394 protein-coding genes, 3 tRNA genes, 1 pseudogene and 1 riboswitch (2 of these 399 cut by a window edge) are annotated in these 461,373 nt (G+C 69.5%); of the genes and pseudogenes, 155 read left to right on the plus strand and 243 right to left on the minus strand.

From position 1 onward, the window contains the following. Nucleotides 1–7, minus strand: partial view of a LysR family transcriptional regulator gene (locus Q7X29_RS24975; protein WP_316575530.1) — the beginning only. It extends 929 nt beyond the left edge of the window; 7 of the gene's 936 nt are visible here — the first part of the coding sequence; the start codon lies at nt 5–7; the stop codon falls past the left edge of the window. Between the two features lie 110 nt (nt 8–117). Between Q7X29_RS24975 and Q7X29_RS24980 the strand changes: the two genes are divergently transcribed. Continuing rightward, nucleotides 118–810 carry a type 1 glutamine amidotransferase domain-containing protein gene (locus Q7X29_RS24980; protein WP_218718434.1) on the plus strand — a complete coding sequence of 231 codons (693 nt, stop codon included), beginning with the start codon at nt 118–120 and terminating at the stop codon, nt 808–810. A 90-nt stretch (nt 811–900) separates the two neighbouring features. Beyond that, the gene (locus tag Q7X29_RS24985; protein WP_316575531.1) at nt 901–1,773 is read left to right on the plus strand and encodes an SGNH/GDSL hydrolase family protein; all 873 of its coding nucleotides are present in this window, start codon (nt 901–903) and stop codon (nt 1,771–1,773) included. Nucleotides 1,774–1,780: 7 nt separating this feature from the next. Here Q7X29_RS24985 and Q7X29_RS24990 read toward each other — a convergent pair whose 3' ends face one another. Beyond that, a complete protein-coding gene (locus Q7X29_RS24990; protein WP_218718436.1) occupies nt 1,781–2,404 on the minus strand; it encodes an HD domain-containing protein in 624 nt (207 codons plus the stop codon). A gap of 67 nt (nt 2,405–2,471) precedes the next feature. Further along, nucleotides 2,472–4,115 (minus strand): PucR family transcriptional regulator, encoded by a 1,644-nt coding sequence (locus Q7X29_RS24995; protein WP_218718437.1) that lies wholly within the window; start codon nt 4,113–4,115, stop codon nt 2,472–2,474. 109 nt (nt 4,116–4,224) lie between these two features. Between Q7X29_RS24995 and Q7X29_RS25000 the strand changes: the two genes are divergently transcribed. From Q7X29_RS25000 to Q7X29_RS25010, 3 genes are all read left to right on the plus strand, one after another. After that, nucleotides 4,225–5,715, plus strand: coding sequence for a CoA-acylating methylmalonate-semialdehyde dehydrogenase (locus Q7X29_RS25000; RefSeq protein ID WP_218718438.1), 1,491 nt, complete (start codon nt 4,225–4,227; stop codon nt 5,713–5,715). A gap of 19 nt (nt 5,716–5,734) precedes the next feature. Further along, entirely contained in the window at nt 5,735–7,081 is a 1,347-nt protein-coding gene (locus Q7X29_RS25005) for an aspartate aminotransferase family protein (protein WP_316575532.1), read from the plus strand. Nucleotides 7,082–7,154: 73 nt separating this feature from the next. Further along, a complete protein-coding gene (locus Q7X29_RS25010) occupies nt 7,155–7,553 on the plus strand; it encodes a PPOX class F420-dependent oxidoreductase (protein ID WP_316575533.1) in 399 nt (132 codons plus the stop codon). Between the two features lie 21 nt (nt 7,554–7,574). On the opposite strand, the gene Q7X29_RS25015 is transcribed toward Q7X29_RS25010, so the two are convergent. Both Q7X29_RS25015 and cobA read right to left on the minus strand, forming a co-directional pair. Continuing rightward, entirely contained in the window at nt 7,575–9,035 is a 1,461-nt protein-coding gene (locus tag Q7X29_RS25015; protein ID WP_218718501.1) for an MFS transporter, read from the minus strand. Nucleotides 9,036–9,113: 78 nt separating this feature from the next. Next, the gene (gene cobA / locus Q7X29_RS25020; RefSeq protein ID WP_316575534.1) at nt 9,114–10,355 is read right to left on the minus strand and encodes a uroporphyrinogen-III C-methyltransferase; all 1,242 of its coding nucleotides are present in this window, start codon (nt 10,353–10,355) and stop codon (nt 9,114–9,116) included. 124 nt (nt 10,356–10,479) lie between these two features. Here cobA and Q7X29_RS25025 point away from each other — a divergent pair, with 124 nt between their 5' ends. From Q7X29_RS25025 to Q7X29_RS25035, 3 genes are read left to right on the plus strand one after another with little or no spacing between them, the layout of a single operon-like run. Then, the gene (locus Q7X29_RS25025; RefSeq protein ID WP_316575535.1) at nt 10,480–10,953 is read left to right on the plus strand and encodes a nucleoside deaminase; all 474 of its coding nucleotides are present in this window, start codon (nt 10,480–10,482) and stop codon (nt 10,951–10,953) included. After that, nucleotides 10,950–11,093, plus strand: a complete 144-nt coding sequence (locus Q7X29_RS25030; protein ID WP_316575536.1) for a hypothetical protein — start codon at nt 10,950–10,952, stop codon at nt 11,091–11,093. The genes Q7X29_RS25025 and Q7X29_RS25030 overlap by 4 nt, the downstream gene beginning before the upstream one ends. A 27-nt stretch (nt 11,094–11,120) precedes the next feature. Next, nucleotides 11,121–12,071: a poly(ethylene terephthalate) hydrolase family protein gene (locus Q7X29_RS25035; protein WP_218718444.1), complete on the plus strand. Its 951-nt coding sequence runs from the start codon at nt 11,121–11,123 to the stop codon at nt 12,069–12,071. Between the two features lie 2 nt (nt 12,072–12,073). On the opposite strand, the gene Q7X29_RS25040 is transcribed toward Q7X29_RS25035, so the two are convergent. Next, nucleotides 12,074–13,429: a DoxX family protein gene (locus Q7X29_RS25040; RefSeq protein ID WP_316575537.1), complete on the minus strand. Its 1,356-nt coding sequence runs from the start codon at nt 13,427–13,429 to the stop codon at nt 12,074–12,076. A gap of 190 nt (nt 13,430–13,619) precedes the next feature. Here Q7X29_RS25040 and Q7X29_RS25045 point away from each other — a divergent pair, with 190 nt between their 5' ends. Both Q7X29_RS25045 and Q7X29_RS25050 read left to right on the plus strand, forming a co-directional pair. Next, nucleotides 13,620–14,750 carry a phosphotransferase family protein gene (locus Q7X29_RS25045; protein WP_218718446.1) on the plus strand — a complete coding sequence of 377 codons (1,131 nt, stop codon included), beginning with the start codon at nt 13,620–13,622 and terminating at the stop codon, nt 14,748–14,750. A gap of 15 nt (nt 14,751–14,765) precedes the next feature. Then, nucleotides 14,766–15,875 carry a hypothetical protein gene (locus tag Q7X29_RS25050; protein ID WP_255587725.1) on the plus strand — a complete coding sequence of 370 codons (1,110 nt, stop codon included), beginning with the start codon at nt 14,766–14,768 and terminating at the stop codon, nt 15,873–15,875. A gap of 64 nt (nt 15,876–15,939) precedes the next feature. On the opposite strand, the gene Q7X29_RS25055 is transcribed toward Q7X29_RS25050, so the two are convergent. The 7 genes from Q7X29_RS25055 to mqo form a co-directional block, all read right to left on the minus strand. Next, nucleotides 15,940–17,538, minus strand: coding sequence for a TROVE domain-containing protein (locus tag Q7X29_RS25055; RefSeq protein WP_316575538.1), 1,599 nt, complete (start codon nt 17,536–17,538; stop codon nt 15,940–15,942). A 390-nt stretch (nt 17,539–17,928) separates the two neighbouring features. Continuing rightward, entirely contained in the window at nt 17,929–18,342 is a 414-nt protein-coding gene (locus tag Q7X29_RS25060) for a cobalamin biosynthesis protein (RefSeq protein ID WP_316575539.1), read from the minus strand. Nucleotides 18,343–18,352: 10 nt separating this feature from the next. Further along, complete coding sequence (locus Q7X29_RS25065; RefSeq protein ID WP_316575540.1) at nt 18,353–19,759, minus strand: cobyrinate a,c-diamide synthase; 1,407 nt, start codon at nt 19,757–19,759, stop codon at nt 18,353–18,355. A gap of 151 nt (nt 19,760–19,910) precedes the next feature. Continuing rightward, the gene (gene cobO, locus Q7X29_RS25070) at nt 19,911–20,525 is read right to left on the minus strand and encodes a cob(I)yrinic acid a,c-diamide adenosyltransferase (RefSeq protein WP_218718449.1); all 615 of its coding nucleotides are present in this window, start codon (nt 20,523–20,525) and stop codon (nt 19,911–19,913) included. Nucleotides 20,526–20,786: 261 nt separating this feature from the next. Further along, nucleotides 20,787–22,898, minus strand: coding sequence for a magnesium chelatase subunit D family protein (locus tag Q7X29_RS25075; protein WP_316575541.1), 2,112 nt, complete (start codon nt 22,896–22,898; stop codon nt 20,787–20,789). 103 nt (nt 22,899–23,001) lie between these two features. After that, nucleotides 23,002–23,451, minus strand: a complete 450-nt coding sequence (locus tag Q7X29_RS25080) for a GNAT family N-acetyltransferase (RefSeq protein WP_218718451.1) — start codon at nt 23,449–23,451, stop codon at nt 23,002–23,004. A 12-nt stretch (nt 23,452–23,463) separates the two neighbouring features. After that, complete coding sequence (gene mqo / locus Q7X29_RS25085; RefSeq protein WP_255587727.1) at nt 23,464–24,936, minus strand: malate dehydrogenase (quinone); 1,473 nt, start codon at nt 24,934–24,936, stop codon at nt 23,464–23,466. A 288-nt stretch (nt 24,937–25,224) separates the two neighbouring features. Here mqo and Q7X29_RS25090 point away from each other — a divergent pair, with 288 nt between their 5' ends. Then, the gene (locus Q7X29_RS25090; RefSeq protein ID WP_316575542.1) at nt 25,225–26,268 is read left to right on the plus strand and encodes an alpha/beta hydrolase; all 1,044 of its coding nucleotides are present in this window, start codon (nt 25,225–25,227) and stop codon (nt 26,266–26,268) included. 40 nt (nt 26,269–26,308) lie between these two features. Here the strand turns inward: Q7X29_RS25090 and Q7X29_RS25095 are convergent, their stop codons facing one another. Beyond that, nucleotides 26,309–26,872: an alpha/beta hydrolase gene (locus Q7X29_RS25095; protein WP_218718454.1), complete on the minus strand. Its 564-nt coding sequence runs from the start codon at nt 26,870–26,872 to the stop codon at nt 26,309–26,311. Nucleotides 26,873–27,159: 287 nt separating this feature from the next. Between Q7X29_RS25095 and Q7X29_RS25100 the strand changes: the two genes are divergently transcribed. Then, a complete protein-coding gene (locus Q7X29_RS25100; RefSeq protein WP_316575543.1) occupies nt 27,160–27,651 on the plus strand; it encodes a hypothetical protein in 492 nt (163 codons plus the stop codon). A gap of 4 nt (nt 27,652–27,655) precedes the next feature. On the opposite strand, the gene Q7X29_RS25105 is transcribed toward Q7X29_RS25100, so the two are convergent. The 3 genes from Q7X29_RS25105 to Q7X29_RS25115 are packed head-to-tail and all read right to left on the minus strand — an operon-like array spanning nt 27,656 to nt 32,446. Further along, nucleotides 27,656–29,260, minus strand: coding sequence for a cobyric acid synthase (locus Q7X29_RS25105; protein WP_316575544.1), 1,605 nt, complete (start codon nt 29,258–29,260; stop codon nt 27,656–27,658). Between the two features lie 13 nt (nt 29,261–29,273). Continuing rightward, a complete protein-coding gene (gene map / locus Q7X29_RS25110; RefSeq protein ID WP_218718457.1) occupies nt 29,274–30,137 on the minus strand; it encodes a type I methionyl aminopeptidase in 864 nt (287 codons plus the stop codon). A 23-nt stretch (nt 30,138–30,160) separates the two neighbouring features. Beyond that, nucleotides 30,161–32,446: an FdhF/YdeP family oxidoreductase gene (locus Q7X29_RS25115; RefSeq protein ID WP_316575545.1), complete on the minus strand. Its 2,286-nt coding sequence runs from the start codon at nt 32,444–32,446 to the stop codon at nt 30,161–30,163. 149 nt (nt 32,447–32,595) lie between these two features. Between Q7X29_RS25115 and Q7X29_RS25120 the strand changes: the two genes are divergently transcribed. Then, nucleotides 32,596–33,582 carry a class I fructose-bisphosphate aldolase gene (locus Q7X29_RS25120; protein ID WP_218718459.1) on the plus strand — a complete coding sequence of 329 codons (987 nt, stop codon included), beginning with the start codon at nt 32,596–32,598 and terminating at the stop codon, nt 33,580–33,582. Here the strand turns inward: Q7X29_RS25120 and Q7X29_RS25125 are convergent, their stop codons facing one another. Next, a complete protein-coding gene (locus Q7X29_RS25125; protein ID WP_316575546.1) occupies nt 33,583–34,740 on the minus strand; it encodes a GAF domain-containing sensor histidine kinase in 1,158 nt (385 codons plus the stop codon). Further along, nucleotides 34,737–35,402 carry a response regulator gene (locus Q7X29_RS25130; protein WP_218718461.1) on the minus strand — a complete coding sequence of 222 codons (666 nt, stop codon included), beginning with the start codon at nt 35,400–35,402 and terminating at the stop codon, nt 34,737–34,739. Before Q7X29_RS25130 ends, Q7X29_RS25125 begins: the two co-directional genes overlap by 4 nt. Before the next feature lie 137 nt (nt 35,403–35,539). Between Q7X29_RS25130 and Q7X29_RS25135 the strand changes: the two genes are divergently transcribed. Together Q7X29_RS25135 and Q7X29_RS25140 are read left to right on the plus strand one after the other, a co-directional pair. Continuing rightward, nucleotides 35,540–37,642: a transketolase family protein gene (locus Q7X29_RS25135; RefSeq protein WP_316575547.1), complete on the plus strand. Its 2,103-nt coding sequence runs from the start codon at nt 35,540–35,542 to the stop codon at nt 37,640–37,642. Beyond that, complete coding sequence (locus Q7X29_RS25140; protein WP_316575548.1) at nt 37,639–38,349, plus strand: HAD-IA family hydrolase; 711 nt, start codon at nt 37,639–37,641, stop codon at nt 38,347–38,349. The genes Q7X29_RS25135 and Q7X29_RS25140 overlap by 4 nt, the downstream gene beginning before the upstream one ends. 85 nt (nt 38,350–38,434) lie before the next feature. On the opposite strand, the gene Q7X29_RS25145 is transcribed toward Q7X29_RS25140, so the two are convergent. Then, a complete protein-coding gene (locus Q7X29_RS25145; protein WP_316575549.1) occupies nt 38,435–39,868 on the minus strand; it encodes a DHA2 family efflux MFS transporter permease subunit in 1,434 nt (477 codons plus the stop codon). 46 nt (nt 39,869–39,914) lie between these two features. After that, nucleotides 39,915–40,391, minus strand: coding sequence for a MarR family winged helix-turn-helix transcriptional regulator (locus Q7X29_RS25150; protein WP_218718465.1), 477 nt, complete (start codon nt 40,389–40,391; stop codon nt 39,915–39,917). A gap of 119 nt (nt 40,392–40,510) precedes the next feature. On the opposite strand from Q7X29_RS25150, the gene Q7X29_RS25155 reads away from it, so the two are divergent. Further along, a complete protein-coding gene (locus tag Q7X29_RS25155) occupies nt 40,511–41,521 on the plus strand; it encodes an LLM class flavin-dependent oxidoreductase (protein WP_316575550.1) in 1,011 nt (336 codons plus the stop codon). 13 nt (nt 41,522–41,534) lie between these two features. On the opposite strand, the gene Q7X29_RS25160 is transcribed toward Q7X29_RS25155, so the two are convergent. After that, nucleotides 41,535–42,143 (minus strand): DUF4126 domain-containing protein, encoded by a 609-nt coding sequence (locus Q7X29_RS25160; RefSeq protein ID WP_218718467.1) that lies wholly within the window; start codon nt 42,141–42,143, stop codon nt 41,535–41,537. Nucleotides 42,144–42,298: 155 nt separating this feature from the next. On the opposite strand from Q7X29_RS25160, the gene Q7X29_RS25165 reads away from it, so the two are divergent. The 4 genes from Q7X29_RS25165 to Q7X29_RS25180 all read left to right on the plus strand — a co-directional run bounded on the left by Q7X29_RS25165 (nt 42,299) and on the right by Q7X29_RS25180 (nt 45,092). Next, nucleotides 42,299–42,775 (plus strand): DUF1772 domain-containing protein, encoded by a 477-nt coding sequence (locus Q7X29_RS25165; protein WP_218718468.1) that lies wholly within the window; start codon nt 42,299–42,301, stop codon nt 42,773–42,775. 35 nt (nt 42,776–42,810) lie between these two features. Continuing rightward, entirely contained in the window at nt 42,811–43,209 is a 399-nt protein-coding gene (locus Q7X29_RS25170) for a PPOX class F420-dependent oxidoreductase (RefSeq protein WP_316575551.1), read from the plus strand. Between the two features lie 56 nt (nt 43,210–43,265). Continuing rightward, entirely contained in the window at nt 43,266–44,114 is an 849-nt protein-coding gene (locus Q7X29_RS25175) for a helix-turn-helix transcriptional regulator (RefSeq protein ID WP_218718470.1), read from the plus strand. 213 nt (nt 44,115–44,327) lie between these two features. After that, entirely contained in the window at nt 44,328–45,092 is a 765-nt protein-coding gene (locus tag Q7X29_RS25180) for a glucose 1-dehydrogenase (protein ID WP_316575552.1), read from the plus strand. Nucleotides 45,093–45,199: 107 nt separating this feature from the next. Here Q7X29_RS25180 and Q7X29_RS25185 read toward each other — a convergent pair whose 3' ends face one another. The 6 genes from Q7X29_RS25185 to Q7X29_RS25210 all read right to left on the minus strand — a co-directional run bounded on the left by Q7X29_RS25185 (nt 45,200) and on the right by Q7X29_RS25210 (nt 51,162). Beyond that, entirely contained in the window at nt 45,200–45,997 is a 798-nt protein-coding gene (locus tag Q7X29_RS25185; protein ID WP_218718472.1) for an ABC transporter permease, read from the minus strand. A gap of 2 nt (nt 45,998–45,999) precedes the next feature. Further along, entirely contained in the window at nt 46,000–46,896 is an 897-nt protein-coding gene (locus Q7X29_RS25190; RefSeq protein ID WP_218718473.1) for a 2-aminoethylphosphonate ABC transporter permease subunit, read from the minus strand. 67 nt (nt 46,897–46,963) lie between these two features. After that, nucleotides 46,964–48,181 carry an ABC transporter ATP-binding protein gene (locus tag Q7X29_RS25195; RefSeq protein ID WP_316575553.1) on the minus strand — a complete coding sequence of 406 codons (1,218 nt, stop codon included), beginning with the start codon at nt 48,179–48,181 and terminating at the stop codon, nt 46,964–46,966. A 28-nt stretch (nt 48,182–48,209) separates the two neighbouring features. Next, nucleotides 48,210–49,256: a 2-aminoethylphosphonate ABC transporter substrate-binding protein gene (locus tag Q7X29_RS25200; RefSeq protein WP_394358730.1), complete on the minus strand. Its 1,047-nt coding sequence runs from the start codon at nt 49,254–49,256 to the stop codon at nt 48,210–48,212. 87 nt (nt 49,257–49,343) lie between these two features. Further along, nucleotides 49,344–50,027 carry a phosphonatase-like hydrolase gene (locus tag Q7X29_RS25205; protein ID WP_316575554.1) on the minus strand — a complete coding sequence of 228 codons (684 nt, stop codon included), beginning with the start codon at nt 50,025–50,027 and terminating at the stop codon, nt 49,344–49,346. 7 nt (nt 50,028–50,034) lie between these two features. Further along, entirely contained in the window at nt 50,035–51,162 is a 1,128-nt protein-coding gene (locus Q7X29_RS25210; RefSeq protein ID WP_316575555.1) for a TIGR03364 family FAD-dependent oxidoreductase, read from the minus strand. Between the two features lie 96 nt (nt 51,163–51,258). Here Q7X29_RS25210 and Q7X29_RS25215 point away from each other — a divergent pair, with 96 nt between their 5' ends. Next, entirely contained in the window at nt 51,259–51,981 is a 723-nt protein-coding gene (locus Q7X29_RS25215; RefSeq protein WP_316575556.1) for a GntR family transcriptional regulator, read from the plus strand. Nucleotides 51,982–51,985: 4 nt separating this feature from the next. Here the strand turns inward: Q7X29_RS25215 and Q7X29_RS25220 are convergent, their stop codons facing one another. Continuing rightward, nucleotides 51,986–52,345 carry a DUF4254 domain-containing protein gene (locus tag Q7X29_RS25220; protein WP_019048160.1) on the minus strand — a complete coding sequence of 120 codons (360 nt, stop codon included), beginning with the start codon at nt 52,343–52,345 and terminating at the stop codon, nt 51,986–51,988. A 427-nt stretch (nt 52,346–52,772) separates the two neighbouring features. Between Q7X29_RS25220 and Q7X29_RS25225 the strand changes: the two genes are divergently transcribed. Next, a complete protein-coding gene (locus Q7X29_RS25225; RefSeq protein WP_218718479.1) occupies nt 52,773–53,636 on the plus strand; it encodes a helix-turn-helix domain-containing protein in 864 nt (287 codons plus the stop codon). On the opposite strand, the gene Q7X29_RS25230 is transcribed toward Q7X29_RS25225, so the two are convergent. From Q7X29_RS25230 to Q7X29_RS25245, 4 genes are all read right to left on the minus strand, one after another. Then, the gene (locus tag Q7X29_RS25230; protein ID WP_316575557.1) at nt 53,630–54,442 is read right to left on the minus strand and encodes an ABC transporter permease; all 813 of its coding nucleotides are present in this window, start codon (nt 54,440–54,442) and stop codon (nt 53,630–53,632) included. The genes Q7X29_RS25225 and Q7X29_RS25230 overlap by 7 nt on opposite strands. Continuing rightward, nucleotides 54,439–55,269 carry an ABC transporter permease gene (locus tag Q7X29_RS25235; RefSeq protein WP_374104858.1) on the minus strand — a complete coding sequence of 277 codons (831 nt, stop codon included), beginning with the start codon at nt 55,267–55,269 and terminating at the stop codon, nt 54,439–54,441. Before Q7X29_RS25235 ends, Q7X29_RS25230 begins: the two co-directional genes overlap by 4 nt. Before the next feature lie 50 nt (nt 55,270–55,319). Beyond that, a complete protein-coding gene (locus tag Q7X29_RS25240; RefSeq protein WP_218718481.1) occupies nt 55,320–56,237 on the minus strand; it encodes a thioesterase domain-containing protein in 918 nt (305 codons plus the stop codon). Nucleotides 56,238–56,393: 156 nt separating this feature from the next. Then, nucleotides 56,394–57,698 carry a TIGR03118 family protein gene (locus tag Q7X29_RS25245; protein ID WP_316576336.1) on the minus strand — a complete coding sequence of 435 codons (1,305 nt, stop codon included), beginning with the start codon at nt 57,696–57,698 and terminating at the stop codon, nt 56,394–56,396. 155 nt (nt 57,699–57,853) lie between these two features. Here Q7X29_RS25245 and Q7X29_RS25250 point away from each other — a divergent pair, with 155 nt between their 5' ends. Beyond that, entirely contained in the window at nt 57,854–58,351 is a 498-nt protein-coding gene (locus Q7X29_RS25250) for a peroxynitrite isomerase (RefSeq protein WP_218718482.1), read from the plus strand. A gap of 268 nt (nt 58,352–58,619) precedes the next feature. Next, the gene (locus tag Q7X29_RS25255) at nt 58,620–58,859 is read left to right on the plus strand and encodes a hypothetical protein (protein WP_218718483.1); all 240 of its coding nucleotides are present in this window, start codon (nt 58,620–58,622) and stop codon (nt 58,857–58,859) included. Here the strand turns inward: Q7X29_RS25255 and Q7X29_RS25260 are convergent. The 5 genes from Q7X29_RS25260 to dxr all read right to left on the minus strand — a co-directional run bounded on the left by Q7X29_RS25260 (nt 58,853) and on the right by dxr (nt 65,446). Beyond that, nucleotides 58,853–60,643, minus strand: coding sequence for a penicillin-binding transpeptidase domain-containing protein (locus Q7X29_RS25260; protein ID WP_316575558.1), 1,791 nt, complete (start codon nt 60,641–60,643; stop codon nt 58,853–58,855). The genes Q7X29_RS25255 and Q7X29_RS25260 overlap by 7 nt on opposite strands. Before the next feature lie 65 nt (nt 60,644–60,708). Then, a complete protein-coding gene (locus tag Q7X29_RS25265) occupies nt 60,709–61,572 on the minus strand; it encodes a GNAT family N-acetyltransferase (protein WP_218718485.1) in 864 nt (287 codons plus the stop codon). 76 nt (nt 61,573–61,648) lie between these two features. Then, nucleotides 61,649–62,803 carry a flavodoxin-dependent (E)-4-hydroxy-3-methylbut-2-enyl-diphosphate synthase gene (gene ispG / locus Q7X29_RS25270; protein ID WP_218718486.1) on the minus strand — a complete coding sequence of 385 codons (1,155 nt, stop codon included), beginning with the start codon at nt 62,801–62,803 and terminating at the stop codon, nt 61,649–61,651. Between the two features lie 115 nt (nt 62,804–62,918). Continuing rightward, nucleotides 62,919–64,115: a M50 family metallopeptidase gene (locus Q7X29_RS25275; RefSeq protein WP_218718487.1), complete on the minus strand. Its 1,197-nt coding sequence runs from the start codon at nt 64,113–64,115 to the stop codon at nt 62,919–62,921. Nucleotides 64,116–64,264: 149 nt separating this feature from the next. Further along, the gene (gene dxr, locus Q7X29_RS25280) at nt 64,265–65,446 is read right to left on the minus strand and encodes a 1-deoxy-D-xylulose-5-phosphate reductoisomerase (RefSeq protein WP_316575559.1); all 1,182 of its coding nucleotides are present in this window, start codon (nt 65,444–65,446) and stop codon (nt 64,265–64,267) included. Between the two features lie 95 nt (nt 65,447–65,541). Between dxr and Q7X29_RS25285 the strand changes: the two genes are divergently transcribed. After that, nucleotides 65,542–65,811, plus strand: coding sequence for a DUF2631 domain-containing protein (locus Q7X29_RS25285; protein WP_218718488.1), 270 nt, complete (start codon nt 65,542–65,544; stop codon nt 65,809–65,811). Nucleotides 65,812–65,881: 70 nt separating this feature from the next. Here the strand turns inward: Q7X29_RS25285 and Q7X29_RS25290 are convergent, their stop codons facing one another. From Q7X29_RS25290 to Q7X29_RS25305, 4 genes are all read right to left on the minus strand, one after another. Next, entirely contained in the window at nt 65,882–66,847 is a 966-nt protein-coding gene (locus Q7X29_RS25290) for a LysR family transcriptional regulator (protein ID WP_316575560.1), read from the minus strand. Between the two features lie 43 nt (nt 66,848–66,890). Further along, the gene (locus Q7X29_RS25295) at nt 66,891–68,027 is read right to left on the minus strand and encodes a serine/threonine-protein kinase (protein ID WP_218718490.1); all 1,137 of its coding nucleotides are present in this window, start codon (nt 68,025–68,027) and stop codon (nt 66,891–66,893) included. Nucleotides 68,028–68,116: 89 nt separating this feature from the next. Continuing rightward, complete coding sequence (locus Q7X29_RS25300) at nt 68,117–69,709, minus strand: serine/threonine-protein kinase (protein ID WP_316575561.1); 1,593 nt, start codon at nt 69,707–69,709, stop codon at nt 68,117–68,119. A gap of 155 nt (nt 69,710–69,864) precedes the next feature. Next, entirely contained in the window at nt 69,865–70,287 is a 423-nt protein-coding gene (locus Q7X29_RS25305; RefSeq protein ID WP_218718492.1) for an uL11 family ribosomal protein, read from the minus strand. Between the two features lie 270 nt (nt 70,288–70,557). Between Q7X29_RS25305 and Q7X29_RS25310 the strand changes: the two genes are divergently transcribed. Then, nucleotides 70,558–71,361: a transglutaminase-like domain-containing protein gene (locus Q7X29_RS25310; RefSeq protein ID WP_316575562.1), complete on the plus strand. Its 804-nt coding sequence runs from the start codon at nt 70,558–70,560 to the stop codon at nt 71,359–71,361. A gap of 4 nt (nt 71,362–71,365) precedes the next feature. On the opposite strand, the gene rlmN is transcribed toward Q7X29_RS25310, so the two are convergent. Beyond that, nucleotides 71,366–72,475, minus strand: coding sequence for a 23S rRNA (adenine(2503)-C(2))-methyltransferase RlmN (rlmN, locus tag Q7X29_RS25315; RefSeq protein WP_316575563.1), 1,110 nt, complete (start codon nt 72,473–72,475; stop codon nt 71,366–71,368). Between the two features lie 113 nt (nt 72,476–72,588). Between rlmN and Q7X29_RS25320 the strand changes: the two genes are divergently transcribed. Next, nucleotides 72,589–72,963: a LapA family protein gene (locus Q7X29_RS25320; protein WP_316575564.1), complete on the plus strand. Its 375-nt coding sequence runs from the start codon at nt 72,589–72,591 to the stop codon at nt 72,961–72,963. A 3-nt stretch (nt 72,964–72,966) separates the two neighbouring features. Here the strand turns inward: Q7X29_RS25320 and Q7X29_RS25325 are convergent, their stop codons facing one another. The 5 genes from Q7X29_RS25325 to rpsB all read right to left on the minus strand — a co-directional run bounded on the left by Q7X29_RS25325 (nt 72,967) and on the right by rpsB (nt 77,338). Continuing rightward, nucleotides 72,967–73,863, minus strand: a complete 897-nt coding sequence (locus Q7X29_RS25325) for a phosphatidate cytidylyltransferase (RefSeq protein WP_218718507.1) — start codon at nt 73,861–73,863, stop codon at nt 72,967–72,969. A 110-nt stretch (nt 73,864–73,973) separates the two neighbouring features. Continuing rightward, complete coding sequence (frr, locus tag Q7X29_RS25330; RefSeq protein WP_030202900.1) at nt 73,974–74,531, minus strand: ribosome recycling factor; 558 nt, start codon at nt 74,529–74,531, stop codon at nt 73,974–73,976. A 49-nt stretch (nt 74,532–74,580) separates the two neighbouring features. Further along, the gene (pyrH, locus tag Q7X29_RS25335; protein ID WP_316575565.1) at nt 74,581–75,309 is read right to left on the minus strand and encodes a UMP kinase; all 729 of its coding nucleotides are present in this window, start codon (nt 75,307–75,309) and stop codon (nt 74,581–74,583) included. 232 nt (nt 75,310–75,541) lie between these two features. Beyond that, entirely contained in the window at nt 75,542–76,366 is an 825-nt protein-coding gene (gene tsf, locus Q7X29_RS25340) for a translation elongation factor Ts (RefSeq protein ID WP_218718497.1), read from the minus strand. 108 nt (nt 76,367–76,474) lie between these two features. Next, nucleotides 76,475–77,338 (minus strand): 30S ribosomal protein S2, encoded by an 864-nt coding sequence (gene rpsB / locus Q7X29_RS25345; protein WP_189024364.1) that lies wholly within the window; start codon nt 77,336–77,338, stop codon nt 76,475–76,477. 403 nt (nt 77,339–77,741) lie between these two features. On the opposite strand from rpsB, the gene Q7X29_RS25350 reads away from it, so the two are divergent. The 3 genes from Q7X29_RS25350 to Q7X29_RS25360 all read left to right on the plus strand — a co-directional run bounded on the left by Q7X29_RS25350 (nt 77,742) and on the right by Q7X29_RS25360 (nt 79,379). After that, nucleotides 77,742–78,128 carry a hypothetical protein gene (locus tag Q7X29_RS25350; protein ID WP_316575566.1) on the plus strand — a complete coding sequence of 129 codons (387 nt, stop codon included), beginning with the start codon at nt 77,742–77,744 and terminating at the stop codon, nt 78,126–78,128. A gap of 192 nt (nt 78,129–78,320) precedes the next feature. Continuing rightward, nucleotides 78,321–78,809 carry a M23 family metallopeptidase gene (locus Q7X29_RS25355; protein ID WP_316575567.1) on the plus strand — a complete coding sequence of 163 codons (489 nt, stop codon included), beginning with the start codon at nt 78,321–78,323 and terminating at the stop codon, nt 78,807–78,809. Nucleotides 78,810–78,866: 57 nt separating this feature from the next. After that, entirely contained in the window at nt 78,867–79,379 is a 513-nt protein-coding gene (locus Q7X29_RS25360) for a DUF1990 family protein (protein WP_316575568.1), read from the plus strand. A gap of 114 nt (nt 79,380–79,493) precedes the next feature. Here the strand turns inward: Q7X29_RS25360 and Q7X29_RS25365 are convergent, their stop codons facing one another. The 15 genes from Q7X29_RS25365 to Q7X29_RS25435 form a co-directional block, all read right to left on the minus strand. Beyond that, nucleotides 79,494–79,781, minus strand: coding sequence for a DUF202 domain-containing protein (locus Q7X29_RS25365; protein WP_218716841.1), 288 nt, complete (start codon nt 79,779–79,781; stop codon nt 79,494–79,496). A 17-nt stretch (nt 79,782–79,798) separates the two neighbouring features. Beyond that, nucleotides 79,799–80,164, minus strand: a complete 366-nt coding sequence (locus Q7X29_RS25370) for a YidH family protein (RefSeq protein ID WP_218716840.1) — start codon at nt 80,162–80,164, stop codon at nt 79,799–79,801. 266 nt (nt 80,165–80,430) lie between these two features. Next, nucleotides 80,431–81,354 (minus strand): tyrosine recombinase XerC, encoded by a 924-nt coding sequence (locus tag Q7X29_RS25375; RefSeq protein ID WP_218716839.1) that lies wholly within the window; start codon nt 81,352–81,354, stop codon nt 80,431–80,433. A 682-nt stretch (nt 81,355–82,036) separates the two neighbouring features. Next, entirely contained in the window at nt 82,037–83,179 is a 1,143-nt protein-coding gene (gene dprA / locus Q7X29_RS25380) for a DNA-processing protein DprA (protein WP_316576337.1), read from the minus strand. Nucleotides 83,180–83,214: 35 nt separating this feature from the next. Beyond that, complete coding sequence (locus Q7X29_RS25385; RefSeq protein ID WP_218716838.1) at nt 83,215–84,723, minus strand: YifB family Mg chelatase-like AAA ATPase; 1,509 nt, start codon at nt 84,721–84,723, stop codon at nt 83,215–83,217. Continuing rightward, the gene (locus Q7X29_RS25390) at nt 84,723–85,079 is read right to left on the minus strand and encodes a YraN family protein (RefSeq protein WP_316575569.1); all 357 of its coding nucleotides are present in this window, start codon (nt 85,077–85,079) and stop codon (nt 84,723–84,725) included. Before Q7X29_RS25390 ends, Q7X29_RS25385 begins: the two co-directional genes overlap by 1 nt. Nucleotides 85,080–85,188: 109 nt before the next feature. Beyond that, on the minus strand, nt 85,189–85,494 hold the full coding sequence (locus Q7X29_RS25395) for a DUF2469 domain-containing protein (RefSeq protein ID WP_011210678.1): 306 nt from the start codon (nt 85,492–85,494) through the stop codon (nt 85,189–85,191). 46 nt (nt 85,495–85,540) lie between these two features. Next, on the minus strand, nt 85,541–86,245 hold the full coding sequence (locus tag Q7X29_RS25400; protein ID WP_308248379.1) for a ribonuclease HII: 705 nt from the start codon (nt 86,243–86,245) through the stop codon (nt 85,541–85,543). 30 nt (nt 86,246–86,275) lie between these two features. Further along, a complete protein-coding gene (gene lepB / locus Q7X29_RS25405) occupies nt 86,276–87,040 on the minus strand; it encodes a signal peptidase I (RefSeq protein WP_374104830.1) in 765 nt (254 codons plus the stop codon). 85 nt (nt 87,041–87,125) lie between these two features. Next, entirely contained in the window at nt 87,126–87,467 is a 342-nt protein-coding gene (gene rplS, locus Q7X29_RS25410) for a 50S ribosomal protein L19 (RefSeq protein ID WP_019048201.1), read from the minus strand. A 164-nt stretch (nt 87,468–87,631) separates the two neighbouring features. Next, complete coding sequence (locus Q7X29_RS25415) at nt 87,632–88,522, minus strand: hypothetical protein (RefSeq protein ID WP_218716836.1); 891 nt, start codon at nt 88,520–88,522, stop codon at nt 87,632–87,634. Nucleotides 88,523–88,543: 21 nt separating this feature from the next. Then, a complete protein-coding gene (locus Q7X29_RS25420) occupies nt 88,544–90,970 on the minus strand; it encodes a Tex family protein (protein ID WP_316575570.1) in 2,427 nt (808 codons plus the stop codon). Nucleotides 90,971–91,017: 47 nt separating this feature from the next. Then, nucleotides 91,018–92,202 carry an alpha/beta hydrolase family protein gene (locus Q7X29_RS25425; protein WP_316575571.1) on the minus strand — a complete coding sequence of 395 codons (1,185 nt, stop codon included), beginning with the start codon at nt 92,200–92,202 and terminating at the stop codon, nt 91,018–91,020. A gap of 104 nt (nt 92,203–92,306) precedes the next feature. Further along, nucleotides 92,307–93,920, minus strand: coding sequence for an AMP-binding protein (locus tag Q7X29_RS25430; protein WP_316575572.1), 1,614 nt, complete (start codon nt 93,918–93,920; stop codon nt 92,307–92,309). Then, complete coding sequence (locus Q7X29_RS25435; RefSeq protein ID WP_316575573.1) at nt 93,920–95,548, minus strand: AMP-binding protein; 1,629 nt, start codon at nt 95,546–95,548, stop codon at nt 93,920–93,922. Before Q7X29_RS25435 ends, Q7X29_RS25430 begins: the two co-directional genes overlap by 1 nt. A gap of 95 nt (nt 95,549–95,643) precedes the next feature. On the opposite strand from Q7X29_RS25435, the gene Q7X29_RS25440 reads away from it, so the two are divergent. After that, nucleotides 95,644–96,495 carry a helix-turn-helix transcriptional regulator gene (locus Q7X29_RS25440; RefSeq protein WP_218716831.1) on the plus strand — a complete coding sequence of 284 codons (852 nt, stop codon included), beginning with the start codon at nt 95,644–95,646 and terminating at the stop codon, nt 96,493–96,495. Nucleotides 96,496–96,838: 343 nt separating this feature from the next. After that, on the plus strand, nt 96,839–97,207 hold the full coding sequence (locus Q7X29_RS25445) for a VOC family protein (protein WP_218716830.1): 369 nt from the start codon (nt 96,839–96,841) through the stop codon (nt 97,205–97,207). Here Q7X29_RS25445 and trmD read toward each other — a convergent pair. The 6 genes from trmD to Q7X29_RS25475 form a co-directional block, all read right to left on the minus strand. Then, nucleotides 97,204–97,899 (minus strand): tRNA (guanosine(37)-N1)-methyltransferase TrmD, encoded by a 696-nt coding sequence (gene trmD, locus Q7X29_RS25450; protein WP_218716829.1) that lies wholly within the window; start codon nt 97,897–97,899, stop codon nt 97,204–97,206. The genes Q7X29_RS25445 and trmD overlap by 4 nt on opposite strands. A gap of 3 nt (nt 97,900–97,902) precedes the next feature. Next, nucleotides 97,903–98,427 (minus strand): ribosome maturation factor RimM, encoded by a 525-nt coding sequence (gene rimM, locus Q7X29_RS25455; RefSeq protein WP_218716828.1) that lies wholly within the window; start codon nt 98,425–98,427, stop codon nt 97,903–97,905. Further along, entirely contained in the window at nt 98,428–98,670 is a 243-nt protein-coding gene (locus tag Q7X29_RS25460; RefSeq protein WP_019048210.1) for an RNA-binding protein, read from the minus strand. After that, entirely contained in the window at nt 98,670–99,107 is a 438-nt protein-coding gene (gene rpsP, locus Q7X29_RS25465; RefSeq protein ID WP_218716827.1) for a 30S ribosomal protein S16, read from the minus strand. The genes Q7X29_RS25460 and rpsP overlap by 1 nt, the downstream gene beginning before the upstream one ends. A gap of 198 nt (nt 99,108–99,305) precedes the next feature. Continuing rightward, the gene (locus Q7X29_RS25470) at nt 99,306–100,400 is read right to left on the minus strand and encodes a metal-dependent hydrolase family protein (protein ID WP_316575574.1); all 1,095 of its coding nucleotides are present in this window, start codon (nt 100,398–100,400) and stop codon (nt 99,306–99,308) included. An 89-nt stretch (nt 100,401–100,489) separates the two neighbouring features. Continuing rightward, a complete protein-coding gene (locus Q7X29_RS25475; RefSeq protein WP_316575575.1) occupies nt 100,490–101,305 on the minus strand; it encodes a nuclear transport factor 2 family protein in 816 nt (271 codons plus the stop codon). Nucleotides 101,306–101,410: 105 nt separating this feature from the next. Here Q7X29_RS25475 and Q7X29_RS25480 point away from each other — a divergent pair, with 105 nt between their 5' ends. Beyond that, nucleotides 101,411–102,202: a phosphatidylethanolamine N-methyltransferase family domain-containing protein gene (locus Q7X29_RS25480; protein ID WP_218716824.1), complete on the plus strand. Its 792-nt coding sequence runs from the start codon at nt 101,411–101,413 to the stop codon at nt 102,200–102,202. 172 nt (nt 102,203–102,374) lie between these two features. On the opposite strand, the gene ffh is transcribed toward Q7X29_RS25480, so the two are convergent. From ffh to ftsY, 6 genes are all read right to left on the minus strand, one after another. After that, a complete protein-coding gene (gene ffh, locus Q7X29_RS25485; protein ID WP_316575576.1) occupies nt 102,375–103,937 on the minus strand; it encodes a signal recognition particle protein in 1,563 nt (520 codons plus the stop codon). A gap of 55 nt (nt 103,938–103,992) precedes the next feature. Continuing rightward, nucleotides 103,993–104,307: a hypothetical protein gene (locus Q7X29_RS25490; RefSeq protein ID WP_308248378.1), complete on the minus strand. Its 315-nt coding sequence runs from the start codon at nt 104,305–104,307 to the stop codon at nt 103,993–103,995. 133 nt (nt 104,308–104,440) lie between these two features. Continuing rightward, complete coding sequence (locus Q7X29_RS25495; protein WP_218716822.1) at nt 104,441–106,882, minus strand: [protein-PII] uridylyltransferase; 2,442 nt, start codon at nt 106,880–106,882, stop codon at nt 104,441–104,443. A gap of 83 nt (nt 106,883–106,965) precedes the next feature. After that, a complete protein-coding gene (locus Q7X29_RS25500; RefSeq protein WP_110036141.1) occupies nt 106,966–107,304 on the minus strand; it encodes a P-II family nitrogen regulator in 339 nt (112 codons plus the stop codon). A gap of 5 nt (nt 107,305–107,309) precedes the next feature. Next, on the minus strand, nt 107,310–108,656 hold the full coding sequence (locus Q7X29_RS25505; RefSeq protein ID WP_218716821.1) for an ammonium transporter: 1,347 nt from the start codon (nt 108,654–108,656) through the stop codon (nt 107,310–107,312). 292 nt (nt 108,657–108,948) lie between these two features. Next, nucleotides 108,949–110,439 (minus strand): signal recognition particle-docking protein FtsY, encoded by a 1,491-nt coding sequence (gene ftsY / locus Q7X29_RS25510; RefSeq protein WP_316575577.1) that lies wholly within the window; start codon nt 110,437–110,439, stop codon nt 108,949–108,951. A 155-nt stretch (nt 110,440–110,594) separates the two neighbouring features. Here ftsY and Q7X29_RS25515 point away from each other — a divergent pair, with 155 nt between their 5' ends. Continuing rightward, the gene (locus Q7X29_RS25515; RefSeq protein WP_019048221.1) at nt 110,595–110,984 is read left to right on the plus strand and encodes a DUF2237 family protein; all 390 of its coding nucleotides are present in this window, start codon (nt 110,595–110,597) and stop codon (nt 110,982–110,984) included. Here the strand turns inward: Q7X29_RS25515 and Q7X29_RS25520 are convergent. After that, a complete protein-coding gene (locus Q7X29_RS25520; RefSeq protein ID WP_316575578.1) occupies nt 110,968–111,732 on the minus strand; it encodes a TetR/AcrR family transcriptional regulator in 765 nt (254 codons plus the stop codon). The genes Q7X29_RS25515 and Q7X29_RS25520 overlap by 17 nt on opposite strands. 112 nt (nt 111,733–111,844) lie before the next feature. On the opposite strand from Q7X29_RS25520, the gene Q7X29_RS25525 reads away from it, so the two are divergent. Together Q7X29_RS25525 and Q7X29_RS25530 are read left to right on the plus strand one after the other, a co-directional pair. Further along, nucleotides 111,845–112,756 carry an NmrA family NAD(P)-binding protein gene (locus tag Q7X29_RS25525; RefSeq protein WP_316575579.1) on the plus strand — a complete coding sequence of 304 codons (912 nt, stop codon included), beginning with the start codon at nt 111,845–111,847 and terminating at the stop codon, nt 112,754–112,756. A gap of 404 nt (nt 112,757–113,160) precedes the next feature. Continuing rightward, complete coding sequence (locus tag Q7X29_RS25530; protein ID WP_316575580.1) at nt 113,161–114,303, plus strand: MFS transporter; 1,143 nt, start codon at nt 113,161–113,163, stop codon at nt 114,301–114,303. Nucleotides 114,304–114,360: 57 nt separating this feature from the next. Here the strand turns inward: Q7X29_RS25530 and Q7X29_RS25535 are convergent, their stop codons facing one another. The 11 genes from Q7X29_RS25535 to Q7X29_RS25585 all read right to left on the minus strand — a co-directional run bounded on the left by Q7X29_RS25535 (nt 114,361) and on the right by Q7X29_RS25585 (nt 126,191). Beyond that, nucleotides 114,361–114,993: an HAD family acid phosphatase gene (locus Q7X29_RS25535; RefSeq protein ID WP_316575581.1), complete on the minus strand. Its 633-nt coding sequence runs from the start codon at nt 114,991–114,993 to the stop codon at nt 114,361–114,363. A gap of 71 nt (nt 114,994–115,064) precedes the next feature. Next, the gene (smc, locus tag Q7X29_RS25540; protein ID WP_316575583.1) at nt 115,065–118,691 is read right to left on the minus strand and encodes a chromosome segregation protein SMC; all 3,627 of its coding nucleotides are present in this window, start codon (nt 118,689–118,691) and stop codon (nt 115,065–115,067) included. A 153-nt stretch (nt 118,692–118,844) separates the two neighbouring features. Beyond that, nucleotides 118,845–119,345 (minus strand): DUF1707 SHOCT-like domain-containing protein, encoded by a 501-nt coding sequence (locus Q7X29_RS25545; RefSeq protein WP_316575585.1) that lies wholly within the window; start codon nt 119,343–119,345, stop codon nt 118,845–118,847. Between the two features lie 85 nt (nt 119,346–119,430). Next, nucleotides 119,431–119,886, minus strand: coding sequence for a DUF350 domain-containing protein (locus tag Q7X29_RS25550; protein ID WP_218719275.1), 456 nt, complete (start codon nt 119,884–119,886; stop codon nt 119,431–119,433). Between the two features lie 35 nt (nt 119,887–119,921). Next, the gene (locus tag Q7X29_RS25555) at nt 119,922–121,085 is read right to left on the minus strand and encodes a glutathionylspermidine synthase family protein (protein ID WP_218719274.1); all 1,164 of its coding nucleotides are present in this window, start codon (nt 121,083–121,085) and stop codon (nt 119,922–119,924) included. Continuing rightward, nucleotides 121,085–121,621 carry a hypothetical protein gene (locus Q7X29_RS25560; protein ID WP_218719290.1) on the minus strand — a complete coding sequence of 179 codons (537 nt, stop codon included), beginning with the start codon at nt 121,619–121,621 and terminating at the stop codon, nt 121,085–121,087. The genes Q7X29_RS25555 and Q7X29_RS25560 overlap by 1 nt, the downstream gene beginning before the upstream one ends. A 208-nt stretch (nt 121,622–121,829) precedes the next feature. Next, nucleotides 121,830–122,111 carry an acylphosphatase gene (locus Q7X29_RS25565; protein WP_218719273.1) on the minus strand — a complete coding sequence of 94 codons (282 nt, stop codon included), beginning with the start codon at nt 122,109–122,111 and terminating at the stop codon, nt 121,830–121,832. A 70-nt stretch (nt 122,112–122,181) separates the two neighbouring features. Then, nucleotides 122,182–122,628, minus strand: coding sequence for an OsmC family protein (locus Q7X29_RS25570; protein ID WP_218719272.1), 447 nt, complete (start codon nt 122,626–122,628; stop codon nt 122,182–122,184). 91 nt (nt 122,629–122,719) lie between these two features. Then, the gene (locus Q7X29_RS25575; protein WP_218719271.1) at nt 122,720–123,427 is read right to left on the minus strand and encodes a response regulator; all 708 of its coding nucleotides are present in this window, start codon (nt 123,425–123,427) and stop codon (nt 122,720–122,722) included. A 59-nt stretch (nt 123,428–123,486) separates the two neighbouring features. After that, on the minus strand, nt 123,487–126,030 hold the full coding sequence (locus Q7X29_RS25580; protein ID WP_316575587.1) for a sensor histidine kinase: 2,544 nt from the start codon (nt 126,028–126,030) through the stop codon (nt 123,487–123,489). Next, entirely contained in the window at nt 126,027–126,191 is a 165-nt protein-coding gene (locus Q7X29_RS25585) for a hypothetical protein (protein ID WP_218719269.1), read from the minus strand. Before Q7X29_RS25585 ends, Q7X29_RS25580 begins: the two co-directional genes overlap by 4 nt. A 364-nt stretch (nt 126,192–126,555) precedes the next feature. Between Q7X29_RS25585 and Q7X29_RS25590 the strand changes: the two genes are divergently transcribed. The 4 genes from Q7X29_RS25590 to Q7X29_RS25605 are packed head-to-tail and all read left to right on the plus strand — an operon-like array spanning nt 126,556 to nt 131,333. Then, a complete protein-coding gene (locus Q7X29_RS25590; protein WP_218719288.1) occupies nt 126,556–126,642 on the plus strand; it encodes a potassium-transporting ATPase subunit F in 87 nt (28 codons plus the stop codon). Then, on the plus strand, nt 126,643–128,313 hold the full coding sequence (gene kdpA, locus Q7X29_RS25595) for a potassium-transporting ATPase subunit KdpA (RefSeq protein WP_316575589.1): 1,671 nt from the start codon (nt 126,643–126,645) through the stop codon (nt 128,311–128,313). A 1-nt stretch (nt 128,314) separates the two neighbouring features. After that, nucleotides 128,315–130,462: a potassium-transporting ATPase subunit KdpB gene (kdpB, locus tag Q7X29_RS25600; RefSeq protein ID WP_316575590.1), complete on the plus strand. Its 2,148-nt coding sequence runs from the start codon at nt 128,315–128,317 to the stop codon at nt 130,460–130,462. Nucleotide 130,463: 1 nt separating this feature from the next. Further along, nucleotides 130,464–131,333 carry a potassium-transporting ATPase subunit C gene (locus Q7X29_RS25605; RefSeq protein WP_316575591.1) on the plus strand — a complete coding sequence of 290 codons (870 nt, stop codon included), beginning with the start codon at nt 130,464–130,466 and terminating at the stop codon, nt 131,331–131,333. A gap of 48 nt (nt 131,334–131,381) precedes the next feature. Here Q7X29_RS25605 and Q7X29_RS25610 read toward each other — a convergent pair whose 3' ends face one another. The 10 genes from Q7X29_RS25610 to Q7X29_RS25655 all read right to left on the minus strand — a co-directional run bounded on the left by Q7X29_RS25610 (nt 131,382) and on the right by Q7X29_RS25655 (nt 141,570). Next, a complete protein-coding gene (locus Q7X29_RS25610) occupies nt 131,382–133,526 on the minus strand; it encodes an amylo-alpha-1,6-glucosidase (RefSeq protein WP_218719265.1) in 2,145 nt (714 codons plus the stop codon). Then, nucleotides 133,523–134,692 carry a glycosyltransferase family 4 protein gene (locus Q7X29_RS25615; protein WP_316576338.1) on the minus strand — a complete coding sequence of 390 codons (1,170 nt, stop codon included), beginning with the start codon at nt 134,690–134,692 and terminating at the stop codon, nt 133,523–133,525. The genes Q7X29_RS25610 and Q7X29_RS25615 overlap by 4 nt, the downstream gene beginning before the upstream one ends. 284 nt (nt 134,693–134,976) lie before the next feature. Then, nucleotides 134,977–136,461 (minus strand): PstS family phosphate ABC transporter substrate-binding protein, encoded by a 1,485-nt coding sequence (locus Q7X29_RS25620; protein WP_316575592.1) that lies wholly within the window; start codon nt 136,459–136,461, stop codon nt 134,977–134,979. A gap of 95 nt (nt 136,462–136,556) precedes the next feature. Continuing rightward, complete coding sequence (locus Q7X29_RS25625) at nt 136,557–137,591, minus strand: PHP domain-containing protein (protein ID WP_316575593.1); 1,035 nt, start codon at nt 137,589–137,591, stop codon at nt 136,557–136,559. Nucleotides 137,592–137,596: 5 nt separating this feature from the next. Further along, nucleotides 137,597–138,178, minus strand: a complete 582-nt coding sequence (locus Q7X29_RS25630; protein WP_316575594.1) for a dihydrofolate reductase family protein — start codon at nt 138,176–138,178, stop codon at nt 137,597–137,599. A 63-nt stretch (nt 138,179–138,241) separates the two neighbouring features. Next, nucleotides 138,242–139,102 carry a bifunctional DNA-formamidopyrimidine glycosylase/DNA-(apurinic or apyrimidinic site) lyase gene (mutM, locus tag Q7X29_RS25635; protein ID WP_316575595.1) on the minus strand — a complete coding sequence of 287 codons (861 nt, stop codon included), beginning with the start codon at nt 139,100–139,102 and terminating at the stop codon, nt 138,242–138,244. Nucleotides 139,103–139,105: 3 nt separating this feature from the next. Continuing rightward, nucleotides 139,106–139,837, minus strand: a complete 732-nt coding sequence (rnc, locus tag Q7X29_RS25640; protein WP_316575596.1) for a ribonuclease III — start codon at nt 139,835–139,837, stop codon at nt 139,106–139,108. A 3-nt stretch (nt 139,838–139,840) separates the two neighbouring features. Beyond that, a complete protein-coding gene (gene rpmF, locus Q7X29_RS25645; protein ID WP_022565580.1) occupies nt 139,841–140,023 on the minus strand; it encodes a 50S ribosomal protein L32 in 183 nt (60 codons plus the stop codon). Between the two features lie 2 nt (nt 140,024–140,025). Next, nucleotides 140,026–140,709 (minus strand): YceD family protein, encoded by a 684-nt coding sequence (locus Q7X29_RS25650; protein WP_316575597.1) that lies wholly within the window; start codon nt 140,707–140,709, stop codon nt 140,026–140,028. An 87-nt stretch (nt 140,710–140,796) separates the two neighbouring features. Beyond that, entirely contained in the window at nt 140,797–141,570 is a 774-nt protein-coding gene (locus tag Q7X29_RS25655) for a DivIVA domain-containing protein (protein ID WP_316575598.1), read from the minus strand. Between the two features lie 251 nt (nt 141,571–141,821). Here Q7X29_RS25655 and Q7X29_RS25660 point away from each other — a divergent pair, with 251 nt between their 5' ends. Continuing rightward, on the plus strand, nt 141,822–142,352 hold the full coding sequence (locus Q7X29_RS25660) for a GtrA family protein (protein WP_316575599.1): 531 nt from the start codon (nt 141,822–141,824) through the stop codon (nt 142,350–142,352). On the opposite strand, the gene coaD is transcribed toward Q7X29_RS25660, so the two are convergent. Genes coaD through Q7X29_RS25675 form a run of 3 tightly spaced genes read right to left on the minus strand, consistent with a single transcriptional unit; the run spans nt 142,349 to nt 146,796 of the window. Then, nucleotides 142,349–142,834 carry a pantetheine-phosphate adenylyltransferase gene (coaD, locus tag Q7X29_RS25665; protein ID WP_218719257.1) on the minus strand — a complete coding sequence of 162 codons (486 nt, stop codon included), beginning with the start codon at nt 142,832–142,834 and terminating at the stop codon, nt 142,349–142,351. The two genes, Q7X29_RS25660 and coaD, sit on opposite strands and share 4 nt — an antisense overlap. A gap of 3 nt (nt 142,835–142,837) precedes the next feature. Then, complete coding sequence (gene rsmD, locus Q7X29_RS25670; protein ID WP_316575600.1) at nt 142,838–143,401, minus strand: 16S rRNA (guanine(966)-N(2))-methyltransferase RsmD; 564 nt, start codon at nt 143,399–143,401, stop codon at nt 142,838–142,840. Then, complete coding sequence (locus tag Q7X29_RS25675; protein WP_218719255.1) at nt 143,398–146,796, minus strand: pyruvate carboxylase; 3,399 nt, start codon at nt 146,794–146,796, stop codon at nt 143,398–143,400. The genes rsmD and Q7X29_RS25675 overlap by 4 nt, the downstream gene beginning before the upstream one ends. Before the next feature lie 260 nt (nt 146,797–147,056). Then, nucleotides 147,057–147,265: riboswitch (cobalamin riboswitch) on the plus strand. A 140-nt stretch (nt 147,266–147,405) separates the two neighbouring features. Here Q7X29_RS25675 and metE point away from each other — a divergent pair. Beyond that, the gene (gene metE, locus Q7X29_RS25680) at nt 147,406–149,661 is read left to right on the plus strand and encodes a 5-methyltetrahydropteroyltriglutamate--homocysteine S-methyltransferase (protein WP_316575601.1); all 2,256 of its coding nucleotides are present in this window, start codon (nt 147,406–147,408) and stop codon (nt 149,659–149,661) included. An 86-nt stretch (nt 149,662–149,747) separates the two neighbouring features. On the opposite strand, the gene Q7X29_RS25685 is transcribed toward metE, so the two are convergent. From Q7X29_RS25685 to Q7X29_RS25695, 3 genes are read right to left on the minus strand one after another with little or no spacing between them, the layout of a single operon-like run. Continuing rightward, complete coding sequence (locus tag Q7X29_RS25685) at nt 149,748–150,884, minus strand: bifunctional 2-methylcitrate synthase/citrate synthase (protein ID WP_316575602.1); 1,137 nt, start codon at nt 150,882–150,884, stop codon at nt 149,748–149,750. Between the two features lie 2 nt (nt 150,885–150,886). Further along, the gene (gene prpB, locus Q7X29_RS25690) at nt 150,887–151,801 is read right to left on the minus strand and encodes a methylisocitrate lyase (protein WP_218719252.1); all 915 of its coding nucleotides are present in this window, start codon (nt 151,799–151,801) and stop codon (nt 150,887–150,889) included. Continuing rightward, entirely contained in the window at nt 151,801–153,324 is a 1,524-nt protein-coding gene (locus Q7X29_RS25695; protein ID WP_218719251.1) for an MmgE/PrpD family protein, read from the minus strand. The genes prpB and Q7X29_RS25695 overlap by 1 nt, the downstream gene beginning before the upstream one ends. 312 nt (nt 153,325–153,636) lie before the next feature. Here Q7X29_RS25695 and Q7X29_RS25700 point away from each other — a divergent pair, with 312 nt between their 5' ends. Further along, nucleotides 153,637–155,061, plus strand: a complete 1,425-nt coding sequence (locus Q7X29_RS25700) for a short-chain fatty acyl-CoA regulator family protein (protein ID WP_218719250.1) — start codon at nt 153,637–153,639, stop codon at nt 155,059–155,061. A 3-nt stretch (nt 155,062–155,064) separates the two neighbouring features. Here Q7X29_RS25700 and recG read toward each other — a convergent pair whose 3' ends face one another. Beyond that, a complete protein-coding gene (gene recG, locus Q7X29_RS25705; RefSeq protein WP_316575603.1) occupies nt 155,065–157,329 on the minus strand; it encodes an ATP-dependent DNA helicase RecG in 2,265 nt (754 codons plus the stop codon). Next, on the minus strand, nt 157,329–159,635 hold the full coding sequence (locus tag Q7X29_RS25710; protein WP_394358733.1) for a DAK2 domain-containing protein: 2,307 nt from the start codon (nt 159,633–159,635) through the stop codon (nt 157,329–157,331). Before Q7X29_RS25710 ends, recG begins: the two co-directional genes overlap by 1 nt. Nucleotides 159,636–159,935: 300 nt before the next feature. Between Q7X29_RS25710 and rpmB the strand changes: the two genes are divergently transcribed. The 3 genes from rpmB (at nt 159,936) to Q7X29_RS25725 (ending at nt 161,468) form a co-directional block, all read left to right on the plus strand. Next, nucleotides 159,936–160,127 carry a 50S ribosomal protein L28 gene (gene rpmB, locus Q7X29_RS25715; RefSeq protein ID WP_011210730.1) on the plus strand — a complete coding sequence of 64 codons (192 nt, stop codon included), beginning with the start codon at nt 159,936–159,938 and terminating at the stop codon, nt 160,125–160,127. A gap of 81 nt (nt 160,128–160,208) precedes the next feature. Next, the gene (locus Q7X29_RS25720; RefSeq protein WP_316575604.1) at nt 160,209–160,670 is read left to right on the plus strand and encodes a GNAT family N-acetyltransferase; all 462 of its coding nucleotides are present in this window, start codon (nt 160,209–160,211) and stop codon (nt 160,668–160,670) included. A gap of 9 nt (nt 160,671–160,679) precedes the next feature. Next, the gene (locus tag Q7X29_RS25725; RefSeq protein ID WP_316575605.1) at nt 160,680–161,468 is read left to right on the plus strand and encodes an enoyl-CoA hydratase/isomerase family protein; all 789 of its coding nucleotides are present in this window, start codon (nt 160,680–160,682) and stop codon (nt 161,466–161,468) included. 115 nt (nt 161,469–161,583) lie between these two features. Here Q7X29_RS25725 and Q7X29_RS25730 read toward each other — a convergent pair whose 3' ends face one another. Genes Q7X29_RS25730 through Q7X29_RS25740 form a run of 3 tightly spaced genes read right to left on the minus strand, consistent with a single transcriptional unit; the run spans nt 161,584 to nt 163,584 of the window. After that, the gene (locus tag Q7X29_RS25730) at nt 161,584–161,835 is read right to left on the minus strand and encodes a hypothetical protein (RefSeq protein WP_255587987.1); all 252 of its coding nucleotides are present in this window, start codon (nt 161,833–161,835) and stop codon (nt 161,584–161,586) included. A 49-nt stretch (nt 161,836–161,884) separates the two neighbouring features. Continuing rightward, nucleotides 161,885–162,568 (minus strand): uracil-DNA glycosylase, encoded by a 684-nt coding sequence (locus tag Q7X29_RS25735; RefSeq protein ID WP_218719245.1) that lies wholly within the window; start codon nt 162,566–162,568, stop codon nt 161,885–161,887. Nucleotides 162,569–162,579: 11 nt separating this feature from the next. Then, a complete protein-coding gene (locus Q7X29_RS25740; protein WP_316576340.1) occupies nt 162,580–163,584 on the minus strand; it encodes a thiamine-phosphate kinase in 1,005 nt (334 codons plus the stop codon). Between the two features lie 95 nt (nt 163,585–163,679). On the opposite strand from Q7X29_RS25740, the gene Q7X29_RS25745 reads away from it, so the two are divergent. Beyond that, nucleotides 163,680–164,429, plus strand: coding sequence for a DUF3515 domain-containing protein (locus Q7X29_RS25745; protein ID WP_316575609.1), 750 nt, complete (start codon nt 163,680–163,682; stop codon nt 164,427–164,429). A 146-nt stretch (nt 164,430–164,575) separates the two neighbouring features. Here the strand turns inward: Q7X29_RS25745 and Q7X29_RS25750 are convergent, their stop codons facing one another. Then, nucleotides 164,576–165,670: a D-alanine--D-alanine ligase family protein gene (locus Q7X29_RS25750; protein WP_218719244.1), complete on the minus strand. Its 1,095-nt coding sequence runs from the start codon at nt 165,668–165,670 to the stop codon at nt 164,576–164,578. Between the two features lie 43 nt (nt 165,671–165,713). Beyond that, nucleotides 165,714–166,709 (minus strand): NAD(P)H-dependent glycerol-3-phosphate dehydrogenase, encoded by a 996-nt coding sequence (locus Q7X29_RS25755; protein ID WP_218719243.1) that lies wholly within the window; start codon nt 166,707–166,709, stop codon nt 165,714–165,716. Between the two features lie 31 nt (nt 166,710–166,740). Between Q7X29_RS25755 and cofC the strand changes: the two genes are divergently transcribed. The 3 genes from cofC (at nt 166,741) to Q7X29_RS25770 (ending at nt 170,603) form a co-directional block, all read left to right on the plus strand. Then, nucleotides 166,741–167,421, plus strand: coding sequence for a 2-phospho-L-lactate guanylyltransferase (gene cofC / locus Q7X29_RS25760; RefSeq protein ID WP_316575611.1), 681 nt, complete (start codon nt 166,741–166,743; stop codon nt 167,419–167,421). Nucleotides 167,422–167,493: 72 nt separating this feature from the next. Beyond that, nucleotides 167,494–169,662 carry an RNA degradosome polyphosphate kinase gene (locus tag Q7X29_RS25765; protein WP_316575612.1) on the plus strand — a complete coding sequence of 723 codons (2,169 nt, stop codon included), beginning with the start codon at nt 167,494–167,496 and terminating at the stop codon, nt 169,660–169,662. A gap of 20 nt (nt 169,663–169,682) precedes the next feature. Beyond that, nucleotides 169,683–170,603 carry an NUDIX hydrolase gene (locus tag Q7X29_RS25770; protein ID WP_316576341.1) on the plus strand — a complete coding sequence of 307 codons (921 nt, stop codon included), beginning with the start codon at nt 169,683–169,685 and terminating at the stop codon, nt 170,601–170,603. Between the two features lie 120 nt (nt 170,604–170,723). Here Q7X29_RS25770 and Q7X29_RS25775 read toward each other — a convergent pair whose 3' ends face one another. The 3 genes from Q7X29_RS25775 to leuC all read right to left on the minus strand — a co-directional run bounded on the left by Q7X29_RS25775 (nt 170,724) and on the right by leuC (nt 173,619). After that, nucleotides 170,724–171,395 (minus strand): HU family DNA-binding protein, encoded by a 672-nt coding sequence (locus Q7X29_RS25775; RefSeq protein ID WP_316575613.1) that lies wholly within the window; start codon nt 171,393–171,395, stop codon nt 170,724–170,726. Nucleotides 171,396–171,551: 156 nt separating this feature from the next. Continuing rightward, on the minus strand, nt 171,552–172,160 hold the full coding sequence (gene leuD / locus Q7X29_RS25780) for a 3-isopropylmalate dehydratase small subunit (RefSeq protein WP_218719239.1): 609 nt from the start codon (nt 172,158–172,160) through the stop codon (nt 171,552–171,554). Between the two features lie 34 nt (nt 172,161–172,194). Next, entirely contained in the window at nt 172,195–173,619 is a 1,425-nt protein-coding gene (gene leuC, locus Q7X29_RS25785) for a 3-isopropylmalate dehydratase large subunit (protein ID WP_316575614.1), read from the minus strand. A 63-nt stretch (nt 173,620–173,682) separates the two neighbouring features. On the opposite strand from leuC, the gene Q7X29_RS25790 reads away from it, so the two are divergent. Next, nucleotides 173,683–174,384: an IclR family transcriptional regulator gene (locus tag Q7X29_RS25790; protein ID WP_218719237.1), complete on the plus strand. Its 702-nt coding sequence runs from the start codon at nt 173,683–173,685 to the stop codon at nt 174,382–174,384. A gap of 44 nt (nt 174,385–174,428) precedes the next feature. Here the strand turns inward: Q7X29_RS25790 and Q7X29_RS25795 are convergent. From Q7X29_RS25795 to Q7X29_RS25810, 4 genes are all read right to left on the minus strand, one after another. Then, nucleotides 174,429–174,501, minus strand: a tRNA-Glu gene (locus tag Q7X29_RS25795). A gap of 28 nt (nt 174,502–174,529) precedes the next feature. Beyond that, a tRNA-Gln gene (locus tag Q7X29_RS25800) sits at nt 174,530–174,601 on the minus strand. Between the two features lie 179 nt (nt 174,602–174,780). Then, on the minus strand, nt 174,781–176,256 hold the full coding sequence (gltX, locus tag Q7X29_RS25805; RefSeq protein WP_316575615.1) for a glutamate--tRNA ligase: 1,476 nt from the start codon (nt 176,254–176,256) through the stop codon (nt 174,781–174,783). An 18-nt stretch (nt 176,257–176,274) separates the two neighbouring features. Next, nucleotides 176,275–177,048, minus strand: coding sequence for a fumarylacetoacetate hydrolase family protein (locus tag Q7X29_RS25810; protein WP_218719235.1), 774 nt, complete (start codon nt 177,046–177,048; stop codon nt 176,275–176,277). A 332-nt stretch (nt 177,049–177,380) separates the two neighbouring features. On the opposite strand from Q7X29_RS25810, the gene Q7X29_RS25815 reads away from it, so the two are divergent. Continuing rightward, nucleotides 177,381–178,538, plus strand: a complete 1,158-nt coding sequence (locus tag Q7X29_RS25815) for an MFS transporter (protein ID WP_218719283.1) — start codon at nt 177,381–177,383, stop codon at nt 178,536–178,538. A gap of 120 nt (nt 178,539–178,658) precedes the next feature. Here Q7X29_RS25815 and Q7X29_RS25820 read toward each other — a convergent pair whose 3' ends face one another. Both Q7X29_RS25820 and serA read right to left on the minus strand, forming a co-directional pair. Beyond that, nucleotides 178,659–179,666, minus strand: coding sequence for a 3-isopropylmalate dehydrogenase (locus Q7X29_RS25820; RefSeq protein ID WP_218719234.1), 1,008 nt, complete (start codon nt 179,664–179,666; stop codon nt 178,659–178,661). A gap of 323 nt (nt 179,667–179,989) precedes the next feature. Then, a complete protein-coding gene (gene serA, locus Q7X29_RS25825) occupies nt 179,990–181,588 on the minus strand; it encodes a phosphoglycerate dehydrogenase (protein WP_218719233.1) in 1,599 nt (532 codons plus the stop codon). A gap of 133 nt (nt 181,589–181,721) precedes the next feature. Here serA and Q7X29_RS25830 point away from each other — a divergent pair, with 133 nt between their 5' ends. Continuing rightward, complete coding sequence (locus Q7X29_RS25830) at nt 181,722–182,531, plus strand: nucleotidyltransferase domain-containing protein (protein ID WP_316575616.1); 810 nt, start codon at nt 181,722–181,724, stop codon at nt 182,529–182,531. 59 nt (nt 182,532–182,590) lie between these two features. Here Q7X29_RS25830 and Q7X29_RS25835 read toward each other — a convergent pair whose 3' ends face one another. Further along, nucleotides 182,591–182,794, minus strand: coding sequence for a cold-shock protein (locus Q7X29_RS25835; protein ID WP_014987157.1), 204 nt, complete (start codon nt 182,792–182,794; stop codon nt 182,591–182,593). A gap of 408 nt (nt 182,795–183,202) precedes the next feature. On the opposite strand from Q7X29_RS25835, the gene Q7X29_RS25840 reads away from it, so the two are divergent. After that, a complete protein-coding gene (locus Q7X29_RS25840; protein WP_218719231.1) occupies nt 183,203–183,985 on the plus strand; it encodes an MHYT domain-containing protein in 783 nt (260 codons plus the stop codon). Between the two features lie 112 nt (nt 183,986–184,097). Here the strand turns inward: Q7X29_RS25840 and Q7X29_RS25845 are convergent, their stop codons facing one another. Further along, on the minus strand, nt 184,098–184,301 hold the full coding sequence (locus Q7X29_RS25845; RefSeq protein WP_218719230.1) for a cold-shock protein: 204 nt from the start codon (nt 184,299–184,301) through the stop codon (nt 184,098–184,100). Nucleotides 184,302–184,586: 285 nt separating this feature from the next. Between Q7X29_RS25845 and Q7X29_RS25850 the strand changes: the two genes are divergently transcribed. After that, nucleotides 184,587–185,876, plus strand: coding sequence for a hypothetical protein (locus Q7X29_RS25850; RefSeq protein ID WP_316575617.1), 1,290 nt, complete (start codon nt 184,587–184,589; stop codon nt 185,874–185,876). On the opposite strand, the gene Q7X29_RS25855 is transcribed toward Q7X29_RS25850, so the two are convergent. Then, a complete protein-coding gene (locus Q7X29_RS25855; RefSeq protein ID WP_316575618.1) occupies nt 185,873–186,298 on the minus strand; it encodes an NUDIX hydrolase in 426 nt (141 codons plus the stop codon). The two genes, Q7X29_RS25850 and Q7X29_RS25855, sit on opposite strands and share 4 nt — an antisense overlap. A gap of 65 nt (nt 186,299–186,363) precedes the next feature. Here Q7X29_RS25855 and Q7X29_RS25860 point away from each other — a divergent pair, with 65 nt between their 5' ends. Next, on the plus strand, nt 186,364–187,008 hold the full coding sequence (locus Q7X29_RS25860) for a hypothetical protein (protein WP_316575619.1): 645 nt from the start codon (nt 186,364–186,366) through the stop codon (nt 187,006–187,008). A gap of 15 nt (nt 187,009–187,023) precedes the next feature. On the opposite strand, the gene Q7X29_RS25865 is transcribed toward Q7X29_RS25860, so the two are convergent. The 9 genes from Q7X29_RS25865 to Q7X29_RS25905 form a co-directional block, all read right to left on the minus strand. Then, entirely contained in the window at nt 187,024–188,922 is a 1,899-nt protein-coding gene (locus Q7X29_RS25865; protein WP_316575620.1) for an ATP-binding protein, read from the minus strand. 130 nt (nt 188,923–189,052) lie between these two features. Next, nucleotides 189,053–189,706 carry a DUF6339 family protein gene (locus Q7X29_RS25870; RefSeq protein ID WP_316575621.1) on the minus strand — a complete coding sequence of 218 codons (654 nt, stop codon included), beginning with the start codon at nt 189,704–189,706 and terminating at the stop codon, nt 189,053–189,055. 173 nt (nt 189,707–189,879) lie between these two features. Continuing rightward, nucleotides 189,880–190,776 (minus strand): hypothetical protein, encoded by an 897-nt coding sequence (locus Q7X29_RS25875; protein WP_218719224.1) that lies wholly within the window; start codon nt 190,774–190,776, stop codon nt 189,880–189,882. After that, on the minus strand, nt 190,776–192,758 hold the full coding sequence (locus tag Q7X29_RS25880; protein WP_316575622.1) for a hypothetical protein: 1,983 nt from the start codon (nt 192,756–192,758) through the stop codon (nt 190,776–190,778). Before Q7X29_RS25880 ends, Q7X29_RS25875 begins: the two co-directional genes overlap by 1 nt. Beyond that, complete coding sequence (locus tag Q7X29_RS25885; protein WP_316575623.1) at nt 192,755–193,771, minus strand: PD-(D/E)XK motif protein; 1,017 nt, start codon at nt 193,769–193,771, stop codon at nt 192,755–192,757. The genes Q7X29_RS25880 and Q7X29_RS25885 overlap by 4 nt, the downstream gene beginning before the upstream one ends. Continuing rightward, nucleotides 193,771–196,326 (minus strand): Z1 domain-containing protein, encoded by a 2,556-nt coding sequence (locus Q7X29_RS25890; protein ID WP_316575624.1) that lies wholly within the window; start codon nt 196,324–196,326, stop codon nt 193,771–193,773. The genes Q7X29_RS25885 and Q7X29_RS25890 overlap by 1 nt, the downstream gene beginning before the upstream one ends. A gap of 185 nt (nt 196,327–196,511) precedes the next feature. Continuing rightward, nucleotides 196,512–197,645, minus strand: coding sequence for a DNA cytosine methyltransferase (locus Q7X29_RS25895; protein WP_255587984.1), 1,134 nt, complete (start codon nt 197,643–197,645; stop codon nt 196,512–196,514). A gap of 207 nt (nt 197,646–197,852) precedes the next feature. Then, nucleotides 197,853–198,008 (minus strand): hypothetical protein, encoded by a 156-nt coding sequence (locus Q7X29_RS25900; protein ID WP_316575625.1) that lies wholly within the window; start codon nt 198,006–198,008, stop codon nt 197,853–197,855. 478 nt (nt 198,009–198,486) lie between these two features. Continuing rightward, nucleotides 198,487–198,762, minus strand: a complete 276-nt coding sequence (locus tag Q7X29_RS25905; protein ID WP_218719291.1) for a hypothetical protein — start codon at nt 198,760–198,762, stop codon at nt 198,487–198,489. A gap of 9 nt (nt 198,763–198,771) precedes the next feature. Here Q7X29_RS25905 and Q7X29_RS25910 point away from each other — a divergent pair, with 9 nt between their 5' ends. The 4 genes from Q7X29_RS25910 (at nt 198,772) to Q7X29_RS25925 (ending at nt 202,126) form a co-directional block, all read left to right on the plus strand. After that, on the plus strand, nt 198,772–199,977 hold the full coding sequence (locus tag Q7X29_RS25910) for a hypothetical protein (protein ID WP_316575626.1): 1,206 nt from the start codon (nt 198,772–198,774) through the stop codon (nt 199,975–199,977). A 387-nt stretch (nt 199,978–200,364) separates the two neighbouring features. Continuing rightward, entirely contained in the window at nt 200,365–201,300 is a 936-nt protein-coding gene (locus Q7X29_RS25915; RefSeq protein ID WP_316575627.1) for a G protein-coupled receptor family protein, read from the plus strand. 76 nt (nt 201,301–201,376) lie between these two features. Continuing rightward, on the plus strand, nt 201,377–201,619 hold the full coding sequence (locus tag Q7X29_RS25920; RefSeq protein WP_218719217.1) for a hypothetical protein: 243 nt from the start codon (nt 201,377–201,379) through the stop codon (nt 201,617–201,619). Nucleotides 201,620–201,733: 114 nt separating this feature from the next. Then, on the plus strand, nt 201,734–202,126 hold the full coding sequence (locus Q7X29_RS25925; protein WP_316575628.1) for a hypothetical protein: 393 nt from the start codon (nt 201,734–201,736) through the stop codon (nt 202,124–202,126). 3 nt (nt 202,127–202,129) lie between these two features. Here the strand turns inward: Q7X29_RS25925 and Q7X29_RS25930 are convergent, their stop codons facing one another. Next, nucleotides 202,130–203,086 (minus strand): helix-turn-helix transcriptional regulator, encoded by a 957-nt coding sequence (locus Q7X29_RS25930; protein WP_316575629.1) that lies wholly within the window; start codon nt 203,084–203,086, stop codon nt 202,130–202,132. Between the two features lie 90 nt (nt 203,087–203,176). On the opposite strand from Q7X29_RS25930, the gene Q7X29_RS25935 reads away from it, so the two are divergent. Continuing rightward, nucleotides 203,177–203,710 carry a DinB family protein gene (locus Q7X29_RS25935; protein ID WP_316575630.1) on the plus strand — a complete coding sequence of 178 codons (534 nt, stop codon included), beginning with the start codon at nt 203,177–203,179 and terminating at the stop codon, nt 203,708–203,710. Here the strand turns inward: Q7X29_RS25935 and Q7X29_RS25940 are convergent. After that, entirely contained in the window at nt 203,670–206,177 is a 2,508-nt protein-coding gene (locus Q7X29_RS25940) for a tetratricopeptide repeat protein (RefSeq protein WP_218719211.1), read from the minus strand. The two genes, Q7X29_RS25935 and Q7X29_RS25940, sit on opposite strands and share 41 nt — an antisense overlap. A gap of 178 nt (nt 206,178–206,355) precedes the next feature. On the opposite strand from Q7X29_RS25940, the gene Q7X29_RS25945 reads away from it, so the two are divergent. Beyond that, nucleotides 206,356–206,811 (plus strand): carboxymuconolactone decarboxylase family protein, encoded by a 456-nt coding sequence (locus tag Q7X29_RS25945; protein ID WP_218719210.1) that lies wholly within the window; start codon nt 206,356–206,358, stop codon nt 206,809–206,811. Nucleotides 206,812–206,858: 47 nt separating this feature from the next. Continuing rightward, entirely contained in the window at nt 206,859–207,311 is a 453-nt protein-coding gene (locus Q7X29_RS25950; RefSeq protein ID WP_218719209.1) for a nitroreductase family deazaflavin-dependent oxidoreductase, read from the plus strand. Nucleotides 207,312–207,323: 12 nt separating this feature from the next. Here Q7X29_RS25950 and Q7X29_RS25955 read toward each other — a convergent pair whose 3' ends face one another. The 6 genes from Q7X29_RS25955 to Q7X29_RS25980 all read right to left on the minus strand — a co-directional run bounded on the left by Q7X29_RS25955 (nt 207,324) and on the right by Q7X29_RS25980 (nt 214,638). Next, nucleotides 207,324–208,712, minus strand: coding sequence for a vWA domain-containing protein (locus tag Q7X29_RS25955; RefSeq protein ID WP_316575631.1), 1,389 nt, complete (start codon nt 208,710–208,712; stop codon nt 207,324–207,326). Between the two features lie 16 nt (nt 208,713–208,728). After that, complete coding sequence (locus tag Q7X29_RS25960; protein ID WP_316575632.1) at nt 208,729–209,616, minus strand: AAA family ATPase; 888 nt, start codon at nt 209,614–209,616, stop codon at nt 208,729–208,731. A 27-nt stretch (nt 209,617–209,643) separates the two neighbouring features. After that, nucleotides 209,644–211,008 (minus strand): DUF2252 domain-containing protein, encoded by a 1,365-nt coding sequence (locus Q7X29_RS25965; RefSeq protein ID WP_316575633.1) that lies wholly within the window; start codon nt 211,006–211,008, stop codon nt 209,644–209,646. Nucleotides 211,009–211,145: 137 nt separating this feature from the next. Beyond that, complete coding sequence (gene ilvC / locus Q7X29_RS25970; RefSeq protein WP_186817432.1) at nt 211,146–212,147, minus strand: ketol-acid reductoisomerase; 1,002 nt, start codon at nt 212,145–212,147, stop codon at nt 211,146–211,148. Nucleotides 212,148–212,197: 50 nt separating this feature from the next. Further along, nucleotides 212,198–212,701 (minus strand): acetolactate synthase small subunit, encoded by a 504-nt coding sequence (gene ilvN / locus Q7X29_RS25975; protein WP_019048314.1) that lies wholly within the window; start codon nt 212,699–212,701, stop codon nt 212,198–212,200. Beyond that, the gene (locus tag Q7X29_RS25980) at nt 212,698–214,638 is read right to left on the minus strand and encodes an acetolactate synthase large subunit (RefSeq protein WP_316575634.1); all 1,941 of its coding nucleotides are present in this window, start codon (nt 214,636–214,638) and stop codon (nt 212,698–212,700) included. Before Q7X29_RS25980 ends, ilvN begins: the two co-directional genes overlap by 4 nt. A gap of 346 nt (nt 214,639–214,984) precedes the next feature. On the opposite strand from Q7X29_RS25980, the gene Q7X29_RS25985 reads away from it, so the two are divergent. After that, entirely contained in the window at nt 214,985–215,725 is a 741-nt protein-coding gene (locus Q7X29_RS25985; RefSeq protein ID WP_308248538.1) for a PH domain-containing protein, read from the plus strand. A 299-nt stretch (nt 215,726–216,024) separates the two neighbouring features. Continuing rightward, entirely contained in the window at nt 216,025–217,866 is a 1,842-nt protein-coding gene (ilvD, locus tag Q7X29_RS25990; protein ID WP_316575635.1) for a dihydroxy-acid dehydratase, read from the plus strand. Nucleotides 217,867–217,981: 115 nt separating this feature from the next. On the opposite strand, the gene Q7X29_RS25995 is transcribed toward ilvD, so the two are convergent. Next, nucleotides 217,982–219,595 (minus strand): DHA2 family efflux MFS transporter permease subunit, encoded by a 1,614-nt coding sequence (locus Q7X29_RS25995; RefSeq protein ID WP_316575636.1) that lies wholly within the window; start codon nt 219,593–219,595, stop codon nt 217,982–217,984. An 85-nt stretch (nt 219,596–219,680) separates the two neighbouring features. Between Q7X29_RS25995 and Q7X29_RS26000 the strand changes: the two genes are divergently transcribed. After that, nucleotides 219,681–220,178, plus strand: coding sequence for a MarR family winged helix-turn-helix transcriptional regulator (locus tag Q7X29_RS26000; protein ID WP_316575637.1), 498 nt, complete (start codon nt 219,681–219,683; stop codon nt 220,176–220,178). On the opposite strand, the gene Q7X29_RS26005 is transcribed toward Q7X29_RS26000, so the two are convergent. After that, a complete protein-coding gene (locus Q7X29_RS26005) occupies nt 220,171–220,941 on the minus strand; it encodes a DoxX family protein (RefSeq protein WP_316575638.1) in 771 nt (256 codons plus the stop codon). The genes Q7X29_RS26000 and Q7X29_RS26005 overlap by 8 nt on opposite strands. Nucleotides 220,942–221,112: 171 nt before the next feature. Between Q7X29_RS26005 and Q7X29_RS26010 the strand changes: the two genes are divergently transcribed. After that, a complete protein-coding gene (locus tag Q7X29_RS26010; protein WP_316575639.1) occupies nt 221,113–222,237 on the plus strand; it encodes a PQQ-dependent sugar dehydrogenase in 1,125 nt (374 codons plus the stop codon). Nucleotides 222,238–222,289: 52 nt separating this feature from the next. Here the strand turns inward: Q7X29_RS26010 and gatB are convergent, their stop codons facing one another. The 8 genes from gatB to Q7X29_RS26050 all read right to left on the minus strand — a co-directional run bounded on the left by gatB (nt 222,290) and on the right by Q7X29_RS26050 (nt 230,870). Continuing rightward, nucleotides 222,290–223,795 (minus strand): Asp-tRNA(Asn)/Glu-tRNA(Gln) amidotransferase subunit GatB, encoded by a 1,506-nt coding sequence (gene gatB, locus Q7X29_RS26015; RefSeq protein ID WP_316575640.1) that lies wholly within the window; start codon nt 223,793–223,795, stop codon nt 222,290–222,292. A gap of 21 nt (nt 223,796–223,816) precedes the next feature. Beyond that, nucleotides 223,817–225,190 (minus strand): alpha/beta hydrolase family protein, encoded by a 1,374-nt coding sequence (locus Q7X29_RS26020; protein ID WP_316575641.1) that lies wholly within the window; start codon nt 225,188–225,190, stop codon nt 223,817–223,819. Nucleotides 225,191–225,237: 47 nt separating this feature from the next. After that, nucleotides 225,238–226,272: an ATP-dependent 6-phosphofructokinase gene (locus tag Q7X29_RS26025; protein ID WP_218719198.1), complete on the minus strand. Its 1,035-nt coding sequence runs from the start codon at nt 226,270–226,272 to the stop codon at nt 225,238–225,240. 28 nt (nt 226,273–226,300) lie between these two features. Next, the gene (locus tag Q7X29_RS26030) at nt 226,301–227,191 is read right to left on the minus strand and encodes a serine hydrolase (RefSeq protein WP_316575642.1); all 891 of its coding nucleotides are present in this window, start codon (nt 227,189–227,191) and stop codon (nt 226,301–226,303) included. 107 nt (nt 227,192–227,298) lie between these two features. Next, a complete protein-coding gene (fdhD, locus tag Q7X29_RS26035) occupies nt 227,299–228,108 on the minus strand; it encodes a formate dehydrogenase accessory sulfurtransferase FdhD (protein ID WP_218719196.1) in 810 nt (269 codons plus the stop codon). 37 nt (nt 228,109–228,145) lie between these two features. Then, nucleotides 228,146–228,628: a DUF1345 domain-containing protein gene (locus Q7X29_RS26040; RefSeq protein ID WP_316575643.1), complete on the minus strand. Its 483-nt coding sequence runs from the start codon at nt 228,626–228,628 to the stop codon at nt 228,146–228,148. Between the two features lie 48 nt (nt 228,629–228,676). After that, on the minus strand, nt 228,677–229,603 hold the full coding sequence (locus Q7X29_RS26045) for a LysR family transcriptional regulator (protein WP_316576342.1): 927 nt from the start codon (nt 229,601–229,603) through the stop codon (nt 228,677–228,679). A gap of 1 nt (nt 229,604) precedes the next feature. Then, nucleotides 229,605–230,870, minus strand: a complete 1,266-nt coding sequence (locus Q7X29_RS26050) for an FUSC family protein (protein WP_316575644.1) — start codon at nt 230,868–230,870, stop codon at nt 229,605–229,607. Nucleotides 230,871–231,173: 303 nt separating this feature from the next. Here Q7X29_RS26050 and Q7X29_RS26055 point away from each other — a divergent pair, with 303 nt between their 5' ends. The 3 genes from Q7X29_RS26055 to Q7X29_RS26065 are packed head-to-tail and all read left to right on the plus strand — an operon-like array spanning nt 231,174 to nt 234,701. Beyond that, nucleotides 231,174–233,495, plus strand: a complete 2,322-nt coding sequence (locus Q7X29_RS26055; RefSeq protein ID WP_316575645.1) for an FdhF/YdeP family oxidoreductase — start codon at nt 231,174–231,176, stop codon at nt 233,493–233,495. Nucleotides 233,496–233,513: 18 nt separating this feature from the next. Then, nucleotides 233,514–234,179, plus strand: a complete 666-nt coding sequence (locus Q7X29_RS26060; protein ID WP_218719193.1) for a hypothetical protein — start codon at nt 233,514–233,516, stop codon at nt 234,177–234,179. A gap of 12 nt (nt 234,180–234,191) precedes the next feature. Beyond that, complete coding sequence (locus Q7X29_RS26065) at nt 234,192–234,701, plus strand: NADPH-dependent FMN reductase (protein ID WP_316575646.1); 510 nt, start codon at nt 234,192–234,194, stop codon at nt 234,699–234,701. A gap of 48 nt (nt 234,702–234,749) precedes the next feature. On the opposite strand, the gene Q7X29_RS33130 is transcribed toward Q7X29_RS26065, so the two are convergent. The 3 genes from Q7X29_RS33130 to Q7X29_RS26080 all read right to left on the minus strand — a co-directional run bounded on the left by Q7X29_RS33130 (nt 234,750) and on the right by Q7X29_RS26080 (nt 240,317). Beyond that, nucleotides 234,750–238,208 carry a protein kinase domain-containing protein gene (locus Q7X29_RS33130; protein ID WP_394358734.1) on the minus strand — a complete coding sequence of 1,153 codons (3,459 nt, stop codon included), beginning with the start codon at nt 238,206–238,208 and terminating at the stop codon, nt 234,750–234,752. A gap of 100 nt (nt 238,209–238,308) precedes the next feature. Continuing rightward, the gene (locus Q7X29_RS26075; protein WP_316575647.1) at nt 238,309–238,998 is read right to left on the minus strand and encodes a response regulator transcription factor; all 690 of its coding nucleotides are present in this window, start codon (nt 238,996–238,998) and stop codon (nt 238,309–238,311) included. Continuing rightward, nucleotides 238,995–240,317: a sensor histidine kinase gene (locus Q7X29_RS26080; protein WP_316575648.1), complete on the minus strand. Its 1,323-nt coding sequence runs from the start codon at nt 240,315–240,317 to the stop codon at nt 238,995–238,997. Before Q7X29_RS26080 ends, Q7X29_RS26075 begins: the two co-directional genes overlap by 4 nt. A gap of 156 nt (nt 240,318–240,473) precedes the next feature. On the opposite strand from Q7X29_RS26080, the gene Q7X29_RS26085 reads away from it, so the two are divergent. Genes Q7X29_RS26085 through Q7X29_RS26095 form a run of 3 tightly spaced genes read left to right on the plus strand, consistent with a single transcriptional unit; the run spans nt 240,474 to nt 244,045 of the window. Then, nucleotides 240,474–240,797 (plus strand): hypothetical protein, encoded by a 324-nt coding sequence (locus tag Q7X29_RS26085; RefSeq protein WP_316575649.1) that lies wholly within the window; start codon nt 240,474–240,476, stop codon nt 240,795–240,797. Between the two features lie 36 nt (nt 240,798–240,833). After that, a complete protein-coding gene (locus tag Q7X29_RS26090; RefSeq protein WP_255586542.1) occupies nt 240,834–241,556 on the plus strand; it encodes an ABC transporter ATP-binding protein in 723 nt (240 codons plus the stop codon). After that, a complete protein-coding gene (locus Q7X29_RS26095; RefSeq protein ID WP_316575650.1) occupies nt 241,553–244,045 on the plus strand; it encodes an ABC transporter permease in 2,493 nt (830 codons plus the stop codon). Before Q7X29_RS26090 ends, Q7X29_RS26095 begins: the two co-directional genes overlap by 4 nt. A gap of 222 nt (nt 244,046–244,267) precedes the next feature. Here Q7X29_RS26095 and Q7X29_RS26100 read toward each other — a convergent pair whose 3' ends face one another. Continuing rightward, complete coding sequence (locus Q7X29_RS26100; RefSeq protein WP_316575651.1) at nt 244,268–247,663, minus strand: protein kinase domain-containing protein; 3,396 nt, start codon at nt 247,661–247,663, stop codon at nt 244,268–244,270. 196 nt (nt 247,664–247,859) lie between these two features. Between Q7X29_RS26100 and Q7X29_RS26105 the strand changes: the two genes are divergently transcribed. After that, nucleotides 247,860–248,756, plus strand: coding sequence for a serine hydrolase (locus Q7X29_RS26105; RefSeq protein WP_316575652.1), 897 nt, complete (start codon nt 247,860–247,862; stop codon nt 248,754–248,756). 10 nt (nt 248,757–248,766) lie between these two features. Here Q7X29_RS26105 and Q7X29_RS26110 read toward each other — a convergent pair whose 3' ends face one another. Both Q7X29_RS26110 and Q7X29_RS26115 read right to left on the minus strand, forming a co-directional pair. Further along, nucleotides 248,767–249,432 carry a response regulator gene (locus Q7X29_RS26110; RefSeq protein ID WP_218721908.1) on the minus strand — a complete coding sequence of 222 codons (666 nt, stop codon included), beginning with the start codon at nt 249,430–249,432 and terminating at the stop codon, nt 248,767–248,769. A 39-nt stretch (nt 249,433–249,471) separates the two neighbouring features. Then, entirely contained in the window at nt 249,472–250,635 is a 1,164-nt protein-coding gene (locus Q7X29_RS26115; protein ID WP_316575653.1) for a sensor histidine kinase, read from the minus strand. Between the two features lie 165 nt (nt 250,636–250,800). Between Q7X29_RS26115 and Q7X29_RS26120 the strand changes: the two genes are divergently transcribed. Both Q7X29_RS26120 and Q7X29_RS26125 read left to right on the plus strand, forming a co-directional pair. Next, complete coding sequence (locus Q7X29_RS26120; protein WP_218721910.1) at nt 250,801–251,568, plus strand: hypothetical protein; 768 nt, start codon at nt 250,801–250,803, stop codon at nt 251,566–251,568. Nucleotides 251,569–251,608: 40 nt separating this feature from the next. Beyond that, on the plus strand, nt 251,609–252,043 hold the full coding sequence (locus Q7X29_RS26125; RefSeq protein WP_218721911.1) for an SRPBCC domain-containing protein: 435 nt from the start codon (nt 251,609–251,611) through the stop codon (nt 252,041–252,043). A 54-nt stretch (nt 252,044–252,097) separates the two neighbouring features. Here the strand turns inward: Q7X29_RS26125 and gatA are convergent, their stop codons facing one another. Together gatA and gatC are read right to left on the minus strand one after the other, a co-directional pair. Further along, the gene (gene gatA / locus Q7X29_RS26130; RefSeq protein ID WP_218721912.1) at nt 252,098–253,585 is read right to left on the minus strand and encodes an Asp-tRNA(Asn)/Glu-tRNA(Gln) amidotransferase subunit GatA; all 1,488 of its coding nucleotides are present in this window, start codon (nt 253,583–253,585) and stop codon (nt 252,098–252,100) included. Beyond that, nucleotides 253,582–253,878 carry an Asp-tRNA(Asn)/Glu-tRNA(Gln) amidotransferase subunit GatC gene (gene gatC, locus Q7X29_RS26135; protein WP_067493225.1) on the minus strand — a complete coding sequence of 99 codons (297 nt, stop codon included), beginning with the start codon at nt 253,876–253,878 and terminating at the stop codon, nt 253,582–253,584. The genes gatA and gatC overlap by 4 nt, the downstream gene beginning before the upstream one ends. A gap of 215 nt (nt 253,879–254,093) precedes the next feature. Between gatC and Q7X29_RS26140 the strand changes: the two genes are divergently transcribed. Then, on the plus strand, nt 254,094–254,744 hold the full coding sequence (locus Q7X29_RS26140) for an ACT domain-containing protein (protein ID WP_218721913.1): 651 nt from the start codon (nt 254,094–254,096) through the stop codon (nt 254,742–254,744). On the opposite strand, the gene Q7X29_RS26145 is transcribed toward Q7X29_RS26140, so the two are convergent. From Q7X29_RS26145 to Q7X29_RS26155, 3 genes are all read right to left on the minus strand, one after another. Further along, nucleotides 254,737–255,258 carry a GNAT family N-acetyltransferase gene (locus tag Q7X29_RS26145; protein ID WP_218721914.1) on the minus strand — a complete coding sequence of 174 codons (522 nt, stop codon included), beginning with the start codon at nt 255,256–255,258 and terminating at the stop codon, nt 254,737–254,739. The genes Q7X29_RS26140 and Q7X29_RS26145 overlap by 8 nt on opposite strands. A 66-nt stretch (nt 255,259–255,324) precedes the next feature. After that, a complete protein-coding gene (locus Q7X29_RS26150; RefSeq protein WP_308248693.1) occupies nt 255,325–255,672 on the minus strand; it encodes a hypothetical protein in 348 nt (115 codons plus the stop codon). A gap of 28 nt (nt 255,673–255,700) precedes the next feature. Next, a complete protein-coding gene (locus Q7X29_RS26155) occupies nt 255,701–256,885 on the minus strand; it encodes an AAA family ATPase (RefSeq protein WP_308248694.1) in 1,185 nt (394 codons plus the stop codon). Between the two features lie 217 nt (nt 256,886–257,102). Between Q7X29_RS26155 and Q7X29_RS26160 the strand changes: the two genes are divergently transcribed. Beyond that, entirely contained in the window at nt 257,103–257,453 is a 351-nt protein-coding gene (locus Q7X29_RS26160) for a hypothetical protein (protein ID WP_218721917.1), read from the plus strand. Between the two features lie 51 nt (nt 257,454–257,504). Here the strand turns inward: Q7X29_RS26160 and ligA are convergent, their stop codons facing one another. From ligA to Q7X29_RS26180, 4 genes are all read right to left on the minus strand, one after another. Continuing rightward, entirely contained in the window at nt 257,505–259,628 is a 2,124-nt protein-coding gene (gene ligA / locus Q7X29_RS26165) for an NAD-dependent DNA ligase LigA (protein ID WP_316575654.1), read from the minus strand. 120 nt (nt 259,629–259,748) lie between these two features. Continuing rightward, nucleotides 259,749–260,765 (minus strand): methionine synthase, encoded by a 1,017-nt coding sequence (locus tag Q7X29_RS26170; RefSeq protein ID WP_316576343.1) that lies wholly within the window; start codon nt 260,763–260,765, stop codon nt 259,749–259,751. A 261-nt stretch (nt 260,766–261,026) separates the two neighbouring features. Beyond that, the gene (gene mnmA, locus Q7X29_RS26175; protein WP_218721919.1) at nt 261,027–262,142 is read right to left on the minus strand and encodes a tRNA 2-thiouridine(34) synthase MnmA; all 1,116 of its coding nucleotides are present in this window, start codon (nt 262,140–262,142) and stop codon (nt 261,027–261,029) included. Then, a complete protein-coding gene (locus Q7X29_RS26180; protein WP_218721920.1) occupies nt 262,142–263,368 on the minus strand; it encodes a cysteine desulfurase family protein in 1,227 nt (408 codons plus the stop codon). The genes mnmA and Q7X29_RS26180 overlap by 1 nt, the downstream gene beginning before the upstream one ends. A gap of 425 nt (nt 263,369–263,793) precedes the next feature. Between Q7X29_RS26180 and Q7X29_RS26185 the strand changes: the two genes are divergently transcribed. Beyond that, on the plus strand, nt 263,794–263,916 hold the full coding sequence (locus tag Q7X29_RS26185) for a hypothetical protein (protein ID WP_316575655.1): 123 nt from the start codon (nt 263,794–263,796) through the stop codon (nt 263,914–263,916). A gap of 107 nt (nt 263,917–264,023) precedes the next feature. Here Q7X29_RS26185 and Q7X29_RS26190 read toward each other — a convergent pair whose 3' ends face one another. Continuing rightward, nucleotides 264,024–264,590 (minus strand): hypothetical protein, encoded by a 567-nt coding sequence (locus tag Q7X29_RS26190; protein ID WP_316575656.1) that lies wholly within the window; start codon nt 264,588–264,590, stop codon nt 264,024–264,026. A gap of 1,548 nt (nt 264,591–266,138) precedes the next feature. Between Q7X29_RS26190 and fxsT the strand changes: the two genes are divergently transcribed. Further along, on the plus strand, nt 266,139–268,637 hold the full coding sequence (fxsT, locus tag Q7X29_RS26195; protein WP_316575657.1) for an FxSxx-COOH system tetratricopeptide repeat protein: 2,499 nt from the start codon (nt 266,139–266,141) through the stop codon (nt 268,635–268,637). Nucleotides 268,638–269,220: 583 nt separating this feature from the next. Here fxsT and Q7X29_RS33135 read toward each other — a convergent pair. Next, a complete protein-coding gene (locus Q7X29_RS33135; RefSeq protein ID WP_394358735.1) occupies nt 269,221–269,448 on the minus strand; it encodes a hypothetical protein in 228 nt (75 codons plus the stop codon). Between the two features lie 362 nt (nt 269,449–269,810). Between Q7X29_RS33135 and Q7X29_RS26200 the strand changes: the two genes are divergently transcribed. Beyond that, nucleotides 269,811–273,599, plus strand: coding sequence for an IPT/TIG domain-containing protein (locus Q7X29_RS26200; RefSeq protein ID WP_316575658.1), 3,789 nt, complete (start codon nt 269,811–269,813; stop codon nt 273,597–273,599). 194 nt (nt 273,600–273,793) lie between these two features. On the opposite strand, the gene Q7X29_RS26205 is transcribed toward Q7X29_RS26200, so the two are convergent. Further along, on the minus strand, nt 273,794–274,273 hold the full coding sequence (locus tag Q7X29_RS26205; RefSeq protein ID WP_316576344.1) for a tyrosine-type recombinase/integrase: 480 nt from the start codon (nt 274,271–274,273) through the stop codon (nt 273,794–273,796). A gap of 22 nt (nt 274,274–274,295) precedes the next feature. Here Q7X29_RS26205 and Q7X29_RS26210 point away from each other — a divergent pair, with 22 nt between their 5' ends. Both Q7X29_RS26210 and Q7X29_RS26215 read left to right on the plus strand, forming a co-directional pair. Further along, nucleotides 274,296–275,963, plus strand: a complete 1,668-nt coding sequence (locus tag Q7X29_RS26210) for a hypothetical protein (RefSeq protein ID WP_316575659.1) — start codon at nt 274,296–274,298, stop codon at nt 275,961–275,963. A gap of 435 nt (nt 275,964–276,398) precedes the next feature. Next, nucleotides 276,399–279,524 carry a type ISP restriction/modification enzyme gene (locus Q7X29_RS26215; protein WP_316575660.1) on the plus strand — a complete coding sequence of 1,042 codons (3,126 nt, stop codon included), beginning with the start codon at nt 276,399–276,401 and terminating at the stop codon, nt 279,522–279,524. Between the two features lie 222 nt (nt 279,525–279,746). Here the strand turns inward: Q7X29_RS26215 and Q7X29_RS26220 are convergent, their stop codons facing one another. Together Q7X29_RS26220 and Q7X29_RS26225 are read right to left on the minus strand one after the other, a co-directional pair. Next, nucleotides 279,747–281,063 (minus strand): PD-(D/E)XK nuclease domain-containing protein, encoded by a 1,317-nt coding sequence (locus tag Q7X29_RS26220; protein ID WP_316575661.1) that lies wholly within the window; start codon nt 281,061–281,063, stop codon nt 279,747–279,749. After that, nucleotides 281,060–283,315: an argonaute/piwi family protein gene (locus Q7X29_RS26225; protein ID WP_316575662.1), complete on the minus strand. Its 2,256-nt coding sequence runs from the start codon at nt 283,313–283,315 to the stop codon at nt 281,060–281,062. The genes Q7X29_RS26220 and Q7X29_RS26225 overlap by 4 nt, the downstream gene beginning before the upstream one ends. 1,498 nt (nt 283,316–284,813) lie before the next feature. On the opposite strand from Q7X29_RS26225, the gene Q7X29_RS26230 reads away from it, so the two are divergent. The 6 genes from Q7X29_RS26230 to Q7X29_RS26255 all read left to right on the plus strand — a co-directional run bounded on the left by Q7X29_RS26230 (nt 284,814) and on the right by Q7X29_RS26255 (nt 291,442). After that, complete coding sequence (locus Q7X29_RS26230; protein ID WP_316575663.1) at nt 284,814–285,800, plus strand: phospholipase D-like domain-containing protein; 987 nt, start codon at nt 284,814–284,816, stop codon at nt 285,798–285,800. 274 nt (nt 285,801–286,074) lie between these two features. Then, nucleotides 286,075–288,237, plus strand: coding sequence for a DEAD/DEAH box helicase (locus Q7X29_RS26235; RefSeq protein WP_316575664.1), 2,163 nt, complete (start codon nt 286,075–286,077; stop codon nt 288,235–288,237). After that, nucleotides 288,212–288,910, plus strand: a complete 699-nt coding sequence (locus Q7X29_RS33140; protein ID WP_394358736.1) for a DUF2290 domain-containing protein — start codon at nt 288,212–288,214, stop codon at nt 288,908–288,910. Before Q7X29_RS26235 ends, Q7X29_RS33140 begins: the two co-directional genes overlap by 26 nt. A 441-nt stretch (nt 288,911–289,351) precedes the next feature. After that, nucleotides 289,352–290,569, plus strand: coding sequence for a hypothetical protein (locus tag Q7X29_RS26245; protein ID WP_316575666.1), 1,218 nt, complete (start codon nt 289,352–289,354; stop codon nt 290,567–290,569). 207 nt (nt 290,570–290,776) lie between these two features. Continuing rightward, nucleotides 290,777–291,211, plus strand: coding sequence for a hypothetical protein (locus Q7X29_RS26250; RefSeq protein ID WP_316575667.1), 435 nt, complete (start codon nt 290,777–290,779; stop codon nt 291,209–291,211). Nucleotides 291,212–291,265: 54 nt separating this feature from the next. After that, nucleotides 291,266–291,442: a hypothetical protein gene (locus tag Q7X29_RS26255; protein WP_316575668.1), complete on the plus strand. Its 177-nt coding sequence runs from the start codon at nt 291,266–291,268 to the stop codon at nt 291,440–291,442. A gap of 980 nt (nt 291,443–292,422) precedes the next feature. Here the strand turns inward: Q7X29_RS26255 and Q7X29_RS26260 are convergent. Next, nucleotides 292,423–295,863: a hypothetical protein gene (locus Q7X29_RS26260; RefSeq protein WP_316575669.1), complete on the minus strand. Its 3,441-nt coding sequence runs from the start codon at nt 295,861–295,863 to the stop codon at nt 292,423–292,425. 186 nt (nt 295,864–296,049) lie between these two features. Between Q7X29_RS26260 and Q7X29_RS26265 the strand changes: the two genes are divergently transcribed. Together Q7X29_RS26265 and Q7X29_RS26270 are read left to right on the plus strand one after the other, a co-directional pair. Further along, the gene (locus Q7X29_RS26265) at nt 296,050–296,244 is read left to right on the plus strand and encodes a hypothetical protein (protein ID WP_316575670.1); all 195 of its coding nucleotides are present in this window, start codon (nt 296,050–296,052) and stop codon (nt 296,242–296,244) included. 571 nt (nt 296,245–296,815) lie between these two features. After that, nucleotides 296,816–297,856, plus strand: a complete 1,041-nt coding sequence (locus Q7X29_RS26270) for a hypothetical protein (RefSeq protein ID WP_316575671.1) — start codon at nt 296,816–296,818, stop codon at nt 297,854–297,856. Nucleotides 297,857–298,819: 963 nt separating this feature from the next. Here the strand turns inward: Q7X29_RS26270 and Q7X29_RS26275 are convergent. From Q7X29_RS26275 to Q7X29_RS26285, 3 genes are all read right to left on the minus strand, one after another. Then, on the minus strand, nt 298,820–299,254 hold the full coding sequence (locus Q7X29_RS26275; RefSeq protein ID WP_218719336.1) for an ester cyclase: 435 nt from the start codon (nt 299,252–299,254) through the stop codon (nt 298,820–298,822). 289 nt (nt 299,255–299,543) lie between these two features. Continuing rightward, complete coding sequence (gene asnB, locus Q7X29_RS26280; RefSeq protein WP_316575672.1) at nt 299,544–301,388, minus strand: asparagine synthase (glutamine-hydrolyzing); 1,845 nt, start codon at nt 301,386–301,388, stop codon at nt 299,544–299,546. Between the two features lie 420 nt (nt 301,389–301,808). Next, nucleotides 301,809–303,464 (minus strand): FAD-binding dehydrogenase, encoded by a 1,656-nt coding sequence (locus Q7X29_RS26285; RefSeq protein WP_316575673.1) that lies wholly within the window; start codon nt 303,462–303,464, stop codon nt 301,809–301,811. 63 nt (nt 303,465–303,527) lie between these two features. Here Q7X29_RS26285 and Q7X29_RS26290 point away from each other — a divergent pair, with 63 nt between their 5' ends. The 6 genes from Q7X29_RS26290 to Q7X29_RS26315 all read left to right on the plus strand — a co-directional run bounded on the left by Q7X29_RS26290 (nt 303,528) and on the right by Q7X29_RS26315 (nt 312,884). Then, nucleotides 303,528–304,013 carry an Lrp/AsnC family transcriptional regulator gene (locus tag Q7X29_RS26290; RefSeq protein ID WP_218719333.1) on the plus strand — a complete coding sequence of 162 codons (486 nt, stop codon included), beginning with the start codon at nt 303,528–303,530 and terminating at the stop codon, nt 304,011–304,013. A gap of 155 nt (nt 304,014–304,168) precedes the next feature. Continuing rightward, nucleotides 304,169–305,458, plus strand: coding sequence for a wax ester/triacylglycerol synthase domain-containing protein (locus tag Q7X29_RS26295; protein WP_316575674.1), 1,290 nt, complete (start codon nt 304,169–304,171; stop codon nt 305,456–305,458). A gap of 167 nt (nt 305,459–305,625) precedes the next feature. Further along, entirely contained in the window at nt 305,626–309,102 is a 3,477-nt protein-coding gene (locus Q7X29_RS26300) for an indolepyruvate ferredoxin oxidoreductase family protein (RefSeq protein ID WP_316575675.1), read from the plus strand. A 191-nt stretch (nt 309,103–309,293) separates the two neighbouring features. Further along, a complete protein-coding gene (locus Q7X29_RS26305; protein ID WP_316575676.1) occupies nt 309,294–310,373 on the plus strand; it encodes a Glu/Leu/Phe/Val family dehydrogenase in 1,080 nt (359 codons plus the stop codon). Next, a complete protein-coding gene (locus Q7X29_RS26310; protein WP_218719330.1) occupies nt 310,373–311,866 on the plus strand; it encodes an APC family permease in 1,494 nt (497 codons plus the stop codon). Before Q7X29_RS26305 ends, Q7X29_RS26310 begins: the two co-directional genes overlap by 1 nt. A 166-nt stretch (nt 311,867–312,032) precedes the next feature. Then, nucleotides 312,033–312,884 carry a 3-hydroxybutyryl-CoA dehydrogenase gene (locus tag Q7X29_RS26315; RefSeq protein ID WP_218719329.1) on the plus strand — a complete coding sequence of 284 codons (852 nt, stop codon included), beginning with the start codon at nt 312,033–312,035 and terminating at the stop codon, nt 312,882–312,884. 47 nt (nt 312,885–312,931) lie between these two features. Here Q7X29_RS26315 and Q7X29_RS26320 read toward each other — a convergent pair whose 3' ends face one another. Then, nucleotides 312,932–313,666 carry an IclR family transcriptional regulator gene (locus Q7X29_RS26320; protein ID WP_316575677.1) on the minus strand — a complete coding sequence of 245 codons (735 nt, stop codon included), beginning with the start codon at nt 313,664–313,666 and terminating at the stop codon, nt 312,932–312,934. Continuing rightward, the gene (locus Q7X29_RS26325; protein ID WP_316575678.1) at nt 313,663–315,195 is read right to left on the minus strand and encodes an APC family permease; all 1,533 of its coding nucleotides are present in this window, start codon (nt 315,193–315,195) and stop codon (nt 313,663–313,665) included. The genes Q7X29_RS26320 and Q7X29_RS26325 overlap by 4 nt, the downstream gene beginning before the upstream one ends. A gap of 255 nt (nt 315,196–315,450) precedes the next feature. Between Q7X29_RS26325 and Q7X29_RS26330 the strand changes: the two genes are divergently transcribed. Together Q7X29_RS26330 and Q7X29_RS26335 are read left to right on the plus strand one after the other, a co-directional pair. Then, nucleotides 315,451–317,016, plus strand: coding sequence for a flavin monoamine oxidase family protein (locus Q7X29_RS26330; protein WP_218719382.1), 1,566 nt, complete (start codon nt 315,451–315,453; stop codon nt 317,014–317,016). Between the two features lie 28 nt (nt 317,017–317,044). Then, on the plus strand, nt 317,045–317,692 hold the full coding sequence (locus Q7X29_RS26335; RefSeq protein WP_218719326.1) for a Rid family hydrolase: 648 nt from the start codon (nt 317,045–317,047) through the stop codon (nt 317,690–317,692). On the opposite strand, the gene Q7X29_RS26340 is transcribed toward Q7X29_RS26335, so the two are convergent. The 4 genes from Q7X29_RS26340 to Q7X29_RS26355 all read right to left on the minus strand — a co-directional run bounded on the left by Q7X29_RS26340 (nt 317,689) and on the right by Q7X29_RS26355 (nt 327,411). After that, nucleotides 317,689–323,799 (minus strand): non-ribosomal peptide synthetase, encoded by a 6,111-nt coding sequence (locus Q7X29_RS26340; RefSeq protein WP_316575679.1) that lies wholly within the window; start codon nt 323,797–323,799, stop codon nt 317,689–317,691. The genes Q7X29_RS26335 and Q7X29_RS26340 overlap by 4 nt on opposite strands. Nucleotides 323,800–324,238: 439 nt before the next feature. Beyond that, complete coding sequence (locus Q7X29_RS26345; RefSeq protein WP_218719324.1) at nt 324,239–325,189, minus strand: lysophospholipid acyltransferase family protein; 951 nt, start codon at nt 325,187–325,189, stop codon at nt 324,239–324,241. Nucleotides 325,190–325,194: 5 nt separating this feature from the next. Next, nucleotides 325,195–326,013, minus strand: a complete 819-nt coding sequence (locus Q7X29_RS26350; protein WP_218719323.1) for a GNAT family N-acetyltransferase — start codon at nt 326,011–326,013, stop codon at nt 325,195–325,197. 96 nt (nt 326,014–326,109) lie between these two features. Next, entirely contained in the window at nt 326,110–327,411 is a 1,302-nt protein-coding gene (locus Q7X29_RS26355; RefSeq protein ID WP_316575680.1) for an amidohydrolase, read from the minus strand. A 99-nt stretch (nt 327,412–327,510) separates the two neighbouring features. On the opposite strand from Q7X29_RS26355, the gene Q7X29_RS26360 reads away from it, so the two are divergent. The 5 genes from Q7X29_RS26360 (at nt 327,511) to Q7X29_RS26380 (ending at nt 333,856) form a co-directional block, all read left to right on the plus strand. Then, on the plus strand, nt 327,511–328,605 hold the full coding sequence (locus Q7X29_RS26360) for an Lrp/AsnC family transcriptional regulator (protein WP_218719322.1): 1,095 nt from the start codon (nt 327,511–327,513) through the stop codon (nt 328,603–328,605). A gap of 187 nt (nt 328,606–328,792) precedes the next feature. Then, nucleotides 328,793–330,328, plus strand: coding sequence for an ABC transporter substrate-binding protein (locus Q7X29_RS26365; RefSeq protein ID WP_316575681.1), 1,536 nt, complete (start codon nt 328,793–328,795; stop codon nt 330,326–330,328). Further along, on the plus strand, nt 330,325–331,266 hold the full coding sequence (locus Q7X29_RS26370) for an ABC transporter permease (RefSeq protein ID WP_218719320.1): 942 nt from the start codon (nt 330,325–330,327) through the stop codon (nt 331,264–331,266). The genes Q7X29_RS26365 and Q7X29_RS26370 overlap by 4 nt, the downstream gene beginning before the upstream one ends. Beyond that, nucleotides 331,263–333,089, plus strand: coding sequence for a dipeptide/oligopeptide/nickel ABC transporter permease/ATP-binding protein (locus tag Q7X29_RS26375; RefSeq protein WP_316575682.1), 1,827 nt, complete (start codon nt 331,263–331,265; stop codon nt 333,087–333,089). The genes Q7X29_RS26370 and Q7X29_RS26375 overlap by 4 nt, the downstream gene beginning before the upstream one ends. Continuing rightward, complete coding sequence (locus Q7X29_RS26380) at nt 333,086–333,856, plus strand: ATP-binding cassette domain-containing protein (protein WP_218719318.1); 771 nt, start codon at nt 333,086–333,088, stop codon at nt 333,854–333,856. The genes Q7X29_RS26375 and Q7X29_RS26380 overlap by 4 nt, the downstream gene beginning before the upstream one ends. A gap of 61 nt (nt 333,857–333,917) precedes the next feature. On the opposite strand, the gene Q7X29_RS26385 is transcribed toward Q7X29_RS26380, so the two are convergent. Continuing rightward, the gene (locus Q7X29_RS26385; protein WP_218719317.1) at nt 333,918–335,210 is read right to left on the minus strand and encodes an NAD(P)/FAD-dependent oxidoreductase; all 1,293 of its coding nucleotides are present in this window, start codon (nt 335,208–335,210) and stop codon (nt 333,918–333,920) included. Between the two features lie 133 nt (nt 335,211–335,343). On the opposite strand from Q7X29_RS26385, the gene Q7X29_RS26390 reads away from it, so the two are divergent. Beyond that, nucleotides 335,344–336,198 (plus strand): LysR family transcriptional regulator, encoded by an 855-nt coding sequence (locus Q7X29_RS26390; RefSeq protein WP_189027249.1) that lies wholly within the window; start codon nt 335,344–335,346, stop codon nt 336,196–336,198. Nucleotides 336,199–336,204: 6 nt separating this feature from the next. Here the strand turns inward: Q7X29_RS26390 and Q7X29_RS26395 are convergent, their stop codons facing one another. Then, a complete protein-coding gene (locus Q7X29_RS26395) occupies nt 336,205–337,164 on the minus strand; it encodes an aminoglycoside phosphotransferase family protein (RefSeq protein WP_316575683.1) in 960 nt (319 codons plus the stop codon). 114 nt (nt 337,165–337,278) lie between these two features. Between Q7X29_RS26395 and Q7X29_RS26400 the strand changes: the two genes are divergently transcribed. Further along, complete coding sequence (locus Q7X29_RS26400) at nt 337,279–337,737, plus strand: GNAT family N-acetyltransferase (protein ID WP_218719316.1); 459 nt, start codon at nt 337,279–337,281, stop codon at nt 337,735–337,737. Here the strand turns inward: Q7X29_RS26400 and Q7X29_RS26405 are convergent. The 4 genes from Q7X29_RS26405 to Q7X29_RS26420 all read right to left on the minus strand — a co-directional run bounded on the left by Q7X29_RS26405 (nt 337,734) and on the right by Q7X29_RS26420 (nt 340,848). Next, nucleotides 337,734–338,309 (minus strand): hypothetical protein, encoded by a 576-nt coding sequence (locus Q7X29_RS26405; RefSeq protein WP_316575684.1) that lies wholly within the window; start codon nt 338,307–338,309, stop codon nt 337,734–337,736. The genes Q7X29_RS26400 and Q7X29_RS26405 overlap by 4 nt on opposite strands. A 136-nt stretch (nt 338,310–338,445) precedes the next feature. Next, on the minus strand, nt 338,446–338,880 hold the full coding sequence (locus Q7X29_RS26410) for a hypothetical protein (protein WP_316575685.1): 435 nt from the start codon (nt 338,878–338,880) through the stop codon (nt 338,446–338,448). Nucleotides 338,881–339,069: 189 nt separating this feature from the next. Continuing rightward, nucleotides 339,070–340,026 (minus strand): electron transfer flavoprotein subunit alpha/FixB family protein, encoded by a 957-nt coding sequence (locus Q7X29_RS26415; RefSeq protein WP_218719314.1) that lies wholly within the window; start codon nt 340,024–340,026, stop codon nt 339,070–339,072. Nucleotides 340,027–340,062: 36 nt separating this feature from the next. Next, nucleotides 340,063–340,848, minus strand: coding sequence for an electron transfer flavoprotein subunit beta/FixA family protein (locus Q7X29_RS26420; RefSeq protein ID WP_218719313.1), 786 nt, complete (start codon nt 340,846–340,848; stop codon nt 340,063–340,065). Nucleotides 340,849–341,039: 191 nt separating this feature from the next. On the opposite strand from Q7X29_RS26420, the gene Q7X29_RS26425 reads away from it, so the two are divergent. The 5 genes from Q7X29_RS26425 (at nt 341,040) to Q7X29_RS26445 (ending at nt 347,234) form a co-directional block, all read left to right on the plus strand. After that, the gene (locus Q7X29_RS26425; RefSeq protein WP_218719312.1) at nt 341,040–341,843 is read left to right on the plus strand and encodes a methyltransferase domain-containing protein; all 804 of its coding nucleotides are present in this window, start codon (nt 341,040–341,042) and stop codon (nt 341,841–341,843) included. Continuing rightward, nucleotides 341,840–343,396: a glycoside hydrolase family 57 protein gene (locus tag Q7X29_RS26430; protein ID WP_316575686.1), complete on the plus strand. Its 1,557-nt coding sequence runs from the start codon at nt 341,840–341,842 to the stop codon at nt 343,394–343,396. Before Q7X29_RS26425 ends, Q7X29_RS26430 begins: the two co-directional genes overlap by 4 nt. Then, nucleotides 343,393–344,646: a glycosyltransferase family 4 protein gene (locus Q7X29_RS26435; protein WP_218719310.1), complete on the plus strand. Its 1,254-nt coding sequence runs from the start codon at nt 343,393–343,395 to the stop codon at nt 344,644–344,646. The genes Q7X29_RS26430 and Q7X29_RS26435 overlap by 4 nt, the downstream gene beginning before the upstream one ends. Nucleotides 344,647–344,737: 91 nt before the next feature. After that, nucleotides 344,738–345,100, plus strand: coding sequence for a SpoIIAA family protein (locus Q7X29_RS26440; RefSeq protein WP_316575687.1), 363 nt, complete (start codon nt 344,738–344,740; stop codon nt 345,098–345,100). 187 nt (nt 345,101–345,287) lie between these two features. After that, nucleotides 345,288–347,234 (plus strand): TerD family protein, encoded by a 1,947-nt coding sequence (locus Q7X29_RS26445; protein ID WP_316575688.1) that lies wholly within the window; start codon nt 345,288–345,290, stop codon nt 347,232–347,234. 40 nt (nt 347,235–347,274) lie between these two features. Here the strand turns inward: Q7X29_RS26445 and Q7X29_RS26450 are convergent, their stop codons facing one another. Next, nucleotides 347,275–348,612 (minus strand): putative glycoside hydrolase, encoded by a 1,338-nt coding sequence (locus Q7X29_RS26450; protein ID WP_255588010.1) that lies wholly within the window; start codon nt 348,610–348,612, stop codon nt 347,275–347,277. A 116-nt stretch (nt 348,613–348,728) separates the two neighbouring features. Here Q7X29_RS26450 and Q7X29_RS26455 point away from each other — a divergent pair, with 116 nt between their 5' ends. Next, nucleotides 348,729–349,733, plus strand: a complete 1,005-nt coding sequence (locus Q7X29_RS26455; RefSeq protein ID WP_316575689.1) for a polysaccharide deacetylase family protein — start codon at nt 348,729–348,731, stop codon at nt 349,731–349,733. A gap of 7 nt (nt 349,734–349,740) precedes the next feature. Here Q7X29_RS26455 and Q7X29_RS26460 read toward each other — a convergent pair whose 3' ends face one another. Further along, a complete protein-coding gene (locus tag Q7X29_RS26460; RefSeq protein WP_316575690.1) occupies nt 349,741–351,033 on the minus strand; it encodes an outer membrane protein assembly factor BamB family protein in 1,293 nt (430 codons plus the stop codon). A gap of 134 nt (nt 351,034–351,167) precedes the next feature. Between Q7X29_RS26460 and Q7X29_RS26465 the strand changes: the two genes are divergently transcribed. Then, on the plus strand, nt 351,168–351,917 hold the full coding sequence (locus tag Q7X29_RS26465) for an acyltransferase (protein WP_218719306.1): 750 nt from the start codon (nt 351,168–351,170) through the stop codon (nt 351,915–351,917). 57 nt (nt 351,918–351,974) lie between these two features. Beyond that, the gene (locus Q7X29_RS26470; RefSeq protein ID WP_316575691.1) at nt 351,975–352,514 is read left to right on the plus strand and encodes a DUF1697 domain-containing protein; all 540 of its coding nucleotides are present in this window, start codon (nt 351,975–351,977) and stop codon (nt 352,512–352,514) included. On the opposite strand, the gene Q7X29_RS26475 is transcribed toward Q7X29_RS26470, so the two are convergent. The 10 genes from Q7X29_RS26475 to ctaD form a co-directional block, all read right to left on the minus strand. Continuing rightward, nucleotides 352,511–353,773, minus strand: coding sequence for a THUMP-like domain-containing protein (locus Q7X29_RS26475; RefSeq protein WP_316575692.1), 1,263 nt, complete (start codon nt 353,771–353,773; stop codon nt 352,511–352,513). The genes Q7X29_RS26470 and Q7X29_RS26475 overlap by 4 nt on opposite strands. Continuing rightward, nucleotides 353,774–354,751, minus strand: a complete 978-nt coding sequence (locus Q7X29_RS26480) for a class I SAM-dependent methyltransferase (protein ID WP_218719303.1) — start codon at nt 354,749–354,751, stop codon at nt 353,774–353,776. It lies immediately after the preceding gene. A gap of 87 nt (nt 354,752–354,838) precedes the next feature. Beyond that, nucleotides 354,839–355,615, minus strand: a complete 777-nt coding sequence (locus Q7X29_RS26485) for an enoyl-CoA hydratase-related protein (RefSeq protein ID WP_316575693.1) — start codon at nt 355,613–355,615, stop codon at nt 354,839–354,841. A gap of 9 nt (nt 355,616–355,624) precedes the next feature. After that, on the minus strand, nt 355,625–356,431 hold the full coding sequence (locus tag Q7X29_RS26490) for an NUDIX hydrolase (protein ID WP_316575694.1): 807 nt from the start codon (nt 356,429–356,431) through the stop codon (nt 355,625–355,627). Nucleotides 356,432–356,621: 190 nt separating this feature from the next. Further along, a complete protein-coding gene (locus tag Q7X29_RS26495; protein ID WP_316575695.1) occupies nt 356,622–357,455 on the minus strand; it encodes an ABC transporter ATP-binding protein in 834 nt (277 codons plus the stop codon). Nucleotides 357,456–357,473: 18 nt separating this feature from the next. Beyond that, nucleotides 357,474–357,632, minus strand: coding sequence for a hypothetical protein (locus Q7X29_RS26500; protein WP_218719299.1), 159 nt, complete (start codon nt 357,630–357,632; stop codon nt 357,474–357,476). A 140-nt stretch (nt 357,633–357,772) separates the two neighbouring features. Then, a complete protein-coding gene (locus Q7X29_RS26505) occupies nt 357,773–358,555 on the minus strand; it encodes a peptidyl-tRNA hydrolase (RefSeq protein ID WP_218719298.1) in 783 nt (260 codons plus the stop codon). A gap of 74 nt (nt 358,556–358,629) precedes the next feature. Continuing rightward, a complete protein-coding gene (locus tag Q7X29_RS26510; protein WP_218719297.1) occupies nt 358,630–359,055 on the minus strand; it encodes a protease inhibitor I42 family protein in 426 nt (141 codons plus the stop codon). A gap of 82 nt (nt 359,056–359,137) precedes the next feature. Beyond that, nucleotides 359,138–360,376, minus strand: a complete 1,239-nt coding sequence (serB, locus tag Q7X29_RS26515) for a phosphoserine phosphatase SerB (protein WP_394358737.1) — start codon at nt 360,374–360,376, stop codon at nt 359,138–359,140. A gap of 105 nt (nt 360,377–360,481) precedes the next feature. Beyond that, nucleotides 360,482–362,224, minus strand: coding sequence for an aa3-type cytochrome oxidase subunit I (gene ctaD / locus Q7X29_RS26520; protein WP_218719296.1), 1,743 nt, complete (start codon nt 362,222–362,224; stop codon nt 360,482–360,484). Between the two features lie 326 nt (nt 362,225–362,550). Here ctaD and Q7X29_RS26525 point away from each other — a divergent pair, with 326 nt between their 5' ends. From Q7X29_RS26525 to Q7X29_RS26565, 9 genes are all read left to right on the plus strand, one after another. Beyond that, on the plus strand, nt 362,551–363,354 hold the full coding sequence (locus Q7X29_RS26525) for a VOC family protein (RefSeq protein ID WP_316575696.1): 804 nt from the start codon (nt 362,551–362,553) through the stop codon (nt 363,352–363,354). Between the two features lie 99 nt (nt 363,355–363,453). Further along, complete coding sequence (locus Q7X29_RS26530) at nt 363,454–365,226, plus strand: outer membrane protein assembly factor BamB family protein (protein ID WP_316575697.1); 1,773 nt, start codon at nt 363,454–363,456, stop codon at nt 365,224–365,226. Nucleotides 365,227–365,377: 151 nt separating this feature from the next. Beyond that, nucleotides 365,378–365,800: an AMP-binding protein gene (locus Q7X29_RS26535; protein ID WP_316575698.1), complete on the plus strand. Its 423-nt coding sequence runs from the start codon at nt 365,378–365,380 to the stop codon at nt 365,798–365,800. 144 nt (nt 365,801–365,944) lie between these two features. Continuing rightward, the gene (locus Q7X29_RS26540) at nt 365,945–379,126 is read left to right on the plus strand and encodes a non-ribosomal peptide synthetase (protein ID WP_316575699.1); all 13,182 of its coding nucleotides are present in this window, start codon (nt 365,945–365,947) and stop codon (nt 379,124–379,126) included. Further along, nucleotides 379,123–380,127 carry an ATP-binding cassette domain-containing protein gene (locus Q7X29_RS26545; RefSeq protein ID WP_316575700.1) on the plus strand — a complete coding sequence of 335 codons (1,005 nt, stop codon included), beginning with the start codon at nt 379,123–379,125 and terminating at the stop codon, nt 380,125–380,127. The genes Q7X29_RS26540 and Q7X29_RS26545 overlap by 4 nt, the downstream gene beginning before the upstream one ends. After that, the gene (locus Q7X29_RS26550) at nt 380,124–380,942 is read left to right on the plus strand and encodes an ABC transporter permease (protein WP_316575701.1); all 819 of its coding nucleotides are present in this window, start codon (nt 380,124–380,126) and stop codon (nt 380,940–380,942) included. The genes Q7X29_RS26545 and Q7X29_RS26550 overlap by 4 nt, the downstream gene beginning before the upstream one ends. Further along, nucleotides 380,942–381,760, plus strand: a complete 819-nt coding sequence (locus Q7X29_RS26555; protein WP_316575702.1) for an ABC transporter permease — start codon at nt 380,942–380,944, stop codon at nt 381,758–381,760. The genes Q7X29_RS26550 and Q7X29_RS26555 overlap by 1 nt, the downstream gene beginning before the upstream one ends. Before the next feature lie 56 nt (nt 381,761–381,816). After that, nucleotides 381,817–382,911, plus strand: a complete 1,095-nt coding sequence (locus tag Q7X29_RS26560; RefSeq protein WP_218715943.1) for an ABC transporter substrate-binding protein — start codon at nt 381,817–381,819, stop codon at nt 382,909–382,911. 98 nt (nt 382,912–383,009) lie between these two features. Next, nucleotides 383,010–383,921, plus strand: coding sequence for a dioxygenase family protein (locus Q7X29_RS26565; RefSeq protein ID WP_316575703.1), 912 nt, complete (start codon nt 383,010–383,012; stop codon nt 383,919–383,921). Nucleotides 383,922–383,962: 41 nt separating this feature from the next. On the opposite strand, the gene Q7X29_RS26570 is transcribed toward Q7X29_RS26565, so the two are convergent. Further along, on the minus strand, nt 383,963–384,532 hold the full coding sequence (locus Q7X29_RS26570; RefSeq protein WP_218715941.1) for a TetR/AcrR family transcriptional regulator: 570 nt from the start codon (nt 384,530–384,532) through the stop codon (nt 383,963–383,965). A gap of 110 nt (nt 384,533–384,642) precedes the next feature. On the opposite strand from Q7X29_RS26570, the gene Q7X29_RS26575 reads away from it, so the two are divergent. Further along, nucleotides 384,643–385,080 carry a DoxX family protein gene (locus Q7X29_RS26575; protein WP_316575704.1) on the plus strand — a complete coding sequence of 146 codons (438 nt, stop codon included), beginning with the start codon at nt 384,643–384,645 and terminating at the stop codon, nt 385,078–385,080. A gap of 180 nt (nt 385,081–385,260) precedes the next feature. Here Q7X29_RS26575 and Q7X29_RS26580 read toward each other — a convergent pair whose 3' ends face one another. Beyond that, nucleotides 385,261–385,944: a TetR/AcrR family transcriptional regulator gene (locus Q7X29_RS26580; protein ID WP_316575705.1), complete on the minus strand. Its 684-nt coding sequence runs from the start codon at nt 385,942–385,944 to the stop codon at nt 385,261–385,263. A 95-nt stretch (nt 385,945–386,039) separates the two neighbouring features. Between Q7X29_RS26580 and Q7X29_RS26585 the strand changes: the two genes are divergently transcribed. Then, entirely contained in the window at nt 386,040–387,320 is a 1,281-nt protein-coding gene (locus Q7X29_RS26585; protein ID WP_316575706.1) for a lipase family protein, read from the plus strand. 37 nt (nt 387,321–387,357) lie between these two features. Then, the gene (locus Q7X29_RS26590) at nt 387,358–388,923 is read left to right on the plus strand and encodes an AMP-binding protein (RefSeq protein WP_316575707.1); all 1,566 of its coding nucleotides are present in this window, start codon (nt 387,358–387,360) and stop codon (nt 388,921–388,923) included. Nucleotides 388,924–388,961: 38 nt separating this feature from the next. Here the strand turns inward: Q7X29_RS26590 and Q7X29_RS26595 are convergent, their stop codons facing one another. After that, on the minus strand, nt 388,962–394,775 hold the full coding sequence (locus Q7X29_RS26595; RefSeq protein WP_316575708.1) for a non-ribosomal peptide synthetase: 5,814 nt from the start codon (nt 394,773–394,775) through the stop codon (nt 388,962–388,964). 155 nt (nt 394,776–394,930) lie between these two features. Here Q7X29_RS26595 and Q7X29_RS26600 point away from each other — a divergent pair, with 155 nt between their 5' ends. Then, nucleotides 394,931–395,338, plus strand: coding sequence for a hypothetical protein (locus Q7X29_RS26600; protein ID WP_316575709.1), 408 nt, complete (start codon nt 394,931–394,933; stop codon nt 395,336–395,338). A gap of 1 nt (nt 395,339) precedes the next feature. Here Q7X29_RS26600 and Q7X29_RS26605 read toward each other — a convergent pair whose 3' ends face one another. Continuing rightward, nucleotides 395,340–396,497 carry an epoxide hydrolase family protein gene (locus Q7X29_RS26605; RefSeq protein ID WP_316575710.1) on the minus strand — a complete coding sequence of 386 codons (1,158 nt, stop codon included), beginning with the start codon at nt 396,495–396,497 and terminating at the stop codon, nt 395,340–395,342. A 113-nt stretch (nt 396,498–396,610) separates the two neighbouring features. Beyond that, nucleotides 396,611–397,573 (minus strand): class 1b ribonucleoside-diphosphate reductase subunit beta, encoded by a 963-nt coding sequence (gene nrdF / locus Q7X29_RS26610; RefSeq protein WP_019048442.1) that lies wholly within the window; start codon nt 397,571–397,573, stop codon nt 396,611–396,613. Between the two features lie 358 nt (nt 397,574–397,931). Between nrdF and Q7X29_RS26615 the strand changes: the two genes are divergently transcribed. Both Q7X29_RS26615 and Q7X29_RS26620 read left to right on the plus strand, forming a co-directional pair. Then, nucleotides 397,932–398,924 carry a hypothetical protein gene (locus Q7X29_RS26615; protein ID WP_218716697.1) on the plus strand — a complete coding sequence of 331 codons (993 nt, stop codon included), beginning with the start codon at nt 397,932–397,934 and terminating at the stop codon, nt 398,922–398,924. Nucleotides 398,925–399,050: 126 nt separating this feature from the next. Next, complete coding sequence (locus Q7X29_RS26620; protein WP_218716698.1) at nt 399,051–400,028, plus strand: peptidase; 978 nt, start codon at nt 399,051–399,053, stop codon at nt 400,026–400,028. Nucleotides 400,029–400,068: 40 nt separating this feature from the next. On the opposite strand, the gene mgtE is transcribed toward Q7X29_RS26620, so the two are convergent. Both mgtE and Q7X29_RS26630 read right to left on the minus strand, forming a co-directional pair. Next, nucleotides 400,069–401,526 (minus strand): magnesium transporter, encoded by a 1,458-nt coding sequence (gene mgtE, locus Q7X29_RS26625; RefSeq protein WP_316575711.1) that lies wholly within the window; start codon nt 401,524–401,526, stop codon nt 400,069–400,071. A gap of 355 nt (nt 401,527–401,881) precedes the next feature. Next, nucleotides 401,882–402,463: a TetR/AcrR family transcriptional regulator gene (locus tag Q7X29_RS26630; RefSeq protein ID WP_316575712.1), complete on the minus strand. Its 582-nt coding sequence runs from the start codon at nt 402,461–402,463 to the stop codon at nt 401,882–401,884. Between the two features lie 80 nt (nt 402,464–402,543). Here Q7X29_RS26630 and Q7X29_RS26635 point away from each other — a divergent pair, with 80 nt between their 5' ends. Beyond that, the gene (locus tag Q7X29_RS26635) at nt 402,544–403,230 is read left to right on the plus strand and encodes a DUF899 domain-containing protein (RefSeq protein WP_316575713.1); all 687 of its coding nucleotides are present in this window, start codon (nt 402,544–402,546) and stop codon (nt 403,228–403,230) included. On the opposite strand, the gene Q7X29_RS26640 is transcribed toward Q7X29_RS26635, so the two are convergent. Further along, nucleotides 403,209–403,742, minus strand: a complete 534-nt coding sequence (locus tag Q7X29_RS26640; protein ID WP_316575714.1) for a hypothetical protein — start codon at nt 403,740–403,742, stop codon at nt 403,209–403,211. The genes Q7X29_RS26635 and Q7X29_RS26640 overlap by 22 nt on opposite strands. A gap of 179 nt (nt 403,743–403,921) precedes the next feature. Here Q7X29_RS26640 and Q7X29_RS26645 point away from each other — a divergent pair, with 179 nt between their 5' ends. Both Q7X29_RS26645 and Q7X29_RS26650 read left to right on the plus strand, forming a co-directional pair. After that, entirely contained in the window at nt 403,922–404,914 is a 993-nt protein-coding gene (locus Q7X29_RS26645) for an LLM class F420-dependent oxidoreductase (protein WP_218716703.1), read from the plus strand. A 411-nt stretch (nt 404,915–405,325) separates the two neighbouring features. Next, nucleotides 405,326–406,789 carry an endoglycoceramidase I gene (locus tag Q7X29_RS26650; RefSeq protein WP_449411952.1) on the plus strand — a complete coding sequence of 488 codons (1,464 nt, stop codon included), beginning with the start codon at nt 405,326–405,328 and terminating at the stop codon, nt 406,787–406,789. A gap of 101 nt (nt 406,790–406,890) precedes the next feature. Here the strand turns inward: Q7X29_RS26650 and Q7X29_RS26655 are convergent, their stop codons facing one another. Beyond that, the gene (locus tag Q7X29_RS26655; RefSeq protein WP_316575715.1) at nt 406,891–408,297 is read right to left on the minus strand and encodes a DUF2252 domain-containing protein; all 1,407 of its coding nucleotides are present in this window, start codon (nt 408,295–408,297) and stop codon (nt 406,891–406,893) included. 171 nt (nt 408,298–408,468) lie between these two features. Between Q7X29_RS26655 and Q7X29_RS26660 the strand changes: the two genes are divergently transcribed. After that, nucleotides 408,469–408,921, plus strand: a complete 453-nt coding sequence (locus Q7X29_RS26660) for an RDD family protein (protein WP_316575716.1) — start codon at nt 408,469–408,471, stop codon at nt 408,919–408,921. A gap of 50 nt (nt 408,922–408,971) precedes the next feature. Here the strand turns inward: Q7X29_RS26660 and nrdE are convergent, their stop codons facing one another. The 4 genes from nrdE to Q7X29_RS26680 all read right to left on the minus strand — a co-directional run bounded on the left by nrdE (nt 408,972) and on the right by Q7X29_RS26680 (nt 412,801). Beyond that, nucleotides 408,972–411,053 carry a class 1b ribonucleoside-diphosphate reductase subunit alpha gene (gene nrdE, locus Q7X29_RS26665; RefSeq protein ID WP_255587059.1) on the minus strand — a complete coding sequence of 694 codons (2,082 nt, stop codon included), beginning with the start codon at nt 411,051–411,053 and terminating at the stop codon, nt 408,972–408,974. Between the two features lie 59 nt (nt 411,054–411,112). Next, nucleotides 411,113–411,583: a class Ib ribonucleoside-diphosphate reductase assembly flavoprotein NrdI gene (nrdI, locus tag Q7X29_RS26670; RefSeq protein WP_316575717.1), complete on the minus strand. Its 471-nt coding sequence runs from the start codon at nt 411,581–411,583 to the stop codon at nt 411,113–411,115. Nucleotides 411,584–411,606: 23 nt separating this feature from the next. After that, nucleotides 411,607–411,840 (minus strand): redoxin NrdH, encoded by a 234-nt coding sequence (locus tag Q7X29_RS26675; protein ID WP_218716707.1) that lies wholly within the window; start codon nt 411,838–411,840, stop codon nt 411,607–411,609. Nucleotides 411,841–412,231: 391 nt separating this feature from the next. After that, entirely contained in the window at nt 412,232–412,801 is a 570-nt protein-coding gene (locus tag Q7X29_RS26680; protein ID WP_316575718.1) for an NAD(P)H-dependent oxidoreductase, read from the minus strand. A gap of 87 nt (nt 412,802–412,888) precedes the next feature. Between Q7X29_RS26680 and Q7X29_RS26685 the strand changes: the two genes are divergently transcribed. Together Q7X29_RS26685 and nadE are read left to right on the plus strand one after the other, a co-directional pair. Beyond that, nucleotides 412,889–413,545, plus strand: coding sequence for a TetR/AcrR family transcriptional regulator (locus Q7X29_RS26685; protein WP_394358738.1), 657 nt, complete (start codon nt 412,889–412,891; stop codon nt 413,543–413,545). Between the two features lie 6 nt (nt 413,546–413,551). Next, nucleotides 413,552–414,376: an ammonia-dependent NAD(+) synthetase gene (gene nadE, locus Q7X29_RS26690; protein WP_218716710.1), complete on the plus strand. Its 825-nt coding sequence runs from the start codon at nt 413,552–413,554 to the stop codon at nt 414,374–414,376. A gap of 33 nt (nt 414,377–414,409) precedes the next feature. Here the strand turns inward: nadE and Q7X29_RS26695 are convergent, their stop codons facing one another. From Q7X29_RS26695 to moaA, 3 genes are all read right to left on the minus strand, one after another. Beyond that, on the minus strand, nt 414,410–414,622 hold the full coding sequence (locus tag Q7X29_RS26695; protein WP_316575719.1) for a DUF1801 domain-containing protein: 213 nt from the start codon (nt 414,620–414,622) through the stop codon (nt 414,410–414,412). Between the two features lie 158 nt (nt 414,623–414,780). Further along, nucleotides 414,781–415,023, minus strand: a complete 243-nt coding sequence (locus tag Q7X29_RS26700; RefSeq protein WP_316575720.1) for a MoaD/ThiS family protein — start codon at nt 415,021–415,023, stop codon at nt 414,781–414,783. Then, nucleotides 415,016–416,074 carry a GTP 3',8-cyclase MoaA gene (gene moaA / locus Q7X29_RS26705; protein ID WP_218716713.1) on the minus strand — a complete coding sequence of 353 codons (1,059 nt, stop codon included), beginning with the start codon at nt 416,072–416,074 and terminating at the stop codon, nt 415,016–415,018. Before moaA ends, Q7X29_RS26700 begins: the two co-directional genes overlap by 8 nt. A gap of 142 nt (nt 416,075–416,216) precedes the next feature. On the opposite strand from moaA, the gene Q7X29_RS26710 reads away from it, so the two are divergent. The 3 genes from Q7X29_RS26710 to Q7X29_RS26720 are packed head-to-tail and all read left to right on the plus strand — an operon-like array spanning nt 416,217 to nt 418,913. Next, nucleotides 416,217–417,422, plus strand: coding sequence for a molybdopterin molybdotransferase MoeA (locus tag Q7X29_RS26710; protein WP_218716714.1), 1,206 nt, complete (start codon nt 416,217–416,219; stop codon nt 417,420–417,422). Beyond that, a complete protein-coding gene (moaCB, locus tag Q7X29_RS26715; protein WP_218716715.1) occupies nt 417,419–418,489 on the plus strand; it encodes a bifunctional molybdenum cofactor biosynthesis protein MoaC/MoaB in 1,071 nt (356 codons plus the stop codon). The genes Q7X29_RS26710 and moaCB overlap by 4 nt, the downstream gene beginning before the upstream one ends. Next, nucleotides 418,482–418,913 (plus strand): molybdenum cofactor biosynthesis protein MoaE, encoded by a 432-nt coding sequence (locus Q7X29_RS26720; RefSeq protein WP_218716716.1) that lies wholly within the window; start codon nt 418,482–418,484, stop codon nt 418,911–418,913. The genes moaCB and Q7X29_RS26720 overlap by 8 nt, the downstream gene beginning before the upstream one ends. 3 nt (nt 418,914–418,916) lie before the next feature. On the opposite strand, the gene Q7X29_RS26725 is transcribed toward Q7X29_RS26720, so the two are convergent. The 3 genes from Q7X29_RS26725 to Q7X29_RS26735 form a co-directional block, all read right to left on the minus strand. Next, nucleotides 418,917–419,936 carry a CobW family GTP-binding protein gene (locus Q7X29_RS26725; RefSeq protein WP_218716717.1) on the minus strand — a complete coding sequence of 340 codons (1,020 nt, stop codon included), beginning with the start codon at nt 419,934–419,936 and terminating at the stop codon, nt 418,917–418,919. Between the two features lie 77 nt (nt 419,937–420,013). Further along, on the minus strand, nt 420,014–421,603 hold the full coding sequence (locus Q7X29_RS33145) for an N-acetylmuramoyl-L-alanine amidase (protein WP_394358739.1): 1,590 nt from the start codon (nt 421,601–421,603) through the stop codon (nt 420,014–420,016). A gap of 177 nt (nt 421,604–421,780) precedes the next feature. Then, entirely contained in the window at nt 421,781–422,317 is a 537-nt protein-coding gene (locus tag Q7X29_RS26735; RefSeq protein WP_218717022.1) for a sigma-70 family RNA polymerase sigma factor, read from the minus strand. Nucleotides 422,318–422,531: 214 nt separating this feature from the next. On the opposite strand from Q7X29_RS26735, the gene Q7X29_RS26740 reads away from it, so the two are divergent. Further along, nucleotides 422,532–422,858 carry a hypothetical protein gene (locus tag Q7X29_RS26740; RefSeq protein ID WP_316575721.1) on the plus strand — a complete coding sequence of 109 codons (327 nt, stop codon included), beginning with the start codon at nt 422,532–422,534 and terminating at the stop codon, nt 422,856–422,858. A 48-nt stretch (nt 422,859–422,906) separates the two neighbouring features. Here the strand turns inward: Q7X29_RS26740 and Q7X29_RS26745 are convergent, their stop codons facing one another. The 3 genes from Q7X29_RS26745 to Q7X29_RS26755 all read right to left on the minus strand — a co-directional run bounded on the left by Q7X29_RS26745 (nt 422,907) and on the right by Q7X29_RS26755 (nt 425,603). Next, nucleotides 422,907–423,470 carry a GNAT family N-acetyltransferase gene (locus Q7X29_RS26745; protein WP_316575722.1) on the minus strand — a complete coding sequence of 188 codons (564 nt, stop codon included), beginning with the start codon at nt 423,468–423,470 and terminating at the stop codon, nt 422,907–422,909. A 154-nt stretch (nt 423,471–423,624) separates the two neighbouring features. Continuing rightward, nucleotides 423,625–424,434, minus strand: coding sequence for a helix-turn-helix transcriptional regulator (locus Q7X29_RS26750; RefSeq protein ID WP_316575723.1), 810 nt, complete (start codon nt 424,432–424,434; stop codon nt 423,625–423,627). A gap of 50 nt (nt 424,435–424,484) precedes the next feature. Beyond that, on the minus strand, nt 424,485–425,603 hold the full coding sequence (locus Q7X29_RS26755; RefSeq protein WP_316575724.1) for a serine/threonine-protein kinase: 1,119 nt from the start codon (nt 425,601–425,603) through the stop codon (nt 424,485–424,487). A 765-nt stretch (nt 425,604–426,368) separates the two neighbouring features. On the opposite strand from Q7X29_RS26755, the gene Q7X29_RS26760 reads away from it, so the two are divergent. Both Q7X29_RS26760 and Q7X29_RS26765 read left to right on the plus strand, forming a co-directional pair. Next, nucleotides 426,369–426,911 (plus strand): hypothetical protein, encoded by a 543-nt coding sequence (locus tag Q7X29_RS26760; RefSeq protein WP_316575725.1) that lies wholly within the window; start codon nt 426,369–426,371, stop codon nt 426,909–426,911. Beyond that, nucleotides 426,911–427,438 (plus strand): hypothetical protein, encoded by a 528-nt coding sequence (locus Q7X29_RS26765; RefSeq protein WP_316575726.1) that lies wholly within the window; start codon nt 426,911–426,913, stop codon nt 427,436–427,438. The genes Q7X29_RS26760 and Q7X29_RS26765 overlap by 1 nt, the downstream gene beginning before the upstream one ends. 321 nt (nt 427,439–427,759) lie before the next feature. Here the strand turns inward: Q7X29_RS26765 and Q7X29_RS26770 are convergent, their stop codons facing one another. Next, nucleotides 427,760–428,227 carry a VOC family protein gene (locus Q7X29_RS26770; protein WP_316575727.1) on the minus strand — a complete coding sequence of 156 codons (468 nt, stop codon included), beginning with the start codon at nt 428,225–428,227 and terminating at the stop codon, nt 427,760–427,762. 132 nt (nt 428,228–428,359) lie between these two features. Between Q7X29_RS26770 and Q7X29_RS26775 the strand changes: the two genes are divergently transcribed. Then, nucleotides 428,360–428,821, plus strand: coding sequence for a hypothetical protein (locus Q7X29_RS26775; protein WP_316575728.1), 462 nt, complete (start codon nt 428,360–428,362; stop codon nt 428,819–428,821). Nucleotides 428,822–428,991: 170 nt separating this feature from the next. Here Q7X29_RS26775 and Q7X29_RS26780 read toward each other — a convergent pair whose 3' ends face one another. Next, complete coding sequence (locus tag Q7X29_RS26780) at nt 428,992–429,222, minus strand: hypothetical protein (protein ID WP_394358740.1); 231 nt, start codon at nt 429,220–429,222, stop codon at nt 428,992–428,994. 134 nt (nt 429,223–429,356) lie between these two features. Between Q7X29_RS26780 and Q7X29_RS26785 the strand changes: the two genes are divergently transcribed. Continuing rightward, a complete protein-coding gene (locus tag Q7X29_RS26785; protein ID WP_316575729.1) occupies nt 429,357–430,244 on the plus strand; it encodes an NmrA/HSCARG family protein in 888 nt (295 codons plus the stop codon). Here the strand turns inward: Q7X29_RS26785 and Q7X29_RS26790 are convergent. From Q7X29_RS26790 to Q7X29_RS26800, 3 genes are all read right to left on the minus strand, one after another. After that, the gene (locus tag Q7X29_RS26790) at nt 430,225–431,727 is read right to left on the minus strand and encodes a nitrilase-related carbon-nitrogen hydrolase (protein ID WP_316575730.1); all 1,503 of its coding nucleotides are present in this window, start codon (nt 431,725–431,727) and stop codon (nt 430,225–430,227) included. The two genes, Q7X29_RS26785 and Q7X29_RS26790, sit on opposite strands and share 20 nt — an antisense overlap. A 154-nt stretch (nt 431,728–431,881) precedes the next feature. Then, complete coding sequence (locus tag Q7X29_RS26795; RefSeq protein ID WP_308248393.1) at nt 431,882–432,550, minus strand: response regulator transcription factor; 669 nt, start codon at nt 432,548–432,550, stop codon at nt 431,882–431,884. After that, nucleotides 432,547–433,635, minus strand: coding sequence for a sensor histidine kinase (locus Q7X29_RS26800; RefSeq protein WP_316575731.1), 1,089 nt, complete (start codon nt 433,633–433,635; stop codon nt 432,547–432,549). The genes Q7X29_RS26795 and Q7X29_RS26800 overlap by 4 nt, the downstream gene beginning before the upstream one ends. 250 nt (nt 433,636–433,885) lie before the next feature. Between Q7X29_RS26800 and Q7X29_RS26805 the strand changes: the two genes are divergently transcribed. Next, the gene (locus Q7X29_RS26805) at nt 433,886–434,860 is read left to right on the plus strand and encodes a cation diffusion facilitator family transporter (protein WP_316575732.1); all 975 of its coding nucleotides are present in this window, start codon (nt 433,886–433,888) and stop codon (nt 434,858–434,860) included. 501 nt (nt 434,861–435,361) lie between these two features. Here the strand turns inward: Q7X29_RS26805 and Q7X29_RS26810 are convergent. Beyond that, nucleotides 435,362–436,657 (minus strand): lipase family protein, encoded by a 1,296-nt coding sequence (locus Q7X29_RS26810; RefSeq protein WP_218717014.1) that lies wholly within the window; start codon nt 436,655–436,657, stop codon nt 435,362–435,364. Further along, on the minus strand, nt 436,654–437,814 hold the full coding sequence (locus Q7X29_RS26815) for an esterase/lipase family protein (RefSeq protein ID WP_218717013.1): 1,161 nt from the start codon (nt 437,812–437,814) through the stop codon (nt 436,654–436,656). The genes Q7X29_RS26810 and Q7X29_RS26815 overlap by 4 nt, the downstream gene beginning before the upstream one ends. A gap of 191 nt (nt 437,815–438,005) precedes the next feature. Between Q7X29_RS26815 and Q7X29_RS26820 the strand changes: the two genes are divergently transcribed. After that, complete coding sequence (locus Q7X29_RS26820) at nt 438,006–439,253, plus strand: PucR family transcriptional regulator (protein WP_218717012.1); 1,248 nt, start codon at nt 438,006–438,008, stop codon at nt 439,251–439,253. On the opposite strand, the gene Q7X29_RS26825 is transcribed toward Q7X29_RS26820, so the two are convergent. Beyond that, on the minus strand, nt 439,250–439,702 hold the full coding sequence (locus tag Q7X29_RS26825; protein WP_218717011.1) for a MarR family winged helix-turn-helix transcriptional regulator: 453 nt from the start codon (nt 439,700–439,702) through the stop codon (nt 439,250–439,252). The genes Q7X29_RS26820 and Q7X29_RS26825 overlap by 4 nt on opposite strands. A gap of 100 nt (nt 439,703–439,802) precedes the next feature. Here Q7X29_RS26825 and Q7X29_RS26830 point away from each other — a divergent pair, with 100 nt between their 5' ends. Both Q7X29_RS26830 and Q7X29_RS26835 read left to right on the plus strand, forming a co-directional pair. After that, nucleotides 439,803–440,555 carry a dioxygenase family protein gene (locus Q7X29_RS26830; protein WP_218717027.1) on the plus strand — a complete coding sequence of 251 codons (753 nt, stop codon included), beginning with the start codon at nt 439,803–439,805 and terminating at the stop codon, nt 440,553–440,555. Between the two features lie 26 nt (nt 440,556–440,581). Continuing rightward, nucleotides 440,582–441,079 carry a DoxX family protein gene (locus Q7X29_RS26835; protein ID WP_316575733.1) on the plus strand — a complete coding sequence of 166 codons (498 nt, stop codon included), beginning with the start codon at nt 440,582–440,584 and terminating at the stop codon, nt 441,077–441,079. A 91-nt stretch (nt 441,080–441,170) separates the two neighbouring features. Here the strand turns inward: Q7X29_RS26835 and Q7X29_RS26840 are convergent. The 3 genes and pseudogenes from Q7X29_RS26840 to Q7X29_RS26850 all read right to left on the minus strand — a co-directional run. Further along, nucleotides 441,171–441,497: pseudogene (locus Q7X29_RS26840) on the minus strand (transglycosylase family protein); the annotation flags it as partial. Nucleotides 441,498–441,861: 364 nt separating this feature from the next. Then, a complete protein-coding gene (locus Q7X29_RS26845; RefSeq protein ID WP_218717008.1) occupies nt 441,862–442,566 on the minus strand; it encodes a flavodoxin family protein in 705 nt (234 codons plus the stop codon). Nucleotides 442,567–442,823: 257 nt separating this feature from the next. Beyond that, nucleotides 442,824–443,462 (minus strand): RNA polymerase sigma factor, encoded by a 639-nt coding sequence (locus Q7X29_RS26850; RefSeq protein WP_316575734.1) that lies wholly within the window; start codon nt 443,460–443,462, stop codon nt 442,824–442,826. A gap of 94 nt (nt 443,463–443,556) precedes the next feature. Between Q7X29_RS26850 and Q7X29_RS26855 the strand changes: the two genes are divergently transcribed. Continuing rightward, entirely contained in the window at nt 443,557–444,081 is a 525-nt protein-coding gene (locus Q7X29_RS26855) for a DM13 domain-containing protein (RefSeq protein WP_316575735.1), read from the plus strand. Between the two features lie 5 nt (nt 444,082–444,086). Here Q7X29_RS26855 and Q7X29_RS26860 read toward each other — a convergent pair whose 3' ends face one another. Both Q7X29_RS26860 and Q7X29_RS26865 read right to left on the minus strand, forming a co-directional pair. Continuing rightward, nucleotides 444,087–444,320 (minus strand): anti-sigma factor family protein, encoded by a 234-nt coding sequence (locus tag Q7X29_RS26860; protein WP_218717005.1) that lies wholly within the window; start codon nt 444,318–444,320, stop codon nt 444,087–444,089. A gap of 106 nt (nt 444,321–444,426) precedes the next feature. Further along, the gene (locus tag Q7X29_RS26865; protein WP_316575736.1) at nt 444,427–445,059 is read right to left on the minus strand and encodes a response regulator transcription factor; all 633 of its coding nucleotides are present in this window, start codon (nt 445,057–445,059) and stop codon (nt 444,427–444,429) included. Between the two features lie 82 nt (nt 445,060–445,141). Here Q7X29_RS26865 and Q7X29_RS26870 point away from each other — a divergent pair, with 82 nt between their 5' ends. Beyond that, nucleotides 445,142–445,756, plus strand: coding sequence for a hypothetical protein (locus tag Q7X29_RS26870; protein ID WP_316575737.1), 615 nt, complete (start codon nt 445,142–445,144; stop codon nt 445,754–445,756). A gap of 5 nt (nt 445,757–445,761) precedes the next feature. On the opposite strand, the gene Q7X29_RS26875 is transcribed toward Q7X29_RS26870, so the two are convergent. Continuing rightward, the gene (locus Q7X29_RS26875) at nt 445,762–446,931 is read right to left on the minus strand and encodes a sensor histidine kinase (RefSeq protein WP_316575738.1); all 1,170 of its coding nucleotides are present in this window, start codon (nt 446,929–446,931) and stop codon (nt 445,762–445,764) included. Between the two features lie 217 nt (nt 446,932–447,148). Between Q7X29_RS26875 and Q7X29_RS26880 the strand changes: the two genes are divergently transcribed. Then, on the plus strand, nt 447,149–447,709 hold the full coding sequence (locus Q7X29_RS26880) for a GlcG/HbpS family heme-binding protein (protein ID WP_218717001.1): 561 nt from the start codon (nt 447,149–447,151) through the stop codon (nt 447,707–447,709). 23 nt (nt 447,710–447,732) lie between these two features. Here the strand turns inward: Q7X29_RS26880 and Q7X29_RS26885 are convergent, their stop codons facing one another. Beyond that, on the minus strand, nt 447,733–448,686 hold the full coding sequence (locus Q7X29_RS26885; protein WP_218717000.1) for a DNA polymerase domain-containing protein: 954 nt from the start codon (nt 448,684–448,686) through the stop codon (nt 447,733–447,735). Between the two features lie 111 nt (nt 448,687–448,797). On the opposite strand from Q7X29_RS26885, the gene Q7X29_RS26890 reads away from it, so the two are divergent. The 3 genes from Q7X29_RS26890 (at nt 448,798) to Q7X29_RS26900 (ending at nt 450,755) form a co-directional block, all read left to right on the plus strand. Beyond that, nucleotides 448,798–448,870, plus strand: a tRNA-Glu gene (locus Q7X29_RS26890). A 116-nt stretch (nt 448,871–448,986) separates the two neighbouring features. Then, nucleotides 448,987–449,592, plus strand: coding sequence for a QsdR family transcriptional regulator (locus tag Q7X29_RS26895; RefSeq protein ID WP_218716999.1), 606 nt, complete (start codon nt 448,987–448,989; stop codon nt 449,590–449,592). Between the two features lie 17 nt (nt 449,593–449,609). Then, nucleotides 449,610–450,755, plus strand: a complete 1,146-nt coding sequence (locus tag Q7X29_RS26900) for an acyl-CoA dehydrogenase family protein (protein ID WP_316575739.1) — start codon at nt 449,610–449,612, stop codon at nt 450,753–450,755. A gap of 63 nt (nt 450,756–450,818) precedes the next feature. Here the strand turns inward: Q7X29_RS26900 and Q7X29_RS26905 are convergent, their stop codons facing one another. The 8 genes from Q7X29_RS26905 to Q7X29_RS26940 form a co-directional block, all read right to left on the minus strand. Next, nucleotides 450,819–452,042, minus strand: coding sequence for a cytochrome P450 family protein (locus tag Q7X29_RS26905; protein WP_308248392.1), 1,224 nt, complete (start codon nt 452,040–452,042; stop codon nt 450,819–450,821). Beyond that, nucleotides 452,039–453,298 (minus strand): cytochrome P450, encoded by a 1,260-nt coding sequence (locus Q7X29_RS26910; RefSeq protein WP_316575740.1) that lies wholly within the window; start codon nt 453,296–453,298, stop codon nt 452,039–452,041. Before Q7X29_RS26910 ends, Q7X29_RS26905 begins: the two co-directional genes overlap by 4 nt. After that, entirely contained in the window at nt 453,298–453,870 is a 573-nt protein-coding gene (locus Q7X29_RS26915; protein ID WP_316575741.1) for a GTP-binding protein, read from the minus strand. Before Q7X29_RS26915 ends, Q7X29_RS26910 begins: the two co-directional genes overlap by 1 nt. A 19-nt stretch (nt 453,871–453,889) precedes the next feature. Continuing rightward, nucleotides 453,890–454,234, minus strand: a complete 345-nt coding sequence (locus Q7X29_RS26920; RefSeq protein ID WP_218716995.1) for a DUF742 domain-containing protein — start codon at nt 454,232–454,234, stop codon at nt 453,890–453,892. Continuing rightward, the gene (locus Q7X29_RS26925; RefSeq protein WP_218716994.1) at nt 454,231–454,641 is read right to left on the minus strand and encodes a roadblock/LC7 domain-containing protein; all 411 of its coding nucleotides are present in this window, start codon (nt 454,639–454,641) and stop codon (nt 454,231–454,233) included. Before Q7X29_RS26925 ends, Q7X29_RS26920 begins: the two co-directional genes overlap by 4 nt. Continuing rightward, nucleotides 454,638–456,116, minus strand: a complete 1,479-nt coding sequence (locus tag Q7X29_RS26930) for a sensor histidine kinase (protein WP_308248391.1) — start codon at nt 456,114–456,116, stop codon at nt 454,638–454,640. The genes Q7X29_RS26925 and Q7X29_RS26930 overlap by 4 nt, the downstream gene beginning before the upstream one ends. 174 nt (nt 456,117–456,290) lie before the next feature. Next, nucleotides 456,291–457,535, minus strand: a complete 1,245-nt coding sequence (locus Q7X29_RS26935) for a GDSL-type esterase/lipase family protein (RefSeq protein ID WP_316575742.1) — start codon at nt 457,533–457,535, stop codon at nt 456,291–456,293. Then, the gene (locus tag Q7X29_RS26940; RefSeq protein WP_316575743.1) at nt 457,532–458,530 is read right to left on the minus strand and encodes a saccharopine dehydrogenase NADP-binding domain-containing protein; all 999 of its coding nucleotides are present in this window, start codon (nt 458,528–458,530) and stop codon (nt 457,532–457,534) included. Before Q7X29_RS26940 ends, Q7X29_RS26935 begins: the two co-directional genes overlap by 4 nt. A 116-nt stretch (nt 458,531–458,646) precedes the next feature. Here Q7X29_RS26940 and Q7X29_RS26945 point away from each other — a divergent pair, with 116 nt between their 5' ends. Continuing rightward, nucleotides 458,647–459,561: an AraC family transcriptional regulator gene (locus Q7X29_RS26945; protein WP_218716991.1), complete on the plus strand. Its 915-nt coding sequence runs from the start codon at nt 458,647–458,649 to the stop codon at nt 459,559–459,561. Nucleotides 459,562–459,758: 197 nt separating this feature from the next. Here the strand turns inward: Q7X29_RS26945 and bla are convergent, their stop codons facing one another. Further along, entirely contained in the window at nt 459,759–460,616 is an 858-nt protein-coding gene (gene bla / locus Q7X29_RS26950) for a class A beta-lactamase (RefSeq protein ID WP_316576347.1), read from the minus strand. A 216-nt stretch (nt 460,617–460,832) separates the two neighbouring features. On the opposite strand from bla, the gene Q7X29_RS26955 reads away from it, so the two are divergent. Beyond that, on the plus strand, nt 460,833–461,373 hold the 5' portion of the coding sequence (locus Q7X29_RS26955) for a LysR family transcriptional regulator (RefSeq protein WP_218716990.1). It continues 335 nt past the right edge of the window; the window shows 541 of its 876 coding nt (coding positions 1–541); it begins with the start codon at nt 460,833–460,835; its stop codon lies off the right edge, out of view.

A 461,373-nucleotide genomic window follows, 5' to 3' on the forward strand; every position in this document is an offset into this window, starting at 1 on the left:
GTCTCATATAGGCCATCCTATTGGTCAGGAAATGCCCGAGTACCTAGCGTCGAGAGTGCGACCCGACGACGCTGCCGGCCGATCGCCCCGAAACCCGTTGAATGGAGAAGGAATCCGATGGCACACATCCTGTTCGTCCTCACCGGCGCCGATCACTGGACCCTGGCGGACGGCACGAAGCACCCCACCGGGTACTGGGCCGAGGAATTCGCAGCGCCGTACGCGGCGTTCACCGGCGCGGGCCATACCGTCACCGTCGCGACGCCGGGCGGGGTGACCCCGCCGGTCGACCAGGGCAGTCTGGCACCCGAGGCCAACGGCGGGGCCGAGCGCGCGCGGGAGATCGCCGAGATCCTGGCCGGGGCGCAGGCCCTGCGGCAGCCGATCCCGCTCGCCGAGGTCGATCTCGCCGACTACGACGCCGTGTTCTATCCCGGCGGGCACGGCCCGATGGAGGATCTCGCGGTCGATCCCGTCTCGGGTGCGCTCCTGGTCGACGCGCTGGCCTCGGGCAAGCCGCTCGGTGTGGTCTGCCACGCGCCCGCCGCCCTGCTCGCGACCGCCGACGCCGACGGCAAGTCACCCTTCGCCGGGTATCGAGTCGCCGCGTTCAGCAATGCCGAGGAGACCCAGGCAGGCTTGGCCGACAAGGCGAAGTGGCTGCTCGAGGACCGTCTCGTCGCGCTCGGCGTCGACTATCGCGAGGGTGCGCCGTGGGCCCCGCACATCGAGGTCGACCGCACGCTCTACACCGGCCAGAACCCGGCCTCGTCGGCGCCGCTCGCGGCACGGATGCTCGACGCCCTCTGACCCACCGCCCGGCGGACCGCCACCGGCCCGCCGGGCGTTCGTGTCGGGTCGCACTTGTGGCGTGGCCCACATGCTCCTACTCTTCGCGCTGTGGATCCCCGTCGTTCGCTGAAGAACTGTCTGCGCGTGCTCGCCGCGGTCGTCTGTCTCGCCGCACTGCCGTCGGCCCCCGCCCAGGCCGAGCCCTCGACCCCGGACGGCGCGACCTATGTCGCGCTCGGTGATTCCGGGGCCGCGACCACCGGCGCCGCGAACCTCGACCTCGGCGCGCCCCTGCGCTGCGTGCGGTCAACGACCAACGCGCCCAAGCTGGTCGCCGAGCGCCTGCGGCTCACACTCGACGACCGCACGTGCAGCTCGGCGAAGATCCCCGACCTCTACACCGCCCAGACCGGCGGCGTCGCACCACAACTCGACGCGCTCGGGCCCGCGACGAAGATCGTCACCGTGCACATCGGCGCCAACGACGCCGAGATGACGAAGTACATCCTCGGCGACTGCCACGCGGGCGCGGCGTCGGGCGGGTGCGCCGCGGCCGCCGATCCCGCGTGGGACGCCGGCATCGACGCCATCGCCCCGGCCTACGCCGCCGCTCTCACCGAGATCACCCGCCGCGCGCCCGGCGCCACGATCTTCGTCGACGGCTGGCCCACCTACCTGGCCGACACCAGCTGCCCGGCGATGCTCGGCCTGCTGCCCGCCGACGCCGCCTACATCCAGTCGAAGTTCGCCCGTCTCAACACCGTCGTGGCCCGCGAGGCCGCCGCGCAGGGCGCGATCTACGTCGACACCATCGCCGCCTCGCCCGCCCTCGGCATGTGCGCCGATCCGGCCGTACGCTGGTTCGACCCGCTGGTGGCCGATCAGACCCTGCTCCCCTATCACCCCACCCTGGCCGGGCAGCGCGGCGTGGCCGAACTGCTCACCGCCGCCATCGAATCCAGCGGCGCCCTGCACCGCTGAGCCGAGTTCACTCGGTGAGCTGGGCCAGCTCCGCCGCCAGATTCGCGCGCGCCCGCTCCTCGTAGCGGGCGCGGGCCGCCGGAGTCCGGTACAGCACAGGCTGATTCGCGATCGAGCGCAGCACCGCGGCGCGACCGGCGCGGAACAGGTCGTCGGGGACGTGCGCGTACTCGGTGCGCACGGCGGTCGCGTAGGCGGCGTAACTCGCCGGATCGCCCCCGAGGACGACCAGGTCGGCATCGCAGAGCACCGCGCCGTTGGTGTCGCCCGCCTCGGCGTCGTGACCGCGGGTGAGCAGGACCAGCCGGACCACCTCGTCCACCAACGGCCGTGCGGCGCCCAGGGATTCGAGGACATCGCGGGCCAGGTCGGCGCTGCGTTCCTCGTTGTCGGCGCGGTCGACGGCGTAGATCGCGTCGTGGAAGAACGCGGCGTAGCGCACCGCGTCGATATCGGCTGCGCTGTCGGCCCATTCGTCGATCGCGCGCAGCATCGCGCGCAGATGCTCGGCGGTGTGATAGTGGCGATGGGGTTCGCTGTAGCGGGCGATGATCCCGGCTCCGAGAGGAACGGAGTCCGGTCCGGCCAGAGCGGTCCAGCGGTCGAGAAGATCCAGCGACGACAACGTCATGGGCTCCAGTGTCGGCGGACTCCCGCTCGCCGACAACCCCGATTTCCTGTGAGATCGGCACGATGGCCTACCGCGGGTCGCCGCCGCCGGTGAGTTCGCGGACCAGTAGCGCGGTGTGCAGCGAGGTCCGGGACTCGCCGTCGTCGAGATCGACGGCGAGGATGCGCTCGATCCGGGCGAGCCGGTCGTAGAGCGTCGGCCTGCTGATGGCGAGCGCCTTGGCGAGCTCGGTCTTGTTGCCCGCCAGGTCGAGAAAGCGGCGCAGGGTGGCGGTCAGATCGCTGCCGTGCCGGATGTCGTGGCGCAGCAGGGCGCTCAGTTCGGTCTCGGCGAAACTCTGCACCCGGGGGTCGTCGCGGATCAGCGAGAGCAGGCCGCGCAGCCGAATATCCGCGCTGCGGAAGAACATCCGGGTAGGCGCGGCGCGCATCGAGGCCGCGACGGTGGCGACCTCCGTGGCGTCGGCGAGTCCGCTCGCGGTGTCGAGCAGGGAGTCGGAGTCGGCGCCGACGCCGATCACCGCGCGCCGGACACCGTCGACCCGGCGCACCTCGGTGAGCACAGCCGCGCACACCGTGGCGAGCCGCTCGTCGACGACAGCGCCCCGGGCGAGGGCCAGGATCATCGCGACCCGTTCCCCGTCGATCGCGAGTGATCGCGCGCCCGCACCACGCGGCCCGGGCCGGTGCTCGGTGGCACTGAGCGCCGAGGCGCCGACGAGGCCGAGCCCATGGGTCACCGCCTCGACCACCGCCGCGCTGCGCCGTTGCGCCGCCACCGGATCCGGGTCGGCGACGGCGTCGATCTCGATGGACAGGGGCACGTAGCGGGCATGCCGGTGCAGCCCGAGCGCGGCCGCCCGCGCCTGCGCGTCGCGCTCGTCGCCGACCCTGCCCTCGACGAGGTCGGCGATCAGGCCGGTCTGGGCCCGGCGGTGCAGACCGAACCGGTCCTTGTCGATCATCCGGTGCAGGGTCAGGGTCTGTGCCGCGCGCTCGAGCACCATCCGCGCGCGCGGTGTCGGTCCGTGGTCCGCGCGCAGGATCAGCCTGCCCCAGCGCTGCATCTGCGGGCCGACGTCGACCACGCCCTCGCCGCCGGGCAGCAGTCGCGAGGTCGCCTCCCAGTTCTCCAGCAGCGCCGAGGAGGTGGTGTGCCGGGCGGTCGCGGCCAGTACCCGGTGGGCCAGGTCCTCCAGCACGACCGACGCGTCGAGCATGGTCGCCGCGGTGCGCACGATCTCGGCGAGCGCGGCCCGGCGCACACTGAGTTCGGTGAAGGTCTCGTGCACGGTCCTGGCGAACTCGAGCTCGGCGTACTGGTCGGCGACGATCGCGCGATGGACGGCCTCGGTGATCTCGACGAAGCGGGTCACCCGGTGCAGCACGATCACCGGCAGCCCGAGGTCGGCGGCCGTGGCCGCGACGACCGGGCCCAGCTCGCTCACATAGCTGCCCAGTTCCACCACCAGGCCCGCGACCCCAGCCGCGGCCAACGAGCGCAGGTAGGCCACGCGCGCCGGCTCCGGCGCGGCCAGCGCCTGCCCGGTGGTCAGGATCAATTCCGCGCCGACCAGCACGTCGGCGACCTCGGCCAGGTCGCTGACGTGCACCCAGCGCACCGGCCGGTCCAGGTGGGCCCCGCAGATCACCTCGGGCTGACCTGCCTGGACCACCGGCGTGGCGAGCACATCGGCCACGGTCAACAACACCGACGAATCGTAATACGAATGCCGCGACTCCGTACAGATCGTCGGCCCTCGCGCGGGTGGGGATGGACCAGGGTGGAAGCACCACCGTTCCCGGCGAAACGAGGTCTCCATGCAGTCCATCGGCCACTGGATCGACGGCAAGTCCGTCACCGGCACCAGCGAGGCGATCGCCCCGGTCACCGATCCGGCGACGGGCGCGGTCACCGGCGAGGTGGCCCTGGCGAACGTGGCCGACACCCGCGCGGCGATCGACGCCGCGACCGTGGCCTTCGCGACCTGGCGCGACACCTCGCTGACCCGCCGCACCCAGGTGCTGTTCCGGTTCCGCGAGCTGCTCGCCGAGCGCAAGGAGGAGCTGGCGGCGATCATCACCGCCGAGCACGGCAAGGTGGCCGCCGACGCGCTCGGCGAGGTCACCCGCGGCCTGGAAGTCGTCGAATTCGCCTGTGGCATCCCGCATCTGCTCAAGGGCTCGTTCACCGAGAACGCCTCGACCGAGGTCGACATCCATTCCGTGCGCCAGCCACTGGGCCCGGTCGCGATCATCTCGCCGTTCAATTTCCCGGCCATGGTGCCGATGTGGTTCTTCCCGCTGGCCATCGGCGCGGGCAACACCGTGGTGCTCAAGCCCAGCGAGAAGGACCCGTCGGCGGCACTGTGGCTGGCGCGGCTGTGGCAGGAGGCCGGGCTGCCCGACGGTGTGTTCAATGTCGTACAGGGCGACAAGGTGGCCGTGGACGAACTGCTCGACAACCCCGGCATCAAGGCGGTCTCGTTCGTCGGCTCCACCCCGATCGCCAAGTACGTCTTCCAGCGCGGCACCGCGGCGGGCAAGCGGGTGCAGGCCCTCGGCGGGGCGAAGAACCACATGGTGGTGCTGCCCGACGCCGATCTGGACCTGGCCGCCGATGCCGCGGTCAACGCGGGCTTCGGCTCGGCGGGTGAGCGGTGCATGGCCATCAGCGTGGTGGTCGCGGTCGGCGGGGTCGCCGACGAGCTGGTCACCAAGATCGCCGAGCGCGCGTCGACCATCGTCACCGGGGCCGGGACCTCCGGCGCCGACATGGGTCCGCTGATCACCCGGGCCCACCGCGATCGCGTCGCGGAGTACATCGACGCCGGCGAGAACGCGGGCGCCCGGGTGGTGCTCGACGGCCGTCCGCTGATCGTCGAAGGCGCGCCGGACGGATTCTGGCTCGGGCCTACCGTTCTCGACGGGGTCACGCCGTCGATGAGCGTGTACACCGACGAGATCTTCGGACCGGTGCTCTCGGTCGTGCGGGTCGGTACCTACGAGGAGGCGGTGGCGTTGATCAACGCCAACCGCTACGGCAACGGCACCGCCGTGTTCACCAACGACGGCGGCGCGGCGCGACGGTTCCACCACGAGGTGGAGGTGGGCATGGTCGGGGTCAACGTCCCGATCCCGGTTCCCCTCGCCTACTACAGTTTCGGCGGCTGGAAGAACTCGCTGTTCGGCGACTCGCACGCGCACGGCACCGACGGCGTGCACTTCTTCACCCGCACCAAGGCGATCACCACCCGCTGGCTCGACCCCAGCCACGGCGGGCTGGAACTCGGCTTCCCGCAGAACAAGTGACCGGACAGGAGCATTGTCGATGACGCTTTCCGACGAGGCCGCCCGCGCCTACGAACTCGATCGCCGCCACGTCTTCCATTCCTGGTCGGCGCAGGCCCAGGTGTCGCCGATCGTCCTCACCGCCGCCGAGGGCTGCTACGTGTGGGACGGCGAGGGCAACCGGCTGCTCGACTTCTCCTCGATGATGGTGAACACCAATATCGGGCACCAGCATCCGAAGGTGGTCGCCGCGATCGCCGCGCAGGCGGCCGAGCTGTGCACGGTCGGCCCGGCCTTCGCCAATGCCGCCCGGTCCGAGGCGGCCCGGCTGATCAGCGAGCTCACGCCGGGGGACCTGGACAAGATCTTCTTCACCAACGGCGGCGCCGACGCGGTCGAGCACGCCATCCGGATGGCGCGCCTGCACACCGGACGGCCGAAAGTGCTCGCGCGGTACCGCTCCTATCACGGCGGCACCGAGACGGCGGTCAATGTCACCGGTGACCCGCGGCGCTGGCCCAACGACCACGGCACCAGCGGGGTGGTGCACTTCTTCGGCCCGTTCCTGTACCGCTCGGAGTTCCACGCGAGCGACGAAGCACAGGAGACCCAGCGCGCCCTCGAGCATCTCGAGCGCACCATCGCGATGGAGGGTCCGGCCACGATCGCGGCGATCGTGCTGGAATCGGTGCCGGGCACCGCGGGCATCATGGTGCCGACCACCGAGTACATGCGCGGCGTGCGGGAGCTGTGCGACCGGCACGGCATCGTGTTCATCGCCGACGAGGTGATGGCGGGCTTCGGCCGCACCGGAAAATGGTTCGCCATCGACAATTTCGAGGTCGTGCCGGATCTGATCACCTTCGCCAAAGGCGTGAACTCCGGCTACGTGCCGCTGGGCGGCGTCGCGATCAGCGCCGCCATCGCGGCGACCTTCGCCGACCGGCCGTACCCGGGCGGGCTCACCTATTCGGGGCATCCGCTGGCGACCGCGGCGGCGGTGGCCACGATCACCGCGATGCGCGAGGAGCGGATCGTGGAGAACGCGGCCGAGATCGGCGCGCGGGTCATCGGGCCGGGGCTGCGGGAACTCGCGCAGCGGCATCCGAGCATCGGTGAGGTACGCGGGCTCGGGGTGTTCTGGGCGCTCGAGCTGGTGCGCGACCGTGCCACCAGGGAACCCCTGGCCCCCTACGGCGGCACCAGTCCCGCGATGACCGAACTCGTCGCCGCCTGTCGGCGCGGCGGACTGCTGACATTCGTGAACTTCAACCGGCTGCACGTGGTGCCGCCGTGCGTGATCACCGAGTCCGAGGTCAAAGAGGGGCTGGCGATTCTCGACCAAGCGCTCACCGTCGCCGACGCGCACACCGTCGACGCGCCGTAGGACCGGCCGTTTCGCGGCGGGCGGAATGCGCCCGCCGCGGGACGCGTTGTCCCGGAGCGTGACTGATACCGCAGTGCTTTCCGACGAACTGAAGTCGTATCTGGACGAGGAGAAGGTCTACGCGACCGTCGCCACGGTCGGCGCGAACGGGCACCCGCATCTGACCGTCGTCTGGATCAAGCGCGAGGGCGACGAGCTGCTGTTCTCCACCACCGTCGCGCGGCAGCAGGCCAAGAACCTCGTGCGCGACCCGCGGATCACGGTGATGGTGAACCCGCCGGAGCGGCCGTTCCTCTACGCCGAGATCCGGGGCACGGCCACCACCATCCCGGATCCGGAGCGCGCGCTGCCCGACGAGATGTCGCTCAAGTACACCGGCAAGCCCTACCGCGAGTTCAACCCGGCCTCCGTCGACGACGCGGAGCGGGTGATCGTGCGGATCACCCCGCACCGGGTCGCCGGTCGCCTCTGAGCGGACCGGGGCCCGGCGGTCTCAGGCGCGCTGGGCCTCGTCCTGGGCGTGCTGGGCCTGGACCAGCTGCTGCGGGGTGAACCGCAACGTCAGCGCGACCAGTGCGGCGAGCACCGCCAGACCGGCGCAGCACAGCAGCACCAGGGTGTAACCGCTGTTGAGCGCGTCGATCTCGGCCGTGGTCATGTCCGCGGCCCGGCCGTCGCGCCCGCCCAGGGACAGGGTGCGCGAGGCGGCGATCGGGCTGAGCAGGCCGATCGCGATCGGGGTCGCCAGGTTCATGAACATCTGCCCGACCGCCGAGAGCGGGCCGATGTTCGACGACGGCACCCCGACCAGCACGCACAGCGGCGCCAGCACCATGGCGACGCCGACGCCGAAGCCGATCACCAGCAGCAGCGCCAGCAGGGTCGGCAGGTACTGCACGTGCCGGTCCAGCGTCGACCCGAACAGCAGCCCGCAGGCCAGCACGACCGCCGCCGCCGACAGCAGCCAGCGCGGCGCGATCACCAGCGCCGCCTTCGACGCCACCGCGCCGCCGACACCGATGCCGATGGTGAACGGGATCGAGGCGACACCGGCCTGCAACGGGCTGTAGCCGAGCACGTTCTGCAACAGCTGAGCCACGAAGAACGTCATCGCGCCGAGCACCGCGCCCGCCAGGAAGATCAGCGCGAAGGTGGCGACCCGGTCGCGGCTGTCGAACAGCGACCACGGCAGCAGCGGATCGGCCTCGCGGCGCTCGGTGAGCACGAAGACCACCAGCAGCGCGAAACCGCCGATCAGCGAGCCGAGGATGAGCGGACTGGTCCAGCCCATCGCCGGGCCCTCGGTCGCGCCGAACACGATCGTCGCGCAGGCGAGTGTGCCCAGGATGGCGCCCTTGATGTCGAGCGGGGTGCGGTGGTGGGCGGTGTCGGTGAGCTTGTAGACCGCGCCGAGCACGATCAGCGCGCCGATCGGCACATTGATCAGGAAGATCCAGCGCCAGGAGAACTCGGTGAGCGCACCGCCGACGACCAGGCCGCCGACCGAGCCGATACCCGCCATGGAGCCGACGATCGCGATCGCCTGGTTGCGGGCGGGCCCCGGCGCGAAGGTGGTGGCCACCAGCGCGAACGCGGTCGGTGCCGCGATCGCGGCACCGGCGCCCTGGAAGGCGCGCGAGATCAGCAGCATCGCCTCGCCGGTGGCCAGGCCGCAGGCGAGCGAGGCCGCGGTGAACAGGCCGACGCCGTAGATCAGCATGCGCTTGCGGCCGAACGCGTCACCGAGCCTGCCGCCGAGCAGCATCAGCCCGGCGAAGGTCAGGCCGTAGGAGGTCACCGTCCACGCGCTGCCCGAGCTGGACAGCCCCATCTCCTCCTGCAGGCGCGGCAGGGCGAAGATCACGACGGTGCCGTCGAGCACGACCATGAGCTGCAGGCCGCTCAGTACGAGGATGGCGAGGCCGAAGGCCCGCTTCGTCACCGGATACTGCATCGTCGCAGCGGGTTTATCGAGCACAACGAGGCAGTGTAATTGGCGCGGCGGCAACGCACGGGTGCGCGGCCCGCGAAGCTAGTCCAGCCCGAAACCCGCGGTCGGGCCGATGACGATGATCGCCGGGGGCCGGATGCCCTCGGACTTGACCTTCTCGGCGACCGTGCCCAGATCGGCCCGTACCACCCGCTGGGTGCGCAGCGTGCCCTCCTGGATGACCGCGGCGGGCGTCTCGGCCGGGCGGCCACCGGCCAGCAGCGCGTCGGCGAACTTGTCGATCCGCTCCACGGCCATCATCAGCACGAGGGTGCCGCGCAGCCTGGCCAGCGCCGCCCAGTCGACCAGCGAATCGGGGTGATCGGGGGCGACGTGCCCGCTGACCACGACGAACTCGTGGGTCACGCCCCGATGGGTCACCGGGATGCCCGCGGCGCCGGGCACCGAGATCGGGCTGGTGATGCCGGGCACCACGGTCACCGGGATCCCCGCCTCGGCGCAGGCTTCGAGCTCCTCGTACCCGCGGCCGAACACGTACGGGTCGCCGCCCTTGAGCCGGACGACGAACTTGCCCGCCTTGGCCCCTTCGACCAGGGCCAGATTGATCGCCTCCTGCGCCATCGAGCGGCCGTAGGGGATCTTCGCCGCGTCGATCACCTCGACGTGCGGTCCCAGCTCGGCCAGCAGTTCCGGCGGCGCGAGCCGATCGGCGACGACCAGATCGGCGCGGGCGAGCAGCCTGCGGCCGCGCACGGTGATCAGGTCCGGGTCGCCCGGTCCGCCGCCGACCAGGGCGACGCCGGGGGTCACCGGCTCCGAATCGTCGGTCACCACACCGGATTGCAGCGCCTCGAGCAGGCCGTTGCGCACGGCGGCCGAGCGCCGGTGCGCGCCACCGGCCAGCACGCCGAGGGTCAGCCCGTCGTAGCGGGCGGTGGCGGGGGTGACGGCGGTGCCGTCACGGGCGACATCGGCGCGCACGCAGAAGATCCGCTTCGCGGTCGCCTCGGCGACCACCGCGGCATTGGTCTCGGGTTCGTCGGTGCAGGCCATCGCGTACCAGGCCGCGTCGAGGTCGCCGTCGGCGTAGGCACGCAGTTCGACGGTGATCTGACCGGCGGTCGCCATGCCCTCGACGGCCGGCGTGACCGCCTTGCTGATCACGTGGACGTCGGCGCCCGCGGCCACCAGCAGGCCGAGGCGGCGCTGGGCGACGGTGCCGCCGCCGACCACGACTACTCTGCGTCCGCGCAGATCGAGCCCGACCAGGTAGTTCGGGTCGCCTGCGGGCGGGGTCGATGCGGTGTCAGACGTGTTCGGCACAGTGTCCCAGCCTAGTTCCTGGCTCGCCGCCCGCCGAACGGGCCCGCCGACACCGCCGCCGCGATCGCCCGCCGTCGGCGCGCCCGCGTTGCCGTGGGGTCCCCGTGGCGCGACAGTGGAGACCATGACCGAGCCGGACGCACTTCTCGCCGTGGCCTACGACGAAGCCCTGCGCGGGCGGGCCGAGGGCGGTGTCCCCATCGGCGCCGCGCTGTTCGACGCCGACGGCACGCTGCTCGGACGCGGCCACAATCGCCGGGTCCAGAACGACGACCCGAGCGCGCACGCCGAGACCGACGCCTTCCGCGCCGCGGGGCGTCGCCGCGACTACCGCTCCACGATCATGGTGACCACCCTGTCGCCGTGCTGGTATTGCAGCGGCCTGGTCCGCCAGTTCGGCATCGGCACCGTGATCATCGGCGAGGCGCGCACCTTCCACGGCGGCCACGACTGGCTCGCCGACCACGGCGTACGGGTGCTCGTCCTCGACGATCCGCGGTGTGTGGCGCTGATGACCGCGTTCATCGCCGACCGCCCCGACCTGTGGTTCGAGGACATCGGCGGCGCCGACGCACCGACCAGGGAGACGCCGGCATGAGCGGCGCCATCGCCTCGGTCGATCTGGCCCGCTGGCGCACCGGCGGTGCCGCGGCCGCCGCGGTGCGGCGCGAGGTGGACGAGAGTCTGCGCCGGGCCGACTTCCTGCGCGTGCGCCTGGACGCCATCACACTGACCTGACCGGTGCGCCCCGTACACTCGCGACCCATGCCCGCCTGGTCCCGCCTCGTCCCGATCATCGCCGCCCTTCTGCTGGCCGGGCCGGGACCCGCCGTCGCCGCCCCGACCTACGAGCCCGCGGCCGGTGTCGAAGCGCACTACGCCGCGCCGGGCCCGTTCGCCGTGACCGAGCGGATCGGCGAACTGTGTTGCGACACCACCGGTGCCGCGTTCGACCTGTGGTATCCGAGCGAGCTCGGCACCGGCCATCCGATCGTGCTGTTCGGTGACGGCACGCAGGCGGTGCCCACCCAGTACCGGCACCTGCTGCGGCACTTCGCGTCGTGGGGATTCGTGGTGATCGCCACGCAGAACCAGTACACCGGTTCCGGTATCGACATCCTCGCCTCACTCGACCGCCTGATCGCCGAATCCGCCGATCCGACCAGCGTTTTCGCCGGGCGGCTCGACCACACGGCGGTGGGCGTGGTGGGTCATTCCCAGGGCGCGTCCGGTGCCCTCAACGCGATGCGGCGCGCCGGTGGGGCGATCCGCACCGCGATCACCGTCGAACTGCCCCGCACCGGCCTGTGCTCGGATGCCCTCAGCTGCACCGATCCGGCCGCGATCGATACCGGCTCGGTGTTCCTGATCAACGGCTCGGCCGACACCCTGATCTCCCCGTCGGAGCAGTCGCTGCCGGTCGAGGTCGTCGGCGTCCAGTCCCACCGCGCCTACTACGACGCGCTCACCGTGCCGAAGGTGTGGGCGACGCTCGAGGGCGCCGACCACAACGATATCCAGGGCGATCCCGGCTGCGCGGACAACCAGCTCGCCTGTGGCACCGGCGTGTACGGCTTCCTCGGCTATCCGACGGCGTGGCTGGCCGCGCGGCTGCGCGGCGATGCCCGCGCCGCGGCGGCCTTCGTCTCCGGCTCCGGCGCGCTGTTCGCGCCGTCACCGCACTGGCGCAATCAGACCGGCACTTTCACCGGCTGATCTCAGCCGCCGACATACGGGTTGTTCTGCACCCAGCGGAAGTCGGTGCCGCGCAACGGGAAGCTGTCGAGATCCAGCCGGGTGAGGGTGACCGTCACCGGCTTGCCGTCGAGCTCGCCGCGCAGCGTCAGCCGGTCGTCGGCGGGCCGGTCGACCGTGAAGGTGGTGACCGCCGTGGGCGTTTCGCCCGGTGCCGACGGCGCGGCGGTGAGGGTCATCGTGTGCGCCTCGGGGTCGAAAGCGGCGACCACCGGCACGATCGAGTCGTCCATCCGCTGATAGCCCGCCGAGCCCGCGTCGACGATCAAGCGCTGCCAGCGCACCGGATCGGTGGTCAGCGGCGGCACCGGGGTCGCCTCGGCGGTGAACTCGGTGACGTCCCAGATCCCGTAGAGCTCGGGTTTCGATACGCCACCGCCGTATTCGTCCCAGGACTTCTCCCCGAGGTAGAGGCAGCCGGCGACGATCCACAGGCCCGTCGCGATCTGCACGACGCTCGCCCACCGGTTCGCCCGCGCCGAGCCGAACAGCGGCGGCTGGCCGAGAGGTCCCGAATCACGTTCCAGCACGAGCACATTCGCCAGTCGCCGGGCCTGCGGCGCCAGCAGCACCAGGCTCATCAGCAGCAGATGCCCGGACAGCATCTTCACCGGCACGTCGAAGGTGAGGTTCAGCAGGAACACCTGCGCCATGCTGATCACGCTGAGCATCGCGCCGAGGGTGGCCGTGCGCGGCCAGAACAGCAGCAACCCGGCGAGCACCTCGGCCGCACCCAGCGATATCTCGTAGGCCGGGGACGAGCCGACCTGGGTCCACAGCATCGACATCGGGCTCAGGTCACCGACGCGGGTGAGCAAGGTGGTGAGCGCGGGCTCGGGCATCTGGGTCGGGATGAGCTTGGCGAACCCGTAGAACAGCATCTGCCCGCCGACGCACAGCCGCAGCAGGGTGAGGAACCAGCTCGCCATCCGCGGATAGGCGCGCCTGCGCCGGTCGAGCACCGACCAGACCACCGTGACCAGGATCGCGGCCACCAGCACCAGCCCGCACTGGATCCAGATCGCGGCCTGGTCGCCGCTGCCGTTCATGACCAGCTCCGCCTCGACCCCGAACACGTGCTCGCCGATCCAGCGGCTCACCGGGGCCAGTGAGAGCATCTGCCAGGCGACGGCGTCCTCGGGCAGGTGCAGCGCGAACACCCCGAGGAAGACGAAGGTGATCTGCGCCATCCACAGGCAGAACAGACCCAGATAGGCGACGCTGAACCGGAAGGCGAGCCGCGTCACCGGATGCCAGATCGGCGGCGGCGGCGGGCTCGCGATCGCGTCGTGGGCGCGCTGCGTGGTCACGGCGGTCACCGTTGCCTCCTCGTCGAGTTCGATTGCTACCGAAGCTAACTGGTGTCGTGGACGAGCGCGTCCGGGAAAACCCCCATCTTTACCGTGTCAACCCTGAATCTCACTCACCGACTGACGGCTTACATTCCCGTCGGCCGTCCGGTACGCCGGTATCGAACGTGTTCCATCTCGCCGACAGGGGTACTCATAGATGTCCGACGATCCGGATCCCACCGCGCAACAGTCGCTCACGGTCACCGAGCGCGACCTCGACGAGCTCGCCGAGCAGTTGTCGCAGTGGCTGGCCGGCAAGGTCGGCGCCGACGTACCGCCGAAGGTCGGCAATCCGAGCAAGCCCGCCACCGGCGGCATGTCGAGCACGACCATCCTGTTCGACGCCGAATGGTCGGTCGGCGGGGTCGTCGAGAGCGGCTCGTTCGTGCTGCGGATGGCACCCGAGGACGGCTCCTTCCCGGTCTTCGATTCCTATGACCTGCCGATGCAGTACGAGGTGATGGCGGGCGTCGGCGCGGCCTCGGACGTCGCCGTGCCGGTGCTGCGCTGGCTCGAACTCGACGAATCGGTGTTCGGTTCGCCGTTCCTGGTGATGGAGAAGGTCGACGGACGCGCGCCCGCGGACAACCCGCCGTACGTCTTCTTCGGCTGGGTGTTCGACGCGACTGTGGAGGAACGCGCGCGGATCGCCGACGCGACCGTCGACGTGATCGCCCGCATCCACGCCATCGACGACATCGCCCGTCGCTTCCCGCGCCTCGACGGCGAGGGTCCGGCGCTGCGCAGGCACTTCGAGGCCCAGCGCGCCTGGTACCGGTGGGCGCTGACCGACGACGGCGTCGAGATCCCGCTGATCGAGCGGACCTTCGAGTGGCTCGAGGCCAACTGGCCCGCCGAGACCGGCCCCGAGGTGCTGAACTGGGGCGACGCCCGCCCCGGCAACATCCTGTTCGACGGGTTCACCCCCGCCGCGGTGCTGGACTGGGAGATGGCCACGTTCGGCCCGCGCGAACTCGACCTGGGCTGGGTGATCTTCATCCACCGCTTCTTCCAGGACATCGCCACCCGCTTCGATCAGCCCGGCCTGCCCGATTTCCTGCGCAAGGACGCGGTGGTCGCGAAATACGAAGAGCTGACCGGACATACGGTCCGCGATCTGGACTTCTACATCATCTACGCCGCGCTGCGGCACGCGATCGTGATGGCCCGGATCAAGCGGCGGATGATCCACTTCGGTGAGGACACCGTGCCCGCCGAGCTCGACGACTACGTGATGCACCGGCTCAGCCTCGAGGCTCTGCTCGACGGCACCTACGAGTGGGACTGAGAAGGAGACACGACCATGAACGCAATCATGCCCGTCCCCCTGGACGAATACCCGGTCCACCAGACCCCGCTGTCGCTGGCCAGGGTGGCCACCAGCGACCGCAACTTCTACGACCGCTACTACTTCAACGCCTTCGACCCCGCCGGCGACGCGATGCTGATCACCGGGTTCGGCGTCTACCCGAACCTCGGTGTGGTCGACGCGTTCGCGACGGTGCGCCACGGTGACACCCAGCGCAGCGTGCGCTTCTCCGACGCGCTCACCTCGCGCGATCTGACCACAGCGGTGGGCGGCTACCGGATCGAGGTGATCGAGCCGCTGCGGCAGTTGCGGGTGGTGTGCGAGCACGAGGACCTCGGCTTCGACCTCACCTGGACCGGCGCGCACCCGGCGGTGCAGGAGCAGCCGCACCTGATCCTGTCCGGCACCCGGCCGATCATCGAGGCCTCTCGGTTCGCCCAGCTGGGTTCCTGGGCGGGCACGCTCGCCGTCGACGGGCGCGACATCACCGTCGACCCGGCGGCGTGGACCGGCAGTCGCGACCGCTCCTGGGGCATCCGGCCCTCGGGCGAGCCGGAGCCGCCAGGGCGCGCCGCGGCCGAGGGCGCGGGCGGGTTCTGGTGGTTGTACGCGCCGCTGCGCTTCGACGAGTTCGCCATCGTGGTGATCGTGCAGGAAGAGCCCGACGGCACCCGCACGCTCAACAACGCGGTCCGGATCTGGCACGACGGCCGCAAGGAACAGCTGGGCTGGCCACGGATGCACTGGACCTACGAGCCGGGCACCCGGCACCCGAAGTCGGTGCGCCTGGACATGACCACCCCCGACGGCAAGCCGCTCGAGGTCGAGATCGAGTCCCGGCCCGGTATCGCCCTGCACGTCGGCTGCGGTTACGGACCCGACCCCGACTGGACCCACGGCCGCTGGATGGGCCGGGACTGGTCGCTGTCGAGTTCCTACGACCTCACCGACCCGGCGATCATCGCCCGCACCCCCTACGGCGTGATCGACCACATCGGCTACGCCCGCTGCGGCGACGCCGAGGGCTGGGGCCTGTTCGAGCACGCCTCGATGGGCCGCCACGACCCCACCGGTTTCGCGGATTGGTCCTCGGTCGCCCCCTGACGACCCGACCTCGCGAGAGGAAAGCCGTCGCCGCGACAACGAGGTCGCGGCGGTCGGCGATTTCCTAGGCGGCCGTGGCGAAGTCGGCCAGCAGCGACGGCACGGCGGCGTCGAAGCCCGCGACGTCGAGCATGCCCGCGTCGTCGGGATCGGCGATGCTGAACCTCGTCGCGGTCATGCCGACCACCACGAGCTTGGCCCGCGGGTTCACCTCGCGGCGGTAGCGGGCCAGCGCCTGGTGCGGGTGCACCGAGCCCGCCCACGTCTCGTTGTCGGTGTACACCGAGAACACGTCCACCTCGATGCCCTGCTCCAGCGCGTGCAGGATCGGCATCGAGCAGTCGGTCCCGCCGAAGGGCAGACCCGACACCGCGCGCACGGCGTCGTCGAGGCGCTGCCGCGGCGAGATGGCCAGCGGGGACAGGTTGCGTGCCCCCTGCCAGCGGGTGCCCGTCGCGGTGAACCCGACGATCTGGTGCCGCTCCTCGGTCCGGGCCGTGACCAGGGCGAGCGCGGCCGAGGCCTCGCGCGCCGAGAGCGGTAGCCCGGCGATCGGCGACGTCATCGACCCGGACACGTCCAGCGCCAGCAGGTGCCGCAGACCGGTCGGGCGCACCGTCTCGAACGCCGCGTAGAAGGCCGCGTCGAGCGCGTCCACCACCGGTGCCGACGGCGTCCAGGTACCGGCGCCACGTGCCGAACGCCCGGACGCGTAGGTGCGCAGCGCGATCAGCACCGCGACCGGGTGCACGCGTGCCTTGCGCAGCCGCTCCGGGTCGCCGAGCTGCGCGCAGATCGCCGCGGTGCGCGGACCGAGCGGAGCCAGCAGGCCGAGCCGGGTCAGGCGCGGCAGCTGACGCAGCAGCGCCGTCTGCGGAATGCCGTTGTCCAGCAACGCCTCCCACACCTCGGGCGTGTTCAGCGCGGCGTCGGGCAGCATCTCCCAGCTCAGCCGGTACGCACGGACCAGCTCGGGTACCTGCTCGACCGGTGCGGACTGCGCGCGCTGGAAACCGTCGACCAGGTCGAGGCCGTCGAGGTCCGGGGTGCGGCCACAGATCCAGTCGAACAGCCTGCGCCGCTCGTCCTCGGTGGTCGCCGGGTGCGACAGGCGCAGCAGGTCGCGGTGCGACCAGCCTTCACGCTGCCGGTACTTCACGACCTGAAACGCCAGGTCACCGACCGGCTTGTCCAGGTACCAGTTCGCGACCGCGCGGGACAGGCCGCGACCCCAGCCGCGGAACTGCTCGGCGTAGCCGGCGAACAGGAACAGGTGGGTGCCGGTGCGCGCGACCAGCGGCAGCGCCGCGAGCGCGGCCCGGCGACCGTCGACATCACCGAGCGCGGCGGCGGCCGCCAACGCGAACAGGGCCGGGTTCGGTCGCGGGGCACGCCCGCCGGTGGAGATCTCGACGATCTCACGCACCAGGTCGGCGGTGTGCTCGGCGGCGTACGCGGCGATGAACTCGGCATTGTCGGCGGTCAGCGCGGCGGCGCTGACGTAGTAGGTTCCGGATTCCGTTCCGAGGGTGAGGAATCGGCGCACCCGGGCCTGCGGGGTGATCTCGAAGACGTAGCCGCCCGCGGCGTTGACGACCTGCCGGGCATCGGCAGGACTGGTCTGCGGCGTGCTGCGACGCGAAAATCGCGACAGAATGTTCATTGTTCCCCCTCCGATACAGCGACCGGCGTTGCGGTTTCGGCCCCGGGACCCACCGGGGCGTGTGACGATGCGCGGAGCGGACGGACATGGGTGTCTCGGCCGGGAAACGGAAACCGCTTTCCGCCGCAGGGCTCGAACCTGCTGGACTGTGAGTCCTCGCCAGATAACCGACCGAATCCGGTCCGTCCTGCTCCTGTGCACCGCAGCCGCACAGCGGACGTGTGTGTCCCGACCGGAAGGCGCTCTACCGAACTGAGCTACCACCACCGCGCGGTGGTGGACGGGATTCGAACCCGCGACATCCCCATCTGAAGGTAACCGACCGGATCCGGTCCGCCGTGCTGCTGCTGGAGATGACGGTACGGGGCGGAGGTGATCTTGCCCAGCGAATTAATCCGAGTCGCTCGCCCCCACCGTCGCGACGGCGACTACGACGCCGTCCACAACGGTTCGCCCGCACAACAGTTCGCCCCTGCCCGCGAGCAATGCCGCCGCCTCCGCGACCGAGGCCGTGCCGACGGCCCGCGCCGTCCGAGTGGAGCGAGTCGGCGTCTCGACCTCGGCCAGCTGCTCGGCGCCGAACGCGACCACCGGCACACCGAGCGCCGCCGCGGCCGCGCGGACCCCGGGATCGGCCGCGCGACGGTCGATCGTCGCCAGGCAGGTCACGGCGGCGGACCCCGCGACGACCGATTCGACCGCACGAGTGATCTTTTCCGCGTCGGTACCAGGTCGGACGCCGAGCCCGACGATCACCGCGCCCCTGCCCGCCGTCCGCTCGATCATCGCGTCGGCGCTGTCCATCGCTTCGCCGTCATCGATCGAATCGACGTGCGGCAGCGACGAATCGGGTGATGGCGGCCGGGTTTCCGGCGGGGTGGGTGTGCAGGTACGAGGCGTGGACCTGCCGGATCACCGCGCCCTCGGTGACCGAAGCCGTGGTGCGCCAGCCCCAGGCGGCGTTCTCCGGGCCGACCCGGGTGAGACGAGTGCGGTGGAATTCGTGGCCACGGACGCGGGTGCCTGCCTGCCAGAGAGTGGAGTCGTGCAGGGCGACGGCGTCGCGGTAGCCGAGGGTCAGGCGGGGGCCGAATTCGGCGTCGGCGTCGATGACGCCGGCCATCGGATGGCCGTCGAGGGAGCGGGTGAGGTAGAGCAGGCCCGCGCATTCGGCGTGGATCGGCAGGTCGCGGGCAGCGCCTTCGGCGATCGCCGCACGTAACTTCTCGTTGGCCGACAGGGCGCCCGCATGCTCCTCGGGAAAACCCCCGGGCAGCACCAATCCCGCTGTACCGGAGGGGAGTTCGTCGGTCAGCGGATCGAAGACGACCACCTGGGCGCCTGCCGCGAGCAGCAGCTCGCGATGTTCGGCGTAGCCGAAGGTGAACGCCGGTCCCCCGGCCATCGCGATCAGCGGACCGCTGCCGGTGGTGCCGACGATCGCGTCGGTCGGTCCTGTCCGCGCTTCGCTGCCCGCGGTCAGTTCCCTCGCGGGGTCCCAAGCCGGACCTCGGACCGACCCGCCCGCGAGGTCGACGATCGCCGCGAGATCGATGTGGGCCGCGACGAGTTCGGTCATCGCGTCGACCGCTGCGGTGGCGGCGGTGCCGTGCTCGACGGCGGGAATCAGCCCCAGATGCCGTGAGGGAACTTCCAATTCGGCCATGCGCGGCAGCGCGCCGAGGACCGGGATGCCGACGCGATCGCACGCCGCGCGCAGCACCTGCTCATGGCGTTCGCTGCCGACCCGGTTGAGGATCACCCCGCCCAGCCGGACCGAAGAGTCGTAGGTGGCGAAGCCGTGCAGCAGCGCGGCCAGGCTCTGGGAGTGTCCGCGCGCGTCGACGACCAGCACCACCGGCGCCCCGAGCAGGCTCGCGACCTGCGCGGTGGAGCCTTCGGCGACCGCCTCGGTCCGGTTCTCGTCGATGCGACCGTCGAACAGGCCCATCACGCCTTCGACGACGGCGATATCGCAGCCGTGCGCGCCGTGCCGATACAGCGGCACCACCCGATCCTCGCCCACCAGAACAGGATCCAGATTGCGGCCGGGCCGCCCGGCCGCGAGACCGTGATAGCCGGGGTCGATGTAATCGGGGCCGACCTTGAACGGCGCCACCCGATGATTCGCCCGGCGCAGCGCGCCGATCAGGCCGGTGGCCAGGGTCGTCTTGCCGCTGCCGGATGCCGGGGCGGCGATCACCACGGCCGGCGCGCTCATCGCCGCACCTCGCCCGTGCCGTCACCGCACCGAGGACCGCAACCGAACCAGCTCACCGCGACGCCGCGCGGGCCGGAACCCGTGCTCGGCATCGTCGCGTCGCCGGTCCGGGCGGGGGCGACGGACAGGGGCGCGTCCGTCACGGTGACGGTCACCATTCGATCCCGCGCTGGCCTTTGCGGCCCGCGTCCATCGGGTGCTTCACCTTGGTCATCTCGGTGACCAGATCGGCGGCGTCGATCAAGGCCTGCGGCGCGTCGCGGCCGGTGATGACGACGTGCTGGTTACCGGGGCGGCTGGTCAGCGTCTCGACGACCTCGTCGACATCGACCCACCCCCACTTGAGCGGGTAGGTGAACTCGTCGAGTACGTAGAAGCGGTGCTGTTCGGCGGCGAGCCGTCGCGAGATCTCCTGCCAGCCCGACAGCGCGGCGGCGGCGTGATCTTCCTCGGTGCCGTGCTTGCGGGTCCACGACCAGCCCTCGCCCATCTTGTGCCACTCGACCGCGCCACCGGCACCGGTCCGCTCGTGCACCTCGCCGAGCGTGCGGAACGCGGCTTCCTCGCCGACCTTCCACTTGGCGCTCTTGACGAACTGGAACACGGCCACGTCGAAGCCCTGGTTCCAGGCCCGCAACGCCATCCCGAAGGCGGCGGTGGACTTGCCCTTGCCCGGGCCCGTGTGGACGGCCAGCACCGGCTGGTTGCGCCGCTGCCGTGTCGTGAGGCCGTCCTCCGGCACGACTTCCGGAACACCCTTGGGCACGAAGACTCCTCCTTCTCGGCACCGACGCGCCGGTCCGCGGCCCGGGTGGACCGCACTGTCGATGGACGACCGCGCCAGTGCCTCGAGCACCCGACGGCGCACCGGTCGACCGGTCGCGCGACTGTCGCTCACCATTTCTATCAGGGCGTCCTCCGGCCGCCCGACCCTCCCACTACCGTCGGGGAACGTCCTCGGCGGCGACGCGCGACCGGCCGATGCCGCCCCGTCGATCGCCCAGGTCGCCGGGTGCGGGCGCTCGGGTCAGGCGGCGCGAGCGCCGGTCGCCCGGACGACATCGGCGACACTGTCGCCGGTGAGTTCGTCCAGGCGCAGGTAGCGGGCCCGCAGGTCACGGGCCAGCTCGGCGGCGAGGCCGAGCCGGATCATGCCGCGTTCACAGTCGATGACCATCGCGGTGTGTCCCTCCCCGGCCAGCAGACGCGCGGTGGCGCGGGCGCGGGGCAGCGGATCGACACCACCGGTGGCGCGGCCGTCGGTCAGCAGTACCAGCATCGGGCGGCGGCGCGGGTCGCGGACGTGTTCGCGGGCGATCACCTCGCGCGCCTTCAGCAGGCCCGCCGCGAGCGGGGTCTTGCCACCGGTGCGCAGACCGGCCAGGCGGCGCACGGCGATGTCGACCGAGGAGGTCGGCGGGAGGACCAGTTCGGCCGCGCTGCCGCGCACGCTGATCACGGCCACCTTGTCGCGGCGCTGGTAGGCGTCGCGCAGCAGGGTGACGATGGCGCCGGTGACGGCGGTGAGCCGGTCGCGCGCGGCCATCGACCCGGACGCGTCGACGACGAACACCACCAGATTCCCTTCGCGCCCTTCGCGATACGCGCCACGCAGGTCCTCGGCGGCCAGCGCCAGCGGACCGCTGAACCGGCCGCGCTCGAATTGCCGAGGCGCGGCCGCGAAGACGGTGCCCAGCAGGTGCAGCCCGGTCGAGGTGTCGGTGCTGGGGCGCACCATGCGGCCGGTGCGGGTCCGGGCGCGGGACCGGCGGCCCGGCGCGCCTTCGCCGATACCGGGAACCTCCCAGCGCGGTGCGGGCTTCGAGACGGAACCCGGTGTGCCGGAGACGCTGTCGGCCGCGGGCCGGGATCCGCCGCCGTGGGGGCCGCCGCCCGGGTTGTCGTCGGGGCCGTCGGGACCACCGTCGTCGGGACCCTGATCGTCGGGTCCGCCGTCGTCGGGGCCCGGGTCGGCCGGTCCCCCGTCCTCGGGGCCCTGGGGCCCCTCGTCGGCAGGGCCTCGGTCGGCACCGTCGTCGACCGCGCGCGGTCCCGAGCTGCCGGACGCGTCGCCGTCGCGATCGTCGCCGGGCGTCTCGCCTCGCGGATCGTCGTCGAATTTGTCGGTGGCCGAGGCCTTGTCGACCTCGTCGGCGGCCGACCGCATTGCCTCGTCCAGCTGCTCCTCACTGATCCCCGGCTCGTCGAACGGATCGCGCCTGCGCCGGTGCGGCAGGGCCAGCTCGGCGGCGATCCGCACATCGTCTTCGGTGACCCGGTCGCGGCCGCACCATGCGGCGTGCGCGGTGGCGGTCCGGGCGACGACCAGATCGGCGCGCATCCCGTCGACGTCGAACGCCGCGCACAGCGCCGCGATCCGCCGCAGTTCGGCGTTGTCGAGGGTCACGCCGGGCAGCCGGTCGCGCGCGGTCAGAATCCGTTCGGCGACAACGGCATCGGCGTCGGCGTAGCGGGCGGCGAAGCCGGCGGGGTCGGCCTCGTAGTCCAGGCGCCTGCGCACCACCGCCATCCGGGTGTCCACCACGCGGGAGGCGGCCACGTCGACGGTGAGGCCGAACCGGTCCAGCAGCTGGGGCCGGAGTTCGCCCTCCTCGGGGTTCATGGTGCCCACCAGCACGAATCGCGCCGGATGCGAATGCGAGACACCGTCGCGCTCGACGTGGACCCGGCCCATGGCCGCCGCGTCGAGCAGCACGTCGACCAGGTGATCGTGCAGCAGGTTCACCTCGTCGACGTAGAGCACGCCGTGGTGGGCCGCGGCCAGCAGACCGGGCCGGAACGCCTGCTCACCGTCGCGCAGGACCCGTTCGAGGTCGATCGACCCGACGACACGGTCCTCGGTGGCGCCCACCGGCAGTTCCACGAGCCGGGCGGGCCGCGCGCCGCTCTCGTCGACGACCGGCGGCAGCAACTCGGCCAGCGCGCGCACCACCGTCGACTTCGCGGTGCCCTTCTCGCCCCGCACCAGCACGCCACCGATCCCGGGGTGCACCGCCGACAAGATCAATGCCAGCTGCAGGCGCTCCTGGCCGACGACCGCCGAGAACGGGAAGCCCGCCTCACCCGCCGAGCGAGCGGCGGTGTGCGGACCAGCGGCGACATCAGCAAAACCAGGCACGCCCCCACTGTATTCGCGCCCTGATCACGACCGGACCCCGGGCATCGGCGCCGGAAAGACGCGAGGTCCCCGGCACCGTGCCGGGGACCTCGCGAGTGGACTGTCAGCCCCGACGCATCGGGACGTGCGGGATGCCGTCGTCGAGGAATTCCTCGCCGTCGGGAACGAAGCCGTACTTGGCGTACATGTCGACCAGGTAGGACTGCGCGTTCAGACGGACGGTGGCCGAACCGGTCTCGGCCAGCGCCGCCTGCAGCAACCGGGTGGTGTAGCCGTGCCCACGGGCGGGCACGGCCGTGCACAGCCGACCGAGCCGGAAGCTGGTCACCCCGTCCTCGTGCTCTTCGAGCAGCCGCAGCGTGGCGATGACCTCACCCTCGTCGTCGAGCCACAGGTGCCGGGTCTCCGGCAGCAGGTCACGCCCGTCCAGCTCGGGATAGGCGCAGGCCTGCTCGACGACGAATACCTCGACGCGCAGTTTCAACAACCGGTACAGGGTGGCGGGGTCCAGATCCGCCGCCCACGCCCGTCTCAATGCGACCGTTGACATCATCGCGTCTTGCTATCACACCTGCGCGTAGGTGGCCGCCTCCGGCTGCGCGGGCGTGTTGTTGGCGTCCAGCTTCAGCGACTTGTTGGTCCAGTCCCAGACTTCCTGGAACAGGGCCTGGTTCTCCGACAGCTTCTGGCCCAGCGAGGGGATCATCTGCTTCAGCTGCGGGGTCCAGTCGGCGTACTCGCGCGGGAAGCAGCGCTGCATGACGTCGAGCATCGCGGTGACACAGGTCGAGGCGCCCGGCGAGGCACCGAGCAGGCCGGCGATGGTGCCGTCCTCGGCGGAGATGACCGCGGTGCCGAACTCGAGCACACCGCCCGCACCCTTCTTCCGGATGACCTGCACGCGCTGACCGGCGGTGATCAGCTCCCAGTCGCGGCCCTCGGCACGCGGCAGGAACTCCTCGAGCACACCGATCTTGCCGTTCTGCGACTTGAGCAGCTCGCTGATCAGGTACTTGGTCAGGCCCATCTCGGTGAGACCGACGCCGACGAGCGAACCGATGTTGTTCGGCTTGATCGACTTGAACAGGTCGGTGTTGGAGCCGTCCTTGAGGAACTTCGGGGTCCAGCCGGCGTAGGGGCCGAACAGCAGGCCCTTGCGGCCGTTGATGACGCGGGTGTCCAGGTGCGGCACCGACATCGGCGGCGCGCCGACGGCGGCCTTGCCGTAGACCTTGGCCTCGTGCGCGGCGATCAGCTCCGGGTTGGTCGAGCGCAGGAACTGACCGCTGATCGGGAAGCCGCCGAAGCCCTTGGCCTCCTTGATGCCGGACTTCTGCAGCAGCGGCAGCGCGCCACCACCGGCGCCGACGAAGACGAACTTCGCGTTGACGGTGCGGCTGCGGAAAGTGCGCAGGTTGCGGACGGTGACGTTCCAGCTGCCGTCGGACTGCTTGGCGAGGTCGCGGACCTCGGTGCCGAAGGCGATCTCGCCGCCGGACTTGCCGATGTAGGCCAGCAGCTGCTTGGTGAGCGCGCCGAAGTCGATGTCGGTGCCGCCGTCGGTCCAGTTCAGCGCGATCGGGTCGGCGAAGTCACGGCCCTTGGCCATCAGCGGCAGGCGCGCGGCGAACTCGTCGGGGCTGTCGATGTACTCCATGCCGCGGAACAGCGGGTGCGGCGCCAGCGCCTCGTAGCGCTTGCGCAGGTAGTCGACGTTGTCGGCGCCGTGCACGAAGCTGACGTGCGGAATAGGGTTGATGAACCCGGACGGGTCGTCGAGGACGCCGGTGTCGACGGCCGAGGCCCAGAACTGCCGGGAGACCTGGAAGCGCTCGTTGATGTCGACGGCCTTGCCGATGTCGACCGAGCCGTCGGCGTTCTGCGGGCTGTAGTTGAGTTCGCACAGCGCCGAGTGCCCGGTGCCCGCGTTGTTCCACGGATCGCTGCTCTCCGCGGCGGCGGCGTCGAGCCGCTCGAACACCGAGATGGTCCACTCCGGCTGCAGCTGCCGCAGCAGCGCGCCCAGCGTGGCACTCATGATGCCTGCGCCGATGAGAACTACATCGGTCTTTTCAGTCTTCGCAGCGTTCGACACGGGTACTTCGACTTCCTTGTCCTTCTCAGCTACCCACCGGGGTGAGTTCGCTTGGGCGCGGGCGCTTCGTGGTTTGGTGCGACTCGCGGTGAATCGCCGGGGAGTAGGTTACCCGTCGTTCACCTGAAGCCAATTGTGCACCTCAGCCGTTCGTAGTACCGCAACCGACCTACCGAATGTGATCTAAACCAACACTGCACGTCGCGCTGACCGCGCGATAGATTGAGCGGTGTGACGAACGAAACCTCACTCGATCCCGCCGGCACCGCCGATCGGACCGATGAGCAGTGGCAATCCGATGTCCTCGGCACCGGCTACCAGCAGCGCACCCTGCCGCTGGGCCCCGATCCCGACGGTGAGGGCGAGGTGGTGGCCACGCTCGTGCGCTATCTGCCCGACGCCGCCGCGCCGGCCACCGAGCCGACCGTGCTCTATCTGCACGGGTTCACCGACTACTTCTTCCAGGAGCACGTGGCCGAGCACTTCGCGGCCCGCGGACACCGCTTCTACGCTCTCGACCTGCGTAAATGTGGTCGTTCGCGGCGGGCCGGGCAGAGCGCGCACTTCGTCAGCGACCTGGCGCTCTACGACGCCGAGCTGAACGAGGCGCTGCGGATCGCGCGCGCGGAGACCGGCAACGACGTCCTGATCGTCGCGCACTCCACCGGCGGACTGGTGGCGCCGCTGTGGCTGGACCGGCTCGAGGCCGCCGGCGGCAGCGCCGCGGCAGGCGTGGTCGGCGTCGTGCTCAACAGCCCGTGGTTCGACCTGCAGGGTCCGGCGTATTACCGCACCGTCGGCACGCCGATCATCAACGCCGTCGGCAAGGTCAGGGCGTTCGCGCAGCTGCCCGCCGTGGGCGTCAGCACCGCCTACGGCGACAGCCTGCACCACAGCCGCAAGGGCGAGTGGGACTACAACCTGGACTGGAAGCCGCTCAGTGGCGAGCCGGTGCGGCTGGGCTGGCTGCGCGCCATCCGGCGCGGACAGGCCCGCCTGCACCAGGGACTGGCGATCGGGGTGCCCGCGCTCATCCTGCGCTCGCGGCTGACCAGATTCGCGCGGGCCCACAGCCCCGCCGTCGATGTCGCCGACGCCGTGCTCGACGTCAAGCAGATCCAGCGCTGGGCGGGCTGCCTGGGCGAGCGCACCACGATCGTGCCGATCGACGGCGCCCGCCACGATGTGTTCCTGTCCTCGGAAGCGGTGCGCGCCAACGCTTTCGCCGAGACCGACAGCTGGCTGGACTGGCTGGCGGCCTACCGCAAGAACTGAGCCGGGTGGCGTGCCGGGACCGCGAGGTCCCGGCCGCCGCTCACCAGAGGCTGGTCCGCAGGACGATCTCGGTGGCCAGTTCGTGGGCGCCCTCGGTGGCGATGTTGTCGACCTCGACCGGGACCACCCGGAACTCGCCGTAGACGTAGCGGCCGGAGGCATCGGCCACGGCACGCGGCAGGCTCTTGGTGACCAGCATGGTCACCGGCAGCTCGAGCGGCGGACAGGACGCGTCGGGAGCCGTGCCGTCGGCGTCGGGCACCGCCGGATGGCCGTGATCGGCGACCACCAGGCTCATGAACCGCCCGAACCGGCCCGCGCACAGCCGCCAGGCCAGCGCCGCGCCCGCACCGCGTCCCGCGACGTTCACATACGGCAGCTCGAGTTCGTCGAGAATCGCGTGGACGGCCGGGGGCTCGAGCCCCTCGACGGACTCCAGCACGACGGTCTGCAGATCGGATTCGTGCAGCCGCGCGCACACGGTGTCGAACACGTCGGCCGGATCGTCCGCATCGGGAAGCAACAGCACATTGTGCCGCGATTGTGGGCCGTCGACCCGCACTGTCCAGGCCCGGTCACCGACCGTGATCCGCCGAGATTTCATGCCGGTGTACGGTACACGGCCCGGTTGAACACGGCAGCGTGTTGCGCTCCGCCCGGCCGGTCTGTTTTTGCCCGTGTCCTGGGCTTTCCCAATCCGGAGGGCCCGAATTGCCAGACCTGTCACAGCGGGCCGGTCGCGGCTGTGAGGAGAGCGGCCGCACAGCGGGCGACGGGTGCGGTACGAGCCACGTACCGGAGCGAGGAGGTGTGCGGAGTTCCCCTCCCGGCGGCGCCGGGCACGCCGTACGATGACGGCCGAACCGATCGATCGGCGTTCACGGGGGGCTTGTGAAGCGAATCATCCAGCGTGTGCTGTGCGCTGTCGGCGCCCTCTTCTTCGGCGCGGGCGCACTGTTCGGGATCACCCAGCCGATCAACGCCACCGCCTACCTGTTGGGGTTCGGTCGCGAGGTCACCGTCCACGTCGACGAGAGCTCGCGCGGGCTGATGGGCGGCCGCAGTCGGGCCGGCATCGGCACGAACGTCGAGGACGGCAGCGCCGTCCGCCTGTTCGATGTGCGATCAGGTGACACCGTCAGCGCCCGGATGGTCCTCATCGATATCGGCGTGGACAGCTTCGCCTATCGCTCGGCCAGGGCCGCCGCCACCGATTTCATCTGGCTGGTCGGCGTCCTCGTCCTCGGCGGGCCCGCCCTGGTGTTCGGCCTCGCGGCCTCCGCGCCGGCGCGGGCGAGACCTGCTGTCACCGCAGCGGCCGACGGAGCCGATTCCCCTGCCGGTGCCGATGTTTCGAAGCCGAACACCCCCGGCGAGAGCTGAGCGTTCAGCCGACGGTGGGGCGGTCGAGTTCGCTGTGGACGACCGGTAGGTCCCGTGGTGCGCCGCGGCTGATCAGGGCGTCGAGGGCGGCCAGGTCGACGTGCCGCTCGACCAGGTCGGCCAGCAGGTCGAGCTGCGCGGTACGGGTGGCCGCCACCGAGGTGTCCGGGGCGACGCGGAATCCGGTGCGCCCCGCGTGCCGGGCGACCTCGGTCAGCCAGGCGCGGCGGAACTCGTCGGATTCGAGGAGGCCGTGCACGTGGGTGCCCCAGATCGATGCCCGCACACTGCCTTCGGGAGCTCCGTCGATGGTGAGCCAGGGCGCGTCGGCGCTGTGGCGGACGCGGCCGTGGTGGATCTCGTAGCCGTGCACCGGCAGCGCGCCCGCCTCGCCGACGACCTGGCGGGCGATCTTGGGCTCCGCGAATTCGATGGCGAGGTCGAACAATCCGAGCCCGTCCACCACGCAGGGCCGCGCCGCGTCCCCGTCCTCAGCCGACGCGGCGACGGCACCCTGATCCCCCGCGGACCCGACGTGTTCGACGCCGTCGACGATGCGCCGCCCCAGCATCTGGTAGCCGCCGCAGATCCCGAGGATCGGGCGCCCCGCGGCGGCCCGGGCGTGCAGCGCCGCGTCGATCCCCTTGGCGCGCAACCACGCCAGGTCGGAAACCGTCGACTTGGACCCGGGCACGACGACGAGATCGGCGGTGGCGATCTGATCGGGTCCGTCGGCCCAGCGGACGGCGACGCCGGGCTCGCAGGCGAGGGCTTCGATGTCGGTGGAGTTGGAGATGCGGGGCAGCCGGACGGCGGCGACGGTGAGCCAGTCGGTGCCGTGGGGTGGGCCGGGGCGACCGACCGGGGTACCCGCAACGGTGCCGAGGGAGTCCTCGGCGTCGAGCCAGAGGTCGTCGGCGAACGGCAGCACGCCCAGGGTGGGGCGGCCGGTCAGGACGGTCAGCTGGTCGAGGCCCGGTTGGAGCAGGGCGACGTCACCACGGAACTTGTTGACGAGGAAGCCCGAGATGAGCTGCTGGTCTTCGGGTTCCAGCACCGCGACGGTGCCGAACAGGTGTGCCAGCACTCCCCCTCGGTCGATATCACCGACCACGAGCACGGGCAGCTCGGCGGCGCGCGCCAGACCCATATTGGCCAGATCCGTGGCCCGCAGATTGATCTCGGCGGGTGATCCGGCGCCCTCACAGATCACCACGTCGAATTCCGCACGCAGGGAAGCGAGTTCGTCCGCCACCACCTCACGCAGCTGCTGCCTGCGCGTGAAATAGTCACGCGCGCCGACGGTCCCGACGGCCTTGCCGCGCACGACGAGCTGCGAGCGCCGATCACTGCCGGGCTTGAGCAGCACCGGATTGAACCGCACGCTCGGCTCCAACCCACACGCCCGCGCCTGCAACGCCTGCGCCCGCCCGATCTCCCCGCCGTCGAGGGTGACGACGGAGTTGTTGGACATGTTCTGCGCCTTGAACGGCGCCACCCGCACGCCACGCCGCGCGAGCATTCGGCAGATCCCCGCGACCACCACGCTTTTCCCGGCGTCGGAGGTCGTGCCCGCGATCAGCAGCGCCCCGCGCAGATCGCCGCTCATGCCACGGACCGACTCACGGCAGCGTGAGGATTTCCGCGCCCGTCTCCGTGACCACCAGGGTGTGCTCGAACTGGGCGGTCCACTTGCGATCCTTGGTGACCACGGTCCAGCCGTCGTCCCAGATGTCGTAGTCGATACCGCCGAGGTTGATCATCGGCTCGATGGTGAAGGTCATGCCGGGCTCAATGACCGACTCGATGCTGGGCTGGTCGTAGTGCAGGATAACCAGGCCGCTGTGGAAGGTGGGACCGACGCCGTGGCCGGTGAAGTCGCGGACGACGCCGTAGCCGAACCGATTGGCGTAGGCCTCGATGACGCGCCCGATCACATTGAGCGCACGGCCCGGCTTGACCGCCTTGATGGCCCGGTTGGTGGCCTCTTCGGTGCGCTCGACCAGCAGGCGCACCTCCTCGTCCACGTCGCCGGCGAGGAAGGTCTTGTTGGTGTCACCGTGCACGCCGTGGATGAAGGCGGTGACATCGATATTGACGATGTCACCGTCCTCGATGACGGTCGAGTCGGGGATGCCGTGGCAGATGACCTCGTTGAGCGAGGTGCAGCAGGACTTGGGGAAGCCCTTGTAGCCCAGGGTCGAGGGGTAGGCGCCGTGATCGCACATGTACTCGTGGGCGATCCGGTCCAGCTCGTCGGTGGTGACGCCGGGCGCGACCGCCTTGCCCGCCTCCTCGAGGGCCTGCGCGGCGATCTTGCCCGCGATCCGCATCTTCTCGATGGTCTCGGCGGTCTGCACCCAGGGCTCGCGCCCTTCGTTGGCGGTCTTCTTCCACACGTACTCGGGACGCTCGATGGAACGCGGGACGTCCCGGATCGGCGACTGGGTGCCGGGAACGAGTGGCTGACGGGTGCGCACGGACATAGCTGCGAGTGTAGCCAGCACCCCTACCCGGCGCTGTGGCGCGGTTCGAGCCGGACCACGATGCCCTTCGAGGTAGGGGTGTTGCTGATGTCGGCCACGCTGTCGAGCGGGACCAGCACGTTCGTCTCCGGATAGTAGGCCGCCGCCGAGCCACGGCTGGCCGGGTAGGCGACCACGACGAAGTTCTCCGCGCGCCGCTCGACCCCGTCCGTCCAGACGCTGACCAGATCGACCACGTCGCGGTCGGCCAGGCCGAGCTCGGCCAGATCGTCCGGGTTGACCATCACCACCCGGCGCGCGTTGTGGATGCCCCGGTAGCGGTCGTTGTTCGCGTACGGGATGGTGTTCCACTGGTCGTGCGAGCGCAGCGACTGCAACAGCAGGTGACCGGGCGGCACGTCGAGGAAGGTGAACTCGTTGCGGGTGAATTCCGCTTTGCCGCTGGCCGTGCGGTAGATGCCCCGGTTGACCGGGTTGATCAGCCGCAGTCCACCCGGCCGCTCGACGCGCTCGGTGAAGTTCTCGAAGCCGGGCACCACCCGCGAGATCCGGTCGCGCACGGTGTTGTAGTCGGCTTCGAACTCCGCCCACGGAATCGCCGGGGTCGCGCCGAGGGTGCGCTGGGCGAGCCGGGAGATGATGGCGACCTCGCTGAGCAGGTGCGGCGAGGCCGGGTCGAGGCGACCTCGCGAGGCGTGCACCTCGCTCATCGAGTCCTCCACCGTGACGAACTGCTCGCCGGTGGCCTGGATGTCGCGATCGCTGCGGCCCAGGGTCGGCAGGATCAGCGCGGTCTCACCGCACACCGTGTGCGAGCGATTGAGTTTGGTGGAGATCTGCACGGTGAGCGCGCACTGCCGCAGGGCGGCCTCGGTCACCGCGCTGTCCGGTGTCGCCCGTGCGAAATTGCCCGCGACGCCGACGAAGACCTTCGCCTGACCGTCGCGCATCGCGCGGATCGCGGCGACGGAGTCCAGGCCGTGCGCGGTCGGCGGGGTGAAGCCGAACTCGGCGCCGAGGGCGTCGAGGAAGGTCTGCGGTACCCGTTCCCAGATGCCCATCGTGCGGTCGCCCTGCACATTGCTGTGTCCGCGGACCGGGCACACGCCCGCTCCGGTGCGGCCGAGATTGCCACGCAGCAGCAGGAAGTCGACGATCTCGCGGATCGTGGGCACCCCGTGCTTGTGCTGGGTCAGGCCCATCGCCCAGCACACGATGATCCGTCGCGAGCCGAGCACAGCCGCATGCACGTCCTCGATGGCCGCGCGGGTCAGGCCGGTCGCTTCGAGGGCGGCGTCCCAGCCGATCCCCCTGGCGTGCGCGGCGAACTCGGCGAAGCCGTGGGTGTGTTCGCGGATGAACTCGTGGTCCAGGACGGTGCCGGGGGCGGCGTCCTCGGCCTCGAGCAGCAGCCGGTTCAGGGTCTGGAACAGCGCGAGGTCACCGCCCGGTCGGATCTGCAGGAAGTAATCGGCGATCGCGGTGCCGCGCCCGATCACCCCGCGCGGGACCTGCGGGTTCTTGAACCGGATCAGCCCGGCCTCGGGCAGCGGGTTGACCGCGACCACCTTCGCGCCGTTGCGCTTGGCCCGCTCCAGCGCCGAGAGCATCCGGGGATGGTTGGTGCCGGGGTTCTGCCCGACGACGAAGATCAGGTCGGCGGCGTAGATGTCCTCCAGCGACACGCTGCCCTTGCCGACGCCCAGGGTCTGGTTCAGCGCAGAACCGCTGGACTCGTGGCACATGTTGGAGCAGTCGGGCAGATTGTTGGTGCCGTAGGCGCGGGCGAACAGTTGCAGCAGGAACGCGGCCTCGTTGTTGAGCCTGCCCGAGGTGTAGAACAGCGCCTCGTTCGGCGAGGCGAGGCCGCGCAGCGTCTCGGCGATCAGGTCGAGGGCGGCGTCCCAGCCGATGGGCTCGTAGTGGGCGGCGCCGGGGCGCTTGACCATCGGTTCGGTCAGTCTGCCCTGCTGGTTGAGCCAGTAGTCGGAGGTGGCGTCGAGTTCGTCGACGGTGTGGGTGGCGAAGAACTCGCGGGTGACCCGGCGGGTGGTCGCCTCGTCGCTGACGTGCTTGGCGCCGTTCTCGCAGTACTCGTTCTTGTGCCGGTGCTCGGGCTCCGGCCAGGCGCAGCCCGGACAGTCGAAGCCCTCGGTCTGGTTGACGTTGAGCAGGGTGAGCGCGGTGCGCGTGGCCGAGGTCTGCGCCAGCGAGTACTCGAGTGCGTGGACCACCCCGGGAACGCCGGCCGCCCAGGTCTTGGGCGGGGTGACCGACAGGTCGTCGGTGGGGTCGTCGATCGAGGTCATCACCGGCTTCTTCCCGTGCCGCGGCACTGCGATCGGACTGGATGACCTCAGGCTTCCCAGTTTCGGGGCGGTTGTCAACGCGACGGTTCACACCCGGTTTCGCCCGCAGGGGTGAGGACGGACGAGCGCCGCGCTCGCACGCTGTCTGCATGACGACACTTCCCGCCCCGACCCTCGCCGCCGTCGCCCAGCAGCTGACCGGCGGCGGCCGCGGCATTCTCGCCGCCGACGAGTCGATCAAGACCATGTCCGCGCGTCTCGAGCAGGAGGGCATCCCGGCGAGCGCGACCGCCCGGCGCGACTATCGCGCCCTGCTGCTGACCACCGACGGACTGGCGGATCGGGTCAGCGGAATCATCCTGTGCGACGAGACCTTCGGCCAGGAACTCGCCGACGGCCGTGCCTTCCCCGCCGCCGCGCGCGATCTGGACATCCTGCCCGGCATCAAGGTCGACACCGGCACCACCGCCCTGCCAGGGCAGGCGGGCGCGCTGGTCACCGAGGGACTCGACGGTCTCGGCGCCCGGCTGGCGTCCTATGCCGAGCGCGGGGCCGCCTTCGCCAAGTGGCGGGCGGTGTTCGACGTGCGGACGATCACGCCCTACGCCGCGCACGCCAACGGGCACGCGCTGGCGCGCTATGCCGCGCTGTGCCAGGAGCACGGCATCGTGCCGATCGTCGAGCCGGAGGTGCTGTGCACCGGCGAGCACGACCTGGCCGCGTCCGCCCAGGCGACCCGGCTCGCCCTGCGGTCGGTGTTCGCCGCGCTCGACGCCGCCGGCGTCGACCTGACCGGCATCGTGCTCAAGCCGAACTTCGTGACCCCGGGCCTGGCCGCCGCGCCCGCGTCCACCGCGGCGGTGGTGGACGCGACCTTCGAGGTCCTGCGCGACACCGTGCCCGCCGCGGTCCCCGGCATCGCGTTCCTGTCCGGCGGCCAGCCGACCGAGCGGGTCTGCGAGTACCTGCGCGCGCTGCACGCCCACGGCGACCGGCCGTGGGCGGTCACGTTCTCGTTCGGGCGCGCGCTGGTCAGCGCCGCGTTACGGACCTGGGCCGGCGCGCCCGCCGCGGTGCTCGACGCGCAGCGGGTGCTGTTGGCGAACTGCCGCAGTGCCGCCGACGCGACCCGCTGACTACCGCAGCGGCAGCTCGACCAGCACGATCGTGCCGCGCCCCAGCAGCGACTCGACGCGCAGCGAAGCCTCGATGACGGCGCAGCGTTCGGCCAGGGAGCTCAGGCCGAAGTGCTGGCCGTCGGCGGCGGCCCGCTCGGCCCGGCGCGCGGCGGGGTCGAAACCCGCGCCGTCGTCGGAACAGCCGAGCACCACCGAGTCGCCGACCCGGCGCAGCGACAGCACGATCCGGCTCGCGCCCGCGTGCTTGACCGCGTTCACCAGCGCTTCCTGCGCGATCCGGTACAGCGCGGCGGCCGCGTGGTCGGCGATGTCGCCGACCGCGGCGGCCGGGTCGACGAGCAATTCGATCGCCGGGCCGCCGCCGGTGCCCGCGGTGCGGACCAGCGATTCGAGCGCGGCGACCAGGCCGAGGTCGTCGAGAACCAGGCTGTGCAGGCCCGAGATCGCCGCCCTGGTCTCGTTGTAGGCGAAATCGGCCAGCGTCCGGGCACTGACCAGTTCGGCGCGGGCCCGCTCCAGCGCGCGCACGCCGGACTCGTCGCCCGTGGCGACGTGGGCGGCGAGTTCGGAGACGGTCAGGTCGGCCGCGGACAGGTGGAACGACATCGACGCGAGCGCGGTGGTCACCCCGTCGTGCAGGTCGAACGCGATGCGCCGACGCTCGGCCTCCTGCGCGGAGATCGCCTGTTCGACCAGGCGATCCCGTTCGGTGCGGTGCCGGTTGACGGTGCGCCACAACCGGTGCGCGTGCACCGACAGGCCGAGGACGACCGCGTAGCCCGCCGCGCGGTCGAGGTCGGCCGGGCCGAACGGTTCGGCCGGATCCCGGTGCGCGGCGAGGACTCCCACCACGGAATCGTCGACACCGCGCAGCGGCAGGCACATCCGCGCGATCGTCTGCCCCGGCTCGAGGCGTAACAGGCTGCGGTGCAGGGCGTTCCGTGGCGAATCCCGATCCAGCAGGACCGGGGTTCCGGTCCGGGCGACCAACCCCGTCACCCCGAACCCGACCGGCAGGGTCAGCGAGCCGGCCGACGGGTGCGCCGGCCACAGATCGACCACGCCGAGATCGGATCCGTCGACGGCGTAGAGCTGCACACCGTCGGCCGCGAGCAGCGGGGCCAGCTGCGCCGCCGTCGGCGCGGCACCGGTCACCGGAACAGCCCTTCCCGCAACGCGACCGCGATCGCCCCGCTCCGATCGGACACGCCCAGTTTGCGATACAGCCCGCGGATGTGGGTCTTCACCGTGTCCTCGCTGACCACGAGCTTGCCCGCCACCGCCCGGTTGGAGTGCCCGGAGACCAGCAGTCCCAGCACTTCCGACTCGCGCTGGGTCAGGCCCAGGTGCGCGCCCGACCAGAACTGCCCCGCGTCGAGCCGGGCCGCGGCCAGTGCCACCCGACCGGCCAGGGCGGGATCGATGACGGTCTCGCCCTCGGCGGCGCGGCGCAGGTGGGCGACGAGTTCACGCCCGTCCACGCGCTTGAGCACATACCCGGCCGCGCCCGCGCGCAGCGCCTGATAGAGGTAGTGCTCGTCGTCGTACACGGTGAGCACCACGACCTTGGTGCCCGGATACCGCTCGGTGATCTGGCGGCACAGATCCAGACCGCTGGCCTTGCCGATGCGGATGTCGCACAGGACGATGTCGGGCCGGTGCTCGTCGATCAGGCGCAGCGCCGCGGTGTCGGTGCTCGACTGGCCCACGATCACGACCTCGTCGGGGAAGTGGCCGAGCATCGCGTCGAGCCCGTGCAGGACCATCTCGTGGTCGTCGACGAGCACCAACCGTAACGGGGTCGGCGGCTCCGGCATACCGCCACAGTACGGCGGAAAAGCACTGGGGTTCGGGGCAATCGGCGAGAAATCACCCGTGCGGCCACCCGCGCGGGGGAAGGCCGCGCTGCCCCGGGTGCGGTCGGATGGACGGACCCGATCGAAAGGCGCCACCCATGCCGGAATCCACTGTTCATCGGCCGCTCGTCGTGTCCGCCGTCGACACCGACCGGCTCGCCGTCGACACCCTGCGCTTCCTCGCCGCCGACATGGTCGAGGCCGCGAACTCCGGGCATCCCGGGATGCCGATGGGGGCGGCGCCGATGGCGTGGACGCTGTGGAGCAGGCATCTGCGCCACGATCCGGCCGACCCCGGCTGGGCCGACCGCGATCGGTTCGTGCTGTCCGCCGGGCACGGTTCGGCACTGCTGTACGGGCTGCTGCACCTGTTCGGCTACGACCTGCCCATCGCGGAGCTGCGCCGGTTCCGCCAGCTCGGGTCGCGCACGCCGGGCCATCCCGAGTACGGCGAGACACCGGGGGTGGAGTGCACGACCGGCCCGCTCGGCCAGGGGCTGGCGATGGCGGTCGGTATGGCGTTGGCGGAGCGCATGACCCACGCCCGCTACCCCGAGCTCACCGACCACCGCACCTACGCGATCGTCGGCGACGGCTGCCTGATGGAGGGCGTCAGCCACGAGGCGGCCTCGCTCGCCGGGCAGCTGCGGCTGGGCCGGTTGATCGTGCTGTGGGACGACAACGCCATCACCATCGACGGCGCGGTGGACCGGGCCTGCGGCGACGACCAGCTCGCCCGCTTCGCCGCCTACGGCTGGCACACCGAGGCGGTGCCCGACGGCACCGATATCGCCGCGATCGACGCGGCGCTGACCCGGGCGAAGGACGATCCCCGGCCGAGCTTCCTCGCTGTCCGGACGGTGATCGGGCACGGTGCGCCCGACGTGGCCGGCACGGCGAAGGCGCACGGATCACCGTTGGGCGCCGATCAGCTGGCGCGGGCCAAAGAGCTCGCGGGATGGACGTTTCCGCCGTTCACGGTGCCCGAGCAGGTCGCCGCGACGTGCGCGGTGCTCGCCGGGCTCGGCGCCGAGGACCGGGCCGACTGGCTCGGCCGGTTTACCGAATTCGCCGCTGCCGCACCGCGACGCGCCGACGAGTTCGCCAGGGCCGGTGCGCGGACACTGCCCGACGGTCTGGCCGACGCGCTGTCCGGGATCGTCGGCGACGCGCCACGGGCGACCCGGCAGTCCTCGCAGGCGTGCCTGGACGCCCTGCGCCCGATCCTGCCGGAGCTGGTGGGCGGCTCGGCCGACCTGGCGGGCTCGACCGGAACCGCGTTCGGCCCGGTCGTGCGCGGGGACGACTACGCACCCACCGCGATCGCGTTCGGCATCCGCGAGTTCGGCATGGCCGCCGTCCTCAACGGAATCAGCCTGCACGGCGGGTTCCGCGTGTTCGGCAGTACGTTCCTGGTGTTCGCCGACTACCTGCGGCCCGCGCTGCGATTGTCGGCGCTGATGGGTCAGCCCGTGATCTACGTGCTCACCCACGATTCCATCGCCGTCGGCGAGGACGGGCCGACCCACCAGCCCGTCGAACACCTCGAATCGCTGCGCGTCATCCCCGGTCTCCAGGTGCTGCGCCCGGCCGACGATGCCGAGACCGCGCTCGCCTGGGAACTCGCGCTGACCCGCACCGACGGGCCGACCGCGCTGATCCTGTCCCGACAGTCGCTGCCGCAGCACGACACCCACCGCCGAGCACCCCAACCCACTGTCACGCCCCGGCCCGCCGCGGCCGACGGTCCCGGCGCCGAGGACCTCGTGCCCGCCCCGCGAGTGACAGCCACCGGCAAGCCTTCGGACGCCGCCGTCGTCGGCTCCCCGCCCACCGCCGACGATGGCGCGGTCGCTGTCGCCGAGCCGCTGATCGGCGAGGAACATCGCACCGTCGAGCTCGTCGCCACCGGTTCGGAAGTCGCACTGGCGGCGGCGGTCGCCCAGGAACTCCGCGCCGACGGCCATCCTGTGCGGGTGGTGTCGGTGCTGGATCGCACGCGCTACTCCCCCGATCCCTCGGCGTGCACCGTCAGCATCGAGGCGGGCACGACCACGGCCTGGGCTGGCGTGGTCGACCTGGCGATCGGTATCGACGAGTTCGGGCACAGCGGTCCCGGCGCCGAGGTCATGGCCCACCACGGCTTCACCGTGTCGTCGGCGCTCGCCCGCATCCGCGACCATCTGGGCAGCGCGCGATGACCCGCCTGGAGGCGGTGATCTTCGATGTCGACGGCACCCTGGTCGACAGCGAACGCGACGGCCACCGGGTGGCGTTCAACGCGGCCTTCGCCGAAGCCGGACTCCCCGACCGCTGGGATGTCGACCGCTACGGGGAGCTGCTGCGGATCGCCGGTGGCGCCCAGCGGATGACCCACTGGTTCGAGAGCACCGGGCGCTCAGCCGACCAGGCCAGAGAACTCGCGCAACGACTACACCCCGCCAAGACCCGGATCATGCGGAGCCTGGTCGAGGACGGGCAGATCCAGCCGAGGCCGGGCGCCCGGGAGCTCATCGAACGGCTCGCCGCCCGCGGTGTCGCGCTGCATGTGGCCACCACGGGCACCCGCGCGTGGGTGGAACCGTTGCTGCGCAACGCCTTCGGCGAGGTGTTCGACACCGTGGTCACCGGGACGGAGGTGCCCGACCTCAAACCGAGTCCGGCGGTGTATCTGGAGGTCCTGGCCCGCACCGGGTCCGCTCCCGAGCACGTTGTCGCCGTGGAGGATTCCGCCAATGGCGTGCTCGCCGCGACAGCGGCCCGGGTGCCGTGCGTCGCGGCGCAGAACGCCTATACCCGCTCGCACGATCTGTCCGCGGCGCTGCTGGTCGCGGACGGTCTGGACGACCCGGAACTGGTCAGCTGGTTCGACGGCCAGCCGGCCGCGGCACCGCCGCGTTCCCGGTAACCACCGCGTGCGGGGTCGGCGCGAGCAGTCGCCGTGCGGCGAATCCCGGCGGGCGACGCTCCTCGATCGCCCTACGGTCGGCCGGTCAGAACGCGGTGACCGCGTCCGCCGCCGGGGTGACTTCGGTGGCGGGCCGCGTGCGGCGCAGCACCGTCACGCTGACGAGCAGCGCCGCCGCGAGCAGCCCGGCCGCGACGGTGAACGCGAGCCGGTAGCCGCTGGTCAACGCGACGGCTTCGGTAGCACCCGAGGCGAGTTGGGCGCCGGTCCTGGTAGCGGCGAGGGTGGACAGGACCGCGATTCCGATCGCCATCCCGACCTGCTGAGTGGTGTTGAACAGGCCAGAGGCGAGCCCGGCGTCATCGGCCGAGGCACCCGACATGCCCAGTGCGGTGAGCGCGGGCAGCACCAGGCCGCCACCGGCGATCAACACCATCATGGGCAGCAGATCGGTGACATAGTCGGCGTCGACGGGCAGCCGCATCAGCCACGACATGCCGACCAGCAGCAGCACCAGGCCGGCGATCAGCACGGCCCGTTCGCCGAAGCGTGTCATCAGCCGGGCCGAGGCGAACAGCGATACCCCGCCGATGGCGACCGCGGCGGGCAGCATGGCCAGACCGGTCTGCAAGGCGTTGTAGCCCAGTACCTTCTGCAGGTACAGCGCGACGATGATCTGGAAGGCGAACATCGCCGACAGCGTCAGCATCTGCACCACATTGGCGCCGGAGACGGCGCGCGAGCGGAAGATCCGCAACGGCAGGAGCGGCTTGCGCGCGGTGGCCTGCCGGACGACGAACGCGACGAGCAGCGCGACGGCCGACGCCGCGAGCCCCAGGGTGCGTGGCGACACCCAGCCGTACCGCTCGACCTCGACGATGGTGTAGATCCCGAGCATCAGACCGGCGGTGACCAGGACGGCCCCGAACACGTCGGCGCCCGCCGCCCACCCCAGACCGCGATCGGCCGGCAGCGCCCTAACGGCGACGAGCATCGTCACCAGCCCGATCGGCACATTGATCAGGAAGATCCAGTGCCAGTTCAGCGCATCCGTGAGCACGCCGCCGAGCACCTGCCCGATCGAGGCCCCCGCCGCGCCGGTGAAGCTGAAAATGCCGATGGCCGTGGCCCGTTCACGCGGTCCGGGAAAGATCGTGACCAGGATGCCGAGCACCACCGACGCAGCGATGGCGCTGCCGACGCCCTGCAGGAAGCGGGCCGCCACCAGCATCGCCGGGGTGGTCGCCGCGCCCGCCAGCAGCGAGGCCGCGGTGAAAACGACGGTGCCGGTGAGGAACATCGTCTTGCGGCCGATCAGGTCGCCCAGCCGTCCGGCCAGCAGGAGCAGTCCACCGAAGGCGATCAGGTAGGCGTTGACGGTCCAGCTCAGGCCGGCGGGCGAGAAGCCGAGATCCGCCTGGATGGCGGGCAGCGCGACGGTGACGATGCTGCCGTCGAGGATGGTCATCAGCGTCGCCGCCGACAGCACCGCCAAGGCGATGCGCTGAGAAGAGGTCATGAAATGACCGTACTAGATAGTTTCGTTGCAGACAATCTATAACGGACTATTGCCGGGCGCGCCGCGCGGGAGCCGCCTCCACCGCGGTGGACAGATGCCCCTCCACCAGCAGATTCAGCGCGCGAACCAAGGTCTCCCGCTCGCCTTTCGGCAACGATTCGAGCGCCGCCCGATGCACGCCGTCCACGATGTCGGCACTGCGCGCGGCCAGCTTCGCCCCCGCGGGCGTCACCGCAATGATGCGCGCGCGACGGTCGGTACTCGACGGCTTGCGCTCGGCCAGACCCGCCTTCTCCAGCGCGTCGACGGTGACGACCATGGTCGTCTTGTCCATGTCGCCGAGCTCGGCGAGCTGCGCCTGGGTCCGCTCGGCCTCGAGCGCGTGCACCAGCACGCAGTGCATGCGGGCCGTCAGCCCGATCTCGGCCAGCGCGGCCGCCATCTGGGTGCGCAGGACATGACTCGTGCGGTCGAGCAGGAAGGACAGGTCGGGTTCGGTGCGCGTCGTCGCGAGGGCGGTCATACCGTCACTATAGTTTTGTAATAGATAATCTGCATCTCTCCGTATCCGCGGGAATTTTGCCGGACCGCGGTCCGTTTAAGCGGTGACCGGAGCAGACCACATCCCGAGACGAGGTTCACATGGAACTGGGGCTGACCACCTTCGCCGAGCTGTACCCCACCGGCGATCGGCCCGCACCGACCGCCGCCGAGCGGCTGCGCCAGGTCGTCGACGAGGCCGTCGCCACCGAGGCGGCGGGCCTGGACGTCTACGGCGTCGGCGAGCACCACCGCAAGGACTTCGCGGCGTCCTCGCCCGCCGTCGTCCTGGCGGCCGCGGCGGCGCGGACCGAGCGCATCCAGCTGACCAGCGCGGTCACCGTCCTCAGCTCCGACGACCCGGTCCGGGTGTATCAGGACTTCGCGACATTGGACGGGCTGTCGAACGGCCGGGCCGAGCTGATGGCCGGGCGCGGCTCGTTCACCGAGTCGTTCCCGCTGTTCGGCTACGACCTCGCCGACTACGACGACCTGTTCGAGGAGAAGCTGGCGCTGCTACTGCGGCTGCGCGAGGAAGAGCCGGTGACGTGGTCGGGCCGGTTCCGCGCGCCGCTGCGGGACGCGACCGTCTACCCGCGCACCGACGACCGGCCGCTGCCGGTCTGGATCGCGGTCGGCGGTAGTCCGGAGTCGGTGATCCGCGCCGGCCTGCTCGGCCTGCCGCTGGCGATCGCGATCATCGGCGGTCAGCCGGCCAGGTTCACACCGCTGGTCGAGCTGTATCACCGCGCGCTCGCCGAGGGTGGCCACGAGAAGCAGCCGGTGGCGGTGCACGCGCACGGCTATGTGGCCGATACCGACGAGCAGGCGGTGGCCGATTTCTACGCGCCGTACGCGCTGGCCATGTCCACAATCGGTCGCGAACGAGGCTGGGGCCCGATGACCCGCGAGCAGTTCGACGCCTTACGTTCGCAGAGCGGTTCACTGTTCGTCGGCACGCCGGACTACGTGGCGGGCAAGATCGCCGAGGTCCGCGACACCCTCGGCCTCGACCGGTTCATGCTGCACACCAGCGTCGGCACGCTCCCGCCGGAGCAGGTCCTGCACAGCATCGACCTGCTCGGCACGAAGGTCGCCCCGCAGGTGCGCTGACCTCCCCGAGCATCTACTCGAGCGCCGCGTCCAGCTCGCCCCGGCGGGCGGCGCGGCGTTCGCGACGACGGCGCAGGTAGCGGCGGATGCGGCTGGCACAGGCGTAGACCACCCACAATCCGATCGCCAGCGAGACGGCAGCGATCACCGCGGCCAGCACGGGGAAGAACACCGCGAGGGTGATGACGCCGCCGACGCCCAGATCCTCGGCGGTACTCACCGCGATATTGGTGACCGGTTCCGGCGAGGTGTTGATCGCCATCCGGGTACCGGCTTTGACGATGTGGCTGGCCAGGGCCGTCGTGCCGCCGACCGCCGCGGCGAACAGCGTGGGCAGCGAGTCGTCCTGCCCGGCGATCAAGGCCGCCACCACCGCCCCGGACGCGGGCCGCACGACGGTGTGCACGGCGTCCCAGAACGAATCCAGATACGGGATCTTGTCGGCCACGGCCTCGATCACGAAGAGGATGGCGGCGGCGACGAGCACATCGGTGCGTTCGAGTCCGGGCGGCACGTCCTCGGCCCAGCCGATCCGCCCGAAGAACCCGAGCAGGAACACCACCGCGTACGCGTTGATCCCGCTGGCCCAGCCCGCGGTGAAAATCAGAGGTAGCACCGACACCTGCTCAGCGTAGGCCCGTCCACCGACTCCGCGCGGCCGCCGAGCGGGGCTGCCACAGCGCTCCGAAATCTAGCATCGCTAGACACGCTAGCGCTCGAATGCTACCGTTGCTCCAGATTCTATCGACGCTAGATTTCACGAAGAGGGAGCCCGCCATGCTCGTTGTCACCGGCCAGATCATCGCCACCGTCGCCGTCCTCGCCAATGCCGTCGTCTACGGCACCGATGTCTGCGGTGCCGTGATCATGCGGTCCGTCTACCGCAAGCTCGATGACGCGACCGTGACCGTGAGCGCGGGGTGGGGCCACTACTACGGCGACAAGCGCATGCCGATCGCGGGGGTGGGCGGGGTGGTCACCGCGGTACTCACGCTGGTGATCGCGCTGTCGGCCGGCCAGCTCGGCGCCGCTGTCGCGGCCGGGATCTCGGTGGCCGCGCTGCTGACCTGGCTCGCCTTCTATGTCCGCGTCGCCAAGCCGATCAATTCCCAGCAGACCGCCGCCGCGCTCAGCGGCGTCATTCCGGCCGATGCCCGTGCGCTGCAGGACAAGTGGGACAGCATCCTGAAATACCGGGTCACCTTGCAGTTCATCGCCATCGCCGGCCTGTGCGCCGCGCTGATCCTGTTCTGACCGCACCGACATCGCAGACACCGAGGAGTACCGAGATGACCTTCACCATCAATGAACAGCAGTTCCTCGCCGAGGCGGGAATCGGCAGGCTGGCCACGGTGTCGCCCGACGGCGTCGTCCAGAACAACCCCACCAACTATCGGGTGAACGCTGACGGCACCATCGACATCGGCGGCATGCGGATGCGAGCCAGCCGCAAGTACCGCAATGTCGAAGCGGGCAGCCGGGTCTCGTTCGTCGTCGACCAACAGGTCTCGGCCGAGCCCTACGTGATCCGCGGCATCGAGGTGCGCGGCAAGGCGGTGGCACTCGAGGACGAGGAGCCACCGTTCCCGCACCAGGAACGCGTGGTCCTCCGAATCCACCCCGACCGGGTCATCTCCTGGGGCATCGACGGTGGATCCTTCGACTTCACCAGCCGCCGCCCGGAATAGCCTGGCTCCTCCGCGCCGCCTCGCCGAGACCGGGGCGGCGCGGTTAGCGTGGTGGGATGGCCAGTGCAGCATCCACCCACCGTCGCGAGCAGCTCCGCGACTTCCTGCGGTCGCGGCGGGAACGGGTCGGGCCGACGGACGTCGGACTACCGGCGGCGGGTCGGCGCCGCACCCCGGGATTGCGGCGCGAAGAGGTCGCGATGCTGGCCGGGGTGGGGGTGTCTTGGTACACGTGGCTCGAGCAAGGGCGCGACATCACGGTCTCGGGGGAAGTCCTCGATGCGGTGGCGGGCGTGCTCCGGTTGAGTGTGCCGGAGCGGGCGCATCTGTACCTGCTCGCCGGGCTCAACCCTCCGCCCCCGAGCGCCACGCCGGGGACCGAGGTGACGGTCGAGATCCGGCAGCTGATCGACGGCTGGGAACGTGGGCCCGCCGTGGTGCGGGACCGGTACTGGAACATCCTGGCGTTCAATGCCCTCGCCGGGCGGGTATTCGGCTGCGACGACGGCGAACCGCACAACTGCCTGATCACCTTCTTCACCAGCCGGCGGTATCGCGGACTGCCCGAGCTGTGGGACGCCGCGGCGCCGGGGGTCGTCGCGGCCTATCGCGCCGACGCCGCCCTCGCCCCACACGATGACGAATTCCACCGGGTGGCACGCGAACTCGCCGCCGCCGAGCCCGACTTCGCGCGACTGTGGGAACGGCACGAGGTCGGCGTGCCCGCCCAAGCCGTCAATGCCCTGCACCATCCCGAAGTCGGCGAGTTGTTCTTCGACGCGACCACGCTGACCGTCGCCGACCACCCGAATTGGTCTGTCGTGCTCTACAACCCGAAGCCGGGCACCGACACCGACGAACGGCTCGCCCGCCTGCCGCGTCTGCGCCTGACCGAATCCGCCTGACCCACGACGCCCTTCCCGCCGGCACGCTCGCGGCGGAACCCGTGGCACCACGGAACGCCGTCCGGCATCGCGCAGTCGGCGGGTGGCCGAACCGACAGCGAGCACGCCGTAGCCACACACGATCCGTGCCGCCGGGGGCGCCGAGCCTGGTGGTTGCACACCCCGGATAACTGCGCACTGTCTGCGCGGCGCGTCGACGGCCACGCTGAATCCATGACGCACAACAGTTCTCGATTCGACGGCAAGACGGCGCTGATCACCGGCGGCACCAGTGGCATGGGTCTGGCGACCGCGCGCCGGCTGCTCGCCGAAGGGGCCGAGGTCGTGGTGACCGGGCGCGACAAGGGCAGGCTGGACGCGGCGGTGGCCGAGCTCGGGGCGCGGGCACACGGCATCGCGGGCGATGTCACCGATCTCGACGACCTGGACACTCTGGTGGCCGCCCTCGCCGCTCGCTACGGCCGCCTCGACGTGGTCTTCGCCAATGCGGGCATCGGCTCGTTCCAGCCGATCGACCAGGTCACCGGCGCGTTGTTCGACGAGGTGATCGCCGCCAACGTCAAGGCCGCGTTCTTCACCCTCCAGAAGACGTCGCCGCTGCTGTCCGAGCACGCCGCGATCGTCATCAACGCCTCCTTCGGCCTGCACCGCGGCGTCCCCGGCGCCGCGCTGTACTCGGCGAGCAAGGCCGCTGTCCACAACCTGACCCGCACGCTCGCCGCCGAATGGGCGCCGCGTCGGATCCGCGTGAACTCGGTCAGCCCCGGCTATATCGACACCCCGGCCTTGCGCGCCGAACTCTCCGACGCCGCCCAGGCAGGTGTCGCGGGCCTGTCCCCCGCCGGTCGAGTGGGCACCGCCGATGATGTCGCCGCCGCCGTCGCCTTCCTGGCTTCCGCCGACGCCGCCTACGTCAACGGCCACGACCTGCGCGTCGACGGCGGCCTCACCGCCGTCGACGCCGCCGCCCTCCTGTGAACGACACCTGGTCGGACGCCGGCGCGAGGCCACCGTCTCCCGCGGAGGTCCCCCGGGTCGGTTCCCGGTGGCGGTGACGGCTGGCGCCCGCCTCGTACCGGAACGGATCAGCGCAGCGCGGCCCGTCCCCGCACCCGACCGAGGACGACCAGGACCACCAATGTCACGACGACGAGGACCGTGGTCCCGGCCGCGGCGTCGAACACTTCGCCGCGGTCGGTCTGGGCGAAGATGCTGACGGGCAACGTCTTCCAGGTGGCCGGGTAGACCATGATCGTCGCGCCCAGCTCACCCATGGACAGCGCGACGGCCAGACCGGCCGCCGCCCCGAGGGCGGGCAGCAGCAACGGCAGGGTGATCTGGCACAGCACACGTACCGGCCCGGCGCCGAGGGATTCGGCGGCCTGCCGGTACGCCGGGTCGAGCCGGTCCAGCGCGGCGGACACCGCGCTGAACGCGTACGCCAGCACCAGCACCGCGTGCGCCACGATCACGATCCACTTGGTGCCGCCGAGCAGCAGCGGGCGCTCGTTGAACGCGATGAGCACACCGAGGCCGACCGCGACCGAGGGCACCGCGACCGGCAGGTGGAACACCGCGTCGGTCACCCGGCGCAGCCAGGCCGGCGCTTCCCGCGAGGCGAGCGCGGCCCAGGTGCCGAGGACCAGCGAGATCGCCCCGGCCAGCAGGGCGGTCTGCAGGCTCACCGACAGACTGGCGGCCTGCTCGCCGGTGAGCGCGTTGCCGATCGTGGTGAAGCCGAGGTCCGAGGGCAGCGGGCCGGTCCAGCTACCGGCCAAGGCGGCGGCGACCACCGTGGCGATCGGGGCGACGAACACCACCGCGACCACCAGCCCGAACACGCCGAGCACCAGGGCCTTTCCCCGAGGAGTCCACACGAGCACGATCAATCCCCCTTCGGGCGAGCGGTGAACCGGGCGAAGACGAGCCGGTAGGTCAGGTACAGGGAGAGCGAGAGCAGCACCTGTACCGAGGCCAGCACCGCGGCGCCGGGCAGATCGAAGGTGACGATGCCGCGGGTGTAGATCAGCGCGGGCAGCGTGATCACCCCCTTCGCCCCGGTGAACAGCACGATGCCGAACTCGTTGAGCGTCAGCAACAGGACCAGGCTGCCGCCCGCCGCGAGCGCGGGCCACGCCTCGGGCAGCACCACCTGCCGCAGCACCCGCCACGGCGAGGCGCCCAGACTGGCGGCCACGTCGAGCTGTTCGCGCGGCAGCTGCGCGAACGCGGCCAGCACCGGCCGCACCACGAACGGCGTGAAATAGGTGATCTCGGCCAGGATCACCCCGAGCGGGGTGGTGAGGAAATCGACGACCGGCTGGGTCGCGCCGGTCAGCTCGGCCAGCAGGGCGTTCACCGCGCCCGCCGTGCCGTAGAGGAAGGTGAACGCGAGGGTGATCAGGAACGAGGGCAGCGTCAGAATGGTGTCGATGAGCCTGCCGACCAGGCCCGCACCGGGAAACGGGACGAACGCGAGCACGATCGCCAGGAACGTCCCGAGCACCAGGCAGCCCGCGGTCGCGCAGACGGCGATGGACACGGTGCGCCACAACGCGTCCCGGAACGACTCCGAGCCAAGCACCGAGGTCCACACCTCGGTGCCACGCCCGGCCGGGGTCCGCGTCGACTCGGTGAGCACCCGCAGAATCGGGTAGCCGGCGACGCCGAGCACGACCAGCACCGGGGGCAGGGTCCACAGGATCGGCAGCCAGGAGCGCGGCGAGCCGGATGCTGTCGGTGCCGCGGCGGGGACGGGCGGATCGAGGACGGGAGTGCTCACCGCGCCGCCTCCATCGCACCGCGCCGCGTCGCCACGCGCCGCTCCCCGGGGTCGACCGTCGTCGCGCTCATGACGCGTCCGCCGGACCGGCGGCGACGGAACCGGGTGTCCCCCGGACACTCTCGCCGACGCTGTTCGGGATCAGGACCCCCGCCGGGTCGGGCAGGCGCACGCCGACCGCCGCGCCGACCTCGGTGGTGAAGTGCCCCGGGACATCGACGGCCAGCTCCCCCGGCAGCCCGTCGACCGCCAGCTCGACCCGGGTCGACGCACCGCGCCACACCGAGGTCAGCACGGTGGCCCGCAGGGCGTCCCGGTCGCCGGTCGCGCCGAGGGTGATGGTGTGCGGCCGAAGACACAGCAGCGCCTCGTCGTTCGGCGCCCAGTCGGCTCGGCCGACACCGGGCTGCGGGGCCTGCGCGCGCAGTGTGGCGGTGCCCGCGGTGACCAGCGCCGCCGTGCCGGTGACGTGGTTGACGGTGCACGGCACCAGATTCGCGCCACCCAGGAAGGCGGCGGTGAAATCGGTGGGCGGTCGCTGCCACAGGTTCTCGGCGGTATCGACGTCGACCAGCCGGGCATCGCGCATCACCGCGATCCGGTCGGCCAGCGCCAGCGCCTCGGCCTGATCGTGGGTGACGTAGAGCATCGCGGTGTCGGGCAGGGCCCTGCGCAGTCGCTGCAGTTCACCGAGCATCGAGTGGCGTAGCTGCGCGTCGAGCGCGGCCAATGGCTCGTCCAGCAACAGCACCGCGGGCCGGATGGCCAGCGCACGGGCGATCGCCACCCGCTGCTGCTGCCCACCGGACAGTTCCCGCGGCAGCCGCCGGGCGTAGCCGGCCATCCCGACCATCTCGAGCGCCTCGGTGACCCGCGCGCCGATCTCGGCTCGCGGCACCCGCTGCGACTTCAGCCCGAAGGCGACATTGCCGTGCACGCTCAGGTGCGGGAACAGCGCGTAGGACTGGACGACGACCCCGATCCCGCGCTTGGCGGGCGACAGATCGGTGACCTCGCGCCCGGCCAGCCGGACCGCGCCCGAGGTGGGCCGGACGAAACCGGCCAGCGCCTTGAGCGCGGTCGACTTGCCCGACCCGCTCGGGCCAAGCAGCGCGACGGTCTCGCCGACGGCGACGCGCAGGGTGAAATCGGTCAGCGCGACCGCGGCCTTGCGGCCCCGGCCGTAGCTGACCCCGACCCGGTCGAACACGATCGCCGGTTCGTTCGTGGCCGACCCGGTGCGGGCGGCGGTAGCGGACTTCGTGCGGAGGTCACCGTCGGACATCGTCTACTCCCTTACAGCACAGCCGGATTCAGCTGCCGGTTGCCTTCTGGTACGCCGCGACATCGGCGTCCAGCTCGGTGAGGACCTTGTTCCAGTCGACCGCGACCACCTCGACGCCGGTCAGCGTGGCGGCCGGACCGCCCTCGGCGGGGGCCTTCACGTCGGTGCGCGAGGACACCGCGAAGGCCTCCGGGCCGAGCTTGCTCTGCGCGTCGGTGGCGAGCAGGAAGCTCATCAGTTTCGTGGCGTCGTCCTTGTGCGGCGCGCCCTTGGCCAGGCCCATCACGTACGGCACCGACACGGTGGAGCGCTTGCCAGCGGTCGCCGGGAAGAAGACGTTGAACTTGGAGCCCTTCTCCTGCACCGTGGTCAGGTTCATCTGCACGTCACCGTTGGCGATCAGCAGCTCACCCTTGTCGACCTTGGCCTGCAGCTTGCCGGTCGAGGAGGACGGGCCGACGTTGTTGGCCTGCAACGCGGCCAGGTAGTCCAGTGCGGCCTGCTTGCCGCGCAGCTGCTGCAGCAGCACCAGCACGGCGGTACCGTCGCCGGCCTGGCCGGGGGTGGAGTACTGCAGCTTGCCCTTGAACTCCGGCTTCAGCAGGTCCTCCCAGGTCAGCGCGGAGGCGTCGACCGAGGGGTTGGCGATGAAGCACAGGTAGTTGTTGGCCAGGGTCACGTAGGTGCCCTCGGCGTCCTTGTCGGTGGCCGGGATCGCGGCGGTGTCGATGCCGCTGGGCTGCAGCAGTCCGGACTGCTTGGCCTTCTGGATGAACGGCGGCAGGGTGACGACCACGTCGGCCTGCGGGTTGGACTGCTCCTTGTCGACGCGGTTCACGACCTCGCCGGAACCCGCCTCGACGAGGTTGACCGCGATGCCGGTCTGCGCGGTGAACTCGGCGAACCGGTTCTTGTACCAGCCACCGACACCGTCGGCGGAGTAGACGGTGACGGTCTTGCCGTCCGCGGATTCGGTGCCGGTGCCGCCGCAGGCCGCGGTGAACGCGACGGCGGTGACGCCGGCCAGCAGCAGCGCGACCTTGGACAGGCGGCGCGCGGTGAGGGAAGTACGCACGATTACAGCAACTTTCGTCTCGTTGTCGAGGGGGAATCGCAGGGACGGTGGATCTTCGAGACACCGCGACGGGTTGCCGCGGCGCAGTCAGGGCGCCAGTACCAGCGCGGGGAAGTCGGCGACCGAGGCGACGACATGGGTCGCGCCGGCGGCGCGCAACTGGTCGGCGGTGTGCGCGCCGGTGAGGGTGCCCGCGACGATGCCCGCGCCCGCCGCGAGGCCGGTCGCGATGTCGCTGGTGGTGTCACCGAGCACGGCGATCCGGTCGACCGCGTCGACGCCGAGGCGCAGGGCCGCGGTGAGGACCATGTCGGGGTACGGGCGGCCACGCCCGGCGTCCGAGGGGGCCAGCGTGAGGTCGGCCAGGTCGGCCCACCCGAGAACGGCCAGCAGCTTGTCCTGGGTGCCGCGGCTGAAGCCGGTGGTCAGCGCCACCCGCACACCCGCCGCGCGCACCGCGGTGATCGCCTCGACCGCACCGGGAATCGGCGCGATGTCGGCCTCGTCGATCAGCGCGTCGTAGGCGGACTCGAACGCGAGGTTGGCGGCCTGGGCGGCGTCCTCGTCACCGAGCAGGGCGCGGAAGACCTCGATCTTGGACTGCCCCATGGTGTCGAGGACATAGCGGCGAGCCTGCTCACGACGCGGGCCGTCGGGCTCGATCCCGGCGGCGGTGGCGGCGGCCTCGAAGGCGCGCAGGACCAGGCCGCCATCGGCGACGGTGGTGCCCGCCATGTCGAGTACGGCGAGCTGAATCATGGTGTCCGGCATTGCTTCCTCACAGTCCGATCCGGTCGGCGGTCTGCTCGCCGATGGCGGGGCCCAGGGTCATGCCGCGGCCACCGGGGCCGGTGACGACCCACACGTTGGTGTCGGCCCGCACCCGGGTGACGATGGCGTCGGGATCGACGCTCTGGCTGTAGACACCCGCCCAGCGGCGCACGACGCGCGGCAGCCTGCGGCCGAGCAGTTCCTCGGTCACCGCGGTGAGGTGGTCGTAGGGCGCCTCGTCGACGTCGAAGGCGAACGGCTCGGTGTACTCGTGGGTGTCGCCGATGGTCAGGCCGCCGTGCAGCCGCTGCACACACAGCAGCTGCATCTTGTGCTCGGCGGCCGTGGCGGTCTGCGACTGTTCCAGTGCCAGCGAATCCACTTGCGCACCGGCGAATCCCGGGTAGTAGCGGAAGCTGTCGCCGTCGGCGATCGCGGTGGTGAGCGGTTCGTCCAGCGGCGCGGTCTGCATCATCTGCAACCGCACCCGGCGCACCGGCAGCTCGCCGGCCAGTTCGCGGGTGAGCCCGGAGTGGGCGGCGCCGGGACAGTGCACCACCAGGTCGGCCTGGTGGCGGCGGCCGTGATCGTCGACGACGACGGCGCCGGATCCGGTGTCGAGGACCGAGCGGGCCTCGGTGCCCTCGTGGAAGGCGTAGCGGCCGCTGCCCGCCATATGGGCGCGCAACGCGGGCAGCGCCTGGCGTGATTCCACCGCGGCGTCGGTCGAGCAGTGCAGTCCGGCGAGGTATTTGCCGCGCAGCGCCGGATTGAGCACACGCACCTGGTCGGGGTCGAGCAGGGTGAAGCCGCGCGCCGGTGCGGTGGCGCCCGCGGCGGCCGCCTCGGCGACGGCCAGCTCGGCGGGCGTGCGCACCAGCGTGATCGAGCCGGCGGGACGGAAGCCGACGCCGGCCACCCGGCCACCGATCTCCTCCCACAGCTCCCGCGAGCGCAGGGTCAGCTCCAGCTCCCCCGCCGCCCGGCCGGACACCCAGACCAGGCCGAAGTTGCGCACGGTCGCGCCGCGCGCCTCGCGTTCGCGTTCGAGCTGGACGACCTCGTGGCCACGGGCGATCGCCGCCCAGGCGTGTGCGGTGCCGAGTATCCCTCCACCGATGATGACCAATCGCATGTCAGCGATGATGGCAAATGGTCTAGACCGATAGGTGTTGGCTGCGAGAACGGCAGGTTAAGTTTTGGTATAGACCAATCGAGTAGGCTGGCGGGCATGGAGACACCGCACACGACGCGCGTTCCGAAGGTGTTCCTGGTTCGCACCGAAATCGACGCCATCCTGGCCGATCTCGACGAAGGCGACCCGGTGCCGTCCGAACGCGACCTCGCCACCCGGTTCGGCGTCGCCCGCGAGACGGTGCGCCAAGCCCTGCGAGAGCTGCTGGTGGAGGGCAGGATTCGGCGGCGCGGGCGTGGCACGGTGGTCTCCCGCCCCAAGCTGACCCAGCCGCTGTCGCTGCGCTCCTACACCGAGGGCGCGATCAGTCTCGGCCGCACCCCGGGCCGCATCCTGGTCACCTGGGAGGACGTCGCCGCCGACGCGGAGACCGCCGCCGACCTGGAACTGGAGCCGGGCACGCACGTGATGCACCTGGAACGCGTGCTGCTCGCCGACGGTGAACGCATCGGGCTGGAGAGCACGTACCTGCCACTGCACCGCTTCGGCGGCCTGCGTGGCAGCTACGACCCGACGACGTCGCTGTACGCCGCGATCCGCGCCACCGGCGTGGAACTCGCCGGTGCGCGGGAACGCATCGAAACCGTACTGGCAGCGCCCAGAGAAGCGGGCCTGCTCGAATGCACAACGGCGTTGCCGATGTTGCTGTTGCATCGACGCAGCGTCGATGCCGACGGCGCACCCATCGAACGGGTGCGCTCGCTGTACCGGGGTGACCGCGTCGCCTTCGAGGCGAGGCTGTCACCCGAGCACGAGTAGCCCGTTACTGCTCGGGCAGCCGTCGCCGTCCGCCCGCCACATCGGTGACCAGGTCGGTATAGCCGTCGACGAGTTCGGCGAGGTGGTACCAGTGCTTGTGCGTGCTGTCGCTGCGCGCGCCGTCGAGATCGATGGCCTGGTTCGCGTCGACCCAGCTGCGCGCCATCCGGTCGACCACCGCACCGAGGCTCTCGGTGTGCAGTGACGCGCCGTTGCGGTGCAACGGGATCTCCTGGACGATCCAGTCGTTGATGTCGTCGACGAGTTCGCTGCGACGGCAATCGATTTCGGCGATCAGCGCGGCGTCGCGCACCTGTGCTCGCCGTTCGTGCAGTTCAGCCAGTGCGTGCGCCGACCGCAACAATTCTCGATCTTGAAAACGCCTGCCCTGGAATGCGCACAACAATTGCGGCGCAGTCGGCAGTACCCCCATCACCGGCGCGCTCATCGCAACGCCCCGAATTCACCCGACACCCAAGATTTGTGTACCAACATGATTGGCTCTCGATTCGGTTATCCCGGTCTTCTGTTCGGATTGCTCGCAACCAGGCTAACTGGATCATGCTCGCTCACACTGCGAAACGCAAGATTGCGTTGTCAGCCTTGCGGTAAAGCCGCCCTGACAGAACCGATGGTCACATCCGCACGGCGGCACCGGTTTACGGCGTGTCCGCACGCACGCCGACCTTCGGCTATGCGTCGGAGGCATCGTTCTCGGCCGATCGCGTGACATCGGCGCCGCACAGCGCAATAATGCGATTCACGAAGCGCGCCACAGGCGAAGGGGAACCATGGCAGGCAAGCGCACGACACTGACCGTCCGACTACGCCGGCTCGCCGCGATGTTGCGCGAGTTGCGCGAAACGGCGGGTCTGAGCAAGGAAGATGTCAGCGCTCGCACCGGCATCAACGTGACCACGCTCTATCGCATCGAAATGGCGCAGGCCCGCCCGCAACGCCGCACTCTCGGCGCGATGCTCGACCTGTACCAGGTCACCGAGAAAACGCGAGAAGAAGCGCTCAGCCTGCTCAGCGACGCGCTGAAACCCGGTATGTCGCACGCCTACGAGGGCGCGGTATCCGACGTCTACGCCACCTACATCAACTTCGAGGCGGAAGCCCTGTCGGCCCGCCAGTACCAGACCTCGACGGTGCCCGGCCTGCTGCAGACCTACGAGTACGCGGCCGCCGTCATCGATACCTCCATGCCCCGCCTCGACGCCGCGACCATGGAGAGCCGCGCCAAGGCCAGGATGGACCGCGCGGTCAACCTGTCCAAGGAGGATCCGCTCGAACTGTGGGTCGTGATGGACGAGGCGGCCATCCGCAGGGTCGTCGGCGGGCCCGCCGTGATGGCCGGGCAGCTCGACCGGCTGATCACCGAGACCAAGCGCAAGAACGTGATCCTGCAGATCCTGCCGTTCGACGCGGGCGCCCACCCCGGCATGGCCGGCTCGTTCACCCTGCTCGACTTCCGCAACCCGGTCGACCCCGAACTGGTGTACGTGGAGAGCCTGGCGATCGACACCCTCGTCGAGGGCCATTCCGAGATCCGCCGGTTCGGCGTGATCTTCGACCAGCTGCGCGCGATGGCGCTGAGCCCGCGCGATTCGGCCCTGCTGCTCGCCGACGCGCGCGCCGCGATCGCTCAGTAGCGACTGGCGCGCCGGAACCCGACCGCGGCCGGTAACGCGAACACCGCGATCGCGCCCAGCGACCAGGCCAGCGTCGCCAGCAGCGGGCCCCGCACCGGTCCGCCCAGCGCGAGTCCGCGCATGGTGTCGATCGCGTGGGTGAGCGGATTGTGCTCGACCAGCGGACGCGCCCAGCCGGGATAGGCCCGCAGCGGGACGAACCCGGTGCTGAAGAACATCAGCAGCGACGAGCCCAGCGAGATGACCTCGACCAGCGCGGTTTTCGACGTATGCACCGCCAGCGCGGTGACCATGGTGGCGAAACCGAGACCGTAGAGCAGCGGGATCGCGAACAGGGCGAGGGCGGCGAGCGGCCCCTGGGTGAAGCGGAAACCGAGCACGGTTCCGACAGCGAAGATGGCCAGCGTGCTCAGCGCGATGCGCGCGCACTCGGCCACCACCCGCGACAGCAGGCCCGAGGCGCGGTGCACCGGCAGCACCCAGAACCGCGCCAGTAGACCCTCGTCACGCTCCCGGCCCAGGGTCACCGCACCGGCGAGCGACCCCGACATCACCCCGACCAGCGCGAGCATCGGCACCGAGCCGTAGAGCGCGTCGGCGTCGGCGAAGGCCGAGACCTGGGTGCCCAGCACCGAGTTCAGCATCACCAGCAGCAGCGACGGGAACACCAGCGCCTGCATGACGGTCAGCGGGTCCCGATACCACCGCAACAGCAGGCGCTTGGTCTGGATCGAGGTCTGCGGCAGCAGCATCCGCAGCGATTCGGTGCGCCGGGTGACCATCGGCACGGCGGCGATGCCGGTCATCCGCGCCGCCGGACCGCGCGCAGCCAGGCCAGGGCACCGCACCCGAGCAGCATCCCCAACGCCCAGGCCAGGCCGGGGCCGAGCGTGGCGAGGTCGACCGTGCCCGCGTCGCCGGTGGAATCGCCCGCCAGCGCCCGCAATCCGGTGACGAACTGCGAGACCGGCTGATTGCGGGCGTAACCCTGGATCCAGCCGGGGAACTGGCTCGCCGGGGCGAAGCCGGTGGAGACCATGCCCAGGATCAGCTGGGGCAGCACCAGGATCTGAGTGGTGGCTTCCGGACTCGTCGTCACGCTGCCGAGCAGATCGGCGCCGCAGCACAGCGCGAGCGCGATCAGCAGCGACAAACCGACGAAACCGACGGTATGCCACCAGGCTCCGTGGAAACGGAAACCGACCAGCGTGCCACTGACCAGGGCGGCGGTCACCGCGACCACCGACCGCTGGGTCGCGGCGGTCATCCTGGCCGCGAACGGCACCCACCGCGGCATCGGCAGCGTGGCCAACCGCAGGTCGAGACCGTCGCGGGCATCGGTGGCCGAGCGGAAGGCGGCGGCGATGGCACAAAACGACACCGCCTGCAGGACGATCATCGGCATCAGGAACTGCGCGTAGCTGCTCAGCCCGTGCCCGTACTCGCTCATGACCAGGTTCAGCGGCACGTAGAAGCCGAGGGTGAAGACCACCGGCGCGAGAATCGCGGTGAGGATCTCCCCGGTCCGCCAGGACGGCCGGATCAGGCGCAGCGACAGCACCCACCATTGAGTGAACGCCGAGCTCGGTGGCCGGTCCCGGCGCATGATCACCGGGTCGGCCGATATCCGCACCGTCCCATCATGAGTGATCCCGTCGGCGGGCGCCGGGGATCCGGGCGCGGTCAGCATGCCGTGCGCCCAGCCGCGGCGGCCGTCGCGAGGACGCGGGCGAGATCGGGCAGCAGGTCGGGGGCGGTCAGCTCGTCCGGAGTGGCGTCGAGCACGAAGCCGGTCACCGCGCCCTCGACATAGCGGTGCCAGTTCCGTACCACGGCTTCGGGATTCGGCCGTGCGGTACCGTCGGGCTCGCGACCCGCCACACCGACGATGAGGTCACCGGTCAGCACCGAAGGGTGGTGGCCGGCCACCATCCGGGCCGCCGCGTCGGCCGCCTCGGTCAGGCGATCCAGATCGGCGCCGGTCAGTTCTACGGTGCCCGCCAGCGCCCGGACGAGGACCGCGGCGGTCTCCTCGGGCGACAGGCCTGCGGTGTCGGCCTCGACAGCGAGCAGCGGGCCGAAGCGGTACACGAACTCCCCGGCCGTCGCCCGCGGTGGCGGGACGGCCTCGCACGCGGCGGGGTCGGCGTGGAGCACGACGACGTCGACGTGTTCCCCGGCCGCGCGCAGCAGCACCGCGATCTCGTGGGCGACGAAACCGCCTGCCGACCAGCCGAGCAGCTGATACGGGCCGTGCGGGGCGATCCCCCGGATCTCGGCGACGGCGCGGGTGGCGGATTCGCGGACGGTGCGCGGCGCCGCGGTCGTGACCGGCGCCTGGATCCCGTAGACGGGGACGCGCGGATCCAGGTGGTCGAGCAGGCCGGCGTAGCTCCAGGCCAAGCCCGCCTCGCCGGCCAGACAGAACAGTGGGGCGCCGTCGACGTGCGGGCCGAGTGGCCGGATCGGCACCATCGACGCAAGGGCCGACGCCCCGGCACGCCGGTCGTCGAAGGTGGGCACCGCCGGACACGATTCGGGTTCGTCCGGCGCCCAGACGCAGCCCGGCCGGGTGCCGGAGGGATCGGCGGGAGAGCTCACAACAAAGGATACGTCGTACGAAACCGTCTCCGGCCCACCAGTTTCGGGGGCATCCACCGACCGCTGCCGACCGTACTCAGTGGCACCACGAGCCACGAACGGAACCGATCGCCTACCGGACGCTCGCGGTGTCCGGTAGGCGATCAGGCAAAAGATCTACTGCACGCGCAGGCTGCCGAACAGGCCGTCCTTCTCGTCCTCGGGGCCCGCGGTGAAGTACAGCGCGTTGGCGTCGCCGAGGCTCTCGCCGTTGCCGAACATCAGCGCCCACAGCCCGGCGATCTCGACCGGCTCGGCGTCGCCGTCGCGCAGATAGTCGACGAAGGTGCCGGTGGTGTCGTCGTAGGCCAGCACGCGCCCGAGGCCACCGAAGTTGCCGATCAGCAGCTTGCCCGAGAGCGCGCCGAAGTTCGACGGCGCGATCGCCACGCCCCAGGGCGCGTTGAGCCTGCCGCCGTCGTCGACGATCCGCACGAGCTTGCCCGCGGCGTCGAACTCGGCGACCTTGCCCTTGTCCGGCTTGCCGTTGGCGGCCCTGTCGGCCTCGGCGTCGAGAGATTCCTCCTCGGCCTTGTCGAAGGCCTTGGGGTCCTTCTCGTCCGGCTGGGTGATGGCATAGGACACGAACACCCGGCTGCCCAGGGTGGTGATGTTGAACGGGGCCGGGTCGCCCGGCTTGGCCTTCTTGCCCTTCTCGGGGGTGGCCGGGTCGATCAGGTCACCGGTGGCGAAGGGGTTGGCGAAGCCGGTGGTCGCCACCGGCTGCCAGAACTTGTCGAAGGTGCGGACCTGCGGGTCGGCGCCGAAGTCGGCGGCGAGCAGCTTGTCACCGGACGGCGAGAGCGCGATCCCGAAGAACGCCATGCCCTGCGCCGAACCGTCGAACACCTGGTTCGCGCCGCCGTCGCGGCGCACGATCGCGCCGTCGGGCGCCTGTTCGGTCCAGGCCGAGATCTTGCCGGAGTCGGTGGCGAAGATGAACCGCGACGAACCGCCGAGCGGGACCGGCGTGCCGTCGACATCCACCCACTGGTCGCGCACCGCGAACAGGTCGGAGGTGATCGGGGCCGGGTTGAACGCCACGCCGGTGACCTTGCCGACGCTCTTGTCCGAGGTGTCGGCGTCGGCGCCGGGTACCCCGACGAGCTTGAGCTGATCCTGGAACAGCTTCTGCAGTTTCGGATCCGAGGAGGCGTGCACGTCACCGACGAACTGGTAGGACTTGCCGCCCGCGCCGACCCAGAAGTGCCCGCCCGCGCCCTTGGGGCGATCGGCCAGGCCCCAGGCGTTGACCAGGTCGGGGAAGGTGAACTGGGCGTGGTAGGAATCCTTGTTGGCGGCCAGGTTCGTCTGGCTGTACCGGTTCCCGTCCAGCGCGGCCACATCGTCGCCGGCCTGCTCGGAGCTCGAGCACGCGGCCGCCAGTAGCAGGGCCGCACCGAGAACCACACCTCGCACCAGCCCGGACCGTACCCCGCGGGTACCCCTCACATGTCCGTTCACGTTCTTTCCTTTCGACCTCCGCCGGACGGCGTTCAGGCGAGGCTGACCTTAGCCTGACCCGAGCCCCGGCGTGCCGTGACCGTCTCCTCCAGGGCAGGTCTAGGCTGTCGCCCGTGGTCGAACCCTCCGCCCCCGTCGCCCCTCATCCCGACATCGCCGCCCTGGCCCCGCTGCTCGGCAGCTGGCGCGGACGCGGCCACGGCGAGTACCCGACCATCGAATCCTTCGACTACGTCGAGGAGATCACCTTCGGACATCTCGGCAGGCCGTTCCTCACCTACCGGCAGCGCACGAAGGCCGCCTCCGACGGCAGGCCGCTGCACGCCGAGACCGGCTATCTGCGTTGCCCCGCGCCCGGCCGGGTCGAGCTCGTGCTCGCCCACCCCACCGGCATCACCGAGATCTGCGAGGGCACGATCACCGAAACCGTCGACGGAATCCGCCTCGAATTGAACTCGACGAATATCGGGCTGAGCGGTTCGGCGAAACCGGTTACCGCCCTCGGCCGCTCTTTCCACGTGACCGGAGACACGATCGACTACACGTTGCGAATGGCCGCCGTCGGCGAATCCCTGCAGCACCATCTGGCTGCGACTCTGCAACGCACGTAACATCCTTCGAATTCGGTAATTTACCTCACCAGGGGCGCTGAACTGCGGATTTCGCCTATCGATACCGCGCATTCACCTTTTCATCACGGTCGCGTACCGGTTGTGTTCGAACACGCCCGCACATAACGCAACAATTGTGTGTCGCTTGCCTAGGTCTGTTGTTACCCGCGCGGCGGCCGATCTACGGTTCAAGCACCAGCAAACCAACAGACAATCGAAAGGCTGCCCGGGAGAGCACGTCGAAACCCTGAACGAGGGAGACGAAACCATGAGGCGTTCCACCCTGATCTTGACCACTGCCGGGATGATTCTGGGCGGCGCGGCCGCCATCGACCTCCTCGACGGCGCGGGCACCCATGCCGCACCCGAGCCCATTGCCGGGTACAACGTCGTGCACAACACGGCGACTGCCCATTCCGAGAGCAGTTCACTCGCGGTGGTGCGGGGCCTGCTGGCGACCGAGAACGCCGGCGGACCCGGCCACACCGCTGCGGCGCCCGTTCAGTAACCCGGCGGCAGCGCGGCGAACATGTCGCGGGTGACGGCGACCGCGTTGTCGGAGCTGCCACCCTTGACCAGCAGGGTCGCGAAGGCCATGTCCCCGCGGTACCCGACGAACCACGAGTGCGATCCGCCGTCGACCTCGGCTTCGCCGGTCTTGCCGTACACCTCGCCCTGGTCCCTGATCCGTTCGGCGGTGCCGCCCGTGACGACCATGCGCATCATCGTGCGCAGTCCGTCGACCACGTTCCGGTCGATCGCGGGCCGGTCACCGTCGATCCGGGTCGGCCTGCCCGCGATCAGATACGGCACCGGTGCCGAGCCCTGCGCGACCGTCGCCGCCATCACGGCCATGCCGAACGGGCTCACCACGACCCGGCCCTGTCCGATGCCGTCCTCGGCGCGCTGGACGAGTCCCGCGGCGGGCGGCACCGAACCCGACATCGTCGGCAGGCCCTCCACGGTGTAGTCCTGGCCGATGCCGAGCCGGGCCGCGGCGTCGGTCAGCGCGGTGCTGTCCAGCCTGCTGGCCAGCCGGGCGAAGGTGGTGTTGCACGAGCGCTCGTAGGCGGTGGCCATCGGCACGTCGCCGACGGAGAAGAGGTTGTAGTTGGGGATGGTGCGCTCGCCGATGGTGGTGTGGCTCGGACACGGCAGCACGGTCTCGGGCGTGGCGATGCCCGCCGCCATCGCGGCCGAGGCGGTCACCGTTTTGAAGATCGAGCCCGGCGGATACTGACCGCTGGTGGCGACGGGGCCGTCCCGATCGGCCGCCTTGTTCTGGGCCACCGCGAGGATCGCCCCGGTCGACGGACGCAGCACCACCATCATCGTCTGCTCGGTGCGCAGGTCGACCGCGTGCTGCGCGGAGTTCTGCACGAACCGGTCGATGCTCAGCGCGAACGAGGGCGCCGGCTGCGCCGCTACCTCGTGCAGCACATCGAGATCGGCGCCGTTGGCATTGCGGGTCACCACGCTCCACCCCGCCTTGCCGTCGACCTCGGCGATCACCGTCTTGCGCACCTGGGTGAGCAGATCGGGCGCGAACTTGCGGTCGGTGGGCACCATGTCCCACTCCTGGGTCAGGGTGACACCGGGCAGCCCGATCAGTTCGCCGCCGATGGTCTCGGCCTCGTACTCGGTCAGCAGGATCACCGTGGAGGGCCCACCGGATCGGCGGGCCGCGTCCAGGATCGACTGCGGGGTGTAGGCGACCGGATCGATCCGGCTCAGCGCCGCGGCCAAGGCGCCGGCGACCCGATCCGGCTCGGTGGCCGCGGCCGGGTCGAACCGCACCCGCGACACCTTGCCCGGCACCAGCACATCGCTGCCCGCCGACTCGTTGACCCGAGCGCGCGGCGCCGGCGCGGTGCGCAGTTCCAGCGTCTGGGTGTCGCCGAGCTTCGGATGGATGTCGGTGGAGGTCCAGCGCACCAGCCACCGACCGCCGGTGCGGCCCATCTGCAACTCGCCGGTGTAGGTCCACTGGCGGCCCTTGGGCAAGGTCCAGGCGTAGGTGTAGTCGACGGTGGCCGTGTCACCACTGACGCGCGCGTCGCCGGTGCGGATCTCGAGCTTCTCGGCCTGCAGCGCCTGCCACGCCGAAGTCAGTGCGGCCGTGGCCTTCTCGGGAGCGGTGGTGAGCTCGGCGGCCGCGGCGAGATCGCGGTCGGCCAGCGCCTCGGCGAAGGCGTCGGCGGCGGGTACCGGTCCCTGCGGGCCTGCGGAGCAGGCGGTGGCCGCCACCGCGAGGGCTGCCACCGCGAACGTGGTTACCATCCGTGTCCTCATCGGCACCGATGGTAGCGGCGACCGGGCAGCAAACCCTGGATGACGGCGCCGTACACGCCCGGATTTCAGTCGACGAGCACCGTGGCGAAGGTCGCGATCTGACGGAAACCCACACGGCTGTAGGCACGTCGGGCGATCCGGTTGTAGTCGTTGACGTACAGGCTGGCCGTACGCCCTGTCGCGACAACGGCATTCGCGACCGTCGCGGTGCCCGCGGTGCCGACGCCCGCCCCGCGGAAGTCCGGATGCACCCACACGCCCTGGATCTGGCCGGTGCGCCGCGACAACGCGCCGATCTCGGCCTTGTAGACGACTTCGCCGTCCTCGAAACGTGCCCAGGCCCTGCCGGATTCGATCAGGCTCTGGATTCGCCGCCGGTAGCCACGGCCGCCGTCGCCCGCGCGCGGGTCGACGCCGACCTCCTCGATGAACATGGCGATCGCGGCGGTCAGGTAGCGGTCGATCTCGTCGGGCCGCACCCGGCGCACCCCCGCGTCCGGGCGGGCCAGCGCGGGCGCGCCGAGCGCGAGCAACGGCTGATCGGCGCGCAGTTCCCTGGCCGGACCCCACTTGGGCAGCAGCAGCTCCCACAGCGGCAGAGCCAGCTCCTGTCGGCCGACCACCGAGGAACACACCCGCGGCCAGCGCGCCGCCCGCTCGGCGAACGCGCGTAAGGCCTGCTGGTCACCGCGCAGCGGCACCAGATTCGCCCCGGAGAAGCAGAGGGAGTCCGCGGGACCGCCCCGGCTCCACAGCTCACCGAGCCCGGAGCGCGCGTCGAGCCCGAACTCCTGGACCCGGGCCGCGATCATGCACGAGGCCACCGGGTCGGAGTCGAGCACACGCAGCACCTCGCCCAGATCTCGCACGGACACCGGGCGCGCGGGAGGGGTTTTGGACCGTCGCGTCGGCTCCAGCAGACTCCGCACGGCACCAGCCTGCCACGAAAGCACGCGCAGTGGTACGGGTCCGCCGAATCCGACGTCCGACCGTGAGCGACGGAGCTCAGCCCACGGTGACGACCGGCTCACCGCCCGGCTGCTCGCCCATCTCCTCGGCAATGCGCATCGCCTCTTCGATCAGGGTTTCCACGATCTGCGCCTCCGGCACGGTCTTGATGACCTCGCCCTTGACGAAGATCTGGCCCTTGCCGTTGCCCGACGCGACACCGAGGTCGGCCTCGCGCGCCTCACCGGGCCCGTTCACGACGCAGCCCATCACGGCGACGCGCAGCGGCACCTCGAGGCCGTCCAGGCCCGCGGCGACCGCGTCGGCGAGGGTGTACACGTCGACCTGGGCGCGACCGCACGACGGGCAGGACACGATCTCGAGCTTGCGCGGGCGCAGGTTCAGCGACTGCAGGATCTGGCCGCCGACCTTCACCTCCTCGGCGGGCGGGGCCGACAGCGAGACCCGGATGGTGTCGCCGATGCCCTCGCTGAGCAGCGCGCCGAAGGCCACCGCGGACTTGATCGTGCCCTGGAACGCCGGGCCGGCCTCGGTGACGCCGAGGTGCAGCGGGTAGTCGCTGCGCGCGGCCAGCTGCCGGTACGCCTCCACCATGATCACCGGGTCGTTGTGCTTGACCGAGATCTTGATGTCGCCGAAGCCGTGGTCCTCGAACAGGCTCGCCTCCCACAGCGCCGACTCGACCAGCGCCTCGGGGGTGGCCTTGCCGTACTTCTCCAGCATCCGCTTGTCCAGCGAACCGGCGTTGACGCCGATGCGGATCGGGATGCCCGCGGCGCCCGCGGCCTTGGCGACCTCGCCGACCCGGCCGTCGAATTCCTTGATGTTGCCCGGGTTCACCCGGACCGCGGCGCAGCCGGCGTCGATCGCGGCGAAGATGTAGCGCGGCTGGAAGTGGATGTCGGCGATCACCGGGATCTGCGACTTCTTCGCGATCGTGGCGAGGGCGTCGGCGTCCTCCTGGCGCGGGCACGCCACCCGGACGATGTCGCAGCCCGACGCGGTCAGCTCGGCGATCTGCTGCAGCGTCGCGTTGATGTCGTGGGTCTTGGTGGTGGTCATCGACTGCACCGAGATCGGCGAGTCACTGCCAACGCCGACATTGCCCACCTTCAGCTGGCGGGTCTTGCGCCGGGGTGCGAGAACAGCAGCGGGGGCGGCGGGCATCCCCAATCCGATTGTGCTGGTCACGTTCGGCTGCCTTCTTTCGTACGTTTCGTGGATTCGACCGGGGGTGGTGCTGCCGAGCTTAGTCGCGCGGGGTTGCCGCACGCCCTGTGAGGGGCACGACAGCGGTTCGGAGCGATCAGGGCAGACGGATCGGATTGACGATGTCGGCGGCCAGGGTCAGCAGCATGAACGCACCACCGATCACGACCGCCACATACGTCACCGGGAGCAGCTTGAGGTAGTCCACCGGACCGGCCGGGGCCTTGCCGCGCCAGGACCGGATGGTGTCCCTGATCTTCTCGTAGAGCACGACCGCGATGTGCCCGCCGTCCAGCGGCAGCAGCGGCAGCAGGTTGAACGCGCCCAGGAAGAAGTTCAGGCTGGCCAGGACCATGATGAACATGCCCCACAGGCCGCGCTCGGCGGTCTCGCCGCCGATGCGGCTGGCGCCGTAGACGCTGACCGGGGTCTCCGGATCGCGCTCACCGCCGGTGACCGCCTCCCACAGCGCCGTCACCTTCTGCGGCATCTTGGCCAGCGACTTGACCGTCTCGACGAAGAAGTCGCCGGTGAACGAGATGGTCGCCGGAATCGCGGCGATCGGGCCGTACTGCTGGGGCTCGGCGTAGTCGGGGCCGACGCCGACCGCGCTGACCTCCCGGCTCGGGCCTTCCTTCGGATAGCGCACGGTGCGCTCCGGCGTCACCGGCACGGTCAGCGTCCGGCCGTCGCGTTCGATCGTGTAGGTGAAGGTGCCGGTCTGCTTCTGCGTCTCGGCCTGGAACTGCGCCCACGTGGTCACGGGCACGCCGTTGACGGCGGTCACCACGTCGCCGCGCCGCAGCCCGGCGCGCTGGGCGGGACCGTCACCGGCGCACGGCTGCATCGTCTGATCGGGATTCTGCTGCGCGACGCAGCTCATCGAGCCCAGCGCGGTGGCCGGGGGCTGCTCGAGCTGCGGCAGGCCCCAACCGACGGCCAGGACCACCAGCAGGATGAACCCGAGCAGGAAGTTCATCGCGATGCCGCCGAACATCACCACCAGGCGCTTCCAGGTCGACTGGCGATACATCGCCCGCTCGACCTCCTCGGCCTCGAGTTCGTCGAGCGCGGTCATGCCCGCGATATCGCAGAAGCCGCCCAGCGGCAGCGCCTTGAGGCCGTATTCGGTCTCACCGCGACGGAACGAGAACACCTTGGGCCCGAAGCCGATGAAGTACCGGCGCACCTTCATGCCGGTGGCCTGCGCCGCCCACATGTGCCCGCATTCGTGCAGCGCGATCGAGATCGTGATACCGAGGGCGAACAGTGCGAACCCCAGCGCGAATACCATCTGGCCTCTTTCTCTGGCGGCTGGCGCCGCGGGTTTTCGGCCTCGTGACCTCGCGTCCGAGCAGCGATACTGCGCCTGCGGCGTTCCGTCTCGCTACTCGGACGCGAGGCGGCCGAAAACGTGGTGGTCAGTTCGTCGGTCAGGTCCTGTCAGGACGCGACGATGGTGGCGGCGTACCGACGTGCCCAGCGGTCGGCCGCGAGGACGTCGTCCAGGGTATCGGGTTCCGCGTGCCAGCGATCGGCGGCCTCTACCGCCTGTGTGACGGTGCGCACGATCGCCGGGAAGGTGATCTTGCCGTCGAGGAACGCCTGCACCGCGACCTCGTTGGCGGCGTTGTAGACGGCGGTGACGCTGCCGCCCGCCTCGCCGGCCTGCCTGGCCAGGCGCACGGCGGGAAAGACCTCGTCGTCGACCGGTTCGAAGGTCCAGGTGGACGCGGTGCCGAAATCACAGGCGGCCGCCGCGCCGGGGACCCGATCGGGCCAGCCCAGGGCCAGGGCGATCGGCAGCTTCATGTCCGGCGGGCTGGCCTGGGCGAGCGTCGAGCCGTCGGTGAAGGTGACCATCGAGTGCACGATCGACTGCGGGTGCACCGTGACATCGATGCGGTCGTAGGGCACCCCGAACAGCAGGTGGGTCTCGATCAGTTCCAGGCCCTTGTTCACCAGCGACGCCGAGTTGAGGGTGTTCATCGGGCCCATCGACCAGGTCGGATGGGTCTTGGCCTCGCTGGGGTTCACCGATTCGAGCATCTCGGCGGTCCAGCCACGGAACGGCCCGCCCGACGCGGTGAGGACCAGCCGGGCGACCTCGTCGGCCCGGCCGCCGCGCAGGCACTGCGCGAGGGCGGAGTGCTCGGAGTCGACCGGGACGATCTGGCCGGGCGCGGCCGCGCGGGTCACCAGGGATCCACCGGCGACCAGGGATTCCTTGTTGGCCAGCGCCAGCCGGGTGCCCGCTTCCAGGGTGGCCAGGGTCGGGCCGAGACCGAGCGCACCGACCAGCGCGTTGAGCACCACGTCGGCCTCGGTGCGGCGCACGAGTTCGGTGGCCGCGTCGGGGCCGCCGAGTTCGAGGTCGAGCGACTGGGCGGCGGCGGGATCGGCGACGGCGACATTGCGGGTGCCGACGGCCGCCATCTGCTCGGCGAGCAACGCGGGATTGCCGCCGCGGGCGGCGAGGCCGACCACCTCGAAGCGGTCGGGGTTGGCGGCGATCACCTCGAGCGCCTGGGTACCGATCGAGCCGGTACTGCCCAGGAGCAGCACCTTCACCCGGTCGGTGGACGTGGACTGGCCGTGTGCGGCACGGGTAGCTGGGTGGGACACGGCCCCATTGTGGCAGGGCTGCTGGCTACGACGGACGGTCGTATGCCACGATATGCTCACTCGCCCAACCAGAACTCGAGCCCTAAGGAGCGATCGTGGCCGCCACGGACCTCGAATCAGTCAGCACCGAGCGCGCCGTCGCCACCAGCGTCGATCCCGCCGAGGTGCCCTCGGCCGCGTGGGGCTGGAGCGGTGAGTCGCGCAAGACCTTCCGCATCGCGGCCTGGGTCGTCGTGGTGATCCTGCTCGGCATGACCTTCGGCAACCACCAGGGCCACATCGAGGACATCTTCCTCATCGGCCTGGCCGGCCTGATCGCGGTGATCCTGGTCATCGACTCGCTGACCCAGCGCATCCCGCGCTAGCTTCCGACTTCACCGACAACGCCTGCGGCAGCGACTTTCTCGCGCCGCGGGCGTTGTCGTGTGCGCGGTGTCAGCGGCCGCGCCGCGCGCCGGTCTTGCGCCCCTTGCCCCCACGAGCGGGTTGCTGCTTGGCCGTCGGCTTCTTCGCGGCGCTCTTGCGCGCGGGCGCGGCCGCCGCCCGCCGTGCCGGCTCCGCCGCGACCGCGCCGCGCGAGCTGTTCGCCGACCGGCCGCGCACGATCCCGACGAACTCCTCGAGCAGTTCGCTGTCGCTGCCCGCGGGCCAGGCCAGCGCGATCTCGGTGAATTCGGTGTCGCTGACCGGCCGGTAGACCAGGTCGCGCCGGTGATGCAGCCGCGCGATCGACTGCGGCACGATCGTCGCGCCGCCGACCGCGGCGACCAGCGCGAGGGTGTCGGCGGCCTGATCGAGATCGGTGCCGTCCTGCAGCCGCTCCTCGGCCAGGTCGGCGGGCGTGATGGTCTCCAGCAGCGAGAGCGCGTCGTCCTTCTGGACGACCGCGACCGGCGTCTCCTGCCACAGCGGGATCGCGTTCATCACGGTCCGGTCGATCGGCAGCCGGACGAAGCACAGGTCGACGCGCCCCTCGCGCAGCGCGCTCTCCTGCTCCCCCTGCGCGACCCCGACGACCTCGAGCGGATGGTCCGGCAACCGGTCACCCCAGATCCGCGCCCATTTCGACACGGTGACACCGGGTACGAACCCGACCCGCAGGCTCGCGGGCGCTTCCGGCTTCTGCTCCCGCTCGGCCTGCTCCTGCGCGCTGATCAGCGCCCTGGCATGCTTCAGCAGCGCCGCGCCGTCCTCGGTCAGCTGGGTCGGCGACGCCCCCGGCACGAACACCCTGGTACCGAGTTCGTGCTCCAGCTCGATGACGGTGGCGCTCAAGCTCTGCCGGGAGATCCGCAGGCCCTTCGCGGCCCGGGCGAAGTGCAGTTCCTCGGCGACCGCGACGAAGCGACGCAGCCGGGCGAGGTCGATGGAGTCGGCGGCGGTGACATCGAAGTCGCTCATTCTGACCAGAATATGGCACCCGCCGGGCGGCCCCGACCACCGATCACAGGTTCGACAGCACCCACAGCACGGCGATGATCGACCCGACGACGGCGATCAGGATCAGGAAGGTGGTCAGCACCGAGCCCCACCCGCTGCGCGACGGCGCCGGATACGGCATCGGCGGCGGCACCGGACGCTGCCACCCGGGCGGCGCGACCGGGCGCGGTGCGACGGGCTGGTACGGGGGTACCGGCGGACGGTTCACCGGGTACGGCACCCCCGACCCGCTGACCGGGCTCATCGGCGCCATCCCGACGAACGGCTGCGGATGGGCACCGGAGGTCGGCCGCACCGTCGCCGCGCCACCGGTGCCGGTGCGCAGCGCCCGCTGCACGGCGTCGACGAATTCCTCGCAGGAGGAGAACCGGTCGGCGGGTCGTTTGGCGAGCGCGCGGGCCATCACGGCATCGAGCACCGGCGGCAGCCCGGCGCGGCGCGGGCTGACCGGCGGGGGCGGTGCCTGCAGATGCCCGGTGATGACGGCGGCCGGGCTGGGCGCCTCGTACGGCGCGGTCCCGGTCAGCAGCGAGTACAGCGTGCAGGCCAGCGAGTACTGGTCGGCGCGATGGTCGAGCGGGACGCCGGTGAGCTGTTCGGGCGCGGCGTAGGCGAGCGTGGCGGTGAACGATCCCGTCTCGGTGAGGTGACCGGAATCGTCTCGCAGGCGGGCGATCCCGAAATCGGTGAGGTACACCCGCTCCTGGCTGTTGGATCGGGCCAGCAGGATATTGGCCGGCTTCACATCTCGGTGCAGGACGCCCGCGCGATGCGCGTAGTCGAGCGCGGCGGCGGTCTCGCCGATGATCTGCACCGCCCGGTCCGGCGGCAGCGACCGCGGATCCAGCATGGACGCGTCGACCCCGTCGATGTACTGCATGCTGATCCACAGCTGATCGCCCTCGACGCCGCGGTCGAACACGGTCACGATGTTCGGGTGGTCGAGCTGGGCCACCAGATCGGCCTCCCGCTCGAATCTGGCCCGGATCTCCTTGTCGGAGTACAGCTCCTGGTTCAGCAGCTTGAGCGCGGTCCAGCGCGGCAGCCGGGGATGCCGGGCCAGATACACCGACCCCATCCCACCGCGGCCCAGCTGCCGGTCGATCGTGTATCCGGCGAATACCGTCCCGTCAGAAACCACTCTGACCCCCGAATCTCGCTCGTCGTCCGACGGGTGTGGACCCTACCAAACACCGTTCGCCGCGGTACGGGGTCGCGCGGACACCGGGGTCAGCCGAGCGGGAAGCCCGCGACGTCGGCGATCAGCGTCGGCATGTTCTTCTCCACCGTGTTGCCCGCGAAGGGGGTGTCGTCGGAGCCGCGATAGAACAGCAGCACCCAGCGCGCTCGGGCAGGTTCGGCGAAGGTCGACACGATCGCGGAGCCGACGTACCGGCCGCCGCTGGACCGTTCCCGGCGGTCGTCGGTGCGGGTGCCGGTGGTCGCCTGGCCGTGGTCCTTCGTCTGCTGCCGGAATCGGCCGACGACGTCGGCGGCGGCCTGGGCCGTGGGATAGGTGAAGAACGCGTAGTGGGTGTCACCGACGAAATTGTCGGCGCAGTTCCACTTCGCCTGGTAGCCGTCGAACGTCTTCATCCACTCCTCGCCGTACTTCGACGCCGTAAGGCGGCCCGAGCACAGCCGATCACCGATGACCCGGCCGCTGCTGTACCCGTCGGGCAGCATCTGCGGGAACGCCGCGTGCAGCGCGTCCATGTCCTGGTGTCCGGCGGAGCGGTGCAGGGCGTCGGCGAGCGGGGAGCTGTCGTCTTGCCACACCCAGTAGGTCGCGCCGAGGATCAGGGCCAGCACCGCGAGCAGGACCACCGGCGTCCAGTTGCGCCGTCGCGGCACCGGCCTCGGCCGCCCGGGATAGGGCGCGGGGGCCGCGAACGGTGGCGGGTACCCCGGAGAGCGTTGCGGCACAGCGGGATGCGGCAACGGTGGATGCGCGAACTGCGGCACCGACTGCCCCGCGAACACGGTCGGCTGTGCCCCGGTGCCGCTGAGCGCGCGCCGCGCGGCCGCGACGAACTCCGCGCAGGAGTCGAAACGGTCGGACGGCCGCTTGGCCAGCGCGCGAGCGAGCACGGTGTCCAGCGCGACGGGCAGATCGGGCCGGTGCGCCCGCAGCGACGGCGGCGGCGATTGGAGGTGGCCCTGGATGACCAGCACCGGATTCGTCGCCTCGAACGGAGCGACGCCGGTGAGCATCGAATACAGCGTGCACGCCAGCGAGTACTGATCGGCGCGATGATCCAGATACGCACCGGTCAGCTGTTCGGGCGAGGCGTAGGCGAGCGTGGCGGTGAAGGTGCCGGTCTGGGTCAGGTGGTGCACATCGTCGCGGGGCCGGGCGATCCCGAAGTCGGTCAGCAACACCCGCTCCCGGCCGTCGGTGTCGGCCAGCAGAATATTGGCGGGCTTGACGTCGCGGTGCAGCACGCCGTTGCGGTGCGCGTGATCGAGGGCCGCCGCGGTGCCCTCCACGATGTGCAGCGCCCGCTCGACCGCCACCGGGTGTTCGATGGTCGCCGCGTCGACCCCGTCGACGAACTGCATGCTGATCCACAGCCGCCCGTCATCGACACCCCGGTCGTAGACCGTGACGATGTTCGGATGCTCCAACTGCGCCGCCAGATCTGCTTCCCGCTCGAACCTGGCCCGAATCTCGGTGTCGGCGAACAACTCCGCGTTCAGCAGCTTCAGCGCGATCTGCCGGGGCAACCGCGGATGCCGCGCGAGATACACCGATCCCATTCCGCCACGGCCGAGTTGGCGCTCGATGGTGTATCCGGCGAAGACATCGCCCGTCGCAAGCATGATTCCCCCGTTGTCCCGCCGTTCGGTCCGGCCGCCGGTGTGCATCCCGCCGGTCGGCCACCATCAACCTAGCGCCTGACCACGCGGGATCGGACATCGTGGCGCGGCGGTCGGCGGGTGCCGCGAGATCGCCCTCCGGCGATGCCGGACGACGCTCAGTCTTCGACGCGCACACCCATCGACCGGGCCGTTCCGGCGACGATCCGCATCGCCGCCTCGACGTCGGTCGTGTTCAGGTCGGGCAGTTTGCGGAGTGCGATGCGCCGCAACTGTTCCCGGGTGAGGGCGCCCACCGGTGTGTGGCCGGGCCGGGGTGAGCCGGGTTTGCCGAGTGCCGCGCGGATCAGCGAGGCCGTCGGCGGCGTCTTGAGCCGCATGGTCCAGCGTTTGCGGGCATCGATCGTGATGACGGCGGGGATGATCTCCCCGCGCCGATCGGCCGTCGCCGCGTCGTAGCGGCGTTTGACTTCGAACGGCGGGATGCCGGTGGGGCCGAGCATCTTGCCGAGAACCATGAGGGAGGCATTGCCCGCCTCGAGTTCGAGAGTGACTGTGACAGAGGCTGTTCCGCGCGCCATAGTCAACGATCTCGGATGCGGGCCTCGTTCCGGTTCCGTGCCGATAACGCCTGGGCCGCAACGTGATCGGCACTCCGCCGACAACCCGGTGGCCGGCCTCGGCACGGGCCCGGATCCCGCGGTGCGGCCGGACCGAAGGTGCCCGGGTCTCACCGATGCGGCGCTGCCGGTCCGGCACGACGAGGCCGATGCCCGTCCGTTGTGACTTCGCGACCGGCACGCGCCCGTGTTCGAGTCGCCCCGCGCGCCGCGGCCTGTCAGGCTGGAGCCGTGAAGCGTGATGTGTCCGCGAGCATGGAGATCACGGTCCACGCCGACGCGGTACTGCAGTGGCAGATCGCCGTCGCCCGGCAACCCGGCCTCGATCTGATCGAATCCATGACGTGCGTACTCGACGGCGAGTACGTCACGCCCCGCGAGGTGATCGGCCCGCACCATTCCCGCCTGCACGTGCTCGACGCGCAGGCAGGCACGCTGCGGCTGGACTACCAGGCGACGGTGTTCGGCACCGCGATCCCCGCACCGGCCACCGACTACGAGATCGCGCTGTACCGGCGGCCCAGCCGCTACGCCGAGTCGGACAAGCTGCTCGGCTACGCTGCCGCCGAATTCGGTTACGGCATCGTCGATCCGGACATGGCCGCTCGGGTGGCGGCGTGGGTCGGCAGGCGGATCTCCTATGTCCCGGGCAGCAGCGCTCCGATCGACGGCGCGGTGGAGACCCTGCTGTCGGGCACCGGCGTCTGCCGCGACTTCTCCCACCTGGTGGTCGCGCTACTGCGCGCGGTCGGCGTCCCGGCCCGCGTGGCGGCGGTCTACGCCCCCGGCTGCGTGCCGATGGACTTCCACGCCGTCGCCGAGGCCTACGTCGACGGCGCGTGGCGCGCGCTCGACCCGACCTGCCTGGCGCCACGCTCGAGCCTGGTCCGCATCGCCACCGGGCGCGACGCCTCCGACATCGCCTTCCTGGACAACCACGGCGGCGACATCACGCTCAACACGCTGACCGTGAACGCCTTCGTCGACGGCCCACTGCCTTACGACGACTTCACCCAGCCGATCGGCATCGAGTAGCGGATCAGCCCTCGGCGGCGAGCTGGCCGCAGGCGGCCGCGATCTCCTGGCCGCGGGTGTCGCGCACCGTGCACGAGACGCCCTGGGCGATCACCCGGCGCACGAACTCGCGCTCGACCGGCTTCGGGCTGGCGTCCCACTCGCTGCCCGGGGTCGGGTTGAGCGGGATCAGGTTCACGTGCACGAGCGGGCCGAGGGCCTTGTGCAGCTTCTTGCCGAGCATGTCCGCCCGCCACGGCTGATCGTTGACGTCGCGGATCAGCGCGTATTCGATCGACACCCGGCGCCCGGACTTGTCCGCGTAGTACCGAGCGGCGTCGAGCACTTCGGCGATCGACCAGCGGTTGTTCACCGGCACCAGGGTGTCGCGCAGCTCGTCGTCGGGGGTGTGCAGCGACACCGCCAGCCGCACCGACATGTCCTCGTCGGCCAGCTTGCGGATCGCGGGCGCCAGGCCGACGGTCGACACCGTCACCGAGCGCTGCGAGATGCCCAGACCGTCGGGCGCGGGCGAGGTGATCCGGCGGACCGCGTTCACCACGCGCTTGTAGTTGGCCAGCGGCTCGCCCATCCCCATGAACACGATGTTGGACAGCCGGCCCGGACCGCCGTGGACCTCACCGTCGCGCAGCGCGGCGGCCGCGGCGCGCACCTGGTCGACGATCTCGGCGGTCGACAGGTTGCGCGTCAGCCCGGCCTGGCCGGTCGCGCAGAACGGGCACGCCATGCCGCAGCCCGCCTGGCTGGAGATGCACAGCGTATTGCGGTCGGGATAGCGCATGAGCACGCTCTCGAGCAGGGTGCCGTCGTGGGCGCGCCAGAGCGTCTTGCGGGTGTCGCCCTCGTCGCAGGCGAGGTGGCGGACCACCGACAGCAGCGGCGGGAACAGCGTCTCGCCGACCTTCGCGCGCACGTCGGCGGGCAGATCGGTCATCAGCGCCGGGTCGGCCTGCAACCTGCCGTAGTACTGCCGGGCCAGCTGATCGGCGCGGAACTTCGGCAGTCCCAGCTCCTGCACCGCGACCTTGCGTTCGTCCGCGTCGAGGTCGGCGAGGTGACGCGGGGGCATCCCGCGACGCGGGGCATCGAACACGAGCGGCAGGGAGGAGGCCATAATTCCACCATTGTCCCAAACGCGGCAGCGGCCCCGGTGGGCGGGCCGCCACGCCGAACGTCGTTATCGAGAAGATGCGTGCACGGGTGATAGCTGTCGGCAATGATCGAACCATGTCCACCAATGCCGAATCAGGGTCGTCACCGGCCGCGCCCGAGCCCGCGGCGCCGACGAGCGAGCAGACCGACACCACTCCGCACCGCAAGGACACGCAGGCTCCGGCCAAGCGCGTCACCCCGAAGGGTGTGCACGGCTCACGCACCGGCTACACCTGGATCGGCCTGCTCGCCGCCGCGATCATCGGCATCGTCCTGCTGATCTTCATCATCCAGAACCTGGACCAGGCGCAGGTCAACCTGCTGTTCTGGGACTTCTCGCTGCCGCTGGGCATCACCGTGCTGCTCTCGGTGATCGCGGGCGCGCTGGTGATGGGACTCGTCGGCGGGGTGCGGATCCTGCAGCTGCGCCACGCCGCGAAGAAGCCCTGACGCTCAGAGCAGCGCGCTGAGCACCAGCCAGGACACGAACGCCGAGGGCAGCATCGAGTCGAGGCGATCCATGATGCCGCCGTGGCCGGGCAGCATCGTGCCCATGTCCTTGATGCCGAGTTCGCGCTTGATCTGCGACTCGATCAGGTCGCCGCAGGTCGCCACGACCACCAAGCCGATACCGAGCACGACGCCGATCATCGAGTTCGCCTCGAGCAGCAGCGTGACGGTCAGCAGACCACCGATGACGCTGAACACCAGCGAACCGCAGAACCCCTCCCACGACTTCTTGGGGCTGATCGCGGGGACCATCGGATGCCTGCCGAACAGCACGCCGGCGACATAGCCGCCGACATCGGAGCACACGACCAGGATCATGAACGTCAGCACCCGCAGGTTGCCGTCGGGTTCGAGCAGCAGCAGTGTCGAGAACGCGGCGAGCAGCGGGATCCAGGTGAGGGTGAACAGGGTGATCGCGGTGTCGCGCAGGAAGTTCTTGGGCGCGGTGCTCAACCCGTGGTCGAACAGCCGCCACACCATGCAGACCAGCGCCGTCGCGGCGAACGCGCCGACCACGCCTTGGGCGCCCCACGGCCAGCCCAGCCAGAACACCGCCTGGCCGCCGACCAGCAGCGGGATCCGCGGGACCAGGACGTCGGCCTCGCGCAGTCGCTTGGCGACCTCCCAGGTCGCCACGCCGACCGCCGCGCCCGCCACCCCGATGAACACCTTGGGGACGAACAGCAGGATCGCGATGAGCGACAGGCCGAGGCCGAGGCCGACCGCCAGCGCCGCGGGCAGGTTACGACCCGCGCGCGACGTCGGCGCCTGCGGCTCGGCAGGCGCCACGTCGTCCGGTGTGCCTGCCGCCGCGGCGGTCTCCTCGACCCGGTCCGGCATCGGCTCCGGTGCCGCTCCGGTGGCGGCGGCGTCTTCGGCCACGATTGTCCCGTCGCTCAACTCGTCGTTCCGTTCATCCCCCGCACGAGCGGGACTGGCGAGATCTGCGCTCAGACCTCGAGCAGTTCGGCTTCCTTGTGCTTGACCAGCTCATCGATCTGGCCCACGTACTTGGCGGTGGTCTTGTCGAGCTCCTTCTCGGCGCGCCCGACCTCGTCCTCACCCGCCTCGCCATCCTTCTGGATCCGGCCGAGTTCGTCCATCGCCTTGCGCCGGACGTTGCGAATCGAGACCTTGGCGTCCTCGCCCTTGCCCTTGGCCATCTTGACCATCTCGCGGCGACGTTCCTCGGTGAGCTGCGGCACCGTGATGCGCAGGATGTCACCGTTGTTGGTCGGGTTCACGCCCAGGTCGGAGTTGCGGATCGCGTTCTCGATCGGGCCGAGCTGGCTCTGCTCGTAGGGCTTGATCACCACCATGCGCGGCTCCGGCACGGTGATGCTCGACATCTGGGTGATCGGCGTCAGCGACCCGTAGTAGTCGACCACGACACGGGCGAACATGCCCGGGTTGGCGCGGCCGGTGCGGATGGTTCCGAGGTCGTCCTTCGCCACCGAGACGGCCTTCTCCATCTTCTCCTCGGCATCGAAGAGCGCTTCATCAATCACGACCGGTTCCTCCACAGCGTCGTCATCGTCATCTTCCGCGGTTGCGGGATCAGGACCGAACCAAGGTGCCGATGTGCTCACCGGCGACTGCGCGGGCAATGTTGCCCTTGGTCAACAGATTGAACACCAGAATCGGCATCTGGTTGTCCATGCAGAGACTGAAGCACGTGGCATCTGCCACCTTCAGGCCCTTCTCGAGTACTTCCTTGTACGTGATCTCGGTGTACATGCTCGCGTTCTTCTCCACGCGAGGGTCGGCGTCGAACACGCCGTCGACCGCCTTGGCCATCAGCACCACGTCGGCGCCGATCTCGAGCGCGCGCTGGGCGGCGGTGGTGTCGGTGGAGAAGTAGGGCATGCCCATGCCCGCACCGAAGATCACGACGCGGCCCTTCTCCAGGTGCCGCTTGGCCCGCAGCGGGAGGTACGGCTCGGCGACCTGCCCCATGGTGATGGCGGTCTGCACACGCGTGTCCACCCCCTGCTGCTGCAGGAAGTCCTGCAGCGCAAGGCTGTTCATCACGGTGCCGAGCATGCCCATGTAGTCCGAGCGGGCGCGTTCCATGCCGCGCTCCTCCAGCTCGGCGCCGCGGAAGAAGTTGCCGCCACCGATCACCACGGCCACCTGCACGCCGGTCTCGACGATCTCGGCGATCTGCTCGGCCACGGTCTGCACGACATCCGGGTCGAGGCCGACCCCGCCGCCACCGAACATCTCCCCACCCAGCTTCAGCAGCACCCGGTTGTATCCAGGGCGGTCGGTACCCGGGTCGGTCATGGGTGTTCGTCTCCTTCGGCAAGGTCGATATGGGTCGAACTGCGGGCACGCGAATCGGCCACACAGCAAGGCGAAGCGGCATCCATCCTGCCTTATCCGGTTCGCGTCACCGCACAAGACCCCCTTGCGCAACGCGGAGACCCCGGAACCAGGGGCAGGTGCCGTCAGGAATCGGCAAGAGCCCCTCGGGGGCAGACGGACGCTGCTCCCGAGGGGCTCTCGTTCAGGCGGATCAGGCCTGGCCGACCTCGAAGCGGGCGAAGCGGGTCAGGGTGACACCGGCTTCGTCCAGAAGGGCCTTGACGGTCTTCTTCGAGTCGGTGACCGACGCCTGCTCGAGCAGGACGACGTCCTTGAAGAAGCCGTTGACGCGGCCCTCGGTGATCTTCGGCAGCGCGGCCTCCGGCTTGCCCTCTTCGCGGGCGGTGGCCTCGGCGACGCGACGCTCGTTCTCGACCAGCTCGGCCGGAACCTCGTCACGGGTGACGTAGCGGGCCTTGAGCGCGGCGACCTGCATGGCGGCAGCGCGGGCGGCCTCGGCGGCGGCATCGCCTTCACCGGTGTACTCGACCAGCACGCCGACGGCGGGCGGCAGGTCCGACGCACGCTTGTGCAGGTAGGTGGCGACCGGGCCCTCGAAGGAGATGACGCGACGCAGTTCCAGCTTCTCGCCGATCTTGGCGGCCAGCGCCTGCACGGCCTCGTCGACGGTGCCGTTGTCGAGCTTGAGCGCCTTGAGGGCGTCGAGGTCGGCCGGCTTGCCTGCGGCGGCAGCGGTGACGACGGCCTCGGCCAGCTCCTGGAACTCCGCGTTCTTGGCGACGAAGTCGGTCTCGGAGTTGATCTCGACCATGACGCCGTCCTTGGCGATGACCAGACCCTCGGCGGTCGCGCGCTCGGCGCGCTTGCCGACGTCCTTGGCGCCCTTGATGCGCAGCACCTCGACGGCCTTGTCGAAATCGCCGTCGGACTCGGCCAGCGCGTTCTTGCAGTCCATCATGCCGGAGCCGGTGAGCTCGCGGAGCCGCTTCACATCAGCAGCGGTGTAGTTCGCCATCGGGGGCGAGCCTCCTCGTGTGTGGGGTGCTTGGGTGTTTACACCACCTTGCCGACCGCTTCTGAATTCAGAAGGGCCGGCAAGGTGAACGTAGAGCTACCGATCAGCTCAGAAGTCGGCCGGGGTGTGCTGCGCCGGGTCGGCCTTGACCTCGGCCTCGGCCTCGGCGGGCGTCTCGACGGCAGCTTCGGCGGCCGGGGTCGCCTGAGCCAGCAGCTCCTGCTCCCACTCGGCGAGCGGCTCACCGGCGCCGGCCTCGGGCTTCGCGTCGCCGGAAGCCTGGCCCGCGCGGGCCTGCACGCCCTCGGCCACCGCGGAGGCGACGACCTTGGTGAGCAGAGCGGCGGAACGGATCGCGTCGTCGTTACCCGGGATCGGGTAGTCGACCAGGTCGGGATCGCAGTTGGTGTCCAGGATCGCGATGACCGGGATGTTCAGCTTGCGCGCCTCGCCGACGGCGATGTGCTCCTTGTTGGTGTCGACGACCCAGATGGCCGAAGGCACCTTGGCCATGTCGCGGATACCACCGAGGGTGCGGTCCAGCTTGGTCATCTCACGCGTCAGCATGAGGATTTCCTTCTTGGTGCGACCCTCGAAGCCACCGGTCTGCTCCATGGCCTCGAGCTCCTTCAGGCGCTGCAGGCGCTTGTGGACGGTCGAGAAGTTGGTGAGCATGCCACCCAGCCAGCGCTGGTTGACGTAGGGCATCCCGACGCGAGTCGCCTCGGCCGCGATCGACTCCTGGGCCTGCTTCTTGGTGCCGACGAAGAGAACGGTGCCACCGTGGGCGACGGTCTCCTTGACGAACTCGTAGGCCTTGTCGATGTAGGTCAGCGTCTGCTGCAGGTCGATGATGTAGATGCCGTTGCGGTCGGTGAAGATGAACCGCTTCATCTTCGGGTTCCACCGACGAGTCTGGTGCCCGAAGTGCGCGCCGCTGTCGAGCAGCTGCTTCATAGTTACGACAGCCATAGCTCCCGTATCTCTCTTTCGTTGCCGGTTGACGCAGCCGATCGGCGATCGACTGCCCTGGCGCCACCGAAACCGCCGGACCCAGGTCTGCGAGACCGGGACCAGCCGACGATTCCACTGTTCATCCGTTGGAGAACTCGCGCGAACATGCCCTCACGGACTGCCTGCGTATGCGAGCGGCGACCGGATGGACGAGCACGGGTGGCGCGCGAAGTCGGTTCCTGCTGTGCCCAGCACAAACCGCGTTGATCAGTCTACGCGGAGCGGGGCCAGGCCCGAAATCGCCCCCTGACAGCGCCCGCCGAAACAGGTGGTGAAGTGCGCGGTATCCACATCCGGCGAGGTTGTCCCCAGTTGCCGGATCGGAGGTCTGCCCGGGGTGATCTCCCCCGAGAGTAGGGGCATGAACACCTTCACACGAACCCTGATCTCCACGTTTCCGCTGCTCTGCGCCGCGGGGGTGCTGGCTGCGCCCGCCGCGGCGCATCCCGGTGCGGAAACGCCCGTCACCCCGGTGTGTGGCGCGGCCGCCGTCGCACCCGAGCGGCACGGGGCGGCGGCGCCTCCGCGTGGTGACGCGACGCCCGCGCCGGTGCCGGTTCGGGTGACCGTGCGCGATCTGACGACCGCTGCGGGCCCGGCCGGTGATCGCGGGCGGGCGGCGCCCGTGGAGGTGGAGATCGTCGTGCGAGGCGGTGGATCGGCGGCGGAGTTGCCCGCCGCGCTGCGCGATCTGGTGCAGACGTTGATCACGCCACAGCGTGTGCCCGCGCCGCGACCGCATCGTTGAGCTGGTGCGAGCCCCGTGCCTGGTGGCGTCTGTCGTCGGAGAGCCAGCGGTGCTGTCGGTTCCGAGTCGGTCGAGCGCTCGACCGAGCCGGGGTGCCCGAGCACATCGCCGCCCCGGGCGAACCTCCGGGCAGGCGCGAGTTTCGGGTTACCGCGACGCGTGCGGGCGGTGGCAGTCGTCTGTGCTGCGGTGATGGTGGCGGGGCCGGCCTGCGGTGGCGCACCGGCCGCCGGGGCCGAGCAGGGGATGTTCGGGTGGCCGCTGCGGCCGCGGCCGACGGTGGAACGGCGGTTCGACAAGCCGGTCCGGAACTGGCTGCCGGGTCATCGCGGGGTCGATCTGGCGGGCAGCGAGGGACAGCCGGTGCTGGCGGCCGGGGACGGCATCGTCGTGTTCGCCGGTGTGGTGGCGGACAAGCCGGTGGTGTCCATCGACCATCCCGGTGGACTGCGCACCACCTACGAACCGGTGCGGGCACACATCGCCGTGGGGAGCCGGGTGAGCAGGGGCACGCCGATCGGGACCCTGGTGGCCGGACACGAGGGGTGTCCGGCCACCGCGTGCCTGCACTGGGGTGCGCGCCGGGAAGCGAGCGAGCACGCGCGGCGCGAGTACATCGACCCGCTGGGTCTGCTGCACGAGGTGCCGGTCCGGTTGAAACCGCTGGCACCCGCGCTGTGACGAACCACTCGGCCGCACCGGGTTCATCGCGCTCGAACGCGGGACGACAATCGGGGTGTGCCAAAGGAATCAGCGCCCTTCACCTACCCCGAGGTGGGTGCCACCCGTGGCACCTTCCCCTCGGGCTACGACCGGTTCGAGCTGCGGCGCCCGATCGGCCACGGCCGCGCACTGTTCGACCGGGCCGCCACCCACATCCTCGCGTTCGGGATCCAGAAGGGCGCCGGTGTCTTCCATCGATCCGATACCGACACCGCGGTGGCGGGAACGGAATTGACGGTGCGCATCGGTCTCGGCCCGGTCGGTATCGTCGCGCCGTGCCGGGTCGTCTACGTGCTGGACGACCCGAACCGCCGCGGCTTCGCCTACGGCACCCTGCCCGGGCATCCCGAGATCGGCGAGGAACTGTTCGCCGTCGAATACGACCCCACCGACGACACGGTGTACGGCCTGGTCACAGCGTTCTCCCGCCCGGGCGCCTGGTACGTGGCGGTCGGCGGACCGGTCGTCCGGCTGATCCAACGCTGGTTCGCCCATCGCTACCTGAAAACCTTGCCTACCAGCGACTGAGCATCACAGCCCGCGCTCGGTGCCGACTTTGTGCCCGCGCTCGGCGCGCGACACGAGGAGATCCACGGCACGGTCGCTCTCGAACGCCCTCGCCCACGAGATCCGTCTCGCTGATCAGTCGATCAGTCCGGTGACCAGCACCCCGGCGACCCCGATGAGCGCCATCATCGCGACAGCGACGGCGGTGGCGGTCACGACATGTCGCCCGGCCTCCACCCGGCCCTGATGGAGCGCGCGACCTCGGAACCATCCGAGAAAGCTCAGCAGCAGGGAGACCGCCGCGGCAACCATCGGCAGCGCGTTCGTCGGCCACCCGTCCGCCGTGACCTCATGGGCGAACAGCAACGCACAGCCGGCTGCGCCCAGGGAAGTCCGCCGCCAGGCCAGGGCCGTGCGTTCCATCGCCAAAGTCGAAGGTGTCACGACAGCAGCACCGCCAGGCAGGCGAGTGCGGCGACGACAGCGACTCCGACCGACAGCACGGGGACCAGGACGGTGCCCGGTAGTGGTCGTCCGGTGCGCATCGCGACGTCTATCCGCTGCCAGTGTCGGAACGCTCCCAGCGCTACCGCGAAGGACATCACCAGGCAGCTCACGGCGATGATGCCGCCGAGTCCGGCCAGGCGGAGCGGCTGGACCAGTGTGTGCACGGCGACGCCACCGGCGAGCAGACCGAGCGCCGTGCGTACCCAGGCCAGGAATGTCCGCTCATTGGCGAGGGTGAATCGATAGTCGAGTTCCTCTTCCCCGTCCTCGGATTCACCCCCGACATCGGGCAATGCCATCGCCGACCACCTCCGGACCCCATCTTGCCGTGCTCGCGCCTACCGATCCGGCAACGCGCCGACCGCTTCACCTTTGGCACCGACCGGGCCGATCGCGACGTGGCGAACTCACCCGTCATCGCGCCAGGTCGTGCAGGCCGGCGAGCGCGCAAGGCCAGGGATCGTCGGCTGGGAAACCGCAGGGCGGACTACCGCACGCTGGGAATCGCCTACTCGCACGGCAGTCGCTCGCCAGTGAGCGTGGGCCTGCGCGACCTCGCCTGCGTTCAGGCGCGGGGATGGGCCTGGTCGTGGACTCGTTTGAGGCGTTCCACGGAGACGTGCGTGTAGAGCTGGGTGGTGGCCATGCTGGCGTGACCGAGGAGTTCCTGGACGACGCGCAGGTCGGCGCCGCCCTCGAGCAGGTGGGTGGCGGCGGTGTGGCGCAGGCCGTGCGGGCCCATGTCCGGAGCACCGGGGATCGCCGAGACGACCTCGTGGACGACGGTGCGGGCCTGGCGCTGGTCCAGGCGGCGGCCGCGCTGACCGAGCAGCAGTGCCCGGCCGGAGTGCTCGTTGGCCAGGGACGGTCGGCCCGCACGGAGCCAGGCGTCGAGTGCGGTGTCGGCGGGGCCGCCGAAGGGCACCGAGCGTTCCTTGTTGCCCTTCCCCAGGACGCGCACGAGAGCACGCTCCCGGTCGATGTCGTCGATGTCGAGGCCGCACAGCTCGCTGACCCGAATGCCGGTGGCGTACAGCATCTCGACGATCAGCCGGTCCCGTAGCGCCATCGGGTCCTGCTGGGCTGCCCCTGATTCCGCCGCGTCCATCGCCTGCACGGCCTGCCTCTGCGCCAGGACCGCGGGCAGTACCCGGTGTGCCTTCGGCGCCCGCAACCGCAGACCCGGGTCGATGGGCAGGCGTCCGGTCTCGGTGAGCCAGGCAGTGAAAGTCCGTGCGGCAGAGGCGCGCCGCGACAGTGTCGTCCGCGCCGCGCCCGACGCCGCCAGCTCGGCCAACCACGACCGCAACAGCGACAGATCCAGTTCCCGCACCGACGAATCCGCCGACCGCGCGTACAGATGTTCCAGCAACGACCGTACGTCCCCGACGTAGGCCCGCACCGTATGCGCCGACCGATTCCGCCCCAACCGCAGATGCCGCCCGAACTCCGTGAGCAGCGCGGTCAGGTCGTCGGGCAACACATCCATTCCCCCACCGTCGCCCGTCCCGCCACCCCACGCAACCCACCACGCCGCGCGACCCAGACCCTCGACCATCCCCGCTCACCGGATACGCACGTGGCGCGGCGCACCGCACGTAGTCTCGCGCTGACTGCCTGCGGTCCGAGTCGCACAACGGTCTCCTCGCCGGCAGCGCCCCGTATGTCGCCCCGGCACTCCGTACTTCCGCCCCGGCTCATCCGCGGCACCGGCACCGCGCAGCTCAGGCAGCGTGCGGCACGGTCCCCGGTGCGATCACTATGCGCGGCAACAGCCTGGCAATAGGTGAGATTCCCCCGCGTCGCGCGGCGTGCGGGTGAGGGAGGCGTGTTTGCGGGGCGGAAGGGGCGTGTTTGCGGGGTAAGCCGTAGGTCGGGAGTTCGGCCTGGTCGGAATCCGGTACGCCGCAGTTTCCGTCGCCGAGGGCCACACGAGCCGACCAGGGGCGCACTGCATCGACTGCATGGACGTCTGCGGCCGACACGACCGACTACGCGGACGACCGCGACCGGCTGCGGCTGACGCGCGGGGGACGCGATCTGCGGACACGGTGATCTCGTCTGGTGCGCGAGAGGACGCGATCCGCGCACCCGGCTGTCACGGTGCCGTTGCGCCGTTACATCGCACCGGCGCACAGGGTCTCGGTTGGCGTGCGCCGGTCGAGGCCCCTTCATCTCGACCCCCGGCCTCGGGTGCGGAACCAGCCGTCGGAATCGCACCCGACCAACTCGGCGAGTTCCAGGCCGACCAGGACAGCGCGGACCGTCGCGACGTCGAGGCCGGATTGGTGGGCCAGGTCCACGGGGAGGCGGGAGCCGATGGCGGGGAGGGCCGCGTAGACGTCGGCTTCGGCGCCACGCAGGTGAGCGGCAGGGTCGGGGGTGTCATCGGTGACGGGGAAGCGGAGGGGGCCCGCCTCGTCGATGACGTCTTCGGCGCGGGTGACGAGCACGGCTTCGCCCTCGCGGATCATGCGGTGGCAGCCGACCGAGGACGCGGACCCGACGGGGCCGGGGACCGCCATCGCGGGGCGGCCGAGACGGCGGGCCCATTTCACGGTGTTGCGGGCGCCGCTGCGCAGGCCGGCTTCGACGACGAGGACGCCGTCACCGAGAGTGGCGATGAGCCGGTTGCGGGCCAGGAATCGATGCTTCTGGGCGGTGGTGCCCGGCGGATATTCGCTCAGGACCAGGCCGGTCTCGGCGATGGCGGACAGCAGGCGGTCGTGCTGGGCGGGGTAGGGCCGGTCGACGCCACAGGCCAGCACGGCCACGGTCGGGCCGCCGACGGCGAGGGCCGCGCGGTGCGCCGCCGCGTCGATGCCGAAGGCCGCGCCCGAGACGATGGTCCAACCGCGCCCGGCCAGGTCGCAGGCGATCTCGCTCGCCACCTGCACCCCGTAGCCGCTGCTGCAGCGCGAACCGACCACGGCGACAGCGCGTTCGGACGCCGTCCGCAGCGAGAGCGGGCCGCGTGCCCACAGCACCAGCGGCACCGCGCCCTCGCGGTCACGCTCGCTGTCGAGCTGGTCGAGGCCCAGCATCCGCCAGCCGGGCCACTCATCGTCGTCGGGGGTAATGACCCGCCCGCCCAGCCGCTGTATCGCCGCCAGATCGTCGGCCGCCGTGTCGATCTCCCGCCGAGCGGCCGTCGGGCCACGCAATGCGTCGGGCAGTTCGCATTCGCGCACGGCCCGCGCCGCCTCGCACACCCCGACCGAGGCGATCAGCGCCGACAACGGCGCGCACGGCCCCTGTACCACCCGCGACAGGTACACCCAGGCGAGTCTGCGCTCGTCGACGTCCAACGCCACCGGTGAATTGCCGGCCGCCGCGGCACGCGGCCCACTCACTGGGCGCCTCGCTGCCGGAAGTTCAAGGCCGACAGCACGTCCTGCACGCTCGGGATCTCCCCGCAGCGCAGGTCGCAGATCGTCCACGCGACCCGGATCGCCCGATCCGCGCCTCGGGCCGACATCCGCCCCAGCCGCAAGGCCGTCTCGATGGGTGCGATCGACTCCCGAGGCAACCGGAAGCGCTGCCGCAGAACATGTCCCGGCACTTCGGCATTGGTGGCCCAGCCGTCGGCGCTCCAGCGTTGCAGGGCCAGCCCACGGGCCCGAGCGACCCGCGCGGCGACACCGGCGCTGCTCTCGACCTGCGCGTCACCGAACGTCGCTCCCGCCTGACCGTGCATCTGCACCCAGATATCGATGCGATCCAGCAGCGGCCCGGACAGCTTGCCCAGGTAGCGCCGCCGGGCCAGCGGCGCGCAGATGCAGTCGACGTCGCGAGCCGGCGCGCACGGGCAGGGATTGGCCGCGAGCACGAGCTGGAATCGGGCCGGGTAGCGCGCGACACCGTCGCGCCGGGCGATCCGCACCTCGCCTTCCTCGAGCGGAGTGCGCAGTGCCTCCAGCACTTTCGTGCCGATCTCCGCGCATTCGTCGAGGAACAGCACCCCGCGATGCGCCCGGCTCACCGCGCCCGGCCGAGCCATGCCGGAACCACCGCCGATCATGGCGGTGACCGAGGTCGAGTGATGCGGGGCGACGAACGGGGCCAGCGTCATCAGCGGCTGTTCGGCCGACAGCGAACCCGCCATCGAGTGGATCGCGGTGACCTCCAGCGATTCAGCCTCCGACAGGGGTGGCAGCAGACCTGGCAGGCGTTGCGCCAGCATCGTTTTGCCGATCCCGGGCGGCCCGGTCAGCAACAGGTGGTGGCCGCCGGCCGCCGCGACCTCCAATGCCCAGCGGGCCTCGTCCTGACCGACGACATCGCTCAGGTCGCCGCTGGGCGCCTGCGCCCCGGGGACCCTCCCGTCCGGTTCCAGCAGACTGCCTTCACCGCGCAACCAGGCGACCACCGCGCGCAGGCTGACCGCGCCGAGCACCTCGATTCCCTCGACTAGCCCGGCCTCGGCCACCGCCGCCGCGGGCACCACCACCGTCGGCACGCCCGCGGTGCGCGCGGCGATCACCGCGGGCAGCACCCCACGCACCCGCCGCACCCGGCCGTCGAGGGCCAGCTCGCCCAGCAGCACGGTCTTGGCCAGCCGCTCCCCCGGCACCGCACCGGACGCATCCAGGACCGACACCGCCAGCGCCAGGTCGTAGACGCTGCCCACCTTCGGCAGCGTGGCCGGGGACAAGGCCAGGATCACCCGGCCGTCGGGCCACTTCTCCCCCGTGTTGGCGACCGCCGCGCGCACCCGATTGCGCGATTCCTGCAGGGCCGTGTCGGGCAGGCCGACCAGGTTCACCGAGGGCAGGCCCTGGCCGATATCGGCCTCGATCTCGACCAGTTGACCGTCGACCCCGGTCACCGCCACCGACAACGCGCGACCGAGCGCCATCAGAAGGCTCCGGCCAGGTGGTCGATGACGGGCCGGTGTCCGCGCGGGACCAGCACCGACACCACGTCGAACCGGATCCGCCGCCACGGGCCCTGCTGCTCGGCCAGCCAGAGCAGCGCGAGCCGACGGATCCGCTGCTGTTTGCTGTAGGTGACCGATTCGGCCGGGGTACCGAACCCCAGGCCCGACCGCGTCTTGACCTCGACGAACGCCGTGACCGTCGGGTCCTGGACGATCAGATCCAGTTCGCCGTAGCGGCATCGCCAGTTGCGGGCGACGATCTCCATCCCCGACTCACGCAAGAACTGCGCGGCGAGCTTCTCCCCGTATGCGCCGAGCGCCTGTTTGTCTGCCACGGGTCGAGCATGTCGATCGACTCCGTCGCGCCCGGTCCGGTGACCTGGGCGAACAACAACTCTGTGGACAACCGCCGGCCTGTGGACAACCAGGCCGGCGGTGCGCCGCCTACTCCGGCAGGCGCAGGTCCGGCTTCTCCAGTTCTTCGATGTTCACGTCCTTGAACGTGATCACTCGCACGTGCTTGACGAAGCGCGCCGGACGGTACATGTCCCACACCCACGCATCGCTCATCCGCACTTCGAAGTAGACCTCGCCGTCGGCGTTCTGCGGCCGCAATTCGACAGAATTGGCCAGGTAGAAGCGACGTTCGGTCTCCACCACGTACGAGAACTGGCCGACGATGTCCTTGTACTCGCGGTACAGCGACAGTTCCATCTCGGTTTCGTACTTCTCGAGGTCCTCAGCACTCATCGGGTGGGCCGTCCTCCTTCTAGCAGCGCCGCGTTCATAGTGGACATCATCGCGCATGCGCGGCACGAGTAGCCACTCGGCTACCGCCGGGCACCTCGAGTTCGCGCACATTGCGCCAGGACCGGCGATGTTCGGTGCTCGGTCCGAGCTGCCGGAGCGCGGCGGTGTGCTCGGGCGTGTTGTAGCCCTTGTGCGCCGCGAAACCGTACCCGGGCAGCTGCCCGTCGAGCTCGACCATCATCCGGTCCCTGGTCACCTTGGCCAGAATGCTGGCCGCGGCGATGCATGCCGCGGTGGCGTCGCCGCCGATGACCGGCAGCGACGGCGCGGGCAGCCCGGGGACCTTGAAGCCGTCGGTCAGGATGTAGCCGGGCGTGCGGCCCAGCCCCGCGACGGCCCGGCGCATCCCCTCGATATTGGCGACGTGGATCCCGATCGAGTCGATCTCCCATGCCGGCACCACGACGACGCTGTAGGCCAGCGCCAACCGCTGGACGACCGGGAACAGCTCCTCACGGGCCGCCTCCGTGAGTTTCTTGGAGTCGTCGAGGCCCGACAGCTTGTCGTAGGCCTTGGGCGCCAGCAGGCACGCGGCGACCACCAGCGGTCCGGCGCACGGGCCGCGGCCCGCCTCGTCGACACCGGCCACCGGGCCGAGGCCGCCGCGGATGAGCGCCGCCTCGAGCGTGCGCAGGCCCCCGGCCCGGCGCATCACCACCCGCGGCGGCCAGTTGGTCCGATCCTGCCCCACAGTTCGATTGTCCCCGTGTCTCGTCGCGTGTCAGTTTTCCTGCGCGTTCTGCGTCTTCACCGGCCCCATCCGGCTCGGCGGCCAGATCTTGAACACCGTCTTGCCGCGCACGTTGTCCACCGGCACGGTGCCCTGCAGATCGTCGCTGACGTGGGCGCGCGAATCGGCCGACTCGTTGCGGTTGTCGCCCATCACCCACAGGTTGCCCTCGGGCACCTTCACCGGACCGAACACCCGGCCCGCCGGGTAGACCGCGTTGGGGCGGTCGGTGAACCAGGGGTAGTCCTTCTTGATGTACGGCTCGTCGAGCGGCTTGCCGTCGACCATCACCCGGCCCTGCGGATCACAGCACTGCACGGTCTGCCCGCCGACGGCGATGACGCGCTTGACCAGATCGTTCTCGTCCGGCGGGACCAGCCCGAAGTAGGACAGGAAGTTCTGCAACCCGCGCACGACCGTGTTGTCGGAGCGGACCGACTTGTAGTGCCCGTTCCACGACGGCGGGCCGACGAAGACCACGACGTCGCCGGGGCCGGGATCGGAACCGTAGTAACTGATCTTCTCGACATAGATGCGGTCGCCGATCAGCAGCGTGTTCTCCATCGACTGCGACGGAATCACATACGGCCGTCCGACGAAAGTCACCATCAGCGCGGCGATCACAGCCGCGATCACGATCAGAATCGGCAGCTCCTGCCAGAACGGTCGCTGCTTCTTGTCGCCGCGCTTGCGCTCGCGCCGCCCACCTTCGTCGCCCGAATCGGACACCGACACCGACCCACTTTCGTCTGCCACGCCGAACAGAGTAGCCCGGCGCCCCGACCGAAGTCGGAGCGCCGGGCTACCGGAAAATTCTGTGCTGCGAACAGCTACCGCGAGATCAGCGCTTTTCCTTGATCTTGGCGGCCTTACCGCGCAGATCGCGCAGGTAGTACAGCTTGGCGCGACGCACGTCACCGCGGGTCACGACATCGATGTGGTCGATGTTGGGGCTGTGCACCGGGAAGGTGCGCTCGACACCGACACCGAAGGACACCTTGCGGACCGTGAAGGTCTCGCCGATGCCGCCGCCCTGACGCCGGATCACGACGCCCTTGAAGACCTGGATGCGCTCCTTCGAGCCTTCGATGACCTTCACGTGCACGTTCAGGGTGTCGCCCGGACGGAAATCGGGGACATCGCTACGCAGCGACTTCTCGTCGACGAAGTCAAGGGTGTTCATTTTCCACCTTTTCGGATTCTTTGCGCGAACAGAGGAACCTGGCGGCACTGACGCGCTCGACCGGTTCATGCTCAGAACAGGAGTGCTCACGGACACAACTCGGCCGAGGCAACCGGTTCATTGTGCCAGACCAGGCACTCCGGACTGAAATCGGGCGACCCCGGTCACTCGCCCGCGGTGGTGTCGGCCGTGGCCTCGGCCCGGCTGCGCGGGAGCAGATGGGGATGGGGCGGCGGTGCGGGCGGTGCCGCGACCACCCGGCGCGCGAGCTCGGCTTCGGCCGCCGTCTTGGCGTGCTCGACATCGGGCTTGCCCGCGATCAGGTCCTGGATGAAGATCTTCGCGCGGATCACCGGGCGCCGATAGCGCCGTTCCCTGGCGATGGCCCGGTTCATGGTCTTGTGCCGGTTGCCGTAGCGCCAGCGCGCCCACGGCGCGCCCGGCCTGCTGAGCCGGATCGCGCCGATCAGCAGCAGCGGGGTGAAGAACATGCCGAACAGGCCCGTCCAGATCTTGCCCTTGGCGATCACCACCGCCGCCAGTCCCAGATTCAGCAGCAGGGTGCCCAGGACCGCGATGCGGACGCCGATGCCGCGCGACTGCCGGAAGTCGTCGTAGTCGAGGAAGGTCGCCGGTTGCACGCCGAGCAGCAGCAGGCCGGTCACCGCGAGGGCGACGAAGACCGCGTCGACCGAGGTGCGGCCCTGCTCCTCCCAGTAGACGTCACGCAGGTAGAAGATCAGCGCGAACTCGTCGAGCACCAGCGCCGCGCCGACCCCGAACAGGGCGGCGAGCACGCTGGAGGTGACCTGGGTGGAGTCCTCGGCGGTGGCGATCAGCCCGATGCCGGTCAGCAGCACCGTGATGACGCCGAAGACCATGTGGTGGATGTGGGTGTCGCCGGCTTTGACATTGCCCGGCCACCAGCGCACGTTGGCCCGGATCATCCGCACGCTGATCCGGATGACCACGAAACCGAGGATGAACCCCAGCAGGAAGCACAACAGGGGCAGGCGGCCGTGCGCGATCACATCGTCTTCGAGCCACCGTCGCATGCCGCCCGCCCTGTCGTCGAGTTACTTGCCGCCGAATCCCGCCCGGCGCAGCGCGTCGGCCATCGATCCGCTCGGCTCGGCCGCGGGCTTGCGCTGGTTGCCGCCACGCCCCTGTGGGGCCTGGCCACGTCCCTGCGCCTGTCCACGATCCGAGCCCTGACCACGGCCGCCCTGCGGACGACCCTGACCACGGCCCTGGCCGCGCGGTGCGCCGCCACCACGATTGTCCCCCTGGGCGGGCTTTCCGGGCTCGTCGTCGAGCCGCAAACTCAGCCCGATGCGCTGGCGGGCGACGTCGACCTCCAGCACCTTGACCTTCACGACGTCACCGGACTTGACCACCTCACGCGGGTCCTTGACGAAGGTGTGCGACATGGCCGAGACGTGCACGAGACCGTCCTGGTGCACGCCGACGTCGACGAACGCGCCGAACGCGGCCACATTGGTGACGACGCCTTCGAGCACCATCCCCGGTTTCAGGTCAGCGACCTTCTCCACGCCCGCGGCGAACTCGGCGGTCTTGAACTCCGGTCGCGGGTCGCGGCCGGGCTTCTCCAGCTCGGCGATGATGTCGCTGACGGTGGGCACACCGAACTTCTCGTCGGTGAAGTCGGCGGGCCGCAGCGCGCGCAGGGTGCCGGTGTTGCCGATGATCTCGGCCATCGGGCGGCCGGTGTGCTCGAGGATGCGGCGCACCACCGGGTAGGCCTCGGGATGCACGGCGGAGGTGTCGAGCGGGTCGTCGCCGCCGCGGATGCGCAGGAAGCCCGCGCACTGTTCGAAGGCCTTGGGGCCGAGCCGGGGCACCTCGAGCAGCGCGCTCCGGCTGCGGAAGGGGCCGTTCTGGTCGCGGTGGGCCACAATGCTTTCCGCGACCGAGCCGGAGACACCGGACACGCGCGAGAGCAGCGGCACCGAGGCCGTGTTGACGTCGACGCCGACCGCGTTCACCGCGTCCTCGACCACCGCGCCCAGCGAACGGGCCAGCAGCGTCTCCGAGACGTCGTGCTGGTACTGGCCGACACCGATCGACTTGGGATCGATCTTCACCAGCTCGGCCAGCGGGTCCTGCAGGCGGCGGGCGATGGAGACCGCGCCGCGCAGCGACACGTCCATGTCGGGCAGTTCGGCCGAGGCGTAGGCCGAGGCCGAATACACCGAGGCGCCCGCCTCCGACACCACGATCTTGGTCGGTTTGTTCTCGGGGATGCGCGAGATCAGTTCGGTGGCCAGGGCATCGGTCTCGCGCGAGGCGGTGCCGTTGCCGATGGCGATGAGCTCCACGCCGAACCGGGCGACCAGCGCGGCGAGCACGGCCAGCGACTTCTCGGTCTGGCCCTGCGGCTTGTGCGGGTAGATGACCTCGGTCGCCACGGCCTTGCCGGTCGAGTCGACCACCGCGACCTTCACGCCCGTGCGGTAGCCGGGGTCCAGGCCCATGGTGGTGCGGGTGCCCGCCGGTGCGGCCAGCAGCAGGTCGCGCAGGTTCGCGGCGAACACGTCCACCGCGTCCTTCTCGGCGGCCTGGCGCAACCGCATCCTGGTGTCGATGCCGAGGCTCACCTGCAGCTTGGTGCGCCAGGCCCAGCGCACGGTGTCGAGCAGCCAGGAGTCGGCCGGGCGGCCCTGGTCGGCGATGCCGAAGGCGACGGCGATGCGGCCCTCGTAGATCGTGCGCTCGCCCGGCGCGGGCTCCTCGGTGTCGGGCTCGAGGTGCAGGGTGAGCACCTCTTCCTTCTCGCCGCGCAGCAGCGCGAGGATCCGGTGCGAGGGCAGCTTGTGGAACGGCTCGCTGAATTCGAAGTAGTCGGCGAACTTGGCGCCCGCTTCCTCCTTGCCCGCGCGGACGGTCGAGGTGACCTGACCGCGGTTCCACATCAGGTCACGCAGCTCGCCGACCAGGTCGGCGTCCTCGGCGAAGCGCTCGACCAGGATCGCGCGGGCGCCCTCGAGCTGTTCGGCGGTGTAGTCGGCCGGATCGGTGGTCGGGTCGCCGATCAGCGCGTCGGCCACCGGCTCGTGCCCGGCCTCACGCGCGATCTGCGCCTTGGTGCGGCGCTTGGGCTTGTACGGCAGGTAGATGTCCTCGAGGCGGGCCTTGGTCTCGGCGAGCATGATCTGCTGATGCAGCGCCGGGTCGAGTTTGCCCTGGCCCCGGATGGATTCGATGATCGCGCCGCGCCGCTCGTCGAGCTCGCGCAGGTAGCCGAGTCGTTCGTCGAGCTGACGCAACTGGGCATCGTCGAGGCCGCCGGTGACCTCCTTGCGGTAGCGCGCGATGAACGGCACCGTCGAACCGCCGTCGAGCAGTTCGACGGCGGCGCGGACCTGGGTCTCGCGCACCCCCAGTTCGTCGGCGATCCGCCTGCCCACGCTGGCGAGGATGGTCGTGCTGTCGGTCGGAGTGCCGTTCGACGTCGAACGGGCGGTCTCGGGCGCTGTCGTCACGACCGCAGAGACTACAGCGCTTCCCCGACACCCGGCCGACTCCCAGGTCAGCGGACCGTCGTCACCTCGGCCTCGTTCGCGGGACGATCCAGCGGTGTATCGGCGCGCTCGCGCAGGAACTTGTCGAACATCGCGGCGACATAGGCGCGCACGAGAAACGCCATCCGATCAGGGTCGATGGTGCCGATGTACCGCGCGGCGAGCGGCCGGGCCGATCCGGGCACCAACCACGGCATGTCGGTGAAGTCGTAGTGGGCCGAATTCGCAATGGCGAGATGGCGTTTCCAACCGGTCGCGGACCGCCAGAAGGCGTCGAGCGAGGGATTGGCGTCGCCGACCTCCTCGATCTGGCTGCTGGTCAGCACCAGCGTCGGTCGGTCGACGCCCTCGGTCACCGCGCGGCCGAAGGCCTCGTCCACCCCGAGCTGGCCGTCCAGATCGACGGCCGCGTCGATGCGCCGGTCCTCGTACATGGCCTCCACCGCGGTGTAGCCACCGGAGGAATGGCCGACGGCACCGACCCGGTCGAGGTCGAGCACCCGGCCCAGATCCGAAGGCAGAGCGTCCCGCTCGGCATCCGGGTTCTCCCCGCTCGCGAGAAGGGTGAGGCTGTCGAGGACCAGGCGGACGTCGAGCAATCTGGCCTCGATGTACTTCGCGCGGATGGCGGTGTCGAAACCGTTCGGCGCGGGCGCGGGGCGCACGATCCGGCCGCCGGGAAACTCGACGGCGGGCCCGGTTTCGTAGGTGTGGTCGACGGTCACGACGACGTAGCCGCGGGAGGCGAGGTCCTCGGCGAGACCGGTCCCGAGGATCCGCGAGACGCCCGCGCCCGGCGTGTACAGCACGACCGGGTAGCTGTCGCCGGTCCGCGCGGGCGCCCCGCGAGCGGCATGGGTCAGCGCGCCGGGGAGATCGATGCCCAGCGTCTGCTCCAGCCCGGGAATCAGCTCGGTCGAGACGTAGTGCCCGCGCGGGTACCGGTCCACCTCCGTCGCCGGATAGAACACCGAGACCATCAGTTCCCTGGCCACGTCGGGCGCGAACGGATCGGGCCGATCCGCGTCTGCCAGATGCAGGGTGGTCGTCCCCACCGGGAACGCACCGGTCGGGCTCGGCAGCACCGCGATCCCCGGGTCGGCGCCCGCGGTTCCCGCACTCGCCGCGACCAGCGCGCAGACCGACATCGCCACCATCGTCGCTCGACGGATCACCGTCTCCCCCACCATCATCGGAGAACCCCGGCTCCCCCGGCGATTCGCCGGACACGCTATCAGCCTGTTGTGCATCCGGCGGCGTGTCACGTCATCTGCCGGGAGAGGCGGGGTCCGGTCGATCAGCCGAGGATGTCCCTGGCCAGCTCGCGCATCTCGGCTTTGCGGATCTTGCCGGTGACCGTCATCGGGAACTCGTCGACGACATGGACGTAGCGCGGGATCTTGTAGTGGGCCAGGCGGCCGGTGCAGAAGGCCCGGACTGCGGCGGCGTCGAGCAGCGGCGCGCCCTCGCGCAGCCGGAGCCAGACCATCAATTCCTCGCCGTACTTGTCGTCGGGGACGCCGATCACCTGGGCGTCGACGACATCGGGGTGGGTGAAGAGGAATTCCTCGATTTCGCGGGGGTAGATGTTCTCGCCGCCGCGGATCACCATGTCCTTGATCCGGCCGGTGACCGAGAGGTAGCCGTCGTCGTCCATGACGCCGATGTCGCCGGTGTGCATCCACCGGGCCGCGTCGATCGCCTCGGCGGTCTTGTCGGGCTGGTCCCAGTAGCCGAGCATCACCGAGTAGCCGCGGGTGCACAGTTCGCCCGCCTCGCCGCGCGGCAGGGTGCGTCCGGTCGCCGGGTCGACCACCTTCACCTCGAGGTGCGGCCCGACCCGGCCGACGGTGGCGGTGCGGCGCTCGATGCTGTCGTCGCTGCGGGTCTGGGTGGACACCGGCGAGGTCTCGGTCATGCCGTAACAGATGGACACCTCGGCCATCCCGAGCTGGTCGATGACCCGCTTCATCACCTCCACCGGGCACGGCGAGCCCGCCATGATGCCGGTGCGCAGGCTCGACAGATCCGGGGTGGCACCGGCGTCGAGCTCGGCCAGCATCGCGATGAACATCGTCGGGACGCCGTAGAGCGAGGTGCAGCGCTCAGCGGCGACGGCGGCCAGGGTCGCCGCCGGGTCGAACGCGGGCGCCGGGATCACCACGGCCGCACCGTGCGAGGTGGCCGCGAGATTGCCCATGACCATGCCGAAGCAGTGGTAGTACGGCACCGGCACGCAGATCCGGTCGAGCTCGGTGTAGCCGCACAGTTCGCCGACGAAGAAGCCGTTGTTGAGGATGTTGTGGTGGCTGAGCGTGGCGCCCTTCGGGAAACCCGTGGTGCCCGAGGTGTATTGGATATTGATCGGGTCGTCGGCCGACAGCGTCGCGGCGATGCCGGCCAGACGCGCGGCATCGGGTTCGGTGGCCGCGACCCGCTGCCACTGCGGCCGCCCGAGGATGAGCACCTGCTCCAGATCGGGACAATTCGGCCGGACCTCGTCGATCATCGCCACATAGTCCGAGGTCTTGAACTCCGGCGCCGCGATCAGCTGGCGGATACCCGCCTGCCGCAGCACGTACTCGAGTTCGCTGGTGCGATAGGCGGGGTTGATATTGACCAGCACCGCGCCCAGTTTCGCCGTGGCGTACTGCACGAGGAACCACTCCGCGCAGTTGGGCGCCCAGATCCCGACCCGGTCGCCGGCGCCGATGCCGAGGTCGGCCAGACCGGTCGCCACGGCGTCGACGGCGACGCCGAGTTCGCGGTAGGTCCAGCGCCGTCCGGTCGGGCGGTCGATCAGCGCGTCGCGGTCCGGGTGGGCGGCCACGGTGCGATCGAGGTTCGCGCCGATGGTGTCGCCGAGCAACGGGGTGTCGGCCAGGCCGTGGGCGTAGCTCAGTTCGGGCATCAGCGGGTCTCCTTGCCGCGCAGCAGGAATCGCTGCACCTTGCCACTCGGTGTCTTGGGCAGGCTCGCCACGTAGTGGACCTGCCGGGGGTAGGCGTGCGCCGCGAACTTGTCCTTGACCAGCCGCTGCAGTTCGGCGGTCAGCTCGTCGTCCCCGGTCGCGCCGTCACGCAGCACGACGAACGCTTCGAGGACCTCGCCGCGCAGCTCGTCGGGCATGCCGACGACGGCGGCCTCGGCGACCTGATCGTGCAGCACCAGCACGCTCTCGACCTCGAACGGGCCGATCCGGTAGCCGGCCATGATGATCACGTCGTCGTCGCGGGAGCTGAAATGGAAGAAGCCGTCGATGTCGCGGGCGCCGACGTCACCGGTGAGGTACCAGCGGCCGTCGGCGGTGAACCGGCTCGCGGTGCGTTCAGGGGCGTCGAGGTAACCGAGAAACCACAGCAGCGGGCTGTGATCGGTGTCGATGGCGACCCGGCCGATCTCGCCGGGCGCGGCCTCGACATCGGCGTCGTCGGACAGGACCGCGCAGGTCCAGCCGGGCAGCTGGGTGCCCATCGACCCGAGCGGGGCGGGCCGGTCGACGTCGGGATGCCAGGCATGGCAGATGACCATGCCGTGCTCGGTCTGGCCGTAGTGATCGCGCACCGCGACCCCGAGCGCCCGCTCCGACCAGGCGACGACATCGGGGGTGAGCGGCTCGCCCGCCGACGACGCCCGACGCAGCGTGATCCCCTCGGGGACGGCGCTCGCGCGCAGCGCCCGGTAGACCGTCGGCGCGGCGGCGAAGTTGGTGACGCCGAAGCGGCGCAGGACGTCGAGGGTGAGCGGAGCCGAGAAACCGGCGTGCAGCAGCAGGCTGCGGGTGCCGGTCGCCAGCGGGGCCAGGATCGCGTAATAGAGCCCGTACGCCCAGCCCGGGTCGGCGGCGTTCCAGTAGACGTCCTCGGGCCGCACGTCCAGGGCGAACTCCTGGTAGGCGTGGAACGACGCCAGCGATCGCACGGGGATCGGGACACCCTTGGGGGTGCCGGTGGTGCCGCTGGTGAACAGCTGGACCAGCAGGCCGTCACCCCCGACGGCCACCGGGACCGCGCGCGGGTCGTCGGCTCGGTGCGCGGCGAGCAGGTCGGCGAAACGCAGCGCCCCGGGGACATCGGTCTCGCCGACGATGATCGTGCGGCGATCCGGATCGGCGGGGATGTCGGCGCTCACGGCCAGCTTCGCCGCCTGGTCGGCGTCGGCGACGACCACCTTCGTGCGGCTGGCCGCGAGCCGGAAGCCGATCGCGGGCGGCGCGAAGGCGGTGAACAGCGGCACGTGCACCGCGCCGCGCCGCCAGATGCCGAGCAGCGCCACGACCAGATCGGCGGACTTGGCCATCAGTGTCGCGACCCGGTCGCCCGGCTCGACACCGAGCCCGGCCAGCGCCGCGGCGAAGCGGGCCGATCGTTCCCGCAGTTCGCCGTAGGTCAGATCGTGCGCACTCAGATCGGACTCGACGACGGTGAACGCGATCCGCTCGGCCGGATGGCGATCACACAGCAGGTCGGCCGCAGTGGCCTCGGGTCCGTCGTAACACTCGAGCAGGTCGCGCACCCGCGCGTCCAGGTCGGTACTCATCGCAGTTCTCCTCAACACCTGGACCGGGCCGCCAGGTCTTGCCCTAGAATGTGGCACACCTCACGTTCGCCACTACCCCCGAAAAGGGGTGACCGATGCCGGCCACTGCTCTGTTGCGCCCCCGCGACGGCGATGCCCTGCGCGCGGAGATCCGCTGGGTGGCGCGCCGGGCGGACGTCCCGGTGATCTTCGGCGGCGCGGTCGACGAGGACGCCCTGCTGCTCACCGAGTTCGTCGGCACCGTCACCACGGGGCTCCGCGGCCTCACGGTGCTGCGCACGTCCGGGCTCGGCGGCCAGGCTATGGACCTGCGCAGGCCCGCCTCGGTGGCCGACTATCGCGGCGCCTCCACCATCACCCACCACTACGACGGCCCGGTATGCGGAGAGGGGCTGCGCTCGGTGGTCGCGGTGCCGGTCGTGGTGGACGACCGGCCGCGCGCGGTGCTGTACGCGGCCACCCGGGGCGCCGGCCCGATCGGCGATCGCACGACCGAGGTGATCCTGCAGTCGAGCAGACGGCTGGCCGCCGAGATCGCGGTGCGCGACGAGGTGGACCGGCGGGTCAGGATGCTCGCGCTCACGGCGCCCACCCCTGCCGCCGCTCCGGCGGTCACCGAGGAACTGCGCGAGATCCACGCCGAGCTGCGGGCTCTGGCGGCGGCCAGCGGCGACGCGGGGGTGCGTGCGCAACTGTCCGGGGTGTGCGATCGGCTGACGGGAGTGCTGGCGGGTGAGTCGGCGGCGGAGGTGCCCCGGCTGTCGCGACGCGAACTCGACGTCCTCGCCCAGATCGCGCTCGGCTGCACGAATCAGGAAGCGGCGCTGCGGCTCTCACTGGGTGCCGAGACCGTCAAGAGCTATCTGCGGCAGGCGATGACCAAACTCGACGCGCGAACTCGGCACGAAGCGGTGGCGCTGGCTCGGCGCCACGGACTGCTGCCCTGATGTGTGATCGGTCACCCTCGCGGCCGTCCTGACGGCCGGTGCGCGCACCCGCGATCGACGATGCCGCCGAGTACGTCCCCCGGCCCGGGGCTCGCGTCCGGGACGCTTCGGTCCGGGCCGGGCCTCGAATCCTCCAGGGCCGCACGGTCTGTACTGGGCACATGGGCGGCACGGCCGGAGCACACCGCCCGATCGGCCGAGTACCGTTGCGCCGGAAGCCGTTCCGGATGGAACGAGCAATCCTCGCCCTGGACGATGACACAACGAATTACCCCTGCGGATACCCGAATATCTTTGGGACAAAACAATCTCGACGTCGATCCGGCCCGGTAGCGTCGGTCCGATGACGGAGCCTTTCCAATTGGCCGGCGTCTCGCTGGACTGTGACGACCCCGAAACCCTCGCCCGCTTCTATCTCGGGCTGCTCGGTGGCCGCGTGCTGTGGAACGACGTCCACAGCGTCGGAATCCGGCTCCCCTCGGGACTGACGGTCGCCGCGCAACGGGTCGAGGACTACTATCCGCCGCAGTGGCCGGGCAGCGCCGCCGTGCAGCTGGAGCTGGCCGCCGATGCCGACCTGGATCTGTGCGAACAGCACGCGATGGCGATAGGCGCCAAACCAGCTCCGGTGCAACAGGATCCGCGCTGGCGTGTCTTGCTCGACCCGGCGGGGCACCCGTTCTGTATCACCACCCGGGTGGTGCCCGCCTAGCGCGGGAGTTCCGGCTCCGGGAGCAGATCCGGCCTGCGGTCGCGGGTGCGTTCCAGCGCCTGCTCGTGCCGCCAGGCGGCCACCTTGGCGTGATCGCCGGAGAGCAGGATCGGCGGCACGTCCAGGCCGCGCCAGGACACCGGGCGGGTGTAGCTGGGACCCTCGAGCAGTCCGTCGGAGAACGAATCCTCCTGGTGGGACTGCTGATTGCCGAGCACGCCGGGGATCAAGCGCACCACGGCCTCGGTCATCACCAGCACGGCCGCCTCGCCGCCGATGAGCACGTAGTCGCCGATGCTCACCTCCTCGACGCGCACGCGACGGGCGGCGTCGTCGAAGACGCGCTGGTCGATGCCCTCGTAGCGGCCACACGCGAAGACGAGGTGGCGCTCGGTGGACCAGCGCTGCGCGGTGGCCTGGGTGAACGGCACGCCCGCGGGCGTGGGCACGACGAGCAGGGCGTCGTCGGGGCAGACCGCGTCCAGCGCGTCACCCCAGACGGTGGGCTTCATGACCATGCCGGGACCGCCGCCGTAGGGCGAATCGTCGACCGACTTGTGCACGTCGTGCGTCCAGTCACGCAGGTCGTGCACACCGATCGAGATCAGGCCCTTGTCGACGGCCTTGCCGAGCAGCGCGGTACGCAGCGGCTCGAGGTACTCCGGGAAGATCGTGACGACGTCGAGTTGCACGAATTACTCCGGATCGAGCAGGCCCTCGGGCGGATCGATGACCACCAGTCCATCGGCGATCGACACGGTCGGCACGATGGCGGTGACGAAGGGAATGAGAATCTCGCGGCCGTCGTCGGCGGCGCGCACCGACAGCAGTTCGCCCGCGGCCGAATGCAGCACTTCGGTGACCTCGCCGACGACGGTGCCGTCGGTGAGCTCGACCCGCAGGCCCTCGAGCTCGTGGTCGTAGAAGGCGTCCTCGTCCTCGGACGGGGGCAGCGATTCGCTGTCGACGACGAAGAGCATGCCGCGCAGCGCGTCGGCCGCGGTGCGGTCGGCGACGCCGTCGACGAAGACCAGAAGCCGGCCCGAGTGCTCTCGGGCCGACTTCACGGTGTAGTCGCGGGTCGCCGCGGATTTCGGCATCCGGCCGTGCAGGGTGGCACCGGGGGCGAACCGGAGTTCCGGCTCGTCGGTGCGCACCTCGACGACGAGTTCGCCGCGCACGCCGTGCGACTTGGCGACCCTACCTACGACGAGTTCCATCTAGGCGTCGGTGTCGACCACGTCGACCCGGATACCACGGCCACCGATGCCGGCGACCAGGGTGCGCAGCGCGGTCGCGGTACGACCACCGCGTCCGATCACCTTACCGAGGTCCTCGGGGTGGACGTGCACCTCGACGGTGCGCCCGCGCCGGCCGGTGATCAGCTCGACGCGGACGTCATCGGGGTTGGCGACGATGCCACGAACCAGATGTTCGACGGCATCGGCAACAACGGCAGTCATTACTCGGCAGCCTCAGCGGCGGGGGCCTCGGCGGCCTCCTCGTCCTTCTTGGCGGCCTTCTTCTTGGGGGTGACGGCCTCGGCGACGGGCTCGTTGTCGGCGGCGGCCAGCGCGGCGTTGAACAGGTCCAGCTTGGACGGCTTGGCGGCCTTCACCTTGAGGGTGCCCTCGGTGCCCGGCAGGCCCTTGAACTTCTGCCAGTCGCCGGTGATCTCCAGCAGACGCTGCACGGACTCGGTCGGCTGCGCGCCGACGGACAGCCAGTACGCGACGCGATCGGCATCGATCTCGATCAGCGAAGGCTCTTCCTTCGGGTGGTACTTGCCGATGGCCTCGATGGCCCGGCCGTCACGACGGGTACGGGCGTCGGCGACAACCACGCGGTACTGCGGGTTGCGGATCTTGCCCAGGCGGGTGAGCTTGATGCGAACAGCCATGCTGATCTGCCTCTTTCAGTAGTTTGGTCACCACGCGATTCGGCGACCCGCATGGTCTGCGGGTCCGGTTTCGCGCATGAAGTGCGTGACCGCCGCGCGGTACGTGACCGGAGACGGGCTGACACTGTCCAGGAAGGACGGTTGTTCATTGTGCCAGACCGGCCCACCCCGCTCGAAATCGGCCGTTCCCGCCACCGGTCAGCGGTGGCCGGTCACCGGGTTCGGGGTTTTGACGACCAGACCGCGCAGGACGACCCAGTCGGGGTCGGTGAGCGCGGCCGGAGTGGTGCGGGGGTCGTCGGAGTAGACGACGAAGTCGGCGGGAGCGCCTTCCTCGATGCCGGGGCGACCCAGCCAGGCGCGGGCGTTCCAGGACGCGGCGCCCAGGGCCTCGTGGGGCGACAGACCCGCACCGCCCAGGGCGGCGATCTCGTCGGCGATGCGGCCGTGGCGGATGGAACCGCCCGCGTCGGTGCCCGCGTAGATGGGCACCCCCGCCTCGTGGGCGTTGCCGACCGTGTCGCGGACACGGCGGTGCAGGTCGCGCATGTGGGCGGCGTAGACGGGAAACTTGCCCGCGCTGTCGGCGATGCCGGGGAAGGTGTCGATATTGATCAGGGTGGGGACCAGGGCGGTGCCGTGGGCGAGCATCAGCTCGATGGTGTCGTCGGTGATGCCGGTGCCGTGCTCGAGGCAGTCGATGCCCGCGTTGATCAGGCCGGGCAGAGCGTCCTCACCGAAGACGTGGGCGGTGACGCGGGCGCCGTTGGCGTGGGCGGCGTCGATCGCCTGCTTCAGGATGTCGTCGCTCCACAGCGGGCGCAGGTCGCCGACGGAGCGGTCGATCCAGTCACCCACGATCTTGACCCAGCCGTCGCCGAAGCGGGCCTGCTCGGCGACGATCTCCGGCAGGTCGCGTTCGTCGTCGAGCTCGATGCCCAGTTCGCGGATGTAGCGCTTGGGGCGGGCGATGTGGCGGCCCGCGCGGATGATGCGCGGGAGCTCGGCGTGCTCGTCGATGAAGCGGGTGTCGATCGGCGAGCCCGCGTCGCGCAGCAGCAGCGCACCGGCGTCGCGCTCGGTCTCGGCCTGGTCGATCGCGCCCTCGCGGGTCTCGTCGCCGCCGCCGTAGCGGATGCCGACGTGACAGTGGGCGTCGACCAGGCCGGGCACGATCCAGCCGGTGCGGCACAGGGTTTCGGCCCCGGCCACCGGCTCGAAGGTGACGGACCCGTCGACGACCCACAGGTCGCGCTCCTCGCCCCCGGGGAGAACCACACCACGCAGATGCACACGAACCTCCAGACGTCGGCCTGGCCCCCAACCTACCGCTCGGGGGCGGCCGAGGCACTCGCCTCGGGCGCGAGCCCGCTGCCGGTGAACTAGCGGCCGAGCGGTTCGTCGAGGAAGACCGTCACCGCGACGATCCGCGGCTCGTCGGCCGCGAAGTCGACGAAGGCCACCCCCTGCGCGGTGCCGATCCGCACACTCGCGCTGACCGTGCGCCCGGCGGCGATCATCTTGTCCCACCGGATGTCTCGCGCGAACTCGGCGAACCCGGCCGCGTCGACCGGCCGCCCGGCAGGCAGTTCCACCGCCGCCCTGGCCCCGAGCAGGTCCCGCACGCCCGCCGGGTCGCCCGCGGCGGCGGCGCCGAACAGCCTGCCGACGACGCGCTTGCCCGTCGCGCCCACGCCGCGCAGGCCGCGCAGCATGCCCATCGCGCCGCCGACGCCCAGCTCGGAGACCAGTTGCGGACCGAGCTTGGTCCCGGCCAGCACCCCGGCCGGGCCGGTGGCCAGCAGCCGCCGGATCATCACCGCCAGCTCCCAGTGCGCGGCCAGGCGCGCGATCCGCCAGCCGTCGGCCGACTCGATCAGGTCATAGCGCAGGTGCATGGGCACGGTGACGGTGGCGCCGGTCGACATGGTGGTCTCGATGTGCAGGTCGCGCACCACCGTGCGCCCGGCGACCAGGTCGCGCTCGACCCGGAAGGCGATGGTGTTCGGCGCGATGAAGACGTTGTAGAACCGCGAGATCGCCTCGCGGCCGATGTGTTCGCGCGCGCCGTACGGATCGTGCACCGCGGCGTTGTCGACGAACAGGCCGACCCAGGCGTCCTTGTCGTGCGCGGCCACCGTGCGCGGTGAGGCCTGCACGGCCGCCAGCAGGTCTTCCGCGGTCCGATCCAACGGCATGTAGGTCCTCCATAGTCGCGCTGCCCCTGCCCGATCCATGATAGAACGTGTTCTAGTTTTGCGTCGGCGATCGTGCCCGGCGCTCTGTTGGACAAAGGAATCTCGATGGACTGGTACACCGGGAACGCCACCTACGACACGGTGCTGGCCATCGCCTTCGCCTTCGCCGCGTTCGTGATCGTGGGCGGACTGTTCGCGCAGAGTCCCTACGGCCGTTTCGCCTCGACCTCGATCGGCTTCAATCTCAACCCCAAGCTCGGCTGGTGGCTGATGGAACTGCCCGCGACGGTGGTGTTCGCGGTGTTCTATCTCGGCGGGCCCGACCGTTTCGAGCCGGTGCCGCTGGTGCTGGCGGCGATCTGGCTGCTGCACTACGGCAATCGCGGCTGGTTCTTCCCGCTCTCCATCCGGCAGGTGCCGGGCAAGAAGAGCAGCTTCAACTTCTCGGTGGTCGCGGCCGGGGTGTTCGTCACCGCGTTGCACGGCTACCTCAACGGCGCGTTCTTCAGCCACGACTACAAGAACCAGTACGGCACCGCCTGGCTCACCGACCCGCGCTTCCTGATCGGGCTCGTGGTGTACCTGTGCGGCTTCGGCCTGCTGGTCCGGTCGGAGGCGATCGTGCGCAACCTGCGCGACAAGAACAACCCCGGCGCCGCCGAGTACCGCATCCCGCACGGCGGCGGCTTCCGTTTCGTCAGCAGCCCGGCCTACCTGGGCGAACTGATCGCCTGGGCCGGGTTCGCGCTACTCACCTGGTCGCTGGCCGGCGTGGCCATCTTCCTGATCACCGCGGGCAACCTGGTGCCGCGCGCCTTCGCGACGCACCGCTGGTACCGGGAGAAGTTCGTCGACTACCCCCCGACCCGCAAAGCCCTGATCCCCGGCGTGATCTGACAACTCGCCCCGCACAACCCGACCTCGAGGAGGGTTCGCCGCGCAGCGGCGGTCGCGGCCGTCCCGCCGATCAGCGGCAGTTGCGCAAGCGACGAAGGAGCAAGCAACTGCCGCTGATCGGCGGGACAGAAGGGGCCGCGACTCGAGCGCACCAGCGCTCGAATTGCACAGCTCAGTTCTTGGGGAACTTCAGCTGCGACAGGTCGATACCTTCCAGACCGGGCGGCAGCTGGTCCAGGCCGGGCGGCATCTGCGACAGGTCCATGCCCGGCGGCAGACCGGGCATCCCGGCGGGCATACCGGGGAAACCACCGCGCATCTTCGGCGGGGTCGGGCCGCGACCACCCTTCTTGCCCTTCTTGCCCTTCTTGTTGTTGCCGCGGCGCGCGCCGGGCAGGCCCATCTGACGGCCCATCATGGCCATCATCTTCTTGGCCTCGAAGAAGCGGTCGACGAGCTGGTTGACCTCGGAGACCTGCACGCCCGAGCCGTTGGCGATGCGCAGGCGGCGGGAGGCGTTGATGATCTTCGGGTTGTCGCGCTCGGCGGGGGTCATGCCGCGGATGATGGCCTGCACGCGGTCGAGCTGCTTGTCGTCGACCTGGGCGAGCACGTCCTTCATCTGACTGGCGCCCGGCAGCATGCCGAGCAGGTTGCCGATCGGGCCCATCTTGCGGATGGCCAGCATTTGATCGAGGAAGTCCTCGAGGGTGAGCTCGCCGCTGCCGATCTTGCGGGCGGTCTCCTCGGCCTGCTGGGCGTCGTAGACCTGCTCGGCCTGCTCGATCAGGGTGAGCACGTCACCCATGCCGAGAATGCGCGAGGCCATCCGGTCCGGGTGGAAGACGTCGAAGTCCTCGAGCTTCTCACCGGTGGAGGCGAACATGATCGGCGAACCGGTCACGTTGCGGACCGACAGCGCGGCACCACCGCGCGCGTCGCCGTCGAGCTTGGTGAGCACGACACCGGTGAAGCCGACACCGTCGCGGAACGCCTCGGCGGTGCTGACCGCGTCCTGACCGATCATCGCGTCGAGCACGAACAGGGTCTCGTCGGGCTGCACGGCGTCGCGGATGCCCGCCGCCTGGCGCATCAGCTCGGCGTCGATACCGAGACGGCCCGCGGTGTCGACGATGACCACGTCGTGCTGCTTGGCCTTGGCCTCCTCGACACCGGCGCGGGCGACGTCGACCGGGTCGGCCGCGGAGATGCCGAGCGGGTTCTCGCCGCCGCCCACGGAGGTGCCGGGATGCGGGGCGAACACGGGCACGCCCGCGCGCTCACCGACGACCTGCAGCTGGGTGACCGCGCCGGGACGCTGGAGGTCACAGGCGACCAGCAGCGGCTGATGACCCTGGCCCTTGAGCCATTTGGCGAGCTTGCCGGCGAGGGTGGTCTTACCGGCACCCTGCAAGCCGGCCAGCATGATGACCGTCGGCGGATTCTTGGCGAGATTGAGCCTGCGGGTCTCCCCGCCGAGGATGCCGACGAGCTCCTCGTTGACGATCTTGACGACCTGCTGCGCCGGGTTCAGCGCCGCGGAGACCTCGGCGCCCTTGGCGCGCTCCTTGACGTTGGCGATGAAGCCGCGCACCACGGGCAGCGCGACGTCGGCTTCCAGGAGGGCGAGGCGGATCTCGCGCGCCGTGGCGTCGATGTCGGCCGGTGACAGACGCCCCTTACCGCGCAGATCCTGCAGTGCACCGGTAAGCCGGTCGGACAGGGATTCGAACACCGATCGCGCTCCTGATCTGAAAGGGACGTCTATTGCCCTCCCAGGGTAATGGGTGTTATTCCCGGTGCCGCACGTGCGGTGGCGCGGTGCGCCGCAATTCGTGGTTTTCGATGTTCACCAGGTACACCGCCTCCCGCCCGGTGAGACCCAGTTCACGCGAGAGCGCCTCGATCCGCGCCCACTCGGCATCGGGACTGTCGACGTGCCGGGCGGTCGTGGAGGCGATGGTCATCGCCGCCAGGGCCTGGGCGCCGGTGAGTGTGCGCCCCGGTAGCCACGAAACCACCCACAGGTCACCGCCGACGCAACGCGCGATATGCGTGGTCGCGTCACTGGTCATCATCGATGCGGAAACGACTTCGATAGCCACGGATCTGCTCCCCTCGAACGAGTGACAGCCAGACCTCTCGAATGCTATAGGTCTGATCTCGACTGATCGGGCAACGCCGACCGTTGACGGGCAACCTGATAGCAATCGGTGGTGAAACCGTGTCCTGACTGTCTCAGTCGGCGCTCGCCTCCGCGGGCGGCGGGGGCGCCGGGAGCGGCACCACGTCCAGGACCGCCTTCTCGATGCGGTCACGCAGCTGCGGGCTGTCGGCGTCACCCAGATCGAGACAGAAGGCGTCGACCACGGCCGACCCCATCGTGACGACCTTGGCCCAGCGGACATTCACCCCGGCCGTGGCGAAGGTGCCCGCCAACCTGCTGAGCAGGCCCACCCGGTCTTCGGCGCGCAGTTCGAGAATCACCAGTCCCGGCGTGCTGGTGGCCGACCAGATCATCCGCGGCTGAGCGCGGGCATAGCGGCCCGGTCCGGCGCCGACCGCCTCGGCCTCGCGCTTGGCGAGCACCTCGGGCAGGTTCAGCGCGCCGGTGGTGGCCCGGATCAGCTCCTGGCGCAGCAGGCCCGCGTCCGGTGGGTCACCGAACTTCGGCGTCACCACGAAGGTGTTGATCGCCGACTCCCCCGCGCTGCCGAGCGAGGCCGACAGCACCCGCAGCGAGTGCAGGGCCAGCACACCCGCGGCGTCGGAGAGCAGGCCGGGCTCGTCGGGCGCGATGACGTTCACCAGGTAGGTGTGCTTGCCCTCGCCCGGCGTGAGGGTGACGTGCACGCCGCCCGCCCGCGCCTTCTCCAGCAGCTCCGGGTCGATCGGTTCCGGCTGCGGCAGCGGCTCCCCCGCCATCACCAGCTTGCAGCGCCGCACCAGGTCACCGATGAGCGAGGCCTTCCAGTCACCCCAGACACCGGGGCCGGTGGCCATCGAGTCGGCCTCGGCGAGCGCGTGCAGCAGTTCGAGCAGACCGACGTCACCGCCGAGCGCGTCGGCGACGAACCGGACGGTCTCCGGATCGGCCAGGTCACGCCGGGTCGCGGTGTCGGGCAGCAGCAGATGGTGGCGCACGATCGCGCTGAGCGTGCGCACGTCCGAGGGCCACAGGCCGAGCCTGCGGCCGATGTGGGTGGCCAGTTCGGCGCCGACGACGCTGTGATCACCCGCCCGGCCCTTGCCGATGTCGTGCAGCAGCGCGCCGAGCGCGAGCAGATCCGGCCGGGCCACCCTGGTGCTGAGCGCGCCCGCGTAGGCGACGGTCTCCATCAGGTGCCGGTCGACGGTCCAGGTGTGCAGGGCGTCGCGCGGCGGCAGGTCACGGACCGCGCCCCACTCGGGGAACAGCCTGCCCCACAGGCCGGTTCGATCCAGCGCCTCGACCGCGTCGATGCTGCCGCGGCCGGCGCCGAGCAGGACCAGCAGGTCGTTGAGCGCGTCCTTGGGCCACGGCTCGCGCAGTTCCGGCGCGTCCTCGGAGAGCCGGTTGAGCGTGGTCGCCGACATCGGCAGCCCGGTCTGCGCCGAGGCGGCGGCGACCCGCAGGATCAGGCCGGGATCGCGCTGTGGCCGCGCGTCCCTGGCCAGCACCACCTCGCCGGAATGCTCGACCACCCCCTCATCGAGTGGTCGGCGCACCGGCATCCGGCGCAGCCTGGCCAGGCCGCGGCGCGGCAGCGCGTTGGCCGCGGTGCGCAGGCCGACATCGGTCGAGTAGCTCACCGTGCGGGCCGAATCGCTCAGCGTGCGGGCCAGATCGAACCGATCGCCGATGCGTAGCGCGGCGCCGATCTCGTCGGCGTCCTGGGCGCGCAGCTGGTCGCGGGCGCGACCGGCGACGCGGTGCAGTTCGGTGCGCACGTCGAGCAGCCTGCGATGGGCCTGCTTCAGGCCGCCGCCGGGGACCTCGGGGCCCAGCCCCGGCATGGCGTCGGTCAGCTGGGCGATGGCCAGCGCGTCGAGCAGCTGGATATCGCGCAGGCCGCCCCGGCCGTTCTTGAGGTCGGGCTCGGCGCGGTGGGCGATCTCGCCGCTGCGCTGCCAGCGCGCGGTGGTCTGGGCGATCAGTTCGTCGAAGCGGGACCGGATGCCGGTCCGCCACTCCCGGCGCACTCCGCCGATGAGCAGATTGGACAGGTCCTCGTCACCGACGATGTGGCGGGCCTCGAGCAGGCCGAGCGCGGCGACCATGTCGTCGGCGGCCACCCGCAGCGCCTGCGGCACGGTGCGGACACTGTGATCGAGCTTGATGTGGGCGTCCCACAGCGGATACCAGAGCTGATCGGCGACCTCCGACACCACGGCCGGGTCGACGTCGTCGTGCAGCAGCACCAGATCCAGATCGGAGAACGGCAGCATCTCGCGACGGCCGAGGCCGCCGACCGCGACGACGGCCAGGCCGCTGTCGGCGGTGATGCCCAGTTCGTTGCCCTTGCTGGTGAGCCACAGTTCGAACAGGTCGACCAGGGCCGCGCGCAGCGATTCCGGATCGAGCCGGGGATTTCGGGGCCCCGCCCCGTCGAGCAGCTGTGCTCTGGCCTTGACCAGGTCGGCCGCCCCGTTGTTCTGAATACCGCCGTTCTGTTGTGCCACAGTCCCACCGCCATTCATGCGGGCGGCCCCGCCCCGACCGGGTCGTACCGGTGGGAGCGGGGCCGCCGCTCGATCGTTTACAACCGTGCGTCGCTACCGAATTACAGAGCGTCGCTTCCGCGTTCGCCGGTGCGGACCCGGATGATGGTGTCCACCGGGGTCACCCACACCTTGCCGTCACCGATCTTCCCGGTGCGCGAGGCCTCGACGATCACCTCGACGACCTTCTCGACCGACGCGTCGTCGACGACGACCTCGACACGAACCTTCGGAACGAAGTCCACCGAGTACTCCGCACCGCGGTAGACCTCGGTGTGGCCCTTCTGCCGGCCGTATCCCTGGACTTCGCTGACGGTCATGCCGAGCACGCCTGCCTGCTCCAGCCCGGTCTTCACGTCTTCGAGCGTGAACGGTTTGACGATTGCCGTAACCAGTTTCATGTTCGTCATGCCTCCTTGACGAGCGAGCGTGCCGTGCCACCCACAGCAGCGAAATCGTAAGCGGTTTCCGCGTGCTCGGACTCGTCCAGGCCCGCCGCCTCGGACTCCTCGCTCGCGCGCAGGCCGATGGTGAACTTGATCGCGTACGCGATCACGGCCGTCACGACCAGCGAGTAGGCCAGGACGGTGAAGGCACCGACAGCCTGCAGCTTCAACTGCTCGACTCCACCACCGTAGAACAGACCCTCGACAGCTGCGGGAGCTTCGGCCGTGGCGACCAGGCCGACCATCAGGGTGCCGACCAGACCACCGACCAGGTGGACGCCGACGACGTCGAGCGAGTCGTCGAAGCCGAAGCGGAACTTCAGGCCGACGGCCAGGGCGCACAGCGCGCCGGAGACGACACCGATGGCCAGCGCGCCGACGACGTTCACCGAGGAACAGGCCGGGGTGATCGCGACCAGACCGGCGACGATGCCCGAGGCCGCGCCGAGGGAGGTCGGGTGACCGTCACGGATCTTCTCCACCAGCAGCCAGGCGAGCATCGCGGCCGCGGTGGCGATGGTGGTGGTGAGGAAGGTGGCACCGGCGATACCGTTGGAGCCCACCGCCGAACCTGCGTTGAAGCCGTACCAGCCGAACCACAGCAGACCGGCGCCGAGCATGACGAACGGCAGGTTGTGCGGACGGAACGGGGACTTCGGCCAGCCCTTGCGCTTACCGAGGATCAGGCACAGGACCAGACCGGCCGCACCGGCGTTGATGTGCACCGCGGTACCACCGGCGAAGTCGATCGCCTTGAGGTTGGTCGCGATCCAGCCGCCGTTCTCGGCGGTGATGCCGTCGAAGGCGAAGACCCAGTGCGCGACGGGGAAGTAGACGATGGTGGCCCAAATTCCGGCAAAGACGAGCCACGAACCGAACTTCAGGCGGTCGGCGACCGCGCCCGAGATGAGGGCGACCGTGATGATCGCGAACATGAGCTGGAAGGCGACGAAGACCGACAGCGGGATGGTGCCCGCGAGCGGGATCCCCGCCGGCGTCGCCGGGTCGGTGGTGGCCAGGTACTGGCCGCCGAACACGCCCTTCAGGCCGAAGTACTGGAGCGGGTCACCGAAGAAGTTGCCCTTGTCTTCGCCGAATGCCACTGAGAAGCCGTAGAGACACCACAGGATGGTCACCAGACCCATCGCGGAGATGCTCATCATGATCATGTTCAGCACGTTCTTGCCACGGACCATACCGCCGTAGAAAAACGCCAAGCCCGGCGTCATCAGCAGCACGAGTGCTGACGCGGTCAGCAACCATGCAGTGTCACCGGCATCGGGTGCGCCGATTACGGGAAATGCCACCTTGTGTTCCTCCTCATCTCGGGCCCTGCCGATGACGGCAAAAGGACCTGTACAGAAGGGTCGCCACTCGGTGTTTCATCCGTTGAGCTGTGGTGTTTCACCTGAGTGAACGGATAGCGCGGTTGTGTTGCTTCCACGTTTCGTGCGGTTGGCCACCACTTGTCGCCTCACGGTGAGACCGGTACGAGTGTGCGGTTCGCCCGGCGTTCGCGCGGGGAGGCGGGCACGGCGTTTCCCCTGAAAAACAGCGATGCCCGCCCGATCGCTGGATCGGGCGGGCATCGCCGGCTGACTACGCGGCGCTGCCGAGCAGGGCGTCGACGAAGGCACCGGGCTCGAACGGCGCCAGATCGTCGGCGCCCTCGCCCAGACCGACGAGCTTCACCGGCACGCCCAGCTCGTGCTGCACCTGGAACACGATGCCGCCCTTGGCGGTGCCGTCCAGCTTGGTCAGCACGACGCCGGTGATGTCGACGACATCGGCGAAGACCCGCGCCTGCATCAGGCCGTTCTGGCCGACGGTCGAGTCGAGCACCAGCAGGACCTCGTCGACCTCGGCCTTCTTCTCCACGACGCGCTTGACCTTGCCCAGCTCGTCCATCAGGCCGGTCTTGGTGTGCAAGCGACCCGCGGTATCGATCAGGACCGCGTCGACCCCGCGATCGATGCCGGCGGTGACCGCGTCGAAGGCGACGGCGGCCGGGTCGGCGGCCTCCTTGCCACGCACGGTCTCGGCGCCGACGCGCTCGCCCCAGGTCTGTAGCTGATCGGCGGCGGCGGCGCGGAAGGTGTCGGCGGCGCCGAGCAGCACCCGGCGGCCGTCGGCGACGAGCACCCGGGCCAGCTTGCCGGTGGTGGTGGTCTTGCCGGTGCCGTTGACGCCGACGACCAGCAGGATCGCCGGATGGTCGGCGTGCGGCAACGCGTGAATGGACCGGTCCAGCTCGGGGCGCAGCGCCTCGATCAGCACGTCACGCAGGGTGGCGCGGGCCTGCTCCGGTGTGCGCACGCTGCGCGCGGCCATCTCCTCGCGCAGGCGCTCGACGATCTTCGCGGTGCTCGCGGTGCCGATATCGGCCAGCACCAGGGTGTCCTCGACCTCCTCCCACGAGTCCTCGTCGAGGTCACCACCGCCGAGCAGACCGAGCAGGCTCTTGCCGACCGCGTTCTGCGAACGGGACAGCCTGCCGCGCAGGCGCTCGAGCCGGCCGGAGGTGGGGTCGATCTCCTCGATCGCGGCGGCGACCGCGTCGACCTCGGCGGGCGCGGTCGGGGCGGGGGCCTCGGCGACAGGTTCGGCGGGCGCGGTCTCGGCCGGGGTGGGTTCGGTCTCGGCCGGTGCCGTCTCGACGGGGACGGTGTCGGTGGGCGCGGTCTCGGTGGGCGCGGTCTCGGTCGCGGCGGTGTCCAGGGAGCTCAGGTCGTCCGGGACGACCACGGTCTCGGCGGCCTGGACATCGGCCTCGGGCAGCGGGACGTCGGTGATGCCGCGGCGGGGGGCGTCGCGCGGGACGGCGGCGTCGTCGCCGACGTGCGGCTGCCCCTCGTCGTCGGTGCGCTCCCCCACCGGTTCGGGTCGTGGCAGCGTGGGCGCCGACCCACCCTGACTGAAACTGAATCCGCCGGACGCGGTGTACCCACCGGACCGGTCCGTCAACTCCTTGTCCGGCTCGGGCGGTGCCAGGGAGATCTGGCGCCGCTTGTACAGGACGAAACCCGCGACGAGCGCCACCAACAGCACGGCGGCGATCGCGGCGATCAGGATCCACGCTTGCGAACTCACCCGGCAGAGTCTATTCGGGAGGCGGATCGCGGCACGTCGGCGGCGTCGGCGCGGCGGGTCGGTGACGAGGGACGGAGCGCATCGGCACGCCGGGGAAACACTACAGATTCGTTGTCCTGCGGAACTTCTGGCGCTCGCCCCATAGGATCGGCGACGTGACCGATCGAAACGTGCTTGGGGGGCCGCTGGAAGAGTGCGGCACCGATCCTCTCACGGGCTTCTACCGGGACGGCTGCTGCAGCACCGGTCCGGAGGATCTCGGCAGCCACACCGTGTGCACGGTCGTGACGGCGGAATTCCTGGAGCATCAGGCATCCATCGGCAACGACCTCAGCACTCCGCGTCCGGAGAACAACTTCCCCGGCCTGCAGCCGGGCGACCGCTGGTGTGTGGTGGCGGTGCGCTGGTTGCACGCGCACGAGGACGGCGTCGCCGCACCGGTGGTGCTGGCCGCGACGCACGAGAACGCCCTGGAGGTCATCTCCATGGACATCCTCCGCAAATACGCCGTGGACGTGCCGGACGACGTCAGCGATCTGCTGTAGGCACGGGGTGGCGCCTGCGGTGCGCCTTCTGCCGGCAGGCTGCCGAACAGTAGCGGGCGGGCCTGCCGGTGGCCGATCGGCGCACCGGTGCGGCGCACACGGGACAGCGCGGAGTTTCGTCACCCGGACGCGTTTCGTCACGGCCTGACGGCGCCGGTTCCGTGACGCCCGCCGGGCGGGCGCGCAGGGCGTCGAGGACGAGCACGACAGCGGGCGCGAGCGGCTCGCCCGCGCGCCGATGCCGTTGGATCGCCACGCAGCCGGTGAAGATGTCGAGCACGTCGGCGACGCCGACATCGGCGCGAACGGTGCCCTGCCGTTGGGCGGCGGCGAGCAGGGCGCCCAGCGCCCGATGAAAGCGGTTACCCGCGCCGCGAAGCAGGGCTCGTGGCCAGCCGTCGTCGGATTGCACCAGGTCACAGAGGTCCTTGTTGCCCGGCGTCGTCACGATGACGTGGGTGCACAGCGCGAAGAAGGCCGCGCCGGGGTCGGGATCGGCCAGATGCTCGGCGGCCAGCGCGGCGAGCCGGTCGACCCGCTGCTGCATCACCGCCTCCAGGAGATCGGTCTTGGTCGGGAAGTGCCGGTGAACGGTGCCCGCGCCGACGCCGGCCCGGCGGGCGACCTCTGCCAGCGAGACGGTGGTGCCGCGTTCGGCGAGCGCGCGCTGCGCGGCGGCCAGCACGAGGGCCCGGTTACGCCGGGCGTCGGCCCGGATGGCCGGTTCCGCGCCGTTGTCGACGGACATTTCGTTACGCCTTCCCTGCACCACACCTGGTCAACCGTGTCGACCCGCCCGTACCGTCCGGAATACGGGTCGACCGACCCGATTATAAGGAACGAAACGGAGCTCATCCGCAATGACTTCAGCACTGCCCGTTCTGATCACCGGCGCGACCGGCAAGCAGGGCGGCGCCACCGCCGGGAAACTGCTGGCCGACGGACACCCGGTGCGCGCCCTCGTCCGCGATCCCGCCGCGCCGGCGGCCCGCGCCCTGGCCGAGGCCGGCGCCGAGCTGGCGATCGGCGATTTCGACGATCCCGCCTCGATGCGGGCGGCCGCCACCGGGGTCCGGGCCGTATTCCTCGTTCCCCCAGTCGATTACGGCCCGAGCGGCTGGAACGCGGGCGATGAGGGCCGCCGTGGTGTCGCCATGGTCGATGCCGCGCGCGCCGCGGGCACCGACCAGATCGTGTTCACCGGCGTGGCCGCGCTCGGCTCGGCCGACTCGTGGGGCCAGGAGGGCAAACGCCGGATCGAGGACGCGGTCGCCGCGTCCGGCCTGCGCTACACCGTGCTGCGCCCGGTGCGGTTCATGGAGAACTACCTCCTGCGGGGATCGCCGGTCGACGGCATCAGGGCGGGCGGGGAACACCGCCACCTGTTCCCCGCCGATCAGCCGCTCCAGATGGTCGCCCTGGCCGACATCGCCGCCTTCGCCGCGCTGGCCTTCGCCGCTCCGGCCGACTGGCACGGCCGGACCCTGGAGCTGGCGAGCGAGGCGATCACCCCGGTCGCGGCCGCCGCGGCCATCGCCGAGGCCACCGGCCGGGCGATCCACTACCGCGAGATCGACGAATCCGAGGCCGAGGCGATCGGCCCCCAACTGGGCAACACCTGGCGATTGATCCGCGAAACCGGCGGCTGGCACGCCGACCTCCCCGCCCTGCGCGCGCTGTACCCGGGCCTCACAACCCTGCGGGAATGGCTGGCCACGGGCGGAGCGGCGAAAATATCGGCCGAGCTCGACGAGCCCGCCCCGACCGCCTGACCACCGCGTCGCCCGCCGCAGCCGTGCGACCAGGCAACAGCGCGCAGCCACGCGGCGTAGCCCCGGCAGCACAGCGCGGATTCCGGCCAGGGTGCCGGTCACCTGACCAGGCCCGCCGAGCCTTGTCACGCCGGGCGGTGGCAGGCCGATACCGCGCGGCTCCCGGTGGCTCGAGCGGGCTCTCTGCGCACGGTTCAGGCTCCGGCACGCTCGGGCGATGCGGCGCAGTGGAGGGTGGTCTGTCGGGTCTCACCGCATCACCACACCTGGTCGGCGGGTCGTGACGGTGACGTCGTTATCCCGCCAGCGACCGGTTCGGCGGCTTCCTACCGTCGGTCGTTGTGCATGCTGAACCTGTCGCCACGAGGCCGAGAACTCCGCTGCGTGGCTCTGTCGTGTTGTTCATGTCATCGGCTGCCGCGCTGGGGACCTCGGCGCTGTATCCGCTGCAACCCGCGATCGCGGATGTCGCGGACTCGGTGGGCGCGGGGATCGCGGTCGTGGGGACCGCGCTGGCGTGCGGGCCGGTCGGGTATCTGGTAGGGCTCGGGCTGCTGGTCCCGCTGGTCGACCGGTTCTCGCCCGCGCGGCTGCTCGCGGTCCAGTTCGCGGTGCTCGCCGCGGCATTGGCGATGAGCGCGACGGTCGGCCGACCGTGGCAGCTGGGCGTGGTGATCGGCGTGGTCGGGGCGTGTTCGGCGGTGGGCGCCGCGCTCAGTTCGGTGGCGGGACGGCTCGCGTCACCGGATCGGCGCGCGACGATCCTCGGCATCGTGACCGCGGGGATCTCGGCAGGCATCCTGGCCGGGCGCATCGTCGGCGGGTGGCTCGCCGACGAGATCGGCTGGCGTGCGATGCAACTGACGTTCGCGGCCGCCTGCGGGTGCGTCGCGCTCGGCTGCCTGGCCGTGCTGCCGACCGAGCGGGGCACCAGCGATCGCGGCTACCTCCGGACGCTGCGTTCCCTCCCCCGCCTGATGGCACGCGACGACACACTGCGGACCGCGTCGATCCGCGGCGCGCTGTGGTTCTTCGCGTTCTGCGCGGTGTGGAGCGGACTCGCGGTCGCGCTGTCCGAGCCGCCGTTCTCGTATTCGGCGGAACAGATCGGCCTGTACGCCCTGGCAGGGCTGTCGGGCATCGCGGCGACGCGGATCGCGGGCGGATGGACCGATCGCGTCGGCCCCCGGCGGGTCCTGCTGATCGGTCTCGCCCTGGCCGGTGTCGCCGCGATCGTCCTGGGCACCAGCCTGACCGGCACCGTGGTGACGCTGGTCTGCCTCGCGCTGTTCGACGCCGGCCTCTTCGCCGCCCAGGTCGCGAATCAGAGCACCGTGCTCGCCATCGACCCGGCCTCGCCCGCGCGCTTCAACAGCGCGTACATGATGGTGTATTTCGTGGGCGGCAGCCTCGGCACCGCCTTCGGCGCGGCCGCGGTCGAGTGGTTCGGCTGGACCGCGACCGCCACGATCGCGGCACTCGCCATCGGGGTCGCGGCGATCCTCGTCGCGATCGCCCCCCGCGACTCGACTCCGGTCGCACCGTGAGAAGCCCCGCCACGGCGCCGAGCGAATGCCGGTCTCCCCGGCGCCGTCGCGCGCGGATCAGTTCAGCGCGCCGTTGTAATCCGGGAACTTGAAGGTGCGCTCGGCGTGCCCACCGGACAGGTCCGACGGGCTGTTGCCGATATTGGCGACGATCGTGTAGCCCTTGCTCTCGATATCGGCCCGGCTCGCGGTCTTGCACTCGGCCAGTCCGGCATTGCCCGCCGACAGCGTGGTCGGCGCGCTGCCGTACAGCCCGTCGACCGGGTAGCCCACCGAGCTCAGGTTCGCCTGCGAATAGGCGTTGACCAGCGCGGGCCTGCCGGTGACGAAGATGATCGCGGCACCGTTCTGCTTCGCCCAGGTGGCCAGGCCGAGCACCGGCTGGATCGCCGGGATGATCAGCCCCGTGTTGTAGGAGGTCTCGAGCGTCGTGTTGTCGATGTCGAAGACGATCGCGGGCTTGGTCGCGCCGGGCAGCCGGCCGGCGAGATAGGTCTTCGCCTCGGCCACGACGGGTGTGATCTCACCGATCCACTGCGCGTACGGCGGCAGCTCGGACTTGTTGCCCGACAACGACGACGAGCCGCCGCCGGACAGCGACGACGAACCGGTGTCGGCGCCGGCCACGGGCAGTGGGGCGAGGAGCGCGGCCGCGATACCGGCGACCAGCGATGCTGTAACACGTTTCATCCGTCGCACGCTAACAGCGGCCACCATCGGTGAAATGTGTTGCCAATTCACCATCCCGGACAGTGGGACAGCTACGCCGGCGCGCCCACCGGATCGGTATCGGTCACCTCGGCGCGGTTCAACCGCTGCGAGATCACCTGGGTGATGCCGTCACCGCGCATGCTGACGCCGTAGAGCGCGTCGGCGATCTCCATGGTCGGCTTCTGGTGGGTGATGACGATCAGCTGGCTCTTCTCCCGCAACTGCTCGAACAGGCCGATGAGCCTGCGCAGATTGGTGTCGTCGAGCGCCGCCTCGACCTCGTCCATCACATAGAACGGCGACGGCCTGGCCCGGAAGATGCTGACCAGCAACGCGACCGCCGTCAGCGACTTCTCGCCGCCGGAGAGCAGCGACAGGCGCTTGACCTTCTTGCCCGGCGGCCTGGCCTCCACCTCGATGCCGGTGGTGAGCATGTCGGAGGGATCGGTGAGCACCAGCCTGCCCTCGCCGCCGGGGAACAGCTTGGCGAAGACGCCGACGAACTCCCGCTCCACGTCGGCGTAGGCCTCGGTGAACACCTGCAGGATGCGCGCGTCGACCTCGGCGACCACGTCGAGCAGGTCCTTGCGCGCGTTCTTGACGTCCTCGAGCTGAGTGGCGAGGAAGGTGTAGCGCTCCTCGAGCGCCGCGAACTCCTCCAGTGCCAGCGGGTTCACCTTGCCCAGGGTGCTGAGGTCCTTCTCGGCGCGTTTGGCGCGGCGCTCCTGGGTGGCCCGATCGTAGGGCATCGGCTGCGGCGCGCTGACCTGCTCGCCCCGCTCCTTGGCGGCCTCGTACTCCTGCAATTCCAGCGCCGAGGGCGGCAGCGCGACATCGGGTCCGTACTCGGCCACGAGATCGGCCAGCGCGATGCCGAACTGCTCGGAGATGGTCGTCTCGAGCTGTTCGATGCGCAGGGCCGCCTGGGCCTTGGCGACCTCGTCGCGGTGCACGGCGTCGGTGAGCTGGGCCAGCTGGGTGGTCAGCGCCCGCGACCGCTCCTTCACCTGTTCGAGCGCGGCGGCGCATTCGCCGCGACGCCGGACCAGCTCGTCGCGCCGGGCCGCGGCGGCGGCCACGACCTGCTCGAGCTCGCGCGCGATCTCGGCCCCCGACTCCGCGACCGCGGCGGCCACGGCGGCGGCCTGGCGGCGCGCGGCCTGCGCGCGTTCGGCGCGCGCCCTGGCCTCGCGTTCGGCGCGGGCGGCCCGGCGCAGCGAATCCGCCTTGCCGCGTACCGATTCCGCGCGTTCCTCGGCGGTGCGCACCGCCAACCTGGCCTCGACCTCCATGGTGCGTGCTTCGGCGAGCGCGGCCGCGGCCTCTTCGCGTTCCCGGCCCGCGGTCTCGGTGCCCGCGGCGCCGTAGCTGTCGTCGCCGCCGTCGTGTTCCATCTCGGCGTGGCGCAGGCGGTCCTCGAGCTCGGCGAGGGAGGCCAGCGACTTCTCCCGCGCGGCCTCGGCGTCGGCGCGCTGGGTCGCCAGCCGCTCCCCCTCGGTCTGCGCCGAGCGCGCGGTCTGGCCGACGCGGGCCAGCCGGTCGTAGATCGCCAGCAGCGCCTGATCGGATTCGTGCAGCGCCATCAGCGCGTGATCGGCGGCGTCCTTGCGGTCGGTCTGCTCGGCCAGCGCCCCGGCCAGTGCGGCTTCCAGTTCCTCCGCCCGGCGCTGCGCGGCCACCAATTCGGCGGTGGCGGTGTCGATCTCGGCCTGGACCTCGAGCTGGCTCGGCATCCGCTCCGAACCGCCGACGATCCAGCCCGCGCCGGCCAGATCGCCGTCGCGGGTGACCACCCGCAGTTCCGGGCGCAGCGCGACGAGTTCGGTGGCGGTCGCCAGATCGTCGACGACCACCACGCCCGCGGTGAGCGCCGCCAGCGCGGGCCGCACCGGCTCGGCGCCGTCGACGACCTCGGCGAGCCAGCGCGCCCCCGTCGGCAGGCTGCCGCGTTCGGAGGGCACCAGCCCGGCGGTGGCGAAGACGAAGGCGACCCGGCCGCCGTCGCCGGAGCGCAGTTCGCGCACGGCGGCGTCGGCCGCGGTGGGGGTCTCGGCGGTGATCGCGTCGGCGAGCGGGCCCAGCAGCGCGGCGACCGCGGCTTCGAAACCGCTATCGACCCGCAGCTGCGCCGAGAGCCGGTCACCGAGGCCGCCGACCCCGTGTTCGAGCAGCCAGGCCGCGCCGTCCTTGCGGGCCAGGTTCATGCCGAGCGCTTCGATGCGGGCGCCGAGCCGGGCGACCAGCTTGCTCGCCTCGCGGTCCTGTTCTCGCAGTTCCCGCACGCGTTCGTCGGCCAGCGCCAGGGCGGCGACGGCGTGCTCGTGCTGGGCGTCGAGGCCCTTCTCACCGGCGTCCAGTTCGCCGAGTTCGTCCTGCACCGAGTCGTATTCGACCTGGGCGGCCTCGCCACGATGGCGGGCGTCGGCGATGGCGACCGACAGCCGGGCGATCTCGGCGTCGACCGATTGCGACTTCGTGCGCAGGTTCTCGACCTGGCCGGAGAGCCGGGCCAGCCCCTCGCGCCGGTCGGCGATCGCGCGCACGGCGGCCAGATGCGCCTGCTCGGCGGCCTTGGCCGCGTACTCGCGATCGGCGAGCGCCTCGCGGGCGGCCTCGAGCGTTTCGGTGGCCATCTCGACCGCGTAGCGCAGCTCGGCTTCCTCGGCCTCGATCCGGTCGGCCTCGGCCTCGAGCTGGTCGGGATCGCGGCCGGTGCCGACGGGCGTCTCGGTGTGCAGGTGCCTGGCCCGGTCACCGGCGATGCGGATGGTGGCGTTGACCCGCTCGGCCAGCGCGGACAGTTGGAACCAGGTCTGCGCGGCGGCCTCGGCGCTGGGACTCAGGCGCGAGAGCTGGAACTCCTGCTGCGCGAGCGCGGCATTGGCGGCGTCGAGCTCGGACTGCACGGTGATCTGCTGCTCGCGGGCGTAGGCCTCCTTGCTGAGCTGAGATTCCAGCTCGCCCCGCCGGGTCACCAGATCGTCGGCGGCCAGCCGCAACCGGGCATCGCGCAGGTCGGCCTGCACGGTCTGCGCGCGCCGGGCCACCTCGGCCTGCCTGCCGAGGGGCTTGAGCTGGCGGCGCAGTTCGGTGGTGAGGTCGGTGAGGCGGGCGAGATTGGCTTGCATCGCGTCGAGCTTGCGAACCGCCTTCTCCTTGCGGCGCCGGTGCTTGAGCACGCCCGCGGCCTCTTCGACGAACGCGCGGCGGTCCTCGGGGCGGGACTCCAGGATCGCCGAGAGCTGGCCCTGGCCCACGATGACGTGCATCTCGCGGCCGATACCGGAGTCCGACAGCAGTTCCTGCACGTCCATCAGCCGGCAGCTGCTGCCGTTGATCTCGTACTCGCCCGCGCCGTCGCGGAACATCCGCCGGGTGATCGAGACCTCGGCGTAGTCGATCGGCAGCGCGCCGTCGGAGTTGTCGATCGTCAGCGTCACCTCGGCGCGCCCGAGCGCGGCGCGACCGGTGGTCCCGGCGAAGATGACGTCCTGCATCTTGCCGCCCCGCAACGCCTTGGCACCCTGCTCACCCATCACCCAGGTGAGGGCGTCCACGACATTGGACTTACCGGACCCGTTCGGCCCGACGACGCAGGTGATGCCCGGTTCGAAGCGCAGCGTGGTCGCGGACGCGAAGGACTTGAACCCCTTCAACGTCAAGCTCTTGAGATGCAAGGCTGGCCCGCCTCTCCGCGATTCAGGCCAGACTCGAGCGCGAGAGGGACGGCGCACGCGGCTGGCGGTCGGGTATCGGGTTGCGGTAGCCCGTGCCCGACGAGTTACCCATGTGCTCGCGTGAGCTTACCCGCCGCTACCGGCCGCTCCGCGTCAGTGCGGGCGATCCGGGTTGTGCGGGTCCATGTGCTGGACGTGCTTCATCTGCTTCTGCAGCTGGCGCAGGTGGGTCTGGGTGCCCGGGGACGCTTCCCAGCCGGTGAGGACGCGGAAGACCAGCACCGCGCCCCAAGGGCCGATGACCCACATCGGCCAGAAGTAGGTGAGCTCGCCCGCGCTCAACGAGATCAGACCCCAGATGACCACCACGATCAGGCTGACGCCGAGCCAGCTGCCCGCCTCGATGCGCTGCCAGACCGGGATTCGGGGACCCTTCTGCGCGGCAGGCGCGGCGGCCTGCTGCTGCGCGGTCAGCGGCGGCAGATCGGACAGCACGACGGCGAGTTCGTCGCGCGTGGCGGTCGCGTAGACCTTGGCGACGCGCTGGTCGTATTCGGTGAGATCGAGCCTGCCGTCGGCGAGATGGGTGCTCAGCTGCGCGACGATGGCGTTGCGCTCGGCGTCGGACGCGCGTGTGCCTGGGGTGATGTCCATGCCGACATCCTCTCGTTCACCAACCACAGTGGACAGCTGTTCCCAGCCTCCACCCTCCACTGTGTGATGTCAACCGCGGCGACGGTCACAGGATGGCGAACGCCACCACCAGACCCAGGGCGAAGTGCGCGGCCGCGACCACCAGCACCTCGGGGGTGTAGGTGTCGGCGTGCAGGGTACGGCCGATGTCGATGCCGGTGACCTTCTCGATCACACGCACCGAGATCACCTGCGCGATGATGCCGACCAGGCCGTAGACGACCGCGGCGATCAGCCCTTCGGAGAGCTTGTTGACCCCGCCGGTGGCCAGCACCGCGAACACGACGATGAAGGCCATGCTGACCATGCCCGCCGCGGACACGATCAGCGCGTTCGGCTTGCCGGCCACGACCAGGTCGCGCAGCTTGCCGGGCGTGGTCAGGTCGATGGCGAAGAAGCCGATCAGCATCAGCGCGAGACCGATGAGGCAGTACAGGATGATGGCGCCGACGCCTTCACCGAGCGCGCTCCAATAACCCGATTCCAGGGCGAGGGCGGTCATCGTGGTCCTTTCGAACAGTGTTGTGTGGTCACGGGTCAGTCGACGATGCGGTGCGGGACGAAGGCGGCGCCGTCGTCGGTGATCAGGCCCGCCGTCTCCCGGATGCCCAGACCCGCCGCCGTGTCGCCGACGACCCAGGCGCCCAGCACCGGGCGCATGCCGTCGAATTCCGGGAGCGGATCGAGCAATTGGTAGACGAAGCCCTCGGCGCCGTAGACGCCGCCGGTCGCGGTCTCCATGCCGGGACCGACGATGGTCATGTTGGCGCCCTCGCGACCGAGCTTGGGTTTGCGGATGTACTCGGTGAGCTCGTGCGGGCTGTCGAGGTAGGCGGGCAACAGGTTCGGGTGTCCGGGATACATCTCCCAGAGCACGGCCAGCAATGCCTTGTTGCTGAGCAGCGTGGTCCACAGCGGCTCGACCCAGGCGGTGGCGGGCAGGCTCTCGACCACGCGCTTGCCGAAGTCGTCGTCGAGGATCCACTCCCACGGGTACAGCTTGAAGACCGCCTCGATCGGCGCCTCGGCCAGATCGACGAAGCGGTTCAGCTCGGTGTCGAAGCCGACCTCCTCGATCGGCAGCGCGACCGTGTCGAAGCCCGCCTCGGCGGCGGTCTCCTGCATGTAGGCGGTGGTCACGTTGTCCTCGCCGGTCGCGTCGGCGCCCGACCAGGTGAAGTGCAGCTCGGTGCCCGGCAGCACGCCGCGCAGTGCGGTCCAGCGCTCCACCAGCTTCTCGTGCAGCGAATTCCACTGGTCGCCACCGGGGTACACCTGCTGCAGCCAGTGCCACTGGATGATCGCGGCCTCGAGCAGCGAGGTGGGGGTATCGGCGTTGTACTCGAGCAGCTTGGCCGGTCGCCGCGCGTCGTAGCGCAGGTCGAAGCGTCCGTAGACGTAGGGGTCACTGCGCCGCCAGGATTCGGCGATCGGCCCCCAGCTCCATTCGGGCAGCCCGAAATCGGCGTAGCGCTCGGTGAGGACCACGTGTTCGGCCGCGTGCAGGCACATCGACTGCAACAGCTCCACATCGGCTTCCAGCGCGAGGATCTCGTCCATCGAGAACTCGTAGTGCACCGACTCGTCCCAGTACGGACGCGGCTGACCGCTGGCATCGCGGCCGGGCGCGCCGTAGACCAGCCCTTGACTCTCGATGATCTGCTGCCAGCCCGGACGCGGCGTACTCGCCACCCGCCGCACTAGGACCCGCTCCCGCCGGTGGACTTGCTGCCGAGCCCGCCACGCTGGATCGTGGTGCCGCTCTTGGTGGTGACGGTGGCGTTGCGCGGCTTCACCGAGCTGCCGCCGCTGGGCGGCTTGCCGATGGTGGAGGTGCCGCCGTAGTGGTAGCGGTACTGCGGCCAGCCGAGCAAGATCAGGCTGCCCGCGCCACCGTGGCTGGTGTCGCTGCGGAAGTTGGTCTTGCCGTCGCCGCAGTTGTCGTCGGGGACGACGATCTCGTTGCCGTTCTGATCGATCTGCACGCACGAGGCGGTCACCTGATCCGGTGCCGCGATCGCCCGGTAGGCCAGATAGCCACCGCCGACCAGCGCGGCGACGCCGACGACGGCGACGCCGCCGATCATCACCCGTTTCCTGGTGCGCCGCTTGGCTTCCGCCGCCTCGGCGGCGGCACGCTGGGCCTGTTCGGCCTGCTTGCGCGCCTTGTCCCGGGCGCGCGCCTCACCGACGGTGGGCGGGCGGGGCTGAGTGAGGCCGGGTTCCTGCCTGGCCATCCGGCCGGGCCGCGGCGCATCGGCGGACGGTCCGGGCGGCTGCTGCGGCATCGGCGGCCAGCCCGCGCCGGGGTCGGGCGGCGGCCAGCCCGCGCCGGGATCCGGCGGCTGGTGGGGCGAGGGCCCGGAGCCACCCGCGGGCGGTTGATCGGGCGGACCAGGGTTCTGTGTGCTCACCGCTGCCGCCCCCTAGCCCCCGAAGTCACCACTAGCGCTCCTCGAATCCCGTCATGTCGCCCCGCGCGGGCTCCCAGCTTTCCACAACCAGGTCGACCCGGCCAGGTGCATCGCCGGACCGTAGCAGCTCGAGCAGCGTCGCGCCTGCCGATCGCGATCCTTCGGCGACCACGTGCACCCGTCCGTCGCGGTGATTGCGGGCATACCCGGTGAGCCCGAGTTCCAGTGCGCGCGAGCGGGTCCACCAGCGGAAACCCACCCCCTGCACCATCCCGTGCACCCAGGCGCTGAGCCGCTGCGGCGCCTCGCTCATGCCGCGTCCGATGCGCGTGATCGGGGTCGCTGCGTGGGGACACGGCGCTGCCGCCGCCGGGCCGGCCCGCTCATGCGTCGACGGCGAAGTTCAACGTCACCTTCGTGCCCGCCTTGAGCGTGCGGCCCACGGTGCACACCTTGTCGACGGCCCGCTGCACAGTGACCAGTAGTCGCTCGCGCGCGGCTTCGTCCAGCTCGGACAGGTCCAGTTCCAGGACCTCGTCGAGCTGCGGGTACAGCTCGTTCTCGCGGTCGGCGTCGCCGGAGACGCGGATGGTGGCGTCGAAGTCGTCACCGAGGCGGCGCGAGAGCGGCAGGTCCGAGCTGAGACCGGTGCAGGCGGCCAGCGCGATCTTCAGCAGCTCGCCCGGGGTGAACGCGCCTTCGACGCCCTGCGAGGCGATCAGGACCTCCGCGCCCCGATTGCTGCGTCCGGTGTAGGCCCTGGTTCCGGTGCGCTCGACCCACAGCTCGGTCGGTGCGGTGGTCACAGGTGCGTTCTGCTGCTCAGCCATGCCTTGATCCTGCCATTCGCGTCGGGGACGATGCACGCCTGGGAACGCCTGCGCGTGCGGCGGCATTCCGGCGCGTGACCCGGGGCACGCGTCACTCCTGGAAGCGGTACCCCATGCCGGCCTCGGTCAGCAGGTGCCGGGGGTTGGCCGGGTCGTCCTCGAGTTTGCGGCGCAGCTGCGCGAGATAGACCCGCAGGTAGTGGGTCTCGGTGGCGTAGGCGGGTCCCCACACCTCGCGCAGGAGTTCCTTGCGCCCCACCAGTTTTCCGCGATTGCGCACCAGCATCTCGAGCATGCCCCACTCGGTGGGCGTCAGGTGCACCGGCGCGCCCCGCTTGGTGACCTTCTTGGCGACCAGGTCGACGGTGAACGAGTCGGTGACCACCACCGGATCGACGGTGTCGACCTCGGTGGCCCCGCGCCGGACCGCGGCGCGCAGCCGGGCCAGCAGTTCGTCCATGCCGAACGGCTTGGTGACGTAGTCGTCGGCGCCCGCGTCGAGCGCTTCGACCTTGTCGGCGGAATCGGTGCGCGCCGAGAGCACCAGCACCGGCGCCGAGGTCCAGCCGCGCAACCCGGCGAGCACCTCGATGCCGTCCATATCGGGCAGGCCCAGGTCCAGGATCACGACGTCGGGCTGCCGTTCCGCGGCGGCGCGCAACGCGGCGGCACCGTTGCCCGCGGTGATGACCTCGTATCCGCGCACCGACAGGTTGATCCGCAGGGCCCGCACGATCTGCGGCTCGTCGTCGACCACCAGCACCTTGGTGGCGGCCGGAGCCTGGTTCTTGTCCGTCATCACCGTTCCTGGATTGTGGCCGGGCGGCCCGGCCTGATCTGTGGCGACCGCCGATGCGGTCATCGGTCAGTCTCGTCGGGATCGGCCGCGCTGTCATCGTCCGGGACCGGCGCGGCGCCGACCCCGGACGGCAGGTCGACCAGCATGGTCAAGCCGCCGCCGGGGGTCGGTTCGGCGTGGACGTTGCCGCCCATCGCCTCCACGAAACCGCGGACCACCGACAGTCCGAGACCCACTCCGGTGGTGTTGTCCCGATCGCCGAGCCGCTGGAACGGTTCGAACAACTGCTCCTCGGTCCCCGCCGGCACACCGGGGCCGACGTCGACGACCGCGATCGACACCCGGTCCCCGTCGTGTTCGGCGGTCACCCGGACCGGCGTCTCGCGGCCGGAGTGCCGCAGCGCGTTGTCGATCAGGTTGGCCAGCACCCGTTCGAGCAGACCGCTGTCGGCGAGCACGGAGACCTCACCGACCTCCACCTTCACCCGATCCATCGCCGCGCGGCGCAGTCCACGGGTTCCCATCCCGACGCTGACCAGCGCGCGATGGACCGCCTCGTCCATGTACACCCGTCGCAGCTGCGGGGTGACGACGCCGACGGCCAGCCGCGAGGAGTCGAGCAGGTTGCCGACCAGCGCGGTCAGCTGGTCGACCGATTCCTCGATCGCCTCGAGCAGCTCACCGGTGTCCTCGGCCGAGAACTCGATATCGTCGCTGCGCAGACTGGACACGGCCGCCTTCGCCCCGGCCAGCGGGGTCCGCAGGTCGTGGCTGACCGCCGACAGCAGGGCCCGGCGCAACCGGTCGGCCTCGAGCAGCGCCGCCGCGGCGCTGGCCTCCTCGGCCAGCGCGGCCTGGCGCACCAGCCCGACCGCCTGATTGGCGACGGCGTTGAGCACCGGCCGCTCCGTGGAATTGATCCGGCGGCCCGCCAGCAGCAGATGGCTCTGCGCGTCCCCCGCCTCGATGACGGTGTCAGCGTGCGACGGCCGGGTCGGCGGCTCGGTGCCCACCGAGGCGACGACCTGGTCCCCGGATCGCAGGCTCACCGCGCGCTGGCCGTAGGTCTCGCGGACCTGTTCGAGCAGATTGGGCAGGTCGGCGCCGTGCAGCACGGACCCGGCGAACATCGTCAGCAGTTCGGCCTCGCGGGAAGCCTTGCGCGCCTGCAGCGTCCGCTTCGCGGCCACATCCACCAGGGCCGCGACGGCGACCGCGACGATGAGCAGCACCACCACGGTCACGAAGTTGTCCGGCTCGGCGATGGTGAAGCTGTAGCGCGGGTCGGTGAAATACCAGTTCAGCAGCAGCCCGGACAGCAGGGCCGAGAGTCCGGCGGGTACCACGCCGCCGAACAGCGCCACCGCGACGACACCGACGAAGAACACGGCGCTGAGCCCGCCCAGCTGTAACCAGCCGTCGAGGAGCACCCCACAGATCAGGCTCACCAGCACCGGCACCACGACCGCGGCCAGCCACGCGCTGACCGGGCGCCGCGGGCGCAGCCAGTGCCTGCGCAGGCCGCGATTGGCTTCCTCGTGGGTCACCATGTGGACATCGATCTTGCCCGAGCGCTGCACCACGGTGGAGCCGATGCCCTCGTCGAGCATGCGTGCCCAGCGCGAGCGTCGTGAGGTGCCCAGCACCAGCTGAGTGGCGTTCACCTCGCGCGCGAACTCGAGCAGCGCGGTGGGCACATCGTCGCCGGTCACGGTGTGCAGCGAGGCGCCCAGACCCGCGGCGAGTTCACGCAGTTTGGCCATCCGCTCGGTCGACACCCCGGCCAGCCCGTCCCCGCGCACCACGTGCACCACCACCAGGTCGGCGCTGGACTTGGACGCGATCCGGCCGGCCCGGCGCACCACGGTCTCCGATTCGGGACCGCCGGTCACCGCGACGACCACGCGCTCGCGCGCCTCCCACAGCTCGGTGATCTTGTGGTCGGCCCGGTACTTGGCCAGCGCCGCGTCCACCTGGTCGGCCAGCCACAGCAGCGCGAGTTCGCGCAACGCGGTCAGGTTGCCGGGGCGGAAGTAGTTGCGCAGCGCCGCGTCGACCTTGTCGGCGGCATACACATTGCCGTGGGAAAGCCTGCGCCGCAACGCCTCCGGCGTCAGGTCGACGAGCTCTACCTGGTCCGCGGTGCGGACGACGGCATCGGGCACCGTCTCGCGCTGCTCGATACCGGTGATCTGCTGGACCACGTCGTTGAGACTCTCGAGGTGCTGCACATTGACCGTCGAGATGACATCGATGCCCGCGTCCAGCAACTGCTCCACGTCCTGCCAGCGCTTCTCGTGCACGCTGCCCGGCGCGTTCGTGTGCGCCAACTCGTCGACGAGCACCACCGCGGGCCGGCGAGCCAGCACGGCGTCGACGTCGAGCTCGGGCAGGTGCGTCCCCCGGTACTCGATCAGTTTCGCCGGAATCCGCTCGATGCCATCGAGCAGTTCGGCGGTCTTCTTCCGGCCGTGCGTCTCCACGACGGCCGCGACCACATCGCGGCCGCGTTCCAGCCGCCGATGCGCCTCGCCGAGCATGGCGTAGGTCTTGCCGACGCCCGGCGCAGCACCGAGGTAGATGCGCAGCTGTCCGCGTTTCACCGGTCCATCATCGCGGGTCGACGCGCCGGGGCCTGCGGGCGCACCGGCAACACACCGACGGTCACCATCGGTGCGTGTGAGGTGTTGAGCCGGCCGAGCACCCGGATCAGCAGCAGCGATGCGACGAAACCGAAGATCACCGCAAGGGTCACAACAGACACCGCGATCTCTCTTTCCGTGAACACAGGGGCCGGCGGTGCCCTTCGCCCGCCGGTGCACACCCTTTGTAGTCGCGCGAGTACGGCCTGATCTCGATCTTTACGGTGTGTTGACGGCTATCGGCCCTGCCTTGACGGCATCCTCACGCCCTTCCCCGGGCGACGCGTCAACATTTCGCAAAGGCCGTGCCGCCCGGCGCTAAGGAGTCGTAAGGAAACCACGCCGAGCCCTGATCCGGCGTTTCACTCACCTAGGCGCTTCACCTCGGAGCGCAAGGAGGTCGGAAATGTCTGTCGTGGTGTTCACGGTGCTCACCGTGGCGATCTTCGCGCTGCTGGGCGTGGTCCAGCGGGGGGTGGAGAAGCTGTGATCGCGAACCTTGTCGGTCTGGTTCTGGCCGTCCTCGTCGCCGTGTACATGGTCGCGGCGCTGCTCTTTCCCGAGAGGTTCTAGGTGAACACGACAACAGCGGGGATCGCCTTCGTGGCGGCCCTGGTCATCACGCTGGCCCTGGTGCATGTGCCGCTCGGCGACTACATGTACCGGGTCTACAGCAGCGACAAGCACTCCCGCGCCGAGCGGCTGATCTACCGTGCCATCGGCGCGAAACCCGAGGTCGAGCAGACCTGGCCGGTCTATGCCCGCAGTGTGCTGGCATTCTCGGCGGTGGGCATCCTGTTCCTGTTCTTCTTCCAGCTGGTGCAGGGCGCGCTGCCGCTGCATCTGAACGACCCCGGCACCGAGATGACCCCGGCGCTGGCCTGGAACACCGCCGTCAGCTTCGTCACCAACACGAACTGGCAGAACTACTCCGGCGAGTCGACCCAGGGCCACCTCGTGCAGATGGCCGGGCTGGCGGTGCAGAACTTCGTCTCCGCGGCCGTCGGCATGGCGGTGGCGATCGCGCTGGTGCGCGGCTTCGCCCGGCGCCACACCGGTGAGCTCGGCAACTTCTGGGTCGACCTGGTACGCGGCACCCTGCGGATCCTGCTGCCGATCGCGTTCGTCTTCGCGATCGTGCTGATCGCCGGCGGTGTCATCCAGAACTTCCACGTACACGATCAGGTCGCCCAGACCCTCGGCGGCGCCGAGCAGACGCTGACCGGCGGCCCGGTCGCGAGCCAGGAAGTCATCAAGGAACTCGGCACCAACGGCGGCGGCTTCTACAACGCCAACGCGGCGCATCCGTTCGAGAACGCGAGCACCTGGACGAATTTCCTGGAGATCTTCCTGCTGATGGTGATCGCGTTCTCGCTGCCGCGCACATTCGGCCGGATGGTCGGCAGCACCAAGCAGGGCTACGCGATCGTCGCGGTGATGGGCACCATCGCGCTCACCAGCATCACGCTGACCAACCTGTTCCAGCTCCAGCACCACGGCACGGTGCCGACCGCGATCGGCGCGTCCATGGAGGGCGTGGAAACCCGTTTCGGCGTGGCGAATTCGGCGACCTTCGCCGGCGCGACCACCCTCACCTCGACCGGCGCGGTGAACTCGTTCCACGATTCCTACACCAGCCTCGGCGGCCTGATGACGATGTTCAACATGCAACTGGGCGAGGTCGCGCCCGGTGGTGTCGGCTCCGGTCTCTACGGCATGCTGATCCTCGCCGTGATCACGGTGTTCGTGGCGGGCCTGATGGTCGGCCGCACGCCGGAGTACCTCGGCAAGAAGATCACGCCGCGCGAGATCAAGCTGGCCGCTTCCTATTTCCTGGTGAGTCCGCTGATCGTGCTGATCGGCACCGCGATCGCGATGGCACTGCCCGGCCAGCGGGCCGGCATGCTCAACAGCGGCCCGCACGGCCTCTCGGAAGTGCTCTACGCCTTCACCTCCGCGGCCAACAACAACGGTTCCGCCTTCGCCGGACTCACCGGCAACACCGAGTGGTTCAACACCGCGCTCGGCCTGGCCATGGTGTTCGGGCGGTTCCTGCCGATCATCTTCGTCCTGGCGCTGGCCGGTTCGCTGGCCCAGCAGGGCACCACTCCCGCGTCGATCGGCACGCTGCCGACGCACCGGCCGCAGTTCGTCGGCATGGTCGTCGGTGTGACGGTGATCCTGGTCGCGCTCACCTTCCTGCCCGCCCTCGCGCTCGGGCCGCTCGCCGAAGGAATCCACTGAGATGACAAGTCCCACCCTCGAAACACCGGCCGCGCCGCGGCCCGAACACCGGACCAAGGGCGTACAGAAGGGCGTGCTGGATCCGAAGCTGCTGCTCACCTCCCTGCCGGACGCGCTGCGCAAACTCGATCCGCGCACGCTGTGGAAGAACCCCGTCATGCTGATCGTCGAGATCGGCGCGGCGTGGTCGACCATCCTGGCGATCGCCGATCCGAGCTTCTTCGCCTGGGCGATCGTGGTGTGGCTGTGGCTCACCGTCGTCTTCGCCAACCTGGCCGAGGCCGTCGCGGAGGGGCGCGGCAAGGCCCAGGCCGACACGCTGCGCAAGGCCAAGACCGACACCGTCGCGCGCAGGCTGGCCGACTGGACCCCCGGTGGCCGCATCGTCGAGGAACGGGTCGCCGCGACCGAACTGCGCCGCGGTGACGTCGTCGTGGTCGAGGCCGGTCAGGTCATCCCCGGTGACGGTGACGTCGTCGAAGGCATCGCCTCGGTCGACGAATCGGCCATCACCGGCGAATCCGCCCCGGTCATCCGTGAATCCGGCGGTGACCGGTCGGCCGTCACCGGCGGCACCACGGTGCTCTCGGACCGGATCGTCGTGCGGATCACCCAGGAGCCCGGCGCCAGCTTCATCGACAAGATGATCGCGCTCGTCGAAGGCGCCAGCCGCCAGAAGACCCCGAACGAGATCGCGCTCAACATCCTGCTGGCCGCGCTCACGATCATCTTCGTCTTCGCGGTCACCACGCTGCAGCCGCTGGCGATCTTCGCCAAGTCGAACAACCCCGGCGTGCCGGATACTTCGGCGCTGGACGCGCACGGCATCACCGGCATCGTGATGGTCTCGTTGCTGGTCTGCCTCATCCCGACCACCATCGGCGCGCTGCTCTCGGCCATCGGCATCGCCGGGATGGACCGCCTCGTGCAGCGCAATGTGCTGGCCATGTCGGGCCGCGCGGTCGAAGCGGCGGGCGATGTGAACACGCTGCTGCTCGACAAGACCGGCACCATCACCCTCGGCAACCGGCAGGCGGCCGCGTTCGTCCCGATGCCGGGCATTCTCGACGACGAACTCGCCGACGCCGCCCAGCTGTCGAGCCTGGCCGACGAGACGCCGGAGGGGCGGTCGATCGTCGTGTTCGCCAAGCAGACGTTCGACAAGCGGGAACGTTCCGCGGGCGAGCTGCCCGGTGCCACCTGGGTGGAGTTCACCGCGCAGACCCGCATGTCGGGTGTCGACCTCGCCGATGGGCACCAGCTGCGCAAGGGGGCAGCGGGTGCGGTGATCGAATGGGTTCGGGCCCAGGGTGGTTCGGTCCCCAGCGACGCCACGGCGATCGTCGACGGCATCTCGGCCTCGGGCGGCACGCCGCTGGTGGTCGGTGAGGTCAAGGACGGCACCCCGCGGCTGCTCGGTGTCATCCATCTCAAGGACGTCGTCAAGCAGGGCATGCGGGAACGCTTCGACGAGATGCGCCGCATGGGCATTCGCACGGTGATGATCACCGGCGACAACCCGCTCACCGCGAAGGCGATCGCCGACGAAGCGGGGGTGGACGACTTCCTCGCCGAGGCGACGCCGGAGGACAAGCTCGCCCTGATCAAGAAGGAGCAGGACGGCGGCCGCCTGGTCGCGATGACCGGCGACGGCACCAACGACGCTCCCGCGCTGGCCCAGGCCGACGTGGGCGTGGCGATGAACACCGGCACCTCGGCCGCCAAAGAGGCGGGCAACATGGTCGATCTCGATTCGGACCCGACCAAACTGATCGAGATCGTGGAGATCGGCAAGCAGCTGCTGATCACCCGCGGCGCGCTCACCACGTTCTCCATCGCCAATGACATCGCCAAGTACTTCGCGATCATTCCCGCGTTGTTCGTGGCGCTGTTCCCCGGCCTGGACGCGCTGAACATCATGCGCCTGGCCAGCCCGCAGTCGGCGATCCTGTCCGCGGTCATCTTCAACGCGATCATCATCGTGGCGCTCATCCCGCTGGCGCTGCGCGGTGTCGACTACCGGCCGAGCGATGCCTCGACCCTGTTGAGCCGCAACCTGACGATCTACGGCCTGGGCGGCATCATCGCGCCGTTCCTCGGCATCAAGATCATCGACCTGCTCGTCCAACTCCTCCCCGGGATGTCCTGAAATGCGTATGTCAACCTGGATCCGCCAGCACCTGGCCGCCCTGCGCGCCCTGCTCGTGCTGACCGCGATCACCGGAATCGTGTACCCCGTCGCGGTTTTCGCGGTCGCGCAACTGCCGGGACTCCACGACAATGCCGACGGCTCGCTGATCGAGCGGGACGGAAAGCTGGTGGGCTCCAGCCTGATCGGGCAGTCGTTCACCGACGCCGACGGCAAGGCCATGGTGCAGTACTTCCAGAGCCGCCCGTCGGCCGCGGGCGACGGCTACGACCCGCTGGCCACCGCCGCGAGCAATCTGGGTCCCGAGGACATCGTCGACACCGCCGCCCGCACCAGCCTGCTCACCACCGTGTGCACCCGATCGAAGGAGGTCGGCGACCGTGAGGGGGTCGACGGCGCCCGCCAGTTCTGCACGAAAGACGGTGTCGGCGCGGTGCTCTCGGTGATCGGTCCGCGCGATGCCGACGGCGATGTGTCGCGACCGGTGCAGGTCGTCAGCGTCAACGAGCTCTGCCCGGCGCGGCCGTTCCTGGCCACGTTCCGCGGCGTCACCGTGGAATGCGCGCAGGAAGGCGAGGACTACTCGGCCGGCCGGATCATCCCGATCCTCGGCGACGCCCCGGCCGAAGCGGCGGTCCCCGCCGACGCGGTCACCGCGAGCGGCAGCGGCCTGGACCCGCACATCTCCCCCGCGTACGCGGCCATCCAGGTCGAGCGGGTGGCGAAGGCGCGCGGCCTCACCGGCGATCAGGTGCGTGATCTGGTCGCGGCGCACACCGCCGGGCGCACGCTCGGGTTCCTCGGCGAGCCCCGGGTGAATGTCGTCGAGCTCAATCTCGCTCTGGACGAACGGTTTCCCGTCCGCGGCTGAGTCCTGAGCAGGGGCCGGATCCACCACGGGTCCGGCCCCTGTGCCGTCCTAGGACTGCTCGTCGGTGATCAGCGCCCATCCTTCGGGCAAGCCGGTCACGGTCACCGCCGACCCGCAGACCTCGACATCGACGGTGACGTCACCGAGCCGGAACTCCGAGAGCCGCACACACCCCCACGCCTGCGGCACCTGCGGCCGCACGGTCAGGGTCTTGGCGGGCACATCGGGGTCGAGCCCGAGGAACGAGCGCACCAGCAGCAGCGGCGCGGCACTGGCCCACGCCTGCGGCGAACACGAGGTGGGATAGGGCACCGGCGACGCGAAGCGGGCACGCGGGAAACCGCAGAACAACTCGGGCAGCCTGCCGTCGAACGCGGCAGCGGCGTCGAGCAATCCGGCCGACAGCTTCGTCGCCAATGCCACCGCGCCCGGCACGTGCTGGTACCGCATCAACCCGGCGACCGCGATCGCCGTGTCGTGCGGCCACACCGAACCGCAGTGATAACTCATCGGGTTGTAGGCGCCCATGGTCGAGGCCAGCGTGCGGAGACCGAACCCCGAATCCATCTCGGCCTTGGCCAGATTCGCGATCAGGCTCTCGGCGTGTTCGTCGGTGGCGATCCCCGACCACAGGCAGTGCGCCGCGTTGCTGGTGAGCGCGTCGACCTGCCGCTTGCTGCCGTCCAGGGCCACCGCGTACCAACCGCACTGAGGTAGCCAGAACTGCTCGGCGAACTTGGTTCGTAGCTCGGCGGCCCGCTCGCGCATCCGCGTCGCCATCGCGGGATCGTCGAACTGATCGGCCAGCTCCGCCCGGGCCAGATACGCCGCGTACACGTACCCCTGCACCTCGCACAGCGCGATCGGGGCCTGCGCGATATGCCCCGCGGCGTCGTTGATCCCGTCGAAGCTGTCCTTCCAGCCCTGGTTGATCAGCCCGCGATCGGTGGCGCGCACGTACTCGACGAACCCGTCGTCGTCGCGGTCGCCGAAATCGGTGATCCAGCCGATCGCGGCATCGGCCGCGGGCAGCAGGGTCGCGATCGAGGCCGGGTCGGCGCCCCAGCGCAGGCACTCGGCCAGCAGCATCACGAACAGCGGTGTGGCGTCGACGGTGCCGTAGTAGATCTGCCCGCCGAGCACCTGACCGACCGAGGGGCCGCGCCGCATCTCGTGCATGATCCGGCCCGGTTCCTCCTCCACCAGCGGATCGACCGTCTGGCCCTGCAATTCGGCCAACTGCTGCAGCGTGCCCAGGGCCAGGTCGGTCTCCAGCGGCAGCGACATCCATGCCGTGAGCAGCGAGTCCCGGCCGAACAGCGTCATGAACCAGGGCGCGCCCGCGGCGACGAACGGTCTGCCCGTGCCGGAATCGGTGTGGATCTGCAACGCGCCCAGGTCGCTCTCGGTGCGGCGCAGGATCTGGTTGAGCAACCCGGAATCGGCGCTGATGTCGGTGGCGGTGGCCCGCCATGCCTGGATCTTGCGTACCGGTTCGCTGGCCCGGTAGCGCTCACCGGGGGTGCCCTGGGTCTGCGGGCGCTGCGCGGCACCCGCCGGTTGCGCGGTGATCTCGGTCTGCCAGCGGCCACCCGCGGGCACGACGACGCGCCAGATCATGGTGCCGGGCAGCACCATCGGCTCGACCGTCGAGGTGAGCGCGAGCCCGCGCGACAGGTCGGCCCGGTCGTGCAGCAGCAGTTCGCCGTCGGAGGTCGTCATCTCCGCGCGGCGCCCGCCCATCCGGCCTTCCTTCACCGAGAACAGGTCGACGAAATCGGCGTCGACGTGCAGTTCGAGCACCACCGCGGTGGCCTCACGGCTCATGTTCTCCAGGGTGATCAGCTCGTGCATGCCCTCGGCGACGAGCCGGTCGCGCACGACCAGCAGGGTGCTGTCGGCACGACCTTGCTGCGGCGGCCTGCGCAGCACGAACCGCCCTGCGAAGGCCTCCGGGCTGAGGACCGACAGCGGCTCCGGCCGCTTACCGTCGATCATCAGCTCCCAGCGCGAGATCACCCGCGCGTCACGGAAGAACAGACCCTGCGGCTTGCCGGGCTCGATGTCACCGAGCCGATCGGACAGGCAGAAGGTGCCGCCTTCGACCAGGGTGACGTTGCCGCCGTTGCCGCCGAGCCCCGCGGGTTCCCCCGCGTTGAGCGGGCTCGGCGACGACGCGTTGTTCAGGCTCATCCGCGCCCACTCACCGCCGCCCCGACCGGCATCGGCATCGTGAAGGCGTTGCCGTAGCCGATCGTGGTGCGGGCCAGCAGTTGCCGGTACACCTGCTCATAGCCGCCACCGAGGGTGTCGGCGCCGAAATTCGCTTCCACGTGCGCCCGGCAGGCTGCCGGATCGAACGTCGCGACCTCGGCGATGGCGGCGGGCAGTTCGTCCGGTTCCTCGCAGATGCGCCCGGTGACACCGTCGACCACGACCTCGGCCACGGCACCACCGCGCAACGCGACCACCGGCGTTCCGCAGACCATCGACTCGATCATCACCATGCCGAACGGCTCCTCCCAGCGAATGGGGAACAGCAGACACCGTGCTCCGGACAACAGTTTACGCTTGGCCGCCGCGTCGGCGAGGCCGAACACATGATCGGCGTCGGTCAGCCGCGGTCGCACGTATTCCTCGAAATAGGCCTTTTCCGGCGGCTCGGAACACTTGCCCGCCAGGATGAGCGGGATGCCCGCCGCGTGCGCGGCGTCGAGTGCCAGATGCGGCCCCTTGTCCATGGTGAAGCGGCCGAGGAACAGCGCGTAGTCCTGCTTCTCGGTCACGAACGGCCACTGGTCCGGCCGCAGCGCGTTGTGCACCCGGCCCGCCCACGGCAGTTCGGGCGCGAGTTCGCGCTGCCGGTCGCTGATCGCGACGAGCGAGCATTCCTCGCCCAATTCGCGGTAGTAGCGGTAGCAGTCGTCCTGCACCGGCCCGTGCACGGTGACCACCGTCGGCAGGCCCAGATTGGCGTACGCCGGGGCGTTGAGCGGGCCGGCGAAGGTGTGATCGTGCACCAGGTCGATGCCTTGGGTCTCGGCCAGACGCTCGATCGCGCGGCGCACGCGCAGCGCGTGCACCACCTCGGGGAACGGATCACCGAGTCGTTCCGGGACGATCCGGTCCCACAGCGGAACGAAATCCGCCTTGGTACCCGGCTCGCCCGCGCCGAACAGGGTGACGTGATGGCCGCGCTCACACAGCGAGTCGACCAGATCGGCGACTACGGCCTCGACGCCGCCGTAGGCCTTCGGGGGGACGTCGAAATACGGTGGAACCACCATCGCGATCCGCAGTGGGCCGCCGTTGTGCTCGATCGAATAGAGATCGGACGTGGAGAGCCCGGTCGGCGACATTGCCGACGTATCTGCACTCATGACCTTCCTTCCAGGGACACAACCTCGCAACACTTGCGCGAACAAGAGATGGCCGCCTCGGCGGGGGTGGAGACGAGAGCTTCACCGCCGTCCATGGGGCATGGTTGGCCTGGCCAGACGGGGAGCACACCACGCGGGTGCCCGGCTGAACAGAGGGGCCGTAGTGGAACGTACCCCGCTACCGGGGAGTAAACCAGCGGGTTGCTGGCAAATCGTGTCGGCGAATGCCCAACGAGACAGGAGATTACGCCGTCAGAGGCGGTCTACGGCGTACAGAATTTCGGTTCGACCGGGTCGACGCACGGGATGTTGCCGAACTCGGTCATGGTGAGCCTGGCCTTACCCCGCGTCAGATAGTCCAAGAACTGCGCGACCAGCGAATCACCGGCGATCGGACCGTGCGTGTAGGCGTACTCCACGCCCGTGAACCGGTAGGCACCGGACCGGATGGTCTCGGGCGTCGGGCTCACCCCGTCGATCGCGACCGCCCTGGTCTCCGCCCCGACCGCCGAGGTCTCCAGATATCCCACCGCGCCAGGGATTTTGGCAACAAACGTAGCCACTTCGTCGGTGACGTCGACCTCGCACTGCTCGCCGCCCGCGGCCATGCCGATGCAGCTGGTGTAGCGGAACACCTTGCGGTGGTCCTCGAGCAGCCGCGATTCCAGTGCCCGGCGAGTGCCCGAGCCCGCGGTCCGGTCGATCAGGACCACCGGCAGATCGGGACCGCCGATCTGGCTCCAGTTCTTGATGTTTCCCCGGTACAGGTCCCGGATCTGCTGGGTCGAGAGGTCTTTCAGGCCGACGCCCGGGTGCACGACCAACGAGAACGACCCACGTGCCAGCGGTAGCTCGGTGAGCGCCTCGAACGAGGTGCCCTTGGCGCCGTCGCCGATCGCGAGCAGGTCCGGGGTCGGACCCGCCTTGGTGATCGTGCGCAGACCGGGTTCGGTCCCGGCGAAATCGAAGCTGAATCGCGCTCCGGTGCAGGTCTTCTCGTAGTTGTGCGCGGCCTTGCGGATCATCGGGGCCATCGCGGTGGAACCGACGACGCGCAACTCACCCGCGGCGCAGTCGCGCGGCGGCGGATCACCGCGCAGCACGGTGGCCAGCAACTGCACCATCACCACCAGGGCGAGGAACACGCTCAGGCCGAGCAGCGCGGGCTCGCGGCCGGAGCGGCTGGTGGTCTCGACGAACCGGCCGCCCTTGAGGCCGCCCGCCTTGGTCACCACCTTCGCCGCGTTGACGTCCTGCGGATCGGGCGCCGGACCCGACAGCACCGCCAGCACCTTGTAGTGCTCGCCGCGCTCGAGCCGTTCGCTCGGCAGCACGATCCGCGCGGCATTGTCCGCGCCCACCGTGGAGGCCAGCTCGCGCAGGGCGTCGCTGAGCGCGGTGACCGACTGCCCGGTCCGAGTGACCCGCTCGGTGACCTCGAGCGCCCGGATCGTGTGGTGCGGGAACAGCAGTCGCGGGCTCTCCCCGGCGTAGTCGTCGGCCTCGATCACCGTGGAGCCGTAGTTCTCGATGCGGATCAGCACCACCGACACCGGCTCCGCCGCCGAGTTGCCCCCGGTGGCCCCGCTGTGGGGGTCGGCGAGCTGGATCCGGCTGGCGGGGGTGTTCATCTGCACGCGGTAGCCGAGGCGCTTGCGACCGACGAAGACGAACTCCCGCAGGAACGCGGCCGTCGCCACGAACAGACCGAGTGCCGACAGCACGATCTCGATCGGGAACTCGCCCATCGGCTCCCCTCCCCCACACCCCGGATACCTGTAACCGACTGTCTATCAGGTCGATCCGCCACCGCGGCGTCCGGCGCCGGTTGTTCGGCGAGTCTTCACCCGGTGGTCGTCGCGCACCAGCTCAGCAGCTCGTCGACCGCCCAGGTGTTGATCACCCGCTCGGCCGGAACGCCGTTGGCCAGCGCGCGCTCGCACCCGTACCCCTGCCACGCCAACTGGCCGGGGGCGTGGGCGTCGGTGTCGATACTGAAATGGCAGCCCATCTCCACGGCCAGGTCGATCAACCGCCCGGGCGGGTCACGGCGTTCGGGGCGGCTGTTGATCTCGACGGCGGTGCCGTACTTGCGGCAGGCCTCGAAGACGAGTTCGGCGTCGAAGCTGGACTCGGGGCGGGTGCCGCGACCGCCTTCGACGAGCCGGCCGGTGCAGTGGCCGAGGACGTCGACATTCGGGTTCGCCACGGCGTAGACCATGCGCTTGGTCATGGTGGCGCTGTCGTCGCGCAGATGTGAATGCACGCTGGCGACAACGATATCGAGGCGTTCCAACAGGTCGGCGCGCTGGTCGAGGGTGCCGTCGTCGAGGATGTCGACCTCGATGCCGGTGAGGATGCGAAACGGCGCCAGCTGCTCCTGGAGGCCGGCGATCACGTCGAGCTGGCGCAGCAGACGGTCGGCGGACAGACCGTTGGCGACCTTGAGCCGCGGCGAGTGATCGGTCAACGCACAGTATTCGTGGCCGAGCGCGGCGGCCACGCCCATCATCTCCGCGATCGGGCTACCGCCGTCGGACCAGTCCGAATGGGTGTGCAGGTCACCGCGCAGCAGGGTGCGCAGCGGATCACCGGCCGGGGCGATGGGGCGGGCGGCCCCGCGCAGCTCGGCCAGGTAGTCGGGAACCGCACCGGCGCAGGCCTGTTCGATGACGGCGGCGGTCTTGGGGCCGATGCCGGGCAGGTCCCGCCAGCTGTGCTCGCTCGCGCGGGTCGCCCGCTCGGACTCCGAGAGTTCGTCGACGATGTCGGCGGCACGGCGATACGCCTTCACCCGATGGGTCTCGGCGCGCGATCGCTCGAGCCAGAAACCGATCTCGCGCAGCGCCGCCACCGGGCCCGGACCCGCCGCCGACATCGGCGCTACCCGATCCGGCCGTACTTGAGGAAGGCGACACCATCGGCGTACACGCGACTGGTGATCACCCGGAAGCGTTCCGGCTCGGGCAGTTTCGCGCCACCGCCGAACAGCGGACGGCCGGTGCCGAGCACCACCGGATGCAGCTTGAGGAACACCTGGTCGATCTCGGGCAGCAGCGTCTGCGCCAGCTCACCGCCGCCGCACAGCCAGATTCCCAGCCCCGACTCCCGTTTGAGCTCGCGCACGGCGGCGATCGGGTCGGCGCTGATCAGCTCGACCCCGGGCGCCGGCGGCTCGGGCAGCGTCGTGGACACCACGAACTGGCGCAGGTGCTCGTAGGGGCTGGCGGTGCCGGTGCGCACCCCGAAGTCATGGGTCTTGCGGCCCATGATCACGGTGTCGAAGTAGACATTGCCCGCCGCGATGCCGCGTGCCTCGCGCACCTTGGTCGGCAGGGTCTCGGGATACTGCGAGATGATCGCGGGCCCGTGGTCGCCGCCCACCGGGAAGAAGTCCAGGGTCCCGTCCTCGGCGGCGATGAATCCGTCGATCGTCGATGCCACGAAATAGGTCAGCTTGCGCATAACGTCCTCCTGCACGGACCCGGTCCGATACGACCTGTCAGGAGAAACGGTAGCGTGCCCGGATCAGCGACGGCGAGGCTTCCGCTGACACTTCGGGCAGGAAAACGACGAGCGATTCATGAATTGTTCGCGGATCAGCAGCGCGCCACACCGGTCACACGGCTCGTTCGCACGGCCGTAAGCGGCCAGCGACCGGGAGAAATAGCCGGATTCGCCGTTCACGTTCACATACAGCGCGTCGAAGGAGGTACCGCCGACGGCCAGCGCCTCGTTCATGACCGCGCCGACGCCCTCGAGCAGCCGGCGCACCACCGGCCGGGTGAGCTCGGCGGCCACCCGGGTACCGTGCAGACCGGTCCGCCACAGCGCCTCGTCGGCGTAGATGTTGCCGATGCCCGACACCACGGTCTGATCGAGCAGCACCCGCTTGATCTCGGTGTTCTTGGCCCGGATCGCCGCGACCACGGCCTCGGCGTCGAAGCGCGGATCCAGCGGATCGCGGGCGATGTGGGCGACGGAGTCCGGGACCACGGTGCCGTCGACCTCGACGAGATCGGCCAGCGCCCAGCCGCCGAAGGTGCGCTGGTCGACGAACCGCAGCTCACTGCCGTCCCCGAGGACAGCGCGGATGTGGGCGTGCTTCTCGACCGGGGCGTCCGCGGGCTGCACGAGCATCTGCCCGCTCATGCCCAGATGGACGACCAAGGCGGTGTCCGGCTCGTCGAAGGTGAGCCACAGGTACTTGCCGCGGCGCTGCGCGCCCTCGATCTTCAGACCGGTGAGCCGGGCCGCCAGATCGGCGCCGCCCGCCACGTGCCTGCGCACGGCCCGGGGATGGGTGACGGTGACGGCATCGATCGCCCGGCCGACCGCGTGATCGGCCAAACCGCGCCGCACCACCTCGACTTCGGGCAGTTCGGGCACGGGTCAGGCTTCGTCGGAGGATTCGGCGGTGAGTGCCTTGTAGGCGGTGCCCGCGGCCTTCTGCTCGGCTTCCTTCTTGGAGCGGCCGACGCCCTGCCCGTACGGACGACCGGCGATCACCGTGGTCGCGGTGAACTCCTTGTTGTGGTCCGGGCCGGTGGAGGTGATCTCGTAATTGGGCACACCGAGGCCACGCTCGGCGGTGAGCTCCTGCAGGCTGGTCTTCCAGTCGAGGCCGGCGCCCATGCGGGGGCCGCGCTCGAGCAGTTCGGCGAACAGGCGCAACACGACGCCACGGGCCACCTCGATGCCGTGCTCGAGATGCACGGCGCCGAGCAGGGACTCCATGCCGTCGGCGAGGATGCTCGGCTTGTCACGGCCGCCGGTGAGCTCTTCGCCCTTGCCGAGCAGCAGGTACTGACCGAGTCCGCCGTCACCGAGACCACGCGCCACCTCGGCGAGCGCGTGCATGTTCACCACGCTGGCGCGCAGCTTCGCGAGCTCGCCCTCGGACTTCTCGGGGTGCTCGGTGTAGAGGCGCTCGGTGATGCTCAGACCGAGAACCGAGTCGCCGAGAAACTCGAGGCGCTCGTTGGTCGGCAAACCACCGTTCTCGTACGCGTACGACCGGTGCGTCAGCGCGAGGCGCAGAAGCTCCGGTCGTACGTCGACACCGAGTGCGGTGAGCAGGCTGGCGTGATCGGCCGAGCCCGCGGTGTCTTTGCTGGCTGTCACGAATCAGACAGCAGCAGTGACCTGGCGGCCCTTGTAGGTGCCGCAGGACGGGCACGCGATGTGCGGGAGGGTCTTCTCACCGCAGGCACGGTTCGGGCAGGTGACCAGGGTCGGCGCGACGGCCTTCCACTGGCTGCGCCGCGACCGGGTGTTGGAACGGGACATCCGGCGCTTGGGAACAGCCACGGCTACTTCTCCTCTGTGTTTTCGCTGGCCACGTGGGCATCGTTTGCCACGGGAGCGGATCGGTCTGGGGTGGTGGAACCCTCAGCGGGGTCGCCGGTGCCGGGCGCCTCTGCGGCGAAACTCGCCAACTTGGCCCAGCGAGGGTCCAGTATCTCATGCCCGTGATCAGGACCCGCAATCGCCATCCGCACACCGCACTCGGGGCACAGGCCCGCGCAGTCCGGGGTGCACAGCGGCTGCAGCGGAAGCTCCAGCCCGATGGCGTCGAGGATCACCGGCTCGAGGTCGATGAGGTCGTCTTCCATGCGGTAGACCTCGTCGTCCTCGGTCGTCTGCTCGGTGGTGCTGTCCGGATACGCGAACAGCTCCGTCAGACGAATCTCGACCTGGTCGTCGAACGGTTCCAGGCAGCGCGAGCACTCCCCCACCGTCGGCCCGGACGCCGTGCCGGTGACCAGCACACCCTCCGAGACGGCCTGCAACTGCAGGTCGAGTTCCACCGCGGCGTCGGCCGGGATGGCGATCAGATCCAGACCCAGCCGCTCATGGTCGGTGACGGTGCGACGCAGCTCCCGCATGGTCCCCGGCCGACGGCCGAGGCTGCGGACATCCAGCACGAAGCCCGCGTCGGACACAGGACCACTGGTCTTGTGCGGACGCGACGGCGAACCGGAAGCGGCGGGCATCACTGACTCACTTACTTCTGAGGGGATTTGGGCAACCACTCAACAGTACGGCAGGACCCCGTCGGAACTCAAAACGCGGGAGTGCGGTCAGCGCCGGTGCTCGGCGGCGTATTCCGGGTATTCGGCCGCCTGACCGCCGCGCATCTGCTGGCGACCGCGGGTGATCGTGCGCCGCGTGGTGCTCAGCGTCTCCTCCATCGCGGCGAGCCTGCCACCGAAATCGGCCATCTGCTCGTCGACGTAGTCGTCGCATTCGGCGCGGACCCGGTCGGCCTCGGCCTGGGCGTCGTCGATCAGGCGCGCCGACTCGGCGTGCGCGGCCCGCACGACCTCGGTCTGGGCGACCAGCCGGGCCTGCTCGGCCTTGCCGTCGGCGACCGAGCGCTCGTAGGAGTCCTTGCCCGCCTGGATGGCCCGGTCGGCGTCGATCTGGGCGCGGCTGGTGAGTTCGTCGTACTCGGCGTTGCCGTCGGCGATCACCTGCTCGGCCTCGGCCTGCGCGGTCGCGACCAGGCGATCGGCGTGCGTGGTGGCCTCGGCGACCATCCGGTCGGCGTGCGCCTTGGCGTCGGCGAGGATGCGGTCGGCCTCGGCGCGGGCGTTCTCGATGGTGGTACGCGCCTGGTCGTTGGCCGAGGTGATGGTGGTCTCGGCGCCGGTGCGGGCGTCGCCGACGATCTTGTCGCGATGATCGAGGACGTCCTGGGCGTCGTCGAGCTCACCGGGCAGGGCGTCGCGGACGTCGTCGAGCAGTTCGAGGACATCGCCGCGCGGCACGATGCAGCTGCGAGTCGGCGGGATGCCGCGCGCCTCTTCGACGATGGCGACCAGTTCGTCGAGTGCTTCGAATACGCGATACATGCTCACTACCCTCCTGCTTGCTCACGGCGAAACCACTACCGCCGTGGCCCAGTGTGCCCGTCGGCGGCGCGTGTTCCGAATGTCGTCGCGGTGTGTCGCGAGAGTGTCCTAGATCGCACAGATATCAAGTGGAGTGAATCCCTCCACTTCCGCTACCATCGGTAGGCACGACAACGCCGTCCGCCGGGAAGCACTGCACGTTTATTGCTGTTGTACTCCTCGACGCTCGTTCATTGCGATCGGAGTCGACCATGACCGTCCTCGAAACACCGAGACCTTCGGTGTCCCACGTCGCGGGCATGTTCACACCCTGGATCGGAACGTTCCCCGCCGTTCCCGCCGCTACACCCGCCCCCGCGGTGCGCCCGCAGGTCGACCGAACCCTCACCTACCTGCGCGGCGACCGTGCGCTCCCCCAGCTCATCCGCTTCGCCCTGGTCGGCGGCTCCAGCAATATCGCCTACGTGCTGCTGTTCTTCGCCATGCACGGCGTCGGCCCGCTGATCGCCAATGTCGCCGGCTCGGTGGTCAGCACCGTGATCGCCAACGAACTGCACCGCCAGCTCACCTTCCACGCCGCCGACCGGGTCACCTGGTTCACGGCGCAATGGGAAGGCGGCGGGCTGGCGCTGCTCGGTCTCGGCATCACGACGGCGGGCCTGGCCGCCCTCGGCGTGTGGGCGCCCGGCCTGGGTGACAGCGTGCAGGCACTCGCCGTCCTCGCCATCACCGCCGCGGTCGGCGGCATGCGGTTCCTGGCTCTGCGCGGCCTGGTCTTCTAGCCGCGACGCTCGGCCAGGCGGTCGAGCAGGCGCTTGTGCACCGCGGGCGGGAGCATGTCGCTGACGTCGCCACCGTAGGCCGCGACTTCCTTCACCAGGGAGCTGGACAGGAAGCTCAGCGACGGGTTGGTGGCGATGAAGAAGGTGTCGACACCGGCCAGCTTGTGGTTCATCTGGGCCATCTGGAGCTCGTAGCCGAAGTCGCCCGCGTCGCGCAGACCCTTGACGATCGCGCCGACGCCCTCCTGCTTGGCGAAGTCGACCAGCAGACCCTGCCAGGACGCCACGCGCACATTGGGCAGATGGGCGACCGACTCGCGCAGCAGTTCGATGCGCTCGTCGACGGTGAACATGCCCTGCTTCTTGGGGTTCACCATCACGGTGACGATCACCTCGTCGAACTGCGCGGCCGCGCGAGCGAACACGTCGAGGTGACCGTTGGTGACCGGGTCGAAGGAGCCGGGGCACAGTGCTGCAGCCATGGTTCAGACGCTAGCACCGAATTCGGCGAGCTCGATTCTGGTCTCCCCGTACTTGCGGATCTTCAGCGGCGCATAGCCTGCGGGCCAGGCAATTTCGGGTGAGCGGATGGACCGCTCGACGATCACCAGCGCGTCGGGCGCGAGCCAGCCGTTGGCCGCCAGCGCGGTGAGGTCGGCGATCACGTCCTCGGTGCTCACGTCGTACGGCGGGTCGGAGAAGATCACGTCGTAGGGACTCGGCGCGGCGTGCGCCAGCACCGAGCCGACCGTGCCCAGGCGCAGTTCCGCGCCGGGCAGGCCGAGTTCGGCGATATTGGCGCGCACGACCGCGGCCGCCTTGCGGTCGGCCTCGACGAGCAGGGCGTGGGCGGCGCCGCGCGAGAGCGCTTCCAGGCCGAGCGCGCCCGAACCGGCGTACAGGTCCACCACCCGCGCGCCGTCCAGATCCAGGCGCGCGTCGATCGCGCTGAACAGGGCCTCGCGGACCCGGTCCGAGGTGGGCCGGGTACCGGCGGGCGGCACCTTCAGCCGCCGCCCSCCCGCCGTGCCCGCGACGATGCGCGTCATTCCGACTCGCGCGCAGCCAGTTCCACCAGCAGATCGCCGCCCTCGACCTGCTGCACCTTGGCGGTCGCGATCCGGCCGACGATGCCGGCGCGCGGCGCGGTGATCGCCGCCTCCATCTTCATCGCCTCGATGGTGCCGACGGTATCGCCCGCGTGGATCTCGTCACCCTCCGACACCGCCAGCGTGACGACACCGGCGAACGGCGCCGCGATGTGGCCGGGGTTGTTCTTGTCGGCCTTCTCCGCGGCCGGCACCTCGGAGGCGATCGAGCGGTCCCGCACCGCGACCGGGCGCAGCTGCCCGTTCATGATGCACATGACCGTGCGCATGCCCTTCTCGTCCGGCTCGGAGATCGCCTCCAGCCCGATGAGCAGCGTGACGCCCTTCTCCAGCTGGACGCGGTGCTCCTCGCCGCGGCGCAGACCGTAGAAGAACTGGTTCTCCGACAGGCCGGTGGTGTCGCCGTACTTCTCCCGGTGCGCCTGGAACTCGGCGGTCGGGCCGGGGAACAGCAGGCGGTTGAGGGTGTCGCGACGCTCTTGGGAGGTGCCGTCGAGCCCGGCCTGGTCGGCCGCGGTCAGCGGGGTCTCCGGCTTGGGCTCGTTGCGCCCGGCCAGCGCCTTGCTGCGGAACGGCTCGGGCCAGCCACCGGCGGGCTCGCCGAGTTCGCCGCGCAGGAAGCCGATCACCGAGTCGGGGATGTCGTAGCGGCCCGGATCGGCGGCGAAGTCCTCGATGTCGACACCGGTGCCGACCAGCGCCAGCGCCAGGTCACCGACGACCTTCGACGACGGGGTCACCTTGATCAGGCGGCCCAGCAGCCGGTCGGCCGCGGCGTACTTGGCCTCGACCTCCTCGAACCGGTCGCCCAGGCCCAGCGCGATCGCCTGCTGGCGCAGGTTCGACAGCTGACCGCCCGGGATCTCGTGGGTGTACACGCGCCCGGTCGGCGCGGGCAGACCCGACTCGAACGGCGCGTAGACCTTGCGCAGCGCCTCCCAGTACGGCTCCAGATCGCACACGTTCTGCAGGTTCAGGCCGGTGTCGTGCTCGGTGTGCGCGGTGGCCGCGACGATGGCCGACAGCGCGGGCTGGGAGGTCGTGCCCGCCATCGCGGCCGAGGCACCGTCGACCGCGTCGGCGCCGGCCTGCCAGGCGGCCAGGTAGGTCGCCAGCTGACCGCCGGGGGTGTCGTGGGTGTGCACGTGCACCGGCAGATCGAAGTTGCCGCGCAGCGCGGTGACCAGCTTCGCCGCCGCGGGCGCGCGCAGCAGGCCCGCCATGTCCTTGATCGCGAGCACGTGCGCGCCCGCGTCGACGATCTGCTCGGCCAGCTTCAGGTAGTAGTCGAGGGTGTAGAGCGACTCGTTCGGGTCGAGCAGGTCGCCGGTGTAGCTGAGCGCGACTTCGGCGATGGCCGTGTTCGTTTCGCGCACGGCGTCGATGGCCGGGCGCATCTGGTCGACATTGTTGAGCGCGTCGAAGATGCGGAAGATGTCGATGCCGGTGGTCGCGGCCTCGGAGACGAACGCGCGGGTGACCTGTTCCGGGTACGGCGTGTAGCCGACGGTGTTGCGGCCGCGCAGCAGCATCTGCAGACAGATGTTGGGCACGGCCTCGCGCAGGGCGGCCAGCCGCTCCCACGGGTCCTCGTGCAGGAAGCGCAGCGCCACATCGTAGGTCGCGCCGCCCCACGCCTCGATCGAGAGCAGTTCCGGGGTCAGCCGGGCGACGTGCCCGGCGACACCGAGCAGGCCGTTGGTGCGCACCCGCGTCGCCAGCAGCGACTGGTGTGCGTCGCGGAAGGTGGTGTCGGTGACGCCGAGGGCCTTCTGCTCGCGCAGGGCGCGGGCGAAGCCCTCGGGGCCGAGGGCGAGCAGGCGCTGACGCGAGCCGTCCGGCGGCGGCAGCGTCAGGTCGACGGCGGGCAGCTTGTCGTACGGGTACACGGTGGTCGGGCGGTCGCCGTGCGGCTTGTTGACGGTGACGTCGGCCAGGTAGCTCAGGATCTTGGTGCCACGGTCGGCCGAGCCGCGCGAGGTCAGCAGCTCGGGCCGCTCGTCGATGAACGAGGTGGTGACCCGGCCCGCCTGGAAGTCGGGGTCGTCGAGCACCGAGAGCAGGAACGGGATGTTGGTCGTGACGCCACGGATGCGGAACTCGGCCAGCGCGCGCCGGGCACGGGCGGCCGCGGCGGGCAGGTCGCGGCCACGGCAGGTCAGCTTGACCAGCATCGAGTCGAAGTAGGCGCCGATCTCCGCGCCCAGGTTCGCGCCGCCGTCGAGACGGATGCCCGCGCCGCCGGGGGTGCGGTAGGCGGTGATGCGGCCGGTGTCGGGGCGGAAGCCGTTGGCCGGGTCCTCGGTGGTGATGCGGCACTGCAGCGCGGCGCCCCGGATCGACACCGTGTCCTGGCTCAGGCCCAGATCGGCCAGGGTCTCCCCGGCGGCGATCCGCAGCTGTGACTGCACCAGGTCGACGTCGGTGATCTCCTCGGTGACCGTGTGCTCGACCTGGATGCGCGGGTTCATCTCGATGAACACGTGCTTGCCGCGCTCGTCGAGCAGGAACTCCACGGTGCCCGCGTTGCTGTAACCGATCTGGCGGGCGAAGGCCACCGCGTCGGCGCAGATGCGTTCGCGCAGTGCGGGATCCAGGTTCGGCGCGGGCGCGAGCTCGATCACCTTCTGGTGGCGGCGCTGCAGCGAGCAGTCGCGCTCGAACAGGTGCATGACATTGCCGTGCTGGTCGGCCAGGATCTGCACCTCGATGTGGCGCGGATTCACCACGGCCTGCTCGAGGAACACGGTCGGGTCACCGAAGGCCGACTCGGCCTCGCGCGAGGCCGCCTCGATCGACTCGCGCAGTTGCTCGGGCGCGGCGACCCGGCGCATGCCGCGACCACCACCACCGGCGACGGCCTTGACGAAGATCGGGTACTCGAACTCCTGGGCGGCGGCCAGCAGGGCGTCGATATCAGCGGAGGGTTCGCTGGACTTCAGCACCGGCAGGCCGGCGGCCTTGGCGGCGGCGATGGCGGTGGCCTTGTTGCCCGCCATCTCCAGGACGGCGGCCGAGGGGCCGATGAACGTGATGCCCTCGCGCTCGCAGGCGGCCGCGAGGTCGGGGTTCTCCGACAGGAAGCCGTAGCCGGGGTAGATGGCGTCGGCGCCCGCGCTCTTGGCCGCGTCGATGATCGCCTCGATGGACAGGTACGCCCGGACCGGGTGCCCTTCCTCGCCGATCTGATACGACTCGGCCGCCTTCAGCCGATGGACGGAGTTGCGGTCCTCATGGGGGAACACCGCGACCGTTCCGATGCCGAGTTCGTATGCCGCGCGGAAGGCGCGAATGGCGATCTCACCACGATTGGCAACCAAGACTTTCGAGAACATTGGACCACGGTACCCGGACGCGACCGCAGGACCGTCACGCAAGGTGGCTTCGCAGCAATCTTCACATCGCACACCCGCCCACCTGCGAAGTTGCGTTCATCGGGCCGTCACATCTCACCGTGGCGGACGCCCGGCGGTGCGCCGCCGAAGCGCAGGTCACGCGGGCCACGCGCGCCGGGGTGGTCGCGACGGTACGCGCCGAGGCCCTATGCTGGGCGACGCAGCTGGTTCGCCTGCGCGGTGGAAGAGTCGGAGCCCCGACCTCCCGCGCCGGTGTCGAAGCCCGGGCACTGTGTGCCGGGTGAAGAGGGAACCCGGTGGGAATCCGGGACTGTCCCGCAGCGGTATGCAGGAACGACCGCCGTCATCAGCACTGGGCACGACGCCCGGGAAGCGACGGCCAGTAGGTCGGTCGATCACACGGCCGGTGCCCGCGAGTCCGAAGACCTGCCGACTGTGCCGGATACGCCGTATCCGGCGGCCACCGCCTCGTGGATCGGGCGCGCGGACCACCTGTGCCGGCCTGTCGTGTCTCGCGACGGGTCCCGGAGGTGTCTTCCTCGCCCGCGAAAGGCGTCGGCTCTCCCCGCACGACACTGGAGAATCTCCGTGACTGTTTCGCACTCTCCGTTCACCGCAACGGTTCTCGGCCTACCGCGGGTCGGCCCGCGCCGGGAACTCAAGCGCGCCATCGAGTCCTACTGGGCAGGTCGGCTCGACGCCGAGGACCTGCACGCCGTCGGCCGCATGCTGCGCACCGTGCAGTTCGCCGCGCTCCACGCGGCCGGCCTGGATTCGGTGCCCGTCGGCACCTTCTCCTACTACGACCAGATGCTCGACACCGCCGTCCTGCTCGGTGCGCTGCCGCATCGGGTGACCGACATCGCCGACCCGCTGGACCGCTATTTCGCGGCCGCACGCGGGACCGACACGGTCACGCCGCTGGAGATGACCAAGTGGTTCGACACCAACTACCACTACCTGGTGCCCGAGATCGACGCGGCCACCGTGTTCACGCTGCACCCGGACAAGCTGCTGACCGAACTCGCCGAGGCCATCGCGCTCGGCGTGCCAGCCCGGCCGGTGGTGATCGGCCCGCTGACCTTCCTGAAGCTCGCCAAGTCCGCCGACGGCGCGGCGCTGGACCGGCTGCCGGAACTGGTGCCGCTGTACCTGGACCTGCTGGCACGCCTGGCCGAGGCGGGCGCGCGGTGGGTGCAGATCGATGAGCCGGTGCTGGTCACCGACCTGACCGCGGCCGAGATCGGGCTCGTGCGCGAGACCTACACCGCGCTGTCGGCCGCGCCGGACCGGCCCGCGCTCCTGGTCGCCACCTACTTCGGGCACCCCGACGGCGCGCTGGCGGCAGTGGCGGACACCGGCATCGAGGGTGTCGCCCTCGATCTCACCGCGGGCATCGAGGTGTCCGCGATCGCCGCCGTCCCGGCGCTGGCGGGCAAGCTGCTGGTCGCCGGTGTCGTCGACGGCCGCAACATCTGGCGCACCGACCTCGACGCCGCGCTCGACACGCTCGGCGCCCTGGGCACCGGCGTGGCGGTCTCGACCTCGTGCTCCCTGCTGCATGTGCCGTACTCGCTGACCCCGGAGACCGGGCTCGACGACCGGCTTCGCTCGTGGCTGGCATTCGGCGCCGAAAAGGTCGGCGAGGTGCGGGTTCTCGCGACCGCCCTGGCCGAGGGCGCCGCCGCGGTCGGCGACGAGCTGGCCGCGGCGCGCGCCGCCGCCGAGACCAGGCGCACCGACCCGAGCCTGCACGACGACCGGGTCCGCGCCCGCCTGGCCGCCCTCGACGAGGACGACCTGACCCGCTCCCCCGCCGACGAGCGCAGGGCGGCGCAGCGCGCTCACCTCGACCTGCCGGTGCTGCCGACCACCACGATCGGCTCCTACCCGCAGACCTCGGCCATCCGCCTGGCCCGCGCCGCGCTGCGCACCGGCGAGATCGATGCGGCCGAATACGAGCGCCGGATGCGGGCCGAGATCGCCGACGTGATCGCCCTGCAGGAGAAGCTCGGCCTGGACGTGCTGGTGCACGGCGAGCCGGAACGCAACGACATGGTCCAGTACTTCGCCGAGCTCCTCGACGGCTTCGCCACCACCGAGGCGGGCTGGGTGCAGTCCTACGGCACCCGCTGTGTGCGCCCACCGATCCTGTTCGGCGACGTCGCGCGGCCCGCGCCGATGACGCTGTCGTGGATCGGCTACGCCCAGTCGCTGACCGCCAAGCCGGTCAAGGGCATGCTGACCGGTCCGGTGACGATCCTGGCGTGGTCGTTCGTCCGCGACGATCAGCCGCAGGCCGACTCGGCTCGCCAGGTCGCGCTGGCGATCCGGGACGAATTGGTGGATCTGGAGGCCCAAGGCGCCCGGATCATCCAGGTCGACGAGCCCGCCCTGCGCGAGCTGCTGCCGCTGCGCGCGGCCGATCAGCCCGCCTACCTGCGCTGGTCGGTGGACGCGTTCCGGCTGGCCACCGCCGGTGTCGCCGACACCACCCAGGTGCACACGCACCTGTGCTATTCGGAGTTCGGCGAGGTGATCTCGGCGATCGCGGGCCTGGACGCCGACGTCACCTCGATCGAGGCGGCCCGCTCGCACATGGAGGTTCTCGACGACCTGAACGCGGCCGGTTTCGCGCTCGGGGTCGGCCCCGGCGTCTACGACATCCACTCGCCCCGGGTGCCCTCGGTCGAGGAGATCACCGCCGCACTGTCGGCCGCGCTGGCGGCCGTACCGGCCGAACGACTCTGGGTGAACCCGGACTGCGGTCTCAAGACGCGTGGCCCGGTGGAGGTCGAGGCGTCGCTGCGCAACCTGGTGACGGCGGCCGCCGCGCTGCGCTGAACACAGCACCGCCCCGGACGGGTGATCCGTCCGGGGCGGTGGTGCCGGTCCGCGGCGTCGGCGATGCGGGGCCGACGCGGACCGGTTCAGTGACGCGTGGGCACCGGACGCTGGTCGACGCCGCGATACTCCGACAGCGGCCGGATCAGCGCGTTCGCGGCCGACTGCTCGGCGACGTGCGCGGTCCAGCCGGTGATCCGGCTCATCACGAAGATGGGCGTGAACATCTCGATGTCGAAGCCCATCAGGTAGTAGGCGGGCCCGGCGGGGAAGTCGAGATTCGGTGCGATACCGGTCTTCTCGGCCATGGCCGCGGCGAGCGCGTCGTACATCCGCACCCACCGCTGTCCGCCGGTGACCGCGGCCACCTCGTCGAGGGCGGCCTTCATCGTCGGCACCCGCGAGTCGCCGTTGCGGTAGACGCGGTGGCCGAAGCCCATCACCTTGCGCCGCGCGGCCAGCGTCTCGCCGACCCAGGCCGCGGCCCGAGCGGGGTCACCGATCTCGAGCATGGTGTGCATGACCGCCTCGTTGGCGCCGCCGTGCAGCCTGCCCTTCAACGCGCCGATGGCCGCGGTGATCGCGCTGTACAGGTCCGAGCCGGTGGAGGTCACCACCCGGGCGGCGAAGGTGGAGGCGTTGAAACCGTGCTCGGCGTAGAGGATCAGCGAGATCTCGAACGCCCGCACGATCCGCGGCGCGGGCACCTCGCCGAAGCACATGTACAGGAAGTTCTCGGCGAACCCGAGCTGGGAATGCGGGGCGATCGGGTCGAGCCCGCGCCGCCTGCGCATCGCGGCCGCGATCACCGTGGGCAGCAGCGCGGTCAATCGCAGTGCGGCGGCGAGTCTTTCCCGTTCGCCCACGCTCTCGGCGGCGGCGTCCTCGGTGCCGAGGTAGCTGACGACCGTGCGCACCACATCCATCGGATGACAGGTGTCGGGCATCTTCTCCACCAGCGCCAGCACCGACCGGTCGATCCGGCGCTGCGCGCGTTCGCGCTGGCACAGCTGTTGCAGCTGCCCGTCGTCGGGCAGCTCGCCGTGCCAGAGCAGGTAAACGACCTCCTCGAAGGTGCAGCGCGCGGCCAGATCCTGCACGGGATAGCCGCGGTAGGTCAGCGAGTTGGTCTCGGCGACCACCTTGGAGATGCTCGTCGTGTCGACCACCACCCCCGCCAGCCCCTTGGCGATGGGCCGCGGTGCCGTCTGTCCACTGGTCATGGTCACTCACCCACCGTGAAATCGAAGATGCCGGAGTCGAATTCGTTGTAGCGCTGGTAGCCCAGCAGTTCGTAGAGCCGCGACCGGTGCTGCATGCGACCCAGCAGCGCCGCTTGAGTACCGGCCGTGGCGATCTCGCGCAGGCCGTCCTCGATCGCGCCCATCGCCAGCCGCAGCGTGGTGACCGGGTAGATCACCGCGTTGTAGCCGAGATCGGTCAAGGTCGCGGCCGACAGCAGCGGGGTCTTGCCGAACTCGGTCATGTTGGCCAGCAGCGGGACATCCACGGCGGCCCGGAACCTCGCGAACTCGGCCTCCTCGACCAGCGCCTCGGTGAAGATCAGGTCGGCGCCCGCGTCGGCGTAGGCCTTGGCCCGCTCGATCGCCGCGTCGAGTCCCTCGATGGCGCGCGCGTCGGTGCGGGCACAGATCACGAAGCCGGGATCGCGGCGCACCGCGACGGCGGCCCGGATCCGGCGCACCATCGCCGCGGTCTCGACCACCGCCTTGCCGTCGAGATGACCGCACCGTTTCGGATTGACCTGATCCTCGAGGTGACAGCCGGCCAGGCCGGCGTCCTCGAGCAGGGCCACCGTGCGGGCGGCGTTCATCGGTTCGCCGAAGCCGGTGTCGGCGTCGACGAGGACCGGCAGTTCGGTGGCGCGCGCGATCTGGCGACCGCGTTCGACGACCTCGGTGAGCGTGGTCAGGCCGATGTCGGGCAGCGCCAGCTCGGCCGACACCACCGCACCGGAGACGTACACGCCGTCGAATCCGATCTCCTGGATCAGCGTGGCCACCAGCGGATTCACCGCGCCCGGCAACCGCTGCAACTGTCCGGAGGCCAGGCCGGCCCGGAACGCGGCGCGTTTGCGCGCCGGGCTGGTGTGCGCGGCGAGCAGTCCCGAAACATTCATCAGAACAGTCCTTCCCGCGCGGCGGGGAGCACCTCGAACAGGACCGGGTCGACCGCGAAGCTGAGCTGGTCCAGCTCGCCCGCGGCCAGCTCCGGGGTCCGCTGCGCGGCGTCGAGGAAGCGCTCCTGCTCGTCCGGCGCGACGACGCCGTCGGCGAGGACGCGGAACTTCTCGAGGTACTGCGCGCGGGCGAACGGCCGCGCGCCCAGCGGATGCGCGTCGGCCACCGCGAGCTCGTCGACGACGACGGTGCCGTCGTCGAGGGTGACCACGGCCCTGGCGCCGAAGGCCTTCTCCGCCGGGTCGGTCGCGTGATAGCGGCGCGTCCACTCCGGGTCTTCGACGGTGGAGATCTTGCGCCACAGCGCGATGGTGTCGGGCCTGCGCGCGCGCTCGGGTGCGTAAGAGCGCTCGTGATGCCAGGTGCCGTCCTGCAGGGCGACCGCGAAGATATAGGGCAGCGAGTGGTCGAGGGTCTCGCGGCTGGCGTGCGGGTCGAACTTCTGCGGGTCACCGGACCCGGTGCCGATCACGTAGTGGGTGTGATGGCTGGTGTGCAGCACGATCGAGGTGATGCGGGCGGTGTCGGCGATCCGCTCGCGCAGCCTGCGCGCCAGGTCGATCGGGGCCTGGCTCTGGTATTCGGCCGAGTGCTCCTTGGTGTAGCTGTCCAGGATCGCGCGCTTGGCCTCGCCGGGGCCCGGCAGCGGCACCCGGTATTCGGCGTCGGCGCCGCCGAGCAGCCAGGCGATGACGCCGTCGGCGCCCTCCCAGATCGGGGCGGGCGCGCCCTCCCCGCGCATCGCGCGGTCGACCGCCTCGACCGCCATCTTGCCCGCGAAGGCCGGCGCGTAGGCCTTCCAGCTGGAGATCTCGCCCTTGCGGGACTGCCGGGTCGCGGTGGTGGTGTGCAGCGCCTGGCCGACCGCCTGATAGATGGTCTCGGCGTCGAGACCGAGCAGCGTGCCGATGCCCGCCGCGGCCGACGGGCCGAGATGGGCGACATGGTCGATCTTGTGCTCGTGCAGGCAGATCGCGCGCACGAGGTCGATCTGGATCTCGTAGCCGGTCGCCAGGCCGCGGATCAGCTCGGCGCCGCTGCGCCCGGTGTGCTGGGCGACGGCCAGGATCGGCGGGATGTTGTCGCCGGGATGGGAGTACTCGGCGGCCAGGAAGGTGTCGTGGAAGTCGAGTTCGCGGACCGCGACACCGTTGGCCAGCGCCGCCCACTCCGGGGAAAAGCGCTGCGCGCCCGCCAGTCCGAACACGGTGGCGCCGTGTCGGCGTGCGCCCACGGGCAGCGGATGGGCGCTCGCCTGCGCTCTGGCCGTCCGCACCGGGCCGCGCAGGACCGAGGCCGCGGCCACCGCCGCGTTGTCGATGATCCGGTTGACGATCATGTCGGTGACCTCGCCTGACACCGGCACCGGGTCGGTGGCCACCTCCGCCACCAGCGTGGCCAGGTGCTGCGCGCGGGGGAACTCCTCGGCGGCGCCGACACTGCGAACGAGATGGGTTTTCACTGATCCTCCGATTCCAGCTGGTCGATCCCAGCCACAATTCGCACGCTACGCACCGCGAACCGCTCGGAGAACATGCTGAACAAGCGTATTTTTGTGTGCGACACTCGATGAATCAGCGAACATTGCGAAGGCTGGACGGTAAGGTCGGGGACGTGATATCCGATCGCCACGGACCCCGGATCCGACCTAACGGTCTCTTCGCACGTTACGCACCGGTAGTCACAGGTAAAATCCCTTGCAGGACTGGGCTTCTCCCCAGACAATCACGATTTCGAGCGAACATTGCAAACCCGGCGAGTTAGGATCTCCGGCGTGCGGAAGATGTACGCGGGGGCCAGGCTACGACGGCTGCGTGAAGAACGACGGATGACTCAGGCGGCGCTCGCGAAATCGCTGGATCTCTCGCCCAGTTATCTCAACCAGCTCGAACGCGACCAGCGCCCGCTCACCATTCCCGTTCTGCTGAAACTGAACTCGACCTTCGATCTGGATGTGCAGTTCTTCGCCGCCGACTCCGACGCGCGGCTGGTCTCGGATCTACACGAAGTGCTCGTGGAAGCCGCGGGCGGTGGCGACACCGCGCCGATCACCGAGGTCGAGGAACTCGCGACCCGGCTGCCGGAGGTGGCCCGCATCGTCATCGCCATGCACCGGCGCCTGCGCGCGGCCACCGATCAGCTCGACCTGCTGTCCTCGCGGGTGGACACGCCCAGCGGCGCGCCGGGCACACCCATGCCCTACGAGGACGTACGCGACTTCTTCTACGACCACCGCAACCACATCTCCACCCTCGACCACGCCGCCGAGCAGCTGTTCGAGGAGTCGGGGCTGAGCATCGGTTCGCTGGATCGGCAGCTGGCCAGGATCGCGGAGGAACGCGCGGGTGTCACCGTGCTGGTCCGCGGCGACGGCGCCGACCCGACCATTCCCAAGCGCCACTACGATCCCGACACCCGCACGCTCACCCTGGCGCGGCGGCTACGCCCCGGACAGCGCGCCTTCCAGATCGCCACCACCCTGGGCCTGCTGCTCTACGGGCGCGAGATCGACAACGTCCTCGCCGAATCACGGGCACTCACCGGTGAGTCCCGCACCCTGGCCAGGGTCGGGCTGGCCAACTACTTCGCGGGCGCGCTGATCCTGCCCTACGGCCGGTTCCTGCGGTCGGCGGAGGAACTGCGCTACGACGTCGACCTGCTCGCGCTGCGGTTCGAGGTCGGCTTCGAGACGGTGTGCCACCGGCTGAGCACCCTGCAGCGACAGGGCCAGCGCGGGGTGCCGTTCTTCCTGGTACGCACCGACCGGGCGGGCAACATCTCGAAACGGCAGTCCGCCACCGCGTTCCATTTCTCCCGGGTCGGCGGCAGCTGCCCGCTGTGGGTCACCCACGAGGCGTTCGCGCACCCGGGCCGCATCCTCACCCAGATCTCGGAGATGCCCGACGGGCGCCGCTACCTGTGGATCGCCCGGACCACCCCGGCATCCGCGCAGGGCTACGGCACCGCGGCGAAGAACTTCGTCATCGGGCTCGGCTGCGATATCGAATACGCCGACCGGCTGGTCTACTCCCAGGGCCTGCAACTGGACGACCCGCAGGTGGCGGTGCCGATCGGGGCGGGCTGCAAGGTGTGCGAGCGGCCCGCGTGCCCGCAGCGCGCGTTCCCGCAGATCGGGCGGCCGCTCGCGGTGGCCGAGCACACCAGCACCGATCTGCCGTATCCGCGCCTGCCGCGCTGAGCGTCAGGACTTCGCGAGGTATTCGATGCGTTCGCCGTCGACGGCGGCGTCCATCATCCCCGCCAGCCCGGGATGCTTCACCAGGCCGGGGTCGTCGGCGACGACCTGCCTGGCCAGCTCCTGGGCGGCGGTGATCACCTCTAGATCGTCGAGCAGCGACAGCAGCCGCAGCGACCGGGCGGTGCCGGACTGCGCCGCGCCGAGCACATCGCCCTCGCGGCGCTGGCGCAGGTCGAGCACCGAGAGTTCGAAGCCGTCGGTGGTCGCGGCCACCGCCTCCAGCCGGGCCATCGCGGTGCCGCCGGGCGCGGCATCGGTGATCAGCAGACACAGGCCGGGATGCTTGCCACGGCCGATCCGGCCGCGCAGCTGGTGCAGCTGACTCACGCCGAACCGGTCGGCGTCGACGATCACCATCACCGTCGCGTTCGGCACGTCGACACCGACCTCGACGACCGTGGTGCACACCAGGACATCGATGGCGCCGTCGTTGAACTGACGCATCACCTGGTCCTTCTCGTCCGACGGCAGGCGGCCGTGCAGCAGCCCGACCCGCACGCCGGACAGCGCGCCCGCGCTCAGCGTCTCGTACATCTCGACCGCGGCCTGGGTGGTCGGGCCCTCCTTCTCCTCCGCGGATTTCTTGCCCTTGGCGGGCGGGGCGTCGGGGTCCTCGCCGATGCGCGAGCACACCACATACGCCTGTCTGCCCGCGCCGACCTCTTCGAGAATGCGCTCCCAGGCGCGGTCCACCCAGCCCGGATGCAGCTTGCGCGGCACCACCTTCGACACGATCGGTGAACGGCCCCTGGGCAATTGGGTGAGGGTGGAGGTCTCCAGATCACCGAGTGTGGTCATCGCGATGGTGCGCGGAATCGGCGTGGCGGTCATGACCAGCAGGTGCGGGCTGATGCCGTCCTTGGCCTTGGCGCGCAGGGCATCGCGCTGTTCGACGCCGAAGCGGTGCTGTTCGTCGACGACCACCAGGCCGAGGTCGAAGAACTCCACCGCGTCCTGGATCAGCGCGTGCGTGCCGATGACCAAGCCGGCTTCACCGGTCATCGCGTCCAGCAGCGCCGCCTTCTTCGCCGCTACCGACATCGAGCCGGTGAGCAGCACCACCTTCGTGGATTGTTCGGCCGCGCCGAGTTCCCCGGCGGTGCCGAGATCACCGAGCATCGCCCGCAGCGACCGGTAGTGCTGGGCGGCGAGCACTTCCGTCGGCGCGAGCAGCGCGCACTGGCGGCCCGCGTCGACCGCCTGCAGCATCGCGTGCAGGGCGACGATGGTCTTGCCCGAGCCCACCTCGCCCTGCAACAGGCGGTGCATCGGGCGGGTGCGCGACAGGTCGGCGGAGATCTCGTCGATCACCTGCTGCTGGCCCTCGGTCAGCTCGAACGGCAGCCGCTCGTCGAAGGCGGCGGCGATGCCGTCGGTGCGCGGCGGGCACGCCGGGGCGGTGCGGCCCTCGACCTCGTGCCTGCGCTCGGCCAGCACCAGCTGCAGGGCCAGCGCCTCGTCGAAACGCAGCCGGTCCCTGGCCTTCTCGATATCGAGCTTGTGTTCGGGCAGGTGGATCAGGCGCAGCGCGTCGGAGACCTCGAGCAGGTGGCGTTCCTCGCGCAGGTCGGCGGGCAGCGGGTCCTCGATCGGGTCGAGCTGGTCGAGCACCTGGCGAATGCAGGCCAGCAGATCCCAGCTCTGCACCTTCGCCGTCGCCGGGTACACCGGCACGAACTCGCGCTCGAAGAACGACGCGTCCACTCCCCCAGCGCCTTTCGCGCTCTGCGCCAGTCCGCGCAGCGCGCCGCTGCCGCGTACGGAGGTCAGCTCCTCGACACCGGCCTCGGCCTTGTCGGGCAGGATCAGATAGTCCGGGTGCGAGAGGTTCCAGCGGTCGGGGCGCCACCAGTGCACGGTGCCCGACATCATCGCTCGCACCCCCTCTTTCACCAGGTAGCGCACCTTGTCACCGTTGAAGAAGGTGGCCTCGATCGGGCGGGTGGCGCCGGTGTCGAGCTGCACCTTGAGCAGCGAGCCGCGCCGGTTCTTCATCGGGCGCAGTTCGGTTTTGGTGATCCGGCCGATGACGGTGATGTGCGCGCTCTCCTCCGGTTCCTCCTCGGTGAGCGGCTGTCCCTGGGTGGCGTAGCGGACGGGATAGTGACGCAACAGGTCCTCGACCGTGGTCATGTCGAACGCCTCGGTCAGCCGGTCGGCCGCCTTCACCCCGAGCACGTGGTCGAGCCGGTCACTCAACGTCGCCATCACTCGACCCCTATCTGCACCAGATCCGCTTGCTGCCCACCGGAATACACCACGACCTCGACACCGGGGAAACCGGCTGTCACGTGCTCGGCCAGGACCGCGCCCAGTTCGGGGCCCGCGTCGGCGCCCATCAGCAGTGTCACCAATTCGCCACCGAGACCGAGCATCCGGTCCAGCAGGATACGACCGGCGCCGACCACGTCGGGGTCGATGACCACCACGTCGTGGCCGACCAGGCCGAGTCCGTCACCGGGCGAGCACATGCCGACCATGGTCAGCGCGCGTACCCGGGCCGGGCGCAGCGCGCCCCAGCGGGTGGTCGCGGCCGCCTCCGACATCGCGAACGCGTCGTCCACGGCGATCCGGCCGCGATCGTGGACCGCGAGCGCGGCCAGGCCCTGCACCATCGACGCGCTCGGCAGCAGCAGGACGTCACGTGACCCGTCACGGGCGGCGACACCGGCGGCCACGAGTTCCTGCGCGGGCAGCGCGCCGTTGGGCAGGACGAGGACTTCCCGGTTCGGCATCGCGCGGATCGCGGTGAGCAGGGCGGTCGTGTCGAGCTGGCGGTCACCGCGCAGCACCACCGCGCCCGCGTCCTCGAACAGGCGGGCGGCCGCGGCGCCGGAGGCCACCGCCAGGATGCCCCGGTCGGCGGGCACCGGGGGGCCGGCGCGGTGCCGACCGTCGCCGTTGGTCGCCGGCGCGCCATCGCGGGCGGCGTCGAGCGCGACGTGTTCGGCGTGTCCGCCGTGGGGCGCGGTCACCGCGAAGCTCTCGATGCGGATGCCGGTCACGGTGCCGATCGCCAGTCCGGCTTCGATCGCCGCGCCCGCGTCGCGGCAGTGCACATGCGCCGACCAGGTGCTGTCCCCGTCGCCGACCACGACGACCGAGTCACCGAGCACGGCGAGCCGGTCGCGCAATCCCGACGCGGCGGCCTCGTCCGTGTCGGCGATCACGTACATGACCTCGAAGTGGGGATCTGAGAAGTCGCGGTGGTCGTCCCAGGAGTCGGCGGGGCGCGTCGGCTCCGAATCGGCGGTTCGGGGAGGCGCCTGCCCGGACGGATGCTCTCGGCCGTCGACGGGTCGGCGGGCGTCGGATCGGCCGCCATCGGCTCGGCTATCGGTGGATCGGATATCGGCGGATTGGCCGCCGCCGGATCGGCCGCCATCAGATCGGTTGGCGTCGGGCCGGTTGGCGCCGGATCGGCTGTCGGCGGGCGGGCCGTCGTCGACGCCAGGCCACCGCCGGGTCGCGCTCTGCCCATCGGCCCGCAAGTAGCTGTCCCTGGCCGGGGCTTGCCCGCAGATCCGTCGCACCAGGCAATCGAGCAACACCAGCAGTCCCCTGGCACCGGCATCGACGACGCCCGCCGCCCGCAGGACGCCCAGCTGCGCCGGCGTCTCGTTGAGCGCACGCGCGGCGCCCTCGGCTGCCGACTGCGCGACGGAGATCAGCGAGACTTCCGCCGAGGCGTCGGCCGCGACGGCGGCCCGGTCGAGCACCGTCAGAATCGTGCCCTCGACCGGAGCGCTGAGTCCGGTGCGCACGAGCACCGCGGCCCGCCGCAGGGCCGTCCGCAACCGTTCCCCGGTCAGCGGACCCCCGACCACCGCCTCGGCGATCCCACGCAACACCTGCGACAGAATGATCCCCGAGTTCCCCCGCGCACCTGTGGTCGCTCCGCGCGCGAGCGCCTGCGCGACGAGATGGGCCGAAGGGCCGCCGCCGGTCTCCGTAGCTCCCGTGCCCATGCCGACGTCCATGCCGACCGCGCTGTCGACCGCGCCGAGTCCGACGCCCTCGGCACCCGCCCCGGCGCCGTCCGGCGCCGACGCGACACCCGCACCGGGGTCCATACCCCCAATGCCGCCTGCGCCAGGGTCCACCCCCGCGATAGCGCCCGCGCCAGGATCGACACCCGCGACACCACCCGCACCGGGCTCCACACCCGCGAGGCCGACTCGATCGGCGGCGAGACCAGCACGTGTCGCGTCCGGAATCGCGCCCGCGCCAGGGTCGACACCCGCGACATCGCCCGCACGGGGGTCCGCTCCCGCGAGGCCGACTCGATCGGCGGTGAGACCGGCAGGTGTCGCGTCCGGAATCGCGCGTTCGGCGGCGGCGACGGCGGCACGCATCGTGGCGAGCAGATTGGTTCCGGTGTCGGAGTCGGCGATGGGGAACACATTGAGCGCGTCGATCTCGGCGCGGCGGAGTTCCAGATCGGTGCGGCAGGCCCTGGCCCAGTCCAGCAGCTCGGCGCCGTCCAGCGCCTCCCGCACGTGCGACACCGTCACCTCGCTCACCGTTGGCGGCGCCCGCCCGCCGGGCACCGCACGCCAGGTTAGCGCCAGCGACCGACAGGGGTATGCTGACCGCGGACGGGCCCGTCATCCGGGCCGTGCCCGGCGTGTCGACCGGGACACCCGGTTTGGAAGTTCACGGCCCGGCCAGCTACCCTTGCAGGGTTGCCTCGTGCGGCCGATCCCGGTCTGCGCTGGCCGACGCGAGTCGGCAAGGCATTTGACGACATCAGTTTCCGGTTCAGCGGGCATACGTGCGCCGCTGTCCGCTTATGACATGAAGGAGCTCGCGACATGGCTGCCGTTTGCGACGTCTGCGCCAAGGGCCCCGGTTTCGGGAAGTCGGTCTCGCACTCGCACCGGCGCACCAACCGTCGCTGGAACCCGAACATCCAGACCGTGCGTGCGCAGGTTGCCCCTGGCAACACCCGCCGGATGAACGTGTGCACCTCCTGCCTGAAGGCGGGCAAGGTCGTCCGCGGCTGATTCTCAGCCCGTACATTCTGCCGACAACGCCCCGGCGCCCCTCGTGGGTGATCCGGGGCTTTGTCGTCGGTGGGGGTCGACGTGACTGACTGGCGCCTCGCGTCGCTGACCGCCGAGCGGGTCACCGCGCTCGCCGCCTGTCATATCGCGAGCTGGCGCGAGGCCTACGACGCCCTGGTGCCGGGCCATGTACTGTCCGGGTTCGATCTCGAACGCTCCGCGCTCACCTGGGAGCGCCGCCGCACCGACGGAACACACCGCCTGCCGATCGCGCTGTCCGGCGACCGGCTGATCGGCTTCGCCTCGGCGACCGAATTCGAACTGGAAGCGCTGTATGTCCGCGCCGCCTGGCACGGCACCGGCGTCGCCGACGCGCTGATCGAAGCCGCCGCTCCCGGCTCACCGTGCACACTGTGGGTCTTCGGCGACTATCCGCGTGCCCACGCCTTCTATCGCAGGCACGGCTTCGCCGACACCGGAGTGCGCCGGGTCGACCCCTTCACCCTGCTGCCCGAACAGTGGTGGCGACGCGGCTCTCGCTAGGGTGACGCCATGAGTACCACCGAACCGGTCACCGCCGTCACTGTCGTCGACGGCGTCCTGCAGCTGCCGATCGCCACCGCCGCCGCGGGCACTTCGATGAATTTCGACCTGATCAACGCGGGCACCGAGGCCCTGCGCGCGCTCGATCCCGAGGTCGGCGCCGTGCTGCTGACCGGCACCGGCGCCAACTTCTGCGCGGGCGGCAACGTCCACCACTTCGCCGGCGCCGAGGACCGTGGCGCCTACCTGCACCAGCTCGCCTCCGAACTGCACGACTTCGTGCGCGCGCTGGCCGCGACGCCGGTTCCGGTCGTGGCCTCGGTGCACGGCTGGGCCGCAGGCGCCGGCATGAGCCTGGTGTGCGCCGCCGACATCGCGATCGGTGGCCCCTCGACCAAGCTGCGCCCCGCCTACCCGGGCATCGGCCTGAGCCCTGACGGCGGCATGTCCTGGCTGCTGCCCCGCATCGTCGGCACGAGCCGGGCCGCCGAGATCCTGCTCACCGACGCCGTCCTCGGCGCCGACGAGGCCGTGCGCCTGGGCATTCTGAGCCGCACCGTCGCCGACGACGAGGTCCGCGCCGAGGCACTGCGCGTGGCCCAGAGTTTCGTCACCGGTCCCCGCGCCACCTACGCGGCCATGAAAAAGCTGCTGGCCCAGTCGCCGACGGCGACACTGGACCAGCAGCTCGATGCCGAACGCGACAGCATCTCCGCCGCCGCGAACAGCAGCACCGGCACCGAAGGCGTCGACGCCTTCGTCGCCAAGCGCAAGCCGAACTACCTGGGCCTCACCTGATCATCGAAGGTTTCGGCCGCCTCGCCGCCGAGGGGCGGGACGTAACGCCGAAGGCGCAGTCTCGCCCCTCGGCGGCGAGGTCACGAGGCCGAAACCCCGCGGCGCCAGCCGCCTACTAGCACTGTGCGCCGAGGGCGCTGAAGGTGTTCTGCAGCAGGCAGGTCACCTTCGCGTTCACGCCCGAGGAGATGGTGGAGGTGCCGGTGGAGGTCCATTCCTCACCGATCTGGGTGGTGGCCACCGGCGCGGCCTCCTCGTTGTAGGGCTCGAGTGCCAGGCCCGCCGCGTTGGCCGAGGCGGCGCCCGCGGTCAGGGCGGCGGCGACGGCGGCGGTCGCGACGGCGGCGCGAACGGTCGTGATGTGCATCGGGTTGTGCTCCTTCATCATTTTCTTCTGGTGCGGGCGACGCCCCGGGTCAGGGCAGCCGCCAGTCGACGGGTTCGGCTCCGAGTTCGTCGAGCAGTTCGTTGACCCGGGAGAAGGGCCGCGAACCGAAGAATCCGCGCGAGGCCGACAAGGGTGAGGGGTGGGCCGATTCGATGTAGGGGATCTCGGCCTCGGTCAGCGTCGGCTTGAGCGAGCCCGCGTCGCGTCCCCACAGCACGGCGACCAGCGGCTCGTCGCGGGCGACCAGCGCCCGGATGGCCTGCTCGGTGACCGCTTCCCAGCCCTTGCCGCGATGCGAGGCGGGCGTGCCGGGCGTCACGGTGAGCACCCGGTTCAGCAGCAGCACACCCTGATCCGACCACGGGCTCAGGTCACCGCAGCTGGGCGTATCGAAGCCGAGGTCCTTGGTGTACTCGGCGAAGATGTTGGACAGGCTGCGCGGCACCGGCGAGACCTCAGGGGCGACAGAGAAACTCAGACCCATCGCGTGGCCCGGCGTCGGGTAGGGATCCTGGCCGACGATCAGCACGCGCACGGCGTCGAACGGACGGCGGAACGCGCGTAGCACGTTCTCCCCGGCGGGCAGATAGCCCCGGCCCGCGGCGTTCTCGGCACGCAGGAATTCGCCCATCTCGCTGATCCGGTCGGCCACCGGCTCCAGTGCCCGGGCCCAGCCCGGATCGATGATCTCCGACAGTGGTTTGGCACCCATGACCGCACAACCTATCGGTTCCGGCCGCCGGGCGTGGCGTCCGCCCCACGGAACGATTCCCAGCCGGTGCCGCCGGTCGGCGCGGCACCGTCCACGGTGACGCCGCTGCCTGCGGTGACGACGCCGATCGGCCGCCAGCCCGGCGGCAACGCGGTGCCCGCGGGCCAGGTGCCCGCGAAGGCGTGATCCTCGCCGCCGGCCAGAATCCATTGCGCCGCATCGACATCGAGCAGTACGGCGAGCGCGGCCAGGTCGGGGTCGGCCAGCGCCGCGCTGTGCATGTCGATCGCCACGCCCGAGGCAGTCGCGAGATGGCCGAGGTCGGCGAGCAACCCGTCGGAGACGTCGGTGAGCGCGGTCGGCGTCGCACCACCGGCGACATCGAGCACCGCGGCGTAGGGCGGTTGCGGAACCCGATGCGTCGCAAGGGCGTGCGCGAAAGCCGGGTCGGAAGTGTCGGCGTCGCCGGACAATACGGCCAGTCCGGCGCCGGACCAGCCGAGTTCGCCCGCCACCGCGACGATGTCACCGACGGTCGCGCCCGAGCGGGTCAGCGCCGCCCGGCCGCCCAGGTCACCGAACGCGGTCACCGAGACGACCAGCTGGTCACTGCGCACCAGGTCGCCGCCCGCGATGGACCCGCCCGCGCGGCTCGCCTCGGCCCACATGCCGTCGGCGATGCCGGTCACCACCGGCACCGGGGTGTCGGCCGGGCAGCCGAGCGCGACGACGAAGGCCGTCGGGCGCGCGCCCATGGCGACGATGTCGGCGGCGTTCTGCGCGATGGCCTTGCGACCGATGTCCTGCGGCGCCGACCAGTCGCGGCGGAAGTGCCTGCCCTCGACCAGCATGTCGGTACTCACCACGAACCGCCCGTCGGGCGCGGCGACCAGCGCGGCGTCGTCACCGGGGCCGAGCAGCACCTGCGGTCCCTGCTCCCGGTTCGCGGTGATCCGGTCGATCAGGGCGAACTCGCCCAGCTCACGCACCGTCTGCGGACGGCTGTCCTCGCTGATGACCGGCCCCTTCCCAGTGTGCTGCTGACCGACGAAATCGCCCCGACGGTACCCTTTCGGAGGCGATCGGACACAACGGAAAGGACCGGACGGTTATGGCGGCGGATTCGTCGGACCCGACAGCGGCGGACGACCGGGACGGCAAGTCTTCGGGCGCGGACGCCCCCGACACCGCGGCTGCGGCGACGACCGACCCGTCCGCGACCGGCTCGGCTGCCGCGTCGACGACGGACGAGCCCGCTGGGCCGACCGATCCGAACTCGGCCGACAGCGGCACGACGCCGGCCTCCGCCGCCGAACCCGATGCCGACGCGTCGACCCCCTACTCCCCCGCGCTGATCGCCACCGCGGTCGCCCTGCCGGTCATCCTGATCGTCGGCGTCCTCGTCGCGGCCTTCATCGCCCTGCGCGCCCCCGTCGAACGTGAGCCCCTCGCCCTCGGCCCGGTCCCGGCCCCGGCGGCCGACGGCCCGGCCTGCCAGGCCCTGCTGCCCGCCCTGCCCGCCGACCTCGGCGACTACACCAAGTCGACTCTGGTCGAGCCGGCGCCGCCCGCGACCCGCGCCTGGCAGCACCCCGACGGCGGCGAGCCGATCGTGCTGCGCTGCGGTCTGGATCGGCCGCTCGAATTCAACCGCGCGTCCCCGCTGACGGTGGTCGACGGTGTGAAGTGGTTCCAGGTCCGCGACGAGGTCGGCAAGGTCGGCACCTGGTTCGCCGTCGACCGCGAGACCTACATCGCCCTGACCGTCCCCGACGGATCGGGCGCGGGCTCCATCCAGACGGTATCCGAGGTCATCACCGCGAATCTGCCCGCCCGCGAACCCACCCCGGGCGAGCTCTAGTTCGGAGCCTCGATACTCCGAGACGCGACCACCACGTTTTCGGCCGCCTCGCCGCCGAGGGGCGAGACGAAACGCCGAAGGCGCAGTATCGTCCCTCGGCGGCGAGGTCACGAGGCCGAAAACCCGCGGCACCAGCCGCCGAAAACTCAGCGCAGGCCGGTGCCGCGCGCCACGGCGGTGTCGATCAGGGTCGAGACGAGCGCCGGGTAGTCGACACCGGTCGCCTCCCACATCCGCGGGTACTGCGAGATCGGGGTGAAGCCGGGCATGGTGTTGATCTCGTTGATCACCGGGCCGTCGGCGGTGACGAAGAAGTCGACCCGGGCCAGGCCCTGGCAGTCCAGCGCGCGGAAGGCACGCACCGACAGCTCGCGGATCTGGTCGGCGACCGCGTCGTCGAGCTTGGCGGGGACGTCGAATTCGCAGACGTCGTCGAGGTATTTGGTGGCGAAGTCGTAGAACTCCGGGGCCGCGGCGTCGGCGTCGGGCATCCGGATCTCGGAGACGACGCTGGCCCGCACCTGCCCGTCGGCGAATTCCAGCACGCCGCACTCGACTTCGCGGCCGACGATGCCCGCTTCGACGATCACCTTCGGATCGTGTTCACGCGCGGCCGCGACCGCGGCGTCCAGATCGGCCCAGTCGGTGATCTTGGTGATGCCGATCGACGATCCGCCGCGAGCCGGCTTCACGAACGCGGGCAGGCCGAGGCGCGCGCGCTCGTCCTCGGTCAGCGTCGCCGTGCCGGGCCGCAACACCACCTGCACGCCGACGGGCAGACCCTCGGCGGCCAGCAATTTCTTGGTGAACTCCTTGTCCATGCCCGCGGCACTGGCCAGCACGCCCGCCCCCACATAGGGGACGCCGGCTAACTCGAGCATGCCCTGGAGCGTGCCGTCCTCGCCGAACGGACCGTGCAGGATCGGGAACACCACATCGACGCCGCCCAGGGCGGCGGTGGGATCGTCGAGCGCGACCAGCGCGCCGCCCCGGCCCGGATCGGCGGCCAGGGTGAGCGCGGTGCCCGCCGCGTCGACCGCGGGCAGCGCGTCATGGCTGAGTTCGAGCGCGCCGAGGCCCTCGGCCAGCACCCAGCTGCCGGTGGTGGTGATGCCGATCGGCACCGCCTCGTAGCGCTCGGGATCGAGGTTGCGCAGCACACTGCTCGCCGACACACACGAGACGGCGTGCTCGCTGCTGCGCCCGCCGAAAACCACGGCCACCCTGATCCGATTCGTCATGAACGTCACCGTAACCGGTCGGCCGACCTGCGGCGCTATCGACCTACTCGGGCTTGATCCGCCTGCCGAGCAAACTGTCGACGGCCTCGCTGACCGAAAGACCCTCGTGACACACCCGGTGCACCGCGTCGGTCAGCGGCATCTCCACGTCGTGGGCGGCGGCCAGGGCCCGCACCGATGTGCACGACTTCACACCTTCGGCCACCTGCCCATTGGTCGCGTCCTGCGCGACCTGCATCGACCCGCCCGCGCCGAGGACATACCCGAAGGACCGGTTCCGCGACAGCGGCGAGGTACAGGTCGCCACCAGGTCGCCGACGCCGGCGAGCCCGGCCAGGGTGACCGGCTGCGCGCCGAGCGCGACTCCGAGCCGGATCACCTCGGCCAGTCCGCGGGTGATCAGGCTGGCGACGGTATTGTCGCCCAGTCCCATCCCGGAAGCGATGCCGCAGGCCAGCGCGATGACGTTCTTACACGCGCCGCCGATCTCGCAGCCGATCACATCGGTGTTGGTGTACGGCCGGAAATAGCCCGTGGCGCAGGCCCGCTGCGCGACGCCGGCCCGCTCGCTGTCCGAACACGCGATCACGGTGGCCGCGGGCTGCCGTTCGACGATCTCCCCCGCGAGATTCGGGCCCGACAGCACCGCGATGCGTCCCGGCTCGGCACCGGTGACCTCGGCGATGACCTGACTCATCCGCAGCAACGTGCCGGTCTCGATGCCCTTGGCCAGGCTCAGCAGCGTGGCGTCGGCGTCGATATCGCCCTTCCACTGCTCCAGATTCGCGCGCAGCGACTGCGACGGGACCGCGAGCACGACCAGGTCGGCGCCGGCGAGCGCGGCCCGGTGATCATCGGTGGCGTGTACCGGCGGCAACTGCACGCCGGGCAGGTAGATCGGATTGCGGTGCTCCGTGTCGAGCGCCTGCGCCACCTCGCTCCGTCTGGCCCAGATCGTGACCTCGGTCCCCGCCTCAGCCAACACCTTCGCGAACGCGGTGCCCCACGACCCCGCACCCATAACCGCCGCCCTCGTCATCAGCTCAATATGCCATGTAAGGATTGATGTCATGCGTCCGCACACCGTGCACGCCGTGATGGCGGTCAAGCACATCGATCGGGCCAAGAGCAGGCTGGCCGACGTGCTGACTCCCGAGCAGCGCGGTCAGCTCGTGTTGGCCATGTTCGCCGACACCGTCGTGGCCGCGATCGCGGTGCCCGAGGTGTTGTCGCTGACGGTGGTCACCCCCGATCCGCTCGTCGCGACCCGGGCCCGCGCGCTCGGCGCGCACGTCCTCGACGAACCGGTGGGCGCCCCCGATCCGCTCAACGCCGCGCTGTCGGCGGGCGCGGCCGAGGTGCGCGACCGGCACGGCCCGGCCCATCTGCTGGCCTTGCAGGCCGACCTGCCCGCCCTGCGCCCGGCCGAGTTGGCCGACCTGCTCACCGTCGCTCCCGACGGCGTCCGCTCGGTGGTGATCGACCACACCGGCACCGGCACCGCGGCATTACTGGTCCGCGACACGACCGCCGCGCTGGCTCCGCGCTTCGGCGTCGACTCCGCGCGCGCGCACCGCGCGGACGGCGCGCACGCACTCGGCGGGCACTGGCCCGGTCTTCGTTGCGACGTCGACACCCCCGCCGACCTGGCGACCGTCCACCGGCTCGGGGTCGGTGCGCACACCGCGCACACCCTCGCCGAATTCGGGCTGTCCTGTCACCTGGGTGATCCGGTTCGCACCGTGTGCTAGCCGATCGCCGCCACTGGTCAGGGTCGGGCGAACGCGGCAACGTCATACTGCGGACTGCCCGGTTCGTAGGGGATGATTGACAGCGTGAGCGATACGGAAACCATCAAGCAACAGCCTCCGATTTCCCCGCCACCTGCGGCCGCCACTGCCTCGGGCGGTGACCCGTCGACGCAGCGATTGCCCAGGGATCGCTACCTCAACCGGGAACTGAGCTGGCTCGACTTCAACGCCCGCGTCCTCGCGCTCGCCGAGGACGCCTCGCTGCCGCTGCTCGAACGCGCCAAGTTCCTGGCGATCTTCGCCTCGAATCTCGACGAGTTCTACATGGTCCGCGTCGCCGGCCTGAAACGCCGTGCCGAGACCGGGCTGTCCGTGCGCTCCGCCGACGGCCGCTCCCCGTCGGAGCAACTGGAGATGATCGCCGCCCGCGCCCAGGAACTCGCCGAGCGCCACGCGCACGTGTTCCTCGACGAGGTGAATCCCGCGCTGGCCGAGGAGGGCATCGACCTCATCGGCTGGGCCGATCTCGACGACGATGAACGGCAACGGCTCTCGGGGTATTTCACCGATCAGGTGTTCCCCGTGCTCACCCCGCTGGCCGTCGACCCGGCCCACCCGTTCCCCTACATCTCGGGCCTGAGCCTCAACCTCGCGGTCACGGTGAAGGACACCGGCACCGGCGGCGAGCATTTCGCCCGCGTGAAAGTGCCCGACAACGTCGACCGGTTCGTGCGCGTGCGCCGCACCAAGGCGCCCTCGGCGATCGCGGCGTTCCTGCCGATGGAAGACCTCATCGCCGCGCACCTGGATCTGCTGTTCCCCGGCCTGACCGTGGTGGAGACGCATTCGTTCCGGATCACCCGCAACGCCGATTTCGAGGTCGACGAGGACCGCGACGAGGACCTGCTGCAGGCGATGGAACGCGAACTCGCGCGGCGCCGGTTCGGGAAGCCCGTGCGGCTCGAGGTCTCCGACGACATGACCGAGCACATGCTGGAGTTGCTACTACGCGAACTCGAGGTCGACCCCGGCGACGTCATCCAGGTGCCCGGGCTGCTGGATCTGTCGTGCCTGTGGCAGGTCTACGGCGTCGACCGGCCCGATCTCAAGGACGCGCCGTATGTTCCGGCCACCCCCGCGGCCTTCGGCGAACGCGAGACCCCGCGCAACGTCTTCGCGGCACTGCGCGAGGGCGACGTGCTGGTGCACCACCCCTACGATTCGTTCTCCACCAGCGTGCAGCGCTTCATCGAGCAGGCCGCGGCCGACCCGCAGGTGCTGGCGATCAAGCAGACGCTCTACCGCACCTCCGGTGACTCCCCCATCATCAACGCGCTGATCGAGGCCGCCGAGGCGGGCAAGCAGGTCGTCGCGCTGGTCGAGATCAAGGCCCGCTTCGACGAGCAGGCCAACATCAAATGGGCACGCGCGCTGGAACAGGCGGGCGTCCACGTGGTCTACGGCCTGATCGGCCTCAAGACCCACTGCAAGACCTGCCTGGTGGTGCGCCGCGAGGGGTCCACGATCCGCCGCTACTGCCATATCGGCACGGGCAACTACAACCCGAAGACCGCGCGCCTGTACGAGGACGTCGGGTTGTTCACCGCCGCACCGGAGATCGGCGCCGATCTGACCGACCTGTTCAACTCGCTGACCGGGTACTCCCGCAAGGAGGACTACCGCAACCTGATGGTCGCCCCGCTCGGCGTGCGCGCGGGCATCATCGAACGGATCGACCGCGAGATCGAACTGGCCAGGGAGGGCTTCGACGCCCGGATCCGGCTCAAGGCCAACGCGATCGTCGACGAGCAGATCATCGACGCGCTGTACCGGGCGTCCCAGGCCGGTGTGCCGGTGCAAATCGTCGTGCGCGGCATCTGCGGCCTGCGCCCCGGCGTGCCCGGCCTGAGCGAGAACATCGAGGTGCGCTCGATCCTGGGCCGGTTCCTGGAGCACTCCAGGGTGATCGAGTTCCGCGCGCAGGAGCAGACCTGGATCGGCAGCGCCGACATGATGCACCGCAATCTCGACCGCCGCGTCGAGGTCATGGTCCAGGTGAAGGATCCACGCCTGGTCGAACAGCTGGCCGTGGTGTTCGATTCGGCGCTCGACCCGATGACCCGCTGTTGGGTCCTCGGCCCGGACGGCACCTGGCAGGCCAGCCCGACCGACGCCGACGCCGATCAGGTGCGCGACCACCAGCAGTTCCTGATGCGACTGCGTCGTCCCGATCAGCCGTGAGCGAGGGCGTACAGACCGCGATGCACGACCCCCGGGTTCGACCCAACATCCATGCCGCGGGCGCGGTCCTGTGGCGCGACGGCGCCGCAGGACCGGAGATCGCCGTGATCCACCGGCCCAAGTACGGCGACTGGTCGCTGCCCAAGGGCAAGCTCGACCCCGGCGAGACCCCGGTGATCGCCGCGGTGCGCGAAGTCGGCGAGGAGACCGGGCTGCCGTGCACCCTCGGTCGCTATCTCGGGCACGTCACCTATCCGATCCCCGGCCATCGTCAGCTCAAGCGGGTCGACTACTGGGCCGCCGAGGCGGCGGTGGGCGAGTTCGCCGTCAACGCCGAGGTCGACCAGCTGCGCTGGTACCCGCTCGACCGGGTGATGGATCAGCTGTCGTATCCGATGGACCGCCAGGTCGTCCGGATTTTCGCCCGGCTGCCCGCCCGGACGAACACGGTACTGCTGGTCCGCCATGCCAAGGCAGGCAAGCGCTCGCGTTTCGACGGACCCGACGAGTTGCGCCCGCTCGAGCCCGCCGGCGAGCAGCAGGCGAAGGCATTGACACCGAATCTGCTGGCGTTCGGCCCCTCCGAGATCCATTCGGCCGATCCGCTGCGCTGTATCCAAACCGTGACCCCGTTGGCAGAACAGTTGAACGCCGAAATCAATTGCGAGCCAATGTTTTCCGAGCAAGGTTACGATTCAGCGAAAAGCGCCGCACGGCAACGATTTCTGTCGTTGGTAACGGATCGGGGTGTGCCGGTGGTGTGCAGTCAGGGCGGGGTGATTCCGGATCTGACGCAGTGGCTCGCCGAGCAGGGCGGGCTCACCCTGCCGCCCGCGCGCAATCGCAAGGGCAGCGTCTGGGCATTGTCGTTCGTCGCGGACCGATTGGTCGCGGCCGACCATATGGACCGGTCGCTCTCAGCGGGAATCGTCACCACCTGAGTCGCCCGCACCGCCCCGAAACAGCCGAAACGGCCCCGGATTCCCGGGGCCGTTCTCGGTCCAGTGGTGGGTGATGCGGCCTACGTGCACATTCCCCGACCCGATCCCGCTGCGGCGGGATCAACGAGCACGACGGGTGGCTGTCTTCTTCGCAGCAGTCTTCTTGGCAGGAGCCTTCTTGGCGGCGGTGGTCTTGGCCGCGGTGGTCTTGGCGGCCGTGGTCTTCTTGGCCGCCGTGACCTTCTTGGCCGGAGCCTTCTTGGCCGCGGTCACTTTCTTTGCCGCCGTGGTCTTCTTGGCGGCGGTGGCCTTCTTCGCCGCCGTCGTGGTGGTCTTCTTGGCGGCGGGTGCCTTGGTGGCTGCCTTACGGGCGGTGGTCTTGGCCGGACCCTTCGACGGCGTCGCCTTCTTGGCGGCGGTCTTCTTGGCCGCCGTCTTCTTGGCTGCCGCCTTCTTCGCCGCCACCGGGGCGTTCACGCCACGCTTGACGGCAGGGCCGGACGCGGCCAGCTTCTGCTTACCCGCGATCACCGCCTTGAACTGAGCGCCCGGCCGGAAGGCAGGCACCGAAGTCGCCTTCACCTTCACGGTTTCCCCGGTACGCGGGTTGCGGGCAACCCTGGGGGCACGCTTGCGCTGTTCGAACACACCGAATCCGGTGATGGTGACGCTTTGACCTTTGTGCACGGCGCGAACGATGGTATCGACCACGTTCTCGACAGCCGCAGTTGCCGTGCGCCTGTCCGTACCCAACTTTTCGGTCAGAACGTCGATCAGTTCCGCCTTGTTCATTGAATCCTCCGCAGACTAATGGCCCGTCGTCGGACCGACTAGGTACCACGGTAAACCCAGTTTGAGCAAGAGTCTATGTGCCACGCCAAAATTCATGTGGTTTAGCACACGTCCAGCTACCGCCCCCAGGGAAGCGCCACTAAGCGTCCCAGGTGATTACGCCTGCGAAATAGGCTCCGGCAGCGTCACGGGTTTCCATGACGGCCTTCCCTTTTCGAACTCGCCGATGACGTCGGCCCGCCGCAGCGTGAGGCCGATGTCGTCCAAACCCTCCAGCAGACGCCACCGGGTGTAGTCGTCAATATCGAACGGCAACACGACGGTTCCCGCCGTCACGGTGCGCGCGGTCAGGTCGACAACCAATTCGAGGCCGGGCTGTTCCTCGATCAGCTTCCACAGCATTTCGACATCGTTCTGTGACATCTGCGCGGCCAACAGGCCGCCCTTCCCCGCATTCCCGCGGAAGATGTCGGCGAAACGCGACGAGATGACCACCCGAAAGCCGTAGTCCGACAGCGCCCACACGGCGTGCTCCCGGGAGGACCCGGTACCGAAATCCGGCCCGGCCACCAGCACGCTGCCGTGGCTGTACGGCTCGGTGTTCAGAATGAAGTCCGGATCGGCCCGCCAACCGGCGAACAAGCCGTCCTCGAAACCAGTGCGGGTCACCCGCTTCAGGTAAACGGCCGGGATGATCTGGTCGGTGTCGACATTGGACCGGCGCAGCGGGACCCCGATGCCTTTGTGAACAGTGAAGGCTTCCATAACGATTCTCCTTCGATCGTGGTGGTCGGGGCGCTCAGGCCAGATCGGCGGGCGAGGACAGGGTGCCGCGGACCGCCGTGGCGGCCGCGACCAGGGGCGAGACCAGGTGCGTACGGCCACCCTTGCCCTGCCTGCCTTCGAAATTGCGGTTCGACGTCGACGCGCAGCGCTGGCCCGGCTCGAGCTGATCGGGATTCATGCCCAGGCACATCGAGCAGCCCGCCTGGCGCCATTCCGCGCCGGCGGCGGTGAAAATCTCGCCGAGTCCTTCTTTTTCCGCCTGGACGCGCACCTTCATCGAGCCGGGAACGACCAGCATTCGCACGCCGTCGGCCACGTGGCGGCCCTTCAGCACATCGGCGACGGCCCGCAAATCCTCGATCCGGCCGTTGGTGCAGGAACCGACGAAAACGGTGTCGACGGTGACCTCACGCAGCGGCATTCCCGGCGTCAGGTCCATGTAGCGCAAGGCCTTCTCGGCGGCCTCGCGCTCGCTCTCATCGGCGATCTGGGCCGGATCCGGCACGTTCGCGCCCAGCGGCAGGCCCTGACCGGGGTTGGTGCCCCAGGTGACGAACGGGGTCAGCTGGTTCGCGTCGATGTGGACCTCGGCGTCGAAAACCGCGCCCTCGTCGGTCTTCAGCGCCTCCCAGGCGGCCACCGCGGCGTCCCAGTCGGCGCCCTGGGGCGCGTGCGGGCGGCCCTTCAGGAATTCGTAGGTCACCGCGTCCGGGGCGATCATGCCCGCGCGGGCACCCGCCTCGATGGACATGTTGCAGATGGTCATCCGCGCTTCCATCGACAGCTTGCGGATCGCCTCGCCGCGGTACTCCAGCACATAGCCCTGACCGCCGCCGGTGCCGATCTGGGCGATTACGGCCAGGATCAGGTCCTTGCTCGTGACGCCGGGCGCCAATTCCCCGTCGACGGTGATGGCCATGGTCTTGAACGGGCGCAGCGACAGCGTCTGGGTGGCCAGCACGTGCTCGACCTCGCTGGTGCCGATGCCCATCGCCAGCGCGCCGAACGCGCCGTGCGTGGAGGTGTGACTGTCACCGCAGACCACGGTCATGCCCGGCTGGGTCAGGCCGAGCTGCGGGCCGACCACGTGCACGATGCCCTGCTCGACGTCGCCCATCGGGTGCAGGCGCACGCCGAACTCGGCGCAGTTGCGCCGCAGCGTCTCGACCTGGGTGCGCGAGATCGGGTCGGCGATCGGCTTGTCGATGTCGACGGTGGGGACGTTGTGGTCCTCGGTCGCGATGGTGAGATCGGGCCTGCGCACCGGACGGCCCGCCGCGCGGAGCCCGTCGAAGGCCTGCGGGCTGGTCACCTCGTGCACGAGGTGCAGATCGATGTAGATCAGGTCGGGTTCGCGGGAGGAACCTTCGCCTTCGCCAGGGACGACGACGTGCTGTTCCCACACCTTCTCGGCCAGTGTGCGGGCGCGCTCGGCCATTGCTTGATCACCTTTCGACGGACATACTTGGAATCTCAAGATATGAGACGTTAGTATCGTTCTATGAGACAGCATAGCGGTATCGGGGTCCTCGACAAAGCCGTGGCGGTGCTCTACGCCGTCGCGGACGAGCCATGCGGTCTCAACGACCTGTGCACCCGCACCGGCCTGCCCCGCGCCACGGCGCACCGGCTGGCGGTCGGGCTGGAGACGCACCGGCTGCTGGCACGTGACGGCAACGGGCTGTGGCGTCCCGGCCCCGCGCTCACCGAACTGTCGGCGGGGGCCGCCGATCCACTGGTGGAGGCCGCAGGGGCCATTCTGCCCCGGCTGCGGGAGATCACCGGCGAGAGCGTCCAGTTGTACTGCCGCGACGGCAACGCGCGCGTCTGCGTGGCCGCGCTGGAGCCGCCCGTCGGCCTGCGCGACACCGTGCCCGTCGGCTCCCGGCTCCCGCTCACCGCGGGCTCGGCGGCCAAGGTCCTGATGGCGTGGGCGGACCCGGAGCTCCAACGCACCGTCCTGGCCGACGCGGTGTTCGGCGATCGCGCGCTGGCCGAGGTCCGCAAGCGCGGCTGGGCGCAGAGTGCCGCCGAACGCGCGCAGGGCGTGGCGAGCGTCTCGGCGCCGGTGCGTGACGCGGCGGGCGTCGTGGTGGCCGCGGTGTCGGTGTCGGGCCCGATCGATCGGATGGGCAGGCGGCCGGGCGCGCGCTGGGCGGCCGATCTGGTCGCCGCCGCCGAGGCGCTGCACAAGCGGCTGTGAACGAAGAAGACCCCCGGTCGAATTCGACCGGGGGTCTTTCTTTGTAGCCCCGACGGGATTTGAACCCGCGCTACCGCCTTGAGAGGGCGGCGTCCTAGGCCGCTAGACGACGGGGCCAGGACGATCTCACCGAAGTGAAATCTTGCTGGGGTACCAGGACTCGAACCTAGAATGGCTGAACCAGAATCAGCTGTGTTGCCAATTACACCATACCCCAAGGATGGAAACGCTCGGCCTCCGTCTCACCGGCTGGTTGTCGGTGTTGCGAGGCCGTGTTCCGCGGCGAGGAGAAGATTACCAAACACAGTGGGGTAAACTACAAATCGCCTGGTCAGAAGCCCATTTTCAGCTGTTTTGACCCTTCCGGGGCGGTGCGGACACCGCCCCGGAACGCACTCACTGCGCGGCGGGCACCCAGCCACGGGCGGCGCGGAGCCGGTCGAGCGAGACCGCGCGGCCGAGCAGCTCCATCGACTCGTAGAGCGGCGGGCTGATGTGCGAGCCCGTCACCGCGACGCGCACCGGCGCGAACGCCTTGCGCGGCTTGAGCCCCAGATCGTCGATCAGCGCCTTCTTCAGGGCCTCTTCCAGGGCCGGGGTGGTCCACTCGGCCAGCGGCTCCACGGCGGCGATGGCGGCCTCGAGCACGGGGTCGGCCTCGGCGCCGAGATTCTTGGCGCCGGCGGCCTGGTCGATCGCGAACTCCTCGGGCGCCACGAACAGGAATTTCAGCAGGTCCCAGGCGTCGCCGAGCACGACGATGCGGGTCTGCACCAGTTCGGCCGCGGCGAGGAAGGTCTTCTCGTCGATTTCGGCGCCGATATGGCCCTGCGCGGTCAGGAACTCCCGCAAACGGTGGCCGAAATCACCCGGCTCGAGCAAACGAATCTGCTCGGCATTGATCGCGTCGGCTTTCTTCTGGTCGAATCGGGCCGGATTGGAATTGACCGTCGAAATGTCGAACGCGGCCACCATCTCGGCCATGGAGAACACGTCGCGGTCCTCGGCGATACTCCAGCCGAGCAGGGCCAGGTAATTCAGCAAACCCTCGGGGACGAATCCCCGATCCCGGTGGACGAACAGATTCGATTCCGGGTCGCGCTTGGACAGCTTCTTGTTGCCCTGACCCATCACGAACGGCAGATGACCGAACTCCGGGGTGAACTCCGCGACCCCGATACGCTGCAGCGCCGCGTACAACGCGAGCTGGCGCGGGGTCGAGGACAGCAGATCCTCACCGCGCAGCACATGGGTGATCTTCATCAGCGCGTCGTCGACCGGATTCACCAGCGTGTAGAGCGGATCACCGCTACCGCGGGTGAGCGCGAAATCGGGCACCGTGCCGGCTTTGAACGTGGTTTCCCCGCGCACCAGATCGTTCCAGCTGAGATCTTCGTCGGGCATCCGCAGCCGGATCACCGCGGGCCTGCCCTCGGCCTTGTAGGCCGCGATCTGCTCGGCGGTGAGGTCGCGATCGAAGTTGTCGTAGCCCAGTTTCGGGTCGCGACCGGCCGCGCGATGGCGCGCCTCGACCTCGTCCGGGGTGGAGAAGGACTCGTAGGCCTCGCCCGCCTCGACCAGCTTGCGCACGACCTCGAGGTGCTGATCGCGGCGCAGCGACTGCCGGTACGGCTCGTAGGGGCCGCCGACCTCGGGGCCCTCGTCCCAGGTCAGGCCCAGCCAGCGCAGCGCGTCCAGGATCGCCCGGTAGGACTCCTCGGAATCGCGTGCGGCGTCGGTGTCCTCGATGCGGAAGACGAAGCTGCCGCCGTGGTGGCGCGCGTACGCCCAGTTGAACAGTGCCGTGCGGATCAGGCCGACGTGCGGCGTGCCGGTCGGCGACGGGCAGAAACGGACCCGTACTTCAGTCATGACTCTCTCTCCGCGGTATCAGCGCTTGGTGGCAACAGGATTGGTGAGGGTGCCGATGCCCTCGACGGTGACCGACACGTTCTGCCCGGCCCGCAGCGGGCCGACGCCTTCCGGTGTGCCGGTGAGGATCACGTCACCGGGCAGCAGGGTCATCACGGTCGACACCCATTCGATGATCTTGGGGATGTCGTGCAGGAACAGCGACGTGCGGCTGCGCTGGCGGACCTCACCCTCGACCTCGGTGACGATCTCCAGATCGCTTGGATCGATGGCGGTTTCGATCCACGGGCCGAGCGGGCAGAACGTGTCGTAGCCCTTGCCCCTGGTCCACTGCCCGTCGTGGCGCTGCTGGTCACGGGCGGTGACATCGTTGGCGACGGTGTAGCCCAGGATGACCTCGGCGGCCTTGGCGGCGGGCACATCCTTACACGGACGGCCGATCACCACGGCCAGCTCGCCCTCGTAGTCGACCTGGGAAGAGCTGGGCGGCAGGATGATCGGGGCGTTCGGGCCGACGATCGCGGTGTTTGGCTTCAGGAAGATGACCGGATCGGCGGGCGCCTCGCCGCCCATCTCGGCCGCGTGCGCGGCGTAGTTCTTGCCGACGCAGATCACCTTGCTCGCCAGAATCGGGGCCAGCAGGCGGACATCGGCCAGCGGCCAGCTCCGGCCGGTGAACGTCGGCGAACCGAACGGGTGTTCGGCGATCTCCTTGGCGGTGGCATCGCTGCCGTCACCTTCGATGCTGACGAACGCGACTCCATCGGGACTGGCAACTCGACCTAAGCGCATGCCCCGGAGTCTATCGAGACACGCCCACCTGCCCGAACGCGCCCGGGATGCGGCACAGCGGCGGTCATGCGCCCGCGCTCGGAATGCGGGAAAGCTCACACCACTGTGATTCGAAGGCGCTGCCCGCCTACGACATTCGCCACCCGCGCCGGGGCCGCCGATTGTGATCTGTCAGACACCGAAGCGGAGGGCGCCATTCAACGGTCACGGGTGTACCGTGAGTCCAGATGTTCACCACATGAGACATCCATCTCAAATATTGAGATGCAATAGTGCAACCCGGCGAGGTGAGAATCGTGACAGAGGTGCGGCCGACGGTCGAGACGACCAGGATGAGCGACGGCAGACGCTGGCTGATGCTCGCCCTCGGCGTCTTCGCGCAGACCTCGAGTTCGATCTTCATCCACGGCACCCCGTTCCTGCTGCCCGCGCTGACGGCCCGGGGAGATTCGCTGGCCGCCGCCGGTGCGCTGGTCGCCCTGCCGACCGTCGGCCTGGTGTGCACGCTGATCGCGTGGGGCTATGTCGTCGACCGGATCGGTGAGCGGATCGTGCTGGTGGCGGGCACGGCGCTGATGTTCGTGGCCGGCGTCGCCGCCGCGGTGGTGGACGATCCGATCGCCTTCGGCGCGCTGCTGTTCCTGGGCGGCGTCGGCGCGGCCAGCTCCAACGGCGCGAGCGGACGGGTGATCGTCGGCTGGTTCCCGCCGGACCGGCGCGGCCTGGCCATGGGCATCCGCCAGACCGCGCAGCCGCTGGGCGTCGGCCTGGCCGCGCTGAGCATCCCGTGGGTCGCCGCGCACCACGGCATCCCCGCCGCACTGCTGGTGCCCGCGCTGATGGCCGGCATCGCCGCGCTCGGCTGTCTGGTCGGCATCGTCGACCCGCCGCGCCCGCCCGCCGAGGCAGCCGACCGCGCCAACCCCTACCGTGGCGATTCCACCCTGTGGCGCATCCACGCCGTATCGATCCTGCTGGTCGTCCCGCAGGCGACCCTGTGGACCTTCGCCCTGCTGTGGCTGCACCGCGACCTGGGCTGGTCGCTGGCGGCCGCGGGCGCGCTGATGACGGCCACCCAATTCCTGGGCGCCGCCGGGCGGATCGGCGCGGGCGCCTGGTCCGACCGGGTCGGCAGCAGGCTGGGCCCGTTGCGCCGGGTGGCCGTCGCGGCCGTCGTCGTGATGGCCGCGCTGACCGTCACCGCCTGGACCGACTGGTGGTGGGCGGCCGTCCCGCTGATGGTCGCCGCCTCGGTGATCTCGGTGTCGGACAACGGCCTGGCCTTCACCGCCGTCGCCGAGATCGCGGGCCCATTCTGGAGCGGTCGCGGCCTGGGCGTCCAGAACACCGGCCAGAACCTCGCCATCGCCGCTGTCCCACCGGTCTTCGGCCTCCTGATCACCGCCACCGGCTTCCCCGCCGCTTTCGCCGTAGCCGCCATCGCCGCCGCCGCGGCCGTTCCCCTGGTCCCGCGGGTCACCGGAAAGTAGCTGTGCCGCAGCATTTTTCACGAAATCGAAATATGCTGCGGCACAACATAACAGCGAATGTCCACCCAACGCGAAGGCCCGCCCCGCAAAACCGGGACGGGCCTTCGGTCGTTGCTGTCCTCAGACGATGGCGGCGATCCGGTCGCCGACCTCGACGGTGGAGGCGGTCCCGGTGCGCGAGGCCAGGTCCTTGGCGACGGCGGACTCGATGCGGGCCGCGCCCTCGGTGTTGCCGAGGTGGGTGAGCAGCAGCGAGACCGACAGGATCGCGGCGGTCGGGTCGGCCTTGGACTGGCCCGCGATGTCGGGGGCACTGCCGTGGACCGGCTCGAACATCGACGGGTTGACACCCGAGGCATCGATGTTGCCCGAGGCGGCCAGGCCGATGCCACCGCTGACGGCGGCGGCCAGGTCGGTGATGATGTCGCCGAACAGGTTGTCGGTGACGATCACGTCGAAGCGGCCCGGATCGGTCACCATGTGGATGGTGGCGGCATCGATGTGCTGGTAGGCGGTCTGCACCTCGGGGAACTCGGCGGCGACCTCGTTCACGGTGCGCTGCCACAGCGACCCGGCGAAGGTGAGCACATTGTTCTTGTGCACCAGGGTCAGGTGCTTGCGGCGCGCCTGCGCGGTCGCGAAGGCGTAGCGCACGACACGCTCGATGCCGAAGCGGGTGTTGGTCGAGACCTCGGTCGCGACCTCGTGCGGAGTCTCGACGCGGATCGCGCCGCCGGTGCCGGTGTAGGGGCCCTCGGTGCCCTCACGTACGACCACGAAGTCGATGTCGGGGTTACCGGCCAACGGGCTGGTGACACCCGGGTACAGCCGCGACGGGCGCAGGTTCACGTGGTGGTCGAGCGCGAAGCGGGTCTTGAGCAGCAGACCGCGCTCGAGCACACCGCTGGGGACCGACGGGTCCCCGATCGCGCCGAGCAGGATCGCGTCGTGCTGCTTGAGCTCGGGCAGCACCGACTCCGGCAGGATCTCGCCGGTGCGGTGGTAGCGTGCGGCGCCCAGGTCGTACTCGGTCTTCTCGACACCGGGCACCACCACGTCGAGCACCTTCAGCGCCTCGGCGATGACCTCGGGCCCGATGCCGTCACCGGCGATGACTGCAAGCTTCATGAGTTTCCGACTCCAATCAGAACGATGACGGTCATCCGTCGAACATCGCCACGCTACGCGGCGTCCCTGCCCCTGCTCCCCCGCACCGGGCGCGGTGGGGCAATCCCGCCCCGCCCCACGCAACCCGCACGACTCAACCTCGAGGAAGGTCCCGCCGCGCAGCGGCGCGTCGCGGCCGTCCCGCCGATCAGCGGCAGTTGCGCAAGCGACGAAGGAGCAAGCAACTGCCGCTGATCGGCGGGACCGAGAGGCCGCGACCTCGAGCGCGCCAGCGCTCCAACAAACACAGTCCGCGGCCTCGAGCGCGCCAGCGCTCCGATTATTCAGGCCAGGTCGACCAGGACGACCTTGGCGGCGCCGACGGCCTCGGCGATCGCGGACTGCACCTCGGCGGGCACCTCGCGGTTGACGCGCAGCACCACGGTGGCGCCCTCGGCGTCGACGTCCTGGCTCAGCTGCGCGGCCAGGATGTCGATCTCGGCCTCGCCCAGCTTGGTGCCGATCTTGCCCAGCGCGCCCGGCTTGTCGCCGTAGTTCAGCACGGCCAGGTTCAGGCCCTCGGCGCGCATGTCGTAGTTGCGGCCGTTGATGTTGACGATCTTCTCGACCAGGTTCGGCTCGGTCAGCGTGCCGGCCACGTTCAGGGTCGAGCCGTCGCCGAACACGGCGCGCAGGTCGACGACGCTGCGGTGGTTCGGGCTCTCGGTGGCCGTGGTGACCTCGGCGGTGATGCCGCGCTCCTTGGCCAGCGCCGGGGCGTTGACGAAGGTGACCTGGTCCTCGACCAGCGCCGAGAACACCCCGCGCAGCGCGGACAGCTCCAGCACGGCCACATCCTGCGAGGCCAGCTCGCCGCGCACCTGCACCTCGACGCTGACGGGCAGCTCATTGGCGATGGCGCCGAGCAGCGCGCCCTGCTTGCGCACGACATCCAGCCACGGCGCGACGACATCGTTGACCGCGCCACCGGTGACGTTCACCGCACCCGGCACGAACTCACCGGCCAGCGCCAGCAGCACCGACTTGGCGACATCGGTGCCTGCGCGGTCCTGGGCCTCGGCGGTGGAGGCACCCAGGTGCGGGGTCACGACGACCTCGGGCAGGTCGAACAGCGGGCTGTCGGTGCACGGCTCGGTCTCGAACACGTCCAGGCCGGCGGCGCGCACATGGCCCGACTTGATGGCGTCGGCCAGCGCCTGCTCGTCGATCAGGCCACCGCGGGCGGCGTTGACGATGATGACGCCCGGCTTGGTCTTGGCCAGCGTCTCGGCGTTGAGCATGCCCTTGGTCTCGGGCGTCTTCGGCAGGTGGATGGAGATGAAGTCGGCGCGCTCGAGCACCTCTTCCAGGCTCAGCAGCTCGATGCCCAGCTGGGCGGCGCGCGCGGGCGAGGTGTAGGGGTCGTAGGCGACGATCTTGGTCTCGAACGCCGCCAGACGCTGCGCGAACAGCTGGCCGATGCGGCCGAGGCCGATGACGCCGACGGTCTTGCCGAGGATCTCGACGCCGTTGAACTTGCTGCGCTTCCAGGTCTTCTCACGCAGGGTCGCGTCGGCCGCCGGGATCTGGCGGGCGGCGGCGAGCAGCAGGGTGACGGCGTGCTCGGCGGCGGTGTGGATGTTGGAGGTCGGCGCGTTGACGACCATCACGCCACGCTCGGTGGCGGCGGGCACGTCGACGTTGTCGAGGCCGACGCCGGCGCGGGCGACGATCTGGAGCTTCTTGCCCGCCTCGAGCACCTCGGCGTCGACAGTGGTGGCGGAGCGCACGAGCAGCGCGTCGGCCTCGGGGACCGCGGCGAGCAGCGCCGGGCGGTCGGGGCCGTCGACCCAGCGAACCTCGACACCGTCACCGAGCGCGTCGACGGTCGACTGGGCGAGCTTGTCGGCGATCAGAACTACAGGACGGCCTGCTTGGCTCACTGTGGGGTACTCCTGGGGAAGAAAGGGGGTCGGCAGTTACCGCCGACCAGAATAGTCGCCGGGGTTCGGATGCCCTTACCCCCCTGCCAAAAACCGGGTGAACCCTGGGCGTCGCCCCGCCTACCATCACGCCATGTCCTTGCGCACCGTCCCCGACTCGATGGATCCGGCCGTCGTGGCCGCCGTCGACGCCGAGCTCGACCGGGTGGCGGCCGAGCACGGCGTAGCGATCCGCCTGGCCATCGAAAGCGGCAGCCGGGCTTGGGGTTTCCCCTCACCGGACTCCGACTACGACTGCCGTTTCGTCTACGTGGCGAGCCTCGAGACCTATCTGTCGCCGTGGACGACCCGCGATGTCATCGAGACCCCGCTGGTGGGACTGCTGGACGTGAACGGCTGGGACCTGGCCAAGGCCCTGCGCCTGCTGGTGCGGGGCAACGCGGTGCTGGTGGAGTGGCTGATGTCACCCATCGTCTATCGCGGCGACGAGGCGTTTCGCGCCCGGCTGCGCGAGGTGGCCCACCAGGTGGCCGATCGCGACCGGATCGCCCGGCACTATCTGCACCTGGGCGCGCGCCAGTGGGCGCTGTTCGAGCGCAACGGCGGCTTGAAGAAGGTGTTCTACTCGCTGCACCCGGCGATGGCGCTGCGCTGGCTGCGTGAGCACCCCGGCGCGGCGGTGGCGCCGATGCACCTGCCGACGCTGCTGGCCGAGTGCGCTCTGCCCGCCGACCTGGTCGCCGCGATCGGCGAGCTGACCGCGCTCAAGTCCAGGACCAGGGAGATGGGGTCGGGCGAGCCGCCGCGCCTGATCACCGATTTCATCACCGCCGAGTTCGGGGTGGCGACCGCGGAGTTCGTCGCGCGCGGGCCGCGGGACCTGACGGCGGCGCGCGCCGTGACCGACGAGTTCTTCCGGGCGGAGGCGTTGGCCCCCAGATAGCAGAAACTCCGCACCTACTGGTGCGGAGCTTCACGTTCGTACGCTGGTCAAGCGCAGAATCAGAGGACGCGGACGTCCTGAGCCTGCGGGCCCTTCTGACCCTGACCGATCTCGAACTCCACACGCTGACCCTCGTCGAGGGAGCGGAAGCCCGAGCCGCTAACAGCCGAGTAGTGCACGAAGACGTCGGGTCCGCCGCCGTCCTGTGCGATGAAGCCGAAGCCCTTCTCGCTGTTGAACCACTTCACAATGCCCTGAGCCATTTCAAAACCTTCTGTAGACGAGCCAGGTCCTAATAGTCCGGTCCCGGTCTCGGCTTCAACAATGCCATGATCCGACGAATTCCTCCACACTCGAGCTCGCGGACTGTGAGGAACCCAACCCCCCGATGCTGCCACCTGGTGCTGTCACACAGCGGGCGCGGCGGGCAACGAAGCGGATGCTCGGCGTATGCCGAGGCAGTTGCGGCACGGATGCCGGATTTGCTGGGAAGCACCGAGCAAACCGACTGGCACGGTTCACCATCGACATCTCTACGGCACGGTGACGTATCACCGTCAGCAACCCTAGACATTTTCGAGAAACCCAGTACGGCAAATTTTCTACCAGCGTATTTTCCGAGATCGTGAGGGATCGCACACCTCGCGGAGAAATCACGCAAGGAGTAGACAGTGCTGGACATCAACCATTTCACCTACGGCTGGGTAACCCCGCTGCTGGCGTATCTCATGTCGGTCCTCGGGTCGATGCTGGCACTGCGTTGCATGGTTCGCTCGCGCGCTTCCGGTACTCACGGCGGCTGGCTCACCGCGGCCGCGATCGCCCTCGGTGGGACCGGAATCTGGGTCATGCATTTCATCGCGATGCTCGGGTTTTCCGTCCACGGCGCGACCATCCGCTACAACGTCCCGATCACCTTGTTCAGCGCCGCCGTCGCGATGGGAGTGGTGTGGCTCGGACTGTCCATCGTGGTGCGGCGCAGCTGGGACAGCGCGGCTCTCCCGGTGGGCGGGACGATCACCGGACTCGGGGTCGGCGCGATGCACTATTCCGGCATGTACGCGATGAAGACCGACATCGAGATCGTTTACGACCCGTTCGTGGTGGCCGTGTCGATGGTCATCGCCGTCGTCGCCGCCACCGCCGCGCTCTGGTTCGCGCTGCACGTCCACGGCATCGTCGCCACCATCGGCGCCGCCCTGCTGATGGGCGTCGCCGTCTGCGGCATGCACTACACCGGCATGTTCTCGATGAGCGCGCACACCAGCGCCCACGTCGCCCACGCCACCGGCGCCACCGCGACCCAGCTGCTCACCCCGCTGATCATCGGCATCAGCATGGTCACCATGATCCTGCTCATGCAGGTCGGCATCACCGAGGCCGAGGACCCCAACCTGGCCCGGCCCGTGCACGGTCAGCGCGCGAGCCGGTTCTGGCCGAGCGGCCAGAACTAGGCCGAATCTGCCGTACCCCGGGGAGACACTCCGGCTCAGCGCCCGGCCGCTGATCGTCAGCGCGGTCGTCTCGCCGGCCGCGACCACACGGCGATCTATGCCGTCGGGGTCACTAGACGACCCGCACGTGCTGTGCTTCCGGTCCGCGCCGGGTCTCCCTGACCCCGAATTCCACCCGCTGACCCGCCCGTAGCGTGCGGAACCCCGCACCGACCAGCTCGGTGTATTCCACGAACACCTCGGGCCCGCCCGCGTCGGGGGTGATGAACCCGAATCCCTTACCGCTGTCGAACCAGCTCACAACGCCGTTCGGCATCGACCGACCTTCCGAATCATTTACCTGACATGCAGATTCGTTCATCGTCGCATGCCTGGGTCCGGCACCGGCAGCAGGGCGGCGGCGACCGGCGGCACCACCGGGCAGGTGACCGGTCCGCGACACGACGGCGGCGGACCTCACGTGCGCCCGCGCGCGCATCGGCCCTGGATAGACTCCCTCGCAGGTCCGCCCGGACCCAGCCGGTCGCGAGAACGGAGATTCGGTGCACGCCCCCATCGCGCGACGCCCGAAGAGCCCGCGACCACCCGTGCGGGCCGCCCGATGACCCGGCGGCCCAACGCCACCGAGCTGCGGACCGCTGCCGAAGCGGTCACGGTGTTCGTGGCCGCCGCGGTCGCCGTCCTCGCCATCATGCTGCCGATCAGCTTCGCCGCTCTGGCCGAATCGCGCCACGTCGACCTGCTGGTGTTCAACATCCCGCGCGCGATGACCGGCGGCGCGTTCGTCGCGGTCATCACCGCCGCGGTCATCGTCGCCGTCGGCAGCGTGCGCACGGCCCGGTGGACGGCACTGGTCGCGCTCGCGGGAATCCTGCTCAGTCATCTGGTCCTGGCCCGCAATGCCGACAGTACGCATTTCACCGGCTTGTCCCTGCCGACCCTGAACTTCGTCGACGCCCTCCTGGCCGGAATGGCGGTGGGCGCCTTGGCCGTCGCGGTCTGGCCCGCCCCGCTGTTGCGCGGGGTGTACCTGTTCGCCGTGCCCGCCGCCACCGTGCTCGGTGACCTCACCGAGGCGCCCACCGACGAGACCTCGGCCGGTTTCGACGGCGTCCTCGCCGGCACCCTGCCGCTGTGGTTCATCGCGGCCACCGTCCTGGCCCTCGGCTACTTCGCGGCGACGACCACCGCCTCGCCGCGCCCGGTCCTCGACACCGCGATCCCGTTGGCGCCCGTGTTCGCCGCCGTCATCGCCTTCTCGGCGATCCTGGCGGCGTCGCTGGCGGTGGCCGTGCGCGAGATCACCGTCCCGTACGTGCTCGTCGGCGCGATCGTCGTCGTGGCGGCCGCGACGACGGCCGCGCTGATCCTGCCCGACCGCGACGGCGTCCTGCTGCTGTTGATGACCACGTTCGCCGTGGCGGGCAGCCTCGTCATCACCCTGCCCCGCTCGGGCCTGGTCGACGTGGGCACCATGATCGCTCTCGGCGCCGGGCTGCTGGTCGGTCTGCGCGCACCGCGCGCGATCCTCGCCGCGGCCACCGTGGTCGCGCTGTCGGTATTCGTGCTGGCCACCGACCTGCTCGACCCGCCGGCGGCCCTCAACGCCGCCGTCGGCTGTCTGGCGCTGGGCGCGGTGTGCGGATACTGCGTCGGCTCGGCGGTCCCCGGGAGTCCCACCTCCGCCGTCGTCGGCCTGTCGATCCTGTTCGTGCCCTCACTCGGAGTCGCGTTGAGCGACGACGAATTCGGCCACCTCGCCTACTCCTCGTCGTGGTACCGCACCGCCGACGTCGACCGCGGTCCGATCCCCGCGACGGCCTCGATCGGCATCGCGCTCGCCTGCACCGCCGCGATCGCGCTGATCCAGCGCCGCCGACCAGCCGCCTAGTCCCAGCCCAACTCGGAGAACACCCGCCCGGCCAGCGCCGCCCGCACCCCGACCTCGCAGTATTCGACGATCTCCGCCGGGAGCTGTGCCGGATCGAACCACCGCAGCTCCGAACACTTCTCCGGTTCCCGATTGACAACCTCCCCACGCCAGCGCCGCACGACGAAGAACATCTGCACCCGCTCGTCGCTGTGCAGCACATGCGCGAATGCCACATCCCCGGCGTCGATCTCGACGCCCACCTCTTCGCGCGCCTCCCGGATCAACCCCGCCACCGCCGACTCCCCCGCCTCGAGATGCCCCGCGGGCACATGGAACAACCCGTCCCCGAAGCCGGTAGCGAGCCTGCGCCCCAACAACACCCGCCCGTCACCGTCGAGCAGCACCAGATGAACGCCGACGAGTACCCGATACTTGTCCACGAATTCACCCTACCGAGATACCGAGACCGCCCCTGTTGCAGCCGAATTCGGGGTACAACCGGTACATGAGTTTCCCGGTGACCTTCGGGTTCGCCCAGATCGGCCTGCTCGCCCTGCTCGCACTCGCCGTAGCCCTGCTCGTCTCCGCCGCCCTCGCGGCCCGCCGCCGCGGCGGCCTCAAGACCATCCTGGGCCGTGGCGCCCCCGGCCTGGCCCTGCTCCTCGTCGCCACCCTCCTGCTCTGGATCGCCACCCTCCTCCAGACCTACCTGGGCCTGACCGGCGAGATCACCGCCGCCCACGTCACCGCGAAACCCGTTGCCGGACAGTCCGACCAACTCGACATCGAACTGACCCTCTTCGACGACGACGGCGCCGTCGACACCCGCACCACCCACCGCGTCGAAGGCAACCTCTGGGCCCTGCAAGCCAACATCGTCGAACTCCACCCCTGGGTCAACGCCCTCGGCTTCCACTCCGGCTACAAGATCACCCGCCTCTACGGCCAGCGCCTCGACGGCAAAGCCACCCACCAGGACCACATCATGCTCAACGGCAGCGACCGAGACTTCTTCGAAGACATGAACACCGGCACCTGGTACACCTCCCCCTTCGTCAAATCCGCCTACGGCAACGCCGTCATCGCCACCCCCGGCGAATACGACGTCCTCATCTCCCACGACGCCATCAAGGTCCGCGCGACGAATTGATTCCGCGACCGGCGATCACCAACTCACAATCCGCTCCACGGCCCCGAACACGTCCTTGAGATGCGGAGAATCCTGAGGAAGTCCGGCCAGTTTGACCTTCTGATAGCCCAGAACGTCTGCCGACGACACCTGCTCGGACTGGGTCAACCGCATCTCGTCGCGGTATCGCTCGAACCAATCCTGTTTCGCAGCCTTGCCGTCGGTACCCGAAGGTACATAGCCCAATGCTTCGCTGAGCAACGATTCGGGAGTGGTACCAGGCAAGAAGTCCAAATGGTCGTTCGCCCAAAAGATGCACGTACGCACCGCTTTGCACTTGTTGCGGTTGTTCCGATCATTGTCAGAACCGTGATCGATCGGCAGATCGGGCACGGCCTCGTGGAAGGTCGACTTCCAGATCGCTTTCAGGGCATCGAAGTTGTCTCCCGCCGCACCGACAGCCCTGGCGACGTCGAGCGCCGAACCTCGTCCCGGAACCCGTTGGTCCCCATCCAACAGAATGCCGATCTCCGACATGTCGGACATTGCGAAGCTCGCCAGCGCGGTCTTGACGATGCCGCCCGAACCACCGGGGAAGGGCACGATCTCCAGCGTGTCCAGCTTCGTCGGCGCGTGTACGCGCAGTGCGGCCCGTACCAATTCAGCAGCCAGGTCGTCTTCGACCAGAATCTTCCGACGTGAGTTGAACACGGTCTGTCCCAGATGCGCGAACGCTTCGGTCGGCGAGCAGGCGTCGGCAATCTTCACCACCCGGTTCGACTTCGAGTCGAACGCCAGCACCTTGATCGCCGCGGGCGGCAGATCGGCGACCAGAATCGGCGAGTGAGTGGCAATAACGACCTGATGTCCCTTCGCCAAGGTCTCCGATTTGATGAACTCCATCAGCGCTGCCTGCGCCCCCGGATGCAGCGAAACCTCCGGCTCGTCGAGCAGGATCAGTGACCCTTCCGGTGCGCGCTTGATCGCATCCACCAACCTGACGACGGCGTACTCGCCACTGCCCGCGTGTGCCTCGGAATACACCGATCGACCAGCGTTGGACATACCCGTGGTGGCGTCACCGACGTGCAGTCGGACAGTGAAGCCCTGCGGCCCGAAGAACTTGTGCTCGAGCATATCGACACGCCGTAGCGGCTTTCCCAGGATGCGGGCGGCTGCCTGAACCGATGGCTCGTCCAGTTCACGAACCCTCGCCACCAGCTTCTTCTGGTGCGTGGTCGGGACGGAATCACCGCGCAGCGCACGCGCGACCAGAGCCGAGTTCAGGATCACCCGGAACCGCCGCTGCGACGGTTCCGAAACCCACCGGTCGAGCGGACTGTGGTGAATGTACTTGTCGAAGGCGCTGATCTCCGACCGAAAGTCGAGGTACACCACGTTCTTTCGGATCAGATTCCAACGGTCACGGTTGGCCGACACCATCGTGTCGAAACCGACCGCGGGTACATCCGCCATGTTGTCGACGTCGACACGTTTGGTGGGCTCCCAGTAGTCGGGATCCCGCTTCCCCGTGAGCTTCGCGGGGACCTTCGACCGATACGGCTTGTTTCCTCGATACTTGCGGCACTCCGCCCGCGTCCCGCTGTTGTCGAACACGTACTTGTAGATGAATCGGTGCGATGCCCGGCCCCTGCCACCAGCATCGATGTCGTCCACCTCGGTCGAGAACCAGAACTCCGCGAGACTTCTACCCTCCGGCGCCGACGACAGGGCCCGCAGGATGGAGCTCTTGTTGGTCCCGTTCGGGCCGATCAATGCCGTGATGGGCCATGGGAAGTTCAAGGTGAGATCGGCGGCAAGGGCTTTGTACATCGGAAATCGAATCTCTTCGATGTAGGGCAAGAACCTTGTGCCCCCGTCGAACGCCGAAGTCAAGGATTGATTCAGGTCTCGCTTCTGGCCGCCGGAGCCCATCGTGCACAACACCTTTCACAAGAGGCGCGGTCGGACTGCGCCGTTCCATCACAACGTGGAGAACAGAGGTGAGTCAGACCGGGAGAGCCTCCGCGAGTCGGCGGCCCTCCCGATGCCTCTCACCGAATTGTCACCGACCGGTGGTCGCCGGTGTCGCGAAAACCAGTGCGGCCCGGGCATCGGCGTCACTCGCCGAGAGTGACCCTCGTGCGGTCAGATACCCGACGACGGTTTCCCTGGCGATCTCGAGCAGTTCCTCGTCCAGCGCGTAGTCATCGAGCGCTTCGAACACGACGAACGGCGCCAGCCTGAGCAGGCGCTTCAGGAAGTCTCGAAGGATGTCACGCTCGGCCAAGCCTGCGAGATTCATCTGTTTCCACACCCGCAGAATCGATTTGATCAGGTGCGGGCTGCCGCCGAGAGCAGCGCGGCGCGCGTAGATCTGATCGAAGGCCGCTTCACCGAGAACGTGGAGGGCAGCGTAGGGGTCGGCGTCGGTCGGGGCGTAGACCAACTGCGCACGCCACCACATACGCCCGAAGACGTGACGGGTGAGGTCCGAGGCGAGCACGCGATCGCCCGGCGGCTTGGGGTAGCGCCAGTGCGCGACGTCGGGAAGGACGATCAGGGCCAGGAAGGCCCAGACGTCGCCCGACGCCGCCTCCGCGGGGGAAATGCGCATTTCCCGGTGCAGTGCGACCGCCAACCGCAGGTCGAAGGCGGTCTTCTGTTTGGCATCCGGAAGCTCCGGAAATCCGGATTCCTTTGCCAGGTCGACGACCATGTCCCGGAGTATCTGCAGCTTCTCGGGTTCCACCCGAGTACCCCCGGTGGCGACGAACACCGCCGTCTCGTCGGTGAGCGCCCACGCACTGTTCAGGTCGAGGGCACTGCGTTCCTTGTATTCCGCGGCGAGGAGTTTGGCCCGGTGCCGCAACAACCTCGGATACAGCAGCGTCATACGACCCCCTCGAAGATCTTGACCGCCGCCTGAAGCTGGGATGCGAACAGATTCGGCGATTCCTGGGCGGCCAGCCGGACATCGGTGATCGATCGTCCGGGGAACAAGCGCCCGAAGAGTTCTTGTAGCGTAGCGCCCAGCGTTTCATCGAGATACGTTGCGTCATCATCGAAATCGCTGATCCGAAGAGCATGGTCGACCATCGTCCGGGCCACATCCGCGTACAGCATCGACAGCGCCATCTTATCTTGGAGACGCGGATTCCCCGCCCGCTGCAGAGCTTCGGCGATCAGCGTCTTCTTCTCGTTGACCAGCAGGAGCAGCGACCCCATCGTGGCCACGTCGAGATTCGAACCGATCTCGAGGTGCCACGCGGCATCCCCCGGATAGTTGGTGCGCGCGAAATCCACGATCGCGATGGGGAACTGAGGCGCATCTCCCTGCAGACGAATCTGACTGCGATCACTCCACAGGACTGACCCACCCCGCCGCGGAGCAACCGGCCGGTCGGTGCCGCGCCTGCGGTGCGCCAGAACCAGGGAGGTATCCAGTGTCAGTACCCCACCGAGATCCGCTCCGACGAGTTCGGCTCGCAGCTCGATCTCGCCGTGCGCGGGAACGACGACACGCGAAACCACGCCGCGAAGTTTGGACCCTGTCGATGTCCACACCGCGGCCAAAGCCAACTCGGTGCCGGGAGCCAAGGTCGCCTCGGCCAGGGCCCGATCGATATCGACGTGGATTACTCTCCGCAACGACAGATTCGTCTGATAGTCCCAATGCGGCAGGTGGTCGGGAAGCGACATCTCGTCACCGTCGATGGACAGCAACCACGCGCCGGCACGAACCACGTTCGACGACGGCTTCTTGTACGGCAGGACGCGATTCGCCATCAGGCGACCGCCTCGGTGTACAGCACGATGTCGGTCATCGTGTCCGCCGCGGGCTTGACGACCGCCTTCCACACACTGCCGTCGCCACCCTCGATGACGTAGGTTGGGGTTTGATGTACCTCGCCCTGAGGGTCTTCCCAACCGACGAGGCCGGGCATCTCCGCACCGGCCGGCGGGTCCATCTCCAGGCCTCCGTCGCTGTTGAGGGCGACTGCCACGTCCGCGCTCACCCGCTGCGGAACGGCCACGGGCAATGTGAACCGTTGCACGACCACCCCGTGCCCCCAGAGCTCTGCCGGTTCCGGCTCACCGACGTACTCGATCTTGGGACGCCGTCGGCGCGGCGCCGGCTGAGCCGATCGTCCCCCGGCCTCGCTGAAGTCGCTGCCGAAAGAGGGCTGCCCGTCGGCACCCAAACCATTCGGTACCGATGGTGAACCCGGGGCATCCCCGTTGCCGGAGTCGACCGGCTCAGGTCGTCGACCACTGGGTCGTCGAGCAGGCGCGGCGCGTGGCGGTGGCGCGGTCTCGCCCGGTCTGCCGTAGTCGGTCGCCGATCCCACACCCCACGCTCCACCGACGAGGGGGGACAGCCGGTCGCTCGCGGCACCCAACGACACCTGGGCGACCTCGACGCCGCTGCTGCCACGAGGCCCGATGACCGCGTCGATCTCCTCCTTCATCCGCACGAACGTCATCTTCACGAACGAGTGCTCCGGGTGGTCGAGCGACTGATAGTTCCAGTTGTCGTGTGTCGGCGGCTCTGCCGCTGCGTAGGCGTCGTCGAGTTCTCGGTCCGCGCGGAAGACTCCCGCGTACGCCGAGTACTCACTGCCCGGCTTCGGCCCAGCCCAGTAGGTGACCACCAACTCTGCCGGACGCATCAGGCACACGTGGTGGACCATCCCGGTATCGAATCCCGCCATGTGCTCGGCGTTGCTCGGTTCGAAGCGCTGGGCGATCGTCTGATGCATCCCGAACCGGCCGAGGAGCTTCTTCGGCCGACGGCAATGCAACTCCGTGGCCTCGCGGCTGAGCATCTTTCGATAGGCCGCGACGAAGAGTTTGAGTGTCTTCATCCTGGCCGGGTCGGGGACGGGATAGTCGATGCCGTCACAGGTCACCGTGAACCGCATCGGCGGTGTGCCGTCGGCATCGGGAATCATCTTCGGCCACAGCTGGTAGACGATTGTTTCGGCGAGGTATCGAGCGACAGCCGACGGTTCGCTGTTGTCGAGATTCGGATCGAGAATCGAGATGGTCGTTCCGGTCTCGGTGTCGCCGAAGGGTCGAAGACCCAGTTTGCGCGCCATAGTGTCGGCTTCCGCGCCGACGAGCGGCTCGATCACCTCGCCCGATCCGTCGCCCCACCAGTGTCGCCCGGTGTAGCGACGTTCGCGACCGTCTTCCACCGCGTCATAGCTCTTCCACAGCGCCGCACCCATCAATCGAGTCTCGTAGCGGCCCTCGTATTCACACCGGGTATGGACCAGAATCGTGCCAGCGTTCGATACCAGGTAGAGGATGCCTTTGCCGAATCCGTAGGTGCCGCCGCCCAGTGCCTGATCGCGCGGCTCACCGATATTGCGCAGGAAGGCGACGAAATCACGCCCTCGGTCGGTGACGGCGTCTGCTCGAGTCGGTCCGCCGAGCCCACGGGTCCCGCGGTCGGAGATGGACAGGACCCGAATAGTCGGCTGTTGCAGCGACTCCCGCAGCGGCAGGCGCTGTTTCGCCGGCGCCCGGCGCAGTAGATTCTCCCGCCAGGCCGGAGCGTCCGCGGCACTGATCGTCTGCAGGTCGATGCGGTAGTCCACCGGGATGCCATCGCCTCGACGAGCATCCCAACTGTTCTGGGCCGACTCCCGGACCAGGATCGTCAGATGGTCCAGCTCGGGTTTTCCGAGCTGATTTCGAATTCCCTCGGCCGCGCTGGCCCCTTCGGGCGGGAACGGCTGAGATACCCACGCGGGCGCTGTCATCGGGATTCCTCGAGCATCAACGTGATGTGCCGCTCCACATCATCGGCGTCCATCGGCGCGGGCACCTCTCCCGATAGATCTATCGTGTAGTCGACATTGCGGACATTGGTCGAGACCGCCGCGGCTGCCAGGTCGACAGTCGTCAGCCGCGGGAACGCGATATCGACGTTGTACCAACGTTGCTCATCGATCGAGAACCGCACGTGCGCATAGTGATCGTTGTCCGCGGCGCGGTAGCCGACGGTGGCGAGGAGAGAGAGCACCTCGCTTTCGTCATCGGCGAGATCGAGCACCCGCTTGACCAGTTCCACGATTCCGATGCCGTCATGCGCACTCGATTCCAGCCGGAACCACACGAGACCGAGCGCACCATCCACCGGCGGCTCCAACTGATCCAGACCGTGAATTCTGACTTCGCGGCCATCGTGCCCCGTGGACACCTTGACCTCGACAGCGCCCAAGTCGGTGGCGAAATCGTGGCGGTAACCCGATGGACCCCTCCACAGCCGACTTGCGCCGCCATCCCGCTCGAGCAGCCGTTCCAAGACGATCAGCTCACCGAAGAGCCCCGCGATCTGCTGTGGGCCGAGGGGTGGTCCGGGATTGAGAAACAATGCGCGCCATCGGTCGAGCGTGCGGTGGAGCACCTTCACGGGATTCTCCGGCGCCTGTTCGGTCGCGACGAGGATCTCGGCGCACAGCGTGGTGAAGATGTCGTTCAGATCGGGACGCAGACAGGCCAGATCGGCGTAGTCGTGAAAGCTGCCGTCGTTCTCCAGTATTCGCTTGCTCAGACGCAAGACGGGACCGTTGAGGCCACGGCGCACATTCTGATACGCACCGATCGGGACGAGCAGATGCCGGTGACCGGCGTTGTCCACAGCCACCGCCAAGGATCCGGCGACGGTCACTACCGGCAATTCGGCGAGAGTGACGACGGAGTCCTCGGTCCGTGGCCGTCGGAGCAATCCGCGCCACTGCTCGTCGAGAACCTCCTTCACCCGGTTCGACATCAGAGCTCCTCGGATTCGAGGGCGCTGAAATCCTCCTCCTCGATCTCTACCCCGGACAGGTCCGCAGAGATGTAGTCGGCTTCCCACGCGACGGTGCTGTCGTCGTCGGTCGGTGTCGGGAACACCAGACCGACGCCGATGACGTGCTCCGGCGCGTTCAATGCCTGTCGCCGAGTCTTCGACGGCTCCGGCTCGGAGGTCTTGTCGATCGGATACAGCACCAGCAATCCGGCATCGGGGTGCTGCGCCTTCCGCGCCTTGGCGATGTCTTCCTCGGTTGTGCTCGAGGTGATGCCGTCGAGGTCGATCCCGGCGTCCCGGCGGCTCATCAACGTCTTGATATCCGTATGGTCCGACGTCGCGGCGAACTGCGATCGGATGATCCTGCCGACGCCGATCCCCGGGGCGAAGTCGAACAGGTCCGCGTCGTCGACCGCGGGCTTACCGACTACGGCGATGTTCCACCGCCGCAACGTGCCCGCGTTGCGGATCCGCTTCTCTATGTAGCCGATCATCAGATCGGCATCGCACTCCTGTGACTTCTCGTGGAACTGATACTCGCGCAGGAAGTTCATGACCGTCTCACTGGGAACGTCACGGATGAGGTAGCGGCCGTCCGCGCCGTTTCCCTCGACCTGGCCGAATCGACCGGCAGCAGTCACGAGCGCGCGGGCCGCGGATTGGTTCCGGAGCAACCAGTCCGATTCCTTGCGGAAGTACCGGGTCTGGACACGCTGGCCGCCATAGGACGAGAACGCCGACACCGCGTCCTTCATCTTCGCGGCGGCGGTGACTCGCAGCGAGGGATGGGTACGCAGCCGCACCGCGAAGGTCATCGGCGTCTTGCCCTCGGTCATGTAGACGTCGATGTCGCGGCGCATCTCGGTCTCGACGGTGGCGAGGTGGCGGAACCAGTCTTCGAGTTCGGCGGTCATCCAGATACGAGGGAGATCGGCGTAGCCCGTGCGATAGCCGAACCACCGGCCCATCTGGAGCAGGGTGTCGTAGGTCGACACGGCCCGGACGAAGTAGCTGACGGACAACCCCTCCAACGTCAGACCTCGCGACAACGTGTTACCACCCACGGCGATCGCCACCACGGGGCCGTTCTCGTAGTCGAGGCGGTCGGTGCTTTCCGAGTTGTCCATCACGACACGGCAGTCACGGAGCACTCCGGGCAGCTCGGCGGCCAATTCGTCGAAGGAAACCGGCTTCTCGTCGAACGCGACAGCGGGCACCCGCGAGGTCTCCTCGTCCCACAACGCACGCATCTCACGCAGTAGAGCCGCGTCCGACAGATTGCGTCCGGTCGCCGCGCGCAACGCCAGCAGCGGGTCGCGGAAGCTGTTGTGTACCGCGGTCCGCACGCTGGTGTGAATCAGCATGGTGGAGTGTGGGTTTCCGCTGCCACGCACCCGACGCGCGGCCGTCGTCATCCAGAAGTACATCACCGCGCGCCGCAGCGTGGCGGTGATCGACGGGTAGAAGTCCTCGGCGTCCGCTCGCGTCTTGGGGCGGACCAGCTCGACATCGTCGTCGGGAACATTGCGGATCATGTCGTAGCCGTCGTCGACCTCGGCAGGATCCTCACCGTCGAGGGCATACCGACCGAACAGCACCTCGGTGCCGAAATGGCCATCGGGTTTGGGCAGATTCACGATGAAGTGCTCGGGGTACAGGTCATCCGCGGAGGGGTCGATGAGCAAGTTCGCGAACGGTGACGCGGTGTAGCCCACGTAAGCCGATTTCGGCAAGGTGTTGAGAATCTGCCGGATCAGAGGGTTGATCGACTTCGTCGCCACCGTCGCCTGATCGGCCTCGTCGTCGATGATGAGGGCTGGGCAGTCAGCCAGGTAGTCGGAAGCATCGCCCAACCACTTCACCAGCTTCCGCAACACCGTGGCGTTCTTCTTCACGACGCAGAGAACGTGGGTCTTGTTCGACTTGCCGAAGAAACTCGCGGGATTGGCGGTGGGGCTGAAGTCACGATCGAGGTCGGTGATCTGGGTCCACAGCGTCGGGTTGGGTTCGACCAGCTGCTGGATGAGGCGCGCCTGAGTCTGCCGACGAAGGCCGTTGTGGATACCGGCCAACACGATGAACAGCTTGTAGCCCCGGTCGGCGGCCTTCGCCATCACCGCGGTGAAGTTCGTGGTCTTGCCCGACTGTACGTACCCGACCACGAGTCCCCGTGTGGAGAACGCGTTCTTTCGCGGGTGTTGCAGCAACGACACGATCCGGGTGGACGAATCGTCGAGGCTGTCGATGGCCGGGTCTTGCGGCCAGCCCTGCCTGATGAGGTCGTCCTGGATCGCGGGCCACAGTCGGTCGTCGGGATGCGGTCCCGCATACCAGGTTTCGTAATTGTCGATCACCACGGAGTGCGGTTCGCGCATCTCCTTGATCCGCACCATGTCCTGGTCGTAGCGGTCCATGATCCGCTTGATCACGTCTTCCGAGGCGAACAGCCTGAGCTTCTTGATGGCTTCAGCCGGAGTGTCCTTGTCCAGGAAGGTCTTGAACACGTCGTACTGGCCATCGATCAGATCACTCATCGGCTACTCCCACCTGCGCAGATCCCCTTAGTCGACGCTGGGAGGTTTGACTCCCCCACGTTGGGGGTAACAATATCGGCTCGATCCGACTAGTTCCGGTCAAGCGGGATAGTTGTTACCCGGTCGATGTGGGCTATCGGCGGGCAACAGCGGTTCGCTACACGTGTCCCACCAGACCGGACGACTCAGCCGGCCAGCACCGATTGCGCGATGAGTTCCAGCTGACGATCCTCGACCGCCGGCTGGTTGAAAGTCTGGGCAGGTGGTGGCCCGACGGGCCGAAGACCTGGTACGCCCAATTGGGACACCTTCCATGAACTGGCCACGGCCACGTCGAGCGCTTCCGACGACACCTGTCGACCGAAGACCGCCGCGCACAGCACGTGAGCAGCCAGCCTGGGTGGGATGGCATTGCCGATTTGCTGCGACACGTCCAAGCCCGACCACGGGTAGTCGTAGGGAAAGGTTTGAAGCCTGCCCGCATCCTCGGAGCTGACGTTGGCCACATACTTCCCGCGTGAATCGACAATTCGATTCCGCGAGACTTTGCCGGTCACGGTGTACGCCGGCTCGTCGAATCGACGTTCGCCACGAGCGGCCGGATCGCCACCTGTGCCGTAGTTGGAAATGACGACGAACTCATCCTCGCGCCCCAGCGCGTGCTGCATCGATACCCAGGGCTCGCGCTTATCAGCACCATGCCGAGTATTCCCACCCCGAACAAACTTCTGATGCGTTTTCTCCGGCCAGACCACCTCGCCCTCTCGCCGGGCGATCAGGATTGCTCGGCGGCGGGTCTGCGGCACGCCGTACTCTTCGGCGCACAGCACCTTGGCATCGGCGAAGTAACCGTTCTTACGAAGAACCTTCGCGTACGCATCCCACACCGGAAGTACGGTCGGGACCTGCTCGAGGATGATCGTGTCGTAGGGCCGGCCTTGCCGCTTCGCTTGAAGCGCCCACTTGAGAGGTTCGAGGACGAGGCCTGTCCGGACGTCGTCTAGTCCGTCCAGCTCAGGTCGGACGTTGGGATCAGGGGAATCGCCCATCCGCTCCACAAGGTCCAACACATGGGCCAGCCGATTGCGCCCTGCGCCGGCTCCAGCAACCGAATAGGTCTGACAGGGTGGCCCACCTGCCAAGATCTTGGCTCGATAGTCCGACGGTGAGCAATCTGTGACGTCCGAGGCAACCGTGTCGAGCCCCGCGACAGTCCGTGTCGCACACGCGTTGGGATCGAATTCGATGCCGACGGTTTCGATCCCGAGCCATTTCGCCGCAACATCGAGGCCCCCAGGGCCGGCGAACAGGTCGACCATCTCGAATCGTGGGGCTTCGGGGACTGCAGGCGGCATCCGACGATCTTAGTCGGCATTCAGGCACAGAAGCATGCACCCCGGCCGAGCTGCGACTACTGGCCTGCCGCACGCACTACCCGCTGAACGGAAGCGCCGCGCACGTGTCCCACCGGTAGGTCCGGCCTTCGCGCCGGACCACCACCAGTTCGACCTGGTGCACCCGCACTGTCACTGGATCGGCGGCTCGCAGGCAGGGCACGGCTTCAATGAGCTCGGCGGCGAGCCGACGGTGAGGTCGAACGGCTTCGTCGCGGAGTGCCGGTCTCGAACAAGCGAGATCGCGCGGTCGATCTGCGCGTCAGCGACAGTCGACGTGCTGCCCATCCCCATGATGGTGAAGTGCAGGCCGACCAGCGGGACGGGATCGAGCGCGTCTTGTGTGAAGGTATTCTGACCCCGTGTGCCGTGGGGCTACTGTTTCACCGTCCAGTGGTCCCGCAGAGCACCGATCGCGGTGAGGGAATCCCCCCGTCGTTTCGCATGAGGACGTCGTGATCCGAGGTGGCCCGCGACAGCTGTTTCGGGAACGGAATACGCGATGCCATGCCCGACGGCCTGTCTCTCGATGCCGAATTTCACGGCGAGCATACGGTCTGGATGGATGTTCCCCACATGGCATCACCCATCGGCATCGAAGGTCCTGCGTGTCAAGGGACACATGCTGTGAAACTTCGTCGGTGGGACGTCGGTTCACATGTATTCGTGTCGTTGTTTTCGTTGTTGTGCACAGATCTTCGTGAAGTTGGGGGTCGGGGGCGGGTGGAGGCGGCATCCTCGGGGGTGAGTTCGCGTTACCCAGGAGTCACATGACGAATCGAAGTGACCGTGAGGGTGGCGTGCCCGTGGCGCTGCCCTCGCTACAGAGTTTGCCTGCTGATGAGGCCAGGGACTTGTTCGAGTTGATGCGGGCGGCGGTGACGTTCGAGGCGAAGGCGTTGGACAAGTCGATCGACTCGATGTTGGGGGCGTTGCCCCGGCCGTTTCGCGCGGTGACGAAGAAGATCATGTTCGGCGGCAGATGACGGATCTGACTACGCGGGCGCAGTTGATTCTGCTGGCTCGCACGCTGCATGTTCATCCTCAGCGGGTGCAGCATCTGCGGTATCTGGGGGCCGATCGGTTGCACGAGTTGCAGCAGCAGATCGCGGGGGTGCTGTTCGATCAGCACACCGAGACGTTTCGGCGGATCAGCGCACTGGTGCCGTTCATTCCGCTGTCGATCTCGATTCCGTTGGTGCAGCGGCTGGTTCCGCCGATGACGACCGGGCGGGCCGCGGGGTCGGTGGGGGTGGAACATCCGGTCAAGGCCGCGGAGACGTTGATGATGCTCGATCCGGGGTACGCGGCGGATTGCGCGCCCTACCTGGATCCGCGGGCGATCGCGCAGCTGGCGGATGTGGCGCCGCCGGGGCCGGTGGTCGAGATCGTCAACGAGCTGCTGCGGCGGTGTGACTACGTGACGGCGGGGCCGTTCCTGGCGTGCGCCACACCGGAGCTGATCGCCGCGGTCGAGGCGGACGTGCACGACGACGCGGGGCTGATCCACTCCGCCGCGTACTCCTACGATTCCGAGATCCTGAGCTCGGTGATCCGGCAGTTGCTCGATGGGCCGCATCGGCGGATTCCGCGGATGGCGCAGGCGGTGATGGCGGGGCGGCCCGCGCTGCAACACGCCGCGCTGTCAGTGTTCTCGCGGTGCGCGCCGGATGTGATCAGCCGGGTCGGCGACGTGCTGTTCGGTAGCGCGCCGCAGCGGGAGGTCGCGAATCTGGTGCGCAACGCGATCGAGGTGGGCGCGGTGCCCGAGTTCCTCACGGTAGTCGGGCATCTCACGCCGCTCGGGTTGTGGACGCTGGTGGGGAATTCGGTGTTCACCGATCCGGGGGTGGGCGTCGGGTTGGTCGCGCCGCTCGACGATCGCAGTGATGTGGGGAGCTGGCGGGGGCTGTTCACGTTGATGTCGCGGATGGACGACACCATCCGGGGTGTGGTCGGGTACGCGCTGGCGGCACTGTCGGACGCGACGGTCGCGGAATTGCCGGCGCACGCCACCGAGACCAGTTCCTGGCCTGCGCTTCTCGATCTGGTCGCGGTGTCGGGGCCGGAGGCGCAGGGGCGTTTCGGCGCGGTGTGGTCGGATCTGGTGCCGGAGCGGCGGGCACATCTGCATCGGTGCATCCACGAGCATCACTACGACACTCGGTTGGCGGACATCACGGCCGCGGTCGATCCGGTCGCGGTCGATCAGTTGTTCTTCCGGCGGCGGCGGATGCAGCGGTATCGCAACGGCTGATGACAGAGGTGCCTCGCCGGCCGCCTCGTTACACCGGCGGGCCGCCGCGACGGCCTCCGGAGAACCCACCAACAGGACGATCGCCCACATCAGCGACTTCTCCGAATTCGCCTTCGCGAGTACACGAAGCCCCTCACCGAGGTCTACCGGCGAACGGAGGTGGTCGCATTCGACGGACTTCGCTCCCGCAGGGCACGCGAAACAGAGCGAGTGCACCGCCACACCATCGTGGCTACGGGATCCGGGCCTTCGTGTATTCGACCGCCAGTCCGGGTAACTGGGTAGGGGCGGCGGGCTCACTCGAGGGCTGGATGCGTGTCGGTGGACGAGACAGCGGGGCGAATCCGGGAGAGGGTGGGGTCGACCGGAAACAGCGAGGAGGAGCGGATGTACAGGGTTGCCGATCAGCGGCCTGCCAGTGGCGGGACGGCCGTGGTGGCGGCGGTGCTCGCGCTGCTCGGGGGAATCGCCGGGGCCGTGGGGGTGCTGTTCGGGCTGTTCAGGATGGTGCGGAGCGAGACCGGGGTGTTCGGGTGGGGGATCGCGCCGGGGTGGGTGTCGGTGGTATCCGGGGCGACCTTGCTGGTCGATGTGCTGTCCGCGGTGTCGCTGTCGGTGGGGGCGATTCTGCTGTTCCGGCGACGTGGGGCGGGGCCCACACTGGTGGCGCTGGGAAGCGTCGGGACGTTGGGCGCGTATGTGGTGACGGCGATGTCGACCGCGGTCCAGCTGATGCAGTACGACCTGTCGATCGGGCGTCACCTGGACGCGGTGCTGGGGCAGTCGGTGTTCAACGGGCTGTTCTCGGTGGAGCGCAGTGTGCCGTGGATGGTGTCGGTGCTGCTGTTGGTGTTTCCGGTGGTGGCGTTCGTGCTCGCGGTGCTGCCGTCGACCCGGCGGTGGTGCAAGGCGGCCCGACCGCCCGGCGGTAGGGGGACGCGGGAGCTGGGCAGGCATCCCGGCATACCGTCGATGGCCGGTGTGCCGGGCCGACCAGGGCCGGGCGCACCGCATCAAGCGCTCCACGCCCAGCCTCCGGGGGCCCAGTTCACCGGCGGTGCACCATATCCCGGCATGCCGCCCGTTCCCGACGCACTTGATGCAGGACGGCAGCAAGCTCCCGGCGCCCCGCATGCGGGCGCCCAACCGGCGCTCGGTGCGCTGCACTCGGGAGCCCAGCCCACGCCCTACCCCAGCGCACCGCTGCGGCCCGACGCGCAGCGGCCCGACAGCCCGGCACCGAATCAGGGGGCACCACAGGGATATCAGCGCCCCACTGGACCACCGCAGGATCATCGTCCGCAGGACGGATACCGGGCCTGACAGATCAGGGGACGACAGCGGCGGGAATCTGGGGCAGGGTGTAGGCCTGCACGATCTGGTTCGAAAGGATTCACCTGTGAGCTCGAAACAATCCCACCGTCGCCTGCTCCGACTCGCGCTGACCGGCGCGTTCCTCGCCCTCCCGCTCGTCGGTATCGCCGGTCCGGCCGGCGCGCACGCGGCGCAGCCGCCCGCTGCGGCCGAGTTCGTCGACCGCGGCTGGCACGACCACGACAACGGGCTGCACCTCGGACACAACCCGCTGCGCAAGTGGCTGCATCAGCTGCTGCCGCACGGCGCTTTCGGTAGCTGCGACTGATCGATCGGGGCCTGCTCTCCCCGTGGGGGCAGGCCCCTGCTGTGCGCGGAATTGCCAGCGGCGGTGTGGGATACCCAGAATGAGCGCATCGTTTCGATGCGAGGAGTTCGGGTAATGACACGCGGGCCGTTGGTCTTCTTCGGTGCCGCGGTGGCGGCATTCTGTGGCGCGGTCGGCGCGTTGATCGCGGCGGACCATCTGCTGGGCGAGCGAGAGCGAAAGCTGCTCGCGACGCACTGCGCGGTGGCGGTCGACGTTCCCGGCGGGGCGGTGCTGCTGAACTCGCTCGGGGCCGGGTTGCTGATCGGCACCGTGGTGTTGCTGGCCGGGCTGATCGTGTCGCTGACGCGCGGCGACGCGCGGTGGAAGGTGGGGGCGATTCCGGTGGCGGGGCTCGCGCTCGTCGGGGTCGGCCTGTACGCGGCGCTGGTGACGCTGGCGACGGTGTCGCCCGATGCCATCGAGCCCGGTTCCGCCGACTATCACCCCTGCGTGACCCGAAGCTGAGGACTACGACACGGCGCGGAACCGTGATCCCCATTCCGCCAGCCGCTCGGTCAGTTCCGGCGGGCCGAGGACGCGGAACTCGGCTTCCACCTTGCCCAGCAACAGGATCGGCCAGTCGAGGTTGTCGACGGTCATCTCGATGTGGGAGCGGTCGGCGGGCAGCGCGGTGACGGCGCACCAGCGGCCGACGCGGGCGTGGACGTCGAGGGCGGGCGCTTCGATCTCGGCGGTGACGGTGTACCCCGTTCGGCGCGAACCCATTCCGTCGCGGACGAAGGTGACGGCGTCCGGAGCGGGCAGGTCGCGGGGGCGGAACCGGATGCCGGTGGCGCGGGAGTCGGTGAGACGGTCGACGCGGAAGTTGCGCCAGTCGTGGCGGGTCAGGTCGTAGGCCACGAGATACCAGCGGCGGCCCAGCGAGACCAGGCGGTGCGGTTCCACCTCCCGCGCGCTGGTGCGGCCGTCGGCGGCGGTGTAGATGAAAGTGAGACGTTCCTCGCCGCGGCAGGTCAGCGCGAGGTCGGTGAGCACGGCCGGGTCGACGTCGGAGAGCGGGACGGCGTTCCAGCCGGCGGAGACGGTCATGGCGCGCAGCGCGTCGACCCGGCGGCGCAGGCGGGTGGGCAGGACAGTGACGAGTTTGGCCAGGGCGCGGACCGACGGTTCGGCCAGGCCGTCGCCCGCGCCCTGGGAGCCGGCTTGCAGGCAGACGGTGATGGCGACGGCCTCGTCGTCGTCGAGGACCAGCGGCGGGAGCGCGGCGCCCGCGGCGAGCTGGTAGCCGCCGTCGACGCCGGGCCGGGCGTCCACCGGATAGCCGAGCTCACGCAAACGATCGATGTCGCGGCGCAGCGTCCGTGGCGAAACACCGAGCCGCTCGGACAGTTCCGTGCCCGGCCAGTAGCGATGGGTCTGCAGCAGAGACAGCAGACGGAGGGTGCGAGCGCTCGTGTCGGCCATGTTTTCCATTCTCCCGCACATTGCGGACAGAAAGTGACCGCAATGGGTTCTACCTTGGCTTTCATACCGACAACGAAGGGAAACCAGCTCATGACCACCACCGCGTCCCCCCTCCTCGACACCGAGCGCACCGACCTGCTGGAGATGCTGGCCAAGCACCGCCACTTCCTGCGTTTCACCACCCGCGAGCTGACCGACGAGCAGGCCCGGATGCGGACCACCGCCAGCGAGCTCACCCTGGGTGGGCTGATCAAGCACGTGGCGGCGGTCGAGGCGAACTGGGCGAAGTTCATCGTCGAGGGGCCCGCGGCCGGACCCGATTTCTCCTCGATGAGCGAGGCGGAGATCGCCGAGTGGAGCAACAAGTTCGTGCTGCTGCCGGACGAGACCCTCGCGGGCGTGCTGGCCGAGTACGAGCAGGTGGCCGCGCGCACCGACGAGCTGGTGCGCACGCTGCCGGACCTGAACGTGTCTCAGCCGCTGCCGGAGGCGCCGTGGTTCGAGCCCGGCGGACGCTGGAGCGCGCGCCGGGTGTTCATGCACATCATGACCGAGACGGCGCAGCACTCCGGCCACGCCGACATCATTCGGGAATCGCTGGATGGAGCGAAGTCGATGGGCTGAGCTCGGACTGGATGGCCTGGGCCGCCGCGCGATGCTCGGCGGCGGCGTCCGGGTCGGTGGGTTCGAGCACGTCGGCGATGCCCTGGTGCGCGAGCGCCTCGGCGAGGCGGTAGCCGAGTTTCGGTGCCAGCTCCAGGGTCTGCCGGTACAGGCGCAACGCCTCGTCGGGAAGACCGGCCAGCCGGCAGGTTTCGGCGTAGCCGTTGAGGAAGTGGATCTTCCAGTGCTCCTCGAACAGGTCGTCGAGCAGGGCGAACGCCTCCCGATGGCTGGCGAGGGCCTGTTCGTAGCGGCCCATCCGGCGCAGCGCGACGCCCTGGCAGTTCAGGCACCAGGCCTCGTTGTGCTTGTGGCCGTCGGCGCGAGCCGAGGCCAGCGCGCTGCTCAGGTGCGCGAGCGCCTCCTCCGGCGCGTCGGCGGCGATCGCGACACCGAGGGTGATCTGGGCCTGCAGCGACGGCGGCCAGGTCGGATTGTCGGCGGGGACCGCCAGCGCCTCGCGGGCCAGCTCGGCGGCCTGCTCGCGATGGCCCAGCTGCAGCATGGCCCACGCCTCGCTGGCCATGGCGTCGGCGGCGCTCATCGGGCAACCGCTGCTCGCGTAGAGGTCGCGGGCCTGGCGGAACAGTTCGAGTGGTTCCTCGGTATCGCCTTCGTCCCAGCGTAATTGGGCGCAGCGCATGGTCAGCTCGGCGCGCGGCAGCGGGTCGCCCGCGGCCGCGACCAGCGGGGCGGCGGCGGCGTAGGCGGCGGCCGCCTCGGTCATCCGGCCCGCGTTGTAGCGGGCGAAACCAAGGTCGCTGTGCGCTTCGGCGAGCTGGCGGGGGTCACCGAGATGCTGTGCGGCGGTCAGGGATTGCTCGAACAGGGCATTGAGGTGGGTGGTGCCGCACCGCCGGGCGAAGAACGCGCGCATGAAGCGCGGCAGCTCGCACACGTGGACGTTCGCGCCCACCTCGACGGCCGCGTAGAACACCGCCATCAGGTTGGTGTACTCGGAGACGAACCAGAAGAACGCGGCGTCGCGGCCGGGGAAGGTCGGTAGGTCGGCCGGGGGCGAGCCCGCCGAGACGGGGCGGGTGGGCGACAGGAACGGCATCGCGGCGTCGGCGGCGGCCGCGGTGTGCACGTAGTAGTCCAGGACCCGGCCCAGCGCGCGCTCGCGGTCGGCGTCGGAATCGTGTTCGAAGGTGGCGTGGCGGGCGTGCTGCCGGACGAGATCGTGCAGGCGGTAGCGGCCCTCGGCCGGCTGCTGGACCAGGTGGGCGTCGAGGAGATCCTCGAGCATGGTGCGCGCGGTGCGCAGCGGCACATCGGCGACCGCGGCGGCGACATAGTCGGTGAAGGTGGAGCCGGGGATCAGGCCGAGCAGCCGGAACAGACGGCGCTGATCCCGGTTGAGCTGACGCACCGACATGCCGAACGCGGTGTCGAATTCGGTGGCGCCCTCGGCCATTCGCTCGACGAGGATGCCGACCGACCAGCCCGGACGGTGCCGCAACCGGGCCGCGGCCAGCCGCAACGCCAGCGGCAGATTGCCGCACAGCCGCAGCACCTCCGCGGCCTGCTCCGGCTCCCGCGCGAGCCTGCCGTCGGGTCCGCGCGCGTCACCACTGGCCCGGACCAGCAGTTCGGCGCTCTCCTCGGCGGTGAGCACGTCGAGGGTCACCGGCGGCACCTCGTCGAGCTCGAGCAGCCGATTGCGGCTGGTGATGATGGCGACCGACTCGCCCGCGCCCGGCAGCAGCTGGCTGACCTGCGCCGCGTCGGCGACGTTGTCGAGCACGACCACCGCGCGCAGCCGGGCCAGCTCCGAGCGCCAGCACGCCGCCCGCAACTCGACGCCACCGTCCTGCGGCACCTTCTCCGAGGGCACCTGCAGGGCGGCCAGCAGGGCACGCAGGGCGGCGTCGGGGTCCAGCGGCTGGCGGCCGTCGGTGAAACCGTGCAGGTCGAGATAGAGCTGGGCGTCGGGGTAGTCGGCCGTCAGCTGGTGCGCGGCGTGCACGGCGAGGGAGGTCTTGCCGACGCCGGCCATGCCGTCGATGGCGACCACGCGGTCGGCCCGGACGGCGGCCAGGACATCGGCCAGCGCCTGTTCCCGGCCGGTGAAGTCGGGGACGTCGCGGGGCAGGTCGTTACGCGGCGGCGGTGGGGCGTCGGCGGGCGGGCTCGGCGGCGCGACCTGTCGACTGGTCTTCGGCGGCGCGGGCAGCGGGTTGTTGGCGCGCTCCCAGAGCGGGCGCAGCGGACGCGGATCGCGTTTGACCAGGCGGCACAGTTCCAGCACGGCGGGCCACGGCGGCACCGTCTGCCCGCTGAGGTAGCGCGACAACGACGACGAGCTCAGCCCGGTGTCGCGAGCCAGCGCGCGCACGCCGCGGCCCGACAGCTCCTGGATCAGGCGCAGGCGCGCCGCGAGTTCGTCCTGCGGGTAGGCCTTCGCCGTCTGCTGTTGCACAACCACCGTTTCCCACTGTCGCTGTCCCGGCCCGGATCAGGAAGTTTCCCGAGGACAATCGGGAGGTCAGGGCCGTTTTCCACTGTCCCACAGTGTCCCACAGCCATCGTTTTCCGGCGCACGACGGGCTGTTATTGGGTCACACCGCAAGCAGCGGAGAACAACGGGAAACAAGGAGAACGACATGCAGTCTCGGATGCAGAACCCGGCCATGGTCCTCACCGACGCGATGGGCCCGATCCAGCAGGTCCTCAAGGCCGTGCAGACCGGCGGCGTCGACGGCGAGATCCTGGAGCTGGTGCACCTGCGGGTCAGCCAGATCAACGGCTGCAGCGCCTGTGTCGACGGCGGCACCAAGACCGCCCGCAAAGCCGGCGTCAGCGAGGATCGCCTCGCCACCGTCGTCGCCTGGCGGGAGACCCCGTACTTCACCGACGAGGAGCGCGCCGCCCTCGAGCTGGCCGAGGCGGCGACCCGCCTGGCCGACCGTCCCAACGCCGTCACCGACGAGATCTGGGACGCGGCCGCCAGCTACTTCGACGAGCGCCAGCTCGCCTCGATCGTGCTGATGATCGGCGTCACCAACATGTTCAACCGGCTCAACGCCACCACCCGCCAGATCGCCGGCGCCTGGGGCTGAGCCCCGTCCGACCCCCACCCCCTGATCCACCGAAAGGAACCTTCGAGATGACCACCAACCAGTCCCACAAGAAGAGCTCGCACGGGGGTTTCTCCCGGTGGATGCAGCACCGGATGAACGCCAGGATGAACCGCAAGGTCCGCTCGGGCCACGGCACCTTCATGGGCATGGACGTGCTGATCCTGCACACCATCGGCCGCCGCAGCGGCGAACCGCGACAGACGCCGATCTCCTGGTTCGCTGACGGCGACTCCTGGCTGCTGGTGGCCTCGGGCGGCAAGAACGGCCACCCCGACTGGCATCTCAACCTGATGGCACACCCGGACCAGGCCACCATCGAGCTGCCCGGCGAGGCACCGCTGCCGGTCACCCCGCGCGTGCTGACCGGCGCGGCGCGGGCCACGGCCTGGGAGTCCATCACCGCCGCGCAGCCCCGGTACGGCAAGTACCAGGCCAAGAGCGAGCACGAGTACGCGGTGGTGCGGCTCAGCCCGCGCTGACCGGACGCGAACTCACGCGGGCAGCAGCCGGCCGATCACCTCGGCCAGCTGCCGCACCGTGCGGCATTCGTGCATGGTGACGATGTCGGTGTAGACGTGGGCGGCCGAGTCACCGGTCGACCACGAGCGCGACGGCTCCGGATTGAGCCAGTACACCGCCTTGGCCCGTTCGGTCATCGCTTGCAGCGCGGCCAGATTCGGGTCGGTGCGGTTGGTGCGGGCATCGCCGAGGATGAGCACGCAGGTACGTGGGCCCAGGGCGTCGAGGTAGTGGTCGACGAAACCCTGGAAGGACTCACCGTAGTTGCTGGAGCCGAAGCGGGCCACGCCGGCGTCGCGGACGATCTCGCGCGCGAAGCCGGCCGGGGGCGGTTCACCGGGGGTGAAGTAGTCGGTGATCTCGGCGCACACGTCGACGAAGCCGAAACTGCGGACCCGGCTGAACTGGTCCTGCAGGGCCTGCACCAGTTGCAGGGTGAACTCGGCGAAACCGGTCACCGAACCCGAGACATCGGCCAGCACGACGAGATCGGGGCGGCCGTGGCGGCGGGCCCGCAGCACCGGATCGATGGGGACACCACCGGTGGCCATCGAACGGCGCAGGGTGCGGCGCAGGTCGATCTGCCCGCGCACGGCCTTCTTGCGGCGCACCGCCAGGCGGGTGGCGAGCTTGCGGGCCAGCGGATGCACCAGACGCCGCATCTCGGCCAGGTCCTGCTCGCGAGCACCGAGGAAATCGGTACTGTCCGCGCCGGATTCGACGCCGCGGCGCGCGATGTAGTCGGTGCCGCGCAGCTGCGCCGAGCGCAACCGGGCCTCGGCCTGCACCTGCGCGCGGAACTGCTCCACCCGGCGACGTGCCTCGATCGTGTGCACTGCCGCGTCGAACTGGCCTGTCCCGCCCATGGTCTGCGCGACCTGTTCGGAGATCTCGTCCGGGCGTAGCGATTTCATCGTCAGATACGACGACCAGCCCGCGCCCGACGCCGAGGTGACCCGGCCCGCGCTCTCCCCCGCGCCGCCGTAGGCACCGAAGGTATTGAGCGCCTCCCTGGCGAGTTCGGCGGTGTCGGCGCCTTGAATCAGCGCCGCGATGACCCGCTCGCGCAGCGGATCGGCATCCTCGTCCGCCACGGCGACCGGCCGGGCGCCGTCGAGGAAGTAGAGATCGAAGAGCTGATCGAACACCGCGCGCTGGCCGTTGCGGCGCAGCAGGCAGGCGGCCAGGCCCGAGCGCAGCACCCGGGAGTCTGCGGTGCCGAGGGCGACGATCGTCGCCGCGGCGTCGACGGTCTCGCTGGGGCCCGCGTGGATGCCGTGTTCGCGCAACAGCCCGACGAAGCCGACCAGGCGATCCGACATCGGTGCTTCGACACCGCCGTGCGCCGCCACGATGGTCACCACGCCACGGCGCCGGTCATCGGGCCACGCTGCCGTCGGTCCGATCGTCGAGACCGAGCCGTTCGATCGCCACCCGATGATCGGACTGGTACTTCAGCAGCACGCCCAGGGTGGCGCGGACAACGCCCGCGCTGAGCGTGCGGCTACCCAGCGCGACCAGGGTCTTGGCCCAGTCCACGGTCTCGGCGATCGAGGGTGCCTTGCGCAGCGACAGCTGCCGCAACGCGCTCACGGTCGCCACGACCGGCTCGGCCAGGTCCGCGTCCAGTTCGGGCACCTTGAGCCGGACGATCGCCTTCTCCAGTTCGGCCGCCGGATAGTCGATGTGCAGGTACAGGCAGCGCCGCTTCAGCGCTTCGGACAGGTCGCGGTTGGCGTTGGAGGTGAGGATCACGAAGGGCTTGCGCACGGCGGTGACCGTGCCGAGCTCGGGAATGCTCACCTGGAAATCACCGAGCACCTCCAGCAGCAGGCCCTCCAGCTCCACATCGGCCTTGTCGAGCTCGTCGATCAGCAGCACCGTCGGATCGGGGTTGCGGATGGCGGCCAGCAGCGGACGGGCGAGCAGGAACTCCTCGGTGAAGACGTGGTCGCGGGTGCCCTCCCAGGTCTCCCCCGAGGTCGCGGTGATCCGCAGCAGCTGTTTGGCGTGGTTCCACTCGTAGAGCGCGCGGGCCTCGTCGATGCCCTCGTAGCACTGCAGGCGGATGAGCTGGGCCGAGACCGCCGCGGCGACGGCCTTGGCGAGCTCGGTCTTGCCGACGCCCGCGGGCCCCTCGATCAGCAGGGGCTTGCCGAGGTGATCGGCCAGGAAGACCGCGGTCGCGATGTCGAGGGACGGCAGGTAGCCGGCCGCGGTCAGCCGGTCCTGCACCTGGTCCACCGAGGCAAAGAACTTACTCATCGGTAACCAGTGTAGGCGGCGAGGACCTCAGTAGGCGTGCGGGGCCGCGGTGATGCGGCCGGAGTCGATGGCGGCGAGCAGAGAGTGGCGGTCGGCGAGGGTCTGGTCGCCGTAGGCGAGGCCGAACTCGCCCATCGCGCGATCGAAAACGTCGCCCTTGCCGAGGTAGGCGGCGATGGCGACGCGATCGCCGGAGCGCGCGTGCGCACGGGCCAGCACCGAGCCGCACAGCTCCGCGTACTGGGCCAGCTCGCTGTGGGTCTGATTGGCGACGTCGGCGGAGCCCTTCATGTCGCGCAGCTGCCGCATGTAGAAGAACCGGCCGGCCGGCCCGGTCGCCCAGGCCAGGAAGACATCGCTGGCCGACTGCATCAATCGCTGCCCGACCACCACCCGATGCCCCTGGTGGTGATACTTGCTCGGATTCAGGTGCGGCGCCAGCACCGAGGTCTCGGCCTCCTTGAGCTGCAGGAACAGCGGGCTGCCCGTCTCCTTGTCCATCATCAACGCGATGAAGCACCGGGTGCCGACGCTGCCGACACCGACCACCTTCATCGCCTGATCCACCAGGCGGTGCCGGTCGAGCAGGATCCGGCGCTCGTCGGGCAGGCTACGGCGGAAGTCGGCGAAGACCTCCTTGATGATCTTCTCGTCCGGCACCTCGATCGGCACCAGCAGCGGCGGCTGGTTCTTGATGCGTGGAATACCGTTCGCGTCGGGCTCGGTGAGCTTGTTCAGCGCCTGCAGACTCGTCTTACCGCGGGCGGTGCTGATGGCACGGTCGAGCTTCTTGCGCACCTTCGGCTTCTGAATCAGGTCGTAGACCTGCTCGGCGTCGACCCGCTCGTACCAGACCGACATGCTGTCGGCCTCGGCGAGCATGTGCATGGCCTCGCGGTAGCCGCGGGCGGCGGCTTCGACGGCGGTGGCGGCTCGATCGTCCTCGCACCCGTTGTCGCGAGCGGCCACGGCGACACTGGCCGCGAGGCGTTTGACGTCCCACTCGAACGGACCGGGCAGGGTCTCGTCGAAATCGTTGACGTCGAAGACCAGGTTGCGCTCCGGCGAGGCGTAGAGCCCGAAGTTCGACAGGTGGGCGTCACCGCAGAGCTGCACCGTCAGGCCGGTGTTGGCGCTCTTGGCCAGATCCGCCGCCATGATCGCGGGCGCGCCGCGCAGGAAGGTGAACGGGGACAGACTCATCCGGGCATACCGGATGGGCACCAGCTCCGGCACCCTGGTCATGGCCTGACGCTCCAGAATGGTGACCGGATCCTCCCGGTCCGGCCCCGCGCCCCACTCCCCCAGTTCCGAGCGCGAGATCCGTTTGCGCGCCGCCTTGCCCTGTGCGACCGCTTCGTCCGCGAAGTCCTCCACCGTCTGATTCGTCATCGAGCAAGTCTCGCGCTATCGGTGATCAACAGCAAGGACGCGCGCCGAACCCGACCTCAGCGGCCGATCGGCAAATCGATGGCGAAGGGCCCGCTCGCGCGCGGCGAACGGGCCCTTCGACAGCGAACAGCGAGAACTTACGCGGTCTCGGTGATCGGGCGATCGACCCAGCTCATCAGGCCGCGCAGCTTGGCGCCGGTGACCTCGATCGGGTGCTCGGCGTTCTCCTTGCGCAGACCCTCGAGCTCCTTGTTGCCGCCCTCGACGTTGGCGACGAGGCGCTTGACGAAGGTGCCGTCCTGGATGTCCTTGAGGATCGCCTTCATGCGCTCCTTGGTGTCGGCGTCGATGACGCGCGGACCGGACAGGTAGCCACCGAACTCCGCGGTGTCGGACACCGAGTAGTTCATGCGCGCGATGCCGCCCTCGTACATGAGGTCGACGATCAGCTTCAGCTCGTGCAGGACCTCGAAGTAGGCCATCTCGGGGGCGTAGCCCGCCTCGACCATGACCTCGAAACCGGTCTTGACCAGCTCCTCGGTGCCACCACAGAGGACGGCCTGCTCACCGAACAGGTCGGTCTCGGTCTCTTCCTTGAAGGTGGTCTTGATGACGCCGGCGCGGGTGCCGCCGATGCCCTTGGCGTAGGACAGCGCCAGCGCCTGGCCCTCGCCGGTCGGGTCCTGGTCGACGGCGATCAGGGCCGGAACGCCCTTGCCGTCGGCGAACTGACGGCGCACCAGGTGGCCGGGGCCCTTCGGGGCGACCATCGCGACGGTGACGTTGGCCGGAGCCTTGATCAGACCGAAGTGGATGTTGAGGCCGTGGCCGAAGAACAGCGCGTCGCCGTCCTTCAGGTTCGGCTCGATGTCGTTGGTGAAGATCGACGCCTGGGCGGTGTCGGGCGCCAGCACCATGATCACGTCGGCCCACTCGGAGACCTCGGCGGGGGTGCCGACGGTCAGACCGGCCTCTTCGGCCTTCGGCCGCGACTTCGAACCCTCAGCGAGGCCGACGCGGACGTCGACACCGGAGTCGCGCAGGCTCAGCGAGTGCGCGTGGCCCTGGCTGCCGTAGCCGATCACGGCGACCTTGCGGCCCTGGATGATCGACAGGTCAGCGTCGTCGTCGTAGAACATCTCGACTGCCACTGTGGAGTCCCTTCTGGATAATTTCTGGTGGGTAAAAGTTAGCGGGTGGCCGTGATCGACTTCGGACCGCGTCCGACTGCGACCACGCCCGACTGCACGATCTCGCGAATGCCGTAGGGCTCGACCATGCGCAGCAGGGCATCCAGCTTGGACCGGGTGCCGGTGGCCTCGATGGTCAGCGCGTCGGGCGAGACGTCGATCACCTTGGCGCGGAACAACTGCACGGCTTCGATCACCTGGGTGCGCACCGACGCGTCGGCCCGCACCTTCACCAGGATCAGTTCGCGGGCCACCGAGGCGTCGGCGTCCTGCTCCACGATCTTGATGACGTTGATCAGCTTGTTGAGCTGCTTGGTGACCTGCTCGAGCGGCAGATCGTCGACGGTCACGACGATCGTCATGCGCGAGATCTCGGGGATCTCGGTGCCGCCGACCGCCAGCGACTCGATATTGAAGCCGCGGCGCGAGAACAGGCTCGCGACACGCGCCAGCACGCCCGGCTTGTCCTCGACGAGAACGCTCAGGGTGTGGGTGGTGCTCATTCCTGGGAACCCTTCTCGAAGGCCGCCTGCTCGCGCTCCATCGCCTCGTGGATGACGGCGGGCTCGGAGACCTGCTCGTCCTCGTCGAAGAGCGGGCGGATGCCGCGGGCGAACATGATCTCGTCGTTGCTGGTGCCCGCGGCGACCATCGGCCACACCTGGGCGTCCTTGCCGACGATGAAATCGATCACGACCGGGCGGTCGTTGATCGCCTGCGCCTGCCGGATCGCGGCCTCGACATCCTCTTCCTTCTCCACCCGGATGCCGACGCAGCCCAGGGCCTCGGCCAGCTTCACGAAGTCGGGGATGCGCAGGGTGTGCGTGCCGAGATCGGTGTTGGAGTAGCGCTGCTCGTAGAACAGGGTCTGCCACTGGCGGACCATGCCGAGGTTGCCGTTGTTGATCAGCGCGACCTTGATCGGCACGCCCTCGACGGCACAGGTGGCCAGCTCCTGGTTGGTCATCTGGAAGCAGCCGTCACCGTCGACCGCCCAGACCTCCTTCTCCGGGGTGCCCATCTTGGCGCCCATGGCCGCGGGAACCGCGTAGCCCATGGTGCCGAGGCCACCGGAGTTCAGCCAGGTGCGCGGCTTCTCGTACTTGATGAACTGCGCGGCCCACATCTGGTGCTGACCGACGCCCGCGCAGTACACGGCGTCGGGACCGGCCAGCCGGCCCAGCGTCTCGATGACGAACTCCGGCGAGAGCGAACCGTCGCTGGGCGTCTTCCAGCCCAGCGGGTAGTTGTCGCGGATCCCGCTGAGGTAGGCCCACCACTCGGTCAGGTTCAGCAGCGGGGCGGCGCCGGACTGCGGATCGGCCTTGAGGGTCTCGATCAGCTCGACGATGACCTCACGCGCGTCGCCCACGATCGGGACGTCGGCGTGGCGGTTCTTGCCGATCTCGGCCGGGTCGATGTCGGCGTGGATGACCTTCGCGTCGGGGGCGAAGGAGTCCAGCTGACCGGTGACGCGGTCGTCGAAGCGGGCGCCGAGGGTGATCAGCAGGTCCGACTTCTGCAGCGCGGCCACGGCGCCGACGGTGCCGTGCATGCCGGGCATGCCCATGTTCAGGGTGTGGCTGTCGGGGAACGCGCCCCGCGCCATCAGAGTGGTGACCACCGGGATGCCGGTCAGCTCGGCCAGCTCCAGCAGCTCGGCCGAGGCGTCGGACTTGATGACACCGCCACCGACATAGAGCACCGGCGACTTGGACTCCAGGATCATCCTGGCGGCCTCGCGCACCTGCTTGCCGTGCGGCTTGGTGACCGGACGGTAGCCGGGCAGCCGCATCTCCGGCGGCCACGAGAACGTGGTCTGGGCCTGCAGAGCGTCCTTGGTGATGTCGACCAGGACGGCGCCGGGACGGCCCGAGGCGGCGAGGTAGAACGCCTCGGCCAGGATGCGCGGGATGTCGATCGGGTCCTTGACCAGGAAGTTGTGCTTGGTGATCGGCATGGTGATGCCGGAGATGTCGGCTTCCTGGAACGCGTCGGTGCCGACCAGGCTCGACGGCACCTGACCGGTGATCGCCACGATCGGGACCGAGTCCATCTGGGCATCGGCCAGCGGGGTCACCAGGTTGGTGGCGCCGGGGCCCGATGTGGCCATACACACACCGACCTTGCCCGAGGACTGCGCGTAGCCGGTCGCCGCGTGACCGGCGCCCTGCTCGTGACGCACCAGGACGTGGCGGACCTTGGTGGAATCGAACAGCGGGTCGTAGACGGGCAGGACCGCGCCGCCGGGAATGCCGAATACGGTGTCGACGTCGAGCTCTTCGAGGGACCGGACCACCGACTGCGCGCCGGTGACGCGCTCGGGCGCGACCTGGCGGCGGGTGGGGTTGGTCGCCGGGTTACCAGTCTGGTTCGACTGTCCCGCTGAAGGCGCTGACCTGCGGGCCGATGGCCCGGGCCGTGCGGTTGGTGCACTCACCGTCTTCGTTCCTAACTTTGTCGTTCTGACCCCGGACAACACTTGGTGTGCCTGACACGCGGTGCCTTGCGACCCGCCGCGTCGGGTAATGCCCGAACACAAAAAAGCCCCCGACCAGCCATGGCTGTTCGAGGGTGGCGCGTCGCAACGCGAGCTGACGTATTCGACTCAGGCAGTCAGGCTCAACGCTGGACGCGCCGGCCGATTACGAGCAACTCGGTTCGATTCACGAGCACGACGTTAGGCGCGCGTGAGCCGAAGAGTCAAACAGACTACTCTCTGCGTCCCATTATGTGGGACGTGAGTGGTTGCGTGGGTCCGTGTACCAGGATGCGAGGATAGGAGGGTGTCATCACCGCATCAGTCCGTGCCACCGGCTAAATCGTCCCACACCGCCGCCGAGGGAACCGATACGGGTCGCTCCTCGCGACCCGGCGGCCTGCGCTCGGCGAGCCCGGGCAGGCTCGCGGCCATCGCCGCGGTGGTGCTCGCGTACCTGATCTTCGTCGTCGTCGGCACCGTGCAGGACTGGTCGCTGGGCCTGCGGATCGGGCTGATCGTGCCCACCGCGGTCGTCGTCTGGCTGCTGGTGCCGCGCAGGTCGACCACGCCCACGCCGGGCGTGCACGTCATCGGGGTGCCGCGCCTGGCCTACATCGGCGTGCTGGTGCTCGCGTTCTGCGTGTTCTTCCCGTTCGTCGGCTGGCCGGCGGGACTGTGGTGGCTGCTGCTGCTCCCGCTCGTGGCGATCTGGTGGGTCGTGCGGACGCACACCACGATCTCCGACGCGGGCCTGGACCTGAGCACGATGGTCGGCACGAAGCACCTCGACTGGGCACAGGTCAAGGGCATCAGCATTCCCAAGCGTGGCGCGGTGAAGGCACGGCTGGCCGACGACTCCGAGGTCCGGCTGCCCGCGGTGGGCTACGACCGGTTGCGTGAACTGATCGACGCCTCCGGTGGCCGCCTGCCCGATGTGTTCGCCGCCGCCGAGCAGGCCGAGGCCGAGCGCGTCGCCGCCGAGCGGGCGGCCGAGGCGAAGAAGGCCGAGCAGTCCGAAGCCGAGGAGCCCGGCACCGCGGAGTGAGGGTCGGCTCCGTCACTGTGGGAATCGGCACGGCGCCGCCTGCGGTTGCAGGGGTACGCTGACGGCACCCGGGCACCCCGCGCCGACGGCACCACCGCGGCGACACCTTCCGGAGCGACACTCCCGCCTCGAGCCCGGTTCCGGCACCCACCCGCACCCACCACCGGCGCGACGCGACCACCGCGCGCCGGAGTAACGTGCAGGCTTGCCGGACGCACCGCGCACTCGCCTTGTGCGGCGCAGGTCAGCCCCCTGCGCGCACGCTTGGACGCACCCAGCGACACTACGAGGACTCCCCCATGCCACCGCTTCGCTCACGCACCACCACCATCGGCCGCAATGCCGCGGGCGCCCGCTCGCTCTGGCGCGCCACCGGCATGACCGACTCCGATTTCGGTAAGCCGATCATCGCGATCGCGAACTCCTACACCCAATTCGTTCCCGGCCATGTGCACCTCAAGAACATGGGCGACATCGTCGCCGAGGCCGTGCGCGCCGCGGGCGGCGTGCCGCGCGAGTTCCACACCATCGCCGTCGACGACGGCATCGCCATGGGCCACGGCGGCATGCTGTACTCGCTGCCCTCGCGCGAGATCATCGCCGACTCGGTCGAGTACATGGCCAATGCGCACACCGCCGACGCGCTCGTGTGTATCTCCAACTGCGACAAGATCACTCCCGGCATGCTCAACGCCGCCATGCGGCTCAACATCCCGGCCGTGTTCGTCTCCGGCGGCCCGATGGAGGCGGGCAAGGCGGTGGTCGTCGACGGTGTCGCGCACGCGCCGCTGGACCTGGTCAGCGCCATCTCGGCGAGCGCCAGCCAGGCCGTCTCCGAGGAGGGCCTCGACGAGGTCGAGCGCTCGGCCTGCCCGACCTGCGGTTCGTGTTCGGGCATGTTCACCGCCAACTCGATGAACTGCCTCACCGAGGCGCTGGGCCTGGCCCTGCCGGGCAACGGCTCCACGCTGGCCACGCACTCGGCGCGCCGCGCGCTGTTCGAGCGGGCGGGCACCGTCATCGTCGACATCGCCAAGCGCTGGTACCAGGACGACGACGCCTCGGTCCTGCCCCGCAATATCGCCAACGCCAAGGCCTTCCGCAACGCGATGGCCCTCGACGTCGCCATGGGCGGTTCCACCAACACCGTGCTGCACACCCTCGCCGCCGCGCAGGAGGGCGAGATCGACTTCGATCTGAGCACCATCGACGAGATCAGCCGCCGGGTGCCGTGCCTGTCGAAGGTCTCGCCGAACTCGGACTACCACATGGAGGACGTGCACCGCGCCGGCGGCATCCCCGCCATCCTCGGCGAACTGCGTCGCGGTGGGCTGCTCGAGACCGACGTGACCACCGTGCACACCGCCGACTACGAGGAATTCCTCGACACCTGGGATATCCGCTCGGGCAAGGCTTCCGAGGAAGCGATCGAGCTGTTCCACGCCGCGCCCGGTGGCGTGCGCACCGTCGAGCCGTTCTCCACCAGCAACCGCTGGTCCTCGCTGGACACCGACGCCGCGGGCGGCTGCATCCGTGACATCGAGCACGCCTACACCGTCGAGGGCGGGCTGTGCGTGCTGCGCGGCAACATCGCCCCGGACGGCGCGATCCTCAAGACCGCGGGCATCGACGAGGAGCTGTTCACCTTCGAGGGACCGGCCGTGGTGGTCGAGTCCCAGGAGGAAGCGGTCTCGATGATCCTGGGCAAGAAGATCCAGGCCGGCGATGTGATCGTCGTCCGCTACGAGGGCCCCTCCGGCGGCCCCGGCATGCAGGAGATGCTGCACCCCACCGCCTTCCTGAAGGGCGCGGGCCTGGGCAAGGTGTGCGCGCTGATCACCGACGGCCGCTTCTCCGGCGGCACCTCGGGCCTGTCGATCGGCCACATCTCCCCCGAGGCCGCCCAGGGTGGCGTGATCGGCCTGATCGAGAACGGTGACCGCATCCGCGTCGACGTGCACACCCGCGCGCTCGAGGTCCTGGTCTCCGACGAGGTGCTGGCCGAGCGCCGCGCCAAGATGGAGGCCTCGGAGCGGCCGTGGCAGCCGGTGGACCGCGTCCGTCCGGTGACGACGGCCCTGCGCGCCTACGCGGCGCTGGCCACCTCGGCCGACAAGGGTGCCGTCCGCAAGGTGCCGTAATCGCCTTACCCGCGAGCAGTGCGCCGCCGGTCGCGTTTCGCGACCGGCGGCGCACTGCTCGGTCAGCTCGACTCGGTGAGTTACCCGGACCCTCACCGAATCAGCGGTTCCGCGCTTACACGAGCGCGGGTTGTGTTGTCGGCGTGGACGACTCGTCGTCCGTGCGGGACGGGATGAGCGCGGTGGCGATCAACCCGAGCAGGACGAAGCCCGCGGCCAGGTAGCCGCCCAGGGTGATGCCGTCGGTCATCGCCGTGCGGCCGGTCTCGGCGACCTCGCGGGTCTCCGGCTGGGCGGCGAAGCCTTCGATCGCCGCGCCCGCGCTGCTGGTGACGGCGTGCGCGTACTGCCGCGCCTGCGCCGGGGGCAGGCCGGCGGCGGTGAGGTCGTCGTCGACCTGCGAGCTCAGCGTGGTGAAGAAGACCGTGGTGAGCACCGCGATGCCGAGCGCGGAACCGAGCTGACGGAAGGCACTCTGGATGCCGGAGGCCTGGCCGTTGTCGTTCTCGGGGATCTCGGCCAGCACCACATTGGTGACCTGGGCCGTGGCGAATCCGACACCGATGCCGTACACGCACAGGATCAGCGACAGCGCCCACCAGGAACTGTCGGTGGCGGCGAAGAAGGCCAGCGCCGCCAGGCCGACGACTTCGAGGGCGAGACCGAGCCGCACCATGTTCAGCGGTGACGCCTTGCCCGCCATCCCGAAGCTGGCACCGCTGGCGATGAAGCTGCCGATGGCGATCGGCACCAGCGCCAGCCCGGACTGCACGGCGCTGTAGCCGAGGGTGAACTGCAGCCACAGCGGCAGCACCGCGACGATGCCGAACTCGCCGAGCCCGATGATCAGCGTGGCGATATTGCCGTTGCGGAACGAGGCCAGCCGGAACAGGCTCAGATCCATCAGCGCCTTGTCGGCGTCGGGACCGCGGCGCAGCAGCACCTGGCGCACCACGAAACCGGCCAGCGCGAGCGCGCTCAGCACCAGGGCGACCAGCACCGGCGACGGCCCACTGCCCCAGGTGAGTCCGCCGATCCCCAGCGGATGCACCGTGCTGATCCAGCCGTAGGTGCGGCCTTCGACCAGTCCGAAGGCGAGCAGCCCGAGACCGAGCACCGACAGGATCGCGCCGAGCACATCGAGTCGTCCCGCGACCTTCGGCGAGGGCGCGATGCACGCCAGCACACCGATCACGATCAGCACCGCCAGTGGCACGTTGATCCCGAACGCCCAGCGCCACGACACGTGTTCGGCCAGCCAGCCGCCGAGCAGCGGGCCGAGCGCCGCGGCGGCGCCGATCGTCGAACCCCACACCGCGAACGCCTGACCACGCGCCTTCCCGGTGAAGGTGGCGTTGAGCAGCGCCAGCGAGGTCGGCAGGATCATCGCGGCGCCGGCGCCCTGCAGGAACCGGGCGACGATCAGCAGTCCGCCGCCGGGGGCGAGCCCGGCCAGGACGCTGGTCGCGCCGAAGACGACGACACCGGCGACGAACACTCTGCGCGCCCCGACGATGTCGGCGATCCGGCCGACCATCAGCAGCAGCGCCGCGAACACGATCGCGTACGACTCCTGAATCCATTGCGCCTCGGTCGAACCCGTCGCCAGATCCTCGATGATCGACGGGATGATCACGTTGACGATCGTGGTGTCGACCACGATCAGCGCGACACCGAGGGCGATGGCGATCAAGCCGAGCCATCGGCGGATGGACGACTCTTGACTCATCGCATCTCCTATTTCCATGGTGGAATATTTCCATGGTCAAAGTAGATTGCGGGCAATAGGATGTCAACCGATGCGAAAGGAACCTATGACCCGGTCGGACGCTGGCGCGCAGTATCAACGGATCCACGAGGGCATGCGCGCCTACGGCGCGAACTACCGCGAATTCACCCATCGATTCGCGGCCTGGCTCGGGCTGCACTCCACCGATGCCGAGGCGCTGATCGAGATCCTCACCGCGGAGGAACGCGGCGCGACCCTGTCACCCGCGCGGCTCAGCGAGCGGATCTCGTTGTCCAACAGCGCGACCACCGCGCTGCTGAACCGGCTCGAGAAGGCCGGTCACATCGTCCGCAGCCGCGAGCACGACGACCGGCGCATCGTCACCCTGCGCAGCACCCCGCGCATTCACGACCTGGCCGACGACTTCTTCGGACCCCTCGGGGTGAAGATGGAGGAGACGGTCATGGGGCGATACTCCCCCACCGAGCTGCGGCGGTTCGAGGAATTCCTGGCCGATGTGCGGATCACCATGACCGCCCACCTGGCCGAACCCACACCGCCGCAGCCGTCCGGACTCAGTTGAACGGGCCGATGCCCTTCAACGGATTGCCGCCGTGGAGGAACACGTAGGTGGCGATCGCGGCGGCGATGGCGAGCACGACGACGGTGAAGGAGCCGTAGGCCGGGCGAGTCGCCCAGCCGCGGGCACGGTCGAAGGACCAGCGGCCGGGGCCGGTGAGGATGATCGCCAGCGCCGCGCCGGCCAGCACGCTGTCGAGTTCGACGCCGGTGGGGGTCCCCGCGTTGTACTGGAAGCCAGGGATCATGCCCTGCTTCCACATCCACGCGGTGAGGATCGTCGCCAGCACGGCACCACCGGCGAGCGGGGTGGCCAGACCGAGGACGAGCAGGATGCCGCCACCGAGTTCGCCGGCGATCACCAGGGCCGTCGACAGCGACGGATAATCCCAGCCGCCGCCCTCCATCATCGCCTTGGTGCCGTCGAGGCCGGGGCCGTGGAACCAGCCGGTGAGCTTCTGCAGCCCGTGGTAGATGAAGGTGTAGCCGACCACCAGGCGCAGCACGAACAGACCCAGGTCCAGGGTGCCGCGGCGGGGCTCGCGATTGCGGCGCTGCAGCCGGACCGCGCCCGCCGTGGCAGCCGCCGCGGGCGGGATCGACGCGTAGCCGTACCCGTCGTCGCCCCCACCGGCGGCCTGTGCGGCACCGGCGCTGGGCACCTCGTCACCGGGGTCGAGGCCGAGGTCCTCGTCGGTGCGCGGAATGTCCTTGTGCAGATCCGGTTTCGGCATCTGCGTGGTGGGCGAATCGTACGGGCTGGTCACCGGGCGACCCGACGACGACGCGGGCGGTCCGGTCGGCGCCGGCCCATCGGCGTTCGGCGTGTCATTCGACTTGTCGGTCACCGCCTCACCCTATGACGTGCCGAGTCGGTGTGCCGGTCTTCCCCGGAACAGGCGTGTCAGCCCCACTCGGCTGCCGGTAACGTCTGTGCCATGAGTTCGGTATTCGCGGGCCGCGTGGCGATCGGGTTGGCACTGGGCACCGTCTTGGTCGCCGGGTGCGCCCGATTCGACGAGTCGGCGTCGAGCCCGTTCACCACCGAGCCGTCGCTGGGTGGGTCCAATGTCGAGCCGAAGAAGCCGCAGGAGTCGCCCTCCCAGGTACCGCGGCCGACCGGCCCGTGCATCGATCCCGACCCGAATGTCATCGCCACCTGCCTGGATTCGGCCGCCGGGCTGATCCCGGTCGGCGACGGTGCGCTGGTGGCGGAGCGGCGGACCGGCCGCATCCTGCAGGTGACCCCGGTCGACGCGAGCACGCCGCAGGAGCCGGCGGTCGAGGTCGCGCGCGTGCCGGTCGACGGTTCCGGCGACGGCGGCATCTCCGACATCGTGCTCTCGCCCACCTTCGGCGAGGACGGGCTGATGTACGCCTACATCACCACCGGCAGCGACAACCGGGTGGTCCGGCTGTCCCGCAACGGCGGGGCGCCCAAGGAGATCCTGACCGGAATCCCGAAGGGCGCCAGCGGGAATCGCGGCGCCATCGACTGGGCGACGCCCACCCAGCTGCTCGTCCTCACCGGCGACGCGGGCAACCCCGGCGCGGCAGCCGATCCCGGCTCGCTCGGCGGGAAGGTGCTGCGCCTGGAGTCGCCGTCCTCGGGGGTGAACACGCCGCAGGTGGTGGCCTCGGGCATCGGCACGGCGGGCGACATCTGCCGCGACGGCAAGGACGGCATGTGGGTCACCGACCGCACCGCCGCCGAGGACCGGCTCCAGCATCTGGGCACCGACGGCACCCTGACCGTCTCGTGGACCTGGCCCGATCGACCCGGCGTCGGTGGTTGCACGGCCACCGGTGACGGTGTCGCCGTGGCCCTGGGCGAGGGCAAGGCGCTGGCCGCCGTGGCCGCCGACCCCAATACCTTCGCCGTCACCACCGCGCCCGCCCTGATCGCCCAGGACAAGTACGGCAAGCTCCTCGGCGCGACGGCCTCGCCCGACGGCAGCGTCTGGGTGACCACGACCAACAAGGCCGACGGCACGCCGGGCGAGTTCGACGATCGCGTCGTGCGCATCCCGCCGCCGCAGGGCGGGGCAGGCGGCCCCGACTAGAACACCACCGCCCCCCACCGGAATCCGGTGGGGGGCGGTGGTTGTCGAGCGTCTACGCGCAGGCGGCGAGGACCAGCTCGCGGACCTTGGCCGCGTCGGCCTGGCCGCGGGTGGCCTTCATCACGTCACCGACGATCTTGCCCGCCGCCTGGACCTTGCCGGCGCGGATCTTCTCGGCGATATCGGGGTTGGCGGCCAGCGCCTTCTCGACCTCGACCTGCAGGGCGGAGTCGTCGCTGACCATGCCCAGGCCCTTGGCCTCGACGATCGCGGCGGGCTCGCCCTCGCCCGCGAGGACGAAGTCGACGACCTGCTTGGCGACCTTGTTGTTGACGGTCTTGGCCTCGACCAGCGCGATCACTGCCGCCACCTGCGCCGGGGTGATCGGCAGCTCGGCCAGGGCGACCTCGCGCTCCTTGGCCTTCTCGGTCAGATAGGCGACCCACCACGAGCGCGCCTCGTTCGCGGGGGCGCCCGCCTCGACGGTGGCGATGATCAGGTCGAGCGCGCCCGCGTTGACGAGGTCGCGCATGACCTCGTCGGACAGGCCCCAGTCGGCCTGGATCCGGGCGCGTACCAGCCACGGGTACTCCGGAATGGTGGCGCGCAGTTGTTCGACCCACTCGGCGGCCGGGGCGACGGGCTCGAGGTCCGGCTCCGGGAAGTAGCGGTAGTCCTCGGCGGTCTCCTTGCGGCGACCCGCGGACGTGGAGCCGTCGGCCTCGTTGAAGTGCCGGGTCTCCTGGACGATCTCGCCGCCGCCGGTGAGCACGGCCGCCTGCCGGCGCATCTCGTAGCGCACCGCGACCTCGACGCTCTTGAGCGAGTTCACGTTCTTGGTCTCGGTGCGGGTGCCGAATTCCTTCGCGCCCACCGGCATCAGCGACACGTTGGCGTCGCAGCGCAGCGAGCCCTGCTCCATCTTCACGTCGGAGACGTTCAGCGAGCGCAGCACCTCGCGCAGCGCGGTGACGTAGGCGCGGGCGACCTCGGGCGCGCGCTCACCGGCACCGGTGATCGGCTTGGTGACGATCTCGATCAGCGGCACGCCCGCGCGGTTGAAGTCGAGCAGCGAGTGACTGGCGCCGTGGATTCGACCGGTCGCGCCGCCCACGTGCAGCGACTTGCCGGTGTCCTCCTCCATGTGGGCGCGCTCGATGTCGACCCGGAAGGTGGACCCGTCGTCGAGCACGACATCGAGGAAGCCGTCGGTGGCGATCGGCTCGTCGTACTGGCTGATCTGGTAGTTCTTCGGCTGATCCGGGTAGAAGTAGTTCTTGCGCGCGAACCGGCCCCACGGGGTGATCGAACAGTTCAGCGCGAGACCGATCCGGATGGCCGACTCGACGGCCTTCTCGTTGACCACCGGCAGCGAGCCGGGCAGGCCGAGGCAGACCGGGCACACCTGGGTATTGGGTTCGGCGCCGAACTCGGTGGGGCAACCGCAGAACATCTTGGTCGCCGTGGACAACTCGACGTGGACCTCCATGCCGAGCACCGGCTCGTACCGGGAGATGACATCGGCGTAGTCCATCAACTCGACCGTGGGTGCGCTCATAACTGTCTATCTTAGGAAGCTCTAGCGGGGCGGGACGCGCTGGGTGAGCCAGTCGGTGACGTAGGTGAGCACCGCCGGGTCGATGGTGGTCTCGATGGTGGAATATTCGCTGGGTTTGCCCGTGTCGGTGGGCTGCATCAGGTGGTTGAGGCCGGGAAAGGTGTGCACGGTGGCGTCGGGGTCGCCCGCCAGGTTCGCCCGCATCGGCGGCTCGTTCTGCGTGGCGAGCACCTGCTGGTCCTTGTCGCCGAAGAAGGCCAGCACCGGCACCCGCAGGGCCTCCAGCGCGGGCTTCGGGTCGTAGGTGATGAACGAGGCCATGTACGGGGTGTTGAACGAGTCGAGGGTCGCCTGGGGCGCGCGCTGCTCGGGCGGCAGCGAATCGTTGTGCTGCTGGGCGTAGGCCGCGGCGCCGGCCGTATCGCCCGCGCGCAGCAGGGCCGACCACCGGGTGACGTAGTCGACCTGCGCGTCGATCTCGTTCTGCGGCGCGCCCGCGCCGGCCATGATCACCTTGTTCTGCTCGATCAGCACGTCGGCGCCGACCACCGCCGGGCCCGCCATGAGCACCGCGAACGCGACGTTGCTGTCGGGCCGGGCGGCGACGAGCGGGGCGAGGTAGCCGCCCTCGCTGTGCCCGAACAGGCCGACCTTCGCCGGATCGATCTCGGGCCGGGCGCGCAGGAACGCGACGCCCGCGGCCGCGTCGGCGGCGAGGTCGGGGTAGGTGGCGTCGTCGAGGTTGCCGCCGGTGCCGCCGACGCCGCGGTCGTCGGTGCGCAGCACGGCGTAGCCGGCGCGGGTGAAGGTGTCGGCCAGCAGCAGGAACGGGCGGTGGCCCATCAGGTCCTCGTTGCGGTCCTGCGGTCCGCTGCCGGTGATCAGCAGCATCGCCGGGAACGGGCCGCTGCCTTCGGGTTCGGTGAGCGTGCCCGCGATGGTGATGTCACCGCTGCGATAGGTGACGTCCTCGCTGCGGTACGGGTACGGCGGTTTCGGGTCCTGCGGCCTGGCCACGCTCTCGACCGGGCCGCGGCGCAGCACCAGCGGCACCGTCTGGCCGGACTGCACCCAGTCGCCGGTGATCTGCTCGCCGTCGAGCTTGCCGCGGAAACCCGGGTCGCCCGGTGCGTCGGGCACCGTGAACTCGACCCGGTCCGGCTCGGTGCGCACGTCCTTCAGCGCCGCGGCGCGCACGCCCTGTGCCGGGATGTCGATGGTGGCCGAACCGTTCTCGGCGAAGGTCACGCCGATCGCGATCGGCGCACCCGGCACCTCGATGTCACCGTGCCACGGCCCCTGGACGGCGGGTCCGGCGTCCTCGTCCGAGGAACAGCCCGTCACCAGCGCGGCGACGACGAACAGTACCGAAACGATCACTCGACCGGTGCGCATACGGCAACGGTACCGACGCGCACCGAAAAGTCGAGGACCGCTGCGGGTCAGCCGAAGAAGGCCCGCGCCTCGCCGAGTCGTTCCGGCGGAACCCGCTTGAGCTGCTTGGTGGCCTCCGACAGCGGAACCAACCCGATGGTGGTGCCGTGCAGGGCGACCATCTGCCCGAAGTGTCCGGCGTGTACCGCTTCGGCGGCGTGCACGCCGAAGCGGGTCGCCAGGATGCGGTCGTAGGGGGTCGGGCTGCCACCGCGCTGGACGTGGCCGAGCACGGTGGTGCGGACCTCCTTGCCGATCCGGCGCTCGATCTCCGAGCCGAGCTGCTGGGCGACGCCGGTGAACCGCTCGTGACCGAACTCGTCGATACCGCCCTCGCGCAGCGCGAAGCCGGAATCCGGTGCGGGGTGCGCGCCTTCGGCGACCACGCAGATGAAGTGCTTGTCCCCGCGCTGGAAACGGCTCTTGATCATCGCGCACACCTGCGCCACGTCGAAGGGCTCCTCGGGCACCAGGGTCAGATGCGCGCCGGCCGCGATGCCGGAGTTGAGCGCGATCCAGCCCGCGTGCCTGCCCATCACCTCCACCAGCATCACCCGCTGATGGGATTCGGCGGTGGTGTGCAGACGGTCGATGGCCTCGGTGGCGATCGAGAGGGCGGTGTCGTGGCCGAACGTGACGTCGGTGCAATCGATGTCGTTGTCGATGGTCTTGGGGACGCCGACCACCGGCACCCCCTCGTCGGAGAGCCAGCTCGCGGCGGTGAGCGTGCCCTCGCCGCCGATCGGGATCAGGGCTTCGATGCCGTTGTCGTCGAGGGTCTGCTTGATCCGGCCGAGCCCGGCGCGCAGCACATCCGGATTGGTGCGCGCGGTGCCGAGCATGGTGCCGCCCTTGGTGAGCAGCCGGTCGGTGCGGTCGTCGTTGTGGATGCGGATCTTGCGGTCCTCTAGGAGGCCGCGCCAGCCGTCCTCGAACCCGACGATCGAGTCGCCGTAGCGGCCGTTCGCGGTGCGGACGACAGCCCGGATCACCGCGTTCAGCCCTGGACAGTCTCCGCCTCCGGTCAAGACTCCGATGCGCATGGCGTTCATCTTGCCGCACCGGCGGCGATCAGGGGCAGTGACCTCCGGCGAGCTCGCCGAGATGACCCGAGATCAGCGTCGCCATCTTGTCCAGCATGGTCATGCCGTCGTTGAAGGAGCCCGAATCCGGTTGCGCGGCGAAGGCGATCGCGATCCGGCCCGAGGGCGAATCGATGAGCCCGAACTGGCGGACCAGGTATTTGCCGGACGGGTCCGGGCCCCAGCCGCCCTTGAACTCGGCGCTGCCGAAGGCGCCCAGTCCCCAGCGATGACTCGGGATGATCTGCTGCATGAGCCCGACCACGCGCTGGCTCTGCGGAATGCAGGGCAGGTGCGCGGCGAAGCGCACCTGCTCGGCCAGCGTCCATTCGGCCTGGCCGTAGACCGACGCGTCGGCCCTGGTGCGGGTGGTGGGCACCGTGGTCGTGGTGTCGCCGCCCTCGCGCAGCACGTTCTCCACGGCCGTGGCCGCGGCGGCGCCGGAACCCAGCGACTGCCACAGGGTGTCGGCGGCGCCGTTGTCGGAGGCGGTGATGGCCGAGGTCACGGTGGTGACGTAGGAGGCGTTGTTGCGCAGCGCCGCGATGGCCAGCGGCACCTTGATCGTCGACCAGGCCGGGCCCGAGGTCCAGGTGCCGAAGGTGACCATCTTGTCCCCGCCCACCGGCATGATCGCCAGTCCCACGCTGCCGCGGAAACCCTGCTGTACTGCGTTGAAGTCGGCGGCCAGACTGCCGGGCACCGCGATCGAGACGTTGCCGGCGCCGCCCGCGCCGGGATCGATGGCGGCGATACTCGTCGTCGTGCGCGGCGGGGTCGCGGGCTCGGATCCGATGCCGCATCCGCCGGTGAGCACCACGACGGCCCCGAGCAGCGCGGTGAGCACCATCCGGACGGGGCGCCGATCTTTCGTCATCATGTAAAACATCTTCGTTTCTAAACTCCCCCCGGGCTTCGATGCCGGGGTAGCAGTCCCGACACCGTACTGGGCAGTATGGCCGAACGCCCACTTCGACCGTGAAACGCTCAGGTCAGACGATGTTCACCCGTGTAGATATTCATCGTCTCGCCGCGCAGGAAGCCCACCAGCGTCAGCTCCGACTCGGCCGCCAGGTCCACGGCCAGTGAGCTCGGCGCCGACACCGCGGCCAGGATCGGGATGCCGGCCATCACCGCCTTCTGCGCCAGTTCGAAGGACGCGCGGCTGCTCACCACCAGGATCAGATCCGGCGCGGGAATCCGGTTCTCCCGCAACGCCCAGCCGATCACCTTGTCGACGGCGTTGTGCCTGCCGATGTCCTCGCGGACCGCCAGCAACGTGCCGTCGGTGCTGAACAGGCCCGCCGCGTGCAGGCCGCCGGTGGCGTCGAAGAGCTTCTGACCGGCGCGCAGCTGCTTGGGCAGGCCGGACAGGACCTCGGTCGACACCGTCGCGGTGTCGCGCGGGATCGGGTAGCGGGTGTGCGTGCGCACCTCGTCGAGCGCGGACTTGCCGCAGAGGCCACACGCGCCGGTGGTGAGGAAGTTGCGGGTGTGCAGCGGCACCGGGGTGCGCAGGCGCAGGTCGAGCACGTTGTAGGTGTTGCGGCCCTGCTCGTCGGTGCCCGCGCAGTAGCGGGCGGTGACGATGTCGTCCGCCGAGCCGATGATGTCCTCGCCGAAGAGGAAACCGTGCACCAGGTCGATGTCGTTGCCCGGGGTGCGCATGGTGACGGTGAGTGACTGCCCGTCCACGCGGATCTCGAGCGGTTCCTCCACCGCCAGGGTGTCCGGGCGCTGGATCCGTCCGGTCGGCGACAGCCGGATCGTCTTGCGCCGTGCGGTGACTCTGCTCATCAGGAGGTGCCCATCGGTCGGGTTGCGGTGGGTTCGCTCAGCCGGTCGCGATGCCGACGACGAGATTGATCGTCGTCGCCAGGATGACCGTGCCGAAAGCGTAGGACAGCAGACAGTGCCGGAGCACGATGGCCCGCACCACCGGACTGGTGACATTGGTGTCGGAGACCTGATAGGTCATCCCGAGGTTGTAGCTGAAATAGAGGAAGTCGCGGTACGAGGGCGGCTCCTCGGAGTTGAAATCGATCCCGCCCGCCGCCGAGGACACCACCGAGATCTCCTGGACGAACGGCTGGAAGTCCTCGCGCCGCACATTCGCCTTGGTCTGCGCGGCGTCCATCGGCCACAGCACCAGCCAGCCCGCGACGACGAAGACCGTGGCCATCGCCGCGATGCCGATCAGGCCACCCAGCGCTACGCCCCGCCCGAGTCCGAGGCCGACGAGGACCCCGATCAGCGCCCCGATCAGGATCGAACCGACCAGGCGATTGACTGCGGGCACCACCAGGTGGTTCCTCATATCGATCGACAGTACCGAAGGTGCGCACACTCATAGCCGATGTCGATCTCAGCTCTCGCGCCGCTGCGCCGAGCGCCGCAGGGTGTCGTCGATACCGGCCGTGCGCGCGGTCTCGATGAGCGCTTTGACCAGCACCGACCCCGGCTCGACGGCCGGGGTGACGAGCACGATCCCGGCGGTCACGGCCGGGTCGTCCAGGCGCAGGGTCCGTACGCCCGCGGGCGGCGGGAAGATCGTCAGCCACGGCTGCGGCACCACACAGGCCCAGCGGCCGGTGCTCACATGCGCGAGCAGCGACACCACCGAATCGGTCTCCGCCTGCGGCGACGGCACCAGACCGGTGGGGACCAGGGCGTCGTCGATCAGATCGCGGCCGCGCATGCCCTTGTGCAGCAAGCACATCGGCATCTCGAGCGCCTCGGCCCAGCTGATCGCCCCGGACCGGCCCGCCAGCAGATCGGTGCCCGCCAGCAGGACCTGCCGTTCGGCGTAGAGCGGGGTCCGGGTGAGGCCCGCGGTGTCGACGCCGTCGCCGTAGACGATGCCCGCGTCGAGTTCGAAACGCCGCAGCCGCTCGACGATATCGCCCGAACGCAGGCTGGTCTCCACCCGGATCCGCACCAGCGGGTGCGCGGTGCAGAACGGGTCGGTCAGCAGGGCGACGGTGCCCGAGGCGGCCGGGATCGCCCCGATCCGCAGGTCACCGGTGAGGCCGGTCTGCAACGCGTGCACCTCGTGCGCGAGCGCGTCGCGGTCGGCCAGGATCCGCCTGGCCCACAACACGAGTCGTTCGCCCTCGGGGGTCAGTCCCTCGAACGTGCGCCCGCGCCGGACCAGCGGAACCCCCAGCTCGTGTTCGAGTTTGCGTAGCGCCTCGGACAGGGCGGGCTGGGAGACGTAGCAGGCCGCGGCCGCGCGGGCGAAGTGCCGTTCGCGGGCGAGGGCGACGAAGTACTCGAGTTGGCGGAACAGCAGCTCAGTCGTCCTCGGCGTCGGCGGCCTTGTTGCGGGCCTTGGCGATCTCGAGTGCTCGTTCGGCGGTGGCCTGGTCCGGGTAGGGACCCATCCGGTCGCCGTACCAGCAGGTCTTGCCCTGTTCGGCCTGATGGTGCTTGATGCAGTAGTACCACTGGTTGTCGTCAGCCATGTCGACAGTATGCATCGGTTCGCATGCCTTCGGCGGGGAGGTCGGGGCCGTGCCGAGCGCCGGTTCGCGGATCAGCAGCGCCACCGCGACGCCCACCGCGACACCGATCACCGTGTCGACGGCGCGATCGGTGAGCATGGTCAGCGGATCGGTGGGGTCGGCCAATTCGGTCATCGACATGATCAGCGGGGTGAAGAACCCGAGCGCGACCGCGTAGTGGCGGGCCAGGAACAGTTCGGTCGGGTACAGCAGCGCGATGATCGCCAGTCCCAGCATCGCCGGGCTGGGACCGGGAATCAGCAGCGGGGCCGTGACCGCGAGACCCAGGAAGGTCCCGACGACGCGGTGCAGCCCGCGGGTGATCCGCCCGCGCGAGTCGGCGGCCGCCAACGGCACCGCCGCGCCCGCCATCGCCCAGTTGGCGTGGCCGACACCGAGCAGCAGGCCGATGCCGCCCGCGACGGAGATGGCCAGCGCGTAGCGGCCCGCCTGCACCAGCGAGATCCGGCCGGTGCGATGCGGCGGAATCGTCACCGGGACAGCGCGGGTGTCGTCGCGACGCACCCGCCGCGTCGACTCGAGATAGCCGACCACCACGCACAACGCCGCGGTGAGCGCGCAGACCGCCAGCGCGGACAGCGGATCACGCCGGCCACCCGCGACCATCGCGACGGCGCCGAAGGCGAAGATGCCGAAGAACGGGCCCTCCGGCCGCAGGCCGAGCCGGTCGGTGATCGGCGAGGCGACCGCGGCGAACACCGCCACCGCCGCGACCAGCACGGCGGGCGGGGCGTGCAGCCGGGCGAGCAGGATGCCCGCGCCGACCGCGCCGACCAGCAGCACCGCCGCCTCGCACTGATGGACCAGCCGCTGCCGCGGCGCTTCCGCGAAGCCGTACATGCCGGTGAAGGACCCGAACACCGCGTAGATGAGCAGGTCGGTGCGGCCCGCCGCGACGAGCAGCAGGCCGGGCACGGCCAGGCCGGCGAACACCCGGGCAGCGGGCAGATGATCGATGTCGGTGGTGAACCGTCGAATCACCGGGCGCGCCTGGGTCGAGATGGTGCGCAAGGGGTTCCTCCGAAAGTCGGTCACGGGGCGGTCTCCCCTGGGCCGATGGACCATCGTCACCGACCCGCGCGGCGCGCGTCAAACCGTCGAAACGCAGGTGAGACGCGGTTTTCGGGACTCTACCGGCAGTGATAAGCGGCGCCTATCGGATGCTCGGAAGTCTGTCTTGGACGCGACCGGACCGGCGGGCACACACTCGAACCGCGCGCGACACGCTCGATGTCGGTGGGCCGGTACCCGGCCTACGCCCATCCGTGATCTCGGCGGTAGAGAATCCCAACCGGGTACCGACAGGCTTCGAACACTTTCGATCGAAGGGAACACGTCATGGCTGACGGTCCGTACACCGCGTATGACCCCGACAACGGACCGAGCGGCCCCGCCGATCGCGACGCCGTTCCGTCGGTGAAGCCCTATCACCATCCGGCCGCGGGGTGGGGCGCCGCGCTGGCCGTCGGCAAGTTCATGGTGCTCAAGGAGCACGAACCGCTGATCGGTACCAAGGCCATTCTCAAGATGAACCACGCCTCGCACGGCTTCGACTGCCCCGGCTGTGCCTGGCCCGACGCGACCGACGGCCTCAAGCTCGATGTCTGCGAGAACGGCATCAAGCACGTCACCTGGGAGATGACGCACAAGCGGTGCACCCCGGAGTTCTTCGCCGCGCACACCGTCAGCGAGCTCGCCACCTGGAGCGACTACGACCTCGAGGACCAGGGCAGGCTCACCCATCCGATGGTCTACGACGCCGCGACCGACCACTACGTCCCGATCAGCTGGCCGGACGCGTTCGAGATGGTCGGCAAGACGCTGCGCGAACTGCCCGACCCGAATCTGGCGTCGTTCTACACCTCGGGCCGGCTCGGCAACGAGGCCACCTTCCTCTACCAGCTGATGGTGCGCGAATTCGGCACCAACAACCTGCCCGACTGCTCCAACATGTGCCACGAGGCCAGCGGCCGCGCGCTGAACGCGGCCCTGGGCACCGGCAAGGGCACCTGCGACATCGAGGACTGGGACAAGGCCGACGCGCTGTTCGTGATGGGCATCAACGCGGCCTCCAACGCGCCGCGCATGCTGACCGCGCTGGCCGAGGCACACAAGCGCGGCGCGCAGATCGTGCACGTCAACCCGCTGATCGAGGCGGGCGCGCGCAACACGATCATCCCGCACGACTTCGCCGCGATGGCCACCTTCCACCCCACCAAGACCAGCACCCTGAATCTGCAGGTCCGCATCGGCGGCGACTTCGCGCTGCTGCGCGGCATCGCCAAACACGTGCTGGAGGAAGCCGAGACCGACCCCAAGGCCCTCGACCACGAGTTCATCGAGCGCTACACCGTCGGCTTCGACGACTACGTGCGCGAGGTGAAGGACACCACCTGGGCCGAGATCCAGCGGCAATCGGGTCTGAGCGAGAGCGACATCCGCAAGGCCGCCGGCATCTACTGCGACGCCGACCGCACCGTCATGAGCTGGTGTCTGGGCATCACCCAGCACGAGCACGGTGTCGACACGATCCGCGAGATCGTCAATGTGCTGCTCATGCGCGGCAATCTGGGCCGGGAGGGCGCCGGTCCGTCGCCGGTGCGCGGGCACAGCAATGTGCAGGGCAACCGCACCTGCGGCATCGACAACAATCCGAGCGCGGAGTTCCTGGACCGGCTGGCGCAGGTGTGCAAGATCGATCCGCCGCGCGCCAACGGCTACGACGTGGTGTCCACGATCCAGGCGATGCAGGCGGGCAAGCTCGAGTTCTTCCTCAGCATGGGCGGCAATTTCGTCGCTGCCGCGCCGGATGCCGCCTACACCTTCGCGGCGTTCCAGAAGTGCGGCTTCACCGTCAATGTCAGCACCAAGCTCAATCGCAGCCATGTCATCCACGGCAAACGCGCGCTGATCCTGCCCTGCATCGGCCGCACGGAACGCGACCACCAGCGCAGCGGGCCGCAGATCACCTCGATGGAGAACGGCATGGCGGTGGTGCACATGTCGCGGGGCATGAAGAAGCCCGCGTCCCCGCACCTGATGTCGGAGCCCGCGATCCTGGCAGGCATCGCCAAAGCCGCGCTGCCGCGGACCGAGACGCCGTGGGAGTACTACATCGAGGACTACGACCGCATCCGCGACGTGATGTCGAAGGTGCTGCCCGGCTTCGAGGACTACAACCGTCGCGTCCGCCTGCCGCTGGGTTTCCGCATCCGCCAGCCTGCGCGCGAACTGATCTTCCTGACCCCCTCGGGCAAGGCCGAATTCGCCACCGTGGCACTGCCCGACACCATCAATCCGCCCGGGGTGCTCACCCTGGCCACCCAGCGTTCCCACGACCAGTGGAACACCAGTATCTACTCCGACAACGACCGCTATCGCGGCGTGAAGAACCTGCGCACGCTGATCTTCATGAACGAGCAGGACATGCGCGAGCGCGGGCTGACGGAGTTCGACGACGTCGACATCACCAGCACCGCCCGCGACGGGTCGACCCGCTCGCTGCACCGGTACAAGGTGGTCCCCTACGACATCCCGCCGGGCTGCGCGGCCGGGTACATGCCGGAGATGAACGTGCTGTGCGCGATCGGCGATTTCAGCACCGAGAGCGATCAACCCCTGATGAAGAGCGTGAAAGTCACTGTCACACCGTCGAGTTGACCGGCCGAGGAGAACACTGTGAACGCGCATACCCGCAAGACGCTGGCGGCGATCACCGGACATCCGGCGCCCCGCGACCTGGAATGGACCCGGTTCGTCTCGCTGTGGGAGGACCTCGCCGACGAGGTCGAGCAGGAATCCGGTGATCGGCTCGCGGTGCGGATGAACGGGCACCGCGAGGTCTTCCACCGGCCGCACGACGGCCGGGTCGCCATCGGCGACATCGAGCACGCGCGGCAGCTGCTGGCCGACCATCCCGAAGTGAAGGGCACCGGCTCGCTGTTCGCCGTCGCGATGGATGCCGAGACCGCCCGGATCCTGCACTTCGACCTGGACACCACCGGCGTCAGCGACACCGAGCGCGACGTGCGCAACCACGACACCGTCGCCCGGCATCTGCGCACGGTCGAGCGGCACACCGGGCACGACGATCACCAGGTGTACCTGCGCTACTTCGACGATCTCGCCGTCGCGCTGCTCGCGGAGATCGGCACCGAGTCGTTCGTGCTGCTCGGGCACGGCACCGGGAAGTCCGATGTCGCCGAGGATTTCGCGCTGCGGCTGCAGGAGAAGAACCACGCGCTGGCCGACCGGATCACCGGGATCGGCGTCATCGATCTCAGCGCGGCCGACGACGCGGCGATCGAGGCCGCGGCGCAGCAGATCGCCCGGCAGGGCAGGTAGGAGGGATCGACGGTGGCCTATCTGCTCGCGCTCGTCGCCGCACCCGGTGCGGATTCCCTCGCGGCGCAACTGGCGACCGAGGCCCAGCGGGTCGCGGTCCGCAACAATGTCGACGTGGTGACGCTGGCCGAACTCGACACCCTGCCCGGCTACACCCCCGACCTCGACACCGAGGACGCGCGGCCGCTGATCGCCAATCAGCTGCGGCGCTCGGCGCTGGAAGCCGACGGCGTGCTGCTGTTCGCCGACGAGGGCACGGAGGTGCCCGCGCAGGCCGAGAACGTGATCGCCTGGCTGGCGCACCCGGGTTCGAGCCCGGCGCCGGCGATCGAGGGCACACCCGTCGCGGTGATCACGGCGGGCCCCGGTGAGGTGGTCAACCAGAACCTGGCGGATCGGTTGCGCCGGGCGGGCGCCGAGGTGGTCGCCGACGGTGTGTCGATCACCGGGTCGTGGAGTGATCCGGCCACGGTCACCCGGCTCGGGGACACCGTGGTGGCCGTCGCGTCGTCGGCGAGCTGACCCGGCGGAGGTCGCGGCCCGTGGTCCGGGCCGCGGCCGCGGCGTGGGTCAGTAGACGTAGACCACGGCGTTCTCGCCGCCGGTGCAGGTGACGAGCTTGCCCTCGGGCGTGCACGTCATCGTGTAGGTGCGGCCGGTCACCGGGCTGGCCGCCACCACCGGTCGCGGACCCGGTGCGGTGCCGCCGCTGACGTAGGCCGCCCGCACCGCTTCGGCGAAACCGCAACTGGTGACCGCGGTTCCGACTGCCGCCTTGCCGAACGCACCGCCGGCGCTATCGGATTCGCAGGGCTGGGCGCCCGCGGGCAAGGTCACCGGACCGGCCGAGGTGGTCGGCGCGGCGGTGGTCGCCCGCGGTGCGGTGGTCCCGGGAGCACCGCCGGTGCCGGCCGGCGCTGCCGAGCTCGGCGCCGCGCCGGTCGTCTCCGACGAGTCCGCCGACGACATCAGCCGCCAGCCGATCGCGCCGCCGATGGCGAGCACCACCACGGCGAGCACGCCGACGAGGATCGGCAGCAGCAGGGAGCGCCGGGGGCGCGAATCGCGCTGCTGCCAGGCCGGATCCGGCGCGTAGCCCGGGTCGGGGCCGTACGGATCGGCCGGGTCGCGGTAGGCGTGGTCGCCATAGGCGTCGTGCGGATCGTCGTACTGGGAGTAGGCGTCCGGCGCGGCCCCGGCATAGTGCTGGGTCGCGGCCGCGCGCGCCGGATCGTCGGGCGCCTGGTGCGCGGGGAACGGTGCCGCGCCACCCCGATACTGCCGGGTCGCCTGTGCGCGTTGCGGATCCGGCTCGTTCGCCGCACCGAATCCTTCGCCACCGCCCTGGTAGTGCTGGGTCGGCGCGGACCGCTGCGCGTCGATATCCGCGGGGTCGAACTGCTCGGTCGCGGGGAACCGGGCGTCGGGGGCGCCGCCGAAGTGCTGGGTCGCGGCGGATCGCTGCGGATCGTACTGCTCGGTGGCCGGGCCGAACCGGTCATCGGGGGCGCCACCGAAGTGCTGCGTCGCGGCCGACCGCAGCGGGTCGTACTGCTCGGTGGCCGGACCGAACGGATCCTCCGGCGCACCACCGAAAGGCCGGCCCGCGGGCGCCCGCTGCGGATCGTAGTGCTCGGTGGCCGGGCCGAAGTGATCGTCCGGGCCCGACGGGGCGGCAAGGGGTCGCAGGGGATCGTACTGCTCGGTGGCGGGACCGAACCGGTCGTCCGGAGCGCCGCCGAAGTGCTGCGTCGGCGCCGACCGCTGCGGGTCGGCGGGCTCGATCGGCGGTCCGAACCGGTCGTTCGGAGCACCACCGAAGGGCTGGTTCGCCGGGTCGTACTGCTCGGTCGGCGGGCCGAAACGGTCCGGGGCGCCGCCGAACTGTTCGGTCGGGGCAGCGAAGCGGGCGGGCGGATCGGTGTCGTCGGCCGGACCACCGAACCGGACGTCCGGGCCGAACTGATCGCCGTCGAACTTCTGCGTCGGCGCGGACCGAGGTGCCGAAGTGGGTCGCCTGTCGTCGAAAGGTCCTGCCGGAGCATCGAATCGAGCGTCCGGGCCGACGAAACCGGCGGGCGCGCGGCCGGGACCGGGCAGGGCGGGACCACCCGGTCGGGCACCGGGATTCGCGTGGCTGTCGTCGACAAGGTCTGCCGACCGGCCGAATCGATCGTCCGGGGCCGGGGCGAACCGGGAGTTCGGGTTCGACGGGCCGTGGTGTTCCGTCGCGGGGGCGTCGCCGACGAACCGCTGGGTCGGGGCGGCGCGTTGCGGGACCGGCCCCGAGGGCGCGTCGAGGCGAGGCGGCGGAGCCGGGCGGTCGGCGTCGGGCGGGACGAAACCGGTGGGTGCGGGGAACGGCGGGGCAGGCACCGGGCCGGAGGTACCGCCGGGCTGGGCATCGCCGTAGAGATGCGCGTCCGGGAACGGGCGCATCTTGGGCAGGCCCTGGTCCGGGGTGTAGGCGGGTGGGGGCTCGGGAGCGGCGGGCTCGTCCGCCGTCGGGAGCGGGGTGAAATGGGTGTCGGCCGGGCGGATCTCGGCGGGGCCGGTCGGCTGGATCACCGCGGGGATGGAGATCTCGCCGGAGCCCTCGACCGGGACGCGATGGAAGCCGGTGGTCTCGGGCTGCCCCGGCGCGGCCGCGGGCGGGCGGATGATCAGTGTCGGCTGCGCGCCGGTCGCGCTGGTCTGGCTGCGCGAAGTCTCGATGCCACCGGTCGCGGTCACCGCACCGACGACACGGAACTCACCGGTCGGCGTCGGTACGGGCTCCTGGGCGTCCTCCCCCGGTGCACCCGGGACCGCGCGTCCACCGGTCGTCGCGCCGGCGGGCACACTCCGGCTCCCGGTCGTGGCGCCGGCGGGCGTGCCTCCCGGTACCGGGTGCCCGCCCGTCGCGGCACCGCCCGGCACACTTCGGCCACCGGCCGGCGTGGCACCGGGCACAACCCGTCCACCCGTGGTCGCAGGCGCACCGGGCACAGCGCGTCCACCAGGAGCCCCCGCGGGCGCACCGGGCACAGCGCGCGCACCGGTTGTCCCACCGGCGGGCGCGTTCTGGGCGGCCAGGCCACCGGGCACCTCGCGGCCGGGCAGCGCACCGGGCGGCACCGGACGGGCGCCGGTCGCGGCGGCCGCCGCACCGAAGGCCGCGCCCGCGGCACCGAAGGGCGCGGCGGGCCCGTGTCCACTGCCGACGGGACCGCGCGTGCCGGGCGCGCGCATCGGGGCACCGCCCTGGAGCATCGCGGCGGCGAGGGCATCCCGGGCCGCGACCGCGAGCGCGCCCGCGCTCGGGTAGCGATCGGCCGGGTCCTTGGCCATGCCGCGGGCGATGACCTCGTCGAGGGTGACGGGCAGGCCGGGCAGGATCTCGCTGGGGCGCGGCGGCGCCTCGGACAGGTGCGAGCGGATCAGCACGCTCATGCTCGCGGCGGGGAACGGCGAGGCACCGGTGAGGCATTCGTGCAGCACACAGGCCAGCGAGTAGACGTCGGCGCGATGCGAGATCGGCCCGACGTCGAAGCGTTCCGGCGCCATATAGATGTAGGAGCCCATGGCCATCCCGGCCTGGGTCACCGCACTGTCGCCCTCGGTGTGGGCGATGCCGAAGTCGGCGAGGTAGGCGAAGTCGGCGGGGGTCACCAGGATGTTGGCCGGTTTCACATCGCGATGCACCAGGCCACCGGCGTGCGCGGCGTCGAGGGCGGCGGCGATCTGCTCGACCACCGCGACCGCGCGATCGGGACTCAGCGGCCCGCCCGTGTGCAGCACCGTCCGCAGATCGGTCCCGGGGACCAGGCGCATGTCGATGAACAGCACCCCGTCGATCACGCCCCAGTCGTGGATCGGGATGACGTGCGGTTCGGCCAGCTTGGCCGCCGCCTGGGACTCCCGGCGGAACCGGACCTGATAGGCGGGGTCCTGGGCGAGTTCCTCCGCCAGCAACTTCAGGGCGACTACCCGGTCCTTGCCGGTGTCGTAGGCCTCGTAGACCTCGCCCATCCCGCCTTTGCCCAGCATCGACCGCAACTCGTACGGACCGAACCTGCTCCCCGTCCGTGACCCAGGTGCCTGCACCAGCGTCCGCCTCCCACTTCTCGCATGCCCGAAGACCTGCTCGTCAGAAGGAGGATTCTCCCGGTGTCACCACGCCGTGGTCAAACGCGAACACGATCGCGGCGGCGCGATCACGCAGGTCGAGCTTGCCGAAAATGTGTCCGACGTGGCTTTTCACGGTGACTTCGGAGATGCCGAGCGCGGCGGCGATCTCGCTGTTGACCCGGCCTCGGCCGATCAGTTCGAACACTTCGTACTCGCGTGCGGTGAGTTCGCCGAGCCGGCGATCGGTGCGGGTCCCGGCCGGTTTGACGGTCCGGTAGGCGGTGAGCACCCGGCCGGTGACCGACGGATCGAGCCACGCGCCGCCCGCGGCCACCGTGCGCACCGCGCGGATCAGGTCCTCGGCGGGTGAGTCCTTGAGCAGGAACCCGGCCGCGCCCGCGCGCAGTGCGCCGGAGAGCAATTGGTCGTCGTCGAAGGTGGTGAGGACGAGGACCGGCGGCGCGTCCGGGCGGGCCCGCAGCAACCGTGTCGCATCGATGCCGCCGACCCGCTTCATCCGCAGGTCCATCAGCACCACGTCGGGACGGTCGGCGGCGACGGCGGCCACCACCTCGTCCCCGTCGGCGCACTCGCTGACGGTGAAGCCGTCGCGCCTGCGCAGGATCCGGCGCAACCCGCCGCGCACCAGTTCCTGGTCGTCGACGACCAGTACCGTCACCGGGTTGTCGATCGGCGCCGCGGCCGTCACATGTCCTCCTGGGGCTTGGGCTTGAGCAGACCGGGCAGCATGGCCGTGATCGTGGCGCACGCGCTGGATTTGAGCGGGAACCGCGCGCGCACCGTCCACCCGTCGTCGGCGGCGCCGGCGCTGATCGACCCGCCGAGCAGTTCGGTGCGCTTGCGCATGCCACGCAGACCCATGCCGACATCGCGACGTGGCGGCGGGCCGAGCGGCAACGCGTTGGTCACCACCAGGGTGGCCGCCTCGGCGGTGACGTCGAGGCACACCGTCGCCGGGGTGCCGGGCGCGTGTTTGGCGACATTGGCCAGCGATTCCTGCCCGATCCGGTACAGCGCGTGCCCGACGGCGCCCTCGATGACGGCCAGGTCGCCGCTGCGGTCGTAGTCGACGGCGAGCCCGGCGCGGCGGAAGTCGCCGACGAGTTCGTCGATGTCGGCGGCGCTGGGCTCGGGGGTGCGCAGCGCGGGGCCGGTGTCGAGCATGCCGACGGTGCGCCGGATGTCGGCCATGGCCTGTCGGCCGAGCCGTTCGGCGTCGACGAGGGCGTCCACCGCCTCGGTGACGTCGTCGTCGGTCTGCAGCGCGCGGCGGGCCGCGGTCAGGTGCAGCAGCGTGATCGAGAGCGAATGCGCGATCACGTCGTGCACCTCGCGCGCGATCCGGCGTCGCTCCTCGTCGGCGGCCTGACCGGCGCGGATCGCCTGGTTCTCACGTTCCTGATAGAGGAAGCGCCGCTGGTATTGCAGCAGTACCCCGACGAAGACACCGAGGATGACGCCGAGGACGTACATCGGCATCCCCTGTAACCGCTCCCCCGAGCCCCACTGCAGATTGCCCGCGAGGTCGAACGCGACCAGTTCGAGGATCGCGACCACGGTGAATCCGACGGTGATCCCGCGCGAGGCGACCGCGGCCACCTCTCCGGCGACGATCACCAGCACGAACGGCGCGAAATCGGCGTTGACCGGCTGCACCAGGAACAGCGCGGTCGACAGCAGCGCCGAGCCCTTCAGCAGCGCCGGGTGCGGCTTCACCCCGAAGATCGCGAACAGCGGGATCGGCAGGAAGGCGGTGGCCATCGCGATCAGGGGCAGCGGGCTCGGGAAGTAGGAGTGCCGCTGGATCACGGCCGCGCCGGTGACCACCAGCAGGGCCACATCGGCGCCGATGATCACGGCGGGCGGGTAGTCGTAGGGCAGCGACTCGATGCGTTCGCGCACCGTGTCGAGGAAGCGCCGCACCCCGTCCCGCGGCCGGTCCGCGAGCCGCCGCCAGCGGCTGCGCAGCCCCGCCGGGTTCGCGGGAAGGGCGTGACTCACCTCCATGGGGTAAGGCTAGCCGTCGCGTCCACGGCCCGTCATCGTCCCGTGAACGGGCCCGGTCTCCTACCGGGGTAGGAGAAGAAGTCGGGTCCCGGGCACGACGCTTCCGCGGCGGCGCGACCGTAGCGTTGGCGGTACCGCTCACGGAAGGTGAAGCCCATGACCTGGACCGATCAGCATCGACGCACCGAGATCGTGCACACCGTGCTCGCCAGGGCAGCGATCGACCCGAACGACCCCGCCCTGTTCACCGAGCTGCCCGAGGTGGATCGTCTCTTCGGCGGCACCGACGGACTCCTGCAGGCCCTGACCTACCGCTGGAACAATCACCTGCGCGCCAAGCTCGAACAGGCCGAGATCGAGGGACATTCCGCGGTCGAGGCCTATCTGGAACTGGCCGCCGAGCAACCCGCGCTCCGGGCAATTCTCGACGCGCACGCGGCGACCGTGCAGACTACCCGTACCCGCGCCTTCGCGCGCTGACTTTCCCGACAACCGAAAACCCCTGGGGGACACGACATGCCGGACAACGATTCGCCGCAACCGCCGATGCTGGAGCTGACGCGGGTGGTCAAGCAGTACCACGTCGGCGATCAGCGGGTGCGCGCGCTCGACGAGGTGAGCATGCGCATCGAGGCAGGCCAGTTCACCTCGATCATCGGGCCCTCCGGCTCGGGCAAGAGCACCCTGCTGCATCTGCTCGGGGCGCTCGATCGCCCCGACGAGGGCTCGATCCGCTTCCGCGGCACCGAGATCGGCGATCTCGACGAGGACGCGCAGGCCGCGTTCCGGCTGCAGCAGGTGGGTTTCGTCTTCCAGTTCTTCAACCTGCTGCCGACACTGTCGGCCTGGGAGAACGTGGCGGTACCGAAGCTGCTGGACGGCACCGGGTTACGCAAGGCCAAGCCGCGCGCACTGGAACTGCTCGAGCTCGTCGGTCTGGGTGATCGCGCCCAGCACCGGCCCGCGGAGCTGTCCGGCGGGCAGATGCAGCGGGTCGCGGTGGCGCGCGCGCTGATCATGGATCCGCCGCTGATCCTGGCCGACGAGCCCACCGGCAACCTGGACTCCAAGACCGGCGCGTCGATCCTGGATCTGCTGAGCGAGATCACCGCGCAGGGCAATTCGGTGGTGATGGTGACCCACGACATGGGCGCGGTCGCGCACTGCGACCGGGTGATCACCCTGCACGACGGCCGCATCGACGCCGACGACATCGTGCCCGCCCGGGTGGACGCATGATCGCCGCGTTCTGGGATCGGCTGCGGCTGTTCAACATCGGGGAACTGGTCCGCCATCCCGGCCGCACCTTCATGTCGACGGCGGTGATGTCGGTGTCGGCGGCGCTGCTGGTCGCCGTGCTCAGCATCTCCGGCTCGGTCACCGGGTCGGTCGACAAGCTCACCCAGGGCCTGGCCGGCGACGGCGTCCTGGAGATCACCGGCATCACCGACGCCGGGTTCGAGCAGTCGCTGCTCACCCGGATCGCCGCGACGCCCGGCGTGACCACCGCGGTTCCGATGCTGCGCAGTACCCTCGGCGCCGGACCGGACCGGGCCCTGCTGATCGGTGCCGACGCCACTATCGCCGCCCTGGGCAGCGATCTGGCCGCGCCGATGTCGAAGTACACGAACAAGCTGCTCACCACTCCCAAGGGCGTGCTGGTCGGCGCGGCGATGGGGCTGAAGGAAGGCGACAGCGTCCCGATCGGCTGGGGCAGCGCGACCGTCGCGGGCGTGCTCGACGACGAGGCGAGCAACCGGCTCAACGGCGGCCATCTGGTCGCCGCCCCGCTGCCGCTGGCCCAGCTGCTGCTCGATCGGGTCGACAAGCTGGACTCGGTGCAGATCATCGCCGCGCCCGGCACCGATATCGGGAAACTGCGCGCCGACCTCACCACGGTGGTCGACGGCCGCGCGGTGGTCGCCGAGCCGAGCCTGCGGACCGCGCAGGCGGGCGGCGCGATCCAGATCATGCGGTACTCCACGCTGATGTCCTCGGCGGCGGCGCTGATGGTCTCGGCGTTCCTGATCTACAACGCGATGAGCATGGCGGTGGCCCAGCGCAGGCCGACGCTGTCGCTGCTGCGCGCGATCGGCAGTCAGCGCGGGCCGATGGTGCGCGATCTGCTCGTCGAGGCGGCGCTGCTCGGACTCATCGGCGGGGCCATCGGCGCCGCGGTCGGTGCGGCGATGGGCCGGTTCGCGATCGGGCGTCTGCCCGCGGCGATCGTCCAGTCGGTGGAGGCCCGCACCGAGTTCATGGTGCCGAATTACGCGGTGCCCGTCGCCATCGCGGCCTGCGTCATCGCCACCGTGCTGGCGGCGGCGATCGCGGCGCGGCAGGTGTACAAGGTCGCGCCCGTCGAGGCGCTCGCCCCGGTGGAGGCCACCGTCGGCGCGTCGTCGAGCAAGCCGCTGCGCTGGGCGGCCCTGCTCGGCGGCCTCGGCTTCGCCGGCGCGGCGGTGACCCTGGCCGCGCTCGATCTCGGCCGGGTGTCGCTCGCCTCGATCTCGACCTCCTTCGCCGCGGCCGTGCTGCTGTGTTTCGCCGCGACCGGCCCGATCGTGCGCGCCGCGGCGGGCATCGCGCGCTGGTTCGGCGCGCCCGGCGCCCTCGGCGCGACCACCCTGGAGCGGGCCCCCCGCCGCGTCTGGGCGACCGCGATGACGGTGATGATCGGTGTCGCGGCCGTCGTCGCGCTCGGCGGCGCGTCGGGCAATATGGTCGACTCCGCCACCGACTCCTTCCAGAGCCTCGGCGACGCCGACCTCTATGTGAGTCCCACTCCGGTGGAACAGTTCCCGACCGGACCGGTGCTGCCGCCCGACATCGCCGAGCGCGTGGCCGCGGTACCGGGCGTCGAGCACGTGCGGCCCGCCCAGATGGCCTTCGCGACCGTCGGCAGCGGACGGGTCATGTTGCAGGGCTACCCGCCCAGCTACGACGATGCCCGCCTCGGCGCGGTCGACAAGGCGGTGATCGACCAGCTGGGTCGGGGCGAGGGCGTCGTCGTCACCCGTGACGTGGCCCGCTCGATGCAGCTGTCCGTCGGCGACCGGATCACCATGCCGACCCCCTCGGGTGAGCGCAACGTGCCGGTGCTGCAGGTGATTCCGTATTTCACCGCCGTGTCGGGCGTGGTGATGATGAACCTGGATCAGATGCGGGAGTGGTACCAGCGCCCCGGCGAGACGATCCTGGCGATCAAGTTCGCCCCCGGCGCCGACCCGGCCGCGGTGCGCGCCGGCGTCCGCGCGGCGGTGCCGCAGGAACTCCATGTCGAGAGCGGCGCGGACATGGTCGACGCCATCTCGTCGAGCGTGCAGCAGGGCGCGGCCATGAGCAACATGATCCTGTGGATCGTCGTCCTGGTGGCGACGGTGGCGCTGCTCAACACGCTGATGCTGTCGGTGCTGGAACGGCGCCGCGAACTCGGCGTCCTGCGCGCCATGGGCACCAACCGTAAATTCCTGTTGCGCTCGGTGCTGGCCGAGGCCGCGGGCATCGGTTTCATCGGCGCCGCTATCGGACTCGTCGTCGGCGCGGCCGTGCAGTACCTGGCGACCGTGGCGATCGGGCACGCGATGACGATCGACATCGTCTATCGGCCGAGCCCGCTGCTGGTGGTCTACGGCGCCGTCGCCCTCGGCCTGGCCCTGCTCGGGTCCATCCCGCCCGCCTTCCGGGCGGCCAGGATGCCGATCGTGGCGGCGCTGGCGGTCGACTGAGGTGTGCTGTCGCGGCGTCACGCGGATTCCCGCGTGACGCCGCGACGCAGAGTCGTCCCTGGACGGCGACGCGTGCCCGGTTCGGGCGGGTCAGCTACGGATATCCGTCGGCCGTGACCACCCGCCGGTCAGCATTCCAGCTGCACTCGTGCCACCACGCTTCCGCCGCGCAGCACATCGAGTGACGCTGTGGCCGTGCGGCTTTCCCGCCGGCACTCGGCGTCACAGTGGCACTTCCTCCCACCAGGCGATCACCTCGTCCTGGGCGGTGGGGCGTGGGGCGCCCGCCACGCCGCTGCTGCCCCGGCGGCTCACCGCGATCAGGTAGTTCGCGCGGGTGGAGTCGTCGGGGAAACTCATGACCTGATGGGCGGTCTGGGTACGGACGCCGGCCTGGTCGGGCACCACCCACCGGCGCAACGAGAACGGCACCCCGTTCTTGGTGCCCGGATACCGCACCGCGGCGGGCATCGCCTCCACGACCGACCGCGCCTGGGCCGCCGTCGGATACTCCAGCACCAGGTAACTCACCGACCCGGCATTGTTGTCGGTCCGCTCGCACTGCCAGCCCGCGCTGATCGGATTCCATTGCAGCGCGGGTTCTTTCCACTCCAGCTCACTCACCGCGCGCACCGCGACACACCGCGCACCCCGATACCCCGGCCCCTCCGCCACGGACCCCTGCGGCACCAGTGTCGGAAACACCCGGCGGCTCGCCGCGAACGAATCCCCCACCGCCGCGACCGAACTCGACGGACCCTTCGCCGTCCCTCCGGCCGCGTCCGCCGCCTCGTCCCCGTCGGGCAACACCACCACAACCAGCGCCACCAACAACCCGACCAGCGCGAACACCAACGCCGCCAGCAACAACCACCCCAACCGGTGCACCCGCGACATCCGCCGCGGCACCGGCCGCCGCGGACCCACCCACGGCCCGCGCATTCCCGGCGCCCCCATCGCCGGCCCACCCGGCACCCCACCACCTTGCGGTGTTCCCGCCAGCGCACCCCCGGCCTGCGGCGAGCTCCCCGGCGGAGGCGAGTCCTGCGGCACACCACCGCCCTGCGCTCCGGCCTGTCCCGTGTGCGGGCCGATCACCGATCCCGGCTCGCCACCCGTGGCGAGGCCGTGCTGGGACGGCTCTCCCTGCCCGAGGGCCGCCCCCACAGCCGCGTTCCGTTCGTCGGCGGCCGGGACCGGGTGGTCTGCCGGAGCCCGCGATGCGCTCTCGTCCGACGGCGCGGCTGGGCGGCGCGAATCCTGTTGCCCTGGTTCGGGTCCAGCCGTGGTTCCGAACCCGTCAGCAACGGACACCGAGCGTCCCGCCTCCGCCGACGGTGCGCCACCCGACGCAACGCCTTCGGCCGCCGAGGGCCCCCCGGCCGCTGCCGTCGCATCACTCGGCGCGACGCCTCGCTGCGGCGAATCGTTGCGCCCGGGGTTCGATCCGTACGCCGCACCTCGGTCACCATCGGACTCCGCCGGGACAGCGGCCGCGGCATGCGGCGGCCCCTGCGCACCCCGTACCGGTTCAGCGGCCGCCACGCCTGAACCGACACCCCTTGCAGGGTGACCGGAATCGGCTGGAGCACCGGACGATTCCGCACTGCGGCCAGCCTCCTCCGCTGGTCGCGCAATCGGCGTCACCTCGGTCAGCGCACTCGCGTTGGCGGCATCCAGCTGATCCGTATCCGGCATCGGCACCACGTCGGTGACCACCGAATCGGCATCCGAACCACTCCCGCGGGACCCGGAACCCTCAGCCTTGCCGCCTTTTACGTCGGCCGAAGGCGCACCACCACCGGTTACCGAGCCTGCCACCGAATCGCCCGCCCACAGCCCTGCTGCCGGACCAGCGATGCCGCCGGGCACAGCGGAAACCGACGACCCGTCCGGGCCCTCCTCCCGCGTCCGAAGATCGCTCTCTGCGCCGGGCGTTATCCGAGCACCCTCGGATCCCACACCACCTGACGACCCTGCCGCCACAGGCGACTGCGCGCCGGTCGAGCCCCCCTGCAGGCGCGGGCCGGGCGCCGGTACGTCGGTCGGCGGGATCGCGGGTGCCTGCGGCACCGCAGGAATCGCCCCGGTCGGCGGCTGGGACGAGTGTGGTCGTTCGGCAACGGGATTCGCGATCGGAGCGGGCGAGCCCGGGGACCTCACCGCCTGCGGATCGACCGCCGGGAAGTCGGACCCAACGGCAGAACCGGGCTGCCCCACTGGCTCATGTGCGGCCTGCCGAACCTCCTGCACGGGGTAGGCCACAGGCGGCTCAGCAGCGGACGGCTGTGGCGCCACAGGCGGTTGCGGGGCCGGCTGAACCCCAGGCGCCGGGTAGGCCACGGGCGGCTCGGCCGCAGACGACCGCGCGCCCTGCCGCACCACCGGTACCTGCGGTGCCACAGGCGACGGTGGCGCGCCAGGCGGTTGCGCACTCTGCTGTCGCGCCGGCGACTGCTGCGCCACCGGCGGTTGCGGTGCCGGCTGACCGCTGGGCACCGGGTACGCCACGGGCGGCTCGACAGCAGGCGGCTGGGCACCCTGCTGCGCCACCGGCGGCTGAGCGGCCGGGGCGGCGTATCCGGCGGGCGGTGGACCGGGGGCCCGGGGTGCGGCGGGGACCGGGGCCTGGTGGGGTGGGCGCCACGGGGACTGGGGCGCGGGAGGGATCGGCTGGGCCGGGTTGGGGCCGTAGCCGGGGGCGTGCGGGGGGTAGGGGCCCACGGGGGCGGGTGGGTAGAAGGCGGGCGTGTTGGCCGGGGGCCGGGGCAGGGCGGGCGGGGTGTTGGAGGTCAGGGCCTGGCGGGCGGCCTTGGCGAAGGCGGCGCACGAATCGAAGCGGGCCGCGGGGTGTTTGGCCATGGCGGCGGCGAGGACGGCGTCCAGGGCGGGGGGCAGGCCCTGGCGGCGCAGGGCCAGAGGCGGCGGGTTGAGGTAGAGGGTGCCGCGGATGATCTCGTTCGGGTCCGGCGAGTCGAACGGGGCGATGCCGGTGAACAGCCAGTAGAGGGCGCAGGCCAGGGAGTACTGGTCGGAGCGGTGGTCGAGTTCGGCGCCGGTCATCTGTTCGGGCGAGGCGTAGGCCAGGGTCGCGGTGAACATGCCCTGCTGGGTCAGGTGGGTGGAATCGGCGCGCAGGCGGGCGATACCGAAGTCGGTCAGGAACATCCGCTCGCCCTGACCGCCGCCGGAGCGGGCCAACAGGATGTTGGCCGGCTTCACGTCCCGGTGCAGCACTCCCCTGCTGTGCGCGTAATCCAGTGCGTCGGCAACCCCTTCGACGATCTGCACGGCCCGTTCCGGCGGCAGTGTCATGGGATCGACGGTCGCCGCGTCGATCCCGTCGACATACTGCATGCTGATCCACAGCTGCTCGCCCTCGGTGCCGCGGTCGAAGACGGTGACGATGCCGGGATGATCGAGCCCGGCCGCCAGATCCGCTTCCCGTTCGAAGCGGGCGCGCACCCGTTCGTCGGCGAACAGATCGCGGTTGAGCAGCTTGAGCGCGGTCAACCGGTCCAGCCGCGGATGCCGCGCCAGATACACCGTGCCCATGCCGCCCTGGCCGAGCATCCGCTCGATGGTGAACCCGGCGAACACCTCACCGATGTCGAGCACTGCGACCCCCTTCCGGCGCCTGTGGCGGACCAGCATGGCACCCGCGCAGCGGTGTGACCACGTTCATTCGAATTCTCGCCGAAAATCGGTGAAACTTGCTAACGGTCGTCCGGTATTGTCCGGGCGCGCTCGACGAGTAGTTTGCACCGCCGGAGCAGGGCGCCGACGCGCAGTGGGTGGTGGGGAGGATTCGGTGGTGAAGTCGACCGGAAAGGCGGCTGCCTGTCGCAGGCTGCTGCAGTGTGTGGTGCTGGCATCGGCCGCGCTGTCCGCCTCGTGTGCCCTGCCGGGTACCCCGACCGCCGTGAGCGCGCCCACGGTCACGGTGAACAGCGAAGACGCCTGGCACCCCGGCCTGTCCATCATGCTGCCCGATTCGCTGGCCGCGGAGTTCACCCAGCTGCAGGCGCAACTGCCGGGCCAGGTCGGCATGGCGCTGATGCCGGTCGGCGGCGGCCGGATGACGATCTACGGCGACTGGACCACCGGCATCGCCTGGTCGACGATCAAGGTCCCGTTGGCGGTGGCCGCGCTGCGCCACGATCAGGACGAGTCCATCTTCGAGATGGTGCAGGCCGCGATCACGGTGTCGGACAACGACGCCGCCGAGGGCCTGTGGCAATCCCTGGGCGACGGCGAGGAAGCCGCCGAGGCCGTGCAGGAGGTCCTCGACGAGGCGGGCGACATCTCCACCGGCAAGGAGAATCTGCGCACCGAACTCGACTACACGTCCTTCGGCGGCACCGAATGGTCGCTGGCCAATCAGGTCCGCTTCGCCTCGCGCCTGCCCTGCCTGCCGCACACCGAGCTGGTCCGGCAGCTGATGGGCGAGATCACCCCCGAGCAGGGCTGGGGGCTGGGTCAGCTCGACGGCACCGAGTTCAAGGGTGGCTGGGGCCCCGACGACGACACCGGCGTCTACACGGTGCGCCAGTTCGGGCTGGTGCCGGTCGGCAGCGGCCTGCTGGCGGTCGCTCTTGCCGCGCAAGCGGATTCGGGCACCTTCGACGACACCACCGCGCTGCTGGACCGGATGGCGCTGCTGCTGTCGCGGCACCTGCCGGAGCTGCGCGGCGGCGTCTGCCCGCGCTGAGCGCACCGGCTCAGCCGGGGACGACCAGGCCGGATTCATAGGCCAGCACCACCGCCTGCGCCCGGTCGCGCAGGCCGAGCTTCGAGAAGACCTTGGAGACATGGGTTTTCACGGTCTGCTCGGCGACGAACAGCGCCTCGGCGATCTCGGTGTTGGACAGGCCCTTGGCCACCAGCTCGAGCACTTCGCGTTCGCGCGGGGTCAGCGAGGTGAGCGCGGGGGCGGCGGGCGTGCGCACGGTGTTGCGCCTGCGGGTGACATCGGCGATCAGGCGACGGGTGATGGTCGGCGCGAGCAGCGCCTCACCGTCGGCGACGACGCGGACCGCGCGCACCAGTTCCTCGGCGGGCGCGTCCTTGAGCAGGAACCCGCTCGCGCCCAAGCTCAGCGCCTCGTAGACGTAGTCGTCGATGTCGAAGGTGGTCAGCATCAGCACCCGCACCGGCGGATCGAAGCCGGCGGCGAGGATGGCCCGGGCGGCGTCGAGACCGTTCATCTCCGGCATGCGCACATCCATGAGCACCACGTCGGGGCGCAACCGCTTGGCCTCGGCCACCGCGACCCGGCCATCCGGCGCGTCACCGATGACGCTGATGTCGGGCTGGGCGGCCAGCAGCGCGCCGAAACCCTGCCGCACCATCGCCTGGTCGTCGGCGATCAAAACGGTAATAGCCACTCGACCACCCTAATGGGCGTGCGGACGAGGCGAAGAGGCCTACGGTGTGGGCAGTTTCGCCGAGACCTCGAACCCGCCGTCCGGAGTGGGTCCGGCCGCCAGCTCGCCGCCGACCGCCTCGACCCTGGTCCGCATGCCGTCGATCCCGTGTCCGCCGCCCGCGCCGGGCCCGCCGACGGCCGCCGCGGCCGCGTTGCGCACGGTCACCATCACCATCCCGGGATCGACCGCGACGGCGACGTGCACCGGCGCGCCCGGCGCGTGCCTGGCCGAGTTCGCCATCGACTCCTGCACCACCCGGTAGACGGTCAGCCCGGTCGTCTCCGGCACCGCCGCCAGCTCACCGCGCACACTCCACTCGACCGGCAGACCCGCCCGCTGGGCCGAGGCGCACAGCTCGGGCACGTCGGCCGCACGCGGCTGCGGCGCGTGCTCGGGCAGCTGACCGTCGCTGCGCAGCACCCCGAGCAGCCCGCGGATCTCGTTGAGCGCGGTGCGCGCGGTGGCGCCGATGGACTCGAATTCCGCGCGCGCGGCCGCGTCGAGATCGTCGATCCGGTAGGGCGCGGTCTGCGCCTGCACCACCACCATGGACATGTGATGGGCGACCACGTCGTGCAGGTCACGGGCGATGCGCGCCTTCTCCTCGAGGATCGCCCTGCGCGCGCGTTCGAGCTCGGTGACCTCTTCCTGGCGCTCCAGCTTGCGGCGCGAGGCGACCACGGTGCGCAGCAGGTACCCGAACAGCGCGAGCGCGCCGAAGCCGACCACCCAGCCCCACAGCGGCCCGTCGGCGGATCCGGGCATGGTGGTGGCGAACAGCATCGACTGGGCCGCCCAGGCCACCACGATGATCGGTACCGCCGCCCGCAGCGCCACCGCGAACAGCAGCACGAACAGCACGATGACGTGCACGACCTGGAACGGCAGGTCGTTGTCGGGCAGCGGCGTCATGGCGATCGAGAACAGCAGCGCCGCGCCCGCCGAGATCGCCCAGCCCAGGGCCGGGTTGACCCGCACGAACAGGATCGGGAACACCGCCATCGCCGCCAGCAGCGGGGCCAGGCCCGCGGGCACGTCGTGGGTGACGAACAGGGTGGGCCAGGCCACGCTGTACAGGACCAGCGCGACCGCGACCGTCGCGAGGTCGAACCACGTGCGAGCGGTGATGCGGCGCGCGACGGGGCGCAGTTGTCCGGGCATGGCTCGAGCCTACGAACCGTCCGGTCAGCGGACCTCATACCCACGAACGATTTCGGACCCCCTACCCTGGTGTGACCCCGGCGCCGGGTCACCCGCCCGCGCGCCCCGAGAACCGGTCCACAGCGGGATGCCCGCCACCGGACCCGCTCCTTATCGTCGGAGGCCATGAACACCCCGCTTCGCCAGGTACCCGCCGCTCGCCGTGCCCGTACCGCCGTCTCCGCCGCCTCGTCGAACACCGGTACCCCGGCCGAAGCCGCGCATCGCCGCCGCAGCGGTGTCGCCCTGTGTACCGCGGGCCTGGCCATGGCCGCCGCCGTCGTCATGTCCGCGCCCGGCGCCATGGGCACCACGCCCGGTGGCGGCACCGAGAACGCGGCCGCGGCCGCGGTGGTGCGCGCGCTCACCGACGACGACCCCGACGCCACCGCGCTGATCCCGCGCGACTTCGGCTACAAGTTCGGCTACGACCCGGCCCAGCAGGACGGCCTGCTGGTCAACCCGAACGGTAGCTGCTCGTCCCCGGTGACGCTGCCCGCCGAGTTCGGCCCCGCCTGCAAGGCCCACGACCTGGGCTACGACATGCTGCGCTACGCCGAACGGGTCGACGAGCCGCTGGGCCCGTGGGCGCGGCGCGCGGTGGACGCGGCGCTGAACCGGCGCATCCACACGGCCTGCGAGTCGCGCGACGACGAGTTCTCCCGGGCCCGCTGCGGGGTGATGGCCGATATCGCCTTCACCGCGGTCGACGTGAACTCGCGCAGGCAGGAGTACGGCGCCCCGGTGGTGGAGAACGTCTTCGCCACGACCGACCCGGCCGACCGCCCGAACCTGTGGCCGCTGGCCCGGACCGTGCTCGGCCTGTTCGCGGTGACGGCGGCCTCGGCGGTGATCATCGACGCCCTGCGCAAGCGCAGGCGGCGGCTGGTCTGACCCGGTTGCCGAAAACTAGAACATGTCCTAGTTTTTCCGCATGGCCCTCACTATCGACGAAACGATCGAGATCGACGCCCCCGCCGAGACGGTGTGGCGGGTGCTCACCGATTTCGACCGCTACGGCGAATGGAACACCTTCTGCTACGAGGCGGCGACCACGCTGGAACCCGGCTCGCCCATCGACATGCGGGTGCAACTCGGCCCCAACCGGCGCCCGCAGCGGGAGTGGATCCGCAGCCACACCCCGGGCACCGAGTTCAGCTACACGATGAAGCCGGTGCCGCTGGGCGCCCTGCACAGCCTGCGCTCGCACACCGTGGTCGCGCTCGGCCCCAACCGCACCCGCTACGAGTCGCGGTTCACCCTGGCCGGCTGGCTCAGCCCCGTCGTCGAACTCGCCCTCGGCAAGCATCTGCGCGCCGGTTTCGCCGCGATGACCGCCGGCGTCGGCAAGCGCGCGACCGAAATCTGAAAAACGGGGTGCGCCAGGCCGATTCGGCCCAGCGCACCCCGCTCGGTTCCGACGCTAGAGGCCCGCGGGCGCGGGCAGCGCGCCGCGCGCCGCCTCGTAGGCCGCGCCCACCCGGTACAGGCGATCGTCGGCCAGCGCGGGGGCCATGATCTGCAGGCCCACCGGCAGGTTGTCGTCGGCCGACAGGCCCGACGGCACCGACATGCCGCAGTGCCCGGCCAGGTTGGTCGGCAGCGTGCACAGGTCCGACAGGTACATGGCCAGCGGGTCGTCGACCTTCTCGCCCAGCTTCCACGGGGTGAACGGGCTGGTCGGCGAGACCAGCACGTCGACCTGCTCGTAGGCGGCGTCGAAGTCGCGCGCGATCATCGTGCGGACCTTGAGCGCCTGACCGTAGTAGGCGTCGTAGTAGCCGGCCGAGAGCGCGTAGGTGCCGATGATGATGCGGCGCTTCACCTCGGGACCGAAACCGGCCTCGCGGGTCAGCGACATCACCTGGTCGGCGCTGTGGCTGCCGTCGTCACCGACGCGCAGGCCGTAGCGCATGGCGTCGAAGCGCGCCAGGTTCGACGACACCTCCGACGGCATCACCAGGTAGTACGACGACAGCGCGTATTCGAAGTTCGGGCACGACACCTCGATCACCTCGGCGCCCAGTTCCTTCAGCACCGCGACCGCGGCGTCGAAGGAAGCGAGCACGCCGGGCTGGTAACTGTCGGAATGCAATTCGCGGACCACGCCGACGCGCACGCCGGTCAGGTCGCCGTTGGCGCCCTGCTCGGCCGCGGCGACCACCGGGGCCACCGGCACGTCACGGGAGGTGGAGTCACGCGGGTCGTAGCCGGCGATCACCTCGTGCAGCAGCGCGGTGTCGAGCACCGTGCGACCGCACGGACCGCCCTGGTCCAGCGACGACGCGCAGGCGACCAGGCCGTAGCGCGAGACGGTGCCGTAGGTGGGCTTCACGCCGACCGTCGCGGTGACCGCGGCGGGCTGACGGATGGAGCCGCCGGTGTCGGTGCCGATCGCCAGCGGCGCCTGGAACGAGGCCAGCGCCGCCGCCGAACCTCCGCCGGAACCACCCGGGATGCGGGTGGTGTCCCACGGGTTGCGGGTCGGGCCGTAGGCCGAGTTCTCGGTGGAGGAGCCCATCGCGAACTCGTCCATGTTGGTCTTGCCCAGGATCGGGATGCCCGCGGCGCGCAGCCGCGAGGTGACCGTCGCGTCGTAGGGCGACATCCACCCCTCCAGCACCTTCGAGGCGCAGGTGGTCGGCATGTCCGTGGTGGTGAAAACGTCCTTGAGCGCCAACGGAACTCCCGCCAGCGGCGAGGCGGGCGTCTCGCCGGCGGCCAGCGCGGCGTCGACCACGGCGGCCGCGGCCAGCGCCTCGTCCCCCGCGACGTGCAGGAACGCGTTGAGCTCACCGTCGACCGCGGCGATCCGATCCAGGTGCGCGCGGGTGACCTCGGTGGAGGACACCTCGCCGCCGTGGATCTTGGCCGCCAGCTCGGCGGCCGACAGCTGGGTCAACTCGCTCATTCGCCCTCTCCCAGGATCTGCGGGACCAGGAAACGCTGTTCTTCCACGGCGGGCGCCTGGTCCAGCGCCTGCTCGGGAGTCAGACCGGGCACGACCACATCGGGCCTGGTCACATTGGTCGTCGGGTTCGGCGACGCGGTGGCGGGGACGTCGGCGGCGACCTCGGAGATGGTCCGCACGTGGCTGAGGATCGAATCCAGCTGACCGGCGAACTGGTCGAGTTCGGCGTCGGTCAACGCCAGCCGGGACAGCCGGGCGAGGTGAGCGACCTCGTCACGGGAGATTGCGGGCACCGCGGGACCCCTTTCGGCTTAGGTATGGGAACTAGTTGCCCACAGCCTATCGAGGGCGGGTGACGGGGCCGGACGCACCCGCCTCGCGCGAAAGTTCGCGCATGTCGCGCCCAGGGGCGCATACTTCGACTCGATAGCCCGCGCTCGGGGGTGTAAGTATTGCGTCACCGGGTATTCGTGTCGAACAGCCCCGGCCGCCTAGGAAAGGAACGCACGTGTCATACCTGCTCCGCGTGCAACTTCCGGATCGACCGGGAAGCCTCGGCTCCCTGGCACTCGCCCTCGGCGGGGTCGGCGCGGACATCCTCTCGCTCGACGTCGTGGAGCGTGGCGCCGGTTTCGCCATCGACGATCTGGTGGTCGAGGTGCCCACCGGCGCGCTGCCCGACACCCTCATCACCGCCGCGGAGTCCGTGCACGACGTGAGCGTCGACTCGATCCGCCCCTACTCCGGCGTCCTGGACACCCATCGCGAGCTCGAGCTGATCGATCAGGTCGCCAGCGCGCGCGACGATCGCCTGCAGGTGCTCGTCGACGGCGTGCCGCGGGTCCTGCGGGTGGGCTGGTCCACGATCATCGGCATGAGCCCCGGCGGCGCCTACCGCGTGGTCGGCAGCCCGAGTGCCCCTGAGACGCAAGCGGGTTCGGCACCGTGGATGCCACTGGAGAAGCCGTCGTGGCTCGACGGCGAAGCCGACTGGGTACCGCAGATCTGGCGCGACATGGACACCAAGCTGGCCGCCGCCCCGCTGGGCAACACCGGCAAGTCGCTGCTGCTCGGTCGTCCGGGCGGCCCGGACTTCCGCCCGTCGGAAGTGGCGCGGCTGGGCTATCTGGCCGGCATCGTCGCGACCGTGCTCAGCTGAGCGCGAGCCGCATCACATACAGCTGCAGTCCGTCGTGGGTCGACCAATTACGTTCCGGCACACCGACGAACCCCAACCGCTCGTAGATCCGGTGCGCGTCCACCATCGTGCCCATGGTGGTCAGCGCCACCGCCTCGTAGCCGCCGGCACGCGCCTGGTCGATCACGGTGCGCACCAACGCCGTTCCCACGCCGAGGCCACGCGCGTCCTTGGCCACCGCGAGCATCCGGAACTCCAGTTCGCCCGGTAACGCGATCTCCGCGTACGGCGTGCCCGGCTTCGCGACGGTGAGCGACCCGGCGACCTTGCCGTCGTACACGGCGACCAGCACCTCGGCCTCGGCGGCCCGGTGCGCGACGTCGCCCAGCTCCCGGACGTAGCCGTCGTCCTCGTCGACGTAGCCGTCGCCCACATACACCTGCACGGTCAGCGCGGAGATAGCGGCGAATTCCTCGGGGCGGGCGGTCCGGATCCGGAGGCCGCTCCCGGGGGTCTGATGGTCGTTACCCTGCATCCGGGCATGATCCCACCCGGCCCGCTGTGATCTGAAACTCACCCATGTCTCACCGGGATGGTGAGCTCAGGACCCCAGGTAGGACCGCAGACCGGGATGCTGGGCCACCCAGTTGTCGGGGTTGCGCGGCGAGTAGACGACCAGCAGCTGGTCGCCGATCGACGGCCACTGCGCGGCGTCCCAGGCGAAGCGCCGATACACCACCACGCCGGGCACCGACGGGCCGATGAGGGTGCCGGTGATGGTCACGTAGTGCTCGCCGGTCATCGCGGGCAGCGGGCTGACTCCGGTGATGTAGAGCGAGCCCTGTTCCTGGTTCGCGCCCCCGCCGCGGCCGATCCGGTGGGCGGCCACGGCGCCGATCGTCACGACCAGCATCGTCACCATGGCCGCGGCCATCACCACTTCGAGCATGCCGCCCATGGTAGGCCCCGCGGGAATGTCACAGCGGCGTGAGCTCGCTGACGCCCTGTTCCCGGCGCAGCTGCCAGACCGCGGCCCTGGTGCGCTGCGAGCGGCCGTTGCCCCGGTCGATCAGCGCGCGCTGGGCGGTGGTGTAGATCAGTTGCGCGCCACGCGCGTTGGTCTCCGGGTTCTGGAACAGCTGCACGAGCCGGTCGGTCTCCTCCACCGGCAGGCCCGCGCCGAGATCGTCGACCGCGAGCACCTGGCCGGTGTCGAGCGCCTCGAGCATGGCGGGCAGCACCCGCAGCAGCGATCGAGTGGCAGTGGATTCGTCGGCGAGCTCGAACGGCACGTCGATGCCCTCGTGTACCAGGCTCAACCCAGCCCCGCGCCGGTCCACCATCCGTCGGTACAGCGCGTCGCGGGCGGCGCGCAGGGTGCTCAGTTCCCGTTCCAGCAGGATCGGCTCGGCGCCGCCGTGGTCGAGTCGGGCTGCCAGCGCGCCGATCTCGGCGTCGAGGTCGCGCAGATAGTCCGCGTACATCGGATCGTGTTCGGCGACGAGCAGATCCTCGATGCCCAGATCCGCTGTCCGCAACAGCATCAGCAGCCGCGCCGCGTTGTCGGGCGAGCGCGAGATGTGGCTGCCCAGATCGTGCGCGAGCTCCTCGACGCCCGCCTCGCCCTGCTGCACCCGCAGGTTCGCCGCGAACCAGCGATAGGCAGGCACCAGCGCCTCGGCGTACATCTGCCCCGCCAGGCTCAGCAGCAACGCGTTCGGCCGCACCAGCGGCACCAGCGCCGCCACGCCGTAGCGGGCCGCCTCGAACATCGGGCCGATCTTGACCTGGTCACCGTTGCGCTCGAACACGATCCGCTTGCGCGAGCGCGGATGCGTGTACAGCCACTCCGCGATCACATCGGCGTTGTCGAGCCGGAACCCGTAGGTATAGGGCACCCCCTCGGCCACGAACCCCGCCACGAATTCGGTGGGCCGGTCCGCGAATCCGAGATGCGGCCTGCGCACCGGCCCCGCGTAGGGGTCCCACCCGCTCACCGAATGCAACACCGCGTCCCGCATCTGTGCGAGCGCGTCGACCAGGCTCGTCTTCCCCGACGCCGCCACTCCGTACACCGCGGTCACCGGCACCGCGACCGGACTGCCGCCGCCTTTGCTCGACCGCAACTGCTGCGCCTCGGCCAGCGATCGGTGATTGGTCACCTGAAAACTACGCAGCAAGGGTCGTCCGCCTCTCCGAGATCCTTCGCAAGACTAGGCGACGGCGGACCCATGCACGCGGTAGGCGTCGACGACGGCGGGTGTCGGGTCCGTGGCGGATCGGCCGTGGCCGGGCGTGTCCGGCCTGGACGCATTAGCATGCTGGGCACCGCGGCCGCCCGGTCCGCGGGGCTGAGTCGGACGAGGATGGGTGCGCGGGATGGCTGTTCGGATGATGGTTCGCGGAGTTGTCGTCGCCGCGGTGACCGCGGGCGCCGTGGTGCCGGTGGTGCTGAGCGCGCCGAGCGCGGTGGCCGATCCGTGCCCGAACGGGACCGCGCGCGTGTTCCTCGGGAACGAGACGAATTCCTGTCAGGGCGCCGGGTCGGTGTCCTACACCGACGGCCCGGTGTCGAAGGTGTGCTCGATGTCGGGGACGCACGTGGCCGTCGACATCCAGACCAACATCAAGAAGCGGCCGACGCGCCATGTCGAGATCAGCAACGGGCAGTGCTCGAGCTTCGACATGAAGACCCAGATCGGCAACACCGTCACCGTCACGCCGCACTGAGCGCGGACACCGCGGTGATCCGCCGTACCGCGGCGGACCCCGAGCCGGCGGCTACTCGTCCTCGGTGAGCTCCGGCGCGGGGGTGACCGCGGCGGGTCCGAACTCGAGCAGGAGCCGGAAGCCGTCCTCGTCGAGGATGGGGACGCCGAGTTCCTCGGCCTTGGCCGCCTTCGAGCCGGGCGCCTCGCCGATCACCACGAACGCGGTCTTCTTCGAGACCGAGCCCGCCGCCTTGCCGCCGCGCAGCAGGATCGCCTCCTTGGCGCCGTCGCGGGTGAAGGATTGCAGTGAGCCGGTGACGACGATGGACAGGCCGTCGAGAGTGCGCTCGATGGAATCGTCGCGTTCGTCTTCCATCCGTACGCCGGCCGCACGCCACTTGTCGACGATGGCGCGGTGCCAGTCGACGGTGAACCATTCGACGACGGCGGCCGCGATGGTCGGGCCGACACCGTCGGTGGCCGCGAGTTCCTCCCCGGTCGCCGCCTCGATGCGGTCCAGGCTCCCGAATTCGGCGGCCAGCGCGCGGGCCGCGGTCGGGCCGACGTGCCGGATCGACAGTGCGACCAGTACGCGCCACAGCGGCGTGTCCTTGGCCCCGTTCAGATTCTCCAGCAGGCGCGCGCCGTTGGCGGACAGCGTCCCGTCCTGTTTGGTGAACAGCGGAACCCCGAGCAGGGCCTGCTCGTCGAGGGTGAACACATCGCCCTCGTCGGTGATGGCACCCGAGGTGAGCAGCGCGTTGGCGGCCTCGTAGCCGAGGGCTTCGATGTCGAAGGCGCCGCGGCCGGCCAGGTGGAAGACGCGTTCGCGCAGCTGTGCCGGGCAGTGCCGCTGATTGGGGCAGCGGATGTCGGCGTCGCCCTCCTTGGCCGGAGCGAGTTCGGTGCCGCAGGCCGGGCAGTGGGTCGGCATCACGAACTCGCGTTCGTCGCCGGTGCGGGCGTCGACGACCGGGCCGAGGACCTCGGGGATCACATCGCCGGCCTTGCGGATGGTGACGGTGTCGCCGATCAGCACGCCCTTGCGCTTCACCTCGGAGGCGTTGTGCAGGGTGGCCATGGCGACGGTCGAGCCGGCGATGGAGACCGGGGCCATCACCGCGAACGGGGTGACCCGGCCGGTGCGCCCGACGTTGACCTCGATGTCGAGCAGCGTGGTCGTGGCCTCTTCGGGCGGGTACTTGTAGGCGATGGCCCAGCGCGGGGCGCGGGAGGTGGAGCCGAGGCGGCGCTGCAACGCCGTCTCGTCGATCTTGATCACCTGGCCGTCGATCTCGTGTTCGATGTCGTGGCGGTGCTCGCCCCAGTAGGCGACCCGCTCGATGACCGCGTCGATGCCCTCGACCAGGCGGGTGTGCTCGGAGACCGGCAGGCCCCAGGCCGCCAGCGCCCGATAGGCCTCGTGCTGGGACGCGGGCCGGTAGCCCTCGATGCGGCCGAAGCCGTGACAGATCATCCGCAGCCTGCGCTGCGCGGTGATTGCCGGGTTCTTCTGGCGCAGTGAGCCGGCGGCGGTGTTGCGCGGGTTCGCGTACGGCGGTTTGCCATCGGCGACGATCTGGGCGTTGAGGGTCTCGAAATCCGCGAGCCGGAAATAGACCTCGCCGCGCACCTCCAGCAGCTCCGGGATCGGGAAGTCCGCGCTGGGGGTGAGTTCGGCGGGGATGTCCTCGATGGTGCGCGCGTTGAGGGTGACGTCCTCGCCGGTGCGGCCGTCGCCGCGGGTCGCGCCGCGCACCAGTCTGCCGTTCTCGTACACCAGGTTCAGCGCGACGCCGTCGATCTTGACCTCGCACAGGTAGTGCAGGCCGGGCCCGGTCTCGGCTTCCACCCGGCTCGCCCAGGCGCGCAGCTCGTCGTAGTCGAAGACGTTGTCGAGCGAGAGCATCCGTTCGAGATGGTCGACCGCGGTGAACTCGGTGGCGAAACCGCCGCCCACGAGCTGGGTCGGCGAATCGGGCGTGCGCAGATCGGGATGCGCGTCCTCGAGCTCCTGCAACTGCCGCAGCAGGGTGTCGAACTCACCGTCGGAGATGATCGGCGCGTCACGCACGTAGTAGCGGAACTGGTGCTCACGCACTTCGTCCGCCAGCCGCTGCCACTGCACCCGCTGCTCGGGGGTCGCGCCCACCGGCTCGGCGCCCACGGAAACCACGCTGTCGCTGTCACTCACCCGTCGAAGAGTAGTCGAGCCCACCGTCACTTCCGGCCATCGTTCCCGCACGTCGCGGGCTCATTCCGGGGCGATCACCGGCAGACGGACACGCGATCCCCGCGCGTGCCGGCCCGCGACTCAGTCGAGCGAGATCGACTCCGGTTCCTCGGCGAAGGCGCGGGCGACCTCACCGGTGAGGGTGAGGGCCGTGCGAGCCCAGGGCAGCGGTGCGCCGGCCAGGCCGCACGCGGGGGTGACCAGGATCTGCTCGGCCAGCACCCGCCGCGCGAAACCGAGCCGGTCGATCAAGCGGACGCCGGGTTCGGCGATAGTGCGCCAGGTGGGTGGCGCCGCCGGGGCCGTGGTCGGGGTCAGGCCCAGGGCGATCTTCTTGCCGGAGTCGAGGATCTCGCCGAGGGCGTCGAGATCGGTCGTGGTGATCGTGGCCGCGTCGAAGGAGATCGCGGCGGCGGCGGTGCGGCCCAGCGTGGTGAGAGCGGGCCGGGCGGCGCAGGTGTGCACCAGCACCGGCGCGGACTGCGCGGCGATCACCGTATCGAGGATGTGCAGCGCCTCGGGTTCGGGCAGGGCGCGGATGGTGTTGAGGATGCTGGGGCCCCGCAGGGAGCCGTCGAGCACCGTGGTGAGCCGGGGCTCGTCGAGCTGGACGACCACCTGGGCCCCGAGCCTGCGGGCGACCTCGGCGGCGTGCCGGGCCAGCCCTTCGGCAAGCGACTCCGAAAGATCACGCACCGCACCGGAATCGGTGAGGATGCGGTGCCCGCCGGGCAGCTCGACCTCGGCGGCGAGGGTGAGCGGGCCCGCCGACTGGATCTTCACCACGCGGCCCGCGCCGACCAGACCCGCTGTCTCCCAGGCCTCTTCGATGGCGTCGAGATCTTCGTGCAGCAGATCCCTGGCGCGGCGCGACACCGCGCCTGGACGGGCGGCCAGGCGATAGCCGCGGGTGGTGGAATCGAAGCGCAGGTCGACGAGCAGTGCCGAGACCCGGCCGATCATGTCGGCGCCGACCCCGCGATCGGGCAGCTCGACCAGGTGCGGGAGATCGGGGAGTTCGCCGATGATCGTCGCGGCCGCTTCGCGCGGATCGGTGCCGGGCCACGAGCCGATGGCTGTGGCGGTGCCGCCGGACAGCGGGACGACCGGCTCCGGTGCGGCGGTCTCCTGCGAGTTCTCGCTGCGCCACAATGTCACGCGCTCAACACCTTTCGATTCATCGAACGCCGTCGCCACCGAGCCGGTGCGAACATCACGCGCCACGGACCGCACCGCACCGATTCGTGCGACGCACGGACCGCCGGTCACCATCCTGCCCCGCGCCACCGCGACGACGGCTGTCGGCCCCGAGGACCCCTACTCACCGAGACGACCGCGTCCCGGCGCGGCACGCGGCGATCAGACCGAAGCGTCGGCCGCGTCCGCCGCGACACCGGCACGGTCGGTGCCGTTGATGGTGCCGCTGCCGACCACGGTGTCCCCGCCTTCGGCATCGGGTAGATACAGCACGATCGCCTGGCCCTTGGCGACACCGGTGAGCGGTTCACGCAGGCGGGCGACGAAACCGTCGCCCTCGGGGGTGACGACAGCGGGCGCGGTGCCACCGTGCGCACGCACCTGCACGACGCACTCGACCGGCGCGTCCGGCCGCACGCCGGAAGTCCAGACGGCGCGATCGGCGGTGACGACGTCCACCTGGAGGTCCGCCACCGACCCCACCCTGACCGTGCCGGAATCGGGATCGATGCCGGTGACATAGCGGGGCTTGCCGTCGGCGGCGGTGTGGGTCAGGCCCAGGCCCTTGCGCTGGCCGACGGTGAAGCCGTGCACGCCTTCGTGCTCGCCCAGGACGGTGCCGTCGGAGTCGACGAGCGCGCCAGGCCGGATGCCGATCTTGGCGCCGAGGAAGGCGCGGGTGTCGCCGGAGGGGATGAAGCAGATGTCGTGGCTGTCGGGCTTGTCGGCCACGGCCAGGCCGCGCTCGGCGGCTTCCTCGCGGATCCGCGGCTTCGGGGTGTCCCCGACCGGGAACATCGCGCGCGACAGCTGTTCGGCGGTGAGGACCGCGAGCACGTAGGACTGGTCCTTGTCGGCGTCGACCGCGCGGCGCAGCACGCCGTCGTCGAGCCGGGCGTAGTGCCCGGTGACCACGGCGTCGAAGCCCAGCGCCTGCGCGCGGTCGGCCAGGGCGGAGAACTTGATCTTCTCGTTGCAGCGCAGGCACGGGTTGGGGGTCTCGCCCGCGGCGTAGGCGGCGACGAAGTCGTCGATCACGTCCTCTTTGAAGCGGTCGGCGAAGTCCCAGACGTAGAACGGGATGCCGAGCACGTCGGCGGCGCGACGCGCGTCACCGGCGTCCTCCTTGGAGCAGCAACCGCGCGATCCGGTGCGCAGCGTGCCCGGCGTCGCGGACAACGCCAGGTGCACCCCGACCACCTCGTGGCCGGCGTCGACGGCCCGCGCCGCGGCCACCGCCGAATCGACGCCACCACTCATCGCGGCGAGTACTCGCATCAGGCACCTCCTCTAGCGCCGGCCAGGCCCGCGGCTCTGGCCCGTTCGATGACCTGCGGCAGAACGGTCAACAATGTCTCGATATCGGCCCCGGTCGAGGTGTGACCGAGCGAGAACCGCAGCGAACTGCGGGCCTGCCAGGGCTCGACGCCCATCGCGATCAGCACGTGACTGGGTGAGGCCACGCCCGCGTTGCAGGCCGACCCGGTGGAGCATTCGACGCCGGCGGCGTCGAGCAGCATGAGCAGCGAGTCGCCCTCGCAGCCGGGGAAGGTGAAGTGGGCGTTGCCGGGCAGGCGGCGCTCGCCGGCCGGTCCGTTGAGGACCGCCTCGGGCGCCACGTCCCGCACGCCCGCGATCAGCTGTTCGCGCAGCGCGCGCAGGTGCTCGGCGCGGGCGGGCAGCTCACCCACCGCGTCGCGCAGCGCCGCGGCCAAGCCGACCGCCGCGGCCACGTCGGAGGTGCCCGAGCGCAGGTCGCGTTCGTGGCCACCGCCGTGGACCAGTGGCACACAGGGCACCTGCCTGCCGAGCAGCAGCACGCCGATGCCGTGCGGGCCACCGACCTTGTGTCCGGCGACACTGAGCGCGGCCAGGCCGCTCGCGCCGAAATCGACGGGGATCTGGGCCACCGCCTGGATCGCGTCGCTGTGCATCGGGACGCCGAATTCCTCGGCGACAGCTGCCAATTCGGTGATCGGCTGGATCGTGCCGACCTCGTTGTTGGCCCACATGACGCTGACCAGCGCGACCTCGTCGGCGTACTCGGCGAGCACCTCGCGCAGCGCCTGCGGCGACACCACGCCCTCGGCGTCCACGGGCAGCCAGCTGACCCGCGCGCCCTCGTGCTTCTCCAGCCACTCGACCGCGTCGAGGACCGCGTGATGCTCGACGGAGCTGGTGACGATCCTGGTGCGCCGCGGATCGCCCGCCCTGCGCCCCCAGAAGATGCCCTTGAGGGCCAGATTGTCGCTCTCGGTCCCCCCGGAGGTGAAGATCACCTCGGACGGCCGGGCACCGAGCTCGGCCGCGATCGACTCGCGCGCCTCCTCCAGCGCCCGCCGCGCGGCCCGGCCCGATCCGTGCAGCGACGAGGCATTACCCACCGTCGTCAGCGCGGCCGTCATCGCCTCGACGGCGGCCGACAGCATGGGAGTGGTGGCCGCGTGGTCGAGGTAGACCGTCTTGGGCGCACCGTTGACCGGACCCGTGTAAGCCGACTTCATGACCGACAAAGCCTATACCACCGCTGACCTGGTCATCTCCGGGGTCCACCCCTGCTTTCTACGATTTTTCTACGATTTACCCAGGATTTTCAACACGTGTATCACCTATCTGTATTCCTGGATCGGTGACGAGATCGCGGTGAGACGGCCGAGCAGGGTAGGCCAAGCAGGGTGCGGATCCGGGGTCGCACGACGAACCGGATGACACACGAGGCAGGGCTCGAGACGCACAAGACTCGGCAGACGCACCCCGGACGGATCGGCGACCACACGCGACAGGGCGTCGCCTGGACCACCAGAAGAGATGCGTCACCCGGCGGCCGGACGTCCGACGCGGGACCACTGCGCCCGGACACTGGCCGCTGACGTCGCCGCTGTCCGACCGGGAACAGGGATCCAGCATCGTTGGTACCCGGGTTCGAGCGGTGCTTGGACGTCACGTGCTCGAGTGTGGTCCGGCCGCCGTCGACCCCGTCGTGCGGATCGTGCAGCTGGACCGGGTGGGCTACACCCTGCCGTTGCGCGCCAGCACCGTTGCTGGCGATTGACATCGTCGATCGCGGGAGACTTTGGCTTGAGGTGTGCTGTGCGCCATGATCAAACCAGCGCGGACCGCGCTGGGTAAGTGCTTGCGGCCACGGTTGACCCGACTTACTCAGTCCGGAGGCTGCTTGGGGGGCGGTAGGTCGATCGCGGGACCATAGTCCAGCTTCCACTGACTCAACGCCACGTCATACTCTTCCCTGCGTCGCTCATACTCCTGCTCCAGACGGTACTGCTCAAACTTTTGCCGCATGAGCACCCGCACGTTCTGCGGGACCTTGGCGGCATCCCACATCACGGTCACAACTTCGTCGACCATCTTCGGGTTTGCTGCGACCTTTTGGGCGTCCGGTTTGCCGTCAGTTCGGTAAGCAGCAGGAACTCTGGAAAGCCAGGTAACCAGGGCCGACGTGGTCGCCTTATGTTGGTCCACGGGAAGCGATACTGCTGGCGCGCGACCTTCGCGATACTTCCACACAAGATGCTGGGCAAGTACGGACGGAACCCCGTGGTGGCCTTCAACTTTAGTCCATTCGGCAACGGGGATGTTGCTGTCGGCCCGAGGGCGATGCCGATTGGGTGCGAGTTCCTCGTAACGGGCAACCTCATAGCCCAGAATGGGGCTGCCATCAGGGCGCGCCCCGACAATGAATGGACCTTCCCCGAGAGGAGTCTCCACTGTCGTATGAAGGATCTTCGGCGGCTCCCACCGCAACCCTGGAACGGGTGGCGGCGCCCCATTTCGAACATAACCCCGCACGTCGAATTTCGGCGGCTCCGGGCGCGCGGGCACCATTCTAGGGAGGCCCCCACGATAGCCGGTGGCTCGCCGCGGCACCCTCTGCGCCAACCGTTGCATCCATCCTGGCCGATTAGTTCTGGCACCCGCCGACAGCGCTGCGAAAAGGGCTGGCTGGCCAGCGTCTGATCCTGGTGAGGTCCAAGCAGAATCGTCGACTTTGCTGGTCGGTTCGGGTCTTGGTGACTCCTCACCTGTCTGGTTCCATCCGGGGGTTGACCAGGTGTGCGGTGTACCGGAGTTCTGAGCACCCTGCATCCGTGATTGCAGTACCCGAGTAAGGCGCGTGATCGCATTCTCATGATCGGGCGGGTTCGACTCCAACGGCACGCCTGGTGGTTTGGTCGGCGAGCCGGCCCCGGATATGTGGCGCCTGGGCTGATGCGTGCGCCTGGGCAACTTCGTCCCAATCGCTTGCCGAAGTTCCGAGGTACGACCCAGGAGACGGGCAAGAACGGGCTGATTATCTGGCAATGTCGGTGGCTCCGGAGCGTCTGAAAAGTCCTGCCCCGCTCCAACCGGTGTGGAGTCGGTGAATGGTTGGTCACCCGCAGGCTGTGTTGACACGACCTGGCCTACCCCGCCTTTGGACGGGCCCGACCCACCAGTTGGTGCCTGGGGCCGCTCGGGCGCGTCGTCGAGCCGCTCGTACAGCTCGTTTTGGCGCTGCTGTGCTCGTTGTTGACTGGCTCGTTGTTGACTGGCTCGTTGTTGCTGGCGCTGCCGCTCGCGCCAACGATTTTGCGTCGCGCGTTGAAACGACGAACGATCGAACATGCCCATTGCAACCACCCGCTAGAGCCATGGCCGAAAGATGCGAGCACACCCAGCCGAAGCGGAACGCACCCACACACAGAGTATGACTGACCTGGTCGTTTATGCACCAGGGTTTAGCCAATCGCGGTGTTCCCCAGGTCGTGCGTCCGCCGAGCCGCGGTACGCGAGGTCCGAACCCGATCCCGTACGAACCTGTTCCGCGCGGCTGGCCTAATCAACCAGCCCGATACTTCGTCCGCAAACGTGTGTCGGTACAGGCTCCGAGTATTCGATAATGGGCATATCCAGCACGTTCGGTCACGTTGTGGAGGGCAGTATGAGCTCGGGATCGTTGGTACCTGTAGTGGTGCCGACCGTGATAGCGGCGGTGATCGGCACCGGGTTGGCGGTAGCGGTGAATCTGGCGACCGGAGGAGGCTCGTGGTGGCTGTGGGTGGTGGTCGCTGGGTTGACCGTGGCCGGTGTCGTGACGTCTGTGTGGCAGTACCACCGCCAATCGGGCGCTGATGAAACGCCACGTACGACCTCGCCAAGTGCTCCAACAACAGGTGGTCCGCAGGTGACGGCATCGGGTGATCGTTCGGTTGCCATCGGCGGAAACAACCAGGGCGTCATCTCATTGGACACCCGAGACAGTCGGCCACCAACACCGTGAAGAAGACTTCTTCGGGCCGCAGGGAAGACAACGAGCCGACGCCACCAGCGGCGGACATTCGCGGTCCTGCGGTAGCAGCGTCCGGCCCTCACGCTGTCGCCGTTGGTGGGAACAATCTTGGAGCGATCCTGACCGGGGACCACGCCACCGCCCGGGTTGTGCAGCTTCCTCCGGAGGCGTTCGAGCCGGTCGCTGAGTTGGACGCCCCGCCCGGGATCGACAACTTGCCCTCTCGTCCGGGACAGTTCGTCGGTCGGGAATCTGAGCTCGTCAGTCTCACCTCGATGTTCGCTAGCTCAGGCCCGGTTCCGGTTACGGTCGTGTATGGGCTGGGTGGGATCGGGAAGAGCGCCTTGGTCGCCCGATGGGCTGCGAGCAAGGCGCACGTAAACAGTCCCATACTGTGGCTTACTGCCGACACAGCTTCCGAGGTCACTGCGGGCCTTGTCGGGTTCGCCACTCGGCTGCAGCCGGCGCTGGCCCAGGCGATAGAAGCTGATCAACTGGGCGAACGAGCCTTGCAATGGCTGGCTACCCACACAGGTTGGCTATTGGTCCTCGACAATGTCGAGGATTTCAGCGTCATCGCTCCGGTGCTGGCTCGAGTAGGGACCGGAGGCCGGGTTCTGATCACCAGTCGCCGGGCGAGCGGCTGGCAGCCGGGCACCGCGATCGTACGACTGGGAGTTCTCGAACCCTCCGAGTCCCTGCGTTTGCTGGCCGGTCTACTGACCGGCGCGGGTCCGCGGTACGAGGACGGGGCGGCCGAACTGTGCGCAACACTGGGGCATCTGCCGCTGGCGATCGAGCAGGCCGGAGCCTATCTGGCGCAGGATCCCTTCCTCACCCCACGTGCCTACCTGCAGCTACTCGCCGACTACCCAGCACAGATGTTCGCTCAGGAAGCCCTCGACACCGACTCCGAGCGCACTATCGCTCGGATCTGGCGGATTACCTTGGACCGCGTTGCCGACATCGAACCCGCCGCGGTCGAACTCCTGCAAACCCTGGCCTGGTATGCCCCCGATGCTATCCCGCTGGCCTTGTGCCAGATTCCCAAGCACGACCCGCTGACCCGCAGCCGCGCGCTCGGGCTGCTGGCTGCGTACAGCATGATCACGCCCGACCCTGCCACCAGCACCGTCTCGATCCACCGACTGGTCCAAGCGGTCGCCCGTAACGCCGATTCAGCCAACCCACACAGTCAGCCGGATGCTATTGCCCGTGCCCGCTTCCACGCCGCAGACACCCTTTGTTCCGACCTGCCCAACTTGCATGATCCCGCCACGTGGTCGGCCTGGAGAGCGCTGCTGCCCCACGTGGATGCACTCGCCAGCTACAGCATCACGAGCGACGTGCCAACCGCCGATCTGATTGCAACCATCTGCGTCTACAGCGGCAGGTTCATGGCCGACCAAGGTCTCTATGCCGGTTCGCTAGCCTACCTGCACAGAGCCCTCACCGACTGGCAGTGGATTTTGGGAGTCGACCACCCCGACACCTTGGCCGCCGCTAGCAGTCTCGCCTACGGGTATCTACAGGCAGGGATGGGCGAGGAGGCGATCTCGCTTGCAGAGCGGACCCTCGCGTCTCAGGAGCGAGTTCTGGGAAGCGACCACCCGGAGACCCTTTCCACTTGCAACAATCTCGCCAGCGCCTATATGGAGAAGGGGCGGTTCGAGGAGGGGATCTCGCTCGCAGAGCGGACTCTCGCTGCTCGCGAGCGGGCGCTCGGAAGCGATCACCCCGACGCTCGGATGTCCCGGCGCAATCTCGCCGCCGCCTTCGCTAGTGTGGGCCGGCTTGACGAGGCAATCCCTCTCCTCCAGCGGAACCTCGCCGAAGACGAGCTGATTCTCGGTCCCGATCACCCTGAAACTTTGTTGTCGCGCAGCAACCTCGCCGCCGCGCACCTTCAGGCGGGGCAAGTTGACGAGGCGTATCCACATGTCCTACAAACCTTTAGCGGGCGGATGCGGATCCTTGGAGCTGACCATCCTGAAACCCTGACCGCCCGGAACAACCTCGCAATGACGTACCTCTATGCGGGTTGGGTCGACGGGGCGATCCTGCTTATCGAAAAGAACCTCACCGAGCGGGAGCGGGTCCTCGGATCCGACCATCCCGAAACTCTAACCTCCCGACGTGACCTCGCATACGCCTACTTTCAGGCTGATCGGCTGGAAGAGGCGATGCAACTGTATGAGCGGACCGTCGCCGATCGGGAACGGGTGCTGGGAATCGATCACCCTGACACCTTGAGCACTCGCAACGACCTCGCAACGACCTATCTGGTGACAGGTCGGGTCGATGAGGCGATACCGCTCTACGAGCAGACCCTCGCCGATATGGAACGTGTCCTGGGACCCGACCATCCCGAAATCTCCACAACACGTGTCAATCTCGCCGAGGCGTACCAGGCTGCCGATCGGACCGACGAGGTCGACAGGGACAAAATTAGTCTGCCCACCCACGACGACATTGAGTCTGGTTGAACTGGGTTAGATACGGCGTAGGCATGGCATGGGACGCCACCTACGCATCGCGCCGATGGGGGGAATCGGCGTTTGCCGACCGCACTACGCCTCGATCAGCAAGAGCGAAGCATTCGCATCTGGGCAATCGTTATCGCAAGGTCGCGCCGGCTGACCGGTGTGGGATGGCGTCGATCAATCGACGAGCACGCTGGTGCAGCAAATTTGAGCCTCGGAAGAATCCCAGCGCTGCGGATCCTCGCCGACACCCCACTCCTAAACATCGAGCCACCGAGAGCCGTCAGCGGAAGACGGTCCCGCACAACTGGATCCGCCATCCCGGCGCATCGGTGGCCAACCTCGCGATCGGGGAATTGCAGTGGCCCTTGCAGGGCGTGGAGCATCGCCCGCTCGGCAGCAGTGTGACGGCAGGTACCTGCGTCGTCGAGCTGGCCGCCAGAGCCAGCAGCTCGACGTCATCGGCACGGCACTGCAGTGTGGTGATTCCTGCTCCGATGGGCGGGCACATCTCCTCCACCGTGAAATGACACCGCGGCGATGAGCGCGTCGAAGTGCCCTTTGTTGAGGGGAGCCAGCCGCAAGTTCACGCTTCCACAACGGCTGGATATCCAGGTTGTGGGTGCCGTAGCTGCAATTGTGCCTTCCGTCGGACCGAACTCGTGCCGACGACGGCACCGGCTGGCAGGTCGTCCAATGCCAGCCCGGATCGGCTGATGACGGCGTCTTGGACGCCTCCACGAGGCAGGTACGCGGCGAAGGCCAGACCCTGAGGGATTTGGGTGTCGCCGAGAATGTCCTTGAGGCAGTGCACCGCCAGGCCGGCATCACCGCTGAGCAGCGCGGCGTCAATCTCTTAACGAACGCGCCCTTGTCACCGAGCGCCGCGAGGTCGCCCATCCACCGATCACCAGCGGTGGTTAGTTTGACCAGTTCGGTGTACGGCGCCGAGCGCAGTCAGGCTGGCCGGCCTGCGCCAGCGCGACGTGCACGTCGACGACACCGCCGTCGCCCGAATTCCCTGATACAGCCAACCCCCACGACAGATCAGGCGTGGTGACATCGAGTAGTGCACTACCCTCGCGATCATTTATGCCCCATCCCACACTGATCTGGTGTCAACTGCGACTGCTGTGCACGCCAGGCAGTCGCCTACCGGATCGAGGGAGGCGCGTGATGTCGACGGCTCAGGTGTTCGTGATCGAGGGACGGGTAGTTGGACCAGACGGCGACGGTGTACACGGGCTAGTAGTCGACGTCACCGACCGCGACCTCGTTTTCTATGAGGATCTCGGCTCCACTCGCACGCGCCGCGACGGTGGCTTTCGGATCGAGTACAGACCGGATTTGCTCTCGCATCTGTTCGACGGGCGGCCCGAGGTGAGCATCGTGGTCCGTGACGCCAGCGGGGCGAGTGTTTACCGCGGAGCGGAAGTCGAATGCGCGGTAGGGCAGACAGCGCGGTTCGACGTCGTGGTCGAGGGCGCCGTGCTGGACCGCCACCACGCCTACGGTCGCACTCTGACGCCGCCTCCCGGACCGGTGCTCGATGATGCCACGTTCGGGGTCGTGTCGGCGGCTTGGGACGCACTTGCACAGAGCGGTCGTCCGATCCGGCACGGTGCCTTCCGGCGTTCATGGACCTGTCCCCTGCCACCGATGGCCAAGATCGAAGATCTGATACCGACCGCGCTCGCTACGATCGCCGGTGACATGGCTGCTGCGCAGCGGTTCGGCGAACGGTTGGACCAGTTCGCAGCACAGAGCGCTGCGGGTGCAGACGCCGGTCCAGCTCTGAGCGACGCTCGATCGTGGAAGGCATTGGAATCCGCGCTGCGCGTCCGGGTAGGTGAGCATGTGGTTGGTGAGTCGGTGGTCACACGCGACGCAGCGCTAGCACTGTTCGCCGCGACCCTTTTGGTGGGACACGCGCGGGACCCCGAATTCGCGGGCGGATACATCGGCGTCGTGGCCGACCAAATCTGCCCGATCGAGCAGTTCGGTGGCGTCGTGCGCGCCGCTCGCAGGGTTTTGCGTAGCGATGTGGGCGCGGCCGAATCATTCGAACGAGAGTTGCGCGGATTCTGGGGAGGTACGCCGGAATGTGGGCCGATCGACGGGCCGCTGCCCCCCTGGCCCGATCCGGACCCCGACCCCTTCCCGCCACGACCGAGCCCCTGCCCCTCGTGGCCACCTCGACCACCCTTCACACGGTTCCCCGAGGTCGTACTGGAGAAGTTGCTCTGCCAGGCAGAAATGGTCAACGCGCTACGACGAATTCTCGCGAACCGGTACACGATCACAGCACTGTCGCCCCGCCGCGGCTGCCCCGGCCAGACGTTGGTCATCACCGGCACCAACTTCGGTACCGCGCCCGGGGTGGTGCGGTTTGGCGTGGTAGGCGGGGAATCCGTCGACGTGACACCATCTTCGTGGAGCGACACGCGAGTGCAGGTGGTCGTCCCCGGCGGCGCGCAGAGTGGCCCGCTCTCGCTGATCATCCCGAACGAGACAATCGAGGTATGCGGTCGCTTCATCGACTTCAACAGGCAAGCTCTCGGTACGCCGCCAAGGTTCGAAGGGGGTACGACCCAGGTGACGTCGGTCGTCATCAGCGGAACGCCGACCGCCGGATGTGCTGATCCGCGTACCCCGCTGACTGTGCACTGGGAAACCAGTAACACCGACAGTGTCACGCTGGATATCAGCACGAGCGACGGGACGGTGCTGCACTCCGAGACCGGGTACGAGCCCGGGGGCAGCTACCGACAGACGCTGCCGCATTGGACGACTACCCACACCATGAGCATCCGGGTCACCGCCTCAGGCCCGTGTGGCACACACACAGCCACCCGCACTGTGGTCGTGCAGCGGCCCTACGCGTTGGTGATCGACGGTGTAGAACTCACACAAGCTATTCAGTACTACCACGCCGCCGACCACCTCACCGACCCTGCGGACCGAGATGCGGACAATTCGGTACGGCTCGTCGCAGGTAAGGGTGCTCTGCTCCGGGTGTATCTGCGGAGCGGCCAGGACGCAGACTTCGCCAACGGCGACCTGCCCAATGTCACCGGGACTGTCACCGTGGAGCGTCGGGTGTCTGGCGCCTGGCAGACAGTGCAAGCCCTGACCCCGCTCAATGCACCATTCACAGCCGTCGACGAGTACGCAAGTTACGACGCCGAACGTGGCGTACTGGGCAACTCCCTCAACTTCCCCGTGCCCGCCGCGGTCATGACCGGACGCCTCCGGTTCACCGTTGAGGTGAACTCACCGGACGCGTGTTCCGGCGGCACGGCCGAGGCTGTGCTCAATGCCACCGTGGACCTGCAGCAAACGCTCACCGTACGCGCCGTCGCGATCGGCTATCAGGGCAACAATCTGGCGACGCCGCCAGCGGTGGTCACTTTCGCGGCGCCCACACTTGCCCAGATCACGACCGACCTCGCTTACACGATGGCCGCCTATCCTGTCCAGGCCACACCTGTTGTCGGGCTGATCGCCACAGTCACCGCGACACAGCCACTGAATACTCCGCCCGCGGCGGCCGGTGGTTGCGACCCCAATTGGGGACCGATCCTGAACCAGGTCCAGACCGCGCGCATCAACGACGGCAACCTGCCGAACGCCGTCTATTACGGGTGGGTGACTGCGAACATCCCTTCCAACAGTGGCAACCCAGGATGCTCCAATAGTTCGGCGGCTGGCCTGGTAGGTAATGGCACCACCGTGGCGCATGAGCTAGGGCATCAATTCGGACTCGACCACGCACCCTGCAACGCTGTCGGCACACCGAATGCCGCCTACCCGAACTACGATCCGTACGATCCCGGCACCACTACTGTCAACGCCGCCGGCGACACCGTCTGGGCGAGTGCCAGTATCGGTGAGTACGGAGTCGACCTGACCACGCTGACCCTGTTCAACCCACGAACCGCAAACGACTTCATGTCCTATTGCGGGCCACAGTGGATCTCGCTGTTCACCCATGATTTCCTGATCAACCAAGCACGGCTCACGCCGACCGCTGTCGCTCTCGGAGCCTCATCGAGCGGTAGGGTCGGTATTGGAATCATGCCGACAGACGACACCCCACGAAGCCTGATCACCATGCTCGGCACTGTCAATGCCGACGGCACGGTGCAGATACAGAGCGTGTCCAGGGTGGTGGCGCTGCCCCCACCCGCCGACGGACCCCGCACCGACATCACCGCCGAACTGCTGGGCGACGATGCGAGCATCCTGGCCTCGGCACCTGTGTTCGTACAACTCCTCCACGGGGCGGGCTGCGGCTGCGCATGCAACGGTGAGGAACCACCTCGGCCGCCTTACCGATTCCGCGCAGTTCTGCCGGACCGCGGACGAGGCACCGGCCTGCGGCTACGCACCGCAGAAGGCGAGGTCTGGCATCGCGACGCACCCCCGACCCCACCACAGGTCGACAACGTGCAGGCTCAGGTAGGCAAAGACGGCCAGATCCACCTCACCTGGACAGTGACCACCGCCAGCACCGTCGCCCCCGAAGCCTGGCTGCGCTGGTCCGACGACGGCGAGCACTGGCAGGGCCTCGCAGTCGGAATCACCACATCACATCATGACCTCGACGCCAGCGCCATCCCCGCGGACCGAGTTCAACTCGAGGTCGTTGTGCACGACGGATACGAGACCGCCTCGGCCCGCTCAGGACCCATTGACCTACCTCCCCGCCCACCCACTGCCGCCATCCTGCACCCATCCGAGAACGCCGAGCCGCCAGCAGGCAAACTCCATCTCCTCGGCTGCATCATCGACCCAGGCACGGCACCTCTGCCCGACCCCCTGGCGAGCTGGTATCTCGACGGCAAGTTGGCGGCCGAAGGACTCGACACCTGGGTCGACAGCACGATCGGAACGCACGAACTGCAACTGCGCCTACCAGGCGCCGCACCTGTTAGCGTCCACTTCCGAGTTCGCCCCGACTGATGCGTAGCCGATCCCCTGGATGAAACCCCCTTTCATCCCACAGCAGAGTTCCACGTCTGCGTGGACAGGACGCTAAAGGGAGGTACGTTCGCCTACGGCCCACGCACGATCCAGTGCGCTCGGCGGCGCGGTCGCGTGCGGCGAACAGCACCAGCCCGCACCGGACCCCGGGCAGGGCGAATGCCGAGGCCTTGTCAATCAGTTCCGCCGACGAGCCGAATACCGGAGGCTGCCATCCGATAGTCACGCAGTCCACAGCGAAGAGCATCTCCGAGCGTCTGAGCTGCCGCATGCTGCCCGTCCACGAGGTGGGTGTAGATGTCGAGGGTGGTGGTGTTGTTCTTGTGCCGCATCCGGCGGGTCACGTCAGCCAGACTGTAGGCGCCGTCTGCCAGTAGCGAGCCGTAGAGGTGGCGCAGGGAGTGAAAGCCCATCTGCTGGCGCATCTTTCCGTCCGGCCCCCAAGGCACCAGCTTCGCGGGTTCGCCGCCGAGCTCCGACACAGCGGCGTAGACCCGGTTCCGCAGCGCTTTCTGTGACATACGGCCCGCCGAGCGGCTCGCCGCGAAAGTGACGAACTTGCCGGTGGTGCGCCCGCTGGAACTCTTCGGTCGGGAGCGGGTTCCAGTCGGCGTCGTAGAAGGTCGAGAAGTCCAGGTTCGATAGGGTCTCAGGCTAAACCGCCGAGGGGGGAAAGTGACTGCCGAGGTCGATCATGGATTCTTCCTGCCTGATCGGGAACGACAGGTGTACCGAGCTTTCGACCGAGAACTTCTCTTGGCACTCGAAAGCTGGGACCGGGGCGTAAGCCCCGGCCGCCTAGCCAAACCAGACCCACGCCCCTTCGCAGAGGTGGCCGAACGATCGGCGAAACAATGCCGCAGGCTGCTGGCCATCCTGTCGCCAGACGTTGCCATCTCGGCATGGCAGCAGGCCGATCCGGTGGTGCTCCATGGACTCAACGACCTGACACTGCTGAATCGCCTGCTCTGGGCATTGGCTGCTGGCGCAACCGGTCACAGCGATGATCCTGGTGTGATCAACCGTTTCCTCGTGCACGCGGCACGGTGGTGGACGGCACAATGGACCGCCGATAGCTTCGAAAAATTCGAAGACAGGATCGACCTCGAACTAGGTGACAGCGCCACGCGGGAGTTCTTCACCCGGACCAGCTCGAGCGTGATCCGGTACCACTGGGCATCGCGAATGATCTGCACAGAGATCGGCAACCAGATCCAGCAGGACCCCGATTACGGTGCAATTTTCCCGGAGTTCACAGCTGCCAACATCGACCGGTGCCTGAATCTCGCTTGGCAGAACGGGCAACTGACAGTCGCGATAACACCGTGGACCGACCCCGCAACCGAAGTTGCCCGGCATATAGCCCTCAAAGCTGGTGCCCTCGCCGACCGACCGTTTCCAGAGATCGCCTTGTCGGCCGAGATGGACAAGCGCCCCTGGATCGCATTCGCGGACGGTATTGCGCCGATCGCGCTCGGTACGGTCGCCTTCGCCATGGATCGGGCGCTTCTGTCTGCCGTGGACGACCGGCTTCTTGCACACCGTGACCGCCGCTCCGCACCAGCCCTCGACAAAGGCGAGCTCTACGAGCGCGTCACCCAAGCATGCATCAACAACGCTTTGGCCAGCCTGACCGGCCCACAGCCCCCTCGTCCGCTGACAATTCGAATTCCAGGAGAGAATCGGCCCGACATCGACTGCGCGGGCATCGGTGACTCAGTCGAGTTCATCGGCGAAGTCAAGGCGATGGCAGCCCCTGCCCGAATCACCAGCGCCGCCAGCGCGTTCGAAGAACAGATATCCAAGCTCATCAGCCAACTACGCAAAAGACTCGACGCCATCGACAGCAACACACCGATATTCGACGGCAACAGACATGCACACACCGGTTCACACGAGACAGTCGGACTCGGCATCGTCCTGAACACCTACAGCGGTTCGTTGACCACCCCATCAATGCTGAACCTTCTGCCGTCTGTCGTGGTCAGTGACCGGATCGCGGTCGCCGACCTACACGCATGGGTCCTGGTTCTGTCCGCGATGGCTTCCTACGACGAGATCCGGGACTACTTGCGGTTCCGGTCTCAGCTGCTCGCCATGGACGTCAGCGTTATCGACGAATGCGACATCGCACACGCCTTCTTCCAGCCCGATCGCAACCAATTCCTTCGACGGTGTCAACAGACTCGTGAGGAGTCAGCCGACTCCGATCCACACCTGATACTGCCCGCGATGTACATCGATGGAGCGACTGCGTCCACGTGCCCTCGCCCGACTGATCCACATGCCTGGCGCAGGCAGTTCTACGACTCGGCGCAGGAAGTACCCCGGTTCGGCGATTAGCCGTGAATCCATCGAGCGGCGTGGCAAGGCGCCTTCAAGCGGCTCGGCGGCATCGAGGATCTGCGCCCGCCGCTGGTGCTGCGCCGCTCCCGGATTCAGCCGCCTCATCATCCGAACCACAAGTTCTCCCTTGCCTGTCCAGCTCTCGGCCCGCCTGCATGCACGAAGAGTGCAGATACACTCTGAGGGTGCATCTCTCGAGTTGGCGCCCGAACGCCACACCGTCCGCCGAGGCTGATCTGGCATCACCGCTTCCCACCTCACTGAGTAGGAGTGGTCAAGTTGGTGGCTGATGCACAAACGTTTGCCGAGGTTGCGGGCAAACTTGCGAAGTCCCTGGCGAGGAAAGGCCCGGCCATTGGCGACCCTGAGGCGAACCTACGAACTCCTATCGCCCAGTTCCTAGAACAAGCGGGAGAAGCCCTCGGGTACAAAGTGACCCCCTACGACGAGGTGCGTGAGCTCGACGGCAGGACACGGCTGGACTGGGCAGTCGCGGTTAACGATGTACTCACCGGCTGGGTCGAGGTCAAGAAACCGACCACCGATATTAACCCCGCGTCATTTGCCAAAAGCAGCCACAACTACCGCCAATGGCAAGCACACAAGGAGTTGCCCAACCTCCTCGTCACCAACGGCAAGGACTGGCGCCTATACCGCACTGGCGAACTAGTCGGCGAGCAAACAGGCCTGGAACTGAAGTCTCTACACACCAGCGCCGGAAGCGTGAAGCCCGCTCCTAGATTCGAGGCAACCATCCTCGACTTCTTCGCATGGCAGCCGGCCGAGATCAAGACCGTTTCTCGCCTGGTGTCCTGGCTTGCGCCGCTCACCCGGGCCACACGAGAGGCTGTGCGACTTCAGCTTACGCACGAACGACAAGTTCAGAAGGCAGGAGCGGACGTTACGGAACTCGTCTTCCTTGGTGCGCTGAAAGATTGGCGGGCGGCGCTCTACCCACGCGCGAAAGACGCCGAATTCGCCGACGGATTCGCGCAGACCGTGACATTCGCATTGCTCCTCGCAGTATCTGAGGGTATATCGCTTGAAGGCGGCTTGGCTCCAATCGGTGCCCAACTTCGTAAAACGAGCTATGGCTTGATGGGCCAAACGCTCGATCTACTAACCCGGCATATCGGCGGAACGGCAGTCGATGACACAGTGGATACGATCGTGCGTGTTCTGACTGCCGTAAAGTGGGAGACCATCGCGGAGAAAAGTAGCGACCTTTATCTACATCTGTACGAGGACTTTCTCACCGAGTACGACTCCGAACTACGCGAGAAGAGCGGCTCGTACTACACGCCACTACCCGTCGTAGAGAGCATGGTGCGGATAGTCGATAGCATCCTGCAAGTACACCTTCACCGCGAGCGCGGATACCGTGACCCCAACGTATCAGTAATAGATCCGGCAATGGGGACAGGGACCTACCCGCTCGCTGTGATTCGCCACGTCTCGTCTCAAGCTGTCTCAGAATTCGGGCCTGGGGCTAGTGCCGAAGCTGCCGCATCAATGGCAGGACGACTGTTCGGATTAGAGTTGCAGACAGGGCCATTCGCTGTGGCTGAACTCCGGCTAGCACAAGCCATACATGCAGCCGGGGCGACAATTCCCAAGCAGGGACTGGGCCTCTATGTAGCCGATACTTTAGAGGATCCTCATACTGGCACTGCCGATCTATCATATGACCTTGCACTAATCGCCAGACAACGAAGCGAAGCCAATGAGATAAAGCGGAACAAGAACATCACCGTCGTAATCGGCAATCCACCCTATGATGACGCGGCCGGTGGACGGGGCGGCTGGGTCGAGGCAGGGCCAGGCGACGGTCAGTCCGCGCTACTCGATGACTTCAAGCTCGGGGTTGCAGGCAACTTGACCCGCAAACTAAAGAACCTCTACACATATTTCTGGCGGTGGGGTGCCTGGAAGGTATTCGAGTCAACCAGCGGAGTTGACCTTCCGCTCGCAGACCAGGGGATAGTATGCTTCATCACCCCGCTCAGCTATACCACCTCTGATGCATATGCAGGAATGCGTGAATATCTTCGTCGGACGTGCACGCACGGGTGGGTTATCAATCTCAGCCCTGAAGGGCATCTCCCCGATGTCCCGACACGGGTATTTCCGAAAATCAAGACCGAATTGGCGATTGGCATCTTTGCCCGTGCCAACAATTGTGACGAAAATACACCCGCGAAAGTTGAATATATCGAGCTTCATGGACGCCGGATCGATAAGTTCGACGCCCTGAAATCACTGGGTATCGAATCAGACCAGTGGCGAACAACCTCCGATGGATGGCAGGAACCATTTACTCCGGCACCCTCCAACTCTTGGGCAAACTACCCCAAGCTAGGCGATCTGTTTCCGTGGTCGAATACAGGAGTGACCCCGAGCCGAGGCTGGGTATCCTCACCGAGCGCAGACACTCTTTACAGCCGTTTTGTGAACCTCATAACTGAACCGGATAAGGGCAAACGCGACGCCCTATTCCACACTACCGCAACATGTACACCCTACCGAGGCAAGAAGCGTTTGCCCGATGTGTCACTCGACACCGAAGTCCCGTTCGACAGCATTGCAGTCCCTCCAGCCGACATCCCTACCGAGACTATTCAGTATCGGTCTTTTGATTTGCAGCTGATTATTGCCGACGCCCGGCTAATCGACCGACCATGCCCTGCACTATGGGAAGCCCGAGGTGTGCCCGGACAGATATTCCTTGTCGAGCAGCACAATTACAATCCGGGCCGGGGGCCAGGGTTGTTTGCAACCCCATTCCTCCCCGACCAGCATTGCTTCAACGGACGAGGCGGCCGAGTATTGCCACTTTTCCACCCCGACGGAACACCAAATCTCGCACCAAAGCTAATTGAAACATATAGCACGAAGTTGGGTATGTCAGTAACACCAGCAGCTTTCGCGGACTACGTAATCGGAGTGATTGCGAATCCTGCCTACACTGAAACATTCTCTGCAAATCTGAATTCACCAGGCGTCCGCGTTCCGCTCACCGCGGATCGTGAGCTGTTCAGCGATACCGTTGAACTCGGGTCGGCAGTACGCTGGTGCATGGGCCTCGGATCCGCTGGTGTGCCGCCGAAGGAGGAGCCAGTCGAGCAACCGATGCCTTCGTATCACACTCCTGTCGGTCGTTCTGTGCCCCAAAATTACTCATATGACTCCGCGCTCAAACAACTCCATGTCGGCCCTGGGTTGTGGGCCCACGTCAGTCCCGAGGTGTATGGCTACGAAGTTGGAGGCCGCAAGGTAATCCCGTCCTGGCTCGACTACCGGATCGCATCTCTGAATGGATCAGAACAAGAAGGCCTCAATGCCATCGTAGAGTCACGTTGGCTGCCCGAATGGTCTGAGCAGCTGACGACTGTTCTGCGTTCAGTAAGTCGGCTGCAGAGTCTCGCGGTACGTCAAGCAGCGAATCTTGAGAAGATCATCGAAGGCCCACAGCTGTCAGTTGCAGATTTGGGTGGCAGCATTCCGCCATCAGATGCCACTCGCAAGGCGCGGCGTCGGACCGAGGGGACTCTACTGTAAGCGGCCCTAAAACAAGGTGCAGTGTGGTAATCCACTGGCGCTCCTCCGGCCTCGGGTTACCACCGGATCGGCGTCGAACGGAAACCAGGCAAGTACCGCAGCTTCTCAGTCCAGTGCGAAGTCCGCGCTGATAGCCAGCGGGCCCGGGCAACTCCTCAGGTCATCCGCGTTCCCAGGTTTGGGTATGCTCCGCCGAAGGCATCGGTGTTGCCGTGATGCCGCCTACACGGTCGAGGATCTGCCCTCTTCCGGAACCGCTCGGTTGCGTCCACGGGAGGGCCGCTGCGCGACTGGAATATGGCTGGGTCGAGACACGATGACAACGTCGGTGACGTAGGGTAGCTTGACCAGCGCGTTGCGAGTAGTCCCGTGCTCCTGCACGGAAGCAGACTCGTCGTAGATAAACACAGCAAGTTTCGTATACGGTCGGTTGTCGAGGAGGTAGGCGACGTAGTCCTCCATGATTTCCTTCTCAAAAACCTTGAAGTCGGACGCCCTGCGTGCGTACTTGACTTCGATGAGTAGGCCGAGGGAGGGAATCCCGAAGTCGGCCCGGTAGGTACTGTGACCGACTTTGCGCAGAGTTTCCTCGTCGACGAGGTCATCGAAGACGGGTCGAAGCATCAGCCAGAGGATGTTCTGGATCTCGCGTTCCTCTGTGATCGGCCACCGAATGGGATGGATGAGATCATCTCCATCGTGCCGCCATTGGCGCATGGCGTCGCTGAAGCGGCTCAGCAGGACACCGACATGGTTGGTGCTGAGGACGAAATCATCAACGCTCGTGGTGACAACGCGGACCGCAGCATCCAGCAAGAGCGCAGCCCGCGGTGCAGATAGCGACTCGGACTGGCTCAATGCCATGGCGCTGATCAGACGTGATCGCAGTCTGCGCAGCTCGTCCGGGTCGTTGAGCAGCTGGCATTCCGGAAGAGCCGCGAGCCAAAGCCAGCCGGCGAGTTCGACCGGGTCGGCGAGGTCGCGAAGATCGGGATGGATGTCGACTGGTATGCCGATGATGTGGCGTGCGTACTGCTGAAAAATCCGCAGTAGCGGAGTAGCTGGTCGTAGTCGGGGATCCTGGAGTACCTCGGCAAGCCAGGTGTGTGCCTTCGGCTCGTCCTCCAGGGCAGCGTTGACAGCGAGTGCGAGTCCGATGACTTGACCGGGGTCGTTCACAAACGTGACGCCATCGGCCTGGAAGGGGTTCTTACGCATGAGGTTCGGCAGGTTCTCCGTCAGATACTGCCGACCGGTTTGGGATTCGCTTGAGACAAACTCTGTGAGACCGAATCCAAGTATGGCCAGGCCAGCCGCGAACGCGAACCTGTGGTGGTTCTCGGCCAACCATTCCGGGGTCATAGGGTTGACATTCCATGCAACGCTATTTTGACGATCCGCGAGTATGTGATGCGCCAACAGACCTTCAAGATTGCCGGGAAGGTTCGCGCGTTGAACGATGCTCTCGAGGTTGGCGATCCGCTCCCTGAGGATCTCTCCGGTGACGGCGGTGATGTCCTGGTTGCCGCCGGTCGTCACAAGAACCACCTGCTGGAACGCAGCTTGGTGACGACGGCATCGGCATTCCAATTCCGAACGTGGCGGAGGTGGCCGAGAAGTTCGGCGATCAGATCGGAATACAAGATCGTCACCGGCCGACTGGACGGGTACACGGTGCGCCACGACATCGATGTGAACCGGAAGACCTGTCGAGACAGGTACTCCATATCCGTGAACGTGGACTGTCGATGAAGTTGCAGAAGCAGCGGTTTGGGTGCACCCTGCAACGCGCTCTTTAGGTCTCTCGGGCCGCTGACGGCCAAAAGCACGTCGCGTGCCCCCACCGGGACAGCGAATCCTCGATTCGGAACGTAGAAGCCCTTACCTTGTCCCCGGGTCCGCTGATTCGCTAAGCCAGAGCTGGCACGATCGAACATCACCCACTCGTGTTCCGTGCTGATATGCACGAACGCAAACTCAACTCTTGCATACTGCCGAGTCAAGTCCTCGACAAGCTCCTTGACAGCGGTCGCCTCGATGTCTTTTAGCGGCTTGAAGACGTGGAACACGAGTCGGAGTTCGTCGCCTCTTTGCCAGGCATTACGCCTCTTGATGTCGTCGATGCACTCGGTGAGCGACCTCAGTAGTTCTTGGGGATAATCCTCGTAGTCCGCCTCGCGGGAGGTGTTCGACAGCAGGTAGTTGCCATCAGCGCTGAAAACTGTGGTGATCCCGACGATCCGTTCCGGATCGGAGAGGCGACTCGACTTGACGTGGGCGCTACCGATACCGATGACCAACTCCTGAGCGAGAGGGCGTGGAGCTGCGATCACGAACGGAACACCACCAAGCTTGGCGTAGCAGGCTAACGCGATGCTGTTGAGTGGGTAGGCAAGCTTGCTCTGCCGCGCGGTCTCGATCCTGACGTCCTGAACCGGGACGCCTTGTCCCATGAAGGTCGATTTGGCGACTAGGTAAGGGCTGTCGTCACCGTTCAGGTGAACCTGAGCCTCACTGGTAATCACAAGGGCAAGGTCGACTTCGCCGGCACGGAGCGCTGCTTTACATGCCTCTCTGTATGCGCCCGCATCGGTAGCATCGCCGTCGAACGCCTGCAACTTCACCTCACATCCACCCAGGTGGTACTTTCGGATGAAGCCCTGGCTGTAGCCAGACTCGCCTCGAACCCCGTACAGAAACTTGGTAACGAAGTTCTCCACGATGCCTTTGTGGGCACGCGGGGCGACGACTGCGATGCGAGGCTTCTTCTTGGCGAAGAACTCGGCATCGAATGGGCCATACTCGTCGAGTCCACGATCGACAGAACGGTGGGTTTTATCGCCGGACTGGTCGAACTGAAACACTGGCTCGTCGTAGAGCTTCCAGTCGACAGTGCGAGCACGAGGATTGCTCGATCCCACCGGTGGATCCAGCACTACCAACAGGTCACGAGCAACGGGCAGCGGTCCTCGCCTCGCGAGGCGGCTTGCGATTTCGATGGTCTTTTCGTAGCGGCCGAACGCCCCCAGCAGATCGAACGTCGCTTGCTCCAGTTCCTTGGTGATCTGACCACCGTCTGCGCCTGCGAGAGCTGCCAGCACGGTGGTGAAGGTCTCACGGCGGCTTTCCGGCCACGCCTCCGAGGCTGGGACTTGACCTTTGCCGGGTGCGTCACGAAGCACCAGGTCGGTGCCATCGATGCGGTCGATCGCACCGAGATTCCGTCGGGAGGCGTAGCGATCCATCCATGGCGAGGTTTCGACTGTGGGGTCTTCGGCAAGGACGTATAAGCCGTCGACCGAGAGGCCGCGGTCGAGAAGTTCCGCGACCGTCATGTCGATCTCGTACCGGGTTTTCAATCCGATGACAATCCCAGGGCGATTCGACGGACCGACGGCTCTGCTATCCAGTACCCATTGCGGGAACACGTGCAGGTTCTGCAGATCGTCGTGACGTCGGCTGTGCACGGCGGGAGTGAGCAGGTCCTTGCCGGGCAGCCGCGACACAAAGGTCGGTGGTACGCGCTTGCGCAGTTTGTACCCCCACTCCAGAACCAACCGCAGCATTGCCTCCTGTACCAGTCGCATCGTCAGGTGCCTGTACTCACGGGTCTGCAACGTGGTCGGTGTGCCAGGCAAGTCGGCTTCATCGACAAGCGGGATACAGGCGATCCCGCCGCGAGTTCTGGAAACTACGTGTGTGCCTTCAAGTTGCGCCCGAAGGCCGTTCAGTTGATCGGGCGACTCATACGGAACCAACCCTGCATCGAACTTCTCGGCGGAGAACTGCACCGGGACGAAGTTGAACGCCAACTGCGGCGAGCTCGATCGAGACATACCAGTTCCCATCCACCTCTGTCTCCCCGCGACGGGGGACAACAACCTGTCTGTGCACGAACGGGCTTCGTGTAGACCCGGCCCGGCAGGCAATCATCTCAGGCGGGTACGACATCAAGGCGGACCATCAACTACACGCAGGTTCGTGGGCGACTGCCGCTCAATCCCGAATCAGCTGTCACCCCCGGGCCACTCAGCGAGGCACATCAGGCACGAAGACCTTGTCCTCTGTCCTTACCCGCACGGTCGGCACCGGGCGGATTGGCATAGCTAGATCATGGAGGAACCCTCGATGACCAGGCGTTTTCCGGTTGCCCATGTTTTGTGTGTCCTGCCGACGGGCCGATACACTGCGAACACTCGCAATCCGCGAGATGTACCGCAAGCCTGTCCAGGCCGATACCCCAGCCGTGGTGCACGCTGGTTCGTCCCAAAGCCAACGGGCCGAACCAGCACTACGCGCTGCAACCCAGATGACTACCGCAGCTCCTCAACTCAGAGCGAAAACCGCGTCAACAACCAGCTGGCCACCACAACTTCCCAGGTCACCCGCGTTCCCATCTTCGATGTGCCCCGCCGAGGAATCGAACCTGCGACTCCCCGGCGGGGCCGGGCATCATATCCAGGATCCTAGCTTCGCACCCATGCGCGCCCGAGGGGTGGGCACTGTCGTTGGTGCACAAGAGAAACGCGCGCCGATCATGCGCCACCACCTCAATCGCGGGTCTTTCTACGATTTACCCAGGATCCACAACACATGTATCACCTATCTGTATTCCTGAATCGACGACGAGATGGCCGGTGAGACGGCCGAGCCAGTCGGGTACAAAGCACACAGAGCGGGCCTCGCGCTTCGGTTCCCGGCACCGCGCGCAGACGGGAGATACGAGACTCGACCTGCTTCTTCACGGCGCCCGATGTCACGAGCGACCGGGACCGGAGAGGCGGGCGCGGTTGGAACGTCTCCTCGCCCGACAAAGACCCGTCGGGAATACAGCAGGACAGCCGCACACGGGTCCGCCGCGCCTGCAGGACGCCGCCAATAGCGGCTAGCACCGCCGCTGCGGGGTGACCAACCCGATAACGGCATCGGTATGCCCGTGCACGAGCGGCGCGCGCATGCCGCGTGTTGGAGATCGCCCCGGATGAAGCAGCTCGGAATGCAATGACCACCACGAAGTCACCGATCAAACCGGTTCGGTGCCCGATCGTCCCTTCCCCTGCGAGGTCTACGCTAGCGCTCTGCCATGACACGCGCCGCTGCGAAACAAACCAGGGCAACCAGCCGCGTGTCGACCAGCGCCGCCAGGGGCGCCCGCGCTGTCGGCCTCGACGAAGCGACACAACAACGGGTTCGGACACCGTTACGAAACCCCGGTGCAACGAATCTCCTGCAGATGCCAAAGGCACAGTGCTGCAGCACTGCTGACGTCGATCCGGGTACCGTCTCCACATGAATCACACGATCACGAAGCACGCTGGCGACCACCTCCTGAAGGCCACAGCCTCGGCGAAGCGCGACGTGTTCCTCGCGAGCCCCTATCTCACCATTGATCTCGCATCTCAGCTAGCCAAGCGAGCGTCCTCAAAGGTGAAGTGGCGCTTCCTGACCTGCCTCAATCCAGTCGCGACAGCCAACGGCTACCTTTCGATCGAGGGATTGCAAAGGCTGCTCGACGCCGGTGTGCAAATCGGTCATCATCCGAGGGTTCACGCCAAGGCCTACATCGTCGACGAGGACTTCGGCCTCGTCGGCTCAGCGAACCTGACCGGAGCAGGGCTCGGCATACACACCACATCGAATGCCGAACTGTCCGTATTGCTTCATGGGGAGGCGATCCAGGAAACTCGCCGCATACTGGCGAGCTGGTGGACTGACGACCTGGTCGATTCCGACCGCCTCGCCCAACTCGCTGCGGAAGCCGCTGACCTGCCCAAAGCGGTCAAATACGTCCCGACGAACGGCGGGAAATCAGCACCGACCGGCCGCGACGTCGAACAGCTACTGGCCGACGCACGCGATCCTGAACGGGCTCTGTGGGTCAAAGCCCAGCACAACGACCCATATCTCGACGGCTGGCGCGAGCACGGCTGGTTCTCCAGCTCGAAGCGAGGCAGACCGGGATTCCGTCAAGGTGACCTGGTGCTCATCTACTCAAAAGAAGCCCACGGGTGCTATGCCGCTGTCGAGATCGCCGACGAGCCGACCTTCGACCCCGCCTACGTTGCAGATCGGAGTGACGTACCCGACGCCGGCGAGCGGTGGCCGTGGGTCAACACGACGCTGCCCCGCCTCGTGCCTACCGAGCTCCACGTCGTGACGTACCAGGAAATCGGCTTCAGCCCACAAGGACTTCAAGGCGGACACAAGCGTCTCACTCTCAGCGAGTTCGCCATGGCTGTTCGCCTACTCGCTGAACGAGCCGTCGTACCTCTCTGACCGGCCTGCATCGGGCCGTCATCCAAGCAAGCCTCCGAATCGGACAGGTATGGCAGCGAAACCCGTGCGCAACCCGCGCACCGAACGGGACTCCCGCACGGACGGTGACATTGAGACCCGATCGTGCATCAGTGCCGTTCCCACCCCTCGCCGGGTCGCTGTGACATCTGGCTGACGGCCATGTGGGCAAACCGGCAACCGAGCTTCAAACCAGTATGCCGGGTGGGACAGGGCTTCCGGAGCCCAGCAGCCGAGCATCTGGGAGTATTGGCGAATGCCACTCGAAGTCGTATACGGGGAAAGCCGTGACCGCGGATCTGCGCAGAAGCTCGCCAGTCTGCTGCGGCCTGTTGTCGAAAATGGCACGATCTACCTCGCCTACCCAGTCCTGACCACGGCAGATGAGCGAGTCGAAGTCGACGCGCTGCTTGTCAGTGAAGACCACGGTCTGGTTGCGTTCCTCATCGCGAAGGACATGCCCCAGGATGCAGGCGACTGGGGCCGGTTCATCGAATCGCAAGATCGGTTGTACTCGGCGCTGGAGGCCAATCTACGTCGCCATGATGGGCTTCGCAGGGGGCGTATGTTGGCTCTATCTCCTGCTACTGCCACCTTGTTCCCTGCCCCAGTCACTCCCCCAGCAGATGTTGACGGGTTCTACGGCGAACTGGAAGCGGTGCCTCAGTTCGTACAGGGCCTTGATCCCATCAGCGAAGAGACCAAACGCAAGCTCGAAGCAGCGCTCCAACGGGTCTCGACCATTAAGCCGGCAAAGAAGCGCGCAAGCGTATCCTCCGCAACATCGCGGGGAGCGAAGCTGAAAGAGATCGAGAAAGGCATAGCGAATCTCGACCGCTGGCAGAAGGCTGCTGCCATCGAAAGCCCAGAAGGACCTCAACGTATTCGCGGTCTGGCTGGTTCAGGAAAGACGGTCGTCTTGTCGCTCAAAGCTGCCTACTGGCATGCGCAGCATCCCGAGTGGTCCATTGCGCTGACGTTCTCTTCTCGGGCGCTCTACCAGCAGATCGATGACTTGGTGACCAGGTTCACCTTCGAGCATTCGAATGATCAGCCTGACCACGCCAAGCTTCAAATTCTTCACTCTTGGGGTTCCCGATCCAGACTTGGCATGTATGCGCTAATGGCCGCGTCACTCGGACAGCCGGTTCGCGACTACGGCTACGCACGCGGAAAGTACGGAATGGAAGATGCCTTCAAAGGAGCCTGCCAAGAACTACTGAATTACGCCGAAGCGCAACAAGAAATTGCGCCCATTTTTGACGCCGTCCTAATAGACGAGGCGCAGGACCTACCCGCAGAATTTTTCCAACTCGTATACTTATTCACCAGCGACCCCAAGCGAATTGTTTGGGGATATGACGAGCTACAGAAACTTTCAGAGGCAGCGATGCCGACCACCGACGAGCTTTTTGGCTTGGACCCCCAAGGGGCAACCAGAATCTCCCTGGACGCTCCTGATGACGCACCACAGCGCGACATCGTCCTGCCAGTCTGCTATCGAAACACGCCCTGGGCCCTTGCGACAGCACATGCTTTGGGCTCGGGAATTTACCGACAACCGAACGGCCTAATTCAACATCCGGACGAACCGCAACTGTGGTCTGACATTGGTTATCAAACTGTCAGTGGAGAGCTGAAGCTTGGCTCGCCTGTCACACTTTCCCGGCGACCGGATTCAAGCCCTGACTACTTCGACAAATACTTAACGCCAGACGATGCCGTGCAGATTCGTGGATTCGAGACAGAGGATGCCCAAGACCGGTGGGTTGCCGAGCAGATCCGAATAAATCTTGACGAGGACGAACTTGAGCCAGACGACATCCTCATCGTACTTCCCGATACATATCGGGCAAAGTCTCGGGGTTCGCGACTCATGCGCGAGTTGAGCAGACTGAAGATTACCTCCCACCTGGTTGGAGTCACAACCAGCCAAGATGCCGTGTTTACGCCAGATTCGGTGGCGATAGCTCATATTTATCGCGCCAAGGGCAACGAGGCACCTATGGTGTACGTAATGGATGCACAGCATGCAGAAAATCCAGCGAACTTGGTTACCCGCAGAAATATCCTCTTCACAGCAATTACCCGCAGCCGCGCTTGGGTGCGCATCGTGGGATGGGGAGAAAGCGCCAAGCCGGTAGTAGCTGAATCAAAAAAGATCGTCGAAAACAAATACATGCTCAAGTTCAAGATTCCCACCGGCGCGGAACTGCAATCTCTGCGCCACACCTACCGCGACCGGTCGCCGAGGCACGAGGAGAACGTACGCAGGGCGACCGAAGGACTCGGGACATTCCTCGAAGCGTTCCATCGGGGCGACCTCGACCTCAACGATCTACCGCCAGCGATGCGTACCCAACTTGCGCAGAGCATCGCCCGCCACGACGCAGATGAGGGCCCTTTCGGTGACATCTAGTATTACGGTTCGCGGCGTTGCGGATTCCATCCGAAATGCGATCGACTACCTTTGGGAAGCCGAACTCCTGCTCAACTACACGTCCCTGTCAGAGACCACGACAAGAGTGTCTTGGCACCCCATAAATCCACGCTTCGCATTCCTGGATAGCCGAGAACACACCACTATAGGACAGTACCGAAACTGGATTACAGGGGGCAACTATACCTGCGTCCTGTTCGATGGCGCTCTATTGCAGATATCCTACACTATAGAACGCGGCCAAGTTTCTGGACATCGCCTCGCCTACATACCTTGCCCCTGGGATATCGATTCATCACTGATCGAAGAGGGTATCCCCCTCGATGAGATCCTTGAGTTCTACGACTCCGATGCCATATCCATGAAATCGCCAGTCCGATTCGATTTCGACCCAAAGGCCGGTCGACCCGGCCATCCAGTGTCCCACATGACGTTCAATTCTGTGGACTGCCGCATTGCGTGCATCGCTCCACTTCACGCCCACCGCTTCACAAACTTTGTTTTTCAGCATTTCTACGCAGACATCTGGAGCGCACATCGAGAATTCTTTGCAGTTGCGCCATTTCGCCATTTGGGCGAGCCGGTAATCCTAGCCGAGGAACGCGACGACATGCATATAGGTTGGAACCCACGGCTCCAACTCTCCGCATAAACTACCAGCATACAAATCGGGCGGGTCGCTGCCATCACAATCCTCGCCACCGCCTCGGGACAGGCCCGGCGCCCGGGAGCAGCCGCGCGACGACCGGCCCGAATGTGACGAGGACGGCGAAGGTCGCAGGATCGACCGTAACGACGGCCAGGGCTTTGCACTCGGACCGTCGGTTGCCGCTGAAGGCGGCCCACGTGCGACAGCCACCGACCCGGACATGTGCGGTGGGCTGAGGGGCCGAACAAGAAGGGCAAGCCGGACTGGATAGCGGTACCCCTCGAACCGCGGCCGTGACCTGTTCGCGCTCCAACGTGGCTAGTCCCCGAGCATGCCCGACGCGGCACGAAGCGAGCTGTCACCGGCCTGGTTGATACTCGACAGCGTTCATCGAACGACTATGGAGGGGCGGGTGTTTCAGTGATCCAACGGACAGGTACAGGTGTGTTCACCACTCAGGTCGGCGGGCGCGATTTTCGCGGTTGGTCAGCCACCGTCGACGAGATGCAGACAATCCTCCTCCGTCTCGGCATCGACGCCGCTACCACTGGTCCGGCGGTGTCGCCAGCTGTCGTAGCCGAGAACGACGAACTGCTCCAGGACTGCCGACTCGACCATCCCCACGATCAGTGGATGCACCGCCTGCACTCGGCGGCCGATCGGCCGGAGCGGGCAGCGCTGAGAGAGGCCCTGACGACGTTGCGGGATGCTATGCCTGCACCGGGTCCACATGCTGCGCAGATGTTGTGGGTCCGCGACCCCGATCCGGGTGCCGAACTACAGGCGTGGCTCAGCGAACGAGTCACCCGGGTGAACGCCGCGGCACCACAGGTAAGACGGATCTCGGTCTTCGGTTCGAAAGTGGTGCCGCAGGTGCGCTATGGATCTGCCGCGCGCGCGTACTACCTGGACTGGGTGGATCCGACACAAATCGCGAGCACCCCCGATCCTCAACGGTGGGGTGAGTTCGATCGCACGGAGCCGGCTCGGCGCACGCTGGCCGAGCTCTGTGTGGCACTGCATGCGGTCACGACCCCGGCAGATTTGGACGCGTGGATCGACCGACGATTGATCGGGGGCACGACGCAGCCGGTGAACCTCGAACGGATCGAAGGACCGGCCGGGCCCCTGTATGCGGTGCGTGGCGACGGCACGCATCGCGCCCACTTCGCCCGCATCTTCGGTCTTCCGCTGTTGGCGCTGATCCGCACCAGTACCTTGCCCCGGCCGCTGCGGGTGTTCGACCGCCCCGAAGTCGAGGGCGCACCATTCGGGCGGTGGGCATCACTGTGGCACGGACTGCGAGAACAGGGTTTGCTCGAGGTCGTCGAGCACCCCGGGCCTGGGATGGCGTCGTGGACACCGACGCGGACGTGTGGAGAGTGGATGCTCATGAACCCCCAGGAGGCCACCGCGGTGAACCGTGCCTACGACCGGGCGTATCCACATGCCCTGCAGAGCGCCACCGGGCTGTCCGACGGCGAACTGTTCGACCCTGAACAATGGGCCCGGAAACTTCTCGGCTCCACGAGGTCCCGGTCGCACCGAGGGCGATGGTCTTCCCTCACGGAGCTGGTCCACACCGCGCTCAGCCAACGAGCAGGACGACGCCAACTACCACGCACCATCGGTTCCATCACAGGAACCGGTGATGCACCGTGAATCGCTTGCTCTTCTGGGATCGGCCAGGGCCGGCGGTACTAGCCAATCCACGCTTGGGCCCGTGAACGGTCCTGACTCCGAGCCGTACCGATCCCCACGTGATCAACCGGCACCGAGGACAAAACGGCCGCAGTCGCAAGTACCACAACACCTTTCCCGAACCTGGCCGATCCAACCGACGGGCCCCGGAAGACTTCGCGGGGCGAGGTGGACTCCCCGCCGGAGAAGATCCGGATAAGCAGCCAACGCGAACCCGCCGACATCGCCGCCTACCGCGCCCCACGGCGGGCCGAAGACTCTCCCGACGCCGGTGGGATCCTTGCCATGCGCGACCACGCCCAGCACCACCTCGCCACAGCCGATCCCGCCACGCCCGCCGTGCTCGTCCTTGCCCGCTCCCATCGCGCGGTCACCGCGATCAAAGCGGCCGGCTCCCTTCTCACCTCCCACTGGCCGCCCGCTCCTGAGCATCGCCCGCCCATCGTCGAGGGCGCCGACCGGATCGCCGCCGTGATCGGCAACTGCCTGCGCCGCCGTCACCCGATCATCGATGCCCGCCCGGACGACCCAATGCTGCACTGGGTCGGCCCGACCCCGAACGATGCCGAGCAACGCATGCTCGGCATCGCCGAAGACCTGTAGGAAGTCGTCCGAATTGCCGGGAGCCCGACACCAGCACGTTACGTCCAACCTGACATGACCCCTGAAGACCGTGACGCTCTGATCGAGGCGGGCTACGACCCCGACGATCCCGATATTCAGGCCCGTATGAGGCAGGTCGATCGCGGCCTGAAAGTGCTACGTCAGCGCTGGCACCCGCATCTGCAGCACCCGATCGGAGCGTCGGTCACCGATGAACCTTGCGGCTATTGATGGCGACGACGGCCACATCCGGACGCCAACGATCGCTGCCACTGACCCGACACTAGGCAGACCGACCTCACCAGGGTCCTGTCGGTGTGGGTCGGCGATGCATACTGGCCCGGCGCCGATGAGGCCATCGTCGTCACTCTCAGCTATACCGACATCACCCGCTTCGCTCCGCTGGCCCGGCCCCGCCGTACACCGGGTCGAAGCCAAACGAACGAATCCGCCACTCCGCCCTTCGAAACGGAGTGCTGGTCGCCGAGACCGCCGAGCACCCCGAACCAAACGACCCGCGGCCGTGGAATCCCGATCGGGCCATCGCGCCGCCACCGCGGCCAACCTCGACGACCCGGTCCAGGGCCTCACGCGGACGGCCGAGCCCGTCCACATAGGCCGCCGCCATGGCGCCCCGCACGATGTGCACCGGATTCGCGCAGGAATGTCGCCGTAGCGTGGTTGCTCGACGCCAGGAAAGACATGCCTGTTGGTGCCGTACTGCCGGGGATCGGCACAGGTGCCCGACCGATCTCGGGGCCCGCCGCGATCGCGTTTCACGAACAGGACACAGCAGTGAAGTCATCCGAATCCGGCGGGTTCCCCAGCCAGCGGCAACGGGCTAGAGGCCTGAGCTTGCCGCCGTCCGGTCGAATCATCGGTATGAGTAGCGCCGACGGCGATCCAGTCGTTGCTCAGGCCCGGGAATTCCTCAAGATGCTCACTATTGACGCTGGCGCCAATCGCGCGAGGTCAATGGCGAGTTCGCTCTCGAACAGCGCCAGTTGCAGCCGCACCGCCTCGCGCACGACCGGCGGACCGGCGAAGCGCTCACGGGCGATGAACGCGAAATGGTCGCGACGCCTGGCAGGACCTGGCAAGCCGTGCCGACGGGCAGTTTCTGCGCGAGAGCTCTCACGGCGTCGGGGGCAGCCTTGCCGTCGTGCATGCCGAGGTGGTTCAGGACAAGTGTCAGCAAATTCGGATCTGGCCTAGTCGCAATGTGCCTCAGTCTCGACTGTCCGTCGGTGCTCAACACCCAGTAGACAGCTGCTGTCCTCGGATTTGCCCAGCAGGTCGTCCGCCAATGCCCGCAATACCGTCGGATCAACGAAGGATAGAGCCTGTACCGGGATCTCCCATCCGGCGACAGACCAGGCGAGTGCCAGTAGTCGTTTGCTTCGGCTGTGCAATGGACTTGACGCGGGTCCGGGGGAAAAGCTACGGAACGTAGGAGCTGCAGGATTGGAGAACCAGGTCTGGCCGTGATCGTTCTTTGCGGCCACGGCTGCGATCGCACTGAGCGACCGGGCTTGATGCCATGGGTCGGGGATGGAGCGAGCGAGGGCCTCGGCACGATCGGGATCAGTTTGGGCAATCCCGACCGCGACGTCAGCGAGCACCAAAGGTTGCCGCTCGGGATCGTAGATGGTGCGGGCGAGGGCCTCGGCACGGTCGGGATCAGCCCAGGCGATCACGGTCGCGACCCCAGCGAGCGCCTGCACATGATGCAATCGGTCGGCGACGGAGCGGGCGAGGGCTTCGCCGCGGTCGGGATCGGTCCGGGCGATCACGGCCGCGACCTCAACGAGAACCTGGTCCCGCTGCCATCGGTCTGTCATGGAGCGGGCGAGGGCTTCGGCACGCTCGGCGATGCGACCTGCACGATCGGGATCAGTCCGGGCGATCCCAGCAGCGACGCCAGCGACCGCCTGCGCTTGCTGCCATGGGTCGGCGACAGAGCGGGCGAGGGCCTCGCCACGATCGGGATCAGTCCGGGCGATCCCAGCAGCGACGCCAGCGACCGCCTGCGCTTGCTGCCGCGGGTCGGCGACAGAGCGGGCGAGGGCCTCGCCACGATCGGRATCGGTCCGGGCCACCGCGGCCGCGACCCCAGCGAGGACCCGGGCTTGATGCCATTGGTCGGTTACGTTGCGGGCGAGGGCTTCGGCACGGTCTGCGATGTGATCCGCGCGATCGGGATCGGTCCAGACAATTGCGTCCGCGATTCCAGCGAGTACCTGGGCTTGATGCCGAGAGTCAGGGAGGGTACGAGCGAGGGCTTCGGCACGGTCGAGATCGGTCTGGGCGATCACGGCCGCGATCCCAGCGAGTGCCTGCGCTTGGTTCGATAGATCCGGAATAGTGCGGGCGAGGGCTTCCGCACGGTCGAGATCGGTCCGAGCCACTGCGGCCGCGACCGCAGCGAGTACCCAGGGTTCCTGCTCTGCGTCGGGGATAGTGCGGGCGAGGGCTTCAGCACGTTCGGGATCAGTCCGGGCGATCACGGCCGCGACCTCAGCGAGCATCCGGGCTTGCTGCCACGGATTGGAGACGGAACGGGTGAGGGTTTCGGCGCGGTCGGTGATGTGACCGGCACGGCCGCGATCGGTCTCGACGACCTTAGCCGCGACCCCAGCAAGAGCCCAGGCCTGCTGCTCTGGATCGGAGATCGAGCAGGCGAGGGCCTCGGCACGGTCTGGATCAGTCCGGGCGACCTCAGCCGCGACCCCAGCGAGAGCCCAGGCCTGCTGCTCTGGATCGGAGATCGAGCAGGCGAGGGCCTCGGCGCGATCGGGATCAGTCCGGGCGACCGCGGCCGCGACCTCAGCGAGCACCCGGTCATGCTGCCATGGGTCTGTCATGGAATGGGCGAGGGCTTCGGCGCGATCGGGATCAGTCCGGGCGATCACGGCAGCCACCCCAGCGACCGCCTGCGCTTGCTGCCGCGGGTCGGCGACAGAGCGGGCGAGGGCCTCGGCACGATCCGGATCAGTCCGGGCGATCACGGCCGCGACCTCAGCGAGCACCCCGGCCTGCTCCCATTGCGCGGTGATGGAGCGGGCGAGGGCTTCCGCGCGATCTGGTTGGCCGAGTTCGCCCCAGATAGCGGGCAGCTTGGTGGGAATGTTGTCATTGGACGTGGTGAGGCGGTCGCGGTAGCGGGCCAGGCGGGCTGTGGTGAGGAGATCAGGGTCGGGTTGGTCACAGACGCATTGCTGTACCGCACGGATCTCGTTCAGTGCGATCACGTCGCCACCCGTGCGGGCACGGATCCGGTCGTGACGGATGGAGTCCAGTGCCAAGATGCTTGTGCGGGCCAGGTCTATGCGCTGATTCAGGACATCGAAATAGCGGCGCAGCAGGAAATCAGGCGTTTGGGGCGGCCACCCTCTTTCTCGGTAGCGGTCAGCCCAAACGTGCAGTCGTCCAATCGCGGTGCGCAACTGGGTGCCGAGCTGGTCTTCGGCAATGTCTTGCAGGGTGTCGTGGGCTAGGACGTATGCCAGTTCCTCGGGAGTGTCACGAGTTGCAGGCACAAGGTTGGTGCGGAAGCTCCGCCCAGCGCGGTGAAGCAGCAGCAGGTCGATCTCGAAAGGTGCCAGGTCGGTGAGTTCGGCGATCTCACGGAGGGTCAGGCCTTTCGCGGCGGTGATCAACGCGACCAGGTCTCGATGAACGGGATCCCCGCACAGCAACATGGTCAGTTCGGTTCGGGCGCGTTGTTCGAAGTCGGTGGCGAAGCGTGATTTGGTGAGTTCGTAGCGGGTGGCTGTGGCCAGGGGGTGGTGGGCCGGTACGACGATCTCGGGTCCGTAGCGGCTGGCGACGATGACCTGCAGGTTATCGTGCGCACGAGCCGGGAGCAGGTCCGTGATCGGGGTTCGATCGGTTCCGGCGTACTCGTCGAGGCCGTCGACCACCAACACCAGCCGTCGCCCGCTGGCGGCCTCACGTTCGGCGGCGGTCGTGAGCAATTCGGCGCGTAGTCCGTCTCGGCTGACCGTTTCCCGTGCGATCGTTTCCTGCTGATCGGGCAGCAGTACTTTCAGTTGGTCGAGAACGGTGTCGGTGAACTTCACATGGCCGTTCTCACCCATACGGTCGGTGATAAAGAACCCGATCACCGTCACACCAGGGGGCGGGTCGAGGAAGAACGTCGACAACAGCGCTGTCTTCCCTGCCCACGGATCCGCCTGGATCCACAGATACCGTTCCGGGCCAGCACAGAAGCCGGTCAACATCGCCCGTTCGGTACCCCGGTCCTGCAACCCGCCGAGCGGTGCGAAACCTTCCCGCACCTTCGCTGTGTAGAACGACCGGACACGGGTGGCGGGGCCGTTCGTATCGTCCGCGGCGTCGCGACGTTTCAGCCAGTCCCGCCAGGTCTTGCCATCCAGTCTCTGCTGTGACGCCAAAGCTCCGGCTTCCCGCAGCAGAAACTCGATCACCGCAAGGAACTGGTGATCGATGCGCGGCACCGTCCGCTTCTGCGGATCATTGGCAGGAAACCAGCCATACAGCGTCGAGACCGCGATACCGGTGCCGTCAGCAATCTTCTGCACCGCGAGCGGTCGCCGCCCCTTGTTGGCAGCCAATCGCAATGCATCGAGCTCAGCGAAGAACGCCGACCGTGCATCCGATCCGATCACCGCTGATCCTCGCACAGGTGTTGCTCGGTACGACTCGAATCGACTCGAAAGTGTCTCGACTCGCGAGAACCCCTGTATGACATGCGCATTCACGCACTCTAGCCAGCGAATCGGGTCGATACGGCGGTACCTGTCACGGTTCTCTGGGATCCGGCCCCGACCCGAACCTCACCCATGGAGGATCCTATGAACCAGATGCAGCGCAAGGCACTGCTGGTTACCATTGCCGGCCTGATCGGTTTCATCGTCGGCATCATCGCAGCACTGCTGGCCCATTTCGGAGGCGAACACATCACTGTGGCGATCCGCGACGGCGGCATCGGCTTCGCCACCGCATCCAGCTTCGTACTGCTGGTCATGGCTTACCTCGGAGCCCTGTAAATCGCGACCACCGGATCGATCCTCACGTCTAGCCCACTCGCCCACACCGACGGCGGGGATAGAGACCGCCCTAGTGCCCTGACCCCACTCTGCCTGTGACTACGGAGTCTCCTCAGCGGGTCCGGGCGCCGGGTTCGCCACCATGGGCACGGCTCAACGCCTCTCGGGTTGGCTGACCACGCGAGGCGGTTCGAGCACACCTCAGCTAGGCCAGAACACGGTTCTGGACGAGCCAAGGTCTGCCCGGTACCCAAACGCTGGACGTACGACGCCAGAGAACAGTTTCCGTTTCGCCAGTGCCGCGGCGGCCGGCTACGCCGACGCCGCTCGGCAAGACGACCAAACACGCCGCGCGGTGGTCCTTGACTGCCCGAAGATGCTCATGCAGATTTGCCATGGCCTCAAGGACTGCCTTTCCCCGGCGTGCAGCTGCCCCGTTCGTACGCCGATCAGGGATGAAGAAGCGTTCAGCTCCGCCGGTTTTCAGTATGTGTCCACTCGCTGCGCCCTCTTCAGAGTGCGCTGACCACGCCGGTCACCTCGGGGCAGCGGTGTCTGAGCTGGAGTCGACATGTCCGCAAAGGGCCGGGTCGCTGACGACCTCCGCACGTACAGGCACTACACCGGAGAATCATTCCAGTACGCAAGGAGTGGAGTTCGCCTGGATCGGGTAGCACCGCTTCCCGCAGCTGATCGAGCACACGCTCGACTGGAGTCCCGGATCTTCACGGCGCTGGCCGACATCCGGCTGTGGACCAAACACCCGTTCGCGATCACCCGGGTTCGGCCGCAGCCGGATGGCTCTGTGACGATTCACCTCGATGTCTACGCCGCCGCGTTCGACGAGAGATACGACGCAGCTGAACGCGCCTTCTCATGTCTCGCACCGTTCGCCGAAGCCGACGGGTCATTTGTCACAGGAATTCCGGGTTTGCGCGTCCGTGAGATACACACAACCGAACTCGTACTGACCCTAGCCGGCGAGACCGCAACCATCAGGCTGAGATGCGCACAGGGAACGCGATGGCAACCCATCCTCGCAGCAACACGGATTCAGATGGAGGACGCGTCCATGCAGCCGTTATGGGACGAGCCCCGCGTGGCGGACGACGAGCGCAGCTACATGCGATCCGAGGCCAGCGTCCATGGGCACCTCGACTGGCTCGGATCAGCACTGTTGAGACGCGCGAGACTGTTCCAGTCCGCAACCAATGCGTTCTATCTCAAGGGGTGGACGATGGACCGCAAACTCAAGATCGAATTCGTATCGGCGGTCGAAGCCGGTGCCTACCATCAAGAGTTCATCGACCGCCTAACCGACCGAACCTGGGGTCTACCGCTGACTGTTCACAGACACGAATGCTACTGCCGCGCATCACGGTCAGCTCCTTCGATGTGCTGGATCGAGCTCACCCAGCCGGGCCGCGACGAGCCCGTCCTTCAGTTGCGTTTCGGCCACGAGAGCCCTCGCTACTACTCCGACCTTCGCCCCCAGTTTCGCGCGCTCGGATCCGGGACCCGATGGCTCAACCGCGCCCTGCCACCGACCGCACAGGTGCCACAGCCGCCTCTGTGCTATCACGCAAACGAGGCCCACCGGCTGGTCGAATGACACAACCACCCGCCCTACGCGGCCTCGACAATGATTGGCGCCGCCCCGTTTGCCCTAACGTCGTCGCCAGCGATCGGCAGCGCGCGGGCCAATCGCTAGTGCGGCCCCTAGACAGGGTCTCGCTGCCGATTGCCGCCACATCGACCGTTGCGGCGCAGCGGTACCGCGAATGGAGCGCTCCGCAGTGCTACACCCATCAAGCAAATAACCAAACGGGGGATTTGCGTGGGGTCAGGCCCGAATAAACAGGTCAGGCCCGGTCTTAGACCGGGCCTGACCTGTTATTCACGTGGAGCTAAGGCTACTCGAGCCCCTGCCCCCCTACTCAGGGGCTCAGGTATCTCATGATCTCCGCCGCGACCGCCGGTCTTCCCTCCCCATTGACGGCGTGGGCAGAAGCCAGTCGGTACCCAGAGGATGGAGACCATCAGAATCATAGGAATCTCACGCAGGAGTTCGAACCTGCGACCACCCCCGTTGCGACTCTCACTAATCCAGGCTTCGTAGCTCTCGCCAACGTCTCGAGATGGATACTGGTTCCAATGACGTCACAATTCGGTCGCGCGCTACCGGCTTCCGTCGACGGCGTTTCTACGATTTTTCTACGATCTGCAAGCGTGTTTGCACAGGAACTTTCGGGAATGGTCCGGTGGTTTCGGGACTACCAGAGCGTCATCTACCTGCGCAAACAGGGAAATTATGGGAAGGGTCGAGCATTTTCGGGAACCTGCGGAAACGCTGCGCCGAATTCATGACCGACAAAGCCTATACCACCGCTGACCTGGGCATCTTCGGGGTCCACCCCTGCTCTCTACGATTTTTCGACGATTTACCCAGGATCCTCAACGCGTGCGTCGTCCCTCGGTATTCCCGCATCGGCGACGAAGGGCCCGGTCAGCAGGGCTGCGAGTACGACGCGCGGAGGCAGTGGCGGCCTCCGCGCGAGCGGCGACGGTGGGGCGGTCAGGTTGTCGCGGAGTGGGCGGCCTGGACGACGCCGAGTTGCTGCAACATGCCGAGCGTGTCCCAGCAGGCCCAGCTCTCGATGATCTTGCCGTCCTGGAAGCGATTGACCGTGATGCCTTGCACGACCGCCGATTTCCCAGTGGCGTGCATGCCCATCATCTCGCCGTCGTTGGTTCCCGTCCCGGTCCATCGGGTGGTCACGAAGTCGCCCTCGGCGATCTGTTCGTTGACCAGGAAACGCTGATCCGAGAACGCGGCGAGATACATCTGCGCGAGTCGTTTCAGGCCGTCGGGTCCATGGAGTTCGGCGAAGGGGTTCTGTGGATCGTGGTTGATGCAGTCGGGCGCAATGACCTCGTCGAAAACGTCGAGGTCGCGCGAGTTCCACGCGTCGAAGATGCGCTTGGCGGCAGCCTTGTTCTGCTCTGACATGGCGTGTCCTATCCAGTAGTTACGCCGAACCGGCGAAGGCTCGCAGTCGCTACAGGCAGCGTTCGCCGCGCCCGGCGTTCAGTGGGGTGTGCGCGATGCCGACGGCGAAGCCAATCGTCACTACCCGATACGAAGACACTGCCGGCACGATGCCCGCCGGAGTCCAGCCCGGCAGAGATTCGGCTACCCGTCGGTCGCAACCTTGAAGCCGGTGTACGGAATCATTGTGCGCCCTTTTTCTCCGCGAGGTAAGGGGCGCCGGAGAGCGCGACTCCCCGGCGCACCGCCGTCAGGTCAGCGCACTCATATCGACGTCGTACTCCTTGATCCAGGCGTTGGCGCGCAGAATCGTCTCGGTCCGAAGGCGGGCCCACGAGCCGCTGCCCGCGGTGTCGGTGCCGTCGACGATCGCCGTGGCCGCGTCGACGTTCAGGAACTCCCGGATCGGCTCGTCGGCGCCGGTCAGCACCTCGTTCAGGCCCTTGCGCAGCATGTCGTCGTAGCCGGTGTCCAGGGTCGCCGGGAAGACCGACTTCGGGCGGTTGCGCACCGCGTCCGGCAGCAGATCACCGGCGGCGGCGCGCAGCAGCCATTTGCTCTCGCCCGGGCGCTGTTTCATCGACCACGGCACGTTGAACAGGTAGTCGATCAGGCGGTGGTCGCAGAACGGGACGCGGACCTCGAGCCCGACCGCCATGCTCATGCGGTCCTTGCGGTCGAGCAGCGGCCGCATGAATCGGGTGAGGTCGAGATAGTTGGCCGCCCGCATCCGCGCGTCCTGGGGTGATTCGCTGTCGAGGCGGGGCGCCTCGGCGATGCCCTGCGCGTACATCCCGCCGATGCGCTCGAACAGGCCGGTACGCGCCAGCACGCCGCCGTCGAACAGGCTGAACGTCGACGGGGTCCCCTGCAACAGCTGGAACGCCATCCACGGATAGATCGGCACGTCGAGGACCTTCTCGTCGTGCAGCCACGGGTACCCACCGAACACCTCGTCGGCGCCTTCCCCGGAGATCGCCACCGTGCAGCGCTCCCGCACCGCCTGGAACAGCAGGTACAGCGAGACGTCCATGTCGCCCAGGTGGTTGGGCAGATCCCAGGCCCGCAGCACCCGGCGCCGGACGTCGGGGTCACAGAGCGCGGCGGTCGCCACGTCGATGCCCTCGTGCTTGCAGCCGACGTAGTCGACCACCTCGCGGATGAAGGGCGCGTCCTCGGTCGCGCGCAGGATGTCGGCGGAGGTCTCGAAGAAGTCGGCGTGCCCGACGAAATCGATGGAGAACGACCGCACCACATCGGCCGCGGTGTTGGATCGAGTCGCCAGCGCGGTCAGCAGACTCGAGTCGATGCCGCCCGACAGCAGCGTGCCGATCGGCACGTCGGACACCAGCTGCCGCTCCACGATGTCGGCCAGCAACGCGCGCACCGTCTCCACGGTGGTGTCGAGATCGTCCTCGTGCGGGCGGGCCGTCAACCGGTAGTAGCGATGCCGCTCGATTCCCGCTCTGCCGACCCGCAGGTATTCGCCGGGCTGCAATTCCAGCAGACCGTCGAACGGCGTCTGGCCCGACATATTCGCCTGCAACACAAGGAAACTGGCGAAACCGTCGACATCGACCTTTCGCTCGGCCGCCGGGTTGGCCAGGATGGCCTTGGGCTCGGAGCCGAACAGGATCCCGTCGGGGGTCGGGTAGTAGTAGACGGGTTTGACGCCCACCCGGTCCCGCACGAGGAACAACTCCTGGCTGCGCTCGTCCCAGATCGCGAACCCGAACATGCCGTTGAAGCGCTCGACGCAGGCGATGCCCCACGCGAGGTAGGCGCGCAGCACCACCTCGGTGTCGCTCTTGGTCGTGAACCGGTGACCCGCGCCTTCCAATTCTTGCCGCAATTCCCGGAAATTGTAGATCTCGCCGCTGTAGGTCAACACGACGTCATCGCGGACCATCGGCTGGACACCGCCCTCGATATCGATGACCGACAATCGACGATGCCCGAGTGCGGCGTGCCGGGAAATCCATTCCCCGCCGGCATCCGGTCCGCGCAGGAGCATCGTCTCCGTCATTCGCCGAACAATCGATCGTTGCGTCTCGAGATCTCTCGAGAAGTCGACCCATCCGACAATTCCACACATTTGTTTTCAACCTCCGAGAATATGACCGAGCGAATGCGGCGACGCGCGTGCGCAGGGGCGCCCGGCAGGTCACCGCCGGGGCGAAACCGGTTGGCCACCAACCGGATCGCGCCCTCGACACGGGGCCGACATGGTTAGCTACGCCACCTATCGAATTCGCCGAGCCCGCCGCCACACACCCCCATCGAACGCACACGGGGCACGGCCGCGCAATGACCGGAACCCAAGAGAATGCCCGACTCAGCTCAGACGACGAGCGCGGACTCCAGTTTTCTTTCCCCCTCGCCTCAAAGCCCGCAGCCCAAAATATGCGCTCGACCTTCGTGCGTCAAGGCGCTCGACTCGACACCATTCAGGGAATCACCCGACGAGAGCGGAACTCTGGTGCGCGACACTATTGCGCCGATCCGCGGGGCCGCCTCAGACCCGGCCCGCGACCGCGCGGCCCGCCGCCCGTCCGGAGAAGAGACAGCCGCCCAGGAACGTGCCCTCCAGCGCGCGATACCCGTGCACCCCGCCACCGCCGAATCCCGCGACCTCACCCGCCGCGTACAGGCCCTCGACCGCCGTCCCGTCCGGTCGCTGGACCTGGGATGACAAGTCGGTTTCGATGCCGCCCAGCGTTTTCCGGGTGAGCAGATGCAGGCGGACGGCGATCAGCGGGCCCGCCTCGTGGTCGAGCAGCTTGTGCGGTGCGGCTACCCGGATGAGCCTGTCGGGGCGGTAGGCGCGCGCCGCGCGGATCGCCGCGATCTGCAGATCCTTGCCGAAGGGATTGTCGAGCTCGCGGTCACGCGAGGTCACCTCACGCCGCACACTCGCCACGTCGAGCACATCGTCACCGGCGAGTTCGTTCATCCGGCGCACCAGGTCGTCCAGTTCGTTCTCGACGATGAAGTCGGCGCCCTTGCGCTTGAACGCCTCGACCGGGCCCGGCGCGCCCTTCTTCACCCGCTCCAGCAGCAGCCGAATGTTGCGGCCGGTCAGGTCCGGGTTCTGTTCCTGCCCGGACAGCGCGAATTCCTTCTCGATGATCCGCTGGTCCAGCACCAGCCAGGTGTAGTCGAAGCCGGTGCGGTTGATGTACCGCATCGAGCCGAGCGTGTCGAAGCCGGGGAACAGCGGAGGCGGCAGCCGCGTGCCGGTGGCGTCCAACCAGAGCGAGGACGGACCGGGGGCGATGCGGATGCCGTGGTTGGGCCACACGGGGTCGTAGTCGATGACGCCCTCGGTGTAGTGCCACATCCGGTCGCGGTTGATCACGCTCGCACCGGCGCGCTCCGAGATCTCGAGCATCCGCCCGTCCACGTGCGCGGGCACCCCCGCCAGCATGTGCTCGGGCGCGCGACCCGCACTCGCCGGCCAATTCCGGCGGATCAGCTCCGGGTTGTGCCCGATGCCGCCGGAGCTGACGATCACCGCCTGCGCACCGAACTCGAACTCCCCCACCGGTTTCCGGGATGACGCGACACCACGCGCCGTGTCCGAGGGCTCGAGCACGGTGCCACGCACACCCGTCACCGCGCCGTCGGTGACGACCAGTTCGTCGACCTGATGGCGGAACGCGAAGGTCACCAGCCCCCGATCGACGCCGTCGCGAACCCGCGACGCGATGATGTCGACGATCCGCGGCCCGGTGCCCCAGGTGATGTGGAAACGCGGCACCGAGTTGCCCGGCCCGTAGGCGCCGTAGCCACCCCGCTCGGCCCAGGCGACGATCGGAAACGACTTCCAGCCGCGTTGGGACAGCCAGCCGCGCATTTCCCCGGCCGCGAATTCGACATAGGCCTGCGCCCACCTGCGCGGCCAGTGGTCCTCACGCGCACGATCGAATCCGGCATTGCCCAGCCAGTCCTGCCATGCCAGGTCATAGGAGTCCGTGATGCCGACCCGGCGCTGCTCCGGGCTGTTCACCAGGAACAGCCCGCCGAAGGACCAGAACGCCTGTCCGCCGACATTGCCGGCGTTCTCCTGCTCGACGATGAGCACCCGCTTGCCCGCGTCGACCAGCTCCGCCGCGGCGACCAATCCGGCGAGTCCGGCTCCGACGACGATGACGTCAGCAGATTCGGCCATCATCAACGGTAACTCCGCGTCCCGGCCCGGGGAAGAGACACTTCCGCCGTGCCAGAATGCGGCATGACCATCAAGTTCGACGCACTCGATGCCGCGTTGCTGGCCGAACTGGCCGCGGACCCACGGGCGCCGATCCTCGAGCTGGCCCAGCGGCTCGGAATCGCCCGCAATACGGTGCAGGCGCGGATGAAGCGGCTCGAATCCTCGGGCGCGGTGCGGGGCTATCCGCCGGACATCGACGTGCAGGCGATCGGCTTCGCCGTGCACGCGTTCCTCGGGGTCGAACTCGATCAGAACAAGATGGATCCGATCATCGAGACGTTGCGCGGTTTCCCGCACGTGCTCGAGGTGCACGCCACCACCGGACGGGCGGATCTGCTGGTCCGCATCGCGGCGCGGTCACAGCAGGACCTGCTGGAGATCATCCAGCGGGTACACGCCATCGACGGGGTCAACCACACCGAGACCATGCTCGCGCTGGCCACCCCGATCGGTTACCGGAGCCTGCCGCTGGTCGACCATCTGACCCACCGGCCGAATCAGCCGTAGCGGAGTCGGGTCGCCACTTCGACGACTCGCCGTCGCCGACCGGTGCCGCGACGGCGACGGAAGACCTCGGCCTGCGGGACCTGCGGCCCTGGCCGGGGCGATCGGCCGACGACGATGCTGGAGGTGACAGCACCAACCGACGACAGAAGGCACCCATGCGCGGGTCCCGACTCTCCGAGACCGATTTCCTCACGTGGCGGTTGCAGCAGAACCCGATCCTGCGGCCGACGATCGTCGCGGTGCTGATCCTCGATTCCGCACCCGGCTGGGATCGGCTGGTCGGCGCGGTCGAGCGCGCGACCCGGGCGGTGCCGGGATTCCGGAGCAAGCTGGTCGGCGAACGCCTCGGCCTGCGTCCGCCGCACTGGGTACCGGACCAGGCCTTCGACCTGTCGTGGCACCTGCGAGAGGTGCGAACTCACCGCCCGGTGGATGCCTCCGTGGCGCTCGAGTTCGCTCGCGCGGAGGCGATGGCGGTCTTCGATCGCGCCCGTCCGCTGTGGCGAGCGCAGCTGATACAGGGACCCGATGACGGCACCGCCGCACTGGTGCTGACGGTCCACCACACCCTGACCGACGGCGTCGGCGGTATGCGCATGCTGTCCGCGATGTGCGATGGCGAGGCAGCCGGGCACCGCTCGGACACCGGACCGGCGGCCGGCGCCACGCGTTCCGGCCCAGCCCACCGCGTGCGATCCGTGCGGGGCGCCGCCACGGCGGTGACCTCCCTCGCTCGCCTGGTCAAACCGGTCCTCTCGACCCTGTCACCGGTCATGACCGAACGCAGCACCGGACGCAGGCTCGCGGTGCTCGATCTTCCCGCCGAGCAGTTGCGGCGCAGCGCGCACACCGCTGGGTGCACGATCAACGACGCCTTCCTGACCGCGGTCCTCCTCGGCCTGCGCCGCTACCACGACCAGCACGGCGCGACCGTCGACCGGCTGCGGGTGACCATGCCGATCAGCCTGCGCGCCACGGACGATCCCCTCGGCGGCAATCGGATCAGCCTCGCCCGCTTCGTGGTCCCGGCGGACATCGCCGATGCCACCGACCTGATGCTCGCGGTGGACACAGCGGTTTCCGCCCAGCGGAACGAGCCGGGCGTCCACTACTCGGGCGCGGCCGCCGCTGTCCTCAACCGGGTCCCGATCCGGTTGATCTCGAGCATGCTGGAACACATCGACTTCGTCGCCTCGGATGTCCCGGGTTCCCCGGTGCCGCAGTTTCTCGCCGGGGCGCGCATCGATCGCCTGTACGCGTTCAGCCCGACGCTCGGCGCGTCGTTCAACATCACGCTCACCACGAATACCGGGATCTGCGGTGTCGGCATCAACGCCGACACCGCGGCCGTTCCCGATCTCCCGGCGCTGCGCGACTGCGTCGCGGCGGGATTCGACGCCGTACTGCGGGTGGGGCGCGACTCGGGCGAGACGGACCAGACGTGATGTGACCAAGGTCTCCCCGCTCGAGCAGATTGACACCCCCACCCCAGTGGCGTAGATCACTTTTGAGCAGACTGATCAACTTTTCGACTGACTGTTGACACCCATCACCCACCCACGGCAGATTTCGCGGCACCGATAGCAAGTTCCTTCGTTGCAGTGAGGCGTCCATGACCACCGTCGTCTGTCCGACCGCCCGGCCGCAGGCCGAGCCTGCCGCGCCCTACGACCTCGCCGATCGTTATCGCTCCGGAGCCGGACCGGTGCTGCTCACCGGCGTCCAGGCCATCGCGCGGCTGCTCGTGGAACAGCATGTGCGCGATCTGCGCGCCGGGCGCCGGGTGGCGACCTTCGTCTCGGGTTATCAGGGCAGTCCGCTGGGCGGGGTGGACAAGATGCTGCTCGGGATGCCGGAGGTGCGTGCCGAGCACGACATCACCTTCGTCCCCGGGTTCAACGAGGAACTGGCCGCCACCGCGGTCTGGGGCAGTCAGGCCGAGCTGCCCGCCGGCACAGCGACCCATGACGGCGTGGTCGGCGTCTGGTACGGCAAGGGGCCCGGCGTCGACCGCGCCACCGACGCGATCCGCCACGCCAACATGTACGGGGTGAACGCGCGGGGTGGCGTACTGCTGCTGGTGGGCGACGATCCGGCGTCGAAGTCGTCGACCGTGCCCGCGGTGAGCGAACGCTCGCTGGCCGCGCTGGGCGTGCCGGTGCTGTTCCCGCGCAATGCCGAGGAGATCATCACTCTGGGGATGCGGGGCATCGCGCTGTCGCGGGCCTCGGGCTGCGTGGTGGCGTTGAAGATCGTCGCCGACGTGGCCGACGGCGCCTGGACCGTCGACGCGAGCGTGGCCGATCTCGCCGTCACCGTGCCCGAGGTGCAGTGGGAGGGCAAGCCGTTCGGCTACCGGCAGCGGCCGATGGCGGCGCCCGCCGACAGCGTGCTCGCCGAGGCGGACCTCTACGGTCCGCGCTGGGCGATGGTGCAGGCGTACTCGGCGGCCAACGCCCTCGACGTGGTCGAGGTGGATCCGGCCGGGGCGAAGCTGGGCATCGCGGCCACCGGGACCACCTTCGACGCGGTCCGCCAGGCGCTGCTCGACCTGGGCGTCGACGAGGCGGCCATGCATCGGGCCGGTATCCGGCTGCTGCGCATCGGCATGCCGTACCCCGTCGGCGCGGCCGCGGTGACCGAGTTCGCCCGCGGCCTCGACGAGCTCGTGGTGGTCGAGGACAAGACCGCGTTCATCGAGACCCAGATCCGCGACATCCTCTACGGCACCCAGGACGCACCCCGCGTCCTCGGCAAGCACGACGAGCGCGGCGCGCGCCTGATGCCGGTCGACGGCGAACTCACCGCCGGTCGGCTGCTCGCCCCGCTGCGCCGGGTCCTTCGCGGCCGGGTGGAGCTGAAAAGGGCAGCGCCCCCGGCACTTCCGCTGGAGGTCCTGTCCGCCAAGCGCACGCCGTACTTCTGCAGCGGCTGCCCGCACAACCGGTCCACCGCGCTGCCGGAGGGCTCGATCGGCGGCGGCGGCATCGGCTGCCACACCCTGGTGACCATGTCCGGACGCGCCGACAGCGCGGTCACCGGGCTGACCCAGATGGGCGGGGAGGGCAGTCAGTGGATCGGCCAGGCGCCGTTCACCGATGTGCCGCACCTGTTCCAGAACATCGGCGACGGCACCTTCTTCCACTCCGGGCAGCTGGCCGTGCAGGCGTGTGTCGCGGCCGGGGTGAACATCACCTACAAGCTGCTCTGGAACGAGGTCGTCGCGATGACGGGCGCCCAGGACGTGGAGGGCGTGCTCACCGTCGCGCAGCTGACACACAAGCTCACCACCGAGGGCGTGCGGCAGATCATCATCTGCGCCGACGAACCTCGGCGGCACCGGAAGCGCTCGCTCGCCAAAGGCACGCTGCTGTGGCACCGCGACCGGCTCGACGAGGCCCAGCGGAGGCTGCGCGAGATCGAGGGCGTCACCGTGCTGATCTACGACCAGCACTGCGCCGCCGACGCGCGCAGGCAGCGCAAGCGCGGCGCGCTGCCGGTGCGCAACACCCGGGTGGTGATCAACGAGGCGGTCTGCGAAGGCTGCGGCGACTGCGGCACCAAGTCGAACTGTCTGTCCGTGCAGCCGGTCGAGACCGAGTTCGGCCGCAAGACCCGCATCGATCAGACCTCGTGCAACACCGACTACAGCTGCCTCGACGGCGACTGCCCGTCGTTCGTCACGGTGGAGACGGTGCCCGACAAGCCCCGAAAGGCCAAGCGCCGCAAGTCCACCGCACCGCCCACCGTCGCCGACCCCGGCCTCGGCGCGCCACAACGCACCCAGAACGTGCTGATCGCCGGCATCGGCGGCACCGGCATCGTGACGGTGAATCAGGTCTTGGCCACCGCTGCCCTGCGCGCCGGCTACGAGGTGGAGAGCCTGGACCAGATCGGGATGAGCCAGAAGGCCGGTCCGGTGGTCTCACACCTGCGGTTCTCGGGTGCGGAGCTGGAGCCGGCCAACCGGCTGACCCCGGGCAGCGCGGACTGCCTGCTCGCCGTCGACCTGCTCACCGCCACCGAATCGCGGTATCTGCAGTACGGCGACGCGGCCCGGACCGTGGCCGTGGCCTCGACGAGCCAGACCCCCACCGGCGACATGGTCTACGACAAGTCGGTGGCCTACCCCGCCACCGAGACGCTGCTGGATCGGCTCGCGGCGGTATCGCGTTCGACGCACCACCTCGACGCCCTCGCGGCGGCGCAGACCCTGTTCGGCAACACCGCGGCGGCCAACTTCCTGATCGTCGGCGCGGCCGTGCAGTCCGGTGGGCTGCGGCTGCCGGTGGCGGCGATCGAGGAGTCCATCGGGATCAACGGGGTCGCGGTGGATGCCAATATCGCGGCGTTCCGATGGGGGCGGGTCGCCGTCGCCGATCCGGCCGCGTTCGCCGCGGCTGTCGATGAGGGGCAGCCGCGACACACTCCCCCGCGGGTGCCGGTGGAACTGCTGGCGCACACCGACTTCGACGGCGAGGTGCGGCGGCTCCTGGAGCTGCGGGCGGCGAACCTGATCGGCTACCAGAACGCCGAGGTGGCCCGACGCTACATCGAGACCGTCGACATCGCCTGGGCGGCGGAGCGGAAGGTCACCGACCGCACCGACTTCAGCGAGGCCGTGGCACGCGGGCTCTACAAGTTCACCGCCTACAAGGACGAGTACGAGGTGGCCCGGCTGCTGGTCGATCCGGCATTCCTCGACGAGGTAGGGGCCCAGGTCCCCGGCGGCGAGAAGCTCACCTACCGGCTGCATCCGCCGGTACTGCGGGCCCTGGGCAGGCGCAAGAAGATCGGACTGGCGCCGAAATCGCATGTGGCGCTGAAGGTACTGGCCAAGGGCAAGTTCCTGCGCGGCACCAAGCTCGACCCCTTCGGCTATGCCCACGTCCGCAAGGTCGAGCGGGAACTGCTGGCCCACTACACCGACATGGTGCGGCGGCTGGCGGCCGAGCTGCGCCCGGAGAACTACGACACCGCCACCGCGGCCGCCGCGCTGCCCGACGTGGTGCGCGGCTACGAGGACATCAAGCTCGCCAATGTCGAGCTGTACCGCGACAGACTGCGCGAGCTCGGCATCGAGTACTGACGAAACACCCTGCGGCGCGCCCACTGCGGAGCTCCGCGACACCCGTCGCGCACCGGCGGTGACGATCCCACCGTCGTGCGCCACCGCACCACGACCCCCGTGGTGCGCCCCACCGCCGCACACCCGCGGCACCACAACACCGACGCACCCCGGCACGACCCGTGGTGCGCGGCCACCGAAAGGAATCGACAGTGACCGTTGTGCACACCGAAGCGGGAGTCTTCGGCCGATCGCACGAGTTGAGCGCCCGCGCCCACGAGCAGGTGGTGTTCTGCGAGGACGACAGGTCCGGGCTGAAGGCGATCATCGCCATCCACTCGACCGCGCTCGGTCCGGCCCTGGGCGGCACCCGCTTCTACCCGTACGCCGACGAGTCCGCGGCGCTGCAGGACGTGCTGCGGCTGTCGTGGGGCATGACCTACAAGGCCGCCGCGGCCGGGGTCGACCTCGGCGGCGGCAAGGCGGTGATCATCGGCGATCCGGCGACCGCCAAGAGCGAAGAACTGCTGGCGGCCTACGCCCGCTTCGTCGAGACCCTCGGCGGGCGCTACATCACCGCGGGCGATGTGGGCACCGACACCGATGACCTGGATGTCATCGGCAGGCACACCCGCTACGTCACCGGCCGCAGCGTCGCCGCGGGCGGCAGCGGCGACAGCGCCAGGCTGACCGCCCTCGGTGTCTTTCACGCGATGCGCGCCGGGGCCGAATCCGTGTGGGGCGCACCGACACTGGCCGGTCGCACGGTCGGCGTGGAAGGCGTCGGCAAGGTCGGCCGCGAGCTCACCGCCCTGCTGCTGGCCGACGGCGCCGAGGTCTGCGTCACGGATGTGAACGAGGCCGCCCTGCGGCGCATCGCCGACGAACAGCCCGCCGTGCGGCTGCTGTCCACGGTGGCCACCGCCCCGGTCGACGTCTACGCCCCGTGCGCCATGGGCGCCACGCTCACCGCGGCGAGCGCACCGACGATCGAGGCCAAGCTGATCTGCGGCGCGGCCAACAACCAGCTCGCGACCCCCGAGGTGGAGCAGGCGCTGAGCGACCGCGGCATCACCTGGGTGCCCGACTTCGTCGCCAACGGCGGCGGCCTCATCCAGGTCGCGGGCGAACTGCGCGGCGCCGCTCCGGCCGAGGTCGAGGCCGAGGTCGCCGACATCTACCCGCGCTGCCGCGAGATCATCGCCACCGCGCTGTCGGCAGGGATCGGGACCGGCGCCGCCGCCAACCGGTTCGCCGAACGCCGGCTCGACGCCATCCCCCGGTCGCTCTGATGACCGGCACGAGCGGCTTGTTCCGCACCAAATCGGTCGAGCAGTCGATCCGGGACACCGACGATCCGGAGTCCAAGCTGCGCAAGGATCTGACGGCCAAGGACCTGACGATCTTCGGTGTCGCGGTGGTGATCGGCGCGGGCATCTTCACCCTCACCGCGCGCACCGCGGGCACGGTGGCGGGACCCGCGGTCTCGCTCGCCTTCGTCTTCGCGGCGGTCGCCTGCGGCCTGACGGCCCTGTGTTACGCCGAGTTCGCCTCGACCGTGCCGGTCGCCGGCAGCGCGTACACCTTCGCCTACGCGACCTTCGGTGAGGTCATCGCCTGGATCATCGGCTGGGATCTGATCCTGGAGTTCGCACTCGCGGTCGCGGTGGTCGCCAAGGGATGGTCGCAGTATCTGGGCAATGTGCTCGGGTCGTCGGCGCCGGTGGTGCAGATCGGCTCGCTGCACTTCGATTGGGGCGCGGTGCTGATCATCGCGGTGGTCGGCGTGCTGCTGGCCACCGGGACCAAGCTGTCCTCGCGGGTGTCGGCCATCGCCGTGGCGATCAAGCTGGGCGTGATCGCGCTGGTCCTGGTGGTCGGCGCGACCTACTTCACGCCGTCGAATCTGACCCCCTACATCCCGCCGTCGGCACCGTCGGAGAAGGCCGAGGGCCTGCGGCAGTCGCTGTTCGCCTTCCTCACCGGCTCCGGCGGCACCAGCTACGGCTGGTACGGCCTGCTCGCCGCGGCGAGCCTGGTGTTCTTCGCCTTCATCGGCTTCGACGTGGTCGCCACCACCGCCGAGGAGACCCGCAACCCGCAGCGCGACATCCCGCGCGGCATCCTGGGCTCACTGGCCATCGTGACCGTGCTCTACATCGCGGTCTCGCTGATCCTCACCGGCATGGTCCCCTACACCGCGCTGGCCGACGGCAACGCCACCCTCGCGACGGCCTTCGCCATCCACGGTGCCACCTGGGTGAAGAACATCATCGCGATCGGCGCGCTGGCCGGTCTGTCGACGGTGGTCATGGTGATGTTCCTGGGCCAGACCCGGGTGCTGTTCGCCATGGCCCGCGACGGGCTGCTGCCCCGCGGCCTGGCCCAGACCGGGAAGAAGGGCACGCCGGTCCGGTTGACCGTGATCGTGGGCGTGGTCTGCGCGCTGCTGGCCGGGTTCGTCGACTTCGGCACGCTCGAGGAAATGGTCAATATCGGCACCCTGGTGGCCTTCGTGCTGGTGTCGGTCGGTGTGCTGGTGCTGCGCCGGACCCGCCCCGATCTGCCGCGTGGCTTCCGCGTCCCGTTCGTTCCGGTGGTGCCCGTCCTCGGCGCGCTGGCGTGCGTGTGGTTGATGGTGAACCTCTCGATCGAGACCTGGCTGCGCTTCGTGATCTGGATGGCCCTCGGTGTCGTCGTCTACTTCGCCTACGGCCGTCGGCACTCGGTCCTCGGTCGCGGGCGACGGGAGCCGGCCGAGCCGGAGCTGACGCCCGTCCGATAGCCGAAACCCGCTGGGCCGCCACCGCTCGACCATCGAGGCGGTGGCGGCCCGGTGGGCGTCCGTGCCCCCGGTGGCCAGCGCTTTCGACAGCCTGTGGCACTCAGTGCCAGCTCGGGTGAAATAATCCCCGGGACAGCCAGGGCAATGCGATGTTGGGAGTTCTGCAGTGGAGTTGATCGGAGTGATCGGTGGCGGCACCATGGGTGCCGGCATCGCGGAGGTGTGTGCCAAGGCAGGCAGCTCGGTGCTCGTGCTCGAGACCAAGCCGGAGTTCGCCGAGGCGGCCGAGCAGCGGATCGCGAGCTCGATCAGCCGGGGCGTGTCCCGCGGCAAGATCACCCAGGAGGAGGCCGACGCGGCGATCGCGCGCGTGCGGGTCACCCTGGACATCGACGAGTTCGCCGACCGTGACCTGGTGATCGAGGCCGCGCCGGAGATCGAGTCGGTCAAGTACGAGATCTTCGGCAAGCTCGACAAGATCGTCAAGCCCGAGGGCATCCTCGCCACCAACACCTCCTCGATCCCGGTGATCAAGGTGGCCGGCGCCACCGAGCGTCCCGAGCGCGTGGTCGGCGTGCACTTCTTCAACCCGGTGCCGGTGATGCCGCTGGTCGAGATCATCTCGACCCTGGTGACCGCGCCGGAGGCGGCCGCGGCCGTCACCGACTACGCCAAGAACACCCTGGGCAAGATGACCGTGCAGGCCGGTGACCGCTCCGGCTTCATCGTCAACGCGCTGCTCATCCCCTACCTGTGCTCGGCGATCCGGATGCTCGAGTCCGGCTACGCCACCGCCGAGGACATCGACGCGGCCATGAAGGGCGGCTGCGGCTACCCGATGGGTCCGCTGACCCTGCTCGACACCGTCGGCCTCGACATCGCCCTGGCCGCCTCGGAGTCGCTCTACGCCGAGTTCGCCGAGCCGCACCTGGCTCCGCCCGCGCTGCTGCGCCGGATGGTCGACGCGGGCCGCCTCGGCCGCAAGTCCGGCCGTGGGTTCTACGACTACGCGAAGTGATCGCGTCCCACGGGAGCCGGCTGCGCGGCTCCCGTGGGGTCTTCCCCTCAGAAACTCACCCGCAGGGCCGAGGCGGCCAGCAGGTCGATGAGATCGCGGTCGTGCACCGGTAGCCGGCCGGTCGTGCCGATGGCCGCCAGCGCGCCCGCGACGGTGCCGTCGGTCGCGCGCACCGGCACCGCGACGGCGCTGCGGCCGACGCGACATTCGTTCACCTCGGTGGCGACGGCGCGCGCGCTGACCCGCCGCAATTCGGCGGCGAGTTCGGCCGGGGAGGTGATCGTGAAGGTCGTCACCCGGCGCAGTGGGCCCTCGGCGAGCTCGGGGTGCTGTGCCATCAGCACCTTGCCGATGGCCGAGGCATGCGGATGGCGGACGAGAATCTTCTCCCCGCTCAGCTCGTGATCGGGATCCTTGTCGATCATCCGGATCCGGTGGCCGGTGAACGCGGCGAGATGGATGCCGAAGCGCACCTGGGCACGCACATCCTCGAGTACCTGACGGTGATCGGTCGCGGGTTCGGGTGCGGCACCGGCCAATTCGCGAGTGCGGCGGCCGAGCGCGAAGCCGGACAGGTCCTCGATGCGCACCAGGTAGCCGTCGGCGACGAGCAGATTCAGCAGCCGATAGGCCGTCGCCGGGGCGATCCCGGTCTGCGCGGCGATCTCCTTCGCGGTGGCGCCCGAGCCCAGCCGCGCCACCGCTTCCAGCAGGGCCAGGGCCTTCTGAACGGCGCGCGGCTCGTGTCCGGTCGGGCCGTCGCGGCGGGTCGTCGCGGTCATCGTTCGCCGGGGCCGAACCGCCGCCGCCCGGCCTGATTCCCCCCGCTTCGCCGCACCCCGACCAGGGCGATCGCGCCGCGGGCGTTGACGGCGAACACCCCGGCGCCCGGTAAGACGTCGGCCGACTCGGGGCTGTCGAAAACCCCGATGGCGCGGAGGCTTTCGGGATGCGCCCGCCGGAGATAGCGGTACCAGAGCGCGCCCGCGAGCAGTACGGCGACGACCATCACGGGCGCGATCAGGACACCGTGCCGCGCGTCGGAGACCGTCAGATACCCGAGGACGACGGCGAGGACGGAGCTCGCGGTCCCGCCCGCGTAGCGATCCAGGTGGCTCAGCTCGTCGATGCGGGCGAGAAACCGCACCGCCGCCACCGCGACCAGGATGTAGGACAGCGCCAGCGCGGTCCGCACGACGGTCTTCACCGACATGGGCACCCCGTCGAGCGCGACGAAGAGCAGACCGCCCGCCGCGACCGTGCCGGTGCTGACGATCAACGCGACGTGCGGGGTCCGCAGCCGCGCGCCCACCCGGCCGAACACCCGCGGCAGCACACCCTCCACGCTCATCGAATAGACCAGCCGCGAGGCGGCATTCGACGACGCCATCGACGAGCCGAGCCACGAACACGTGAGTCCCGCGTCCAGCAGGATCACCACGAGCAGGCCGGCTCCGCCCGCCGTGCCGTGCAGATACGCGTTGACCACCGTCCCCGCGCGCCCCGACCAGGCCGCCCAGGACGCGAAGATGAACAGGGCACCGCACAGGATCGGGGTCCACAGCACGGTGCGGGTCACCGTCACCAGCGGACGCCGCGTCTCCGGCGCGAAGAAGGTGGCACTCTCGAATCCCGCCAGGGCGAACAGCGCCGACAGCGCGATCGCCAGCACCGCGGGCACATTCGGCGCGACCGGGGTGATCGGCACCGCGGGCCCCGACACCAGCATCAGACCGATGATGAAGCTCAGCGAACACGCCTCGACCGCCAGGATCGCGATCGCGGCGAACCGGACACCCCGCACCAGCACGGCGCCGACGAGCACCGCGATGGCGAGGTAGACCGCGCCGATCCCCCAGCCGCGCACAGTGATTCCGAGCTGCGCGGCCAGCGCCAGCGCGGTCTGCGAGCCGTGATACATCGTCAGCGCGGCACTGCCGAGATACTTCACGAGCATGCCGACCCCGCAGGTCAGCGCCGCCCGCGGCCCGGCGCCGTGGCTGACGAAGGTGTAGAGCCCGCCCGCCGCGGACAGTCGCCGGGTGAACTGCGCCAGGCAGTGCGCGATCAGGGTGACGACCACCGTCGCGACGACGATCGTGACCAGCCCGGGCAGCAGCGCGTCGTGGGTCAGCATGGTCACCGGCAGCAGCACCATCGAGGCGGCGGGCGCGGTCGTGGCCACCGACTGACCGAGCAGCGCGACGCCCGAGAGCTGCCTGCGGCCCAGCGCGCGCAACGGCGACACCGCGGGCCGTTCGGGTTCGCCCGCCGCGAACGACCTCGCGACCGCGTCGGCCAGAGCAGTCACCACACACCTCCCACGCCGGCGACGCGTGCTCGCCGGTGCGGGCGACCCTAACCAGAGCGGGTTTCGGCGATATTGCGGTGGTGAGTCCGTCGGTGGACACCGAGCGAGAAAGTGCCGCCGCCCCTCTCACTCGCCACCCGGTGAACGTTTTCCCCGGCGTAGCGCCACCGCCGCAGCGCCCTTCGAGACTTTCACGGAACGGACATCGCGGATCAGCGGACGGAGCGCCCCATGGCAGTCACCAGAAGATCATTCATGCAGAGCCTCGGGGTCACCGGCGGCGCGGGGCTGGCCTACGGAGCGTTGTCGACGCTGGGTCTGGCGCCCGCCACGGCGCAGGTGCCGTTCCGGTCCCCCGCCAGGGGCGATCTTCTCGGCACGTCGGCCGCGGGCGCGTCGGTCGCGATCCTCGGTGGCGGGCCCGCCGGACTGTGCGCGGCCTACGAATTGCGCAAGGCGGGCTACGACGTGACCGTGCTCGAGGCCAGGAAGCGGCCGGGCGGGCGGGTGTGGTCGGTACGCAACGGCACGACCGAGACCGACCTCAACGGCGAAACCCAGACCTGCACGTTCGCCGAGGGGCACTACTTCAATCTGGGCGCCACGCGGATTCCGCAGGGCCACATCACCCTCGACTACTGCCGCGAACTGGGGGTCGAGGTCCAGCCCTTCGGCAATCAGAACGCCAACACCCTGGTCAACTACCAGAGCGCGACGCCGATCTCCGGGCAGTCGGTGCAGTATCGGGCGGCCAAGGCCGACATGTACGGCTACCTGTCGGAGCTGTTGCAGAAGGCAGCGTCGCGGGGCGCGCTCGACGATGTGCTCACCGGCGCCGACAAAGAGGCGCTGGCCTCGTTCCTGCGCGACTTCGGCGATCTGTCCAGCGACGGCCGCTATCTCGGTTCGCCCCGGCGCGGCTACGACTCCGAACCCGGTGCGGGACTGAACTTCGGCGACCAGCGCAAGCCGTTCGCCCTGTCCGACACCATCCGCAGCGGTCTCGGCCGCAACTTCAGCTTCGAGTTCGGCTACGACCAGGCCATGATGATGATGACCCCGGTCGGCGGCATGGACCGCATCTACACCGCCTTTCAGCGCGAGATCGGCACCGAGCGGATCCGCTTCGGCGCCGAGGTCTCGGCCATGCGGAACACCCCGGGTGGGGTGCGGGTCGAGTACACCCAGGACGGTGCGAAGCAGGCCATCGACGCCGACTACTGCATCTGCACGCTGCCCCCGAATCTCGTCGGGCGCCTGGCCACCAATCTGCCCGCCGGCGTGCTGACGGCGCTGAAAGCGGCGATCCCGGTGTCCTCCGGCAAGCTCGGCATCGAGTACTCGCGGCGCTGGTGGGAGCTGGAGGACCGGATCTACGGCGGCGCGACCAATACCGACAAGGACATCGCGCAGATCATGTTCCCGTACGACCACTACCACGGCGAACGCGGTGTGGTGGTCGGCTACTACAACACCGGCAAACGGCATCAGGCCTTCGAATCCCTCACCCACCGCCAGCGATTGGCGAAGGCGGTCGAAGAGGGCTCGGCCATCCACGGCGAGAAGTACGGGCGCGATATCGCCTCGTCGTTCTCCGGCAGTTGGCGGCGCACCAAGTATTCCGAGGGCGCGTGGGTCGGTTGGTCCGGCAGCGACGCGCACGGCGGGGTCGCCACGCCGGAATACACCACGCTGCTCGCGCCGGTCGAACGGGTGTATTTCGCCGGCGACCACCTGTCCAACGCGATCGCCTGGCAGCACGGCGCCTTCACCTCGGCCCGCGATGTGGTCACCGCGCTGCACGCCCGCGTCGCCGCCTGAACAACCCACTCGGACAAGGAGACCCACCATGAAGACCCTGATCGGTGTCGCCGCGACGACCCTCGTGACCCTCACCCTCACCGGCTGTTCCGCCGATTCCGACGCCGCCCAGACCCCGAAGCAGGCCCCGAGCTCGTCGATTCTGGAAGCGGGCCAGGCCACTCCGATGATCGCGCAGGGCGTGGTGATCGCCGCCGACGCCGCCGTCTACAAGACCAGCGGCATCGGCCCCACCGCGCTCAACAAGACAGCCCCCACCGGCAGTCCCGAATCCTTCATCGACACCCAACAATTCGCCGGCGGCACGCTGGGGCCCGGCGTGACCGTCACCGAGGCGCAGGGGATGTCGGTACTGGCCCGGATCAGGGAGAACCTGGAAGCTCAGGGACTGACCCTGGACGACGTGGTCACCATGCGGGTGTTCCTCGACAACGCTCCCGGCACCGACCGTGCCGACTACGCGGGCTGGAACCGCGCCTACCGCCAGTTCTTCGCCAACACCAACCTCGACACCGGCGACACCGAGCTCGTCCCGCTCGGCACCGCCGCCCCGGCCGCTCCCCTGGTCCGCAATGCCGCGCGGCCGACCAGGTTCGCGCTCGAGGTGGCGAGCCTGCCGGTCGCGGGCTGGCTGGTCGAGGTGGAGGTCGACGCGGTGTTCCCGGCGGACGCCTAGGCCGGCGCCAGGGTGCCCGCGTCCGGTGCGGGGAAGAACCCGGTCTCGATGTAATGGTCGAAGTAGCGGCTGATGACGGTCGCGTCGACCGCGGGGAACTCGATCGGCAACCCCCGGTAGGGCTCGGCGGGGGCGGCGGATTCGACCGCGCTCAGGACCGTCGCGGGGGTCGCCGCGGCGGTGGCGGCGGCGTAGTTGCCGCTCAGGGCCGAGGCGCGGGCCAGGATCGGATCGGCGTCCGCGCGTTCGGCGGCGGAGGTCAGGGTCAGGCCGAATTCCATCGGGTCGATGAAGTCGAACCGGTAGTGACGGCGCAGGATCTCCTCGTAGACCACCTGCAGCGGCACCTGGGCGCCCGCCGCCCGGTAGATGTTGCCGATCGCGGCGGCGTCACGCGACTGGTGCACGATGCCCGCCGCGACGTGGTCGACCGGGGCCATCTCGACGCCGATCGCGCGCACGTCGACGGCGACACCGAGCACCAGCATGGCGCGCAGCATGGTCCACCAGGCGTCCTCGGCGGGCGCGACGCCGGTGCGCGAGTCGCCGGTGATCAGGCCGGGCCGGTAGACGGCGACCGGGATGCCGCGCTCGATCGCGGTGTGCACCAGCTGCTCGGCGACCCACTTGGTCATGGCGTAACCGGGCAGACCGCCGGGCACGCCGCTGTCCTGCGGGATACCGGCCAGCACCGACAACGTCGAGACGTAGTGCACCGGCTTGACCCGGGTGGTGGTCGCCAGGCGCAGCACCTCGGTGGTGCCGCCGACATTGGCGTCGCGCATCCGGGCGTACGGCTCGAGATGGTTGACCAGCGCGCCGTTGTGATAGATCGCGTCGACCCGCGCGGCCAGTTCGGCGAAGCGCAGCTGTTCGATGCCCAGCCTCGGCTGCGCCAGATCGCCCGGCACGCCGACGATCCGGTCCCGGTAGGGCGTCAGATCGATGCTGTACTTCGCGGCGGTCGCGACGATCCGGTCCACCGCGCTCGCGTCGTCGGTGGCCCGGACCAGGCAGTGGATCGTCGCCCGGGTCTGCTCGAGCAGTTCGCGCAGTAGGAAGCTGCCGAGGAACCCGGTGGCGCCGGTGAGCAGCAGCGTCGCCGGATCGCCGGGTCGCTGAGGCGCGCAGCCGGTGAGATCGATCGCGGGGTCCAGGACGGTGTCGACGGCCGGATCGGGGCCCGCCGCCGAGGCCGAGGATTCGTCGCGCACGGCCAGTGCCAGGTCGCTGACCAGCGGGTAGCTGAACAGCAGACGCAGGGGCACCTCGATGCCGAGGCGCTCGGCGAGCGCGGCGCGCACCCGGATCGCCGAGAGCGAGGTGCCGCCGAGGACGAAGAAGTCGTCGTCGCGGCCGACCCGCTCCAGGTCGAGGACCTGCGCGAACACCGCCGCCACGATCTCCTCGTCGGCGGTCGCGGGCGCCTGGTACTCGCGCTGTCGCATCGCGGGCGCGGGCAGCGCCTTGCGGTCGAGCTTGCCGGTGGCGCCGAGCGGGAACTCGGCCAGCTCCAGCAGCCGGTGCGGAATCATGTACGGCGGCAACAGTGTTCGGATCACGGCCTGCACATCGGCGAGGTCGACGGTCTGCCCGGCGGCCGGGACGACGTAGCCGACGAGCTGTTCATGGTGCACCGTCACCGCGGCGCCCGCGACGGCCGGGTGGGCGCGCAGCGCGGCCTCGATCTCGCCGGGCTCGATGCGCAGGCCGTGCAGTTTGAGCTGGACGTCGGTGCGGCCCAGGTAGGTCAGGTCACCCGAGGGGAGCCTGCGGACCAGGTCACCGGTGCGGTACATGCGCTCACCGACGGGACCGTACGGATCGGCGACGAAGCGCTCGGTGGTCTTGTCCGGGCTGCCGAGGTAGCCCCGCGCCAGCTGCGCGCCGGCCAGGTAGAGCTCACCGGGCGTGCCGACCGGCACCGGCCGCAGCCGGGCGTCGAGGACGTAGGCGCGAGAGTTCCAGTGCGGCGTGCCGATCGGGACGATGCCGTCCCCGACATCGGTCACATCGGCGGCGGTGATGGACACCGTCGCCTCGGTGGGTCCGTACAGGTTGTGCAGCCTGCCCGCGGTGGCGGTGGTGAAGCGGGTGATGGTGGCGTTGGGCAGCGCCTCGCCACCGACCCAGACAGCGCGTACCGAGCGCAACGCGCCGGACGGCGCCGCCTCGAGCAGCATCTGCAACACCGACGGCACGATCGTGGTGCCCGTGACCCGATGTCGCGCGATGAGACCGGCGAGGTAGGCCGGGTCGGTCAGACCGGGCGCGGCGGCCACGATCATGTGCGCGCCCGCGCGCAGCGGGGTCGCGAAGCCGATCATCGAGGCGTCGAAGGTCCACGGAATCGATTGCAGGACGGTGTCGCCGGTGCCCACGGCGTACTCGCCGACCATGAAGGCCGCCTGGTTGACGATGGCCGAGTGCGGCACCCCGACACCCTTGGGCTTGCCGGTGGACCCGGAGGTGAAGATGACATAGGCCAGATCCAGCGCGCGCAGCGGGCGCAGGCGGTCGGCATCGGTCAGCGGGCGGTCCGGGAAGGCCGACAGCGCACCGGAATTCGCGACCAGATCGACCGAGACGACCGGCAGTCCGTCGACCTCGACGGTGTCGGCCACCGTCGTCAGCACACAGACCGGGGCGGCGACCGACACGATGTCGGCGCGGCGTTCGGCCGGGGCGTCCGGGTCGATCGGCACGTAGGCGCCACCGGCGGTGAAGACCGCGTACATGGCGACGACCAGGTCGATCGACGGCCGGATCGCGACCGCCACGGTCGTGCCGGGGCCGACGCCGGTGGCGACGAGCAGCCGGGCCAGCCGGTTGACCCGGCTCGCGAATTCGCCGTAGGTCAGCGTCGATTCGGCGAAGGTGACGGCGGGCGCGTCCGGGCGCAGCAGCGCCTGCGTCGCGACGGCCTCGGCGAGGGTCGCCTCGGGCACCAGCCGCACCTCGCCCGCGGGTTCGCCGCGCTCGGCCTCGGTCAGCAGCGGCAGGTCGCCGACGGGGCGGTCCGGCGCGGCGACGGCCGCGGCCAGCAGCCCGGCCAGGCGCTGACCCAGCATCGCCATGGTCGACTCGTCGAACAGATCGGTGGCATAGCGCCAGGAGCAGCGCAGTCCGGCCGGGCCCGCCGCGTCCTCGTGCGGGACGACGGTCAGTTGCAGATCGACCGGCGCGACCTCGTCGCCCAGGTCGACGGCCGAGACCGCCAGGTCGGGCAGTTCCAGCCGGGCGCCGCCGAAGTTCTGGAACGACAGCGCCACCTGGTAGAGCGGGTGATGCGCCTGGGTGCGCGGCGGATCCAGTTCGGCGACAAGACGTTCGAACGGCACGTCGGCGTGGGCGAACGCGGCCAGGTCGGTCTCGCGGACCCGATCCAGCAGGGCGGTGAAGGGTTCGGCGGCGTCGACGCGGGTGCGCAGCACGACGGTGTTGACGAACATGCCGACCAGGTCGTCGAGTTCGGGCTCACCACGACCGGCGACCGGCGCGCCCACGGTGACATCGTCGGTGCCCGCGATGCGCGCGAGCAGCACCGACAGCGCGGCCCGCACCACCATGAACAGCGACGCGTTGTGGTCGCGCGCCAGGGTGTCCAGCGCCCGGTGCAGCGACGCGTCGACCGCGAAGTGGTGCGCGGCGCCGCGACTGCCCGCGATCGGCGGACGCGGCCGGTCGGTGGGCAGCTCCAGCAGGGTCGGCGTGCCCGCGAGTTCCTCGCGCCAGTACCCGAGCTGCTGGGCCAGCAGCGAGCCGGAATCCTCGGCCGCGCCGAGCATCTCCTGCTGCCAGAGGGTGTAGTCGGCGTACTGCACCGGCAGCGGGGCCCAGTCCGGCGCCGCGCCGTGGGTGCGCGCGGCGTAGGCGGTCACCAGGTCACGGGTGAGCGGAGCGAGGGAGAAGCCGTCGGTGGCGATGTGGTGCACCACCACGGCCAGCACGTGTTCGGTCGCCGAGAGCTGGAACAGCGCGGCGCGCACGGGAACTCGCGCGCAGACATCGAAGCCGCCGAAGGTCAGCCGGGCCAGCTCCATCCGCAGGTCGGACTCGGCGATCGCGGTGACGGGCACGTCGAGCCCGGCCTCGGCCACCGACAGCACCCGCTGGTAGCCCTGACCGTCGTACTCGGGGTACACCGTGCGCAGGACCTCGTGGCGGTCGAGCACGTCGTCGAGAGCGGCGGTCAGGGCCGCGGTGTCGAGCGGGCCGGACAGCCGCAGCGCGACCGGGATGTTGTAGGCGCTGGAACCGGGGTCGAGGCGGGCCATGAACCACATGCGCTGCTGGGCGAGCGACAGCGGTACCCGCTCGCCGCGCGCACGCCGGGTCAGCGGGACCCGCACGGCCGCCTCGCCGACGAGTGCGTCGAGCGCGGCGGCCAGGTCGGCGACGGTGCCGTGTTCGAACACGGTACGGGCGGGCACGCGCACGCCGGTGCTCGCGCCGAGGCGGCCAGCGAGGCGGGTGGCCAGCAGCGAGTTGCCGCCGAGGGCGAAGAAGTCGTCGTCGCGGCCGATCTGGCCCGCGCCGAGCAGGTCGGCGAAGATCTCGGCGACCGACTCCTCGGTGCCGGTGCGCGGAGCCGCGAAGGCGCGGGCGGTCAGCTCCGGCTCGGGCAGCGCCCGGTAGTCGAGCTTGCCGACCGGGGTGAGCGGCAGCCGCTCGATGGGCACGATGGCGGCGGGGACGGCGTGCGCGGGCAGACGCCGCTCGGCCAGGCGGGTCAGCGCGGCCGAGTCGACGGTGGCGCCCGCCGCGGGCACGACGTAGGCGATGAGCGCGTCCACGCCGCTGGGCAGGGTGCGCACGAGGGTGGTCGCGAAGCGGACGGACGCGTCGGCGGTGAGCACCGCGTCGATCTCGCCCAGCTCGATGCGGAAGCCACGCAACTTGACCTGGGCGTCGGTGCGGCCGAGGAAGGTCAGCTGCGGGTCGCCGTCGGCGGTGAACTCCCATTTCACCAGGTCGCCGGTGCGGTAGAGCCGGCCACCGGTGATCGGATCGGCGACGAAACGGGCCGCGGTCAGCCCGGCGCGCTCGTGATAGCCGCGGGCCAGACCGGGACCGGCCAGATACAGCTCGCCGGGGGTGCGGTCCGGGACCGGCCGCAGCCGGGCATCGAGGACCACCGCGGTCATGCCGGGGATGGGGCCGCCGATGGTGATCAGGTCACCGGGGGCCAGCGGATCGCTGATCGAGGCCGCGACGGTGGTCTCGGTGGGGCCGTAGAGGTTGTAGAAGTTGCGTCCGGGCGACCAGCGCGCGATCAGCTCCGGCGGGCAGGCCTCGCCACCGACGACGATCGCGGCCAGGTCCGGCAGATCCGACCCGTCGACACCGGCGAGCGCGGCGGGGGTGATGAAGGCGTGGGTCACCCGTTCGGCGCGCAGCAGGTCGGTCAGCTCGTCGCCGCCGTAGATGTCGGGCGGCGCGATGACCATCGTCGAGCCGGCGCCGATGGCCAGCAGCAGTTCCAGGATGCTGGCGTCGAAGCTGGGCGAGGCGAAATGCAGCGTGCGGGACGCGCCGGTGATCCGGAAGCGGCGGATCTGCTCGGCGCACAGCCCGGCCAGGCCGGTGTGGGTGACGGCGACGCCCTTCGGCACGCCGGTCGAGCCGGAGGTGTAGATGATGTAGGCGATGTCCTCGCCGAACAGCCTGCGAGTGCGGTCGCCGGCGACCACGGGTGCGTCCGGGGCGCGCTCGAGCTCGTCGCGGCACTCGGCGGAGTCCAGGGCCAGCCAGCGCAGTCCGGCGTCGAGCCGGGCGGCGTCGGCGGCCAGGGCGACGCCGAATCCGGCGCCGGAGTCGGCGAGCATGTGCGCGACCCGCTCGGCCGGATAGCGCGGGTCGACGGGCACGAACGCGGCGCCGGTCTTGGCCACCGCCCACAACGCCACCATCGACTCGATCGATCGGGTCAGTGCCAGCACCACCCGGTCACCGGGGCCGACACCGCGCTCGATCAGCACCCGGGCCAGCTGCGAGGACTGCTGGTCGAGTTCGGTGTAGGTGAGCACGCGTCCGGCCAGGCTCAGCGCCTGCGCCTCCGGTGCGCGCTCGACGGCGGCCATCAGCAGCCGGGGCAGGGTGGACACCGGCGATCGACGGCCGCGGCGCGCGGCGGGACGACGTACGCCAGAAGCTTGCTCGGTCACCGGTAATGCTTCCCTTCACCATCGATCACCCCTGCGATCGCACTGCTCGAACGTCGCCTGGACTCTCGGCTACACCGGGGTATCGGGAAAATCCTGCGTGACGGTACCGCAAATATCTCATCAATTTTGGCGCAGCGGCAATTTGGAGGTTTCAGTTCACAATGGTTGGGTATAGCCAACTGCCCGGTATGTAACCCACGTCATACGCAGGTCATATGCTGTGCGAACGAATTTGGGGCGGATGTGACTGTTTCACATTTCGCGCCGATTCCCCGCCGGGCTCGGACCTGCGAATCCTCCGCAATTCGGTCAGACGAACGCCTTTACCGGAGACCGCGAGCGCGGTCCCCGGTAAAGGACGAGAAGCACCGACAATCGGTTACCAGGCAGTAGCCGATACCTTTTCCGGCGTCCGCTGATCGACCGACGGATCTTGCACGCGGGTGTTGCCCGCTTCGATCCATTCGGTGTCGCGCACGCCGTGGCGCGAGCGGTCCGTACCGCGCACGGCGGCCTCGCACCGCCGCGCGAGATCGCGGCGGTCCGACCCCGGGTGCTCCAGCGGCTCGAGCGAGATCTCGACGACCATGCCGCGACTGCGCAGTACCCGCTTCGCCGAGTCGGCGAAGCTGTCGTCGCCGACGAAACCGGGCACCGTGCACGGGACGCCGTGCCGGTCGAGGTAGCGCAGCCGAACCGGCTGCACCGGGGTGGTGGTGTCGATCGCGGCCTGGAACATGGCCGGGCGCATCGAGCCGTAGGCCCGCCCGCACCAGGTGGTGCCCTCCGGGAAGACCGCGATCCGGTTGCCCTCGGCCAGCCGCCGCCCGACCTGACCGACCACGCCCGGCAATTCGCGCAGGCGGGCCCGCTCGATCGGGATCACCCGGGTGAGCTGGGCCAGCTTGCCCAGCACCGGCCACTCGACCATGTCGGCGCGGGCGACGAAGCCGACCGGCTGCACCGCGGCCAGGGCGACCACGTCGGCCCAGCCGATGTGCCCGGTCACCACCATCACCGCGGTGCCCGGCTCGGCGAAGCCCGCCGTCGACGCGCCCTGCTCGGGGGTGCGGTTGTCGATGATGCGCAGTCGCATCCCCAGGCAACCGAGTGCGGCGCGGGCATACCGGCGCTGCACGTTCTCCCGGCGTGACCTCGGCGTCGCCGCGGTCAGCACGGGGAAGGTGAGCACCAGGCCGATCACCCCGGCCAGCCGGGCGATCGTCCTGGCGGTACCGACCTGGTCGATCGGTTCGATGCAGCGTGAACCACAGGGGCTCGACGGCATCCACGAGTGCGAGTGAGTGGCGGGCGGCGCGTCGAACACCATGGTGATTACTTCCCGTCGAAATTGGCGGCCGCGCTCTGCAGCCGCTCCAGATACCGGGTGTTGATGGTTTCCATGCCGAGCAGCGCGACGAAGTCGGCGACGGCGAAATCGGGATCGTGGGCCGGTTCGCCGCAGATCTCGGCGCCCAGGCGCAGGTATCCGCGCAGCAGCGGCGGGAGCTTGGGGCGGCTCGGCGGGGTCAGCTCGTCGAGGCAGAGCCCGTCGACGACGACGGGGCGGTGCGGGTGCACCCGGCGCTCGGGGTCGCAGGCGTGGCGGCCCAGCAGCAGGTCACGCACGCCGCGCACGTTCACCCCGGCCGGGTCCTGGGGGCCGTCCTGCATGGGCACCGAGACGCAGCCCATCACCCAGTCGTAGCCGGTGAGCTGGATGTAGTGCAGAATCCCCGCCCACATCAGGGTGAGCACCGAGCCGTTGCGGTGGTCGGGCACCACGCAGGCCCGGCCCATCTCGACGATCCGGTGACCGGTCGGGTCGAGCTGGGTGAGATCGAATTCGGTCGCCGTGTAGTACCCGCCCGCGGCGGTCACCTTGTCCGGCGGCAACATCCGGTAGCAGCCGACGAACTGCTCGGTGAACTCGTCACGGACCAGCAGGTGGTCGCAGTGCTCGTCGAACCGGTCGGCGTCCAGGCCGGTGCCGTTGTCGGGCATCCGGAACCCGGGTTCGGAGGCGAAGACCTGGAATCGGAGCCGCTGCGCGGCCTCCCTGTGCTCGGCATCGGACGCGACGACCAGACTGTACCGAGACTTCCCCACCCCGGAGTCCGGCGCCGGCGCGGTCAACACGGACGAAATTGTCATACCGCTGATGAAGCCAGTCCGAGCTGGCATCGGGGCGACACATCGGTGTCGTGTCGATGCCCGTTCGGTGAACGAGATGGGGGTCACACCGAGCGTTCATTTCACGGCCGCACAACATTCGCCGATACCCAGTTCCGCCCGTACGGCAGCACCCATCGCGGCGATCGCGGCGGGCAGCGTCACCGCCGGATCGGGGGCGAATCGCGAGGAGTGATTGACCGGGAAATGCGGCGGTAGCGTGCCTTCGGCCAGCATATAGGCCGCGTCGTCGGGGCCGAAGCGATCGGGGCCGAAGCCACCGATGTTCCAGAACACCGACGGACAGCCTGCCGCCGTGCCGAGGAGACCGAAGTCCTCACTGCCGCTGAGCGGGTTCCTCAAGGGCAGCACAGCCAACCCGGTCGCGCCGAGTTCGGCCATCACCCGCTCGGTGGCGCCCACAGTGTTCACCGTCATCGGGAAGTGGTCGTAGAACTCGACCTCCGGCGCGATGGCGGTACCCGCCGCCGCGGCCTCGGCCGCGACGACCCGCCGGATCGCCTCCATCATCTGCGCGCGGGAACGCTCGGAGAACGTGCGCAGAGTGAGCAGGAGTTCGGCGTTCTCGGCAATGATGTTCGGCCGCGTGCCCACGTGCAACGAACCCGCGGTGAGTACCGGACTCGACCCTACGGCCGCCTGACGCGCGACCAGGCCGTCCAAGCGCAGGACGAGCGAGGCGGCCATGGTCAGCGGATTCACGGCCAGATGCGGACTCGACCCGTGTCCGCCGATGCCCGCCAGCCGCACCCGCACCGAGTCCGATGCCGCCATCAGGGTGTCGCTGCGGGTGAGGACCAGTCCGGCCGGGGTCGGCCCGACGTGCTGCCCGAGACAGATATCCGGGCGTGGAAAGCGCTCCAGCAGACCGTCGTTCAACATGCCGGCCGCACCCGCGCCGGTTTCCTCCGCGGGCTGGAAGATCGCGACGACGGTACCGGTGACGGTATCGCCGGCGGCCAATTCGGCGCAGACACCGAGCAACGCGGCCACGTGTATGTCGTGTCCGCATGCGTGCATGACACCGGACACGGTCGAGGCGTAGTCCAGTCCGGTGTCCTCGTGCACCGGCAGCGCGTCCATATCGGCCCGCATCCACACGACCGGGCCCGGCCCGCCCCGCAGGACCCCGACCACGCCGGTGCCGCCGACCCGTTCGGTGACCTCCCAGCCCGGCAGCGCGCGCAGCTGTTCGGCTACCAGGCTCGCGGTGGCGAATTCCCTGCCCGACAGTTCCGGATGGGCGTGCAACTGCCGGTACACCCGCTGCCAGGGGTCCTCGGTGGTCGCCGGGACGATCGTTCGACCGAGCCCGGCGAGGGGGGACGGGGTCGATAGCGCGCTGAGTTCGTTCACCACGGTGGGCTCCTCGGATGGAAGGGCTGGGCCGCTTCACGGTGCCGATCGAGTCGCCGGACCGATACAATTTGCCGGATCTCGCCGTTGAAAGGCCCAACTATGCAGAATTCCGCCACGCTGGACGAGCTCGACTACGAATTGGTGGCGGCCCTACAGGTGGCGCCGCGGGCACAGTGGCAGCAGATCGGACGTGCCCTCGGCATCGACGGCTCCACCGCGGCACGCCGCTGGGCGCGGCTGCACAGCGAGGGCCTGGCCTGGCTCACCTGCTATCCGCTCAGCATCGACGGCGTGTCGCCGATCCTCGCCGTCATCGAAATCGACTGTGCTCCAGGACGTCTGCATGAAGTAGCGGCCGAACTCGCCCTCGATGTGAACCTGGTGACCGTCGAACTCACCACGGGTGCGCGCGACCTGATGATCACCGCGGCCTTCTTCGACCACGCGTCCCTGGCCCGCTATGTCACCTTCCGGCTCGGCGCCCTCGCCGGTGTGGTCACCACCCGCTCGCAGGTGGTGACCACCTCGTTCACCGAGGGCAGCCGCTGGCGGCTCGATCGGACCCGGATGGCCCACACCGCGTTGTCGGCGCAGACCCAGCGCCGCACGCCCGGTTACGGCTCCATCCACGCCGCCGACATCCCGCTGGTGACCGAACTCAGTCGCGACTGCAGGCAGTCGGTCACCACTCTGGCCGAGCGCACCGGGATGAGCCCGACCACCGTGCGCAGGCGACTGGCGCGACTCGACCACGACAACGCCATCGCCTATCGCTGCGAAGTGGCGCGGTTCGCGTCGGGCTGGCCGCTCAGCGTCACCTTCTGGGCCGCAACGCCGCTGGCGCGGGCCGCCGAGATCGGCCACGCGATCGCGGCGATGCGCGAGACCCGCATGTGCTACTCGATGACCGGGCCGCGCAATCTGATCTTCAACGTCTGGCTGCGCACAATGGCCGATATGCCCGCCTTCGAGGCGCGGCTCACCGAAGCCATGCCGGACCTCGCCATCGCCGATCGGTCGATGGCGCTGTGGCCGCTGAAGATCGGCGCTACCCTGCTCGACCCCCACGGGCGCTACCTGCGCCACATTCCGATCGGTCGCTGGGCGGACCGCACGGCTTCCGGAGCCGAGGACGCGCTCGTCGATGCCCTGCGCACGCGCGCCACGGCGGCCGACTCACCCACCGATCGATAGAACCCGGCGGCCCGCCGCCGGCGCGCAGCGCGAGCCGGGCCCCGCCGGTGGCGATTATCCTCGGCAAAACAACCTTCTCCGCCCGTATTCGGCACCAGCGCGCCCGCAATGGCCGACATTTGCGATAGTCCGGCGTTCGGCAGCGACGCTGCTTCCTTGATGTCACCTCACGCATCAAGGAGTTCGCATGAAACGCCCCCTCTTCGCAGCGTGTGTCGCGGCGGTCGCGACACTCGCCGCGTGCACGACATCGCAGACCGCCGATCGGGGCGGCGCGTCCGGCGGGACGGTGCGCCTGGCGCTGACCTCCGACGTCGGTAGCTTCGATCCCGCACGGGCGGCCGGATCCTCCGAGTACGCCGTCGACCGGCTGCTCTACTCGACGCTGGTCGGCCTCGACGACGACAACGTCGTCGTCCCGCGCCTGGCCGCGTCGTGGGATGTCACCGCGACGCAGGCCACCTTCACTTTGCAGCAGGGCCTGACCTGCTCGGACGGGGCCCCGCTCACCGCGCGCCAGGTCGCCGCATCGCTGGAGTACTTCCGCAAGACGGCTCCGGGCGCGGCGTACACGTTCGGCCCGGCCAATGGCGGCGACAAGACCACCATCACCGGCGACGACGCGGCCGGCACCGTCTCGGTACGCATGGCCACGCCCTGGACGGAGTTGCTCCCCTCGCTGGGCTTGGTCAACTCGGGCATCATCTGTCAGCCCGGTCTGGACGACCCCACCGGTCTGGCCACCGGTTCGGTGGTCGGCGCAGGCACCGGCCCCTACGTCCTGACAGCGAGTGAACGCGGCTCCCGCTACATCGCCTCCCTGCGCGAGGGTTTCGACGCGTTTCCCGCTTTCGCCGCCGACCGGGCGGGCCGCTCCCCCGCCACGCTCGAGCTCAGCATCGTCAAGAGCGAATCCGCCGCGGCCAATCTCCTGCAGACCGGTCAGCTCGACTTCGCCGGCTTCACCGGTCCCGACGGGACCCGATTGGCACAGGGCTTCGACACCGAGACCGCGCCGATGGTCCGCAACTTCCTGTTCTTCAACCAGCGCGCGGGCAAGCCGGGCGCCGACGCGGAGTTCCGCAAGGCCGTGGGACAAGCCATGGACGCTCCGGCCTACAACAAGGTCCTCGGCGGCTCGGGAACCCTGCTGAAGAGCTATGTCGACGACACCGCCAATGTCTGCGCCAACACCGACGATGCCCTGCTGACCCGGCACGACCTCGCGGCGGCCACCCGAGTTCTGGCAGGCAAGAAGATCACGGTGACCGGCACCAACGCGATCGCCGACGGCGCGGGCAACACCTATGTCGCCGAGGCACTGCGCGCGGCCGGAGCCGAGGTGAAGCTGGTCAATGTCGACAACAACACCTGGGCCTCGTCGGTGCTACCCGGCGGGGACTGGGACATCAACGTGATGGCGTCGCTGTCGACCACGCTGCTCACCGCGTCCAACCTGCTCACCGGTGCCGAACCGCCGGCGGGTCGCAACTACGGCGCGACCCACAACGACGCCTTCGACGAGGGTCTGCGCGCGGCGGTCGTCACCACCGACCAGACGGCCAAATGCGCAGCCTGGCAACGGGGTCAGGCGGGGCTGCTCAGCGCCGTCGACATCGTGCCGTTGTCGACGCTGAACGTGCGCTACGTTTTCGCCGACGGTGTGCGCGCACACATCCCCAACGGCCAGATCGACCTCAGCACCCTGCGGATCGGCGCGTGACAGGGTGGATCGGCTTCGCGGTGCGCCGCGCGGCCGGACTCCTCGCCGTGGCCGTGGTGCTCGTCGTAGTCACCTTCGCCATGATCCAGCTCATTCCCGGTGACCCCGCCGAATCGCTGGCCGGGCAGAACGCGACCCAGGCCGACATCGCCCGGATCCGGGCCGAACTGGGCCTGGACCGCCCGCTGCTCACCCGCTTCACCGACTACGTGTCGGGGCTGGCCCAGGGTGATCTCGGCAGGTCGTTCCAGACCAGGGAGGCGGTCTCGGACGTGATCGCGACGCGGCTGCCGTTCACCGCCGAGCTGGCGGTGTTCTCGCTGATCCTGGTGCTCGCGGTCGCGCTGCCACTCGGCATCGCGGTCGCGGCACGACACAGCAGGCGGGCCGACGGGGCGTTCACCCTGACCACCGGATTGCTCGGTGCCGTCCCGGAATACGTGGTCGGTACGGCGCTGGTGGTGATCTTCGCGATCATGCTCGGGGTGTTGCCCGCGGGTGGCGCGCAGACCGCGCAGTCGCTGATCCTGCCGGTGCTGGCGATCAGCCTGCCCAGCCTGTGTGTGATGGCACGGGTGGTGCGACGCGAAGCCGGAAACGTCTTGTCCCAGGACTACATCCGTACCGCGCGCGGTAGACGGCTGCCCCTGCTACGGCTGTATCTGCGGCACGTACTGCCCAACCTGCTCACTGCCGTCATGACCCTGAGCGGTCTGGTCCTGGCCTCGATGCTGGGCGGCACGGTGATCGTGGAGACCGTGTTCGCCTGGCCAGGCATCGGCCAGCGGGTGGTCGACGCGTTGCTGGTGCGCGACTACCCGGTGATCCAGGGCTGCGTCCTGGTTCTCGGACTGCTGGCCGCCGTGCTGAACCTACTGGTCGACATCGCGCTGGCGATTCTCGACCCGCGCTCCTCGCTCGCCGGAGGCAACCGATGAAGACTCGTCCCCATCCCTCCCTGGTGGCCGGTGCGGTCGGCTTCGCCGTCGTCGTCCTGGTCGCCCTCCTCGCCCCGCCCCTGCTGCACGACACCGCCACCGCCATGTCCGACACGGTGCGCGGCGGGAGCAGCGCCGAGCACTGGCTCGGGACGGACTCACTCGGGCGCGATGTGTTGGCGCGGGTCCTGGTCGCGACCCGGCTCACGGTGGTGTTGACCACCGTGGCGACCGTGCTCGCCGCTGCCGTCGGCATCGCGATCGGTACCGCGGTGTGGGTGTCCGGGCCCCGGATCCGTGAAGTCGGGCTCCGGATCATCGACATCATGGTCACCGCCCCGACGCTGATCATGGCGCTGGTGATCGCCACCATTCTCGGCGCGGGTCCGACCGCCTCGGTGATCGCCATCGTGCTCGGCGGCTCGCCGTCGTTCGCACGGCTCACCGCCAACCTCGCCGGCTCGGTCGCCGGGCGCGACTTCGTCTCCACCGCCAGACTTCTCGGAGTCTCACCGGCGCGGGTGATGAGCAGGCATTTGCTGCCCAACATCGCCGGACCGCTGACAGTGCTGTTCTCCTCCGCGTACGCGCAGGTGCTGGTCGCGCTGTCGGGTCTGTCGTTCCTCGGGCTCGGCGTGCAGAACCCCCAATTCGACTGGGGCTCACTGCTCAACGGCGGACTGCGCTCGCTCTACACCACACCGGCGGAAGCTCTGGGTCCCGCTGTCGCGATCACGGTGACCGGGGTGTTCGCCTCGCTGATCGGTGACGGCCTCGCCGCCACTATCGATCCGCGCGAGCGCACCGCCCCGCGGCGAGCACCGGCGGTCACCGCACCGGTCACCCCGAAAGCTCCCGAGCCCGGCGCACTGCTGACGATCACCGACCTCAGCGTCGAGTTGGACAGTGGTGTCCGCCTGGTCGATTCGGTCTCACTGCGGGTGGCGCCGGGCGAGATCGTCGGCCTCGTCGGTGAATCGGGCTCGGGTAAGTCGTTGACGGCGATGGCGGTGGCCCGGTTGTTGCCCGACGAACTCACCATCAGGGCGGCCTGCCTCGATCTGGACGGGCTCGACCTGACGAGCACCGACAGCGACCCGGCGCGATTGGCGACCGCGCTCGGCATCGTCTACCAGGACCCGTCCGCTTCCTTCAATCCCGCGCTGCGCATCGGTACCCAGCTGACCGAAGTGCTACGCGTGCACGGCAAGACGACACGACGCGAGGCTATGGCACGGGCCACCGAGGCCCTGCGCCGGGTACATGTGCGGCAGCCGGAGACAGTGCTCGGCCAGTATCCCCACCAGCTCTCGGGCGGAATGCGGCAGCGGGCGATGATCGCCGCTGCGGTGCTGCCCGATCCCCGGTTGATCATCGCCGACGAGGCGACGACCGCACTCGATGTGACCGTGCAGGCGGAGGTCCTGGACCTGCTGCGGGAGATCAATGACCGCGGTACCGGAATGTTGTTCATCTCCCACGACATCGGTGTGGTCGGCACGCTCTGCCATCGCGTGGTGGTGATGTACTCCGGGCGGGTGGTCGAGGAGCTGACCGCTGCGGAACTGCGCGCCGGACGCGCTCGGCACCCGTACACGCGCGCCCTGCTCGCGGCCAGCCCGACCCTCGACGGCAGCGCGCCCGGAGGCAGGCTGGCGACCATCCCCGGCCGCCCGCCCGCACCCGCCGACCGGCCGATCGGGTGCGCCTTCGCGCCACGGTGTCCGCTCGCGGTGCCACGTTGCGCGGCCGAGCCGCCACCGCGAATCGGCGGCGTTGCCTGCCATGTCGTCGAGGCCGCACAGGAGGTTCCCACGCGATGACCACAGGACTCGAGATCACCGGGCTCAGCATCGCCTACGGCTCGGGCCGACACGCCACGACCGTGGTCGACGAGGTCACCCTGCGGGTGCCGACCGGCCGAACCCTCGGCCTGGTCGGCGAATCCGGCTCGGGCAAGTCGACGATCGCCAAGGCAGTGGTCGGGCTCGTGGCGCCCACCGCCGGGCGGATCACCCTCGACGGTCAGTCACTCACCGGAAAGTCACCGCGCCGGTTGCGGCGCCGCGTGCAACTGGTGTCCCAAGATCCCTACGCCTCGTTGAACCCGCGCATGACCATCGGGCGGGCCATCGCCGAAGCCATCGACCCGACCCGCGCCGATCCGCGCGTACACGCCGAGGCGATCGGGCGACGGCTGGCGACGGTATCGCTGGATCCCAGCGCAGCAGGGCGTTATCCCCACGAGTTCTCCGGCGGCCAGCGTCAGCGGATCGCGATCGCCCGGGCGCTGGCGGTGGAACCGGAGGTGATCATCGCCGATGAGATCACCTCCGCGCTGGACTGCTCGGTGCAGGCAGAAGTTCTCAATCTGCTGCTCGATCTGCGCGAACGCCTCGCGTTGACGATGCTGTTCATCTCGCACGACCTGGCGGTGGTGCGCCATGTCAGTGACGCGGTGGCGGTGCTGCGGCACGGCAAGCTCGTCGAATCCGGGCCCTGCGCCCAGATCTACGAGGCTCCGGCCGCGGCCTATACGCGCACGTTGCTGGCCAGCGTGCCCACCTTCGCGGCCGCCTCGCATCGCTGATCGCCGCTGACCGACAGCGACAGCGCCCCGTCATCGTGATGACGGGGCGCTGTCGTCTCGGTCAGACCGCGATGTGCTCTCGCGTGTCGGGCTGGTGCTCGGCCTGTCGGGCGTCGACCTTCGTCTCGGCCGCGTCGGCGAAGCCGGGGCGGGCGGTGCCGATGAAGGCCACCAGCCACGAGGCGACCGCGGCGAAGCGGTTGCGGAAGCCGACCAGGTACATCAGGTGCACGGCCAGCCACATCGCCCAGGCGATGGTGCCCTTGAACGTGATGCGGTCGTTGAGCTTGACCACCGCGCTGAAGCGGCTGATCACCGCCATGCTGCCCTTGTCCCAGTAGACGAACGGCGTGCCCGCGTCCTTCTTGCGCCGGATGATGTCGGCGGCGTGGCGACCCTCCTGCATGGCGACCGGCGACTGGCCGGGGTAGCCGTTGAGCGAGGTCATGTCGCCGATGGCGAAGATGTCGGCGTGGCCGCCGACGGTCAGGTCGGGGTTGATCAGCAGCCGGCCCGCGCGGTCGGTCTCGGCGCCGGTGGCCTCGGCCAGCAGTGCCGCGAATCCGCCCGCCTGCACGCCGGCCGACCACACCACGGTCTCGGCGGCGATGCCGCGCTCGATGCCCTCGGCGTCCTTGACCGTCACTTTGCCCTCGTCGATATCGGTGACGAAGGTCCCGAGCAGCACCTCGACGCCGCTGTCGGTCAGCGAGCGCTTCGCGTATTCCGAGAGCCCGCCGCCGAACGGGGGCAGCACCGCGCCGGCGCCCTCGACCAGGGTCACCGAGACCTCCTGGTGGAAGTGCCGCTTGGCCAGTTCCTTGATCTGGCCCGCCACCTCGACGCCGGTCGCGCCCGCGCCGACGACGACGAAGCTGAGCAGCCTGCGCCGGGTCGCCTCGTCGGCGTTCTCGGCCGCGGCGAACACCGAGGCGATCTGGTCGCGCAGGCGCTGGGCGTCGTCGATGGTCTTGAGCGAGAAGGTCTTGTCGGCGAAGTCGTCGCGGCCGAAGTAGCTCTGGCTGGCGCCGGTGGCCGCGATCAGCGAGCCGTAGCCGATCTGGCGGGTACCCTCGGCGGTCTCGTAGGTGAGCACGGCGGCCTCGGCGTCGATCGCGGTCACCTTGCCGAGCCGGACGTCGGCCTCGGGGTGACGGCGCAGTACGTTCTTGATCGGCGGTGCGATCTCCTCGGGCGCGAGCACGCCGGTGGCCACCTGGTAGAGCAGGGGCTGGAACAGGTGCTCGGGCGTGCTCGAGATCAGGACGTAGTTGATTCGTGACTTGCTCAGTTGCTTGGCAGCGGCGAGTCCGCCGAAGCCCGAACCGACGATGACGACATCCGTGTGTTCCATGATCGCGCGCTCCAAGATCGGTAATGAGTCCTTTCATATGAGTAAACGCGATGCGGAACGCAGATGTTTCCAGTGTTTGGGCGCATACTGAAGATGACTCTTATCTGTATAACTAATCAATAGGAGGGACCTGGTGGAACTTCGCCAGCTGGCGTACTTCGTCGCGGTCTGTGAGGAGCTCAGTTTCAGCCGCGCGGCGAGCCGCTGCTTCATCTCCCAATCCGCGATCAGCCACCAGATCGCGAGACTCGAACGTGACCTCGGCGCCCAGCTGTTCGAGCGCACGACCCGCGCCGTCGTCCCCACCGACGCCACCCTGCGCCTGCTGCCGCTGGCCAAGCAGATGCTGAGTCTGGAGTCCGCGATCCGCGCCGCCGTGCGCACCACCGGCCCGCGCATCCGGCTCGCCGCCAACATGTCGTTCGCGGCCCGGTCGCTGTCCGCGATCGCCGCCGCCCGCGCCGCCCACCCCGACGCCGAGATCGAGTACGTCATCAAGCCGTTCCGTCAGCGGATCACGGCTGTGGCCGACGGTGACTGCGATCTGGCGCTGATCCGCGGCAGTGTGGATCAGCCGGGGCTGGCGGTGGAGCAGTTGTGGGTCGAGGATCTGGTGATCGCGATCTCGAGCAGTCACCCGCTGGCGGGCAAAGGGGTCGTCACGCTCGCCGACCTCAGTCCCTATCCGCTGTTGCTCCCGCCCGAGCAGGAACAGGTCCTGCTGCACACCCTGATCCGCTCGGCCTTCGCCGATCTTCCGGTCGGCCCCACCTTCGGTCCACCGATTCCCCCCGACCACACCGCCACGATGGAACTGCTCAACCGGCCCGAGTCCTGGACGGTCCTCTACGAGGGCCCGACCAAGGGGCTGCTCACCCTGGACCTCACCGACCACCGCCTGCGTATCCCGGTGTCGGCGGTGCTGCGTGAGGACGCACGCCAGAATCCGATCGTGAACACCCTGCTGGACGCGTTGCACCGGCGGTAGGAGCGGCTAGCCGATGGGCGAGCTCGCCAGGGCGTGTGCGACGGCCAAGTGGAGCGGCAGCGTCTCGGCATCGTCGTCCTCGACCGACCAGATGATCTCCTCGATCGCGCGCAGGAAGGCCCAGCCGTGGGCGCGGTCGGCGGGGATGCCGAGGTCACGTGCCGTCGCGGCGACGACGGCACGGGCGTGCTCGGGGGTCGGGGAGGACTGCACCTGGATCATGATCACAAAGCCCGCGTCGAAGGCGGCTTCGCCGAGGTAGGGCTTCGGATCGATGAGCAGCCACGGTTCGCGTTCGGCGGCAACGATATTGCCGAGGTGGGTGTCGCGATTGACGACGAGCAGCGGGCCCACCGGAACCGCGAGGCGCGCGCACCACGCCAGTGCCCGCTCGCGCAGAGCGTCCGGAAGGACCTCGGCGAGTTCGGGTTCCGGCTGCTGGAGCCGCGCGGTCCACTGCGCGACCACGTCGGTCGCGATCGGTAGTGCCGGATAGTCCTCGGGAACGTCGACCGGCTCCCGCCGCAACCGGCGTAGCAGCCCGCAGGCCAGGCGGACCCGCTCGGTGTTCTCCGGCCTGCCCTCCAGACTCGGGAACCCCGGCTGCTCCAGCAGCGGCTCCCCCGGCCGCGCCCACTCCATCAGCATCGCGCCACTGTCGACGTCGAACCGGTACAGCGTCGCCGCCCCGTCCCCGCCGTAGCAATACAGCCCGGTCGCCTCCGCCGCGTTCTCTTCGTCGACCACCGGCACCTTGAGCACCGCCACCGACCCGTCCCCGCGGCGCACCGGCGCGACGAACGCGTGCGTCCCACCCTCGAACGCCGGGCCGATCAGCATCAGCTCCCAAGCCCCACAGAGCTTTTCCACCAGCGCGGGCAGGTCGTCCAGCCACCGCTCCCCCGCGGCCCCGAACACCGCCCGTACCGTCTCCTCGACCTCCGGCGGCACTACGATCGGCAACATCGTCACCCATCCCACCCTGCCATGCCGATCCGCGTGCCGGGAGAGCCCCACCGGGCATCCGGGTGACCCGAAACCCGCTCGACAGCGCGGTATCCGGCCTGCGATTCTGCCCACATGACCGACACCCCACTACCCGAGATCCCCGACGGTTACGAGGTCTCCACCGAGACCGCCCGCATCGACGCCGCCCGCGTGCACACCTGGCTGTCCACCGACTCGTACTGGGCCATGGGCAGAACCCGCGAGCTGCAGGACCGCGCCATCGCGGAATCACTCAATTTCGGAGTGTACGAACGTGTTTCGGGCGAGCAGGTCGCCTACGCGCGCGTGATCACCGACCGGACGACCTTCGCGTGGCTGTGCGATGTGTACGTGGATCGCGCGGTACGCGGCAAGGGGGTCGGCGTCGCGCTGGTCGCCGCGATCCGCGACCACCTCGCCCCCGACAACCTGCGCCGCGTCGTGCTCGCCACCCACGACGCCCACGGCCTCTACGAGAAGTTCGGCTTCGAAACCCTCACCGACCCGGACAAGTGGATGGTGCTCGGCCGCCCGGTGAACGCTCCCGGCTAGACGAACCCTTCCTCGACGAGGTCGAACCCGTCCGGCCGAACCCGATGCCGTTGGCCCGAACCACCGGCCACCCGGCACCAGCTGGATACCTCGAGTTCGTCCGCATCGGCGACCAGCTCGATCGCGAAGCCGCCGTACATGCCCGGAATCGCCGCCCACAGCGTCGCGCCCGGGTACTCGAGCAGCGGTGTCAGCGGCGGCGGTCGGAAGCCGCACTTCCGGCACAGGTCCAGCACTCGCCCCAGAATCACGGCGTGCAGCTGGCATTCGAGCTGGGCCGGCACCGTCGCGTCGACCTCGCGCACCAACCGGGGCGCGAGCAGACCCGCCAGCTGATCCTTACCGCGCGCGGCCGCGATGTCCGCGGCGGTATCGCCGTCGGCGGTCCGCAGGGTCCGCCATGCCCCGAGCCCGAGCAGTCGTTCGACGACCGACTCCGGCGCACCGTGCCACGCGGCTTGATGCAGCGGCGCGAAACCCGAACTGCCGGCGTCGGCCAACCGGTCACGCGCGGCTATCTCCTTGTCATCGAAGAAGTTTCGCCGATACCAGCCCCACCACACCATCTCCACGAGCACAACATAGCCACCGGCTCGACCACCGTTCCAGCAGTGGTCGCACGGCCTCCACAAGGAGGCCCTCCACTCGAAACGCCGCGGCAATCCCCGGTCACCGGAGAAACCTTCGACGCATCGGAGACACGAAACATCAGAAGGCCAGCGCGGACCAGGGGACCTCGATCGGGAAAGGTTGAGGGAATGACACCGTGCCGTCGGCATCGTTGATCCACTCGTCGACGAGTCGATAGTCGACAGGGTGCAGTGGACCACCTAGACAACGGTGTATCAAGAAGTCCGGGGTGACAAAGTCCGACTTTCCGGTCGAACCGAGGAACACGGTCGTCTCGAGATTGGCGACCCAGCAACGGTCAGGGTGCCCCGCCATGTCGTCTCCCGCGGACCGCTCCAGCGCATTGGTCAGCCGACGCATGAAGATCTGATGCTCGCCGGGGCCACGCCGCAGCCAGACGACCCGACCCTCCCAGAGCTCGATCTGGCCGGCGATCTCATCCGGAAGTTGCCCCAACTGCTCCCACGTCATGAATTCGGGCAGGTCAGGACGGTCGATACCGGACAGGGACATGCATTAGGTGAATCGACCGCCTCGATCAGCGGCAACGACGACCGGCCACACCACGGTGCACAGCCCACCCGGACAGAAGTCGCCGAAGCGGTGTCAGCAGGGCGCGGGCTACGACATCTCTCGCGAGACGCAAGCGGCCCCGCCCGGGATACCCGGACGGGGCCGCAGTGCGCTCAGCGCCTCAGCGATTTATCCCTTGTGGGACTTCACGGCCTCGGTCAGCTGCGGGGCGACGTTGAACAGGTCGCCCACGATGCCGTAGTCCGCGATCTCGAAGATCGGGGCCTCTTCGTCCTTGTTGACCGCGACGATGGTCTTCGAGGTCTGCATGCCGGCGCGGTGCTGGATGGCGCCGGAGATGCCCAGGGCGATGTAGAGCTGCGGGGAGACCGTCTTACCGGTCTGACCGACCTGGAACTGGCCCGGGTAGTAGCCCGAGTCGACGGCGGCACGCGAGGCGCCGACGGCGGCACCGAGCGAGTCGGCCAGCGCCTCGACGACCGCGAAGTTGTCGGCGGAACCGACACCACGGCCACCGGAGACGACGATGCTCGCCTCGGTCAGCTCCGGACGGTCGCCGCCCACGATCGGCTCACGCGAGACGACCTTGACGACGCCGTCTTCCTGGGCCGGAACCTCGACGACGACCTGCTCGCCCGCACCGGCCTGCGCGACCGTCTCGATGGCGCCCGGACGGATCGAGATCACCGGCACGTCGCCGGTGGCCTTGGCGTCGACGGTGAACGCGCCACCGAAGATGGAGTGCACGGCCGAGCCGTCGGCGTTGACGCCGATGACGTCGACGAGCAGGCCGGAGCCGATGCGCGCGGCGAGGCGGCCCGACACCTCCTTGCCCTCGGCGGTGGCGGCGACCAGCACGGCGGCGGGCGAGGCGGACTCGACCAGGCCGGCCAGCACGTCGACCTTCGGGGTGACCAGGAAGCCGTCGACGTCGTCGGACTCGGCGACGTAGATCTTCTCGGCACCGGCGGCGGCCAGCGCGGAGGCCAGCTTGTCGGCGGTGCCGGCCGGGCCGGTCACGACGGCGGCGGGCTCGCCCAGGGTACGGGCGGCGGTGAGCAGTTCGGTGCTGACCTTCTTCACGGCACCGTCGGCGTGCTCGATGAGCACAAGTACTTCAGCCATTGTTCTTTCTCCTTCGAAGTCTCGGACGGGGCCGGATCAGATGATCTTCTGACCGATGAGGTAGGTGGCGATCTGGTTGCCGCCCTCACCCTCGTCCGCGATCTTCTCGCCCGCGGTGCGGGCAGGCTTCGGGGTGGAGCCGGTGACCTGGGTGCCGGCGTTGGCCACGCCCACGGTCGACGGGTCGATGCCCAGATCGGCCAGGGTGAAGACCTGAACTTCCTTCTTCTTCGCGGCCATGATGCCCTTGAAGGACGGGAAGCGCGGCTCGTTGATCTTCTCGGTGACCGAGACGATGGCGGGCAGGGACGCCTCGAGCTTGAAGACGCCCTCGTCGGTCTCGCGCTCGCCGGTGATCTTGTCGCCGTCGACGGCCAGCTTGCGCAGGTGCGTCAGCTGCGGGATGCCCAGGTACTCGGCGATGATCGCCGGCACGGCACCCGCGCGACCGTCGGTGGCCTCGTTGCCGGCGATGACCAGCTCGACGCCCTCGACCTGGCCCAGCGCGCCGGCCAGCACCCACGCGGTCTGCACGGCGTCGGAGCCGTGGATCGCCGGGTCGTTGATGTGGATGGCCTTGTCGGCACCCATGGACAGCGCCTTGCGGATGGCCTCGGTGGCGCGATCCGGACCGGCGGCCAGCACGGTGACCTCGCCGCCCTGCGCCTCCTTGATCAGCAGCGCTTCCTCGACGGCGCGCTCGTTGATCTCGTCGAGGACGGCGTCGGCGGCCTCGCGGTCGAGGGTGTAGTCACCATCGGTCAGCTTGCGCTCGGACCAGGTGTCGGGAACCTGCTTGATGAGTACGACGATGTTCGGCATCGGTCTTCGTCGACCTCCTTCTGGGTACACGTGTGTGGTGGCCGCACGAGCTGGGCCGTACGTCCGTGTGAGTAGCTCAGAGCGGAACACTACCCTACGCTAAGTTACTCGTGGGTAACCTACATGCACAAGGGGTTCGGAACCGATCCCTGAGTCCTGGGGGAACCGGCGGTACCAGTAACGTCGGAGAAATGAGCGAGGCTGTGATCCCTGCCGCACCTGTGGCCGCCACACATGAACCACTGCCGCTGACCGGTGAGCGGACCGTGCCCGGCATCGCCGAGGAGAACTACTGGTTCCGTCGGCACGAGATCGCCTATGCCCGCCTGCTCGACCGGTGCACCGGCAAGACCGTGCTCGAGGCGGGTTCGGGCGAGGGCTACGGCGCCGACATGATCGCCGGCGTGGCCGCGCGTGTCGTCGGCGTGGACTACGACGACGGCGCCGTCGCGCACGTGCGCGCGCGCTACCCGCGGGTCGAGATGATCCAGGGCAATCTCGCCGAGCTGCCGCTCGACGACGAATCCGTCGATGTCGTCGTGAATTTCCAGGTCATCGAGCACCTCTGGGACCAGGCGCAGTTCCTGCGCGAGTGCCTGCGGGTGCTGCGCCCGGGCGGGCAGCTGCTGATCAGCACCCCGAACCGGATCACCTTCTCTCCCGGTCGCGACACCCCGCTCAACCCGTTCCACACCCGCGAACTCAACGCCGCCGAGCTGACCGAACTGCTGGTCGAGGCCGGTTTCACGGTCACCGAGATGCTCGGCGTGCACCACGGCGCGAGCCTGAAAGCGTTGGACGCCAAGCACGGCGGGTCCTTCATCGACGCCCAGATCGAGCGCGCGCTGGCCGGTGAGCCGTGGCCCGCCGACCTGACCGCCGACGTCGCCGCCGTCACCATCGACGATTTCGACCTGCGCGCGGGTGAGATCGACGCGAGCCTGGACCTGGTCGCGATCGCCGAGAAGGCAAGCGCCGCAAAGGCAAGGCCTTGACCGATTCGCGCTCCGCCCGGTCCGGCTCCGTGCCGGGCCAGTTCACGCTCGTCCTGCATTCCCACCTGCCCTGGCTGGCCCATCACGGGCGCTGGCCGGTCGGCGAGGAATGGCTCTACCAGTCCTGGGCCGCGTCCTACCTGCCCGTGGTCCGGGTCCTGAAAAACCTTGCGGCCGAAGGCCGTACACACCTGCTGAGCCTGGGCATCACCCCCGTGCTGGCCGCCCAGCTCGACGATCCGCACTGCCTGGCGGGCATGCACCACTGGCTGGGCAACTGGCAGTTGCGCGCCGACGAGGCGTCCATGTCCGGCAACGTGGCGCTGGGCAGGCACGAACATCGGCTCGCCGCAACGGCGTTGGCCGAGTTCGAGCGGGACTGGCGGCACGGCAGCGCGCCGGTGTGGCGCTCGCTCATCGACGCCGACGCGATCGAGCTGCTCGGCGGCCCGCTGGCGCATCCGTTCCAGCCGCTGCTCGACGAGCGACTTCGGCAGTTCCAGCTCACCGAGGGCCTGGCCGACGCGCGCCTGCGCTGGGGCACCACCCCCACCGGCATCTGGGCACCCGAGTGCGGCTACACACCCGGCATGGAGCGGAACTACGACGCCGCGGGTGTGACGCATTTCATGGTCGACGGCCCGTCGCTGCGCGGTGACACCACCCTCGGCAGACCCGTTCGCGACGCCGACGTGCTCGCGTTCGGCCGCGATCTCCAGGTGAGCTACCGGGTCTGGTCGCCGAAACAGGGCTATCCGGGCCAGAGCGCCTACCGCGATTTCCACCACTACGACCACGCGACCGGTCTCAAACCGTCCCGGGTGACCGGCAAGACCGTCGCCGGTCCTGACAAGGCCCCTTACGATCCGGAGCTCGCCGCCACCGCCATCACCCGCGACGTCGCCGACTTCGTCGAGACCGTGCGCGCCCGGCTGATCGAGGAGTCCGCGCGGATCGGCAGGCCCGCCCTCGTGGTGGCCGCCTTCGACACCGAGCTGTTCGGTCACTGGTGGCACGAGGGTCCCGCCTGGCTCGAACAGGTGCTGCGCGCGCTGCCCGAAGCGGGCGTCACCGTCGGCACCCTCGCCGACGCCCGCGACAACGGCTTCGTGGGCGAACCCGTGCAGCTCAACGACTCGTCGTGGGGTTCCGGCAAGGACTGGCGGGTGTGGGCGGGCGACCAGGTCGCCGACCTCGTCGAGCTCAACGCCGACGTCGTCCGGCTGGCGCTGGACACCCTCGACAAGGTCGGCCGGGACGGTTCGCTGCGCGATCCGGTCGCCGATCAATTGCTGCGCGAGGCGATTCTCACCGTCTCCAGCGACTGGGCCTTCATGGTCTCCAAGGACTCCGCCGCCGGGTACGCCCGGGATCGGGCACACGAGCACGCGCACGCGGTCCGCGAACTCGCCGAGGCCATCGGGGCCGGCCAGTTCGCCAAAGCGGCCCGTCTCGCGGCAGGATGGAACCTGGCCGACGGATTCTTCCCTGGTCTGGACGCGCGGCGGTTGCCGAGCGCTGTCCCGTCGGCCGCCGCTGAAGGATTCGCATGAAGATTTTGATGGTGTCGTGGGAGTACCCGCCGGTCGTGGTCGGCGGGCTCGGTCGACATGTCCATCACCTGGCGGTGGAGCTGGCCGCCGCCGGTCACGAGGTCGTGGTGCTGGCGCGCAGGCCCACGGGCACCGACTCGATCACCCACCCCACGCACTCCTACATCGCCGACGGCGTACTCGTCGTCGCGGTGGCCGAGGACCCGCCCTGCTTCGACTTCGGCGAGGACATGCTCGCCTGGACGCTGGCGATGGGGCACGCGATGGTCCGCGCCGGTGTCGCCCTGGGCAAGCCGGGCGTCGGCGAGGGCTGGACGCCCGATGTGGTGCACGCGCACGACTGGCTCGTCGCGCACCCCGCCATCGCGCTGGCCGAGTACTACGACGTGCCGCTGGTGGCGACCATCCACGCCACCGAAGCCGGTCGCCACAGCGGCTGGGTGTCCGGCCGGGTCAACAAGCAGGTCCACTCGGTCGAGTGGTGGCTGACCAACGAGGCCGATCAGCTGATCACCTGCTCGAGCTCGATGCAGGACGAGGTGGAACGGCTCTACGGGCCCGAGCTCGCGCCGATCACGGTGATCCGCAACGGCATCGACGTGGGCGCGTGGACTTTCCGGCCGCGCGCACCGCGCTCCGGGCCGCCGAAGCTGCTCTACGTCGGCAGGCTCGAATACGAGAAGGGCGTGCAGGACGCCATCGCGGCGCTGCCCCGCATCCGGCGCGCCCACCCCGGGACCACCCTGACCGTGGCCGGTGTCGGCACCCAGTTCGACTGGCTGCGGGAACGGGCGCGGGTGCATCGCGTGGCCAGGGCGGTGCAGTTCGTCGGCAGTCTCGGGCACTCGGAGCTGCTGGGCTGGCTGCACGGCGCGGACGCCATCGTGCTGCCGAGCCGGTACGAGCCGTTCGGCATCGTCGCCCTGGAAGCGGCCGCGGCGGGTGTTCCGCTGATCGCCTCCACCGCGGGCGGGCTCGGTGAGGCCGTCATCGACGGGGTCACCGGCGCCTCCTTCGAACCGGCCGACGTGGACGGCATCGTCGACGCCACCCGTGCCGTCCTCGACGACCCCGCGACCGCCCAGGACCGCGCCTACAACGCCCGCGAACGGCTCACCGCCGACTTCGCCTGGGACGTGGTCGCCGCGGAGACCGCGCAGGTCTACTCGGCCGCCAAACGCCGGGTGCGCACCTCGCTGGGCCGTCCCGACATCGTGGAACGTCCGCTGCCCGAGCGCGACCCGAAGTAGGCAGCTCGAGTTCACCCACAACGCATGACGCCGGGGTCCTCCCCCGGCTCTACCGTCGCTGGTGCCGACCACCACGACGAAGGAGCCGATCATGCCCCTGGAACCGATTCCGCACCTGCCCGCCGCCACCATCGGCCTGCGCGCGACCGGCACCGTCACCGCCGAGGACTACACCACCGTCCTCGACCCGGCGATCGACGCGGCCCTCCAGCACGAACAGCCGATCAACCTCGTCTACGTCCTCGGCCCCGACTTCGACCGCTACTCCCTCGACGCCATGTGGCAGGACCTGAAACTCGTCCGCGTCCCCCGCAGCGCCTGGGGCCGCATCGCCCTGGTCACCGACCACAAGGCCCTCGGCGAAGCCGTCCACCTCTTCGGCTTCCTCATCCCCGCCGAAGTCCGAGTCTTCGCCGTCACCGCCGAACCCGACGCCATCGCCTGGGCGGGATGACAATCGTCGTCGCTGGTCACGATAGTTCCGCTCATCTAAACGTGAGTTGTGTAACACCTGCGGCCTCAGCACCGACATTCCTCGGCATCGCCGCTGAATCGTGGTGTGCGGTAAGGGGGTCAGCGGGTGGGTCGGCTGCATCGCCTTGCGGGTGAGTGTCGTGCCGAGCCTCGAAGGGTGAGCTGCTGTGTCGTCTTCGCTGTTGTCCAAGGGCCAGAACATCGCACTGCCGGAGGATGTCGACCGTATCGACATCCTGATCGGCTGGCCGGAGCCGGCGGTCGAAGTCGACGCTTCGGCACTGCTACTCGGCACCGACCGCAGGGTCGGCTCGGACGCGGACTTCGTGTTCTACAACCAGCCCGAATCCCCCGACGGGTCGGTGCGATTTCTCGGGACGAGCGTTACCGAGGAGGGTATGCAAGCCAGGGTCTCGATCGACCTCGCCACCGTTCCGGATCGGGTGCACACCATCGCCCTGGCGGGCAGTGTCGGCGCGGGAACATTCGGTGATCTCGGCAAGCTCGCTCTCCATGTCATCGATCCGGCCGGGGGATCGCTGGCCGAGTATCTGACCGCCGACGCCGACACCGAATCGGCGTTCGTGTTCGGGGAGGTCTACCGCAGGGACGGCGGGTGGAAGGTCCGCGCGGTCGGCCAGGGCTGGGATTCGGGACTGAGTGGGCTGGCAACAGATTTCGGTGTGTCGATCGATGACGCCGAACCGTCACCGGCCGAAGCGCCGGTCGAACCGGCACAACCCGCGCCTGCACCGAAACCCGCTCGGGTCGGCGGTGTCCGTACCGCCAAGCGTCCGGTCCGCAAGGTCAAGCCGATCGAATTCCGGCAGGCCGAGGCCGAGGGATGGCAACCCGCGCGGCTGTTCTCGGTGATCGGCGTCGGCGCGGGCGAAGAGCAGGAACGGCGCACGACCTCGGCGTTGATCGCGACCATGCAGGCGGTGCGACCGTTCGCCCGCGCCGTCTGCGCCAGGATGGGCGCCCCCGCAGGCGCATTCGAGGGCTACATCGAAGTTCAGTACGAGGCGGGCGACTCGAAGGTCGTCCCGGATGCCGTGCTGAAAGTGAGCCGGGGAAGCAGACAGTGGACCGGGCTGCTCGAGGTGAAAACCGGCAGCGGCAAGCTCAGGAAGGACCAGCTCGAGAGCTATCTCGACATCGCACGGCGGAAGAAGTACGACGTCGTCGTGAGTTTGTCCAATGACATTCCCGCGAGCCCGGGCGAGCTCCCGGTGCAGGTCGACCGCCGCAAACTGACGAAAGTCGCCCTGCGCCATCTGTCCTGGGCCGAGATCGCCCACGAGGCCAGGATGCTGCTCTCACACGGTGATATCGACGACCCGCTGCAGTCCTGGATACTGGCCGAGTTCCTGCGCTTCCTCGACCATCCACGGTCGGGCGCTGCGGAATTCGTCGACATGGGCAGGCATTGGGTGACCGTCCGCGATGCCGTGACCGCGGGCACCTTGCGCGCAGGTGATCAGAAGGCGCTGGCGGTAGCCGATACGTGGGTATCGCTGAGCAGGCACCTGGCCCTGCGACTCACCGCGGAGCTCGGCGTCGAGGTCAAACACGTGCTCGCCCGCAAGTATCGGGCCGATCCCGCGGCTCGCGCGGCAGCTGTCGCCGAGCGGTTGGCCACCGACGGCTCCTTCGAGGCCGTGCTGCGAATCCCCGACACCGCGGGCGAACTGACCATCGTCGCCGATGTCCGCACCAACAAGGTGCGCTGCCGCACCACTATCGCCGCACCGGACGAAGGAACGGCTGCCCGGCGGGTCTCGTGGCTGACCAAGCAACTCACCGACGCCCCGGGCCGCCTCCAGATCGAAGCCGTGTTCGCCGAACGTGGCAACGAGACCTGTGAACTGCTCGACACGGTCCGCGCGAACCCGAGGTCCCTCACCGAAGGACGCACCGCCCCGATCGTCTCGTTCACCCTCGAACACACCTTCCCGATGGGTAGCAAACGCTCCGGCACCGCCGCCAGCTTCATCACCAGCGTCACCTCGGCCACCGATGCCTTCTACGGCACGGTGGTGCAGCCGCTCCGCGAATGGGTGCCTGCCGCCCCGATCCAGGCCGACATCGCCCCTGCCGAACCGGCCGAATAGGCATTCGCTGGGACCGCCCCAGCCCGAGTCGGCGACGAACTCAGGCTGGGGGAATGCCGCCACTGTGGTAGCGGGTGGCGGCGTTCCAGAGGAAGAAGCTGTCGATGCCGGTGTCTCGGGTGGCGTCGATCTGGGCGCGGAGTTCGGCGTCGCCGTAGGGGACGCCGAGGCTGAAGTCCTGGAGCCAGGGGATGACCTTCGCGCCGGTGCCCGCGGTGCTGGTCCGGAAGTCGTGCAGGGAGCGGGCGATGATGTCGTAGGGCTGGGCGTTGGGGTCGGGGACGCCGTATTCGCCGGAGTTCCAGTGGGAGGGGTAGAGCATGGGGGCGACGAAGTCGACGTTGCGGGCCATCCGGGGGATGTCCTGGGCGATCTGCTCGGGGCGGGTGGCGGCGATGCCGTAGACCGCGGCGCTCAGGTGCGCACCGGCGAGGTGGACGGGGTAGCGGCTCTCGGCGAGGAAGCCGGCGACCGCGTCGGTGGGGGTGCCGGCGAGGCCGGGGAAATGCATGCTGGTCAGGCTGCCGTCGGGGCGCCGGACGTAGTCGTACATGACGCCGTCGAAGCCGAGCCGGGCGGCTTCGACCGCCAGATCGATGGTGTAGCGACGGATGTCGGGATGCGCGACATTGGTGAAGGCGATCGGGCCGTAATGGCTGGAATAGGGCTGTCCGGACGGGTTCTGGACCACCCAGTCGGGCCGGCCGTTGTGCCAGGCCCACGCGGCGACGGTCGGATCGCGGAAGGCGACGATGCGCCCGACCACCTGCAAGCCCAGCTCGTGTAGCTGCCGCAGGGCCGACGGCGCGTCGTAGATATCGGCGACGGCACCGGACTCGCGGGCCAGCGGGACCTGGGAGTCGTAACCGACGACGCCGTCCTCGTCCTTGATATCGAGCTGCACGGTGTCGATGCGGCCCTCGCGCGCGAGATCGAGCACGGCCTCGCGCAGCCCCTCGTGCGACCAGGCGTGCGCGGTGACGTGCACCGCCCGCATCCGCGGCAGCGCGACCGCCGAGACCGCGATCGCGCTGCTCCGGTTACCGGCCGCGTCCACCGCGACGACCTCGACGGCGGGCGCCCACGGCACCGAGATCTCGAAGGTGCCGTCCGCGGCGGGTGTCACCGCGTCGGTGCCGATCGACACGCGGACCGCGTCGACGGCCTTGCCGCGCACCACGATCGGTGCGCGATAGGACCGCGCGAGCTCCGCTGGTGCGACCTCGAGCACCGGCGGCACGGTATCGGCCGACGGCTCGGAAGCCGTTCTGCTCAGCGCGAATCCCGCCACCATCGCCACGATGACCATCGCGAGGACAGCACCCGAGGCGATCGTCGCCCACCGCCGCCGCTCGCCCGACCGGATCCGCAATCCCAACGCCCGCACCAACTTCCACTACCGTTCGCCAGGCCACTATGGCGCAGTCGCGCGGACTGTCCGCGGGTTATCGCAAGATCGGGGGAAAACCTGCGCCGCCGCGTAATATCGCCGCGATGACCGGCGGTTCGAACGTTGCCCTGCGACTCGCGCCCGCGCTGGTGCTGATCACCGCGCTCACCGCCTGCGCGACACCGCAGGCAGCGGCCCCGGCCGCACCACCACCGGCGACGACGGCGAAACCCGTACCGCCGGATCCGGCCGAGATCGCCGCCAACGAGCTGGGATTCGTCCCGGTGCTGATGTATCACCAGATCACCCCGCACCCGGCCGGTGAATACGACCAGACCCCGGCCGAGTTCCGGGACGAGCTGGAACGGCTCTATCGCGAGGGCTACCGTCCGGTGACCGCCGCGAGCTACCTCGCCGGCGATCTCGACCTGCCCGCGGGCACGCACCCGGTCGTGCTCACCTTCGACGATTCCACCGGCAGCCAGCTCTCGTTCACCGACAGCGGTGCCGTGTCCCCCGACAGCGCCGCGGGGATCCTGGCCGAATTCGGCGCCCGCTACCCGGATTTCCGACCGGTCGCCACCTTCTACGTCAACAACGACCCGTTCGGCGGCGACCCGCGAGCGCTGCCCTGGCTGGCGGCCCACGGCCACGAGATCGGCGCGCACACCGCCGATCACGCGAATCTCGCGACCCTGGACGCCGACGGCGTGCAACGCGAACTGGCGCACAACGTCCGCGCGATCACCACGGCCGCGCCGGGAGTCGCCGTGCGCACCATGGCCTTACCGCTGGGCATCTACCCGCGCGAGCGCGCGCTGGCCGCAGAGGGCAGCTGGGACGGGACCGGCTACCGCTTCGAGGCCGTCATGCTGGTCGGCGCCGGCCCGGCCCCGGCACCGTACGGCGCGATCGACCCGCTCGCCGTGCCGCGCATCCGATCCGGCCGGGGCGCGGTCCCGTTCGACTCGGGCTACTGGCTGGACCGGCTGGCCGCGCACCCGGAGCAGCGCTACACCGCCGACGGCGACCCGGCCCGCGTCTCGTTCCCCCGCCACCTCACGGCGGAGATCGGCGCGCGCTGGGCGGACCGGAGCAACCCGTACTGACGGTCGATCAGGCGTCGGGGGTGAAGGTGAAGATCTCGCCGACGCGGGTGGCGACGACGACCTCACCCTTCGGCCCGACGGAGGTGCCGGTGGTGGTGCCGGTGGCGCCCGGCAGCACATCGGAGTCGACGGTGTTGCCGGTGGCGGTGTCGAAGGTGATCAGGCTCAGGCCCGCGCCGATGGCGGCGACGGTGTAGCCGATACCGCCCGCGGTCTGGGCGGGGGTGCCGCGCAGGGTCAGGTCCTTGCGCTCCCAGGCGGGCTCGGCGCGGTCACCACGGTCGTGCACGGCCATCAGGTAACCGTCGTCGCCGGCGGGAATGATCAGGTCGTCGACCACGGAGATGCCGCCGCTGGGCGTCCAGCCGAGCGCGTGGGTCCAGCGGGTGCTGCCGTCCTCGGCGTTCACCGCGATCAGGCGGCCGCTGTTGTCGCCGATGTAGACGGTGTCGCCGTCACCGGAGAGGGTGGGGCTGGTGGCGCTGCCACCGGTGAGCATGTCGGCGCTCCACTCCTGGACGACCTTGCCGTCGGCGTAGCGCATCGACCGCAGCGAGGCGGCCGCCTTGCCCGGCTCCCACACGGTGACGAAGAACCGACCCGACTCGGCGTCGACGGCGGTGGTGTTGGCGACCGCGCAGCGCGGGCCGCCGGTCCGGCAGTCGCCCAGGCCGTCGCCGGAGGCCGGGCGGGTCAGGCCCGGCAGCTGCAGGAAGTCGGGCTCGCCGAGCAGTTGCAGGGTCGGCACCTCGCGGCCGCCGGTCTGGCGGCTCAGGATGTCGACCTGACCGGACTGGGTCACCGTCAGCACGCGGCCGTCACCGGTGAACTGGATCGCCACCGGGACACCGGCCACCGGCGTGCGCCAGCGGGGCTGGCCGAGGTAGTTGAAGGAGTTCACCGCGCCGTCGTCGCCGACGTAGACGTTGCTGACGCCGTCGACCACGGTCGGCGCCTCGATCGTCGACGGGCCGAGCGGGTTACAGAAGCGCTTGCGGCCGGTGCGCATCTGGAAGGAGAAGATCGCGCAGTTGCCGGTGCTCGAGGTGACGAACATCTGCCCCTCGGAGCCGATCGTCAGCGGCTGGGCGATCGGGCCGCCCACCGGGCGTGACCAGCTCAGCGTCATCGCGTCCGCGCCGGCCACCGGGCTCGCCCCGCCGTTGCGGCCGTCGTGATGGGCTGCGGGCCAGCCTTTTCCGCCGCCGACGGTGATGTCGTCCACATCGGTGCCGCATCCTGCCAACGCCACCACACCGGCGGCAGCGAGCGAGGCCGCGACGCGAGTCCGAGTTCGCACCTGCTGATCTCCCTGGGTAATCGAGCCGATGATCGGGGTATCGCACGGTAGGCGTGCGCTCCGAAAGTACTCTGTGTAACCGACGACCGAATCCCCGGGGCTGGCCCGGTGCGATCACGACGGGAGAGTACTTCGTGACGAGCATGTGGGGCGCGCCGCTGAGCGCGCGCTGGCGTGGTTCCCGCCGCCGCGATCCGCAGCAGGCGCGGTTCCTGACCAAGGACTCGCTGCGCTGGGTACTCGCCAACCGCGCGTACACCCCCTGGTACCTGGTGCGGTACTACCGGCTGGCCAAGTTCCGCCTGGCCAACCCGCACATCGTGCTGCGCGGGATGGTGTTCCTCGGCCGCAATGTGGAGATCCACGCGACGCCGGAATTCGCCCGCATGGAGATCGGCCGCTGGGTGCACATCGGGGACGGCAACGCCATCCGCTGCCACGAGGGTTCCCTGCGCATCGGCGACAAGGTGGTCTTCGGCAAGGACAACGTCGTCAACACCTACCTCGACATCGAGATCGGCGAGTCCACGCTGGTCGCCGACTGGTGCTACATCTGCGACTTCGACCACAAGATGGACGACATCACCCTGCCCATCAAGGACCAGGGCATCGTCAAGAGCCCGGTCCGGATCGGCCCCGACACCTGGATCGCGGCCAAGGTGACCGTGCTGCGCGACACCCGTGTCGGCCGTGGCTGCGTGCTCGGCGCGCACGCCGTGGTCCGCGGTGACGTCCCGGACTACAGCATCGCCGTCGGCGCCCCGGCCAAGGTCGTCAAGAACCGCAAGGTCGCCTGGGACGCGAGCGCCGAGGAGCGCGAGGCCTACCTGGCCGCGCTGGCCGATATCGAGCGCAAGAAGAACGCCGCCGCCGCGCAGGCCTGACGTCGTCGCGGCGCGCTGCGATGGTGCGTGTCGGTGGCGGTCGGTACGGTCGGCTCCGTGGAGAGCTATGCGGCGCTGCTGCGGGGGATCATGCCGACCAACCCGAACATGCGCAACGAGAAGTTGCGCGGGGTGCTGGAAGGGCTCGGGTTCGACAAGGTGGCCTCGGTGCTCACGAGCGGCAATCTGGTGTTCCGCACCGATGACGATCCCGCCGACCTCGAGGACCGCATCCAGGAGGCGCTGGCGGCCGAGCTCGGCATTCCCGGCGGCACCATCATCCGCAGCCATCGGGTGCTGCGCACGCTGCTCGATCGCGACCCGTTCGAGGGGCTCCCGCACGAGCGCGGCTCGTATCTGACGGTCACCTTCTTCAAGCACGAGATGCGCGAAGCGGACCTGTCCTCGTTCGACGACGATCCGCTGACCCGCGTCATCGGCTACGACCGCGACGCCCGCGCGTTCCTGACCGTCATCGACAACAGCACCGGCGCGACGCCGGACTTCATGGCCCGCTTGGAGAAGACCTACGGCAAGGACATCACCACCCGCACCTGGCTCACGGTGCAGCGAGTGGTGAAGAAGATCGAGGGCTAGGCCGCCGCGGCGACCGCGGTGCACACGAACACGACGCCCGCCCGGCCGATCCGGGTGACGACCAGGGTGTACGGAACCGAGCCGCGCGGCTTGAGCTTCTTGCGCAGCGCGTCGGGGTCGAGATCGATACCGCGGACCAGGATCTCGAGCGAGCCGCAGTCGCGCCGGGACAGCTCCTGCCGCAGGGTCTTCTCGCGCAGTTCGAACCGGTCCTCGATGCGGAAGCCGCGCAGGCCCGCCGGGACCGTGTCGCCGGTGAGGTAGGCGATCTGCGGATCGAGCTGCCAGAGACCGTGTTTCGCGGCGTAATGGCGGACCAGGCCCGCGCGCACGATCGCGCCGTCGGGGTCGACGATCCACTCACCGGGGGCGCGTTCGGGGATGTCGTCGGGGTCGGCGTCGGTGAGCGTGGTCGCGCCGCCCCAGGAATCGAGCACGGTGGCGCGCCGGGTGATGCCGGGTTCGGTCAGCCCGGGCGACCACAGGCAGGCCTCGCGGACCGCGCCGTCGAGGGAGACGATCTCGATCTCGCCGTCCCAGCCGAGGCGGTCGAAGTCCAGACCGGGCGCGGACTTCACCGCGATGTCGCGACCCGCGTACGCGGCCAGCAGGTCGGGCAGCGGAGGCTGGAGTTTCGCGGGGTCGTAGGTGCGCCTGCCGTCGGCTCGGCGCGCCGGGTCGGCGATGATCACGGTATCGCGGGTGGTCGGGGTGAGGGCGTCGGCTTTCGCCAACACGATGTTGCGCCGCCGTGTCGACGAGGTCTCGGGGGCGCCCGGCGCGGCGTCGGGGGCGGCGGGTGGTTCGGCGTCGACCGCGGTCGCGCGGAGCGACACGGCGCCGAGATTGTGGGCCGCCATCGCCAGCCGCACGTCGTCGAGATCGCTGCCGATCACCGCCGGGCACACGGCCGACAGCTCGGCCAGCTCGGCGCCGATCGAACAGGTGACGTCGTGCACGGCCCTACCGGCCAGCCGGGCCGCCCGGTGCCGAGCGACCAGCGCGGGTGTCGCCTGCTGCAACGCGTCGTCGGTGAACAGCCAGTCGGCGGCCGCGGGCAGCTTCACCGCGGCCTTGCGCCGCAACCGCACCGTCTCGATCAGCGCGGCGGCCTGCTCCGGAGACGAGCGACGCACCTGCTCGATATCGCGCAGGTGCGTCGCCGGAGTCAGCTCCAGCCGGTCGACCTCGGCGAGCGCGGCGGATCCCGCCGCGCTGCCCAGGAAGGCGACATCGTCGCGGCCGAAGCGGTACCCCACTTACTTCTTGGCCGCGCCCGGCTTCACGCCGGTGATCATCGCGTTGTAGAAGAACTCGCGCGGGACGACCTTGCGCAGCACGTTCTCGTCGAGCCAGCTCAGGCCCAGCCAGGCGCGGTACTGCGCCATGCGGTAGCCGACCGTCAGCTTCTCGTCGGGCACGGCGGCCTCGAAGGTGCGCACCGGCCAGCCCCAGAGGGCGGCGGCGAACTCCTCGGTGGTGGCCTTCACGTCGACGGCACCGGCCGATTTCGCCATCTTCTCGAGATCGCTCGGGTCGAAGGTGTGCAGGTCGACGACGGCCTCGAGCGCGGCGGCGCGCGAGGACTCGTCCAGCTCGGTCTGCGGACGGCGCCAGCCGGACAGGAACGGCAGCTTGGTGACCTCGGTGGTCACCTTCCAGGTGGCCTGGCCGAGCTTGCGGGCGTAGAGGTTGCCGATGGTGGTCGGCTCACCCGCGAAGACGAAACGGCCGCCCGGCTTGAGCACGCGCAGGCACTCCTTGAGCGCCAGCTCCACGTCCGGGATGTGGTGCAGCACGGCATGGCCGCAGACCAGGTCGAAGGTGTCGTCGTCGTACGGGATGGTCTCGGCGTCGGCGACGCGGCCGTCGACGTCCAGGCCCAGGTGCTCGGCGTTGCGCAGCGCGACCTTCACCATGCCGGGCGAGAGGTCGGTGACCGAACCCTTCTTCGCGATCCCGCCCTGCATCAGGTTCAGCAGGAAGAACCCCGTGCCGCAGCCGAGCTCGAGCGCCCGTTCGTAGGGCAGCGGGGCGGGGCCGACCGCGAGGTCGAACCGGCCGCGGGCATACGCGATACAGCGTTCGTCATAGGAGATCGACCACTTGTCGTCGTACGTCTCCGCTTCCCAGTCGTGATACAAGACCTGGGCGAGCTTGGTGTCCTTCAGCGCTGCTTCGACCTCGGCCTCGGTGGCGTGCGGGTTCGGCGCCGGGTCATCGGGGTGGACCGTCATAACCGCCAAGAGTAATAGGAGACCCTCAGCACGCAATGGGCGGTCTTGTTTCCGGCGGTTCCAACTGGTCGCATGACCGGTCTCAGCTCACCGTCCGGTGAAAACGGCGCTGTTCGGACCGTCCGCGGCGAAGGTCCGGGTGCCCGTGCGCGCGTCGTCGGTGTCGAACAACGCCGACCACTCGGTGACGGCGGCGGAGTGCCCGTGCGGGCCCGCTTCGAAGACCGCCTTGGCGGCGGCCAGGGCCCGCGGAGCGGCCGTGACGAACTGCTCGGCCCAGCGGCGCGCGGCCGCGAGGACATGGTCGGGCGCGACGACCTCGTCGACCAGACCGAGCGTCGCGGCCTCCTCGGCGTCGACGAAACGGCCGGTGTAGACGAGGTCCTTGGCGCGGCTCGCGCCGATCAGCAGCGACAGCTTGCGGATGCCGGCGAGCGGGATCAACCCGGCCTTGATCTGCGGGAGGCCGAGCTTGACGTTGTCGCCGATGATCCGGTGGTCGGCGCCCAGCGCGAGCTCGAGACCCGCGCCGAGGCAGTAGCCGGTGATCGCGGCGACGGTCGGCTGCGGCACCCGGGTGAGACAGCCCAGCGCCGCCTGCAGATCGGCCGCCATCGCGGCGGCCTGCCCGGCGTCGAGCTCGGCGAGCTCGGTCATCTCGTCGCCCGCGCTGAAGACCCGCTCGTCGCCGTAGACGATGAGCGCGGCCACGCCGGGGTGCCGGGCCACCGTTTCGGCCGCCGCGGCGACCTCACGGGCCAGCTGGGCGTCGACCAGGTTCAGCGGCGGACGATCGATGCGCAGCAGCGCGACGCCGCGCGCGGACGGGTCGGCGGGCAGCTCGAGGGTGACGAATTCGGCCATGCGGCCAACCTACCGGCCGCCCAGTGCGCCCAACTGCGGCAGCTCCGCGAAATACCGGCCGTTGTCGGGGAAGTCGGTCAACGGCGGCCCGCCGGCGGTGGGCGTGTAGTGCGGCATGATCGGCGTGATCGCCCGTTCGGCGGCCAGCACGGCCGCGGTATCGGCGAATTCGCGCAGACCGTCGAGCTGTGACCACGTGGGCGGCAGCAGGACGTGTTCGCCCGCCCGCCAGCTCGCCAGCGCATCCTGCGGGGTCGCCCAGACGACCTGGGCAGCCTCGGAGGTGGCGCCGTCGGCGATCTGGCCCTGCGGCAGCACGGCGACGAAGAACCGGGTGTCGTAGCGGCGGGGTTCGGCTTCGGGGGTGATCCAGTTCGACCACGGGCGCAGCAGATCCGCGCGCAGCACCAAGCCCTCGGCGGCGAGGAAGTCCGCGAGCGAGAGCTCCCGGCGCTCGAGCTTGCCGCGCGCCTCGCGATAGACCGCGGAGTCGTCGACGACGGTGTCGGCGGTCGGCCCGGCCAGCAGCACACCGCATTCCTCGAAGGTCTCCCGGACCGCGGCCGCGACCAGCGCCTGCGCGGCCTGCTCGGTCGTCGCGAACCGCTCGGCCCACCACGCGGGCGCGGGTCCGGCCCAGGCGATGTCGGCGGTGCCGTCGGCGGCGTCGACGCCACCGCCGGGGAACACCGTCATGCCGCCCGCGAAGGCCATCCCGCTGACGCGGCGCTGCAGGAACACCTCGATGCCCGCCGCGCCGTCGCGCACCAGCATCACCGTCGACGCGTCGCGTGCGGCTACCCCGGACTCACTCATACCGTTCCTCTCCACCACGTGGCCGACGGTCCGACGGCCGCGGTGGATCGGACGGCTCACCGGAGCCGACGCCGTTCCACCGCGGCCGTCGCATCGGCCTGTCTGCACCCTAACGCCCGCTTGGTTCGCTGGGGAAACAGTTCAGCCCGGACGGCCGCGGTGCGACGCGACGGTTCCCACTGAGTGGGCCTCAGGCGCGGCGGTGCTGACCCGCGCGCCGGGCCCGGCGGGCGAACCAGCGCCCGTCGACCCGGTCCAGCGCGATGGACTGGCTGAACGCGGCGCTGAGGTTGGCGGCGGTGAGCACGTCCTCGAGCAGTCCCTGCCCGACCACCTCGCCCTCCTTGAGCAGCAGGGCGTGGGTGAAGCCCGGCGGGATCTCCTCCACGTGGTGGGTCACCAGGACCATCGCGGGCGCGTCGGGATCGGCGGCCAGATTGCCCAGCCGCTCCACGAGTTCCTCGCGCCCACCCAGGTCCAGGCCCGCGGCCGGTTCGTCGAGCAGCAGCAGTTCCGGGTCGGTCATCAGGGCACGCGCGATCAGCACCCGCTTGCGCTCGCCCTCGGACAGGGTGCCGTAGGTGCGATCGGAAAGATGTTCGGCGCCCAGGGTTTCCAGCATGTCGACGGCACGTTCGGTATCGATGTCGTCGTAGCGTTCGCGCCACCGGCCCAGTACCGCGTACCCGGCCGACACCACCAGGTCGCTGACCTTCTCGTCGACGGGGATGCGGCTGGCCACCGCCGCCGAGGACAACCCGATGCGCGGCCGCAAATCGGTGACGTCGACGCGACCGAGGGTCTCCCCCAACAGGTTCGCGTCACCGGAGGTCGGATGGACCTCGGCGGCGGCCATTCTCAATAGCGAGGTCTTGCCGGCCCCGTTCGGGCCGAGCACCACCCAGCGTTCGTCGAGCTCGACCTGCCAGGTGACCGGACCTACGAGCGTTCGGCCCGAGCGGCGGATGGTCACGTCGGAGAAGTCGATGAGCAGATCGGGATCGGGTTGCGACACGCGCTCCATCTTGGCCCACGCGGCCCCTCAGCGGAACGACCGGCCCGTGTGGGATTCGTTGTTCCTGGTCGACGCGGAACCGCGGCGCCCGTCCGGCTCGTCACGCAGCATCCGGGCGGCGAGGAAGGACACCGGCACCGACAGCACCACCCACACGATCAGGATCACCACAATCGTCGTCACCATCGCGGAACCTCCCTACGCCCTCGATCCCCCAGCCGTCGGTTACGTATACCCCCGGGGTCCGCCGGATACACCGAGCCCGGGCGGCGGGTCGCGAAATCCGTCATCCGATCGACGAATTCGGTTCGCGCGTGTCGCGCCGATCAGGAGCGGGCGGGCACCGCGATCACGGTCATCGAGCCGGGAGCCACCTCGGTGAAACCGGCGTCGCGGACCGCCACGGCGCGGCCGGCGGCGACCTCGGCCACCAGCGTCGCCCACAGTCGCTCGTCGGCGTCGCGGACCGCGCACCGGAAGTCGCGCTGCGCCCAGGCCGCCGCGGCGCCCACCGGGAGTGCGCCGGCCAGCAGCATGCTCGCGTGGCCGACCTGGGCGGCGGCCTTGCCGACCGACATCTCCAGCGCCGCGTCGACCCACAGCACGGGCAGGTCGGGGTCCGGTGGGCCGGGCTCGTCGTGGTCGAGGTCGGTCCCGCCGATCTGGAGCTTGCGGATCCGCTGGTCGATCGCGCCCACCGGGCCGGGGACGAACGCGCGCGCCTGCGCGCCGTCGACCTCCACGGTCACCCCGTCGACCTCGCCCGCCGCGACCCACTGCGCGCCGCGCGCCCGCCGCGCCACCTTCCTGATCCTGGAGCGCTTCCACGCCAGATAGCGCGGCTCCCACTCCCCGCCCGGCCCGGAGCGCGGGTCCAGGCACACGGCCACCGCCGCGGCCGCCGCGGCTTCCAGCAGCGCGCTGCGCGCGGGTGGGTCGGCCTTGGGGATGTGCAGGACCATTTGCATGGCCTGGACCATGGCCGGGTCGTCGGGATCGCCGTTGCCGCCGTATCCCCGCGCCAATTCGGCGTGCCGGAGGGCGAATGCGGCCGCGTCGTCGCGGGCCTCCGCCTCGATCTCCACGCTGCTCAGTTCCCCGCTGCCCATGCCACAACACCCGATCCGATCGACGCCACTGCGGGTCAAGCCTAACGAGGCGGCCACCACGCCGTCCGTGGACGCTAGGCGACCCGCACGGTCAGGATGAACTCCGGCCCCGGCCCGATCGGCGGCTGACTGGCCGGACCGTAGACGAACTGAATGGTCGAGGTCCCCGGGCCGACCCCGCGGAACGGCCACACCGTGCTGGTGCCCTCCGACAGCGGCGGCTCCGGCGCCAGCACCCCGCGCTCGATGTTCACCGGCGTCCAGGACTCGGTGTCGTTCGGGTTCTGCGGCAGCCGGACCAGCAGCTGCTGACCCAGCCCGAGCGCGACCGTGCTCCCGCTGAACATCTGGTCGACCTCCACCGGTCCGGCCGCGGACTGCGCGGCCGTGGTCGGCAGGTCGATCGTCGTCGAGGACAGATCCCCGGTGTCGTCGCCGTCGTCACCGCACCCGGTGACCAGCATCGCCACCGCGCAGGCCGCGAACAGGATTTTCCGCATGGAACTCTCCCAACGCCGAAAGGACACCCTGCGCTGGAGGCTAACGTCGCGACCGGGTCGCACCGGTCGCGACGCGCCAGGGCTACCGGCCGAGCAGCGGAACCCGGCGCACGCCGCCGTCGCGGGCGTCGGCCGCCTCGACCTCGTCGCGGGTGACGCCGAGGATGAACAGCACCGCGTCCAGGTACGGATGCGACAGCGCCGTATCGGCCACCTCGCGCAGCGCGGGCTTGGCGTTGAACGCCACGCCCAGACCGGCCGCGTTGAGCATGTCGATGTCGTTGGCACCGTCACCGACGGCGACGGTCTGCTCCATCGGCACGCCCGCCTCGGCCGCGAACTTGCGCAGCGCGGTCGCCTTGAACGCCCGGTCGACGATCTCGCCGATCACCCGGCCGGTGAGCTTGCCGTCGACGATCTCGAGGGTGTTGGCCTGCACGAAATCCAGTTCCAGCTCGTGCGCCAGCGGCTCGATGACCTGCCGGAAACCACCGGAGACCACACCGCAGCGGAAACCGAGCCTGCGCAGCGTGCGAATGGTGGTGCGCGCGCCCGGGGTGAGCTCGATCCGGTCGGCGACCTCCTCGATCACCGATTCGTCGAGACCTTCGAGGGTGGCCACTCGCTGGCGCAGCGATTCGGCGAAGTCGAGTTCGCCGCGCATCGCGGCCTCGGTGACCTCGCGGACCTGCTCCTCGACGCCGGCGTGCGCGGCCAGCATCTCGATGACCTCGCCCTGGATCAGCGTGGAGTCCACGTCGAAGACGATGAGCCGCTTGGCGCGGCGCGCGAGCCCGGCTCGTTCCACCGCGATGTCGACCTGTTCGGCGACGGCGATGTCGGCCAGCGCGGTGCGCAGCCGCGAATCGGTGTCGGCACCGGAATCGATCGCCGAGACCATCAGTTCCATGCCGGTCACCGGGTAGTCGGCGATGCCGCGGATGGTGTCGATATTGGCGCCCAGGCCGGCCAGCAGCCGCGAGATCGCGCTGAAGGCGTGCGCGGTGACGGGCGCGCCGAGCACGACGACGGCGTGCGTCGACATCGGCGGCTTGCCGATCTGCGCGTCGACCGACACGTCGACCTGCATGCCGACGGTGTTCATGGCCTCTTCGAGCTCGTCCTGCAGTGCCTCGGGGTCGTTGGGGCACGAGACCAGCACACCGAGGGTGAGCCTGCCCCTGATGACCACCTGTTCCACGTCCAGCAGGCTCACCTGGTGGCGGGAGAGCGTCGCCAGCAGCACGGATGTGACGCCGGGTCGGTCGGGGCCGGTGACGGTCACGAGAACTGTGGTGTCGGCCAAGTCGATCTGCTCCATATCTGGGCCTTTCCTGGGAGAGCCGTCCTGGACAACTTCGTCAGGAAAAAGCGCATGCACCTGCTGGTCACCCAGCAGGTGCACACCCTGGTCTTCCGGTCTTTCCTACTTCTTGGCGAGCGCGCCTTCGCTGACGTGCGTCGCGTGCTTACCCGAGCCCCAGCCGACGTGCGCTTCGGCCTTCATGCGCTCGACCATGTGCGGGTAGTGCAGCTCGAACGCCGGACGCTCCGAACGGATGCGCGGCAGCTCGTAGAAGTTGTGCCGCGGCGGCGGGCAGGTGGTGGCCCACTCGAGCGAGTTGCCGTAGCCCCACGGGTCGTCCACCGTGACGACCTCGCCGTAGCGGTAGCTCTTGAAGGTGTTCCACACGAACGGCAGCATCGACGAGCCCAGGATGAAGGCACCGATGGTGGAGATCGTGTTCAGCGTGGTGAAGCCGTCGCTGGGCAGGTAGTCGGCGTAGCGACGCGGCATGCCCTCGGCGCCCAGCCAGTGCTGCACCAGGAAGGTGGTGTGGAAGCCGACGAAGGTGGTCCAGAAGTGCCACTTCGCCAGGCGCTCGTCCATCATGCGGCCGGTGATCTTCGGGAACCAGAAGTAGATACCGGCGAAGGTGGCGAACACGATGGTGCCGAAGAGCACGTAGTGGAAGTGCGCGACGACGAAGTACGAGTCGGTGACGTGGAAGTCCAGCGGCGGCGAGGCCAGGATGACACCCGACAGACCACCGAAGAGGAAGGTCACCAGGAAGCCGATCGACCACAGCATCGGTGATTCGAACGTCAGCTGACCGCGCCACATGGTGCCGATCCAGTTGAAGAACTTCACACCGGTCGGGACCGCGATGAGGAAGGTCATGAAGGAGAAGTACGGCAGCAGCACGGCGCCGGTGGCGTACATGTGGTGCGCCCACACCGCGATCGACAGCGCCGCGATACCCAGCGTCGCGTAGACCAGCGTGGTGTAACCGAAGATCGGCTTACGGCTGAAGACCGGGAAGATCTCGGAGACGATGCCGAAGAACGGCAGCGCGATGATGTAGACCTCGGGGTGGCCGAAGAACCAGAACAGGTGCTGGTAGAGCAGGATGCCGCCGGTGGCCGGGTCGTAGATGTGGCCGCCCAGGTGGCGGTCGTAGGCCAGACCGAACAGCGCCGCGGTCAGCAGCGGGAAGGCCAGCAGCACCAGGACCGAGGTCACCGCGATGTTCCAGGTGAAGATCGGCATGCGGAACATGGTCATGCCGGGCGCGCGCAGGCAGACCACGGTGGTGAGCATGTTGACGCCACCGAGGATGGTGCCCAGACCGGAGACGGCCAGGCCCAGGATCCACAGGTCGGTGCCGACACCGGGCGAGTGCAGGATGTCGGTCAGCGGCACGTACGCCGTCCAGCCGAAGTCCGCCGCGCCGCCGGGGGTCACGAAGCCCGCGGTCGCCATGGTGCCGCCGAACAGGTACAGCCAGTAGCTGAACGCGTTCAGTCGCGGGAAGGCGACGTCGGGGGCGCCGATCTGCAGCGGCAGGATGATGTTGGCGAAGCCGAACACGATCGCCGTCGCGTAGAACAGCAGCATGATCGTGCCGTGCATGGTGAACAGCTGGTTGAACTGCTCGGGCGACAGGAACTGCAGACCCGGGCGCGCCAGCTCGGCGCGCATGAGCAGCGCCATGAGACCGCCGACCAGGAAGAAGCTGATCGCCGTCACCAGGTACATGGTGCCGAGCACCTTGGGGTCGGTGGTGGTGACCGCCTTGTACAGGAACGAGCCCTTGGGCCCGGTCCGAGCAGGATACGGTCGAGTCGCTTCCAACTGAGGGACTGGCCTGGGCTCTACCGCAGTCACTGATCCTCCTGAAGATGCCTGTACGTCACTCGCAGGCCCTCCGTCCTCCGGTCAGAGGCAGACGACGGTCAGCATGCGTTGGTGTGAATCGTAAACCGTGCTGCCGCAGCATTCCGCGCGGGTCCTACTCTGTGTCGTATTCAGCGCGCCGTAGATGGCCGACCACGTGTCGGTCCGGCGCCGTTCTCGATCTTCCTCCGCAGGTCGGGCGGGTGCAACGGTTGTCGGCGATGACTTTTCGGAGGTCGCGGCGTCATGATCGATGACGGTGGGCGCGTCCTGCCACCGTCTCTGTCGAGCCAGTCCCCCGCAGCCGAGGAGTCGTCATGTCCAGTGCCCAGCAACCCGGTGATCCCACCTGGGTCGATCTCTACACCGCCGATCTCGACCGTGCCATCGCCTTCTACGGCGAGCTGTTCGGCTGGACCGCCGAACGCGGCGGCGAGGAATTCGGCGGCTACACCACCCTGCGCAAGGACGGCAAGGCCGTCGCGGGCGCGATGCCCCGGATCCCCGACGCCGGTGACCCCTACCCCGATCGCTGGACGGTCTACCTGGCCTCCGCCGACGCCGCGGCGACCACGGCGAAGGCGAGCGCCGCGGGCGGCAACATCTTCGTCGAGCCGATGGCGGTCGGCGACCTCGGCACGATGGCGGTGCTGGCCGATGTCGGCGGTGTCGGCGTCGGCGTCTGGCAGGCCGACGAGTTCCCCGGCTTCGAGGCGATCGGCGATGTCGCCGACGGTGTCTGGCGCAACCACGACGGCGTCCCGTCCTGGTTCGAGCTGATGACCCGCGCCTACGAGCAGTCGCTGACCTTCTACCGCGAGGTCTTCGGTTGGCGCGACACCTTCGCCGTGGCCGACACCCCCGAGTTCCGGTACACGACCATCCACGCGACCTCACCGATGCGCGGCGGCGTCATGGACGCCACCGGCCACCTCCCCGAGGGCATCCCCGGCGCGTGGACGGCCTACTTCGGCGCCGACGACGTCGACAAGACCGTCGAACTCGCCAAGACCCTCGGCGGCGTCGTCGTCTTCGAGCCGATGGACACCCCCTACGGCCGCCTGGCCGGTCTCACCGACCCCACCGGCGCCCACTTCAGCATCGGCGGCAACGCGCGCTGAGCGGTGTGGCGGCGCGTTTTCCGCGTCGCCACCACCGGCGCTAGTCTCGACTCGACACCCGGTGGGGCGGTGTCGATCGAGTCCTTATCCGGGGGGAACATGTCCGACGATCAGTCGACCGAGCGCGCACGTTCGTCGTGGCCGGTCCACGCGGGTGTGATCGGTGCCGTGCTGGTCGCCGGGGGTGTCGCGCTGGCGCTGTACAGCTGGTTCGTCGCCGCACCGATTCCGGTGCCGTTCGACAGCTACGCCGAGACCGGCGAGTTCCCCCGCCACCTCGTCCGGGCAACCCTGATCTTCGCGGGTGCGGTCGTGCTGATCGCGACGGTGGTGCTGATCCGTGGGCGCCGCGGTGATGAGCGGGCCGCGGGTGTCACGGCCGGTGGCGTGCTCGCCCTGCTGGCGGTGCTCATCGGAAGCATCGTGTTCGCGGTGACCGCGCACATCCCGTCGACCTATCAGCGGCTGACCGCGGAGTTCGTCGTCACGCCGCGGGTACCGGGCGCGATCGCGGCGCTGGCCCTCGTCGTCCTCGGTGCGGCGCTGATCTTCGTGCTCGTGGCGACGCCGACCGCCCCGATGCCCCGGCGGTCGGCGCTCGTCGTGGCCCTCGTCGTCGGCGTCGCGCCGGTGCTCGGCGCCGCCGGGGTCGCGGGCCGGCTGGGCGACGACAGTGCCTCGGTCGACCACGTCACCGCCGACCCCGGCCCGGAGACCGCGGTGCCCGCCGTGCTCGGGCCGGAGAGATTCCGATTCCGGCCCCCGGTCGGCGGCTCGAACGCGGACACTCGAATCGCCTTCACCGGAACGGGTTTCATCGTTTCGACCAGGGGCGGCATCACGGCCTACGATGGTGCGACGGGTTCCGAACGCTGGCACTACCGGCGCCTCGGTGTCGGCTCCGACAGCGTGGGGAACGTGCCGCCGAAGACCGTCGCGCTGCGCGGCGAGGACGTCGTGCTGACCTACTGGGAGCAGCGCGGCTGGCTGGCCTTCGACACCGACACCGGTGAACTCCGCTGGTCCGACGCGGACTTCACCCGAGACGGGGCCGTCAACCGCGCCGGGGATTTCACCCGCGACCGGGACGCCATCGTTCCCGGGCACCTGCTGGCCACCACCTCCGCCCGCGGGACGGTGACCCGGTACGACGCGAGGACCGGCCGCCACCTGTGGACCACTCCGGCCGAACCGCCCGGGTGCACCTCGACCGGGGAGCGCGTCGTCGCCACGATGACCGCGATCTACCGAGTCGCGACCTGCGGCGACGGCGACACGGCGACGGTGGCTGTCACCGTGTTCGATCCGCGGTCCGGGCAGGTGCGCGACCGGCGCGACTTTTCCGCGCCGCGCCAGGAGTCGCCCGGCTATGTCGAGGTCCGGGTGCTCGACAGCGGCTTCGTCTGGATCAGCTACGTCCGGGACGGCGCCGGCACCGCGCTCCTCCTGCCGCCGAACGCCCCGCTGACGTCGGCGATCGCCGCATCGAGCCGCACAAACGTCGACGTGCGCGCCGCGGACGACCACGCCCTGGTCAGCTCCGACCACCCGGACGGATATCGGCTGCCCAGGCGATGGGAAATCCTGTCGGCGGCCGACGGCGCATCCACCGAGCTCGACACGACCTCCGACGAGCGAGCGCAGTACGCCGAGGCGGCGGTGCTGCTCGCCGACCAGGTCGTCACGCTGACCTCCGACAACGGCTACCACCTACGCACCTGGGACCGGTCGACCGGTCGCGCGGGACCGATGCTGCCGCTCACCGTGGCGCCGGGGACCAGATCCCTGCGATTCACCACGGTCGCCGGTTCCCTGCTGCTGATCACGACCGATGCGAAGTACCGCGATATCGAGGTCATCGGCTTCGGCTGACGACCACCGGGTTCAACCACCTTGGGGTGGGAAACGCGCCCCCCTGGGAGGCCACCCCCCAACGCTGGGGTCGCTGTCGGAGACCCCGCCCGGCGACGACAGTAGAGGTGTACCGAAAAGCACCTCCTACCAGCGCCAAGGGGACACCACGATGAGCACGACGACCACCTCGATCGCCGACAACGTCATCCAGCTGCCGCGCAAGCAGGCCGGCCCGATCGCCACCGATGGACAGCTCGCCGACGCGGATCTGGATCGCTGGGCCAACCGGCTGGCGCGACTGCTGCTGGGCCGCGGCGTCACCGCGGGCGCCCGGATCGCGCTGGCGGTCGACGCCACGATCGAGGCGATCGTCGCCGAGGCGGCCGTGCGCAAGATCGGCGCGATCCCCGTCGCGGTCACCGACGACGAGTTCGTCTTCGGCGCCTACGCCGGCATCACCACCCGGGCCCGCAGGCCCGAACTGACCGACGTCGTCGATTGGCTGGTCCTCGACGATCGCTCGACCCTGCAGCGTTATCTGGTCAGCTCCGACGCGCCGCTGTCGACGGCCGATCTGCGCGCTGTCTCCTGAACCCATTCCGGTCTGGTCCTCGCAGGTCCAGAATGGATCGAGAGCGCAGTACGCAGCGGCGGGTACTACCTACCAGGTAATCGCCCGCCGGTCGGGGACACATGGTGAATACCGAGCTCCAGACATGAGAACGCAGGTCCGCTCATGACCCAGCCTTCCGAGGGCGCCTTCCCGCTGTCCGCGGCCCAACGTGGTATCTGGTTCGCCCAGCACATCGCGGGCGACACCCCCATTTCCATCGCCCAATACGTCGAATTGAGTGGTCCGGTCGACCACGAACTGCTGCTGCGGGTCGTGCGCCGGACCGGCCGCGAGTTCGGCACCGGCTATCTGCGCCTGATCGACATCGACGGCCAACCCCACCAGTACGTCGACTTCTCCCTCGACGACGAGATGGCCGAGCTGGATCTACGCGCCGAGCCCGACCCCGTCGCGGCGGCGCACGCGTGGATGCGCGCCGAGTACACCGCTCCCCTGGACGTGATGCGCGACCGATTGGTCCGGTTGGCCATGCTCCGCGTCGCCGACGACCGCTGGTTCTGGTATTCGCGGATGCATCACATCGCGCTGGACGGCATGGGGGCGCTGGCCCTGGTGCAGCGCACCGGCGAGCTCTACAACGCCGCCGTCGAGGGCAGAGAGGCCCCGGCGTCCAAGGCCGAGCCGTTGCAGAAGATCGTGGCGGCCGACCTGGCCTACCGCACCTCCGACCGTTTCACCGCCGACCGGGAGTACTGGCGTGAGCACCTGGCGGGGATGGCCGATCCGGTGAATCTGGCCGGGCGCGACGCCGAGGTCGACGGCCACCCGAACCGGGTCTCGGGCGCGCTGCCCGCCGAGACCGCGGCGCTGCTGGATTCCGTTGCCGCCGCCGTGAACTCGGGTGTCGCGCCGACGGTGGTCGCCGCGTTCGGCGCCTACCTGGCCGCGATGACGGGGGCGCGAGAAGTGGTATTGAGCCTGCCGGTGTCGGCGCGCACCTCCGCGACGCTGCGCCGGTCCGGCGGCATGCTCGCCAATGTCGTCCCGCTGCGGGTCGGTCTGGACCCGACCACGACCATCGGCGCGGCGATCCTCGCCGTACAGAGCGAGCTGACCGGCGCGCTGCGCCGCCAGCGCTACCGCCAGGAGGACATCGTCCGCGACCTCGGCTGGGCGATGGACGAGGCCACCTCGTTCGGCCCGGCCGTGAATCTGATGATGGTCGACACCAGGATCGCGCTCGGCCCGGTCGTCGGGCGGTTGCACGTGCTCACCTCCGGCCTGATCGACGACCTGTTCGTCAACCTGTATCCGGGCGTCGGCGGCGAGAGCACCCACATCGACTTGCAGGGCAACGGCAATCTGTACAGCGAGGCCGACCTGGCGGCGCATCAAGCGCGCTTCCTGCGGTTCCTGCACCGATTCCTGGTCGCCGGACCCGAGGCGCCGCTGTCGGCGGTGCCGGTCCTGTCCCCCGCCGAGGAGGCCCTCGCGGTCCCCGCGCGCGGTCCGGCCGGGGTCGACATCCGCACGCTGCCCGAGATCCTCACGGCGGGCGCCGCACTCGACCCGGACGCGGTGGCGCTGCGCTGGGGCGCGCACGAGACACTGACCTACCGCGCCGTCGACGACTACACCAACCGGCTCGCCCGGGTGCTGATCGCCGCCGGCGCCGGCCCCGAACACGGTGTCGCCCTGTCCATCCCGCGCTCGGCCGAGTCGGTGCTGGCGACCATCGCGGTCGCCAAGACCGGCGCGCCGTTCGTCCCGATCGATCCCACCTATCCGGCCGACCGCATCGAGCACATGGTCGACGACAGCGGGGTGATCACGGGCCTGACCGTGGCGCAGGCGCGCAAATCGCTGCCGGACGGGGTCGACTGGCTCACCCTCGACGACGAGGCGACCCTCGCGCAGATCGCCGCCCAGGATGCCGGGCCGATCGCCGACGCCGACCGCCGCGCTCCGGTGCGGCCGGATCAGGTCGCCTACATCATCTACACCTCCGGCTCGACGGGTCTGCCCAAGGGCGTGCTCGTCTCGCACCGCGGCCTGGCCAACCTCGTAGCGAGTTCGGGAGCCGGGTTCGGTGTCGACGCGAGCTCCGTTGTCGCCCACGCCGTCTCGCCGAGTTTCGACATCTCCGTCGAGGAGATCCTGGTGACGCTGGCGGCGGGCGCGAGCCTGGCGGTGGTGCCGCCCTCGGCGTACGCGGGCGAGGACATGGCGCAGGTGCTGCGCGCGCACCGGGTCACCCATCTCAATGTCACCCCGGCCGTCGTGGGTTCGCTCGATCCCGCGACGCTGCCCGGGCTGCGCACGATCGTCGTCGGCGGCGACGCGTGCCCGCCGGAACTGGTGGCCAAGTGGGCCGGTCGCACCCTGCTCAACGGCTACGGCCCCACCGAGACCACCGTGACCACCACCCTCACCGACGCCTTGGTGCCCGATGCGCCGGTGACGATCGGCAGTCTCGTGCGCGGGGTGACCGGTCTGGTGCTGGATCCCTGGCTGCGCCCGGTCCCGGCGGGCACCGTCGGCGAGCTGTACCTCGCCGGCCCCGGCGTGGCCCGCGGCTATCACCGGCGCACCGGTCTGACGGCGAGCCGGTTCGTCGCGAATCCGCACGCACCCGGTGAGCGGATGTACCGCACCGGCGACCTGGTGCGGTGGCGCGACGACGACGGCCGGTTCGTCCTGGAATACCAGGGCCGCAGCGACTTCCAGGTGAAGGTGCGCGGCTTCCGGATCGAGCTCGGGGAGATCGATGCCGCCCTGCAGCGGCTGCCCGAGATCGATTTCGCGCTCACCCTCGGCGTCGAGACGGCCGCGGGCGCGACCGCGCTGGTGTCGTATGTGACGACCGAGCCCGGCGCCGACGTCCACCCCGAGGGCGTGAAAGCGGCGGTCGGCGAGAGCCTTCCGGCCTACATGGTGCCCGCGGTGGTCATGGTGCTCGACCGGGTTCCGCTGACGCCGCTGGGCAAGGTGGACCGCAAGGCGCTGCCCGCACCGGATTTCAGCGCGCGCACCGTCACCAGCCGCGCGCCGTCCACCCCGCGCGAGGAGACGCTCGCCGCGCTGTTCGCCGACGTGCTCGGCCTGGAGTCGGTCGGCGTCGACGACAGCTTCTTCGCCCTCGGTGGCGACAGCATCGTCTCCATCCAGCTGGTCTCGCGGGCGAAGGCCGCCGGGATCGCGTTCAGCGCCCGGGACGTGTTCGAACGCAAGACCGTCGCCGCGCTGGCGGCGGTCGCGGCCGACACCGAGGTCCACGTGGTGCACGAATTGCCCGGTGGCGGTGTCGGTCCGGTGCCGCTCACGCCGATCGTGCACGCGCTGGTCGAGCACGGTGACACCTGGGGCCGGTACGGGCAGGCCGTGCTGATCGGCCTGCCCGCGGGCATCGACCGTGCGGCGCTGGCGACCGCGATCCAGGTCCTGCTCGATCACCACGACCTGCTCCGCTCGTCGCTGCGCGAGACCCCGCGGGGCTGGGAATGGGTGGTCGCCGAACCCGGTTCGGTCGCCGCCGGCCCGCTGCTCGACGTCGTCTCGGCCGACACCGACGACGCCGTCGAGCGTGCCTTGCAGGACGCCGCGGATCAGCTCGACCCCACGGTCGGCGCCGTCGCCCGGTTCGTGCTGCTCGACCGTGCCGAGGCCGCGCCGCTGTGCTGGCTGGTCCTGCACCACCTCGTCACCGACGGCGTCTCGTGGCGAATCCTGCTGCCGGACTTCGCGACCGCCGCCTTCGGGGGCGCCCTCGACCCGGTCGGCACCTCCTTCCGCCGCTGGGCGCACGGACTGGCCGACGATGCCGACACCCGGCTCGGCGAACTGCCGATCTGGCAACACGTCCTGGCGACACCGGACCCCTCGTTCGCCGCCGACCGGACCGCCTTCGACCCCGTCGTCGACATCGTCGCCACCATGAAACAGCGGCTGAGCACGGTACCGCCGGAGCTCGCGCACACCGTCCTGACCACCCTGCCCGAGCAATTCCATTGCGGCGCCGACGATGTGCTGCTCGCGGCACTGACCATGGCCGTGTGCCGCTGGCGCGACCGCACCGGGGCCCTGCTGACCCTGGAGGGCCACGGCCGCGACGAATCCCTGCTGCCCGGCGCCGATGTCGCGCGCACGGTCGGCTGGTTCACCAGCGTGTACCCGGTCGCGGTCGACCTCGCCGACATCGACCTGAGCGACGCCTTCGCCGGCGGCCCGGCGGCGGGGTCCGCCCTCAAGGCCACCAAGGAGCAGTTGCGATCGCTGCCCGACCGCGGGGTCGGCTACGGCCTGCTGCGGTACCTGAACAGCGACACCGCCGCCGCGCTGGCCGATGCCCCCACGCCCCAGCTGAGCTTCAACTATCTCGGCCGCGCGGTCACCGGCGAGGATCCCTGGATGCCCCGGCGCTTCGCCGCGACCAACGACGAGCGGGCCCCGCTGGCCGCCGTCGTCGACATCAATGCCGTGCTGACCGACGCCGGCCTGGAAGTCACCTGGGCCTACGCGAGCAGGCTGCTCGACGAGCACGCGGTCGACGAGCTGGCCGACCTGTGGACCGCCGCGCTGCGCGCGCTCGCCGACCACGCGCGTTCCGGAGAGGCCGGTGGGCGCACGCCGTCGGATTTCCCGCTCGTCGCCCTCGACCAGCCGCAGATCGATCGCTGGGAACAGAGCTACCCGAATCTCGTCGACGTGTGGCCGCTCTCGCCGCTGCAGTACGGCCTGCTCTTCCACGCGCTCTACGACTCCGACACCGCCGACGGCTACACCGTGCAGTCGATGCTCACCCTGGCGGGCACCGTCGACACCACCCGGCTGCGGATCGCGGCCCAGGCGCTCGTCGACCGGCACGAGAACCTGCGGGTGGCGTTCGTGGAGACCGACGACGGTCCACGCCAGCTGGTCCTGGCCGACGCCGAGATCCGCTGGACCGACATCGATCTGACCGACCTCACCGACGACGCGGAGCGCACCCGCGAACTCGACCGGATCATCGCCCTGGACGCGCTGACCCGCTTCGACCTCACCCGTCCCCCGCTGATCCGCTTCACCCTGGTCACCACCGCGCCCGGCCGGTTCCGGCTGATCATGACCAACCATCACCTGGTGCTCGACGGCTGGTCGACGCCGCTGCTGGTCCGGGAACTGCTCGCGCTCTACGTCACCGCGGGCGACGCGTCGGTGCTGCCGCCCGCCCGCTCCTACCGCGACTTCCTGGCCTGGCTCGCCGCCCAGGACGCCGACGCCTCGCTCGCCGCCTGGCAGCAGTCCCTGGCCGGGATCGACACCCCGACGCGCGCGGTCCCCACCCTGGCCGGGATCGCCTCACCGGAGACCGCGATGGTCACCCGCGAGCTGTCCGCCGCCACGGTCGCCGAGCTCGAGGGCGCGGCCCGCGAGGCGGGCGCCACGGTGAACACTCTGGTCCAGACGAGCTGGGCGCTGCTGCTGGCCATGCTGACCGGCCGCACCGACGTGGTGTTCGGCAGCACGGTGTCGGGCAGGCCGCCGGAGCTGCCGGGCGTCGAGGAGATGGTCGGCCTGTTCATCAACACCGTCCCGGTGCGGGTGACGCTGGACCCCGCCGAGAAGGTCTCCGATCTGCTGGCCCGGGTGCAGGCCGAGCAGGCCCGGCTGATGGATCATCAGCACGTCGGGCTGGCCGCGATCCACCGTGCGGTCGGGCTGGCCGAATTGTTCGACACCCTCACCGTGTTCGAGTCCTATCCGATCGATCGCGAGGCGCTCTCGCAGGCGCTCGACATCGCGGGCATGCGGGTGCTCGACGTCGAGGGCACCGACGCGACACCGTATCCGCTCAATCTCATGGTGATCCCGCTGCGCGGCGAGGCGGGGGCGGGCGACGCGCTGCGGATCACGGTGAAGTTCATGGCCGATCAGCTCGACGCCACCGCCGCGCAGTCGCTGCTGGACCGGTTCGTCGGGCTGCTCGGCCGGCTCGCCGCGCAGCCGCACGACCTGGTCTCGCAGGTGCGCTACTGCGACGACACCGAACTGGCGCGGCTGGCGCCGGTCCGCGGGCTGCCCTCGGTGCCGATGCGGACGATGCCCGACATCCTGACCGCGGGCGCGAGCATCGATCCCGACGCGATCGCGGTCAGCGCGGGTGAGCTGCGAATGAGCTACCGCGACCTGGATTCCTGGTCGAACCGGTTCGCCCGGGTCCTGCTGGGCCGCGGCGTCGGCCCCGAGGTGTTCGTGGTGCTCGCCCTCACCCGGTCGCTGGAATCGGTGGTGGCCGTGTGGGCGCTGGCCAAGACCGGCGCGGCATTCGTCCCGCTGGACCCGAGCTATCCGGTGGAGCGCATCGAGCACATGCTCGCCGATTCGAAGGCGCCGATCGGCGTCACCGTCACCACGACCGGGGAGACGCTGCCCGGCACCATCGACTGGCTGCTGCTCGACGACCTGAACACGCTGCGCCGGGTGATGCTGGTCTCCGATGCGCCGATCACCGACGCCGAACGCGGCGGGCCCATCGACATCGACCACACCGCCTACCTGATCTACACCTCCGGTTCCACCGGCAAGCCGAAGGCGGTGCTGCTCAGCCATCGCGGCATCGCCAATCTCACCACCGCGCAACGGGAGACGCTGGCCCTCGACCCGTCGGCGAGCGCGCTGCAGGTCGCCTCGCCCAGCTTCGACGCCTCGGTCTTCGAGATGCTCACCGCGCATTCGGCGGGCGGGCGGCTCGTGATCTCGCCGCCGGAGGTCTACGGCGGCAGCGAACTCGAAGGGCTGCTGCGCGCCGAACGGGTCACCCACGCGGTGATCACCCCGTCGGCGCTGGCCACCATGGAACCGACCGAACTCACCGATCTGCGGGTGCTGTCGGTCGCCGGCGAGGCCGCCACCCCCGAGCTGATCGAGAAGTGGTCGGCCGGTCGCCGGTTGGTGAACTTGTACGGCCCCACCGAATTCAGCATCTGGGCCACCGGTCCCGCCGAGCTGGTGGCGGGCGAACCGATCACCATCGGCGGACCGATCCGGGGGTCGGCGGTGGTGGTGCTGGACACCTGGTTGCGGCCGGTGCCGGTCGGCATCGCGGGCGAGCTGTATCTGGCCGGGCCCGCGCTGGCCCGCGGCTATTTCAACCGGTTCGAGATGACCGCGAGCCGGTTCGTCGCCGATCCCTACGGCGAGCCCGGTGACCGCATGTATCGCACCGGCGACATGGTCCGCTGGGTCGTCGAGGACGGCGACCTCGCGCTAGAGTACCTGGGCCGCAGCGACTTCCAGGTGAAGATCCGCGGCCTGCGGATCGAGCTCGGCGAGATCGACGCGGTGCTCTCGCGCGACGAGGAGATCGACTACGCGGTGACCATCGGGCGCGCGGGCCCAGCGGGGGCGACCGTGCTGGTGTCCTATGTCCTGCCCACGCCCGGTGTCGCACTGGAGACCGAGCGGGTGCGCGCGGCCGTCGCGGCGGAGCTGCCCGGCTACATGGTGCCCGCCTATGTCGTCGTGCTCGACGAGATTCCCCTCACCCCCGTGGGCAAGCTGGATCGCAAAGCCTTGCCGGTGCCGGACTTCTCGGCGGCGCAGCGCCCCTACCTCGCGCCCCGGACCGACACCGAGGCCGCGGTGGCCGCGGTGTTCGCGGAGGTCATCGGGGCCGAGCAGGTCAGCGTCGACCAGTCGTTCTTCGAACTCGGCGGCAACTCGCTGAGCGCGACCAAGGTCGTCGCCCGGGTGAATTCGGCGCTCGGCTCGACCATCGCCCTGCGCGATCTGTTCGACGCGCCGACCGTGGCGCAGCTGGCGGCCCGGGTCGTGCCCGCCGCCGAGGGCGGGCCCGGCCGCCCGGCGCTGGCCGCGCGCGTGCGCCCCGACCGGATCCCGCTCTCGCCCGCCCAGCAGCGCATGTGGGTGCTCAACCAGCTCGATCCGAGCTCGGCCGCCTACAACATCGCCATCGCCCTGCGCCTGACCGGCGCTCTGGATGTCGAGGCCATGCGCCTGGCGCTGACCGACGTGATCGCGCGGCAGGAAAGCCTGCGCACCCGCTATCCGGCCGATACCGAAGGGCCACGTCAGGTCGTCGTCGGCCTCGACGCGGCCACGCCCGCCATGCCGGTCCTCGACACCGAAGACGGTGCGCCGCTGCGGGATCGGATCACCGAGCTGGCGGGCACCGGATTCGATCTCACCAGGCAGGCGCCGCTGCGGGTCGGGCTGTTCCGGCTCGTCGACGCCGGGTCCGACGGTCTCCCCGTGCATGTGGTCGTGCTGGTGGTGCACCACATCAGCGCCGACGGCGCGTCGATGGCGCCGCTGGCGGGCGACCTGGTGGCCGCCTACTCGGCGCGCGTGGCGGGCGAGGCGCCCACCCGGGCCCCGCTCACCGTGCAGTACGCCGACTTCGCGCTGTGGCACCGCGAACTCCTCGGCAGCGCGACCGACCCGGAATCGGTGGCCGCCCAGCAGATCCGGTACTGGACCGACGCCCTCGCCGGCGCACCGGACGCGCTGGAACTGCCCACCGACCGCCCGCGACCCGCGGTGCAGACGATGCGCAGCGACGACCTCGACTTCGCGATCGACGAGCAGCTGCACCGCACGCTCATCGACGTCGCGGCCGCGAGCAATGTCAGCGTGTTCATGCTCGTGCACGCCGCGCTCGCGGTCCTGCTGGCCCGGTTGAGCGGCACCGGTGACGTCGTCATCGGCACTCCCGTCGCCGGGCGCGGCGAGGCCGCCCTGGACGACCTCGTCGGCATGTTCGTCAACACGCTGGCCCTGCGCACGCCGATCGACCCCGGCGCGAGTTTCCGGCAGGTGCTGGCCGAGGTCCGCACCACCGATCTCGACGCGTTCGCCCATGCCGACGTGCCCTTCGAACAGCTCGTCCAGGCGCTCGACCCGACCCGCTCGACCGCGCACCACCCGATCTTCCAGGTGTCGCTGTCGCTGCAGAACTTCGTCGAGCCGGTGCTGGACCTGGCCGGACTGCGGTTCGAGGTCGAGGACTTCGACCGCGACGCCTCGGCCTTCGACCTCACCCTCGACCTGCGCGAACGATTCACCGACGCCGGCCCCGCCGGGCTCGACGGCGTGCTGACCTACGCGACCGACCTGTTCGACGCGGCCACGGTGGCCGCGTTCGTGACCCGCTGGCAGCGCGTCCTGTCGGCCGTCCTCGCCGACCTCGACCTGCGGGTCGCCGATATCGACCTGCTCGACGCGGGTGAACGCGCGGAACTGATTCCGGTCCGCGGCCCGGCCACGGCGGGCACGATCACCCTGCCCCGGCTGCTCGCCGACACCGCCGCGACCTACCCCGACCATCCGGCGCTGGTCGCCGGGACCACGACGACCTACCGTGCGCTCGACGCCCGCTCGAACCAGCTGGCCCGCCTGCTGATCGACGCGGGTGCGGGCACCGAAACCGTTGTCGCCCTGGGGCTGCCCCGCTGCGCCGAGCTGCACACGGGGATCTGGGCCGCCGCGAAGGCCGGTGCCGCGTTCCTGCCGGTCGACCCGAAGCATCCGGTGGACCGCATCGATCACATGCTCACCGACTCCGGCGCCCGGGTCGGTCTCACCCTGACCGCGTACCGGGCGAGCCTGCCCGACACCACCCGCTGGCTGGTCCTCGACGACCCCGACATCGTCGCCCGGCTGCGCGCCACCGCCGACACCCCGCTCACCGCCGACGACCTGCCCACGCCGATCCGGCTGGCGAATCCGGCCTGGATGATCTACACCTCCGGGTCGACCGGAACTCCCAAGGGCGTCACCGTCACCCATCGCGGCCTGGCCGACCTCGTGGCGGCGCAGCGGGCCGATCTCGGACTCGATGACCGGTCGCGGGTGCTGCAGGTCGCCTCGCCGAGTTTCGACGCGTCGATCTTCGAGGCGCTGATGGCGTTCGGCAGTGGTGGCGCCTGTGTGATCGCGCCGCCCGAGGTCTTCGGTGGCGCGCCGCTGGCCGAGCTGATCGCCGCCGAGGCGGTCACGCACATGGTGATCACGCCGTCGGCGCTGGCCACGATCGATCCCGCCGAGGTGTCGAGCGTGCGGGTACTCGCGGTGGCGGGCGAGGCGGTCGGCCCCGATCTGGTCGGGCGCTGGTGCGGCGGGGCCGCGGAGCGGCGGATGGTCAATCTGTACGGGCCGACCGAATACACCATCTGGGCAACGGGTTCCGCGCCGTTGTCCACGACGGAGCCGGTCACCATCGGCACCCCGATCCGGGGCGCGGCCGTGCTCGTCCTCGACGATCGGTTGCGGCCGGTACCGGTCGGCGTCGCCGGTGAGCTGTATCTGACCGGCACCGCCACCGCCCGGTGCTACCACGCCCGGCCCGGGCTGACCGCCGCGCGCTTCGTCGCCGATCCCTACGGCGCGCCCGGCGAGGTGCTCTATCGCACCGGCGATCTGGTGCGCTGGATCCGCCCGCCCGAGCTCGGGTTGACGCTGGAATATCTCGGCCGCACCGACTTCCAGGTGAAGGTGCGCGGTCAGCGCATCGAGCTCGGCGAGATCGACGCGGTGCTCGGCGGCATCGACGGCGTCGATCTCGCGGTGACACTGGGTGTGCCCGGTCCCACCGGCGCGACCGCGCTGGCGGCCTATCTGGTGCGGATGCCCGGCGCCGACCTCGATCTCGCGCGGGTGCGGGCCGTCGCCGCCGACAGTCTGCCCGCCTACATGGTGCCCGCGGCCTTCGTCGTCCTGGACGCCATCCCGGTCAACGCCGTCGGCAAACTCGATCGCAAGGCCCTGCCGGAACCGGTGTTCATCGCCGAGGAGGCGCCGTATCTGGCGCCGCGGACACCCACCGAACACGTCCTGGCCGAGGTGTACGCCGAGTTGCTCGGGCGCGACCAGGTCGGCGTCGACGATTCGTTCTTCGCCCTCGGCGGCGACAGCATCCTGGCGATCCAGCTGGTCACCCAGGCGAAACTGCGTGGGGTGCACTGCACACCGTTGCAGGTCTTCGAGCATCGCACCGTCGCGGCGCTGGCCGCCGCCGTCGACGCCGCCGGGACGGTCGAGGCGCTCGCGGAGCTGCCCGGCGGCGGGGTCGGCGACCTGCCGCTGACCCCGATCGTCCGGTACATGATCGAGCGCGGCGGCGATTTCGACCGCTTCGCCCAGACCGCGGTGCTGGAACTGCCCGTCGGCATCGAGCGCACGGACCTGGTGGCCACGCTCACCGCCGTCATCGACCGGCACGACATGCTGCGGGCCCGGCTGTGGTCCGACGAGGACGGCTGGCAGCTGCGGGTGGCGGAACCGGGCACGATCGAGGTGGACGCCCTGGTGCACCGCACCGAGATCGACGCCGCGGCCGAACCCACCGAACTGCGCGAGGACGTCCGCAGCGAACTCGACTCCGCGCTGAACCGGCTCGATCCGGCCGACGGCGTCGTGCTGCAGTTCGTCTGGCTCGATCCGGTCGGTGCCGCGGGCTCGCGCACCCGGCCCGGACGGCTGATCGTGGTGGCCCACCACCTCGCCATTGACAGTGTGTCGTGGCGAATCCTGGTGCAGGACTTGATCGGAGCCTGGGCCCAGGTGTCGGCGGGCGCCACCCCGGTGCTGGCCGAGACCGGGACCTCGATGCGGCGCTGGTCCTACGCGCTGACCGAAGCCGCGCACTCCGACCAGCGGCTGGCCGAACTCGGCTACTGGCGCGACCTCGTCGGCGGCCCCGACCCGCTGCTCGGCGGCAGGCACCTCGATCCCGCCATCGATCAGGCCCACACCGTGCGCCGGGTCGACATCGAGGTCGACGCGGACGTCACCACCGCCCTGCTCACCACGCTGCCCGGGCTGTTCCACGGCGGTGTCACCGACGCGCTGTTCGCCACGCTCGCCCTGGCGCTGGTGCGCTGGCGGGCCCGGCGCGGCGTGGACGAGAAGTCCGCGCTGCTGCGGCTCGAAGGCCATGGCAGGCAGGAGGAAGTCGTCCCCGGCGCCGACCTGTCCCGCACGATCGGCTGGTTCACCAACCTGTACCCGGTGCGGCTCGACCTGTCCGGCATCGACATCGACGACGCGTTCGCCGGCGGCCCGGCGATGGGCGCGGCCATCCGCGCGGTCAAACACGATCTGCTGTCGGTGCCGGACAAGGGCATCGGGTTCGGCCTGCTGCGCTACCTGAATCCCGAGACCGCGGCACAGCTGCCGGAGCGGCTGCCCGGCCAGATCTGCGTCAACTATCTCGGCAGGCACACCGCCGCCGAGATCCCGGCCGGGCTGGAAGGTCTCGGCTGGCTGCCCACCGACGAATTCGGCGACCTGGATGTCGGCGAACACGCCACGGTCCCGGTGATGGCGGCGATCGACATCAACGCGTTGGTGCTCGGCGACCGCCTGCGCGCCGACTTCGGTTATCCGGCAGAACTACTCGACCGCGATGACGTCGCCGAGCTGGCCCGGCTGTGGACCCGGGCCCTGGGCGCGGCGGCGCGCTTCGCCGACTCCCCGGCGGCCGAACGCGCCTCCGCCGAGGAAGCCGCCGCCATGGTCGCCGCGGCGGCCGAACCCACGGGCGCCGGCTCGAGCGGTCTCGGACTCGACGTGCTGCTGCCGATCCGGCTCGGCGGCGACAAACCCGCCCTGTTCTGTGTCCATTCCTCCTCCGGAATGTCGTGGAGCTACCTGGGATTCGCCGAGCGACTGCGGCCGGGCAGACCGATCTACGGCCTCCAGGCGCCCGACCTCAGCGGCCGCGAGCCCTCGGCCCGGTCCATCGAGGAGTTCGCGCGGCGGTATGTGCGCGAGATCCGCGCGGTCCAGCCGCAGGGCCCGTATCACCTGCTCGGCTGGTCCTTCGGCGGACTGATCGCCCATGCCATGGCGGTGCAGTTGGCCGAGGCGGGCGAGCGGGTCGGCGTGGTGGCGATGCTGGACACCGACACCGCCGATATCGACGGCGACAGCATCGAGCGCCTGTCGCCCGGCGCGTTCATCAACACCTTCGGCGCGATCTTCGGCATCGACAACGTCCCCGCCGAAGCCACCGCGCAGGAGGCGGCCGAGCTGATCGCCGCCGAACTCGGCGGGGTCGAACTCGTCGACGCGGCCACGATCGAACGGATGGCGGGCTCCTACAACGCCTCCGCCGGGACCAGAACCGGCTACCAGCGCCCGGTCTACCACGGTGACGTCCTGTATTTCACCGCCGCGGTCGACCCCGGCGAATGGATGGGTCCCGACGGCTGGCGCCCCTACGTGACCGGCGCGATCGTCGCCCACGACGTCGAGACAACGCACGACGAGCTGACCAATCCCCTCGCACTGTCGGTGATCTCGCCGGTGCTGGATGACCACATGGAAGCAGGAGACCGGACATGAGCGTCGCACCGAGCCCCACCCTCACCTCCACCGGCGGCGTGGTCGTCGAAGGGATCGAGAAGTCCTTCGGCGACGTCCACGCCCTGCGCGGCGTCGACTTCGTGGCCGCGCCCGGCGAGGTACTCGGCATCCTCGGGCCCAACGGCGCGGGCAAGACCACGATGGTGAACGTCTTGTCCACGCTCATCACCCCCGATCGGGGCCGGGCCGTGGTCGCCGGGCACGATGTCGTCACCGACCCCGCGGCGGTCCGCAAATCCATCATGCTGACCGGCCAGTACGCCGCGCTCGACGACATGCTCAGCGGCTACGAGAACCTCGTCCTGTTCGGCAGGTTGATGGGCCTGCGTAAACCGGCGGCCCGGGCCAGGGCCAAGGAACTGATCGCCGAATTCGATCTGGAGCGGGCCGCGAACCGGCGGGTCGGCACGTACTCCGGCGGCATGCGGCGGCGCATCGACATCGCCTGCGGGCTGGTGGTCCGGCCCGATGTGGTCTTCCTCGACGAGCCGACCACCGGCCTGGATCCCCGCAGCCGTCAAGGTGTCTGGGACCTGGTGCGCAGCTTCAAGAACGCGGGCATCACCACCCTGCTCACCACCCAGTACCTGGAGGAAGCCGACGCGCTCAGCGACCAGATCATCGTCATCGACCACGGCGTTGTGATCGCCTCCGGCACCGCCGACGAGCTGAAACACCGCACCGGCGGCAGCTACTGCGAGGTGGTGCCGCTCGATCTGGAGGAGATGCCCGCCATCGTCGCCGCGCTCGGCTCGCTGCTGCCCGCCGAGAATCTGGCGGCGCTGACACCGGAATCCGACCGGATCACCATCCCGGCCCCCGACGGCGCCAAGACCCTCGCCGAAGCACTGCGCCGCCTCGACGACGCGTCGGTCGAACTCGTCGACATCGCGCTGCGCCGTCCCTCGCTCGACGACGTGTTCCTCCAGCTCACCGGCCATCTGCCGACAACCGAGACGGCACCGGAGGTCGTGTCGTGACCGCCACCACCTGGCATACCCACGTCCGCGCCGCCCCGGACACCGTGCAGCAGTGGTGGGTGCTGACCACCCGGCTGATCGTGCCCTCGGTCAAGACCGGCGAGGTGCTGTCCTCGATAGTCGCGCCCGCCGCGTTCACGGCCAGCTTCTACATCCCGCTCAAGACCGTGATGATGTTCTCCGGCAACGGTTTCAGCAGCTACGCCCAGTACATGATGCCGCTGGTGATCCTGCAGGCCGCCGCCTTCACCGCCATCTCGGCGGCGTTCCGCTCGGCCACCGATTCCGTGGCCGGGCTCAACCGCCGGTTCGGCGCGATGCCGCTGCGCCCGCTGGTGCCGGTGGCGGCGCGGATGTCGGCCAACATCTTCCGGCTGCTGATCTCCTTGGCCGCGGCGATCGTGTCCGGGTACGTGATCGGTTTCCGGTTCCGGCTCGACGCCGCGCACACCCTCGGGTTCTTGGCGTTCTCGTTGCTCATCGGGATCGCGTTCACCCTCGGTGCCGATGTCATCGGCACCGTGTCCAAGAGTCCGGAGGCCACCACGCAGGCCTTGGTGTTGCCGCCGTTGATCTTCGGCATGCTCTCGACCGGTCTCGCGCCGGCGAGCCAGTTCCCGAGCTGGATCCAATGGTTCGTCCGAAATCAGCCGGTTTCCCAGTTCGCCATCGTGTTGCGGGCGCTGGCCGGTGACACCGCCGGGAACGCGGGCACGATCAGCTGGTCGCTGGTGACCCCGTCGCTGCTGTGGCTCGCGGCGATCCTGCTGATCAGCCTCCCCGTGGCCATCCGGCTGAGTTCGAGGAGGGCGTGATGACACTGCTTGCCGCTCGTACCGAGCAGACCACCACGGGTTCGGAGACCACGCCGGGCGCGCTGGTCCGGCACACCCTCATCCAGACCCAGCGCCTGCTGCTGCGCTGGGCCCGCAATCCGGTCACCCTGCTGGAGACCCTGCTCATCCCGTGCCTGCTGCTGATCATGCTCGACATCGTCGTCGGCGGGCAGATCCAGAAGTTCACCGGCGACGACGCCCTCTACGGCTCGGTCCCGATGGTCGCCATCGTCGGCGCGCTCTCCGGCGCCGTGGCCAGCGGGGTCCTGCTCGGGCGCGAACGCGACGCCGGTCTGCTGGCCCGGTTCTGGGTGCTGCCGGTGCACCGGGCCTCCGGGATCGCCTCGCGCGTGCTCGCCGAGGGCTGCCGGATCGTGCTCGGCACCATCGCCGTGGTGCTCGTCGGCGCGCTGCTGGGCTTCCGGTTTCATCAGGGTCCGCTGGCGGCGCTCGTGTTCCTGGCGGTGCCGGTGCTCTTCGGACTCGCCTTCGCCACCATCGTCACCGCGATCGCCGTCTTCACCGCGAAAGCCTCACTGGTCGAAGGCGTCACCATCCTCACCTCGCTGATGATGTTCTTCAGCACCGGCTTCGTCCCGCTGATCGCCTTCCCGACGTGGATCCAGCCGATCGTGCGCAATCAGCCGATGTCGGTCGCCGTGGACGCCATGCGCGGTCTCGCCGACGAGGGGCCGATCGCGCGGCCGCTGACCCTGACCCTGGTGTGGTGTCTGGGCGCGATCGTGCTGTTCGCGGTCCCCGCCGCGATCGGGTTCCGGCGCGCCAGCCGACGCTGAGTGGCCCCGCGAACCCGCGGCGCCGGGCCGCCCTGCCACGCAGTACCCTCGTGCGCATGCCGGTGAGCGCCCGAGTACGCACCCGATTCCGTCGCACCGCCGAGCAGGGCGTCCGCGTCCGCTCGCGTGGCGTCCTCGCCGTCGCCGCGCTGCTGTGCGTCGCCGTGGTCACCGCGGGCTGCGCGGACAAGCACGACGACGCGAGCACGATCATCCGCACCACCACCAATATCGCCGGGGCCGGTGTGGTCGGCGTGGCCAGGGACACCGCCACGGCGTGCCCGCTGCCGAGCGCCCCCGATCCCGCCGCGGGCGCGACCCGCACCGTCACCCATGCCGCCGGGACCACACAGGTCCCCGCCGACCCGCAGCGCATCGTGGTGCTCACCAGCTCGGCGCTCGACGCCGCCTGCGCGGTGGGCCTGTGGGAGCGGGTCGCCGGCGCGGTCACCCTCGACGGTGAACGTCCGCAGCCGATGTACCTCGGCTACGGCGTGCTGAAGGTGCCGAGCATCGGCTCGATCGGGCAGCCCGATCCGGCGCGCATCGCCGCGCTGAAGCCCGACCTGATCCTCGGCGACGTCGCCCCGGCCGCCGGCGGCTACGAGGCGCTGAGCGCGATCGCCCCGACCGTCCTCATCGGCTCCGGCGGCAGCTGGCAGTCCGACTTCGCGGCCTACGCCTCCGGAATGGGCCGCGGCGCCGCCGCCGACGCCGCTCTGCGCGCCTACCTCACCGAGGCGCACGATCTCGGCCCGGCGCTCAACGCGAGCCAGTCGCAAGCCTCGGTGCTGCGTTTCACCGCCGACACCACCCAGGTCCAGGGCAGCGAGACCTTCGCGGCCCAGGTCCTGTCCGATGTCGGCGTGCAGCGCCCGACCGCGCAGCGCGGCACCTCCTACGACATCACCACCGCGGACCTGGCCACCAAGGCCGAGGGCGACATCATCTACGTGATGTTCGCGGGCAAGGCGGGCGAGGACCACGGCAAGCGGGTCCTGCGCTCGGACGAGTTCACCGAGCTCGGCGCCGCGACCGATCGTCGCGTCTTCGCCGTCGACGACAGCGTCTGGCACACCACCGGCCTGACCGCCGCCCGCGCGATCCTCACCGACCTGCGCGACAGCCTCAACGGGTACGTCACCGACTGACCGCGGGGGCTCCCAGCGAACACCCAGCGTGTTCCCAGCTCCGGCGCAGTGCCCGCGCCTACCGTCGTCGGCGACACGGTACGAGCGAAGGAGCAGCGATGGACGACCACGATCTCGGACTCGGGCACGACCTGCGGGTCATGTCGCGACGGCGGATCCTCGGCATGATCGGTGCCGCGAGCCTGGCGACCGCGGCGGCGGCCTGCGCCTCGGCGACCGACTCGGGCGTCACCGACACCGCGACGACCACGCCCGACACGGCGACTCCCGCCGCCGCGCCGCAGGAGACGGCGGGCCCGTACCCGGGTGACGGGTCCAACGGACCCAATGTGCTGATCGAATCGGGCGTCGTCCGCTCCGACATCACCACCAGCTTCGGCGCGTACTCCGGTGTGGCCCAGGGTGTTCCGATGACTCTCACGCTGAACCTGCGCGATCTCGCCAAGGGCGCCGCGGGCGCGGGAATGGCCGTCTACGTCTGGCACTGCGATCGCGAGGGCCGGTACTCGCTCTACAGCGAGGGCGTCACCGAGCAGAACTACCTGCGCGGCGTCCAGGTCGCCGATGACACCGGCACCGTCCGCTTCACCTCGATCTTCCCCGCCTGCTACGCGGGCCGTTGGCCGCACATCCACTTCGAGGTCTACGACGACCTCGCTACCGCCGTGGCGGGCGACAACGCCCGCCTCACCTCCCAGATCGCCCTCCCCCAGGACTCGTGCGAATCCGTCTTCGCCGCCGACTCCGGCTATTCCGCGAGCATCGAGAACATGTCCGGCGTGTCGCTGTCCTCGGACAATGTCTTCGGCGACGGCTGGGACGCCGAACTCGCCACCGTGACCGGGACACCCGCCACCACCATGGCCGTGTCCCTCACCGTCGGTGTCGCCGCGAAGTCCCAGAACACCCAGTCCGGCACCGGTTCTCCCGGCACCCCACCCGGCGGCAGTGGCCCCGCGGGCCCTCCGCCCGGCGGTCAGGGCCCCGGTGGTGGGCCATCACCCCGGTAACCGGCCACCGACGCCCCGCGCGGCGGAGAGGTCGTCGGCCGTCAATCGAATTGCACGGTCGCGAGCATGTCGCGCGCGAGTTGTTCGGGATCGGCCGACGAGGCCAGCTCCGACCCGTCCAGCGCGCCCTCCCGCCACAGCGTCGCGAACCCGTGCACCAGTGACCAGGCGGCGAGCCGGGTCGACCGCTGGCGATCGGGCGACTGCCCGGCCTGCATCTCGGCGATCCCCGATCGCAAGGCCGCGCCCGATCGTTCTCGGGCAGCGCGTAGTTCGGGGTCGTCGGCGCGCAGCACCTCGCGCCGGTACATGATGTCGAACCGGCCGGGGTTGGCCAGCGCGAAGCGGATGTAGGCGACGGCGACCTCGCGCATGTCCGCACCCGCGGCCGCCAATTCCGTGGCCAGCAGATCGAATCCCTCGATCGCCAAGGCGGTGAACAGGCCCGCCCGGTCGCCGAAGTGGTGTGCGGGGGCCGCGTGGGAGACCCCGGCCCGGCGCGCCAGCGCGCGCAGCGACACCGCCTCGACGCCCTCGGCCGCGATCTGCTCGGCCGCCGAGTCCAGCAGCGCCGCCCGCAGATCCCCGTGGTGATACCCGGTCTTGGTCATGCCTCGATCCTGACGCACAAACTTGTCATTGACAAGTTCAGCGTTCGGTGCCAATCTTTCCAGTGTCAAGATTGGCAGCAGGCCAGTCGGCACCGCTTCGAGGAGTTCCCATGGCCCCGTTCATCGTTCTCGCCGTCGTCACCGCCCTGGCCAGGCTGATCGGCCTGCTCACCGGAGTGTCCTGGCTGGATTCCTGGCCCCGCGCGTTCGCCCTCGGCCTGGCCGCCATGTTCACTCTCACCGCGAGCGCCCACTTCCTCGAACCCCGCCGGACGGCCCTGATCGCCATGGTCCCGCCCCTCTTCCCCAACGCGGCCGCGCTGGTCACACTCACCGGCATCCTCGAACTGGCAGGTGCTCTCGGCTTGCTGATCCCGGCCACCGCCCCGCTCGCCGCCGCCGGACTGTTCGTCCTGCTACTGGTCATGTTCCCGGCCAATGTCCGCGCGGCCCGCGCCGATCTGGGCATCAAGACCATGCCCCTGCCCGCCCGCACCGCCCTCCAGGCACTGTTCCTCGCCGCCTGCGCGGTCGTGGTCGCGGCCTGAGCGGGCGGCCCGCCGCACCGCTCTCGCCGGTGACGGCGCGGTCGGGGCCGCGCCGTCACCGCCCTGCCGTCGCGCCGGCGGCGCCGTCCCGGTCGCGTCGACCACGGCGCGGATCGCCCTCGGCTTCGCGACGTAACCTCCAGCGCGGCAACCCGATCCGCGACAAGAGGAGTCCCGCGATCAGCGACCGGCGTATTTTTCGGCGGCGGCCGCCAACCCCAGGTGCACGATGTCGGTGAAGGTCGTGAGATCGCGGATGAGGGTGTCGATCTCGCCGGTGGTGCCCGCGGCGGTCTGGTGCAGCCAGTCGGCGACGGTGTCGAACAGGCCGCCGATCGTGGAGACGGCGAGGGCGTGCAGGTCGATGCCGATTCCCACGGCGGGGACGAACTCGTATTCGCGCCACAGGGTTTCGAGGAACTGGGCGGCCCAGCGGCGGTTCGTGCGGCGCTGCTGTTCGACCTTGGCGGAGATGCCGCTGGCCTCCCCGAAGGTGACCTGGGCGACGCGGGGATCGTCGACGAGCGAGTGCGCGAAGGCCGCCACCACCACCGACACCACCTCGTCGCGCCCGCCGGTGCACTCGGCCAGCGCGGTGGCGACCTCGGCCTGGGCGCGTTCGCTGAGCTGCTGGAGCAGGGCCAGGTAGCAGGACTCCTTGCTGTCGAACAGTTCGTAGAAGGCCTTGTTGCCGACGAAGGCGGTCTGACAGATCTGCTCGATCGCCGTGTTGACGTAGCCGTCGACGGCGATGAGCTCGAACGCGGCGGCCAGGATCTGCTCACGCCGGCGGGCGCGGCGCTGCTCGGCGTCCAGACCCTGGATGCGCCGGGAGCGAACGGGACTCTTCTCGGTCGACGTCACGCAGCTCAGCCTACCGATCGCGCAATATGAACAAGAACTCTTGTTACTAACAAGAGAACCTGCTGTAATCAGCATCACCTACCGAAGGAGATGCCATGCAGCGCAGCACGGCCACCCACCGATCCCGACGCCTCGGCGCCCCCGCCCTGCTGGCCGCCGCCGTGCTGGCGATGACCGCCGGTCCCGCCGTGGCCGAGGATTTCCAGCTCGCCCCGTTGCCGAACGAGGCCCAGGTGTATCCGGCGGTCGTACCGCTGCCGACCCCGCAGCAGGACCCCTGGTACGACGACCCGGCCGATATCGCGGCCTACGCCAACGGCGAGGTGATCCGCACCCGCGTCGTACAGACCTACGCGCTCGGCATCCCGGTCCCGGTGCACACCACCCAGCTCCTGTTCCGCAGCACCGACGCCCGCGACAACCCGATCGCCACCGCGACCACCGTGCTGATGCCGGGCATCCCGTGGCTGAGTCCCGGTGCGCGCCCGCTGATCTCGTACCAGGAGGCGATCGACAGCCTCGGCAGGCAGTGCAATCCGTCGTACACGCTGCGGGCGGGCATCCAGAAGGAGGTCGCGCTGATCGGCCAGTTCCTGGCCGCGGGCGCGGCGGTGGTGGTCACCGACTTCGACGGCAAGCGCAACACGATCATGTCCCCGAGCGAGGGCCGGATGGTGCTCGACGGCATCCGGGCCGCCCAGCGCGGCGGACTCGGTCTCGAGGCGTCGCCGGTGGGCCTGTGGGGGTACTCCGGCGGCGGCAACGCCTCGGCGTCGGCCGCCGAACAGCACCGCGGCTACGCGCCCGAGCTCGCGCTGCGCGCCAGCGCCCAGGGCGGTATCCCCGGCGACAAGGTCGCGATCGCGCCGTTCGCCATCTCGGGCACCCAGCCGCAGGCCAACTTCACCGGCTGGCTGGCCATTCTCGGGCTGGCTCGCGAATACCCCGAGTTCGATCAGGCCCTGCAGACCTACCTGACGCCGGAGGGCAAGCAGGTCGCCCGCGATCTGGCGGACCGCTGCCTCTACACCGCGGTCGGCTCCACACTGCTGCGCCCGGTCGCCGACTACCTGACCGACCCGGCCGCCGCGCTGGCCGCCGCCCACGAGGGATTGGCAGCGGCGAGCTTCGGCCGTCCCGAGAACACCCCGGACATCCCGCTGCTCATGTGGCATTCGACCACCGATCAGCTGCTGCCCGCCGAACTGGCCATCGACGAGATCGCCGCCGCCTACTGCGCGCGCGGGGTGAACATGCGCATGTTCCGGGTGCCGATGTCGGAGCACATCAGCGCCGAGATCGTCCCCGAGCTCGGCACCGTCGCCTGGCTGCTGGCGGTCACCGCCGGCGCCGACCCGGGGCCGACGCTGTGCTGAGCCGATCCACGTCCACTCGCCCCCAGGGAGATCCACCATGAGCCCATCGACCTGGACGCACACCGCGTCGACCATGGCGCGCCAGCTGCGCGCCATGCAGCGTGCCGGACTGATCGATCTGCGGCGCCCCGATCGACTCGTCCACACCGCCCGCGCGATGCGCGTCTACGGCCCGATCGCCGGCGGCATCCTGACCTCGGCCAGGCGCACCCCGGACCGGATCGCGCTGGTCGACGGCGCACATCGGATCAGCTACGGCGACCTCGACCGACGCACCGACGCGATCGCCGCCCGCTGGCACGCCGAGGGCGTCACCGCGCGCGACACCATCGGCGTGCTCTGCCCCGACGGACTGCGCCTGGTGCAGACCATGGCCGCCGCGGCGAAACTCGGCGCGCGACTGGTGCTGCTCAACACCGGGTTCGGTGCTGCGCAGTTGCGGGATGTGCTGTCCAGGGAAAAGGTCGCGGCGCTGGTCCTGGACCCGAGTCTGGCCGCGCTCGCCGACACGCTCCCCGAGGGGGTGGTCCTGCTCGACACCGAGGGCCCCGAGACCGGGGCGCGGGCGCCCGTTCCAGCCGAGCAGGGCGGTTTCGTCCTGCTCACCGGCGGCACCACCGGAACACCCAAAGGCGCACCACGTCGGGTCGAATCGCCTTTGGCGGGCGCGCAATTCGTCGACCGGGTGCCGCTGCGGCGCGGGCAGACGGTGCTGCTGTGCGCTCCGCTGTTCCACGGTACCGCGCTGTCCCAGTTCATCCTGTCGCTGAATCTGGGCTCGACGATCGTGCTGCACGGCAAGTTCGACGCCCGCCGCGCCCTGGACCAGATCGCCGAACACCGCGCCGACATGATCGTGCTCGTCCCGACGATGCTGCGCCGCATCCTCGATCTGGGCCCGGAAACGTTGTCCGCCACCGACACCGGTTCGCTGCGGATCGTGTTCACCGCGGGCGCCGCGCTCCCGTCGGCCCTGGGCAGCAGGGCGATCGAGGTCTTCGGCCCGGTGATCTACAACTTCTACGGCTGCACCGAGACCGGCACCGCCACCGTCGCCACGCCACAGGACTGGCTCGCCGCGCCGGGCACGGTCGGCCGGGCGCCGGTCGGGATCACGGTGGCGCTCTACGACGGCGACACCAGGGTGACCACCCCGGGCGCGGTCGGCACCGTGTACGTCGGCAACTCGATCGCCTTCCACGGGTACTCCGGTGGGGGTTCCAAACAGCTCAGGGGCGGGTTGATGAGCACCGGCGACCTGGGCCACTTCGATACCGCGGGCAGGCTTTTCATCGACGGACGCGACGACGACATGATCGTCTCCGGCGGCGAGAACGTCTTCCCCGGCGAGATCGAGGACCTGCTCTACCGGCACCCTGCCGTGACCGAGGCCGCGGTGATCGGGGTGCCCGACGAGGAGTTCGGGCAGCGGCTGGCCGCGTTCGTGGTCCGGGCGGGCGAGCTCGACGCCGACGCCGTCCGCACCTACGTGAAGTCGCGTCTGGCCCGGTTCAAAGCCCCGCGCGATGTGGTGTTCGTCGACGAACTCCCGCGCACGCCGACCGGCAAGATCGACCGCATCGGCCTGGCGGCACTGCGCTGAGCAGGTGGTGGCGACGAGGGGTCGCCGCCACCGTGGGATCATGCGCGGTCGAGTGCGGCGGCCAGCACGGGTCCGATGGTGGTCAGGGCGCTCGGGCCGGTGATGTCCCAGTGGGTGGCGTCGACGGCGACATCGCGGATCTCGCCGTCGATGTGGTCGCGCCACGCCCCCGCGGCTCGGCCCGCGCCGCGGTCGTCGCGGCCCGCGGTGAAGAACAGCAGGTCGCCGTGGAAGACACGGGGGCGGTGCGCCGCGCCGATGACCTGGGCGTGCAGGATGCCCGCGAAGATCCGGTGTACCCGCTCGGCGGTCAGTTCCGTGAACGGTCCGGGCAGCTCGGCCACCAGCGCGACCGCGTCGTCGGGCGTGAATTCGCCGATGGGCGTGACCAACTCGTGGTCGGTACCGAACTGACCGAGCAGATCACCGACCGTCACCGGTGTCTGGCTGCGGTATTCGACGTCCCCGACGAAGGAGTCCAGCATGGCCAGTACCGTCACCCGCTCGCCCAGGTCCTGCAACCGCACGGCCATGGCGTGGGCGATGACCCCGCCGACGCACCAGCCCAGCAGCCGGTACGGCCCGTGCGGCTGGACGGCCCTGATCCGCGCCACGTAGTCGGCGGCGAGCGCGTCCAGCGACTCCGGCAGCGGCGCCTCCTCGGCGATGGCCGGTGCCTGCAATCCATAGACCGGGCAGTCGAGTTCGCCGGTCAGCCCGGCGAAACTCCAGGCCAAACCGACCACCGGATGCACGCAGAACAGCGGTGCGCCGCGCCCCTGCGCGCGCAGGGCGAGCACCGGTGTCAGCAGGGAGGCGTCCTCGCCCGCCGTGTTCTCGGCGATGCGGCGGGCCAAGCCTGCCGGGGTGGGGTCGGTGAACAGCCACAGCAGCGGGAGGTCGGTGGCCAGCTCGGCCCGCAGACGCGCCACCACGCGGGTGGCGACCATCGAGTTGCCGCCGAGATCGAAGAACGAGTCGTCGGCGCCGACCCGGTCGCGGCCGAGGAGTTCGGCGTACACGGCGGCGACGCACTGTTCGACGGCGCCCGCCGGGGCACGGTAGGCGGCCGAACCGAACTCCGGGCTCGGCAGCGACGTGAGCGCGAGCTTGCCGTTCGCCGTCAGCGGCAGACTGTCGATGACGACGACCGCCGCCGGAATCTGATGCTCCGGCAGCCGGTCTCGCAGCTGGGCGCGGACCTCGGGACCGCTGATCGCCTCACCGCCGCCGGGCACGACGTAGCCGATCAGCTGTCGTCCGGTCGCCGGATCGTCGCGCACCACCACGACCGCGGCGCCGATCCCCGGGCACTCCAGCAGCGCCACCTCGACCTCGGCCGGTTCGATGCGGTAGCCGCGGATCTTCACCTGGCGGTCCGCGCGACCGAAGTGCTCGAGCGTGCCCGCGCGGGTCCAGCGGCCGAGATCGCCCGAGCGATACAGGATGCCGCCCGCCACCGCGGGATCCGCGATGTAGCGGGTGGCGGTGAGGCCGGGCCGGTGCAGATAGCCCCGGGTCACCTGGGCACCGCCGACGTAGATCTCGCCCAGGACGCCGGCCGGCACCGGCCGCAGCCGATCGTCGAGCACCCGCACGACGAGCCCGTCGAACGGTCGGCCGACCGGGCTGCCCGCGCGATCGTGCGCGCCGGCGGCGAGGGTCGTGTGGGTGAGGTGCACGGTGGTCTCGGTGATGCCGAACATGTTGACCAGCTCGGGTCCGCCCGTGCCGTGCCGGTCGTACCAGGCGGCGAGTCGGCGCGGGTCGAGCGCCTCGCCGCCGAAGACGATGCGCCGCAGAGACAGTGGTGGAGCACCCGTGGCCCGTGCGTCGGCGTCGTCCAGCCCGGCGAAGGCCGACGGGGTCTGGCCGAGGATCGAGACCTGTTCGCGCACCAGGAGTTCCCGCAGGTGCTCGGGTGAGCGCGCGGTGTCCTGGTCCACCACCACCAGGGCCGCCCCGGTCGTGAGCGCACCCCACAGCTCCCACACCGAGAAGTCGAAGGCCGTCGCGTGGAACAGGGCCCAGACATCGGTGGACCGGGTCGACAGCACCCGCCGGGTCCGGTCGAGCATGGCGACGACCTCGCGATGTTGCACCGCGACGCCTTTCGGTGTGCCGGTCGTCCCGGAGGTATAGATCACGTAGGCGAGATTCGCCGCGTGGATCGTGCCGTCCGTTCCTGTGGCGAGCCGAGGCTGTGACCCGCGCACCGCGTCGGGCTCGCGCCGCGCACCGGTCGGCCGCCGATCTTCGGCGTCGACGTGCGCGGGGTGGGTGACACGATAGGCCGAGAGTGCTTGCGGCTCAGACGTATCCGACGAGGCGTCCCCACCGGACGTGCGGTGCGGCGGGCCTGGGTCGGTGTGACGGACCACGAGCCCTTCGGCGATCACGCACACCGGTCGCGCGTCGGCCAGCAGGTAGTCGATCCGCTCGCGGGGGTTCCCTGGGTCGAGGGGAACGTAGGCCGCGCCGCTGCGCACCACCGCGACGATCGCCACCACCAGCTCGGCCGAGCGCGGCACCACGACGGCGACCCGTCGCTCCGGCCCCGCCCCGTGCGCCACGAGTTCCCGTGCCAGGGCCGCGCTGCGGTCATCGAGGTCCTGATAGGTGAGGGTGGTCTCCCCCGCGCGCACGGCCACCGCGTGCCGGTGCCGATGCGCGGCGATGTCGAACAGATCGCGCAGCGTGCGGTGGTCGAGGCGGGTCACGACGGGTGCCGGCGCCGGGTCGACCAGCACGATGTCACCGACCGTCCGTCCCGGTTCGGCGGCGACCGCGCGGGCGATGCGCTCGATCGTCTCGGCGAACCGGGCGATGGTGTCGCGGTCGAACAGGTCGGTCGCGTAGGTGAGCGCCAGGCCCACGGTGTCGGCCGTCGGGTTCGACATCGTCAGCTGGAGGTCGAATTTCGCCGGTGTCGCGGTCGGCGCGACCGGTTCGACAACGAGCCCGCCGAGGTCGGCTCCGACCGCCTCGACCCGGGTCTCGGCGGTGAGCACGACCTGGAACAGCGGATGGTGGGCCCGGGTGCGCGGCGGATCGAGCGCCTCGACGACCCGTTCGAACGGAATGTCGGCGTTGGCCAGCGCGCCGAGGTCGATATCGCGGACCCGGGTGAGCAGCGCGGTGAAGGACTGCGCGAGATCGACGCTCGTGCGCAGCACCACCATCGCGACGAACATGCCGACGAGGTCGTCCAGTTCGGGGCCACCGCGCCCGGCCACCGGAGTGCCGATGGCGATATCGGAGCCAGCGCCCGATCGGGCCAGCGCGACCGCGAGCACGGCATGCACCACCATGAACTGGGTCGCGCCGTGCGCCACCGCGATCCGGCGCAGGGCGGCGGTGAGCTCGGCGTCGAGGGTGACCTCGTACAGCGCGCCGCGTCCGGAGGCCACCGGCGGGKGCGGRCGGTCGACGGGCAGGGCCAGCCGGGGCGCCAGCCCGGACAGCCGAGCCCGCCAGTACCGCAGTTGACTGTCGAAGGTCGCCGCACCGGCGGGATCTGCCGACCACTCCTGGTGTGCCAGTGCGTAATCGGCGTAGGTGACGGGCAGCGGCGGCAGTTCCGGCGCCGAGTGCCGGAGCCGCGCGGCGTACGCGCCGAGCAGATCCCGCAGCAGGGGGCCCAGCGACCAGCCGTCGGCGCTGATGTGGTGCACGACCACGGTCAGCGCGTGGTCGTGGTCATCGAGCCTGAACAGCCTGGTGCGCAGCGGCAGGTCGACGGTGAGATCGAAACCGGCCGTAGCGAATTCGGCCACCATGTCCATGATTTCCGTGGAGCGCACCGGCACCGGGGTGAGGGTGGTGCGCGCGTGATCGATCGGGACGATGTGCTGAATACCGACGCCGTCCCGATCGGGGTAGCGGGTGCGCAGTGGTTCGTGCCGCGCGACCACATCGTCGAGGGCGGCGCGCAGCACGTCGATCGACAGCGGTCCACGCAGCCGCACCGTCAGCGCGATATTGTCCGCCGGCGAACGGTGGTCGATCCGGTTGAGCACCCACAGACGCTGCTGGGCAGGCGCCAGCGGCACCGGCTCCGGCCGGGCGCGCCGGGTCACCGGCGGTCGCGGCGCCGCCTGCGCCAGGTGGCGGATCGCGACGGCGAGCCGGGCCACCGTCGGTGCGTCGAACACGGTGCGCACCGGGATCTGCTTGCCGGTCGCCGCGCCGAGGCGCGCCCCGAGCTGGGCGGCGAGCAGCGAGTTCCCGCCGAGGGCGAAGAAGTCGTCCTGGGCGGCGACCGAGTCCACGCCCAGCAGGCCGGCCATGACCGTGCCGATCAGCCGCTCGACCGAATCCGTCGGTGCCGCACCGCCTCGGGAGGCGAACACCGGGGCGGGCAGCGCGGCGCGGTCGACCTTGCCCACCGGCGTCAACGGCAGCTCGTCGAGCACGATCACGGTCGCGGGCACCGCGTGCGCGGCGAGTCTGCTCCGCGCGAATGTCAGCAGCGCGCTGGTATCGACGGCCCGACCCGGCTCGGCCGTCACGTAACTCACCGGCACCCGCGCCCCCGCCGGGGTCTCCCACCCGGTGGTGATCGCCGAGCGGACCGCATCATGGCCGGTCAGGACGGCGTCGATCTCGCCCGGCTCGACGCGGACGCCGAGCACCTTGAGCTGGAAGTCGGTGCGGCCGAGGAACTCCAGGGCCGCCGCGTCACCGCGATGCGCGCGGACCAGATCACCCGTGCGGTACATCCGGGCGCCGGGCCGGCCGAAGGGATCGGCCACGAAGCGCGTCGCCGACGTCCCCGGCCTGCGCCGGTACCCGCGCGCCACACCGGGGCCGGTCAGGTAGAGCTCACCGGGCTCGCCGGGTGGCACGGGACGCAGGCGATCGTCCAGGATCATCGCCGACCAACCGTCGAACACCGTCCCGAGCACCACCGGCTCACCCGCGGACAGCGTTGTCGCGGTGACGAAGATCGTCGTCTCGGTCGGGCCGTAGGCGTTGACGTAGATCCGCCCCGGCGCCCATCGCGCCACCAGCGCCGGGTCCGAGACGTCACCGCCGACCACCAGCCCGCGCAGTGTCCCGTGGCGCGCCGGGTCGAGGGTGGCCAGCACCCCGGGGGTGAGCACGGCGTGGGTGACCGCCCGGTCGGCGATGAGCTCGTCGAGTTCACCACCACCGGTGATCTCCGGCGGCACGATGACCGCCGTCGCCCGGTGCGTGCACATCAGCATCAGCTCGAGCACGAACAGGTCGAAACCCGGTGAGCTGACCTGGAGGACGCGCGCCCGCTCGAACGAGCCGAGCCGCGCCGACACCGCCGCGACCAGCGTCGCGAGCCCGCGGTGGGTCACGGCGACCGACTTCGGCGCCCCGGTCGAGCCGGAGGTGTAGAGGACATAGGCGAGCTGGTCCAGGTGTGTCGGCGCGACCCGGTCGGCCTCGGTGAGCGGCGCCGGATCATGGCGCGCGCACCGCCGCGCGAAGTCGGGATCGTCGAGCACCAGCCAGGTGATCCAGGTCGGCAGCTCGGCGAGCATCGACCGGGTGGTGATGCCGATGGTGGCGGCGGCATCGGCCAGCAGGTAGCGGCGCCGGGCCTGCGGCTGGCGCAGGTCCACCGGCAGGACGGCCGCACCGGTCGCGGCCACCGCCCACACCGCGCGCACCAGCTCCGCCGAGCGCGGCAGGGCCAGCACCACCACGGACTCGGGGCCGACCGCGTGCGTGATCAGCTCCCTGGCGAGCCGATGCGCCGCACCGGACAGGGTCGCGTAGGTCCAGCTCTCGTCGCCGTCGACGACGGCGATCCCCGCACCGGATCCGCCGCGATCGAGGATGTCACCGAGGGTGGCCTGTGGTCCGATCGCGGTCATGCTCCGATTAGATCGGCAACCGGATAGATCGGAAAACCCCGATTTCCATGGGCAAACCGCAGGTAGCAGCGTGATTGCTATCATGGCGGGCAGTGATCCATGACGTCGCGCCGTCTCGGCGCCGTTGCTCCGTCGCCGCTGTACGAGGAGGAAACATGGCTCAGGATTCCGAGGGTGCACCGATCCCGCCCGCGTCCGACAACGCCGCCGATCTGGACCTGCCGTGGGCCCCGCGCGACCATCCGTGGAGCGGACACCGCGCCGAGCACGACGCGCTCGAACGGGCCAAGGGCGATCCGCGGAAGCTGGCCGGAATCTATCTGTACCGGCAGCCCGGCGGTAACCCGGCGACCGAGGCCGACTACAAGTTCCCGGTCGCCGACATCATCGACGGACAGCCCACCCGCGTCTTCCACGCCGTCGCCAATGCCGCGGCCCGGCTCGACCAGGCCGATATCCCCGAGGCCGACCGCACCCGGGTCAAACACCGGATCAGCGAGCTGTACCGGGACGCGGCGAAGGCCTTCGACCACCCCGATCTGCGGGCGCCCTGGGATCGCTGAGTCAGCGCAGGCCGCGGAAGAACGCGCGGATGTCGCCGACCAGTAGCTCCGGCGCCTCCATCGCCGCGAAGTGCCCGCCCCGGTCGAACTCCGACCAGTGCACGATGTGGGCATTGCCTTCGGCGTAGCGGCGAATGGCGACGTCCTCGGCGAAGACCGCGACGCCGGTCGGCGTGGTCGACGGGGTGCTCGACCACGAGCGGGTGTGCGTGGCCTCGTAGTACAGGGCGGCCGAGGAACCCGCGGTGCCGGTGAGCCAGTAGAGCATCACATTGGTGAGCAGCCGATCTCGGTCCACGGCCGCCTCCGGGAGTCCGTCGGCCGGGAACGTCCACTCCTTGAACTTCTCCACGATCCACGCGAGCTGACCGATCGGTGAGTCGTGCAGACCGTAGGCGAGGGTCTGCGGCCGGGTCGCCTGGATCCGGAAGTAGCCACTGCCCTCGCCCTTGAACTGCGCGAGCCGGTCGAGCCGGGCCAGTTCGGCCACGGTCATCGTCGCCTTGTCCGCGTCGGTGACCGGCCCGAACGGCAGGAAGCCGACGGTCGCGGCATTGACGTGCACGCCGATCACCCGGTCCCCACCCGCCCGCCCGACCTCGGGGGTGATGAACGCGCCCCAGTCACCACCCTGCGCGCCGAACCGCTGGTAACCGAGCCTGGTCATGAGCTCGACCCAGGCCGCGGCGATCCTGGCCGGATTCCAGCCGGCGTCGGTCACCGGGCCGGAGAACCCGTACCCGGGCAGCGAGGGGATCACCAGATGGAAGGCGTCGTCGGGATCGCCGCCGTGGGCGCCGGGATCGGTGAGCGGCCCGATCACGTCCAGGAATTCGACGACCGACCCCGGCCAGCCGTGCGTGAGCAGCAGCGGTGTCGCGTCGGGCCGGGCCGAGCGCACATGCAGGAAATGGATGCGCTGGCCGTCGATCTCGGTGGTGAACTGCGGGAACGCGTTCAGTTCCGCCTCGGCCGCCCGCCAGTCGTAGGTGGTGCGCCAGTACTCGGCCAGTTCCCGCAGGTACCCCACCGGAACACCGCGGCGCCACTCGGCGCCCGGCTGCTCGGCGGGCCAGCGCGCGTCGGTCAGCCTGCGACGCAGATCGTCCAGGTCGCGCTGGGCGATGTCGATGCGGAAGGGAGTGATCGCGGTGCTCATCCCCGCGACGCTACGGACCGAACGCGATCTCGGGAACACCGTGTTCGCCGCCCACCGGAAATCGGTAGGCGGCGAGGCGGATTCGGCCGCGCGGGCTCAGGACGCGGGTTCGCTCAGAACTCCCAGTCCTCGTCTTCGGTATTGACCGCCTTGCCGATGACGTAGCTGGAACCCGAGCCGGAGAAGAAGTCGTGGTTCTCGTCGGCGTTGGGCGACAGCGCCGACAGGATCGCCGGGTTCACCTCGCACTCGTCCTTCGGGAACAGGCCCTCGTAGCCGAGGTTCATCAGCGCCTTGTTGGCGTTGTAGCGCAGGAACTTCTTGACGTCCTCGGTGAGGCCGACCTCGTCGTAGAGATCCTGGGTGTAGTCGACCTCGTTGTCGTAGAGCTCGAAGAGCAGCTCGAAGGTGTAGTTCTTGAGCTCGTCGCGCTCGGCCTGGGAGACCAGCTCGAGGCCCTTCTGGTACTTGTAGCCGATGTAGTAGCCGTGCACGGCCTCGTCACGGATGATCAGGCGGATCATGTCGGCGGTGTTGGTCAGCTTGGCCCGCGAGGACCAGTGCATCGGCAGGTAGAAGCCGGAGTAGAACAGGAAGCTCTCCAGCAGGGTGGAGGCGACCTTGCGCTTGAGCGGGTCCTCGCCGTTGTAGTACGACAGGACGATCTCGGCCTTGCGCTGCAGGTTGCGGTTCTCCTCCGACCAGCGGAACGCCTCGTCGATCTCCTTCGACGAGCACAGCGTGGAGAAGATGGAGCTGTAGCTCTTGGCGTGCACCGACTCCATGAACGCGATGTTGGTGTACACCGCTTCCTCGTGCGGGGTGAGCGCGTCGGGGATGAGCGAGACCGCGCCGACGGTGCCCTGGATGGTGTCCAGCAGCGTCAGGCCGGTGAAGACCCGCATGGTGAGCTGCTTCTCGTCGGGGGTCAGGGTGTTCCAGGAGGGGATGTCGTTGGACACCGGCACCTTCTCCGGTAGCCAGAAGTTGCCGGTCAGGCGATCCCAGACCTCGGCGTCCTTCTCATCGGGCACCCGATTCCAGTTGATGGCGCTGACCCGATCGATGAGCTTCATTCCGCCTCCACACCTTTCCGCCTGACCGTTGACCCGCACCGCCGCCGTGTACGAGCCCGTTCACCCTGAACACTACTCGTAGTGGGTGACATCTCCCGCCAACACAACAGCTTGTGTTGCAGCGCATCGAACCCCGCCGCTCCGACAGGACACCCGCGCCACACACGCGGCCCCTATTGTGCGGCACGACCGCCGCGGCACCACCATCGCACCGCCCGTGATTCGCCACATACGCGCGCGACCGCGTCCCCGCGTGAATCCGGCCACGCGAGGTGCCTTTGCATTCTCACCGGGCACCCGGCAAACTGCGGCTCGCGTGTCCCCGCACGGACACGCGATCACGACAGGGGGATCCACCATGCTCCGCCGGCTGCTCGGCACCACTGTCGCGGCACTTCGCCCGCGCCGGCTCGTACCGCTGATCGCCGTGGCGCTGACCGTGCTCGCGTGTCAGCGCGCGGGCACCCCGGACACCATGCCGACCGGCGGATTCTGGTCCACCGCAGCGGTTTCCGATCAGGAGAAGGCCACGGTGCTGCGCACGGTGCGGGCGATCGACGTGTGCGCGCTCATCCCGCGCGAGTCGGTGACGGGGCTCGGGACCGTGCGGGATGTGGAGAACGTGCACCCGAACCAGTGCCGGATGGGGATCGCGGTCGACGGGCACCTCACCGGGATCGACGCGACCTGGACCACCGGGGTGATGTTCTCCGGCGAACCGACCATGGACGCGCCGGTGACCGAGCAGGCCATGGGCGATGTGCGGGTCCTGTTCGACGACGAGCCGTCCGGCTCGGCCGACCCGCAGGTGCGCGGCAGCTGCCAGGTGTGGGCGCGGTTCGTCGCGGGCGCCGATCTGTCGATGAGCGTGCGGGCGCCGAAGGACGCGTGCGCCACCGCCGAGGCTCTGATGCGGATCGCGCTGAGCGAATGGCGCACGGAGCCGGCGCAGGGCAGCTCGCCCGATTCGGACCGAACGGTGGTCACCGGCGCCGATCCGTGCGCGGTCGCGCCGCTGCTCGGTATCCGGGTGCCGGTGGCCGATCAGGGCGTCACCACGTGCCGGCTGACCATCGACGGTCACCAGGCCATCATCACCTACGACTACAACGAGGAACGCTCGATCACCGACGACACCCCCGCCTTCACCGTGGGCGCGCGGCAGGTCTACCGATTCGACGCACCCGCCGCGCAGTCCGGCATCGCCTCGCTGACCGCGATCGTCGGCCCCACCATGGCGGCGGGCCCCACCGACGCGCTGCTCGGCCCCCGCGTGCCGACGGTCTCGGTCACCGCCGATTCGGGCGCCGCCGAGAAGATCATGCGCGAGACGCTGCCGCTGCTGAACTGACTCGCACCCGGTCACAACGTTCTGGGAACGACCGACGCGAGTTGTTTGCGGCCTGGTTGCCCCGGCGGGCAGACTCGATGGTCGGGCGCGCGTCCGAGCCCGGATCCGTCGAGGACAGGGGTGCTGATGGACCGCAGGTTGGCGCTGGCCGCTGTCGCGTTGCTCGTCTGCGCCGGCTGCGGCGGCGACGACTCGGCGCCCGACCACGAGAAGTTGCCGCCGCTCCCGCCGCCGGTGATGCCCGCTCCACCGCCGGAGTTCTGGTCGCAGGTCCCACGGGATCAGGCCGGGCGGGACGCGGTCGCCCAGGCGACCCGACAGGTCGACGTCTGCGCCGTGTTGCCCCGCGAGACCTTGGCACCGCTGGGCGACATCACCGGTGTGACCGTCGGCTTGGACTCGTGCCGGGCGATCCTGGGCAGCACCACCTCCGGCGAGGGCACCACCCTCACCTGGCACGCCACCCTGCTGCCGGGCCTGACCCCGAGCGCCCGGGGCGTGACCGAGCAGCTCGGTGACGTGACCGTGCGCTCGGTTCCCGACCGCGACGCGGGCGAGCCCCGCTCGTGCGGCGCGACCGCCCACTTCCCCTCCGGCGCCGCGTTCTACCTCGGCCTATCGACACCGCCGGGGAAGAATCCGTGCACCGTCGCCGACGAGCTGGTCCCCGGCATGATCGACCGCTGGCGGCAATCGCCACCCCAGGGCACCTCCCCCGACACCGTGCCGACCGTGTTGCTCGGCGCCGATCCGTGCACGGTCCGCACGAAACTCGCCGACACCGTCCCCGACGACGAACAGCGTCTCACCCAATGCCTGTTCGGTTACCGCGGCGAGAAGATCACCGTCGGCTACGAGTACCGGGTACCCGCTTACCTCGCCGCCAACAGCACCGAGGAACACATCGACGGCCGCGTCGTGCACCGCTCGGTCTCGGTCTACGACAACCGGATTCCGATCTACACCGCCGCCGTCGGCCCCGAGCTTCCGGCCGAATCCACCGCCTTCGGCCGCCGCATCCCGATCGTGGAGGTCGTCGCCGCCACCGACGACGTCGCCCGAGACGTGATGGCGCGCGCCCTCACCTTGTTCCCCCAGGGCTGACGGCGACCCGGGGCCCCGGGTCGCCGCGGCCCGGATCGGGTCAGATGCCGAGGACGAGCTTGGCGGTGGTGAAGTAGATGATCAGGCCGGTGGCGTCGACCAGGGTGGTGACCATCGGGGCCGAGACCACGGCGGGGTCGATGCGGAACTTCTTGGCCAGCAACGGCATCGTGCCGCCGATGGTGGCGGCCCAGCCGCAGATGATGACCAGGGTGATGGCGACGACGACGGCGATCTTGGGGCCGACGAACAGCGTGCCGATCAGCAGGCCGGCCGCGGCGAGCATGCTGCCGAGCACCAGGCCGACCCGGCATTCCCGCCAGATCACCTTGAACAGGTCCGACGCCCGCACCTCGCCGACGGCCAGGGCGCGCACACACGCCGTCGCGGCCTGCGCGCCCGCATTGCCGCCCGCGCCGATCAGCAGCGGGATGAACAGCGCCAGGCTGGCCGCCTGCTCGAGCGTGGTGGAGAAGACGTCGGTGACGCTGACGGTCAGTGTGGCGGCGAACAACAGCAGCATCAGCCACAGCGCCCGGTAGCGCGCCAGCTGGAACACCTTGGCGGCCATGTAATGGCCCTCCCACGGCGCCGAACCGGCCTGCTTGGCCACGTCCTCGCTGTCGGCGGCCTCGAGCACCTCCATCGCGTCGTCGATGGTGAGCAGCCCGACGACCCGGTCCTCGCTGTCGACGACGACCAGGTTGATGTCGTTGGTGGAACTCATCAGGCGCGCGGCCTTCTCGGCGGAGTCGGTGGCCCGCGCGAACGCCGGTTCGGTGACGACCAGCTCCGACACCATCGCCTCCGGCGCGTGCAGGACCAGCTCGCGCAGTTCGACGATGCCGGTGAGCCGACGACCACAGTCGACGACCGGCAGGGTGTACACCGTCTCGGCGTTGCCGCCCTTGGCACGCACCCAGGCCAGCGCCTGCGCGACGGTCAGATTATCCGGCAGCGCGACGACTTCCGGCGTCATGTACAGGCCGACCGAACCCTCCGGGTAGCCCAGCAGCGCAGCGGTCATCCGGCGCTCGCGCGGGCTCAGCCCGGCCAGCACCTTCTTGGCGACCTTGGCGGGCGCCTCGTGCAGCATGCGGGCGCGGTCGTCGGGGTCCATCGCCTCGACCAGATCGCGAAAGCTCTTCTCGCGCAGGCCCTGCAGGATCTGCTGCTGGTCGACCGGCTCGAGTTCCTCGAACACGGTGATCGCGCGATCCTTGTCGAGCAGCCGGAACACGACGCCCGCCTGCACGGCGTCCATCCGGGCCAGCGCGTCGGCGATGACATGCGGCGGGCGGTTGTCGAGCCACTCCATGGCGCCGTCGACCCGGTGGGTCTCGACGAGGTGGCGCACCGATTCCGACAGAATCTCCAGCGCCTCGGTCACCGAATGATCATCGGCGCCGGAGCGGTGGTGCTGCTGCGGCGAATCCGCTTCCGGCACAGCGGAATCGGCGGCTACGTGACGGGCTTCGACGAGGTCGATCTGCGACATGGGAGAGTCCTCTGGCGCGACAGCGCGCATGCCTGCGGCCTGGCCGCGGGGATGCTACGTGAGTGAATCGGGAGACGGTGTTGTCCACCGCGGGCGTCCACCGCCACAGCCGTCACGCACAGCCGAAGGAAATCGACCGGGAATCAGCGAGAGAGCGAAGGGGCGACGCCGCGCGGCCTTCGACTGGGGGGTTCGCTGCGCATCGCAACACCACCTCCTCGTCGTCGCTGCAGGCCATCGCCAGTGCAGATCGCTCGGAGTACCCACCCGGGCACACCCTTCCACCTGCAGGGTACATGCGGAGCCCAGACGTTTCATCTTTACACCGACGTACCACTGGTCACAGTGACCTCGATCACATCGCGGGCGGCAATCCGGCGACCACCGTGTCGACCGCCTGCTCGGCAAGGCGCCACACCTCGGCGCGATCGAGATGGCGCAGCGGCCCCCGCAACGCCAGCTCGGCGAAGCCGTGCACGGTGGACCAGCAGCTCCAGGTCGCCGCCGGACGAGCGGCGGGCGCCAGATCACCGACGTGGACCATCATGTCGAGCGCGTCGGCGAGGGCCAGGTAGGCGGGCGAGTCGAGCACCGACTCCGGCGAGGTGTCGCCCGTGCCGAAGAACGCGACGGCGAACCAGCCCGGCTCGGCCAGCGCGAAGGCGATATAGCCGAGGCCGACGGCGCGCAGGCTGTCGCGCGGGGTGGCCAGGCGCCGGTCGGTGGCCATCCCGGTCGCCATCGCGGCCTCGATCGCCGCCGACACCGCGCGCAGCAGCGCCTGCCGGTCCGGAAAGTGCCGGTAGGCGGCGTTCGGCGTGACGCCGACCCGGCGGGTGACCTCGCGGATCGTCAGCGCGTCGGGACCACCGGCCCGGGTGAGCTCCAGCCCGGCCTCGACGAGCGCGGCGGCGAGATCGCCGTGGTGATACGCCAACCCTCGAGCTCCCTCCGACCGAAGTGTACGGTGTGAACATATCAAATGTGCACGCCGTACACATTCAAGGAGTGGCCCTCATGACCGCATTGCCGACCATCGTCGATCGCGACACCTGGCAGGCCGAACTCGACAAGCTCCGGATCAGAGAGAAGGCCGCGACGCGCGAACTCGACGCCGTCGCCGCGCAGCGACGGCGCCTGCCCGCCGTCGAACTGCCCCCGTACACGCTCGAAGCCGAAGACGGGAGCGCTGTTCCGCTCGCCGAGGTCTTCGACGGGAAGTCCCAGCTGATCACCTATCACCACATGTGGACCGACGGGAACACCTGGCAGTGCCCCGGCTGCACCGGCCTCACCGCGCAGTACGCCCGGCTGGACTTCCTCGCCGCCTACGACGCGCGCTTCGTCATCGTGACCCAGGGCCCGATCGAGGAGGCTCTCGCCTACAAGCGCCGCGTCGGCAACACGATGACGTGGTACTCCACCCACGACAGCCCGTTCGGCGCCGACATGGGCGCGGGCCCGGGCGCGGGCTTCGCGGTCAACACCTTCCTGCGCGACGGCGACACCGTCTACCGCAGCTGGCACACCGACGGCCGCGGCACCGAACAGCTCGCCTACACCTTCGGCCTGATCGACGCGCTCCCCTACGGCAGGCAGGAGGAATGGCAGGACAGCCCCGAGGGCTGGCCGCAGTCACCGACCTACAGCCGCTGGCCCAGCTCCCAGGACATCGCCGCCTCCTACGGCGACCCGAACGCCTGACCCGCCGCGTAGAGATCCGCGCGGATCACCCGCTCGACCGCGGGCCAGTCCGGCGTGTGACACAGCCAGTCCGGCGCGGGCGCGGTCTGCGCGCCGAACAGGTACAGCCGCGGCACCAGCCCGCGCAGCGCCGCGTGCACGTCGAGGCGGTCGTCGATCATGTGGGTGATGCCCAATTCCGCGCAGTGCGGCGCCTTGTCGGCGCGGGTGCGACAGAACCGCAGGTGCTCGCGCGGGATGCCGGTGCGCGCGGCGAAATCGTGGTGATCGAGCCACTGCCTGGTGCGTTCCTCGATCCGCGGGCCGCATTTGGAGATCACCCAGGCGTTGCCGCCGAAGCGGGTCACCAGGCGGGCCAGCGCGTCGAAGGCGTGCGGAGTGGGCGGGGTACTCATCGCCTCGGCGAAGCCGCCGGACAGGAAGACCGTGTCCGCGGCACCCGGCGCGAGCGCCGCCCCCTGGATGACCCGGCCGAAGTCCACGCCGAGGCGTGGTTGTCGCATATCGTTCATACGGCTCTCAGCATGCCCGCCCGCGACGGCCTCGCCAAGCGAATAACCGCCGGTCCGGGATTCAGCGCGCCGAGCGTTCAATAGTTGCCTCGGTGCGCGGCAGTGGGAAAAGTGGGCAGGGCAGCCGCGGTGCGAGGCGCCGCGACCTCCGGCTCGATCATCACACTGAGGAGAATCACGTGCGCTTCGGCATCTTCGTCCCCCAGGGCTGGCGGCTCGACCTGGTCGGTATCGAACCGGCGGACCAGTGGGCGGTGATGCGCGAGCTCGCCCAGCGGTTCGATACGGGCACCGACTGGGAATCCCTCTGGGTCTACGACCACTTCCACACCGTGCCGGTGCCGACCAACGAGGCCACCCACGAGGCGTGGACCCTGATGTCGGCGTTCGCGGCCAGCACCTCCCGCGTGCGGCTCGGGCAGATGTGTACCGCCATGAGCTACCGCAACCCCGCCTACCTGGCCAAGGTGGCCGCCACCGTCGACCTGATCTCGGGCGGCCGGGTGGAGATGGGCATCGGCGGCGGGTGGTACGAACACGAGTGGCGCGCTTACGGTTACGGCTTCCCGCCGGCCGGTGAGCGACTCGGCCGCCTGGACGAGGGTGTGCAGATCTTCCGGCAGGCCTGGCGGACCGGCCGGGCCACCCTCGACGGGAAGTACTACCAGGTCGACGACGCGATCGTGCACCCGAAGCCGTTGCAGGAGAACGGCATTCCGATCTGGATCGCCGGTGGCGGCGAGAAGAAGACGCTGCGGATCGCCGCGACGTACGCCGACTACACCAACTTCAGTGGCGAACCGGCGGAATTCACCCGCAAGTCGGAGATCCTGCGCCAGCACTGCGCCGAGGTCGGCACCGATTTCGACGCGATCACCCGCAGCGCCAACTTCAACGCCATCATCGGCAGCACCGAATCCGAAGTCCAGGAACGCCTTTCCGCCGTCATCGACCGCTACACCCCGTTCCTGGGCGCCGACGAGGCCAAGGCCCGCGTGCACGAGCAGTTCGACACCAGCGCCGCCGTCGGCACCCCCGAGCAGATCATCGAACGCCTCACCGCCGTCCAGGATCTCGGCCTCGACTACGCCATCTGCAACTTCCCCGAGGCCGCCTACGACACCTCCGGCATCGAACTCTTCGAACGCGAAGTCCTGCCCGCCCTCCGCTGAACCACCCGGGCCCCCGCGATCGCTTCGCCGACCCACAGGAGCGACGCGGGGGCGGATCGAGCTCGCCGCTCCGGCGAGCCGCCCGCACCACCTCGGTCGGTCTCGACATCCCACAGCTGCTCCCCGTCGCCGTGGCGCCCGGTGATGCGCTGGTCGGCGATGTTGCTGACGATGGTCGTCGCATCGACGGACGCCGCCCCGAGGTCGGTCCCCACCGGGCCCCGACATCTCCTCCGGCCGTGGCGATTCCACTCGTGTGGCCTTGACCACATCGGTAGTCCGACGCTATGGTCTCACGCCAGTACTTGGACGTGCGTTCAGTTGGACGCATGTCTACCAGTGGATCGAGGAACACTGATGGCGAGAGCGGGCATTCGACGGCGGCGAGGGCCGGGGCGATCGCCGAGGTGGGTGGCGGCGTTCGCGCTGGCGATCGGCATGATCGTGAGCGGCGCGATCGCGCCCGCGAGTGCGGAGCCGGGAGTGACACCGCTGCGGGCGCAGGGGGCGGCACTGGTGGACGGATTCGGGCGGACCGTGCTGCTGCACGGAGTGAACACCGTCGACAAGGACGCGCCGTATCTGCAACCCGGTGACGGGTTCGCCCTGAGCGACGACGCGGCGGCGCTGCTCGCCCGGCACGGGTTCAACACCGTGCGGCTCGGGGTGTCCTTCGACGGACTGATGCCGACCGAGGGCGTGGTCGACACGGCCTATCTCGATCGCGTCGAGGCGGTGGTGGATACCCTCGCCGCACACGGGATCTACACCCTGCTCGACAATCATCAGGACGGGTTGTCGCAGATCTGGGGCGGCAACGGCTTTCCCGAGTGGGCGATCCGGGCCAGGCCGGGCGACGGCGAGCCGAATCCCGGCTTCCCGCTGTACTACCTGATGCCGAGCATGAACGCCGGGTGGGACGAGGTCTGGAACAACACCTACGGCGTCCTCGATCATCTCGGGACCGCCCTCGGCGCCCTCGCCGAGCGGATGAACGGGCGCGCGAGCGTGCTCGGGATCGAACTGCTCAACGAACCCTGGCCCGGCACACCGTTTCTCACCTGCTTCCCGGACGGCTGCCCGGACTTCGACGCCGAGTACCAGCGCGCGCTGCAACGGCTGACCGACGCGGTGCGGGCGCGCAACGGCGCGGTGCCGGTGTTCTGGGAGCCGAACGTGACCTGGAACGAGACGATGCCCAGCCATCTGGGCAAGAATCCGCCGATCACCAGCCCGAACATCGTGTTCTCCCCGCACGACTACTGCATCCCCAGCCAGCTCGCCATCTACCTCGGACTGTCCGAGGAACTGCGGGCGGTGTGCCCGGTGCAGCAGGACAAGACCTGGTCCAACATCGACTCCTTCACCGACCGCACCGACATCCCCACCCTCGTCACCGAATTCGGCGACGGCGACCCGACCGTGTTGCGCAACAACACCACCCGCGCCGACGAGCGCTTCATCGGCTGGCACTACTGGCATTTCCGCGGCACCGGCGCCGACCCCTTCCACGGTGACCTCGGCCGCGAACTGGTCCGCACCTACCCTCGCGCCACCGCGGGCATCCCGGAGGCGATGGTGTTCGATTCGGCGACCGGCGATTTCGCCTACCGCTACCGGCCGGCAGCCGCGTCGGCCCCGACCGAGATCTATGTCTCCGACCTGGCCCTGCCCGACACCTACGAGGTACAGGTCAGCGGCGGCCGGGTGACCTCGCCGACCGGAGCGCGGGTGGTCACCGTGGAAGCCGACGGCGCCGCACCGGTCACCGTCCGCATCCACCGCCCCGGATCGCAGGGTGCCGAGTTGCCCGACGGCAGCGGCACCGGCTCGGCATCGGACCTGCCACGCATCCTCACCGGTTCGGCGGGGTAGTCGTGTCGTCGCTGCGCCGCCACTTCCCCGGCAGCGCAGCGACGATGCCGACCGTCCCGAGACGCCGTCACCGGTCACGCGTCCCGACGTGCCTCACGGGATCAGGCCCAGCCGACCTCGTGGGCGTCGACCGTGCCGTCGGCGATCGCGGCCACCAGTTGCGCGTGGTCGCGCTCGTTCTGGTCGGCATAGGCGCGGGCGAAGTCGACCAGGGCGGTGTCGGTGCGCTCGCTGCGGCCCAGGTAGTCGGCGATGCGGGCGGCGTCGCCGGAGCGGGCGTGGGCGCGGGCCAGTACCCGGGCGCAGGCGGTGGCGAACTGTTCGAGTTGGGGTGCGACGAGGGCGCCGTCGGCGGTGATCTTCATGTCCCGGAACTGACGGACGTAGAAGTCCATGCCGTCCACGCTGGTCCAGCCGAGGAACTTGTCGGTGGTCGATTGCAGCATCCGCTGGCCGTGGGCGACCCGCGAACCGTGGTTGTCGTAGCGGCTCGGCGCCAGGAAGTCCTCGTAGACCGAGCGGCCCGCCTGTTTGACCTGGATGAAGAACGGGTCGCCGGTCCGGCGCTCCTCGAGCAGGGCCAGGTAGACCCGCATCCCGACGCTGCCGACGCCGACCACCTGCCGGGCGACATCGACGACCCGGAACCGGGTCAGCAGCGACCAGATGTGATCGGGCACCGATTCGGCGTAGTCGTGCACGACCGCCCCGACGAGCCTGCGCTGGTCGCCGCCGACCGCCACCCGGAACGGTGGGAGCTCGGTGATCCGCCGTCGCCCGTCCCGGATCTCGGTGAACTTGCCGAACGCGCCACGGCTGGTGCGTTTCACCGACCCACGCCGGATCTCCTTGCGCGCCAGCTCCTGTGCGCGGGGGCCGAAGTAGCCGAGGAAGTCCTCCACGTCGACCCGCTCATACCAGATGTCGAGCTCGGGGGTGCGCGCGTACTCGGCCATGGCGCGGCGGTACGCGGCCGAGGTCGCCGCCACCGCCGCGTCCGACCGCGCCGCGGGCACCCCGTTGTCCCGGCCGAGCACCACCAGCGAGGCCACCAGGCGTTGCAGATCCCACTCGAACGGGCCGGGCAGCGTCTCGTCGAAATCACGCAGGTCGAAGACGAGATTGCGCTCGGGGCTGGCCCACATCCCGAAGTTCAGCACGTGCGCGTCCCCGCACAGCTGCACGCCGATTCCGGTATTCGGCCGGGAGGCCAGGTCCGCGGCCATGATCGCGGCACCGCCGCGATAGAACGTCCACGGCGAGGCCGCCATGCGCGCCATCCGGATCGGCACGAGATCCGGCGCCCGCAGCGCGTTCTGCGCCAGCACGGTCGCCAGCGCGTCGTGCCCACGCTGCCCGGGATCCCACGCGCCGAGGGCCGAACGCGGCACGATCTTGCGCGAATCCCGGCCTCGCCCAGCCTGTTCCGGCCGTTCGATCCGCTCGCGCGGCGCCAGCGGAAGGTCGAGCCCGTCCCCCACCGTCTTCCCATGCTCCGCGACGGACATCCGGCCTCCTCGGATCGACGCACTGCGCTGCGACACAACAGGGTTGCCTTCCACCGTAACCGGCGGATTCCGGTCCGACGCGCATCGCCGCGGCGCGGCGACCTGGGCTTCCCGCGCACGGCAAGGTCGGCACCGGGTGGTTGTTAAGCGAGGTCGGCCACGCTGGGCCCCATGAGCACGACGACACCGCCCCGGCGCGCCGAGCGGACCGGCGGCTACGAGCGCGACGCCGACGGGCGACTGACCTACGTCCGCCCCGACGCCGCGGAGCCGCAGCGCCCGGCAGACGAATTCCCGCTCAGCGGAACCACTTCCACCGGCGACGAGACCGGGGTGATCCCCGCCTTCCTCATCGACACGGCGCTGCACGCCGCCATCGGTGTCACCGTCTGGTACCTCGCGACCGGTTCGACCGCCGTCCTGTACGGCATCGCGGCCTGGCTCGGCGCGTCCTTCCTGCACCGCACGGTCGTCCAGCGGTTCACCCGCACGACCTTCGGCAAATGCTCGTTCGGCCTGCGTCTGCGCTACGCCGACGGCCGCTACCCGTCGCTGTGGCGGTTGATCGGGCAGTGGTTGCGCGGCGGCTGGTGCTGCTTCGATCTGTTCGGCAGTATCGGCTGACGCGAAAGGGGCGGTCTCCCACGGAGACCGCCCCTTTTCCCGCGCTCAGCTCACAGCATGCAGGACACGCAACCCTCGACTTCGGTTCCCTCCAGGGCCATCTGACGCAGGCGGATGTAGTAGAGCGTCTTGATGCCCTTGCGCCAGGCGTAGATCTGGGCCTTGTTCAGGTCGCGGGTGGTGGCGGTGTCCTTGAAGAACAGCGTCAGCGACAGGCCCTGGTCCACGTGCTGGGTGGCCGCGGCGTAAGTGTCGATGATCTTCTCGTAGCCGATTTCGTAGGCGTCGTCGTAGTACTCGAGGTTGTCGTTGTCGAGGTACGGGGCCGGGTAGTAGACGCGGCCGATCTTGCCTTCCTTGCGGATCTCGATCTTCGACGCCACCGGGTGGATCGAGCTGGTGGAGTGGTTGATGTAGGAGATCGACCCGGTGGGCGGGACGGCCTGCAGGTTCTGGTTGTAGATGCCGAACTCCTGCACCGAGGCCTTCAGCTCACGCCAGTCGTCCTGGGTGGGGATGTGCACGCCGGCGTCGGCGAAGAGCTGACGGACCTTGTCGGTCTTGGGCTCCCACGCCTGCTCGGTGTACTTGTCGAAGTACTCGCCGCTGGCGTACTTCGACTCCGCGAAGCCGCCGAACGCGCTACCGCGCTCCTTCGCGATCAGGTTCGAGGCCCGGATCGCGTGGTAGACCACGGTGTAGAAGTACATGTTGGTGAAGTCGACGCCCTCTTCGGAGCCGTAGTGGACCCGCTCCCGCGCCAGGTAGCCGTGCAGGTTCATCTGGCCGAGGCCGATGGCGTGGGACTCGTTGTTGCCCTGCTCGATCGAGGGCACCGAGTAGATGTGGGTCTGGTCCGAGACGGCGGTCAGCGCGCGGATCGAGGTCTCGATGGTCTGGCCGAAGTCCGGCGAGTCCATCGCCTTGGCGATGTTGAGCGAGCCGAGGTTGCAGGAGATGTCCTTGCCGACCTTCGAGTAGGACAGGTCGTCGTTGAACTCCGAGGGGGTCGAGACCTGCAGGATCTCCGAGCACAGGTTCGAGTGGGTGATCTTGCCCTTGATCGGGTTGGCCCGGTTCACCGTGTCCTCGAACATGATGTACGGGTAGCCCGACTCGAACTGCAGCTCGGCGATGGTCTGGAAGAACTCGCGCGCCTTGATCTTCGACTTGCGGATGCGCTTGTCGTCGACCATCTCGTAGTACTTCTCGGTGACGTCGACATCGGCGAACGGCTTGCCGTAGATGCGCTCGACGTCGTACGGCGAGAACAGGTACATGTCCTCGTTCTTCTTCGCCAGCTCGAAGGTGATGTCGGGGATCACCACGCCCAGCGACAGCGTCTTGATGCGGATCTTCTCGTCCGCGTTCTCCCGCTTGGTGTCGAGGAAGCGGTAGATGTCGGGGTGGTGCGCGTGCAGGTAGACCGCGCCGGCGCCCTGACGCGCGCCCAGCTGGTTGGCGTAGGAGAACGAGTCCTCGAGCAGCTTCATGATCGGGATGACACCCGAGCTCTGGTTCTCGATCTTCTTGATCGGCGCGCCGTGCTCACGGATGTTGCTCAGCAGCAGCGCCACACCGCCGCCGCGCTTGGACAGCTGCAGGGCGGAGTTGATGGAGCGGCCGATCGACTCCATGTTGTCCTCGATGCGCAGCAGGAAGCAGGACACGGGCTCGCCGCGCTGCTTCTTGCCGGAGTTGAGGAAGGTCGGGGTGGCGGGCTGGAACCGGCCGTCGATGATCTCGTCGACCAGCTTGTCCGCGAGGACCTGGTCGCCGGCGGCCAGCGTCAGCGCGACCATCACGACCCGGTCCTCGAACCGCTCCAGGTAGCGCTTGCCGTCGAAGGTCTTGAGCGTGTACGAGGTGTAGTACTTGAATGCGCCGAGGAAGGTCGGGAACCGGAACTTCTTGGCGTAGGCCCGCTGGAACAGGCTCTTGATGTACTCGCGGCTGTACTGGTCGAGGACTTCGGCCTCGTAGTAGTTCTCGTCGACCAGGTAGTCCAGCTTCTCGTCCAGGTTGTGGAAGAAGACGGTGTTCTGGTTGACGTGCTGCAAGAAGTACTGGTGCGCGGCCTCGCGATCCTTGTCGAACTGGATCTGTCCGTCGGGGCCGTACAGGTTCAGCATCGCGTTGAGGGCGTGGTAGTCGAGGACCTCGCCCGCCTCGCCGCGCACCGCGGCCTGCTCTAGGCGGGCAGTCTTGCCGGTCGGTGCTGTGGTTGCTGTTGCCAAAACAATCCCAATCCCTCTCGGACGCGCGCGACGTCCTCAGCGGTTCCCATGAGTTCGAAGCGATACAGGTACGGCACCCCGCATTTTCGCGAGATGATGTCGCCCGCAGCGCAATAGGTATCGCCGAAGTTCGTGTTGCCGGCCGCGATCACCCCGCGCAGCAGGGCGCGGTTGTGCGGGTCGTTGAGGAACTTGGCGACCTGCCGCGGTACGAGGTCCTTGTCGGACCGTTGTCCACCCATCACGTGCCGACCACCCCCGTAGGTGGGGGTGATCAGCACGTAGGGTTCGTCGACGCGCAGCGAATCAGCGGTGTGCAATGGAAGCCGAGTAGCCGGCAAACCCAGCTTCTCGACGAAACGACGAGTGTTCTCCGAAGCGCTGGAGAAGTAGACCAGCCCGCCCGGAGTCGTCCGTTCGGGCATGACGCCTCCTTCCGGCGAAGGTCCTAAGCGGCCGCGACGGCGAGCGACTTGATGCGATCGGGGCGGAAGCCCGACCAGTGATCCTCACCGGCGACGACGACCGGTGCCTGCAGGTAACCGAGCGCCATGACGTAGTCACGGGCCTCGGTGTTCTCGGAGATGTCGATGATCTCGTAGTCCACCCCGGCCTTGTCGAGCGCCTTGTAGGTGGCATTGCACTGGACGCAAGCGGGCTTGGTGTACACGGTGATGGTCATCTAGGTTCTCCCTCTCCTATGCCTGATCCACAGCCTGTGATCCGTATGCAGTGCACGAACGGTGATGCTGCGCAAACTCCTGGATCTGGCGAAGAAAGCCCTGCTCGTAACCCCTTCCCTTGGGCCCGATCAGTGGTGGCTTCACACCGTGTTCCAGTACTGGAGACACTACACCTAGTGGCCGACAGATTGGAACAACACAAGGTGTTGCGAGTCGCACAGATGTAATTCCCACGCCGTAAGTCCCAGGACGCGCGATCGACACGCTGGGAAAACAGTGGCCCAGATCACGATTTTGCATCCCGGCGAGTCTTCAGCAAACTTCGCGGACATGCGAAGGGGCGTCACATCCGCGTGGGATGCGACGCCCCGTGTCGAGCCGACAGGCAGCTTACGCCGAGACGAGCTTGCCGTCCGCGGCGGCAACCAGCTCGTGCACGGTCGCGCCGAGCTGGGTCAGCGCCTCGGCGTCCTGAGCCGGGTGGGTCTGGCCGAAACGCTCGCCGATGGTGCCGAAGCGCGCGTGGGCCGCCTCGACGACGACGCCGCCCGCGACACCGATCGCCTTGACCGCGTCACCGTGGGCCCACTCGGCCGCACGCGGGCTGATCGAGGCACTCACCACGGCGACCGGCTTGTCCTTGATCGCACCGGCCGCGTAGGGACGCGAGGCCCAGTCGATGGCGTTCTTCAGCACGGCGGGCAGGGTGCCGTTGTACTCGGGGGTGACCAGCAGGACGGCGTCGGCCGCGGCGACGGCGGCACGCAGCGCCGCGGCCTGCGCGGGCACCGAACCCGCGACGTCCAGGTCCTCGTTGTAGAACGGGATCTCCCCCAGACCCTCGTAGATCGCGATGTCCACACCTTCCGGGGCGGTCTGCACGGCCGCCTCGGCGAGCCTGCGATTGATCGAGCCCGCGCGCAGGCTTCCGACGAGAGTGAGGATGCGGGTCCCGGCCATGACGACTCCTGGTGTACTCAGTGGGATGATCGAAGTTTCATCCGACATTAACCGGACCGCAGTCCGATTACTTCCCGCGGAGGACGTGTGAGCGGCGTGAGCTCCAGCACACCCAGGCCGGACGAGCCGCCGCTGCTGCCGATCGGGCCGCCACGGCCCGGCGAGGCCGAGCCGATCGAGCGCGCCGACGCCGCCCGCAACCGCGCGCTGCTGCTCGACGCGGCCCAGCAGCTGGTGCGTGAGCACGGGGTGGCGGGACTGACGATGGACGCGGTCGCCAAGCGCGCCGGGGTCGGCAAGGGCACCGTCTTCCGGCGGTTCGGTAACCGCACCGGGCTGATGCTGGCCCTGCTCGACCACTCCGAACAGAAATTCCAGGCGGCGTTCATGTTCGGGCCGCCCCCGCTGGGCCCCACAGCGAACCCGGTCGAGCGGTTGATCGCGTTCGGCCGTACGCGCCTGCTCGACGTCGCCGTCGAGAGCGATCTGCACCGCGCCGCGGAGGAGAAGGGGCGGTTCGGCGGCGGCCCGTACGGCCTGCACAAGGCGCATGTCGTGCTGTTGCTGCGGGAGGCCGGGGTGAGCGGGGAACTGCCGCTGGTGGCCGACTCGCTGCTGTCGACATTGTCCGCGGCGCTGGTCATTCACCAGATCGACATCCTGGGCTACACCCGCGCTCAGATCGGCGACAACTGGGAATGGCTCGTTCGCCGCGTCGTTTCCCCTGCCGCACAAGTAGAGTGAGGCGGCATGGGGACACTGCGTGAACAGATCATCGCCGAGTTGGGCGTGCTGCCGGAGATCGAGCCGAAGCAGGAGGTCCGCCGTCGCGTCGACTTCCTCAAGGACTACCTGAACTCCACCCCCGCCCGCGGCTTCGCCCTGGGCATCAGCGGCGGCCAGGACAGCGCCCTGGCGGGCAGGCTGTGCCAGCTCGCCGTCGAGGAACTGCGCGCCGAGGGCGTCGAGGCGACCTTCCTCGCCGTGCGGCTGCCCTACGGCATGCAGGCCGACGAGCACGACGCGCAGATCGCGCTGAACTTCATCGACCCCGACCGGGCGGTCGTGGTGAACATCCGGCCCGGCGCCGACGCGGTGGCCGCCGAGGTCGCCGGGGCGCTCGACCACGAGCGGCTGCGCGATTTCGTGCGGGGCAACATCAAGGCCCGCGAGCGGATGGTCGCCCAGTACGCGCTGGCCGGGCAGGAGAACCTGCTGGTCGTCGGCACCGATCACGCCGCCGAGGCGGTCACCGGGTTCTTCACCAAGTTCGGTGACGGCGGCGTCGACCTGACCCCGCTCACCGGTCTCACCAAGCGTCAGGGCGCCGCGCTGTTGCAGGAACTGGGCGCGCCGTCGAGCATCTGGTCCAAGGTCCCCACCGCCGACCTCGAGGACGACCGCCCCGCCCTGCCCGATGAGGAAGCCCTCGGCCTGCGCTACGCCGAGCTCGACGACTACCTCGAGGGCAAGGACGTCACGCCGGAGGTCGCCGCCCGCGTGGAGTCGATCTTCACCAACACCCGGCACAAGCGCACCGTCCCGGTCACCCCGCTCGACACCTGGTGGCGGTAGCCGGCTGCCCGGGATTCCGGCCGCCGGGTCGACTCAGTTCTCCCCCGGCGCGCCGACACCGGACGCTGTCGCGCGCAACAGAGCGCGGACCAGGTCGTAGTCCGGTTCCTTGCGGAAGCGCAGGCAGCCCTTGCCCATGTCCTGGCTCGCCAGGCGCTCGGCGAAGGCGGCGCGGACGTCGGCCCGCAGCAGGTAGAAGGAGATGTACTGCTTTCTGGCTCGCGAAGGCGATCTCGCCGACACCATCTCGCTCGTAGGCGGGCATGCCGTAGGCCATGACCTCGGTGCGGCCGGGGAGTTCGGCCAGGCACAGCTCACGCAGCCGGGTCAGCGCCGCGCGCCGATGGTCCGGGAGTTCGGCGAGATAGGCGTCGACGTCGGGAGCCGCGCTCTGGACCATCCTGCTAACCGCCCGCGAACGGGGGCAGGACGTCGACCCGGTCGCGGAGCATGGCCGACGGGTCGCGGGTGAGTTCGTCGCCGATCAGGAAGGCGCAGACCCCGACGAGCGAGTCGACCTCGGAGCCGTAGGCGGCGGCGAGCGAGGCGCGCAGGTCGGCGACGGTCGCGCCCGCGGGCAGGTCGAGTGATTCGGTGCTCTTGCCGACCGCGTCGGCGATCGCGGCGAAGTAGCGGACCTCAACCACCGATGGCTCCCATCGTGCGTTCCGGAGGGACGAAACCGGCGGCGTCGATACCGTGACCGGCCCACTTCTGCCACATGGCGCCGCGCCACAGCTCGGCGACCTCGTCGTCGTCGGCACCGGCGCGCAGCGCGGTCCGCACATCGAACTCCTGGTCGCTGAACAGGCACGAGCGCAGCATGCCGTCGGCGGTGAGCCGGGTCCGGTCGCAGCTGTCGCAGAACTTACGGGTGACGGTCGCGATGATGCCGACCGTGGCCGGGCCGCCGTCGACCAGCCACTTCTCGGCCGGCGCCGAGGGGTCGGCGCGGCCCGCCTCGGTGAGGGTGAACCGTTCGCCGAGCACGTCGAGCAGGTCGGCGGCGGTCACCATGTCGGTGCGCGCCCACTCGTGGTCGGCGTCGAGCGGCATCTCCTCGATGAAGCGCAGCTCGCACTGTTCGGCCAGGCACCACGCGAGCAGGTCGGGCGCACCGGCCAGGTTCTGCCGCATCAGCACCGCGTTCACCTTGACCGGGGCGAGCCCGACATCGCGGGCGGCGCGGATGCCGTCGAGTACCGACTCGAGCCGGTCGCGGCGGGTCAGCCGGGTGAAGTCGGCCCGGTCGACGGTGTCGAGGGAGACATTGACCCGGCTCAGTCCGGCCTCGGCCAGGGCCTTGGCGCGGTGTTCGAGGCCGACGCCGTTGGTCGTCATGGCCAGCGGGGTGTCGGGCACGGCCGCGTGACAGCCCGCGATGATCTGCTCGAGCTCGCGGCGCATCAGCGGTTCGCCGCCGGTGAAGCGGACCTCGCGCACGCCCAGTTCCCGCACGGCCAGCGTCACCAGCCGGACGATCTCGTCGGCGCTGAGCAGTTCCTCGCGCGGAATCGGCGGCAGGCCCTCTTCGGGCATGCAGTAGGTGCAGCGCAGCGAGCACTTCTCGGTGATGGAGACGCGCAGATCGCGCGCGACCCGACCGAAGCGGTCGACGAGGAGCGGCGTCTCGGGCCGGCCGTCGAGGGAGGGCCGCTCCGATCGCACAGCGGGTATCCCCATTTCGACCAGCGTCATCTTTACAGTATGACCCGTCGCCCCCGACGCGGACCGTCCGGAGCGCCGATCCGTCACGAAGTCGACAGCTCACCGTCCGTGCCCCTCGACGGTGAGCGATCCGGGCCTGACCCGCCGGTCGGACGGCGATTAGGCTGGCAGCATGACTCCCCGGCCCGCCACCGCGTCGGCGCGCAGCGTCGACGAGTACCGCGACACCGTCGCCGCGCTGCTGGCCCCGCTCGCCGACCGCCCGGCCGAGCAGGTGGCGGTGCCCGACGCGCTGGGCCGCGTGCTGACCGCCGACGTGCTGTCCCCGATCGATCTGCCGGTCTTCCGCAACTCGGCCATGGACGGATACGCGGTGCGCGCCGCCGACGTGGCGGTCACGCCGGTCACCCTGCCGGTCGTCGGGGTCGTGGCGGCGGGCAAGCCGGGCACCGAGCCGCTGCCGGCGGGCTCGGCGCTGAAGGTGATGACCGGTGCGCCGATCCCGCCCGGCGCCGACTGCGTCGTCCCGGTCGAGGACGTGCAGGCGGGCGAGGGCCGGATCGTGGTCGAGCGCGGCCGGGCCCGCGGTGAGTTCGTGCGCGAGGCCGGCACCGATGTGCGCGCCGGCGAGCTGGTCGCCCGGGCGGGCACCGTGCTCGCGCCCCGGCACATCGCGGCGCTGGCCGCCGTCGGCCTGCCGACCGTGCCGGTGCTGAGCCGTCTGCGCGCGGTCTGCATCACCACCGGTGACGAACTCCAGCCCGCCGGGACCGAGCTGGCACCGGGCCAGATCTACAACTCCAACGGGATCGCGCTGGCCGCGGCCCTGCGCGCCGACGGTGTCGAGGTCGTCGAGGTCGCGCACAGCACCGACGATCCGGCGGAGTTCACCGCCGTGCTGCGCGCAGCCGTGGCCGCCGCCGATCTGGTCTTCACCTCCGGCGGGGTGTCGAAGGGCGATTTCGAGGTGGTCAAGGACGTGCTGCAGCCCCTGGGCGGCACCTTCGGTTCGGTCGCGGTGCAGCCCGGCGGACCGCAGGGGTACACGGTCGTCGACGGTGTGCCGGTGCTGAGTTTTCCGGGCAATCCGGTGAGCACCACCGTGTCCTACTCGGTGTTCGCCCGCGACGTGGTGCGCGCGCTGGGCGGCCTGCCCGCGCCGGCCACCGCCGAGGTCACCCTGCTGACACCCGTGCGCTCCCCCGCGGGCAGACGCCAGTATCTGCGCGGCCTGGTGACCGACGACGGCGTCGAGGTGGTCTCGGGCCCCGGTTCCCATCTCATCGCGGGCATGGCCTGGGCCGATGTGCTCGTCGATGTGCCCGCCGAGGTCACCTCGCTGCCCGCGGGTGTCCCTGTGCGAATCTTGTCGCTATGAGCGAGTTGTCCCACGTCGACCGCGAGGGTCGCGCGCGCATGGTCGATGTCAGCGGTAAGGCCGACACCACCCGGATCGCTGTCGCCGCAGGCGAATTGCAGACCACCGCCGAGGTGGTCGCGCTGGTGCGGGCCGAGGGGATGCCCAAGGCCGATGTGCTGTCGACCGCGCGGCTGGCCGGAATCGCCGGTGCCAAGAAGACTTCCGAGCTGATTCCGCTGTGTCATCAGCTGGCACTGTCGTCGGTGAAGGTGGAGTTCGGGTTCACCGAGACGACCATCACCGTCGAGGCCACCGCCAAGACCACCGGGCCGACCGGGGTCGAGATGGAGGCGCTCACGGCCGTGGCCGTCGCGGGTCTCACGCTGCACGACATGGTGAAGGCGGTGGACCCCGCGGCAGTGATGAACGGGGTGCGGCTGGTCACCAAAGAAGGTGGCAAGCACGGGCATTGGGTGCGTCCGGAGGCGCGATCCAGCAGCGCGCCGACGAGCCCGACCGGCAACGGCTCGGACACCGCACCCGCCGAATCCGGTTCGGCGACAACCGCTCCGGTCGACACCACTACCGAACACGCGACCGCCGTGCGTGATTCGCGCACGGCGGTGGTCGTGGTCGCGTCCACCGGGGCCGCGGCGGGAACCCGCGTCGACACCACCGGCCCGGTGCTCGCCGAATGGCTCGGCGCCCAGGGATTCTCGGTGCGCGGCCCGCTCGTGTACGCCGACGCCGAGATCGCGGCCGGGTTGGCCGATGCCCTCACGGACGCGCCGTCGCTGATCGTCACCACCGGTGGCACCGGCGCCTCCCCCACCGATGCCACCCCCGAGGCCACCCGGGCCGTCCTCGATCGCGAACTGCCCGGCGTCGCCGATGCCATCCGGCAGCGCGGCACGGCGAAGTTCCCGCTCGCGGCGCTCAGCCGGGGCGTGGCCGGGCTGGCAGGCCGCACCGTCGTGGTCAACCTGCCGGGTTCGCCCGGCGGGGTGAAGGACGGGATCGCGGTCCTGGAACCCCTGTTGAATCATCTGCTCGCGCAAGTAGCCGGAGGCGGCGACCATGAATGACCACGGCGCGGTGCGCCTGACCGCGATCAGCGACCAGGCGCTGGATCCGATCGCCGTCGAAAAGGCTGTCGACGGACCGGAGTTCGGTGCCGTCGTGGTGTTCACCGGCAAGGTGCGCAATCACGACGGCGGCCAGGCGGTGACGGCGCTCGAATACTCCGCGCACCCCCAGGCCGAGCGGTTCCTGACCGAGATCTGCGCCGAAGTCGCCGCCGCGCACGGACTTCCGGTGGCGGCGAGCCATCGCATCGGCTCGCTCACCATCGGTGACCTGGCGATCGTGGTGGCGGTCGCGGCGCCGCATCGGGCCGAGGCGTTCACCGTCTGCGCCGAACTCGTCGACCGGATCAAGCACGAGGTGCCGATCTGGAAGCGGCAGCTGTTCGCCGACGGCCTGTCCGAATGGGTCAATGCCTGCGGCTGAGCGTCACCGCGGGGTGTAGCGCCAGACGCCGAGCATCGCCTGGTCGTCCATCAGCTCCTCGCCCTCGAAGACGGTGCCGCGCAAGCGTTCCAGTGCCGCGTCCTCGTCGAGTCCGGTGCCGATGAGCACCAGGTTCGACACGCGTTCCTCGCCGCGCCCCCACGAGCCGGGGGTGAACACCACATGCCTGCCGACCAGGTGCATCTCGAACTTGCGCCGCTCTCCCGCCACCGCGAAGGCCACACAGCCCTTGGCCCGGAACAGGCCCGGCGGCGGATCTTCCAGGAAGGCGATCAGGGCGCGCGGGTCCAGCTCCCGCTTGCTGGTGAACGACACCGACACGTATTCGTCGTGCAGGTGCCGGTGGGCCGGGTCGTCGTGATCATGGTCGTGGTCGTCGAGCAACGAGTCGAAACTGAGCTGCTGGGCCACCTTCGGTTCCGCGAGCACCCGGTCGTCGAACAGCAGACCGGGATCGACGCGGCCGTAGGTCGTCGCGTAGACCGGCACCTGGCCGACCCACTCCGACACCTGCGCGCGCAGCTCGGCCAGTGCCTCGGCCGAGACCCGGTCGGCCTTGTTCACCAGCACGAGATCGGCCAGGCGCAGGTGCGAGACCAGTTCCGGGTGCTGGGCGCTCGTCGCGCCGAACAGCTCGGCGTCGACCACCTCGACCAGCCCGCCGTATCCGATCCGCGGGTTCGGGTTGGCCACCACCATGCGGATCAGATTGCGTGGCTCGGCCAGCCCACTGGCCTCCACCACGATGACGTCGACGGCGCTGCGCGGCTGCGCCAGCGTCGCGAACAGGTCGTCGAGTTCGGAGACGTCCACCGCGCAGCACACGCAGCCGTTGCCCAGCGACACCATCGCGTCGACCTGGCCCGCCACCAGCATCGCGTCGATGTTCACCGCGCCGAAGTCGTTGACCACCACCCCGATCCGGGTGCCCCGGTTGTTGCGCAACAGCGAGTTGAGCAGGGTCGTCTTACCCGACCCGAGAAACCCCGCAACGATCACCACAGGAATCACCGTGCCGATTGTGCCGCAACGGCCGCGGCCGCCGACCCCTGGGCGGGTCGGCGGCCGCGCGCGTGCGGTTACTTCGTCGGGCCGAAGACCAGGCCGACCAGCGTGTAGGCGAGGTTGATCAACTGGTTGGTGATCGCGGTGTTGTCCATGCCCAGTGCCCTGGCCAGCGGCATCAGCATGTTCATCACGGTGAGGATCGGACCGCCGAGCGAACTCAGGTCGGGGGCCGTCTCGTCCGGGGCGGACTGCTGCTGATTCTTGGGCGTGGTGCCGCGTTCCCGCGGGGTGGGCGCGGGCGCCGCCGGTGCGCCGGGCGCCGCGGTGCGCACCTCGGCGGTGCCGGGGATCGCCAGGTGCCCGCCCGAGCCGGTCGGCGGCTTCGGGGCCACCCGGGGCTGCTGGGCGGGAGCCTGGTCGGGGGCGCCGCCGGGGAACGTCAGGTGTCCGCTGGATCCAGCGGGCAGCCGGGGCTCGGCGGAGACCGGGTCACCGAGCGGTGCGCGGGCCGGAACGGCCGCGGGCTGGGCGGGCGCCGGTGCCGGAGTCGGCTCGGTGGTCGGCGGTTGATCGCCGCCGGGCGCTGCCTCCGGGGCCGCGGCGGGCGCTTGCGCGTCCGCGGGCGGGCTCGGGGGCGTGCTGGTCGGGGTCGTCCCGGCAGGCGCGCCTGCCGGGGCGGGGGCCGGTGTGGGGTCGGCCGGAGCCGGATTCTCTGCCGGGGCCGGGGCCGGATCGGCGGGATTCGAGTTCGCTGCCGGGGCCGGGGTGGTCGGCGCGGCGGCTGGTTCCGGCGCCGGAGCGGGGGTCGCGGCGGGGACGCGGCCGTTCGCGGGTGTCGAATCCGGCGCGGACGCGGGCACGGCGGCCGAGACGGGCTTGTTGAGCAGGAAGCCCACCACCCCGGTCGCGATCGCGACGGCGTGCTCGAGCTGTCCCTCGCGCGATTCGAGCAGTGCGGCGTCCTCGGGATTGGCGCCGTTGCCCATCTCGACGAAGACCAGCGGCACCTGGGTCAGCGCCGGGCCGGCCACATCGGCCCTGGTCTGCAACCCGTTGCTGACGCCCGCGTAGGTGGCGGACGGGAAGCCGGCGGCGAGATAGGCATCGCGCACCGCGGTCGACGCGGCGCGGCCCGCACCGGACTGCGCGCGGTCGGCGACCGCATCGGGGATCGGCAGCTGCGGCACGATCAGATGGAAGCCGCGCTGGTCGGCGGGGGCGCTGTCGGCGTGGATGCTCACCGCGATCGCGGCACCGGACTCATTGGCGGCGCGGGCGCGATCGTCGACGCAGCCGCCCCAGCCGGTGTCGTCGGCGCGACTGAGCACCACCTCGGCGCCGAGCGCCTGCAGCGACGCCTTCACCAGCTGGGTGACCTCCCAGTTGATGGTGTGCTCGGGGATGCCGTTGAGCGAGGTCATGCCGGTGGTCTGGCAGTCCTTGGTGCCGCCGCGCCCATTGTCGACCTGGCGGCTCAGATCCTCCGCGTGCGCGGACCCCTGATGGCCGGGGTCGAGGAAGATCGTCTTGCCGGCGAGCTGGTCACCGACGGCGGGTTCCGGCGCGGCGTGCGCCGTCGCGGGCACCAGTCCCGTCAGCGACAGGACGACCGCGGCGGAGACGGTGGAGCAGAGACCGGCCTTGATGATGTTTGGTTGCATGTTCGGTCGGTGCCCCGGAACGGAGCACCCCTCCCTTCCCATTGGTAACACCAAACCCAGTGGTTCACTCTTGCAACGTGAGCAACCACAGAGCAAGCACCGTTACCGAAATGTGACGAGAGGAAAGCGCAGGTTAACGCTGGTCAAATGCCCAGATCGCGGGCGATGTCGACCCGATCAGGCAACCTCGGGCAATTGCCGCAGCGAGCGCAGCGCGTAGTGCACGCGGGTCTTCACCGTCCCCACCGGCACCCCGAAATCCGCGGCCACCTCCCGGTAGCCGCGATCGTGCAGGATCACCTCGACGACCGCGGCCCGCTGCGGCTCGGGCAGTCGGGCCAGCAGCTGATCGACCAGCAACCCGTCGACCAGCCCGTCGGCGAAATCCGGCCTGCCGATGCAGGCGACCTCGGTGATGTCGTCCCAGCCGACGTCACCGGGCCGGGCGGCGCGCGCCCGCACGATGTCGACGACGACGTTGCGCTCGATCGCCAGCAGCCAGGTCCGCACGCTGCCCTTGCGCGCGTCGAAGTCACGACACGACCGCCAGCCACGCAGCAGGGTCTCCTGCACCGCGTGCTCGGCCAGGCCGGGATCTCCCAGACTGCGCATCGCCCGCCAGTGCAGCAGGCCACGGTCGGTGGCCAGCACCTCGGCCAGCCCGTCGGGGGTACACAGGCGCGCGCAGTGCGCACCGCAGGAGTTGTCCTTCATATGGGGGTATCGCCGCGCATCGCCCCGATGACAACGCCGGCGTTAAGCCACTCTTCAGAATCCTGCTGGCCCCGCACGCGACACTCGTTTCGCGAGCCCGGCCAGGGCCTGCTCCAGGAGGGGGGAGCAGGGCCGCCGGGCTCGCCCTTTTCCACCCATTCCCTGGCGCGAGCGGGGATCGGCGACGACAATCGCGGCGAGGGAGCGAGAAAACGTGGACATCCATGCATATCCGACCGACGCGCAGACGCCGGTCGACCGGGCCGAGGCCACCCGCATCGCGGCCGACCATCTACCACCCCCGATCCCGGCCACCGACCGGCACATCGTCGAATTCGCCGGCGGCTTCGTCGTCTACGAGGTCCGGCCGCTACACGCGCCCGTGGATCGGCCACTGCCGATCGGCGGTTCGGTGTACGTCATCGACAAGGCGACCGGCGCGGTGTCGTACTGGCCGACCTACCCGTGCTCGGCGGTCGCCGAGCGCTACGAAGCGGGACGGGTGATCGTCGAGGACGCCTGGCCCGAGCAGGACGACTGATCGCGGAGTACAAACACCCGACGCCGGTCGGCAGGCCGCGCCGGCAGTTCAGGCCCGGAACGAGTGCAAGGCGGCCGTGCACAGGGTCTGCTCGGCACCGAACCATTCGAAAGTGCCGACCACCTGAAATCCCAGGCGAGCGGCGAGTCCGCGCGAGCGAACGTTGGCCGACCGGGTCGCGATGAGGACGGGCTGGTCCGGGAGTTCATCCGCGGCAGCGCGCAACACGGCGCGGGCCGCTTCGGACGCCAGGCCCGCGCCCCAGGCGCGACGCCGCAGCAGGTAGCCCAGTTCCAGTTCCCCACCGTCGTCGGTGACGTGGCCGGGCTCGTCGGCGGCGCGCCGTTTGAGTTCGAAGGTGCCGATCAGCTCATCGGTGACCTTGTCGGCGATGACGAAGTGGCCCGGAGTCGCGGTCGCGTTGGCCGCTCCGCCGATCGCGTCGATGCGTCGTTCGACATCCTCCCGCCGCCGCGGCTCCCCGAGGAAGGTCCAGACATCCGGGTCGGTCTGCAGCTCTATGAGCCCTTCCCGATCGGTGTCACGCGCCTTGCGCAGCAGCACACGCTCCGCGACGATCTGGATCGCGGACAGCATCGGTGACTGTGTCATGTGGCCTTCCGTTGCGTGGACGTCGATCCACCCATCTTGCACCCCGCTCGGACAACCTCGACGCACGAGAACTCCTTCACGGCAATGACGTTCACGTGATCCTGAGCCCACCCACCCACAGGACCAGGGCACGGACAGCGCCGGCGGATTCGCGTCAACCGTTCAGGTAGGTGCGGATCAGTTCACGATCCTCGGCGGTGGCGGGCAACTGCGCGACGAGGAGCAGTTCCGGGTTCTCGACCAGCCGCAGCTGGAACAGCTCGAGGGCGATCGGCCCCATCTCGGGATGGTCGATGTCGAGGACGGCGGGCTGGAAGTCCTGTACCGGATACTCCGACCACCAGGTGCGGAATTCGGCACTGGCGGCGCTCAATTCGGTGACCACGCGGGTCAGGCGTTGGTCGCCGGGGCTGTTGCCGACCAGCACCCGGAACTGGCTCAGGATCGCCCGCGCGGCGGCTTCCCAGCCGCGCATCATGGCTCGGTTGCGCTCGTCGGTGTACATCCACCACAGCAGATTCCGGCGCTCGGGTGCCAGGGCGGACGGATCGGTGCGGATCCGGCGGAACGCGCTGTTCCACACGACGAAGTCCAGGCAGGCGTCGTGCACCACGGCCGGAGTCGGCCACATCTCGTCGACCAGACGCTGCAGACGCGAGAGCTGATCGGTGGCGCGGTAGGTCACCACCGGGTCGGCGAGACCCGCGAGTCTGCGCAACTGTCTGTGCTGCACGGGTTCCAGGCGCAGCGCTCGGGCCAGCGCGTCGACCACCTGCGGGCTCGCGGTGATCTTGCGGCCCTGCTCCAGCCACGTGTACCAGGTGAGACTCACCCCGGCCAGGTTTCCCTGCTCTGCACTACTTGCGGCCGGAACTGGTGCGTGATTGCCTCTTTCAATCGCCAGATCGGTGGTCAGTGCGGGCAGACTTGACGTCGTCGCGCAATCGTTCTGCCTACCGATCAATCAACAGAGCACCCAGTATGCACAATGGCGCCTTCCTCAGCGCGAACCAGCTACCGACGGGAATTGGCCGCTTGCGCTTCCCACCGAAATTCGTAGTCAGTGCTGCCCAGTACCAACCGGATCGCAGCCAGTAGTCCTGCACGGTTCCGGGGTGTTTCTAACCTCTGCATCAGGGGTGGGCTCGGATGGGTTAGTACGATGGTCCACCCTTCAAGCCTGACCAACGAAGCTCCAGATAGCAAAGCCAGGAGCGTGCTTCCATATGGGCGGGTGGCGGACTTGATTTCCTGCCATGCTTGCTGGATCTCTTCAAGTCGGTGCGGCGGCTTCGGCTGCGCTTCGAGCGCCCGAAGGGCAGCGGTGGCCAGCTGCGAGCAAGATTCGAAGCGCCCGCCCGCATCCTTCGCAAGAGCTTGATCAATAACGTCATCGAATCCGGTCGCTATAGACGCATTTTGGGCACTAACTCTCGGCACAGAACCAGTCGCACGGGCTGCAATGATCTGCCATATATCTCCGTCGTATGGCAAGGAGCCGGTGAGCAATTGGAACAGCACGCATCCGAGGGAATATACGTCGGAACGATTGTCAACTGTCGCCTGTGGATCAAACCTCTCCGGTGCCGCATATCGGATGGACGCGATCATGTTGGATGTGCCAGTCAGCCGGCTCGTCTCATCGAAACTCTTCGCGATACCGAAATCCCCGAGGATTGCCCGCTCCCGGCGGCCGCTCGTCAACAGCACATTCGCCGGTTTCACATCCCGGTGAAGAAACCCGCGGTCATGTGCGTGATCGAGCGCTTCGGCGATGTCAGAAACTATCGAGACCGCGCGCTCCGGTGCGATCGGACCTCGTTGAAGTTCGGCATCAAGATCGCTTCCATCGATGTACGCCATCGCGATCCACGGCCGACCCCGCTCTTCCCCGCCTGCGTGAATGGCAACAATGTTGGGATGTGTAAGCGCCGCAACAGCATGCGCCTCGCGTTCGAACCTTTTCCTGGAAGCTGGATCGATACTCGCGAGCGCGGGCAAGACCTTGAGCGCAATCTTGCGGGGAAGGTCGCGATCCTGTGCCAGGTATACCTCACCCATTCCACCCGAGCCGAGCAGGTACTCGATTTCGTATCCGGCGAAGATATTTCCTCGCTCAAACGAGTTCCCCACCCGGCGCTTCCCTCCCCCATTCGCAGTCCCCAGTCATGGAGACGTGTACAGCACCTGCCGCGTAGCTGATTCCGGACGATACGGCCAGGCCAAGACTCCCCACGCCTGCGTGGCTTGCCCGCGTGCCGTCACCGTCACCTTGAGAGATCCTACGCTGCAAGGCCTCCCGAAGTCGCGTCGATCTGCTGCCTGTGACCGCGCCCTTGGTGCTCACCCATACCTGGGTGCACCTCAGCCTCCGCACGCCGACCGCAGTCGCGGATTCATCCCCGCTCGCACGGGGACAGAGTGATCGACCACGGCGCAGGTGAAGGATGAAACGCCGACCAAGATTACTCGGTCTGCGCTGTCACGGCCGTTCATACCCGCATCCTTCGGGTACTTTGCCGCCTACGGCGCTCCATACGACTCCTGCTGTTCCACAGGTGAACGCCCGCACTGAGACGCCACATAGGTGACAGCCGTCAATGAATGTGTGGCCGATATCTTACCCAGGAGAGTGGTACGACCTCTACACCACCTATCGCCTGTGCTGTGGAAATACGCTAGCTGCGCCCGCTTTCTCGGGGGCAGCTCGGCGGGACGGGTATGCCTGCCCTGGTTGTGGCTCCTGAACGATCGCCATGCTTGGATCGAGGCTGCGCTCATCGAGGAGTGAGAATCGTTGGTGCAGAACGCTTCCTGGCGACAGCTGCCTGGCATTGCTGCACGATGGCCGTAGACTAGCCCTGATCCCTCGCGCAGCGGGGTCGGTTGGGGGGAGCAATGACGGCAGCATTCTTCGCTGCGTTGGCTCGCTTGGTCGGCGTCATGGTCGGGCGATTGTGGGATATACGATCCGAATCGACTCGCTGGCGCCGCGATCAGAAGACCGCTAGCTATCAGCGCGTCATCGAACAGTTCCAAACCACCTACGAAGCGATTCGTGTAGTCGCCCTGACCGATACCGACGCAGCAGCGTTTCAAGCCCTGATCGAGCACACCCGTTCGGGCGGGTTCGCGGCCTGGGACAGCGCGGTAGCCGCCGTGTGGCTCCACGGGTCGACTGACGTCGTCGTCGCGGTCACTGATCTCGACGAAGCCCTCGGGGCCTTGTTCTCCGCCGCAACCGACCGGCAGATTCAAGACCGCGCCGAGTGGGACCAGGCGCGCCAGCCAGCAGGGGCTGTTTTCGAACAGTTCGTCAACGCGGCGCGTAGGGAGCTCAACCTTCCCCCGGCCCCTGTAAGAGTGTTTCACTCTGCACAGACCCTCCCGACAACCGGGCGCGAGTCGGCTGAGATCACTGAACAGCGATGGGGCTCCTGATGACTGCCGCGCTACTGGCAGCGTGCGCTGCCGTCCTCGGCATCGTGATCGGCCGCCTCTGGGACCATCGCACCGAAGCAACCCGCTGGCGGCGGGATAAGCGCGCCGACAGTTACCAGCAGCTCGCTGCCGCTTTCCGTACCAGTTACGACACCATCCAACAGATCGCCCTAGCCAACACAGCAGACGATGGCATCCTCGCGACCGACAACCACGTGTGGCACAACGCGCTCAGCGGTGTCTGGATCTATGGCACTCCGGAGGCTGCGCTGGCCGCCACCCGCCTCGACAGAACCCTTAGTCAGTTGTTTGAGGATTCGAAGAACCGTCAACACAGCACAAGCGACTGGGCTTGGCCCGTGTCGCTGCTCGTCAAGGATTTGAGCAGTTCCTTGCTACTGTCCGCGCTGAGGTCTCCCGCCAGGCAGTACCCTCCACCTTCTACGACGAAGTCGCTTCGCTGTAGCCACATGGGGCTTCCGGTGCAGCCGCTATTCACCTGGTGTAAGCCGTGCGGGTTCTTCTGACTCTCCGCACTCCGGCACTCGCAGCTACTGCAATTGGTTCGCTGAATCCCGGCCTGGTGTTGCCGGACTCGGCTGCGCCTTAAGGCTGTGTAACCGACATCTCACCCCAGCCAGATGTGCACCCTACATACGTCACGTCGACTGAGCAGCGCAAAGAACACTTTGGAATTCCTCCCTCAGCGACCACCGAGCCGGTCGGCCGATCAGGGCGGCGCGTACGCTGAGCCCCACGGAGAGAGGCTGGCCGGTCGCACGGCAGGCGCCAGATGCGGATGTTCTTCTCAGAGTCCTCGGTCCAATTCCGACCTTTCTGATGCTGCTCTACCCGGTCCTGGTCTGCTTGCCGAACACCTGCGGCATCAGGACCACGAGCCAACCGTCCGGATCGGCGAACAGCACCGCGCCGCCTCGTGCCCAATATGGATTTGCGGGTGCGACCGGTTGGTGACCGCGTCCGGCTAGCCGATCTACCACGGCCCGAAGTGCTTGCTCCCCTGGCAAATACAGCACCAGTTGGTTCTCCGGACGAGGCGGTGGAATCACTGGCGGTGCCCCATGTTGGGTAATCTCCAGTTGCACCCCCGCCCCTGGCAGTCCGAACACAACCCCGTCGTACCCGTCGTGGTCATACCACTGCGCCAGCACGGCCAATCCCAGATCCTCGCGGTAGAACGCGATCACATCATCGAGCCGTGCCGTGGGCCGCGCAAACCGCACCGCCCCTACGCTCAAATGTTCCGCCCACACATCCACCTCAACACCACAATTCAACTGATCCAGAGCGATCATGGATCGGCTCCGACGACACCATGATGCGCGGTAATCGGCAGATGCGGACGTTCGTGACCGCGCGCCCAGCGCCATGAGCGGACATTCGGTGCAGTAGGCCAGTCCACCTCGCGCGGTCCCTATGATGGCGTCGTGTTCATCGCAGGCATCGGACCGTTCACAGCTCAACCAGGGCCCGAAGGCGAGAGCATCTGGTCTCCACCGGCCGCGATCAGCAGCAGCCTGTTCGACGATCCGGTCGAGGTGAATGTACTTCTCCCAGAGGGGCGGTCCGCCGATTCGGCGCTCATCGCGACGGTGCTGGGCGACATGGACCACTACCTGCTAGTCGGCCTGCGATTCCTTCACACCGAGCTGATCGCCGACCCCGCGTCCTTCGGTTCGACACCCGCGGGCGTGCGTCGATTCGAGCGGTTCGATCCCACGACCTTCCCGGTCGACCGCCCCCAGCTCAACTTTTACGATGGAATCGAATGGCTCCTGCGCTTCGCCGAGGGTGGGTTGCCGATCTGCGAACCCTACGGCGTGGCAGTGGTTTTCGTGAACCATGAACCTGTTCGGGTCGAGGATCTGCGCGACTCGACATCGATCTGAGCGGTTGCCATGCCGCTGCGCTCACACGCCCGCTTCGAGGTCGCCGTTCACCTTTTCGCATGCGCACGAAGACGCCCCTGTGTCGTGAAGGTTGCGCTGTGCCGTCAAGGCGCTGACATCGGCATTACAGGATGCTCAGATGGACTCGGTGATACCGATGGGGCACCGGCCTATTCGCGGACGGGAGAGGTGACCTTGTCTTCTCCTCTCGTGCTCGGGCTCCGAGGAGTGTGTAACCGACATCTCACCCCGGCCAGTTCGGCGACCTCTTCGCGGCGCAAGCCCGGGGTTCTGCGGCGGCCCGGGATCAGGTCCTCGGGCAGACCGACGTCGGCGGGCCGCAAGCGGGAGCGGTGGGTGGTGAGGAAGGCGGCCAGTTCGGTGCGGCGATTTTCGCTCATGACGCTCCCGGTGTCTCGGCGAACAGTGATGTTCTGGGTAGCAGTATCGGTGCCAGGACCGCGAGGCGTCGGCGGCTTAGCGTCGTAGTCGAGAGGTGATCGCGAAAGATCAGCCGGGACAAGGGAGTACGACGATGAGTGACGACAACGGGCCGGTACTGGTGATCGGTGCCACCGGGCAGCAGGGGCGGGCGACCGCGGCGGCGCTGCTCGAACGAGGACGGCGGGTCAGGGCGTTCGTGCGCGATCCGGAATCGGCGGGTGCGCTGGCGCTGCGCGCCGAGGGTGCCGAACTGGTGGTGGGCGATCTCGACGATCCGGGCAGCGTGAAGGCCGCGCTGGACGGCAGCGACAGCGTGTTCCTGATGCTCACGATGATGGAGGGGGTCCACATCACCGCGGCCGGGATCGCCGCCGAGCGGCGGCGGGGTGAGCTGGTGATCGATCTGGCGCGCGACAGCGGGATCGACCATCTCGTGTACAGCTCGCTGCGGGGCGCCGGGGAGGACTCGGGGGTGGAGTACTACGCCGCGAAGACACACCTCGAGGAGTACATCGACGCGCAGGGCGTCCCGGCGACGATCCTGCGGCCGGTGTTCTTCATGGACAACTTCCGGTCCTTCAATCGTCCGGTGCTCGACGATTCCGGCACGCTGCTGGTGAATCTCGCGGTGCGCGAGGATATCCCGATCTCGCTGATCTCGGTTCGGGATATCGGCGCCTTCGCCGCGCTCGCCCTGACCCACCGCGAGGAGTACCTGGGCCGCACGCTGCCGATCGCCGGTGATCGGCTGACCCCGCCGCAGATCGCCGAGGTCTTCGGCGCGGTGGCCGGGTTGCCCGCGCGCAGCGTGCAGGTGCCGATCGAGGCGGTGCGGGCCTTCGACGAGCAGGTGGGCAAGATGTTCGCGTATTTCAACGAGCGGCCCGACGAACCGCTCAACCTGGCCGCGCTGCGCGTCGCCCACCCCGGTGTGCAGGACCTGCCGTCCTGGCTGGCGGCTACCGGCTGGCGGCCGTAGCCGGCCGGCGTAGGGCGACCAACACGCCGAGCGACATGATCGTGAGGGTCGGCACGCCGAACCAGTCGCCCCACCGGCCGTACGGCGTGGGGCCCTGGCTGGTGCCGAGATCGGCTAGGGCCATTCGGGTTTCAGTGATGTCGGTTTCGACCGCGACGGCGATCCGGCCGCGCGCGTCGACCCCGACCAGTTCGCCGAGTTGCGCGGGTCGGGCGATGGCGATGCCCGACTCGACGGCTCGCACGACGGCCATGCGGCTGTGCAGCCAATGGTCGACGGTGAAGTCGAGGGCCGGGGCGAGCAGCAGGGTCGCTCCGTTCGCGCGGTTCTCGCGGACGAGGTCGGGGTGGTCGAGATCGGCGCAGATCGCGAGTGCCCATGGCCGACCGGGTACCGGCACCACGCTCCGGCCTGCCCGCAAGCCGGCTTCCAGGCCGGGCACCAGATACCGCTTCGCGTAAACGATGTCACCCGGATAGGCGATGGCGGCATTGACGTTGCCGTCAGGGTGCTCCAGTTCCGACCCGACCACCACGTGTATTCCGCGCCGCGTGGCGACTTCGTCGAGTGGTCCGCTCAGCAGGGCGATGTCGGATCGGGTGGCATGCCAGGCCTTCTCGGTGAACACGACGACCTGCGCGCCCTGATCGGCCGCGCGCCCGACCATCGTCACCGCCTCGGCGATCATCGCCGCGCCGGGTGCGGAATCGACGGGAACGTACATCGGCGGCTGCGCCAGCGCGACGACCGCGACCCGGACGACAGGCCCCTCGGCGGCCGAGTACCACGCACCGGCCCCGCCGACCCCGAGAATCAGCACCACCGCGACACCGAAGGTCCAGCACCGCACCGTCTTTCGCACCGATGACACAGCCCGGGCGTCGCCTCCGAGAGGGCGGCTTCGGCACATGTTTCGCCCCTGATGCGCGGTACCGGCAGCACCATCGATCGTCACCGTTTTCGGCGTCGCCACGGCATCGGCAGTCGGGTGCGGGCACGCGGTTCGCTCTCCCGGCACCGTCACGGCCGCGACGACGGCGGGCACGGCCAGCACCAGGAAGCTGATCCCCGCGACGCCGGTGACCGCCGCGATCCGCACGATCGGTCCCACCTCGGCCTGGGAGTAGCCGATGCTCCACCACGCGCCGACCCCGCCGACCAGGCGGTGCAGGTATTCCGCGCAGGTCCAGGCGGCGGGGAAGGCGAGCGCGGCGAGTCCGATTCGCCGGCGCGCGAGCAGCGTGCGGAACAGCAGGACACACGCCCCGTAGGCGATGGCACTGCCGCCGAGCAGTATGGCGGCGGCGGTCAGCGGTTGTTCCAGCGTCCGGACGAAATACGGCCAGTAGCGGGTAGTTCCGCCGAGCCACGACAGCACGGCCGCCGCGCCCACAGCCCAGGCGGGATAACGCGGCGCCGTCCACAGCACCGGTAGTGGCGCGAGAAACGCGACCAGCGGGATCGGATGCAGGCCGGTTCCCACCGCCCACAACCCTGCCGACAGCGCCGTGGCAGCGCACCAGATACCTACGTGGACAGATCTTTTCGTCGAGAACGTCACCGCTCGATGGTGGGTGGCAACCGGCCCCGCGCACATCACCCGGGCGAGCGGTCTCGCCTCCCTCGCGCGAGGGAGGTCAGCGTCCCGGCAGCCCGTTGTCGCCCGGCGCCACCATCCCGGATTCGTAGGCGAACACCACCGCCTGCGCCCGGTCGCGCAATCCGAGTTTCGCCAGGACCGAGCTGACATGGGTTTTCACGGTGTGCTCGGTGACGACCAGGCGCGCGGCCAGTTCCGCGTTGGATCGGCCCGCGGCGAGCTCGCGCAGGATGTCGCGTTCGCGGGCGGTGAGGGCCGCCAGGTGGGGTGTGGCATCCGGTCGACGGGTGCGCGCGATCTCGGCGATCAGGCGGCGGGTCACCGACGGGGCGAGCAAGGCCTCCCCCGCCGCGACGACGCGGACCGCGTTGACGAGTTCGGTGCGGCGAGCGTCCTTGAGGAGGAACCCGCTCGCACCCGCTCGCAGGGCCGCGTAGACGTAGTCGTCCATGTCGAACATGGTCAATACCAGGACTTTCGCGTCGCCGGCCGCGCAGATCCGGGCGGTGGCGGCGACACCGTCGAGCCGGGGCATCCGCAGATCCATCACCACGACGTCGGGCCGCAGCCGTCGTGCCGCCGCAACGGCGTCGGTGCCGTCGGCGGCTTCACCCACGACCTCGATGTCGGGTTCGGCTGCCAGGATCAGCCGGAAGCCGGTGCGGAACAGTTCCTGATCGTCGACGACGAGGACCCGCATGCTCACTTCCCCGGTGTCAGTGGCAGTTCGGCGTCGACGGCGTAGCCGGTCGCGGTCGGCCCCGCACGGAGTACGCCGCCGCAGGCGTGCACGCGCTCGCGCATCCCGAGCAAGCCGAAGCCGGTGGCGTCCGATCGTGGCGCGGCGGTGCCGTCGTCGACGACGCTGACCCCGAGCCGGTCCGCCGACCAGCACAACGCGACGTCGACCCGGCTCGCCCGCGCGTGCTTGCCGGTGTTGGTGAGCGCCTCCTGCACGATCCGGTAGGCGGCGGCCTCGGTCTGCGGCGCGATCGGCGCGCGTGGTCCGTGTTCGGTGTAGTACGCGGCCAATCCCGCGCGCTCGGCCCGCGCGACGAGATCGGCGACGGCGGCCACGCCGAGTGGGTGCGGCAGGTCGTCGCTGTCACGCAGGGCGCCGATGCTGTGCCGGAGTTCGCGCAGGGCAGCGCGGCCGTCGTCGGCGATCGCGGCGAAGGCGGCGTCGGTGGCGGTCGGGTGCGCGAGCAGGGGGCCGGTCTCGGCGCGCAGGATCATGGCGCCGACGGTGTGGGCGAGGCCGTCGTGCATGTCCCGGGCGATACGCAGCCGTTCCCTGGCCACGGCGCTCGCCCGTTCCTCGTCGAGGCGGCGGGCCCGCTCGGCGAGAACGTCGATCTGGGCCTGGCGAGCCCGCGCCCCGGCGCCGAGCGCCCAGGCGGTCAGGAACGACATCGCGGCGTAACCGTAGGAGTCGGCGGATTCATGCGGTACCAGCAGCGAGACCAGGATTCCCGCCGCGACCAGCACGAACGCGATGCGCCGCCGGCTCGCCGGGCAGTAGGCGGCGATCGTGTAGACGCAGACGACGGTGCCGAACGGCAACACGGGCATGGCGTGCGCGCACGACAGCGCGGTGATCGCGGGTCCGACCACCGCCAAGGTGGCCAGTGGCGCCCGGCGCCGCCACAACACCGGAACCGAGGCCAACGCCGACAGGCCGACGATCCACCACGCCGCACCGGCGGCGACGGCGGGCCCGACGGTCACGACCGTCACGATGACGGCGATCAGCACATCGATCGGTTCCGGCGGTTTCCGAAGCAGGTCCACGACGATCCAGTCTGACCGGTGACGCCGCGCCGCGCCTCCCTCGCGAGAGTGATTCCGGCGCCGCGCGGGTGGTTCCCCACGGCGGCACTCACGGGCCTAGGCTGGATCCGGACCGGAGCAACGGGCAGCCCACAGGCCGATGACCTGCGATGATGCCCGGCTCGGACCGCCCCGATCAAGAACGAATTGCATACATAGCGATGTGTGCATACGATAGCGACCGATCGAACCGCAGGGAGAGGTGAACACGATGGGCGCAGGACACGGACACGACCACGGGGTGTCGGCCGACAGCGACAAGCGCTGGCTGGCCGGGGCGCTGGCGGTGATCGTCACCTTCCTGATCGGTGAGGTGATCGTCGGCATCGTGGCCGATTCGCTGGCACTGCTCTCCGACGCGGCGCACATGACCACCGACGCCGCCTCGATCGTGCTGGCCCTGGTGGCGATCCGCCTCGCCAAGCGCCCGGCCACCGGCCGGATGACCTTCGGCTGGAAGCGGGTGGAGATCCTCTCGGCGCAGGCCAACGGCCTGACACTGCTGCTGCTGGCGCTGTGGCTGGGCTACGAGGCGATTCGCAGGCTGTTCGAGCCGCCGGAGGTGCACGGCACGCTGGTGCTGGTCACCGCGCTGGTCGGCATCGTGGTCAATGTGCTGGCGACCTGGATGATCAGCCGCGCCGACCGGACCAGCCTCAATGTCGAGGGCGCCTACCAGCACATCCTCAACGACCTGTTCGCCTTCATCGCGACCGCCGTGGCCGGCCTGGTCATCATCCTCACGGGCTGGGTGCAGGCCGACGTCGTCGCCACCCTGATCGTGGTCGTGCTGATGATCAAGGCGGGCATCGGGCTGATCCGGGCGTCGAGCCGGATCTTCCTCGAGGCCGCCCCCGACTACCTCGACCCCGAGCAGGTCGGTCGCGACATGGCCGCCCGCGACGGCGTGACCGAGGTGCACGACCTGCACATCTGGGAGATCACCTCCGGCTCCCCCGCCCTCTCGGCGCACGTGCTCGTGCAGCCGGGGCACGACTGCCACGCGGTTCGCGAGGACATCGCGCACATGCTCGACCACGAGCACCACATCGAGCACGTCACCTTGCAGGTCGACCACGCTCGGCCCGCGGTCATCGGGATCGGCGCCGCCGACGACGACAGCCACTGCGGCGAGGCGCACGGCCCCAAGCACGTCTCGACCGGGCGGGCGCCGCACACGCACTGACCCCACGAACGAGGGAAGGCCCCACACCGGCAACGGTGCGGGGCCTTCTCGTCGGTCACGCTGTCAGGGCGGACCTGGTCGTTTCATCGACCTGGGGCTGGGGTCAGCCGCCGAAGGAGCCGGTCCACAGGGTGTCGACCAGGCCGTGCAGGGCGGCGCCGAGGGTGTCGAAGAGGCCGTTCAGGGCGGCACTACCGGTGTCGATGATAACGGGGATCATAATAATTCCTCTGTTTCTCGCATAGGCCCAGCCGAAGCTGGCTTACAGATGGCCTATCGACACCAGAACGCCGCGAGTTACGACATTCGGAGAATTCGTGACCCTCGTAACAACCACCCATTGAAACCTATTACCACCTGCGGTTTTGCTCAAATGCCTCACGTTTCTGAGGGGATTATGAGAATCGCATGAGATTCATGTTGCGCTCATCCGATAAGCCCGAATTTTCGATGCCCCGAGAAATAGGGGCACCGATCACGAATACATAGCGCGACATCTGGTCACACATATTCGTCGCCGCGGATGGGTCGGCCGCCGAACATCCCCGCGACCAGGCCGAGGAAGCCGAGGTGGGCCCGCAGCGCGGCGCCGTCGCGGGCGACGGAGGCGACGGTGGCCGTCCCCGACGTCACCGGACGCCCGGCGAACCGGTCGGCCAGCCAGGCCAGCACGACCGGAACCACCAGGAACTCCAGCGGCAGGTGCGAGCCACGGCGCACGCGCAGGTATTCGACCGTCGCGCCCGCCCGCCGATAGCGCTCGACGTGCGCGTCGACGTCGGCCACGGCGATGACCTCGTCGCGCACGCCCTGCACCACCAGCAGCGGGGCGGCGGGCGCCCTGGTGCCGGGCTCGATGTCGGCCAGGATGCGGCGCAGGGCCGGTTCGGCCAGCAGCCCGGCGAGGCCGTCGCGCAGATGCCGGGTGACGTCGCGGCGGGCGAAGCGCCACAGCAGCGCGAAGGTGGTGCGCTCTTCGGCTTCGCCGAGCAGGCCGCGGTACCGGTCGTCGAGGTGGTCGTCGAGGACCGGGTCGAGATCGGGGTAGGCCCGGCGCAGACCCGCGACGAACGCGGCCGGGAATCCGGCGAACCAGCCGCCGTTGAGGCGGACGAACGCCGCCGCCGGATCTCCGACCGGCGACCCGGCCGCCGCGCCGACGATGTTCAGCTCCGGCGCGTAGTCGGCGGCCAGCTCCGCCGCCCACGCCGTCGCCAGGCCGCCGCCGGAATAGCCCCACAGGGCCACCGGCGTCGACGGGCTCAGGCCCAGCGGCACGAAGCCGAGCGCGGCTCTGATCCCGTCCAGCGCCCGGTAGCCGGGCTCGCGGGCGGCGCCGAACCGGCCACCGAGGCCCTCGTGATCGGGCACCGACACCGCCCACCCCTGCTTCAGCGCCATCGCCACGATCGGCAGTTCGAGCGGTGCGATCGAGCCGGTGGTCTGCGCGCCGAGCCGCAGCGCGTAGGAGGGAAAGCACCGCGGTGCGACGGCGTCGATCGCGCACTGGAACGAGATCAGCGGTCGCGGGCGGGTGGGGTCGGCGCCCCACGGCAACAGCACCGTGGTCACCGACACTTCCGGCGCGCCGTCGAGATCGCAGGTCCGATACAGCAGTTGCCAGGCCACGATCCGCTGCCGCACCACCCCGAACAGGGCCAGCTCCACCGAACGCGAGCGCACCACCGTGCCCGGCGCGAGCAGCTCGGCTCCGGGCGGGGCGAGGTAGAACGGATCGTCGGGCGGAAGCAGTGGCGCGGTGCCCCACTGCGTCAGCGCGGGCAGGTCGAGCCTCATAGGCTGCCGCCGCCACCGAAGAACCAGGGGTTGAACGTACAAGTCAAGGCGGGGCTGCCTTCCGGATCGAGAGCCCGCAGCGCGATCGAGGCCGCGCGGGGCGAGTACATCATGGTCAGGTGGTCGGAGACGTCCTGCTCACACCCGTCCTGCAGGGCGATGTTGTCGACGGTCGCGTCGGGCCCGGCCCGCAGGAAGGTCAGGTCGAGGGGGTTCATGACCTCGTCGTAGCGGGAGCCGACCACGGTGTAGGCGACGCCGGGGACGGTGTCACCGGTGGCGTTGAGCGTGGTGTAGAACGGCGAGCCGACGGCCTGTTCGACATTGGCCACGCCGATGATCGGCCGGTAGAAGCCGAGGATGTCGATGCCGGCGTTGTTGATCATCCGGCCGAGCGTGGCGATGCCGAGCAGCGCGGTGCCGTGGTGGGTGGCGCCGAAGGTGACCAGCTTGTCGACCTTGCCCTGTCCACCGTCGAACTTGAGGTACTGGTTGGCGATCGTGCCGCCCTGCGAATGGCCGACGATGTCGACCTGGTCGGCGCCGGTGGCCGCCCGCACCCGTTCGATGAATGCCGCGACCTGGTCGGCGGAGTCGGCCATCGGCCCGACCCCGTAACGGCCCGGCAGCACGGCGCCGAGCCCGCCGCCCTCGAGCAGCGCCGACTTGCCGTAGTTCAGGGCGAAGACGCAATATCCGGCCTGCGCCAGGCGCGGCGAGAGGTAGGAGAAGGTGTCGTAGGCGTTGAGCCAGGTGCCGTGCAGGAGCACGACGGGGCGCGGATGCTGCGCGCTCGGCGTGCAGTCCCAGCGATTGGCGCCGGGCGGCGCGGCGTCGGGGTGCAGCAGGCCGTAGGCGAAGGCGGGCAGATAGGCCGACATCTCCGGCCCCTCGCCGACGGCGTCGGAGGCCCGGCTGCCCGAGGAACCCGAGCTGCTGCCGGAGGCGCTGCCGGTGTCGGCGATGGCGGTGGGGCGACGACCGTCGGGGGTCGTGGCCATGCCGGCGTCGAGGTATTCGGCCAGCGAGGCGATGGTCGGTTCCAGCACCGGGTCGGCGGTCGCCGTACCGGCGCCGAGGACCGAGGCCGCGGTGAGACCCGCGGCGATGCCGAGTCCGCACAGGGTGCGGCGCAGTGGCTGCGTCGTTGCAATCATGGTGGTCACTTCCTCGAACCGCGTCGGCCAGCGTTGGCTCGGACGCGCTCAGCGAATCTATGACCGGCGCCACATCGCTGTCACTGCACGGTGAACCGAGAAAACCCGCCTCTTGTTGGCGCGAGAACCAAGATCTGTGCCTTCTCGACGGGAGGTGCCCACGACGCCCTGTTCTCGGACACAATCGAGTCATGCTCGCCGAACACCCCGTTTCCGCACCACCCGCTTTGACCGCACGACTATTGACACGCTGGCCGCAGATCGCCGAGCGCATGCTCGCCGCGGGGCTCGGCGCCACCGCGCCCGCCGAACTGCCGCCCGGCCACTTCACCGCGGAAGTCCTGCCGACCATCTACGCCTGCGGGCGCGCGGTGCTCGAGGCGATCGCGGCCGAGCGCGAGTTCACCCAGGCCGAGGTCGCCGCGTTCGTCGGGCCGGTCGCCGAGCGCCACGCCGAGGACCGCCTGCCGCTGCCGATGTTGATCGGCGCGATCCACGGCTCGGCGCAGGCCGTCCTCGCCGAGGCATCCGCGCTGGCCGAGCCCACGGAGATGAACGACCTGATCCGGGTCGGCAGCGGGCTGCTCGAGCTGCTGCGCCATATCAATGTCACCGTCGTCGAGACCTACACCGAGGTCGAGCAGTCGATCTATCACGCCGAGCGCGAGGCCCGCCGGGAACTGTGTTCGGCGCTGGTGCGCGGGCTACCCGCCGAGGAACTCGCCGCGCGCGCCGACACCGTGCTAGCCGAGCAGTACACGGTGCTGGCGATCCACCTGAGCGAACCCGCCCGCACCGGCAGCGCGGCCAACCTGGTGACCCGCCGCCGCATCCGGGTGCTCCAGCGCGCGCTCGACGAGCTCACCGGCACCACCACCCCGGCCACCTTCGACGGCGCCAACGGCATCGCGCTGCTGAGCAACAGCTCCGAGACCGACGTCCTGGACGCGCAGCGCTTCGACGAGCTCGCCGCCCGGCTGACCGAGCAGTACGGCGTGACGGTGTATCTGGCCGAGTTCTCCGGCGTCGCCCGCGATGCCATCCCGGCCGCGGCCAAGGACGCGACCGAGCTGACCGAGCTGGCGCGGCTGCGCGGCAGGCCCGGCGGCTGCTACCGCCTCGACGACCTCCTGCTCGAATATCAGCTCACCCGCCCCGGCCCGGCCCGGGAACGCCTGGCGCAGCGGGTGATTCCGCTGCTCGGCAGCCCGCACCTGATCGAGGCGCTGGAGGCGCACCTGCGCCACGGCGCCGACCGCAAGACGGCCTCGCGCAGAATCCACGTGCACCCCAACACCTTCACCTACCGGTTGCGCCGCATCGCCGAGCTCACCGGCCTCGATCCGGCCGACCCCACGGATTCGCGCATGCTGGCCGCCGCGCTCACCGTGCACCGGCTCGACACCCCGCAGCGCCGCGGCGAGGATCAGCAGGTCTAGCGGGTCAAGCCGTCGGCGACGGCGCCGAGCCCGGCGGAGATCGCGGCGCGCTGCGCGGGCTCGAGCACGTCGACGAACACCCGGCGCACGACCTCGACGTGTCCGGGGGCCACGGCGTCGAGCTTGGCCCGGCCCGCCGCGGTGAGCACGGCGTTGACGCCGCGGACATCGGTGTCGTCGTCGACGCGGCGCACCAACCCGGCTCGCTCGAGCTTGCCCACCTGGTAGGTGAGCCCGCTCTTGGAGGTGTAGATCGCGGCGGCGAGGTCGGTCATCCGCATCGCGCCGCCGGTCTCGGCGGCGAGCCGGACCAGCACCTCGTACTGGGTGTGCGTGAGCCCCTCCCCCTTGAGGTGCTGGTCCACCGCGCGGTCGACGAGCGCGCCCGCGGCCAGGAACCTGACCCACAGCCGCATCTCCTCGGCATCGAGCCACCTGGGTTCTTCCATGCCGCAAACCCTAATCACTTCGGCGGAATAGCTGCGCATCGCGTATTGTTCAAATTTGAACATCAGTAGTTCACCCGATCCGAAGGAGCCCACCGTGACCATGCCGGTGCTCTACCTCTCCCACGGCGCCCCGCCGCTGATCGATCACGCCACCTGGCCCGCCGAGCTCGCCGCCTGGTCGGCCGAGCTACCCCGGCCGCGGGCGATCCTGATCGTGTCCGCGCACTGGGAGTCGGCCCCGGTCACCCTGGGAGCGACCACCACCGTGCCGCTGGTCTACGACTTCAGCGGCTTCGCCCCGCGCTACTACGCCGAGCGCTACGCCGCACCGGGCGCGCCCGATGTCGCCGCCCGGGTGCGCGAGCTGCTCGGCGGCACCGTCGCCGACGCTCCCGACCGCGGCCTCGACCACGGCGCCTACGTCCCGCTGAGCCGGATGTACCCCGATGCCGACATCCCGGTGCTGCAACTGTCGATCCCTACACTGGATCCGCGGGACCTGATGAAGCTCGGCCGCGCGCTCGCGCCGCTGCGCGACGAAGGCGTGCTCATCATCGGCAGCGGGTTCTTCACCCACAACCTGCGCGCGCTCACCGCCGACGACCACCACGTCCACTCGTTCACCGCCGAGTTCGACGACTGGGGCCGCCGGGCCCTCGACGACCGCGATATCGACGCGCTGCTCGACTTCGAGCACACCGCCCCCGCACCGCGCCTGGCCCATCCGCGCACCGAGCACTTCGCTCCGCTGTTCCTCACCCTCGGCGCCGGCGCCGAGGACATCGACTCCCTGCGCACCGTCATCGACGGTTACTGGTTCGGGATGGCACGACGCTCGGTTCAGATCGGCTGACCGGGCGAAACGGAAAGGACATCGCCATGACGACGACATCGACCACCCCCACCGACGCCGGCCTGCTGGTGCTACGCCTCGGCGTCGGCGCGACCATGGCCGCGCACGGCACCCAGAAGCTGTTCGCCTGGTTCGACGGCGGCGGCCTGTCCGGAACCGAGAAGTTCTTCGCGGCGAGCGGCTATCCGATGGCGAAATCCTTCGCCGTGGTGGCCGGACTGAGCGAGACGCTCGGCGGCATCGGCCTGATCCTCGGCCTGTTCACCCCACTGGCCGCCGCGGCGATCCTGGGCACGATGCTCAATGCGATCGCGGTGAAGTGGGGCGGGTTCTTCGCGCCCAAGGGTGTCGAATACGAGACGATCCTGGCGGTCGCGGCGACCAGCCTCGCACTCAGTGGCGCAGGCGGTTTCGCGCTCGACCGGTTCGTCCCGGGGCTGCGCGACTACAAGCTCGTCTACGGCTTGGCCGCTATTGCCCTGGCCGTGATCGTGGCCGGTATCACGCTGCTGATCCGGAATTGAAATTCAACGAAAAAACCCGCTATTCGACGTGTGCATCGAATAGCGGGTTATTCGTTTCCCGACAAGGAAAGTCTTACTTCAGCGCGCTTTACAGGTAGGCGCTGCACACCGGCCAGGCGCCGGGACCCTGCGCGGCCAGCACGTTCTCGGCGACGCGGATCTGCTCCTCGCGGCTGGCGTTGTCGGCGGTGCCGGTGCCACCGTAGGCCTCCCAGGTGCTCTGCGAGAACTGCAGGCCGCCGTAGTAGCCGTTACCGGTGTTGATGTTCCAGTTGCCCGTGCTCTCGCACTGCGCCACGGCGTCCCAGTTGTTCGCCGAGGCGGTCGCGGTGGTCAGACCAGCCGGAACGGCGATCATGGCGCCGGCGACAGCGGCGAAACCGAGGGCACGAGTGGTGAACTTGCGATTGAAAGACATAAGGATTCCTGCCTGCGCCCACCGGCTCGGTGATGAAATCCACCGCGTCCCTGCCCCTCAGTAATGTCGGGGATCCTCGAAATCGCGGGGCAGGCTTTCCGGTGTTCTGCGATTCGATTCGGCTCGGGTTGTTGTTCAAGCCGTGACCGAATGTAGCCGGAATGCGAGCCGAGATCACGTCCGGATCACGGACGCGTCTGTACCGGCCATTGTCCAAAGGAACAGTGTTCCGCGCTGGTCCGCCGTGACAAATCCGTAATCACATTACTGTCGTTATAGCACCGTAATGTGATCGGGATCACCAGGTTATAGAGACCCGGGTCACGTTTCCTATCCGGCAATTCGGGCATCGTGCCCGCGCGGATCAGCGATATTCGGGGTTCTCGAAGCCGAACCGGCAGCCGGCATCCCATTCCGAGCGCTGGTTGCCATGCGCCGGGATGCCGCCGACATCGCGCAGGATCCGGGCCAGATGCAGGAGATTCCAGGTCATGAAGGTGGTGTTGCGGTTGGTGAAGTCGTTGTCCGGGCCGCCCGAACCGGGGTCCAGGTAGGACGGGCCCGGCCCCGCCTCGCCGATCCAGCCGGCGTCGGCCTGCGGCGGAATGGTGTAGCCCAGGTGCTGGAGGCTGTAGAGGATGTTCATCGCGCAGTGCTTGACGCCGTCCTCGTTCCCGGTGATCACACAGCCACCGACCTTGCCGTAGTAGGCGTACTGGCCCGCAGCGTTGAGCTGGGAGGAGTTGCCGTAGAGCCGCTCGATCACCCGCTTGGTGACCGAACTGTTGTCACCGAGCCAGATGGGCCCCGCGAGCACCAGGATGTCGGCGGCCATGACCTGCTCCTGCAGCGCGGGCCACGCGTCGGTGGCCCAGCCGTGCTCGGTCATGTCGGGCCAGACACCGGTGGCGATGTCGTGATCGACCGCGCGCAGCTGCGAGACGGCGACGCCGTTCTCCGCCATGATGTGCGCGCTGACGTCGATCAGCCCCTGCGTATTGCTCGGTTCGGGCGAGCGCTTGAGCGTGCAGTTGATGAACAGCGCCGACAGATCGTCATAGGTCGCCATGGTCGTTCGGCCTCCTCGGTGGATGACGCGGCGGTGAACCCGCCACGCGGTACCGTGCCCGCACCGCCGGTGACGTTACGGCCGCGAGATCACGTTCCAAGGCGCCGCGAGAGCACAGCACGATGTCACGAAGGACGGCCCGCCCCGGCCACCGCGCTCTCGGCCGCCCGGTGCGGCAGGTCCGGGTCGCGATCCAGCCGGAGCAGGACCAGCTGGTGCTGGACCGGCGCCGCCGACCTCGTCGCGAGGTTGTGGGGCTAGCGCTGGAAGTACTGCTCGAGCCGGGCGCGCACTGTCGCTCTGGCGCGGTGCAGGATCACCCGCTGATTGCCCGCGGAGATGTCGAGCAGCGCGCAGACCTCGTCGGCGGAGTAGCCGTCGACATCGCGCAGGGTGAGAACCGTGCGGTGGCGGGGCGGCAGGGTGGCCACGGCGGCGGCGAGCAGGCGGGCCACTTCGGCGCGCTCGGCGGCGTCCTCGGGTTCGGACCACGGGCGCGGCTGGGCGCCGACCGCCCAGTGGCCCGGATAGCGGTCACCGGGTGGGCGGAAACGGCCCGGATCGACGGCCGGGCCCTCGTCCTCGGGCAGCAGCGTGGCGAACGGGACCGTGCGATGCTCCTTGATCCCGCGCTTCTTGGCGGTGTTCACCAGGATCCGATACACCCACGTCTTGAGCGAGGAGCGGCCTTCGAAACGGTCGACGCCCTGCACCACGGCCAGCCACGCCTCCTGCACGACTTCCTCGGCGGAGGCGTCGGTGGAGACGAACGAGCGCGCCAAGCGCAGCATCGAGCCGGACCAGGCGTCCACGACCAAGGCGAACGTCGCGTCGACTCCCGACCGTAGCTCGGCGACGAGCACGTCGTCGGCGGGCAGGGCGCCGTCGTGTCCCACCGGGTCTCCTCGCTGTCACCACTCGCGTCGCTGGCAGCACAGTACCGCCGTCGCGCGGTGTAACGCGCGGGACGGGTCCGGGAACGGAGAACGCATGCGAGAGAAGGAGAAGACCATGCCGCACCGCCGTATCCGCCGTACCGTCCTCAGCGTGCTGGCGGCGGGGTTCGTGGCCGCGCTGGTCGTCGGCCTGTACCTGTTCCAGCCGTGGCGGTTGTTCACGACGACGACCGTCGACGAGGCCCCGGTCACGGCGACGGGCGGCGCGCCGCTGTCGGTGATCGCCTCCGGCGAGTTCCTCTCCCACGAGCACGAGACGACCGGTTCGGCACAGCTACAGCGCTCCCCCGACGGCACACTGGTCCTGCGGATCACCGATCTGCGCACCTCCGACGGCCCCGCGCTGCACGTGTGGCTCACCGATCAGCCGGTGATCGGCGACGACTGGCACAACTTCGACGACGGCACGCACCTCGACCTGGGCGCGCTCAAGGGCAACGAGGGCAGTCAGAACTACACCCTGCCCGCCGACACCGATCTGTCGGCGATCCGGTCGGTGAGCATCTGGTGCGCCCGCTTCCACGTGTCGTTCGGGGCGGCCACGCTGACGCCGGCCTGAGCGGGTCAGGCGGGGCGATGCCAGTCGCGAAAGGCCGCGAGCAAGGTGCTGCGCGCGTCGCCGGAGAGCTGCTCGGGCGTGAGTTCGCCGAGGTCACGGGTGGTGCGGCGGATCTGGTCGAGGTAGACCTCGCAGCCGTCGCACTCGGCGAGATGGGCGAGGAAACGCAGCTCGGTCTCGCTGTCGAGAGCGCCGTCGAGGAACCCGGTGACCAGCTCGACGAATTCGTCGCAGTCCATGCGTCCTGGCTCCTCTCGCTCGCTCGGCACAGCATAGTCATCGCCGCACCGGTTCAGAGCCCGGCGCGGGCCCGGCGTTACAGCGGGGGTGGCCGCCGTCACCGGCTCAGGCGAGCAGCCGCTTCTCCGTCGCCACCGCGACGGCCGCCGCCCTGGTGTCGACGCCGAGCTTGTCGTAGATGCGACCCAGGTGCGTCTTCACCGTCGCCTCGCTGATGTGCAGCGCGCGGGCGATCTCGCGATTGCCGAGGCCCCGCGCGAGCTGGCCGAGGATGTCGCGCTCGCGGGCGGTGAGGGTCGGGCCGGGATTGCGCATCTTGGCCATCACCTTCGCCGCGACCGGCGCGGACAGCGCGGTCTGCCCGCTCGCGGCGGCATGGATGGCGGCGAACAGTTCCTCGGGTCGTTCGGCCTTGAGCAGGTAGCCGGTGGCACCCGCCTCGATCGCGCGGGTGATGTCGGCGTCGGTGTCGTAGGTGGTGAGAACCAGGACGTGCGGGGTCGGGGCGGGCTGCGCGGTGATCCGGCGGGTCGCTTCGACGCCGTCCATGTCGCTGCCGAGTTGCAGGTCCATCAGCACCACGTCGGGGTGCAGGCTCGCCGCCAGCGCGACCGCGGCCGGGCCGTCGGCGGCCTCGCCGATCACCTCGATATCGGGCGCGCTCGACAGCAGTGCGTGCAGTCCGGCGCGGACGACCGCGTGATCGTCGCAGATCAACAGGCGCACGGCGGGATTCACAAGTGCCGATGCTAGCGCGCGGCCCCGGCCGGAACAGCGTTCCTCGTTGCGCACACTGTTCGTCAGACGTACAGTGTTCGATATGACGAACAACGTGCGTACGGCGCGGAGTGGGGACACCACACCCGGCCCGATCGCGGCGTTCGCACGCTTCGTGGCGTGCGGCGGCGGGCTGGGACTGGTCTCGAGCGCGGCGGTCGGGCAGCTGGCCTGCGTGCTGCCGTGGGCCGTCGCGAACGCGGTGGTCACGATCGTCTCGACGCTGCTCGGCACGGTGCTGCACGCGCTGATCACCTTCGGCGGGCGAGCGCTGCCGGGGTGGCGGGAGCACTGGCAATCGGCGGGCTCGGCCGCGGCGGCCTACGCGGTGACGAGCGCGGCGATGTTCGCACTGTTCGCCGTCCAGCCGTCGCCGGGCGTAATGACCGTGCAGGTCGTCTATCTGTCGGCGTCGGGGCTGGCCGGGATCGGACGGTTCCTGGTGCTGCGGATGGTCGTCTTCGCGGGCCCGGAGCCGACCGCGCCGTCCATCGCCGCACGTGGGCCGGTCACGAATACCGGCGCACCGGTCGAGGTCATCGGCGCCGGGCGGCCCGCGGCCGGGACCCAGGCCCCGGTCCGGATGCGACCGAGCACCACCCGACTGGTCCTACCGGCGCCCCGGTCGCACCGGCACTGGATGCCCGCGGCGGCGTAGCGAATTCAGCCCACGGCCAGCGGAATCGCGACCGAGAGCACCGTGCCGTCCCCCGGCGCCGACTCGATCGCGCAGGTCCCGCCCAGCTGACGCACCCGCGCCCGGATCGCGGGCAGGCCGTGCCCGCGATGCTCGTCCGGATCGGCCAGGTCGGTGGGATCGAAGCCGCGCCCGTCGTCGGCCACGTCGAGGACGATCTGGTCGTCGAGGCTGGTCAGTGTGATGGTCGCGGTCGTGGCCGCCGCGTGCTCGCGCACATTGGCCAGCGCCCCCTGCGCGACCCGCAGCAGCGTCGCCTCCACCCGCTGGGGCAGCGGGCCCGGCGTCCCCTCCAGATGACACCGCACCGTGAGCGTGTCGGTGGACTCCCGCGCGGCGAGCGCGGTGAGCGCGGCGGCGAGCGACCCACCGGCGGCCAGGTCGGCGGGCGCGAGGTCGTGGACGAAGCGACGGGCCTCGGCGAGGTCGCGTTCGGCGATCTCGGCAGCCGAGCGCAGATGGTCGCGCGCCAGCCCGGGATCGCTGTCCCACACCAGATCCGCCGCCTGCAGCAGCATCCGCTGGCTCGACAACCCCTGCGCGAGAGTGTCGTGGATCTCCATGGCGAGCCGTTCGCGTTCGGCGAGGGTGCCCTCGCGGCGTTCGGTCTCGGCCAGCTCCCGCCGGGTGCGGACGAGGTCGTCGATGAGCGCCGCCTGCTGTTCGGTCTGGCGGCGCATACCGACGAACAGCACGGTGGTCACCGCCGCGACCGCGGGCGGCGCGAGCACCAGGTTCGGGTCAAGCCAGCCCGCGATCCGCACCTGACTGAACACCACCAGCGCGGTCAAGGCGCAGACGAGCGTCACCGCGACCCGTACCGACAGGATCCGTAAACCGGTGTACACCAACGGAACCGCGCACCAGGCGAAGCTCGGCGCCAGCACCACCAGCACCGCCCAGGTCGCGACCAGCAGCGCGAACCACATCACCCGATACGAATGCCGCAGCTCGCTCATCGCGTAGAGGACCGCGAGCAGCAGGGCGAGGGCGACGACCAGCGGGGTCGATCGCGTGTCGGAATGCCGGATCAACCAGCGCATGAGCGAGGCCGCCAGCAGCACGTAGAACGCGCTGTACACGATCACCGTGAGCAGTCGCGTATCGTCGTTCCGGTCGCCGAGTGTGCTCCGCATCGGTACCTCCCGTCCACATCAGCTGGGCAAACTCCCCCATTCTCTCCCGCCTGCCGCCGTGCCCGGGTCATCCGATCGGTTGACCCGGGTGTCGCCCGATCCGGCCGCGCAAGTGCAGCCACATCGCCGATCCGCGCGGGCCGCCGAGCGAACAGGATGGATATCACCAGGCCACGGCACCACCGCCGGACGGCCGAGAATCCGATCAGGAGCAGCCATGAGCACCCAGTTCAGCACCCGCAACCGTCTCATCGTCGCCGGCGCCTCGGCGGCCGTCGTCGCCGCGGGCGTGGTGGGCGCGGTGACGGTGCAGGCCCAGAACCCCGACCCGGCGACCCGCACCCCCGTCGTCGCCGATGCCGCCGACACCAACCTGACCCAGAGCACCCACCTCTCGATCGCCGCCGCCACCAAGGCCGCGCAGACCGCGCTCGACGCCGCGGCCAAGGAGAACCAGCGGGTCAGCGTGGCGGTCGTCGACCGCAACGGCAATGTCATCGTCACCCTGCGCGGCGACGGCGCGGGCCCGCAGTCCTACGACGCCGCCCAGCAGAAGGCTTTCACCGCCGTCTCCTGGAACGCCCCCACCACCGAGCTGAGCAAGCGCCTCGAGTCCGCCCCGCACCTGGCCGACATCGACGGCACCCTGTTCCTCGGCGGCGGCGCCCCGGTCAAGGCCAACGGCGCCCCGATCGCGGGCATCGGCGTGGCCGGCGCCCCCAGCGGCGACCTGGACGAGAAGTTCGCCCAGGCCGGGGTCGCCGCGATCGGCGAGTAGTCCCGAACACCGGCCGCGCTGTCTCAGTTCTCCCTGCGCGCCCTGGCCCGGCGTTTGCCCTCGTGCATGGCCTGCACCCTGGCGATCGGGATGGTGTGCCCCTCGGCGATCAGGTCGGCCGGAAGTTCCTGCGGTGCGGGCATTTCCGCGGTCCACGGGTCGGTGTCGCCGAGGAGGTTCGGCGCGCTGCGCAGGGTGAAGTCGGCCGGGACCACGTCGTCGATAGCGCTCCAGCGCAAGGGGAACGAGACCGGGACGCCGGGGCGGACGCGCGGACTGTAGGCCGCGATGACGGTGGCGCCGCCGGCCCGCGTCGAATCGAGGAAGACCTTGCCGTGGCGGTCTTCCCTGATGAACGCGGTGGTGCCGACGGTGGGGTCGATCCGTTCGGCGCGGGCGGCGATCGCGCGGGTCGCGGCGGCCGCGTCCTCGATCGAGATGCCCGGCACGACCGGAACGAACACGTGCAATCCCTTGGCCCCACTGGTTTTCACCGCGCCGTCGAGTCCGTCCGCGGTGAGGGCGGCCCGGATCAGCCGGGCGCCCGCCGCGGCATCACGAAAGGTCTGTCCCGGCGACGGATCGAGATCGAGCACCAGATGCGTGGGTCCGGCGCTGTGGTCGACCGGCAGCAGGGTCGGGTGATACTCCACCGCCCGCTGATTGCCGAACCACAGCAGCGTCCGCTCGTCGTTGCCGAGCGCGTAGGTGACTTCCCGATGCGAACTCTCCGCCCACACCGTCACCCGCGGCACCCACTCCGGCGTGTACTTCGGCAGGTTCTTCTGCATGAACGGTTCCTGCCCGGGCCGCACCCGCACCACCGACAGCGGGCGGTCGCGCAGCACGCGCACCAACCGCTCCCCGGCGAACTCCAGGTAGTCCACCAGGTCCCGCTTGGTCGCCTCGGCACCGTCGAACAGTGGTTGGTCGAGATTGGACATCTCGACCCCGCCCCGCACTTCCTTGCTGGCCATCGCCCCACCCTCCCCCGTCCGTCCCCCGAGGTCAACCAGCCGTTTTGGTCGATTGCCCGGTCGTCGGCTATCGTATGTTCCGCGCGGTTCACGCAGCTGAATCGTGGTTCTGGCCCCGTCGTCTAGCGGCCTAGGACGCCGCCCTCTCAAGGCGGTAGCGCGGGTTCAAATCCCGTCGGGGCTACAACGAACTCCCCGGTCATCGCGACCGGGGAGTTTTTTCATGCCCGGCCTCGTGCAACACATTGACAGACGTTGCACCGTCCATACACTGTGGGAGATGTTGCACCAGGAGGTGACGTGACCGAACAGACCGCACTGGGCAGGCGGCTCGACGACCTCGCCGCCCGGCCCGACGCCATCACCGCGTTCAAGGCGGCCCGATCCGGCTTCCTCGCCGGCCGCAGGCTCGAGATGAAGGAGCTCGCCGACGAGCTCGGCGTCAACCGGGCCACCCTGTTCCGCTGGGTCGGCGGCCGCGACGAGCTGCTGGCCGAGGTGATCTGGTCGGTGGCCGATCCGACCCTGCGCCGCGCCGTGGCCGCCAACACCGAGCGGGGTGCGCGCCGGATCGCCGGTGTACTGGGCGATTTCGCCGAGGCGGTCAACACCTCCGACGCCTTCCGCCAGTTCCTGCGCCGCGAACCCGAACGCGCGCTGCGCCTGCTCACCACCCGGGCCGGTTCCGTGCAGCGCCGCTTCGTCGACGTCATCGCCGGCCTGCTCACCGAGGCGATCTCGGCGGGCGAGCTCGATCCGCCGCTGCCGGTGCCGGAACTGGCCCTGCTGCTGGCGCGGATCACCGAGACCTTCATCTACGCCGACGTGATCAGCGGCGAGGAACCCGACGCGGCCAAGGTGGTCCAGGCGTCGCTGGTTCTGCTGGGCGAACGGCCCGAACAGTAGGAACCGAAAGGAAAACCATGCAGCGCACCATCTACTCCGAGGACCACGAGGCGTTTCGCGCCTCCGTCGCCGAATTCGTCAAGCGGTCGATCGAGCCCAACGCCGAACGCTTCGCCGAGGAACGCGCGATCGACCGCGACACCTGGCTGGCCGCCGGTGAACTCGGCTACCTCGGACTCGGCGTGCCGGAGGAGTTCGGCGGCAGCGACGCAGGCGACTACCGGTTCGCCGCGGTGCTCGGCGAGGAACTGGCCAAAGCCGGTGCGGCGCTGTCGTCCTCGTTCGGCATCCACTACGACGTGTGCGCGCCCTACCTGGTGGAACTGACCACCGACGAGCAGAAGCGGCGCTGGCTGCCCAAGTTCTGCACCGGCGAGATCATCACCGCGATCGGCATGACCGAGCCCTCGGGCGGCTCGGACCTGGCGGCGCTCAAGACCACCGCCGTACGCGACGGCGACGACTGGATCATCAACGGCTCGAAGACGTTCATCACCAACGGTTTCAACGCCGACCTGGTCATCGTCGCCGCCCGCACCAGCCCGGAGAAGAAGGCCAAGGGCATCACGCTGTTCGTGGTGGAGAACGGTATGGCGGGCTTCACCCGGGGCCGCAAGCTCGACAAGGTGGGCCAGCCCGAATCCGACACCGCCGAGCTGTTCTTCGACAACGTGCGGGTGCCCGACGCCAACCGGCTCGGGGAGACCGACCGCGGCTTCATCTCGATGATGGAACGGCTGCCGCAGGAACGCATCGGCGCCGCGATCTCCAATATCGCCCACGCCGCGGCGATCCTGGACGAGACGCTGGCCTACGCCAAGGAGCGCAAGGCGTTCGGGCAGCAGATCGGCAGCTTCCAGTACAACAAGTTCCTCTTCGCCGAACTGGTCACCAAAGTCGAAGTGACGCAGGCGTTCGTCGACCAGGGCATCGCCGCGCACGCCGCGGGCGCGCTGTCCGCGGTCGACGCCGCGAAGGCGAAGTGGTGGTCGGCCCAGGTGCAGAACGAGGTGCTCGACGCCTGCGTGCAGCTGCACGGCGGCTACGGCTACATGCGCGAGTACCGGGTCGCGCGGGCATGGATGGACGCCAGGGTCACCAAGATCTGGGCGGGCTCCAACGAGATCATGAAGGAACTCATCGGCCGCGATCTCGGCCTGTAGGTCGGCGCCATGAGATAGTGCGTCGCGCCCGGCGCAAGTCCACCGGGCGCGACGCGACGCCGGTCAGTTCAGGATGATCGGCAACGCGGCCAGATCGTTCTGCGTGAGCACCGGCAGATTGCCGAGCTCGCTGTCGGGCACGGCCAGCCGCAGCTGCGGGAAGCGGGCGAACAACGCGGGCAGCGCGATCGCGGCCTCCAGCCGCGACAGCGCGGCGCCCGGGCAGATGTGCGGGCCGTAGCCGAAGGCCAGGTGGCGGTTGGCGGTCGGGCGGGTCACGTCGAACTCGTCGGCGGTCTCGCCGTGCACCGCGGTGTCGCGGCCGATGGCGCGGTAGGACATCACCACGCCCTCGCCCTTGGCGATCACGGTGTCGCCGACGGTGATGTCCTCGGTGGCGAAGCGCATCAGCAGGTGCGAGACCGGCCCGTCCCAGCGCAGCGACTCCTCGATGACCTGCTTCCACTCCACGTCGCCCGCCAGGACTTTCGCCAACTGCTCGGGCTCGTTGAGCAGTGCGCGCACGGTGTTGACGATCAGGCTGACGGTGGTCTCGTGCCCAGCGGCGACGAGCGCCTTGATGTTGCCGATCGCCTCCTCCTCGGTGAGCGGCTCGCCGCCCTCCTCGTCGGCGACGACGAACGCCGAGGTCAGATCGTCGCCCGGGTTCGCGATCTTCTGGCGCACCTGATCGGTGAAGTACACGTCGAGCTCGCCGATCACGCGCAGGCGCTCGTCCTGCGGGGTCATCACCGAGAAGAACTTCTTGTACCAGTCGAGCAGCTGCGCGTGGTCCTCGCGCGCGACGCCCATCAGGTCGCCGACCACGCGCATCGGCAGCGGGTAGGCGAAGACCGACTTGAGGTCCACCGGCGCGCCGTCGGCGCCCGCGGCCGCGAGGTCGTCGAGCAGTTCGAGGGTGAGCCGCTCGATCACCGGCCGCAGTTCCTCGAGCCGACGCGGCGCCAGCGCCTGCGCGGTCTTGAGCCGCAGCCTGCGGTGCTCGGCGCCGTCGACATTGAACATCGACCGGTCGACATCGACCATGCCGATCAGTGGCCACTGGTTGGTCACCACGCCGTCGGTCCACAGCTTCCACGCGTGGATGTCCTTGACCAGGCGGCTGTCGGTGGTCAGCTGACGGGCGACCGCGTGGTCGGTGACGGTCCAGGCGGGCACACCGAGCAGGTCGATCCGGGCGAGCGGACCTTCGGCGCGCAGTCGGGCGGTCTCGCCGTTGAGGTCACCGACCATGGGGTCGATGGCAAAGGGGCACTGGGAACTCACGACGAACCTCCGACGGGTCTAACTGGTGTGAAACGAACGGGCAGTGCGGTCATGCCCCGAAGGAAAGCCGAAGGTCGCCGGGTGAGTTGCTCGGCGGGAACCGCCAGGTCGACATCGGGGAGCCGGTCGAGCAGCACCTCGATCCCGGTCCTGGCGATGATCTCGGCGATCTGCTGCGCCGGGAAGGGGCAGCGGTATTCGCCGTAGCTGAACGCGAAGTGCGCGTTGTTGCCGGTCGGCACCGTGTCACCGTCGGTGAACGACTGGCGGATGTGCGGGTCGAGATTGGCCGCGGCCAGCCCGAGCAACAGCATGTCGCCCGCGCGGATGGTCTGGTCGGCCAGGCGGGTGTCGCGCGCGGCCCAGCGCCCGGCCAGGATCGAGGTGGGGCCCTCTTCCCAGAGCACCTCGTTCATGGCCTGGCCGACACTGCGCCTGCCGCCGCCGAGCGCCGCGGCGAACCGGTCGTCGACGAGCATCAGGCGCATGGAGCTGCCCAGCCAGTCGGCCGTGGTGAGGTGACCGGCGGCGGTGATCGCCATCAGGTCGTTGATGTACTCCTCGTCGGTGAACGGCTCCGGATCGGCCAGCATCAGCGACACCAGATCGCCGGCGGGCCGCGCGCGCTTGGCCGCGACCAGCCGGGCCATGTGCTCGCCGAAGCGGGCGTGCCCGGCCTGGGCGTCCGCGCCACCGTCGGCGAGCAGTTTCATCGTCAGGGCGAGGTCGGCGGCGTCGCTGTCGGGCAGGCCGAGGATGCGGCCCAGCGCCAGCACCGGCAGCGGCTCGGCGAACTCGGCCACCAGGTCCGCGCTGCCACGGCCGCAGAACCCGTCGACCAGGCGATCGGCGAGTTCCTCACAGGCCCGGCGCAATTCGAAGTGGTCGACCGCGTCGAGCGCGGGCTCCACCATCGCCAGATGCCGGCGATGCTCGGCGCCCGCGGTGAAGTAGATCGAGGGCATCGGCCGACCGACCATCGGCAGCAGCGGCCAGTCCTCGGGCACCCGGCCCCACTGGTTCCACAGCGAGACATCGCGCGGGAACAGCAGCGGATCGCTGGTCACCTGGTGCAGTTCGCGATAGCCGATGACCAGCCAGGCCGGGAACCCGCCGGGCAGCTCGACCGAGACCACCGGACCGTGGTCGCGCCGCATCCGGCGGTAGACCTCGTGCGGTTCGATGTGGAATTCGGGGCCGCTCAACGGCACCGCGCCGGTGATCGGGCAGGCACCGGTGCCGGTGGGTGTGCTCATCAGACGGTCTCCCCCTGCGGGACAGCGGAATACAGGTGCTCGACCAGGGCGATCAGCACCTGTTTGCTCGATTCGCGCGAGCGCGCGTCACACATCAGCAGCGGTACCGCGGGATCGAGGTCGAGCGCGTCGCGCACCTCCTGCGGCTCGTGCGCGTCACCGAAGTCGTTGCAGGCCACCACGAACGGGGTGCCCTGATGCTCGAGCCGGTCGATCGCGTACCAGGAGTCGGCGATCCGGCGCTGATCGACCAGCACGATCGCGCCGAGCGCGCCGGTGAACAGCCGATCCCACAGGAACCAGAACCGCTGCTGGCCGGGCGCGCCGAACAGATACAGCACGTGCTCGTCGTCGAGGGTGATCCGGCCGAAGTCGAAGGCCACCGTGGTGGTCGACTTGCCGGGAACCCCGGTGGCGTCGTCGATCCCGACACCGACGTCGGTCATCGTCGCCTCGGTGTCGAGCGGCCTGATCTCGCTCACCGACCGCACCAGGGTCGTCTTACCGACGCCGAATCCGCCGATGACGACGATCTTCAACCCGTGTTTGGCCGTGCTGTGCAGCGGCGCCATGGCCCGCTCCGGCGCGGATTCAGAGCTTGCGAAGTCCAACGAGCACCTTCTCGAGGGTGGAAGCATCCAGCGACATCGCCACCGACAACGGTGGCCGAACGGTGATCTTCCCCGCGTGCAACAGGTCCCCCAGCAGCACCGTGGCGACGCCGACGGGCAGGCGCAGTTCCGCCGCGATCTCCACGACCGCGGTCGGCGCCCGGCACATGTCCAGGATCGCGACCTGCTCGGAGGTCATCCCCGCCGACGGCGCCGATTCGCTGACCACCAGGGTGACCAGGTCGAAGTCCTCGGTGGCCGGGGCCCGACCGCCGGTCAGGGTGTAGAACCGGTCCGGATCCTCGTCGCGGACCGACCTGCTCAATTCGGCGCTCCGCGTCTGGGCTGGGCGGCCATATGCTCGCCGAGCTGTTCGACCAGCTCGTGCATGGTGTGCCCGACCAGCCCCGCGTCGGCGTCCTCGGCGGCCACCACCGCTAAGTGCGCGCCGCGCCCCGCCTCGACCACGAACAGGATGCCGCCGTAGAACTCGGTCATCGACTGGCGAACACCGCCACGCCCGTCACCGAACTCGACGGAAGCCCCGTGCGACAGGCTCTGGAACCCGGCGGCGATCGCGGCCAGCTGATCGGCGCGGTCGACGTCGAGTTCCGGTGTGTGGCAGATCTTCAGGCCGTCCCCGGACAGCAGCAGCGCGTGCCGGGTGCGTGGGGTGCGGGCGAGCAGTTTCTCGAGCAGCCAGCCGAGATTCGTCGGGGCGGTGGTGGTCATCGGTCCTCCATGGGGTCGGGAGCAGTGGCGGCGCTGCCTGGGTGCTGGCCTGACTGATCCGCCCCGCGACCGGGCGCGGACCGCTGGAACGCGCCGAGCGCGGCCGGTTTGGCCGGTGCGGTGTCGGCGACCGGGGTCCCGGCCAGGCCGTCGGGATGGACTTTGGCCAGGGTGTCGCCCCTGCGTCGCTTGGGCAGGGCGGGTGAGGTGGACACCGTGGGCGTCGGCGCCTCGGCCGGGGCCTGGCGGGTCTGCTGGCCGACGGTCTCGGCCCAGCCCGATTCGTCGGTGGTCCTGGCGTGCTGGGCTCGCGGGGTGGGTGCGTCGAACTGGCCGAGGGTGGTGAGCTGGGGTTCGGTGCGACGCGGGGTCGGCGCGGCGAGCGGGGCGCGACCGCGGCGTTCGGCGCGGGCGGTGAGCTCACGTGGGACGACCACGACCACCGCGGTGCCGCCGATCGCCGACGGCCGATACGACACGGTGAGTTCGTGTTTGCGGGCCAGATGGCCGACCACGGCCAGACCGAGCCGGGTGCCCGACAGCGAGGCCAGGTCGGCGCCCTTGCCCTTGTGGTCGCGCCCGCTGACCGCGGCCTCGGCCCGGCGCAGCGCCGAGTCGCTCATCACCAGGCCGCTGTCCTCGATCGTGATCACCACGCCCGCGGGCACTTCCGCGGCGTAGACGTGCACCTCGGTGGTCGGCGGGGAGAAGTTGCAGGCGTTGTCGAGCAGTTCGGCCAGGGTGTGCATCACGCCCTCGGCGGCGTGTCCGGCGATACCGACGTCGGCGACGGCGCGCAGCCGCACGCGCTGGTACCCGGCGACGCGACCCATCGCGCCACGCAGGATCGATTCCATCGCAATCGGTTTGGCCCACCGGCGACCGGTGCGAGCACCGCTGAGCACCGCGATGCTGTCGGCGAGGCGTCCGGTCTGCGCGGTGCGGTGGTCGATGTGGAGCAGGTCGGTGAGCACGCGCGGGTCGGCGTGGCGGTGTTCCATCTCGCGCAGCTCGGCCAGCATCGAGGTGGTCATCGCCTGGATGCGGCCCGCGGCGCCGGCGAAGGCGGCCAGCGCGGCGGCGCCACGGCGACCGTTCTCCTGTGCCTCCCAGGCGTAGTGCGTCGCGTGGTCCTCGGCGGTGGTGATCCGCTGGGTCGCCTCGGCGACGGCCGCGGCCAGCTGCTGTTCGGCCCGGGCGGCGGCGGCCGTCGCGGCCCGGGCCCGCGCGCGCTGGCGCAGGGCGACGAACACCGCGGGGCAGGCGATCAGGGCGACGGCCAGGGTCGCGGCGAGAACCGGAATCCCGAGGGCGGGCGGTGTGAACACGGCGACCACCACGGCGATCGCGGCCAGCACCACCCCGGCCCCGAGGACGACGTAACCGGCGGCTCCCGCGGCCTCCCCGCGAGCGGTACGCTCCCCCGGCGACACAGCCGTCGACTGCGCCATCGGCCCGACTTCCGCAGTACTCACAGGCCCCCAACCACCAATCGGCACACCGAACACGCAGCACGACAGCCCGTTTCGATAACGCAGGCGAGCATATCGAGCCCTCGCCCCGCCTGCCACTCGAGCGGCGAGGGTTCATCACGAGTTCGACTGCGATTCGTTACCGAATCGGGATGTCCCCCACCCTCCGACCTGCGGTCATGCCGGGATCGCCGCACCGATCGTGGCGGCCGTCACGCCGTAACCGGAATCGTTGGGATGCAGGTGATCACCGCTGTCGAGCGCGTCGGCGAGCCGGGTCGGGTCGCCGGGCGCGGCCATCGCCCGGTCGAGATCGGCCACCGCGTCGAAGGCGCCGGGTGATCTGATCCAGCTGTTCACCTCGGACCGGAGACGGTCGCGGTCGGCCGAGTAGTACGGCGACCCGGCGAACGGCAGCAGCGTGGCGCCGACGACGCGCACCCCCGCCGCCCTGGCCGCGGCGACCAGTTCGCGATACCCCGCGACGAGCTGCTCGACCGAAACCTGTGGGGACACCTGACCGTCCGGACCCGTCGATCCGGCCAGGCCGATGTCGTTGATGCCGATCAGCACCACGACCGTGCCGACGCCCGGCTGGTCGAGCACGTCCCGGCGGAACCGGGTGAGCCCGCTGTCGCCCAGCACGGTCGAATCGGTGAGCAACCGGTTGCCGCTGATCCCCGCGTTCACGACGGGCCGCCGGCGGCCCTCGGCGGCGAGGTAGCGGGCGAGGTGGTCGGGATAGCGCTGATCGGCGTCGACACCGGAGCGGTAGCCGTCGGTGATCGAATCGCCGAAGGCCACCGTGACATCGCGAGGCCGGTCGCTCCGAACGGTGTCGACGCCGACCAGGAAGTACCAGGACTGGGACGTCTCGGTGAACGCCGCGGCGGTCGGGTCGGCGGTGTGCTCACCCGTCGCGCGGTAACTCGTCGCGGCCGCCTGGGCGTGTTGGGTGGCGGGGCCGGTGGGCGTGGCGAAGTACAGCGTCACCGCGAGCGCCTCGCCCGCCGCGACCGAGGTGGTCACGGCATCGCTGGAGACCTCGGCGCCCGGCGCGATCTCGAACGACCCCGCGCCGGTGACCGTCAGCGGTCGCACCGTCTCCGGGTGCACGGCGGCACCGCCCGCGCTGCGGGCGACCGTCGCGCCCGCGACAGCCAGCGGTGCCGTGCCGTATCTGTTCGACAGCCGGACCCGCACCCGCGGACCACCGTCGGTGAGCCGAACCACCTGGCGGACGGTCTGATCGGCGAAGCCCGCCGCCGACCAGTTCGGCGTCACCGCGGTGGCCGGATGCTGGGCGGCGGCCGCCCACGCGCCCGACCAGTCCGGCGGGGTCGCCTCGACACCGCACGCCACCAGGGTCAGCGTGGTCAGCGCGGTGACGAGCAGCCCGAGGCGGCGGGCGAGCCAGGTCATCCGAGGGTCCAGCTCATGCCGAAGGCCGACAGCGCGTCGAGGAATTCGGCCGGCTCGAACAGCTCGGCGGGCGCCAGCGCGCCCGGCGTGCCCGCGCCCGCGGCGAGCCGGGTGGCGACCTCGACCGCGAGCTGAGCGCTGTTGCGGTAGGCGTCGGGTCCGCTGCCGATGCCGCGCAGGGTGCGCCCGGCGTGGTGGACGTCGACGACCACCGAGTACGCGGCGGGCGCCGACGGCGTTTCCGGCGCGGCCGCCAGATCGTCCTCGGTGACGGTGCCGATGATCTCGAAGATCGACGTCGCCAGCACGCCCTCCACCGATCCCGCCGTCGTGTGCCGCGGGATCGTCACCACCGACGGCTGCGGGAACTTCCGCACCGCAATGGGTTCGGTGGCGCCGGGCAGCAGGAAGGTGGCGCGGCGCGCCTGGGAGCCGGTGCGGAACTCGCCGTCGGACCACGACAGCCCACCGCTGGTGAAGACGTCCAGATTCCGCAGCACCGTGCGCATGCTGCCGCGCGAGCCCTCCCCGCCCGGCAGCGCGACATGACTCAGCACGATCTCGTCGGCCCCGCCGAGCCGCTGCGCTCCGAGGTGGGCGAGCAGATCGCCGAAGATGCCGGCCTCGGTGGTCGCGGTGGCGAGGGTGACTCCGGCCGCGGCCGCGAGCGGGCCGTACTCGGTGAACACCCGCTCGACGAAGAGCTGTTCGCCCGCGACGTCGACGTAGTGGGCACCGGCCGCGATGGCGGCGCGCAGCACGCCGGCTCCGTTGCCGGTGTAGTCGGGCAGGGTACTGATCACGACGTCGATCCCGGTGAACGCCTCGACCAGGGCGGTGTGATCGTCGGCGGCGGCCACCCGGATCACCCCGCCGACCTCGGCGAGCCGCCCGGCGTCGCGACCGACCACCACCGGGTCGATGCCACGCCCGCGCAGCTCGTCCACCGCGAATCGGCCGACGTGTCCGGTGGCTCCGTAGACGGCGATCTTCATGTCGTTCTCCTTGTTCATCGGGATGATGAACTCAGACTATGCAGCGATGATGAGACAGAAAATCATCCAGAATCTTCAGGAGATATCCAATCGTCTCGCAGCGTAGGGTTTACGACATGGATCTGCTCAGCGACGTCCTCGCCACCGCGCGGACCGGCACCCCCGCCTCCGGCATGTTCGTGCGGAACGCGCCATGGGGCCGTCGGTATCCGCACATCGACGGCGCCGGCTTCCACGTCGTCCTGCAGGGCTCGTGCTGGTTGACCCGGCCCGGCGTGGAACCGATCGCGCTCGGCACCGGCGACGCGGTGTTCCTGCCGCGCGGCATCGCCCACGATCTGCTCGACCAGCTCGACAGCCCGATCACCGAGACGGCCGGACCGGGCGATGTCCGGTTCGTCGACGGACCGGGCGCGCCCGCGACGCTGCTGTGCGGTTCGTATCACCTCGCCGTCGACCGCACCCATCCGCTGCTGACCGAGCTGCCCGAGGTGGTGCACGCCCCGGCGCGGCTGGGCACCCACCCGGCGCTGCGGTCGGCCGTCGAACTGCTCGCCGCCGAACTCACCGACGCGGGCCCCGGCTCCGACGCGGCGATTCCCCCGCTGCTGGATCTACTGCTGCTGTATCTGCTGCGTGCCCATCTCGCCGAGGCCGCGACGTCCTCGGGCTGGGCCGCGGCCGTCGCCGACGCCGACATCTCCCGATCCCTGCGCGCCATCCACGACGACCCGGCGCACGGCTGGACCGTCGAATCCCTCGGCGCCACCGCGGGTCTGAGCCGCGCCGCCTTCGCCCGCCGGTTCGCCGAGCTGGTCGGCGAGCCACCGCTGACCTACCTCACCCGCTGGCGGATGCTCACCGCCGCCCGGCTGCTGCGCGACACCGACCACCCACTGGCCACGGTGGCCCGGCGCAGCGGCTACGGCTCCGAGTACGCCTTCGGCAAGGCGTTCAAACGCGCGTTCGGCACCGCCCCCGGCCGCTATCGCGCGGCCGGGACACCGGTGCTCGTCGCGGGCGCGAGCTGAACCGTCAGGCGCGGGCGGCAGGTTCTCGACCTCGACGAGCAGGCCCGGTTCACTCGGCGCCGCGACGCCGAGCCGGCTCCCGATATCGCGGCGCCATCGGCCGCGCTCGACACCGGAATTGGTACTCACCGCGTTGTTCGTGGCGGCCGGGGACGATCCCGAGCGGTGCGCGCGGCCGGTGGCGGCGGGCGGGCAGGTCAGTCGAGTTCCGCGACCGCCCTTTTCGCCGCCTCGGCGACCAGCGCGTTGGCCGGCTCGGCGTCCTGGTCCGGCTTGGTGGTGAGCACGGCGAGCACGAGCGGCGCGCGCCCCGGCGGCCACGCGACGGCGACGTCGAGGGCGGAGCCGTAGGCCGGGCTGCCGGTCTTGTCGCCGACGATCCAGTCCGCGGGCAGTCCCGCCTTGATGCGCTTGGCGCCGGTGGTACTGGCCTTCAGCCAGGCGGCGAGCTGCGCGCGCTCGGGCTCCGGCAGCGCGGTGCCGACGACGAGGGCGCGATAGTCGGCGGCCAGCGCGGCGGCCGTGGTGGTGTCACGTTCGTCGCCGGGGATGGCGGTATTGAGCTCGGGTTCCCAGCGATCCAGGCGCGACACCGTGTCACCGAGGGAGCGCAGGAACGCGGTGAAACCCTCGGGGCCGCCGAGCAGACGGAGCAGCAGGTTGCCCGCGGTGTTGTCGGACTGGGTGATCGCGGCGTCGCAGAGCGCGGCGACGCTCATGCCGGTGTCGATGTGGCGTTCGGTCTCCGGGGAGTTCACGACGATGTCGGCGGCGGTGTAGTGGATCACCTGGTCGAAGTAGCCGCTCGCGAGCGGATGGGCCTGCAGCAGCGCGCCGCAGGCCAGACCCTTGAAGGTCGAAGCCATCGGGAAACGCTCGTCCGCGCGGTAGGCGACGGTGCCGCCGGTGCCGGTGTCGATCACTGACAGGCCCAGGCGCGCACCGTATTCCGTCTCCAGCGCGGCGAACGAGAGCGCGGCCGCCGTGGTCGAGGAGACGGCGGGGGTGGTGGTCTCGGCGGCGCTCGAACAGGCCGGAACGGCGACGGCGGTCATCGCCAGCGCGACGGCGGCGAGGCGGCCGCGCAGGGTGGTGGTCACGAAGGAAGTCACCACCGCACCCCATCACCGCCGCCACCGCCCGGGCCAATACCCGACACGGCCGCCGGCGAGTCGGCATCGATATCGGCGCAGGTCGCCGCCGACCGGCGCGGACGAACGGTCGAGCGCCGACGCCGGATCCGGGGCGCCCGTGCCGCGCACGCTGGTTCAATGGCCGACATGGATCTGCTGCGACACCTCCGGTTCTTCGTCGCGGTCGCCGACGAGGGCCACTTCGGGCGGGCGGCCGCCGCGCTGGAGATGACGCAGCCGCCGCTGTCCCAGGGGCTGCGTCGGCTCGAACAGCATCTCGACCTCGAACTGATCCACCGCACCAGCCAGGGCGCGATGCTCACCGCCGCGGGCAGGCAGTTGCTGCCGCGGGCCCGGCTGCTCGTCGACGACGCCGACCGGCTGCTCGCGGAATCGGAGCGGATCGCCCAGCGCAGCGGCACCGTGCGGTTCGCCGCCACGACCGCGCTGCCGGACCGGCTGGTGGCCGCCTGCGTCACCGCGCTGCGGGTCCCGGGCGGCACCGTCTCGACCGCGCTCGGCACGACGGTCGATCTCACGGCCGAGGTGCGGGCCGGGATCTGCGATGTCGCCGTGATCGAACATCCGGCCCTGGTCGACGGCATCGACGCCGGTCCGGTCGTGAAACTGCCCCGATGGCTGGTGGTTCCGGCCGAGCACCGCACCACCACCGCCGAGC

The sequence above is a fragment of the Nocardia canadensis genome (assembly GCF_032656385.1).
Taxonomy (GTDB): Bacteria; Actinomycetota; Actinomycetes; order Mycobacteriales; family Mycobacteriaceae; genus Nocardia; species Nocardia canadensis.

Excerpts from the sequence above, each read along its gene's own strand:
- Q7X29_RS24980 (WP_218718434.1), top strand. The coding sequence starts at position 118 with ATGGCACACATCCTGTTCGTCCTCACCGGCGCCGATCACTGGACCCTG.
- Q7X29_RS24990 (WP_218718436.1), bottom strand. The coding sequence starts at position 2,404 with ATGACGTTGTCGTCGCTGGATCTTCTCGACCGCTGGACCGCTCTGGCC.
- Q7X29_RS25000 (WP_218718438.1), top strand. The coding sequence starts at position 4,225 with ATGCAGTCCATCGGCCACTGGATCGACGGCAAGTCCGTCACCGGCACC.
- Q7X29_RS25005 (WP_316575532.1), top strand. The coding sequence starts at position 5,735 with ATGACGCTTTCCGACGAGGCCGCCCGCGCCTACGAACTCGATCGCCGC.
- Q7X29_RS25015 (WP_218718501.1), bottom strand. The coding sequence starts at position 9,035 with ATGCAGTATCCGGTGACGAAGCGGGCCTTCGGCCTCGCCATCCTCGTA.
- Q7X29_RS25025 (WP_316575535.1), top strand. The coding sequence starts at position 10,480 with ATGACCGAGCCGGACGCACTTCTCGCCGTGGCCTACGACGAAGCCCTG.
- Q7X29_RS25030 (WP_316575536.1), top strand. The coding sequence starts at position 10,950 with ATGAGCGGCGCCATCGCCTCGGTCGATCTGGCCCGCTGGCGCACCGGC.
- Q7X29_RS25035 (WP_218718444.1), top strand. The coding sequence starts at position 11,121 with ATGCCCGCCTGGTCCCGCCTCGTCCCGATCATCGCCGCCCTTCTGCTG.
- Q7X29_RS25045 (WP_218718446.1), top strand. The coding sequence starts at position 13,620 with ATGTCCGACGATCCGGATCCCACCGCGCAACAGTCGCTCACGGTCACC.
- Q7X29_RS25050 (WP_255587725.1), top strand. The coding sequence starts at position 14,766 with ATGAACGCAATCATGCCCGTCCCCCTGGACGAATACCCGGTCCACCAG.
- Q7X29_RS25055 (WP_316575538.1), bottom strand. The coding sequence starts at position 17,538 with ATGAACATTCTGTCGCGATTTTCGCGTCGCAGCACGCCGCAGACCAGT.
- Q7X29_RS25060 (WP_316575539.1), bottom strand. The coding sequence starts at position 18,342 with ATGGACAGCGCCGACGCGATGATCGAGCGGACGGCGGGCAGGGGCGCG.
- Q7X29_RS25065 (WP_316575540.1), bottom strand. The coding sequence starts at position 19,759 with ATGAGCGCGCCGGCCGTGGTGATCGCCGCCCCGGCATCCGGCAGCGGC.
- Q7X29_RS25080 (WP_218718451.1), bottom strand. The coding sequence starts at position 23,451 with ATGATGTCAACGGTCGCATTGAGACGGGCGTGGGCGGCGGATCTGGAC.
- mqo (WP_255587727.1), bottom strand. The coding sequence starts at position 24,936 with ATGAGTGCCACGCTGGGCGCGCTGCTGCGGCAGCTGCAGCCGGAGTGG.
- Q7X29_RS25095 (WP_218718454.1), bottom strand. The coding sequence starts at position 26,872 with ATGAAATCTCGGCGGATCACGGTCGGTGACCGGGCCTGGACAGTGCGG.
- Q7X29_RS25105 (WP_316575544.1), bottom strand. The coding sequence starts at position 29,260 with ATGAGCGGCGATCTGCGCGGGGCGCTGCTGATCGCGGGCACGACCTCC.
- map (WP_218718457.1), bottom strand. The coding sequence starts at position 30,137 with ATGTCCGTGCGCACCCGTCAGCCACTCGTTCCCGGCACCCAGTCGCCG.
- Q7X29_RS25115 (WP_316575545.1), bottom strand. The coding sequence starts at position 32,446 with ATGACCTCGATCGACGACCCCACCGACGACCTGTCGGTCACCCCGCCC.
- Q7X29_RS25120 (WP_218718459.1), top strand. The coding sequence starts at position 32,596 with ATGACGACACTTCCCGCCCCGACCCTCGCCGCCGTCGCCCAGCAGCTG.
- Q7X29_RS25130 (WP_218718461.1), bottom strand. The coding sequence starts at position 35,402 with ATGCCGGAGCCGCCGACCCCGTTACGGTTGGTGCTCGTCGACGACCAC.
- Q7X29_RS25135 (WP_316575547.1), top strand. The coding sequence starts at position 35,540 with ATGCCGGAATCCACTGTTCATCGGCCGCTCGTCGTGTCCGCCGTCGAC.
- Q7X29_RS25140 (WP_316575548.1), top strand. The coding sequence starts at position 37,639 with ATGACCCGCCTGGAGGCGGTGATCTTCGATGTCGACGGCACCCTGGTC.
- Q7X29_RS25145 (WP_316575549.1), bottom strand. The coding sequence starts at position 39,868 with ATGACCTCTTCTCAGCGCATCGCCTTGGCGGTGCTGTCGGCGGCGACG.
- Q7X29_RS25150 (WP_218718465.1), bottom strand. The coding sequence starts at position 40,391 with ATGACCGCCCTCGCGACGACGCGCACCGAACCCGACCTGTCCTTCCTG.
- Q7X29_RS25155 (WP_316575550.1), top strand. The coding sequence starts at position 40,511 with ATGGAACTGGGGCTGACCACCTTCGCCGAGCTGTACCCCACCGGCGAT.
- Q7X29_RS25165 (WP_218718468.1), top strand. The coding sequence starts at position 42,299 with ATGCTCGTTGTCACCGGCCAGATCATCGCCACCGTCGCCGTCCTCGCC.
- Q7X29_RS25170 (WP_316575551.1), top strand. The coding sequence starts at position 42,811 with ATGACCTTCACCATCAATGAACAGCAGTTCCTCGCCGAGGCGGGAATC.
- Q7X29_RS25175 (WP_218718470.1), top strand. The coding sequence starts at position 43,266 with ATGGCCAGTGCAGCATCCACCCACCGTCGCGAGCAGCTCCGCGACTTC.
- Q7X29_RS25180 (WP_316575552.1), top strand. The coding sequence starts at position 44,328 with ATGACGCACAACAGTTCTCGATTCGACGGCAAGACGGCGCTGATCACC.
- Q7X29_RS25195 (WP_316575553.1), bottom strand. The coding sequence starts at position 48,181 with ATGTCCGACGGTGACCTCCGCACGAAGTCCGCTACCGCCGCCCGCACC.
- Q7X29_RS25205 (WP_316575554.1), bottom strand. The coding sequence starts at position 50,027 with ATGCCGGACACCATGATTCAGCTCGCCGTACTCGACATGGCGGGCACC.
- Q7X29_RS25210 (WP_316575555.1), bottom strand. The coding sequence starts at position 51,162 with ATGCGATTGGTCATCATCGGTGGAGGGATACTCGGCACCGCACACGCC.
- Q7X29_RS25215 (WP_316575556.1), top strand. The coding sequence starts at position 51,259 with ATGGAGACACCGCACACGACGCGCGTTCCGAAGGTGTTCCTGGTTCGC.
- Q7X29_RS25225 (WP_218718479.1), top strand. The coding sequence starts at position 52,773 with ATGGCAGGCAAGCGCACGACACTGACCGTCCGACTACGCCGGCTCGCC.
- Q7X29_RS25230 (WP_316575557.1), bottom strand. The coding sequence starts at position 54,442 with ATGACCGGCATCGCCGCCGTGCCGATGGTCACCCGGCGCACCGAATCG.
- Q7X29_RS25255 (WP_218718483.1), top strand. The coding sequence starts at position 58,620 with ATGAGGCGTTCCACCCTGATCTTGACCACTGCCGGGATGATTCTGGGC.
- Q7X29_RS25260 (WP_316575558.1), bottom strand. The coding sequence starts at position 60,643 with ATGAGGACACGGATGGTAACCACGTTCGCGGTGGCAGCCCTCGCGGTG.
- Q7X29_RS25275 (WP_218718487.1), bottom strand. The coding sequence starts at position 64,115 with ATGGTATTCGCGCTGGGGTTCGCACTGTTCGCCCTCGGTATCACGATC.
- Q7X29_RS25290 (WP_316575560.1), bottom strand. The coding sequence starts at position 66,847 with ATGAGCGACTTCGATGTCACCGCCGCCGACTCCATCGACCTCGCCCGG.
- Q7X29_RS25300 (WP_316575561.1), bottom strand. The coding sequence starts at position 69,709 with ATGCTTGCGACGGGCGATGTCTTCGCCGGATACACCATCGAGCGCCAA.
- Q7X29_RS25305 (WP_218718492.1), bottom strand. The coding sequence starts at position 70,287 with ATGGCGCGCGGAACAGCCTCTGTCACAGTCACTCTCGAACTCGAGGCG.
- rlmN (WP_316575563.1), bottom strand. The coding sequence starts at position 72,475 with ATGGCCTCCTCCCTGCCGCTCGTGTTCGATGCCCCGCGTCGCGGGATG.
- Q7X29_RS25320 (WP_316575564.1), top strand. The coding sequence starts at position 72,589 with ATGTCCACCAATGCCGAATCAGGGTCGTCACCGGCCGCGCCCGAGCCC.
- Q7X29_RS25325 (WP_218718507.1), bottom strand. The coding sequence starts at position 73,863 with ATGCCGGACCGGGTCGAGGAGACCGCCGCGGCGGCAGGCACACCGGAC.
- pyrH (WP_316575565.1), bottom strand. The coding sequence starts at position 75,309 with ATGACCGACCCGGGTACCGACCGCCCTGGATACAACCGGGTGCTGCTG.
- tsf (WP_218718497.1), bottom strand. The coding sequence starts at position 76,366 with ATGGCGAACTACACCGCTGCTGATGTGAAGCGGCTCCGCGAGCTCACC.
- rpsB (WP_189024364.1), bottom strand. The coding sequence starts at position 77,338 with ATGGCTGTCGTAACTATGAAGCAGCTGCTCGACAGCGGCGCGCACTTC.
- Q7X29_RS25350 (WP_316575566.1), top strand. The coding sequence starts at position 77,742 with ATGAACACCTTCACACGAACCCTGATCTCCACGTTTCCGCTGCTCTGC.
- Q7X29_RS25355 (WP_316575567.1), top strand. The coding sequence starts at position 78,321 with ATGGTGGCGGGGCCGGCCTGCGGTGGCGCACCGGCCGCCGGGGCCGAG.
- Q7X29_RS25365 (WP_218716841.1), bottom strand. The coding sequence starts at position 79,781 with ATGGAACGCACGGCCCTGGCCTGGCGGCGGACTTCCCTGGGCGCAGCC.
- Q7X29_RS25370 (WP_218716840.1), bottom strand. The coding sequence starts at position 80,164 with ATGGCATTGCCCGATGTCGGGGGTGAATCCGAGGACGGGGAAGAGGAA.
- Q7X29_RS25375 (WP_218716839.1), bottom strand. The coding sequence starts at position 81,354 with ATGGATGTGTTGCCCGACGACCTGACCGCGCTGCTCACGGAGTTCGGG.
- Q7X29_RS25385 (WP_218716838.1), bottom strand. The coding sequence starts at position 84,723 with ATGGCGCTCGGTCGCGCGTTGTCGGTGGCGGTGACCGGGGTCGACGGT.
- Q7X29_RS25395 (WP_011210678.1), bottom strand. The coding sequence starts at position 85,494 with ATGAGTGCTGAGGACCTCGAGAAGTACGAAACCGAGATGGAACTGTCG.
- rplS (WP_019048201.1), bottom strand. The coding sequence starts at position 87,467 with ATGAACACCCTTGACTTCGTCGACGAGAAGTCGCTGCGTAGCGATGTC.
- Q7X29_RS25415 (WP_218716836.1), bottom strand. The coding sequence starts at position 88,522 with ATGCGACGGTGGCTCGAAGACGATGTGATCGCGCACGGCCGCCTGCCC.
- Q7X29_RS25425 (WP_316575571.1), bottom strand. The coding sequence starts at position 92,202 with ATGATGGTGGGGGAGACGGTGATCCGTCGAGCGACGATGGTGGCGATG.
- Q7X29_RS25430 (WP_316575572.1), bottom strand. The coding sequence starts at position 93,920 with ATGCCCGAACTGAGCTACGCCCACGGCCTGGCCGACACCCCGTTGCTC.
- Q7X29_RS25435 (WP_316575573.1), bottom strand. The coding sequence starts at position 95,548 with ATGAGTACCGACCTGGACGCGCGGGTGCGCGACCTGCTCGAGTGTTAC.
- Q7X29_RS25440 (WP_218716831.1), top strand. The coding sequence starts at position 95,644 with ATGCCGGCCACTGCTCTGTTGCGCCCCCGCGACGGCGATGCCCTGCGC.
- Q7X29_RS25445 (WP_218716830.1), top strand. The coding sequence starts at position 96,839 with ATGACGGAGCCTTTCCAATTGGCCGGCGTCTCGCTGGACTGTGACGAC.
- rimM (WP_218716828.1), bottom strand. The coding sequence starts at position 98,427 with ATGGAACTCGTCGTAGGTAGGGTCGCCAAGTCGCACGGCGTGCGCGGC.
- Q7X29_RS25460 (WP_019048210.1), bottom strand. The coding sequence starts at position 98,670 with ATGACTGCCGTTGTTGCCGATGCCGTCGAACATCTGGTTCGTGGCATC.
- rpsP (WP_218716827.1), bottom strand. The coding sequence starts at position 99,107 with ATGGCTGTTCGCATCAAGCTCACCCGCCTGGGCAAGATCCGCAACCCG.
- Q7X29_RS25475 (WP_316575575.1), bottom strand. The coding sequence starts at position 101,305 with ATGCCGTTGGATCGGACCGCGGAAGACCTGCTGGCGGCCGTGCAGGCC.
- Q7X29_RS25480 (WP_218716824.1), top strand. The coding sequence starts at position 101,411 with ATGGACTGGTACACCGGGAACGCCACCTACGACACGGTGCTGGCCATC.
- Q7X29_RS25495 (WP_218716822.1), bottom strand. The coding sequence starts at position 106,882 with ATGAATGGCGGTGGGACTGTGGCACAACAGAACGGCGGTATTCAGAAC.
- Q7X29_RS25500 (WP_110036141.1), bottom strand. The coding sequence starts at position 107,304 with ATGAAACTGGTTACGGCAATCGTCAAACCGTTCACGCTCGAAGACGTG.
- Q7X29_RS25520 (WP_316575578.1), bottom strand. The coding sequence starts at position 111,732 with ATGTCCGTCGACAACGGCGCGGAACCGGCCATCCGGGCCGACGCCCGG.
- Q7X29_RS25525 (WP_316575579.1), top strand. The coding sequence starts at position 111,845 with ATGACTTCAGCACTGCCCGTTCTGATCACCGGCGCGACCGGCAAGCAG.
- Q7X29_RS25530 (WP_316575580.1), top strand. The coding sequence starts at position 113,161 with ATGTCATCGGCTGCCGCGCTGGGGACCTCGGCGCTGTATCCGCTGCAA.
- Q7X29_RS25535 (WP_316575581.1), bottom strand. The coding sequence starts at position 114,993 with ATGAAACGTGTTACAGCATCGCTGGTCGCCGGTATCGCGGCCGCGCTC.
- Q7X29_RS25545 (WP_316575585.1), bottom strand. The coding sequence starts at position 119,345 with ATGGACATCACCCCAGGCACACGCGCGTCCGACGCCGAGCGCAACGCC.
- Q7X29_RS25550 (WP_218719275.1), bottom strand. The coding sequence starts at position 119,886 with ATGACCGCCCTCGCCCTGGAATCGGGTTATTGGAGCGCGCTCGGTGAA.
- Q7X29_RS25560 (WP_218719290.1), bottom strand. The coding sequence starts at position 121,621 with ATGGCCAGGCAGGAACCCGGCCTCACTCAGCCCCGCCCGCCCACCGTC.
- Q7X29_RS25565 (WP_218719273.1), bottom strand. The coding sequence starts at position 122,111 with ATGAGCGAGGCGCCGCAGCGGCTCAGCGCCTGGGTGCACGGGATGGTG.
- Q7X29_RS25570 (WP_218719272.1), bottom strand. The coding sequence starts at position 122,628 with ATGGCTGAGCAGCAGAACGCACCTGTGACCACCGCACCGACCGAGCTG.
- Q7X29_RS25575 (WP_218719271.1), bottom strand. The coding sequence starts at position 123,427 with ATGACGGACAAGAACCAGGCTCCGGCCGCCACCAAGGTGCTGGTGGTC.
- kdpB (WP_316575590.1), top strand. The coding sequence starts at position 128,315 with ATGACAAGTCCCACCCTCGAAACACCGGCCGCGCCGCGGCCCGAACAC.
- Q7X29_RS25605 (WP_316575591.1), top strand. The coding sequence starts at position 130,464 with ATGCGTATGTCAACCTGGATCCGCCAGCACCTGGCCGCCCTGCGCGCC.
- Q7X29_RS25610 (WP_218719265.1), bottom strand. The coding sequence starts at position 133,526 with ATGAGCCTGAACAACGCGTCGTCGCCGAGCCCGCTCAACGCGGGGGAA.
- Q7X29_RS25615 (WP_316576338.1), bottom strand. The coding sequence starts at position 134,692 with ATGTCGCCGACCGGGCTCTCCACGTCCGATCTCTATTCGATCGAGCAC.
- Q7X29_RS25620 (WP_316575592.1), bottom strand. The coding sequence starts at position 136,461 with ATGGGCGAGTTCCCGATCGAGATCGTGCTGTCGGCACTCGGTCTGTTC.
- Q7X29_RS25625 (WP_316575593.1), bottom strand. The coding sequence starts at position 137,591 with ATGTCGGCGGCGGGTCCGGGCCCGGTGGCGGCGCTGCGCGAGATCGGT.
- Q7X29_RS25630 (WP_316575594.1), bottom strand. The coding sequence starts at position 138,178 with ATGCGCAAGCTGACCTATTTCGTGGCATCGACGATCGACGGATTCATC.
- Q7X29_RS25650 (WP_316575597.1), bottom strand. The coding sequence starts at position 140,709 with ATGCCCGCCGCTTCCGGTTCGCCGTCGCGTCCGCACAAGACCAGTGGT.
- Q7X29_RS25655 (WP_316575598.1), bottom strand. The coding sequence starts at position 141,570 with ATGTATCGCGTATTCGAAGCACTCGACGAACTGGTCGCCATCGTCGAA.
- Q7X29_RS25660 (WP_316575599.1), top strand. The coding sequence starts at position 141,822 with ATGACCGTCCTCGAAACACCGAGACCTTCGGTGTCCCACGTCGCGGGC.
- coaD (WP_218719257.1), bottom strand. The coding sequence starts at position 142,834 with ATGGCTGCAGCACTGTGCCCCGGCTCCTTCGACCCGGTCACCAACGGT.
- Q7X29_RS25675 (WP_218719255.1), bottom strand. The coding sequence starts at position 146,796 with ATGTTCTCGAAAGTCTTGGTTGCCAATCGTGGTGAGATCGCCATTCGC.
- Q7X29_RS25685 (WP_316575602.1), bottom strand. The coding sequence starts at position 150,884 with ATGACCAGTGGACAGACGGCACCGCGGCCCATCGCCAAGGGGCTGGCG.
- prpB (WP_218719252.1), bottom strand. The coding sequence starts at position 151,801 with ATGAATGTTTCGGGACTGCTCGCCGCGCACACCAGCCCGGCGCGCAAA.
- recG (WP_316575603.1), bottom strand. The coding sequence starts at position 157,329 with ATGGCGACGTTGAGTGACCGGCTCGACCACGTGCTCGGGGTGAAGGCG.
- rpmB (WP_011210730.1), top strand. The coding sequence starts at position 159,936 with ATGGCTGCCGTTTGCGACGTCTGCGCCAAGGGCCCCGGTTTCGGGAAG.
- Q7X29_RS25725 (WP_316575605.1), top strand. The coding sequence starts at position 160,680 with ATGAGTACCACCGAACCGGTCACCGCCGTCACTGTCGTCGACGGCGTC.
- Q7X29_RS25730 (WP_255587987.1), bottom strand. The coding sequence starts at position 161,835 with ATGCACATCACGACCGTTCGCGCCGCCGTCGCGACCGCCGCCGTCGCC.
- Q7X29_RS25735 (WP_218719245.1), bottom strand. The coding sequence starts at position 162,568 with ATGGGTGCCAAACCACTGTCGGAGATCATCGATCCGGGCTGGGCCCGG.
- Q7X29_RS25745 (WP_316575609.1), top strand. The coding sequence starts at position 163,680 with ATGGCGGCGGATTCGTCGGACCCGACAGCGGCGGACGACCGGGACGGC.
- Q7X29_RS25750 (WP_218719244.1), bottom strand. The coding sequence starts at position 165,670 with ATGACGAATCGGATCAGGGTGGCCGTGGTTTTCGGCGGGCGCAGCAGC.
- Q7X29_RS25755 (WP_218719243.1), bottom strand. The coding sequence starts at position 166,709 with ATGACGAGGGCGGCGGTTATGGGTGCGGGGTCGTGGGGCACCGCGTTC.
- cofC (WP_316575611.1), top strand. The coding sequence starts at position 166,741 with ATGCGTCCGCACACCGTGCACGCCGTGATGGCGGTCAAGCACATCGAT.
- Q7X29_RS25765 (WP_316575612.1), top strand. The coding sequence starts at position 167,494 with ATGATTGACAGCGTGAGCGATACGGAAACCATCAAGCAACAGCCTCCG.
- Q7X29_RS25770 (WP_316576341.1), top strand. The coding sequence starts at position 169,683 with ATGCACGACCCCCGGGTTCGACCCAACATCCATGCCGCGGGCGCGGTC.
- Q7X29_RS25775 (WP_316575613.1), bottom strand. The coding sequence starts at position 171,395 with ATGAACAAGGCGGAACTGATCGACGTTCTGACCGAAAAGTTGGGTACG.
- leuD (WP_218719239.1), bottom strand. The coding sequence starts at position 172,160 with ATGGAAGCCTTCACTGTTCACAAAGGCATCGGGGTCCCGCTGCGCCGG.
- leuC (WP_316575614.1), bottom strand. The coding sequence starts at position 173,619 with ATGGCCGAGCGCGCCCGCACACTGGCCGAGAAGGTGTGGGAACAGCAC.
- Q7X29_RS25790 (WP_218719237.1), top strand. The coding sequence starts at position 173,683 with ATGAGACAGCATAGCGGTATCGGGGTCCTCGACAAAGCCGTGGCGGTG.
- gltX (WP_316575615.1), bottom strand. The coding sequence starts at position 176,256 with ATGACTGAAGTACGGGTCCGTTTCTGCCCGTCGCCGACCGGCACGCCG.
- Q7X29_RS25810 (WP_218719235.1), bottom strand. The coding sequence starts at position 177,048 with ATGCGCTTAGGTCGAGTTGCCAGTCCCGATGGAGTCGCGTTCGTCAGC.
- Q7X29_RS25815 (WP_218719283.1), top strand. The coding sequence starts at position 177,381 with ATGAGCGACGGCAGACGCTGGCTGATGCTCGCCCTCGGCGTCTTCGCG.
- Q7X29_RS25820 (WP_218719234.1), bottom strand. The coding sequence starts at position 179,666 with ATGAAGCTTGCAGTCATCGCCGGTGACGGCATCGGGCCCGAGGTCATC.
- Q7X29_RS25830 (WP_316575616.1), top strand. The coding sequence starts at position 181,722 with ATGTCCTTGCGCACCGTCCCCGACTCGATGGATCCGGCCGTCGTGGCC.
- Q7X29_RS25835 (WP_014987157.1), bottom strand. The coding sequence starts at position 182,794 with ATGGCTCAGGGCATTGTGAAGTGGTTCAACAGCGAGAAGGGCTTCGGC.
- Q7X29_RS25845 (WP_218719230.1), bottom strand. The coding sequence starts at position 184,301 with ATGCCGAACGGCGTTGTGAGCTGGTTCGACAGCGGTAAGGGATTCGGG.
- Q7X29_RS25850 (WP_316575617.1), top strand. The coding sequence starts at position 184,587 with ATGACCCGGCGGCCCAACGCCACCGAGCTGCGGACCGCTGCCGAAGCG.
- Q7X29_RS25860 (WP_316575619.1), top strand. The coding sequence starts at position 186,364 with ATGAGTTTCCCGGTGACCTTCGGGTTCGCCCAGATCGGCCTGCTCGCC.
- Q7X29_RS25865 (WP_316575620.1), bottom strand. The coding sequence starts at position 188,922 with ATGGGCTCCGGCGGCCAGAAGCGAGACCTGAATCAATCCTTGACTTCG.
- Q7X29_RS25870 (WP_316575621.1), bottom strand. The coding sequence starts at position 189,706 with ATGGTCGTCGACCTGGCAAAGGAATCCGGATTTCCGGAGCTTCCGGAT.
- Q7X29_RS25875 (WP_218719224.1), bottom strand. The coding sequence starts at position 190,776 with ATGGCGAATCGCGTCCTGCCGTACAAGAAGCCGTCGTCGAACGTGGTT.
- Q7X29_RS25880 (WP_316575622.1), bottom strand. The coding sequence starts at position 192,758 with ATGACAGCGCCCGCGTGGGTATCTCAGCCGTTCCCGCCCGAAGGGGCC.
- Q7X29_RS25885 (WP_316575623.1), bottom strand. The coding sequence starts at position 193,771 with ATGTCGAACCGGGTGAAGGAGGTTCTCGACGAGCAGTGGCGCGGATTG.
- Q7X29_RS25890 (WP_316575624.1), bottom strand. The coding sequence starts at position 196,326 with ATGAGTGATCTGATCGATGGCCAGTACGACGTGTTCAAGACCTTCCTG.
- Q7X29_RS25895 (WP_255587984.1), bottom strand. The coding sequence starts at position 197,645 with ATGGTCGACCTGTTCGCCGGCCCTGGGGGCCTCGATGTTGCGGCGAAA.
- Q7X29_RS25900 (WP_316575625.1), bottom strand. The coding sequence starts at position 198,008 with ATGGGCAGCACGTCGACTGTCGCTGACGCGCAGATCGACCGCGCGATC.
- Q7X29_RS25905 (WP_218719291.1), bottom strand. The coding sequence starts at position 198,762 with ATGAACATGCAGCGTGCGAGCCAGCAGAATCAACTGCGCCCGCGTAGT.
- Q7X29_RS25915 (WP_316575627.1), top strand. The coding sequence starts at position 200,365 with ATGTACAGGGTTGCCGATCAGCGGCCTGCCAGTGGCGGGACGGCCGTG.
- Q7X29_RS25925 (WP_316575628.1), top strand. The coding sequence starts at position 201,734 with ATGACACGCGGGCCGTTGGTCTTCTTCGGTGCCGCGGTGGCGGCATTC.
- Q7X29_RS25930 (WP_316575629.1), bottom strand. The coding sequence starts at position 203,086 with ATGGCCGACACGAGCGCTCGCACCCTCCGTCTGCTGTCTCTGCTGCAG.
- Q7X29_RS25935 (WP_316575630.1), top strand. The coding sequence starts at position 203,177 with ATGACCACCACCGCGTCCCCCCTCCTCGACACCGAGCGCACCGACCTG.
- Q7X29_RS25945 (WP_218719210.1), top strand. The coding sequence starts at position 206,356 with ATGCAGTCTCGGATGCAGAACCCGGCCATGGTCCTCACCGACGCGATG.
- Q7X29_RS25950 (WP_218719209.1), top strand. The coding sequence starts at position 206,859 with ATGACCACCAACCAGTCCCACAAGAAGAGCTCGCACGGGGGTTTCTCC.
- Q7X29_RS25960 (WP_316575632.1), bottom strand. The coding sequence starts at position 209,616 with ATGAGTAAGTTCTTTGCCTCGGTGGACCAGGTGCAGGACCGGCTGACC.
- Q7X29_RS25965 (WP_316575633.1), bottom strand. The coding sequence starts at position 211,008 with ATGACGAATCAGACGGTGGAGGACTTCGCGGACGAAGCGGTCGCACAG.
- ilvC (WP_186817432.1), bottom strand. The coding sequence starts at position 212,147 with ATGTTCTACGACGACGACGCTGACCTGTCGATCATCCAGGGCCGCAAG.
- ilvN (WP_019048314.1), bottom strand. The coding sequence starts at position 212,701 with ATGAGCACCACCCACACCCTGAGCGTTCTCGTCGAGGACAAGCCGGGC.
- ilvD (WP_316575635.1), top strand. The coding sequence starts at position 216,025 with ATGCCACCGCTTCGCTCACGCACCACCACCATCGGCCGCAATGCCGCG.
- Q7X29_RS25995 (WP_316575636.1), bottom strand. The coding sequence starts at position 219,595 with ATGAGTCAAGAGTCGTCCATCCGCCGATGGCTCGGCTTGATCGCCATC.
- Q7X29_RS26000 (WP_316575637.1), top strand. The coding sequence starts at position 219,681 with ATGACCCGGTCGGACGCTGGCGCGCAGTATCAACGGATCCACGAGGGC.
- Q7X29_RS26010 (WP_316575639.1), top strand. The coding sequence starts at position 221,113 with ATGAGTTCGGTATTCGCGGGCCGCGTGGCGATCGGGTTGGCACTGGGC.
- gatB (WP_316575640.1), bottom strand. The coding sequence starts at position 223,795 with ATGAGCGCACCCACGGTCGAGTTGATGGACTACGCCGATGTCATCTCC.
- Q7X29_RS26020 (WP_316575641.1), bottom strand. The coding sequence starts at position 225,190 with ATGCGCACCGGTCGAGTGATCGTTTCGGTACTGTTCGTCGTCGCCGCG.
- Q7X29_RS26025 (WP_218719198.1), bottom strand. The coding sequence starts at position 226,272 with ATGCGCATCGGAGTCTTGACCGGAGGCGGAGACTGTCCAGGGCTGAAC.
- Q7X29_RS26030 (WP_316575642.1), bottom strand. The coding sequence starts at position 227,191 with ATGATGACGAAAGATCGGCGCCCCGTCCGGATGGTGCTCACCGCGCTG.
- fdhD (WP_218719196.1), bottom strand. The coding sequence starts at position 228,108 with ATGAGCAGAGTCACCGCACGGCGCAAGACGATCCGGCTGTCGCCGACC.
- Q7X29_RS26040 (WP_316575643.1), bottom strand. The coding sequence starts at position 228,628 with ATGAGGAACCACCTGGTGGTGCCCGCAGTCAATCGCCTGGTCGGTTCG.
- Q7X29_RS26055 (WP_316575645.1), top strand. The coding sequence starts at position 231,174 with ATGGCTGACGGTCCGTACACCGCGTATGACCCCGACAACGGACCGAGC.
- Q7X29_RS33130 (WP_394358734.1), bottom strand. The coding sequence starts at position 238,208 with ATGCTGGGCAAAGGCGGGATGGGCGAGGTCTACGAGGCCTACGACACC.
- Q7X29_RS26080 (WP_316575648.1), bottom strand. The coding sequence starts at position 240,317 with ATGGAGGTGAGTCACGCCCTTCCCGCGAACCCGGCGGGGCTGCGCAGC.
- Q7X29_RS26085 (WP_316575649.1), top strand. The coding sequence starts at position 240,474 with ATGACCTGGACCGATCAGCATCGACGCACCGAGATCGTGCACACCGTG.
- Q7X29_RS26090 (WP_255586542.1), top strand. The coding sequence starts at position 240,834 with ATGCCGGACAACGATTCGCCGCAACCGCCGATGCTGGAGCTGACGCGG.
- Q7X29_RS26095 (WP_316575650.1), top strand. The coding sequence starts at position 241,553 with ATGATCGCCGCGTTCTGGGATCGGCTGCGGCTGTTCAACATCGGGGAA.
- Q7X29_RS26115 (WP_316575653.1), bottom strand. The coding sequence starts at position 250,635 with ATGCCCGGACAACTGCGCCCCGTCGCGCGCCGCATCACCGCTCGCACG.
- Q7X29_RS26120 (WP_218721910.1), top strand. The coding sequence starts at position 250,801 with ATGAACACCCCGCTTCGCCAGGTACCCGCCGCTCGCCGTGCCCGTACC.
- Q7X29_RS26125 (WP_218721911.1), top strand. The coding sequence starts at position 251,609 with ATGGCCCTCACTATCGACGAAACGATCGAGATCGACGCCCCCGCCGAG.
- gatA (WP_218721912.1), bottom strand. The coding sequence starts at position 253,585 with ATGAGCGAGTTGACCCAGCTGTCGGCCGCCGAGCTGGCGGCCAAGATC.
- Q7X29_RS26145 (WP_218721914.1), bottom strand. The coding sequence starts at position 255,258 with ATGCAGGGTAACGACCATCAGACCCCCGGGAGCGGCCTCCGGATCCGG.
- Q7X29_RS26150 (WP_308248693.1), bottom strand. The coding sequence starts at position 255,672 with ATGCTCGAAGTGGTGATGGCCGCGGCCATGGTGACGATGCTGGTCGTG.
- Q7X29_RS26160 (WP_218721917.1), top strand. The coding sequence starts at position 257,103 with ATGGCTGTTCGGATGATGGTTCGCGGAGTTGTCGTCGCCGCGGTGACC.
- mnmA (WP_218721919.1), bottom strand. The coding sequence starts at position 262,142 with ATGCGAGTACTCGCCGCGATGAGTGGTGGCGTCGATTCGGCGGTGGCC.
- Q7X29_RS26180 (WP_218721920.1), bottom strand. The coding sequence starts at position 263,368 with ATGAAGTCGGCTTACACGGGTCCGGTCAACGGTGCGCCCAAGACGGTC.
- Q7X29_RS26200 (WP_316575658.1), top strand. The coding sequence starts at position 269,811 with ATGTCGACGGCTCAGGTGTTCGTGATCGAGGGACGGGTAGTTGGACCA.
- Q7X29_RS26230 (WP_316575663.1), top strand. The coding sequence starts at position 284,814 with ATGAATCACACGATCACGAAGCACGCTGGCGACCACCTCCTGAAGGCC.
- Q7X29_RS26235 (WP_316575664.1), top strand. The coding sequence starts at position 286,075 with ATGCCACTCGAAGTCGTATACGGGGAAAGCCGTGACCGCGGATCTGCG.
- Q7X29_RS33140 (WP_394358736.1), top strand. The coding sequence starts at position 288,212 with ATGAGGGCCCTTTCGGTGACATCTAGTATTACGGTTCGCGGCGTTGCG.
- Q7X29_RS26255 (WP_316575668.1), top strand. The coding sequence starts at position 291,266 with ATGACCCCTGAAGACCGTGACGCTCTGATCGAGGCGGGCTACGACCCC.
- Q7X29_RS26265 (WP_316575670.1), top strand. The coding sequence starts at position 296,050 with ATGAACCAGATGCAGCGCAAGGCACTGCTGGTTACCATTGCCGGCCTG.
- Q7X29_RS26270 (WP_316575671.1), top strand. The coding sequence starts at position 296,816 with ATGTCCGCAAAGGGCCGGGTCGCTGACGACCTCCGCACGTACAGGCAC.
- Q7X29_RS26275 (WP_218719336.1), bottom strand. The coding sequence starts at position 299,254 with ATGTCAGAGCAGAACAAGGCTGCCGCCAAGCGCATCTTCGACGCGTGG.
- asnB (WP_316575672.1), bottom strand. The coding sequence starts at position 301,388 with ATGTGTGGAATTGTCGGATGGGTCGACTTCTCGAGAGATCTCGAGACG.
- Q7X29_RS26285 (WP_316575673.1), bottom strand. The coding sequence starts at position 303,464 with ATGGCCGAATCTGCTGACGTCATCGTCGTCGGAGCCGGACTCGCCGGA.
- Q7X29_RS26290 (WP_218719333.1), top strand. The coding sequence starts at position 303,528 with ATGACCATCAAGTTCGACGCACTCGATGCCGCGTTGCTGGCCGAACTG.
- Q7X29_RS26295 (WP_316575674.1), top strand. The coding sequence starts at position 304,169 with ATGCGCGGGTCCCGACTCTCCGAGACCGATTTCCTCACGTGGCGGTTG.
- Q7X29_RS26300 (WP_316575675.1), top strand. The coding sequence starts at position 305,626 with ATGACCACCGTCGTCTGTCCGACCGCCCGGCCGCAGGCCGAGCCTGCC.
- Q7X29_RS26310 (WP_218719330.1), top strand. The coding sequence starts at position 310,373 with ATGACCGGCACGAGCGGCTTGTTCCGCACCAAATCGGTCGAGCAGTCG.
- Q7X29_RS26320 (WP_316575677.1), bottom strand. The coding sequence starts at position 313,666 with ATGACCGCGACGACCCGCCGCGACGGCCCGACCGGACACGAGCCGCGC.
- Q7X29_RS26330 (WP_218719382.1), top strand. The coding sequence starts at position 315,451 with ATGCAGAGCCTCGGGGTCACCGGCGGCGCGGGGCTGGCCTACGGAGCG.
- Q7X29_RS26335 (WP_218719326.1), top strand. The coding sequence starts at position 317,045 with ATGAAGACCCTGATCGGTGTCGCCGCGACGACCCTCGTGACCCTCACC.
- Q7X29_RS26345 (WP_218719324.1), bottom strand. The coding sequence starts at position 325,189 with ATGGTGTTCGACGCGCCGCCCGCCACTCACTCGCACTCGTGGATGCCG.
- Q7X29_RS26350 (WP_218719323.1), bottom strand. The coding sequence starts at position 326,013 with ATGACAATTTCGTCCGTGTTGACCGCGCCGGCGCCGGACTCCGGGGTG.
- Q7X29_RS26360 (WP_218719322.1), top strand. The coding sequence starts at position 327,511 with ATGCAGAATTCCGCCACGCTGGACGAGCTCGACTACGAATTGGTGGCG.
- Q7X29_RS26365 (WP_316575681.1), top strand. The coding sequence starts at position 328,793 with ATGAAACGCCCCCTCTTCGCAGCGTGTGTCGCGGCGGTCGCGACACTC.
- Q7X29_RS26375 (WP_316575682.1), top strand. The coding sequence starts at position 331,263 with ATGAAGACTCGTCCCCATCCCTCCCTGGTGGCCGGTGCGGTCGGCTTC.
- Q7X29_RS26380 (WP_218719318.1), top strand. The coding sequence starts at position 333,086 with ATGACCACAGGACTCGAGATCACCGGGCTCAGCATCGCCTACGGCTCG.
- Q7X29_RS26385 (WP_218719317.1), bottom strand. The coding sequence starts at position 335,210 with ATGGAACACACGGATGTCGTCATCGTCGGTTCGGGCTTCGGCGGACTC.
- Q7X29_RS26395 (WP_316575683.1), bottom strand. The coding sequence starts at position 337,164 with ATGTTGCCGATCGTAGTGCCGCCGGAGGTCGAGGAGACGGTACGGGCG.
- Q7X29_RS26400 (WP_218719316.1), top strand. The coding sequence starts at position 337,279 with ATGACCGACACCCCACTACCCGAGATCCCCGACGGTTACGAGGTCTCC.
- Q7X29_RS26410 (WP_316575685.1), bottom strand. The coding sequence starts at position 338,880 with ATGTCCCTGTCCGGTATCGACCGTCCTGACCTGCCCGAATTCATGACG.
- Q7X29_RS26415 (WP_218719314.1), bottom strand. The coding sequence starts at position 340,026 with ATGGCTGAAGTACTTGTGCTCATCGAGCACGCCGACGGTGCCGTGAAG.
- Q7X29_RS26420 (WP_218719313.1), bottom strand. The coding sequence starts at position 340,848 with ATGCCGAACATCGTCGTACTCATCAAGCAGGTTCCCGACACCTGGTCC.
- Q7X29_RS26425 (WP_218719312.1), top strand. The coding sequence starts at position 341,040 with ATGAGCGAGGCTGTGATCCCTGCCGCACCTGTGGCCGCCACACATGAA.
- Q7X29_RS26435 (WP_218719310.1), top strand. The coding sequence starts at position 343,393 with ATGAAGATTTTGATGGTGTCGTGGGAGTACCCGCCGGTCGTGGTCGGC.
- Q7X29_RS26440 (WP_316575687.1), top strand. The coding sequence starts at position 344,738 with ATGCCCCTGGAACCGATTCCGCACCTGCCCGCCGCCACCATCGGCCTG.
- Q7X29_RS26455 (WP_316575689.1), top strand. The coding sequence starts at position 348,729 with ATGACCGGCGGTTCGAACGTTGCCCTGCGACTCGCGCCCGCGCTGGTG.
- Q7X29_RS26480 (WP_218719303.1), bottom strand. The coding sequence starts at position 354,751 with ATGACGGTCCACCCCGATGACCCGGCGCCGAACCCGCACGCCACCGAG.
- Q7X29_RS26485 (WP_316575693.1), bottom strand. The coding sequence starts at position 355,615 with ATGGCCGAATTCGTCACCCTCGAGCTGCCCGCCGACCCGTCCGCGCGC.
- Q7X29_RS26490 (WP_316575694.1), bottom strand. The coding sequence starts at position 356,431 with ATGAGTGAGTCCGGGGTAGCCGCACGCGACGCGTCGACGGTGATGCTG.
- Q7X29_RS26495 (WP_316575695.1), bottom strand. The coding sequence starts at position 357,455 with ATGGAGCGCGTGTCGCAACCCGATCCCGATCTGCTCATCGACTTCTCC.
- Q7X29_RS26500 (WP_218719299.1), bottom strand. The coding sequence starts at position 357,632 with ATGGTGACGACGATTGTGGTGATCCTGATCGTGTGGGTGGTGCTGTCG.
- Q7X29_RS26505 (WP_218719298.1), bottom strand. The coding sequence starts at position 358,555 with ATGGGCAGCGGGGAACTGAGCAGCGTGGAGATCGAGGCGGAGGCCCGC.
- Q7X29_RS26510 (WP_218719297.1), bottom strand. The coding sequence starts at position 359,055 with ATGCGGAAAATCCTGTTCGCGGCCTGCGCGGTGGCGATGCTGGTCACC.
- serB (WP_394358737.1), bottom strand. The coding sequence starts at position 360,376 with ATGGAGCAGATCGACTTGGCCGACACCACAGTTCTCGTGACCGTCACC.
- Q7X29_RS26525 (WP_316575696.1), top strand. The coding sequence starts at position 362,551 with ATGTCCAGTGCCCAGCAACCCGGTGATCCCACCTGGGTCGATCTCTAC.
- Q7X29_RS26530 (WP_316575697.1), top strand. The coding sequence starts at position 363,454 with ATGTCCGACGATCAGTCGACCGAGCGCGCACGTTCGTCGTGGCCGGTC.
- Q7X29_RS26535 (WP_316575698.1), top strand. The coding sequence starts at position 365,378 with ATGAGCACGACGACCACCTCGATCGCCGACAACGTCATCCAGCTGCCG.
- Q7X29_RS26540 (WP_316575699.1), top strand. The coding sequence starts at position 365,945 with ATGACCCAGCCTTCCGAGGGCGCCTTCCCGCTGTCCGCGGCCCAACGT.
- Q7X29_RS26545 (WP_316575700.1), top strand. The coding sequence starts at position 379,123 with ATGAGCGTCGCACCGAGCCCCACCCTCACCTCCACCGGCGGCGTGGTC.
- Q7X29_RS26555 (WP_316575702.1), top strand. The coding sequence starts at position 380,942 with ATGACACTGCTTGCCGCTCGTACCGAGCAGACCACCACGGGTTCGGAG.
- Q7X29_RS26560 (WP_218715943.1), top strand. The coding sequence starts at position 381,817 with ATGCCGGTGAGCGCCCGAGTACGCACCCGATTCCGTCGCACCGCCGAG.
- Q7X29_RS26565 (WP_316575703.1), top strand. The coding sequence starts at position 383,010 with ATGGACGACCACGATCTCGGACTCGGGCACGACCTGCGGGTCATGTCG.
- Q7X29_RS26570 (WP_218715941.1), bottom strand. The coding sequence starts at position 384,532 with ATGACCAAGACCGGGTATCACCACGGGGATCTGCGGGCGGCGCTGCTG.
- Q7X29_RS26575 (WP_316575704.1), top strand. The coding sequence starts at position 384,643 with ATGGCCCCGTTCATCGTTCTCGCCGTCGTCACCGCCCTGGCCAGGCTG.
- Q7X29_RS26585 (WP_316575706.1), top strand. The coding sequence starts at position 386,040 with ATGCAGCGCAGCACGGCCACCCACCGATCCCGACGCCTCGGCGCCCCC.
- Q7X29_RS26590 (WP_316575707.1), top strand. The coding sequence starts at position 387,358 with ATGAGCCCATCGACCTGGACGCACACCGCGTCGACCATGGCGCGCCAG.
- Q7X29_RS26600 (WP_316575709.1), top strand. The coding sequence starts at position 394,931 with ATGGCTCAGGATTCCGAGGGTGCACCGATCCCGCCCGCGTCCGACAAC.
- Q7X29_RS26605 (WP_316575710.1), bottom strand. The coding sequence starts at position 396,497 with ATGAGCACCGCGATCACTCCCTTCCGCATCGACATCGCCCAGCGCGAC.
- nrdF (WP_019048442.1), bottom strand. The coding sequence starts at position 397,573 with ATGAAGCTCATCGATCGGGTCAGCGCCATCAACTGGAATCGGGTGCCC.
- Q7X29_RS26615 (WP_218716697.1), top strand. The coding sequence starts at position 397,932 with ATGCTCCGCCGGCTGCTCGGCACCACTGTCGCGGCACTTCGCCCGCGC.
- Q7X29_RS26620 (WP_218716698.1), top strand. The coding sequence starts at position 399,051 with ATGGACCGCAGGTTGGCGCTGGCCGCTGTCGCGTTGCTCGTCTGCGCC.
- mgtE (WP_316575711.1), bottom strand. The coding sequence starts at position 401,526 with ATGTCGCAGATCGACCTCGTCGAAGCCCGTCACGTAGCCGCCGATTCC.
- Q7X29_RS26635 (WP_316575713.1), top strand. The coding sequence starts at position 402,544 with ATGACCGCATTGCCGACCATCGTCGATCGCGACACCTGGCAGGCCGAA.
- Q7X29_RS26640 (WP_316575714.1), bottom strand. The coding sequence starts at position 403,742 with ATGAACGATATGCGACAACCACGCCTCGGCGTGGACTTCGGCCGGGTC.
- Q7X29_RS26655 (WP_316575715.1), bottom strand. The coding sequence starts at position 408,297 with ATGTCCGTCGCGGAGCATGGGAAGACGGTGGGGGACGGGCTCGACCTT.
- Q7X29_RS26660 (WP_316575716.1), top strand. The coding sequence starts at position 408,469 with ATGAGCACGACGACACCGCCCCGGCGCGCCGAGCGGACCGGCGGCTAC.
- nrdE (WP_255587059.1), bottom strand. The coding sequence starts at position 411,053 with ATGCTGAACCTGTACGGCCCCGACGGACAGATCCAGTTCGACAAGGAT.
- nrdI (WP_316575717.1), bottom strand. The coding sequence starts at position 411,583 with ATGCCCGAACGGACGACTCCGGGCGGGCTGGTCTACTTCTCCAGCGCT.
- Q7X29_RS26675 (WP_218716707.1), bottom strand. The coding sequence starts at position 411,840 with ATGACCATCACCGTGTACACCAAGCCCGCTTGCGTCCAGTGCAATGCC.
- Q7X29_RS26680 (WP_316575718.1), bottom strand. The coding sequence starts at position 412,801 with ATGGCCGGGACCCGCATCCTCACTCTCGTCGGAAGCCTGCGCGCGGGC.
- nadE (WP_218716710.1), top strand. The coding sequence starts at position 413,552 with ATGGGGACACTGCGTGAACAGATCATCGCCGAGTTGGGCGTGCTGCCG.
- Q7X29_RS26695 (WP_316575719.1), bottom strand. The coding sequence starts at position 414,622 with ATGGTGTCGGCGAGATCGCCTTCGCGAGCCAGAAAGCAGTACATCTCC.
- moaA (WP_218716713.1), bottom strand. The coding sequence starts at position 416,074 with ATGACGCTGGTCGAAATGGGGATACCCGCTGTGCGATCGGAGCGGCCC.
- Q7X29_RS26710 (WP_218716714.1), top strand. The coding sequence starts at position 416,217 with ATGACTCCCCGGCCCGCCACCGCGTCGGCGCGCAGCGTCGACGAGTAC.
- moaCB (WP_218716715.1), top strand. The coding sequence starts at position 417,419 with ATGAGCGAGTTGTCCCACGTCGACCGCGAGGGTCGCGCGCGCATGGTC.
- Q7X29_RS26720 (WP_218716716.1), top strand. The coding sequence starts at position 418,482 with ATGAATGACCACGGCGCGGTGCGCCTGACCGCGATCAGCGACCAGGCG.
- Q7X29_RS33145 (WP_394358739.1), bottom strand. The coding sequence starts at position 421,603 with ATGCAACCAAACATCATCAAGGCCGGTCTCTGCTCCACCGTCTCCGCC.
- Q7X29_RS26735 (WP_218717022.1), bottom strand. The coding sequence starts at position 422,317 with ATGAAGGACAACTCCTGCGGTGCGCACTGCGCGCGCCTGTGTACCCCC.
- Q7X29_RS26745 (WP_316575722.1), bottom strand. The coding sequence starts at position 423,470 with ATGACACAGTCACCGATGCTGTCCGCGATCCAGATCGTCGCGGAGCGT.
- Q7X29_RS26760 (WP_316575725.1), top strand. The coding sequence starts at position 426,369 with ATGACGGCAGCATTCTTCGCTGCGTTGGCTCGCTTGGTCGGCGTCATG.
- Q7X29_RS26765 (WP_316575726.1), top strand. The coding sequence starts at position 426,911 with ATGACTGCCGCGCTACTGGCAGCGTGCGCTGCCGTCCTCGGCATCGTG.
- Q7X29_RS26770 (WP_316575727.1), bottom strand. The coding sequence starts at position 428,227 with ATGATCGCTCTGGATCAGTTGAATTGTGGTGTTGAGGTGGATGTGTGG.
- Q7X29_RS26780 (WP_394358740.1), bottom strand. The coding sequence starts at position 429,222 with ATGAGCGAAAATCGCCGCACCGAACTGGCCGCCTTCCTCACCACCCAC.
- Q7X29_RS26785 (WP_316575729.1), top strand. The coding sequence starts at position 429,357 with ATGAGTGACGACAACGGGCCGGTACTGGTGATCGGTGCCACCGGGCAG.
- Q7X29_RS26805 (WP_316575732.1), top strand. The coding sequence starts at position 433,886 with ATGGGCGCAGGACACGGACACGACCACGGGGTGTCGGCCGACAGCGAC.
- Q7X29_RS26810 (WP_218717014.1), bottom strand. The coding sequence starts at position 436,657 with ATGAGGCTCGACCTGCCCGCGCTGACGCAGTGGGGCACCGCGCCACTG.
- Q7X29_RS26815 (WP_218717013.1), bottom strand. The coding sequence starts at position 437,814 with ATGATTGCAACGACGCAGCCACTGCGCCGCACCCTGTGCGGACTCGGC.
- Q7X29_RS26820 (WP_218717012.1), top strand. The coding sequence starts at position 438,006 with ATGCTCGCCGAACACCCCGTTTCCGCACCACCCGCTTTGACCGCACGA.
- Q7X29_RS26825 (WP_218717011.1), bottom strand. The coding sequence starts at position 439,702 with ATGGAAGAACCCAGGTGGCTCGATGCCGAGGAGATGCGGCTGTGGGTC.
- Q7X29_RS26830 (WP_218717027.1), top strand. The coding sequence starts at position 439,803 with ATGCCGGTGCTCTACCTCTCCCACGGCGCCCCGCCGCTGATCGATCAC.
- Q7X29_RS26835 (WP_316575733.1), top strand. The coding sequence starts at position 440,582 with ATGACGACGACATCGACCACCCCCACCGACGCCGGCCTGCTGGTGCTA.
- Q7X29_RS26845 (WP_218717008.1), bottom strand. The coding sequence starts at position 442,566 with ATGGCGACCTATGACGATCTGTCGGCGCTGTTCATCAACTGCACGCTC.
- Q7X29_RS26855 (WP_316575735.1), top strand. The coding sequence starts at position 443,557 with ATGCGAGAGAAGGAGAAGACCATGCCGCACCGCCGTATCCGCCGTACC.
- Q7X29_RS26860 (WP_218717005.1), bottom strand. The coding sequence starts at position 444,320 with ATGGACTGCGACGAATTCGTCGAGCTGGTCACCGGGTTCCTCGACGGC.
- Q7X29_RS26870 (WP_316575737.1), top strand. The coding sequence starts at position 445,142 with ATGACGAACAACGTGCGTACGGCGCGGAGTGGGGACACCACACCCGGC.
- Q7X29_RS26875 (WP_316575738.1), bottom strand. The coding sequence starts at position 446,931 with ATGCGGAGCACACTCGGCGACCGGAACGACGATACGCGACTGCTCACG.
- Q7X29_RS26880 (WP_218717001.1), top strand. The coding sequence starts at position 447,149 with ATGAGCACCCAGTTCAGCACCCGCAACCGTCTCATCGTCGCCGGCGCC.
- Q7X29_RS26885 (WP_218717000.1), bottom strand. The coding sequence starts at position 448,686 with ATGGCCAGCAAGGAAGTGCGGGGCGGGGTCGAGATGTCCAATCTCGAC.
- Q7X29_RS26900 (WP_316575739.1), top strand. The coding sequence starts at position 449,610 with ATGCAGCGCACCATCTACTCCGAGGACCACGAGGCGTTTCGCGCCTCC.
- Q7X29_RS26910 (WP_316575740.1), bottom strand. The coding sequence starts at position 453,298 with ATGAGCACACCCACCGGCACCGGTGCCTGCCCGATCACCGGCGCGGTG.
- Q7X29_RS26915 (WP_316575741.1), bottom strand. The coding sequence starts at position 453,870 with ATGGCGCCGCTGCACAGCACGGCCAAACACGGGTTGAAGATCGTCGTC.
- Q7X29_RS26925 (WP_218716994.1), bottom strand. The coding sequence starts at position 454,641 with ATGACCACCACCGCCCCGACGAATCTCGGCTGGCTGCTCGAGAAACTG.
- Q7X29_RS26935 (WP_316575742.1), bottom strand. The coding sequence starts at position 457,535 with ATGACCTGGCTCGCCCGCCGCCTCGGGCTGCTCGTCACCGCGCTGACC.
- Q7X29_RS26940 (WP_316575743.1), bottom strand. The coding sequence starts at position 458,530 with ATGAAGATCGCCGTCTACGGAGCCACCGGACACGTCGGCCGATTCGCG.
- Q7X29_RS26945 (WP_218716991.1), top strand. The coding sequence starts at position 458,647 with ATGGATCTGCTCAGCGACGTCCTCGCCACCGCGCGGACCGGCACCCCC.
- bla (WP_316576347.1), bottom strand. The coding sequence starts at position 460,616 with ATGACCGCCGTCGCCGTTCCGGCCTGTTCGAGCGCCGCCGAGACCACC.